Raw genomic sequence first — 459,050 nt, forward strand, 5'->3', positions numbered from 1 at the left:
GATGCGTGCCCATCATGGCTTTACGCTCAACACGCTGCTGGTGGATGGGGGCCCCACCAAAAACGACTGGTTAATGCAGTACCAGGCCGACCTGCTGGGTTGTCCGGTGATGCGCAGCGATGTGGCCGAGCTGTCAGCGACCGGAGCGGCACTGCTGGCGCGTAAAGCGTTGCACAAGCTGACGGTGGCAGAGCTTCAGCCCTTTTTGCCAGAACACATCACTTATGCGCCAGACCCGCTCCGGCATCATCGGCTTGTGCAGCGATGGCAGTCCTGGCAACACGCGGTGACGCTGGCAAGACGCTGAGCGCAACCCAGCCGGGCGATAACGTCTTCGTCCGGCTGCAATCCAACGCGCCATCCCCGCCGTTAACTCAGCGGATACTGTTGAAACGCCGGCAGCGCCTCTCCTTTCTCCGCCAGCGCGCGGATATGCGGAAACGCCGTTGCCGGCACCACCGTCGGGATCATCAACTGGATAAAGGACCAGACCACCGTGCTGGTGACCAACACCTGGTCCGGCTGCACGGCGGCAACGCGGTCTGCCAGCCGGGCGTCCCATTCCCGACAGGCGGCGAGCAGTTGACCGGTCACCCGGGCTATCCACGGCTGATGCTGCTTCTCCTCCGGCCGCAGACGGTGCTCATAAACATGCTGGACCGCTTTTTCACTGGCGGCGAGGATCACCCCCAGCAGGTGCAGGTCGCGGGCCAGCGCCTCGGGATGCGCGGGAAGCAACCGGCGTCCGGCGGGATGGGTCGTTTCGAAATAGTGGAGGATCAGCGTGGAGTCCATCAGCTGTGTCCCGTCATCGAGAACCACCGTCGGCGCCTTGACCACCGGATTAATACGGGAGAATTCATCAAAGCCGCTAAAGACCGACAGCGGCAGGCTCTCGAATTCCACGCCATAGAGCGCCAGAGAAACCGCCACGCGTCTTACATAAGGTGAATCCATCATACCAATGAGTTTCATCGTCACTCCTGCCTGCGATAAAGGGGTTGCTGGCTTACCTTACTGGAAAACCCGCCCCGCGAATATCAGGGGATGCTTACCGCAAAGGTTAGAAAAACTAACAAATTAGCGCCACGGGGTAGTCCGCCTGTCTCCCCTGTGTTATACCGACTGAGAGCGCCTGAAGCCCGTCCACTGTCTGCTCGCAGCGGCTTTAAAACCCGCTAACCCGGTAGTAACGTTAACGTATTGACGCCCTGACAAGAGAGATCACCATGGCAGATTTTCCCCCTGTCGCCAGCCTGCGCAGCTTTGAGGCGGTGGCGCGCCTCGGCAGCGTGACGCAGGCCGCCCACGAGATGAGCGTGACCCATTCGGCGGTCAGCCAGCACATCAAACAGCTGGAAGCCCTGGTCGGCGTCACACTGTTTGTCCGCCACGGCCGCGGGGTGCGCATCACGGAAGAGGGGCGGCTTTATGCCCTGCAAATCCGCGAGGCGTTACAGCACATCGCCGACGCCACGCGGATGGTGCAGATCAAACCCCGCACGATGGAACTGACCCTGGCGACGCTCCCCTCCTTTGGCTGCCACTGGCTGCTGCCGCGGCTGGCGCGCTTTCAGGCGCGGCATCCGCAGATCGCGGTGCGCCTGCTGACCAGCCTGGCGGTGGTTAACCTGCAGCAGGAGGGTATCGATCTGGCCATTCGCATGGGGCAAGGCGACTGGGAGGGGATGGAAAGCCGACATCTGTTTGCCGATGAACAGCTGGTGGTGGCCGCGCCGCACTATCGCGGCGGCGACCTGCCGACCACCCCGCAGGCGATCGCCGCCAGCGATATCGTTTTTTCCATGGAGTCCTGGAACGCCTGGTGCAGCCAGGCGGGGCTGGAAAAGACCATCATCCCTGCGGGCCTGCGCCTGAACGACTCCAACCTGGTGCTGGAGGCGGTTCGCCTGGGAGCGGGCGTGGCGCTGGAGCGGCGCTCGCTGGTGGCGGGGGCGATAGCCCGCGGCGAGCTGGTGCAGCTCACCGCCGTCACCGTCCCCTACCCCTGGCACTACTGGCTGACCGTCTCCCCGCAGGCGGAGAACCGCCCGGAAGTCGCCCGGTTCATCGCCTGGCTGGAGGAGGAGATCGCCCTCTGGCGCCAGCAGCTCAGCGCTTAGCCTTCCGCCGACGGCGGCAGGCCCGCCTGGGCGGCGTGCTCCTGGGAGAGACGCCAGAAATCGTGCCCGGCGGGATACTGATAGAGGCGCAGGGAAAATTGCCCGGCCACCGCGGTAATGTACTCAAATATCGCCGACTGGGTATTCTCGTAGTCTTTCCACAGCGTCGAAGAGGTAAAGCAGTAAATCTCTAACGGGATGCCCGACGGCGACGGTTTCAGCGTCCTCGCCACAATATACATCTCCTTAATAATATCCGGTCGCTCGGCGAGATAGTGCATCAGGTAGTGGCGAAACAGGGTCAGGTTGGTCAGGCCGTTATCGACAAACCAGCGGTCCGCCACGCCGCCGGGATCGCGACCGTCAAGCAGCGTGGTCAGAGGCTCGCTTACCCCGCGGATGGTCAGCATCGAGGAGAGCATCTCCTGGTTGAGAAAACGCACTGAGTGCTGATCGATGGCGATACTGCGCATGATCCGCCGCGCCCCGGAGGAGAACATCGCCTGCCAGTTGGTATAGGTCTCGGTGAGGAAATTCTTGGTGGGAATACGGGAAATGGTATTGTCCCAGTTACGGATGGTAATGGTGTGCAGCGCGATATCCGTCACCTCACCGCTGAGGTTTTTGTCAGGCATTTCAATCCAGTCCCCCAGCTGGAGCACGTCGTTGGACGACAGCTGAACGTTCGCCACCAGCGACAGCAGGGTATGCTGGAAGACGATCATCAGCACCGCCGCCACCGCCCCGAGACTGGAGATAATAATGATCGGCGATTTGTTCGACATCACGGCGAGGATCATAATCGCCGCCAGGATGTGGACTAAGATTTTGCCTATCTGGATATAGCCCTTAATGGAATGATTTTTACGTTTGGTTTTTCGCAGATAAGAGCTGTTGACAATATCCAGCATCTCGTTGAAAAACACCGACATAAAAATAAAAAACAAGATCCCGCAGATGGTATTAATCGCCGTCACCAGCGATGCCGGCATCGCTGGCATAAACTGCAGAACGTAATAGACGATAATAACCGGAATGAAATTGGACAACTTTTCGGCGATGCGTCGATCCTTCTCCAGCGGCACGTCCTGTTTATGGCTGCCAAAGAAGACCTTACGCACCACTTTAATCAGCAAGAACTTGCATAAAAGGTGGGCAAATATGCCAGAGAGCAGCAGCAGAATAAGGTTAAATCCCACCGCCAGCGCCGGATTACTCTCAATAAACGTCAGTAGATGATTCACATACGCCATGCTTTATCGCCTGAATAACTATGCCATTTCGCTAACTGCTTTATCACAAGGGCATATATTGGAAAATTTTAATCAATCCGCATCATGGCATATCGCTTAGCGTAACGTCCATGCGCGCACCGCTGCTAATCATTCGCGGGATTTATGTCATAGTTTGCATTAATCATTATCTACGCTCACTATAAAGAGGCTTGTTATGAGGACGGAATAAGTCCAGGAGGAAACATGTTTAAAACGCTTACCGCTATTATCGCCTTAGCCGCCTCCGCCAGCGTCATGGCGCAAGGCGACGTCACGCTGAACAGTCTGGCCCACGATACCGCCACCCGGGCGTCGTTTAACCAGATGGTCAAAGGCCATCAGCTGCCCGCCTGGGTGACCACCGGCGGCACCGGTTCGCCGGCGCAGACGGTGAAGCTGGGTAGCGAATCCTGGCAGGTGCTAAGCGCCTGCAAACCCCACGACTGCGGCCATGAGCGTATCGCGGTGATCTGGTCGGAAAAAACCAAACAGATGTCAGGCGTTTACTCGGTGGTCGATGAGAAAACCGACCAGGAGAAGCTGACCTGGCTTAACGTCAGCGACGCCCTGTCCATTGATGGCAAAACCGTGCTGTTTGCCGCCCTCAGCGGCAGCCTCGACAACCATCCGGACGCTTTTAACTACCAGTAACGGCCCGTCGCTCCCGTCAGTCTTTCCCCGACGGGGGCTCCCCTGACTAGCCATCCGGGAACATCACGCTGTTCCCCGGCGCTTCCCTGTGCAGATGGATAAAGTTCAGGTGCCGCTCGTACTGGTCGAGAATATCGGTGATCACCTGCTCTTTGCTGTAGTCCATCAGGTCGTTACCCTGGCTGCCCTCCAGCAGGAAGGTCTCCAGCCGGTAATAGGTGGATTTCCCGCTGCGCGCCCGATAGGTAAAGCCCGGCACCGAGTACTGCTGCGGCCAGATCTTGTAGATAAAGTTCTGCTCGTCGCCCATGTGCACCAGCAGATCGAGGTGACCAAGGTTCTCGCCCTCTTCCGGCGGCAGGCTCTTCAGTTCCACCGCGGCGCCGCGCAGCCGCAGCTCCTGGGCAACCTCCTCCATCGCCGGGAAGCACACCGTCTCCATCATCTGTTTGGTATAGCGCGTGCCCGGGTAATTCATCAGCCGCGACAGGCGCTTCTTCCAGCTCAGCCGATCCTGCAGGCCGAGCGGGCGCGGGGCAGTGTCGCGGCTGGCGCTGACCCGGCGGTAATCTTCCACCTTCAGGGACTTATACAGTCCGGCCATCACGAAGAAAATCACAAAGCTGAACGGCAGCCCCATGATCACCGTGGTGTTCTGCAGCGCCGAGATGCCGTTGGTCATCAGCATCCCGAGGGTCAACAGACCGATAGCCACCGACCAGAAGATGCGCAGCCAGTTCGGGGAGTCGCTGTTGATGTCCTTCAGCTTCGAGGTAAAGTTTCCCAGCACCAGCGCGCCGGAGTCGGCAGAGGTGACGTAGAACAGCAGACCGGTAATGGTCGCCACCGACGCGCTAAAGGTAAACGCCGGATACTGCGCCAGCAGGCTGTAGAAGCCGCGCTCCGGGTGGAGCATCGCCTCCCCGGCAAAGGCCGCGTCGCCGTGGATGATCTCATACAGCGCGCTGTTGCCGAACACCGACAGCCACAGCAGGGTAAAGGTGAACGGAATAATCAGGGTGCCCATCACAAACTGGCGGATGGTGCGCCCGCGCGAAATGCGCGCCAGGAACAGGCCAACGAACGGCGACCAGGCCACCCACCACGCCCAGAAAAAGAGCGTCCAGTTGTTCATCCACTCCACCGGGCGGTCGAAGGCGAAGCTGTTCAGCGTCATGCCCATAAAGCGGTTGACGTAGTCGCCGACGTTCAGCACTAACGCATTGAGCAGGAAGGAGGTATCGCCCATGAACAGCACGAACAGGATCAGCCCCAGCGCGAGGGCGACGTTCAGCTCGGAGAGCACGCGGATGCCCTTGTCCACCCCGGAGGTGACCGAGATGGTGGCGATGATCACCGACAGCGCTATCAGGGCCGCCTTCGCCGCCAGCGAGTCAGGAATATCGAACAGCACGCTCAGACCGTAGTTGAGCTGCACCACGCCAATGCCGAGGGTGGTGGCGATGCCGAAGATGGTGCCGATCACCGCCGCGATATCGACGCTGTGGCCGATGGGGCCATTAATCTTTTTCCCGAAGATAGGATAGAGCGCCGAGCGGATGGTGAGCGGTAAATTATAACGATAGCTAAAGTATCCCAGCGCCATGCCCATCAGGGCATACATCGACCAGCCGGTGAGTCCGTAGTGGAATAACGTCCACACCATCGCCTGGCGCGCCGCTTCGATGGTCTGCCCCGCCCCTTCCGGCGGCTGCATATATTGCGTCACCGGTTCGGCGACCGAGAAGAACATCAGGTCGATGCCGATCCCGGCGGCGAACAGCATCGCCGCCCAGCTCAGCAGGCTGAACTCGGGCTTAGACTGCTCCGGCCCGAGCTTCACCGAGCCGAAGCGCGAACAGGCAATGCAGACGACGAAGACGATATACAGCGTCGCCGCCAGCAGATAGTACCAGCCGAAGGTTTTCGACACCCAGTCCAGGGTGCGCCCAATCCACTCGGCAGAAAAATCGCGAAAAAAGATCGTCATCAGGGAAAACAACAAAATCAGTCCGGCCGAGGTATAAAAAACCACCGGATTGATTTTGTCCTTTTCTCTGTTTTGCGAAAGATCTGTCATCCAGTATCCCCACTGTTTTTGTAACTATTAAAATTCAATAACGTAACAATTAAGACACATTTTATATTGAACGTCCAATCAAAAACCGCTTTAATAGTTAACCAACGCTGATGAATGGAGTGGCAAAAATGCCCAAACTGGGGATGCAGCCAATCCGGCGCAGGCAACTGATCGACGCCACGCTGGACGCAATAAATGAAGTCGGAATGCACGACGCGACCATCGCGCAGATCGCCCGGCGAGCGGGCGTATCGACGGGGATCATCAGTCACTATTTCAAAGACAAAAATGGTCTGCTGGAAGCGACCATGCGCGACATCACCAGCCAGCTGCGCGACGCGGTGCTTAACCGTCTGCACGCCCTGCCGGACGGCAGCGCCGGAGAGCGTCTGCAGGCGATAGTCGGCGGCAACTTTGATGAGACGCAGATCAGCAGCGCGGCGATGAAGGCCTGGCTGGCCTTCTGGGCCAGCAGCATGCACCAGCCGATGCTCTACCGCCTGCAGCAGGTGAGCAGCCGCCGCCTGCTGTCAAACCTGGTGTACGAGTTCCGCCGCGAGCTGCCGCGCGAGCAGGCCCAGGAGGCCGGCTACGGGCTGGCGGCGCTGATAGACGGCCTGTGGCTGCGGGCGGCGCTCAGCGGCAAACCGCTGGATAAGACGCTGGCGCAGTCGCTGACCAGCCACTTTATTCGTCAGCATTTACCGAACCCATAACCGAGGAGGCGTTATGTCCCGAATGGCAGAACAGCAGCTTTATATTAATGGTGGTTATACATCGGCCACCAGCGGTCGCACCTTCGAGACCATCAACCCTGCCACTGGCGAGGTGCTGGCGACCGTTCAGGCTGCCGGACGCGAGGATGTCGACCGCGCCGTTGAGAGCGCGCGGCGCGGGCAAAAAATCTGGGCGGCGATGACCGCCATGGAACGCTCGCGCATCCTGCGTCGCGCCGTCGATATCCTGCGCGAGCGGAACGACGAGCTGGCAAAGCTGGAAACCCTCGACACCGGTAAAGCGTATTCCGAAACCTCAACCGTGGACATCGTCACCGGCGCCGACGTGCTGGAGTATTACGCGGGGCTGATCCCGGCGCTGGAAGGCAGTCAGATCCCCCTGCGCAAGACATCGTTCGTCTACACCCGCCGCGAACCGCTGGGTGTGGTGGCCGGGATCGGCGCGTGGAACTATCCGATCCAGATCGCCCTGTGGAAATCGGCGCCAGCGCTGGCCGCCGGCAATGCAATGATTTTCAAACCGAGCGAAGTCACCCCGCTCACCGCCCTCAGGCTGGCGGAAATTTACAGCGAAGCGGGCCTGCCGGACGGGGTGTTTAACGTCCTGCCGGGCGTGGGTGCGGAGACCGGCCAGTACCTGACTGAACATCCGGGCATCGCTAAAGTCTCCTTTACCGGCGGCGTCGCCAGCGGCAAAAAGGTGATGGCCAACTCCGCAGCCTCATCGCTGAAAGAGGTCACCATGGAGCTGGGCGGTAAATCGCCGCTGATTATTTTCGACGATGCGGATCTCGATCTCGCGGCCGACATCGCCATGATGGCCAACTTCTTCAGCTCCGGCCAGGTGTGCACCAACGGCACCCGCGTGTTCGTCCCCGCGAAGGTGAAGGCGGCGTTTGAGCAGAAAATCGTTGAGCGCGTGGGCCGCATCCGCGCGGGCGATCTGTTCGATGAAACCACCAACTTTGGCCCGCTGGTCAGCTTCCCGCACCGTGACAATGTGCTGCGCTACATCGCCAAAGGCAAAGCAGAAGGCGCGCGCGTGCTGTGCGGCGGCGACGTGCTGAAGGGCGAAGGCTTTGACAACGGCGCATGGGTGGCCCCGACGGTGTTTACCGACTGCACCGATGAGATGACCATCGTGCGCGAGGAGATCTTCGGCCCGGTGATGTCCATCCTCACCTACGCGTCCGAAGAAGAAGCGATCCGCCGCGCCAACGATACCGACTACGGTCTGGCGGCGGGTATCGTCACTGCCGACCTGAACCGCGCCCACGGCGCCATTCATCAGCTGGAAGCCGGCATCTGCTGGATCAACAGCTGGGGGGAATCCCCGGCGGAGATGCCGGTCGGCGGTTATAAGCACTCCGGTATTGGCCGCGAGAACGGCGTGATGACCCTGCAGAGTTACACCCAGGTGAAGTCCATCCAGGTTGAGATGGGTAAATTCCAGTCCATATTTTAACCGGGAGGTTTTTTTGCAATTTGACTACATCATTATTGGCGCCGGATCCGCCGGCAACGTTCTGGCGACACGACTGACTGAAGATCCAAACACCACCGTCCTGCTGCTGGAGGCCGGCGGCCCGGACTACCGGTTCGATTTTCGCACCCAGATGCCCGCCGCGCTGGCTTACCCGCTGCAGGGCAAACGCTACAACTGGGCCTACGAGACCGAACCGGAGCCCTATATGAACCACCGCCGCATGGAGTGCGGGCGCGGCAAAGGGCTCGGCGGCTCCTCGCTGATTAACGGCATGTGCTACATTCGCGGCAACGCTCTGGACCTCGATAACTGGGCCGCCGCCCCGGGACTGGAACACTGGAGCTATCTCGACTGCCTGCCCTACTACCGGAAAACGGAAACCCGCGATATCGGGCCCAACGACTATCACGGCGGCGATGGCCCGGTGAGCGTCACCACGCCGAAGCCGGGCAATAATCCGCTCTTCGAGGCGATGGTTGAAGCCGGGGTGCAGGCGGGGTATCCGCGCACCGACGATCTCAACGGCTACCAACAGGAAGGCTTTGGTCCGATGGACCGCACCGTGACGCCGCAGGGCCGTCGCGCCAGCACCGCCCGCGGCTATCTCGACCAGGCGCGCGGTCGCCCCAACCTGACCATCCGCACCCATGCGCTGACCGATCACATTATTTTTTCCGGCAAGCGCGCGGTGGGCGTCGAGTGGCTGGAGGGGGAAAGCACTATCCCGTCAAAAGCGACGGCCAACAAAGAGGTGCTGCTGTGCGCCGGGGCGATTGCCTCGCCGCAGATCCTGCAGCGCTCCGGCGTCGGCAACCCCGAGCTGCTCAGGCAGTTCGATATCCCGGTGGTGCACGATCTCCCCGGCGTGGGTGAGAATCTGCAGGACCATCTGGAGATGTACCTGCAGTACGAGTGCAAAGAGCCGGTGTCGCTCTACCCGGCGCTGCAGTGGTGGAACCAGCCGAAGATCGGCGCCGAGTGGCTGTTCGGCGGCACCGGGATCGGCGCCAGCAACCAGTTCGAAGCGGGCGGTTTTATCCGCAGCCGCGCAGAGTTCGCCTGGCCGAACATTCAGTACCATTTCCTGCCGGTGGCGATTAACTACAATGGCTCCAACGCGGTGAAAGAGCACGGCTTCCAGTGCCACGTCGGCTCGATGCGTTCCCCCAGCCGCGGCCACGTGCGTCTGAAGTCGCGCGACCCGCACGCCCACCCGGCGATCCTGTTTAACTATATGTCCCATGAGCAGGACTGGCAGGAGTTCCGCGACGCCATTCGCATCACCCGGGAGATCATGAACCAGCCGGCGCTGGATAAGTATCGCGGCCGCGAAATCAGCCCGGGTATTGACTGCCAGAGCGATGCCGAGCTGGATGAGTTTGTGCGCAACCACGCCGAGACCGCCTTCCACCCGTGCGGGACCTGTAAGATGGGTTACGACGAAATGGCGGTGGTCGACGGCGAAGGCCGGGTCCACGGTCTGGAAGGCGTGCGGGTGGTCGATGCGTCAATTATGCCGCAGATCATCACCGGCAACCTGAACGCCACCACCATTATGATCGGCGAGAAGATGGCTGACGCCATTCGCGGCCGTCAGCCGCTGCCGCGCAGTACCGCGGCGTATTATGTCGCTGGCGACGCGCCGGTTCGCCGCTAATCGTTTAGGCCGGACGGCGGCTATGCCTTGCCCGGCCTACGGTCCGGGCGGCCAGCGGTTAATGTAGCCACTTACGCCACCGGTATCGGCGGCGTCAAAATCGCAGAGGCGTTCCCGGAAGGTCGGGACAGCCTCTGATGTTAGCGAAACGCCTCCAGGCGTTTGATCTGCCGCCCGTCGGCAGTAAAGTTTTCCGCCGCCAGCCATGCCCGCAGCGCCGCATCGCGCGCAGGCCACTCGCCATCGATGATGGACAGCATATCGCTGTCGCGCGTCCGCCCTTTGCGCACCAGCCTCTGCCGCAGGCGCCCTTCCCAGCTAAAGCCCAGCCGCTCGGCGGCCCGGCGCGAGGCGACATTCATCGAATCGCATTTCCACTCCAGCCGACGGTAGCCATGATCAAAGCCGTTCTTCAGCAACAGCCAGACCGCTTCGGTACCCAGCGGGGTGTTTTTCATCCGTCGCGACCAGGTGACATGGCCGATCTCAACCGTGCCCATTTCCCGTTCGATCGCCATATAGCTGACGATACCCACCGCCTGCTCGCTACGCAGGTCAATCACCGCGTACGGCACCAGGGCATCATCATTCACCTTGCCCGCGATCCAGTGGGCGGTCGCCGCCACGCTCTCCGGCCGCGTAGACGCCAGCCACGTCCAGTCGCTGTTGTCGCCGAGCGCATAGGCGGCAAACAGATCCGCCGCATGACGGTCAACGTCCAGCGGCTCCAGTCGACAAAAACGGCCATTTAACGCCGTTCGCCGCAGGACTCGCGCCCCCTGCCAGCCAGGGACAAGGTCGTTCACCTGCTGGCCAAACTCATTGATTTCCGGCACACCCACCTCCTCGCAATAGACAATGCGTTATAGCAAGAAGCCAGCAGCGGAGAAAGGCGCTTCTGCACGCCTGGCAATAACCTGTCGTTCTTGATTATGCGTTTTTAGCATAAGGATATCCTTATTTTGACTTTACGCCTTTTGGCAAGCGGCCTAACGTAGCGAAGCATAAAAAATTAAAATAACCATTTTTCAGGGATTGCATATGACCAAGAAACTGTTGCCTTTACTGGTACTGACGGCGCTCTCCGCCGCCGCGCATGCCGCCACGCCGCCCAACACGCTGGTGGTCGCCCAGGGTCTCGACGATATCGTCAGCCTCGACCCGGCGGAAGCGAACGAACTCTCCAGCATTCAGACGGTGCCCAGCCTCTACCAGCGTCTGGTACAGCCAGACCGCAACAACCCTGAAAAAATCGTACCGATCCTCGCCGAAAGCTGGCAGGCCGACCCGGCGGCGAAAACCCTGACCATTAAACTGAAGCCGGATGCCAAATTCGCCTCCGGTAATCCACTGCGCCCGGAAGATGTGATTTTCTCTTACACCCGCGCGGTGACGCTGAATAAATCGCCGGCGTTTATTCTCAACGTGCTCGGCTGGCAGCCGGACAACATCGCCAGCCAGCTGAAAAAGGTTGACGACCATACCCTGACGCTGCACTGGACTGCCGACGTCAGCCCGGCGGTGGCGCTGAATATTCTCTCCACCCCCATCGCCTCCATCGTTGATGAAAAACAGGTGGCGCCGAACGCGAAAAATAACGACTTCGGCAACGACTGGCTGAAGATGCACTCGGCGGGCAGCGGCGCCTATAAAATGCGCGTCTACCAGCCGCATCAGGCCATCGTGCTGGAAGCCAACGCCAGCTCCCCCACCGGCGCGCCGAAGATCAAGAGCATCATTATTAAAAACGTCCCCGACCCGGCTTCCCGCCGCCTGCTGATCCAGCAGGGGGATGCCGACGTGGCGCGCGATCTCGGCGCTGACCAGATTGCCGCCCTGCAAGATAAACCCGGCGTGAAGGTGCTGAGCATCCCGTCCGCCGAGCAGAACTATCTGGTGTTTAATACCGCCAACAGCGCCAACCCGCTGCTCAATAATCCGGCCTTCTGGGAGGCGGCGCGCTGGCTGGTCGATTATGAGGGCATTACCAAAAATCTGCTGAAAGGCCAGTACTTTATTCACCAAAGCTTCCTGCCGGCCGGCCTGCCGGGGGCGCTGGAGACCAATCCATTCGCCTTCGACCCGCAAAAAGCTAAGGCTATCCTTGATAAAGCGGGCATTAAGGATGCGCACTTCACCCTCGACGTGGAGAACAAACCGCCGTTTATCACCATCGCCCAGTCGCTGCAGGCCAGCTTTGCCCAGGGCGGGGTGAAGGTAGATCTCCTGCCGGCCGCCGGCAGCCAGGTCTATGCCCGGGTGCGCGCGAAGCAGCATCAGGCGGCGATCCGCCTGTGGATCCCCGACTACTTTGATGCCCATTCCAACGCCAGCGCCTTCGCGTGGAACGATGGTAAATCCAGCACCGTGGCCGGGCTCAACGGCTGGCAGATCCCTGAGCTGAATAAAGCCACCCTCGCCGCGGTGGCGGAGCCGGACCCGGCGAAACGCCTCGACCTGTACAAAACGATGCAGGAAACCCTGCTGCAGCATTCGCCATACGTCTTTATTGACCAGGGGAAAACCCAGATCGTGGTGCGCGATAACGTGAAGGGCTATCAGCAGGGGCTGAACGCCGACATGGTCTGGTACGATAACGTGACCAAGTAAGCGGGTTATGTTACCGGGCACGGCGGTCTCGCCCTGCCCGGATGACCGTTTCTCCACCCGGACCCGGTGGGCGTCGCGCCGCCGGGAACCATGTTGATATACCAGGAATTTCCATTTTCCATGCCATCGTTTTCCACTCATCTTACCCGCCTGCTGCAGGGGCTGTTGACCCTGCTGCTGACGCTGTTCGGGCTGCTGCTGGTCACCTTTTCGCTCTCCGCGCTGTCGCCGGTCGACCGCGTACTGCAGATCGTCGGCGACCATGCCAGCCAGTCGACCTATGATCAGGTTCGCCATCAGTTGGGTCTCGACCAGCCGCTGCCGGTGCAGTTCTGGCACTATCTGGTCAACCTGGCCCATGGCGATCTCGGTATCGCCAGCGCCACCGGCCAGCCGGTGCTCCACGATCTGCTGGCGGTCTTCCCGGCGACCCTTGAGCTGGCGACCCTGGCGCTGATCGTCGGCGCGGTACTGGGCATCGTCGCCGGGGTGCTGTGCGCCCGTTACGCCGGTTCGCCGTGGGATCTGGCGGTGCGCACCTTTACCCTGTTGGGCAACTCGGTGCCGATATTCTGGCTCGGCCTGCTGATGCTGGCCCTGTTCTACGCCCGGCTGCAGTGGGCGCCGGGCCCGGGTCGTCTCGACGATATTTATCAGTACACCGTCGAGCCGCGCAGCGGTTTTGCGCTGATCGACACCTGGCTCTCCGGCGATACAGCGGCTTTCAAAAATGCTATCGGCCATCTGCTGCTGCCGGGGCTGGTGCTGGCCTATTACTCGCTGGCGAGCATCACCCGTCTGACCCGCTCCGCCTGTCTCAGTGAAATGAACAAAGAGTACATTCTGCTGGCGCGGGCCAAAGGGGCCGGTGAGATGACGATTCTGCTGCGTCACGTTCTGCCCAATATCCGCGGCACCCTGCTGACGGTAACCGCCCTCGCCTGGACCTCAATGCTCGAAGGGGCGGTGCTCACCGAAACCGTCTTCTCATGGCCGGGGATCGGTCGCTACCTCACCACCGCGCTGTTCGCCGGAGATACCACGGCGATCATGGGCGGCACGCTGCTGATCGGCGTGAGTTTTGTGCTGATCAATAACCTGACCGACCTGCTGGTGCGGTTAACCGACCCGAGGGTGCGCTGATGCCGACTTATCTGTTTTTACGCCGTCTGCGCCGCTCACCCGCCGCCTTCTGCGGTCTGACCCTGGTGATCCTGTTGGTGCTGACCGCGCTGTTCGCCCCGTGGCTGGCGCCGCACGATCCCAACTGGCAGGATGCCGCCGCCCGTCTGCAGGGGCCGGGCGCGGGGCACTGGCTCGGCACCGACAGCTACGGCCGCGATCTGCTGTCGCGCCTGCTCTACGGCGCCCGTCCGGCGCTGGGTCTGGTCGCGCTGGTGACCGCCATTACCCTGCCCGTCGGTCTGCTGGTGGGTATTCTCTCCGGCTACTATGGCGGGTGGCTGGAGCGGATACTGATGCGCTTTACCGACGTGGTGATGTCGATGCCGCGGCTGATCCTCGCCTTCGCGTTCGTGGCGATGCTCGGCCCGGGGCTGGTCAACGGCGCGCTGGCGTTAGCCCTGACTACCTGGCCGGCCTACGCCCGGCAGGCGCGCAGCGAAATTCAGCGCCTGCGCCATAGCGATTACCTCGCCGCGGCGGAGATGCTGGGCATCCGCGGCTGGCGGCTGCTGGTCGGCCATATTCTGCCGCTGTGTCTGCCGTCGGCGATTGTCCGGCTGGCGCTCGATCTGGCGGGCATTATCCTCGCCGCCGCCGGGCTCGGCTTTCTCGGCCTGGGCGCCCGCCCGCCGATGGCGGAGTGGGGAGCGATGATTGCCGACGGGATGCAGGTGATTTTCGATCAGTGGTGGATCGCCGCCATCCCCGGCGCGGCGATCCTGCTCGCCAGCCTGGCGTTTAACCTGCTGGGCGATGGCCTGCGCGATATTCTGGAGCCGCAACATGACTGACATCCGACTGACCGTCCAGGGACTCGCCGTCGACTACCCCACCGCCCGGGTGGTGGACAACGTCAGCTTCACCCTCGGCAACGAGCGGCTGGCGCTGGTGGGGGAATCCGGCTCCGGCAAATCGATGACCGCCCGGGCGCTGATGGGCCTGGTGCGCAAGCCCGGGGTGGTGAGTGCCGAACGGCTGGAGGTGCTGGGGCGCGATGTGCTGACCCTCAGCGCCCGCGGCTGGCGCGAACTGCGCGGCAACGATATCGCCATGGTGCTGCAGGATCCGCGCTATGCGCTGAATCCGGTGCAGTCCATTCAGACGCAGCTGGAGGAGGCGTTAACCCTGCATCAGCGTCTCCGCCGCCGCGCTCGCGCCGAGGCGGTCAAAGACGCCATCGCCGCCGTCGGTCTGGATCTCCCGGTCCTCAGCCGCTATCCCGGCGAGCTCTCCGGCGGGATGGGGCAGCGGGTAATGATCGCCCTCGCGCTGCTCAATAACCCGAGGGTGCTGATAGCCGACGAGCCGACCTCGGCCCTTGACGCCCGCCTGCGCAACCAGATCCTCGAGCTGCTGGTGGAGCAGTGCGCGCAGCGGCAGATGGCCATGTTACTGATCAGCCACGATCTACCGCTGGTGGCCGCGCATTGCGATCGCGTGCTGGTGATGTACCAGGGGAGACAGCTCGATGAGATGCCGGCGCGGGCGCTGCCGACCGCGACGCACCCTTATACCCGCACCCTGTGGACCTGCCGGCCAAATGCGCAAACCTACGGTCAGATGCTGCCGACCCTCGACAGAACCCAGGACTTTACGGAGACGACCCATGGCGATCGTTAATCTTAAGGATCTACAGGTAACATTCGGCGCGAAGACGGCGGTTTCCGCCGCCAGTTTCCGTGTCGACGCCGGGGAAACCTTCAGCCTGATCGGCGCCTCGGGCTGCGGCAAATCGACGATTTTGCGCGTGCTCGCCGGATTACAGCGCGAATGGCGCGGCAGCATGGCGCTGCTGGGCCAGGCCATCGCGCCGGGCGCCCGCTTTCAGGGCGAGCTGCGACGCAATGTGCAGATGGTGTTTCAGGATCCGTATGCTTCGCTGCATCCCAACCACACCCTGTGGCGCACCCTGGCGGAGCCGCTGCAGATCCATGGCATCCGCGACGTTGCCCCGCGGGTAACCACCGCCCTTGAGCAGGTGGGTCTGGCCGCCGACGCCGCACGCCGCTATCCGCACCAGCTCTCCGGCGGTCAACGGCAGCGCGTGGCCATTGCCCGTGCCCTGCTGCTGCGTCCGCAGATCCTGCTGCTGGATGAGCCGACCTCGGCGCTGGATATGTCGGTGCAGGCGGAAATCCTCAATTTGCTTAATCGCCTGAAACAGGAGCACGGCATGACCTATCTGCTGGTCAGCCACGATGCCGATGTCATCGCCCATATGTCCGATCGGGCGGCGTTTATGGCGGAGGGTGTGATCCAGCGCTTTTTCGATCGCGAAGCGCTGCTCAACGGGGAACACCGGATGAAGTGAGGTCAGCGGAGGAGCCGTTGTTTTGTCGGTGGCGCTTCGCTTACCCGACCTGGGTGCCGTGCGCTCGTCGTTAATTTATTCACCAGCCTTGCTGAAACTGCCGGTGCTGACGGCCTCAACATCGCTGAGACGTTCCCGGAAGGCCGGGGCAGCCCGCATGGATGCGGGCTGAGGGCCGTGTTTTGCACGGACGCTGCCTCGGCCCGACCCGAAGCCTGCAGGGATAAGTCGAAGGTACCACGCAGTGGCGATTTTGCTGGCCGGAGCCCGGGGGTACAGGGGGCGGCGGCGACTGGCCGCCCCCTGTGCGCTCCCTGCGCCATAAGGGACATAACGCAGAAGACTAACCGGGAGCGCAATCTGCCCGGAATTAACATAGAAGTTGTAGCCCTGCCAGGCGCAGTGCGAACAAGGACATTTCCGGTTGTGCCGTTATTTTGCCGGGTGGCGGCTGCGCCTGACCCGGCCTACAGGGTTCGTGCGACCTGTCGTTAATATATTCACCATGGTTGCTGAAACTGCCGGTGTTGGCGGCCTCAAAATCGCTGAGACGTTCCCGGAAGGCCGGGGCAGCCCGCATGGATGCGGGCTGAGGGCCGTGTTTTGCATGGACGCTGCCTCGGCCCGACCCGAAGCCTGCAGGGATAAGTCGAAGGGACCGCGCAGCGGCGATTTTGCTGGCCGGAGCCCGGGGGTACAGGGGGCGGCGGCGACTGGCCGCCCCCTGTGCGCTACCTGCGCCATAAGGGACATAACGCAGAAGACTAACCGGGAGCGCAATCTGCCCGGAATTAACATAGAAGTTGTAGCCCTGCCAGGCGCAGTGCGAACAAGGACATTTCCGGTTGTACCGTTATTTTGCCGGGTGGCGGCTGCGCCTTACCCGGCCTACAGGATCCACTCACAGGCTCACACCCCGTAGGCCCGTGCAAGCGCAGCGCCGCCGGGCAAGATATCAGGCACGGTATCCGTGGTGTTGCCGGGTGGCGGCTGCGCCTTACCCGGCCTACAGGGTTCGTGCGACCTGTCGTTAATATATTCACCATGGTTGCTGAAACTGCCGGTGCTGGCGGCCTCAAAATCGCTGAGACGTTCCCGGAAGGCCGGGGCAGCCCGCATGGATGCGGGCTGAGGGCCGTGTTTTGCATGGACGCTGCCTCGGCCCGACCCGAAGCCTGCAGGGATAAGTCGAAGGGACCGCGCAGCGGCGATTTTGCTGGCCGGAGCCCGGGGGTACAGGGGGCGGCGGCGACTGGCCGCCCCCTGTGCGCTCCCTGCGCCATAAGGGACATAACGCAGAAGACTAACCGGGAGCGCAATCTGCCCGGAATTAACATAGAAGTTGTAGCCCTGCCAGGCGCAGTGCGAACAAGGACATTTCCGGTTGTGCCGTTATTTTGCCGGGTGGCGGCTGCGCCTTACCCGGCCTACAGTTCCCTCTCACAGGCTCATACCTCGTAGGCCCGGTAAGCGCAGCGCCACCGGGCGATGACAGCAGGCACTGAGCCGCTTTTATGCCGGGTGGCGGCTGCGCCTTACCCGGCCTACAGGCTCACACCCCGTAGGCCCGTGCAAGCGCAGCGCCGCCGGGCAAGATATCAGGCACGGTATCCTTGATTTCGCCGGGTGGCGGCTGCGCCTTACCCGGCCTGGGGCCCCAAATCACCGCTGGCGCTGGGGTCGCTGAAACTGCCGGTGCTGGCGCCCTCAAAATCGCTGAGACGTTCCCGGCAGGCCGGGGGTACAGGGGGCGGCGGCGACTGGCCGCCCCCTGTGCGCTCCCTGCGCCGTAAGAGACATAACGCAGAAAATTAACCGGGAGCGCAATCTGCCCGGAATTGACATAACGCAGACGATTAGCCGGGAGCGCAAACTACGCTGAAGCCACAGATAACATAAAAAACCACACGGCAGCGCTTCCCCTCCCCCTGGCCCTCTCCCGGAGGGAAAGGGAACCGTCCGGCGGTCGCTTCCACTACCCTCCCCTACTTCGCCAGGCTGGCAAAGCGGGCGAAGACCGCATCAAAAATCCCCAAGCCCTGCGCCACCTGCTCAGCAGTAATGGTGCACGGCGGTACCACATGAATGCGGTTCTCCACCACAAAGGCCAGCAGCCCGGCTTCGGTCAGGGCCCCTTTGATCGCGGCCATGTCGGCGGCGGTCAACGGCGTTTTTTGTTCGCGGCTGCTCACCAGCTCCAGTGCCTGGAACAGGCCGCGACCGCGCACCTCGCCGATAATGGCGTGCTTCTCCGCCAGCGCCTCGAGACCGGGGCGCAGCACCTCGTTGCCGATATAGGCCGCGTTCTCAACCACCTTCTCCTCTTTCATCGCGTCGATGGTGGCGACAATCGCCGCCATCGCCAGCGGATGGCCGGAGTAGGTCAACCCCCCGGCAAAGAAGTGATCGTCAAAATAGCGGGCAATCGGCTCGCTAATCAGCACCCCGCCCGCCGGCACGTAGCCGGCGTTAACCCCCTTGGCAAAGGTCACCAGATCCGGCACCACGCCATCCTGTTCGAAGGCGAACCAGCTGCCGGTACGACCAAAGCCGGCCATCACCTCATCGAGGATCAGCATGATGCCAAACTCGTCGGCCAGCGCGCGCACGCCCTGCATATAGCCTGCCGGCGGCACGAGGATCCCGGCGGTGCCGGGGATGGACTCCAGCAGGATCGCCGCGATAGCCGTCGGCCCCTCGCATTCAATGATCCGCCGCAGATGGGCCAGCGCGCGCTGGCACTCCTCCTCCTCGGTCGCAGCGTTGAACTCGCTGCGGTAAAGGTAAGGATTGAAGAAGTGCACATGGCCGCGGGAAAACTCATTCGGCACCCGGCGCCAGTCGCCGGTGGCGGCGATCGCGCTGCCGGTGTTGCCATGGTAGGAGCGATAGGCCGACAGCACCTTGTCGCGTCCGGTATACAGCCGCGCCATGCGAATCGCGTTCTCATTGGCATCCGCCCCGGCGTTGGTGAAAAACACCTTGCTGAAGCCCGCCGGCGCCAGGTCGACGATGCGCTTCGCCGCTTCGCCGCGGGCAAGGTTGGCGGTAGCGGGCGCGATGGTGACCAGGGTCTCCAGCTGCGCCTTCATGGCCGCCAGCACCCGGGGATGTTGATAGCCAATGTTGACGTTCACCAGCTGGCTGCTGAAGTCGAGCCAGGTGTTCCCCTCATAATCCCATAGCTCGCAGCCTTGCGCCCCGGCGATGACCAGCGGGTTGAGATTGCCCTGCATCGACCATGAATGAAACACATAGGCGCGATCCAATTGCCGAACTTCGTCATTGCTTACCGCGACCTCGTTGTGAATTGCCAGCTTCATACCCTGCCCTCTCTCATGTCGTAGTGGTTGACTTCATCATTGGCCGCGGCCGCGCAAATCGGATAGAGCCAGTGTGCGCAAAACGATGTGACACGGTGTCACATCCCCGCCCGTCGTCTGGCCCTGTGCCTTGCCGTCCGGCGTTTTTATAGTGAAGGGACAACCGCACAGGAGAATGAGATGGCAACGAGCAACGTAGTGTTTATCACCGGGGCGACCTCGGGTTTTGGCGAAGCGGCAGCGCAGGTGTTTGCCGATGCGGGCTGGTCGCTGGTGTTGAGCGGGCGCCGCTATCCGCGACTGAAGGCCTTGCAGGACAGACTCGCCGCCCAGGTGCCGGTGCATATTATTGAGCTTGACGTTCGCGACAGCGAGGCGGTGGCTGCGGCGGTGGCGTCGCTGCCCGCCGATTTCGCCGATATCACCACCCTGATCAACAACGCCGGGCTGGCGCTGTCACCGCTGCCGGCGCAGGAGGTGGCCCTGGAGGACTGGAAAACGATGATCGACACCAACGTCACCGGTCTGGTGACGATGACCCACGCCCTGCTGCCGACGCTGATCCGCCATGGCGCCGGGGCGAGCATTATCAATATCGGCTCGATCGCCGGGCAGTGGCCCTATCCCGGCAGCCATGTCTATGGCGCCAGCAAGGCCTTTGTAAAACAGTTCAGCTATAATCTGCGTTGCGATCTGCTTGGCACCGGCGTGCGGGTCACCGATCTGGCGCCGGGGATTGCCGAGACCGAATTTACCCTGGTGCGCACTAAGGGCGACCAGGCGGCATCGGATAAGCTCTATCGCGGCACCACGCCGCTGAGCGCGCGCGATATCGCCGAGCAGATGTTTTATATCGCCACGCTGCCGGCGCATATGAACATTAACCGGGTGGAGGTGATGCCGGTGCGCCAGGCGTGGCAGCCATTCGCCATCGACCGGGATTAAGCGAAACCCGACGCTCCCCCTGCCGGCGCTGCCGGCAGGGGGCACAGGCCGGTCTAGCGGCTGCTTTGCAGAAACTGCCTGACGCGTTCGGAGTCAGGTTGCGTGAAAAACTTCTCCGGCGGCGCCTTCTCAATCAGCAGCCCCTTCTCCAGAAACACCACCTCATTGGACACCTGGCGGGCAAAATCCATCTCGTGGGTCACCACCACCATGGTGTAGCCCTCGGCGGCAAGGGCTTTCATCACCCCTAACACCTCGTTCACCAGTTCCGGATCCAGCGCCGAGGTCGGTTCGTCAAAGAGGATAACTTCCGGCGACATCGCCAGCGAACGGGCTATCGCCACCCGCTGCTTCTGCCCGCCGGAGAGGGTGATCGGGTAGACATCGGCTTTGTGCGCCATGCCGACTTTCTCCAGCTGCTGCATGGCCATGGCCTGCGCCTCGTCTCGTTTCATGCCCTTAACGCGCAGCAGCGCCTCGCTGACGTTCTGCTGCACGGTCAGGTGCGGCCACAGGTTAAAACTCTGAAACACCATCCCCACCCGTTCGCGGATTTTCGCCAGCTGGCGGTGCGACATTGCCCGGCCGCGCTGCTCATCAATCCCCAGCCGCTGACCGCCGATATGAATTTCGCCGCGGTCCGGCTGTTCCAGCCAGTTCATACAGCGCAGCAGGGTGGATTTTCCCGACCCGGACGAGCCGAGAATACTCACCACGGTCCCCTTCTCCACCGTCAGGTTAATATCCCGCAGGACTTCCACATTATCGAACTGCTTGGAGACGTTTTTGACGCTTACGGCAATAGACTCAGGCATGGCTCATTCCTCTTTTGGCTCCCCAGGCGGTCAGGCGCTTAATCAGCAGCTCCAGCAGAATGCTGATCGCCCAGTAAAGCCCAATGGCGACGATAAAGGCGTTAAACGGAATAAAATAGGTCGCCTGGACGCTGTTGGCGGCGGCGGTGATCTCCTGAACGGTAATAATGCTCAGGAAAGCGGTGTCCTTCAGGCAGATAATCAGCTGATTGCCGATCAGCGGTAAGGCGGAAGAGACGATATTGGGTAAAATAATCCGCCGAAAAATGGCATAGCGAGAAAAGCCCTGAGCAATCGCCGCTTCAATATACCCGCCGGAAAATACCCGCCGCTGACTGCGCAATATTTCAAAAAAATAGGCGCCATGATAAATAATCAGGGCCAGTAAACCGGCGGTCCACGGCTCCATGCTAATACCGAGCTGCGGCAGTCCGTAATACAGCAGATAGGCGAGGATCAAAAAAGGGATCGCGCGCATCAGGCTGACGAAACCAATGATAACCCGGTTAAGGACTTTCTTTTGATATTCGCTAAAATAACACAGCGCAATACCGATAATAATGGCCGCGAGGGCGGCGGTAATAAACAGTTCGAGGGTCGCGAATAGCCCGGCAATAAAGCTATCGCGAACCGACCAGATAACGCCCCACTGATTCATAATACCTCCCGTTGCTAGCGCGCCAGGCGCCTGGCTTTCCGTTCCGCGATCCCCTGCAGCTTCAATAAACAGCCGATGATCGCCACATACAGCAGGCCGGCGGCGAGGATCGGCGACAGCGGCTCGTAGGTGACCGAGGAGATACGGTTGGTCACCCGGGTGAGATCCACCACGCCGATCACGGCGATCGCCGGGCTACCTTTGATCAAAAACGACATCTCATTGACCAGCGCCGGCAGGCTCTCGATCCACATCTGCGGCAGCATGATGTAGCGGAAGTAGGTCCAGCGGCGCATTCCCACCGATTCCGCCGCCTCCCGCTGTTCGCGCGGAAAGGTGCGGAAGGCGTTGCGCCAGATCTCAGCGTTAAACGCCGAGGTGTTAAGCGTCAGCGCCACGATGGCGGCCACGTTCTTGTCGAGGTTAATGCCCATCGTGGGCAGGGAAAGGAACAGAAACAGCACCAGCGTCACCAGCGGCGTCGCACGGGCCAGGCTGATATAGACCACCAGCAGCTGGTCGATAACCGGCAGGCGCAGCATCCGCACCAGGGCGATCAGCAGCCCCGCCACCACCCCGAAGGCGATAGCGATGGCCGAAATCCAGAGGGTCGTCCATGCGCCTTCGATTAATAACTGCCAGGAAATTGCATCCATGAGGCCCTCCTTCTCAGCAACAGGCGGCGGTCGCCCGCCGCGGAACATTACAGACCGGCAAGCTTATGAAACTGTTCCGGGCTGGTGATCGCCTCGGTGGGCAGATTGTCATAGGTTTCGCCAAACCACTTTTTCTGCAGCTCGGCGAGCTTGCCGGTCTCCTTCATGTGGTTCATAAACTTGGTCATATAGGCCAGCAGCTGCGGCGAGTTTTTCGGGATCGGCCACGCCATATAGCCCGGTCCGGAGACGGCCAGCCCTTTGGCGAAGACCTTCGGTTTGGCTTTCGCCAGGTCGTTTACCGAGATCACCACGTTAATCACGTAATCCAGCCGCTTATTCGCCAGGTCGGCGTAGGCTTCCGGATAGGAGGGGTACTCCACCACCGGCCCCAGCTTGCCGCCGGTCTTCTCCAGCATCGCCTTCAGCTCCGGCAAACGCGCCAGCAGCGCGCTGCCCGCCTGCACGCCCACTTTTTTGCCGCTGAGATCGGCAATGGTGTTTAGCGAGGTATCGCCAGCGCGTTTGACGAAATAGTGCTGCGCGGAGGCCCACGGCGGGGTGAAATCAAAGACCTTCAGCCGCTCATCGGTAATAACCGCCCCGGTCAAGGCCATATCGTATTGTCCGGTGGAAACCGCCGCTAATAATCCGGTCCACGGTAATATGCTCTGGTCGACATGAAATTTGGCGTATTTACGTAACTCCTCAAGCATATCTTTGTTAAAGCCATCGGCCTGACCATTATTCATAAAGTTAAATGGCGCATAATCATCTTCCGTCGCCACTTTCAGGGTGCCGGATTTTTCTATTTCCGGCAGATCGGCCGCGACGGCGTGATAAGAAAAAGCAACCGTTAATACAGCGCTCAGACACATTGATGCCAATGATTTTTTCATTATTTCACCCCTGATGGATTAGCCAGACGGGTTCATTCCAGAACGCGAAAAGGTTTATGCAAAATAGAGGCCGGGAGGTTCCGGTCCGCGGCGGCTGAATGCGTTTTTAATGTGGGAGCGTTTTGCAATTCCGTATAGAGCCAGATGGGCCGCATCGCTGTGTCAGATGGCGGAAGGGTGGTATGGAATTTGCTGAGCTTATGGGGTGGTCGCGATGCGTTATTGCCAGAGGAGCCCCGTATGATCCGTCACCTGTTACACGTTGATTTTGAGCCTGACCGCGGTTTGCAGGAGCAGGTGCGAGAGACGCTGGTGAATGCCATTCTCAGCGGGATCTTCGCCGCCGACACCCCGCTGCCCTCCTGCCGCCAGCTGGCCAGCCAGCTGCACGTCTCGCGCAATACCACCGCCCTGGTGTTCGAAAGCCTGGTCAACGAGGGCTATCTGATAAGCCGTCCGCGAAGCGGTTACTACCTGCATCCCGACTATCACGACGCTTCGCCTCCCGCGGTCGAGAGTGCACCGCAGCGCGAAGCGGCTGCACCACGCTGGGGCGACCGGCTGCAAATGACCCCCAGCCAGCAGGAGTCGATCCTCAAACCGGCGGGCTGGATGCACTACCGCTACCCGTTTATCTACGGCCAGCCCGATACCCGACAGTTCCCGCTGGCCACCTGGCGCTCGGCGGCCAACTGGCTGCACGGCGGGGTGCGCGATCCGGCGTGGGTGGTCGACCATATTGACCAGGATGTGCCGATGCTCATCGAGCAGATCCGCACCCGGGTGCTGCCCAAGCGCGGCATTGTCGCCGCCCCGGACGAAATTCTCATCACCCTGGGCTCGCAAAACGCCCTCTACCTGCTGACACGGCTGCTGCTCTCTTCCACCACCCGCATTGGCGTCGAAAACCCCTGCTTTCGCGAAGCCATCAACACCTTTCTGCTCGCCGACGCCGAGGTAGCGCCGCACCCGGTGGATGAAGAGGGGATCGTGCTTAATGAGCGTCCCTGCGATTACTACTATGTCACCCCCGGCCACCAGGTGCCCACCGGAGTGGCGATGAGCAGCGCGCGCCGCCGCCAGCTGCTGGAGCATGCCGCTCGCCATGACGCGGTGATCATTGAAGATGATTATGACTCGGAGAGTAACTTTACCCAAAACCCGCTGCCGGCGCTGAAGGCCAGCGATCGCAGCGGCCGGGTGGTGTATGTCAGCAGCCTGTCAAAGGCGCTGTCGCCGGGGCTGCGGCTGGGGTTTATGGTCGCCGACCCGGACCTGATCGACGAGGCGCGCGCCCTGCGCCGGCTGGTCTATCGCCATCCGCCGACCAACATTCAGTACCAGATGGCCCACTTCCTCGCCCAGGGCCATTATGAAACCCATCTGCGGCGCTACCATTACGACTCCGCCCAGCGCTGGGAGCGCCTGCACGCCGCCCTGCAGCGCTACCTGCCGTCGTGCCGCGCGCTGGCGGGGAGCGAACACGCTAACGCCTTCTGGCTGCAGACCCCGGCGCAGATCAACACCCAACAGCTTACCTGGCGCGCCGCCCACGCCGGCGTGCTGATTGAGCCCGGGGCGCGCCATTTTCTCAACGCCGCGCCGCCGGATAACTACTTTCGCATGGGATTCCACGCCATTAACCCCGACGCCATCGCCCGGGGGGTGGAAGTCCTGCGCGGCCAGCTGGAGCAGATGGGTTAGCGGGATTGCTCATACTCGACGGCATCGCGCACGTTGAGCAGCGCCGGGCGCAGGCTGTCGAAAGGCACCGAACCGAGCGCGATGCGCAGCGCCTGTGGGATCGTGGCGGAGACGCAGAACGGCTCGGCGGTCGACACCGAAATACGGCGTTCCATCAGCGCATTCGCCAGCCGGTCGGCCCGGCTCTCTTCGCCTAGCGGCAGCCAGACAAAGTACGAATCGGGATGACTCACAACGGGAAGGCCGCAGAGCACCTCGCGGGCCACCTGCTGCCGCTGTCGCGCATCCTGTCGTTTCTGCGTTTCAAAGCGGGCCACCGTGCCATCTTCAATCCAGGCGCAGATCAGCGAGCTTATCAGCGTCGGCGTATTCCACGTCGTGGCCCGGATGGCGCGCTCAATCTCCGGCCGATAGCGCGGCGGAGAAATCACCACCCCCACGCGCAGTCCGGTGGCGATATTTTTCGAAAATCCGGTGACATACACCGTTCTTTCCGGCGCATAGCTGACCACCGGCGGCGGCGGACGGCTCACCAGCCGGGCATAGGCGGCATCTTCGATAATCAGCAGATCGTGCTGGCGCGCGAGGTCGGCCAGCGCCTGCCGCTGCCCGGCGTTGAGCACCCAGCCCAGCGGATTGTGCAGCGTCGGCATGGTATACACCGCCCGCACCCGCCGCTGTTGGCACAGCGTGTGAAGCGCCTGCAGGTCAGGCCCCTCGGCCCGACAGGGGATCGCCGCCAGCTCCAGATGATAGAGCGCCGCCAGCACCTTGAAGCCCGAATAGGTCAGCGCATCAACCGCCACCACATCCCCCGGACGTAACAGCCCCATAACGGTCACCGCCAGCCCGTGCTGAGCGCCGTTGACGATCAGGACATTTTCCGCGTCCGGCGCAAAGTGCCGGCAGGTCAAATGGCGGGCGATGATTTCCCGCTCAGCGAGCCGCCCGGCGTGAGGCTGATAGCGCAGATGCGAGTCAATATCGCCCGCCATCGCCAGCTGCCTGAGCGCCTCGCGCAGCGCATCGCCCTGCGCCGGCAGCGAAGGGTAGTTGAAGTTAAGATCCACGACGTCGGCGGCCACCACCTGCTGGTCGACCCCATGCCCCGGCGGCAGCGAGAGGTCCCGCACGAAGGTGCCGCGCCCGGTTTCGCCACTGACCAGCCCCATCTCCTCCAGTTCACGGTAGACACGCGTGGCGGTGGCCAGCGAGAGGCGTTCCTCGGCGGCCAGGGTACGGTGCGTCGGCAGACGGGTGCCGGCGGGCAGCTGCCCGCTGCGGATCGCCTGCGCGTATCGGTCGACAACGGCTTTGTATCGGGCTTTCATCGTGAAATGTATCTATGACAATAATTTGATTGTATCAGATTGGCCACATTACCATCGCCGCTGACGATGCTCAAGCGGGCGCAGCCCATTCAGATAACGCGAGGTTAACGTGGTAGATTCAACACTGGATAAATCGGTGCCCGGCCCCTGGTCCGGATGGCTTCATGGTTTACTGGGGGTGATCATTTTCAGCGGTTCGCTGCCCGCGACGCGGCTGGCGGTGCAGGATATGGATCCGTTGTTATTGACCTTTCTGCGCGCCTCCATCGCCGGGCTGCTTGCCGTCGCCCTGCTGGTCGGCTTTCGTCAGAAACGCCCGCGCCTGGCGCAGCTTGTGCCCCTGTTCATCGTCTCATCCGGGGTGGTGATCGGCTTTCCCCTGCTCACGGCGCTGGCCCTGCAGCGCATCACTTCGGCGCATTCGATTGTGTTTATTGGCCTGCTGCCGCTGATGACCGCCCTCTTCGGCGTACTGCGCGGCGGCGAACGTCCGCGGCGGGCTTTCTGGATCTTTTCGCTGCTGGGCAGCCTGCTGGTGATGGGATTCGCCCTGACGCAAAGTGCGGCGGCGTCGCTCAGCGGCGATCTGCTGATGCTGGCGGCGGTGATCGCCTGCGGCCTCGGCTATGCGGAAGGGGCAAAGCTGACCCGGGAGCTCGGCGGCTGGCAGGTGATCTGCTGGGCGCTGGTGATAGCCCTGCCGTTGATGCTCCCCGCCTCGCTGATGGTTCAGCCCGCCTCCTGGCGCGCCATATCGACCTCCTCCTGGGCCGCGCTGGGCTATGTGTCGCTCTTCAGCATGCTGATTGGTTTTATCTTCTGGTACAAAGGGCTGGCCGCGGGCGGGATCGCCGCCGTCGGCCAGCTCCAGCTATTGCAGCCGTTCTTTGGGCTTGGCCTGTCGGCGGCGCTGTTGCACGAAACCGTCAGCCCCTTGATGCTGGCGGTCACCCTCGGGGTAGTGCTGTGCGTGGTGGGCTCGCGCAAATTTGGCCGCCAGCGGGTTGGCGCAGGGAGCGGGAGCCGCGCCTGACCTGACGCGTCGCCCCGCCGGGGAGGATGAGCGCCTACACCGGCCGGGCGTACTGGAGCATCACCTGCAGCAGCACGTTGGCCCCGGCGGCGACGTGCTCCGGCGAGGCATACTCCATTTCGTTATGGCTGATCCCGTCCTTGCAGGGAATAAAAATCATCCCGGTCGGCGCCAGGTAGCTCATATACACGGCGTCATGCCCGGCGCCGGAGACAATCGGTCGCGCCGGGTAGCCCAGCCGCTGCGCGGCATCGGCAATGGCCTGCTGACATTCGCCATCGAACGGCGCCGCCGGATAGTGGCTCACCTGCTTCAGGGCCACCTGCAGACCGCTCTCCCGCTCAACCTCCGTGATAAACGCCCGCAGCTGGCGATCCATTTCATCCACCAGCGCATCGCTGAGATTGCGCATATCAATGGAGAAGGTGACCTCCCCGGGCACCACGTTGCGACTGTTGGGCCACACCTGCACGCTGCCGACGGTGCCGCGTCCCTCTTCGCTGCGCCCGGCAATGGCGACCACCTCCTGCATAATGCGGGTCGCCACCTGCAGGGCATCCTGACGCAGGCGCATCGGCGTGGGTCCGGCGTGCGACGCCTGGCCGGTCACCACGCAGTCGTACCAGCGGATCCCCAGCACGCCCTGCACGATACCGATGGTTTTCGCTTCATCTTCGAGAATCGGTCCCTGCTCAATGTGCGCCTCAAAATAGGCGCCGATGGGATGCTCTCCCGGGGTCTGCTCGCCGATATAGCCGATCTGCGCCAGCGCCTCGCCGACGCTGACGCCCTCTTTATCCGTGACGGCCCAGGTCTCCTCCAGCGGGAAGACCCCGGCAAAGACCCCGGAGCCCATCATCACCGGCACGAAGCGCGACCCCTCTTCGTTGGTCCAGAACACCACCTCAATCGGCGCCTCGGTGGCAATCTGCCGATCGTTGAGCGTGCGCACCACCTCCAGCGCCGCCAGCACGCCGTAGTTGCCGTCAAATTTGCCGCCGGAGGGCTGGGTGTCGATATGGCTGCCGGAGACGATGGGCGGCAGGCTGGGGTTGCGCCCTTCCCGGCGCATAAACACATTGCCGATTTTATCGATGGTGACGCTCATCCCGGCCTCGCGCGCCCAGCCAATCACCCGGTCCCGCCCCTGGCGGTCGAGGTCGGTGAGGGTCAGACGGCGGCAGCCGCCCTTCGGCGTGGCGCCGATCTGAGCAAGGTCCATTAACGACGCCCACAGGCGGTCGCCATTGATGCGCCAGCGGGTGGTGTCGGTGGCGGGGGTAAAAAGTACATCACTGCTCATGGTGGTCTCCTGACATCAAGGTCGCCGCCAGCGCAACCGGCGGTGGAAAATAAGTCATCAGCGCCTGGCCTTCATCTGTAGAGTGTGTTGCCGTCGGTCAGACGGCCAGGGCCTGCGCGTGGGCGTCAATCGCCAGCTCGCGCCAGCGGTGGCAACTCACTGTGTGGCGCTCCGCTGCGGCCTCCGTCGGCGGCAGGCTCTGCTCGCAGACCGGGCGACGGTGCGGACAGCGCTCGGCAAAGGCGCAGCCGGGGGGCAAGCGCGCCAGATCCGGCGGCGCGCCGGGAATGCAGTGCAGGGCATCGCCTTTCTTGAGCCCCTCTTTCGGCCGGCTGCCCAGCAGCACCCGGGTATAAGGATGGCGCGGGTGGCGCAGGATCTCGCTCATGGCGGCCTCCTCAACGATCCGCCCGGCGTACATCACCGCCACCCGGTCGGCAATCTCCACCGCGGCGCCGATATCGTGGGTCACAAACACGATCGACAGCCCGCGCTGCTTTTGCTGCTCGCGCAGCAGGATCAGGATCTGGATTTGCACCGTGGCGTCGAGGGCGGTGGTTGGCTCATCCGCCAGCAGCAGCTGCGGGTTACAGGAGAGCGCAAGGGCGATCATCGCCCGCTGGCGCATCCCGCCGGACATCTCGTGCGGGTAAGCCTCCAGCCGCCGTTCGGGGCTGGGAATGCGCACCTGGCGCAGGGCCTCCAGCGCCCTGTCCCGGGCCGCCTGGCGCGACAGCCCTTCGTGGCGACGCAGCCCTTCTATAATCTGCTGCCCGACGGTGTAGACCGGATCGAAGGCCAGCAGCGGCTCCTGAAAAATCATCGCGCAGCGCCCGCCGCGATAGCGCCGCAGCTGGCTGGCGTTCATCGTCAGCACCGCGTCGTCCCCCACCCGCAGGGTGCCGGAGAGCTCACTGCTCCCCGGCGGGTGCAGGCGCATCAGCGCCCGCAGGGTCACGCTCTTGCCGGAACCCGACTCGCCAATCAACGCCATCACCTCCCCCTTTTGTACATCAAAGGAGACCCCGTTGACCGCATTGATGGTCTGTCCGTCGCGGCGAAAGACGACCCGCAGGTCGCGCACATGGACAAAGGCGTTATGCGACATGGCTGACCTCCTTAAGGGGGATGCGCTGATGCCAGGGCGAGGCTGGCTGCGCCATCAGGCAGGCGCTCTGGTGCCCCTCCCCGACCGCCTCCAGCCGCGGTTTCACCTCGGCGCAGACCGCCTTCGCGTGCGGGCAGCGGGTGTGAAAGCGGCAGCCGCTCGGCGGCGCGATGGGGCTGGGGGGATCGCCGCTCAGCGGCGAGGTCAGGGTGCGGTTTTGCGGATCCATGGAGGGCATGGAGCTTAACAGCGCCCGGGTATAGGGATGGGCGGAGGTGGTAAACAGCTGCTCCGCCGGGCCGATCTCCACCACTTCGCCAAGGTACATGACGAGGATCCGATCCGACAGCCAGCGCACCACGTGCAGATCGTGGCTGATAAACACATAGGTCAGCTCGAGGGTCCGCTTCAGCTCCTGCAGCAGCTGCAGCACCTGAGCTTCCACCGATTTATCCAGCGCCGACACCGCTTCATCAAGAATGACCAGCCGCGGCTTCATCGCCAGCGCGCGGGCGATATTCACCCGCTGCCGCTGGCCGCCGGAGAGCGCATGGGGATAGCGGTCGGCAAAGCGCGCCGGCTCAAGGCCAACGTGCGCCAGCAGATAGCGGGCGTATTCGCTGGCCTCTCTGGCGCTGACGCCGTGGACGCGCTGGCCGAAGGCGATGCTCTCCTCCATGGTCAGGCGCGGATTGAGCGAGGCATAGCTGTCCTGGAAAACCATCTGCACCTGGCGACGGTAGGCTTTCAGCGGCAGGCGCGACGAGCCGACCCCCAGCCCGTCGAAGATCAGTTCGCCGCTGTCCTGGGTGAGCAGCTGCATCAGCAGCCGGGCGGTGGTCGATTTGCCGCAGCCCGACTCGCCGACCACCCCCAGGGTTTCGCCTTTCATCACCGTGAAGCTGATATCGTCCACCGCCTGGACCACCTCCCGGCCTTTGCCGCCGCGGAAGTACTTCAGCAGGTGATTGACCTTCAGCAGCGGCTGCGCCGGCCCGCCGAGGTCGATATTGGTAAAGGGTTGCATCGCTTACTCCTTAATCGCCATTGCCGCACGCAGGCGGTCCGCGAGGATATTGAACGAAATGGAGGTGATAAAAATCATCAGGCCCGGCAGGGCGGCCACCCACGGCTGGGTATAGATTGCCGTGCGCAGCGTATTGAGCATCAGCCCCCACTCGGGCTCCGGCGGCCGCACGCCGAGGCCGAGAAACGACAGGCCGGAGGCGAGGATCATGCACACCGAAATCAGTCCGGTGGAGAAGACGAAGATCGGCCCGAGCACGTTACCCAGCACCTGGACGCGGATAATGGTCAACGCGCTGGCGCCGGTGGCCCGGGCGGCATCGATATAGTCCATATGCCGTACCTGGGTGGTCACGCTCTCGGCAATCCGCGCCACCTGCGGGACAAACACCAGGGTCAGCGACAGCAGCGCATTGCCGATGCCCGCCCCCAGCGCCCCCGACAGCGCAATCGCCAGCAGGACCGAGGGAAAGGCATAGAACACATCCACGGTGCGCATGATCAGGGTATTGATTTTGCCGCCCATGTAGCCAGCGATGATCCCGATGGCGCCGCCGATAAAAAAGGCGAACACCACCGGGACAATCCCCATAAACAGCGACAGCCGGGTGCCGAGGATCAGTCGCGACAGCATGTCGCGCCCCAGCTCATCAGAGCCCAGCGGGAAGCCGTCGCTGCCGATGGGCTTCAGGCGCAGGAACATCGACGTTTGATAGGGGTCTTTGACGATAAGCCACGGCCCGAACAGCGCCAGGGCCAGCAGAACGAGAATGATCGCGCCGACGAATACCCCGCCCGGATCGCGCAGCAGGCGGCGCAGCACGCCGCGCCAGTAACCTTGCCGGGAAGCGTTGGCCGGCGCGGCCGGGACCGCTTTCGTCGTTGCCGTATCCACCATGGTCAGCTCCTCTTAATGCGCGGGTCGAGGGTGGTCTGCAGAATATCCACCAACAGGTTGAGCAATACGAAAAACAGCGCCAGCACCCAGATGGTGCCCTGCAGCAGGGGCAGGTCGCGCTGAAAAATGGCGGTGTTGAGCAGCAGTCCGGTTCCCGGCCAGGAGAAGACGGTCTCCACGAGGATCGAGCCGCCCATCAGATAGCCCACCTGCAGCCCCATCACCGCCAGCGCGGTTGGCGCGGCATTTTTCATGACGTGGACAAAGATGCGCGACTCGTTGAGCCCGCGAGCGCGCAGGCCAACGATGAACTCCTGGCTGAGGATATCGGCGACCTGCGAGCGCACGGTGCGGGCGATAATCCCGGTCGGGATCACCGACAGCGTGATGGCCGGCAGCAGCATGAACTGCAGGTGCGCCCAGTCCCATTGCCAGCCCACCTCGCCTATCGGCCCGCCGCCGGTGGCCGGCAGCAGCGCGAACTTGACGCTGCAGAGGATCACCAGCAGCATCCCCAGCCAGTAGTGCGGCACGCTGACGCCAAACACCGACAACACCGAGGCCAGACGGTCAATGACGCTGTTGCGAAAATAGCCGGCGACAAAGCCGAACAGACTGCCGAGGACGAAACCGATCGCCGTCGCCAGCAGCGCCAGGCGCAGGGAGTAGCTTACCGCGGTCATCACCTCGTCTATCACCGGGCGGCCGGTGGCGACCGACATACCGAGGTCGCCGTGCAGCGCCCGCCACAGCCAGTGGATAAACTGCAGGGGCAGCGGCTTATCAAAGCCGTAGGCCTGCATCAACGTCTGGCGCAGCGCCTCCGAGGCGTCCGGCGGCATTACCGACACCAGCGGGTCGCCAGGCGCTATCTGCACCAGCATGAAACAGATCACCGCCACCCCAAGCATGGTGGGGATAGCCAGCAGAATGCGGTATAGCAGCGTATTGATCATCGGTCGCCCCTTTCGCGATTACTCTTTTTTGCTCACCAGACTGAGGTCGATAAACCAGCTCTGCGGTTGCACCACCCCGGTCACTGCGGGCGAAATCGCGCGCGGCCCGACGTCGTGGGCGACAAACAGGAACGGCACCTGATCCACCAGCGCGGCGTGCAGCTCGCCGGCGGCTTTATTCATCGCTTCCGGGGTAAAGGCGTGCTTGACGGCGGCGGCCAGTTTTTCCGTCTCCGGGGTGGAGAAGTAGCCCCAGTTGGTCGCCACCGGCGGAAACGCTTTGGCGGTGGAGAAGCGGATCAGGCCAAAATAGGGATCGTTGACCGCGGCGCTGACGTTGATCGCGTCGATCCCTTTTGCCGAGGGATCCCGGGCGCCCAGACGCCAGTTGGTGAACAGGGTGTTCCATTCCACCACTTTGATATCCACATTGAAGAAGCAGCTCTTCAGGCTCTGCTGGATATACTCGTTCATCGGCAAGGGCTGCATCTGCCCGGAGCCGGAAGCCGAGGTCGCCACCGTGACGTGCAGCGGCTTGCCGGCGCTGTATCCGGCCTCGGTCATCAGCTGACGGGCGGCGTCCGGGTCATATTTGATCTGGAAGGTGGGTTTGCCATGCCACGGGCTGTCGGCCTCGTAGACCCCGGTGGCCTCGGTCATATAGCCGCCGAGGTAGCTCTTCAGCTCGGCGCGGTTCAGACACAGGTTGGCCGCTTTACGCACCCGAATGTCCTGCCACGGGGATCCTTTTTCAAAGGAGAACTGCCAGGGCCACAGGTGCGGCTGGGTGTTGGCGTAGAGGTGAAAACCCTGAGACTTGATCTGATCGATGGCGTCCGGCGCCGGGGCTTCAATCCAGTCCACCTGCTTCGACAGCAGCGCCGCGGTGCGGGCGTTAGCCTCCGGCAAGGGGATCAGCACCACCTTATCCACCCGGGGAATGCGATCTTTATTCCAGTAGTCGGGGTTTTTCGCGAGGATCAGCTGCTGACGCGGCACCAGCTTCTCCAGTTTGAACGGGCCGCTGCCCACCGCATGGGCGGCGAAGGCGGTCCACGCCTGTTTGCTGCGCGCGGCGCTATCGCCCGCGCTGGCCGGCACCGCGTCATACTGCTTCTGCCACGCCGTGGGCGAGACAATAAACAGGTTGGTAATGTTGTACGGCAGCAGCGCGTCCGGTTCCGAGGTGGTCAGCGCCACGGTGTGATCGTCAATTTTCTCCGCGCCGGCAAGGGTCGGCATCCGCGACAGGGTGTTGCCGATCTGACCCGGGGCGTACTGTGGCGCTGCTTTATTGAGCACCTTATCCACGTTCCAGACGATGGCGTCGGCGTTCACCTCGCTCCCATCATGAAATTTCACCCCCGGACGCAGGGTGAAAATCCAGCGGCGGGTGTTCTGCGGATCGATGTGCCACTCGGTCGCCAGCCCCGGCACCAGACCGCTGGGCTTTTCCCCTTGCGACAGATCCCACTCCACCAGCGCGTCGTACAGCGGGATGCCGGTAAAGCGGTTGCCCTCATAGCCCTGATCCGGCTGGCCGAGGGTCAACGGAATATCCGCGGCGGTCATGGCGATCCGCAGCGTGGAGGCGTTGGCAGGTAAGGCGGCGCCCGCCAGGGCCAGTGCGCCGCTCACCGCCACGGCGAGACGACCGGCACGCGAAAATAACGTCGTTTTGTGCATCACATGATCCCTGTTAAATAAAGTGTCACTGATTAACAGGCAAAATGCGTACCAGCTCTGGTGCGGGCGGAAATAGGCCGAAACCGACCGATAAAATAAGAAGGACTTATATTATCACCATGATAATTATGGGAAAATAATTCAACCTTATTCTGCCGCACCGCCAGCGGGAAATATGTTGCAGAATTGCACCAGTCGCTATATCGCAAAATTTAAATAATCACGTCGCGTCACTTTTTTATGCTTCCCCCTCCCCCGCCGCGGCGTATTCTCCGCCGGGAACAATCCCTTCTATACTTCAGAGAACACATCGACCGGGAGAGACTATGCCTTTAGCCGATTTTCACCGCTCCGATCCTTTTACCCTCGGTATCGAACTGGAGCTGCAGGTGGTGAACCCGCCGGGTTACGACCTCAGCCAGGATGCCTCGACCCTGATTGCCGACGTCCAGCATGAACTGACCGTGGGAGAAGCCAAGCACGATATCACCGAGAGCATGCTGGAGATCGCCACCGGGGTGTGTCGCGACATCAGCCATGCGCAAGCCCAGCTCACCGCTATCCAGCAGGCGGTCCAGCGCGCGGCGCTGCATCATCATCTGCAGATCTGCGGCGGCGGTTCGCACCCCTTTCATGCCTGGCAGCGCCAGCAGATCAGCGACAATCCGCGCTATGTCAAAACCGTCGAGCATTTTGGCTATCTGGCGCAGCAGGCGACGGTCTTTGGCCAGCATGTGCACGTCGGCTGCCAGAGCGGCGACGACGCCATCTATCTGCTGCACGGCCTGTCGCGCTTTGTGCCGCATTTCATCGCCCTTAACGCCGCCTCGCCGTGGTTCGACAGCACCGACAGCCGCTTCGCCTGTTCGCGCCTCAACCGCTTCTCCTCTTATCCCGACAACGGCCCGATGCCGTGGGTGGCCGACTGGCAGGGGTTTCGTCGCCTGTTCCGCCAGCTGAGCTACACCAGCATGATCGACAGCATGAAGGATCTGCACTGGGATATTCGCCCCAGCCCGCAGTTTGGTACCGTCGAGGTGCGGGTGATGGACACCCCCCTGACCCTCGCCCAGGCGATCCACATCGCCGGCTTTATTCAGACCCTGGCCTGCTGGCTGTTGACGGAGCGTCCTTTTAAGCACCAGCCTGACGATTATCTGCTGTACCCTTTTAACCGCTATCAGGCCTGCCGCTACGGGCTGGACGGGACTCTCACCGATGTGCGCGGCGGGGAGCAGCGCAGCATCCGCCAGGAGATCCTGCAGCTCGCCGACCGGCTGGCCCCTTTCGCCCATCAGCTGAAGGCGACGGCGGCGCTGGAGGCGGTGGTTCGCCAGGCGAAATCGTCGCACAGCGAGGCGCAGCAGATGCGCGAGTTTATCGCCAACGGCGGTTCGCTTTCCGGGCTGGTGCAAAAACACTGTGAGATTTGGGCGGCATAAGACAGCGAGGCGGGTATACTCGGCGCAGACCATAGAAAGGACCGCCCATGTTATTACGCTGCCTGCTCCCCCTGGCGCTGCTGCCCCTGGCCACCCTCGCCAGCGCCGCCTGTACCCTCACCGACCCGACGCTGACCCTGCAGAGCTATCGGGTGGATGCGCAGAAAGAGCGCATTGCGATGTACTGGCAGGATCGGCACGGCAAAGCCTGTGGTTCCCTGCGTTCGCTGCTGGCGGGTATCGATGGCGATGGCCGGGTGCAGATGGCGATGAACGGCGGTATTTACGATAAGGCCTACGCGCCGCTGGGGCTGTATATCGAAGACGGCAAGCGCCTGACGCCGGTAAACCGCTCCGCCGGCGGCGGGAACTTCTTTATCCGCCCCGGCGGCGTATTCCTGGTGGAGAACGGCCGGGCGAAAATCGTGCCGCTGCCGGCGTTTAAACGCTCTCCCGCCATCCGCTATGCGGTGCAGTCCGGCCCGATGCTGATTGAAAATGGCGCTATCAACTGGCGGCTGAAGCCCTCCGCCAGCTCGCGCAAACTGCGCAACGGCGTTGGCATCGATAAGCAGGGCCGGGTGGTGTTTATGCTCAGCGAGCGCGAGACCAACTTCTATGATTTTGCCTGCTATGCGCAGTCAAAGCTTGGGGTGCGGCAGATGCTTTATCTCGACGGCACCCTGTCGAAGATGTACCGCAAAGGCGGCAGCGTGCCGTGGCAGTATCATCCGTTCGTGACCATGATAACAGTGGAGAGGAAATAGCGGGCGCGTTTGGGGGCGGCCATTCCAGCCAGGAGAGTGAATAAATTAACGACGGGCCGGGCAAGGGATTGCCGCCGTGCCCGATGTCCTTGCCCGGTGGCGCTGCGCTTACCGGGCCTACAAAGTCTGCTCGCTATGGTATGGCCCCTGAAAACTACGGGCTTGCAGCGGGGCCGATTCCCCCTGACCCCGGCTCTCCCCCAAGGGAGAGGGGACCGCCCGGCAGTCGTTGCAGCCCCGGTATACACAGCGGGGCCACGGAGAAAGGCACATACAATTTTTAACGGATATATTCTGATCGCTATGGTATGGCCTCTGAAAACTACGGGCGTGCAGCGGAGCCGATTCCCGCTGAAATCGGCGAACCGGAGGTCGGCAGACAAGGGCTGGCCGCCACGGAGGGCGGCCAGAGGCGATTCGAGACACGACAAAATTGCCGGGAGCAATTTTGAACAGCGCTTGCGCTGGCCCCGCAGGGGCGAGTCCCAGGGATGGGACGAGTAGTATCGAGTTGAGCCGACCGCAGGCGGACGACCGGGAGGTGAGCGTAGTGCGCAGCACCGATTTCTCTGCGGGACCGGGGGATTGTAAAGGGGGAGACGGTTTTCTCCCCCTTTACCCGTTCACCAGCGAAGGACTACCCTTTTCTGCCAAACGCAACGTGAACGGAAAATTCCCCCTAACCCCGGCTCTCCCCAAAGGGAGAGGGGACCGCCCGGTAGTCGTTGTAGCCTGGGGTATCCCCGTTACCGACCGGTAGCGCCGCGCTTACCCCCGCCGATGCGCCCACTCGCGCATACGCTGAAACAGCACATACAGCGAAGGAATAAACAGGATGCCAACCATCGTCGCCACCAGCATCCCGCTGAACACCGTGGTGCCGATGATCCGCCGGCTCTGCGCCCCGGCGCCGGTGGCGAGCATCATCGGCATGATGCCGATAATAAACGACACCGCGGTCATCATCACCGCGCGGAAGCGGCGGGTGGCGCCCTCGCGCGCGGCGTCGACTATCGACAGCCCCTCCTCGCGCCGGCTGCGGGCGAACTCAACGATCAGAATCGCGTTCTTCGCCGCCAGGGCGATCAGCAGCACCAGCCCTATCTGGACATACACATCGTTGGCATAGCCCGCCGTCCACAGCCAGACCAGCGCTCCGCCGATGGCGAACAGCACCGAGAGCATGACGCTCGCCGGCAGCGTCCAGCTTTCATACTGCGCCACAAGGAACAGCCACGCCATCGCCACTGCCGCCAGCACGATCCACACCGCCTGATTGCCGGTCTGCTGCTCCTGCCAGGAGATCCCGCTCCAGGCGTAGTCATACCCCGGCGGCAGATGGGCCTGCAAAATCTGCTCCATGGCCGCCATCGCCGTGCGGCTGCTGACCCCCTCGGCCGCTGAACCGCTCACCGACACGGACGGGAACTGGTTGTACTGCTGAATAAACGGCGCCCCCACCGTCGGCGTAATGGTGACCAGATTGCTCAACCGCACCCGCTCGCCGTCGCGGCTGCGGACGTACAGCTCGCTAATCTGCTCAGCCCGCTCGCGCCACTGCATCTCATTTTGCATCACCACATGATAGACACGGTTGTTAAGACTGAAATCGCCGGCGCGCGTGCCGCCGAACGCCGTCTGCAGGCTGCTGAAGATCTGCGCCACCGGCACATCCAGCAGCGCCGCCCGATCGCGGTCGACCGTCAGGGTCAGCTGCGGCACGTTGCTGCTCCAGGTGGTAAATACCCGGCTCAGCTGCGGATGCTGGTTCGCCAGCTGAAGGATCTCCCGCGTCACCTGCTCCAGCTCCGCCGACGACTGACCGGCCTGCGCCAGAATGCGCAGATCAAACCCCGAGGCATTGCCCAGGCCCGGCAGGGTCGGCGGCGCGAAGGTCATGATAGTCGCCTCCGGCAGCGACAGCAGCTGGCGCTGAATATCCGCCATCACCGTATCCAGCGGCGGCCGCTGATGCCAGTCCTTGAGCATCACCGAGATAAACCCGCCGTTAGCGGCGCTGGTGCCGTTGAGAATGTTGAAGCCGGACACCTGAATCACATCCTCCACCGCCGGGTTAGCCGTCAGCAGCTTGCGCGCCTGGGCCATCACCGCTTCGGTGCGCTCCAGCGACGCCGCCTCCGGCAGCTGCACACTGGCAAACAGGTAGCCCTGATCTTCCTGCGGCAGGAAGCCTTTCGGCATCGCGGTGAAGCTGAACGCCACCAGCGCGCCCGCCGCCACCGTCGCCGCCAGCGCCAGCCACGGGCGGCGGTTCATCCACCCCACCAGCCGGCCATAGCCGTCGCGGGTGCCGTCGAGAAGACGGTTAAACGCCCGCCACACTGCCGCCGGCCGGGCGGGTCGCGGGCGCAGCATCAGCGCGCAGAGGGCCGGGGTCAGGGTTAACGCCACCAGGCTCGACAGGGCCACCGCGGTGGAGAGCGTCACGGCAAACTGCCGATACAGCTCGCCGACGATCCCCGGGAGCAGCGCCACCGGCACAAACACCGCCAACAGCACCAGGGTCGTGGCGATCACCGGCCCGGCGATCTGCCGCAGCGCCTGGGCGGTGGCCTGCAGGCGATCCAGTCCTTCCGCCATTTTGGTTTCGACATTCTCCACCACCACAATGGCGTCATCCACCACCATCGTCAGGGCAAGAATAATCGCGAACAGGCTGAGGGTGTTGGCGCTGTAGCCCAGCAGATAGAGCACCGCAAAGGTGCCGATCAGTGACACCGGGATCGCCAGGGCCACGATCAGCGTCGCCCGCCAGCTCTGCAGGAACAGCGACACCACCACCACCACCGCCAGCAGGGTCAGCGCCAGCGAGACGCCGATCTCTTTGATCGTCGCCGCCACAAAGCGGGTGGTATCGAACTTCACCTCCCAGGTGAGATCCGCCGGAAAGCGAGTGTGCAGGCGGTTAAGCTCCGCGCGCACCGCGCTGGCGACCTGCAGGGCGTTGGCGGTAGGCGTCGGATAGATCCCCAGATAGGCCGACGCTTTACCGTTCAGCTGCGCGCCGGAGCTGTAGCTGCGGGCGCCCAGCTCGATGGTCGCCACGTCGGCGAGGCGCACCAGCTGCCCCTGCGCGCCGCGGCGGAGGATAATCTCGCCAAAGCTGGCCGCCTCGTTCAGACGCCCCAGTCCGTTGATGGTCAGCGTCTGCTGCTGGCCGTTGAACACCGGTGGGGTGCCCACCTGCCCCGCCGCCCCCTGCACATTCTGCTCGCGCAGCGCCTGGGCAACGTCATCCGTAGTGATGTTAAGGGCGTTCATGCGGTCCGGGCGCAGCCAGATGCGCATGCTGTAATCCCGGGCGCCAAACATCTGCACCTCGCCGACGCCGGGCAGGCGGGCCAGCGCCTCGCGCACCTGGGTGCTGGCGTAATTGCTGACAAACAGCGGCGACAGCGTGCCCAGCGGCGAGTAAAGGCTTACCCCCATCAGCAGGTTGCTGGCGCGCTTGCGCACCTGGACGCCATTCTGCTGCACTTCCGCCGGAAGCTGCGCCAGCGCCTGCGCCACCCGGTTTTGCACGTCGATCGCCGCCAGATCGGCATCGGTGCCTGCCGCGAAGGTGATACTCAGGCGGTACGTCCCCTCGTCCGAGCTGGTGGACTCCATATACAGCATATGATCGACGCCGTTGAGCTGGGTCTCCAGCGGGACGGCGATGGCCTCCGCCACGTCTGACGCGCTGGCGCCCGGCCAGCTGGCGGTGACGTTCACCACCGGGGGCGTGATCGCCGGGTATTGCTCCACCGGGATCAGCTTCAGCGATACCGCGCCGACAAAGGTCAGCAGCAGCGCGATCACCATCGCAAATCGCGGACGACGGATAAAAAAGGTCAGCATCCCCTCTCCTTAGCTAGTTCAGCACCTGCACCGCGGCGCCTTCGCGCAGCCGCTGCGCGCCGTCAGTGATCACCTGCTCGCCCGCCTGCAGCCCTTTCTCGACCGCAAACTGCTGCCCCTGTTGCCCCTGTTGCCCCGCAAGGGTCAGACGACGCTGCCCGGCGGTGTGGTCCGGCTTCAGCACCCAGCTGAAAAAGCCCTGCGGATCCTGCTGCACGGCGGCAGCCGGGATCATCACCCGCGACGACAGCGCTTGCGGACGGAACAGGATCGTCACGCTGCCGCCCGGCAGCAGACGGTGCTGCGGATTGGCAAACTCCGCCCGCACCGCCACGCTGCCGGTGCGGGCGTCGATCCGGTTATCGATGGAGGTCAACACGCCGTCGCGCCGTTTGCCATCCACGTCAATTTGCGCCAGCCATGCCTGCTTCAGGGCGTGGATGTCGGCATGCTGGCCGGTTTTGCTGAAAAACGCGGCTTCGTCGAGGGCAAACGACACCCGTACCGGATCGAGCTGCACGATGTCCGCCAGCACCCCGCTGGACGGGTTGACCAGCGTCCCGACGTGAAAGGCGCTGTGGCCCACCCGCCCGGTCACCGGCGCCGCAATCCGGGTATAACCGAGCACAATCTGCTGAGCCTCGACGCGGGCTTTCGCCTGCTGCACGGCGGCGGCGGCGACGTCGCGCTGCATCCGGGCCGTGTCGAGGTCGTTGCGGCTGATGGAGTGGTTGTTGATGAGCCGCTCATAGCGAGTGAGCAGCTGCTGCGACTGGCGTAGCGAGGCTTCGGCGCTTTTCAGCTCGGCCTGCGCCAGGGCCAGCGCCGCGCGGGGCTGCGCGTCGTCGAGGGTAAACAGCAGGTCGCCCTCGGTCACATACTGCCCGTCCTGGAAGTGGCGCTGAACAATCACCCCTTCGGTGCGCGCGCGAATGTCGACGGCGCGGATCGCCTCGACCCGCCCGGGGATGGCGCGTTCTTCAGCGTGAGGAGCCCGTTCTACCGTGGCGATGCGGACCGGCACCGCCGGCGCGGCGGTCGCCGTCAGGACGCTGCCGCCCAGGACGCAGGCCAGCAGCGCAAAGCGAAAGGTGTTAATCATAGAGGATCCTTGCGAAAGTAACGCGCGCCTGCAGCCAGGCGCGCGAGATCGATCAGGCCGTTTTGCGGAACCGGCGCGTCAGACGCTTCTCGACTTCCACCACCAGGAACATGGCGATGCCGATGACCAGGGTGACAAACCAGTAGCGCAGCGGCAGCGCTTCCGTGCCAAACATGCTCTGCATCAGCGGGACATAGATAATCACCAGCTGCATCAGCAGCAGGACACCGGTCACCAGCCAGATGCCTTTATTGCGCAGCAGGCCCATGCTCAGGGAGAAGCTGTCGCTGCTGCGGCAGTTGATCATGTAGACCCACTGCGCCGTCACCAGCATCTGCAGCAGCACGGTGCGGATAAACTCCGGACTGTGGCCGCGCGGCGCCAGCCAGGCCTCAAGGATAAAGGCGGCGATCGCAATCATCGACCCGACGAAAGCCACCCGCCACACGGCGAAACCATCCATCACGTGCTGGCCGGTTTTACGCGGCGGGCGGTTCATCACGTTGCGCTCCGCGGCCTCAAAGGCCAGGCCGAAGGAGAGCGTCGCCGACGTCGCCATGTTCATCCACAGGATCAGCACCGGGGTCAGCGGAATCATGTTCCCCGCCAGCAGGGCGATGATGATCAGCAGCCCCTGCGCCAGGTTGGTCGGCATGATGAAGAGGATGGTCTTCTTCAGGTTGTCATAGACCCGACGGCCCTCTTTCACCGAGCTGGCGATGGTGGCGAAGTTATCATCGGTCAACACCATGTCAGCCGCCTCTTTGGTGACTTCAGTGCCTTTGATGCCCATGGCGATACCCACGTCGGCCTGGCGCAGCGCCGGCGCGTCGTTGACGCCGTCGCCGGTCATGCCGACCACTTCGCCGTTATCCTGCAGGGCTTTCACCAGGCGCAGCTTATGCTCCGGGCTGGTGCGGGCAAAGATGTCGTACTCCACCGCCGCCTTCGCCAGCGCCGCATCGTCCATGTGCTCCAGCTGGTAGCCGGTCATGGCCTGGCTGCTGTTGGTGATCCCCAGCATCTGGCCGATGCTCATCGCCGTCTGCGGGTGGTCGCCGGTGATCATCTTCACGCGGATGCCGGCGGTCTGGCAGGCGTGGATAGCGTCAATCGCTTCCGGACGCGGGGGATCCATCATCCCGGCGATGCCGAGGAAAATCAGTCCCTCCTGCAGGTCCTCATGGTTCAGCGTGGTGGCATCAACGCTGGCCGGCTTACAGGCCGCCGCCACCATGCGCAGCCCCTGACGGGCGAAGCGCGCCATCTCCTCTTCCCAGTACTGCGCCTCGAAGGGCACCGCGCCCTGGCGGGTCATCTGCTCGCGGCACATGGCGAAGATGACGTCCGGCGCACCGGTGATCAGCACCCGGGCGTCGCCATCGATGTGCTGCAGCGTCGACATATATTTGTACTGCGAGTCAAAGGGGATCTTGGCCACCAGACGGGCCTCCACCGCCGGGAGCTGCGCTTTCGCCGCCAGCACCTTCAGCGCCCCTTCGGTTGGCCCGCCGGTGATCCCCCACAGGCCGCGCTCATCCCGGGTAAGCTGGCTGTCGTTGCACAGGTCGATGGTGCGCAGCCAGGTCTCCAGCACGGTACCCGGCTGAACCTGCACGGGCTCATCGCTCCCCTCAAGGAAGATCCGCCCCTGCGGCTCATAGCTGTCGCCTTCCACCCGGTAGCAGCAGTCGGCGGTGATGATCGCCTTGACGGTCATTTCGTTCATCGTCAGGGTGCCGGTTTTATCCGAGCAGACCACGGTCATGGCGCCGAGGGTTTCCACGGTCGGCAGCTTACGGATAATCGCCCGCTTGCGCGCCATCGTCTGCACGCCGAGCGACAGAATAATCGAGATGATCGCCGGCAGTCCCTCCGGTACCGCAGCCACCGCCAGGCTAATCAGCGACAGCAGCAGTTCGCCCATCGGGATGTCCCGCAACGCGAGGCTGAAAATAAACAGCGCCACCATCATGGCGAGGATAATGACGAAAATCGCTTTGCCGAGCTTATCCATCTGCACCAGCAGCGGGGTGCGGTGCTTCTCAATGCCCGCCATCATCTGGTTGATATGGCCGAGTTCGGTCTGCGCGCCGGTGGCGGTCACCACGCCGACGCCGCCGCCGGCGCTGACGGTGGTCCCGGAGAAGACCATGTTCACCCGGTCGCCCAGCGGCAGGTCGCCCTCCAGCGCGTCGGTGATTTTATCCACCACCGTCGACTCGCCGGTGAGGATCGCCTCTTCCACCCGCAGGTTGTGCGTTTCAATCAGCCGCATGTCCGCCGGCACGCGGTCGCCGGCGCGCAGGATAACGATATCCCCCGGCACCAGGTCGCGCGTCGGGATAGTCTCATGTTTGCCGTTACGCTGGACGCGGGCATCGCTGGAGAGCATGTTGCGGATCCCCTGCAGGGATTTTTCGGCGTTGCTCTCCTGGATATGGCCGATCAGGGCGTTAATCACCGTCACGCCAAGGATCACCAGGGTATCGACCCAGTGACCCATGATGGCGGTGAGCGCCGCAGCGGCCAGCAGCACATAAATCAGTACGTCGTTAAAGTGGGCGAGAAAGCGCAGCCAGGCCGGTTTTCCCTTCTTTTCCGGCAGCGCGTTCGGCCCGCAGGTATTCAGGCGCTCGGCGGCGTCTGCGGAACTTAACCCAGCGGCCTGGCTTTTGGTCTGCGCCAGCACTGCGTCAACGGTCTGCTGCCAGACCTGCCGTGGCGCGGTGTCGCCCGAGGGCGTCGTAAACTTTGGGTTATTCATCTTGGTCAAATTACATTTTCCTTATAAATTCCGTGAGTCGGAAAGCCTGAAATCATTCCTGGCCAATGCAATAAAAGGTGGCGAAAAATCCGATAAAAATGTGAACCATTACAAGCCTAAATTTTTCGCAAAATAAAAAATATGTGGTAAGTTAATTCCACGAACCAACTATTACAGAATATTAATAAACCAAAACTAAACGAGGTCAAATATGTTTGGAATCTACCGCGGACGCCGTCTGGCGCTGTACATCCTGCTGGCCATCATCGCTGCTACGCTGGTGGGGTATAGCACTTATAGTTTTGTAAAAGCGCTGGCATAATAATGACGTTAATTTACAAGTAACGGGATTTAATTTAATTACAAATTATTTCAGATTAATTAACATGAGAAGACAACGCAGGCAATAATATTAAAAAGAGGCGCATTAAGGCGAGTAAAATACAAAGCATATTGCGTTAGGTGTTATTTTGCCGGACAATATGTTTTTTAACTGATGATTAACATGACATGAAACATCCGCTGGAAACGCTCCTCTCCGCCGCCGGGATCTTACTGCTGGCCCTGCTCTCCTGTCTGCTGTTGCCCGCGCCGTCGCTGGGCCTGACGCTGGCGCAAAAGCTGGTTGAGACATTCCATATGATGGATCTCAACCAGCTTTATACCGTGCTGTTTTGTCTGTGGTTCCTGGCGCTGGGCGCCATTGAGTATCTGGTGCTGCGCTGGGTGTGGCGTCGCTGGTTTTCCCTCGAACGCTAAATCAGGAAGGGCGCGCCTCAGTGGGCGCGGCTGTGGTTCTCTTTACGGTAGGCGCCCGGCGGCAGATTGAAGGTCCGGGTGAAGACGCGGGTAAAGGTCTGCTGCGAATCGAAGCCATACTTCAGGCAGATATCGTAGACCCGCTGATCGGTGTCGCGCAGATCGCGGGCGGCCAGCAGCAGCTTCCTTTCGCGTATATAGCGCCCCAGGCTCTCCCCTTTATACTGTAAAAACAGCCGTTGCAGATGCCATTTCGAATACCCGGCATGGCGAGCGATATCATCAATACGCAGCGGTTGATGCAGGTTGTCATCAATCCACTCGACGATAGTGTCAATCACCTGAGCGGAAATCGTCATATGCTCTCTCCTCTGATACTGCACTGGCGCTTAGCGCCACCAGGCGTTAAATGATTGCGTCTTATCGGCGACCCACACCGGCTCGCCCTGCACAGGCGTCAGCAGACGCCAGGCCCTTCCTTCGCTGGCAGCCGCCAGCCGTTGATACGGTTCATCCCAGCTGTGTTTCGCCAAAACGAATCGTCCTGCATGCCCAGGCAGCACCGCGCGAGCGCGCAGGTCGTCAGCAGCCTGAGCCGTTTCATCCGGCATCATGTGGATATATTTCCAGTCCTGGTCATACTGTCCGTTCTCCATGATCGCCAGATCGATCGGACCGAACTCATCGCCTATCGCTTTAAAGTGCGGCCCATACCCGCTGTCGCCGCTGTAATAAATCTTTTGCTGCGGGGTAACGAACAGAAAACTGGCCCACAGCGTCTGGTTGCGCTTCAGCCCACGGCCGGAAAAGTGCCGCGCCGGCAGGACGTGGACGCTGAGCTCATCGCTAACCGGAATCGCCTGCTGCCAGTCCGCTTCGGTAATCAGCGCCCCGTCCATTCCCCAGTAGCGCAGGTGCGACCCAACCCCCAGCGGCGTAATGACCCGCTTAATTTTCGGCAGCAGAGCGCGGATGGTGGCGTAATCCAGATGGTCGTAGTGATCGTGGGAGACGATCAGCAGATCGATCGCCGGCATCCCTTCCGCCCGCCACGGATAATCGCCGGGGAAGGCTTTATTGATAAAGGAGAACGGCGCCGCGTAATCGCTGAACACCGGGTCGATCAGGATGCGTTTTCCCGCCAGCTGCAGATACCAGGAAGAGTGGCCGAGCCAGACCATCACGTCCTGCCCGAGGGGCAGCGTCGCCAGATCGGTTTTCACCAGCGGCAGCGGCTGCGCGGGACGGGCGTTTTCCCGTTTGGTCATCAAAAAATCCCACCACGCCGCCAACATATTTTTCTGCCCGGTGAATCCCGGCGTGGGCAGTTGGTTATGGAACTGGCCGTCCCGGTAGTGGGGAGACGCTTCCACCTGGCTAAGCTGTGCCCCCTGCGGCGCCTTACCAAAACCGGCATTGAGGACAAACGGCAATGTCGTTGCTGCTGCGAGTAACATGATGGCGACCACGCTGAAAGTGACACGGTTCATATCCTGACCAGACAAAAGCCCCCATCCCGGAGGCTTTATGATATAACTTGATTATGAGTGAGTACGCACTCATTATTAGGAATGTGATGAAAGTCGTCAAGACGATTTTCAATTTTTGCGTTCCGCCGTTGCAGCGACCTGGTCAGACGTGCAAAGATCGGCGGTTTGTTTAAACCTGCGTGAGGAAAAATGTAGTGGCTCGTCCAAAGAGTGAAGATAAAAAGCAAGCGTTACTGGAAGCTGCCGCCGCGGCTTTCGCCCAGTCCGGCATCGCCGCCTCGACGTCGGCCATCGCCCGCAGCGCCGGGGTTGCCGAGGGGACGCTGTTTCGCTATTTCGCCACCAAGGATGAGTTGCTCAACGAACTGTACCTCGCCATTAAGCTGCGCCTGGTGCGGATGATGATCGCCGGGCTGGATCCGGACGAAAAGCGCCCGAAAGAGAACGCGCGCAATATCTGGAACAGCTATATCGACTGGGGCGTGCGCAACCCGATGGAGCACAAGGCGATCCGCCGGATGGCGCTCAGCGAGCGCATCACGGACGAAACCCGCCGCCAGGTGAAAGAGAGCTTTCCGGAGCTCAACGAAATGTGCCAGCTGTCGGTGAAAGAGATATTCCTCAGCGAAGCGTATCGCGCCTTTGGTGATGCCCTGTTTCTGTCGCTGGCGGAAACCACTATCGAATTCGCCAGCCACGATCCGCAGCGCGCCCGGGAGATTATCGCCCTTGGCTTTGAAGCCATGTGGAACGCCCTGCATGAGGCGGATGCCAAATGACGCCGGAAACGCTGCACCCCTGCGCCCACCGTATCGCCCTGACCTACCCGTTTACCGAGCACTGCTGGCCCTTTGGGCCGGAGTACGACGTGTTTAAGGTCGACGGCCGCATCTTTATGATCACCATGACCATTCGCGGCCGGGCGCTGGTCAACCTCAAGGCCGAGCCGCAGAAGTCGCTGCTCAATCAGGAAATTTATCGCAGCATCGAACCGGGCTACCATATGAACAAGAAACACTGGATCACGGTGGTGCCGGGGGACGACATCAGCGAGGATCTGCTGGCCGAGCTGATTGACGACTCATGGCATCAGGTGGTGAACAAGCTGAGCAAAAAGGCCCAGCAGCGCCTGCGTCCGCGCTGATTTTCAGCCAAACGCGATAAGTGTTATCGCATTTTTCACCCTTATCATTTGGCGATCTTCGCTGTACTCTTCCTCTCCTGAACGCACCGGTAAGGTGCTGTAAACTGTGAGGAAGAGTTATGGATATCGTATCGGTCGCTTTGAAGCGCTATTCCACCAAGGCCTTTGACGCCACGAAAAAGCTGACTGCCGGGGAAGCGGAACAGCTGAAAACGCTGCTGCAGTACAGCCCGTCTAGCACCAACTCCCAGCCGTGGCACTTTATCGTCGCCAGCACCGATGAAGGGAAAGCCCGCGTGGCGAAAGCCGCCAGCGGTACCTACGTGTTCAACGAACGTAAAATTCTCGACGCCTCGCACGTGGTGGTGTTCTGCGCGAAAACCGCGATGGACGACGCCTGGCTGCAGCGCGTCGTGGATCAGGAAGAGGCCGATGGCCGTTTCGCCACCCCGGACGCAAAAGCCGCTAACCACAAGGGTCGCACTTTCTTTGCCGATATGCACCGCAAAGAGCTGAAGGATGACGATCAGTGGATGGCGAAGCAGGTGTATCTCAACGTCGGCAATTTCCTGCTGGGCGTAGCGGCGATGGGTCTCGACGCCGTGCCGATTGAAGGGGTTGATTTTGCGATCCTCGATGAGGAATTTGACCTGAAAGCCCAGGGCTACACCAGCCTGGTGGTGGTCCCGGTCGGCCATCATAGCGTTGAAGACTTTAACGCCTCCCTGCCGAAGTCGCGTCTGCCGCAGTCGACGACGATTACCGAGATTTAATTCCCTTCTGCCGGGAACGCCCGGGCCATGGCGCAGCAGCGTCTCGCCCGGGACTTTCTTCCCCCACTCTTTCCCCCTCTTTTTCTGCCGTTTGTGCCAGGTTTCTGGCGCTAATAAGCCCGCTTGTGCCAGGAATAACGCCTTTAGTGTGAACCAGCCGCTTTAATTAATTGATAAATAATATTTTTTATTTCTGGCACGCACTTTGCTCTTAACAGATACCGCTATCTGGATGAAGGAGAAACCGGGTGAAACATATCTATGTGGCCAGCCACGGCCATTTTGCTCGCGGACTGGTGAACAGTTTGTCGCTGCTGATTGGCGACGAACACGGCGTTATCCCGGTCTGCGCCTATGACGAAGATATCGTGACCACCGAACAGCTGGAGCAAACCCTGGAGCATCTCATCGTCCAGGCGAATGGTGATGAAGTGGTGATCTTTACCGACCTGCTTGGCGGCAGTATCAACAATAGCGCCGTGAGCGTCTTGATGCGTCATCGTAACGTTTTCGTGGTCGCTGGCATCAATCTGACTCTGCTGCTGGAGTTTCTGCTGTGCGAAGAAGCCACTACCGAGGCCGCGATTGTCTACGCCACCAGCGCGGCGCGTGAATCCATTGTTTTCATCAACCCTCTACTAACACAACCATCCTCTGACCCACAGGGAGAATCTCATGATTAAACTCGTGCGCATTGATTATCGGCTGCTGCACGGCCAGGTGGTTTTTGCCTGGACCCGAGCGCTGGATATCGATCATATCATCGTCGCTAACGCCAAAGCCGCGGCGGATGCCTTCATTACGATGTCGCTTAACCTGGCCAAGCCGGCGGGCGTCACGCTGGACATCGCCACCGTTGAACAGGCGGCGGAAAAGCTTAACGGCGGCAAGTTGGATCATAAAAAAGTCATGGTGGTCCTTGGCAATACTGCTGAAACCCTCGCACTGGTAGAAAAAGTCCCGGGAATTAGCGCAATTAATTACGGCGGTCTGCCACAGAAGGAAGGGGCAAGACAATTCGGCAAGGCCATCTATCTGACCGAAGAGGAAATCGCCCATAGCAGAGCGCTAAAAGAAAAAGGCATTCGGCTGGAGATGCGTCAGGTACCCGCCCACTCGGCTGAACTCCTTAACGACCAACTTTAACTTCGGAGGTCACTATGTTGCTCACCGCAACGTTACTCGGACTGATTGCCGCCCTGGGGATCCTCGATGGCCGCCTGCTTGGGGTATCGATGATCGACCGGCCGCTGGTGATGTGCGCCCTCACCGGTCTGGTCTGCGGCAATCTGCATGAGGGGATTCTGATTGGCGCTACGCTGGAGCTTATTTTCCTCGGCAACGTCGCCATCGGCGCCGCGCACCCGCCAGATATCGTGACCGGCTCCGTACTGGCGACCGCGTTTTCGATCATGTCCGGCCGCGGTCCGGAGGCTGCGCTTACCATTGCCATCCCCGTCTCAATGCTGGCGCAAACGCTGGGCATCCTGGTGCGCGTGGTGAACGCCCGCTTCGGTCATCTGGCGGACCGCTATGCGGCGCAAGGTAATACCCGGATGGTCGGCCTGATGCACCTCGCCGGTCCGACGCTACTCTATTTTTTAAACGGATTTCTACCGGTTTTTTTCGCCATCCTGCTCGGCTCTTCGGCGGTTAGCTGGTTCCTTGAGGCGATTCCGCCGGTGATCACCAACGGATTGATCGTCGCCAGTAAGATCTTGCCAGCGCTCGGTTTCGCCCTGCTGATCAGCATGATGCTCAGCAGCAAACTGATGCCGTACCTCGGTCTGGGATTTTTGATAGCGGCATATACCAAACTGGATATCATCGCCATCGCGCTATTCGCCGTGGTGTTGGCTTTTATCATCAGCCAGTTTCTTAATCTTAAGCAGCAGGAGAGCTAATCATGAGTGAAATGACGCAGACCCTGTCAGGCGCCGCCCAGCCGCAAAGCGATGACGCAAGCCGGGTCACCGCTCGGGATTTACGCAGCGTGTTCTGGCGCTCCTTTACGCTGCAGGGCTCGTGGAACTACGAGCGCCAGCAGCATATGGGCTACGCCTTCGCAATGTCGCCGGCCCTGAAGCGCATCTATCAGGACCCGACGGAACTGGGGCGCGCCCTGCAGCGCCATCTGGTACTGTTTAACACTACGCCGCACCTCTCCACCTTTATCTTCGGCTTGTCGATCGCTATGGAAGAGGAGAATCAACGCAATCCCGAATTTAATGAAGAATCAATAAACGCGATTAAAACCAGCCTGATGGGGCCTCTGGCGGGTATCGGTGACTCCATATTCTGGGGGTCATTGAAGGTGATTGCCGCCGGGATGGGGATTTATTTCGCCCAGCAGGGCAGCCTCCTGGGACCGATAATGGCGTTGTTAGTTTATAACCTACCGCATCTGTTGTGCCGCTGGTATGGGCTGAAGCTCGGCTATCGGGCTGGCACCACCTGGCTGATGCGGATTTACCAAAGCGGACTCATGGATCGGGTCACCTATATCGCGTCAATCGTTGGCCTGATGGTCGTCGGCGCGATGACCGCCAGTATGATAGATATCACCACCCCGCTCAGCTTCACTGCCGGGCAGACGACCATGAAGGCGCAGGAGTTTATCGACAAAATACTTCCTTCTCTGCTGCCTCTGCTTTTCACCCTTGGGATGTACAAGCTGATCCGTAAGGGAGTCAACATCAACTGGATCCTGTTAGGCACCATCGCGTTTGGCATGGCGGCCAGCGCGTTAGGCCTGCTTTAAAAAGAGGAATATTACCCATGCACGTAGAAGACTATATGAATGAAACCCCCGCTCGCCTGCTCGCTATGCTAACGCAGACGCGGGAAGATCTCTGGCAAGCGGCGAAAGCGCTGGCGGATCGCGGGATCTCTCGAATCATCCTGACCGGTTCCGGTACGTCTTACCACGGCGCGCTGACCGCGCGGTCGTTTATGCAGCAGTGGTGCGGCATCCCGGTCGATGTGTACTGGCCCTTCCTGCTGGACGAGACGGCTCTATCCCTCAGCGACAAAGCGCTGGTCATCGGCATTTCTCAGGGAGGCGGTAGCCTCTCTACTCTCGCCGCAATGGAGCGCGCCCGGGCAGCCGGGCACCTTACCGCTTCCATGGCCGGGGAAGCGCCAGCTGCCATCGACCAGGCGGCAGATTTGATCCTGACGGTCCCCTGTGGAGAAGAGCGCGCCGGCGCCAAAACCAAAGGGTATCACTGCACCATACTCAACCTGATACTGCTTGCGCTTGCCGTCGCCAGTCGCCAGCAGCGCCTGAGCGATGAGGAGCGCAAGGCGCTACTCGTCCGCATGGAGAGGACGTTCAATCATTTGCCGACGCTCATTGAGGCCTCGCAGGCGTGGGTTCTCAATCACGCCCGGCCGCTTATCGACAGCGCGGACATTCGCCTGACCGGTCCGGCAGGGCTGTTTGGCACCGTTCAGGAAGGTGCGCTAAAGATGCTTGAAACGCTACGCTGTCCGGTTGCCGGTTACGAATTTGAGGAGTTCATCCACGGGATCTATAACGCCTTCGACGAACGCTCTACCCTGATCATGCTCGATCCGTTTCCCGATGAGCGTCAGGATCGCCTGGCGGAAATACTTGGCGGCTGGACTCAGCATATTTATCGCATTGGTCCACAAGTCGAAAATAACGGCAAAAATATGCCCTTCGCATTTATTAACGATCCCGACTTTGCGATCTTTGAATATATTATTCCGTTACAAATGGTTTGTGCCCGACTGCCGCCAGTGAAGGGCATCGATCCCGCAATACCGAAGGATCCGCAGTTCCACCAGAAAATGAAAAGTAAACAACCCAATTAATTGACGCATAGTAAAAGTTATCCGCTATTCAGCGGAGGACCCGTTACATCCCAAGGAGACCAATATGTCTATAGCTCATAAAAACGCACATACTATTATTCGCGATATTTTATCTAAGCAGCACATTGAGCGGGTATGGTTTGTCGGCTGCGGTGGTTCATTAACCGGTTTCTGGCCGGGGAAATATTTTCTCGATTGTGAAGCGAAAAAGCTGGCCGTCGGCTATGTGACCAGTAATGAATTTGTCCACGCGACGCCGAACGCGTTAGGTAAAAACAGCGTAGTGATCCTCGCCTCGCAGCAGGGCAACACCGCTGAAACGGTGGAAGCCGCCCGCATCGCGCGTCAGAAAGGCGCCGCCACTATTGGACTGGTATATACCCCCGGCACGCCGCTGTGCGAACACAGCGATTACACTATTGAATACTGCTGGGCGCGCTATCCCGAAACCGTCGATCCGACGCAGCAAAAAGCGGCATACAGCCTGTGGCTGGCGCTGGAAATGCTTGCGCAAACTGAGGGATACGCCCATTACGATGAGATGGTCAGCGCCTTTGCCAGTTTTGAATCCGTGGTGCGCGGCGCTCAGCAGCAGGTTCAGGCGGATGCGCGCCATTTTGCCGAAGCCTGGAAGAGCGAAAAGGTCATCTACATGATGGGCAGCGGCCCCTCATTCGGCGCCGCGCATCAGGAATCCATCTGTATTCTGCTCGAGATGCAGTGGATTAACTCCGCCAGCATCCACAGCGGCGAGTATTTCCACGGCCCCTTTGAGATTACCGAAGCGGGAACGCCGTTTATTTTATTAAAAAGCAGCGGCCGCACCCGCCCGCTGGATGACCGCGCGATCCGCTTTATCGAACGTTACCAGGGAAAACTGCAGATTATTGACGTGGAAAAGGTGGGAATCGACACACTGCACGCCAGCGTGCGCGAATATTTCTGCGGCCTGCTGCACAACTGCGTACTGGATGTTTACAACCTGGCGCTGGCCACCGCCCGCAACCACCCGCTGACCACCCGCCGCTATATGTGGAAAGTCGAATATTGATTCGCTAACCGCCTGCCAGCCCCGGCGTAATTCTCCGGGGCTGCGTTGAGGATTACCAGCTAAAACCTTCAATACGTAATTCAAAAATATCGTGAATATAGCCAATTTCCGCTACCGGCAGCGCCACGTTATAGAGTATTTTTAGGCGCTGGAACGAGTGATTGACCATGGCAATAAATTCGCCATGCTGGCGGGTAAATTGCTCAAGATCTTTATAATGGCTAATTTCATTACGCATTACCAGACGCTCAATCATACAGCTGAGATGCACATATAAACTGATAATTAAGTTATTATTAAAATGAAAACCAAGCGTATTTTGCCACTCAGCGATAATGGTTTCGATATGACCCATGGTTTTTCCGGCATTCAGTATCGTCAGAGAGTTGACAACGTTATGCAGCGAAAACTCACGTACCATATTTTTATTAATCAGCGCAATTTGCTTTTCATTAAGATAGCCGCTTAAGAGCTGACTCAGATGTCGATGCCCCTGCTCGCCAAGTAGTTCCTCAATGCCAACCCAGGGCACTCCGGCCAGCTGCGGGTCGTGGGTACCCACGACCGCAATAACTTCATACTGGTGGAGCAACGATACCGCCGTACGACTGTTTTTTAAGCGCGTATACTCGCAGGCGATGATGTTAATATCAAAATCGTTGAGCAGGCTCTTCTCCATCAGATTTTTAAATTTAAATGCGGTACCGATACCTGTAATACAGGTCACCAGCAGCGCACGCTCTTTTTTTTCTGCGGGCCAGAACACATCCCAACGCGACTGATTAAGCGGCACGATCTCTTCGGCGATTTGTTCGATGTTTTTTTCCAGCGCGATCTCGCTGGCAACATTCAGCGCCATGCGGGTCGTGACGTTATCCACCACCACCAGCGGGCCGTTAATCACCGACAAAAGCGCATCGGCAATCTCCTTTGTGTAGCCCATATCAATAAGCACCATCACACCCGCACGCGTGTCCGTATGCTGGAGATAATCAACCACGGCGCGACTGACGTCGCTGAACGCCACCTCCATCGGCATATCCATGGCCTGGTAGATCTTCTCGCCAATCAGGCGGTTGGCAACGCCGGCAATGCTGCTGGCGGTCGAATAACCGTGGGCGATTATCAGCGCTTTCACTTTTCCGCCGCTGGTCGCATCGATAGCATTACTGACAATGGCGGCAACCGCCAGACGGTCAAGCGTATCGATGAGCAGATCGTATTTGTTATTGACGACATCCAGTAGTTTCCCCGCGATACGCTGCGCCAGCCCCGCTGAGGACTCCAGCCAGCGCTGCATCACCAGACGCGCGGGCTCGGCAACGCTGCGCGGCGCCAGAGGAAGGCTGGTCAGGTAGCGGCCAGTAAGATAGGCGAATTCGGCATTCAGCTGGAGATCGTAATTGGCGGCGATCGCCTTGCCCACATCCTCAATAAAGCGCAGCCGCTTGTCCTGAAGAGAGACCGCGCTCTCCTGATTCATCAACGCATCGAGATAGAGCGTCACGTTTTGATAAATGAGCTTTTCAAAGGTCCGCACGCTAATATTATCCTGAGCCAACTCCTCGCACAGGCTACAAATATTTTCCGTTAGCCGTTGGTATTCATGGTGACGACCAGAAAAAAGAGGCAGCGCATCGCCATCGCGGTAAATCATCACCCGCTCGCTATTTTGCTGAAGGGAAAAAGGCGCATCCGCCAGTAATCGGTCGGGCAGCAAACCCGCTTTTATGTGTAAAAGACCGCTATCACGTTCGCCAAATGTCCAGGCGCTGGCGCAAATATTGCGAATCAAATTTTCCAGCCCACCGACATTTCCTTCAAGCGTTTCACGCATTAGCTGGCTGACGATTTCGCCATCCAGCGCAAGATCGTGGTTCAAACGCTGGGCTTCACGGCGGAAAAAGTGGTGGATAAACGCCAGCCGCTCGAATTGGCCGCGTTCAGCGATCGGCAGAATTTTTACAATCACCGGAATACGGCGAATAAAGGTCGCCAGGAAGTGTTTTTCCAGATCCTCGGTTGAAGCAAAAATTAGCCGCACCGTCGCGCTGCGCTCGTCGGTGCTCTCCCCCAGCCGGCGCCAGCTACCGTTATCCATAAAATGAAACAGCTTTTCCTGACCTTCGGGCGGCAGCCGATGAACCTCATCGATAAACAACACCCCGCCGTTGCTGGTCTCGATAAGACCAGGAACGGCTTTATCGGCGCCGGTAAAGGCCCCCTTCGCATGACCAAATAACTTCGAGGTCAGTAGTTCTGGATTATTCGCGTACTCGGCGCAGTTAAATACGGTAAAAGGCGCATCGGCAGGTAAAATACCTTCATCTATTGCGTAGTGCCAGAGCTGGCGAGCTAGAAAACTTTTCCCGGTGCCAGTAGGGCCCCGCAGCAGCAGCGGCAGACCTGCGCCAGGGTAGCTGATGGCAGCCTTGCACTGGCGCAATGCTTCCTGCAGGCTGCCCTGCGCGCCAATCAGCTGCGCCAGACTATCCTGACGCTCCGCGCACAGCGCCTGAATGGAGGCGTATTCGCCGTGCCGAACCGCCAGCCGGTGATGATCGCGCAGAACGGTAACGGGTAAAAACAGCACCGGGCGACCGTTCACTTTGACCACCCGCTGCTCGCGATGAAGATTATTCAGATGATGGCTGATGATGCTGCGTTTTTGCTTCAAGCTATCGGCGATGGCCATAGCGTTAAACTCGCCCAGCGCTTCCGCCGTCAGCGCTCGCCCGGCGATCCGTTGTTCTAGCTGGCGAAAAATCGACTCCTTGTTCATCTCGCTCCCCTGTCAAAAGCGTAAAATTCGCTTATACGACAATTCGTGCAGGACGTCGCTGCCGCCAGCCACACTTCTTTAAAAGCGCTTAATTTTTCATGGTTTAACGTTCCCCGCGTGCCAGATGCGCTCGGCATAGCGGCCAATCACCGCCAGCGAGACGGCAAGGATCAGGAAAAACAGCACTTTGTGCATCCCATTCCAGAAAAACTCAAAGAAGCGGGTATAGAGATTGATCGCCAGGAAGGTTAACCCGAAGCCGCGCAGCATTGCGTCATCGGTTTTCAGACTGATAAAAATGCAGACGCCGGCCGCCGCGGCAAACAGCAGCCCCCACGGCAGGAGTCGCGCCTGGCTTACGTTGTACCAGCTGTCAGCGTCGTAATTGCCGAAAATCGACAGGATCCACAGCGCAATAAACAGATACGTGAGGCCCATCGCCTTGCTGACGGTAAACAGCTGCCGCTGGCGAAGCAGGGACTGCGCGCCGTAGCAGAGCGCCAGCAGCGCGCCGCCGAACAGGACGAAGCGAATCGGGTAGTTCATGCCCAGCCAGTAGGCGCCCCACCCCGAGACATAGCCGGTTTCCGCGCCAAACCAGTTGCCCAGCGCCAGCAGAAAAAAGAGCCACACCAGCCCGGAGCGGGCAGCATAGCCGATAGCGCCGTAAATCACGCATCCGGCCAGAAACAGCGGCGCGATATGGCCGCTGCCGTTATCCAGCCGTTCGCCAAGCTGCCATAGCGCCACCGCGGTAAAGACAACGCCCAGAAACAAAATCGCCTCGGTGCTGTAGTGCCACTGCGTTTCCCGCCGCTGGCGGCGAAAACCCCAGGCGTAGCAGGCGACAGCCAGCAGCGCAGGCAGCAGGATCCGCGTCAGCGCCGAGCGGCTGAACAGGCTCAGCAGCCACGCCACCAGTTCATTGTCGGCGAACAGACTGCCCAGAGCAATCAGCACGCAGGCCAGCGCGGTCCAGAAGGCATAGCGGCTCAGACGCCGCCAGTCGAAGGGGGAGACGCGCAGCGTTTGCGCCAGCCGCTGGCTGTCCGCCGGGGTTAACTCCCCGCTGGCCTGCCAGGCGTTCAGCGCGCGCTGAATAATGCGCTGCTCTTTTCGGGTTACGTTCATAGGCATTCCTTGAGACTGATGACAAACCTGTTTTCGCTAATGTGCTCGCCTTTCTGCGGGTGGCAGTTGCGCCTGACCCGGCCTAACTAACCATTTATATATCAGATTGTTACCCCGCAACCTGGGCCCGCGTAAGCGCAGCGCCGCCGGGCATGATATCAGGCTCGATACCCGTCATATTGCCGGGTGGCGGCTGCGCCTGACCCGGCCTACGGTCCCAGCCTGGGGCTGCTGAAACTGCCGGTGTTGCGGCCTCAACATCGCTGAGACGTTCCCGGCAGGCCGGGGCAGCCCGCATGGATGCGGGCTGAGGGCCGTGTTTTGCACGGACGCTGCCTCGGCCCGACCCGAAGCCTGCAGGGATAAGTCGAAGGCACCACGCAGTGGCGATGTTGCTGGCCGGAGCCCGGGGGTGCAGGGGGCGGCGGCGACTGGCCGCCCCCTGTGCGCTCCCTGCGCCATGAGAGATATAACGCAGAAGACTAACCGGGAGCGCAATGTGCGCTGAAGTCGCAGATAACATACAGGACTTCCCGACAGTGCTTTCCCTCCCCTATTCCCGGAGGGAGAGGGAACCGTCCAGCAGCGCCGGCCGGGCAATACCCGAAGTTGGCACATTGCCAGCCATCTGATTCCTTGTGATTAATGTTGGTCCAGCCACGCCAGCGCCTGCTCGCCCACCTCGTCCATCGGCAGGTAGACCAGCAGGCGCGAACCGTTGCGCGGCGCCGAATACCAGTACATCTGCTGCAGGCTGAATCGCCCGAGCTGCGGGTGGTTAAAATGTTTAATCTGGTTTTCCACGCCGCGCACCTCGTAGCGCTGATGCCACAGCGCTTCAAACTCCGGCGAGGCGGCGAAAAAGCGCGCCAGTTTGTTTTCCCATGCCGGATCGCCGCGGTGCTCGGCCATCGCGGCGCGGAAATAGGAGACGAAGGTCGGCAGCACATCGCGATTTTCGATCCGGCTGCGCCAGGTCTCATGGGTCAGATACAGATAAATGCAGTTGCGATCTTCTTCCGGGAGGGTGGCGAAATCGATGCCCATCAGGCGGCAGAAGCTGTCGTTCCAGGCCACAATATCAAAGTTCGGTTTCTGAATACTGGCCGGCTGCGGCATCAGGCTGTCGAGCATTCGCCGGGTGCCGGGGCTGATGCCTTCACATACCGTCACCTGGGTCGCTTCCGGCGGGGTCAGCCCGGCGAGTACGAACAGGTGCCGGGTCTCCAGCGGGCTGCACTGCAGGGCATTCGCTACCCCCACCAGCACCGCTTCCGACGGATTCACCTCCCGCCCCTGCTCCAGCCAGGTGTACCAGGTGACGCCGACATCGGCGAGCATCGCCACCTCCTCCCGGCGCAGACCCGGCGTGCGCCGGCGGCCCACCCGGGGCAACCCCAGGCGCTGCGGATCGAGGCTCTCACGCCGGGCGCGCAGAAACGCCCCCAGCTGTTTGCGCCGATCGTCCGGCACGGCGAACGTCGACTCTCGTTGCGGCATCGTGGTCATCACCCCTCCAGCATGGTAGTTCCAGTACCAGTATAGACAGGAACTGGTACCCGTTTAATTTATCGGTAATGCTACGTCGGTCTGCTGAATGACGCAATGGAGAACCCCATGAAAACGTCTGCTGTTTCACCCGGCCGCGCCGGTCTGTGGCTGCTGCTGGGCGGCCAGATGCTGCCGCTTATTGATACCTCGATCACTAATGTGGCGCTGGACGCCATCACCCACACCCTGGCGGCCAGCGCCACGCAGCTGGAGCTTATCGTCGCGCTCTACGGCGTCGCCTTTGCCGTCTGCCTGGCGATGGGCAGTAAGCTTGGCGATAACTATGGCCGCCGTCGTCTGTTTATGTGGGGCGTCGCTCTCTTTGGCATCGCTTCCCTGTTGTGCGGCATGGCGAACAGCATCAGCGCCCTGCTGGCCGCCCGCACCCTGCAGGGCGCCGGGGCGGCGCTGATTGTGCCGCAGATCCTCGCCACCCTGCACGTCACCCTCAAAGGCCCGGCCCACGCCCGGGCCATCAGCCTGTATGGCGGGATCGGCGGGATCGCGTTTATCGTCGGTCAGATGGGCGGCGGCTGGCTGGTATCGGCGGACATCGCCGGGCTGGGCTGGCGCAACGCCTTTTTTATCAATGTGCCGATCTGCCTGCTGGTGCTGGCCCTGAGCCGCCGCTATGTGCCGGAAACCCGTCGTGAGACGCCGTCGCGGATTGACTGGCAGGGTACCCTGTACCTCGCCCTCATCCTCTGCTGCCTGCTGTTCCCGATGGCCCTCGGTCCCGAGCTGCACTGGCCGCTGTGGCTGCAGCTGATGCTGGTGGCGGTCCTGCCGCTGCTGATCGCCATGCGTCAGAGCGCCCTGCGCCAGCAGCAGCGCGGCGACCATCCCCTGCTGCCGCCGCGTCTGCTGCAGTTGACCAGCATCCGCTTCGGGATGGCCATCGCCCTGCTGTTCTTCAGCGCCTGGTCCGGCTTTATGTTCTGCATGGCGCTGACCATGCAGGAGGGGCTGGGGATGGCGCCATGGCAGTCCGGCAATAGCTTTATCGCCCTCGGCGTGGCCTATTTTATTTCGGCGCTGTATGCCCCGCGGCTTATCGCCCGCTACAGCATGGGGCGGATCCTGTTGACCGGTCTGACGGTGCAGATCGCCGGGCTACTGCTGCTGTGCGCCACCTTCTCCCGCTTCGGCATCGCCACCACCGCCCTGACGTTGGTCCCCGCCACGGCGCTGATCGGCTACGGTCAGGCGCTGATCGTCAACAGCTTTTACCGGATTGGCATGCGCGATATCAGCGCCAGCGACGCCGGGGCCGGGAGCGCCATCCTCAGCACCCTGCAGCAGGCGACCCTCGGTCTCGGGCCGGCTATCCTCGGATCGCTGTTCCTGGCGCTGGCCCGCCGCGGCGGCGGAAACTATCCGCAGGCGCTGATTGATTTTCTGCTGGTCGAGGTGGCCATGATGCTGTTGCTGGGGGCCATCGCGCTGTGGCTGCGCCATCATCTCAACCGACAGCCGGTGACGGCGGCGTAGTAATACCGGCGGCGGTAATTTGCATAATCGTTATCCAGCGGTCATCATACCCGCTGGATATTCAGGAGACGTTATGCAGGAATTAATATCGCAAATTGCCGCCTTAGGAATCGAAATAACCCCCACCCGCTCGCTGATGATTATCTTCGGCATTATCTTGTTCACCGCCGTCGTCGTGCATCTGATATTGCACAAAGTGGTCCTGCGCGCTTTTGAAAAACGGGCGTTGGCCAGCAGCCATCTGTGGTTGCAAATCATCACGCAGAATAAGCTCTTTCACCGACTGGCCTTTACCCTGCAGGGGATCATCGTTAACGTGCAGGCGGTGCTGTGGCTGCAAAAAGGCAGCGAGGCCGCGGAAATATTAACCACCGTGGCTCAGCTATGGGTGATGATATATGCCATGCTGTCCTTCTTCTCGCTGCTGGATGTGATCTTAAAGCTGGCGCAGAAATTTCCCGCCGCCTCTCAGCTACCGCTGAAGGGGATATTCCAGGGAATTAAGCTGGTGACGGCGATTATTATCGGCATCCTGATTATTTCCCTGCTGATAGGCCAGTCGCCAGCGATCCTGATTAGCGGGCTCGGCGCCATGGCCGCGGTACTGATGCTGGTATTTAAAGATCCGATCCTTGGTCTGGTGGCCGGTATTCAGCTCTCGGCCAACGATATGCTCAAGCTTGGCGACTGGCTGGAGATGCCGAAGTACGGCGCCGACGGCGCGGTGATCGATATCGGCCTCACCACGGTCAAGGTACGCAACTGGGACAACACCATCACCACCATTCCGACCTGGTCGCTGGTCTCCGACTCATTTAAAAACTGGAGCGGGATGTCGGCCTCCGGCGGCCGCCGCATTAAGCGCAGCCTCAACATCGACACCACCAGCATTCATTTCCTCGATGAACAGGAGCAGCAGCGCTTGATCCGGGCGAAGTTGCTTAAACCCTATATGGATTCGCGCCACGAGGAGATTAGCGCCTGGAACCAGCAGTATGCCGGGGAGCAATCGGTCCTCAACGAGCGCCGAATGACCAATGTCGGCACCTTCCGCGCCTATCTGCAGGAGTATTTACGTCATCATCCGCGCATCCGCCAGGATATGACCCTGATGGTGCGCCAGCTGGCGCCGGATGCCAACGGCTTGCCGATCGAGATCTACTGCTTCACCAACACCGTGGTGTGGGCGGAATATGAGGGGATCCAGGCGGATATTTTCGACCATGTCTTCGCGGTGGTGGAGGAGTTTGGCTTACGCATTCATCAAACGCCTACCGGCAACGACATTCGCGCGCTGGCGGGGGCCTTCCCCCGCTAACCTCAGGCGCTGGCGCGGGCGATCACGCGCCAGTCCATCATCACCCGCTCGACGGCGGCGTCGGGATCGTCGATGCGTTTCATTAACAGATCCACCGCCGTGCGGCCGATCGCCCGGGAGGGCTGTTCAACGGTGGTCAGCTGCGGGGAGACCACTTCCGCCAGCTCGGTGCCGTCGAAGCCAATCACCGCGATATCCTCCGGCACCCGCAGCCCGGCCTGGTCAATCGCCCGCAGCGCCCCGGCGGCAAGGGAGTCCGATACGGCAAATACCGCGTCGGGCTTCTCATCTTGCGACAGCAGTTGCTCCATCGCCCGTTTACCGGCCGCCGCGCTAAGATCCTGCGCGTAGGTTACCTGCTGATACGCCAGACCGTGCACGTGCAGCACGCTTTTATAGCCGCGCTCGCGCAGACGAGCGTAGCGATAGCTGAGGTCGTGATTAATGAGCGCGATGCGCCGGCGGCCGCCGTCGGCCAGCCGGGACACCGCCCCCTGGGCCGCCTCGACGTCGTTAATCCCGACGCAGGAGATGCTGCCGGTGTCGGCATACTCCGCACACTGTACCCAGGGCGCATCGCCAATCATGGTGGTCAGTTCCGGCAGGCTGGAGAGCGCGTTCATGGTGATAATGCCATCGACCATTTTGCCGGAGAGCAGCTGCAGGCCGGAGGTCGAGCGGGCCAGATCCGACCCGGAGTTACACAGCAGAATGCGGTAGCCGTTCTTTTCCGCCTCTTCTTCTATCCCTTTCACCACCTCGGCGCAAAAGGGGTTAGCGATATTGGAGACCATCACCAGGATCATATTGCTGCGGGCGGTTCGCAGCTGTCGCGCCAGCAGGTTCGGCTGATAGTTGCTCTCTTTGATCGCCTGCAGCACGCGCTCACGGTTTTTGGCTTTTACCGTATCGCTGTTGTTCAGCACCCGCGACACCGTGGCCACCGAAACGCCGGCCAGACGAGCAATTTTCTGAATAGACATAAACCCTGCACTTCCTGCGATAGAGGTGGATCCTGCAGGCTATCATAAATGACCTCTGGTTGGCCTGCCAGCCTGGCGCGCAAGCGCGGCTCAGTAAGACGGTGTCTCGGGAAACTATTAATAATCAGGGCTTCTCTCCCGCCCCGTTAACGCGCATCCTTTTGCCGTTTCATATGCTTATAAGCGCAGGAGGCGCAACAGACCGCCTGCGCCCCATTTGTGCTTTTATGATTAAGGATGATATCCCCATGAGGCTCTCCACCGCGATTCTCGCCCTCAGCTGTGCCCTGGTAACGATCACCGGCTGCACCTCGTCAAAATCGTCACCGGAACGCCACGCCTATGCGTTCGTCGCCCACCGCTCCGATTTTGTCGGCGGCAACTTCACCGTCAACCGTCAGGAAAATTACCGTTTAAACCTGCCGACCTTCACGGCGATGTACGCCCGCGGCCAGCAGGATAAAGCCGCTGGCATGAGCGAAAGCGACGCCCGCCGCACCGCCGAGGCCATCAAACAACAGGCGGCGCAGGGCACCCGCACCGAGCACGCCTTTACCGGCAACGCCAGCGACAAATGGGATAATGCGATGGAAAATAAAGATGCCGTCCTGTTCGGCAATGAGCTCTCCGGGGCCTATCTCGACGGCTATCTTGGGGTGAAATAACCCGGCGGCGCGCGTCCTGCGCCCCGCCAGAATTCAGCGTTCGACGCTCACCCAGCGCTGCTGCTGATGGCTTTTGACGATCGCCTCGATGATGTACATCACATCGGCGCCGTCGTCGAAAGCGGCGAAGCGCCGGGCCCCGGCCTCCGGCATCTTCCCGGCGCGCACCGCCTGATAAAAATGGCCCATCATATTCTTAAAGGCGTCCGGCCAGCCCTCAATATGGCCGCCGGGGTAATGGGCGCTGTCAGCGATCTCCGGCCGCAGCAGGCTGGGGTCGTCGCTGAGCCGCCGATCCGGCTGCTCGCGGTGGCCAATCCACAGCCGCTGGGGCACTTCCTGATCCCAGGCCAGAGAACAGCGGCTGCCGTTAATCTCCACCGCCAGACGGTTTTTCCGCCCGGCGCTCACCTGAGAGACCATAAAGCTGCCTTTGCTGCCATCGTCAAAACGCAACAGCACCGAGCCAAAGTCTTCGGTATCGACAGGCCGGGTTTCATATCCCTGCGCCTCGTGAACGGCGCTGAAGGTCGCTTTGCCATTCACTGGCGCTTTACGCGTCGGCCAGACGATAGACAGATCCGCCATCACCTCGACAATCCGCCGACCGGTCATAAACTGCACGGTATCGCACCAGTGGGAGCCGATGTCGGCCACCGTTCGCGACGCGCCGCCCTGCGCCGCATCAACCCGCCAGTTGTAGTCGGTCTCCAGCAGCATCCAGTCCTGTAAATAGCCGCCGTGCGCCGCGAAGATTCTGCCGACATCGCCATGGCGGATCATCGCCGCCGCCTGCTGGACCATGGCGAACTGGCGATAGACGAAGCTGACGCCGTGCACCACGCCGGCCCGGGCGGCAAGCGTCACCAGCTCCCGCGCCTCCTCCGCCGTCATACACAGCGGTTTTTCGGAGAAGACGTGCAGCCCGGCGGCGAGGATCTGCCGGTTAATCTGGGCATGCAGATGGTTCGGCGTACAGTTATGCACCACCTGCAGCCCCGGATGGGCCAGCAGCGCCTCCACGCTGTCGTAGGCATGGGCAATATTCAGCGCACGCGCCTTGCGCTGCGCCGCCTCAAGGCTGCTGTCGCACAGCGCCACCACCTCGATATCCCCCAGCCGCCGCAGCGCCTCCAGATGCGCCGGACCAATAAACCCTGCCCCAATAATCGCGACCTGAATCATATTATTCCCTCCCGCCAGCGGCAAAGTCATCGAAGGCCCGCCCGGCAACGGGAATGATATGGCGACGAATAAACTCGCTGCCCTCGCGCGCGCCGGTCTCAGCGTCCTTCAGGCAGCACTCCCACTCCAGCACCGCCCAGCCGTCAAAATCATATTCGGTCAGCTTACTGAACACCCCTTTAAAGTCGATCTGCCCGTCGCCGGGAGAGCGGAAACGGCCAGCCCGCTGCTGCCAGGGCTGATAGCCGCCGTAGACGCCATTGCGCCCGTTGCGGCGAAATTCGGCGTCCTTGACGTGAAACGCTTTAATACGCGAATGATAGATATCGATATAGGTCAGGTAGTCCATCTGCTGCAGATGCAGGTGGCTCGGGTCATAGAGCATATTGCAGCGCGGATGGTTATCCACCCGCGCGAGAAAACGCTCAAAGGTCACGCCATCATGCAGGTCTTCGCCGGGGTGGATCTCATAGCAGACATCAACGCCCTGCTCGTCGAAGAGGTCCAGCAGCGGCCGCCAGCGCCGGGCCAGCTCGGCAAAGGCCTCATCCAGAAGCGGCTGATTATGCGGCGGCCATGGATAAAAAAAGGGCCATGCCAGCGCCCCGGAAAAGGTCGCATGGGCCTTCAGCCCCAGGCGACCGGAGGCCACCGCCGCCTGCTTGACCTTCTCCACCGCCCAGCGCTGGCGCGCCTGCGGATCGCCATGCAGCGCCGCCGGAGCAAAGGCGTCAAACGCCGCGTCATACGCCGGATGCACCGCCACCAGCTGTCCTTCAAGGTGGGTGGACAGCTCGCTGATCGCCAGCCCATGCTCCGCCAGGACACCGCTGACCTCGTCGCAGTAGGTCTGGCTCGCCGCCGCCCGCTCGACATCGAAAATCGCCGGGTGGTTGCAGGGGATCTGCAATGCCTTGTACCCCTGGCCGGCGGCCCACTGCGCCACCCCCTCCAGCGTGTTGAACGGCGCCTGCGGGCCGATAAACTGCGCCAGAAAAATGCCCGGTCCCTTAATCGTTTTCATACCCCCTCCTGAAAAATTAGTGCGGCTCTTTCTCGTTGTACTGGAAAGAGAAAAGGAAAATCAGCGCGATAACCGCGGCGGCCACCGCCGGGATCCACCAGAAGGTCACCCAGGCCTGCGGCACGCTCTGCCCGGCCACCAGATGGTTATACAGCGCGCCGGAGATCTGCGAGCCCAGCAGCATGCCGATCCCGTAGGTGAACATCACAATCATGCTCTGCGCCTGGCCTTTGACCTTCTCGCCCGCCACGCGGTCGGTGTAGATAAAGCCGACGACAAAGAAAAAGTCATAGCACACGCCGTGCAGCAAAATGCCGAGATAGAGCAGGAAGCGCCCCTCTTCGCTGACGCCGAGGGCGAAAAAGGCATAGCGCACAAACCACGCCGCCATGCCGATAAGCAGCATGTATTTCACCCCGAGGCGACGGAACAGCAGCGGGATCACAAGCATAAAGACGATCTCTGACATCTGGCCGAAGGACATCGCGGTGCTGACATCCTTAACGCCGGCATCCGCCAGATACGACGCGGTATAGGCGTAATAGGTACCTAACGGCACGGAAATTAAGGTGGCGCAGAGGGAGAAAATCAGGAAATGGCGCGTTTTCAGCAGCGCGAAGGCGTCCGCGCACAGCAGATCGCGAAACTGAACCGGCATGCCTTTGGCCGGCGCCGGGGTGTGGGGCAGCGTCAGGCTGTAGATCGCCAGCGCCACCGAACAGAGCGCCGCCAGGGTGAAGATGCCGGTGGTGTCAGAGATGCCGGTCACCCCGATGCAGATCCCGGCGATAATCCAGCCGATGGTGCCGAACACGCGGACCACCGGGAAGGTTTTATCGACGTTAGCCAGGCTGTGGAAGGCGATATTGTTGGTCAGCGCCAGGGTCGGCATGTAGCACAGCGTATAGCCGAACAGCAGGCCAATCAGCAGCGCGCCGTTCTGCGCCACCAGCGCCTGGGGGACAAACCACAGGATCGCCGCCCCGGCCAGGTGCATCACCGCCATCACCTTCTGCGAGGCGAAAAAGCGATCCACCAGCATCCCCAGCACAAAGGGAGACAGGATGGAGGCGATCGGCCCGGCGGAGAACGCATCGCCGATCAGCAATGACATCTCATAGCGGGTCATGACCAGCCCCAGGGTCACCGACCAGCTGCCCCAGATAAAGAACTGCATAAACATCATTAACGACAGCCGCGGCACCAGAAAACGGTGGCTCACGCGGACACTTTCCCGACCTTCTGTTGTTGTGACCATGTTGCTCGCCCTCAGAAAAGTAATCGATTACAAAATCGCTCAACACAAAAGTAATCGATTACAAAAAGAAGATCGCCAGGCAAATGCGCCACCTGCGAAGAGGATCACAATAAAAAGGCAGGCAGCCCCGCCGGACGGCGGGGCATCTCGCTTACGCCGGGCGGCGCAGCAGTTTGAAGGCGATAAACAGGAACAGGATCCACACCGGCAGCAGGATCGCCGACAGGCGCATCCCGTCGATCGTGCACATCAGCGCCAGAATCAGCCCAAGGAAAGCAATGCAGAAGTAGTTGCTGGCGGGCGCCAGCAGCGCTTTAAACTTCGACTCACGCCCTTTGCGGCGCTGGGCGGCGCGGAACTTCAGGTGCGCCATGCAGATCATGATCCAGTTCAGCAGCAGCGTCGCCACCACCAGGGCCATCAGCAGTCCCAGCGCTTCATGCGGCAGCAGGTAGTTCAGCACCACCACCAGCGAGGTGATAATCCCCGAGAGCAACAGAGAGTTCACCGGCACGCCGCGCTTGCTGACGCGGGCGAGGAACGTCGGCGCATTGCCCTGCACCGACAGGCCGAACAGCATCCGGCTGTTGGAGTACACGCCGCTGTTATAGACCGACAGCGAAGCCACCAGAATGACGAAGTTCAGCGCGGACGCCACCAGGTTGCTGTCGAGATGATGGAAAATCATCACAAACGGGCTGCTGTCGGATTTGATCTCCACCCACGGGTAGAGCGCCAGCAGCACCACCAGCGAACCGATATAAAACAGCAGGATACGATAAACCACCTGGTTGACCGCTTTCGGAATGCTCTTTTCCGGATTTTGCGCTTCCGCGGCGGTGATGCCGATAAGCTCCAGCCCGCCGAAGGAGAACATGATCACCGCCAGCGACAGGATAAGACCGTGCCAACCGGTGGCGAAGAAACCGCCGTGCTTCCACAGGTTGTCGAAACCCGCCTTGCTGCCGCCGTGGCCGCCAAACAGCATCCACAGGCCAAAGGCAATCATGCCGATAATCGCCAGCACTTTTATCAGCGCGAACCAGAACTCCGCTTCGCCATACAGACGCACGTTGACCAGGTTGACGGCGTTAATAATGAGGAAGAAGGCCGCCGCCCAGATCCAGGTCGGAACGTCGGGCAGCCAGTACTGCATGTAGATCCCGGCGGCGGTCAGCTCCGCCATTCCCACCAGCACGAACATCACCCAGTAGTTCCAGCCGGACAGGAAGCCGGCGAACGGGCCCCAGTATTTGTAGGCAAAGTGGGCAAAGGAACCGGATACCGGCTCTTCCACCACCATCTCGCCCAGTTGGCGCATGATCAGAAAAGCGACAATCCCGGCCACCGCGTAGCCCAGCAAGACCGCCGGGCCAGCCATTTGAATCGCCGGACCAATGCCGAGAAACAGGCCGGTGCCAATCGCGCCGCCAAGGGCGATAAGTTGAATGTGTCGGTTCTGTAAACCGCGATGAAGCGTCGGGCCGCTCTCTTCTACGGCATCCGACGACGTTGACGCGTCTTTCACGTCGTTCCCCTGTGTGTTTTTGCGAAGGGGCACCTTTTATCACTTAGGGGAAGATGTCGCAAGTTGCGCGGGGCGAGCGTCAGCCGCCCGTCCCCGCGTTTTACCCTCAGAAGTCGTAGCTCATCGAGACGCGAACGGTACGCGGATCGCCTTCAAACAGGTAGGTACCGGTATCGTCGATGCCGGACCAGTATTTCTCGTTGGTCACGTTGGTCACCCCGACGCGCCAGGTCATTTCGTTCTGGTCGGCGTTCAGACGCATACGATAGCGCAGGCCTAAATCCAGGGTGGTGTAGCTATCCAGCTTTTTGGTGTTGGCCGCATCGGCATACTGCGAACCGCTATGATTGACACGCGCGGTCGCGGTCAGGCCTTCCACCGGCTTGATGTCATACTCGGCGCCGAGCACCGCGTAGAAGTTTGCCACCCCGACGGCATCTTTACCGTCGGTTGCGCCTTCAGCGGTTTTAGTCTGTTTTGCATCCAGCCAGACGGTGCTGGCGTTAAGACGCAGTCCCAGCATCGGCTCGCCAAAGACGTTCATCTCTACGCCGCGGTTACGCTGCTCGCCGTCGAGGCCGTAATTGCCAGCGGTATCGGAAATGGCGTTCGGTTTTTTGATTTCAAACAGCGCCAGCGATCCGCCGATCGTTCCGTAGTCGATCTTGACGCCCACTTCGTCCTGCTTCGAGTGCGCGATCCCGGTACTCTGCCCGGCATTGGCCGCCGTCGTCGGCGCCACAGAGCCCGGCTGCAGCGCTTCGGTATGGTTAGCATACAGCGACAGCTGCTCCCACGGCTTGTACACCAGGCCAAACGTCGGCATCCAGCGGCTTTGGGTATAACGCGAAGAAGTATCTTCCAGCCCGGTGGCGTTGCTGTAGTTGCGCACAACCACTTTCTGATGACGAGCGGCGGCGGTAAACAGCACTTTATCGTTAAAGAAGCCGAGGGTATCACTCAGCAGCCAGCCCTGCGTACGGCTGCGCGAGGTGACCAGCGGATCGTGGTAGTTGCCGCCAAAATAGGCGTTATCCGGCATCGCCACATCACGGTTGTCATAGATATTGGTGGTCGGATTCTTCGCCGACATCCGCCAGGCGGTAGCATCGGTATGCACCTGCGCCGCATAGCCGAGGTTCACCTTATGCGAAATCGCGCCGGTATTGAAATCGCCGCGTACCCCGCCCATGCCGCTGATCGCGTCAATAATGCGGTTAGTATCCAGGCGGCCCACCGTCGCATCGCCGTTTTTATTCAGAAGCTTCGGCGCGCTGTAGGTGCCAATTTCATGCGAATGCTGGCCGCCGAGGGCGCTGTATACCGTCCAGCTATCGGTCAGGTCATATTCTGCCTTCGCCATGCCGAATTCGCTTTCGATATCGCTATAACCCCACTTCTGGCTGTAGTTTTTGCTGTTGTCCGGCAGCGCCGGAACGAAATCCACGCCGCTGATATTGACGCCCATCGTACCGCCGTGGAACGTTTTCTTCTGGTAGCCGAAATCCAGCGAGGAGCGGAAACGGTCGCCGCGGTAATCAAGCCCCAGCGAAGCCAGCGTAGTACGACGTTTATCATTATCGATAGCGCCTTCACCCTCGCGGTGCACCAGGTTGACCCGGGCGCCGAACTGGTTGTTGTCGCCGAAACGGCGCCCCAGGTCGAGGGTGCCGCCCACCTGAGAATCAGAGGTATAGTCGACGCCAACGCGTGCGGTCGGCAGATCTTCCGCCCGCTTCGGCTCGAGGTTAATCATCCCGCCGACGCCGCTGCTGGCCGCGCCGTTAAGCAGGCTGTTAGCCCCTTTGAAAATTTCAACGCGCTCCAGCATCTGGGTGTCCATCACCTGACGCGGCACCACGCCCGCCAGGCCGCCCATCGTCATGTCATCGCCATCGAGCTTAAACCCGCGGATTCGATAGGTCTCGGCGAAGTTGCCGTAGCCCTGTACGGCCTGCACGCCAGCGTCGTTACTGACGACATCGGCGATAGTTTTCGCCTGCTGATCCTGAATCAGCTTCGAGGTATAGCCGATGACGTTAAACGGGACGTCCATCGCTTTTTGTTCGCCAAGCATCCCCAGACGGCCGCCGTGGGCGATCTGGCCATCGAGGAATGCCGGAACCACCAGGTCGCCGCCGGATTTAAAATCGCTGGTTTCGTTAGCCTCGACGATGAGGGTCTCTTCGCCAGGCTGCTTCGCGGCGGCAGCGTCCGCGGCCATCGCCGTTTGACTGGCGGCGCCGATGGCTAAGGCCAGCAGCGTTTTACGCAGCGGGAAGGATGAATAGTGCGTGGTGTGCATAATTTGCCCCATGGATGAGGATAAATGAATCAAAGGGCCCGTCGCCGGACCCGTTATTTTTATTGCGCGTTCAGGTCGATACGTACGACGCTGTCCGGGCCTTTAGTGGAGTGGTCTTTATTGAAGGGCTGTTTGACGGTGACAAACAGCGTCTGACCATCGGCGGAAAGCAGCAGGCTGTTGGGATTGGCCGGCAGCGCCCAGCTTTTCTTCAGCGTGTAGCGGCTGGCGTCAAGGCTGATGACCTTGCCGGATTCACGCTGTGAAATATAAATTTCGTGGCGTTTCTTATTGAACTGCACCGCCAGCGAATCGCCGACGTCGAGCTGTTTAAGCAGCTTGCCGCTGTGGATATCCAGCACCAGCGTGGTTTTCGCTTTCGAGTTGTCGGTCACGAACAGACGGCCGGTGTCGCTATCTTCGGCCATATTAAGCAGCAGCGCCGGCTTGTCGCCCAGCGGCTTCCAGCGCTGTTCAATGCGTTGGTTACGCGGGTTGATCACCAGAATTTCACCGCTGCCGTTAGCGGCGTACACGCGACCGGTTTGCGCGGAGTAGTGCAGGCCGGTCATCCATTTACCGGTATTTTTAATCCGCGTTTTCAGCTTCAGGGTAGTGGCGTCAACCACCCAGATTTGCGCCGGGTCGGCGACCGCGCCAACGTAGAGAGTATTATTCAGCAACAGCAGCTGACGGGCCCCATAAGGGCGACCTTTTTCATTGCGCTCGCTGAACAGCAGGCGGTTTTTGACCTTGCCGGTAGCGGTGTCGATAGCGCTGATGCCGCCGTCCAGCGAATTGCTGACATAAAGCGTTTTACCATCCGCAGAGAGCTGTAAAGCGAAGTTTTTCAGATCGGTATGCGTCAGGCCGATGGTGTTGAGGGTGTGCGGATCCAGTGTGTAGACCGCCCCACCCTGCACATGTTTAAAGCCTTCGGCGCTGGCGACGTACAGCGCATCACCCTGCGGGCTTAGCGCCATCTCGTACAGCCCTTCCGCTAGCTGGCGCTGCAGTGGTTGCGCCACGTTAGGGGCTGGAGAGTCGATAACCGGTTGGGAAACGGCAGAGGAAGGATGCGTCGCGCAGCCGCTTAACGCCGCGCTGATGGCCAGCGTCAACGCCGGAAGTGTGTATTTCATTGGATCAACCCTATAAAAAATCAATGACCCGATGGACGCGCAGCGGCCGATATTGTGTGTTTCCAGCCTGCTGTCTTTACGTCACCCTACGCCTTCGCGACTCTTTGTGAACGACTCACTGGCGCAGCTCGAACCTTGCCTGATATGCAAATAAAAAAGAGAATGAGAACTATACGCATTATCTAGTGTCAGGCAAGCCCTGGCGGGCAAAAAAGATAATCTGCTGATTTTTTTACGGCAATGGCGGATTAGGAGGGGAAGAAAGGATCCGTGACGGGAAAAGCGTCCCGGAAGCGATGCCGTGCACCGCCCGGGTTGCAGGCCAGAAGGCACACAATGTGTTGCCTATCTGGCGCAAAGCGACACATGACAGCGCTATGTCGCTGAACGGCGATTAATAGCGCACCATCACCGACTTCAGCTCCGTATAATCATCGATAAACGCGCTGCCGAATTCGCGCCCGATGCCCGAGCCCTTCATGCCGCCGAACGGCACCGCCGGGTCGAGGAAGGTATGCATATTGACCCACACGATGCCGGCGTCTATCGCCTCCGAGTAGCGCAGCGCCAGGCGAATATTATCCGACCAGACGCTGGCCGCCAGGCCATACGGCGAGGCATTCATCCGCGCCAGCGCCTCGTCTTCACTGTGATAGCCGATAAAGCTGCACACCGGGCCGAAGGTCTCCTCGCGCATCAGGGTGCTCTCTTCACTGCGGACTTTAACCGCGGTCGGCTGCAGGAAATAGCCCTCCCCCGGCAGGGCTTCGCCGCCGCAGACGATGGTATCGCCCTCGTCGCGTGCGGTCTGAATGAGCCGCAATACTTTTTCATGCTGCTGGCGGTTGGCCAGCGGCCCCATCAGCGTGCGCTCATCCAGCGGCGATCCCGGCGCGAAGGCGCTGAGTCTTTCTTTCAGCAGCGCCAGCACCGCATCCAGTTTGCCCTGCGGCAGATAAAAGCGCTCCGCGGCGGCGCAAATCTGCCCCTGGTTCAGGTAGCCGGCTTCAAGAATGCCGTTGACCATCGCCTCCGGCGTCAGGTCATCGAGGAACAGCGCGGCGTTTTTGCCCCCCAGCTCAAGGGTCACCCGTTTACCGAAAGCGCCAGCCGACTGCTGGACTTTTTCGCCGGTAGCCACCGAGCCGGTGAAGCTCACCTTGGCGCAGGCCGGATGGGTAATCAGCCGCTGAGCAATCTCGCCGCCGGCGCCGTTGACCACGTTAATCACTCCGTCCGGAATACCCACCGCTTTCGCCAGCTCCGCCACGCGCAGCAGCGTCAGCGGCGTATACTCGCTCGGCTTGAGGACGATGGTGCAGCCGCAGACCAGGGCCGCCGCCAGCTTCCAGATGGCAATCATGATGGAGAAGTTCCACGGCACGATGCCAACCACCACCCCCAGCGGCTGGCGGCGGGTAAAGGCGGTATATTTCTCCCCGGCCATCGATGGCAGCGAGACATCCAGCGTTTCACCGGTGACTTTCCCCGCCCAGCCGGCGAAGTAGCGCAGGAACGCCACCGACTGGTCCAGCTCGAGCATCCGCGCCAGCGTGATAGTTTTGCCAGAACAGAGACTTTCCAGCTGCGCCAGCGCTTCGCGATGCTCAGCCAGGGCATCCGCCAGCTTCAGCAGCAAGGTTCCGCGCGCCAGCGTCGGCATTTCGCGCCACTGACTAAACGCCTGGCGGGCGCTCTCTACCGCGCGGTCCGCCTGGTCGCTATCCGCCGCGGTGACCTCAGCGATCGCCCGCCCGGTGGCCGGGTTGATCACCGCAAACGGCGCGCCGCGGCCCGCCTCTCGCTCACCGGCGATAAACTGCCCGTGCGGCTGGCGTAAAAAGGCGGTCACTTCCGCCAGTAAGGTTATCTCGCTCATCGTCAGCACCCGTTTTTCAGCAAAGTTAACCCATCACAGCACGGCTTCCCGCCGCAGCCTATCGTTCTAAAGAACGTCATTCTTCCGGACGATATTCAACGCCCGCGCGGCGTGCTGTGATGAGGAACTTGAGCGAGGCAAGACCACAGGGTAACGCGATGAACATCAAAATCGATGCGCTGAACTACTACGGCGCGACGAAGAAATACCACCTCCATTTTCCGGCGCTGCGGGAAGATATTGAAGCCGACGTGGTGATTATCGGCGGCGGCTTCTCCGGCATTAACACCGCCCTTGAGCTGGCGGAACAGGGCATCACCAACGTGGTGGTGCTGGAAGCGCGCCATCTCGGCTACGGCGGCACCGGGCGCAACGGCGGCCAGGTGATGGCCGGTATCGGTCACGATATCGAAGCGGTAAAAAAGCACGTCGGCAAAGAGGGGCTGGAGACGCTGTTTAAAATCGCCAACCTCGGCGCAGGCATCATTCGCGAGCGCATCCGCAAATACAACATCGACGCCGATTTCGTCCCCGGCTACGGCTACCTCGCCTATAACCAGCGGCAGCTCAAAACGCTGCGCCAGTGGGAGAAAGAGTTTAAGGCCGCCACCCCGGATGAAGATATCGAACTGTATACCGGGAAAGAGGTGCAGCAGGTGGTCGGCTCCGAGGTCTACTGCGGCGCGCTGAAACATATGGGCGGCGGGCAGATCCATTCGCTCAATATGCTCCTCGGCTCGGCGCAGGCCGCCCATTCGCTGGGGGTGAAGATCTTCGAATCCTCGCCGGTGGTGGAGGTGAATTACGGCAAACAGGTGCGGGTACGGACCGCGATGGGCAGCGTCAAAGCCGCCAAGCTGCTGTGGGCCTGCGACAGCTTCCTCAACAATATGGAGCCGGAGATCTACAACAAAACGCTGGTCACCTACTCCTACCAGGTATCGACCGAGCCGCTCTCCGATGAACTGATCGAGCGCATCAGCCCGCTGCGCGGCGCCTTCAGCGATATTCGCCCGGTGATTAATTATTACCGCGTCACCCGGGAAAACCGCCTGCTGTTCGGCAGCGCCACCCGCTTTGTGGAGTATACGCCGAACGATTTCGCCGCCTGGAACCGCACCCTGCTGGCGGAGGTCTTCCCCTATTTGAAGGATGTGAAGATCGATTTCGCCTGGGGCGGGCCGATGGCCTGTAGCGCCAACCTGTTCCCGCAGATCGGCACCCTACGCGATCACAACAACGTCTTTTACGTCCAGGGGTACTCCGGCTTCGGCGTCACCCCGTCGCACATCGTGTGCAAAATCCTCGCCGAAGGGATCAACGGCGGTTCCGACCGCTATCGTCTGCTGAGCAGCATCCCCCACGCGACCATCCACGGCCGTGACAGCCTGCGCTTGCTATTAGTCACCGCCGGAAAACTGATGCATCAAACCGCCGGTTTCTGGAAAGGCCGGAGTTAACCAGGAGAACGCTATGCACGCTTTTAAACTTAAACACCCGGTGCCCGACCTGCAGCCAATCGGCAGCGTCAGCCTGCTCGGCGCGACGCCGACCGCCGGCGACCCGCAGGTGGCCGGGGCGATGATCTACGGCGAGCCGCAGGATGCCTTTACCTGCGGACTGTTTTCGTCCACTGAGGGGAGCTTTACCATGACCTATCCGTTTACCGAACACGCCACCGTGCTGGAAGGCGAAGTGGAGCTGACCGTCGCCGGCGGCGAGCCGCAGCGCTTTGCGCCGGGCGACAGCTGGTTTGTTAAACAGGGTACCGAAGTGGAGTGGAAAATCCTGACGCCGCGCTTTGTGAAGCACTACCTGGCGAACGTCGAGACGCGCTAACGCGCTGCGCTTGCCCGGGCCGGGGGGACGAATGCCGTCGCCAGGCCGGGTCAGGCGCCAGCCGCCACCCGGCAGAAACAGGCGCAATGTGGCAAGACGGATGGCCCCGGTTTTCGGGGTCATGTTGTTTATCCACCCTCACATTCATCGACGGCGTCACAGAATCATGCGCCGCCCTCCACCTTCCGGACGATATTCGTTGAGCAGGATGCCCGCCTAAATTATGACTATCCGGGAGTGGCGCTGGCTATTCCCTGCCCTCCCCCACTATTGTGCAGAGGTTGACTATGTTTAGTAACAGACTTGCCAGCCATCTTGAGCGCGGGGTCGTCGGCTTCCCGACCACTCTCGCCAGCTCCGTCGGGCTGATTATGGCCAGCCCGGTGATCCTGACGGTGACCAGCGGCTTCGGCATGGGCGGTGATACCTTCGCGCTGGCGGTGCTGCTGGCCTTTATTATGATGCAGGCGCAGGTCACCACCTTTGCCGAGGCGGCGACGCTCATTCCCACCACCGGTTCGGTGTACGACTATATCTCCTGCGGCATGGGACGCTTCTTCGCCATCACCGGCGCGCTGTGCGCCTATCTGATCGTGCATATTTTCGCCGGGACGGCGGAGACGATCCTGGCCGGCATTATGGCGCTGGTGAACTTCGAATCGATCAACGCCCAGATGGCCGCTCACCAGAACACCTGGATGGTGGGCGTCGGCATGGTGGTGGTTTTCGGCCTGTTGAACGCCATCGGCGTGGAAATCTTCGGCAAGGTCGAAGTGGTGCTGACCTTCGGCATGTGGACCACGCTGACCATTTTCGGCCTGTGCGGCATTTTTATGGCGCCGGTCACCCATCTTTCCGGCTGGTTCGGCACGCCGCTGAACGTCAGCGATATCCATGGCCTGTTCGGCTATATCGGCATGGCGATGTTTATGTTCGTCGGTTGCGAACTGGTGACGCCGATGGCGCCGGAGATCAAACAGGCTCACCGTACCATTCCGCGGGCGATGGCGCTGGGCCTGCTGGGGGTCGCCAGCTGCATGTTTATCTACGGGGCGGCGATCAACCGCCAGGTGGAGAACACCGTGCTCGACGCGGCCAACAACGTCCATCTGCTGGATACGCCGATGGCGATCCCGGCCTTTGCCGAGCGGGTGATGGGCCACGCCGGCCAGTACTGGCTGGGGGTCGGGCTGCTGCTGGCGGGCTGCGCCACCATCAATACGCTGATGGCCGCGGTACCGCGCATTATTTACGGTATGGCGCTGGACGGCGCGCTGCCCCGCTTCCTGACCTGGCTGCATCCGCGCTTTAAAACGCCGGTGATCGCCATCGCCATCGGGGTGGCGATCCCCTGCCTGCACGCCTGGTATCTGAACGGCGATCTGGACCGCATCGTGCCGCTGATCCTCGCCGCGGTCTGCGCCTGGGGCGTCGCCTATCTGCTGGTTACTCTGTCGGTGGTGATGCTGCGTATTCGCCGCCCGGACCTGCCGCGCGCCTACCGCTCGCCGTGGTTCCCGCTGCCGCAGATTATCTCCAGCGTCGGAATTATCATCGCTATCGTCAATATCACCCCGCCGGGGATGGACAGCCGCCAGGTGCTGGTGCCGTTCGGCATTATGCTCGGCCTGACCGCCGCCTACGCCCTGTTCTGGACGGTGTGCGTACAGCGCGTCAATCCGTTCAAGCCGCTGGTGGTGGAAGAGGTGGTCGACCGCGCCATCAGCAACTACGAAAAACAGACCCGCGGGGAGATGACGCCAGATGTCCTCCGTCCCCTGGTTTGAGACGCCGTTAATGAACGCGGTGCAGCGCGATCTGGCCGGCTGGCCCTGCGAAAAACTGAGCGAGCGCAGCGCGCTGCTGCGATTGAACGACGCCACCGCCGTCACCTTCAGCGTGCGTCAGAAGCGGCTGTTTATGGCCAGCATTCACAGTTGCGAATTTGTCGTCGCAGGACCGGTCACCCGGCCCGTGCGCGGTCACATTCGCGCCCATCAATCCGGCTGGTGGAAACGCCAGCCGATCCGCTTTATCGGCGGCAAAGGCAGCGAGGAACTCGCCGGCTATCTCAACGGGTTTCCTAATCTCCAGCAGACCCTAAGCGAGCTGGACTACCGCCGCTTTTCGTTGACCTTTGACGGTAACGGCTGGCGCTGCAGTATTGAACCCTGGGCCGCCAGCGAAGTGGTCTGTAAAATGCCGCCGCTGCGCCGCTATCTGCGGCTGGAAGCGCAGCAGCGGATGCTGCTGCTCAGCGTGCTGGCGATGATCGATCAGGCAGTCAGTCAGTGGATGCGCGGTGAAATCGTAGATGAGAAAGCATTTTCTTCCCCGCCATCACAGCGGGGAAGCTGAGCCGGTTTACTGCAGGCCAAACCGTTGCGCCAGCCGATCGATGGCCTGCCTCTGGAACTGCGCAAACTCCGCCCGCGGCTGCTGCTGAATAAAGTCCAGCAGCGGATCCTGGACCGCGGTGCGAATGCCGCTCAGGGCTTCCATCACCGCCAGGCCGCAGAACGGCACGTAGGATTCGGCGTAGCCGCCCTCGTGCACCATCACCAGTTTCCCGCCGCACAGACGATCCGCCGCCTGCTGCACCAGCCCGGTCATCGCCCGGAAGCTGTCGCTGTGCAGCTGCATCCGCGCCAGCGGGTCCATGGCGTTGGCATCATAGCCGCAGGCGATAATAATCAGCTCCGGCTCAAAGCGCGCCAGCGCCGGAATAACGATGGTTTCCAGCGCATAGCGCCAGCTGTCGTCCCCCGCCCCGGCCAGCAGCGGAATATTGATGTTGTAACCTTCGCCCGCGCCCGCGCCGCGATCGTCCTCACCGGCATATCCGGGTGGGAAGCAACCGTCCTGATGCAAGGAGATGGTCAGCACGTCGTCGCGCTGCAGGTAGATATGCTGGGTGCCGTTGCCGTGATGAACGTCCCAGTCAATGATCGCCACCTTGCCGAGCCCCAGCAGCGCTTTCGCCCGCTCGACGGCAATCGGAATATTGGCGAGGAAACAGAAGCCCATCGACTGGTCCGGCAGGCAGTGGTGTCCGGGCGGCCGCGACAGCGAATAGGCATTATCCAGCTCGCCCTTCAGCACCGCTTCCACCGCCGCGCAGGCCAGTCCGGCGGAGAGACAGGCGATTTCATAACTGCCCGGCCCCAACGGCGCCTCTTTGCCCAGCATGCCGCCGCCGTTATCGCTTATCGCCTTGAAGCGCTCAAGATAGCTGTCGGGATGGATCCGCCGCAGGTCCGCAAGGCTTGCCGGCGCCGCGCTGCGCAGCGCCAGCTGCGGCGTCAGCCCGGAGACGTCCATCAGGTTTTTCATCCGCCGTTTGGTCTCCGGCGATTCGGCATGACCGCCGCCGGCGGGCGGTTGCACCCACCCGCCCACCGGCAGCGTCACCGCGTGCAGACCAGTACTGTGCCAGAAACAACGTTCATCAAAGAAGAAACCGGTTTTTCTTTTCACTCTATCCTCCCGTTGGCTAAGCCTTTGCCGGCGGCCGACGCCGCCGCAATCAAAATCAGTGACAGCAGTGCGCAGCCCCCTGCCGCCAGCAGCAGCGGATCGGCGCTGGCAAAATGCTGCAGTAAAGCCCCGGCTAATGCCGGACCGGCCGCCATGCCGCCGCCGATCACCAGATTAATGCTGTTCATCAGCCGGCCGTTGTTATCGAGCCCGGCGACGCGGGCGAGAATAAAAGGCAGCACGAAGGTCCAGGTGAACTTAAACAGCAGCGCCGCGATGGCGTAGCGCGCCAGCAGCGGCTGGCCGATCAGCAGCCCGACGCTGAGGATCAGCAGGCCGTAGCCCAGCCACACCGGCAAACGATCGGCCCGCCGGGTGCCGCGCAGGGCCGCGCCCCCCGCGCCGATAATGCCGCAGACCGTCGCCGCCGCCAGCACCAGGCCGACCTGCGTCGGGCTCAGGCCCGCCGCCGCGCCGAGGGTGCCGATAAAAGTCCACACCGCGCTAAGGCTGATATAGAAGGTCAGCACCGCGAGGACCGCCAGCGCCTGACGCCACAGCGCCGTCGGCGGCTGCTGTCGCGAGACGGACAACGGTTGAAAGCGCGGTGGGAAAGCCGACACCAGCGGCAGGCAGCAGAGCATAATGGCGGCGAGGATCAGATAGACCACCTTGAGGCCAAAGCTGGCAAACAGCCCGGGCAGCACCAGCAGGCCAAGCATCCCCAGCAGCAGTTGCCCAAGCACCCAGAAGGCGTAGACTCGCGACGGGTTCGAGGTTCCCGCCGCGCAGCTGATGCACAGAATCATCAGCGTGCCGCCGGCCAGCGAGGCGAGAAAGCGCACCGCCAGCAGCGTCTCATACTGGGTCACCGCCGCCGAGGCGAGATTGGCTGTCAGAAACACAACCCCGGCCGTCAGGGCGACCCGCCGCCAGTCGAGGCGACTCATCCACCACCACGCCGGCAGCGTCGCCAGGCTCATCGCCCCCAGTTCCGCCGAGAACAACCAGCCGATCTGGCCGGGTTTTAGCTGCCATTCGCTGGCCAGCTGCGCCGCCACCGCCGGCGCGGTCATCAGAATACCCGGCGCAATTGCGGCGAAAATCACAATCGCCGCCAGCAAACGCAGGGACACGACCAGCCCGGCGGGCCGGGAAAGCGCATGTTCAGTGAGAGGGGTACTTGACATCGTAGGGCGTGCTCCGGTCAAAAAAGCCTCCCCCCGGAGGGGTCTCCAGGGAGTGATACCCACAGGCATCAGGAAAACGCCGTGCTGCCACGGCGCGCGCGGGATGCGATAGTCAGATCACAGATGCAGCGTACGCTGAGCGGCCGGCATCCAGGTTCGGGAAACGAGTTCAGTACGATTGACCACTTCGGTCTTGGCGAAAATATTGCGCAGGTGCGTTTTCACCGTCGAGAGCGAGATATCCAGCCGGCGGGCAATCAGCTTATTGCTGGCCCCTTCGCGCACCATGCCGACGATTTCCCGCTCTTTGGCCGTCAGGATGGCGGGCAGGTCATCTTCGTCCTGCAGGCAGTCGCGGATCGCCAGCTCCACCAGCGGCAGCACCGCCTGGGCCCGATGACGCTCTTCGCTGGAGAAAGGCACGTCGCGCATCAGCGAGATACCGGCGACGATCCGCCGCTCGCGGCGAATAAAGATCTCGGTCATGTCGCGCACATTATTCGGCAACATAAATTCATGATAATAATGCCGGTTGCGGTCGCAGAGGCGCGGCGTCATCGCCGCCATGGTGGTGTTCTGGTGGCTAAAGCGCGACGGCAGCAACGGATCCAGCGGCTGGAAGTTTTCCAGATATTGTTGGTGCGTATTATCAGAAATATTATGCAATATATAGTTTTCGGGTTTTAACCGATTATTTACTCGATAAAATACCGCCGAAGACAGTGGAATTAACTGGGAAATAGTCTGTAAACAACGGGCTATTATCGCATCATTACGGCTGGCTTTTAACAAAGCAGACATGATAGGGCCTCCCCGTCGAGGTGCTGGTACATGACACATGAATGACTACCGATTATTGAAGCATACATTTCACATTTAAGTAACACAATCATTAACATATTAACAGTGTGATAGCCGTTACAAAATTTTCAGCAATCCATTGTTATATAAAGCATTTAAAAAACACACCCGCCATGCTTTACGATAGCGGCGTTAAAACATAAACAAAAAAGATTAACACCCGGCGGACAGGCCCCTGGTGATAAAAAAACCCTATCCCGGACGCGTCTCTCTCATCCTTAAGAACGATGGATTTCTGTTTTTTTTCACTTATACCTCTAACAGGATGCAATTAATTTTCGCCGCGGCTTAATCATGTGATTACGCCTGACCCGCTGTTGCCAAAATAATATCAACAGCGCCGGTCATTAACCGAGGATAAGCCGATGCTGAATATCGCCGCCCTGCGCCAGCAGCAAATTCCGCTGGCCGCTGAGCCGCGCTCGCCGGTGCCGTTTCATATTCTGATGAAGCCGATTGGCCCCGCCTGCAATCTCGCCTGCCGCTACTGCTATTACCCACAGGATGAAACGCCGGTCAACAAGATGGACGAGGCGCGGCTGGAGCAGTTTATCCGCCGCTATATCGCCGCCCAGCCCGCCGGCGCGCGGGAAATCAACTTTGTCTGGCAGGGCGGCGAGCCGCTGCTGGCCGGCCTGAGCTTCTACAAAAAAGCGCTCGCCCTGCAGGCGCGTTATGCCCCCGACGGCGTCACCATCAGCAACAGCCTGCAGACCAACGGCACGCTGATCAACGACGCCTGGTGCCGGCTGTTTCGCGAGCATCGCTTTATTATCGGCTTGAGCCTCGAAGGCAGCGAAACGCTACAGGACCAGCATCGTCCGGATAAACGCGGCCGGGCCACCTGGCCGGCGGCGCTGCGCGGCATCGACCTTCTCCACCAGCATCAGGTGGAGTTTAACCTGCTGGTGGTGGTGCATAACGAGATGGCGGCGCACGCGGCGGCGATTTATGACCGGGTGGTCAGCCTCGGCGCGCGCTATCTGCAGTTTCAGCCGCTGATGAGCGAAGGCGCAGCGCTGCGCGAGGGCTATCAGCTGAGCGCCGATAACTGGGGGCGTTTTATGGTCGGCATCTGGCGGCAGTGGCAGAAGCGCTGCGACAAGGGGCGGGTGTTCGTCATCAATATCGAGCAGGCGTGGGCGCAGTACTTCACCCACACCAGCGGCAGCTGCGTGCACAGCGCCCGCTGCGGCAGCAATCTGGTGATGGAGCCCGACGGAGAGCTCTACGCCTGCGATCATCTGATCAACGCCGAACATCGGCTGGGCCGCCTCGATGAGCAGACGCTCGCCGCCGCGGTCGACGCCTCGGTGCAACTGCCTTTCGGTCAGCAGAAAAGCCTGCGCCGCGAATGCCAGACCTGCGCGGTCAAAATGGTCTGCCAGGGCGGCTGTCCGGCGCATCTCAACGCCGCGGGCAACAACCGCCTCTGCGGCGGCTACTACCGCTTCTTTAGCGAAATTCTTGCGCCCGTGCGCCCCTTTTCCCGCGACCTTCAAGGACTGCAAGCCTGGCGGGCCGCGTTTGTCGGGGCCGCGCATCCGGCGTAGCCCGTTGCTCTGAAGCTATCCCTTTGAAACAGGAGAATCCGTTGTGAATAAAACAGCCATGGCCGCGGCGGTCAGTGTCATCCTCGCCGGCGGCGCGCACGCCGCGCAGCAGGAGCGTCCGAACGTCATCGTCATTATCGCCGATGATATGGGCTACTCGGACATTAGCCCCTTCGGCGGCGAGATCCCCACCCCCAACCTGCAGGCGATGGCCGAGCAGGGGATGCGCATGAGCCAGTATTACACCTCGCCGATGTCGGCCCCGGCGCGCTCCATGCTGCTCACCGGCAACAGCAACCAGCAGGCCGGGATGGGCGGCATGTGGTGGTATGACAGCACTATTGGCAAGGAGGGCTACGAGCTGCGGCTGACCGACCGCGTCACCACCATGGCCGAGCGCTTTAAAGACGCGGGGTATAACACTCTGATGGCCGGCAAGTGGCACCTCGGTTTTGTTCCCGGCGCCACGCCGAAGGACCGCGGCTTTAACCACGCTTTCGCCTTTATGGGCGGCGGCACCAGCCATTTTAACGACGCTATTCCGCTGGGTACCGTTGAAGCGTTTCACACCTACTACACCCGCGACGGCGAGCGCGTCTCCCTGCCGGACGATTTCTACTCCAGCGAGGCCTACGCCCGGCAGATGAACAGCTGGATTAAAGACACACCGCAGGACCAACCGGTCTTCGCCTGGCTGGCCTTTACCGCCCCGCACGACCCGCTGCAGGCGCCTGACGAATGGATCAAGCGCTTCAAAGGCCAGTATGAGCAGGGCTACGCCGAGGTCTATCGCCAGCGTATCGCCCGCCTGAAAGCGCTGGGGATTATCCATGACAACACCCCGCTCCCGCACCTTGAGCTGGATAAAGAGTGGGACGCGCTGACCCCGGAGCAGCAGAAATATACCGCGAAAGTGATGCAGGTCTACGCGGCGATGATCGCCAATATGGACGCGCAGATCGGCACCCTGATGGAAACGCTGAAGCAAACCGGTCGAGATAAAAACACCCTGCTGGTGTTCTTAACCGACAACGGCGCCAACCCGGCGCAGGGCTTCTACTACGAATCCACCCCGGAATTCTGGAAGCAGTTTGACAACAGCTATGACAACATTGGCCGCAAAGGCTCGTTTGTCTCCTACGGCCCGCACTGGGCCAACGTCAGCAACGCCCCTTACGCCAACTATCACAAAACCACCAGCGCTCAGGGCGGCATTAACACCGACTTTATGATCGCCGGTCCCGGGATTACCCGCCACGGTAAAATCGACGCCTCGACGATGGCGGTGTATGACGTGGCGCCGACCCTGTATGAATTCGCCGGTATCGACCCGAACAAATCGCTGGCGAAGAAGCCGGTGCTGCCGATGATCGGCGTCAGCTTTAAGCGCTATCTCACCGGCGAAGTGCAGCAGCCACCGCGCGGGAACTACGGCGTCGAGCTGCATCATCAGGCGGCGTGGGTCGATGGCGAATGGAAGCTGCGGCGGCTGGTGCCGCGGGGCTTCACCGCCGGCGACGCGCCGTGGCAGCTGTTTAATCTGCACGACGATCCGCTGGAAACTCATGACGTCGCGGCCCAACACCCCGATCGGGTCAAAGCGATGAGCGAAGCCTACGAGGCGTTCGCCAGACGCACCATGGTCACCCGGGCGCAGGGCAAAATGATCGATTACGTCGGCATCGACAGCAAGACCGGACGCTATCTGGCGGTCGACCCCGCCACCATGAAGCCGGTTCCGGCGCCGCAGGCGATCCCGGTGAGCGAGCTCCATTAACCGACCCGGCTATCGTTCTTCCGGGCGATAGCCGGGAGCTGGCGCGCTTTTTAAGGTAACCGGAAACCCCATTACAGGAGAGAGCGAATGGCGAGAGTCGTGGTGATCACCGGCGGCGGAACCGGAATTGGCGCCGCCTGCGCGCGGCTGATGCGCGCCGCGGGCGACCGGGTGTTTATTACCGGACGGCGCGAGGCGCCATTGCGGGCGGTCGCCGATGAGACCGGCGCCACGGCGCTGATGGGCGATGCCGCCGACGGCGAGGCGTGGCGCCAACGGCTGCTGCCGGCCATTCTCGACCAGGCCGGCGGTATTGATGTCCTCATCTGCAGCGCCGGCGGGATGGGCAACAGCCCCGCCGCCGATACCAGCGACCGCCAGTGGCGCGAGGCGCTGGACGGCAATCTCACCAGCGCCTTCGCCAGCGTTCGCGCCTGCCTGCCCTCGCTGATTGCCCGCCGCGGCAACGTGCTGTTTATCGCCTCCATCGCCTCGCTGGCCGCCGGTCCGCAGGCCTGCGGCTACGTCACCGCCAAACACGCCTTAATCGGCCTGATGCGCTCCGTCGCCCGCGATTACGGCCCGCAGGGGGTGCGCGCCAACGCCGTCTGCCCCGGCTGGGTCACCACGCCGATGGCGGATGAAGAGATGCTCCCGCTGATGCAGGCGGAAGGGTTGTCGCTGACTGAGGCGTATCAGCGGGTCTGTCGCGACGTTCCGCTGCGCCGACCCGCCAGCCCCGAGGAGATAGCCGAGGCCTGTCAGTTTCTCTGTTCGCCGCAGGCCGCCATCATCAGCGGCGCTACGCTGGTCGCCGACGGCGGCGCCAGTATCGTCGATGTTCCCACTCTGGCGTTTGCCTAACGCCCTACTCTGTTCAGGAGCCACTATGACTTCAGAAGCCGTATTTATCCAGGTCGGCGCGCTGGCCGATGGTTTTGCGCCACACGGTAATGTACTCGCCACCGCCAGCCTGCCCGCAGGCGAGCGCTTTACCTTTTATGTCGCCGGGAGCGAGCCGCAGCAGCTGATCATCGAAGATGAGCAGACGCTAAGCTGGAACGGCACTCGCACCCCCTGGCGGGCGACCGCCCTGCGCCCGGATATTCTGTTTATCGACTTCCTTGACCCGGAGCGGGATAACGCCAGCATCAGCGCGGTATGTAACCTGACGCAGCGCAACGCTACCCTGGTCTATGGCCAGCTGCCGGACGAAGCCGCCGCGCGGCTGGACGCCTTCAGCCGGGTGGAGCGAGGCCTGCCGCTGACCGCGGTAGAAGCGCGCTTTGTCTTCGCCCGCCTGGATACGCAGCCGGGGCCGCTGCCGGGCTTTACTCCTGCGCTGGTCGGCATGCGCAATCAGTACACCTACAGCCCGACCGAGCGCTATGAGCACATCTATCTCAACGATAATTTTTACGCCTGGCAGTGTCTGGACGGCGTGGAAAAGGGGCTGGCGGATGTCGACCGCTGCCACTATGTGCTGGTGGCGGAGGATCTCTATCTGTTTGTCTGGCGCGAGAAAATCATTCCGACGCTGGGGGTGATCCTGATCGATCTTCAGCAAATGCGCACCGACGGCAAGATCATGGGCTATCAGGGCAGCGACTTCGGCGCCCTCAGCAATTTCCCGGTCGGCGCCAGCGCGAAGATCCTCAACATCACCCGCCATCAGGAATAAAGGGACGCAGCCGGGCACGCTTTCAGCCACCATGCCCGTCATATTGCCGGGTGGCGGCTACGCCTGACCCGGCCTACAGTTCCCTCTCACAGGCTGACACATCGTAGGCCCGGCAAGCACAGCGCCACCGGGCGATGACAGCGGGTACTGAGCCGCTTTTATGCCGGGTGGCGGCTACGCCTTACCCGGCCTACAGGGTCCTCTCACAGGCTGACACATCGTAGGCCCGGTAAGCGCAGCGCCACCGGGCGATGACAACGGGCACAGAGCCGTTTTATGCCGGGTGGCGGCTGCGCCTTACCCGGCCTACGGGGTCCTCTCACAGGCTCATACCTCGTAGGCCCGGTAAGCGCAGCGCCACCGGGCGATGATAGCGGGCACGGAGCCGCTTTTATGCCGGGTGGCGGCTGCGCCTGACCCGGCCTGCGGGGTCCTCTCCCAGGCTCATACCTCGTAGGCCCGGTAAGCGCAGCGCCACCGGGCGATGACAGCGGGCACGGAGCCGCTTTTATTCCGGGTGGCGGCTGCGCCTTACCCGGCCTACGGGGTCCTCTCACAGGCTGACACAGCGTAGGCCCGGTAAGCGCAGCGCCACCGGGCGATGACAGCGGGCACAAAGCCGTTTTTATGCCGGGTGGCGGCTGCGCCTTACCCGGCCTACAGTTCCCTCTCACAGGCTCATACCTCGTAGGCCCGGCAAGCACAGCGCCGCCGGGCGATGACAGCGGGTACGGAGCCGCTTTTATGCCGGGTGGCGGCTGCGCCTTACCCGGCCTACGGGGTCCACTCACAGGCTGACACCTCGTAGGCCCGGCAAGCGCAGCGCCGCCGGGCGATGACAGCGGGCACGGAGCCGTTTTATGCCGGGTGGCGGCTGCGCCTTACCCAGCCTACGTTCGTACGACCTGTCGTTAATTTATTCACCATTGTTGCTGAAACTGCCGGTGCTGACGGCCTCAAAATCGCTGAGACGTTCCCGGAAGGCCGGGGCAGCCCGCATGGATGCGGGCTGAGGGCCGTGTTTTGCATGGACGCTGCCTCGGCCCGACCCGAAGCCTGCAGGGATAAGTCGAAGGGACCGCGCAGCGGCGATTTTGCTGGCCGGAGCCCGGGGGTACAGGGGGCGGCGGCGACTGGCCGCCCCCTGTGCGCTCCCTGCGCCGTAAGAGACATAACGCAGAAAATTAACCGGGAGCGCAATCTGTACGGAAATAACATAGAAGTTGTAGCCCTGCCAGGCGCAGTATGCACAAGGAAATTGACGCTTGTACCGTTATTCCGCCGGGAAGAGGGAGTGACTCAGGCGCTGGCGCTGTCCAGCCGCGCCACCTGCTCCGCGCTCAGGCTCAGCGCCGACGCGCGGGCAAAACTTTCCACCTGGGCCACGCTGGTGGCGCTGGCGATCGGCGCGGTCACCCCTTCGCGGCCGATCAGCCACGCCAGGGCCACTTCCGCCGGCTTCGCCCCCAGCTCCTCCGCAACCGCCACCAGGGTATCGATAATCCGCATCCCGCGCGGATTCAGGTACTTACCAATCCCCCCTCCGCGCTGACTCTGCGCCAGATCCGACGGCTGACGGTACTTACCGGTTAAGAACCCCGAGGCCAGGCTGTAGTAGGTCACCACCCCGATATCACGGCTGACGCAGAGATCGCACAGCGCGCCTTCAAAGGCGGAGCGGTGGTAGAGGTTATATTCCGGCTGCAGCACCTGCCAGGCAGGCAAGCCGCCCTTGCGCGCCACCTCCAGCGCCCCCGCCAGCTGCATCGCATCGAGGTTAGAGGCCCCCATCGCGCGAATTTTCCCCGCCTGCTGCAGGCTGTGGAAAGCCTCCAGCGTTTCCGCTACCGGAGTTTGCGGATCCGGCCAGTGGGAAAAGTAGAGGTCGATGTAGTCGGTATTAAGGCGGCGCAGGGAGTCGTCTACCGCCTGCTGGATCCAGGCTTTGCTGAGTCCCTTATGGCCAGGAAGGCCGAGATCGGAGCCGACTTTAGTGAAGATTTTGACCTTATCGCGCATGCCGGGACGCGCCTGCAGCCAGCGGCCGATAATGGTTTCGGATTCGCCGCCCTGATTGCCCTCCGCCCAGCGGGAATAAACATCCGCCGTGTCGATAGCGTCAAAACCATGGTCAACAAAAGCATCAAGAAGGGCAAAACTGGTTTTTTCATCAATGGTCCAGCCAAAGACGTTACCGCCAAACACTAACGGGGCGATGGAAAATCCGGTTTTGCCCAAGGGACGTGTCATCATGCCGAGTACTCCTTAGCTTATATTCTGCTTCCCTCAGGTAACCACAGGGGTCAGGAGAGGAGGTCGATTGGATAATCAGAAAAGGAATCTTACGGCGGGCGATCCTTGCCCGCGGGTACACTCAGACATTATGTCCCGGAATAAACATCAAAGCTAAAATATTTGCTGGCTAATTTTTTGTAGGTGCCGTCGGCAAGGATCTTCGCAATCGCGCCGTTTATTTCCTGACGTAGCGCCTCATCGTCTTTACGCAAGCCGATCGCCGCCCCGGCGCCAAACAGCGTATCATCCTGCAGATGGCCGCCGACAAAGGTGAATGCCTTACCCTGCGGCTGCTGCAGGAAGCTGTAGTCGGCCATCATCCCGGAAAGCACCGCGCCGTCGATGCGCCCGGACTCCAGATCGCGCACCACGCTATCGGCCCCCTGGTAGGCCACAATGTTGATCCCCTGCGGACGCCAGTGCTGATTGACGTAAGTCTCCTGCGCCGAACCCTGCTCGACGCCGATGGTTTTGCCCTTCAGCTGCGCCGGCGTATTGCCTTGCAGGGTATTTTTACGCGCCACGAGGAACACCGGCCCGTTATACAGCTTGTCGCTAAAGGCAATTTGCGCTTTACGCTTCTCGGTCATGTACATCCCGGAAAGGATGGCGTCGAATTTCCGCGCCTTCAGCGCCGGGATAATGCCGTCGAAATTGCTTTCCACCCACACGCATTTCGCCTGCAGCTGCTGGCAAATGGCGTTGCCTAGATCGATATCAAACCCCGCCAGCTTGCCCTGCGGATCCTTCCATTCAAACGGCGCGAAGGTCGGGTCGACGCCGAAGCGGATCGCCTTTCCCCCTTCGGCCAGCGCCGACGTCGACGCCATTAACGCCAGCCATAGCAACAGTGATTTTTTCATTCCAGTTCTTCTCCAGAGGTTAACGGCAGTGCTTTTCCACCAGGCGGGCGAACAGCGTCGCGCCGGTGGTGATAATGTCATCGTTGAAGTCGTAGCCGGGGTTATGCACCATGCAGCCGCCCTTCTCCCCCTGCTCGCCGTTGCCCAGCAGGAAGTAGCAGCCCGGACGTTCGCGCAGCATAAAGGCGAAGTCCTCGCTGGCGTTCATCGGCGAGACCGACTCCAGCACCCCCTCGCGACCAAACACCTCCAGCGTCAGCGCCCGGGCGAAATCAGTCTCTTCGGGGCTGTTGGTTAATACCGGGTAGGAGTCGTAAACCTCTACTGCGCTGCTGGCGCCATAGCTTTTGGCGGTAAATTCGCTGAGCTCGTGAATACGTTTGATCAGCAGGTCGCGGATTTCCGGCTTCATCGCCCGCACGCTGAGCTCCATCACAACGCTCTCCGGAATAACGTTGGAGGCGATACCGGCCTGGAAGGTGCCGACGCTGACCACCGCCGTTTCGCCCGGCGGCACGTTGCGCGCCACGATGCTCTGCAGAGCCATCACCAGCGCCGCGCCGGCGACGATCGGGTCGACGGTGCGCTCCGGATGGGCGCCGTGGCCGCCGTAGCCGGTAAGGGTGATTTTGACGGTGTCCGCCGAGGCCATAAAGTTGCCAGCGTAGAAGCCCAGCTTGCCCACCGGCAGCCCCGGCATGTTGTGCAGACCGAAAATGCGTTCGCAGGGGAACTGCTCAAACAGGCCGTCTTTAATCATTAAATCGGCGCCGCCGATAGCCTCTTCCGCCGGCTGAAAAATCAGATGCACCGTGCCGTTGAACTGACAGGCCGGCGAGGCGATATATTTCGCCGCCGCCAGCAGAATGGTGGTATGACCGTCATGACCGCAGGCGTGCATTTTCCCCGACACCGTGCTGGCCCAGGGTAAACCAGTGGTTTCATGAATCGGCAGAGCGTCCATATCGGCGCGCAGGCCGATGGTGCGCGGCGAGTCGCCTTTGCTCAGGCTGCCGACCACCCCGGTCTTGCCGAGGCCGCGCGTCACCTGGTAGCCCCACTCGGTCAGCTTGCCGGCAACCAGTTCGCTGGTATTAAACTCTTCCAGACTTAATTCCGGATTGGCATGTAAATAATGACGCAGAGAAATCATTTCCGCTTCCGTCGCTTTAATTTCTGGAATTACATAATCACTCATGCCGCTCTCCGGGAAATATCGTAAGGACTTAACACGGTATCGTGGTGAAAACTTTATGCAAGCAGGATTTCTAATACCGGCGATGGCGGCATCTTATTTAATAATGCGCTCACAACAGTGTAATAAGCATTAAAAACGGCGAAGTTTAAAAATAAACGTTTATTTTATGGAGAATTAACCGTTATTTACCCTACCATCCCCGGCCATATTCAGATTTAAATAAAAAGATTTCGATGAAATTACAGACGCTTTTCCTCGTCGCCATGACCGCGCTGGCGGGCTGCAGCGCGCAGGGCGATACCGCCAGCCAGCAGCGGGCCAGCATTCAGAAGATGCGCAACGAAACCCTCAATAAACTTTACACCCTGCAGCCCGAGGCCCGCAGCGATATTCAGCATGCGAAGGGTTATGCGGTATTCGCCAATAACAGCAGCAAGATCCTGCTGTTCGGATTTGGCAGCGGCTACGGCGTGGTGCGGGATACGGCCTCCGGGAAGGACACCTATATGAAAATGGCCCAGGGCGGCGCCGGTCTGGGAATAGGGATCAAGCAGCAGCGCACGGTGCTGGTCTTCCATGATAAAGCGGCCCTGGATCACTTTATCCGCCAGGGATATATGGTCGGCGCCGATGCGAACGCCGCGGCGAAATATGATGACAAAGGCATCGCGCCGATCGCCGCCTCCGCGAACGGCGTAGCGAAGGACACCTCCTCGCTGCCGTCAAAAGTGAACGTCTATGAAATCACCGACAAGGGGCTGGCCGCCCAGGCGATGGTCAATGGCTATAAATACTGGCCGGATGACGAACTGAACCCGTAGCCCCGGCGGTGCTCCATCGCCGGGTCAGGTGTTCCCTGCCCGGCGTTGGGAAACGCGCATTTAGTGGCCGAGGGCGCCGCTCACCAGAATCGAGGTGATGATCCCGGTCGCCGCAGCGATCAGCACATAGTTACCGTCGATATAGGACCAGTGATGGCCCTCCGGCGGGGGCGGCAGGCCGCGGTCGCTCCAGTCACGGACGCGATACTCATCGCCACGGAACGGCGCCGGAGCCGGGTGGCCTTTGCGGAAATCGTTACCGCGCCAGGCGAAATGGTCCTGCTCATGACGTGCCTGATCGCGTTTGTCATGAGCGTCACGATCCGGGCCACGCTGGTCATGGTCACCCTGATGATGCGCGTCAGGTCCGCCCTGCGGCGCATGCCCATTATGATCCGGACCGTTCTGCCACACCGTTGGCTGCCCCGGGCGATGGCCGTCGTTCGGGCCATCGGCAAAGGCCGGGACGCTCAGCACAGTGGATAACATTACCGCCAGAGAAATCATCTTTTTCATCGTACACCTCCTGATTGAAGTTCTTTGTAACGGGAAAATGTGAAGAAAGAGTGAGTATCCGCTTAACCAGGACGATTCCTGGCATCGGCTGTCGGGAAGAGGTTGTGCTAATGGAGGGGCAATAAAAAAGGCCGCTCTCGCGACCTTTATTCAGACTGCTATAAGGACTTACTCAGTCACTTTATTTTTTAACTCTTCAGCGCCGGATTTGGTTTTATCCCAGCCCTTTTCTGCGCCGGATTTGGTGGCGTTCCAGCCTTTTTCGCTGACCTCTTTGGTCTTATCCCAACCTTTCTCAGTCCCTTCTTTGGTCTTGTTCCAGGTCTTCTGCGCGCCTTCGCTCACCTGGCTGCCGACGCTATCCTGTTTGCCTTCGGCCGCATGTTTCGCCTTCAGCTGCTGCTCTTCGCCCTCGTGCTGGGCCTGGTGCAGCTTCTCTTTGGCGGTGTTGGCGTTGGCATTGGCCGCCGCGACGGTATCCTCTGTTGCATGTGTTGTCGCAGCAAAAACCGGAGCCGCAACCAGAATAGCCGATAACGCAATCATTGCTTTTTTCATAATATCCTCTCTCACATGTCATGTTATGAGTCGCATTCAGGATGGCACAGCGAACCGGGGATGACATTAGGAATTAGCCTGAAAAACGTTTTCGACCTCCAATCATGGCAGAAAATGCTGCCGCCGCGCGCCCTGTCGGCGTTCACATAATTTCCAACACGTTTGTTACATTTCGTGAAATTTGCCCTTGATATACTTGCCGTTGAGGTTTACTCGAGAATAATTCTCAGAATCATTATATTTATAAATTGGCAAACGGAACTCCTTTTATGGCAAGAAAATCAGTAAGATCGCTGTTGCTTACTGCGCTGATCGCGACGCCCTTCCTCAGCTATGCGACCCAATATCCGCTGACGGTTACCGACCTTGACGGCCGGCAGGTCACCCTGGTCAAAGAGCCGCAGCGTATTATTTTGCAGGATGGTCGCGACATTATGACCCTCGCCCTGCTGGACCGGGACAATCCGTTTAAGCGGCTGGTGGCATGGAATAATCTGGCGAAAAAGCAGGATGTTGCCACCTGGCAGATGCTGAAAACGGCGTGGCCGCAGTCGGCTACGATTCTGGACATGGGCTTCAGCGACAAGGGGAACGTCGATCTTGAAAGCGTCATCGCCCGCCAGCCGGATCTGATGATCGCCCAGCTGCGCGCCAGGCCTGCGCTGATGGAGAGCGGGGTCATTGACAAGCTTAGCGCCCTGCACGTTCCGGTGCTGTTTGTCGACTATGAGATCGACCCGGCGAAAGATACCGCCCCCAGCATCGACCTGCTGGGCAAAGTGCTTAACCGCGAGAGCCAGGCCAAAGCCTTTACCGATTACTATCGCCATCAGCTGCAGACGATTCGTCAGAAAACCGCAGCCATCACGCCGAAGGCCAACGTCTTCGTGGAAGCGCTGGCCGGCAACAGCGATGCCTGCTGCTTTACTCATGGCCACAGCGGCTGGGGCGGGCTGGTGGAGGCGGTCGGGGCGAACAATATCGGTTCGCAGCTGCTGCCGGGCGCCTCCGGATTCGTCTCGCTGGAGAAAATCATCAGCATGAAGCCCGACGCCTGGATCATGACCGGCTCGAAGCGTGGCAACAGCCAGGTGCTGCCCCTGGGCTATGAAGTCAAGCCGGAGGCGGTGAAGGCCCAGGCGCAGACGCTGCTGGCGCGGCCAGGGGTCAGCCAGATCCCGGCGGTCCAGGAAAAGCGGGCCTATGGCGTCTATCACCACTTCTATAACCACCCGTGGAATATTGTCGGCATGGAGTATCTGGCGAAAGATATCTATCCGCAGGCCTTCCGCGATCTCAACCCGGATGAGACTTATCATTATATCGTGCGCCATTTCACCGACCTGCCGGACCAGCCGTTCGTCTTTTCCTGGCAGCAGAGCGAGTAATCCGGCATGCGTTTAACTTCCGACTCCGTTCTGGACGGGCTGCCCGCCGGGACGCCTGGCGTGATGGATCATTATCGCCATATCGTGCGTCGCCGCCTGCTGCTGATGCTGCTGCTGGCGCTGTTGATTGTCGCTTCGCTGCTGCTCGATTTTATGCTCGGCCCCTCCGGACTGCCGCTGCAGAGCCTGTGGCAGACGTTAACCGATCCGGCCAGCGCCGATCCGGGCACTCGCGCCATCGTCTGGGACATCCGGCTGCCCTATGCGGTGATGGCGATTATCGTCGGTCTGGCGCTGGGGCTGGCCGGTGCCGAAATGCAGACCATCCTCAATAACCCGCTGGCCAGTCCGTTTACCCTGGGTGTCTCCTCGGCTGCGGCGTTTGGCGCCGCGCTGGCGATTGTACTGGGTATTGGCCTGCCCGGTATTCCCGGCCAGTGGTTTATCTCGGCCAACGCCTTTATCTTCGCCCTGCTGGCGGCCCTGCTGCTGGACGGCATTACCCGCTGGACCCAGGTGGCCACCTCCGGCGTCATTCTGTTCGGCATCGCGCTGGTCTTTACCTTTAACGCCCTGGTCTCGATGCTGCAGTTTATCGCCAATGAAGACACGCTGCAGGGGCTGGTGTTCTGGACCATGGGCAGCATCGACCGCGCCTCCTGGAGCAAAGTCGCCATCCTGCTGGTCGCCCTGGCGCTGGTGATGCCCCTGTCGCTGCGCAGCGCGTGGAAGCTGACCGCCCTGCGGCTGGGCGAGGACCGGGCCATCAGCTTTGGCATTAACGTTCGCCGTCTGCGCCTGGCCACACTGCTGCGGATCAGCATTTTGTCGGCGCTTTCGGTGGCCTTTGTCGGGCCAATCGGCTTTATCGGCCTGGTGGCGCCGCATATTGCGCGGATGCTCTTCGGCGAAGACCATCGCTTTTACCTGCCCGCCAGCGCGCTGATCGGCGCCCTGGTGCTCTCTCTGGCCTCCATCGCCTCGAAGAACCTGATCCCGGGGGCCATTATTCCGGTGGGGATCGTCACTTCCCTGGTAGGGGTCCCGTTCTTTTTAAGCATTATTTTACGTCACCGGGGGCAGGTATGAGCGACCAGACGTTATCCGGCCTGTCGCTGTCTCACTTCAGCGCCGGCTACCCCAGACGCAAGGTGATCGAGAACCTGACGGTTCCCCATCTGCCGCGGGGGAAAATCACCGCGCTGCTGGGGCCAAACGGCAGCGGTAAATCGACGTTAATGCGGGCGATGGCGGGTCTGGGCCCCTGCCGCGGCGAGCTGCTGCTGGAGGGGGAAAACCTGCTGACGCAGCCCTTCGCACGTCGCGCGGAACAGGTGGTCTATCTTCCGCAGACGCTGCCCGCCGGCGTGCATCTGCATGTGCTGGAGTCGATTATCGTGGCCCAGCGTGCCGCCGGAGGACGCCACAGTCCGCAGCACCAGGAGGAGGTGATGGCGCTGCTGCGCCAGCTGGGAATTGCCCACCTGGCGATGAGCTACCTCGATCAACTCTCCGGCGGGCAAAAACAGCTGGTGGGTCTCGCCCAGTCGCTGATTCGCCAGCCGCGCCTGCTACTGCTCGACGAACCGCTCAGCGCGCTTGATCTCAACTATCAATTTCACGTGATGGATCTGGTGCGCCGGGAGACCCGGCGGCGCAACATCGTGACCCTGGTGGTGGTGCACGATATCAATATTGCCCTGCGTCACGCCGACCACGTGCTGATGCTCAAAGCGGGCCAGCTGCTCGGCGACGGTACCCCGGCCGCGGTCATCACCCCCGAGACCCTGGCGGCCGTCTACGGCGTGCGCGGTCGTATTGAGCCCTGTTCGCAGGGGGTGCGGCAGGTAATTATTGACGGCCTGGTAGACAGCGAGGCCTGACCGCGGCGCGGGGAGGGTACGGCCTCCCCGCGCCCGCCGGCTTAGTGATCGAGATAGATATAGTTTTCCCAGCTCTTCATGCGGATCAGGATCTTCCGGATCAGCGACAGCTCTTTCAGATGATCCGAGTAGACCGCCGCCTCGAGGGTGGCCCCCTGCGGCAGGGCGTATTCGGCAAAACGCGGATCGGTCACCTTCAGCACCACCAGCGCCCGGCCATGGGTATTGAGCGCGTCCGTGGTCAGCAGTTTGCCCTGGCCCTGAAACTGACTCTCGCCAATCGCCGGCAGCACGTCGGCCACTTCCCCGCGGAAGACGGTCCCCGGAATGGCCGGAAACATCAGCTCCGCAGGCTCGCCTTTGTGCAGACGCTGCAGGGCGTTCTGGCGAAATGCCGCGACATACTCCCGCGAGGCGTCGCCCTCCACCGGCACAAAGGTCATCACCGGCAGCATCCCCAGCGCGGTGGACATGGTGCCTGGCCGTAAGCCGACGGTGCTGACATAGCCGTCTTCCGGGGCGCGGACGACGGTGTTATCCAGCTGAAACTGCGCCTTCTGCAACTGCGCCAGCAGGGAGGCCACGGTGGTATTTTTGCCCTTCACCACCGAGTCCAGCGCGTTACGCGCCTGTACCACGTTCGCCTGAGCCGCGCTGACGCTGGCTTCATCGGCTTTCCACGTCTGCAGACGGGTATCGACCATTTGATCGGAGAAGGCGCCCTGGGCATGCCCCTCCCGAAAACGGGCATACTCCCGCCGCGACTGGTCGCGCTGGGCCACCGCTCTGCTCAGCTCGGCCTCCGCCTGGCTTAACGCGGCGTTGAGGGAGAGCGCATCCTGACTGGCCGCTTTAATTTGCGCCTGCAGATCGTCCACCTTTGCCTGGAACGGCGTCGGGTCGAGAGTAAACAGCACATCATCCTTATGCAGCCTCTGGTTAGGCTTCACCGGTACGGTCTGCACCCGACCGCGTACCTGCGACACAATCGGCACGGTGCGAAACACCTGATTACCGACGTCGGTATAGGGGAAGTTGTAGTTCATCCCGAAGATCACCGCGCCAAGCAGGGCGATACCGCCGAGCACCGCCGTCGGCACGGTCCACTTATTGAGCGGAATGCGGAATACTTTAAACACCACGATGCATAGCGCGGCGTAGGTCAGCAACATTAACGTTTCCATTATTCTGCCTCCTTCGCTTTAAGTTCCTCGACCTCGCGCTGCACCTGCTCCAGTCGCTGAGCGACCGTCTCCAGACGCTGATGCAGGGCCTGCTGATCGTCGGCGATGCGGCGCATTCCCCATCCGCGGTCTTCGCGCCATAGCGTCGCCCAGATCCACAACAAGGGCCACAGGGCGTGCAGGGTAAATAAGCTGACCCAGCCGGCATAATGAATCGCATCCTGATGAGGATGGCGCCGCTCTTTGGCGATTTCATAAGGAATATCGTGAATAACAATCACGCCATAAAAAAGTATTAAGGCCACGGCGATGAGAATGGCCAGCGCCACATAGTCCAGGGTCATAAAATAACTCCAGAGTGAAAGGTTAAATAAATAAAACGGCCAGGTTCAGGCGTAACGGGGCCGGGGGAAAACGCGCGCGTAGCGCTTTCCTCGGGCGGGTTTTAGCGACGTTATGTCGGGGAGCCGACGAACCTGAATCAGAATTTCTCAGGAATATGACGGTCGATGGAAATCAGTTTGCCTTTTTTCACCGTGATATATCCCCCCTCGCGCAGGGCGGCCAGCACCTGATAAACATAGCTGCGCGAAAGATTGGTTCGTTTAATAATAAATGCCGACAGGCTTTCATGCTGACCACCATCGATTCCTCCACGATATAAATAGCGCGACAGCATTGATTTAATGGTCTGAAAGCTGGTCTGGCTGCCGCGTTCATAATGGGCATCAAGGGCAAATATGCCCATATAGGCCAGGATCGTGGTCAGCTCTTGCATATAGCCCGGCGACGAATGAAAGAATATCCGTTCAAAATCGCTGGCGGATATTTTCGCCAGCTGGCATTCGCCCAGACACCGATAATAGAGCGCCACCGACGGACAATAATGTTCAAGTAGCCCTAACGGCATATGCGCGATAACAATCCCGAGCAGGTTCTGCTCATCACCAAAGGCCAACGTCATTTGCCCCTGCAGCAAAAAATAGAGATAGCCCGGCTGCGGCAGAAATGGCTGGTCTTTACTCAGGCTCAGGGTTTCACTGCAGGCGATGACCGCCGGCAGGTGCGTGGTCAGCGACAGCTTCTGGTACCGATCGTAAATATCGCCAAAACTGGGGTTCATCGCGCTACGCACTCCTTCACCTTTTATCACCGCGGCGGGGTTAACCGCGGCCTGTGGAACTATACCTAAGCGGGTCAGGAAGGAAAAGTCCAGATCTGGAGTGGCGAAATATTCCGCCTGGCTCACATTTTTTACCCTCGCCCCGCCCTTTCGTCCACCAATCGTTCCGCTTGCCGCCAGGCTGTGCTTTAATTAGCTAAACCGGTTTAACAAAGTTTAGCTAAGAGGAGCTGTCCTATGAATGGTAAAATCTGGGTACTCGGCGATGCGGTCGTCGATCTCCTGCCCGACGGAGAGGGCCGCCTGCTGCAATGCCCCGGCGGCGCGCCAGCCAACGTCGCGGTCGGCGTGGCGCGGCTCGGCGGCGACAGCGGGTTTATCGGCCGCGTCGGCGACGATCCGTTCGGTCGCTTTATGCGCCACACCCTGGCGCAGGAGCAGGTCGATGTGGATTTTATGCGCCTCGACGCGACGCAGCGCACCTCCACGGTGGTGGTCGATCTCGATCGGCACGGGGAGCGCACCTTTACCTTTATGGTTCGCCCGAGCGCCGACCTGTTTCTTGCGCCTGAGGATCTTCCGCCGTTCGCCGCCGGCCAGTGGCTGCACGTCTGCTCTATCGCCCTCAGCGCGGAACCGAGCCGCAGCACGGCATTCGCGGCGATGGAGGCGATAAAGCGCGCCGGGGGCTATGTCAGCTTCGACCCCAATATCCGCAGCGACCTGTGGCAGGATCCGCAGGAGCTGCGCGACTGTCTCGACCGGGCGCTGGCCCTCGCCGACGCCATAAAACTGTCGGAAGAGGAGCTGGCTTTTATCAGCGGCAGCGACGACATCGTCAGCGGCATCGCCCGGCTGAACGCCCGCTTCCAGCCGACGCTGCTGCTGGTCACCCAGGGCAAAGCGGGAGTCCAGGCCGCGCTGCGCGGGCAGGTTAGCCACTTCCCCGCCCGCCCGGTAGTGGCCGTCGATACCACCGGCGCCGGCGATGCCTTTGTCGCCGGGCTGCTCGCCGGGCTCGCCGCCCACGGCATCCCTGATAACCTCGCCGCCCTGGCGCCGGACCTCGCGCTGGCGCAAACCTGCGGCGCGCTGGCCACCACCGCCAAAGGCGCCATGACCGCCCTGCCCTACAGGGTCGATCTTCAGCGCTCGCTGTGATCCCGTTGGGCCGGCTAACGGCCCACTTTGCTGGTGACATCACAATTCTTAAACCGGTTTAGCAATTTTTATTTTCACTGCGTTACCGACATGTTTACCATATCAACTAAACCGGTTTAGCAAACGTTAGCACACTCACTGATTTACCTTTGGATGTCACCAACATGTATAAAAAACGGAAGTTAGCCATTCTTATTGCTTTGCTAACCGGCGCCGCCGCCGCCCATGGGCAGACAGACCTGAACAGCATTGAAGCGCGTCTCGCCGCCCTGGAAAAACGTCTGCAGGATGCCGAGACCCGCGCCAGTACCGCCGAAAGCCGCGCCGCCTCAGCGGAGCAGAAAGTTCAGCAGCTAACCCAGCAGCAGCAGCAAACCCAGGCCACCACCCAGCAGGTGGCCAAGCGCACCACCCAACTAGAAGAAAAAGCCGAACGGCCCGGCGGCTTTGAGTTCCACGGCTACGCCCGCTCCGGGGTGATCATGAACGACTCCGCCGCCAGCACGAAATCCGGGGCCTATATGACCCCCGCCGGGGAGACCGGCGGCGCCATTGGTCGTCTTGGCAACCAGGCCGACACCTATGTGGAAATGAACCTCGAACATAAGCAGACCCTGGACAACGGGGCGACCACCCGTTTCAAAGTGATGGTGGCCGACGGGCAAACTACCTATAACGACTGGACGGCGAGCAGCAGCGACCTGAACGTGCGCCAGGCGTTCGTCGAGCTGGGCAACCTGCCGACCTTCGAGGGTCCGTTCAAAGGCTCGACCCTGTGGGCCGGGAAACGCTTTGACCGCGACAACTTCGACATCCACTGGGTTGACTCGGATGTGGTGTTCCTCGCCGGGACCGGCGGCGGGATCTACGACGTGAAGTGGAACGACAGCCTGCGCAGCAACTTCTCGTTATATGGCCGCAACTTTGGCGATATCGCCGACAGCAGCAACAGCGTGCAGAACTATATCGTCAGCATGAATAACTTTGCCGGCCCGGTGCAGATGATGGTCAGCGGGATGCGGGCGAAAGATAATGACGACCGCCAGGACGCGAACGGCAATCTGGTGAAAGGCGATGCCGCTAACACCGGGGTTCATGCCCTGCTGGGTCTGCACAATGAGAGCTTCTATGGCCTGCGCGACGGGACCAGCAAAACGGCCCTGCTGTATGGCCACGGACTGGGCGCCGAGGTTAAAGGCATCGGCTCCGACGGCGCGCTGCGTCCTGGGGCCAATACCTGGCGTTTCGCCAGCTACGGCACCACGCCGCTGAGCGATCGCTGGTTTATTGCCCCGGCCGTGCTGGCGCAGAGCAGTAAAGACCGCTATGTCGATGGCGACAGCTATCAGTGGGCCACTCTCAACCTGCGTCTGATTCAGGAGGTCACGCAGAACTTCGCCCTCGCCTGGGAGGGCACCTATCAGTACATGGATCTGCAGCCTGAAGGCTACAACGATCGCCATGCGGTCAACGGCAGCTTCTACAAGCTGACCTTCGCCCCGACCTTCAAGGTCGGCAGCATCGGCGACTTCTTCTCGCGCCCGGAGATCCGCTTCTACACCTCGTGGATGGACTGGAGCAAAAAGCTGGATAACTACGCCAACGACGACGCGTTAGGCAGCAACGGATTCAAATCGGGCGGCGAATGGTCGTTCGGTATGCAAATGGAGACCTGGTTCTGACGTGAACCCGGACGACAGGGTAAGTCACACATAAATATAAGGTTCGCGGTGCCTGCCACGGCCGGCGCCGCCCACGCCATATCATCATGCATTCAGAGGGTACTATGGATTTTGAACAGATTTCCCGCTCACTGCTTCCCCTGCTGGGCGGCAAGGAAAATATCGCCAGCGCCGCGCACTGCGCCACCCGCCTGCGGCTGGTGCTGGTCGACGACGCGCTCGCCGACCAGCAGGCGATTGGCAAAATCGACGGCGTGAAAGGCTGCTTTCGCAATGCCGGCCAGATGCAGATCATCTTCGGCACCGGGGTGGTCAATAAAGTCTATGCCGCCTTTATCCAGGCGGCGGGCATCAGCGAATCGAGCAAATCCGAAGCCGCCGACCTGGCGGCGAAAAAGCTGAACCCGTTCCAGCGCATCGCCCGCCTGCTGTCCAACATCTTCGTGCCGATTATTCCGGCCATCGTCGCCTCCGGCCTGCTGATGGGCCTGCTGGGGATGGTGAAAACCTACGGCTGGGTCGACCCGGGCAACGCTATCTATATCATGCTGGATATGTGCAGCTCGGCGGCGTTTATCATTCTGCCGATCCTGATCGGCTTTACCGCCGCCCGCGAATTTGGCGGTAACCCTTATCTGGGCGCGACCCTCGGCGGGATCCTCACCCACCCGGCGTTGACCAACGCCTGGGGCGTCGCCGCCGGCTTCCACACCATGAATTTCTTCGGCATCGAAGTGGCGATGATCGGCTATCAGGGCACGGTCTTCCCGGTGCTGCTGGCGGTGTGGTTTATGAGCCTTGTCGAGAAACGGCTGCGCCGCATTATCCCTGACGCGCTGGATCTGATCCTCACGCCGTTCCTGACGGTAATTATCTCCGGCTTTATCGCCCTGCTGCTGATCGGCCCGGCCGGCCGCGCGCTCGGCGACGGCATTTCGTTTATCCTCAGCACGCTTATCAGCCACGCCGGCTGGCTGGCGGGCCTGCTGTTTGGCGGCCTCTATTCGGTGATCGTCATTACCGGTATCCATCACAGCTTCCATGCCATCGAGGCGGGTCTGCTCGGCAATCCGTCGATCGGCGTCAACTTCCTGCTGCCGATCTGGGCCATGGCCAACGTCGCCCAGGGCGGCGCCTGCTTTGCGGTGTGGTTTAAAACCAAAGATGCCAAAATCAAAGCTATCACCCTGCCGTCGGCGTTTTCGGCGATGCTGGGGATCACCGAGGCGGCAATCTTCGGGATTAACCTGCGCTTTGTGAAACCGTTCATCGCCGCGCTGGTGGGCGGTGCCGCCGGCGGCGCCTGGGTGGTGTCGATGCACGTCTACATGACCGCGGTGGGCCTGACGGCAATCCCGGGAATGGCCATCGTGCAGGCCAGCTCGCTGCTGAACTACATTATCGGGATGGCGATCGCCTTCGCCGTGGCCTTCACGCTCTCTCTGACGCTGAAATACAAAACGGACGCTGAATAATGTCATTACCGTCACGCCTGCCTGCGATCCTGCAGGCCGTTATGCAGGGCCAGCCGCAGGCGCTGGCCGACAGCCATTACCCGCAATGGCATCTGGCGCCGGTCAGCGGACTGCTGAACGATCCCAACGGCTTTTGCCAGGTCGCCGGGCGTTACCACCTGTTTTATCAGTGGAACCCGCTCGCCTGCGACCACACCTACAAGTGCTGGGGACACTGGAGCTCAGCCGATCTGCTGCACTGGCGGCATGAACCTATCGCCCTGATGCCGGATGAAGAGTATGACCGCAACGGCTGCTACTCCGGCAGCGCGGTCGAGTTCGAGGGCGCCCTGACCCTGTGCTATACCGGCAACGTGAAATTCCCCGACGGCGGGCGCACCGCCTGGCAATGTCTGGCGACGGAAAATGCCGATGGCACCTTCCGCAAGCTGGGGCCGGTGCTGCCGCTGCCGGAAGGCTATACCGGCCATGTGCGCGACCCTAAGGTGTGGCGACAGGACGGGCGCTGGTACATGGTCCTCGGGGCGCAGGATGTGCAACAGCGCGGCAAAGTGCTGCTGTTTACCGCCAGCGACCTGCGGGATTGGCGCCTGGTGGGCGAGATAGCCGGGCATGACGTTAACGGCCTGGCGAACGGCGGCTACATGTGGGAGTGCCCGGACCTGTTTCCGCTGGCGGACACCCACCTGCTGATCTGCTGCCCGCAGGGGCTGGCCCGCGAAGCGCAGCGCTTTCTCAATACCTATCCGGCGGTGTGGATGGCAGGCCGTTTCGACGCCGAACGCGGCGCCTTCGACCATGGTCCGCTGCACGAGCTGGACAGCGGATTTGAGTTCTACGCGCCGCAAACCATGCTGGCCGAGGATGGCCGCCGCCTGCTGGTCGGCTGGATGGGCGTCCCGGACGGGGAAGAGATGCATCAACCCACCCGCGCGCAGGGGTGGATCCACCAGATGACCTGCGTGCGCGAGCTGGAGTGGCAGGCGGGCACCCTGTATCAGCGCCCGCTGCGCGAGCTGGCCGCCCTGCGCGGCGAAGCCGAGGGCTGGCGCGGACAGACCCTGCCCCTCGCCCCGATGGAGCTGGCCTTTGACATCGCCCCCAACAGCACGCTGGGGCTGGATTTTGCCGGCGCCCTGCAGCTCACCGTCAACCGCGACGGCCTGCGTCTGTCGCGCCGCGGGCTGCAGACGGCGGAGATGCATCACCGCTACTGGCGCGGCGAGGCGCGGCGCCTGCAGATCTTTATCGACCGCTCCAGCGTGGAGATTTTCATCAACGATGGCGAAGGGGTGATGAGCAGCCGCTTCTTCCCGGGCTATCCGGGGCAGTTAATCTTCAGCGGTGCGACGCCGGTGGCATTCTGCCGCTGGCTGCTGCGGCCATGCATGGTAGAATAACCGTTTTGCTTTCAGGCTCCCGGGTGCTGATGAAAACCAAACGCGTAACTATCAAAGATATCGCCGAACTGGCGGGCGTCTCCAAAGCGACCGCCAGTCTGGTGCTTAACGGTCGTGGCAAAGAGCTGCGCGTGGCGCAGGAGACGCGCGAGCGCGTGCTGGCGATCGCCCGCGAGCAGCACTATCAACCCAGCATTCACGCGCGCTCGCTGCGCGATAACCGCAGCCATACCATTGGCCTGGTGGTGCCGGAGATCACCAACTACGGGTTTGCCGTTTTCTCCCATGAGCTTGAGACGCTCTGCCGGGAAGCCGGCGTGCAGCTGCTTATCTCCTGCACCGACGAAAACCCCGGCCAGGAGAGCGTGGTGGTCAATAACATGATTGCTCGCCAGGTCGACGGCCTGATCGTCGCCTCGTGCATGCACAGCGATGCCGACTACCTGAAGCTCAGCGAACAGCTGCCGGTGGTGCTGTTTGACCGCTCCCCCAGCGACAGCGCCCTGCCGCTGGTGATGACCGACTCGGTCACCCCAACGGCTGAGCTAATCTCCCGCATCGCCCCTCAGCATGCGGATGAGTTCTGGTTCCTCGGCGGCCAGCCGCGGCTATCGCCATCGCGCGACCGGCTGGCGGGATTCACCCAGGGCCTGGCTCAGGCGGGGGTCACGCTGCGTCCCGAGTGGGTGATCAACGGCAACTATCACCCCAGCTCCGGCTATGAGATGTTCGCCGCGCTCTGCGCGCGGCTGGGCCGGCCGCCGAAGGCGCTGTTCACCGCGGCCTGCGGCCTGCTCGAAGGGGTCCTGCGCTATATGAGCCAGCATCATCTGCTGGACTCCAATATTCATCTCGCCAGCTTCGACGATCACTATCTGTACGATTCACTTTCCCTGCGCATTGATACCGTGCAACAGGATAATCGCCAGCTGGCCTGGCACTGCTACGATCTGCTCAGCCAGCTGATCGACGGCCAGGCGCCGGAGCCGCTCCAGCGCTATCTGCCCGCCACCCTGCAGTTTCGCCATGCCTGACGGCGCCGTCGGCAATTAGCGTTTTCGCCGGGCGCGCGCCGCCCGCCTCACCGCCAGCAGCGTGCCGGCGAGCACCGCGCCGAGGCCCATCGTGACCGGCCAACGGTAAGCCATCAGCAGCGAGGGCAATCCGCCGTCCGGCGCCAGCATCACGAGATTCCAGCCCGCCAGGCCCGCATTGCCGTTCAGCGCCCGGCTTAACATCCGCTGATGCGGGGCGAAGGGCTGAATGGTCTGGTAATGGCTGCCGAACAGCGGCGGCTGCATCTCCCTGGGAAATTGCGCCTGAACCTGGGCCAGCACGCCGGCCGGCAGCGCATGCGATGCCGCCAGCAGATGCCCGTCGCTATTCACCAGCAGCAGCTGATAATGTCGCTGCCGGGCCAGGGCATAGAGATCCGCGCGCATCACCGCCAGCGGCCAGGTGGCTTCCCGCTGCCGCGCCGGCGTGTTCATCCGCCGTTCGAGGCGTGACGCCACCCACTGCGCATCCTTCTCCAGCTGACGGGTATACATTTCGCGGCAAACCTCTCTGGCCAGAAAATGCCCGCCCCGGCCGATGATCAGGATCGCCAGGCCAACGAGCAGCGTGACGATCACGCCCCTTCTTCCCGGTCGCCAGACCGGCGAGGATTTGCCTATGGATGGTGTATTCATACGACTCCAGAAACCAGGGGGCAAGGCGTGGCCCCCTGGCGAATGGACAACAAAAGTCGCGAAACTGTACAGGATGCGCAGCGCGGGAAAAATAGACAGCCGGCGCCAGGCGGGGAGTATTTTGTTTATTTCTGGACAGGGCTGGCGGCAACGACGCGCTTCGCCGTTGCCGCCAGTTGATAAGATTAGTGTTTTTTCCGGTTACGGCGCATGTCGATGGTCACCGCCGCGACGATAATGATCCCTTTAATAATATCCTGCACGTAGGCATCGACGCCGACAAAGGTAAATCCGCTCTTGATCAGGCCAAGGATCATCGCGCCAATCAGGGTGCCGGTAATGCGCCCCACCCCGCCCATTAAGCTGCTGCCGCCGATCACCGCTGCGGCAATCGCGTCCAGCTCGTAGGACATCCCCATGCTGGACTGGCCGCTGCTGACGCGCGCCGCCAGCACCACCCCCGCCAGCCCGGAGAGCGCCCCGGCGATGGTGTAGACAATCACCAGGTACTTATTCACGTTGATGCCGGACACTTTGGCCGAGGTCATGTTGCCGCCGATGGCATACACATATTTGCCATACCGGGTATGCTTCAGCGCAATGTGAAACACCGCGGCGATCACGAAGAAGATGATCACCGGCATCGCCCCCTGGCCTATCGCCGTAAAGCTGTCGGAGAGGAAGCTTATCGGGTTGCCCTGAGTGTAATACTGCGCCAGACCGCGCGCCGAGACCATCATCCCGAGGGTGGCGATAAACGGCGGGATACCGGTTCGCGTCACCAGGAAACCGTTGGTCAGCCCGCACAGCAGGCCGACGCCGATCCCCGCGCAAATCGGGATCACCGCCGGCAGGTTGACCAGCGCCGGGAACATCGGCGACAGGCTGTCGGAGGTTTGCGCCAGGCTCGCCGCCACCACCGCCGCGAGGGCGATAACCGAGCCGGAGGAGAGGTCAATCCCGGTGGTGATGATCACCTGGGTGACGCCGACGGCGATGATGCCGATGATCGCCACCTGCAGCACAATCAGCACCAGGCGGTTGGTATTGAGCAGGAACGACTGGTCGCGAACATACCAGCCGGCGATTTCAAATGTCAGGGCAATCACCAGCATCACCACAAAGATGCCGGTATCTTTCGGCATTTTATGCCGCAAATTAGCGAAGAAGGAGGAACCCTCGCTGGCCGGAGCCGCCGTTAATTTCATATTACTCATTCTCTGTGCCTCAATGGGATGCCAACGACAAAATGGTTTCCTGGTCGGCTTCGTCTTTTTCCAGGATGCCGGTGATACGACCTTCATGCATCACCATGACCCGGTCACTCATGCCAAGGATTTCCGGCAGCTCAGAGGAGACCATAATGACCGCCACCCCCCGGTTCGCCAGTTCACTGATAAGATGATAAATTTCCGCCTTCGCCCCGACGTCGATGCCGCGGGTCGGCTCATCGAGAATTAAGATTTTCGGTTGCGCTAACAGCCAGCGCGCAATCAGGACTTTTTGCTGATTCCCCCCGCTGAGGTTATTAATAATTTGATCCATCGTCGGCGTTTTAATATTGAGCCGGCGGATTTGCTCCATGCAGTCTTCGGCCATTTTCACGTGCTGGACAAAACCGCTCTTGCCGATATATTCCGGCATTTTGACGATACTCATATTTTCCAGCACCGACAGCACCAGAAACAGGCCCGACTTTTTGCGGTCTTCGGTTAATAACGCCATCCCCTTTTCAATCGCCACGGAGGGAGAATCAATGGTCACCGGCGCCCCGTCGATCAGCACTTCGCCGCTGTCGAAGCGTTCCATACCGAACAGGCTTTCCATCACCTCGCTGCGCCCGGCGCCCACCAGCCCGGCCACGCCGAGGATCTCGCCGCGACGCACGGTAAAGCTGACGTCATGGAACACGCCCTGGCGCGTCAGGTTGCGCACCGTCAGCACCTCTTCGCCGATGGTGTTATTAAATTTCGGGAACAGCTGGGTTAATTCGCGGCCGACCATCTGGGTGATTAGCGACTGGCGGGTAAATTCGGTGGTGTTTTTGCTCCCCACCCAGGTGCCGTCGCGAAAGACGCTGATCTCATCGGTGATGGCGAAGATCTCATCCATTTTATGGCTGATATAGATGATCGCTTTGCCCTGGGCCCGCAGGTCGCGGATGATGGTGAACAGGTGAGCCACCTCGCCTTCGGTCAGCGCCGAAGTGGGCTCATCCATGATCACAATATCCGCGTTCCATGAGACCGCTTTGGCAATCTCCACCATCTGCTGGGCGGCGATGCTCAGGTCGCCCACCAGCCGGTCGGCAGTTAAGCGAATATTCAGCTTATCCAGCAGCGCCTGGGTCTGGCGGGTCAGCTGGCCGTGGTCGACAAAGCCGTACTTCATCGGCTCGCGCCCCAGCCAGATATTCTCCGCCACCGTCATATGCGGCACCAGATTCAGCTCCTGGTGAATCATCGAGATCCCCGAGCGCAGCGCATCCATGGTGTCGGTAAATTCCACCGGCTCACCTTTCACGCGAATCGATCCTTTATCCGGGCGATAGATACCGATCAGGCACTTCATTAGCGTGGATTTACCGGCGCCGTTCTCGCCCATCAGGGCGTGCACCGTTCCCGGGCGCACGCGTAATGAGACATTGTCGAGCGCCTTCACGCCGGGGAAGAACTTACTGATACCTTCGGCTTCAAGGGCAAAAGCGTTCATACATCCACCTCCGTACCACAGGTTGGCCAGGATTATTTCTGATTACGATTGGTAAATTCAGCCATGTTCTCTTTGGTGATCAGCTGATACGGCACGTCGATGATCTTTTCCACTTTCTCGCCGTTCGCCAGCTTAATGGCCGCGTCTACGGCGCCCTCGCCCTGGCCTTTCGCATCCTGGAAGATGGTGGCGATCATCTTGCCGCTCTTCAGCATCTGCAGCGCATCCGGGGTGCCATCCACGCCGGCGATGAGAATATGGTTCGGGTTTTTACCCAGCGCCTGCAGGGCGCCGATCGCCATTTCATCGTTGTTGGAGGCGATGGCCTGGATATCCTCGCCGCTGGTCATCCAGTTGCTGACCACGTCCACGGCGTCATTGCGGGTAAATTTCGCGGTCTGCTTCTGCACGATTTTGATGTTCGGGTATTTCGCCACGACCTCTTCCACCCCTTTGGTGCGGTCGCGAGTGGATTCATTCGCCAGGTCGCCGAGCAGGATCGCCACATTGCCTTTGCCGTTCATCGCTTTCGCCAGCGCTTCCATCTGCAGACGGCCGGCGAGAATCGAGTCCGACCCCACATAGGCCATCTTGTCGGTCAGCTCCGCCTGCGGGCGACGGTTTACAAACACCAGTGGGATCCCGGCTTTGGTGGCCTGATCCATGATCGGTTTCACCGCGTTGGTATCCACCGGGTTGACGATAATGGCGTCCACGCCCTGGCCGATAAAGTTCTGCACCTGCTGCAGCTGCTGGGAGACATCCCCTTTCGCGTCCTCGATCTGCGATTTCACCCCATCTTTTTTCATCTCTTTTTGCATCGAGGTACGCAGGATCGTCAGGAAGTTATCGTCAAACAGCGCCATCGAGACGCCAATGGAGACATCTTTTGCCATAACCACCGCAGGCAGCATGCAGGCTAACAAAGAGGCAACAATCGTTTTCTTAATATTCATAGTTGATCCTTGATTTTGTAGGTACGCCGGTGAATGAAACAAAATGAAAAATTAATTTCAGTCAGATTGCGACAAATGTCTGTTGTGACGGCGACGGCGCTGCGGGGTTTTCCGCATTTCGTCGTGATCGGAATCACAAATAATGGCTGTTTTATCATCACTTTTTTGAAACATCAGTCCATTTATGCCACACCGTGAATTCCAGACCATTTATTTCATTAACAAGACATTTGAAACTTTTATAAGTAAATAACTGAAATGAAAATTTTAAAACCATGCAGTAACAGAATTTTGACAGACATCTAACATTGCTGCATAAATGAGCGAAAAATGAGAGGCAGACAACGCTTTACAGCGATCGCCCCCGGCGGGGTTGGCATTTACCCGGCGGGGAGATCCGCGTTGTCAGGAAGGGAGGCGCCGCACGCCTTAGTCGACGTTCTCGGCGCTGTAGAGGATAAAGTCGACTTTCCCGTCGGCATAGGTTTGCGGCTGATAGCCGGACTCCAGATGGCGCAGCATCAGGTCGATCGCCAGCTGGGCGTGCTGGCGGGTGTTCTGATCGAGCGTTAACGCCAGGCTGCCCCTGGCCAGCTGCTGGCGGGTGGTATTGTAGCGCTCATGGGTGATCCAGCAGACGTCGCCTTCGCGGCGGTGGCGAGCCAGCGCCTCGGCAATCTGAGTATTGCCAAGTCCGGTGTTATAGATCCCGACAATATGCCGGCTGCGGCACAGGGCCTGCTCCAGCAGGCGGGTGATCTGCTCCCGCCGCTCTTCGCCCGCCAGCACCTCGTTGAGCTGCAGATGGGGAAAGCGCTGGCTCAGCACCTCGCGGAACCCCTGGATGCGCAGGCGATGCGCGCTGTAATCCTCCCGGCCGCTCACCATCAGCACCTCCCCGGGCCGCGGCGTCATTCTCCCCATCATTAACCCCGCCGTGCGGCCAGCCTGCAACTGATTGATCCCGACGTGGCAGAGCCGGTCGGCGCCGGGCAGATCTGTCGCCAGGGTAATGACGGGGACGCCCGCTTCCCGACAGCGTCGCAGCGCGTCATGCACCACAGGATGGTCATTGCCGAAAACGATGATCCCCTGACGCTGCTGGCCGCTGCGCATAATGCGCCGGGCCAGGGTCGCCGGCTGCGACTCCGGGACAAAGGTGCGGTGCAGGGTCAGACGACGATAGCCGAGGCTATCCGCGACGGCGGCGAAATCCTGCGCCAGCTGCGGAAAAAAGAAAGAGTCATTGCTGCTGAGAAAGAGCTCAATCTGCCAGGGAAAGCGGTGCTCCTCCGGCAGGATCCGCTTCAGCCCCGCCTCCCGCGCCGCCTGCAGCACTTTGCGCGTGGTCTGCGGCGATACGCCGCCGCGTTCGTTCAGCACCCGGTCAACGGTGGCCACGCCGACGCCAATCTGTCTGGCCAGCATCGCCAGTGACATGTTTTTCATCGCCCCTCTCTTCAATGATGGAAATACATCAAAACGGCAGTGTCAGTGAGTTTAGCAAACCGATTATGGTGGCAGCGTCCCCTCGCCATTCTGGAGAATAAAATGAAGTGCAAACGTTTTGCCCTGGTAGGCAGTGGTTTTATCGGTCAGGTTCATGCCGCCAGCCTCGCCCGTCACGACGGGAGCGAGTTGACGATGGTGGCCGATGCCGCGCCGGAGCGCGCCCAGGCGCTGGCCGCCCGCTATGGCGCCCGGGCGGTGACGGTGAGCGAGGCTCTCCGTAGCGACGCCATCGACGCTGTGCTGATCGCCAGCTCGACCCCGTCGCATGCCGAACTGCTGGAAGCCGCCGCCCGGGCGGGCAAGGCGGTCTATTGCGAAAAACCGATCGACCTTTCCCTGGCGCGCGCCCGCGAGGTGGTGGAGCGGGTGCTTCCCCTTAAGGTGCCGGTCACCGTCGGCTTTAACCGGCGCTTTGACAGCAGCCATCAGCAGTTGCGCCGCCAGCTGGAGCAGGGAGCGATCGGCAGGGTCGAGCTGGTGCAGATGGTCTGTCGCGCCTCCAGCATGCCGCCGCTCGACTATCTGCGCAGCTCCGGCGGTCAGATGCGCGATCAGGCGATCCATTTCTTCGATCTTCTGCGCTTTCTCACCGGCGATGAAGTGCATACCGTAGCGGCGATGGGCGCGGCGCTGGCCCTGCCGGAAATCGCCGAATTTGGCGATGTCGACACCTCCATCCTGATGATGCAGATGCGCGGCGGCGCGCTGGCGCAGCTGGACAACACCCGCCGCACCGGCCACGGGTATGATGAAAGGATCACCCTGCTGGGGGCAGAGGGCGCGCTGGAGTCCGGCAGCCAGTCGCCGGCGGGCCCTACCCTGTGGCGCGGCAATCAGCGCATTGAGCCAGGCCTGTGGCCGGACTGGTTCAGCCGGGTGCAAGGATCTTATTACCAGCATCTCGACGCCTTTATCCGCTCTCTGAATGGTGAAACCGTGGCCGACCTGCCCGGCCTGGTGGACGGCCTGCAGGCGCAGGCCATTGCCGAAGCGGCGGTTCAGTCTCTGCAGCGCGGCCAGTTTGTCGCCGTCGACGACTGTCGGTGAGTGGTTGCGTGGCAACCGCTATCAGGCTCTGAACCTGCCTTTATGCCGGGCGGCGGCAACGCCTTGCCCGGCCTACGGGGCCATGATAACCATCCATATCACACAGTTGCAGTGACATCCCAGGCCCGCGCAAGCGCCGCGCCGCCGGGCAAGGACAGCCGAGGCGGAGCCGTTTTATGCCGGGCGGCGGCGACGCCTTGCCCGGCCTACGGGCATGATAACCATCCATATCACACAGTTGCAGTGATATCCCAGGCCCGCGCAAGCACAGCGCCGCCGGGCAAGGACAGCCGAGGCGGAGCCGTTTTATGCCGGGCGGCGGCAACGCCTTGCCCGGCCTACGGGCATGATAACCATCCATATCACACAGTTGCAGTGATATCCCAGGCCCGCGCAAGCACAGCGCCGCCGGGCAGCAGATATCCGGAACCGTGCGCGTCCCGGTGCCGGGCAATGGCGTGCACGCTCGCGCTGTCTGCAAACCAAAGCCCGGCCGGCCCCTTAACGTTCTTCGTTAAACACCGCGCCCACCTGGCGCCGCACCTCATCCATCACCTGCAGATTCTGCAGCACCTGACTGAGCGGCCGCAGCGGCGAGTCCCGCAGCCCCTGACCGATGCACCAGGCAAAATGCTCCGCCTGCCAGAACAGCTGGTCGTAGCGATTGCGCGGCTCTTCCCAGCGCAGCGCCTGCCCGCCCTGGCTGGCGGCGAGCGTGAACCCGCCGGGGGCGTAAAACTGACCGTCGATGGTCAGGGTCGCCTGGCGTCCGGCCACCACCGCCCCGCCCGGCGTGTTGCTGAACAACGTCGTGTTTAACAGCCCCTGCATCCCGTTCCGCCAGCTGAATAGCATTGACGTCTGGCCGTTAAGCCCCTCCGCCGTCGCGCGGCCGCGGGCGACAATCTCCTGCGGCATGCCACCCACCATCAGCGCAAACGAGGTCAAATAGCTGCCGAGATCCATCATCGGCCCGCCGGCAAGGTCGGCATTAAAGATGCGGTGGTCGGTAGTGAAATACTCGCCGTGATCGGCCAGCAGGGTATGCAGGTCGCCGAGTACCCCATCCTCCAGCAGCTGGCGGATCACATCATACTTCGGCGCGTAATCGCACCACATCGCCTCCAGCGCCAGCTTCCCCTGGCGGGCGGCTTCGGCCTGCAGTTCACCTCCTTCGCCGAGGTTGAGCGCGAAGGGCTTCTCTATCAGCACGTGTTTGCCCGCCTTCAGCGCCTGCATGCCGTCGGGAAAGTGATGGTTGTGCGGCGTCGCAATATAGACCGCATCAATATCCGGACGCGCCAGCATCTCCTCCACCCGGCCGTAAGCCTGAGGGATCCCCCATTCCGCGGCTACCCGGTCGGCCTTCGCCTGGCTGCGGGAGGCCACGGCCACCACCTGCTGCCGGCTCTGGGTTTTCAATGCGTGCACAAAGCGCTCGGCGATCCAGCCCGGACCGATGATGCCCCAGCGCAGGGAGGGAATGCTCTGCGCCGCCGGGCGGCGCGGGGTCGGTAATTGTGAGGGAAACATAGCGGCTCCTTAATCCTTAACCACGTTAACCCAGCGACGGCTGACCATCGAGGCTTCAATCGCCGACAGCACGCGCTGATTCTGTAAACCAAATTCAAAGCTGGGATAGCAGTCGTCGTCCCCACAAATCCCCTGCACCAGGTCATGCACTTCCATCACCTTGACGTCAAAATAGCCCAGCCCGCCGCCGCCAAAATCGAAGCCGAAGAAGCCGGCATAGGCCGGGATCTGGCTCCCGGCATACAGCGTTTTAAAGCCGCGGTCGTGTTTGTCATCGCGGAAGCGATACACCTGCAGTTCGTTAAAGCGCTCCCCGTCCATATACAGCGTGCCTTCGGTGCCGGAGACCTCCCAGAACACGCCGAAGATGCGCCCGGCGGCGATGCGCGAAGCCTCAATCACCCCCGCGGCGCCGCTGTCGAAATTGACCAGGCACTGAACCTGATCGTCATTTTCCACTTCCCGCCACTCGGCATCGGCCGCGACCCGGCTGGCATACCCGGCATCGGTCTGTGGCACCGGACGCTGGCGCAGGCAGGTTTGCGCGCTGGCGGTCACTTCACGGATCCCGCCCATCAAAAACTGGGCGACGGACAGGGTATGGGCGCCGAGGTCGCCAAGCGCCCCGCTGCCGCCGAGGGTTTTCGAGCAGCGCCAGGACCAGGGCAGGTTCGGGTCGTTATAAAACCCCTGATCAAAGGTGCCGCGGAAGCGCACCGGTTCGCCAATATCGCCCCGGGCGATAAGCTGCTTTGCCAGCAGCGCCGCCGGGGTTTTAATGTTGTTAAAGGCCACCATGGTCTTCACCCCCGCGCGCCGGGCCGCCTGCGCCATCTCCTGCGCCTGCTGCTCGTTAACCGCCAGCGGTTTCTCGCAATAGACATGTTTACCCGCCGCGATCGCCGCCATCGCCATCGTGTAGTGCAGATGGTTCGGCGAGGTAATATCCACCACGTCCACCAGCGGATCGTTCACCAGTTCGCGCCAGTCACCGTAAGCTTTCTCCGCCCCCAGCTTCACCGCATGACGTTCAGCCAAAGCCTGATCCTGATCCGCCAGCGCGTAAAGATAGGGGCGCTTCGGCAGATCGGGATAGAACATGGCCGCGCGACGGTAAGCGTCGGCGTGCGCCTGGCCCATAAAACCGGAGCCGATAAGACCAATATTTAACCGCGCGCTCATGATGCGTGCTCCTCTGATGATGACGGGGACGAAAAGTGGTGCGCCAGCCAGGCGAAGGCGCGGCGAGCGGTGGCAAACGGCGGCGCCATCGCCGGGTCCTGCTCGGCTTCGATAATCAGCCAGCCGCGGTAGTCGCTGTCCCGGGCAAAGTTGAGGATCGGCGCATAGTCGATGCAGCCGTCGCCAGGGACGGTAAACAGTCCGGCGCGCACCGCCTCGTTAAAGCTCAGGTTTTCGCGATACAGGCGCCCCAGCACCTGCGGACGGACGTCTTTCAGATGCAGGTGGCGGATACGGTGACCATATTTCTCCAGCACGCGCGGGATATCGACCCCGGCGACGAAGGCGTGTCCGGTATCAAACGCCAGCCCGACGTTGTCATGGGTCTGGGACAAAAACCGCTCCAGCTCGTCGTCGTGCTCCACCAGCATCATCAGATGGTGGTGATAGGCCAGCCGGAGGCCGTAGTCCCGCAGCAGCAGGTCGGCAAAGGTATTTAGCTTATGGCAATACGCCGTCAGGCTGACGCGGCTTAACGGCGGCGAGAGCGAGATCGGCTCATCAAGCGGCGTTTCACCGGGCAGTTGCCCGCACTCGCCATAGACCATTACCCTGGCGCCGAGCTGCTGCAGGAGCTGCGCGTGGCCCCGCACCGCCTCCAGCTCCGCTTCCACGCTGCGGTCGGCCAGCAAGCCGCTGTACCAGCCTGACGCCAGGCGCAGGTCAGCCGCCGCCAGCAGAGGCCCCAATGTCTCCGCCTGGCGGGGAAACTTCCGCCCTAACTCAATGCCCTGAAACCCCGCCTCCCGCGCCTCGCGCAGACACGTGTCGAGAGGGATATCGCCGCCTAAATCCTCCAGCACATCGTTGGTCCAGCACAGGGGGCTAATGCCCCACTGCAGGTGCTCTGTCGCCATGTTTATCTCCTTTTCAGCCAGTCGTCTGGTGTGCCGTCACTATAAGCAGGCGACGACCAGCGATGAAAACGGAGAAATGATGGAAATCCATCATTGCCGCGGGCGAAATATCCGCTGGCGCGAGTAGCCCTGAAAAATAAATGGAAATAATGCTTGCCGCAGGCTTATTTTGCGGATAAAAATTACTGGCTTAATAACCCGCTTCAGAGGTTATCCCTTTCATTCGAAATATGATGATAGCAATATGAAAAAATCTCAACACCGCAGCGGCGCGGGCTTTAGCCCTGCGCCCAGGCCTGGCCTGCTGTTATTTGCGTAAGTGACAAATAGTCCCTTTTAAAACATCAATTACTTAACATTCTCTCTGCAATAATATGACATGCAGCGGGAAGGTACGGTGATAAATAAGATCAGGGTAATGATGTTTTTACAAATAAATAACCCTTCTCCTTTCTGCTCGTTATTTATCAGGAATGGCTGCGGTTATATTTATTCGGACGCCCCTGGAGAATGCACCAATGTATATCAACCTTTATGACAATGCGCGCCGCTATCGCGATGAGAAACAATAAGATGAATAAGACCTGGCTTTTCACCACCCTCACCCTGGCGCTGGTCGCCGCCGCGCCGGCCCACGCCATTAGCGCGAAATACCGGGAACAGCTTGAACGCTCCGGTTGCACGCAGATGACCGACGGGACCACCTGCGATATTCATAAAACCAAAGCCGAGAATGCCGCCGCCGCGCAGCAGGCCAGCAGCGGCTTCGGCCCCTGGGTGGGCACCTGGTATGTTTATACTGACTATGGCAATAAAATTGATGAGATTACCGTCACCGCTAAAACGGTGAAAACCCATGGTCATCTGGTCGAGGAGGCGAAAGCCAGCCAGGGTAAATTGACGTTCCGGGTGAAAAGCTCAGCCTTTACGCTGAACGACGCCTTTAACGGCGTATGGGCAAACGGCAGCCAGCGCGGCACGTTGCAAAAAGTCCTGTAATAACATTGCCCTGCCGACAGGATGGGGATAATGCAGGAAGAACCTCCCGGCGCAGGCCGGGAGGGAGTGCAACGGTTTACTTCTGCGGACGCATCGCCGGGAAGAGGATCACGTCGCGGATGGTGTGGCTGTTGGTAAACAGCATCACCATCCGGTCGATACCGATGCCCAGACCGGCGGTCGGCGGCAGACCGTACTCCAGCGCGGTGACGTAGTCTTCGTCATAGAACATCGCTTCGTCATCGCCCGCCGCTTTGGCGTTAACCTGATCCTGGAAACGCTGCGCCTGGTCTTCGGCGTCGTTCAGCTCGCTGAAACCGTTACCGATTTCGCGGCCGCCGATGAAGAACTCGAAGCGGTCGGTGATTTCCGGGTTGACGTCGTTACGGCGCGCCAGCGGGGAGACTTCCGCCGGGTATTCGGTGATGAAGGTCGGCTGGATGAGGTGCGCTTCCGCCACTTCGTCGAAGATTTCGGTGACGATGCGCCCCAGACCCCAGCTTTTCTCTACCTGAATACCGAGAGATTCCGCCAGCGCTTTCGCCGCGTCGAAGTTATCCAGATCCGCCATGTTGGTTTCCGGACGATGTTTTTTGATCGCCTCGCGCATGGTCAGTTTTTCAAACGGCTTGCCGAAGTCAAACACCTGGTCGCCATACGGCACCTCGGTTTTGCCCAGCACCGTCTGCGCCAGGGTGCGGAACAGTGACTCGGTCAGCTCGATCAGGTCTTTGTAGTCCGCGTACGCCATGTACAGTTCCATCATGGTGAACTCTGGGTTATGGCGTACCGAGATCCCTTCGTTGCGGAAGTTACGGTTGATTTCAAACACGCGTTCGAAGCCGCCGACCACCAGACGTTTCAGATACAGTTCCGGCGCGATGCGCAGGTACATATCGAGATCCAGGGCGTTGTGATGCGTGATAAACGGACGGGCGGAAGCGCCGCCGGGGATCACCTGCATCATCGGGGTTTCCACTTCCATAAAGCCGCGGGCTACCATGAACTGACGCATGGTCGCGAGGATCTGCGAGCGGATGCGGAACGTATGGCGCGACTCTTCGTTAGCGATCAGATCCAGATAGCGCTGGCGATAGCGGACTTCCTGATCCTGCAGGCCGTGGAATTTATCCGGCAGCGGGCGCAGGGCTTTGGTCAGCAGGCGCAGCTCGGTGCAGTGGATGGAGAGTTCGCCGGTTTGCGTTTTGAACAGCTTGCCGCGGGCGGCGATGATGTCGCCAAGGTCCCATTTCTTAAACTGTTCGTTGTAGACGCCTTCCGGCAGGTCATCGCGGGCCACGTACAACTGGATACGGCCGCCGACGTCCTGCAGGGTGACGAAGGAGGCTTTACCCATCACGCGGCGAGTCATCATCCGGCCGGCCACCGCAACTTCAACGTTCAGGGAAGCGAGTTCATCGTTATCCTTCGCATCGAATTCAGCGTGCAATTGGTCAGAGGTATGATCGCGACGGAAATCGTTGGGGAAAGCTACGCCCTGCTCACGCAGCGCAGCCAGTTTTTCGCGACGAGTTTTCAGTTCATTATTAAGGTCAATGGCCTCATCGGCACCTTGTGCTTGTTGTTCAGACATATGGGTTCCTCATAACCTTGCTTTCAAACTAGCTTCGATAAATTGAACCAGGTCACCCTTCCGCGCGGCCTGTCTCCGGCTTCACACCGAAGAACAAGAGTAACGAATCTGGCTTCTCTTCAAGCTGATCTCACTCAGCTATGCCTTCACTAACGGTATTTTTTATCGTTGGCTTCCGCGCCTGCCAGAATATCCTCCTCCTGTTCAGTAAACGGTGCAAGGAGCGGCTTTGCGCTCCACTGTTGGGGTTACCGATCCCCGGCTCGCGGCGTAAACGCCTTAGCCGGGCTACCAGACAGCACGATTTTGTAGCCCGGTAAGCCGGACCTGTCGCCAGACGGGGCTAGGCGCCGCCGCCGGGAAGCTCGCCAGCCGCCGCGCGGCGTTTGCCGACGCTACAGGCTGCGGCAAAGGCGATAACCACCATCACCGCCACGCAGCCGAGGGTCCATTCCCCCATCTGCGAGAAGAAATGCTGATAGGCGGCAATCGCCGTATCGCTGATTTGCGATTCGGTGGTCTGCTGGGCGACCACGCCGGCCAGCCAGTTGGCCACCGCGCCGGTGGCCAGCATATAAATACCGGTCAATACCCCGGTGACGCCGGGCATGTTCAGGCGGGTGATTTGCGCCATCGCGACCGGGTCGATAAACAGTTCGGCAAAGCCCATCATCGCCAGTCCAGCGACCATCATGCCCATCGAGGCCTGACCCTCAGCGGCGCCGTGGCGGGCGTTGAGCGCCAGCAGCATAAAGCCGCCGCCCATCAGCAGCAGGCCAAAAGCGAATTTCAACCAGACGCGCAGCACCGAACGCGCGCTGCCTTCCGGGCGCATCAGCCACGCCAGCGCCACGCCGGCCGCCATCACCGCCACCGCGTTAACCGACTGGAACAGCGCCGTCGGCACGTCCCAGTTCAGCAGGCGGCGGTTAACAAAGTGATCGATAAACAGGCTAATCGAGCTTCCCCCCTGCTGCGCCAGCACCCAGAACAGCGTCCCGGCAAGCATCAGCAGGACGATCTGCCACAGCGCGCGACGATGCTCCGGGGCTTTGATCATGATCCGCGCCACCATCTGGGCGGCGAACAGGCAGACGACCGCCAGCAGATAGCCGGACCAGTTGTTTTGCAGCAGCAGCGTGAAGAACACCGGCGCCAGGCAGAGCATCACCAGCAGCCAGCCCCAGGTCGGCAGCACGAATTTCACCGCCCGCAGCGCCGGTTTATCGACGCCGCGGGTATGCCGAAAGTGGCGGCTGCCGCTTAAGAAAATCATCAGGCCGATGAACATCCCGATCCCCGCCAGGGCGAAGCCGATATGCCAGCCGTACCACTGGGCCGCCAGCCCGCAGGCGATGGGCGCGGCGATGGAGCCGACGTTACCGGCGGCGTACAGCAGCGAGAAGCCGCCGTCGCGACGCGGATCGTCGTGGGCGTAAAGTTCGCCAAGCAGGCAGCTGATATTGGATTTGAACAGGCCGTAGCCGCAGATAATGATCGCCAGCGCGACGTACAGGCTCCATGCGGAGGTCGACTCAACGCCCAGCACCACGTGGCCGAGGGTCATCAACAGCGCCCCGGCAATCACCGCCGTGCGGTTGCCGAGCAGGCGGTCGGCAAGCCAGCCGCCAAGAATAGGGGTAACGTAAACCAGAGAGGCGTAAGCGCTGAACAGGCTGATGGCGTGGCTGTCGTCGAAGCCAAGCTGGTGGGTGAGGTAGAGGATGAGTAAGGCGCGCATGCCGTAAAAGCTGAAGTACTCCCAGATCTGGATCGCAACGATGTAGTAAATCGCGCGCGGCTGTGAGGGTGTTTTCATGTGTTCTCCTTGCAGCGTGAAAAAGGGAAGTGGCAAGCCACTTCCCTGATGTGCGTCTATTACTTGTTATTCTCTTCTTTCAGCACTTTAACGGTGTAACGACCATCCGCCTGACGATAGGCGCCGTGGATATCGGTTTCGAAGCCCGGATAGTGGGCGCCGATTTCGCACAGCATCTGCAGGAACTCCAGCACCGGACGGCTCTCTTCGGTGATCATTTCACCCGGCATGACCAGCGGCACTCCCGGAGGATACGGCAGGATCATGTTGGCGTTGACGCGGCCGACCATCTCTTCGAGGTACACTTCTTCCGTCTGACCGTGCAGCTCTTTCTGGAACGCGGCATACGGGGTCATCACCATGGATGGCAGCACTTCAAACGCGCGGAACATCAGGTCCGGCAGGTTGTGATGCTCAACCAGTTTGTGAATGTTCTGCGCCAGGTCCTGAATACGCATGTTTTCATAGAATTCAGGATCTTCACGGTACAGCGACGGCAGCATGTTTTTCACCCGCAGGTTCAGGTCGAACGCGCGTTTGAAGTCGGTCAGCGCACGCAGCAGGCTCAGCGCTTTGGTTTTGTCGATACCGATGCTGAACAGGAACAGCAGGTTGTACGGACCGGTTTTCTCCACCACGATGCCGTGTTCGTCGAGATACTTCGCCACGATGCTGGCCGGAATACCGAACTCATCCATGGTGCCGTCTTTCTTCATCCCCGGGGTCAGCAGAGTGACTTTGATCGGGTCGAGATACATGTGCTCGTTGTCGATGTTTTTGAAACCGTGCCATGCGCTGTCGGAGCGCAGCGGCCAGCATTCAGGACCGTCGATATGTTCCGGCTGCCATACGTCGAAGAACCAGCCTTCAGACTCGCCTTTCAGACGTTTGATCTCTTTACGGAACTTGATGGAACGTTCGATAGAGCCGTCGATCAGGCGCTTACCGGCGTTGCCTTTCATCATCGCCGCCGCGGTTTCGGTGGACGCCACGATCCCGTAGTGCGGGGAGGTGGTGGTGTGCATCATGTAGGCTTCGTTAAAGGTCTCTTCGTTAACATCGCCTTTCACATGGATCATCGATGCCTGGGAGAACGCCGCCAACAGTTTGTGCGTGGACTGGGTTTCGTAAATCACTTTCCCTTCGACGCGGCCGCCGCTCATCCCGCATTTGCCTTCATAGATCGGCGAGAAGTTGGTGTAAGGCACCCATGCGGAGTCAAAGTGGATGGATTTCACATCCAGGGTTTTCTTGATGAAGTCAGTGTTGTACAGCAGACCATCGTAAGTCGAGTTGGTGATAACGGCGTGTACCGGCCAGGTCGCGTTCGGCGTCTCTTTCACACGCTTGGCGATAGTCGCGTGCTGGAATTCGCTCTGCGGGATACCGCCGAGGATGCCGTAGGCGTTACGGGTCGGACGGAAGTAGATCGGCGTAATGTCGCTCATCATCATCAGATGGGTCAGCGATTTGTGGCAGTTACGGTCAATCAGCACGGTGCTGCCGGCCGGCGCGGAGTACATACCGACGATTTTGTTGGCGGTCGAGGTGCCGTTGGTCACCATGTAGCTGCGTTCGGCGTTAAATACGCGAGCGATATACTCTTCCGCTTCTTTGTGCGGGCCGCTGTGGTCCAGCAGGGAACCGAGTTCAGAAACTGAAATCGAGATATCGGATTTCATGGTGTTGGAGCCAAAGAAATCGTAGAAGATGCTGCCTACCGGGCTTTTCTGGAAGGCGGTACCGCCCATGTGGCCCGGGGTACAGAAGGTGTATTTGCCTTCACGCACATATTTGAACAGCGCTTTGGTCAGCGGCGGCAGAATGGTGTCGATGTATTCGTCAGTGTTCTGTTTGATTTTGTTCGCGATATCTTCCGCAGCGCCCAGCGCATATTCGAAGAAGCGAACCTGCATGCGCAGATCGTTCAGGCTAACGTCCAGCGTGGAGTAGGTGTTAGCGAACGCATACAGCGGCATGTACTCGTTCATTTTGCTGATTTCTTCGCACAGCTCGAGATTGTATTTATCCCAGTCGAAGATCACGCCGCACAGACGAGAGTTGTTTTCGATCAGTTTTAATAAGTCGTCACGGTCGTTCGGGTAGACAATGCGGAAGTCCAGGCGTTCGAGAGCACGATGCAGTTCACGGATGGGTTCTTCTTTGAAGTAAACCCCCATGTGATTCATGATTGCAATAACGTTCATAGTCAAATCTCCAGATGTAGAAAGCCCCTCCCGTCGCGCTATGACAGGTGATGGAAGGAGCCTCAGGAAAAAGGGTTACTGATTAGTGCGCGTTAGCGGGGCTGTTGCTATCCGATGCGTTGCTCTGGCGCTGGTGCATTTTGCGACCGTAGAACATCAGGATAATCAGGCTAACGATAAAGGTGCCGGCCAGTTCGAAGGAGCTTGCGCCCATCAGCGCGATGAAGCAGAACACGCAACCCAGTACCGAACAAATCAGGCTGACGAAGTTACGGATGTTGATGCCTTCGAAACGAATCAGGTCAACACAGGAGTAGAAGTAAGGCAGCATGGTCAGCAGTACCGCGATACCGGTCAGTTCGCCGAACAGGTCAGAGGCTTTACCACCGGCGGAGTTCATCAGGGTAATCAGCACCATCAGCGCGGTCATTTTCACCGCGGCCAGCAGCAGGCCTTTTTTCGGGATACCGTTGCTATCGACTTCGCCATACACTTTCGGGAAGTTGCCATCGTTGGCGGCACGCACACCCGCCTGGCCAACCAGCATCATCCACGAGCCCAGAGAAGTCAGGCAGGCGAAGGCGGTGAAAGCGGATACCATCGGCGCAGCCCAGCCGCCGAGGATGGTGGAGGCGCTAATCGCGAACGGCGCACCGGACGCTGCCATCTGAGAAGCAGGATACATACCGGCGATAACCTGAGTCGCGGCGATGTAGACGATACCGGCCATCGCGGTACCCAGCATGGTGGCCAGCGGCACGGTACGTTTCGGGTTTTTCACCATCCCGGTACTCACGGCGGCGGATTCTACGCCAACGAAGGCCCACAGGCAGAGCAGGATACTTTTGATGACCGCGTGGCTATCGGTGGTGCTGGAGGTGTTCCAGTTCGCCTGATAGGTAGCGACATCAAACCAGTGCCAGCCGACGACCGCGGTCATGACTACCGGAATAAGCACCAGCACCAGACCAATGGTGGTCAGACGGCTGACCCAGGTCCCGCCGAGCATATTAACGAAAGTAAAGATCCACACGATGGCAATACAGGCAATCCCTGCTGGCACCGGGTTATTTAAAATGGGGAAGAACGTAGACAGATAAGAAACTGCGGTAATCCCGATAGCCAGGTTACCAATCCAGTTTGCGTGATAATAAAGTACACCGGTCTGGAAACCGAATGCCGGAGATATTTCCCCTGCGTAAGCAATGGGACCACCCTGCTGCGGGTTTTTAGTGGCCAGTCGGGCATAAACATAAGCCAGAGACATCGCACCAATAATTGAAATTACCCAGCCCCAAATGGCAATACCACCGATGCTGGCCAGGTTCGCAGGTAATAATGCAATACCGCTCCCCATCATATTACCGGCGACGACACCGGTACAGGCAAATAGCCCGATCTTCTTGGCAGAACTCATGGTTGTTTTTCTCCTAAGTTTATTTGGGAGGTACAGATCATGATACAGAACCATTAATTGACCCGACCAACTGCCAACAAGATTACTGATTTGTACGAGATAAGTCCTAAAGATAAAGTGAAATAACAACAAACATCAGACAAATGATATTTTGACCTTTTTCGCTTAACATATAAACATGACAACAGGGTGTCAGAAAAAGATAAACATTGTGGTTTTACATGAACTTAGATGATGGGCAGCGTGTTACCGAACTGTTATTCAAGGCCTCCTGAATGCTAAATATAAATAACAACATGAGGCTTCATGAGAAACATAAATTTAACCTCATCATGCCAAAAACCTTTCACATGATGAGGGTTTACTTATTCTGAAGAGAGGAAATTATCGAGATACGGAACAACCCGGTTGACCGACGTCTGGAAAACTCCGTTTTCAATCCAGTACAATGTGTCTCCACCGGGTCGTAAATTAAACGCCGTAATGTAAGAATCCGCTGCCAGCCGGTTCTCACCTTTCATCTCATAGACTTTGCCTAATAGCACATAATTCAGCCACGACATCTCTAAATCGATCGCATGGTTAATCGCTGTGTTCGCTTCGTCAACTTTTCCTTTCCCCAGCAAATCCACTGCGTTTATTTGATAATAAATCGCCATATCTTTTATACCCGGCATCTCCCCTACCCGCTCAACTTCGCTGTAAAGGGCTGCCAGCTGTTTATCATCCAGCGGCTGTTGCGAATGGCGTAATACATCCACCAGCGTTTTTTCGGCATACGCGTAAATAAAATCAGGCGCCCGCTTAATCACATCATCCAGCAGGCTGCTGGCCTTGCTTAATGAGTCAACATCGCCCTTCATTAACAGCTGATGCGACTGGTAGAAATAGGTTAACGCCACGCTTTGCGAGGGCTGATATTGCCTGAGCATCGCCTGCATTCGCGCCGGCCACGGCTGCGCCAGCGCGTCCGACAGGCTGTTCATCAGATCGTTCTGGATGGTGAGCTGGTTGTCATTGGTCACAAAGTAGCGCTTATCGAGCATCGTCGAGCTGTCGGCGTTATCCACCAGCTGGACCGACATAAAGCATTGCTGCGCCCGGTAGTGGCGCTGATTGACGAATTCAATGGTCAGCGTTTTACCGGAACTGCTTGGCTCATTGATGTTGTAGTCTGTTTTGTCATGCACCATAAAGGTCGAGAAGGTGTTCAGCGAGGTGGTGATCAGGCTGGCCAGGCCGACCGCGTAGGAGTGCTGCGAAGACCAGTTGGTGCAGGAGTTACCATTGACCAGGTGGATATCGATATCGCGCGGGTTGAGTAGCAGGCGTGCCTTGTTGACCGGCGGACGCGATTCCATGCTCGACAGCGCCACCAGCGCCACGCAGGTGCCCAGCGCCAGCAGAAACAGCCCCCACACCAGGGCGGTGGTGAGCCGTTTACGCACTGACGGCGCGCTGGCACCTGTCGGCGCGGGAGCTGGCGCGGCGGGATCGGCGGTGGAGATGGGCGCGTCCGGCGGCGCACCGGCAGCCGGCGGCGCGGGAGCGGCGACCGATGGCGAAGGCGTCAGCGCCTCCATCTGCGGGGCGAGTTCCTCCCCCTCTTCGGTGCACCAGATCACCGGCACCGTGAGCTTATACCCCCGTTTGGGTACCGTCGCGATGTACTCAAGGCTAACGTCGTCGCCGTCTTTGAGCGACTTGCGCAGTTCGGAAATACTCTGCGTGACGACGTGGCTGGTCACAACGTTCCGGGTCCAGACGTTTTCGATAAGCTCGTCCCGGCTAAGCACTTCCCCCGGATGGCGAGCAAAAAAGACCAGGAGGTCGATTAAACGCGGTTCAAGGGTAAGCTGGCGCCCCTTCCTGCTGATTTGGTTTACAGAGGGGGTTACCAGCCATTCACCGACGCGAACAACAGGTTGTAGCATACAAGAAAGCCCCAGACAAAAAGGGAAAGGCGCGATGATAACACATTTGTCCTACCTATTTTTGCCAGGGGTCACTCCCTCAGGCATTAGGCTGGAATTCGCCTTTTAGCGACAATAAAAAGCAATATTTCATTAACATCGTGATCATCAAAACTATATATAGCGATAAAAATGCGTTTTCGCTGTCGCTTAGCCGGTGGAACGCGGGCGGCGGAAAAAAAATAAGCCCGGAGGCGTAACGCGCTCCAGGCTCAGTCAGTGGCGTGCCGTTACGGCAGCGGCACAATCGATTATTTATACACTTCCGCTGTGGCTTCAAAGTTAGGGCCATGCTCACGCGCAGCAGTAATCACGTAGTACTTTCCGCCTTTCTCATCGGCCAGCTTAGAGAGCTGATCGTGCAGATCGGAGGGCGAAGAGAACTCACCGCCGGACGGCCCCACCGAGATCGGTCCGACCTTGGTCAGTTTGAAGTGTTTCACTTCTTCTTTGGTGATCAACTGCGCGGCGGAGGCGCCAAATGCAACGGCTGAAAGGGCTAACGCGACTATCACTTTTTTCATCCTAAAATCTCCTTGGAATAGGCCTTCAGTCAGGCCCTTTCAGTATAGACGGCGATTTACTAAGCGTGCTACCGATGCGCTGATTTTTTGGCCGCAGCGTTTAGTAACGCGGCGGCACTCCTTCCGGGCGGGTCTTAAAACGCCGGTGCAGCCACATATATTGCTCGGGCGCCATCAGGATGCACTGTTCGATAATCTGGTTCATCCACGCCGCCGTCACCTCGGCGCTTGCCAGCGGCGGCGTGCGCTCCGGCGTCAGGGAGATCAACTCATATCCCCTACCGTTGGGCTTGCGTCGGGGAACAAACGGCACAATCGTCGCCCCGGACATTTTCGCCAGCATCCAGGTGCCGGTGGTGGTCGCCGCCTGCTCGACGGCAAACAGCGGCGCAAAAACGCTGCTGGCCGGGCCGTAATCATGATCCGGCGCGTACCAGAGGATCTCCCCCTCTTTCAGCGCCCTGACCATCCCTTTCAGATTTTTTCGATCCAGCATGGTCTTGTTCGAGCGCAAGCGTCCCCAGGTCTGCAGCCAGTCAATCAGCGGGTTATCATTGGGCCGGTAGACGCCGATGCCCGGAGTAAACATGCCATACATCCGCGCCCCCATCTCGAGGGTGAGAAAATGAATGCCGATCAGTAAGATGCCCTGCTTTTGTTCGAGGAGGTCGACCACCTCGTTCACGCCGCTGGTCTCGGTCCAGCGCGCCACCCGGTGCGTCGGCCAGAACCAGGCCATGCCGGTCTCCATCAGCCCCATGCCCAACGATTCAAAGTTTTTCACCAGCAGCGCCTCACGCTCGGCGACGCTCATCGCGGGAAAACAGAGTTCCAGATTACGTCTGGCAATCCGCGCGCGACTTTTCATCACCCGCATTGCCAGCCGCCCGAGCGCCGTGCCCAGTCGGTAGATCACCGGATACGGTAATTGCACCAGCAGCCATAACAAGCCAATTCCCAGCCATAATAGCCAGTAACGCGGGTGCAATAGCGCGCGGGAAAATTTGGGTAAATTTGACATAGTAATCCTGTTAATTCACTCAATAATAGCTGAGCAAAAACCGCGAAATAAAGTAGCGGATCCTGCAGGTTATATTTTTCCAATTCGTGCGGTAATACTCAGTCACAAAGCGCGTTATTATAAGCCGATTCCATGATAATTTCACCCCTTGCGCTGGGGTTACTCTAGTATTAGACACTTATCGTAAAATTTCCTGATTTGTGCATAAATAAATAAACCTAACCTCTACGACGCGGCCGATTGCCGATAAAATCGCCAGTGCCTTATCCTCAGCCTCTCGCACAAAGCCTTTTTTACTCACGCTTTATTATGGCGATAGCCAACGCAAACAGGCCGTTTCGCCCGGTCTAACATGGTCAGCATGCGGTTATTTGTGACTCGGGCAAAGGTTAAGCATCACCAATGCGGATCCTTTTCCCAGATATGCTACGTTTACAGCGCTCATTCGACGCAAGTGCCTTTGCCGACGTCGTCGCTTTCAGAAGCCATAGTGAGAAGGAACTATGACAATGAATTATCAATTAGTGAAGCAAGTCAGAGAAAATAACACATTAAGAAAAAGCTTCATTGACCTTGCCGTTAAGACTTTCGACCTGTCTTTTGAAGAGTGGTATCAACAAGGTTACTGGACTGACGCCTATATCCCCTACGCCTTTGTCGAACGTAATAAAATTATCGCTAACGCCTCGGCCAACATCATCGATCTGCGCTGGCAGGGCGAACCCCGGCGTTATATTCAGATTGGCACCGTGATGACCGAACCGGACCACCGTAATAAGGGACTAGCCGGTCAGCTTATCCATCACATCCTGCAGGACTGGCAGCAGGAGGCAGACGCCTTCTTTTTATTTGCCAATCCCACCACGGTGGATTTTTACCCCAAATTTGGTTTCACCCGCAGCGAAGAGCATCAATATATTATGCCGGTCTCTCCGCGCGCCGGTGATTTTCGCAAGCTGGATATGGACCGCGCGGACGATGTCGCCCTGCTCCGCCATTACTATGAAAAATCCAACCCGTTCTCACCGCTGCGGGTGGAGCACAACTTTGGCCTGCTGATGTTTTACTGCTCAGCCTTTATGAAGCATTTCGTTTACTATTCGGCAAAAAATGAGGCGGTGGTTATCGCCATGCAAAACGGCCCGGTGTTGATCTGCTTTGACCTGTTCTGCGAAACGGGCAAAAGCCTGTCGACGCTGGTCAACGAGCTGGCCGATGACCATGTTTACCAGGCCATCCTCGGTTTTACCCCCAATGAAGACCGGCTCGGCGAGTACGAGAAGATTGAGGGAGAAGATATCCTCTTTGTCTATGACCACAAGGAAAACCTGTTTAAAGACAGGAAGTTGATGTTTCCTTTACTGGCGCATGCCTGACGGCGCCGCGCCGTCAGGCCGATCAGTTATAGGTCACCACGAAGGTCGCGCTGGCATTCGCCTCGCCCGCTGTCACCGAAGGTTGGGTCTGGATATAACGGGCCTGATAGGCAAAACGGTAATTCGTCTGGCTACCCTTGCTTCCGGACCAGATCTGGCTCACCTGGTTTAGCGGCACCAGCGCGCCGCCGGCGGTGAGGATCTGCACGCCGAGCCCGGATGCGCCTTCAGGTTGGTCATCGATTTTAATCACCTCGTTGGCGGCCATGGCGCTGTCCGCCGTCGCGTTAAACTGCATAAACACGCTGCCGACATTTTCACACTCCGTCAGGTTGATGTTAAAGGGGATCGGGGCGGTAGTGCTGTTGAGTCCGGTAAACGCCGTTTTATTATGCCGCCCGAGGAAGACGTTAATATTTTTACTGTCGTCTGTAATCTTGCAGGTGGGCGATTTGATATGGATACAGAGCCCGCTGACGCTAAAACGCATCGCCTGCACGCCGCCCAGAAAAATATCGCCGAGGTAATCGTTAAGACAATACTCGCCTGGCGGCGGCAGGCCGCCGTTGTCGGCAATACGCCAGAAATAGATGGTCGGTTTTTTATTTTCCGCCTGAAATGCGCGCTGGCCGGAAAATACCGGCGCGGAAGGCCAGGCCGTGAACAGGGGATCGAAATTAATGCCATCCTGTTCCCCCATCTGAAAGCTGTAGCCGATGCCCGGCAGGCGGTGGATGCTATAGATATCCCCCGGCTTGCCGTTTCCCGCCGGGCCGACCCGGGAGCCGCCTATGCTCTGAAACCCGCCGGACTCGCTGCCGCTGCAGGCGATCTCCCAGCGCTCATTATTGGTGATTATCATCCCGCCGTAACTGTACAGCAGGGAGCCGACGGGGCGATTGCTGACGTCAAGGTTGATACTGGCCTGGCTGACGTTGACCGAATACTCGATAGTTTTACCACTCACCATCTGGCACGCCGCCGACGGCGAGGCGCAATAGCCCCAGGCCAGTAAGAGGGCTCCCCCTGATGCGATGATTTTTTTCATATTATTTCTCCTTTAATCCGGGACGGCAGACCTGGTGCGGCGTACCTCTGCTATCCTGCTGCGCCGCCTCGCCGTGGATGGCATAGTCCAACCGGCAGCGCTGCGCGCTGCGTTCCCCCCAGACTACCGAGACGCTACCGCGGACCTGCGGCACCCGGGCATACAGCAGCCCGCCCTGACCGACAGCGCCAATCGCCTGGTCGCTGTCGTCTAATACTTCCGCGCCCAGTGGCGGCGCCGCGCCATCGGACAGCGTGACGTGGGCAAACCACGGGTAGCCGGTGCGCGTGACAAATTTTACCTTCACCGCAGCGCCCGAATCGGGCACCACCGTCGTGCTGCTGGAAACGATCTCCACATGGTCGTTCATGCCCTGCGGATCGAGATCGAGCCAGTTATCGGTAAAGGGATCGAGGTAAGGGATAATCGTGAAACCCTGGCGATTAATCGGCTGTCCGAGGCGGTTCGCCACCCTGGCCCCCGCCGCGCCGGGCGCTTCCACAATCGCAAAGGTCTCACCCAGCTCGGGGGTGGCGGTCATTCCGCCCTGATGCGCCACCAGGGCACCCGATGCCCCCAGCGAATACTGCTGCTGATGTCGACCCGCGCTGGCGCTGGCATTCAGGTACGCATAATCCGTCCGCAGATTACCGTTGGCCCCCACGCTGGCTTCATGCGGGTTCTGCCGCGGCATGTCGTAGCTGGCTGTCAGGCCGTAGCTGAAGGCATTTTTAGCGCCAGCGCTGCCGGTATAGCTGGACTGCAGCTGGCTGCCGTAGTTCTTATCGTGGTTAAAGCGGGTGGTCAGGCTGCCCGCCGGGCCGAACGTCAGCGAGAAAGAGGCCCCCACCACCTGATTATTGCGGTGATGTATATCCTGACTCTGCTGGGCGTACAGATAGTAATTGAGCCGACCATAACGATTGGCGTACCCCAGCTGATAGGAGCGCCAGCGGTGGTGGCGGACGTCCTCACTCCATATTCCGTTAAACGACAGACTGCCGCTACCTGCCTGCTGGGACAATGTCGCGCTGTAGCGCGTCATCTCCCGCCAGTCATTGGGATGACTGTCATGCTCCCAGGCGGCATCGCGAATGGATCGATAGTTGCCGTCGTTGCTGTGGCTCATCGACACCAGCATTCGCGTGTCAGAGGAGAAGGATTTTGATGTGGACACCCGCCAGCGATAGCCCTCCTGCCAGCCGCGTTCCCTGCCCCTGGCCGCAGAACGAGAAAGATCGACCGCCAGCGCCCCCCAGTAAGTGTTGAAGGCGCTGCCGACCAGCGTCGAGTAATAATCCGTCGTCGCGTTGGCCCCGGTGTAGCCGCTGACATAATCATTGAAGCCGTACTGCACCGTTGCTTCGCCAAATCCCGGCCGCCCGGCGATCCCGTTCTCATCCAGATAGCCCAGCGACAGGTCATAATAGACGGCGCCGGCCCGCACCAGACCAGGTAGCACAGCGTAAGGCACGGTAAAGGTGTCCTGACTGCCGTCCGCCTCATGGATCGTCACCTGTAAATCGCCGCCGGCGTTGGTGGGATAGAGATCGTCGAAGGTGAACTTACCCGGCGGAACCGTTGCCTCGTACAACAGGGCACCGTTCTGGGTGACCGTCACGCGAGCATTAGTGCGCGCCACCCCGCTGATCGACGGCGCAAAGCCGCGACGGGAGCCCGGCAGCATGCGGACATCGGTGGCCAGCCTGCCGCCGATAAAACTGACGCTGTCAAAGAAGGTCCCGTCGGTCCACCCCTGACCCAGCCGTAAGGTGGAAGCCCAGTTCACCAGACTTCTCTCTGCCCAGGTGGCGATGCTATCCCAATGCTTATCCCCGGCCTGAGCCTGGTAGCTGGACTGGTGATGTAACCGCCAGCCAAAGGCGCGCAGGCTGGCATCCAGGCCGAGGTAATGATGGCTGCTGCTATCCCCGTCGACGATGCTCTGATAGCTGTTGGCCTGATAGCGCAGCACCGCGGCGGGCACGCCGCTGTCTACCTTCTTCAGATTCACCGCCCCGCGATAAGGGGATTGCAGCAGCGCCTGGGGCATATTCACCCGCAGGACATTTTCTCCGCTGTCATACTCCCAGGCAATCGCCTTATCGATTTGCGCAAAGCGCAGGCAGGTGGCCGCCGCTGGCCATTGAGCGTCCTTCAGCTGCAGGGCGTCGAACAGCGAGGGCGAGATGCAGGCCTCGGGCTGGCCATCGTATTCCTGGATAACAAACGTCTCTTCCGCCATGTCCCGGCCATTCACCGAGAGGAGGCTGCGATACTGTCCGGGGTGCAGCGGATTACCGTATTGATATTTCTGGAGATCAATCGGCGCGGCGCCGTGCAAATGGGCACGGTTAAAACTAAACGCTTCTGCCGCCCATGCCTCTTGGCAGGGGAGGAGGAGCATTAACCCAAACTTGATCTCCCTGAGTTTCATAATAATGTCCTTACTGAGGATAATTATGATTCACTACCGCGCCGTAATCATTGATGGTGGTGAAGCTGAATCTCGCTGGCAGCATGTGCAGCGCGCCCCCTTTAGGCGTGATAACCAGCGAGGAAAAAGGGGCGACCATGCCAGCGGACTGTTTTTGTCCGTTAAGGGTGATGCTGTCGATGGTGATATAGCGCGATGAGGCATTACTCACCCGCAGACCACCGCCTGCGGGAGCCAGCGCCCAGCTCAGCGCTTTGTCCGGCGCTATTTTGTCCGCCGCCACGCCTGCCGGACGGTAAAACAGCTTGATGCGCGACCGTATCGCGAGTTGCAGATAATTGATTGCCGTGCCGTTTTTCGGCTCAGGCGGGATGTCCAGCAGATTGAACCAGAATAGCGATTCCCGATCCTGGGGCAGACGGCTGCCGTTGAACACCAGGCGCCAGCTTTGGCCTTTTCCCGGCTCAATGCGCACAATCGGCGGCAGCACAATAAACGGCGCCGAATCTTTTTCCGGTCGATTTTGCACGCGGCCATCGTCGACCCAGACCTGGGTCAGCGACGGCGTCTCCCCCACATTGGTGGCCCTGACCGCGATCTCTTTTTTGTCGCCGGGAAAAACGATCCGTGTGCCGTCAATAACCATGCTGGCGTCCGCCGAGGGTAAAATGCTGGAAAGCAGCCATGCCAGAACCATACGCCGCATATTCACCTCCTCCTTGCCGGGTGGATAAACGGCCCCTGATCGGGGCCGTGGACTGGGTTTACGGATAGACCACCGTAAAGTTGACGTAGGTCGCGACTTTTCCAGCCGTAGCGGCGTCGGTCGCATAGTAGCGGGCGTAGAAAGACAGCGAAGCGGAACCATCCTGCTCAGCGACCGCCACCGGGATCACCGAAGGGCGGGCAACGGTGCCGTCCGCAGCAATCGTCGGGCTCTCCGCGAGGTTAATCGCCGTAAACCGGGTGTTCAGCAGCTCCACATCGACATTTTCTGCTTCCGTGCCGTCAGACAGAGTGTTTTTTAGTCGCCCCTCCGTGGAAACGAATTGATCCTTCTCGAAGTACACCGAGACATCGGATCCCGGGGTACAGCTCATCAGATCGATGGTGAAGGGAACGACGCCCGCCGTCTCGCCCGCGCTGCTGAGCGCCGAACGCTGGACCGTCGGCAGAGTCACCGTCTTGTCTTTATTCACTACCGTACAGGTATTTTCGATGACTTCACCATTAAAGGTGACTTTGCCATCAGCAGCCTGCGCCGCTACCGGAGAAAGCATCATCATCGCGACGAAAGATGCCGTTCCTTTGCTATATTTTTTCATAATCACTCCTCATCACCACGCTTATGGCAGGATCGTTCAGGAAATACCCCTGGCGTACTTTCTACGTACAATTTATTAATACTCAGCTATTGGATTAGCCGGTTATCTTTTAACCCCTTCCTTGCACTGACATCCTACTCATTTCGTCATTTATTATTCAAACTCACCACCAGGACAGTTTCTTATTTTTATAGAATAGTCTTAAAGTCATGCGAATAAATAAAAACAAAAAACACAAATAAAAACACAACAACCTGAAAATTAAGAGAAATTTTTATTTTTTATTTCATTGAAAACATCTAAAAAATGCGATCTACCTATCTCACCCTGATTATCGCCATTATCCTCCTGCACCCTCCCCCCTGGATTCACACCGCAGGGAGTATGTTATTTTTGATCTTTAATACCTACAGTAAATTGTCGAATCAAGCAGGACAGCATGCACAGCTGTATTTATGCCAGGAGGTCATTATGTTGATCTGCATTACGGATTCAGAATATTTTAATATTGCGCTGAAGGCGTATATTAATGAGCCCCACAGCAAGCCTCTGGATATTAAAGAATTGATCTGTTACCCATTTAGCGGGCAGAGTGAGATGTTTTATACTTTTTTTGCGACCGATGCCGGTGCCCGGTTAAGCACCATCCTGATCGATTACAGCCGCGCCAGCATCGAAGTGCTGCAGGTCGCACTGAGCCTTAAAGCATTTAATCCCCTGCTCCGTATCTTTCTTTTTACCAGGCCTGGCTACACGCTGAGCGAACTGGAAAGCAGCCTGGCCATCGTGGTCGGCGCGGAGTTTATTACCTGCTTTGCCGGGCTCAGCGCGGCGCTGGCCCGCTGGCCGCTACGGTCATCCCCGCCGGCAAACAAACTTTATATCGCGATCCCGGACAGCTATAACCTGACCCGTAAGGAGACCTTTTTAATCAGCCTGCTGATGGGGGGGATGCCGTTGTGCCACGTGGCCAGCACCATGAAGCTCACGATCAAACGGGTCTACTATTATCGTTCACGCGTGCTCAGCAAGCTGGCGGTAAAAAATAACGTGGAATTGGTCACTAAAGTTCAGGGAATGGTATTGCGCCACTATCGACAGGAGACTGGCCATGAAATCGTATCTCTACGCTAAAGATCGCCTCATGCTGATGATCCTGAGCTGGCTTAACGCCGACGAGACGCTCCCGTCTCGCCACGATTATCATCAGGCCGAGGCCCTGCTCTGCACGCTGCATATTCCCTATGTGCTGAAGCCCGACCTGGAACAGCTAAGGGCTACGCTGCAGCCGTTACTCACCACCGCCGGGCCGCAGGTCGGCGAGGTAAACGCATTTATAAGCGCCTTGCTAACGCTGTATACCCGACTCACCGAATATACCGCCGTTGAGCACTACCTGCTCTCCCGGCACCTCTGAGTGACATGCCGCCAGGGCAGGAAGACGCCGCGCGCCTCCTGCCCGTAAGGCATTACCTTGGGTTAGCAGACGGCTCGCCGCGCCGTGAGACGTAATTCCGATAGTCCTCGCCAACATAAATCTGCCGTGGCCGGTAGATGGTCAGCGGCGCCTGGTGCATCTCGTTCCAGTGCGCCACCCAGCCGACCGTCCGTCCGACGGCGGTGACCACCGCAAACATCGACGAAGGCAGATTCATCGCCTTGAGGATCACCGCGGTATAAAAATCCACGCTCGGCGACAGGCCATTTTCCACAAAGTAGGGGTCGGTCAGCGCCACGTCCTCAAGGGCCATCGCCACCTGCAGCAGACGGTCGGACATTCCTACCTCCGCCAGTACCCGATGGCTGGTTTCACGCAGGATATCGGCGCGCGGGTCGCGGTGACGGTAGCGTGAGTTGCCAAAACCGAGGCGGCGAAATGCCTGCGGGTCGCGTTTTGCCTGACGCAGAAACGCCGGAACCTGATCGACACTTTCAATCTCTTCCAGCATCCGCATGCTCGACTCATTGGCGCCGCCGTGCATCGGTCCCCACAGCGACGCTAGCCCGGCGGCGACGCAGGCGAATAAGTTCGCCCCGGAGGAGCCCGCCGCGCGTACCGTGGTGGTGGAGGCGCACTGCCCGTGATCGGCATGCAGGACCAGGATCTGGTTCATCGCCTGTTCGATGACCGGATTGAGGACGTACTTCTCGGCCGGGATAGCAAACAGCATCTGTAGGAAATTGCCGGCATAGGAGAGATCGTTGCGCGGATACGCGGCGGGTTGTTCAATGGTGTACTTGTAGCTCATGGCGGCGATAGTGGGCATTTTCGACAGCAGCCGCGTGGCGGCCAGCGCCCGGTGCTCCGGATTTTCCACATCCAGGACATCATGATAGAACGCCGCCAGCGCCCCCACCAGGGCGCACATCAGCGCCATCGGGTGCGAATCGCGACGAAAGCCACTGCACATGCGGGCTATCTGCTCATGCACCAGGGTATGGCGGGTGATGGTTTCGCGAAACGTTTGATAGCTGGCCTCATCCGGCGCGTCGCCCCGCAGCATGATGTACGCCACCTCGAGAAAATCACACTGGCGGGCCAGCTGGTCCACCGGATAGCCGCGGTGCAGAAGCACGCTGTTTTCCGTATCGATCCACGAGATCGCCGACTGGCATCCGGCGGTGTTGGCGAAGCCGGGGTCGTAGCTGCAGAATCCGGACTGACTCAGCTCGCGTATGTCGACCCCCACATGGCCCCGGCTTCCCGGCACCTGCGGCAGGGTGATGGGCGTCGGTTGCCCGGCAATAGAAAGCGTTAACGGTGTGGTGCTCATCCTGTCAGTTCCCCCAGCAGCTTATCAGCGACCTGAAGTCATTCTTCAGGCGGAAAGACCAACATAACCAATGTGATGCAGCTTATTCATTGATGTCATCACTATAACGCTGACAAAAAGGATATTTTGCTGGCCTGCCCGGGGAAACAGGCCGTCTTTCCCCACCCCACCGCTGGATAGCGGCACAAATCGCCAAGGATAAAGGCGATCAGCGCTGTCAAAATTTACGCTGAGTAAAGAAAGGATGAAGAGGAGCTACCATGAATTTTGTGCTGTCGATGACCCTCATCTGCATCGCTATCGCCTGGCTGATGATGAGCCTGCTGCCGGTGTAAACGCAGCGCTAACCGCCACGCCAGTGGCCTGGATAACGCCTCATTCAATGGATTTCCGCCGTGGTCTTCGCCTCTGAAGTTTCAACAGAGTCATACAAGAGGTGCTGGTCGCATATCAGGCTGTTGCGGTTTCCCGGCGAGGGGTAAACTAAAGGCCCACTGTTAAGGAGGTGATATGTCTGGACTGATCAACCCACATGCGGCCCCGGAAGAAGCAGCCTATGCGCTGATAATTGAGCTCGTTCGCGCCCAGCGCGTGCCGCAATATGAAGGCGATATTTCCGGCCTGCTGGCGATGTACGACGAAGCCGTTAACCATTTTAAAGAGAAAGAGACCAAGCGTTAGGCGTGGGCGTCGTTGTGCGGGGAAAGGGTGACGCCTGCGGGAGACGCGCAGGCGTTGGCTGGATAACGGCTTGAGTTATCAGCTGCCGCGGTAGGTAGAGTATCCGTACTGACTGAGCAGCAGCGGGATATGCAGTTTTTGATTTTGCTTTGTGACATTGAAAATAACCGGAACCACCGGGAAGAACGTATTCATGTTTTGGCTTTTAAAATAGTCACCAGTTTTAAACGTCACTTTATACACCCCCGGCTCCATATTTTCCGCCTGCGGATAGAGCGATTTAATCCGCCCATCGGCATCCGTTTTGCCGGTGGCGATATGCTGCCAGCTCTCCCCTTGCTGCTTATCCAGCTCAATCTGCACCCCCGGCGAAGGGAGCCCGGTTTGCTGATTAAGAATGTGTACGCTGAGCGTGCCCTCTGGCGCCGCCAGCGCGCTGAAGCTGAGCAGGGAAATTACGGAGGCGATAACTAATTTCATAATCGTGACCTTTTGGGCAAGTGAAAGTGCCCTAACTATAGTCAGCGCGGCGGGGAAAAAAATTAAACTTTTTGTTATCAGATTGCGGTCATTAGGCAGGGAAAGGCGCAACTTGATATGCCCTGAAACAGGCTATAAACGGCCTTCTGCACAGGGAAAGTCGGCTAATGGGTGTGGTTTGTGAAGCCACTTTTTATCATGACGAGTAGGCATTTTCCGGACTGCGGGTTACGAACTTCTGGGACCTGCCGCTGATATTGATGCTGTTAGACGCTCGTTGTCAGAAGAGGAGTTGATTGTATATAGACTTTGGATAAATGTTTGACGAAGATGTACTCATAGCTTGTCACTGATGCGCTCAGTTTTACAAGGAATAACCCGATGCCATTACCCGATCGTCTGCAACCAGCCAAAGTAAACCGTCAGAAACTGAAACAGCTAGCGGACATGGCAGAAGAGATACTGGCGCAAATTGATAACGGGGTCAGGGAAGAAGATGCCGGGTTGAAAATGTTGATAAGTGACTGGAATAGCGAGGTTATTACCCCATATTCATTCTCAGATTTCCGGGACTTCTCTTCATGGACCAGTGCAAAAGACTTCACCCGGATGGCGTTTAATCAAGAAAAATACGTTGCAGATTTATCGTGGGATGAACTGATTCAGATCATCCAGTTCGTTTATCAGGCTGAAGGTAAGGAATCTGAACAAAGCTACGCGCTGGGACTGCTGGAAAAAAACTTTGATGCCAATCCATCCGACCTTATCTACTGGCCAGATGAATGGTTTCAGGATATAGACATGCTTCATGTCGATTTGACGCCTGAAGAAATCGCCGGATACCTGATGGCAAAATCTGGCCGGCGGCTAAGCGATGCGCCGCAAATCGACCTGAAGTACCCGATTCCTTCCACCGCTTAAGGAATATCAACGCACAGTTTGTAGACTTTGAGAGAAGGAAGTAACGGCAACGTTTGCATAATTAAGGAGATTGAGTGGACTTTGGCAGACGTTAAAAGAAGTGATGAGTATGGCCCCTATAGGATTCGATATAAAAATGCAATTTGTTGATTTTATATAACTAAATTTGTTTGTAAAATCCCCCCCCAAATGTACCCCAATAATTTTTTTCTATAGATGAGCATTGGGTGTTTTTTTGTTCAATTTTGTCCCCATAGCACAACCTCACTTGTCGGAAATATCCACCGACACAAAACGCCGCAAAATTTATGTGCGGAAAAATTTCTCTATATACATGCAAAATGTGTTGGTTCGGTTGGTTCAGTTGCCTCAAAACGTAAAGTCCATTGTTTTGTTTATACATTTTTTAAAAAAATGAACCAACACCCTCATGTTTTGAACCAACATTTAGCTGGTTGAACCAACACTCACTGGTCATAAGCAGTAAAATCACGCCGTCCAGTACCCAACCTTCAGTTCATGATTCTGGTAGTTCAGTCGATATAGGTTGTATAGCCAGCCAGATACATTCCGCTTATTTCTTAGATGCAGATCACGGTACCGCCTCAAAAGTGAGTGTTTTATGAGCAGTTAGAATATCAATTTGCCTTACCTATTACGGTCAAAAATAAAACAATCATGGAGTGCAAAGAATGGACAGTACGCAGAAAAGAAATATCAAAAAGGTTATGCAAGCTCTTCATATAACATCCAACGAGGATTTCGAGCTTGTAATGGACTATCTGGCATCAGAACTGCAACCAGAGCCAACAGAAAGCAGAGCTGAGAAGGAGGAAACGTTAAGATACACTGATTCTCGTAAGCCGCCTTCTGAGCGTGAAAAACATTTGTACAACATCAATGCGCTAGCTATTCACTATGAATTTATTTACAGCGTCTGGCGCCGGCAGCTCTATCCGTCCCTTAAAGCCATAGATTCGCCGCTAGCAAGCAAACTGTATGATCGGTTCACCGACGGTAGCGTCTTCCTTATGAATATAAAAAAAATGGCAGAGAAACAACTCCTTCCAGGTGAAGAAGCACGAATAGACTGACCTGATGGTAAGACTCGCTCTGCAAGTTTCGTCCACTCTACGTACACACTTCAATGCGGCCAGTGATGTGAGCGCTGTTGATAGAGGCACCTTGATACCGTTAATTTATCCGATGACCGGTATCAATCGGTGTATATACGGCCACTATATCTGTATAAACTGATATCAATGAATCAGCGGCCCTTTATGAGCAAATCCAATCTGGTAACATTTTGCGTTCCGACTGAATTACAGGACGCTTTTAATCAGGCTGTAGCGGAATCGGGCATCAAAAACGGTTGACATCCAGGAATAATCCGCTGCATTCCTGATTAACCATTTGCTAAAAATCCCCCCCTCCTAACAGATACGGTCGAATTAATTAATGATAAAGCTTTTGGCAGGAAAGAGTTGTTGCTGGTGGTTCCGTTATCGATGAGTACTATCGACCGCCTTGAGCACAAAAATCAGTTCCCAAAACGTTTCTATATTACCGACGGACGCTGCGCCTGGGATGGAGATGAAGTTGAAAAGTGGCTTGACGAAAGAAAGGCCGCAAGTACCGATAAACTTGGTGGAAAAAGCCTCTTGTTGAACAGCGAAATTATCGCCCGGTAAGTACGGCAACGTGATGTAACTGGCGCAGGAAAGCGCCTATCAACTCGAAAAGCGATAAATTGCTCGTCAACAATCCCTTAGTATGTTATGGGGATACTGTTGACAGTTAATTTCAAATTATTCTGGCGATTATAAACTCCCATATATTTTTGAACGGTTAACTGGTATATCTAAGTCATATTTTTTACATACTGATTTTACCAATTCAAAAAACCAGTTAGGTGCATAAGGCGATACTTTTATCTCCTGTATTAAATTTGTGATATCTAGTTTTATCTTTGTACCAAAATCAGCTCTCATTTCTTTAAACTTACAAAAAGAGTTATAACCAATAATTCTGACTTCTTGTTCATATGTATAAAAGTTCGATTTGTGCATGAAAGGAGCTAACTTGTGCTCAATTTTAAACGAATCAGTATCGTGCGATATGTATTCGACTTTAGCGATAATCATCTTATATCCGTCAGGCGGGATAAAACTTGATTTTATTTTTTCAAGATTGGTAACTATGCATACCGAACTTTCCGATTCACCATAAATTTTCCACATCGCCATGCTCTCATGCATGTTTGCATGCCAGCAGCTCACATCAATCCATTCTTTATATTGCTTGTTAATATCATCATAGCTAAATTCGTTATTAGGAAAGTCTCCAAAGACAGTACTATTAATTCTTTTTTCTATTACTTCAAATAATTGCTCTGTTTTCTTTTCATGTTCAACCCTTTCTTCTGGAGATAATTTTCTAACACTCGGAAATATATGATTCATTGCAACATCTAACATCATTGCACTACCATCATTCAAAAACCTGAATTCTAAACTTAAACCACCTTCATTCTTATCTTCAAAACCAGATGCTTTCGAAAGGAATATTTTATTTGTTTCAATCAGGTCCATGAATTTTGCAAAACTCATATATTTTTGAAGTGCGGTAACATCACTAAAATCGCCTACTATTTCCATAGTTCCCCCATTGAGATATAATAATAAACTAGCTCTGAATATCTTGTATAAAACTCCTCGCAATGGGCCTTTTGTTGGTACCCTTCGCCTTGCGGTTATATTCTTCGACAACTCTATTTGCTTTGTCTATCGCTTCCTGTTGGGACTCTTAGATCCTTTCATATCAGAGTTGAAGTCCTTGAGATACTTTTTTGCCTTCTCAGTATAATCAGTAACTTGGTGGCGACAGTTTCCCCAAGCATACTGATCATTTGAATAAGGTAGAATCGGCTCAATCTCATTGAACCAAGGATATGATATCTACCGGGGCGGTGTCAGTCCACTCATCATGCAAACGTGCCGGCATTGAAGACTTTCGATTTCACGACCTCCGACACACCTGGGCGAGCTGGCTGATTCAGTCCAATGTCCCGCTTTCTGTGCTTCAGGAAATGGGTGGTTGGGAAAGCATCGAAATGGTCCGTCGATATGCTCACCTGGCACCTAACCATTTAACTGAGCACGCACGTCAAATTGACTCGATTTTTGCCGAAGATGTCCCAAATATGTCCCACAAGGAAAATTCAGTGGCTGGAGGAATTTGATAAGTGCTTGATTATTAATGGCACCCCTACAGGATTCAATATAAACAATCAACAATATGATTTAATTGAATTAATTGTGTTTATCACATTACACATACCCCCAAATGTACCCCCATAAAATTTTCTATAGATGAAAATTGGACATTTTTCGGGCTTTGTTGAATAAATCGAACTTTTGCTGAGTTGAAGGATCAGATCACGCATCTTCCCGACAACGCAGACCGTTCCGTGGCAAAGCAAAAGTTCAAAATCACCAACTGGCCCACCTACAATAAAGCCCTCATCAACCGTGGCTCCATAACTTTCTGGCTGGATGATGAAGCTATTCAGGCCTGGTATGAGTCGGCAACGCCTTCATCACGGGGAAGACCTCAGCGCTATTCTGATCTCGCCATCACCACCGTTCTGGTCATTAAACGCGTGTTCAGGTTGACCCTGCGGGCTGCACAGGGTTTTATTGATTCCATTTTTACACTGATGAATGTTCCGTTGCGCTTCCCGGATTACACCAGTGTCAGCAAGCGCGCAAAGTCGGTTAATGTCAGTTTCAAAACGTTCACCCGGGGTGAAATCGCGCATCTGGTGATTGATTCCACCGGGCTGAAGGTCTTTGGTGAAGGCGAATGGAAAGTCAAAAAACACGGCAAAGAACGCCGTCGTATATGGCGAAAGTTGCATCTGGCAGTTGACAGCAAAACACATGAAATCATCTGTGCAGACCTGTCGCTGAACAATGTGACGGACTCAGAAGCCTTCCCGGGTCTTATCCGGCAGACTCACAGAAAAATCAGGGCAGCATCGGCAGACGGCGCTTACGACACCCGGCTCTGTCACGATGAACTGCGGCGTAAGAAAATCAGCGCGCTTATCCCGCCCCGAAAAGGCGCGGGTTACTGGCCCGGTGAATATGCAGACCGTAACCGTGCTGTTGCGAATCAGCGGCTGACCGGGAGTAATGCGCGGTGGAAATGGACAACAGATTATAACCGTCGCTCGATAGCGGAAACGGCGATGTACCGGGTAAAACAGCTGTTCGGAGGTTCACTGACACTGCGTGACTACGATGGTCAGGTTGCAGAGGCTATGGCCCTGGTACGAGCGCTGAACAAAATGACGAAAGCAGGTATGCCTGAAAGCGTGCGTATTGCCTGAAAACATAACCCGCTACGGGGGAGACTTACCCGAAATCTGATTTATTCAACAAAGCCCCAGAACACGTCAAACCTGCCTATCTATAGGCAGAACACACCATTTCTGCCATACATAGCCAGAACACACCGTTTCTGCCTATAAATAAAATATGGGCATTTTCATGGGGCAGTATGATTCTACATGTAATGTTCAAACTGCTACGCAGCAACGGTGACCAGCATGAACAGAACGACGAGGACAACGCCCATCACCCTGCACCTTGTAAAGAATGCCACTCCTGCAGAGAGACCAATTAACGCCAGGGTGACTGGCCAGATAGCAATTGCCGTCAAGTAGGCCGCTATCAGGTAATCCTTTGTCAAACCTTATATCTCTTTTTCTTTCAGGGCTTTTGTAACTACCGAACACATAACAGGCTAATTAGCAAAACATAATCAGAGCCCTGTGATAACAGGGCTCGCATTTTTCTGGTTATTCAAAGAGAGCTTTTTTTCGCTGCTTCAACCTCAGTTTCACAAACATCATAGTTATTGAAATTATACTGAAGGAAGATATATCCTTTATCAGAACTGTTTGCTCTAGCTTCGATCGATACGGAAGTTAATTTACTTTTTAGTGGAGCCTCTGCAGTTCCTTTCCACTCAGCTGACAAATATCTTTCATGCTTATACAATCCCATCATCCAGTCTCTGGGGTCTTTCCATATTGAACCAGCCAGAAGGAAGTCATTTTCCTTGGCCTTTCCATAGATAGAAGATAGTGACTCCATGAGATCTTTAAATCTTGACTTGATAGTAAAGCCATAACTATCTGTATCAATATCTTTCCCAAGAGCTCTTATTTGGCATAGCCCTACTGTTGGAGATATCAACAGCCCATACGCCTCAAAGCCAGCATTCATTTTGGGTAAAGAGTTAGCCGTATAAAGATTGACATTATTCGCCATTGGCTCAAGCTCTTCACCAATCATGTCTTCAATATTTTTCTTAGACAAACCGGCCTCTAAACCGAATGGTCCTTCACCTGGTGGAAGTAACGGCGTTCTGGTGGAATGGGGTTCTGCTTTGTCTGCTTGTTTTTCTGTGATTGCTTCGTTTGCTTGCTCATTAGGTACTTTCACTTCAGCTAACCCATACGTTGCCGAAAGGTATCTCTGTTGAAGCATCGCCCTTGTTTGCTCCTGCGTCGCAATAGCAGATAGTTTCAGTGCCTGTAGCAGACCACCACTGTACTGACTTGCATCTTTCTTAGCATCGGCAATCTGTGTATCAAGAGTTTCAATTTCAGTTTTTAATGCCGCCGCTGCTTCAGGATTTGGTTTAACACCGCTAACAGATATCTCAATCTTAGCCCCCGACTCAATCGCGTTAATACGCTGCTCCAAAAGGGCTTTATTAGTCCCTAAGACTTCAAGTCTGGCTGTTATAAGATTTCTAATTAATCCCCCAGTATACTGCCCCTGCTGTGATTTAGCCTCGACAATTTCTTGTTCAGCCTTAGCCAGTTCGCTACGGAGACTTGCAACTTCCTGCTTCTGCTCCGGGGTTAAATCCTTTGGCCCACACCCAGCCAAGAGGCTAGTGGCAATAACGCATGCTAAAAGTGTCTTTTTCATATCCCTAATCTCATTATGTCAGCTCGGATTTATCCTAACATCAATCGAAGCAGCAAAAAATCACCACCAATTCCTGTAGTAGGTAGAAGCGAATGGATCACCGTGTCGATGTAGCACGGAGTTAACACGTATCCCTGATAAATACACAGGTATCGCCCCTCCTGATTTCCATCTAATATTGAGCTATATCATCTGCATACCCTGTACGCATAGCTCTGACAGTTCTTCTGCGCCAGTCTGTGAAGAGGTGTCATACCCCGACACTGCAGGTCGCATGAAGGATGCTGGATCTGTTTATTGAGTATCGGCTTCAAATGCCCGTGATTGCTGGGTTTCTTGTAATGCGTTTTCTCAGTGGGTACACCCTTGTGTACACGGTATTTTGAGGTGCTGCCTTTGGCTGCTCATTTTATGCTCTCATGCTTGCTGTTCTGGCCTCTTATCTTTTGCGCCTTATTGTATGATACCTCTATCCCACAATAAGGAATCAGCCAGCCATGAGAATGACCAGCCGCAAAAAAGAGATACTCAGCTACTTTGAGCCGGATAACCTCGAATGGGTGACGGGTGAGATTGGTGCGCCGCCGTTCGATGTGTCGGGCGTGGCCTACCTTCTTCATGGCATGGCGTCGTTCGATAAGCGCCACCAGCTAGAATCAACCCGGCGAACTCTTGAAAGTATGGTTGCTGGTGGGTTGCTTGAGCGGGTGACAGTGTACGAATCCCGGCAGATAAAAAGCGGCGGTGAGACTAGCGCAACGGTCGTGCGCTACGGTTTACCCGGACAGTGTGCCGTTGTGCGCGATAATGGCGGCGCTGATAAAGCGATTGATGGGGAATGCTGGCGGGTCAGTTAAGAGCCTGCAATCTGTCGTTAATGCTGTTCAGGTCGTAAACCCGGCGTTCAATATCCAGCATAAGGAAATTGCGTATCTCGGCCTGTTCAGGATTATCAGATTCTCTGGCCTGTAAGAGCAATTCATTGTAACCATGCAATCCCCCCGAATTTTCCGCCGGGGTAGTCCCCCTCCCACGCAAACAGCTAACAGGCTGGATGCTGGTATCATGTGTTTGCTTCTCCAGCACAATAAGGCAATCCCACCAGTCGCCAAAGTCATACGTGTAAACCAGCTTGTCACCCTCATTCTGGATCGCCGCCCATAGTGGCGTGATTGCCGCATTATCCATGCTTTCACCCTCACCCCATACGCGATACTCGCTACCTAGATCACCTTTACGGCCTTTCTCGAACATATACAGATGTTCGTCATTCCAGCCAAAAGCCAACTGGATCACCGCGTGAAGTTCACTAAAGGGGATTTGCTCTGGAACCAGCACACGCCGCCATATTGGTGGTTTGCTGTCTCGGATGGTTATCTTTAGCTGGTACATGCAAATCCTGAATAAATGCGAATCGGAAGGATAACGATACTGACGCACTCACAATTCTGTAAAGGTGAATAAAGGTAATTTGCTTAATAAGCATAAGTTACATGCGGAATAATCCCGTATCTACCTGCGCGGCGCTGGCTTCTTCCACTGGTAGGCTTGTGCGCTCAACCTGCGGCGGTGGCGCTCTTTATCGTGCCGTGATCATGGGGTAAGCGTTAGGGCAATCTTAGCGTGCTCATGGGGTAGCCTTTTTCGATGCCCGTTCAAATGACCGAATTGACGCCTCCACTTTGCGTATCACCCGAGCAAACCCTTTAGCGTCCCTCGGTTCTTTCAGCCGCCAGTAAGCTGATTCAGTCTTTAGCAGTCGAGAGCGCTTTTTCTCGAAGGTATCCCATCTCATGCCGGCAGGCTTCGGAAACTTGAGCGGGCTATTTAGCAGGCTGCCCGCGGGTGGGTAATCATCCCCCCATATATCATGCCTCTGCTTCCACACACTGCGCCGTAAGCGAGCGATCTCATCTTCACTCTGGCTGGCATAGTGAAGGCTCCAGCATTTACGACACCCTACATCCTTCCGGCCAATAAATAATTTCGCAACCCGGCCACCACAATGCGGGCAAATGTACCATCGCCGATAGCCAAAACCTACCCGGGTGATCGTGATGCCAATAACCCGCGTTACCCCGTTGATTGTCGCGCTGTATCCACCAGAGGCCAGAGAGAAGCACACCATTCCGCTCTCGGTATCACAAAAAATGTGTGTTTTCGGGCTCGAATCCACCAGCCTGCTTTGCAGATTTGCCAGAAACTGGAGGTTAATTCGTGGTAGCGCAGAGGTGTAAACCCGCGTCTGCTCTCTCATTGGCTCAGATCTCCGCTAAAAAAATCCCCAAATGAATACGAAATTATATGAATTCTGCACAATTGGTTACTGCGAATACGGCCTAATAATCGTCGCTAGAACCTTAACAATTGTTAACTACTCATGGGGTAAGTAACTGATGCGCAAGTATCAGTTCCGTTTTTCCGATATCAGCGTTTTGACAGCTCGCGAACGATAGCGGCAACCATCTGCGGCTTCGCATCCTCGATACCTTTCTGCAGAAACTCTTTCTTTGCCGTCGAACGCCTGAACGTCTGCGGTATAGCCGGATCCTGAACATAAATTGCATAATTTGCGGAGTAACCGATACGGCCGGTTATTCTCGTTCCTCTGGCTACAACTTCCCGATACTGTGAATTTATCAGGGTACTGGTATCAATCGGAGTATAGAGGGCGGCGACCAACGAACCTTCTTGCAATGCTGCCTGAACAGCGCGGTATGCCCGGCGCCCGGCTATATCTTTCACCAGCGCATTGATGTTGCGGCGAATGTTGTTCATTCCCCTGCCTTTGATACCCATTTATCACCCCTTATCTCTGTCTGGTACGCACTGAAAAAACCTTCATTTTGCTGCGTACCGTGCTGCGTACTGCGAACCTAAAAACTTTGACGGCTCAAGTCTCATTGTTGTTCTTAGCCCGCTACTGGCGCGGGTTTAAGAATGCCCGCGTTTTAAATCCGTCCAGTACAGTCCAATATTTTAAAGCCGTTTTCGGTGCGAACCTCAATGCGAACCAGCGCCTTGGCTGGTGGCCTGCCGCTTTCTCTCCAGCCAGCGGCGGAATCCCTCTAACTGCCGGGCCTTACCCTCTGGTGTCTTTGCGCCGGTGCTCATGCCTCCGTGTAACTTACAGCGGCCAGAAGCATACAGGGCTGTCATTTTGCAGGGTGTCCCTTTCCTCGTCGTCGCTCCGCACGTCATATCCCTACAGGCTTCCGGGAGAGGTGTTCCGCCGCCGATATCGTCAGCCCACGCACGGTATAGTTTTCGCTTTTCGTCGTTAGTCACGGGATCGCCTTTCGATGTCAACTTTTGTCACCCTCTCATGGAGTAGGTTGTTTACTGGCTGCGTTCACGCGAAAAAAAGTTCTTATTTCCGACGGGTGAAAATGCTCTTAAACTGGCAGTCCTGTAAAGCATGGGGGGAGAGGGTTTACCTCCCCCCTTAGACCACATTAAAAGGCTCCCCTTGCCTGCCGTCTAAGCCCGTGCGCATCTGCGATCGCTGTGGACATTGGGCCGCCTGTATCCACGTCATTGAGAAATCCAGTAACTGTTACCACGTCACCTTGCTGGAAAGCGTCAGCGCCAGTGATGTTGTGCTGGCTGCCAGTGGTCTGATCTATCAGTTGGATATTTACCTGTATCGACCGTTTAGAGCTATCTCCCGATTGACTGAATGATGCTGATGAAGCAGGTAGATATTCCTTACCTGTAGACGCCTTCTGGATCGTCGGAGAACTGCCGGTAACATCCTTATTGCTGAACACTCGGCCTCGGTCACCAGGAATCATAATTAACCCGTTCTTGGTCTGCAGGAGTTCAGGCATATTCCCTTCGCCAACCTGGTACGCGCCACCAGCACCTACCGTTCCGCCATTTTTTCGTTTGCCGGCCAGAGCGGCACCGATGGCGAACGCTGCTACCATGCCGGCTATACCGGCGATAGCTGCGCCACCGAATGTAGCGATAGAGGCTGCGGCTGCGGCAGGAGCCCACGCGGCAGCGGTTTGCGCACCGGCCTGTTGTGATGAGTTAGATGTCATCTTATCGGCTATCATCGCCATCGCAGCATTTTTCAGGTATTGAATGCCAACTTCAACCAGAGCCTGAATGACGCTATTAAGAATGGCGTTACCCAGATTCTTGAAAGCCTCTGTGGCGCTTTGCGTACCGTTGATTAATCCCGTCATCGAACTGGCGGCCTGGCTGGCAAAACCATCAACTGCCGCCGCCATAAGTTCGTTAGTTGTGCTTTGGTTGCGGAATATCTCCCATTGAGCCTCAATTCGCTGTTTTTCATAGGTATTGTTTGCAGCGTTCCTGAGAGCTAAGGCTTCCTGTTCAGTGATTGTCTTTTGCTGTTCAAACTGCTGAATAAGCGCAAGTTCCTGAGCATGCTGGTTAGCGAGGCGCTGTACTGGATCTACCTCGCCGGCTGCCTGTTGCTGTGGCGTAACGACCTGCTGCGCACGAATTTTGGCTAGGTTGACCTGGTGCTGCTGTTCCATCAACTCCGATTGCTGGTTATAGGTCTTCTGATCAATCATCTGGCCATCGAGCTGGCGTTTAAGTTGATCTCTGCCGTCAGAATAGGCTTTATTTTCCTTCCTGAGCGGGTCATTGCTGATCGCATCATTAAGGTCTTTCTGTCGCTGCTGAGCGTCAAATAACTGCCCGGCCAACTCACGCACTCTTTCCTTCTGTGCATCGGTAGCCTTAGCTCCGAGAGCGGCCACGGCATTAAACTGTGCGGCCTCTCTGGTGTTCTCGTCATAGCGCATTGTCAAAACGGCAATCTGCCGCTGCAGGTTGTCTATTGAGTCATCGCCGCGGGCAAAGGCATTCTTCGGCGTTTTATCCTGTTTTTTTCTGGCGTCGGCAATTTGCTTATCCAGAACAGCAGCAGCTTCAGCATATTTCTTATCATCGATTAGCCCTTTGGCCTTGTCTTTGCTTAGCTGTTCACGCTGCTGGGTGAGCTTATCAACTACTGTTTGACCAGATTTAATGATCGAATTGGCGTTGTTCTCTGCAGTTTTCTTTTCGAGATTGGTGATATAGGCTGGCTTAGATCCGTCTACAGAACCCGATGCCGCCTTGCCAACATCGGAATAAAGGGATTTTGCTCGTTCTAGCGCCGCTATTTGACCTTTGATAGCATCTATTTGTGTTTTAGTGCCTGCGTCAGTGTAGATAGAAGCTTTGGAAACGGTATTGTAAGCCGCTTCAGTTACAGCTAATTTTTTATTCAGCGAATCCAACTGCGCATCTATCGCAACAATAGGATCTACATTTCCGGTGGCTACGGAGATTGAAAGAGCAGTTTGGTCGAGAAGTTTTGCCAAATAGCGCGACGTCCCAATAGCATCATCAATTTTGGAGATAGCTACCCCGAACTGAGTAATCAAAGCATTTGTTGCCTGCGATACAGTGCGCGGCATAGTCTCAAACTGCTGGTTGATTTCATCGGACCGCTTTTCGATTGCCGCAAGCACTTCACCAATATCTAACTTGCCGGCCAGCATCAATTGTCGAAGCTCGTTAAACGGAATTCCCATGCCGTCGGCAATCTGTCGAGCCAACTCAGGCATTTGTTCCAGTACCGAGTTAAACTCTTCCGCCTGAATTCTTCCTGACGCTACCGATTGCATAAATTGCCTGAGAGCGTTAGCCATTTCCTGAGCCGATGAGCCACCGATAGTGCCAATCTTTTGCAGCGTCATCACGAGCCGGTTAACATCGCTGTTAGTAGCACCTACGGTTTTCAGTGTGGCGGTGAGTTGCTGCCAGAGGTTGACGGTATCCCCAAGGCTGGCCCCGGTTGTCGAAGCAATACTCACAAGCTGCTGAAAGCTCCGCGCCCCTTCCTCTGAACTAGAGGATAAACGCGTTACTCGCGCCTGAAGTAGCGTGAATTCCTCAGAAAGCTGCTGGAGCTTTATCAGCGCCTGAATTGATATGTATCCTTTCACGGCCACAGCAAGGCGCGAAAACCCTCCACCCAAGTTATCCAGGCTTTTATCTAGCTTGTCAGCAGAGTTAGCTGTCTTTTTGACTGAGTTTTCAATTTGCTTTAAAGCTGTATCTGCACTCGCCTGACCAGCCAGCAGTTTGGCCGCATCGGCTTCAATCTCAATGGTGTATTTGCCAAAATCAGTTGTCATGAGCGCCTCAGTGTAGGGTTCTTACTTTGTTTTTTTTCAGAGCGTTGGTGTTCAGAAGATTTATGACTAATCGACCATGTTCGGTAAGGCGATATTCAGGGCCATCAAATGATATAAAATTCATTAACATGCGATAGGCTTCTCGTTCAAATGTCGCGCCATATTGATCTTTAGCGGCATATATTGTGTTATCGACAAGCCCCGCGGCGAGCAGGTGTTTTTCAACGTTGCCACTTACACCGCCAATGCTAATAATGTTGGAGCCAGTTTCCCGGCGCAGATCGCGAATATAGGTTTCGGCAATAACTTCAGCCAATCTCTGTAGTTGCTCCATCACCCACCCCGCTTAACGGATTCAAGGCCCTTAGCGACCAATGCGCGGGCAATAGCGTTTACCGTTGGTGCTACACCAATCGGAGAACGCTTGCGCTCCTCTTCCTGAATTTCACGAATGGACTGAAGATGCTCCCGGCAAAGTGCTACCGTGATTTGTGATCGGTTCATCTGCTTACCCCTGATATTTATACAGTCAATTTATATTGTAGTTTATGCAACATAAATGGCAAGCATTGCGTTTTATGAAACATAAAGGTACAAAAAAACCCGCCGGAGCGGGCTTGCCTTGAGATTACTTGCAGGGGTTAGTCGTATTTGCACTATTCGTGCTTGTTGGAAGATCATCTACTGTCTTCCCTTCAACTACGTACACAACACCGGAAGAGAAAAAACCCTTTGATTTCATCGTTAGCGCGATGACAAAAGGCGAGTACCCTGAATATGCCCCAAAGCTGTTCTTTGAGTTCACCTCACCACAGACAAGCATTGCGATAGATCCATCGTCCTTTTCACCAACTTTTTTTGACACAACATCTCTAAATTGGGTAGATGATGGATCTTTCATGTCGTGCGATATCTCGCTTTTAGCCAACTCTATGGCTTTCTCTTCTGTAGGCTTACATGCCGTGAGAAATAAAAGTGATGAAATTAATACCATAATAATTTTCATTGATGCCACCCTTGCTTGACGATGTCGATTTATAAATCTTTGCCACAAAATCGGCACAATATTGCTTCTTTTTTTATTGTTTCGGCGCAATACGGACATTTTTTAGTATCGTCTACTGAACCGCCACCAGCAGAATCCGCGCCAAACACCTGTGGTTCAAGCTTAACCACTCCGGGGTTTGTGAAAGACCAGACAAGCGCGGCTATCCAACCCAAGAAGCTCCAGCCCAGGACAATATTTAGCACCCATATTGCCGTAGCGTTTTTATGCTCCCTTGAACTGGCTATAACGCCGGGAAGAACATAAATGATAATAGCGAATATCAAAACAATGATGTTCCATACTGACATCAACTTATCCCCAAAAGTAAATAAAGTATTATCGTAACATCGAAGAAGATTAATCCAATACATTCACCTTCATCGGCTTGTTTTTAACCTGAACGCTTGCCCATTGGGCTGAGCTATTCCCATGCGGTGCCGGGTCTCCTTCGCGGCTTTGTGAAGGCCGCCGAAATCTTCCGCGCGGGCTGGAGGGCGGCGCACCTTCTGGAGACATTCATCCATGCGCCGCCGCACCCAATCCCGGGCCTCATCTTCGGCACAATGATTCATCACCTCCATCCAGCGGGTAGCGGCCCGGCGATACAGCCCTTTAGCTTCAAGTGCTTCTGCCTTGCTGTCGTTTACCATGTTGCGATCCCCCTCAGAGCGGTATGCTGTCATCAAATGGTGGTGTCTGGTCGTAGTCCTCATAGCCCGGCGGGGCCGGTTGCTGCTGCGCACGCCGTAGCGCGTCTGTTGCTTGCCCCTGCTGCCCCTGTCTGCCTCCGGGGCGGGCTGTTCTGGCGCTGATCACACTGTCGGCCAGTACCTGGTAACCCTGCTGGGTACCGCCATCCTGGCCCGTCCACTGATTGATCTGCATATTGCCCGCCACGCTGACGAGATCGCCTTTCTGGTGCTTGGCCAGCGCATCGGCCTGCTTCCCAAAGGCAATGACGCCCAGCCAGAAGGTAGCCTGCCCGTCCGCTGCGGCATTGCACGGCAGCGATACCGCCAGCCGGGCCATAGCCATGCTCGTACCTTTTCCCGTTGTCCGGGTCTCAGGGTCGGCCACCAGCCGCCCGTATGCTGAAATTTGTGCTGCCATGCTCACCTCTCTCTCGGCCAGTCTCTGTTTTTTTCTGATAATAAACAGAAATAGTGTTGGTTCAGTTGGTTCAGTTGGTTCACTGCCCGCCAGCCCGCGCCGTTACTGGGTTTTCCTGAACCAACTTCAGCAATTTTGCGTTGGTTCAGCGGGGCATTCTGTTGGTTCACCGCCTGCCAGGGAAAAAACTCTACGCGCCGGCGTTGGTTCAAAACAGGCATTTGTTGGTTCAGTGTTGGTTCAGATTCATAATTAAAATGCTTATAAAACAGTAACCTTTAATTACTGAACCAACTGAACCAACTGAACCAACACTTTTTACTCGTATGTGAGAAATACTATTCCTCTGGCTGGTTGTAGTCCTCCGGCAGGTAGTTGAGGACGTAAACGTTGATCTGCCTCCCCTGGATACGTGGAGACTTGCGCTGATATCCGCGTCCGCTGCTCGGCGGCGTCAGCATTCCCGCTCTTTTCAGTACTTCGGCAAACTGCTTGTGATTAAAGCCCGCGGCGATTTCCTTCTCGAACGTTGCCGGGAACGTATAGAACGATATCGGGCTCTCGTCGTGTTCCCCCTGGCGCCGCCGGTAGCCGGCTAGTTCTTTTATTGGCAGGTCGGCCGGGCTGTAAGGAAACGGTGCAAACCGGCTCAGGCCGTAGGCGTTAAGAAACGCCTCCGTTTGCTCGATGATCTGCTGATGCTCTTTGTTGCCGGTGCCGAACTCCCGCAGCCAGGCGTTATAGCTGTGCTGTACCGCATCCCGGCAGGTCTGTGCATCCCAGCCGGTGATGCCGGCGCTCAGCAGCAACGCCGCCTCCAGAATAGCGAACCTGGCGGCTACGCGATGTACCTGCTCGCCGTAGTCTGCAGGTATCAGGCTGCGCCAGCGGGCCTCACACTCCCGGACAGCTTCTGTAGCCTGCTGCTGGTGGTCGGCCAGCCACTTAATCCACAGCCGCCCAGCGGCGCCGTGGTGGTGCTGGTATGCCTCCTTCAGCGCATCCGCATGCTGCTTCCCGTTCCGGTGCTCGTGGAAGTGAACCGCCTTACTCAGCGGGATATTCAGCAGCCGCACCAGCTGCCCGGCTTTGGTCCTGCGGCCGGCGCCCGCGATGAAGGTTTCCAAATCCATCTCGCCGGTGCTGATTGCCACGGTCCGCCAGCGCTTTAAGTCCCGGTTGCCGCCCTCCTTCGCACCCTGCAGCTTCCCCACCCCGTTAAAAAGCGCATAGGCAGACTGCGACACGCTTACCGGGTCGGATCCCTGTCCGACCTCATCCAGCGGCATCAGGCCGTCATTGTGTGCGGCGGCTTCGTTCGCCAGCCCCAGCGCCGTGCCGTACCACGTCAGACGCAGTAAATCCGGGTTGCCATACAGGCTGCTGGCCACGTTCGCCGTGGTGGTCTTGCCCGCGCTCGACTGCTCATAGAAGTGGATCCCGAAGCCATCGGCGCCCGCCAGGCCAATCAGCGGCGCCGCCAGCGCTGCGGCGGTCGCAGTCATCATGGAGTAGTTACCGGCTACCAGGTGCGCCACGCTGCCGCGCCAGTCCTCAGCGGTGCCTTTGACGGTGTAGCCGGCCGCCGCCGAGCTGCGGCCGTTGAACAGCACCGGATGTTCCGGCGTTCCGATAACCTCGCCGTCCGGCATGATGTATGCCCCGCACTGCCAGCCCGTCGCGTGGGCAACGCGCCACAGCTCCCGCGCGCCGCTGCGCTGTAGCCAGTCGGCAAGGATCGCGCGCAGGCTGCTTTTGGTGGTGACGTTAATCCCGCCCGCCTTCAGGGTGCGCCAGCCTTCACGCTCGCCAATATCAGCCAGGGGGATTGCGGCCGTCGTGAGAGCGCTGACCCCGAATGCCTGCCAGCGGATAATCAGGTACTGGTCTTTATCATCCCGCCCGGTACCTACCACCTCCAGCGGAGAACATAACCACGCCTCCTGGTTGATAACCTCGCCGCTGTCCTTATCCACTTTCGGCGTAACCCAGAAAACGCCGTCTGCGCGGCTCTCAACGTGCGGCTTCAGCGGATCTTTCTCTGGCTGGCCGGATTTACCGCCCTCAATGGCCTGTAACTGCGGTTTCACGCTTTCCCCCTGCGGTTGATACATCGAATCGTTAAAGGCTGCTGTAGCGGCTTCCAGCCCGTTCTGTTGGTGGTAATCGTTCCAGTCGGTTTTGTTGTCGGTCGGGGGCAGCGATACCCAGCCAGCCACGGATAAGGCGGCTTTTTCTGCGGCGTCTTTGCCCGTATTGGTGCCCCCACTTTCGGGGCCTCCTTGCTGGTGGTCGTTATCAGCGGCGATGATGATTTGTGCCTGTGGGTACTTCCGGCGCATGACTTCGGCGACGGGCAGCAGGTTGCCCGCGTCGATTGCTGCTACTGTCAGCGCGTCTGTGCGAATTAAGTGACACGTTAGAGCGGTAGCCAGCCCCTCGGCAATCACGACGCTTTGAGGCCGTTCCAGCGCGTTTACGGCGTAATATGCCCCGCGCTTTGCCGATCCCTTAATGAGTCGCTTTTCTCCCTGCGGGGTGATGGTCTGCGCGGCTGTGACTGCGCCGGATTCATCCACCAGCTCCAGCAATAACGAACCATCGGGCATAAGCGGGTATTTAAACCCGGTCAGCCCTTTTGATTGCAGGTACTCAGATTCTCCCTGTATGGATCTCAGGCGCATTCCGGTATACAGACGGGCAAACGTAGCCCTTCGCTGATCTGCGTCCTCTGCTGCCTGTTTCTGGCGCTCCTGCTCACGCTGCTGGCGGTCTGCGGCTAACTGCCTCTGTCTCTGGCTGGCAGCGTCTGGTGCTGATTCTGCGGCCCGGTAATCAATACCCAGCACATCAGCGGCAAGCTGTGCCGCCTCCGTGGTGTCGCAGTTGTTCACCTTCTTAATCAGGTCTAAGCCATCGCCCGCGCCGCACTGGTTGCAGATAAAGCTGCCGCGCCCGTTGTCGTCGAATCTGAAACGGTCTTTCCCACCACATGCAGGGCAGGGGGCATGGCGGCGCGATGAATCAGGAACGTCGATAGACAATCCGGCCAGCACATAAGGCCATCGCCCTGCTGCGGCGCTGGTCACTTCGCGGATAAGGTCGATATTACGCATTCGTGTTACCTCCCTCAGTGCGCCGCTGGCATTTCAGGCAAGCCGTTTTCATTCAGATCGGCAATGAATCCATCGTGTAGCTCTGCCAGCGTTTCACGCCCGAACGGGGTCAATTCCCCGCGCTCCGTGTCGATCATGGCCTGATAAAAAACAATGGCGTTCGCTGTTCCCTGCTCAATGCCGTAGCGCTCAATCATTGCGCCCTCCATGTTGTTAGCCATCGCCAGACGTTCCGCGAACGGGTAAACCACAATCCCCGCCGTGCCATTTGAATAAAACGTCACCAGCGACGATTTGCCGTCATCCTCCGTGATGGTGGTTGTGCCGTTTTCGCGCTTCATCTCAGAAATGAACGTCGCAGCAATCAGCCAGCGCCACATAGTGACGTTATGCTGCGCGGTAAAGTCGAACCAGCCACGCGCCCCGCCATCAGCAACGGCAAAATGTATGGCGTATCCGATATCTGGCTTGTCGTCGTACTCTCCGGCGTCAAGGCCGTTCACGGCGCTCTCGTAGCTGATAAGAGCAACCAGCTCAAATCCCCCGGCATCATTGCGGGTCATGATATTGACGCCGTGCGGTGTGGCTTCGGCGCGTAATACGTCGTCATTTCCCGGTGTGAATTTCTCTACGTTGCTCATGCTTTGCCGTCCAGACTCAAATCCATATCAACTAACTCGCCTTCTACTGAATCCATCAGCTCGGGGATACCATCCAGAAGGGTAATGACTGCGCCAATAAGATGATCCGTGCCGCTATCTTTTTTAATCGGTGCTTCAAGCCAAAGAGAAAGAACTTGCTGCGCTTGCTTGATACGGCAGGCTGAATCAATCAGGGATAACTTGCTCATGCGCTGCCCTCCCGATACTCGCGCATCTTCGTTAGTTCATCAGCCAGGCGATTAACTTTGCGCTCGGTTCTAATGGTTGCGCATCTCAATTCGGTGATTAATGTCGCAAGTCTGGCACCATAAAGCGGATTGGCGGCACGTAATGGCCCGTCCAGATAAAGATTCCATAACTCAAGCAATTCACTGGCATAGCGCACCGCTGCCGTTGCGTCACCTGTCGGGATTGTTTCTGGTTCAATTACGGCGACTGTATTCATGCGCTGCCCTCCGCATCAATTCTGGCCATATCGACAATCGTCAGGACTTTACTCAGCCAGCAATACACGATTTCGGCCTGTTCATCGTTTAGTTGAGTGGCTAAATCAGTCATAACGTGAGCCAGCCCATTGCGGGCGCGGGTCATGCGTTCCGCGGTACGCTCTGCCAGCGTAAAATCTTCCGGATAAGGTTGCACACGGGATAGCATTGCCTCGGCCTCTTGCTCGGCAGGATGGCGGTATATAGCGTTTATATTCATTTGGCTGACCTCACCTTTGATTCCTTCCCGCAGTCAGAACGACATACACCCGCGTTCGCTGCGGTATCGTTCAGCGCCAGCACCACCTCACCAACCGTACCCAGCATTGCGCCTATTTTGCGCATGTCTCCCTTTGCGGTTTCCTCGGTGTAGTTGCCATTGTCCGTAGCCCAGAACATCAGGCTGCCAATGGCACTAATGCCGAGCATCAAATCACTCACGGCCTCGTCTTTGCGGTTCTGAATGCTTTCCAGCTCATCAGCGGTGACGCCTTTGCCGAACTCGTGGCGAACTAAATCGTTATACAGGCTCATGCAGCCACCTCCCGAACGCGGGTAATGCGCACATGGCTGAGACCTTCACGCTGCGCCTGAAGCACTGCGTGGGCCGTTGCTGTTTTGGTGTCGCTGGATGTGAGTTGATAGCCGATACCAACCGTTAAACCGCGCTTATTAACGGCGTAGCCGGTGATGCGGAAATAGTTACGCATGAGCCACCTCCAGACGGATGCGACCAGCGAAAAAGCAGACGTGATCCCGAACCAGAGAACGGCGGGCTTCACGCTCAGAAGGTGCGGCGATATGGTGAATTTTTGCGGTAATTGTCGGCATATCGCGGCGAACAGCGGCGATAATCCAGATAAATTGCGGAATTTGGGTGAGGGTAGTAGCCATGCGGCAGCCTCCATTCGATAGCGGGTAACGCTACCACCGGAAACGCCAATTTCACTGGTGGTAGCCCAAGCAGGGTTGGCGTAACCGGCTCGAATGGATACCGGCGCTTCCGAAGAAGCCCCTGCCTGAGCCACCATTGCTCTTGCGAGGCGCTGGATTATATCCCAACGCTCAAAAAAAGGGTGAGTCAGACTAACGGCACAAAAAAAGACGCTAGGCGCGTCATGTGTCGCCATTCGAATTACCAGGACGCCAATCCCGGCACCAGATTTTGCTGGTGCGCTATAACCATAGACCGGGATACCGTCAGTCCGCAAGCCCTTTTTGTCACGGTGCGGCAATTTATAGCTGGCGGTGTGATGGGCCCCGCATCCACCGCCGGCGCCGGACACGCTATCTTCCAGATAGTCAGTTTCCGAACGCTTACCCGCGCGTGTACTTGTCTCGAAACTCTGCCAGGCGTTTTGTACGCTACTATCAGTGGCCCGCAAAGTGACAGGTTTTGACAGGTTTCCACGGTGGCGCACCGCCTGCAGAGCGTTAACTTTTGCATACATCAGGCCAGCCAGAGAGAGGCTTTTACCCTGGGCGGCGGCAATCATTGCTTCACCTCCGTGTACTCCTTCATGAAGCGCTCAATGGGCTGTACGCATGGGAACTGGTAACCTTCGCGGTAGAATGTCACCCGGTTATGCGCTACAGTGGCCACGCTCACCATCTGGCCGTGAGCGTCGCGGTAGGAGTGATTTGGCAGCGGTGCGCTGGTGGGCTTATTCATTCGTTAGCCCCCAGACGTTTAGCCAGCCAACGCTGAGAGAGGCGGGTTAATTCCGCTTTACGCTGGGCGTACTCCATACCCATATCGATCAACGTGATGTTGGTGCTCTCCAGGTAGCTGAGGTGCTCCAGTTGGCCGACGCTCATGCTGTCGCGCGGTTCGCCGTCGATACCGTTCACCTGCGCCCACTGCTTGGCGGTCATGCCACCCAGCACAATGCGGGCGATCATGTTGCTTTCATTGCTGTAGTGGCGCTGCTGTGTCTGTTTGCCCTGTTCTGCGCGGGCGGCGTCTAGCGCTTCACACATTGGCTTGAAGTTGTTAGCCGCGCTGATACGGGCTTTTAGCTGGCGGCGATACTGAGCGGCGATTTCCGGCGCACTCAGCTGTAACGCCTCCTCGCACTGGATGAAGTACCTGCGCACAGCTCGCCCCTGCTCGTTACGCTCAACCATTGCCACTTCTTTAGCCATATCCAGCGAGAGAAGGTAATCATGCTCGATTTGCTGACGAAATTTTGCGCTCGCCCGTTTTGGTGAGCTCAATTTTTCAATACGAATGTAGTCAGTCCCGGCTGCAAATCCGTATTGGTCAATGCGGCCTTTAATCCAGTTGGTAAAGTCGCGGCCAACCCCCAGCGCCTTATGCAGAGCTCTGGCGCTCGCAATATTGGTTTCACGCCCGCCAATCTGACCGGAAATAACAGGGACAATAGCGGCAAAGTCGTTACCGTTAATTACGCTCTGGCTAACATTCGGTTGAGGGGTAGCCTCAGAATTGAATCTGCTTTTTTCGATTTTCATTTTGTCGGCTCCGTTATGCGGCGGTGAAATTGTCCGGGTAGAGATTCAGAATGTCGGAGATATCCTGCTTAGAAAGGCCGTAATAACCACCAGCGGCGGCGTTGTGGTTCACAAGATGAATAACCTTGAGAACATCACTGCGGCAGGTAAAGCGGTAGCGTAAATGTGCGCCGATACCATCCGGGTTCTTTTCGTCGATACGCTCTAGCTGAATATCAAGGCGGCGCTCAATTTCGCTAGCGTAGTTCCGTCCAGACGAGAGGCGGCAGTAGCGCAGAATATCGTTTTCTGTCCATCCCTCAACGCCGGTACGCAGCATATAAACGCGGGCGCGGTGCTTCTTTGGTGTACGCTTTGGTGCTTGTTCATGGTTGGTGATCGGCGTAATATCAGACATGCGTGTATCTGAGTTAGCCGCCTGTTGTATAGGGCGGTTTTTCTTTTTCATTACACTACCTCACCGCGAGATTCAGCGATACGCTGGTTCACCCAATCATCGATTTCACTTTCGACGAATGCGATTGCACGAGAACCAATTTTAACTGCCGCAGGAAATCGCTTCTCTTTAAGCAATTTATAGATCCACGCTTTGCTATAGCCAGTGCGGCGCTGTACTTCAGGGAGTCGAATTAGATTGTGAGACATGTTGACCTCGTAAAGTCTATAGTGGTTTACGAGATATATCGTGGCATATAAATGCCTATTTTTTTCACACCCTTATCCCTAATGGCAAGTAGTCATATTTTCACACTAAGGGTTAGGGTGTTTTGTCCAAGAGATGATGAAGAATCACCATGAGGGTTAAGAGTAAAAAGGTAATATTCGCCCTCAGGGTAAGCACAAAAAAGCCCTGATTGGGGTCAGGGCTGAGGGGTCAGGGCTGAGGGGTCAGTGTGATGGGGTCACCTCTGAATCGGGCAGGCCACTTTTTCAATAGCCTTAGCCAGAGCATCGGACATCGCATATTCACTTTTTAATTTTGCGACGAGGTACTCTGCTGATGGGATAGTAGAACGCACATTTTCATTGAAGGCTCCCCATTCAGCATTACGTAGTTTAATAGCGATATCTAATGGATCATCTGGCCTGAACTTCCCTAAAAAAATTGGCGAGCTTAACCTTAGATCTATCAATTCATCTTCCAACTCATCATTTTCAGCCATTAACCTTTTAATGGTCTGGGCACTATCCTCCGCTAAATCACGTTCGCCTGTTTTGGTTGATAGTTCAAAAGGCCAATTTATACCGTGCTTCTTTGCCCATTCAGTAACTTCATCTTTTAACAAAGTAACATCGACACGGTTAGATTCATTGTAACCGTAATCAATAACCTCATTTGTTGCCGATAAAACATTATGATCAACAGCATCCCACAACGATGCCGTAAAGCTACCAATGATTTCAGCTTCAGGAAGTTTATTTATAATATCTCTTGGTTTACAACCAGCCATAATATTTGCAACTTCAGTTAGTTGAATACCTATTCTTGTTTTATAAGGTTTTAGATATTCAGGTAACTCTTGGGAAAGCGCGTCCAATTTGAAGGATATCGCCTGCTCCAACTCCTTCACAATAAATGAATAATCCCAGTATTGTTTAGAAAACGCCATTTCATTGAAAGGGCTATCTTCAAAGGCAGTATCTGCTCCAACAATAACACCCTCTAACAATCCAGAAAGAAGAGGATCATTAGGGGACTGCCTAAAAGTAGCCATACCTATTTTTTGTCCGAAATAAGGAGGGTTTATACCTTGCTCCATAGGTATGCGGCCAAGAAGTATTTCAGCAGCGACAGACGCGTCGCAATTAAGTTTAAGGCTAAGAAATAATAATACATCAGCTAAGCACATGTACTTTTTAGACTGTGCTTCCAAATCTCTAATTAAATCTATGCCATTTATCTGACTCATGCGTCACCTCACGCCCCCTAGTATAAGCGGCTATGCCAGCCCGCAGAGGTGTGCGGGTTTTCGGGGATCAGCCTAGACATAGCCTATTCTTTGTTCGTCTACCTAAGTCTACTATCGTCTTTATGCACTGTCTATGCATACAGTCAGGCGCGTTTCCCGAACGAGCCATGGACCACATTTTCACCATTCTCCAGCGCCTGCATATAGTCGGCATACCACTGGAGCATTTCCCGCCGGCCATCCAGATACTGAGCGTGGTTATATGTCCCGCGGATGGAGTTCTTATCGACGTGCGCCAACTGCGTTTCAATCCAGGCGGTGTTATATCCCTGTTCATGGAGGATGGTACTCATAGTGTGCCGGAAGCCATGCCCGGTCGCTTTACCGTCATAACCAATACGCTTAATCACTTGGTTAATGCTGGCCTCACTCATTGGCTTGCCGGCATCATTCCGTCCGGGGAAAACATACTTTCCTCGCCAGGTAAGCTGGTTGATTTCTTCAAGCAGTTCGCGAACCTGAGTTGAGATAGGAACGAGATGTGGCCGCCGCATCTTCATTCGCTCTGCAGGGATATTCCAGACCCCCTTATCGAAGTCGATATCAACCCATTCAGAAGCACGGAGCTCAATTGTCCTGAGTCCAGTAAGCATAAGCAGGCGGGTAGCATTTCGAGTCACCACGCTGCCGCTATAGTCGTTCAAAGCTCGCAGAAAGTCAGGTATTTGTTCAACCGATAAATGAGGGAAGTGTTTTTGCTTTGGTGCTTTTAGAGTACTGGCGAGATCGACCACAGGATTATGCTCTGCTCTGCCGGTGATGACCGCATAGGTGAAGATCTGCCGGCAGGCTTGACGTGTCTTTTTGAGCTTATCAAGTACTCCACGTTGTTCCATCTTGCGAAGAACAGCCAACATATCAACGGGCTTAATATCAGTGATCGACCGGGAGCCAATATAAGGAAAAATATCTTTTCTCAGATACTCCAGTATGTCGCTGGCATAGCCTGCTGACCAGTTCATCGATTTATGTTCATGCCATTCCAGCGCCAGTCTCTCAAAGCTGTTTGATACGGCCATCGCCCTGGCATGTTTTTTTTCCTGCTTTTCCTGCCCCGGGTCACCACCAGCAGCCAATACTTTTTTAGCCTCTGCTCGTTTTTGACGTGCATCGGCCAGCGAGACTTCAGGGTATACACCTAAAGCCAACGACTTTTCTTTACCGGCGACCCGGTACTTCAGCCGCCAGTATCGAGCGCCGTTGGGGTTCACCAAGAGGTAAAGGCCACCGCCATCAGACAGTTTATAGGGTTTGTCCTTAGCTTTAGATGTATCGACCTGGCGGGCTGTAAGCTTCACTTGGGGGTATCTCATTACATTGAACAGGAATCTACCCCCAAATGTACCCCCACATGAATGTGGATTTCAATAGACCATAGTAGACGTTGAGATAATGAAATATTGGAGAATACCGCGTGTATGCTGGGTTGAGTAGACTTCAGGAGACGTTAAGAGAAGTGAGTATGGCACGCCCTACAGGATTCGAACCTGTGACCTACGGCTTAGAAGGCCGTTGCTCTATCCAGCTGAGCTAAGGGCGCCCTGAGAAGCGAGTGCTTCGCGGAGTGAAACGCCTGGAATTATACGGTCCACGTCGGTTGAGTCAATCCATTTTGCCAGGAAACTGCGGGGCTTATACGACGCTGGCGAAATATCCTCCGCCAACTGTACAAGAAGCATACCACCGGGGCTCTTACGCCAGTAAATCGACTGAGTGGCCAGGCGCAATACACCAATAACCATGCAATGAAAAGGGTCAAAAACCGGCTAAATTTGCCCCAGACAGGATAAAACAGCAAACGAGGACTGACAGCGAGGCCGGCTTCTGACAAAATATCCTCATCCCCCTTTCGTAAAGATACAGATGGAATCCTCTCTCTGATGGCAGCAAAAATTATTGACGGTAAAACGATTGCGCAGCAGGTACGCTCTGAGGTTGCGGAAAAAGTGAAGGCTCGCGTTGCGGCCGGAAAACGCGCCCCTGGGCTGGCCGTCGTGCTGGTCGGCAGCAACCCGGCCTCGCAGATTTATGTCGGCAGCAAGCGCAAAGCATGTGAAGAAGTGGGCTTCGTCTCCCGCTCTTACGATCTCCCGGAAACCACCAGCGAAGCCGAGCTGCTGGAGCTTATCGACACCCTGAATGCCGATAAGACCATCGACGGTATTCTGGTTCAGCTGCCCCTGCCGGCAGGGATCGATAACGTCAAAGTTCTCGAGCGCATCGCGCCGGATAAAGACGTCGATGGCTTCCATCCTTACAACGTTGGCCGCCTGTGCCAGCGGGCGCCGCGCCTGCGTCCGTGCACCCCGCGCGGTATCGTGACGCTGCTGGAACGCTACAATATCGACACCTACGGCCTGAATGCGGTGGTCATTGGCGCGTCCAATATCGTCGGCCGCCCGATGAGCATGGAGCTGCTGCTGGCCGGCTGCACCACCACCGTCACCCACCGCTTTACCAAAAACCTGCGCCATCATGTCGAAAACGCCGACCTGCTGATCGTCGCGGTGGGTAAACCGGGCTTTATTCCTGGCGAATGGATCAAAGAAGGGGCGATTGTGGTCGATGTCGGCATTAACCGTCTGGAAAGCGGCAAAGTGGTCGGCGACGTGGTGTATGAAGATGCCGCTGAACGCGCATCCTACATCACCCCGGTGCCCGGCGGCGTTGGCCCGATGACCGTCGCCACCCTGATTCAGAACACGCTGCAGGCGTGCGAAGAGTACCACGACGTTGAGGAGGCCTGAGATGGCGACATTTTCCTTAGGAAAACACCCGCACGTTGAGCTGTGCGATCTGCTGAAGCTGGAAGGCTGGAGCGAAAGCGGCGCCCAGGCGAAGATCGCCATCGCCGACGGGCTGGTAAAAGTCGACGGCGCGGTGGAAACCCGCAAACGCTGCAAAATCGTCGCCGGTCAGACGGTGAGCTTTGAAGGCCAGAGCGTAACCGTCACGGCCTGACCGCGAAAAGGAAAACGCCCGCTTAAGCGGGCGTTTTTTTATGACTTACTTCCGGCGCCAGGTGGTGCCCTGCGGGCCATCTTCCAGCACGATCCCCATCTCGTTAAGACGATCGCGCGCCGCATCCGCCGCCGCCCAGTCTTTCGCTTTACGCGCGTCCAGACGCTGCTGGATAAGCGATTCAATTTCCGCCACTTCCGCGTCGTCAGCCTGCGCGCCGCTCTGCAGGAAGGCGTCCGGCTCCTGCTCCAGCAGCCCCAGCACCGACGCAAGCTTACGCAGGTGGGCCGCCATGGCGTTCGCCGCGGCCGCGTCCTCGGTTTTCAGGCGGTTTACTTCGCGCGCCATATCGAACAGCACCGAGTAGGCTTCCGGGGTGTTGAAGTCATCGTCCATCGCCTCGATAAAGCGTGCTTCGAAGGCTTCGCCGCCCGCCGCGTCGACGGATTTGTCGGTCCCGCGCAGCGCGGTGTACAGACGCTCCAGCGCCGAGCGCGCCTGCTTGAGGTTCTCTTCGCTGTAGTTCAGCTGGCTGCGATAGTGGCCGGACATCAGGAAGTAGCGAATCGTCTCCGCATCGTAATACTTCAGCACGTCGCGGACGGTAAAGAAGTTGCCCAGCGATTTCGACATCTTCTCGCGGTCAACCATCACCATGCCGGAGTGCATCCAGTAGTTAACGTACTCGCCGTCATGGGCGCAGGTGGACTGAGCGATTTCGTTTTCGTGATGCGGGAACATCAGATCGGAACCGCCGCCGTGGATGTCAAAATGGTTGCCCAGCTGTTTGCAGTTCATCGCCGAGCACTCGATATGCCAGCCCGGACGGCCCGCGCCCCACGGCGACGGCCAGCTTGGCTCGCCCTCTTTCGACATCTTCCACAGAACGAAGTCCATCGGGTTACGCTTGACGTCAACCACGTCGACGCGCGCCCCCGCCTGCAGCTGATCGAGATCCTGACGCGACAGCAAACCGTAGTTCGGATCCGTCGGCACATCGAACATCACGTCGCCGTTATCCGCCACATAGGCATGGCCTTTGGCGATCAGCTGCTCGGTAATCTCGATGATTTCCGCAATATGATGCGTCGCGCGCGGCTCGCTGTCGGGACGCAAAATATTCAGGGCGTCAAAATCCTTGTGCATTTCGGCGATCATCCGATCGACCAGCGCGACAAAGCTTTCGCCGTTTTCATTAGCGCGTTTAATGATTTTGTCATCGATATCGGTGATATTGCGCACGTACTTCAGCTTATAGCCGAGAAAACGCAGATAACGCGCCACAACGTCAAAGGAGACGAAGGTACGCCCATGGCCGATGTGACAGAGATCGTAAACGGTAATACCACACACGTACATGCCGACTTCCCCGGCATGGATAGGTTTAAATTCCTCTTTCTGGCGCGTCAGTGTATTAAAAATTTTTAACATCGAAGATTCCGTGTAGACGTGTGTGGGTAATGAAGCCTCTATAATACCCATAATTCACACAGGACGCAGCACACATTGCAAGGTGCATCGACCCCCGCGGTTATGCTATAACACCCCCCTATATCTCACCCGACACCGGGTGCTGGCACCACACTCATCGGAACAGGATGCAAAAATGGTTACTTTCCACACCAATCATGGCGATATCGTAATCAAAACGTTTGACGACAAAGCGCCGGAAACAGTTAAAAACTTCCTGGACTACTGCCGCGAAGGTTTCTACGACAACACCATTTTCCACCGTGTTATCAACGGCTTCATGATTCAGGGCGGCGGTTTTGAACCTGGCATGAAACAAAAAGCGACCAAATCTCCGATTCAGAACGAAGCGAACAACGGTCTGAAAAACACCCGCGGCACGCTGGCGATGGCCCGTACTCAGGCGCCGCACTCTGCAACCGCGCAGTTCTTCATCAACGTGGTTGACAACGACTTCCTGAACTTCTCCGGCGAAAGCCTGCAGGGCTGGGGCTACTGCGTCTTCGCGGAAGTGGTTGAAGGCATGGACGTGGTTGATAAAATCAAAGCGGTTGCCACCGGCCGCAGCGGCATGCACCAGGATGTGCCGAAAGACGATGTGATCATCAAAAGCGTCACCGTCAGCGAGTAATTCGTGGCGACACTTTTTATTGCAGATTTGCACCTGCAAACAGAAGAACCGGCGATCACCGCCGGTTTTCTGCGTTTTTTACAGGGGGAAGCCCGTCAGGCGGACGCCCTGTATATCCTTGGCGATCTGTTCGAGGCATGGATCGGCGATGACGATCCGAACCCGTTGCATCAGCAAATCGCTACGGCAATCAAAGCCGTCGTCGACGCCGGCGTGCCCTGCTACTTCATTCACGGCAACCGCGATTTTCTCGTTGGCCAGCGCTTCGCCCGCCAGAGCGGGATGATCCTGCTCGCCGAAGAAGAGCGACTGAACCTCTATGACCGTGAAGTCTTGATTATGCATGGCGACACGCTGTGCACCGATGACCCGGGCTATCTGGCGTTTCGCGCGAAAGTCCACACCCCGTGGATCCAGCGCCTGTTCCTGGCCCTGCCGCTGTTTATCCGCCGCCGTATCGCCGCCCGCATGCGCGCCGACAGCAAAGCCGCCAACAGCAGCAAATCAATGGAAATTATGGATGTGAATCCGCAGGCGGTGGTTGACGCGATGGAGCGGCATCACGTGCAGTGGCTGATCCACGGCCATACCCATCGCCCGGCGGTCCATGACCTGCAGGCCAACGGCCAGCCCGCATGGCGCGTGGTGCTCGGCGCCTGGCACAGCGAAGGATCGATGGTCAAGGTGATGCCGGACGACGTCGAACTGATCCACTTTCCGTTCTAATTCCTGCGCGAGCATAATTCCGAAACCGCCTTTTGCCTGGGCGGAGGTATGCGCCTCCCGGCATTCCGCATGCTAGTCTTCCTCGACATCACTCTCAAGGAACGAGCATGAACAGGAAAAAGTGGAGCCAGCCGCTGATCTGGGGAATGATCATCGCGATCCTCAATCCGTTAGGGATAAGCTATATCGCCTTAATCGGCGTCACTCTCGGCAACACGCTGACGTTTGTCTGGTGCGCCCTTCTGGCGTGGGCCATCTATTTCTATGCCATTTATTTGCTCTGCACCCGCCCTCACGAGAGCCGGTCAGTACAGATCTTTTTACTGATCATGGGCACCCTGATGCTCCCCTGGGGGCTCGTGCTGCTTATCACCTGTATCATGAATGAGAGAAGTGTCGATAAGCCGCGATCGCCGTCCTCGATAAGCGAGACAAAAGACGGCTAACCATGCGCACGCAACCGTTTTCCTTGCCGGCAGTTCATGCTATTCTCTGTGGCCTCTAAAGCAGTGTGAAACACACCCACAGGAGTTTTAAGACGCATGTCTTCCCGCAATAATTCGGCGCGTATCGCCATCGTGATGGGGTCCAAAAGCGACTGGGCTACCATGCAGTTTACCGCAGAAATCCTTGATGCCCTGAACGTTCCGTACCATGTCGAAGTGGTCTCCGCCCATCGCACGCCCGATAAGCTGTTCAGCTTCGCTGAAAGCGCCGAAAGCCACGGTTATCAGGTGATTATTGCAGGGGCAGGCGGCGCGGCGCATCTGCCGGGCATGATTGCGGCGAAAACCCTGGTGCCGGTGCTCGGCGTACCGGTTCAGAGCGCGGCCTTAAGCGGTGTCGACAGCCTCTACTCCATTGTGCAGATGCCGCGCGGTATTCCGGTCGGTACCCTGGCCATCGGCAAAGCCGGGGCTGCAAACGCCGGTCTGCTCGCCGCGCAGATCCTCGCCCAGCATGATGCTGAACTCCACCAGCGCCTGAGCGCCTGGCGTCAGGCGCAAACCGATGAAGTGCTGGATAACCCGGACCCGCGGGGTGCGGCATGAAACAGGTATGCGTGCTCGGTAACGGCCAGTTAGGCCGTATGCTGCGCCAGGCCGGCGAGCCGCTGGGTATCGCCGTCTGGCCGGTGGGGCTGGAAGCCGATCCGGAAGCGGTGCCGTTCCAGCAGAGCGTCATCACCGCAGAAATTGAACGCTGGCCGGAAACCGCCCTCACCCGCGAGCTGGCCCGCCACCCGGCGTTCGTCAACCGCGACGTCTTCCCGATTATCGCCGATCGCCTGACGCAAAAGCAGCTGTTCGATAAGCTGGGCCTCGCCACTGCCCCGTGGCAGCTGCTGGCGGATAAAAGCGAGTGGCCGGCGGTGTTTGCCCGCCTTGGCGAACTGGCGATCGTTAAGCGTCGCGTCGGCGGCTACGACGGCCGCGGCCAGTGGCGTCTGCGGGAAAACGAGATCGATCAGCTACCGGACGATAACTACGGCGAGTGCATCGTCGAGCAGGGGATTAACTTCTCCGGCGAAGTGTCGCTGGTAGGCGCCCGCGCCCATGACGGCAGCACCGTCTTCTACCCGCTGACCCGCAACCTGCATCAGGACGGTATTCTGCGCGCCAGCGTCGCCTTCCCGCAGGCCAATGCCCGCCAGCAGGAGCAAGCGGAAAGCATGCTGACGGCGATCATGAACGAGCTGAACTACGTCGGCGTGATGGCGATGGAGTGCTTCGTCACCGCCGAGGGGCTGCTGATCAACGAGCTGGCGCCGCGCGTACACAACAGCGGCCACTGGACGCAAAATGGCGCCTCCATCAGCCAGTTTGAGCTGCATCTGCGAGCAATGACCGACCTTCCTCTGCCGCCGCCGGTGGTTAACAGCCCGTCGGTGATGATCAACCTGATCGGCACCGATCTCAATTACGACTGGCTGAAGCTGCCGCTGGTCCACCTGCACTGGTACGATAAAGAGGTGCGCCAGGGTCGTAAAGTCGGCCACCTGAACCTGACCGACAGCGATACAGACCGTCTGAGCGCGACGCTGGAAGCGTTGAAGCCGCTGCTGCCAGCGGAATACGCCAGCGGTATCGTCTGGGCGCAGGCGCAGCTCAGCTAAGCCCTTCGTGCCGGGGATTTGATCTATCCCCTTCCCCGGCACACCTTGAGGCGCGTACAATCCCCCCCTTGCTGTAAAGCCCATTTCTGTTTTGACTTCAGAGGATACCCCATGACCAATGGGACGGATTATCGCGCCATTCTCGCCAGCGATACGCCACTGATTGACGTGCGCGCCCCGGTGGAGTTTAGCCTAAGCGCGATGCCGGCAGCGATCAACCTGCCGCTGATGAATGATGAAGAACGCGCCGCGGTCGGCACCTGCTACAAGCGCCAGGGGCCGGAAGCGGCGCTGGCGCTCGGCCATAAGCTGGTCCAGGGCGACCTGCGCGCCAGCCGGATCCAGGCCTGGCTGGAAGCGTGCGCCCGTTACCCGCACGGTTTCCTGTGCTGCGCTCGCGGCGGCCAGCGCTCGCATATCGTCCAGCAGTGGCTGAAAGAAGCTGGTGTGGATTACCCCCTGATCGTCGGCGGCTATAAAGCGCTGCGCCAGGCGGCTATCCAGGCCACCGACGCGCTGGTACAGCGACCGATCGTGCTGATTGGCGGCTGCACCGGCAACGGCAAAACCCAGCTGGTCTGCTCGCGCCCGGACGGTATCGATCTGGAAGGCCATGCCCACCACCGCGGCTCTTCGTTTGGCCGCACGCTACAGCCGCAGCATCCGCAGGCCACCTTTGAAAACCATTTGGCGGTTAGCCTGCTCAAAAAAGCCGAACAGCAGACGCGCTGGGTGCTGGAAGATGAAGGCCACATGATCGGCGCCAACCATCTGCCGGAGTGCCTGCGCATCCGCATGGCGCAATCGCCGCTGGCGGTGGTGGAAGATCCGTTTGACGTTCGCCTCGAACGGCTGCGCGAGGAGTATTTCGATCGCATGTATCGCGACTTTATCGCCGCCTATGGCGAAGAGAAAGGCTGGCAGGCATATGGCGAGTATCTGCATCACGGCCTGTTCGCCATCCGCCGTCGCCTGGGACTGCAGCGTTTTGCTCAGCTCACTGAACGCCTCGATGAGGCGCTGGCGCAGCAGCAGCGCACCACCAGCACCGAGGCGCACTTCGCCTGGCTGGTGCCGCTGCTGGAAGAATACTACGACCCGATGTATCGCTATCAGTTGGGGAAAAAAGCCGGGAAGATTATTTTTCGCGGCAACTGGCAGGAGGTCGCCGCCTGGCTGGCGGAGTAATCACACCCTCTCTTGTCCCGGCTTGCGGCGTAAACGCCTTAGCCGGGCTACGGGTCCGCAGACGGCGGTGAACCTGTAGCCCCGGTAAGCGCAGCGTCACCGGGGAATGGTTACCGCTTAGAAGTCGTAGCGCAGACGCACCAGGTTCATATCGCCCAGGTTGTCGGTGCTGGAGGTAAACACGTGCTCGTAGTCAACGCGGAAACCATAATCCAGCTGGAAGCTGATCCCCAGACCGTTATCAATACGCTGGTAGTTACGGCCGTTCACATATTCCAGGCGGTCGCCCATAAAGTACGGCTGAATAGATTTAACGGCATATTGATTGATCGGGAATTTATAGCCCGCAAAATATTCAATCCCCCAGGCGTCGCCGGCGAAGTAATTATGGACATCGGTTTTTTTGGTAGTGAGGAAGTTCTGATACCAGCCGCCGCCGAAGGAGAAAGTCCAGTTATCCGGGGTCCAGCTCAGCGCGGTACCGACGATGTTCTGGTCATAGGTTTTGCTGTCGGAACTTGACGGGTCGCGCATTTCGGCGCGGGTGTAGTTCCACGCGGTCCCCCAGGTCAGATCCTTCATGATGTGGTAGTCCGCGCCAACAGAACCGCCGCCTTTACGTTTATAGCGCAGACCATTACCCGGCAGGTATTCGCTGTCTTCGAACAGATAGGAGCCGTAAAGATCGACATCGCCAACGGTTTTCTTATATTTCAGCATATTACGGGAACGATAAGAGCCATCGTAATCGCCGTTAATACCGTTGCCCGGCGCCTGGGCAATCATATCGTAGTCCCAGATATCGGTTTTCACCCCGACCACATCATAGTAAACACTGTTTTGCTGACCGTAGGTTAACGTCCCCCAGGTATCGCTTTTCAGGCCGGTATACAGCATGCGGCGGGTGGTATTGTTCGCCCCTTCCGCGTAGTGATTATCCCAGTCGAACAGCGCCGGAATATTCACCCCCAGCTCGTAGTAGCTGATCCAGCTAATATCATCGAACAGATAGTAGTCCGCGGCGAAACGGAAGCGGGTGCCGCCGTCGAAACCGTTGCGCTTATAGGAGCCTTTATCCCCGTCGCCGGTCATCATATTGAACTGCGGGCGGATACTTCCGCCGACGGTAAAGTTAAGCCGGCTTAACGGATCCCCCGCCTGCGGATCCTGTTTTAGCAGGGTGATCTCCGCGTGGGCAGCCAATGACGTTAACGCTAATGCTGCGCCGATCGAGATCGCCAGCGTTTTTATTGTGTGTGCCATAGTTTTTCCTTGATTAATAAGCAACCTTATATTTTCCAGTTGAATATTAACCGCGAATCAGCACAGCGTGTTGCTGGGTTTTTAATGTTTCGTGCGCTTAAAAATCAATGGTTTATCAATTTGTGCGCTTAAAATAAAAGCGCCGCCAAAAACGGCGGCGCATCATCAACATGCAATATTCTTACTGGCTAAACTGACGGAATAGCGCTTTCCCTTTTAATAAACGCAGCCCCAGCCCGCCGCCGCACAGGGATAACAACACCGCTCCCGTCAGCGGCAGCATCACCCACAGCCGCCAGTCCGGCGCCCAGGGAAAATCAAAGACTTTGGTCTGCAGCATCGCCAGCGCCACTTCGGCGCCTATCGCCGCCACCAGGCCGGAGACCAGCCCCAACAGGGCAAACTCCGCCCACAGCGTGGCGCGCAGCAGCGATTTCCCGGCCCCCAGCGTGCGCCAGACCACCAGCTCCTGATGACGCTGACGCATACCGACCTGCACCTGCGCCAGCAACAGCAGCACGCCGCAGGCCGTCACCAGGCCCACCATCACCTCCAGCGCCCGGCTGACCTGGGAGAGCACCTGGCCGACCTGGCGCAGGATAGCGCCAATATCCAGCAGACTGACGGTGGGAAACTCACGGTTCAGCTGGGTCAACATCGCAGGACCGTTATCCCAGCGGAAGCTGGTGAGCCAGCTCTGCGGCTGCCCGTCCAGCGCCCCGGTGGGGAAAATAAAGAAGAAGTTTGGCCGCAGGCTCTCCCAGTCGACTTTGCGCACGCTGCTCACCTTCGCGCTGAACTCCTGCGTATCGCCGGTAAAGGTCACCGTATCGCCGATTGTCACTCCCAATCGCTGCGCCAGCCCCTCCTCAATCGATACCTCGCCCTGCTTCGGCGGCCAGCTGCCGGCCACCAGCGGATTATGATCCGGACGCTGTTCGCTCCAGGTGAGATTAAGCTCGCGATTCAGCGCTTCGTCTTTATTCCCGTCCGTGGACTGGCCGTTGATCTGCGTCAGACGAGCCCGGACGATCGGATAGAATTCCGCCGCCCGCGTCTGATGTTCGGCGAGGAAGGTCTTCACCGGCATTATCTGCTCAGGGGCGATATTGATCAGGAAGTAGTTCGGGCTCTCCGGGGGCAGCTGCTGCTGCCAGCGGTCGAGCAGATCGCCGCGCAGCACCAGCAGGAGCGCCAGCAGCATAAATGACAGGGAAAACGCCGCCAGCTGGCTGAGGGTCGACCACGGCTGGCGCAGCAGGCGATTCACCGCCAGACGCAGCGGCAAGGCTCTGAGCGTCAGGCGTTTGAGCAGCCACAGCAATCCCCAGCCCACCAGACCGCACAGCAGCGCCAGCACCACCGCCCCGGCCAGCACTGACCACAGCAGCGGACTGCCGCCCATCAGCCACGCCAGCAGGCCCACCACCACGGCGCTGACCGTCGGGATCCAGATTTTTAACGGCCAGACGCTGGCCACCACGTCCTGGCGCAGCACTCGCAGCGGCAGGGTCGCCAGCAGCAGCCGATACGGCCGCAGGCCCACCAGCAGGGAAATCACGCCGGTCGCGCCCACCGCCCACAGCCACGGCCAGCCGCTGGCCGGCGGGAGCGCGGCGGGCAGAACCGGTTTGAGCACCAGCAGCAACAGGCGCTCCAGCGCCAGCCCCGCCACCCCGCCGGTTATCACCGACAGCGCCAGCAGCAGCAGCCACTGACCAACAATCAGCTTGCGCAGCTGCGCCCGTCCGGCACCCAGCGTCTTGAGTATGGCGACCAGATCGTAGCGGCTGCGGCAGTAGTGGCCCATCGCCACGGCCACCGCCGCGACGGCCAGCAGCAGCGTCAACAGCGCGGATAACAACAGGAATTGCTGCGAGCGTTCGAGGGATTTGCCCAGTGCGCTGTCGTCCTGTTCAAGACCAATCCAGCGATGCTCCGGGCCGAGTTTCGGCAGCAGCCACTGCTCATAACGGGCCAGCTGTTCAGCGTCGCCGGCGAACTTATATCGCCATGCGACGCGACTGCCGGGCTGTACGGCGCCGGTCTTTGCCACGTCGGCCATATTCATCATCAGCCGCGGCGCCATCTGGAAAGGGTTAAACCCCGCATCCGGTTCCTGAATCACTTCCCCGGCAATGCGCAGCGTGGCGTCGCCAACGTCAATCGTATCGCCGGTTTTCAGGTTCAGCAGCGCCATCAGCCTTGGCGCCAGCAGGACGCTGCCCGCCCGGGGCTTCAGCCCCGGCGGCTGCGTCTCGAGAGTGCCATACAGCGGATAGCGGTCATCCACTGCCTTGACGTCCGCCAGCTGCGGCGTATCGCCCGCAAAGGTCATGGTGGCGAAGCTCAGCTGTTCACCGACGCTCAGCCCTGACTTCCGCGCTTGCGCGATCCACTCAGCGGGCACCTCGCGCGAACTGCGCAGCGTCCGGTCGCCCGCCATAAACTCACGGCTTTGCTGGCTGAGGCCTTTCTCCATTCGATCGCTTATCGACCCCAGAGCCAGCACGCAGGCCACGGCGAGGCTTAACGCCAGCCAGACGATCAGCAGCGACGGCGAGCGCCATTCGCGCCAGAACCAGCGGGCGATCATGCTTCCTCCCGCAGCTGGCCATCCACCAGGCGCAGACGGCGGTCGCAGCGCGCCGCCAGCAGCGGATCGTGAGTGACGAGGATCAGGGTGGTGCCGTGTTCGCGATTAAGCGAGAACAGCAGATCGGCAATTTTGTCCCCGGTCTGGCGATCGAGGTTGCCGGTGGGCTCATCGGCGAACAGAATGGCCGGACGCCCATTGAAGGCCCGGGCCAGCGCCACCCGCTGCTGTTCGCCGCCGGAGAGCTGCGCCGGCAGGTGGTGCAGGCGTTTGCCAAGCCCCAGCTGCTCAAGCAGCGCCCGGGCATCGCCCCGGCTCTGGCTATCGCTGGCGCCGCGCAGCAGCGCCGGCAGCTCGACGTTCTCCAGGGCGTTGAGCGTTGGGATCAGCATAAACGACTGAAATACAAAACCGACGTGCTGCGCCCGCAGCGCCGCCCGCGCCTCCTCATCCATCCGATGCAGCGGTTTGCCCAGCATCGATACTTCCCCGCTGCTGCCATCGTCCAGGCCGGCGAGGATCGCCAACAGGGTCGATTTACCGGAGCCCGACTCGCCAATCAGGGCGATGGTCTGCCGCGGTTTGACAACCAGCTCAACTCCGGTAAGGATGGTGAGCTGATGCTCCCCCTGACCGACGGACTTCTTAAGATGATGAACTTCAAGTATGTTTTCCGCTGGCATGTGCCTTTCCTGTTTTTGTTCCTGTTTACCTGCCGCGCGATGGCGGCGGACACGCTGCTGATCCTCGGCGACAGCCTGAGCGCTGGCTATCGGATGGCGGCCAACGCCGCGTGGCCTGCGCTGCTCAATGAGAAGTGGCAGGCGAAAACGCCGGTGGTGAACGCCAGCATCAGCGGCGATACCTCCCAGCAGGGACTGTCCCGTCTGCCAGCGCTGCTTAAGCAGCATCAGCCGCGCTGGGTGCTGGTTGAGCTCGGCGGCAACGACGGGCTGCGCGGCTTTCCGCCGCAGCAGACCGAGCAGACGCTGCGCACCATCATTCAGACGATCAAAGCGGCCAACGCCGAACCGCTGCTGATGCAAATTCACCTGCCGGCGAACTATGGCCGCCGCTATAATGAAGCCTTCGGCGCGATTTACCCGGCCCTGGCCAAAGAGTTCGCTATTCCTCTCCTGCCCTTTTTTATGGAGGAGGTGTATCTGAAACCCCAGTGGATGCAGGACGACGGCATTCACCCGAATCGCGACGCGCAGCCGTTTATCGCCGACTGGATGGCGAACCGGCTGGCTCCCTTAGTTAATCATGACTCCTGAACGCCAGGGGTCGCTGACAGGTAAAGTTATGCAAAAAACGGTTTTAGTGACAGGCTGTTCCAGCGGAATTGGTCTGGAAAGCGCGCTGGATTTAACCCGCGAGGGCTTTCGCGTGCTGGCGGCCTGCCGCAAAGCGGAGGATGTGGCGCGGATGCAGGAGCTGGGGCTAACCGGTATTTTGCTCGATCTGGACGACCCGCAGAGCGTGGAGCGCGCGGCGGCGGAGGTGATTGCGCTGACCGATAATCGTCTCTACGGCTTGTTCAATAACGCCGGATACGGCGTCTATGGCCCGCTGAACACCATCAGCCGCCAGCAGATGGAACAGCAGTTTTCCGCCAACTTTTTTGGCGCCCATCAGCTCACCATGCTGCTGCTGCCGGCGATGACCCCGCACGGCGAAGGACGCATCGTGATGACCTCCTCGGTGATGGGGCTTATCGCCAGCCCCGGCCGCGGCGCCTACGCCGCCAGCAAATATGCCCTTGAGGCATGGTCCGATGCGCTGCGCATGGAGCTGCGCCACAGCGGTATTCAGGTCAGCCTGATTGAACCGGGCCCGATCCGCACCCGCTTTACCGATAACGTCAACCAGACGCAAAGCGACAAGCCCGTTGAAAACCCGGGCATCGCCGCCCGTTTTACCCTCGGGCCGGAAGCGGTGGTGGAAAAAGTGCGCCACGCTTTTACCAGCGATAAGCCAAAGCTGCGCTACCCGGTCACCCTGGTCACCCACGCGGTGGCGCTGCTCAAACGCCTGCTGCCAGCCCGCGCGATGGACAAAATTATCCACGGCTGAGTTGAAGCGCGGAATGCCGCCCCCATGTAAAACAGAAATCGACTAACGAGAAATGCCCATGTCCGAACAGAATATTGTCAACATTAGCGAAGCGAACCTGCAGCAGACGCTACAGCAGTCTATGAACGTCCCGGTGCTGTTTTACTTCTGGTCTGCCCGCAGCCAGCACTGCGAACAGCTGTCCCCGGTTCTTGAGCGTCTGGCCGCGCAATACAATGGCCAGTTTACGCTGGCGAAGGTCGATTGCGACGCTGAGCAGATGCTCGCTTCACAGTTTGGTCTGCGCGCCATCCCTACGGTTTATCTGTTCCAGAACGGCCAGCCGGTGGACGGTTTTGAAGGCCCGCAGCCGGAAGAAGCGATCCGCGCCCTGCTGGATAAAGTCCTGCCCCGCGAAGAGGAGCTGAAAGCTCAGCAGGCGCTGGCCCTGATGCAGGAAGAAAAATACGCCGATGCCCTGCCGCTGCTGAAGGAAGCCTGGCAGCTGTCGAATCAGGAGAGCCAGATTGGCCTGCTGCTGGCGGAAACGCTGATTGCCCTGCACCGTTCCGATGAAGCGGAAAGCGTGCTGAAAACCATCCCGCTGCAGGATCAGGATACCCACTATCAGGGTCTGGTGGCGCAGATTGAGCTGCTCAAACAGGCCGCCGACACGCCGGAAATCCAGCAGCTGCAGCAGCAGGTGGAACAGAATCCGGAGGATGCGCTGCTGGCCTCCCAGCTGGCGCTACAGCTGCATCAGGTCGGGCGTAACGAAGAAGCGCTGGCGCTGCTGTTCAGCCATCTGCAGAAGGATTTAGGCGCCGGCGACGGCCAGGCGCGCAAGATGCTGCAGGAGATCCTCGCCGCCCTCGGTACGGGCGATGCGCTGGCCGCCAAATACCGCCGTCAGCTCTATTCGCTGCTGTACTAATTCGTTGCCTGCCCCGGATAGCGCTGCGCTTATCCGGGCTATGCGAACGAGGCGCAACGTAGCCTTAGCAACCCGGGTGAGGCGTGAACGCCGCAACCCGGGATCGTTCACGGGCGTTTTTTCAGCTGCGTCACCACCAGCTGATGGCGGGCGTTGAAGAACTTCCGGTAGGTCAGATAGCCGGCGATAATCGTCGACAGGCTGGCGGTCGACAGCAGCATAAAAGTTACCATGATCTGGTACTTAATCGCCTTCACCGGGTCAATACCGGCAAAAATTAGTCCCGACATCATCCCTGGCAAACTCACCAGGCCGACCGTTTTCGCTGAATCGACGGTGGGAATCAATGACGCGCGGATGCTGTCGCGGATCAGCCGCGCCGAGGCCATCTTCGGCGTCGCGCCGAGGCTGAGCTTCTCCTGAATCTGCTGCTGCTCGCTGCTGAAGCGCTGGCCCATATTGTTGTAGCACAGCCCCACCGCCACCATGGCGTTCCCGGCCACCATCCCGGCAATCGGGATCACCTGCATCGGCACGAAGGCTATCGAGCCGGAGAACACCAGCACCGCCAGCGTCAGCCCGGCGCCGGTGGTGATGGCGATAAATGACGAGACAAACGCCTTATCGATATATTTACTGCGCTTTTTGGCATTCCACGCCGCGTTAAAGCAGATAAACAGCACCATCAACAGCGTCAGAACCGCATGGTTGACGTTAAAGATATATTTCAGCACATAGCCGACGATAATCAGCTGCACGATCGCCCGGCAGATGCTCCAGAGAATATCTTTTTCCAGCGCCAGCTTTTCCCGATAGCTCACCAGAATAGCGATCAGCACCAGCACCATCGACAGCGCCAGCGATTCGTTCGTAATGTTATGCCCGTTCATGCTGTGCCTCCTGCATGTTTCCGCCGGCAGGTTGCAGCGTAATTACTTCATCGGCATGCGAAATTTCATTGCGATCGTGGGTGACCCATAGAACAGCGACCTGTTTTTCCGTCGCGTAGCCATGAATAATGTCATTCACATTCTGTTTATTACTGTCATCCAGCGCGCTGGTAATTTCGTCCAGCAGCAGCACGCGCGGCAGAAATTGTAAATTGCGAATCAGCGATACGCGCTGCTTTTCACCGCCCGACAGTTCGTTAATCGATTTTTCCAGCATATTTTCGCCAAGACCAAAGCGCTGCAGATCGGCCACCAGCGCCTGCGGATCCGGTTGTTTATTACGGATCTGCCACGGAAAAATCAGGTTATCGTAAACCGAATCCCCGAACAGCGCCGGCGTCTGCGCACAATAAGAGACCTGCTGGCGATACCTTTCCGGCGACAGCGTCGCGACATCGGCATCGTCGAAAAACAGACGTCCGGAGGTCGGGCTGAGCAGCGAGGCGATAATTTTCAGCAAGGTGCTTTTCCCGCAGCCGGAAGGCCCGGTAATCAACTTGAATTCCCCGGGTCTGAGCTGAAGGTTGATATTATGTAAAATAACTGCGTCGTCGGCCTTAAATCCCACATCCTCGAGACGCAAAAGCGCGTTATTTTCCTTCATGAGTCTTCCTGATTATTTTCTGAAACACCGCTAGTTTACCCCACTTTCCTTTCTCCAGGATGAGGAGAAAGATATACTCAATTTAAACATGCGCTATTTCCTTGTAGCGCCCCACCAGGCAACAAGACAGGAGGTTTTTGATGCTGATTTTTATTCCTATCCTTATTTTCGTCGCGCTGGTCATTGTGGCCGCGGCGGTGAAAATCGTCCCGCAGGGCTACCAGTGGACGGTGGAGCGCTTCGGGCGTTTTACCCAGACGCTGCAGCCGGGATTAAGCTTAGTCGTGCCGTTTATGGACCGCATCGGCCGCAAAGTGAACATGATGGAGCAGGTGCTCGACATCCCGTCACAGGAGGTGATCTCCCGGGATAACGCCAACGTCACTATCGACGCCGTTTGCTTTATTCAGGTGGTTGACGCGCCGAAGGCCGCCTACGAGGTCAGCAATCTTGAGCAGGCGATCGTCAACCTGACGATGACCAACATCCGTACCGTGCTCGGCTCGATGGAGCTGGACGAAATGCTCTCCCAGCGCGACAGCATTAACACCCGCCTGCTGCATATCGTTGACGACGCCACCAACCCGTGGGGGGTGAAAATCACCCGCGTCGAAATTCGCGACGTTCGCCCACCGGCGGAACTTATCGCCTCGATGAACGCCCAGATGAAAGCCGAACGAACCAAGCGCGCTTATATTCTCGAGGCCGAAGGGGTGCGTCAGGCGGAAATACTGAAAGCGGAAGGGGAAAAGCAGTCGCAGATCCTCAAGGCGGAGGGCGAGCGGCAGTCCGCGTTCCTGCAGGCGGAGGCCCGCGAGCGTTCCGCTGAAGCGGAAGCCCGCGCCACCCAGATGGTCTCCTCGGCGATCGCCTCAGGCGATATTCAGGCGATCAACTACTTCGTGGCGCAGAAATACACCGATGCGCTGCAGCAGATTGGCGCCGCCAACAACAGTAAAGTGGTGCTGATGCCGCTGGACGCCAGCAGCCTGATGGGATCGATCGCCGGGATCAGCGAGCTGATCAAAGAAGGCGCTGGCGATCGGAAAAAATCATGATCGACCTGATCCTCGCCCACCCCCATCTGTTCTGGCTTAGCCTCGGCGGGCTGCTGCTGGCGGCCGAGATGCTGGGCGGCAGCGGATACCTGCTATGGAGCGGCGTCGCCGGCGTGGTGACCGGCGCCCTGACCTGGCTCCTGCCGCTGAGCTGGGAATGGCAAGGCACGCTGTTTGCCGTCCTCACTCTGCTGGCGGCGTGGCTGTGGTCGAAGTGGCTGCGCAAGCGCGTCAAACTGCAGCGTCCTGCCGATGCTCAACTCAACCAGCGCGGGCTACAGCTGATTGGCCGCCGTCTGACGCTGGATACCCCGCTGGTAAACGGCCGCGGCCACGTGCGCGTGGGCGACAGCTCCTGGCCGGTGATGGCTGACGAGGACCTCGCCGCGGGCAGTCAGGTCGAAGTGGTCGCCGTGGAAGGGATTACGCTGCGGATCAAACCCGTTGTTCGTTAAGCCTGCGCCTTGCGATGACAGCAGCCGGAAAGATTATCGATAATCGGGCACTCCGCGCTGTCGTCGCCGGGGCAGGATTCAGCCAGCGCCAGCAGGTGCGCGCGCATATTTTGCAGCTCGCGGATATGGTTCTCGATATCCGCCACTTTCTCCAGCGTGCGTTTTTTCACATCGGCGCTGTGCCGTGACGGGTCGTTGAATAGCGCCACCAGCTCGCGGCACTCTTCCAGATTAAACCCCACCTGTCGCGCCTGACGCAGCAGCGTGAGCTCATCGAGATGCTGCTGACCGTAGGTGCGGTAGCCGTTTTCGCTCCGCAACGGCGGCGTCACCAGCCCCTTCTCTTCGTAAAAACGAATCGCTTTGCTGGTTAAGCCGGTTTTTTTCGCCACATCGCTGATATTCATTTTTTCTCCTTGACCTTCCCCTTGCTGGAAGGTTTAACCTTCTTAATACTCGATGAAAGAGTGGTTCTGGTCAATCGTTGACCGGAAAATTATTCAGGAGTTATTTATGTCTAACACTATCGACCTGACGCTGGATGGCCTCTCCTGCGGCCACTGCGTTAAACGCGTGAAAGAGAGTCTGGAGCAGCGTCCTGACGTTGAGCAAGCGGAAGTCACCCTCACTGAAGCCCATGTGACGGGCAGCGCCAGCGCACAAGCGCTGATTGAAACCGTTAAACAAGCCGGATACGGCGCGGAGCTCAGCCACCCAAAGGCTAAACCGCTGGCAGAATCATCAATCCCGTCGGAAGCACTGACAGCGGCCACTCCTGAGCTTCCGGCAGCCCATGACGAAGATGACAGTCAACAGCTGCTGATCAACGGCATGAGCTGCGCCAGCTGCGTCTCCCGGGTACAGAACGCGCTTGCCGCGGTGCCGGGCGTCTCACAGGCGCGGGTTAATCTGGCGGAACGCACGGCGCTGGTGATGGGCAGTGCGTCCGCCGCAGAATTAGTGCAGGCGGTGGAGAAAGCGGGCTACGGCGCGGAGGCGATCGAGGACGATCTGGAACGCCGCGAACGGCAGCAGGAAACCGCCATCGCCACCATGAAACGTTTTCGCTGGCAGGCGATTGTCGCCCTGCTGGTCGGCGTGCCGGTGATGGTCTGGGGCATGATCGGCGATAACATGATGGTCAGCGACGACAACCGTTCGCTGTGGCTGGTCATCGGCCTCGTCACCCTGGCGGTAATGGTTTTCGCCGGCGGCCACTTCTACCGCAGCGCGTGGAAAAGCCTGAAAAACGGCACTGCCACCATGGATACGCTGGTGGCGCTCGGTACCGGCGTCGCCTGGCTGTACTCGATGAGCGTCAACCTGTGGCCACAGTGGTTCCCGATGGAAGCCCGCCATCTCTATTACGAAGCCAGCGCAATGATTATCGGCCTGATTAACCTCGGCCATATGCTGGAGGCCCGCGCCCGCCAGCGCTCCTCAAAAGCGCTGGAGAAACTGCTCGACCTGACGCCGCCTTCGGCGCGGGTCGTCACGCCCGAGGGCGAGAAAGATCTGCCGCTCGCTGAAGTTCAGGCCGGCATGACGCTGCGCCTGACGACCGGCGACCGCGTCCCGGTCGACGGCGTGATAAGCCAGGGGGAAGCCTGGTTTGATGAAGCGATGCTCACCGGCGAACCGGTACCGCAGCAAAAAGGCGACGGCGACGCCATTCACGCCGGCACCGTAGTGCAGGACGGCAGCGTGCTGTTCACCGCCAGCGCCGTCGGCAGCCAGACCACGCTGGCGCGTATTATCCGCATGGTGCGCCAGGCGCAGAGCAGCAAGCCGGAGATCGGCCAGCTGGCGGATAAAATCTCCGCGGTGTTTGTCCCGGCGGTGGTCGCCATTGCGCTGATTAGCGCTGCGATCTGGTACTTCTTCGGCCCGGCGCCGCAGATCGTCTATACCCTGGTGATCGCCACCACGGTACTGATTATCGCCTGTCCGTGCGCCTTAGGCCTGGCGACGCCGATGTCGATTATCTCCGGCGTTGGCCGGGCGGCGGAGTACGGCGTACTGGTGCGCGACGCCGATGCTCTGCAGCGCGCCAGTGAACTCGACACCCTGGTGTTCGATAAAACCGGCACCCTGACCGAAGGCAAGCCGCAGGTGGTGGCGGTGAAAACTTTCGCAGACGTTGATGAGATGACCGCGCTGCGTCTTGCCGCCGCGCTTGAGCAGGGTTCAAGCCATCCGCTGGCGCGAGCGATCCTTGATAAAGCCGGAGACAGCCCGTTGCCGGAAGTGAGCGGCTTCCGCACCCTGCGCGGCCTGGGCGTCAGCGGCGAAGCGGAAGGCCATCGCCTGCTGCTCGGTAACCAGGCGCTGCTCAACGAGCAACATATCGCCACCGGCGATATAGAAAGCGAGATGATGGCGCAGGCCTCGCGCGGGGCTACGCCGGTGCTGCTGGCGGTAGATGGTCAGGCGGCCGCGCTGTTCGCCATCCGTGACCCGCTACGCGAAGACAGCGTCGACGCTCTGGCGCGCCTGCATCGTCAGGGCTACCGCCTGGTGATGCTCACCGGGGATAACCCCACTACCGCGAATGCTATCGCCAAAGAAGCCGGCATTGATGAGGTGATTGCCGGCGTGCTGCCGGACGGTAAAGCCGACGCCATTAAGCGTCTGCAGAGCCAGGGGCACAAAGTGGCGATGGTGGGCGATGGGATTAACGACGCCCCGGCGCTGGCGCAGGCGGATGTCGGGATCGCCATGGGCGGCGGCAGCGATGTCGCCATTGAAACGGCGGCGATCACCCTGATGCGCCATAGTCTTCACGGCGTGGCCGATGCGCTGGCGATTTCGAAGGCGACCTTACGCAATATGAAGCAGAACCTGCTGGGGGCCTTTGTCTACAACTCGCTGGGCATCCCGATTGCCGCCGGGATCCTCTGGCCGCTGACCGGCACGTTGCTCAATCCGGTGGTCGCCGGCGCGGCGATGGCGCTGTCGTCGATTACCGTGGTGAGTAACGCTAACCGCCTGCTGCGCTTTAAACCAAAAGCGTAAGCGCTGTCCAGGAAAGCGGGCGCTGACAGGGTCGGCGCCCGCTTTTTTACCGGGACAAGAAAAGCCCGCCGGAAGGGTGACGTGTATCACCATATGCGCTAGCATGAATGCCTCACACTTCGGAGCGCGTATGGGCCTGTTAAACCGGATAAAAATGCTGTGGCGAGCCGCCGTCGGCTCGTCTTATTCCTGGCCTGCGATGGATATCGTCCTGCCCGGCGAACGCTATCTGCACCTCGTCGGCAGCATCCATATGGGCACCCGCGATATGGCGCCGCCGCCAGCGAAGCTGCTGAAAAAAATACGCCAGGCCGATGCGTTAATCGTCGAGGCCGATATCAGCGGCAATGAAACCCCGTTTAGCCATCTCCCCGCTTATCCGCCGCTGGCGGAGCGCCTGAGCGACGCGCAGCTGAGCGAGCTACAGACGCGAGCCGGTGAACTCGGCCTGTCGGTCGCGCTATTCGACAGCCAGCCGCTGTGGCAGGTGGCGATGGTCCTGCAGGCCACCCAGGCGCAGAAGCTGGGGCTGCGGCCGGATTACGGTATTGATTATCAGTTGCTGATGGCCGCCCGCGAGAGCAACATAGCGGTGATAGAGCTGGAAGGCGCCGACAGCCAGATCGCGCTGCTGCGCGACCTGCCCGATGGCGGAATGGCGCTGCTGGAGGATACGCTGACCCACTGGCGCACCAACGCCCGTTTACTGCAGGTCATGATCGGCTGGTGGCTGGAGCAACCGCCGTCGCGCGGCGCGGTATCGCTGCCGACGACCTTCAGCCAGTCGTTATATGATGTGCTGATGCACCAGCGCAATCTCGCCTGGCGCGAGACGCTGCTGGCCCTGCCGCCGGGGCACTACGTGGTCGCCGTCGGCGCGCTGCATCTGTATGGCGAAGGGAATCTGCCGGATATGCTGACATAAAAAAATGGCCAATATTGCTATTGGCCCGTCAAAGAGGAATTTCATCATTATTATTATCCCGGGATTTGCATCCCGGATCGTCTGATTGTCGCTCAAAGTGACCATCACTGCCAACACTATTGCGCAAGATGGTACTATTTTTTAGACAACCTGCGGGCGTATTCTGACGTCACGCAAAACCGGTTGGTAAGAAGGATAGCTATGACTCCCGCCGTTAAATTACTCGAAAAAAACAAAATCCCCTTTCAGATCCACAGTTACGATCACGATCCCAATGAGACCAACTTCGGTGATGAAGTGGTGCGCAAGCTCGGCCTCAATGCCGACCAGGTATACAAGACCCTGCTGGTCGCCGTAAATGGCGATATGAAGCATCTGGCGGTCGCCGTCACCCCGGTCGCCGGTCAGCTGGATTTGAAGAAAGTGGCGAAAGCGCTGGGCGCCAAGAAAGTCGACATGGCCGACCCGATGGTGGCGCAGCGTATCACCGGCTATCTGGTGGGCGGTATCAGTCCGCTGGGGCAGAAGAAGCGCCTGCCGACGGTGATTGACGCCCCGGCGCAGGAATTTGCCACCATTTACATTTCCGGCGGCAAACGCGGGCTGGATATTGAGCTGGCGGCCAGCGATCTGGCGCAGCTGCTGGATGCGAAGTTCGCCGATATCGCCCGCCGCGATTGATGACGCGCCCCGTGCCCGGTAAGCGCAGCGCCACCGGGAAAGCGCCCGGATAGCGACGCAGCGCGCTTTATCCGGGCTTCCCCTCAGGGTTACTGCCAGCTCACCTCGCCTTTCGGCTCATAGGCGGCGGCATCCAGCGGCGAGTTCTTCTCGATATACTCTTTCAGCACTTCGGCATCGATAAAGCCGGTATTCACATACCCGGGTTTATCGGCAATGTTCGGATAGCCATCGCCGCCGGTGGCGTTAAAGCTCAGCGTCGCCATCCGGTAGGTCTTCGCCGGATCCACCGTTTCGCCTTTGATTTTCAGATCGTTCAACTTGCCGTCTTTGGCCACAAAGCTGACGTTCGCAAACTGCGGATAGGCGCCGGAATCCGGCTTCATCTGCGCGACGGCGGTCAGGTAATCCACCACCTCTTTGCCGCTCATATCGACATAGGTCAGCACATTGCCGAACGGCTGGACCTTCATCACATCCTTGTAGGTGATATCGCCCGCCTCGATGGAGTCGCGGATCCCGCCGCCGCTCATCACCGCGAAATCCGCGTTACTGCGCGCCATCTGCGCCGCCAGCAGCAGGTGGCCCATATTGGTCTGTACGAAGCGCACTTTACTGCGATCGCCCTCCAGATGGCCATTCACGCTGCCGATCTTGACCTGCAGTTGCGCCTTACCTTTGTTCTGGAACGGCGTCAGCAGCGACATCATCTGCGGGTTCTCCGCGATCTGCGGCGTATACAGCACCCGCTCGCTTTGGCCGTTATCGTATGTCACTTTTTTCTTCAGGTTGACCGGGATCAGCTGATAGTGCACCAGCTTCATCTCACCGTTGCGGAACTCAAAATCGGCGCGGCCGACGTATTTGCCCCACTCATGCGCCTGGACGATCCAGATACCGTTCTGACGATCCGGGGCGCACGGCGTCCCAGGCACATAGTCGACCTGTTTTTTATTTTCCGACGCCATGCACACCGGATCCTGCGAGTGACCGCCGACGATCATCGCCAGCGAGCCCGCGGGTAAACTGCGTGCCATCTCGACATCCCCCGGCGCGTTAGACCCGTGGTTGCCGTTGTCATAGTGGCCCATATGGGTGGTGGCCAGGATCACGTCCGGCTTTTCATTCTGCTGCAGCTCCTGGATCACCAGCTTCGCCTCTTCCGCCGGTTTGCGGAATTCGATATCGGTGAAATATTCCGGATTGCCAATCTTGGCCGTATCGTCAGTGGTTAAGCCAATTACCGCGATTTTTAACCCGCCGCGTTTAAACAGCGCCCAAGGTTTGAACAGCCGTTCGCCGGTGCTTTTCTGATAAATATTGGCCGACAGGAACGGGAACTTCGCCCACTTTTCCTGCTGGCGCAGCACGCTCAGCGGATTATCAAACTCATGGTTCCCCACCGCCATCGCGTCGTAGCCGATCAAGTTCATGCCGCGAAAATCGGGCTCTGCATCCTGTAAATCAGACTCCGGCACCCCGGTATTGATATCCCCGCCGGACAGCAGCAGAACGCTACCGCCTTCGGCCGCCACCTCTTTACGAATACCGTCCACCAGCGTTTTCTGCGCCGCCAGGCCATATTCGCCGTAGTCATTGCGCCAGAAATGGCCGTGGTGATCGTTGGTGTGCAGGATGGTAATTTTATAGGTTTTATCCTGCTCATAGGCCTGCGCGGACAGGCTGCCCAGCGATAAAGCGGCGAATAACGCCAGCGCCACGCTGTGTTTGAAATAATGCATGCTTCACTCCCTGACTTAATCCCAAGTGCCGAAAGTATAGCGAGTTAGCCGCGTTGACAAATATGTTTTCAGAATTGCGACTTCCTTCAAACCTTATCTGCAGGTATGTTAGTCGGATAATAATTCTACCCGTCATACTTCAAGTTGCATGTGCGTTGGCAATAACTCGGCCCCTCCCTGGGCCTCGCCCTTACGGGCGCAGTGAACTGCGTTCAAATTCGTTCCTGACGAATTTGTCCTCGCTCACCCCAGTCACTTACGAGAGTAAGCTCCTGGGGATTCGCTGCGTCGCCGCCTGCCTGCAACTCGAATTATTTAGGGTAACAACCTGCATTCTCTACAACAAATCGAACTCGCTGAAGTGAACCTATGACAACCAACCAATCCGCTCAGACCTTACCCAGTACCGACGCGCCGCCGCAAAAAGCGCGCACCTCGTTTGGCATCTTAGGCGCGATCAGCCTGTCCCATTTGCTTAACGATATGATCCAGTCGCTCATACTCGCTATCTACCCGCTGCTGCAGGCCGAGTTCTCCCTTACCTTCGTGCAGATTGGGATGATCACCCTCACCTTCCAGCTCACCTCATCGCTGTTCCAGCCGGTGATTGGCTACATCACCGATAAACGATCGATGCCGTGGTCGCTGCCGGTGGGCATGTGCTTTACCCTCTGCGGTTTGATCCTGCTGGCGCTGGCCGGTAGCTTCGGTATGGTGCTGCTGGCCGCCGCGCTGGTGGGTACCGGCTCCTCGGTTTTCCATCCGGAATCATCCCGCGTGGCGCGGATGGCCTCCGGCGGCCGTCACGGCCTGGCCCAGTCGCTGTTCCAGGTCGGCGGCAACTTCGGCAGTTCGCTTGGCCCGCTGCTGGCGGCGGTGATCATCGCCCCGTATGGTAAAGGCAACGTCGCCTGGTTCGTGCTGGCCGCCCTGCTGGCTATCGTCGTGCTGTCGCAAATCAGCCGCTGGTACGCCGCGCAGCATCGGATGAATAAGGGCAAACCGAAGCCGGCGATCGTCAATCCGCTGCCGCGCAATAAGGTGATTCTGGCGGTAGGTATTCTGCTGATGCTGATTTTCTCGAAATACTTCTATATGGCGAGCATCAGCAGCTATTACACCTTTTATCTGATGCATAAGTTCGGCTTATCGGTGCAAAACGCCCAGCTGCATCTGTTTGCCTTCCTGTTCGCGGTGGCCGCCGGGACGGTGATTGGCGGGCCCGTTGGCGATAAGATTGGACGAAAATACGTTATTTGGGGCTCTATCCTCGGCGTGGCGCCTTTCACCCTTGTTTTACCCTATGCCAGCCTTGAATGGACCGGGATTTTAACGGTGATCATTGGTTTTATCCTCGCCTCGGCCTTCTCCGCTATTCTGGTCTATGCCCAGGAGCTGCTGCCGGGACGTATCGGCATGGTTTCAGGCCTGTTTTTCGGCTTTGCCTTTGGTATGGGCGGCCTTGGCGCCGCGGTGCTGGGCCTGCTGGCGGACCATACCAGCATCGACCTGGTATATAAAATCTGCGCCTTCCTGCCGCTGCTGGGATTCCTGACGATATTTCTTCCTGATAACCGGCAAAAAGCCTGATTATCCGGCGGCCAAAGTGTAACGCTGGCCGCCGTTACCCCTTGCGCCATCGGCCTGATGCGCGCATTCCTCTCTCGATTTTTCCTTCTGTGCCTTTTCAGCGGCCAATTGCATTTTTTTGCACAATTCAAGAATTATTCATAAACAAAGTGAACGTTTTTGTCATAAACTATTACGCGGACAGGGTAGCAAAATGGACCGATTCACCACTGGAAAGGAGACGGAATGCACCACGCAACACCGCTAATCACCACCATTGTCGGCGGCCTCGTGCTCGCCTTTATTCTCGGCATGATTGCCAATAAGCTACGTATTTCTCCTCTGGTGGGATATCTCTTAGCGGGCGTGCTGTCCGGACCTTTCACCCCTGGCTTTGTTGCTGACACCAAACTGGCTCCGGAACTGGCAGAGCTCGGCGTGATCCTGCTGATGTTCGGCGTCGGCCTGCATTTCTCCCTCAAGGATCTGATGGCGGTAAAGTCGATCGCCATTCCCGGGGCCATCGCCCAGATAGCCGTGGCGACGCTGTTGGGTATGGCGCTCTCCGCCGCCCTTGGCTGGTCGCTGATGACCGGCATCGTCTTTGGTCTGTGCCTCTCCACCGCCAGTACCGTGGTGCTGCTGCGCGCCCTGGAGGAACGACAGCTGATTGACAGTCAGCGCGGGCAGATCGCCATCGGCTGGCTGATTGTGGAAGACCTGGTGATGGTCCTGACGCTGGTCCTGCTGCCGGCGGTTGCCGGTATGGCGGAGAAAGGCAACCTCGGCTTCGCTTCCCTGGCCCTCGACCTCGGGATCACCATTGGCAAAGTGGTGGCCTTTATCGCCATTATGATGCTGGTCGGCCGTCGGCTGGTGCCGTGGATCATGTCGCGCAGCGCGGCCACCGGCTCGCGCGAGCTGTTCACCCTGTCGGTGCTGGCCCTGGCGCTGGGCATCGCCTTCGGCGCCGTGGAGCTGTTTGATGTCTCCTTCGCCCTCGGCGCCTTCTTTGCCGGCATGGTGCTTAACGAATCCGAGCTGAGCCACCGTGCCGCTCATGACACCCTGCCGCTGCGCGACGCCTTCGCGGTGCTGTTCTTTGTCTCCGTCGGCATGCTGTTTGACCCGATGGTGCTGGTCCAGCAGCCGCTGGCGGTGCTGGCGACGCTGGCGATCATTATCTTTGGTAAATCCGCAGCCGCCTTTTTCCTCGTGCGTATGTTTGGCCACTCGCCGCGTACCGCATTGACCATTGCCGCCAGCCTGGCGCAGATTGGTGAATTTGCCTTTATTCTCGCCGGCCTGGGGATGGCGCTTAACCTGCTGCCGCAGGCCGGGCAAAACCTGGTGCTGGCCGGAGCGATCATCTCGATTATGCTCAACCCGGTACTGTTCACTCTGCTGGAGAAATATCTCGATAAAACCGAAACCCTCGACGAGCAGACCCTGGAAGAGGTGCTGGAAGACGAGAAGCAGGTGCCGGTCGATATCTGCAACCACGCGCTGCTGGTCGGTTTTGGCCGCGTCGGCAGCCTGCTGGGCGAGAAGCTGATGGCCCAGGGGATCCCGCTGGTGGTGGTTGAAACCTCGCGCACCCGCGTGGATGAGCTACGCGAGCGCGGGATCAGCGCGGTGCTGGGCAATGCCGCCAATGAAGAGATCATGGAGCTGGCGCATCTCGACTGCGCCCGCTGGCTGCTGCTGACCATTCCCAACGGCTATGAGGCCGGCGAGATTGTCGCTTCCGCACGGGAAAAATGTCCGCATATCGAGATTATCGCCCGCGCCCATTATGATGACGAAGTGGATTACATTATCGACCGTGGGGCCAATCAGGTGGTGATGGGCGAGCGGGAAATTGCCCGCGCCATGCTGCAGCTTCTGGAAACGCCACCCGCCGGTGAAGTGGTCACCGGCTGATGTTCTGCCCTCTCCCGTCGGGAGAGGGACTCGCTTACCGATCCCAGTACGCCTCTTCCAGGCTGTCCTCACGTTCCGGCAGGCCGCGGGTTAAGCGCGGCGAGTGCTGGTTCAGCACCTGATAGCTCACGCGGTTGGCATATTTACACACCTGCGCCAGCGAGGAGTAGGTCAGCCATTTGCATTTGTGTTTGCTGGAGTTGGGGACGTTATTGCGATGGTAGTTATTGGCGGTGATGTCATGCAGCAGCGCCGCCAGCGCGCCGTCCCCTGCGCCGTTGGTGTTCATGATCTTCTCCGGGCCGCCCATATACGGCGCAATGTGCGAATAAATCCGCAGCGGATTGACGCAGTCCTGGTGACGCATCGCGCGACTGAATTCGAACTGGTTAAATTCCGGGATCGCCCCCGGCAGCAGCGGATGCTGGGTCTTACGCTTCGCCTCTTCTTCAGTGAAGCCCGCCATATACAGCCCCGCCGGTCCGGCGGTGCACAGCACCAGGTCGACCCAGTCCAGCGCTTTATCCGCCGCCGACAGCGGATCGGCAAAGCCGGTCAGCGCTTCCCCTTCCTCTTCATTCATCGCCAGAATCGAGACATGCTCCTGCAGGAACTGCTGCCACCACGCCGGGTTATCGGCAATCACGTATTTGGTTCCAAGAGTTAACACCACCGGCACATCATGCTTTTTGGCATACTCGATGGCTTTCATCGTCGCGTCCGGCATCGGCTCGCCCGGCTTGCAGCGTACCAGGTAGGAGGTCAGCACCAGCGCCGAGGCGCCGGCGATCACCGCTTCCGGAATGCTTTCCGGGCGCAGCTTGTTCATATGACCCGGGCTGATGGCGAAGGTGCGCTCGCCGCTGTCGCTGATCAGGGTGAAGCAACGGCCAATGGCGCCGTCGACGCCCTGCAGATAGTTCAGATCGGTACGGCTGGAGGTATTGCACAGGTAGCGATAGGCATAGCCGCCGATTTCGATATTGCTGCACATGACGCCAAGCAGCACCGAGCGATCGTCCGCCAGCACCGAGTAGTTGTGCATGGTATTGCCGATCGTGCCGCCGGCAAACTGATGGGTAATAAGATTATTGCGCACCAGCTCCTGATACAGCGCCTCGGCGACGTCATCTTCAATCACCAGCGAGTGGCCCGCGCTCAGGCCGTAGCGCACGATAAACGCCTCATCCACTTTCGCTTCGATATCCACCAGCGTCTGGTCGATACCCACCACCCAGGAGACGCTGGATTCATTCTCCGGCTGAATTTGCTGCAGCAGCGGGTCGCGGGCATTAACGGGAAAATAGTGTTTGGATTTGCGTTTACCGGGAAATTTCATAGTGGCGCTTAAATAACAGGGAACAAGCGGGAAATAGTAGCATATTCCCCGCCCTGCGCGCGATCAGCGATAAGGCGCCGTCAGGTTGACCATCATCTCAATATGCGCGGCGTCCGCGTTAAGCGCCGGAATGTATTCATATTGCTTTCCGCCCGCTTCGAGGAATATTTCCCGGTTCTGGACGGCGATCTCTTCCAGCGTTTCGAGACAGTCGGCGGCAAACCCCGGGCACAGCACCTGAATATGCTTCGTCCCTTTCTCGCCGAGCATCTTCAGCGTCTCATCGGTGTACGGCGTCAGCCAGGGTTCCCGACCAAAGCGCGACTGGAAGGTCATCATCACCCGCTCCGGCGGCAGCCCCAGCGCGGAGACCAGTTCCCGAGTGGTATCGCGACAGCGCTGAGGATAATCATCCCCCTGATTGGCATAGCGCTGCGGGATCCCATGATAGGAGAGCAGCAGCAGATCCGGTTCCCCATGAACGGCAAACGAGGCGCGCACGCTGGCCGCCAGGGCATGGATATAGTCCGGGTGCCCGGCGTAATCGCGAATAAACGAGATACCGGGAATGGCGCGTTTCTTCGCGAGGATCCGCGCCAGCTCATCCCAGACGGCAGCCACCGTCGAGCAGGAATATTGCGGATACAGCGGCAGCACTACGATGTGCCCCACCCCCTGCGCCAGTAAATCATCCACCGCGCTGGCCAGCGACGGCGATCCATAGCTCATGCCCAGCGCCACCGGGATATCCGGCAGTCTGGCGGCCAGCGCCTGCTGCTGGCGACGGCTGTATACCATCAGCGGCGACCCCTCTTCCATCCAGACGGACTGATAGAGTTTAGCCACGCGGGGAGAGCGAATCGGCAGTATGACGCCGCGCAGCAGCGGCCACCATAGCAGACGAGACGTATCCACCACCCGTTTGTCGCTGAGGAATTGTCGCAGATAGCGCTTCACCGCACCGGGGGTGGGCGCATCGGGAGTGCCTAAATTGGCCAGCAAGATACCTGTTTTCGTCTGATGCATTACCGCCTCTTAACCATTTGAATCGCAGCCAATTGTAGCTGAAATGGCGCTAAACGGAACCAATCATAGCAAAAGGTAGGAATGAGAGGAGTTCTCATCCTGCCGCAGCAGGATGAGAAAAGGCTTTATCAGCCGAGGATTTTTTCCAGTTCGGCGCGCACGTCAGCCACCGCTTTGGTGCCGTCGACTTTGGCGTATTTGGTGTTGCCCGCCTGCGCTTCTTTGGTGTAGTAGCCGATCAGCGGCGCCGTCATCTGATGATATTCCACCAGACGCTTACGCACGGTCTCTTCCTGGTCGTCTTTACGGGTGGTCAGCTCTTCGCCGGTCACGTCGTCTTTGCCTTCCACCTTCGGCGGATTAAATTTGATGTGGTATACGCGACCGGATGCCGCGTGAACGCGACGGCCAACGATGCGGTCGACGATCAGTTCGTCCGGCACATCGAATTCCAGCACGTAATCAACGGTAATGCCCGCTTCTTTCATGGCGTCAGCCTGCGGAATAGTGCGCGGGAAGCCGTCCAGCAGGAAGCCGTTACGGCAATCTTCCTGGGCGATACGCTCTTTGACCAGCGCGATAACCAGCTCATCGGTCACCAGCTTGCCGGCGTCCATGATGTCTTTCGCCTGCTTACCGAGCTCGGAGCCGGATTTTACCGCAGCGCGCAGCATATCGCCGGTGGAGATTTGCGGAATACCGTATTTCTCCATGATGAACTGAGCCTGAGTTCCTTTACCCGCGCCCGGAGCGCCAAGCAGAATAATACGCATTACGAAAATCCCCTCAAAAGTCGATTCAATTTTTCAAAAACGCTAAACCATACCACCAGAACGGCGATGGCTCAAGGAAGGCGGTGCGGCTGAAACGGTTAATGGTGAGATATTTTATGCCATCCAATGTGAAATGCCCCGCCGGAGCAAATCGCTCAGACGGGGCATTTATCCCGTTCCCGGCGTCGCGTCGCTCGACCGGGCTACTCGTTCAGGTTCGCGTCAGGAAGCCAGCAGCTGGTTCATACGGCGGATAAACTGGTTCGGATCTTCCAGCGTGCCGCGCTCGGCCAGCAGCGCCTGATCCAGCAGCAATTCCACCCATTCGCCGAACTGCGCGTCATCCTGGGTATCGGCTGCGCGTTTCACCAGCAGATGCGCCGGGTTCAGTTCGAAGATGTATTTCACTTCCGGCGCCGCCTGGCCCGCAGCCGCGAACAGCTTCGCCATCTGGGTGCTCATCTCGTCGGCATCGGTGGTGACAATCGCCGGGGTGTCGGTCAGACGATGGGTCAGACGCACCTCTTTGACCCGGTCGCCAAGCAGGTTTTTCACACGCTCAACGAACGGCTCCAGCGCTTTTTCGGCTTCTTTGGTGGACTCGTCCACTTCGTCCGCCAGTTTGTCCAGCGACTCGTCGGCTTTAGCGACAGACTGGAACGCTTTGCCGTCGAATTCGGTCAGGTAGCTCATCATCCACTCGTCGATGCGATCGGAGAGCAGCAGCACTTCGATCCCTTTCTTACGCAGCAGTTCGAGGTGTGGGCTGCTTTTCGCCGCCGCATAGCTGTCGGCAGTGATGTAGTAGATCTTCTCCTGACCGTCTTTCATACGCGAGACGTACTCTTCCAGCGACACGGTCTGCGCGGAGGAGTCGGTATGGGTGGTCGCGAAGCGCAGCAGTTTGGCGATCGCCTCCTGGTTGCTCGGATCTTCCGCCGGGCCCTCTTTCAGCACCAGGCCGAACTGTTTCCAGAAGGTCTGATATTTTTCGGCGTCGTCTTTCGCCAGCTTATCCAGCATCTGCAGCGCGCGTTTGGTCAGCGCGGTGCGCAGGTTACGGGTCACGCTGCTGTCCTGCAGGATTTCACGGGAGACGTTCAGCGGCAGATCGTTGGAGTCTATCAGGCCGCGTACGAAGCGCAGGTAGTTCGGCATAAACTGCTCGGCGTCGTCCATAATGAACACGCGCTGGACGTACAGCTTCAGGCCGTGTTTATGATCGCGGTTCCACATATCCCACGGCGCCTGCGACGGGATATACAGCAGGCTGGTGTACTCCTGCTTACCTTCCACGCGATTGTGGCTCCAGGTCAGCGGGTCGCTGTAGTCATGGGCAATGTGCTTATAGAACTCTTTGTACTCGTCGTCGTTAACTTCAGACTTGCTGCGGGTCCACAGGGCCTGCGCCTTGTTGATTTTTTCCCAGCTGATAACGGTTTCGCCGTCTTTCTCTTCCTGTTTTTCAATCTCAACCGGCAGCGCGATGTGGTCGGAATACTTGCTGATGATGGAGCGCACGCGCCAGTCGTTGAGGAAATCGTCCTCACCTTCGCGCAGATGCAGGGTGATTTCGGTCCCGCGATCGGCTTTGGTGATGTCGGCCACGGTATATTCCCCTTCGCCGGCGGATTCCCAGAACACGCCGTTTTCAGGTTTATCGCCTGCCGCACGGGTGCGCACGGTCACTTTGTCCGCCACGATGAAGGCCGAATAGAAGCCGACGCCGAACTGGCCAATCAGCTGGCTATCTTTTGCCTGGTCGGAACCCATGGATTCCAGGAACGCTTTGGTGCCGGATTTGGCGATGGTGCCGAGATGGTCGATAACCTCTTCCCGGTTCATGCCGATACCGTTATCGGCGATGGTCAGGGTACGGTTGTCTTTATCAAACGAAACCCGCACGCGCAGCTCGCCGTCTCCCTCATACAAATCCGGCTGCGACAGCGCGCGGAAACGCAGCTTATCGGCCGCATCAGAGGCGTTGGAAATCAGCTCACGCAGAAAGATTTCTTTGTTGGAATAGAGGGAATGGATCATCAGGTGCAGAAGCTGTTTTACTTCTGACTGAAAACCACGAGTTTCTTGTCCTTTCATCTGATTCAACCTCAACAATGCCATTTTAAATGGGTAAAAAACCGTTGAGTGGGAGATGGGGACAGCGGGGAAATTTTTCAAGCGGAGGCGGCGATGGCCGCCTCCATTTGTTCAGAAAGTAATCTTGTGGCGACCGGCCAGCGAGTGGGACAGCGTGGTGCCGTCGACCATCTCCAGCTCGCCGCCCACCGGCACGCCGTGGGCGATTCGGCTGGCGTCGACGCCATACTGCGCGCACAGCTCTGCGATGTAGTTGGCCGTCGCCTCGCCCTCAACGGTCGGGTTGGTGGCAAGGATCACCTCGGTGATCGACTCCGCTTCCAGCCGTTGTTCCAGGCGATCGAGCCCGATGTCGTCAGGCCCGATGCCGTCGAGCGGCGACAGGTGCCCCATCAGCACGAAGTAGCGGCCGGAATACTGCCCGGTCTGCTCAATGGCGTAGATGTCCGCCGGACTCTCCACCACGCAGATTTGGCCGTTTTCCTGGCGACGCGGGTTGCTGCAGATATTGCACACCTCCTGCTCGGTGAAGGTGCGGCAATCGGCGCAGTGGCCGATCTCCGACATCGCGCGCGTCAGCGCCTGCGCCAGACGCATCCCGCCGCTGCGATCGCGCTGCAGCAGGGTAAACGCCATGCGCTGCGCGGACTTCGGGCCGACGCCCGGCAGACAGCGCAGCGCTTCCATAAGCTGAGTTAACAGCGGGCTGGTTTGCATCAGAACGGCATCTTGAAGCCTGGCGGCAGCTGCATACCGGCAGAGACGGAAGCCATCTTCTCTTTCTGGGTCTCTTCGATACGGCGCGCGGCGTCGTTGAACGCGGCAGCCACCAGATCTTCCAGCATCTCTTTGTCATCTTCCAGCAGGCTTGGGTCGATCTCCACGCGGCGGCAGTTGTGCGCGCCGTTGATGGTCACTTTCACCAGACCCGCGCCGGACTCGCCGGTCACTTCCAGCTGAGCGATCTCTTCCTGCATCTTCTGCATTTTGTCTTGCATCTGCTGGGCCTGCTTCATCAGGTTACCCAGGCCGCCTTTTCCACCAAACATAGGCTTCTCTCTCAGTCAGTCATCATTAAAGGTACTGACTGCAAGTCAAACTTGCAGTCAAATGGGGCGGATACTCTCTTCATCCAGATCGGCGTCGAAGAAACGACGCAGGGTCTGAATGTTATTATCCGCAATAATCGCGTCGCGCGCCTGCGCGAGCTTCTCTTCATAAATAGCCTGCCGCCACTCCAGCGGCGTGCGCATCGCGGGATTATCGTCTTCCACGATGGTCAATTCAACCGGCGTACCGTACAACACCCCCAGCGCTTCAGCCAGCTTTTGCTGCGCGCCGGCGGAATTGAGGTGGCGCTGACTGGGGCGCAGATGCAGACAGACGCGATTGCCCTCCTGCTCTTTCCACGCGTTGAGCGCCACCTGCTCGACCAGCTTCGGTACCGCCAGCTGGCTCACTTCCGCCGCCCAGCTGTCGCGCTCGACCGCTTCAACGGCAAGCTTAGCCGCCAGCTCCGGCGTTTTTTCATGCTCCAGCGCTTTTTTCAGCGCTTTAGGCGTGGCGACTTCGACTTTGGTCTCTTCAACCACCGTCGTCGCCTTCCAGCGATAGGCCTCTTTCTTCGCCGGGGCCTGCTCCAGCGCCGCCGCGGCCGGACGAGCCTGGACGCGCTCGGTAATCGAACTCAGTCGCTCCAGCGCAGCGTTATTCACCGGCCGCGCGCGGGAAGCGGCTGCCGGTTCACTCTTTTTTGGGGTGGTTGCTCCCTGGCTGCGCTGCAGGTGGCTGCGGGCCGCCAGCACCTGGCTGGTGGTCGGCGGCAAACTCTGCGACGGCTGCGGCGGCGGCGCTGCGGGGGAAACCTGCTGGCGCGGCGCGGGCGCGGCGGCCAGTGCCGGCTGCACCTCCGGCTCGGGCAGCGGCTTACGCGGATGAAACGCCAGGGCGCGCAGCAGCGTCATTTCGACGCCCATCCGCCGGTCCGGGGCATAGGGCAGCTCTTTGCGGCCAATCAGCAGCGTTTGGTAGTAGAGCTGAACGTCGCCCGGCGGTACGGTGCGCGCCAGTTCGCGCATTCGCACTTCGACCGCGGCCATGTCGGCGCCCAGCGCCGAAGGGGACAGCTGAACCATGGCGATGCGGTGCAGCAGGCTCTGCATCTCCACCAGCAGCGCCTCCCATTCAACGCCGCGCGCGGCGGCGTCATTGACGCCCGCCATGACCCGCTCGCCATCGGCGGCGACCAGGGCTTCAATCAGCGACAGCGCCTGATCGTCATCGAGGGTGCCGAGCATGGCGCTCACCGACGCCGCCGTCAGTTGCCCTTCTCCACTGGCAATAGCCTGATCGGTCAGACTTAAGGCATCACGCAGGCTGCCGTCGGCGGCGCGCGACAGAAGCTGCAGCGCGCGGGGCTCGAAGGCAATCTGCTCTTCGCCAAGAATATGCTCCAGCTGATGGCGGATCTGTTCAACGTCCAGCGCCTTCAGGTGGAACTGCAGGCAGCGGGATAAGATCGTCACCGGCAGCTTCTGCGGATCCGTCGTCGCCAGCAGGAATTTGACGTGCGCCGGCGGCTCCTCCAGTGTCTTTAATAACGCGTTGAAGCTGTGGCGCGACAGCATATGGACTTCGTCGATGAGATAGACCTTAAAGCGGCCGCGGGCCGGCGCGTACTGGACGTTATCCAGCAGGTCGCGAGTATCTTCGACTTTGGTTCGCGAGGCGGCGTCAATCTCAATCAGATCGACAAAGCGCCCCTGTTCTATTTCCCGGCAGTTATCACACACGCCGCAGGGGGTGGCGGTGATGCCGGTTTCACAGTTTAACCCTTTCGCCAGCAGGCGGGCGATGGATGTCTTACCGACCCCGCGGGTACCGGAAAAGAGATAAGCGTGATGAATGCGCCCTAACGACAAGCCGTTCGCCAGTGCGGTCAGCACATGTTCCTGGCCGACGACGTCAGCAAAGGTTTGTGGGCGCCATTTACGGGCTAAGACCTGATAACTCATGGGCTGGCTCTGAAACGCTGGAAGGTGAAATCACGAAGGGGTCATGCTATCACAGCCCCGCCCGATCGGCGAGGCTATGTGGAGGGATTTGCTTAGTGGCCCGGGAACGGCACCAGACTGTAGCAGTGGACCCCCAGCTTCTCCAGGCGCTGTTCGCCGCCCAGATCGAAGAGATTGATAATGAAAGCGGCATCCTGTACTTCGCCGCCGAGACGGCGGATCAGTTTGACCGTCGCGTCGATGGTTCCGCCGGTCGCCAGCAGATCGTCCACCACCAGCACTTTGTCGCCCGGTTTGATGGCGTCAACGTGGATCTCCAGCTGATCGGTGCCGTACTCCAGCTCATAGCTCTCAGCGATGGTTTCACGCGGCAACTTACGCGGCTTGCGTACCGGAACAAAGCCCACGCCCAGCGCCAGCGCAACCGGTGCGCCGAAAAGGAAGCCACGCGCCTCAGTCCCTACCACTTTGGTAATTCCCGCGTCTTTGTAGCGCTCGGTCAGCAATTCAATGCTGAGCGCGTAAGCTTTCGGGTCTTCCAGTAAACTGGTGACATCGCGGAAAAGAATGCCAGGTTTTGGATAATCCTCGATACTCTGGATGCTGTTCTTCAGATATTCAAGCTGCTGTGCAGTTGCGGTCATAAGTGTATGCCTGATTGAAACGGTGTTACCCACGGGCGTGCAAAAGGGGCCAAAGAAACATTTGTTTAACCTTTGACCAGGCTTACCCGCGCTCGAAAACGCCAGAATTTACTGGCTGTCAGCAACAATTGCAACAGGCATTATTGCGCATCAGTGCTTTTGTTGCTTTGCGTCAACCACCGGAATGCGCCACATAAAGATCAGCAGACAGGCCAGAATGACCAACAGCATGATGCGCACCCACGTAAGCTTAACCAGCCACAGTGAAATAGCAAAAGTCGCCACGATCATGGCAATGGCGCGCGGTTTGGCGCCGCGGGGCATGGCGCGGTACTGCTGCCAGTGGCGAAGATAGCCGCCGAACCATGAGCGATACAGCAGCCACTGGTGAAAGCGCGGCGATGAGCGGGCAAAGCACCAAGCGGCGAGCAGAATAAACGGCGTCGTCGGCAGCAACGGTAAGAAAACGCCCAGCGTACCCAGCGCTACCGCCAGCCAGCCGATAATGGTTAAAATAACAGGTGGCATAATGCGAATCGTTATCAAACAGATACGGCTACTGTAGCACAGTTGGCTGATGGAAAATGGAGGGGGTGGGTGAAAACAGCTCAACTTTTACAAACGCTGGACAATCAGCTCAGCGAGCTGGCCGCGCTGGTGGCGCCGCTGGCGGAGCACGCGACCCTCAGCCCGCGCTTTGACCGCCAGCTCTTTCACACCCGCAGCACGCTGATGCAGGCCTATCTGGCGGAAGCCCAACACAACTTCAGCCAGCTCCGCCAGGCCGTCGAGCGCCAGCAGTTGCCGCAGGTAGCCTGGATCGCCGAGCGGCTGGCGGCGCAAATCGCCGCGCTGCGTCGCGAAACCGCCACCTGGTCGCTGCGCAGTTGGGACCATGCCTCGCCAACGCTGAGCCGCTGGCAGCGCCGTCGCCTGCAGCATCAGGAGTATGAGCGCCGCCTGCTGGCGATGCGCGACCAACGCCAGCGCCAGCTGACGCAGGCTACCAGCCTTGACGAGCAGCAGCGGCTGGCCAGCGAAGTCGAGGTCTACAGCGGACGGCTGGCGCGCTGTCGACAGGCGCTGGACAAGATTGAAAACGTACTGACGCGGCTGACGCGCTAACAGGAGAGTCCGATGTCGCTGGAAAAAGCCCCCGATGAGGTCAAACTGGCCGTCGATTTAATCATGTTGCTGGAGTCGCATCAGATCCCGGCGCAAACGGTGCTGGACGCGCTGGAAATTGTCAGGCGGGATTATGCAAACAAGTTAAAAAACGCGGAAAGCGCCTCGCAAACGCCGCAGAAGTAAGATGTTGCCCACGACGACGTGCTGGCAGAGTGGTCCTCTGCGCATGACGCCGATGGAGGCAATATTGATGGAAAAGGTCAGTCAAACCCCGCACGATGCGGTTTTTCGCCAGATGCTGATGCATCAGGCGGTGGCGAAGGATTTCCTGCAGCTGTATCTGCCCGCGCCGTTTCTGGCAATTTGCGAGCTGGATTCACTGCAGCTGGTCTCCGGTAGCTTTGTTGAAGAGGACCTGCGCGCCAGCTATTCCGATATCCTTTACTCACTGCGCACCCGCCACGGACCGGGCTATGTTTACGCGCTGATTGAGCACCAGAGTACCCCGGACAAGCTGATGGCGTTTCGCCTGCTGCGCTACGCGCTGGCCGCCATGCAGCGTCATCTGGACGCTGGCCACGACACGCTGCCGCTGGTGGTGCCAATTCTGTTTTATCACGGCAAGGTCAGCCCCTGGCCCTGGCCCCGCAACTGGCAACAGCTATTCGCCGAACCGGCGCTGGCGAAGGCGCTCTATAGCGGTGATTTTCCGCTGGTGGACCTCACCGTTATGCCAGATAATCAGATCGTCCGTCATCGGCGTATGGCCATGCTGGAGCTGTTGCAAAAGCATATCCGCCATCGCGATCTGGCCGAGCTGCAGGTGCCGCTGATTGCGCTGATGACGCAAGGCTATCTGACAGAGGCGCAGTTAAATACGCTGCTGCGCTATATGTTGCAGGCGGGTACCACGGAACATCCGGGGGCGCTGATCCGCGCGCTGGCGGCGCAGTCGCCCAGACATAAGGAGCTGATGATGACCATTGCCGAATGGCTGGAAGAGAAAGGCCGTAAACAGGGGCAGCAGGAGGGCGAGCAGGAAGGTCGAGAAGCCGCCACTCGCAGCATCGCCGCCAGAATGCTGGCGCGCGGCCTCGAACGTCAAATCGTGCGGGAACTCACCGGGCTTAGCGACGAAGAGCTCGCCGCGCTGACGCCCTGATGCAGCAGGGGCGGCTTTGCGCCGCCCCTTTTCAGTTAAGACGCGACGGAGGGAGCTAAATCGTCACCCTTTCCGTCCCGCTTCACTTCCGTGACCTCGTCGCCCTTTTCATTTCGCAGATGGACTTCCAGCTGGTTAAAGGCAATGTTGATGTCATTCTCCCGGCACAGACGGTCGATGGCGCGGTTGAGCTCATCCACCGTGTAGCTGCGATCGCGCAGTTCACGGACATACAGACGCAGTTCATGATCCAGGGTACTGGCCCCGAAGGTGGTGAAGAAGACCGCTGGCGCTGGCTCCTGCATCACTTTCGGATGATCGTGCGCGACCTTCAGGAGCACCTCCTTCACCTTATCCAGATCGGAACCGTAGGCGACGCCGAGGCGGATCACCACGCGGGTCACGGTGTCGGAGAGCGACCAGTTGATCAAGCGCTCGGTAACGAACGCCTTGTTCGGGATGATCACCTCTTTGCGATCGAAGTCGGTGATGGTGGTGGCGCGAATACGGATTTTGCTTACCGTACCGGAGAAGGTGCCGATAGTCACCGTATCCCCAATGCGCACCGGACGTTCGAACAGAATAATCAGGCCGGAGACGAAGTTACCGAAGATCTCCTGCAGACCAAAACCTAAACCAACCGACAGCGCGGCCGCCAGCCATTGCAGTTTATCCCATGAGACGCCCAGCGACCCGAATACCGTCATCGCCCCGATGGCGATAATCGCATAGTTAAGAATGGTGGTAATGGCGTAGGAAGTCCCCTGGCGCATGTTGAGCCGCGACAGGACCAGCACCTCCAGCAGCCCCGGCAGGTTGCGGATCAGCGCCCAGGCAACCATCGACGCCACAATGGCAAACAGCAGGCTGCCCATCGTGACGCTGCGCACCACGCTGGCCCCTGCCTCGGTGCCGTTGTAATGCCAGAGGGTAATGCTGTCGAGATAGGCGAAAACGGTGATCAAATCCGACCAAATCGCCCAGAACATGACCGCGAACAGCGCGATCATCACCAGCATGGTGATGCGTAACGTCTGCTGGTTGACCTGCTCGAGGGCGATAGTCGGCTCCTCCTGCGGCTCGGCGCCTTCCGCGCCCTCCTTCACCAGATGCTGACGGCGCGCCAGCGCCCGGCGCCAGGCGATGCGCCGCGCCGCCACGCTCAGGCCGCGCAGCACAGTCTGGTACAGCAGGTTCCAGATCATGACCAGATAGACGGTCTCGATCCAGCGTCCCGCCAGGCGCAGCGTGGTGTAGAAGTAGCCGGTCGCCGTTAGCACCATCAGGGCCACCGGAACGATAGACAGCACTGTGATCGTCAGCAGGCGCAGGCTGTGCGACTCTTTATCGCGCCAGCTTTCCCGGCACATCGGCCAGACCAGCACCGCTATCAGCAGTAAGTTGAAGAAAATCACCAGCTGCCCCAGCACGTCGTCCATCAGGTTCAGCGGCGACAGCTCGGAAATCACCGACCAGAAATTCAGCGGCAGCAGCGCCAGGCTGACGCGAACAATCTGCCGCCGCCAGTGGCTGGTCAATTGCGCCGGCATATTAAAGTGGCTGACCGCTACGCCGTTCTTTTCCAGCACTTTCCAGCACAGGCCAAACACCAGCCAGAACATCGCCAGCTTTTTACTGTATGCCCACAGTAGAGCACTGATATTGAGCTGCATGGTGAGTAAGATCAGGCCAATCGCCAGAATCACCAGCACCACTGGTAAGGCGCGGATCAGGTCGATAAGGATCGCCTTCGGCGTATGCAGTTGGGTATCATTGCGCAGCTGGCCTACCTGGGAAGCAAGCTTTGCCTGATAATCCTTGAGCCACTGCAAACGCCAGCGGATCAGGCCGGCAATCAGCAGCAGCGGCAATCCGGCAAGAAAAGCGACAAACACCGCCGGCCACGCTTTTTCCCAGTTCACGGTGATTTTCATCGCCTTAAACTGACCTTTCAGCGCTTCCGGGAAGGCCTTAATCCACTCCCAGTCCATCGGTTTATTGCTGTTCACCCAGAAAATTTGCTGGGTCAGAATTTCTTTCAGGCTGCTCGAGACGCTCATCAGCTGCTGCTGGTTGATCTGCAGGTTGATGGCCATCATCAGCTGATTCCCCAGCTGTTTATTGAACTGGTCGAGCAGCTCCCGGCGCATGTCGATCACTTCCAGCAGCGCGGCGTGCACTTCATCGTTTACTTCAGCGCTGTGCCCCTCTTCCAGCTTAGCGACATAGGCATCGCTCTGGAACAGCGCGTCGCGTTTCTGATTCACCTCGAACTGTTCGAGCCGCAGATCGGCAATGCGATTGGTCATATCCTGCAGCTCATCCGCCGACGGCAGAGTCTGCTGCTGCTGGTAGAGAATGCGCGACAGCAGCAGGCTGCCCTTGAGCACAGAAATTTGCTCTTTAATATCCCGTTCAGACTGCAGGGCGCGGTCGAGCCAGTTCTTCACCTGAATATTGCGCTGCACCAGCTGGTTGCCGTTCTCCGTCGCCTGAATCAGCTTCTCGCTCAGCTGGTGGTTGATATCCAGCTCCTGCTTGACCAGCGGGTTGGCCTGAATACGCGCCGTTTCGTCGGGCGTGACCGCCTCCTGGGCGGTTTTCTCAGTCAGGGTCAGCCGCTTGCTGTTCACCGCCTCCTGCAGCAGCTGCAGCTGATGCTCCAGCCGGTTGCTCCAGGCGGTGACGTAGTCACGCTGCTTCTGCAGGGTATCCTGCAGCACCGTATTGCCTTCGAGGCTCTTGCGCTGCTGCTCGATCTGCGCGTTAAGCAACGCCTGCTGGGCCTGCAGCAGCACCTGCTGGGTCGGACGCAGAGTCTCATCCCCCACCGAGGTGCCATTCAGACGATTGCGGATCTGCTGCAGCTGCTGGGAGGCTTTGTACATCGCATTTTGCACGCGTTCCGGCTGCGTTTGCAGGGAAACCAACTGGCTGTTGTAGGTCGCCAGATCGTTTTGCGCATTCTGCAGATCGTCCAGCGTTTGGGTGACGCGTGATTCCAGCTGACGCAGGGAGAGCGTGCTCAGCGTTTTGCGCGTCGCATCGTCGTTCGGGACATCGCTCAGATTGTTAAGGCTGTCCACCGCCTGGCGCAGCTTCGCCGGGGCTTGCTCGACCTGCTGGCGGAGCTGCGTCGTCTCGCTCTTGATGCGATCGATTTTATCCAGCGTTTCCAGGGTCTGGGTCAAATCCTGCTGGACCAGTTTATCCTGCGGAGTCAGTTCTTTTTGCTTGTTTAATGTATTGAGCTGACTCTGCACCTCCGCCCGGTCAGGGAGGTCCGCGGCGCGGCCCTGAACTGGACTGAAAAGGCCAATAAAACAGAGCAGTATAATGATAAAGATGAACGTGGCGCGTTGCCTGGAGATCGTGTGCAGCATAGTTAATATGAATGAATGCAAATGCCGGAGAATACCGGGGGTCGTCGCAAGCGCGAAGAATAGCACTTCTCATCGCTGGCGAATAGCGGCGGACGGCGCTATAAATTCACGTCCCCCCGCGCGCGACGTTTACGCTGACAGGTTCTCCGGGCCGCGCAGCGTGGGGCAGAACTGATACATCTCCAGCAGGATGGCAACATAGTCGCGCGCTTCCGCATGCAGGTCGAACGAGTCGGGGGCAAACAGCCAGTTCTCCATCAGGCCGGAAAGATAGCTGCGCATTAAAATCGCCGCTCGCCGGGTGAGTAAATTGGCGGGCAACAGCTTCGCGGCGATGCACTCTTTCAAGGTCTGCTCGATGCGCTCGTAGCTCGCCAGGGATAACTGCCGCTGGGCCTGCTGCACCACGGTCATTTCACCGACGAATTCGCACTTATGGAAGATAATCTCCATCATCAACCGACGGCGCTCCTCTGTCACCGTCGCTTCAAGAACATAGACTAATATCTCCCTGATAACTGAGAGTGGATCGTTAGGGAATTTTGCCCGATACTCAATTTCGAGATCGCTAATACTGGCGTCTGACAGCTCCCAAATTTCGTTGAATAAATCTGATTTATTCTTGAAATGCCAGTAGATAGCCCCCCTCGTTACACCCGCAGCTTTTGCAATTGTTGCCAACGAGGTAGATGATACGCCTTGCTGCGAAAACAGACGCAGAGCAACATCCAGAATCAGTTGCCGGGTTTCACGTGCCTGTTGTTTGGTTTTTCGTGCCATAGGTTAATGACTTTACAGAGGTTACGTTTACATACATTTGTGAATGTATGTACCATAGCACGACCATAATAGAAAGACTGTAGTGGGTTTGTGGTTGTTTGAGCCACTGAACATTTTGAAATTGGACACTCGAGGTTTACATATGAACAAAAACAGAGGGTTAACGCCTCTGGCGGTCGTTCTGATGCTCTCAGGCAGCTTAGCGCTAACAGGATGTGACGATAAACCGGCTCAACAGGGAGCCCAGCACATGCCGGAAGTCGGTATTGTGACGCTCAAATCCGCACCTCTACAAATGACCACCGAACTGCCAGGCCGCACCAGCGCCTATCGCATTGCGGAAGTCCGCCCTCAGGTCAGTGGCATTATTTTGAAACGTAACTTCGTCGAAGGTAGCGATATCCAGGCCGGCGTCTCCCTGTATCAGATCGATCCAGCCACCTATCAGGCCAGCTATGACAGCGCCAAAGGCGACCTGGCAAAAGCCCAGGCGGCGGCAAACATGGATCAACTGACGGTCAAGCGTTATCAGAAACTGTTAGGCACTAAGTATATCAGTCAACAAGACTACGATACCGCCGTCGCAACGGCGCAGCAGAGCAATGCGGCCGTGGTCGCGGCGAAAGCGGCCGTGGAAACCGCGCGCATCAATCTGGCCTACACCAAAGTCACCTCGCCGATCAGCGGCCGCATTGGTAAATCCGCGGTGACCGAAGGGGCGCTGGTGCAGAATGGTCAGTCAACCGCTCTGGCAACCGTTCAGCAGCTGGATCCGATCTATGTTGACGTCACCCAGTCGAGCAATGATTTCCTGCGCCTGAAACAGGAGCTGGCCGATGGCCGTCTGAAACAGGAAAACGGTAAAGCGAAAGTGGAGCTGGTGACTAACGACGGTCTTAAGTATCCGCAGTCCGGCACCCTGGAGTTCTCGGATGTGACTGTCGACCAGACCACCGGCTCTATCACGCTGCGCGCCATTTTCCCCAACCCGGATCACACCCTGTTACCGGGGATGTTTGTCCGCGCGCGTCTGGAAGAAGGGGTTAACCCTGACGCCCTGCTGGTGCCGCAACAGGGCGTGACCCGTACGCCGCGCGGTGACGCCAGCGTCATGGTAGTGGGTGAAGGCGATAAGGTCGAAGTCCGCCAGGTCACTGCTTCTCAAGCGATTGGCGATAAATGGCTGGTCACTGACGGTCTGAAATCCGGCGATCGCGTTATCGTCACCGGCCTGCAAAAAATCAAACCAGGCGTGCAGGTAAAAGCGCAGGAAGTAGCTTCTGATGATAAACAGCAAGCCGCAGGCAACGCGCCATCAGAACAAACCAAGTCTTAACTTAAACAGGAGCCGTTAAGACATGCCTAATTTCTTTATCGATCGCCCCATATTTGCATGGGTGATCGCCATCATCATCATGCTGGCTGGGGGATTATCGATCCTCAAATTGCCGGTGGCGCAATATCCGACGATTGCGCCGCCAGCAATTTCCATTACCGCCATGTACCCTGGTGCTGACGCCGAAACCGTGCAGAACACCGTGACTCAGGTTATCGAACAGAATATGAACGGTATCGATCACCTGATGTACATGTCCTCGAATGGCGACTCCACCGGTACGGCGACCATCACCCTGACCTTCGAATCCGGTACCGATCCGGACATCGCCCAGGTTCAGGTTCAGAACAAGCTGGCCCTGGCCACCCCTCTGCTGCCGCAAGAAGTACAGCAGCAAGGGATCAGCGTTGAGAAAGCGTCCAGCAGCTTCCTGATGGTTGTCGGCGTCATTAACACCAACGGCACCATGAACCAGGACGACATTTCGGACTACGTGGCGGCCAACATGAAGGACCCGATCAGCCGTACCAGCGGCGTCGGCGACGTTCAGCTGTTCGGTTCCCAGTACGCGATGCGTATCTGGATGGATCCGAATAAACTGAATAACTTCCAGCTCACGCCGGTGGACGTGATCAGCGCGCTGAAAGCGCAGAACGCCCAGGTAGCCGCTGGTCAGTTAGGCGGTACGCCGCCGGTGAAAGGCCAGCAGCTCAACGCCTCCATCGTCGCGCAGACGCGTCTGACCAATACGGAAGAGTTTGGCAACATCCTGCTGAAGGTGAACCAGGATGGTTCCCAGGTTCGTCTGCGTGATGTCGCCAAAATTGAACTGGGTGGCGAAAGCTATGACGTGGTGGCGAAGTATAACGGCCAGCCTGCGTCCGGTCTGGGTATTAAACTGGCTACCGGCGCGAACGCGCTGGATACCGCCAACGCGATCCGCGCTGAACTGGCGAAGATGGAGCCGTTTTTCCCGTCGGGGATGAAAATCGTTTACCCGTATGACACCACCCCGTTCGTGAAAATCTCTATTCACGAAGTGGTTAAAACGCTGGTGGAAGCGATCATCCTGGTCTTCCTGGTGATGTATCTGTTCCTGCAGAACTTCCGCGCCACCCTGATCCCGACCATCGCGGTGCCGGTGGTCCTGTTAGGGACCTTCGCGGTGCTGGCGGCGTTTGGCTTCTCGATAAACACCCTGACGATGTTCGGGATGGTGCTCGCCATCGGCCTGCTGGTGGATGACGCCATCGTGGTGGTCGAGAACGTCGAGCGCGTCATGGCCGAAGAAGGCCTGCCGCCGAAAGAAGCGACGCGTAAATCGATGGGGCAGATTCAGGGCGCGCTGGTAGGTATCGCCATGGTGCTGTCGGCGGTATTTATCCCGATGGCGTTCTTCGGCGGCTCAACCGGGGCCATCTATCGCCAGTTCTCCATCACCATCGTTTCCGCGATGGCGCTATCGGTACTGGTCGCGCTGATCCTGACGCCGGCGCTGTGCGCCACGATGCTGAAGCCTATTCAGAAAGGCAGCCATGGCGCGACCACGGGTTTCTTCGGCTGGTTTAACCACATGTTCGATAAGAGCACGCACCATTACACCGACAGCGTGGGCAACATTCTGCGCAGCACCGGTCGTTATCTGGTGCTGTATCTGATCATCGTGGTGGGTATGGCGTGGCTGTTCGTTCGTCTGCCGAGCTCGTTCCTGCCGGACGAAGACCAGGGGGTGTTCCTGAGTATGGCCCAGCTGCCTGCCGGCGCCACCCAAGAGCGCACGCAGAAAGTGCTGGATGAGATGACGAATTACTATCTCACCAAAGAGAAGGACAACGTGGAATCCGTGTTTGCGGTTAACGGCTTCGGCTTCGCCGGCCGCGGCCAGAACACCGGTATCGCGTTCGTCTCGCTGAAAGACTGGAGTCAGCGTCCAGGCGACGAAAACAAAGTTGAAGCGATCACCGGTCGGGCGATGGGCTACTTCTCGCAGATTAAAGACGCGATGGTCTTCGCCTTTAACCTGCCGGCTATCGTTGAACTGGGTACCGCGACCGGCTTTGACTTCCAGCTGATTGACCAGGGCGGCCTGGGACACGAAAAACTGACCCAGGCACGTAACCAGCTGTTTGGCATGGTGGCGCAGCATCCTGACGTGCTGACCGGCGTGCGTCCTAACGGTCTGGAAGATACACCGCAGTTCAAAGTCGATATCGATCAGGAAAAAGCCCAGGCGCTGGGCGTCTCCATCAGCGACATTAACACCACGCTGGGCGCCGCCTGGGGCGGAAGCTATGTCAACGACTTTATCGACCGCGGCCGCGTGAAGAAAGTGTACATCATGTCCGAAGCGAAATACCGTATGCTGCCGGAAGACATCGGCAAGTGGTATGTTCGCGGCAGTGATGGTCAGATGGTGCCGTTCTCCGCCTTCTCCACCTCGCGTTGGGAATACGGTTCGCCGCGTCTGGAACGCTACAACGGTCTGCCATCAATGGAAATTCTTGGCCAGGCAGCGCCAGGCAAGAGTACCGGTGAGGCGATGAGCCTGATGGAAGAGCTGGCGGGTAAACTGCCGTCGGGTATTGGCTACGACTGGACCGGGATGTCTTATCAGGAGCGGCTGTCCGGTAACCAGGCCCCTGCTCTGTATGCCATCTCGCTGATTGTCGTCTTCCTGTGTCTGGCAGCGCTGTATGAGAGCTGGTCGATTCCGTTCTCGGTCATGCTGGTCGTACCGTTGGGTGTGGTCGGCGCGCTGTTAGCCGCCACCTTCCGCGGTTTAACCAATGACGTTTACTTCCAGGTCGGCCTGTTGACCACCATCGGCCTGTCGGCGAAGAACGCGATACTGATCGTTGAATTCGCCAAAGACCTGATGGAGAAAGAGGGCAAAGGGCTGATTGAGGCGACGCTTGAAGCGGTACGTATGCGTCTGCGTCCGATCCTGATGACCTCCCTGGCGTTTATCCTTGGGGTTATGCCGCTGGTTATCAGCTCCGGAGCGGGCTCCGGTGCGCAGAACGCCGTAGGTACAGGCGTAATGGGCGGGATGGTGACCGCGACGATCCTGGCAATCTTCTTCGTGCCGGTGTTCTTTGTGGTGGTGCGACGCCGCTTTAGTAAGAAATCGGAAGATATTGAGCACAGCCATCAGGTTGAGCATCATTAATCTGCACTGATGAACAAAGGGCCGCTACTGCGGCCCTTTTTTTGATCATTACCCACAGGGCACATATTGCCATTGTTTATTTTTCGCGCTGCATTTAATATATATTGATGTGTTCCCGGCTATATCTATCACGCTGTTTAGCCCTTAGGATCTTCTTACGCTCATTTACCAGGAATAATCCTAATATCATCATCACGGCCGGCGGTTTCTGAACGCGACGACTGCCTGCCTTAAGCCAATGATTGATAAGACATCTCTATTTTTCAGGCTGCGCGCCCGGGTCGGAGAATTTAATTCGTCTATTTTTAAGATAATTTCTCTCTGATAATTGTAATTTTTCGTAATAGCACGATGAAATCTGTTGGAGAGTGGATTATAGTTAAATCAGCAGGATTACTCAGTTAGTGTCAGGTCAGTTAGTCGTGTTCATCCCACAACGGTGTTTGTTAGTCGTCGTTTAAACCACTCAAAAGGGGATGCGTTATGGACGAATACTCGCCAAAAAGACATGATATCGCACAACTACGCTTTCTCTGCGAAACGCTGTATCATGACTGCCTTGCAAACCTGGAAGAGAGCAACCATGGCTGGGTCAACGACCCGACATCGGCTGTCAATCTCCAGTTAAATGAACTGATCGAGCACATTGCCACATTCGCCCTTAATTATAAAATTAAGTACGCTGAGGATAATAAGCTGATCGCTCAGGTTGACGAATATCTGGACGATACATTTACGTTGTTCAGTAACTACGGCATTAACTCTACGGATTTGCAAAAGTGGAAAAAATCCGGTAATCGGTTATTTCGTTGTTTTGTCAACGCCAGCCGGGAAAATCCGGCCAGTCTTTCGTGTTAGGATTATTACAATCAAAAGGTGGAATTATGTCTGATAAGCCATTAACTAAAACAGACTATTTGATGCGCTTACGCCGTTGCCAGACAATTGACACGCTGGAGCGCGTCATTGAAAAAAACAAATATGAACTTTCTGATAATGAGCTGGCGGTATTTTACTCAGCCGCCGATCATCGTCTGGCTGAACTGACCATGAATAAGCTGTACGATAAGATCCCGACGTCCGTCTGGAAATTTATCCGCTAATTACCGCGCCCGACGCGATCTGCTGACCGGGCGGTAATCGCCAGCCTCAGCAGGGTATCTTTGTGATAGTCATCACATCATTTAGCCAACAGCAAACCTGTAATCGGTTTCTTTTTTATACTGCTGCGGCCATCTAACGTCAGGTATAAGGAAGACCAATGAGTGAAGAAAAACGCAAAATGATCGCCGGTGAGCTCTATTTATCTGGCGACCCAACGCTACGCGCCGATCGTCTGCGCGCCAGACAGCTGCTGCACCGTTACAATCATTCCGCCCCGGATGCGCAGGAAGAACGTCAGCGTATTCTCGCCGAGCTGCTCGGTCGCGCTGGCGATGCGTATATCGAGCCAAGCTTTCGCTGCGACTACGGCTACAATATCTTTCTCGGCGCCGGTTTTTACGCCAATTTTGACTGCGTGATGCTGGACGTCTGTCCTATCCATATTGGCGATAACTGCATGCTGGCCCCGGGCGTCCATATCTATACCGCCACCCATCCGCTGGATGCTGAGGCCCGAAACAGCGGCCAGGAATATGGCAAACCGGTGACCATTGGCCACAATGTGTGGATTGGCGGTCGGGCGGTGATCAATCCCGGGGTGACCATTGGCGATAATGCGGTCATCGCGTCCGGAGCGGTGGTCACTAAAGACGTCCCCGCCAGTACCGTTGTCGGCGGCAACCCGGCGCAGATCATCAAGCGCCTTCCGCCGCCAAATGCGTAACTGTTATGCTTTTCTGTAACTGATCTGTTACTTTCTCCGCAGAATACTGCAACATAAAATAGCCTTCAGGCTGAGCCTGCCACGCCCGAGCCATCGGGCGCACGGGGCAGGCTTATTGCAGAATTCGGGGACCAAGATGACAGAAATACAACGCCTGCTTACTCACACCATTGACGAACTGAACGTGCAGGAAAAACGCGATAATCGCCCGCGTTTTAGCATCAGTTTTATCCGTAACCATCCGGGCCTGTTTGTTGCCATGTATGCCGCGTTTCTGGCGACGCTGGTGGTGATGCTGCGCTCTGAAACACTGGTGGATTCGGTCTGGTTGTTGGTGGTGCTGTTCATCCTGTTCAACGCTTTTTTCTTCTTTGACGTCTATCCACGCTATCGTTACGAAGATATCGATGTCCTCGACTTTCGTGTGTGTTACAACGGCGAATGGTACAACACCCGCTTTGTCCCCCGACAGCTGATCGACCGTATTCTGCAGTCGCCGGACGTCGATAGCGAGCAGAAGGCGCAGCTTAAAAAAATGGTCGACACCAAAGGCGATCTCTCCTTTTACGATGTCTTTACGCTGACCCGAGCCGGTACTGCGCAATAAGACGATTCAGCGTCCGCAGCGCCAGCGGATAGCGGGAAGCAGAAGTATTGCCATACCCCAGCACCAGCCCGCTCCGCCCCCGCCGCGGGTCGAGATAGAAATGACTTAGCGCAGCGGGCGCCAGCTGAAACTGACGCGCCTGCTGCGCTATCGCGCGATCGTCGATCCCCTCGATGGCCAGCGTCAGATGGAGCCCCCCTTCCCCACCAAGGACTTCGCACGGCACGGTGATCTCTTGCGCCAGCGCCTCGCGCAGCAGCTGCTGACGTTTGCGGTACAGACGACGCATCGCCGCCAGATGACGCGCATAGTGCCCCTTCTCGATAAAGCTGGCCAGCGCCCGCTGTTCAGCGCGGTGCCCTCCGCGCAGCAGCGCGCCAATGGCCTCCTGAGCGGCATCCGCCAGCGCGGGCGGCATTACCATAAAACCGATACGCAGCGCCGGAAAAAGGGTTTTGCTGAAGGTGCCGAGATAGACCACCGGGGCATCCGGGACCATTCCCAGCATCGCCGGGATCGGCTCTCCGCTGTGGCGAAACTCGCTGTCGTAGTCATCCTCCACAATCCACGCGCCGTGCCGATGGGCATACTCCACCAGCGCCAGACGCCGCGCGGCGCTCATAACGCTCCCAAGGGGATACTGATGAGAGGGAGAGGTGAAAATCAGCCGGGGTGGTTCTGCCGCGCCGTTGGCCATACACATCCCTTCATGATCGACGGCCATCCCACAGACCTGCAGCCCCGCCCGCTGGAAACCACTCCTGGCGCCCAGGTATCCCGGCTCTTCCTGCCACACGCTGTCGCCCGGGTTGGTCAACAGCGAGGCGCATAAGTTGACCCCTTCCAGCGCCCCCTCGGTGATGACGATCTGCCGGATATCGCACTGAATACCCCGGGAGAGCGCCAGATGGCGAGCGATCGCCTCCCGCAGTTGGGGATCGCCCGCGGCCTCACCGTAGCCCAGCAGCGTGCTGCCCTCGCCGCGCAATGCTTTATCCATTAACCGCCGCCACAGCGGCAGCGGGAAATAGTTCACCGCCGGCATGCCAGGCGTAAACGGCAGCGCCGGCGAGTCACGGCGCATAGCGGCTGGCAGCCCCTGCAGCCGCTCAGACAGCACAACGGGTGGCGCGTTTACCTCCTGCCGGCGGCTGGCGGCGAGCGGCACAACCTGCGTCCCCTGACGGCTTCGCGTCAGGTATCCTTCCAGCGTCAGCTGCTCGAGTGCGGCATTCACCGTATTGCGCGACAGATGCAGTCGACCGGCAATCACGCGCGATCCTGGCAAACGGCAGCTGGCCGCCAGAGTTCCCTGCAGGATGGCATGGCGCAAAGTGTGGTAAAGGGCGCGCTGCAGGGTTTCGTCCGTTCGCTGCCGCATCCCCTGCGTCACCAATCCATAAAACGCATCGTCCGGTATGTTCATGTCACCTCCTCGTGGATCCATAAAAACATACTCTGGTGGCACTTTTTATGGAACCACCCAGCGCGTACGCTGCCTGTACATCCCCAGTAAGGAAACCGCAATGTGTGAATACAATCAGTTTGGACAGGCGCTCGGCGCCGCGCTGCCCGACTGGCAACCCCGCCCCTGGCCAACGCGGCAGGTACTGCAGGGCAGCCGCTGTCGGCTCGAACCGCTCACCCTCGCCCACGCCAGCGATCTGTTTGCTGCCCACCAGCTGGCGCCCGACGCCCGCAGCTGGACGTGGCTGCTGCGCGAACCGGAAACCAGTCTGGCTGAATTTAGCGCCTGGGTGGCACAGGTTGCGACGCTGACCGATCCTATCCATTTCGCCGTCGTTGACCAGCAGCGCGGGACGGCGGTCGGGTCGCTGGCGTTAATGCGCATCGATGCCAACCACGGCGTGGTCGAGGTGGGGCATGTCCATTTCTCTCCGTTGCTGAGCCGAACGGCTATGGCCACCGAAGCGCACTGGCTGTTGATGCAGTATGTTTTCGGGACGCTCGGCTACCGTCGCTATGAATGGAAATGCAATAGCCTCAATACGCCGTCAGGCCGGGCGGCAAGGCGACTGGGATTTCAGTACGAAGGACGTTTTCGTCAGGCGCTGGTGAGCAAAGGACACAACCGGGACACGGACTGGTTTTCAGTGATTGATGGCGAATGGCCGCAGCTGGATAGCGCCATGCGCCAATGGCTGGCCGCCGACAATTTTACCGCCGACGGCCAGCAGCGCCGTCCCCTGGAAAGCTTCCGTTAACGACGTTTTTTGCGCCCCTGCACCGCTTTAAAGCGGGGGTTGCTCTTACAGATCACGTACAGCCGCCCTTTGCGTTTGACCAGCTGGCAATCCGGGTGGCGCTGTTTGGCGCTGCGTAATGAGTTAACGACCTGCATCATGCCTTCCTTTTTGCATCAATAAAGCCGCCGAAGCGCTGGCGGAAACGGGCCGCGCTACCCTCGCTGGCGAACGTTTTTTGTTTACCGGTGTAGTAAGGATGCGATTTCGATGAGACATCGATCGTCACATACGGATACGTCTCACCGTCGAGCTCAATCACGCGTTCGGTGCGGATGGTTGAGCCAACTTTAAAATATTCATTGGCGCTGGTGTCGTGAAACACCACCGTGCGATAGGGAGGATGGATATGGGCTTTCATGATGACCTCGTCATTATGTTATAACATAACAATTAAGTTACGCCGTTCCACGACAAAGATCAACCATGGTTATATCAGGGGTAATAACAAAGAGGCGAGTTTCCTCGCCTTTGGCTTCAGGGCGCCAGACGGTGAGCGATTGCGCGAAGTTGCTCCGCGATGGCCTGCAGATCTTTCCCCTGCTCGACTCTGGCGCCGCTGGAATGGCGAATCACCAGGCGCGCCGGCAGGATGGATGAGGTATGCGCCGCGCCGCTGGTACTGGCGAGGATCCGCCGCACCGCCTCTTTACCCTGCAGGTCGAGGTCCAGCGATACCGTACTCAATGCCGGATAGAAAAAGGAGCTTTCGTAGGTATCGTCATAGCCAATCACCGATTTCTCTCCCGGCACCGCCACCTGATGCTGATGGAAGGCGCTGAGCACCCCCAGCGCCATTTGGTCATTGCCCACCAGCACAGCGCTGAAGTTCGGCGTTTCACGCAGCATCTGCAGCGCGCCGGCGTAGCCGCTTTGCGCATCCCAGTTGCCGTGCAGGACGGTCACCGGCTTCAGGCCGTAGCCATCCAGGGTCTCCAGCCAGCTTTTCAGCCGCAGTTTGGCCGATACGGAGCTGTCCGGCCCCGCCAGCAGCGCGATCTCCCGATGCCCCATCTCGTAGAGATATTTGACGCTGGCCCGGGTGCCGTCCGCCGGGTTAAACGAAACGTTAAACACGGAACTGTAGGGATCAACATCGAGAAACAGGCAGACGATATCATCGTTGTCAGCGGCGATTTTCTGCGCCTGTTCGGTCTCCAGCGGCACGTTGATAATGACCTTATCCACCCGCTGAGACTTCAGCTCATTGATGGAATCCTGGATGCTTTGGTTGACGCTCTCATCGATCATCGAAATCAGGACCTGGTAACCTTCCAGATTGGCATAGCGTTTTACCGCCGCCGCTACCTGGGAGGGGGCATGCCAGGCCAGCGAAATCGTCACCAGCCCCACCGTCTGGCTCTCCTTCCCCACCAGCTGCTGCGCCAGCCGGTTGGGCACATAGCGTAGAGCCTCTATCGATTTCTCCACCTTGCGGCGCGTCGCTTCGGATACATTGGCAGATTTGTTGAGTACCCTGGACACGGTCTGGTAAGAGACACCCGCATGACGTGCGACGTCTTCCAGAGTAGCGCTTTTAGACTTCATGGTCCGGTTCCTTATGTTGTTATCCCATGATTGTAACAGGGGCCATTTGAAAAAACGCTCACCGCCACTTCTCATCGCAAAATTAGACCACAAAAAGTATTACGTTCACAACCAGGTTAATTGTGAATCACCTCACTCATCACAACAAAAACCAGCGTTATTATTTGCACTTAGTCACACAATAATCATATCTCGTTTGCCTGAAGTTACATTTAGGCATTTTATGACATCAGTTATGTGAACGTAATACAAAACAATAAGAGGATAGAGATGAATACGACACTGCGCGCCCTTTCCACAGCATTAGCCGCTGCGCTAATCACCCCTTCCGCCTTTGCGGCTACCGCTGCGATCCCGACCGTTGATTTTCATGGCTATTTGCGCGCCGGGGTTGGGGTCTCCGGCGACGGTAGCGAAGCGGAATGGCAAAAGAACAAGCTAGGCCGGTTGGGGAACGAATCGGATACCTATGGCGAACTGGAATTGGGCTCCGAGGTCTACAAAAAAGATGATGTCAGTTTCTATCTCGACAGCATGGTCAGCATGGTCTCCGATGGCTCTAACGATAATGAAACCACGCTGAACGATGACGCGCAGTTCGGCTTACGTCAGCTGAATCTGCAGATCAAAGGGCTGATCCCGGGCGATCCGAATGCGGTGATCTGGGGCGGCAAACGTTACTATCAGCGTCACGATCTGCACATCATCGATACCAAATACTGGAACATTTCCGGCTCCGGGGCCGGGGTGGAAAACTACACCCTTGGCCCGGGCGCCGTCTCGCTGGCGTGGATCCGCGGCGATGCCAACGACGTTGACTATCGCGTCGATGGCGACAGCAACGTCAATATCAACTATATCGATTTACGCTATGCGGGATGGAAGCCGTGGTCCGGGTCGTGGACCGAATTCGGCATCGACTACGCCATGCCGAACACCACCAAAAAACAGGACAGCTACGGCGGGCTGTACGATGCCGAAAATGGCGTGATGCTAACCGGTGAAATCAGTCAGGATATGCTGGGCGGCTATAACAAAACCGTGCTGCAGTATGCCAACAAAGGGCTGGCGCAGAATATGGTCTCCCAGGGCGGCGGCTGGTACGATATGTGGAACTACGTGAATGACGCCACCGGTTATCGCGTGATTAACACCGGTCTGATCCCCATTACCGAGAAGTTCTCCATCAACCACGTTCTGACCTGGGGCTCGGCGGATGATATTACCGACTACACCGACAAAACGCGAATGCTGTCGCTGGTCGCCCGCGGGCAGTATCAGTTCACCGACTACGTGCGCCTGATTGGCGAAGTCGGCGGTTTCTATCAGAAAGACAGCTACAACAATGGCACCAGTTACAAACAGGCCGGTGAGAAATATACCATTGCGCTGGGTCTGGCGGACGGGCCGGACTTTATGTCACGTCCGGAATTACGTATTTTCGCGTCGTATCTGAATGATTCCGAAGATGGTAAACCATTTGAAGACCAGACGGCGAATAATACCTGGAATTTCGGCGTGCAGGTTGAGGCCTGGTGGTAATATCGCTCTGGTAAGAAAAATACGTTATTGATATCTCCAACGCTAAGGTCATTAATTACCCTCCGGTAATCATTATTGCCACTGCTGTCTTTGTCTTATTTTCGGGATAACCTGTTTTCAGGTTATCCCATTTTATTTATTTCCGCGCGGCAAAATGGTCATCCAGCAATTGACGTAGCGCATCGGACTGCTTACCGAAAATAGCATGAACCTGCTGACCAAGAATAATGACGCCCAGCGCGCCCTGCTGCTGTAATGCGTCAGAGTCCACGGCCGCCAGATGACGAACCGTTACCCGCAGACGGGTAATACAGGCGTCCACTTGGGTAATATTCGCTTCACCGCCGAAGGCCTGAATCAGCGCCTCGATTTGCTGTTTTTCCGCTTCGCTTAACGGCTGTGCCGGACGCGCAGGCGAGAAATAGTGCAGGAAAGATTTTAAACTCACCATCATAAACTCCAGGGTAATAGATAAAAAAAAGCCTGCTCGGCAGAGCAGGCGTGGAGAAAAAGGATTACGCGTGGCGACGGAGAATACGGCAATCCCATGCTGACAGGGTCAGCGGGTCCGACACCGCCGCGTCGGTCAGGCAATCCCGATACCCTGGCGGCAGGCTCAGGGTATGGCTTTGCGCGCTGTAGTTCTGCAGGAAGACAAACGTACTCTCACCGTCGGTGCGCGCGGTGGCCACCACTCCGGGCGGTAAATCCGCCGCGATCGCCCGCGGCAGCGCCAGCTCCTTGCTCAGGGCGGCAAAAAAGTCGCGCTGGAAGGCCAAATCGTTGCGGGAGGCCACATGCCAGGCTTTACCTTTCCCGAAGCCGTTCACCGTCACCGCTGGCCTTCCGGCATAAAAATCATCCCGGTAGGTGGCCAGCGTCTGCGCGCTTTCGGTATGGATCAGTTCACAGAGATGGCGCACCTGATAGGGGCCCTGAAGACCGCACTGATTCCCGGCCAGGCCCTGCACCAGATTAAACTCGCCGTCATTCAGACAGTCGATCTCCTCCGCCCAGATGCCCAGAAGATTGCGCAGCGGGCCCGGGAAGCCGCCGAGATAGCAGAGATCGGACTCGTTGACGATGCCGGTCCAGTAGGTAGTCACCAGATGGCCGCCGCTGGCGACGAACGCCTCCGCCCGCCCGGCAAAGCCTTCGCGCACCATGTATAACATCGGGGCGATCACCAGCCGGTACGGCGTTAAATCAGCGTCGGCGTCAATCACATCGACGGCGATGCCCTGCTCCCAGAACGGACGGTAGTGCTCATTGACCGTCTTCTCATACTCCATACCCAGATTGCGCGGCCCCTGGGCGTCATCAAGCGCCCAGCGGTTCTGCTGGTCGAAGATAATCGCCACTTTCGCCTCGGTGCGACCCCCCCTCACCGCCGGCAGCTTGCTGAGGATCTCGCCGAGCTGGCTGACTTCACGGCCAATGCGGGTATCAATATGCCCAACGTGGTCGACCACCGCGCCGTGGAATTTCTCAACCGAACCACGGCTCTTGCGCCACTGGAAATACTGCACCGAGTCGGCGCCATGCGCCACCGCCTGCAGCGAAGAGAGAATATGCATCCCCGGTTTCTTCAGTTTGCTGGTCGGCTGCCAGTTGGTGGCGCCCGGCGTGGACTCCATCAGCACAAACGGCTGGCCGCCCTTCAGGCTGCGCATCATGTCGTGATACATCGCGGTATAGCAGGCCAGCGCGGTTTCGTCTTTGTCGCGGTGCCACATCGGATAGCTGTCCCAGGAGATAAAGTCCAGCACCTCCGCCAGCTGCCAGTAGTCGTAATCGTAAAAATACTCCATAAAGTTGGTGGTCACCGGCAGGGCGGCATTCGCCGCCTTCAGCGGGGTGATTTCATGGCGGCAGAAATCGGTCACCTGGGCGGTATTAAAGCGATGCCAGTCCAGATTCAGGCCGTGGATCGACACCTCGCCCTGCGGCGCAGGCGATTCAATCTGCGACCAGTCGCTGTAGGTATGGCTCCAGAAAGTGCTCCACCAGGCCTGGTTGAGATTCTCCAGGGTCTGGTACCGCGCCTTCAGCCAGTCGCGAAAGCGAGTCTGGCAACGCTCGCAATGACATTCGCCGCCATATTCATTGGAAATATGCCAGCCCAGCACCGCCGGGTGCGCAGAATAGCGCTCCGCCAACAGGGTATTGATTTTAAGGGTCTTCTCACGATACACCGGCGATGACATACAGTGGTTGTGACGGCCGCCGTGCAGGGCTGGCACCCGATCGCGCCCCACCCGCAGAACCTGTGGATAGCGCTGTGACATCCACGCCGGACGCGCGCCGCTCGGCGTGGCCAGAAAAACATGAATGCCGGCGGCATACAGTTTATCGAGGATAGTATCCAGCCAGGCGAAATCAAATACCCCTTCGCGCGGCTCAAGTTTCGCCCAGCTAAATATTCCCACCGACATCACATTACATTTTGCCTGCTGCATCATGGCAATGTCTTTATCAATAATATCGGGGTCATTCTCCCATTGTTCCGGGTTATAATCTGCGCCATGCAGCAGCGTATTAACCTTTGGATGTAAAGGTGCAAATTTATTCATAATAAACTTCCTGAAAAGAACGACAAAAAATTAATTAAATACTTTTACCGACGGCAATACTTTTCCCTGGCAATCAAATAGCGCCTGATTTTCACGCGCATTGCCCTCTTTCCATTCGTCATGGATATATTTCATCCCCGCCGGGGTGGCCCAGGTATTTCCCGGAACGGCAATCCACGTGGGCTCCCAGTAAAAAATCCCTTTGCCGCGCTGGTCGGGAACATCGATGACAGCCTGCATCAGATCGTGGATATAGCGATATTGTCCCTGCACGCTGGCGGGATATCCCCCGTCCTTTTCCTCTTTGGCCTGGAAACTATTTTCCGCGTTATCGCAATTGGCCAGGGTATAGGCATAGGCCGCCTCGACGACAATAACGTCTTTGTTATAGCGTTTGCTGATGTCATCCATATTGGCCTTCATGGCGCTGATCGGCCCGTTCCAGTAGGTGTACATCGACAAACCGATCACGTCATACGGCACATGGCGTTTCTCTATTTCGTCAAACCACCAGCGGAAGGTATCGTTTTTGGTCCCTTCAGCCAGATGCAGCATGATTTTCACCTGCTCGCCGTTGTGCAGGTTCGCCTTCAGGCCATCAATGGCCGCGTTCAGCAGACCAGCCAGCCGGTCGAACTCTCCGCCCCCCTGCCCCCAGCTTTTCCCTTCCGGCCACAGCATACCGCCATTGATCTCATTGCCGATCTGCACCATATCCGGCAGGACGCCCGCCTGCTTAAAGCGGGCGATGGTATCCCGGGTATAGTCATGAATCGCCGTTTTCAGCTGCGGGTAATCCATCTTTTCCCAGGCCTTCGGTTTGAACTGCTTGCCGGGATCGGTCCAGAAATCGCTGTAATGAAAGTCGAGCAGCAGCTTCATTCCCTGGGCTTTCGCGCGTTTCGCCAGCGCCAGGGTCGTGACCAGATCGTTATTCCCACCGCCATAGCCCTCGCCGCTTGCCGATTGCGGATCCACCCACAGGCGGAGGCGAACATAGTTGACGCCGTTCTCTTTCAGAATGGCGATCGGATCCTTACGCTGGTTATTCTGGTCGTAGAAGGTCGCCCCGTGCTTTTCAGCATCCAGCAGCGTGGAGATATCCGCGCCTTTAATAAAGTCCGCCGGCATGCCCTGAAAGGCGCGGGTTTCAAGCGCGTCCGCCGCCAGCGAAGGGGGGGAAAAACTGCATGCCAGACAAACCGCAAGCCATGCGGGTGTAAATCTTTTCATGTGCTTATCCTTTAGTACTGCCCGAGGTCAGGCCGGAGACGAAGTATTTTTGTAACGCCAGATAGAGGATCGCGACCGGCACGGCAATCAGCACCGCCCCCGCCGCGTAGGTGGTGTAGCTGGCCCCCATTTTTTGCGCCACCAGGTTATACAGACCGATAGGCAGGGTGTATTTATCCGGGGTACGCAGGATGGTGCTGGAGAGGATGAAATCCCCCAGCGGGCCGGTGAAGGAGAACAGCGCCACCACCGCGAGGATCGGCCTCGACAACGGCATGATGATCTCGATAAAGATGCGAAAGCTGCTGGCGCCGTCCATGCGGGCGGACTCATCCAGATCTTTGGGGATCGCGTCGAGATACCCCTTCATCAGCCAGGTGTTCATCGGGATCATTCCCCCGACGTAGATCAGCACCAGCGCCAGATGGCTGTTAATCAGGCCAAGCAGTTGCGACAGCACAAAGATGGCAATCAGCGCGGAAAACTGCGGGATCATCTGCAGCAGCAGGAACAGCATCAGCCCGTTCTGCCGCCCTTTAAAGCGGAAGCGGGAGAAGGCGTAGGCGGTAAAGCTGACGCTAATCAGGGTCAGCACCATGGTCAGGAAGCTGATTTTCATCGAGTTCCAGTACCAGGTAAGGTAATTCACATTGCCATTGAACAGATCGGCATAGTGCTGGAACGACAGATTTTCCGGAATGATCGAGGTACTCAGCAGGCTATTGCCGGCGTTCAGCGACGCCCCGACGGTCCAGACCAGCGGATAGATAATCACCACCGAGACCAGGATAACCACCAGCCAGGTGAGAGAGAGTCGGATCCACTTTTCGCGTTTAATACTGGGTGATTGAGCCATGTTGCTTCCCTTACGCCATGTCGTCATTTTTGAAGGATTTGGTGGCGCGGAACTGCCACAGCGCCAGGCCGACGACGAAGATCGACAGCAGGATAGTGATGGTCGCCGCGATGGCGTACTGCGACGAGGACATCGTCAGCTTATAGATCCACGACACCAGAATATCCGTCCCGCCGGCGTTAGATCCCGCCACCGCAGGGCCGCCGTTGTTAAACAGATAAATGATGTTGAAATTATTAAAGTTGAAGGTGTACTGGGTGATGATGATCGGCGCGATCGCGTACAGCACCAGCGGCAGGGTGATGGTGCGTAGGCGGGTAAAGGCGCTGGCGCCGTCCATCGTCGCCGCTTCATACAGATCGTCCGGGATCGCCTGCAGCACGCCGGTGGTCATGGCAAAGACAAACGGGAAGCCAAGCCAGGTCTGCATCATGATCAGCGCGGTTTTGGTCCAGAACGGGTCGGTCAGCCATGCCTTTGGACTGATGCCGAAGAATGACAGGATCGCGTTGTTAATCACCCCGAAGGAGTCATTGAACATCCCGGCAAAGACGAGGATGGTGACAAACCCCGGCACCGCCCACGGCAAAATAAAGATAGTGCGGATCAGCGGCTTAAAGCGCAGATCTTTTTGGTTCACCAGAATCGCCAACAGCACGCCCACCGTACACTGCAGGGTGGTCGCCAGCAGCGTCCACACCACGGTCCACTGCAGCACATCCAGGAAGGTGGAGCGCCAGATGGAGAGGGTGAAAATATTGACGAAGTTTTTCAGGCCCACCCAGTCCACCAGCTTCGCCGGCGGCGTGTGGTACAAGTTATAGTTGGTGAAGGCGATGGCGAAACCAAACAGAATGGGAAAGATCACCACAAAGACCAGCAGAATAAAGCCTGGCGTGATCATCAGGTACGGGAAGCCATCGCTCAGCAGCATCTGGTACTGCTTACGAACGCTGTTCAGCGCGACCCCCTCATCGCGTTTTTTGCCGTTCAGCCACGCGTCCCGCAGCGAGAGAAAATAGATCAGCACGCCAAAAGCGACGATCAGCACGCTGATAATCCCCTCCGCTAACAGGAAGATAGAGTTATCCCGGGGCACCTCTTCACCCAGGGTATAGAGCCCCCACAGCCCCTCGCGCAGGAAATCATAAAAAATACCCAGAAAGCTGCTCAACAACACCAGGAAGACCAGCCCCTTCAGCCACTGGCGATGATAAAACTGGCCGAAACCCGGCACGATTGCCAGCAGCAGGCCGCACCACGCATGGCGCCCGGGCCCGCGCGCGTCGCTAAAATTTTCGCTGGAATGGATGCTCACACTCGACTCCTTCTACAAACGGGAGGTCCCCCTCCCGCTCGGTGACTTCACGTGACGGTAAATTACTGATTGCTGGCCTGCATCGCTTCGATCTGCATCTTGATCTGTTTCACCGCGTTATCGAGCGCGGCCTGCGGCGCCTGCTTGCCGGTGAGGCTCAGTTCAAGCGCGGCATTAGCCGGCCCCCACACTTCCCCCATCTCCGGAATGCCCGGCATGGCCATCGCCCGCGCCGACTGTACGGCGACGGCGCTGGCCTTTTCGTCATTTTTAATCACCGGGTCGTCAATCATCGCCTTCAGCGGCGGGATTTCGCCGGTGGCGACATAGCGGGCTTTTACATACTGCGGCTGGTTGATGAACTCGATAAACTGTTGCGCCAGCGCCTTGTCTTTACTCCAGGTCGATACCACGTAGCCCTTAACGCCGAGGAAGGAGCTCATCGGCTTGCCGTCCGGCAGGGTCGGCAGCGGCACCACGCCATAGTTGATACCGGCGGCTTCATACGGCTGGAAGGCCCAGGGGCCGTTGATCACCGCTGCCGCTTTTTTCTCGGTAAACAGCGAATCAATGGCGTTCAGCCCGTTATCGCCGAGGATCCCTGCAGGGAAAGCCTTCTCGGCATAGAATTTTTTCAGGAAGGTCACGGCTTCCACAGCGCCGGGAGTATTGAGCCCCACCTGCTGCGGGTTGAAACCGCCGCCGTCGTTCTTCGCGAAGATATAGCCGCCCATCGGGCCAATGGCTCCCCAGCTGTAGTAGATCTGATCAAACTTCGCCAGCAGGCCGTATTTGTTCTGCTCGCGCTGGGTCTTCGAGTAGTCCAGCCAGGCCTGCAGGCTGTCCAGCGGCTTGTCGATCAGGTCCTTGTTGTAGATAAGCACCAGGGTTTCTACCGCTTTCGGGATGCCGTACAGCGCGTTGTCCATGCGGAAGGCATTGATAGAGGCTGGCGTAAAGGCATCCTGTTTCGCCTGCTCGACGTTGAGCGGCGAGAGAAGCCCCTGAACGACGGCGCCGCCGAGCTGGTCATTCGGGATCACCAGCACGTCCGGCCCAATGCCCGCCGGGCCGTCGAGGCGCAGCTTTTCCAGCTGCTGGGCATAAGGCATCTCCTGCAGATTGACCTTCACGTTGTACTGCTTCTCAAAATCGCTGACCGCGGTTTTGATGCCAGTGGATTTTTTAATGTCTTCCCAAACGTTGAGCTGCCCGGCGGCCTGCGCCTGCAGGCTGGTAAGTTGCCCCGCCGCGAGGGTGGTAAGGATCAGTGCAGCAAGCGTGTTCTTTTTCATTATCAACCTCATGTGAAGGTATAACAATTTAATGGTTTTTATTTGAATTACGTCTGTCAGCTAGAAAAAAAATCATTTCAAACTGCGTTGTTACATAGAAAACAGACGCTGATTCGCTTTTGTTATACGCTACGCTTTGATTAGGGATAAAACTACCATAAGCTGCCAGTTGTGTGATCATCCTTGCAGAAATGAAACGCCGCTGTATGGCGCAAAATCCGCGGAAGTTATAGTCAGGACATGATTTTAGCGCTGTTGAATATCGTCACGCTGCTTTGTTACACGTAATACAATTTCACTCAACTCAGCGACACGCCAACGGCAAACAACGGCTACTCACTTCGGGGAATGTGGATGTCCAATATACGACTGAGGAATGTCACCAAAAGGTTCGGCAGCACGGTGACGCTGCACCAGGTCAATCTCGATATTGAAGATGGCGAGTTTGCAGTCTTCGTCGGCCCTTCCGGCTGTGGAAAATCGACGCTGTTACGTATGATTGCCGGGCTGGAAGAGGTTAGCGACGGGGAAGTGCTGATCGGCGATGAGGTGATGAACGATGTGGTCCCCGCCCGCCGCGGCGTGGCGATGGTTTTTCAGTCCTACGCGCTCTACCCGCACATGACGGTGGCGGAGAATATGGGCTACGGGCTGAAGGTGAATAAAGTGCCGAAAGCGGAGATCCGTCGCCAGGTGGAAATGGTGGCCAAAACGCTGCAGCTCTCTCACCTGCTGGACCGTAAACCGAAGCAGCTCTCCGGCGGCCAGCGGCAGCGCGTGGCCATTGGCCGCGCTATCGTGCGTAATCCCCGGGTGTTTATGTTCGATGAGCCGCTTTCTAACCTCGACGCGGAACTGCGCGTCGATATGCGCCTGCATATTGCCCGCCTGCACCAGGAGCTGAAGACCACCATGGTGTATGTCACGCACGATCAGGTGGAGGCGATGACTCTCGCTGATAAAATCGTGGTCATGAACTACGGAAAGGTTGAACAAATGGGTTCGCCGATGGCGCTTTACTACAATCCGGTCAACAAATTCGTCGCCGGTTTTATCGGCTCGCCAAAGATGAACTTTTTACCCGCCACCGTCAGCGACTGGCAGCCAGAGCGTTTAACGGTCACCCTCGCCCAGGACCATCAGCTCACCCTGAACGTTGCCACCCAACCGCTTAACCCCGGCGCCGCGGTAACGCTGGGGATCCGGCCAGAGCACCTCACGCCTGAAGTCTCCACCGGTACCCTGGTGGAGTTTCAATGTGAAGTGGTGGAACGTCTGGGCAACAATACCTACCTGTTCGGCCAGTGCTATTGTCACGATAACGTCAAGGTTCTGCTGCCCGGCGACGTCCATTTCCGCCCGTGGCAGAAGATTAATCTGGCCTTCGATGACCGCTTCTGCATGGTGTTTGATGAGAACGATCTGCGCATCAGCGCCGATATCACGGCACCAGACGCGCACTAAGCCAACATATTGCTGTCATCTGCGCAGCGTATGCTGCGACTGAATGCCGGAATACATCCTGCCCGGCATTCACACCCTCATTTTTATTCTGCTGCATCGGAATCATCCTTCTCTCCCGGCATCGCAGGCTATTGTGATGCCGGTTTTTTTCCCCACACAGCGCGATTTCTCCCACTGCGCCCGGTTTATCTTTCGCATATACTGATGACACCCGGCGAACGATAAGGACACAGGCATGAGGACCCGGCATCTGATGGCGCTGTTTACAGGGGTGCTGATACTGGCCATCATCCTGCCCATCTCGCTCAGCATCTGGCAGGCGGCGCGGCAGGCCAAAATGCAGTTCTATCGTGAACTGGATGATTATTCCAACCGCATCGTCGTCCGCACGCTGCAGGTCGCCGATCAGGCCCGGGAAGCGCTGCGGGAGGCCGATGCACATACAGCCTCGTCCTGTAGCCCTGAACATCTGCTCATGCTCCGCCGGATCGCCTATACCCACCGCTACGTTCAGGAAGTGCTCTGGCTGCAGGATTCCGTGCCGCAATGCTCCTCCCTGGAAGACCATAGCGTCGCGGTGACCTTCCCGCCACCGGACCACATTGCCTCCGACGGCTATCGCACCTGGCTGACCTCGATTAACGATCTTGGCCTCAATCACCAGATGACGGCCATGGCCAGCCAGCAGCATATGGTAATGATCGATCCCATCTCCTTCATTGATGTGGCGCCCGTCAGCGAGGAGAAGATCCATAGCATGCTGTTTGGTTTGGACCATCTGAAAATGGTGATCAGCAGCCAGCCGCTGCCGGCGAAGGCCTGGCAACGGATTAAAGACCCGCACCTGAATATGCTTACCCTGGATAATACGGTCTACCGGATCCAGCGCATTCCCGAGCTGGGATCCGGCATTGTGACCTGGTCATCCACCCTGCCCCTGCAGCAGCACATACGACAGCAGTTGATCTTCTGGCTCCCGGCCGGCATCTTCACCAGCCTGCTTGCCACCTGGCTGCTGCTGCGCCTGCTGAGACACCTGCGTTCACCGCGTAACAGTATGCTGGACGCCCTCCATTCCCAGGCGATTCAGGTTCACTATCAGCCGATTATTTCATTGCAGGACGGGAAAATCGCCGGAGCCGAAGCGCTGGCGCGCTGGCAGCAACCCGACGGTACCTATTTATCGCCGGATATCTTTATTCCCCTGGCCGAGCAGACCGGGCTGATCACCCAGCTGACGGAAGATATCGTCAGGAAAATTTTCGCCGATCTGGGCCCCTAGCTGAGGCAGCGGCCGGAAGTGCATATCTCCATCAACCTGTCGGTGGATGACTTACGCTCTCCCACCCTGCCCACGCTGTTACACGATCAGCTGCAGCACTGGGGGATCGCCGCCGAACAGATCATCCTTGAGATCACCGAGCGCGGGTTTGTCGACCCGGAGACCACCATGCCGGTGATCGCTCACTACCGTCAGGCTGGCCATCGGATCTCGATTGACGATTTCGGTACCGGCTACTCCAGCCTGAGCTATCTGCAGAAGCTGGACGTCGACACGCTGAAAATCGATAAATCCTTTGTCGATACCCTCGAGTACCGGCCGCTGACGCCGCACATTATTGAAATGGCCAAGGCGCTCAATCTGACCACCGTCGCCGAAGGGGTGGAAACCGAAAGCCAGCGCGACTGGCTGCGACAGCATGGCGTTCAGTACGCCCAGGGGTGGCTGTACAGCAAAGCGCTGCCAAAAGAGTCATTTATTCAGTGGGCGGAAGATAATCTCCATGCGCATTAAGCGGCAGGCAGCCTGCGCAGAAGGTCAGCGGGCGCAGCCTCTTCGCCGCCCTCTGCCGGAGGCTACTTCAGATAGGATTTAATCACCTGCATCACCGTCTCCAGATCCGCTTCACGCTGCGTCTCATCTGGCTCTTTCACCACATGGTCGGTCAGATGCCCCTGGATAACCTGCAGCATCATGCCATTGACCGCGCCGCGGATCGCCGCCAGCTGCTGTAGCACCTCAGCGCACTCATGCTCGCGATTAAGCATTTTCTCTAATGCGGTACTCTGCCCCTGAATTTTCTTCAGCCGGGTCAGTAACTTCTTTTTGTCTCTCACTGTGTGTGACATTGCGCGATCCACCGTTTTATTCTGCCGTCATTGCCCGACCTTCGACGCCGGCAACGCCTGCCAGCATAGCATGATCCCTTTTATCAGCCTCTTTTTCTACTGGGGGGTAGTATTTTACTACTGGGGGGGGAGTAGCATAGAGCCACTTTTGGCAAGGATCCCGATATGAACGATTTCACTTCCCTTCTGCAGCAGGGCAATGCCTGGCTGTTTATTCCCAGCGCGATACTGCTCGGCGCGCTGCACGGCCTTGAACCCGGCCACTCAAAAACGATGATGGCCGCCTTTATCGTGGCAGTACGGGGAACCTTAAAGCAGGCGGTTCTGTTGGGGCTGGCGGCGACGGTCTCGCATACCGCGGTGGTCTGGCTGATCGCCATGGCCGGCCTGTGGTTTGGCCGCGGCTGGAACGCCCAGACTTCTGAGCCCTGGTTTCAGCTGATCTCGGGGATTGTCATTGTGTTGATTGCCTGCTGGATGCTCTGGCGCACCTGGCGCGAATCGCGGCCCCACGCCCACCACCATCATCCTCAGCACGGGCACGACCATGACCATGACCATCATCATCATGAACATCATGACCACCATCATTCTCACTCCCCTGGCGCGCCGCTGGTGGCGGAGGAGTGGCAGGACGCGCATCAGCGGGCCCATGCTCAGGAGATTAACCGGCGCTTCGATGGCCGCCAGGTGACGACCGGGCAGATTGTGATGTTTGGCCTGACCGGCGGGCTGATCCCCTGCCCGGCGTCCATTACCGTGCTGCTTATCTGTTTACAGCTGAAGAAATTCTCGCTGGGCGCCACGCTGGTACTGGGCTTTAGCGTCGGTCTGGCGCTGACGCTGGTGGCTTCCGGGGCTATCGCCGCCCTGAGCATGAAACATGCCACCCGCCGCTGGCCGTGGCTTAACGACATCTCGCGCAAAGCGCCCTGGATCTCAGGCTTACTGATTATTGTGGTGGGGATCTACATGATGCTTCATGGCCTGAGCGGCCTGTAAACCACAATGCGCCCTCTTCTTGACGACGAGGGCGCGGGTTCCCTTCAGGAGACGCTCTCCCGGGGAGTGCTGACCGCCCGGCGGCGGACGGGCTGGCTGAACCACGGCAGGCACAGCTGGATCAGCGGCCCAATCGACAGCGCGTAAATGACGGTTCCGACGCCAAACTTGCCCCCCAGCAGACAGCCAATCAGCAACACGGAGAGCTCGATCGCCGTACGGATACCGCGCAATGACCAGCCGGTGCGAGCGTGCAGGCCGGTCATCAGGCCATCGCGCGGACCCGGGCCAAAGCCCGCGCCAATGTACATCCCGGTGGCGATAGCGTTCATCACAATCGCCACCACCAGCAGCGCACTGCGCGCCACCAGCGACTCCAGCGGAGGCAGGACGGCCAGCGTGGCGTCCGCCGCCAGCCCCAGCACGATAACATTACTCACCGTGCCGAGCCCCGGCATCTGCCGAATCGGGATCCATAGCAGCAGCACCGCGGCGCCGGTCAGGATAATCACGGTCCCGAAACTGATCCCCAGCTGTTTAGCCACCCCAAGATGAAAAACGTCCCACGGATCGGCGCCGAGATTAGCATGCACGAAGAGCGCCGTGGACACGCCGTAGAGCACCAGACCGATATATAACTGCAGCAGGCGACGAAGCATATTTTTTCCTCAACATCATTGCGAATGCCCTCATCATCAGCAAAAATGGACTGATAATTAATGGCCAGTTTTGGAAAAGTGGATCGCTATGTCAGCCCGACGCTTTGGAACACAGTCCCTGGTACGCCTGCTTGGCAACTGGCAGGAGTCCAGTTCCCGCACACCGCTATGGCGCCAGCTGGCGGAAGCGCTCCGCCTGCTGATCCTCGATGGCCGTCTGACGCTACAGACGCGCCTGCCCGGCGAGCGCGAGCTGGCGGCAGCCCTCAACGTCAGCCGGACGACCATCGCCAGCGCCCTCGGCCAGCTGCGGGAGGAGGGGTTTCTCCATAGCCGCCAGGGGAGCGGGTCGCGCATTGTCCTGCCGGAACGCCCTGCCGATCTGCCGCCGCACTCTGCGACCCCCTCGACGATCAATCTCTCTACCGCTGCCCTCAGCGCCGGTCCGGAGGTCCATCAGGCCTTCCAGCACGCCATGACCCTGCTGCCGCCCTATCTCACCCAGACCGGCTACGATCAGCAGGGGCTCCCGGTGCTGCGGGAAGCGATTGCCCGGCGCTACAGCGAACGTGGCCTGCCGACGCGGCCCGATGAAGTGATGGTGGTCAACGGCGCGCTCAGCGCCTTCGCGCTGATCCTGCGTCTGTTCACCGGCCCCGGTGACCGGGTGGTCATTGACGCCCCGACCTATCCAATGGCCATCAGCGCCATTCAGGGCGCCTCCTGCCGGCCCGTCGGGGTCGCACTCCCCCAGCAGGGATGGGACTGCGATGGATTAGCGGCGACCATTGCGCAGACCGCGCCGCGTCTGGCATGGCTGATGCCGGATTTTCACAACCCTACCGGGCGCTGTATGGATGCCCCTACCCGCCAGCGGGTCGCGGACATCGCGGCCAGGACGCGAACAACGCTGGTGATCGATGAGACCATGGTCGACCTCTGGTATAACGCCCCGCCCCCGCCGCCGCTGGCCTGCTTTAATCCCGATGCCGCGGTGATCACTATCGGTTCGGCCGGGAAAAGTTTCTGGGGGGGACTGCGCATCGGCTGGATCCGCGCCAGCGCGCGAACGATCGCCTCGCTGATTCAGGCCCGCGACTCTCTGGACCTGGGTACGCCGCTGCTGGAGCAGTTGGCCTGCAGCTGGCTGCTGGCAAACGCCGCCACGCTGCTGCCGCCGCGACGGGAGATGCTGCAGGCGCGCCGGGACATGTGCGAAGTGCTGATGAAAGAGTATTTTCCCCGCTGGCGCTTTACGCCACCGGAAGGCGGACTCTCTTTTTGGGTGGAACTCCCTGACATGCTGGCCACCCTGTTCTCTGCGCGGGCGGAAAGCCAGGGGATCCATATCGGCACCGGGACGCGGTTTGGTCTGGAGGGCGCGTTCGATCGCTATTTACGTCTGCCGTTTACCTTGCCGGACGAAGCATTGCGCCAGGCCTTCTCCACGCTACAACCATTGTGGCATAGCCTTGCAGAACAGCGGGAAAATACGCGTTTGCGGAAAATAATATAAGAAAATATCGACGGGCTGGCTTCAGCCCGTCAAAAGTCCGTCATCCATGAGGTATATGAGATGTTTTTATAAAATTGCCTGGGTATCCTGCCATCTGGTTATGGCAACCCGGTGACGGAAATAAGGCAATTTCATTAATGCTGGCGCGGAATAGGAAACCCTTTCAGGGAAATAATAAAGCCATCTTCATCTTTTTTAATTTTAGCGCCGGTGTCACACCAGTCGGAGGCAATGCGAAAGAACTCATCACTACCGATATTCCAGTTCAGGCGGACGTGTTTTACGTATCCTGAGCGCAACATATCGCAGGCTTCGCTATAGTTGCTGGCTGTAGAGAATTGTTGTTTCATTTTTTCTTCTTCAGAAGTTTTCTTAATGCTTTGATTTCTTTAGGGGTTAATGGCGTCGCTTCCTCTTCGGTATGCTGGCTGTCAATGTCCTCTTCCGTCACCCCCGCCTCACCTGCTGATGCCTCCAGCTGAAAAGCCAGCTGCAGCAGCTTTTCCGTTGCCGTACCCAGGTTCTCGTTATTCACTTCCGCATAATGACGCAACTTCTCTTTTAACTCAGCGTCAATTTTTACATTCAAAACCACTGTGGTCATAGCTACGCTTCCCGTGCAATAAAATCATCATAATTAATACACGAAGTTAACATGCTGATCCAGAGATATATTTATAGCATGGATCTGGCAACAAATTCCCAGCAATAAGATGCGCTTTGTTTATGACACGAAAATGACATTAATATTGCAGTAGCATTTCAGATTTATGACAAGTCAATATTATGGAATAAAAACGGGTTGTTTTAGCAACAAAAAATAATATGTGATCTGTATCAGGTATTAAATATAGCAGGAATAAAGACCGGGAAAATATAAGGGATATATCATGAGGGCGAAATGGGTGGGGGCCCTGCCAGCTACATCCCGGCACACACGTCGTCTGCTCTGGCTGCTTCCTTCCGGACCTGACCTGGTAAACAGAGTAGCGTTGCGGGAGAACCAACAGAGCCCCCATTGAGAGCGTTGTTACCCAACGCGCTGGCGCATTATCCCTGCTGACCTGGTGAATTGCAAGCGCGCCCCGACTGCCTGCTGGTTTATTGCGCAATAACGCGAATAAAACCAGTCACTCACGCTCAATCTGTGAGAGTGAGAGCGTGCGCTCAGCACACTGCCGGGATATCCACCATACTTATCCACCTTATGTTCTCTTTTATCATCAGCGCATTGTCTCTACGGTAATCGAATGACTGACTCATCACCACAGACCATCACTCTGCCTTTGCCCGCCATTGAAGGGATGACCATCGCCTTTCAGGGGGTGAATTATCTGCGCCCTGAAAAAATGCTCGACTTCGTGACTATCAGTCAGGCGCCGGTGCGGGCGGTCACGCCGCTGGCGCTGCTCTATTCCACCGTTGGCGTGCTGCGTCAGGTGGAACTGCGCAAGCTACCGGTCTACATCAGCGGTCGGGTGGTCTACCCCATCTCGTCGCTGACCATGCCGGGCCTGCGCGCGAAGCTGATCATCAACGCCACCTCGCAGCGGTTAAAATTCCTGGAGAGCCTCATCGCCAGTTCACCTTCCGACAATGTCCATGGCATGCAGATCCTCGGCCTGGCCCTGACGTTCACCGTCGAACAGCCCGCCTGATCTGCAGGCTGTACAGCCTGCAGATCAGCGCTTATGCTGGCATTTTTCGGGTAACAGGACTGAATATGGATCCGCTCGATACATTTCCCCAACGTGTCTGGCACATTGTGGCGTCAATACCGGAAGGGTATGTCACGACCTATGGCGATGTCGCCAGGCTGGCCGGTTCTCCGCGCGCGGCGCGCCAGGTGGGCGGTGTGCTGAAGCGTCTGCCGGAAGGGTCCACTCTGCCCTGGCATCGGGTGGTCAATCGCCATGGCGATATCTCCCTCACCGGCCCCGATCTGCAGCGGCAGCGTCAGGCATTGCTGGCCGAAGGGGTACAGGTCTCCGGCAGCGGCCATATCGATCTCCAGCACTATCGCTGGGTTTACTGAAGACAAAAAAAAGCCCCCATCCGGGGGCTCATCGAGCTTACTGTGCGACAGGCACGGCGGTCTGCTGAACCGGAACCAGCGTCAGGTCGGCATGGGTGCCCCCCTGGTTGATCACCGTCTGCACGGTATCGGTAATGAACATCAGCTGGCCATTAACCGTAATCGCTGCGCTCAACAGAATGCGGGCGTTCGGTTGAATATCTGCCGGGTTGTAAGGCAGGGCAAAGTTAAATGGCGCCTGCTTGCCTTCGGTACGCACCGCTTTTTGCGACAATACGCGGGCTGGCGCATCTGCCAGAGAAGCATCCGACAGGGTCACCGTCAGCACCGCATCCGGCGGTAATGCGATTCTCTGGCGGATATTAATCGTCCCCGTGACGCTCGGCTGCTGCTGCGCCACGCTCAGCGTCGCAATACCGTAAGGGTCGGGTGCGGCTGCCTGAGCGGAAGAACTGGTGGAGTGGTGATTAGCACAGGCGGTCAGCGTCGCGGCGACGGCTAAGGCACTAAACATATAGGCAAATTTCATGATGTTCTCCTTATCATCCCTTTATACCCAGGAGGATGTTCCGCCGCTTCGCCGGCAGGAACTTTCGTGTCGTCAATAAGTGTGGCACAGATCTCAGATTTCTTCCTGTTGACCGGTTGTTATTCAGATTATTACACCGATCGGACCACTTGCGATTCCAGGTTATACTTTGCCACATTACGCGCACGGCGCCGCCATTGTTAATTGAGGATAAGTATGAGTCAGGCACTCTCTAACCTGCTGGCATTATTAGATCTGGAAAAAATTGAGGAAGGGTTGTTCCGTGGACAGAGCGAAGACCTGGGATTGCGCCAGGTTTTTGGCGGCCAGGTGGTGGGCCAGGCGCTGTATGCCGCAAAAGAGACCGTGCCCGTTGAACGTCTGGTGCATTCGTTTCACAGCTACTTTCTGCGCCCCGGCGACAGTCAAAAACCGATCGTCTACGATGTGGAGGTCCTGCGCGACGGCAACAGCTTTAGCGCCCGCCGGGTCGCCGCTATCCAGAACGGGAAGCCGATCTTCTATATGACCGCCTCCTTCCAGGCGCCAGAGCACGGCTATGAGCATCAGAAAGCGATGCCGGACGCCCCCTCCCCTGACGGACTTCCTTCGGAAACCGACATCGCCCGCAAGCTGGCGCATCTCCTGCCGCCGCAGGTGAAAGACAAATTCCTCTGCGATAAGCCGCTGGAGATCCGCCCGGTGGAATTTCATAACCCGATGAAAGGCCATATCGCCGAGCCGGCGCGCCAGGTCTGGCTGCGCGCCAACGGCGCCGTCCCCGACGATCTGCGCATTCATCAGTATCTGCTGGGCTATGCCTCGGACTTTAACTTCCTGCCGGTGGCGCTGCAGCCGCACGGCGTTGGTTTCCTTGAGCCCGGCATGCAGGTCGCCACCATCGACCACTCAATGTGGTTCCATCGGCCGTTTAATATCAATGAGTGGCTGCTGTACAGCGTTGAAAGCACCTCGGCCTCCAGCGCCCGCGGCTTCGTTCGCGGCGAGTTTTACACGCAGGATGGCACGCTGGTTGCCTCAACGGTCCAGGAAGGGGTGATGCGCAACCGCAACGCATAAAAAAGCCTCCCTGACGGGAGGCTTTTTGCTACATGGAGAAGGGTTTTCTGTCAGGCGTTGTAGGCGTTTTCGCCATGGCTGTTGACGTCCAGCCCTTCGCGCTCCTGCTCTTCCGGTACGCGTAGCCCTACGGTCATATCCGCCACTTTGTAGCCGATGAAAGCGACGACGCCGGACCAGACCACGGTAATGCCGATACTTTCCAGCTGCACCAGCAGCTGATGGCCCATGGTGACGCCTTCCGCATAACCGACGCCGCCCAGAGAAGCCGCCGCGAAGATACCGGTCAGGATACAGCCGACGATGCCGCAGACGCCGTGGACGCCGAAGACGTCGCAAGGGTCATCCACACGCAGCCAGCGTTTCAGCGCAGTCACGCCCCAGATGCCCGCCAGGCCAGAGGCGATACCGACGATCAGCGCGCCGCCGACACCGATATAACCACACGCCGGCGTAACGCCAACCAGACCGGCAATTGCCCCGGAGCAGGCGCCCAGCAGTGAAGGTTTGCCGCGCAGAGCCCATTCGCCAAAGGTCCACGCCAGGATAGCCGCGGCGGTCGCCACGACGGTGTTAACGAACGCCAGGGCCGCGATTTCATTCGCTGCGCTGGCAGAGCCGGCGTTGAAGCCGAACCAGCCCACATAGAGGATAGCGGTGCCGGTGAACACCATCGGCAGGTTATGCGGTTTGAACGCTTCTTTGCCGAAGCCCACGCGTTTGCCCATCATATAGGCGCCCACCAGCCCGGCGACCGCGGCGTTGATGTGCACAACGGTGCCGCCGGCGAAATCCAGCGCGCCATGGGTCGCCAGCAGACCGCCGCCCCAGACCATATGCGCAATCGGCACGTAGGAGAGCGTCATCCACACTACCACGAAAATCAGCACCGCGGAGAAACGGATACGTTCAGCCAGCGCGCCGACGATCAGCCCGACGGTGATGCAGGCGAACGAGCCCTGGAAGGCGACGTGGATATACTGATAGAAGGTGCCCATCAGCGCTTTCAGTTCAATATTTTTCAGCATTACCCAGTCAAAGCTGCCGAAGAAGCTGCCGCCGGTGCCGAAGGCCAGGGTATAGCCATAAATGACCCACAGTACGCAGACGAGGCCAAAGGTGACAATCACCTGCGTCAGCATGGAAAGAACGTTCTTACCGCGGATCAGCCCGCCGTAAAACAGCGCAATCCCCGGGATAGTCATAAACAGAACCAGCGCGGTGCAAATCATCATAAACGCATTATCGGCTTTGTCCGCCACCGCAGGCGCGGCCATCGCCAGCCCCGGAAGAAGGGCTAACGCCCCCAGACCCGATTTCATTGTTGCCATTTTCATTGTTTCGTTCCCCATCACTGTGTGGTCTGGAAATTACAGTGCCGCTTCGTCAGCTTCGCCGGTACGGATGCGAATGACGCGCTGCAATTCAGCGACAAAAATTTTGCCGTCGCCAATTTTTCCGGTGTAAGCCGCTTTGCTGATGACATCGATAACTTCATCCAGCTGATCGTCGGCGATCGCCACATCAATCTTCACTTTTGGCAGAAAGTTGACGCTATACTCGGCGCCGCGGTAGAGCTCCGCATGACCTTTCTGACGGCCAAATCCTTTGACTTCAGTGACCGTCAGGCCCTGAATGCCGATGGAAGACAAGGCTTCACGCACGTCTTCCAGTTTGAATGGTTTGATTACCACGGTAACCAGCTTCATAAGTCCCCTCCAGTCAGTATTCGGTAATGGCCGCAGCTAACACGATGGATATAAAGCAAGGGCTATGCCAGAAATGAAAAAAGGCCGCTGAGCGGCCCTTTGATGGCAAAAAACAGGCGAGAGGTCAGGCATTAGCCTGCGTAAAGGCGTTTAACGGGCAAAAATGCACCATGGCGGTGCATTTGATGTAACGTTTTTGCACCACGACAGGCCGACCCGCCTTCGCTGCCTGCTGGTGGTGCATCAGGCGCTGAGCGACTCTTCTCTGGCGCTGGCCGCCAGCTCTTCACCAGCCAGCTGTAGCTGATACATCTGCCAGTAGCGGCCTTTCGCCGCCAGCAGTTGCTGATGGTTGCCCCGCTCGACGGCCTGACCGCGATGCAGGACCAGAATGGTATCCGCCTCAACGATGGTCGACAGACGATGGGCGATAACCACCAGGGTGGTATGCTGGCGAACCTTCGCCAGCGCCTGCTGGATCGCCTGCTCGGTGCCGGAGTCGATGTTCGCCGTCGCCTCATCCAGAATCAGAACCTGCGGGGTCTCCACCAGCACGCGCGCCAGCGCCAGCAGCTGCTTCTGTCCGACGGAAAGATTATTGCCCTGCTCGCCTAGCTGGGTGTACAGGCCGTCGCTCATGCTGCGCGCCACCGCCGCCAGCTGCACCGCCTCCAGCGCTTCCCAGACCTGTGTTTCGCTGATGTCCCGGCCCAGCGCGACGTTGGCGTAGAAGGTATCCGCCAGCACCACCGGATCCTGTTGCACCATCGCGATGCCCCGACGCAACGCGCTGTGGCTGAGAGAAGAGAGCGGCCGGCCATCGATGCGGATCTCCCCGTGGGTTAACGGGTAATAGCCCATCATCAGACTGGCGAGGGTACTCTTCCCACTGCCGGTATGCCCGACCAGCGCCACAAAACTGCGGGAAGGTATATCCAGCGTGATATCCTGGAGGACCAGACGATCCCCGCGGTAGGCAAAGGAGAGATGGTCGATTTCCACCCGACCGCTGCTCAGCGGCGCGTCATCGGCGCCCCACGCCTGGCGCGGACGGTCCATCAGTTCGAAAACGCGTTCGCCGGCGACCACCGCCTGCTGCAGCATCGACTGCTGGGTGGTCAGCTCAATGAGCGGCTCGTTGAGGCGTCCGAGATAGCTGATAAACGCGTACAGCACCCCGACCTCAATCGTGCCCGCCGCGCTAAAGCCGAACAGCATCAGCAGCCCGCACAGCACCAGCGAGGAAAAGAGGCTCAGCAGCGGACGCAGCAGAAAACCGTCCAGGCGCAGCGTCTGCATCCGCGCCAGGTAGTGGGCGTAGCTGGCCTCGCGCATCCGTTCGCCAAAGCGCGCCTGCTGGCGGAACTGCTGGATGACCCCCATGCCGTTGATCACTTCATTAAAACCATCGTTGATGTCGGCAAGCCAGGCGCGCACCCGGCGCACGATCGGCGTGCTATAGCGCTGATAAATGATCATCACGATCAGCACCGCCGGGAAAATCGCGATCGCCACCAGCGCCATCCGCCAGTCGAGGCTAAACATCGCCACCAGCATCGCGCCGATCAGCGCCGCGCTGCGGAGCACCGTCGCCACTACCGTCACATACAGGTCACGAATGACTTCGGTATCGTTGGTCACGCGTGAGATCAGCTGCCCGACCGGCTGAGTATCAAACTCGCTGAGCGGCTGATGCAGGGCGGCATCCATCACATCGCTGCGTAACTGCTGGACCACGCCGACCGCGGCGCGGTTAAACAGCAGCGACTGGTTATAATGCAGTAGCGCCGCCAGCAGCTGCAGACCGATATAGGCTGCCGCCAGGCCTGCCACCAGCTTCAGCGGCAGAGTCTGTTTCGCCACCATATTGTCGATGAAATAGCTGATAAGCAGCGGGCCGCTCACCTCCGCCGCCGCCGCGATCCACATCATCGCCACCGCGATGGCCAGCGGCTTACGCCACGGTGAACCATAGGCCAGCAGGCGTTTAAGCGTCGGCCAGAGTTCGGTAAAGCTACGCATCCAGGGCCTCCTCTTGCTCCTGGGGAACCTCGTCGAGCGCGGCTTCCAGCTGCTGATACCGATACATGTCGCGGTACCAGCCGGGCTGCACCGCCAGCGCCTCATGGCGGCCGCGCTGGGCGACATGCCCATGCTGCAGCACCAGGATTTCGCTGGCCTCAGTCAGCGCCGACAGGCGGTGGGCGCTGATGATCACCGTCCGCCCCTCTCCCCACTGGCGCAGGTTATGCAGGATCTGGTGTTCGGTGCGGCCATCCACCGCGGATAAAGCATCATCAAGGATCAGAATTTCGGCCTCCAGCAGCAGGGCGCGGGCAATCGAGATGCGCTGTTTCTGGCCGCCGGAGAGCATCACGCCGCGCTCGCCTACTTCGGTATCGTACCCCTGGGGCAGACGCAGAATGTCGTCATGCACGCTGGCCAGCCGCGCCACCCGCTCAATCTGTTCCGGCGTCGCGTCCGGTTTTCCCAGCGCGATATTATTGGCGACGGTATCGGAGAATAAAAACGGCGTCTGATTGACCACCGCCAGCCGTTCGCGCCAGCTGTCGAGCTGCAGACGCGGTAGCGGCAGATCGTGAAAGCGGATCTCGCCGCTGGTGACGTCAAAATGGCGCTGCAGCAGGGCCAGAATGGTGCTTTTGCCAGCGCCCGTCGGCCCGCAGATGCCCAGCATTTGCCCCGGCTGCAGGGTAAAATTAACCTGTTCCAGCGAAGGCTTGCTCGCCTGCGGATAGATGAAATCGCGGATAGCGACCTGCAGGACGCCGCGGCCAGCCGGTACCGTCTCGGTCCCGTCGTCCACCGCCGGCGCCTCTTCGAGCATGGTGCGAATACGACCATAGGCCGCGCTACCGCGCTCCACGATGTTAAACATCCACGCCAGCGCCAGCATCGGCCAGATCATCAGACCAAGGTACATCACAAAGCTGGTGAGCTGACCCAGCGTCAGGCTACCGTGGATCACCATCCAGCTGCCGCCGCCGATGGCCAGCAGATTCGCCGCCCCGATGGCGATATAGATAGTAGGGTCGAAGCGAGCGTCAATGCGCGCCACGCGCATATTTTTCGCTCCGGTATCGGCCGCATCGGCGGCAAACTGCGCCGACTGGCGATCCTCCAGCCCGAACGCCTTAATCATGCGGATGCTGGTCAGGCTCTCCTGCGTGCGATCGTTGAGGCTGGAAAAGGCCGCCTGGGCAACGCGAAAACGTTCGTGAAGGGCATCACCGTTGCGTTTGATCGCCAGGGCCATCAGCGGCATCGGCAGCAGCGCCAGCAGGGTGAGCTGCCAGCTAATCTGCGTCGACATCACAATCAACACCGCACAGCCCATCACCAGGGAATCCACCAGGGTTAACACCCCTTCACCGGCGGCAAACACCACCCGGTCCACGTCGTTGGTGGCGCGGGCGATCAGATCCCCGGTGCGATGGCGCAAATAGAACGCCGGATGCTGGCGGCTCAGCTGCCGGTAAAAGTCTTCCCGCAGTTCAACCGCCAGCTGGTAAGAGGCGCCGAACAGCAGCACGCGCCAGACATAGCGCAGCAGGTAAACCATCACCGCGATCAGCACCAGCGCGCCGATCCACATCCACACCTTCTCCGCGGTGTAATGTTGTTGCGTCACGCCGTCGACCACAATGCCCACCACCTTCGGCGGAACAAGCTGCAGGACGGCAATAATGGCCAGCAGGGCAATGGCGCCAAGATAGCGGCGCCACTCCCGGCGGAAATACCAGCTGAGTTGTGCAAATAATCGCAAGCAGTAAGATCCTGATTTTGTTATGGGTTACGGCGCAATACCGTTATTCGACAGGCAAGGCGGTGGTGTATTTTATCTGTTCCATGGCAAAACTCGAAGTGACATCCGACAGCCCCGGCACGCTGTTCACCAAACGTTTATAAAAGTCGTCATAGCGCTTCATATCGGCCACCTGCACCCGCAGCAGATAATCATACTCCCCCGCCATCCGCCAGAAGCCGAGCACTTCAGCCATCTGCGTCACTTCGCTCACAAAATGGCAATACCAGTCGCTGCTGTGATGTTGGGTCTTGATCAGGACAAACGCCGTCAGCCCCAGCCCCACCTTTTCCGCATCGAGTAAGGCGACGCGCCCGCGGAGAATACCCTCATCCTCGAGTCGTTTCAGGCGTTTCCAGCAAGGGGTCGTGGTCAGATTAACGGCATCAGCCAGCGCCTGCAAAGAGAGGGTGCAATCTTCCTGCAGCAGCGCCAGCAGCTTACGGTCAATTTTATCTAACATAAGGCCACCAGAGAGAATAATTTACTCCCGCAATTGTAATTGAAAGGCTAAATAGCAACAATTTTTCCCGCACAATCCGCTAAGCTGGGCACAAAATGACAAACAGGAATCCGAGATGAATAGCGCCTGGGTAAAACACGCCATTAGTGAAATTAACGCCGACTATCAGCGTTCCGCCGATACACACCTGATCCGCCTGGCGCTGCCTGGTTTTCCCGGGATCCCGATTTATCTGAAGGATGAAAGTACGCATCCGACCGGTAGCCTCAAACACCGTCTGGCGCGGTCGCTGTTTCTCTATGGCCTGTGCAACGGCTGGATCAAAGAAGGCACCACGATTATCGAATCGTCTTCGGGTTCGACCGCGGTTTCTGAAGCCTATTTCGCCCGCCTGCTGGGGCTGCCGTTTATCGCCGTGATGCCCTCCTGCACCGCCAGACGCAAAATCGAACAGATCGAGTTCTACGGTGGACGCTGCCATTTTGTGCAGAACGCCTGCGAAATCTACGCGGCTTCCGAAACGCTGGCGCGCGAGCTGAACGGTCACTATATGGATCAGTTTACCTTCGCCGAGCGGGCCACCGACTGGCGCGGCAATAACAATATCGCCGACAGTATTTTCCGCCAGATGAGCCATGAGCCGCACCCGCAGCCATCGTGGATCGTGATGAGCGCCGGCACCGGCGGCACCTCAGCGACCATTGGCCGCTATATTCGCAGCCAGGGCTACGAGACGCAGCTGATGGTTGTCGACCCGCAAAATTCGGTGTTCCTCGATTACTGGCAGACTCGCGACGCCAGCCTGCGCAGCCCGGTCGGCAGCAAAATTGAAGGCATCGGCCGCCCGCGGGTCGAGCCATCATTTATTCCCGACGTTGTCGATGAGATGCTGCGCGTGCCGGATGCGGCGAGCGTGGCCACTGCTTTGTGGCTGGAAACGCAGCTTGGACGAAAAGTTGGCGCCTCGACCGGGACCAATATGTGGGGGGTGCTGCAGCTGGCCGCGCGGATGCGCGAGGAAGGACGCACGGGTTCTCTCGTGACCCTGCTGTGCGACAGCGGCGAGCGTTATCTGGAAAGCTATTACAACCCACAGTGGGTGGCGGCCAACATCGGCGATATCGCCCCCTGGCAGGCGGAGCTCGCCCGGCTGGTCGGCAGAACATAAAAAAAGCCAGATAAAATGCTATCTGGCTTGCTGGAAGGGTCTCTCTATTCGGGGGAATAAGGAAGATCAGGATTATCCAGCCAATGCGTTAAAAAATGGGAGACCGCCTGATGCCGGCAGTCGCCGATAACCGGGAGATGCGGCAGCTCGGCTTTCAGCTGCGGCATCGCGTTGCCCATGATGAACCCCCGCCCGACGCTGCGAAGCATCTCGCGATCGTTCATCGCATCGCCGAAGGCCATGCACTCCTGTAGGGTGAGGCCCAGGTGCTGGCTCAGCCTCGCCAGCGCCGCGCCTTTATTGCAGCCAACCGGCAGCACTTCCAGACAGTCCATCGCCGAGAAGCAGAGAAACGCGCGCTGGCCCAGCGCCTCATTCAGTTGGATCCGCAGTCGGCGCAGATCGTCATGATCGCCGCAGAAGCAGATCTTGGTGACATGATGCGCCGACATACGTTTCGGATCGCACAGTTGATAGCGAAACCCGCTAAAGACATGCGCCTTCAGCAGCTCTGGCCTTGCCTGGCCGGTGAACCAACCGCCGTCATTAAACACGTGCATGCTGGCCCGGGTATCCCATCGACTATGCAGCACTTCTTCCGCTACCTCGGGATTGAGATCCTGACGGTACAGCTCCTCCCCTTCCAGCGAGTGGATGCGCGTCCCGTTGCCCGTGATCAGAAAGGCGTCCAGGGAAAACTCACCCATCACATGGTGCATCTCCAGCGCATGGCGGCCGGTGGCGAACGTCAGGGTGATATCGCGTTCCCGCAGCCGTTTCAGCGCGGTGAGCGTCTTTTCTCCGAGACGATGGTCCGGCATCAGCAAGGTGCCGTCCATATCAAATGCTGCCAGTTTTGCCATGGTGTTTTCCCCAATGTGTGATGGGCTTCGCTTGTGTTGCAGTATCACCTGGGATATACGGAAGTAATAGTGAATAGATAATATAAATTGTTCCGGGTTTATTACGGCCCGGTGGACGACAGTGCTTATGCGACTCTTACACCGTTTAAATCAGTACCAGCGGCTGTGGCAACCCTCAGCCGGGGCGCCGCAGCAGGTCACCGTCGGCGAACTGGCGGAACGCTGTTTTTGCAGCGAACGCCACGTCCGTACCCTGCTGCGTCAGGCGCAAGATGCCGGATGGTTAAGCTGGCAGGCCCGCTCCGGGCGCGGCAAGCGCGGACTGCTCTCTTTTTATAAAACGCCGGAACGTCTGCGCAATGAGATGATGGAGCTGGCGCTGCATAAAGGTCAGCAGCAAAACGCGCTGGAGCTGGCGCAGCTGGCCCCGGTGGAGCTGAAAGCCCTGCTCCACCCCTTTCTGGGCGGTCAGTGGCAAAACAATACCCCGACGCTGCGTATTCCATACTATCGCCCGCTGGAGCCGCTACGCCCCGGCTTTTTGCCCGGACGCGCCGAGCAGCATCTGGCCGGGCAGATCTATGCCGGGCTGACGCGCTTCGACGAAGGCGACACTATGCCGATCGGCGATCTGGCGCACCACTGGCAGGTCTCCCCTGACGGCCTGCGCTGGCAGTTTTATATCCGCTCCACGCTGTGCTGGCACAACGGCGATGCGGTGGAAACCGCACAGCTGCGGCAGCGCTTACTGCTGCTGCTGGATCTGCCCGCCTTGCGGACCCTCTTCGCCAGCATCAGCCACATCGATGTCACTCACGCCCAGTGCCTCACCATCACGCTGCATCGTCCTGACTACTGGCTGCCGTTCCGCCTCGCCAGCTATTGCAGCGTGCTGGCCCATCCTGACGATCCGGCCATCGGCTGCGGACCGTTCCGCCTGAAGCGGTTTAGTCCGGAACTCGTCCGCCTGGAGAACCATCCCCGCTACCATCTGCGGCATCCGCTGATCCAGGCGGTGGAGTACTGGATCACCCCCCAGCTCTTCGATCGCGATCTCGGGACCAGCTGCCGCCACCCGGTGCAGATCACGATTGGCGATCGCGAAGAGCTCCATAACCTGCGCCAGGTCAGCAACAGCATCAGTCTTGGCTTCTGCTATCTGACCCTGCGTCACAGCCCTCGGCTTAGCAAAGCGCAGGCCCAGCGGCTGGTATCGATAATTCACCGCTCATCGTTGCTGGAAACGCTGCCGCTCGACGAGGATCTGATTACGCCAAGCCATGAGGTGTTGCCGGGATGGTCCATCCCGCAGGGGCCGGAAAACAGCGCGGTGCCGCTGCCGGCCAGGCTCACGCTGCTCTACCATCTGCCGGTCGAACTCCACGCCATGGCCGAACAGCTGAGACAGCGGCTGGCTGTGCTGGGCTGCGAGCTGACGCTTCTGTTTCATGACGCCAAAAACTGGGAGGGCTGCCAGCATCTGGGGCAGGCCGACCTGATGATGGGCGACCGCCTGATCGGCGAAGCGCCAGAGTATGCCCTGGAGCAGTGGCTGCGCTGCGATATGCTGTGGCCCAATTTGCTGACCGGGGCGCAATATGCCCATCTGCAGGCGACATTAGACGCGGTACAGGCGCAGCCGGAAGCCCGCAGCCGCAACGATGCGCTGCGCAACGTATTCAACAACCTGATGGAAGACGCCATCATGACGCCGCTGTTTAAATACAACTATCGGATCAGCGCCCCGCCGGGTGTCAATGGCTTGCGCCTCAACGCCCGCGGCTGGTTCGACTTCGCCAGCGCCTGGCTGCCGGCGTCGACGTGAGAGAGCTGGTGGTGGCGGGCGTCTGGCGCTACCATATCGCCTTTACTCATTAAGTCAGGAATTGCCATGAAACGCGCCGTAGTTGTCTTCAGCGGAGGACAAGATTCAACCACCTGTCTGGTGCAGGCTCTGCAACAGTATGATGAAGTGCATTGCGTCACTTTTGATTATGGCCAACGCCACCGCGCGGAAATCGACGTTGCGCGCGAACTCGCCCTGAAACTTGGCGCCGTCGCGCATAAAGTGCTGGACGTTACCCTGCTCAATGAACTGGCGGTCAGCAGCCTGACCCGCGATAACATTCCGGTACCGGACTATCAGCCTGATGCCGAGGGCATTCCCAATACTTTTGTCCCGGGGCGCAATATTCTTTTTTTAACCCTGACGGCAATCTACGCCTATCAGGTAAAAGCCGACGCTATCATCACCGGCGTGTGCGAGACCGATTTCTCCGGCTACCCGGACTGCCGCGATGAGTTTGTCAAAGCGCTGCACCACGCCGTCAGCCTTGGGATGGCGAAAGACATTCGCTTTGAAACCCCGCTGATGTGGCTGAACAAAGCCGAGACCTGGGCGCTGGCCGACTACTGGGGTCAGCTGGATCTGGTGCGCCGGGAAACCCTCACCTGCTACAACGGCATTAAGGGCGATGGCTGCGGCCAGTGCGCCGCCTGCAACCTGCGCGCTAACGGGCTCAACCAGTATCTGGCCGATAAGGTCGGGGTAATGGCGGTGATGAAGCAAAAAACCGGCTTGACACAGGCATAGCCTCCGAAGAGGTATCTGCCCGAAGCTTCAGTTCAAATTCCCCGGTGGCGCTACGCATACCGGGGCAAGGGGTTCATCACCTTCCGGGGGGCGAGGCGCGCCACCGCCCGGCACGCACGCGACGGTTGTCAGCGCAAGTTCATCTGGTCGAGTTTCTCACGCAGTTCCCCTTCCAGCGGCAGCGCCTTCTGGGTTTTCAAATCAATACAGACGAAGGTGATCAGCGCATCGGCCACCACCTCGCCATTGGGGTTGAGGGTGACCACCTGGCTGAGCGTGCCGCTTTTGCCGTTGAGTTGCTCCAGTTTGCTGCTCACCGTCAGCACATCGCCCAGGACCGCCGGACGGCGGTAGTTAATATTAATATTCACCACCACGAAGGCGATGTTTTTCTCGGTCATCCACTGAAACGCCGGACTATTTTCCAGACCATCCCAGCGGGCCTCCTCAAGGAACTCCAGGTAGCGTGCGTTATTCACATGCTGGTAGACGTCCAGATGATAGCCGCGAACTTTAATTTGTGTTTGCATAGCATCAATGCCTTTCTGTTATTGTTGTTTGCGAGGTAAGAGGTCACACCACTTAATGCAACCTCTTTATCCTGGCAAAAAATCACCGCTGTGCAAGCGCTGGCATAAAATTTACAGCGTCAGATGGGCTAAATTCCGCTCCACCAGCGCACTGCCCATCCCCGGGACCTGCTTCAGGTCATCAAGGGTTTTAAACGGCCCGTACTCCTCACGGTAGCTGACAATCGCCTGGGCTTTTTTCAACCCCACGCCATTCAGAGCCTGCGCCAGCTGCTCGGCGCTGGCGTGGTTAATGCTGACTTTGCTCGCCCCGTTGTCGGCCTCGCCGGGTTCCGCTTTCGCTTTCGCCGAAGAGGACGCCGGGACATGCTCTTTGGTTACCACCGCTTTGCCGCTGGCGGGGGCGGCCAGCGCGCCCTGTGCGCCTACCGCGAAAACCAGAACGCCCGCGGCCATCAGTGCTTTTATTCCATATTTCATGCTGATATCTCCTTGTGTGTAGACAGCAAGGCTACGATAGCGTCAGTGCGGATGGCCGACAAAAGGCAAATCACAGAAATGGAAAGGGCCGCGAAAGCGGCCCCTGAGGATTACATGGTGTTGCGTATTTTTGCGAAACGACGCGAAATTACTGCTGCTGGTCGATGCTGTCGCCCAGCTTAATTTTCGCCGCCTTGCGCAGGTTGCTCATCAGCGCTTCGAAAGCGATTTGGGCATTGTTCTGGGTAATCCCCTGAACCATAGCCTTCTTCTGCTCTTCCGGCATGCTGCCTGCTTTCACTTCATCCAGCGCCACCAGCACCACATCGCCTTGCATGTTGCTGCCAACGCCATAGACCGGTTTGCCCTGCTGCGGCAGCGGCAGAGTGAATGCCAGCTGGCTCAGCGGATCCTGGCCGGTACGGGAAAGCGTCTGTGGCGCGCCAAAGCTCAGGCCAGCCGCCTTCATCGCCTCATCGCCTTTGCCGTCTTTCAGCGCCGCCAGCAGCTTATCGGCATCCAGCTTCGCCTGCTGTTCCGCTTTATTGTGCTTAACGATATCGCTGACCTGCGCCTTCACTTCGGCCAGCGGTTTCACCGCCTCGGCTTTGTGCTCGCTGATACGCAGAACAAAGGCGCGATCGCCATCAACGGTAATGATGTCAGAGTTGCTGCCCGGCGCGCCGTTCACACCGACCAGACCGCCGTTGAAGATAGCGTCAGCGACCGGTTTAAAGTTCAGCTCTTCCGGCAGGTTATCGCGGCCAAACCAGCCGGTTTCCACCACCTGCACTCCGGCGACCTGCGCCGCGCCCGCCAGCGATTCATTATCGTTGCTGGCCGCATCGCTCACCTTCTGCTGCAGCGCATAGTAAGCATCCAGCGCTTTCTCCTGCTTCACTTTCGCCGCAATGTCATTGCGCACGTCAGCCAGCGGTTTGACCTGCGCCGGCTGGACGTCGTCCAGACGGGCCACCAGGAAGCCAACCGAGGATTTGATCACCCCGGAGAGCTGGCCTTTCTCTTTCAGGCCGGCCTCTTTCAGCTCAGGCACGGTAGAGGCATCTTCCATCCACCCCATATCGCCGCCGTTGCGGGCAGAAATAATATCGGTCGATTTTTCTTTTGCCAGCGTGGCGAAATCAGCGCCTTTTTGCAGCTCGGCCAGCACCGCTTTCGCGTCGGCTTCAGTTTTAGTCTGAATCACGCTGTAGCGATTACGCTGCGGCTGAGTGAACTGATCTTTATGCTGGTCATACCATGACTGGATTTCTTCGTCAGAGGCGTTTTCCTGCATGCTGGCGGCATCCATCTTGATGTAGCTCACGCGGAACTGCTCCGGCGCCATAAAACGGGCCTGATTCTGCTGCCAGAAAGCGTTGATTTCCTCATCGCTGGCGGTCTGTTTTGCCGCCAGGGCGTTGACGTTGATGGTCGCTTCGCGGACGACACGCTGCTGAGACACCAGCGCCGCCAGCTGATCGGACTCACCCGGCAGCATGAAGTCGGTACCCGCAATGGCGTTAATCAGCTGCTGCGTGGTCAGCTGGTTACGCAGCGCCTGGGCGTACTGATCGGTGGTCATTCCCATCTGGGCGACAATACCGCTGAAACGCTGGTTGTCGAATTTACCGTTCGTCTGGAACGCCTGGGTCTGGAAGATCGCCTGCTTCACCTGCTCATCGCTGATGCTGAGGCCCAGCTCGCGGGCATACTGATCCAGAAGCGACTCATCGATCAGGCGGTTCAGCACCTGCTGGCGCATGGTTTTCATGTAGTTTTCGTTCGCCGCCAGCTCGGAGAACTGGTCGCCAAGCTGCTGCTGCATACGGTTACGTTCGCTGGCGACGGCGTTTTCAAACTGCCCACGGCCAATCTCCTGGCCATTCACTTTTGCGGCATAGTTTTTGCCACCGCCAATCAGGTAACCACTCACCCCGGTCAAAATGAACGAGACGATAATGATACCGAAAATAATCTTGAGCACGACGCTGTTGGCGGCCGTGCGTAGGTTGTCCATCATGGTGTAACAACGCTCCGCTGTAGATGACTTTAGCTCGCGCAGCATAGCACGTGATGGCCGCCGCGCGTGAGGACGTATTTTGACAAGAAAACAGGGTGATTGTCAGCCCACAAGTGGCGATAAACACACATAAAGTGGTCTGAAAAGGCAATAAAAAAGGCACATCTCACGATGCGCCCTTGTACTTCGTCACATTCCCTGACGGGAAAGCCGATCAGTTCACCGCGTCTTTCAGCGCTTTACCAGCACGGAAGCCCGGCACTTTTGCGGCAGCGATAGTAATTTCTTTACCTGTTTGTGGGTTGCGACCAGTACGGGCGGCACGTTCTTTAACAGCAAAGGTACCGAAACCTACCAGCGCAACGTCATCCCCAGCCTGCAGAGATTCAGTAACAGAAGCGATTAAAGCATCTAACGCACGTCCAGCTGCAGCTTTAGAAATGTCCGCACCCGCAGCAATTTTGTCAATCAGTTGAGATTTATTCACTGTTCTCTTCCTCTCTTTATAATTTATATCGCACCAGAGTCCTTCATAGTGCGACCGCGCAGCAGTTATATCAGGACTGTCATGCCCTTACAACAGCAGTTGTCGATGACCCCCCTGCCAGCGATCTAAGTTAGCTACACAAAAAAAGGCTGGCAAGTCCGAAATGACTTACCAGCCCTATTTTTATTAGCGCAATTTGCGCAGAATCACTATTTCGCGGTCACAACCTGCATGCCGAACGGTTCGTTCTGCAGCGCAAGTGTCAGAACTTCCTCGATTCGTTTCACCGGATGGATATCCAAATCGGCGATAACGTTATCCGGAATTTCTTCAAGGTCGCGTTTGTTCTCATCAGGAATCAGAACAGTCTTAATACCGCCGCGATGCGCCGCCAGCAGTTTTTCCTTCAGACCGCCGATTGGCAGCACCTGACCACGCAGCGTAATCTCCCCGGTCATCGCCACATCGGCGCGTACCGGGTTGCCGGTCAGGCAGGAGACCAGCGCCGTACACATGGCGATACCCGCGCTCGGACCATCCTTCGGCGTCGCCCCTTCCGGTACGTGGACGTGAATATCACGCTTCTCGTAGAAGTCGGCGTTAATGCCCAGCTTGTCCGCCCGCGAACGTACCACGGTCAGCGCAGCCTGAATCGACTCCTGCATCACCTCGCCCAGCGAGCCGGTGTAGGTCAGTTTGCCTTTACCCGGTACGCAGGCGGTTTCGATGGTCAGCAGATCGCCGCCCACTTCCGTCCACGCCAGACCGGTCACCTGACCGACGCGGTTCTCACTATCGGCGCGGCCATAGTCGAAGCGCTGCACGCCGAGATAATCATGCAGATTCTCACCGTTAATTTCGATGTGTTTCAGCGTTTTATCCAGCAACAGCTGCTTAACGGCCTTACGGCACAGCTTGGAGATTTCACGCTCCAGGCTACGAACGCCCGCTTCACGGGTGTAGTAACGAATAATGCCGATAATGGCGCTATCGTCGACGGTCAGTTCGCCTTTCTTCAGCGCGTTGCGTTCGATCTGCTTCGGCAGCAGGTGACGCTTGGCGATGTTCAGTTTTTCATCTTCGGTGTAACCCGAGAGGCGAATTACTTCCATACGGTCCAGCAGCGGCGCCGGAATGTTCATGGAGTTGGACGTCGCCACGAACATCACGTCGCTGAGATCGTAATCCACTTCCAGATAGTGGTCGTTAAAGGCCACGTTCTGTTCCGGATCCAGCACCTCAAGCAACGCGGAAGCCGGGTCGCCGCGCATGTCGGAAGACATTTTGTCGATCTCATCCAGCAGGAACAGCGGGTTTTTCACCCCCACTTTCGCCATTTTCTGGATCAGTTTGCCCGGCATCGAGCCAATATAGGTCCGACGATGACCGCGAATTTCCGCTTCATCGCGCACGCCGCCCAGCGCCATGCGGACGTATTTCCGGCCGGTCGCTTTGGCGATAGATTGACCCAATGAGGTTTTACCTACCCCCGGCGGTCCCACCAGGCAGAGGATCGGCCCCTTAATTTTGTTGACCCGGCTCTGCACCGCGAGATACTCAAGGATGCGGTCCTTCACGCGCTCCAGACCATAGTGATCGGTATCGAGGATCTCCTGGGCCTGACGCAGGTCTTTTTTGACCTTACTGCGCGCATTCCACGGCACCTGCACCATCCAGTCGATGTAGCCACGCACGACGGTCGCTTCCGCAGACATCGGCGACATCATCTTCAGCTTCTGCAGTTCCGCTTCGGTTTTCTCTTTCGCCTCTTTCGGCATTTTCGCCGCGTCGATCTTGCGCTTCAGCGCTTCGTTTTCGTCCGGGGCGTCGTCCATCTCGCCGAGTTCTTTCTGAATCGCTTTCATTTGCTCGTTCAGATAGTACTCGCGCTGGGATTTCTCCATCTGCTTTTTGACGCGGTTGCGAATGCGCTTCTCAACCTGCAGCAGATCGATTTCCGATTCCATCATCGCCATCAGATATTCCAGACGTTCGTTGACGTCGGACATCTCCAGCACGGACTGCTTGTCCGCCAGCTTCAGCGGCATATGCGCCGCGATGGTATCCGCCAGGCGCGCCGGATCGTCGATGCTGTTCAGCGACGTCAGCACTTCCGGTGGGATCTTTTTATTCAGCTTGATATAGCCTTCAAACTGGCTGATAGCGGTACGAACCAGCACTTCCTGCTCACGTTCGTCAATCGCCGGCGAGTCGAGATACTCCGCTTTCGCCGAGAAATGTTCGCCATTATCAGACAGCGCAGAAATACGTGCACGCTGTAGCCCTTCGACCAGCACCTTCACGGTGCCGTCCGGCAGCTTCAGCATCTGCAAAATAGACGCCACGGTTCCAACGGTGAAAAGATCGTTTACACCCGGCTCATCCGTCGACGCTTCTTTCTGCGCAACCAGCATGATTTTTTTATCATGGTCCATGGCCGCTTCGAGGCAACGGATAGATTTTTCCCGCCCTACGAACAGGGGTATGACCATGTGCGGATAAACCACCACATCGCGCAACGGCAATACGGGGATTTCAATGCGTTCAGAACGCTCAGGATTCATAGAGCTCTCTCTTAGTTTAAAGTCCGCCAGGTAGCCGACGACGCCACACTCCACTGCATCGTCGTTAATATGTAATCCAGTATATGGGGATGTATTCCACACATTCAACGGCGGGAATGCAGGAAAAATAAAAGGGGAGATAAAATCCCCCCTTTTTGTTAACTGCTTGAGTGAAATGGCTAATTATTCGCCAGATGCCTGCTGAGCCTCCGGTTTGCCGTAGATCAGCAACGGTTTGCTCTGCCCGGCGATAACCGACTCATCAATGACCACTTTTTCGACATCTTCCATCGAAGGCAGGTCATACATGGTGTCCAGCAGCGCCGCTTCCACAATGGAACGCAGGCCACGGGCGCCGGTTTTACGCGCCATCGCTTTCTTGGCGATGGCATCCAGCGCTTCGTCGCGGAATTCAAGCTCTGCGCCTTCCAGGCTAAACAGCGCCTGATACTGCTTGGTCAGGGCGTTTTTCGGCTCTTTCAGGATCTGGATCAGCGCTTCTTCGCTCAGCTCGTTCAGGGTTGCCACTACCGGCAGACGGCCAATGAATTCCGGAATCAAACCAAACTTGATCAGATCTTCCGGCTCGACCTGGGCCAGCAGTTCGCCTTCGCTCGCTTTGTCGGACTTCGCTTTAACCGTCGCGCCAAAACCAATGCCGGAGCCGGTTTCCACACGGTGGGAAATCACTTTATCCAGACCGGCAAACGCGCCGCCGCAGATAAACAGGATCTTGGAGGTATCAACCTGCAGGAACTCCTGCTGCGGGTGTTTACGCCCGCCCTGCGGCGGAACGGCGGCGACGGTGCCTTCGATAAGCTTCAGCAGCGCCTGCTGCACGCCTTCGCCGGAGACGTCGCGGGTAATCGACGGGTTGTCGGATTTACGCGAAATTTTGTCGATTTCGTCGATATAGACGATACCGCGCTGCGCTTTCTGCACGTCGTAGTCGCACTTCTGCAGCAGTTTCTGAATGATATTTTCGACGTCCTCACCCACATAACCGGCTTCGGTCAGGGTGGTGGCGTCCGCCATGGTAAACGGCACATCCAGCAGGCGCGCCAGCGTTTCCGCCAGCAGCGTTTTACCGGAGCCGGTCGGCCCGATCAGCAGAATGTTGCTTTTACCCAGCTCTACGCCATTGCTGGTATCGCCATTGCGCAGACGTTTGTAGTGGTTGTATACCGCGACCGCCAACACTTTTTTCGCCTGTTCCTGACCGATGACGTAGTCATCAAGGTGGTGGCGAATCTCGTGCGGCGTCGGCAGCGCGCTGCGCTCGCGGTGCGGCGCAACTTCTTTAATCTCTTCGCGAATGATGTCGTTACATAAATCAACGCATTCGTCGCAGATATACACGGATGGCCCGGCGATCAGCTTACGCACTTCATGCTGGCTTTTGCCGCAAAAAGAGCAATACAACAATTTGCCCGATCCATCTTTGCGTTTATCTGTCATGAGTCCAAACCTCTTTTTAAGTTCTTTGTGCCGCACACGACGACGCAAATGCCATTCTCAGGCGCAAGCCGCCATATAGCGTTGTGCCGCCCTTCATTAGTATATACACAAAATCCTTCGCGCTACATCGAGGCGGTAGCGAAGCTACCGGCCGCCTGCCTGCCCGGCAAGCCTCCGGAAAAATGCCAACCGCTTAGCAGACGTGGCGAGAAGGATGCAGCGTAAAGCGGCACCCTTGCGCCTTGGGCATCAATTACGATGGGTCAAAATAGAGTCGACCAGTCCGTACTCCACGGCTTCCGCAGCAGAGAGGAAGCGGTCACGCTCGGTGTCACGCTCAATCTGCTCAAGAGACTGGCCGGTATGATGCGCCATCAGCTCATTCATGCGTCCTTTCACCTTCAGGATTTCACGGGCGTGGATCTCAATATCCGTCGCCTGCCCCTGATAGCCGCCCAGCGGCTGGTGGATCATCACGCGGGAGTTCGGCAGGCAGAAACGCTTGCCCTTCGCCCCGGCGGTCAACAGGAACGCGCCCATGGACGCGGCCTGTCCCATACAGATGGTGCTGACGTCCGGCTTGATGAACTGCATGGTGTCATAGATCGACATCCCGGCGGTGATCACCCCGCCCGGAGAGTTAATGTACAGGTAAATGTCTTTTTCCGGGTTTTCCGCTTCCAGAAACAGCATCTGCGCCACGATCAGGTTTGCCATGTGGTCTTCGACCTGGCCGGTCAGAAAAATGACGCGTTCCTTAAGCAGACGGGAGTAGATATCAAAAGAACGTTCACCGCGTGAGGTCTGTTCAATGACCATCGGCACCAGGGCCATATGGGGTGCAAAGTTGTCTCGTTCGCCACTGTATGACATTTCCGTCTCCTGGAGTAATTTTAAAATACCTGCTGCACTGATTGTAACCTTATGGACGGATTATCAGCCACAGTTTCTATCCGCTGAACGCGTCACCGCCTCTTCAACACGCGTGCAATTGCGGATGCAGTTGCCTACCCGGTAATGGGGATGGCGTTGCCATATTTCAAGCATAACAAGCTTTTGCTGTAACGCTATCATGGTAAATGCGTTTTAGCACCGTGCCTGAGGCTGGCATTATCCTAAAAAAAAACCCGCCGCCTTTCGGCAACGGGTTTTTGCCCGAACCTTAAACCATCGCGGCGAAATTACGCCTGCTGGTTCATCAGTTCGTTGAAGGAAGTGGCTTTTTCAGACACTTTGGCTTTCGCCAGCACGGCTTCAACAGCCTGCTCTTCCAGCGCCACGTTGCGCATGTTGTCCATCAGCTCTTTGTTCTTGCTGTAGAACTCAACCACTTCTGACGGATCTTCGTAAGCAGAAGCCATCTCTTCGATCAGGCCTTTCACGCGCTCTTCGTCAGCTTTCAGCTCGTTGGTGCGAATCACTTCGCCCAGCAGCAGGCCAACCACTACGCGGCGTTTAGCCTGTTCTTCGAACAGCTCACGCGGCAGTTCCAGAGCCTGTTTCTCGTTGCCACCGAAACGCTGAGCAGCCTGGCGACGCAGCACGTCGATTTCGCTGTCGATCAGGGCCGCCGGAACGTCGATTTCGTTAGCTTTAACCAGACCTTCGATAGCCTGAGACTTCACGCGGTTACGCACAGCGCCTTTCAGCTCGCGTTCCATGTTTTTACGCACTTCAGCGCGCAGGCCAGCGACGGAACCATCTTCCACGCCGAAACGTTTGATGAATTCTTCGGTCAGCTCCGGCAGTTCACGTTCTTCAACTTTCTTCAGGTTGATAACGAACTTAGCCGCTTTACCTTTCAGGTTTTCAGCGTGGTACTCTTCCGGGAAGGTCACGTCGATGGTGAACTCGTCACCCGCTTTGTGGCCTTTGATACCGTCTTCGAAGCCCGGGATCATACGACCCTGACCCATCGCCAGTACGAAGTCAGACGCTTTGCCGCCTTCGAACTCTTCGCCGTCTACGGAACCGGTGAAGTCGATGGTTACGCGATCTTCAGCGTCAACTGCGCCTTCTTTGTCTTTCCAGGTGGCCTGCTGCTTGCGCAGGGTTTCCAGCATGGTGTCAACGTCAGCGTCGGTCACTTCAACAACCGGTTTTTCTACTTCGATCGCTTCCAGACCCTGCAGTTCAACTTCCGGGTACACTTCGAACTCTACCGCGTAGGTGAAGTCTTCGCCCAGTTTGTATTCGCCCGGAACGTAGTTCGGCGCGCCGGCCGGATTGATTTTTTCTTTGATGATCGCGTCAACGAAATGACGGCTCATCAGGTCGCCCAGCACGTCCTGGCGAACGGATGCGCCATAACGCTGAGCAACAACATTCATCGGCACTTTGCCTTTACGGAAGCCGTCAATGCGAACTTTTTTCGCTACGTTGACCAGCTCGCTTTTGACAGCATTCTCGATGCTGTCAGCGGCGATAGTAATCGTTACACGGCGCCCAAGGCCCTGAGTGGTTTCAACTGAAACTTGCATCTTGTTACCTCAAAAAAATCACAGTGCTCGGTCAACTCTGGAAGCGCGTGTAGGTGGCTTCGCAGAACCGGGATGCCCTCTTCAAATCAGAAACACATTCCCTGTCGTCAGAATCATCCCGAAGACATTCATATATAAGACGCGGCATTATAGCGGCATCACTTTTGTGAGTCGAGAACGGTTGTCGCCTGGTGCTGCGGCATTTTTCACATTTCCCGCTCAATTTTGTCCGCAAAAGCGCTGACTTTGCGCATTTTCCAGGCAAAACAAAACGGCCCGTAGGCCGTTTTTGCTAAATCTGCAAGCAACATACTGGAAAAGCGCCAGCGGTTGCAAATGGGATTTCTAGGCGAGGCTCCCCGCGCCGCGGCACGGCGGCGAGGCGAAAACCGTATCCTGTAGCGCTTCCCATTCTTTAATCGTGTAGGTGTGCAACGCCAGGGCGTGCACCGTATTCGACAGCTCCTCGGTTAGCGTGCCGTAGATCATACGGTGGCGATTAAGGAAACGCTCGCCAGTGAAGCGATCGCTCACTAACACCACTTTAAAATGACTTTCAGAGCCCGCAGGGACGTTGTGACGATAACTTTCATCCACGACTTCGAGATACATCGGGTCGAACGCTGCTCTAAGTTTTGCTTCGATCTGTTCACGTATCATCATGAATTTTCTCCTCCGACAACGCTGAGATGCCGCCACTCCTTTTAAATGTTAGCCGCTTTTACCGCTTCCATTAGGAGAAAACAACAAAAAATTAGCATTGTTCTGATATTTTCATTCAAAAGTATCACGTTTACTGGCTCTGGTCGCCAGATCCGCCGGTGAAAGAGCGATTAACCGTAGCGGGGCGCTCAGAAAACCGCCAGGGCGATGGATTTACACGCGTTGCCACTTCCCCTTGCCGTTGGCAATGCTATGATGGCGGTAATTTTCCTTATAACAACACCATGCGTTGAGACCTGAACATGCTTAAGAAGATCCTTTTCCCGTTGGTCGCCATGTTTATGCTGGCAGGATGCGCCACGCCGCCGACCACCATTGAAGTATCGCCGAAAATCACGCTGCCGCAGCAGGATCCGAGCCTGATGGGCGTGACCGTCAGCATCAACGGCGCCGACCAGCGTCCGGACCAGGCGCTGGCGAAAGTGACGCGCGACAACCAACAGGTCACCCTCACCGCCTCCCGCGACCTGCGCTTCCTGCTGCAGGAAGTGCTGGAGAAACAAATGACCGCGCGCGGCTATATGATTGGCCCGAACGGCGCAGTCGATCTGCAGATCATCGTCAACAAACTTTACGCTGACGTCTCCCAGGGCAACGTGCGCTACAACATCGCCACCAAAGCCGATATCGCCATCATCGCCACCGCGGCAAACGGCACGAAGATGACCAAAAACTACCGCGCCAGCTACTCGGTTGAAGGCGCCTTCCAGGCCTCGAACAAAAACATCGCTGATGCCGTTAACAGCGTCCTGACCGATACCATCGCCGATATGGCGCAGGACACCAGCATTCACGATTTCATCAAGCAAAACGCGCGTTAATGCCACCACGAACCCGGCCTCCGCCGGGTTCGTGCTTTATGCTATGTCCAGTCATTACTTACGCATTTTTCAGCAGCCTAAATCAGCGATTTTGCTGATCCTCGGCTTCGCCTCCGGTCTGCCGCTGGCCCTCACCTCCGGTACCCTGCAGGCCTGGATGACGGTGGAAAATATCGATCTGAAAACGATCGGTTTTTTCTCGCTGGTCGGCCAGGCCTATGTCTTTAAATTTCTCTGGTCCCCGCTGATGGACCGCTACACGCCGCCGTTTCTCGGCCGACGTCGAGGCTGGCTGGTCACCACCCAGATCCTGCTCCTGCTGGCCATCGCGGCGATGGGCTTTCTTGAACCCGTCTCCCAGCTGCGCTGGATGGCGGCGCTGGCGGTGGTGATCGCCTTCTGTTCAGCGTCGCAGGATATTGTCTTTGACGCCTGGAAAACCGACGTTCTGCCGGCGGAAGAGCGCGGCGCCGGCGCCGCGATCAGCGTGCTGGGCTATCGCCTCGGGATGCTGGTCTCCGGCGGTCTGGCCCTGTGGCTCGCCGACCGCTATCTCGGCTGGCAGGGGATGTACTGGCTGATGGCGGCGCTGCTGGTGCCCTGCATCATCGCCACGCTGCTGGCGCCCGAGCCGAGCGACGTCATCCCGGTTCCCCGATCGCTGGAGCAGGCGGTGGTTGCACCGCTGCGCGATTTTTTCGGCCGCAACAACGCCTGGCTTATTCTGTTGCTCATCGTTCTTTATAAGCTTGGCGATGCGTTTGCCATGAGCCTGACCACCACCTTTCTCATCCGCGGCGTCGGTTTTGACGCCGGTGAAGTGGGGATGGTGAACAAAACCTTAGGCCTGTTCGCCACCATTCTCGGCGCCCTGTACGGCGGCGTCCTGATGCAGCGGCTGACGCTGTTCCGGGCGCTGCTGATCTTCGGTCTGCTGCAGGGGGTCTCCAACGCCGGCTACTGGCTGCTGTCGATTACCGATAAGCACCTCTATTCCATGGCGACCGCGGTATTCTTTGAGAACCTGTGCGGGGGAATGGGCACGGCGGCGTTTGTGGCGCTGCTGATGACGCTGTGCAACAAGTCGTTCTCCGCCACCCAGTTCGCGCTGCTCTCGGCGCTGTCCGCGGTTGGCCGCGTGTACGTCGGGCCGATTGCCGGCTGGTTCGTCGAGGCCCACGGCTGGTCCACCTTCTATCTCTTCTCTGTGGTCGCGGCGGTGCCGGGGATCGCGCTGCTGCTGCTGTGCCGGCAAACGCTCGAGCATACCCAACGCACGGCAAGCTTTATACCGCGTAGCGAATATCCGCAGGCCTATGCGCTGGCGCTGGGGATCCTGACGCTGGGCTGCCTGCTGCTGGCGGTATGGCTGGGTCTGCTGATCCTCAACGCGCTGGATTATACGTCGTTCAGCTTCCTGTCCGGCCTGCTGGAGGTTGCCGCGCTGACGGCCGTTGGCGGTATTTTGCTCGGCGGCCTGCTCGACTACCTGGCGCTGCGTAAAACCCACCTGATTTAAGGACGCTGCATCATTATTAGCCGTTGTAATTACGAAACGTAATTATAACGGCTTATTAACGCTTTTATATTGCCCGCCGCGCTATTTGTTGTTTTGTGCGTTTTTGTTTTCTGGAAATTATTGACAGTTTTTATTCGATTCTTTAAATAATTTAACCGATTCAGCTAAGCCGATTTTATTTTACGTTTCCACAATGTCTTTTATTTGATAATTAAATGTTAAACAATTGTTCTAATTTTTGGGTGGTTATGCCCATTCGCCGCTAAGCACTCCTTTTCTTATCCCTTTCGTTATCGATCCCACGAAAATCAGGCTTTGCAAGCGATTACGTAACACTACGTAACATATGTGACAAAGCAAGCAGAAGCCGCTAACACAGAACTGACAGAGATCCAATCATGTTTACAGTAATGCAACCTTACCGTAAAATGCCCGTACACTTTAAACGCCACCAGATCCCGTGGAATTGAGGTCGTTCAATGAGACTCAGGAAATACAATAAAAGTTTGGGATGGATGTCATTAATCGCAGGTACTGTATTACTCAGTGGTTGTGATTCTGCACTCCTTGACCCAAAAGGACAGATTGGACTGGAGCAACGCTCTTTGATTCTGACGGCCTTCGGCCTGATGATGATTGTCGTTATTCCCGCCGTCTTGATGGCAGTAGGATTTGCCTGGAAGTATCGCGCGAGCAATAAAGATGCGAAGTATAGCCCGAACTGGTCACACTCCAATAAAGTGGAAGCTGTGGTCTGGACGGTACCTATTCTGATCATCCTGTTCCTGGCCGTTCTGACCTGGAAAACCACTCACGCACTGGAGCCAAGCAAACCGCTTGTCCATGACGAGAAACCAATCACCATCGAAGTCGTATCGATGGACTGGAAATGGTTCTTTATCTATCCGGAACAGGGTATTGCTACCGTTAACGAAATCGCCTTCCCGGCGAACGTACCGGTACACTTCAAAGTGACCTCTAACTCGGTGATGAACTCGTTCTTTATTCCGCGCTTAGGCAGCCAGATCTACGCAATGGCCGGGATGCAGACTCAGCTGCACCTCATTGCTGACGAAGCTGGTACTTATGACGGTATCTCCGCTAGCTACAGTGGCCCGGGCTTCTCTGGTATGAAGTTCAAAGCGATTGCTACCCCGGATCGTGCAACTTTCGATCAGTGGGTTGAAAAAGCGAAACAGTCTCCGAACGCTATGGACTCTATGGCCGCGTTCGAGAAAGTGGCTGTGCCTAGCGAATATAACAAAGTGGAATACTTCTCTAACGTGAAGCCGGATCTGTTCAAAGATGTTGTGAACAAATTCATGTCTCACGAGAGCATGAACATGTCCAAACCTGAAGGCGAGCATGCCGCTCACGACGGGATGGAAGGCATGGACATGAGCCACGCGGAAACCGCTCACTAAGGGGCCGAGGAAGAAAACGATGTTCGGAAAACTTACACTGGATGCAGTGCCCTACCACGAACCTATTATCGTGGTAACGGTGGCTGCGATTATCATTGGGGGACTGGCGCTTCTGGCGGCCATCACTTACTTCGGTAAGTGGTCCTACCTATGGAACGAGTGGCTGACCTCTGTCGACCACAAACGTCTCGGTATCATGTACGTTATCGTGGCAATCGTCATGCTGCTGCGTGGCTTTGCTGACGCCATCATGATGCGTAGCCAGCAGGTGCTGGCCTCGGCCGGGGAAGCAGGATTCCTGCCGCCTCATCACTACGATCAGATCTTTACCGCCCACGGCGTTATCATGATCTTCTTCGTAGCGATGCCGTTCGTTATCGGTCTGATGAACCTGGTGGTTCCGCTTCAGCTCGGCGCACGCGACGTAGCCTTCCCGTTCCTCAACAACCTGAGCTTCTGGTTCACCGTTGTGGGCGTGATTCTGGTTAACCTGTCTCTGGGCGTCGGGGAGTTCGCGCAGACCGGTTGGCTGGCCTATCCGCCGCTGTCGGGAATTGAGTACAGTCCTGGCGTAGGGGTCGACTACTGGATTTGGGCGCTGCAGCTCTCCGGTATCGGTACTACCCTGACCGGTATTAACTTCTTCGTGACCATTATCAAGATGCGCGCCCCGGGCATGACCATGTTCAAGATGCCGGTATTCTCCTGGGCATCTCTGTGCGCTAACATCCTGATTATCGCCTCTTTCCCAATTCTGACCGTCACCATCGCGCTGCTGACCCTGGATCGTTACCTGGGCACCCATTTCTTTACCAACGATATGGGTGGCAACATGATGATGTACATCAACCTGATTTGGGCCTGGGGTCACCCGGAAGTGTACATCCTGGTTCTGCCGGTGTTCGGGGTCTTCTCCGAAATCGCCGCGACCTTCTCGCGTAAGCGTCTGTTCGGTTACACCTCTCTGGTGTGGGCAACCGTCTGTATTACCGTTCTATCGTTCATCGTTTGGCTGCACCACTTCTTCACCATGGGTGCCGGCGCAAACGTAAACGCCTTCTTCGGTATTACCACCATGATTATCGCGATCCCGACCGGGGTTAAGATCTTCAACTGGCTGTTCACCATGTATCAGGGTCGCATCGTCTTCAACTCGGCGATGATGTGGACTATCGGCTTTATCGTGACCTTCTCCGTAGGTGGGATGACCGGCGTGCTGCTGGCGGTACCGGGCGCGGACTTCGTTCTGCACAACAGCCTGTTCCTGATCGCGCACTTCCATAACGTTATCATCGGCGGCGTGGTATTCGGTTGCTTCGCAGGTCTGACCTACTGGTGGCCGAAAGCCTTTGGCTTCACCCTGAACGAAACCTGGGGCAAACGCGCTTTCTGGTTCTGGATCATCGGCTTCTTCGTAGCATTTATGCCGCTGTACGTGCTGGGCTTCATGGGGATGACCCGTCGTCTGAGCCAGCAGATCGATCCGCAGTTCCACCCGATGCTGGTTGTTGCAGCTTGCGGTGCGGCGCTGATCGCCTGCGGTATCCTGTGCCAGCTGATTCAGTTCTACGTCTCTATTCGCGACCGCGATCAGAACCGTGACCTGACCGGTGACCCGTGGGGTGGCCGTACGCTGGAGTGGGCAACCTCTTCTCCACCGCCGTTCTACAACTTCGCTATCGTTCCTCAGGTTCACGAGCGTGACGCCTTCTGGGAAATGAAAGAGAAAGGTGAAGCGTACAAACAGCCTGCTCACTATGAAGAAATTCATATGCCGAAAAACAGCGGCGCCGGCATCGTCATTGCCGCCTTCGCGACGGTATTTGGTTTCGCCATGATCTGGCATATCTGGTGGATGGCGATCGCCAGCTTCATCGGCATCGTAGCGACCTGGATTATTAAGAGCTTTGACGAGGACGTGGATTACTACGTACCGGTTGCAGAAGTCGAAAAACTGGAAAAACAGCATTTCGATGAGATTAACAAAGCAGGGCTGAAAAATGGCAACTGATACTCTTGCGCATACTGCCCACGCGCATGAACACGGGCACCATGATACAGGACCGATGAAGGTATTCGGTTTCTGGATCTACCTGATGAGCGACTGCATTATCTTCGCTACGCTGTTTGCTACCTATGCCGTTCTGGTGAACGGCACGGCCGGCGGACCGACTGGCAAAGATATTTTCGAACTGCCGTTCGTTCTGGTTGAAACCGCACTGCTGCTGTTCAGCTCCATCACCTACGGCATGGCGGCTATCGCCATGTACAAAAACAACAAGAGCCAGGTGGTTTCCTGGCTGGCGTTGACCTGGCTGTTTGGCGCCGGATTTATCGGGATGGAAATCTATGAATTCCATCACCTGATCATGGAAGGCTTTGGTCCGGATCGTAGTGGCTTCCTGTCCGCGTTCTTCGCGCTGGTCGGCACCCACGGTCTGCACGTGACCTCTGGCCTTATCTGGATGGCGGTGCTGATGTTCCAGGTTTCACGTCGTGGCCTGACCAGCACTAACCGCACGCGTATCCTGTGCCTGAGCCTGTTCTGGCACTTCCTGGACGTCGTGTGGATCTGCGTGTTCTCGGTTGTCTATCTGATGGGGGCGATGTAATGAGTCATTCTACCGATCATAGCGGCGCTTCTCACGGCAGCGTGAAGAGCTACATGACAGGATTTATCCTGTCCATCATCCTGACGGTCATTCCGTTCGCCATGGTGATGAGTGGCTCCGCCTCGCATGCGGTTATCCTTGGCACCATTCTGGTGACCGCTGTGGTGCAGATCGTGGTACACCTCGTGTACTTCCTGCATATGAACAGCAAGTCCGATGAAGGCTGGAACCTGACCGCATTTATCTTCACCGTAATCATCATTGCGATCGTGGTTGTCGGCTCCATCTGGATTATGTGGAACCTGAACTACAACATGATGATGCACTAAGAGCGGCGAGTATGTTTAAGCAATACCTGCAAGTTACGAAACCAGGCATTATTTTTGGCAACCTGATCTCCGTGATCGGCGGTTTCCTGCTGGCCTCCAAAGGCCACATCGACTATCCGCTGTTCGTCTGGACGCTCCTTGGAGTATCCCTGGTGGTCGCCTCGGGTTGTGTATTCAACAACTACATCGACCGGGACATCGATCGTAAGATGGAACGGACGAAAAACCGGGTGCTGGTCAAAGGGCTGATCTCGCCAGAAGCTTCGCTGGTGTACGCCACCTTGCTGGGTATTGCTGGCTTTATGCTGCTGTGGTTCGGCGCAAATCCGCTGGCCTGCTGGCTGGGGGTGATGGGGTTCGTGGTTTATGTCGGCGTCTACAGCCTGTACATGAAACGCCACTCTGTCTACGGCACGCTGATTGGCTCACTCTCCGGCGCCGCGCCGCCGGTGATTGGCTACTGCGCGGTCACCGGTGATTTCGACAGCGGTGCGGCGATCCTGCTGGCTATCTTTAGCCTATGGCAGATGCCTCACTCCTACGCCATCGCGATTTTCCGCTTTAAGGATTATCAGGCGGCGAATATTCCGGTGCTGCCGGTGGTGAAAGGCATTTCGGTCGCCAAAAACCATATTACGCTGTACATCGTCGCCTTTGCCGTTGCGACCCTGATGCTCTCGCTGGGCGGCTACGCCGGGTATAAATACCTGGTCGTGGCGGCTGCGGTCAGCGTCTGGTGGCTGGGCATGGCGCTGCGTGGCTACAAAGTGGCAGATGACAAAGTCTGGGCGCGCAAGCTGTTCGTCTTTTCCATCGTCGCCATCACTGCGCTGTCCGTGATGATGTCCGTTGACTTTATGGTGCCGGATTCACATAGCCTGCTGGCTTACGTGAGATAATCTCGCTCTCCAGTACGATATAAAGCCCCGTTTTGACGGGGCTTTTTCTTTTCTGTTTCAAATTGGTTCCTTTCTCATTTCATACTTCCCCTCCCCTCCCCCGCACCGGTTTCGCTATCTCACGCCCAAAAAATGAGGAAAAAATGAGCTTGTGCTAACCGGGTATCGCTCGCGCCGCACGCGCCCGCGATGCTACTTTTCGCCTCGGGTTTACACCCGTTTGGGAAATATTCACTACAAGGAATCGCAATGAAAGAATTAACACTGAACGAAATGGAGTACATCTCCGGCGGCTTTAACCTGTTCGGCGCGGCCAACGGCTTCGCCAGCTTTGTCGCCAACTCTGCCGTCGGCTTCACCTCGTTTGTCCTCACCTCCGGTACCGCCTTCGCCTCATTCGTTGGCGACAGCGCGATGGCGTTTGGTTCCTTCCTGACCGGTCAGACAAACTGGGAAACCTTTGTGACCACCGGTAAGGAAAACTGGGGTAGCTTCGTCAATACCGCCGGCACCAGCTGGAACACCTTTGTCGATAACGCCGCCAGCGACTGGAGCAGCTTCCTCAACAAAGCGTCAGCCTAAACGACGTCTCGCCGAGGGCAGCGCATCGGCTGCCCTGTTTAACCCACCAGCATCGCCTGCGCGCTATAGAGCAGATCAAGGTGGTCGCGGCATAACGCGTCCAGCGAAGTCCGTGATTGATGACTGGTCAGACTTAACGCTCCCCACCAGGTCCCTTCCCTGTCGGTTAACGGTACCGCCAGCACCAGCATACCAATCTCAAACTCCTGCTCGATAGTGGCATACCCCTGACGCCGCACCTGGGCAATCTTCTCCATCAACGACGCGACGTCGGTCACCGTATAGGGCGTGCGTTGTTCCCGGGTAATGCGCTGTAGAACCGCTTCACACTCTGCTTCCGGCAGCGAAGCCAGCCATAACCGCCCCCCGGCGGTACAAAAGATGGGCACCCGCTCCCCAAGCCGAACCGACGTGGAGTTAAATGGCGTATGACGGCTGCGGGCGATATAGACCAGTTCATCTTCATCCACCACCCCCACCGAGGCGTGCTCCTCGGTCCGGCTGGCGATGTATTCGACAATCGGCCGCACCATGCGGGGAAACTGCGCCGAATCGACGTAGGCCTGACCAAGCCGCAGCGTCTTCGGGGTAAGCCAGTAATAGCGACCATCGGTTTGCAAATAGCGCTCATGCAGCAGCGTCAACAGAAAACGTCGTGCCGCGCTTTGCGTCAGGCCGCTCATTTTCGCCGCCTGAGCGACGGTGAGCTTTGGGCAGGTTTTAGAAAAAAGCTGGATGAGCGCCAACCCTTTTTGTAAACCGACGATCAGATCGCGAGGATGAATGGTGTTTTGCATATTCGCTCACATTTTTGCAACATCATTATCGATTTCCTGCGATTATCGCAGCGATCGTGCGATTAACAACCGACATGTCCGAATTCTGCGTTGTCGGTCCCAGCTTCCACTGAAATACTTTCACAACATTCATTTAACAAATGAGGTTTGCAATGGTCAGTGGAACTACCCAGGTTGTCGCCGTGATTGGTCATCCGATTGCCCAGGTGAAATCACCGGATAACTTCAACCGCTACTTTGCCGAACAGCACATGGACAGCGTCATGATCCCGGTGGATATCGCCCCGGACGCGGTGGCCGCCTACCTCAACGCCCTGCGCGGCTGGCAGAACATGAGCGGCGTGCTGGTGACGGTGCCGCATAAACAACGCGCCGCCGCGCTGGTCGACGAGCTTACGCCGCGCGCCCGCCGACTCAACGCCATCAATGTGATCCGCAAGCTGGCGGATGGCCGGTTACAGGGCGATATGCTGGACGGCGTCGGCTTTCTGCTCGCCGCCGAGGCACAGGGTTTTCAGCCGGCGGGTAAGCAGGCGTTGCTCTCCGGTTGCGGCGGCGTCGGCAGCGCCATCGCCTGGGGATTGTGCGAGGCGGGGCTCCGTCAGCTGGCTCTGCACGATCAAAACCCCGCCACCCGGCAACGCCTGCACGATCTTCTGGCTGAAGCCTTTCCGGCGGTGCGACTGAGCGCGCTGCCGGACACCCTGCACGGCGTCGATCTGCTGGTCAACGGCTCGCCGGCCGGCATGGCCGGATTTGATGCGCTGCCCCTGCCGCAGGCGCTGCTGGAGACCCTCGACAGCGCCACCCACGTGGCTGACGTTGTCACCGCCCCGGTGATGACGCCGTTGCTCACCTTCGCCGCCGCCCGCGGCTGCCGGGTACAGACCGGGCCGGAAATGGCGCTGGCGCAGATGACGCTGATGGGCCAGTTTATCGGCGCCATCCCGCCGGCGCAGGGAGCAGCGGCATGAAGAGCTGGGACGTGATCGTCATCGGCAGCGGCGCCGCTGGCTTTGCCGCCGCGGTCACCGCCAGCTGCAAAGGGCTGTCGGTGCTGATGCTGGAGAAAGCCGGTCAGTTCGGCGGCACCTCGGCCATCTCTGGCGGCGCCGTGTGGCTGCACGATACCGACCAGGCGCGCGCCGCGGGCAAAAGCGGTAGCGCCGAAGCGATCAAAACCTATCTGCGAACCATTATCGGCGAGGCCCACTACCGCGAAGATATCGCCGAGGCGTTTGTCAGCGCCGGGCGAGAGGCCCTCGCCTTTCTGGAGCGCGAGGGGGCGGTGAAATATAGCCTGCGCCCACTCTCACCTGATTACTATCCGGATGAGCCCGGCGGTGTCGACGTCGGGCGGGCGCTGGAGGTGGTGGAGTATGACGGCCGTGAACTGGGTGACGCGTTTCGCGACCTGCGCTCGCCGCCGCCGGGGATGCTGCTGTTTGGCGGAATGATGGTCAACCGCGTCGACATTCAACATTTTCTCGATATGCGTCGCTCGCTGCGCTCCCTGGCCCATTGCACCCGACTGCTGCTGCGCTACGCCCGCGACCGGGTGACATACCCTCGCGGCACCCGCCTGGCGATGGGCAATGCGCTGATTGCCCGCATGGCGACCACGGCGCTGCGTAAAGGCATGAGCCTGCGGCTGAATGTCAATGTTCTGGCGCTGTGCGAAGCGCAAGGCGCGGTCACCGGGGTAGAGATTGAGAGTCAGGGGCAAAGAGAGACGCTGCACGCCCGGCGCGGGGTGGTGCTGGCCGCAGGCGGTTTTGCCGCTGGCGCGCTGGCGGCGCGCTATCGGCCTGACACCCGAGAGCACTTCACCATGTCGCCGCCGGCCAATGATGGCGCCGCGCTGCGTCTCGCGGCGGCGCTTAACGCTCGCGAGGGAGCCGATCGGGCATCCAACTTTTTCTGGGCGCCGGTATCGGTGCTGACCCGGGCCGACGGCAGCGAGGAGCGCTTCCCCCACCTGGTGACCGACCGGGCCAAGCCGGGCGTGATTGCCGTCAATCAGCGGGCGGTACGCTTCGTTAATGAGTCCAGCTCCTATCACCATTTTGCCAGCGCGATGCAGCATGCTGCGGAGAATGCCCCCTGCTTTTTACTGTGCGACGCCCAGGCGATGAAGCGTTACGGCCTCGGGCTGGCGCGCCCGGCGCCGGTGAACAATGACGCCCTGATCGCCGCCGGCTATCTGCACAAAGCCGACACCCTGGCCGCGCTGGCGCAGCAGCTTGGGCTGGATGCCCACACCCTGAGCGAGACGGTCGCCCGCTACAATCGTGACGCCGCGCAGGGCGTGGACCGTGAGTTTGCCAAAGGCGGCAACAGCTATAACCGGGCGATGGGCGATCCGGGCCATCACCCTGACGCCTGCAACGCTCCCCTGCTCAGCGCGCCGTTCTATGCCATCAAACTCTATACCGGCGATCTGGGGACTTCCCGGGGTCTGGTCACCACCGCCGATGCCCAGGTCGTCAACGCCGAAGGAAAGCCTATCGCGGGGCTGTACGCGGTGGGAAACGACATGGATTCGCTGATGGCCGGCACCTACCCGGGTCCCGGCATCACCCTTGGCCCGGGGCTGACGTTTGGCTACCTCGCCGCCTGCCATCTGGCGCAACCCGCCACCCACTAATCAGGAAAACATCATGATCTACGAAAAACGCACCTACACCATCAATCCGCTGAAAATGGCCGACTGGCTGGCGCTGTACCAAAGCGATGCCCTGGCGGTGCAAACTGACCATCTCGGCAAACTGATCGGCTTCTTTTTTACCGAGATCGGCGTGGTCAATCAGGTAGTGCACATCTGGGCTTACGAAAGCCTGGACGATCGCCTGGTACGCCGCGCGCGGATGGCCCAGGACGAGCGCTGGCAGACCTTCTCGCGGAAAAATCGCGAACTGGCCGCCGTGGAGCGCCTCGAGTCGGTGCTGATGCGCCCCACCGCTTTTTCACCATTGCAGTAAGGAGTCCATCATGAGCGGGCCTGTGAAGGTGGATATGCTGGTGGTCGGCTCCGGCGCGGCGGGACTCTCTGCCGCGGTCACCGCGGCAATGCACGGCGCCAGCGTCATGGTGGCGGAGAAGGCGTCAGTGCTCGGCGGAACCAGCGCCTGGTCCGGCGGCTGGCTGTGGATCCCCCGCAACCCGCTGGCGCGGGCGGAGGGCATCGACGAAGCGGCCGATGCTCCGCTGACCTATCTGCAGCATGAGATGGGGGGCGAAGCCGCCGACGTTCGCCTGCAGACCTTCCTGCGTCACGGGCCGGAAATGGTGGAGTTTTTTCATCAGCGGACGGCGGTGAAGTTTCTGTCGGGCAGCGCCATGCCGGACTTTCACGCGTCGCCGGGCGCGGCGAACGGTGGGCGGTCGGTGACCGCTCAGCCCTACGATGGCCGCCTGCTCGGCGACTGGCTCCACCGACTGCGCCCGCCGCTGGAGACCATCAGCCTGGCCGGGATGGGCATCGCCGGCGGCGCGGACATGGCGCATTTTTTTAACGCCACCCGCTCGCCGCGCTCCGCGCTGTATGCCGCCCGCCGCCTGCTGCGCCACGGCTGGCAGCGGCTGCGCGCCGGACGGGGGCAGCATCTGGTCAATGGCAATGCGCTGGTCGCCCGTCTGCTGCGATCCGCCCTCGACGCCGGAGTGCGCTTTCAACTCAATGCGCCTGCGGTTCGGCTGCTGCAGGGGCCGCAGGGCGTGTCCGGCGCGGTGCTGCGCAGCGATGACGGGGAGATGCACGTCGAAGCGGGCGCCGTGGTGCTGGCATGCGGCGGTTTTCCCCACGATCGGCAGCGCCTGGCGCAGGTGGTGCCTCACGCCGCGGAGGGCTACGGCCATTTCTCCGCCGCGCCGCCTGACAATCAGGGCGAGGGGATCCGCCTTGGCGAATCCGTCGGCGGCCAGTTCGATACCCGCCTGCGCCACCCGCTGGCCTGGGCGCCGGTGTCCCGCGTCACCCTCGCCAGCGGCCAGCAGCTGATGTTTCCCCATCTGGTGGAGCGAGCCAAGCCCGGGGTGATTGCCGTCCTGCCTAACGGCAAACGCTTTGTTAACGAGGCCGATTCCTATCACGACTTTATCGCCGCCCTGCTGGCGGCGACGCCCGTGGGCGACACGCCGCAGGCCTGGCTGCTGGCCGATCGGCGCGCGCTGCGCCGCTATGGCCTGGGCCACGCCAGGCCCTTCCCGTTCCCCCCTACCGCCTGGCTGCGTACCGGCTATCTGCTGCGAGGAAACACCCTGGCCGAGCTGGCGAAACTTTGCGCCATCGATACCGATGCGCTGGCGGAAACCGTTGAACGCTTTAATCACTTCGCCAGCACCGGTGAAGACGTCGATTTTCACCGCGGCGCATCGGCCTATAACCGCGCGCAGGGTGACCATCAGGTGACGCTCGGACCGCTGCGCGAAGGGCCGTTCTACGCGGTGCGCATTCTGCCCGGCTCGCTGGGCACCTTCAGCGGATTGCAAACCGACGAACACGCTCGGGTGCTGGACGGGCAGCAGCAGCCGATACCGGGCCTGTTCGCCATCGGCAACGACATGTCGAGCGTGATGCGCGGCTATTACCCCAGCGGAGGGATCACCCTCGGGCCGGCGATGACCTTCGGCTACCTGGTGGGCAAAAAACTGGCTGAAAACACAATAAAAACAGAGCAATAACAACCAGGGACGGCAATAACCCTGGCTAACTTCACCTGCAACTGAACCGGAGCCATTTATGAACATGCGTACCCTATCGCTCGCCGCGCTGAGCCTGCTCGATGTCTCTCCCCCCGAACAGGTGCGGATAGCGGCCAGAACCGGTTTTACCCACGTGGGTCTGCGGCTGCTGCCCGCCACCCCCGCCGACCCGGACTACGATATGCTGGGCGATACCCCCGCCGTCCGCGCGACCCTGGCCGCGCTGATGGAAACCGGCATCCGCGTCTCGGACGTGGAGATCGTCCGCCTGAGCCCGGGGTTTACCCTCGACGATCGGCTGCAGCGCTTTATGGAGACCGCCGCGCGGCTTGGCGCCGGGCAGGTGTTAGTCGCCGGGAATGACGACAACCTGCAGCGCAGCGCCGACAACCTGGCCACTCTCGCCGCGGCCGGCCGCCCGTTTGGCCTGACCATGAACCTTGAGCCAATGCCCTGGACCCAGCTGCGCACGATCGCCGATGCGCAGGCGCTGATCGCCGCCAGCGGGCGGGAGGATATCGGCATCCTGGTGGACGCCCTTCATTTCTGGCGCGCGGGAGAATCGCTCGCCGCCCTCTCCAGCCTGCCCGCGCATCATCTGAACTATATGCAGCTCTGCGATGGCGCGGCGCAGCGGCCGGAAAGCGAGCAGGAGCTCATCCGCCAGGCCCGCTCAGCGCGCAACGTGCCGGGGGAAGGCGGTTTGGATCTGCACGGTCTGATGTCGGCTCTGCCGGCGACGCTGCCGGTCTCCCTCGAGGTGCCGCTCGACGGCGAGCAGGGCGCCCTGCCGCCCCTCCAGCGGGCGCAATTACTGTTCACTGCCGCGCAGCCCTACCTGCGCTCCTGCGCATAAGGAATCCGCTATGACACAGACTCAACGCCTGGATGTCAGAGAGTTAATTAACCGTAACCCGCTGAGCCGCTTTCAAAAACAGATTATTTTTCTCGGCTTTTGCGTTATCGCTCTCGATGGGTTTGATATCGCGATCATGGGCTTTATCGCCCCGACGCTGAAGCTGGAGTGGGGGGTAAGCAACCACCAGCTGGGCCTGGTGATCAGCGCCGCGCTGATCGGCCTCGCGCTGGGCGCTATTTTCTCTGGCCCGCTCGCCGACTGGCTGGGACGCAAAAAGATCATCATCAACAGCGTCTTCTTCTTCGGCTTCTGGACCATCGCCACCGCCTTCTCGCACAACATTGAGCAGATGATGTTCTTCCGCTTTATGACCGGCCTTGGACTGGGCGCCGCGATGCCGAACATCGGGACGCTGGTGTCGGAATACGCCCCGGAACGCCAGCGCTCATTTATTATTACCGTCATCTTCTGCGGCTTCACCTTCGGCGCGGCGGCCGGAGGATTCACCGCATCATGGCTGATCCCGCAGTTTGGCTGGCACTCGCTGATGGCGCTCGGCGGCATTCTGCCGCTGCTGTTCGCCCCCCTGCTTATCTGGCGGCTGCCGGAATCGGTTCGTTTTCTGGTGATCAAACAAGCGCCAGCGGCGCGCATTCGCGCCATCCTTAATCGTCTTTATCCCGGACAAATCAGCGACAACGTGACGTTTATCCTGCCGGCGCAGCCGGCGGCCGGCAACGCGATGCGCATTGTGCTCTCCCGCCAGTACGGCTTTGGCTCGTTGATGCTATGGCTGGTCTACTTTATGGGGCTGTTCCTGGTCTATATTCTCGGCAGCTGGCTGCCAACGCTGGTTAAGGAGGTCGGGCTTACCGTCAGCCAGGCGGCCGTGATGACGGCGATCTACCAGGCGGGAGGCACCCTCGGCTCGCTGTTTGCCGGCTGGCTGATGGACCGCATCAATCCCCATCGCGCGCTGGGAATGATCTACGCCGTCGGCGGCCTGTTTACCATGGCGATGGGCTACGCCGCGGGCAGCTTTGCCTTGCTCTGCATGCTGGCGTTTATCAGCGGCGCCTGCCTGAACGGCGCCAATACGGGCATGAACGCCCTCTCCGCCCGTTACTACCCCACGCAGGCGCGGGCGACCGGCTCCAGTTGGATGCACGGCGTCGGGCGGATCGGCGCGATCCTCAGCGCCTTTGCCGGCGCTGAGATGATGGCGCTCAACCTGCCCTTCGAAAGCGTCTTTTTGATCCTCGGCATCCCGGCTGCCCTCACCGTCGCAGGCCTGGCGGCGAAGGGCATCTTCGCCGCAGGTAATCCTCCCGCCGCTTCGCCAGCCCCCGCGTCTGTGCGCGGAGCGTAATGCGGTATCCTTCCTCCGGTGCAATCTGCGGATTGCACCGCGCGCTGCGGCTAGAAGGAACATTTATTTCATCTTGCTGTGTAACGAAAAGCGCTCCGCAACCGTTCGGCCTGCTCCCATTGCCGTTGTTTCCCCTCTCCTCTTTTCAAGCCAGCAGAAAATAAACTTCTGCTTATTCGATCCCCTTCGCATATATGAAAAATAAATTCCACATAACAATTGAAACAGAACAAACATTTCCTTAAGTTTAGGTCAGTTTATCCGGATGCGCGTTGCCGCAGGCGTCGGCATTGAGCGCCTCAGAGTGCGAATGATTTCAAAAAGGAGAGCACCATGTTAAACGGTCTGAAACCCTTATCCCGTTCCCTGCGTTGGGGCATGGTCGGCGGCGGGGGAACCAGCCAGATCGGCTACAGCCACCGCTGTGCGGCGCTGCGTGACAATGTTTACACCCTGCTGGCCGGCGCGCTTGACGTTGATGCCGAGCGCGGGCGCGCGTTTGGTGAGCAGCTGGGCATCGCGCCGGAGCGCTGCTACGCCGACTACCAGACCCTGTTTCGTGAAGAAGCCCGCCGCCCTGACGGGATCGAGGTCGTCTCGGTCACCACCCCGAACAATACCCATTTCGCCATCACCAAAGCGGCGCTGGAAGCGGGCCTCCACGTCATCTGTGAAAAGCCCCTCTGCTTTACCGCCGAAGAGGCGCGCGAGCTGGTGGACCTGAGCAAAAAACAGAACAAAATCGTCGGCGTCACCTACGGCTACGCCGGCTATCAGATGATCCAGCAGGCGCGGCAGATGATTGCCGATGGGCTGCTCGGCGAGATCCGCGTCGTCAATATGCAGTTCGCTCACGGCTTTCATAACCAGGCCGTCGAGCTGCAGGCAGAATCCACCCGCTGGCGCGTAACGCCGAAGTTCGCCGGGCCCAGCTATGTGCTGGGGGATCTGGCCACCCATCCCCTGTTTGTCGCCGAAACCATGGCGCCGCAGCTCAATATCAAACGGCTGATGTGCTCCCGCCAGAGCTTTGTCCCCTCCCGCACGCCGCTGGAAGATAACGCCTTTGTCCTGATGGAGTATGACAACGGCGCGGTTGGTTCGATGTGGACCAGCGCGGTGAACAGCGGCGCCATGCACTCGCAAAAAGTGCGCATCGTCGGCGAAAAGGCGAGTATCGAATGGTGGGATGAGCATCCTAACCAGCTCAGCTATGAGGTGCAGGGCGAGCCGGCGCGCATTCTGGAACGCGGGATGCCCTACCTGAGCGCAAACGCGCTGGCGGACGATCGCATCGGCGGCGGCCACCCGGAAGGGCTGTTTGAAGCCTGGGCCAATCTCTATCGCCGCTATGCGCAGGCGATTGACGCCACGGACCGTGACGATCGCACCTTCCTGCAAGACTTCTGGTATCCGGACGTCGAAGCCGGGCTGCACGGCGTCTACTGGGTCGAGCAGTGCGTCAAATCGGCTGATGCCGGCAGCCAGTGGGTTGACTTTACTTTACCTTAATTTTCCCCCTCGCCAGTGGAGTCCCCCTCCACTGGTTTATTGATTTTTACCAACTTGTCGCATCGCGCAACAGCCCCGTAATATCTGTTAAACAAACATTTATTTACGCTTCTTACCCCCCGCCGCTACACTAGGCGCAGTTTTTATATTGAGGTGGTAATGAACGATAACAAAATGACGCCAGGGGAACTGCGCGCGACCTGGGGTTTGGGGACGGTATTCTCCCTGCGCATGCTTGGCATGTTTATGGTCCTGCCGGTTCTGACCACGTATGGCATGGCATTGCAGGGCGCCAGTGAAGCGCTGATTGGCCTGGCGATCGGCATCTACGGTCTGGCGCAGGCGGTGTTCCAGATCCCCTTCGGACTGTTATCTGACCGTATTGGCCGTAAGCCGTTGATCGTCGGCGGCCTGCTTATCTTCGTGCTCGGCAGCGTCATCGCCGCGCTCACCGACTCCATTTGGGGCATCATTCTTGGCCGCGCCCTGCAGGGCTCCGGCGCCATCGCCGCCGCGGTCATGGCCCTGCTCTCCGATCTCACCCGTGAACAGAACCGCACCAAAGCGATGGCGTTTATTGGCGTCAGCTTCGGCGTCACTTTCGCTATCGCCATGGTGCTGGGGCCGATTATTACCCATCAGCTGGGCCTGCACGCCCTGTTCTGGATGATCGCCATCCTGGCGACCGTCGGCATCCTGCTCACCCTGTGGGTGGTTCCCAACAGCCAGAATCATGTGCTTAACCGCGAATCCGGGATGGTGAAGGGCTGCTTTAGCAAGGTGCTGGCGGAGCCGCGCCTGCTGAAGCTCAACTTTGGCATCATGTGCCTGCACATCATGCTGATGTCCACGTTTGTCGCGCTGCCCGGACAGCTGGAGGCTGCCGGCTTCCCGGCCGCCGAGCACTGGAAGATTTACCTGGTCACCATGGTTATCTCCTTCATCTCGGTGGTGCCGTTTATTATCTACGCCGAAGTGAAGCGCAAGATGAAGCGCGTCTTTTTGCTCTGCGTGGCCATCCTGCTGATTGCGGAAATTGTCCTCTGGGGCGCCGGAGGCTACTTCTGGGAGCTGGTAGCGGGCGTTCAGCTCTTCTTCCTGGCGTTTAACCTGCTGGAAGCGCTACTGCCGTCATTGATTAGCAAAGAGTCGCCGGCGGGCTATAAAGGCACCGCGATGGGCGTCTACTCCACCAGCCAGTTCCTCGGGGTGGCGATTGGCGGCGCCCTTGGCGGCTGGGTCGATGGTTTCTTTGATTCACAGACCGTGTTTCTGCTGGGCGCGCTGCTGGCGATGCTGTGGCTGCTGGTGGCCAGCACCATGAGCGAGCCGCCCTACGTCAGCAGTCTGCGGGTGGAGGTACCGGACGGCGTGGTGGTCGACAGCGCGCTGCAGGCGCGTCTGCTCAGCGCCAGCGGGGTTCATCAGGCGCTGGTGGTGCCCGAGGAGCGCTCGGTGTATATCAAAATCGACAGCAAGGTCACCAACCGCTTCGAGATAGAGCAGCTTATCAAAGGGGTATAAAAAAAGCGGGGAATTCCCCGCTTTTTGCTGTCAGTCTGCCGCCTTAGTCGCGGAAGTTTTTGAACTGGAACGGTTGTCCCAGATCGCCACCGCGCACCAGCGCCATCACCGACTGCAGATCGTCGCGGGACTTACCGGTCACGCGGATCTCTTCGCCCTGAATCTGGGCCTGCACTTTCAGCTTGCTGTCTTTGATCAGTTTAACGATCTTCTTCTGCACCGCGCTTTCAATGCCCTGTTTCAGCTTCGCTTCAACAAACCAGGTTTTACCGCTGTGTACGATATCTTCCGGCACGTCGAGGGAGGTGCCTTCAATGCCGCGCTTGAGCAGCTTGGCGCGCAGGATATCCAGCAGCTGATTCACCTGGAAGTCAGACTCGCTCAGCACTTTAATGGTCTTGTTGGCGTCGTTTAATTCAAACGTGGCTTCAACGCCACGAAAATCAAAACGCGACTCGACTTCGCGGCTCGCGTTGTCCACCGCGTTACGGGCTTCCTGAAGATCAACTTCAGAGACAATATCGAAAGATGGCATCTTTTCCTCTCCTTCCGTTTCTTTTGCGTTGCATAATACCTGCAACGCGGCATAACTCAACTTGTTATCCCGGAAGCTTAGCTGATTACGCAACGCTCGCGCTATTTTCCCCATGCTGCCCGACGACGCCAAAACCCCCTTTCCGTCCGACGATGCGAAAAGCGACGAGATATACTTTAGCCATCAGCGCCTGGGGTAGCGGCAGATGAGGAGGAACAATGAAAGTAACCGTACTGGGATGCGGTGCACTGGGACAACTATGGCTGACCGCGTTGTGCAAACAGGGACATGAAGTCCAGGGCTGGCTACGCGTACCGCAGCCATTCTGTAGCGTCAACGTCATTGAAACGGACGGCTCGGTGTTCAACGAGTCGCTGACGGCCAACGACCCCGATTTTCTTGCCAGCAGCGAGCTGCTGATTGTCACCTTAAAAGCCTGGCAGGTTTCAAACGCGGTGAAGCACCTGGCCGCGATCCTGCCGGTCTCCACGCCGATTGTGCTGGTGCATAACGGCATGGGAACCGTCGAGGAGCTGCGCAGCGTGAAACAGCCGTTGCTGCTGGCCTCCACCACCCAGGCGGCGCGCCGCGACGGGAATGTCATCATCCACGTCGCCCAGGGCACCACGCATATCGGGCCGGCGAAAAGCTACGAAGAGGACTACAGCTACCTCGCTGAAGTGCTGCAGAGCGTGCTGCCGGATGTCGCCTGGCACAACAATATCTTCTCGGCCACCTGGCGCAAGCTGGCGGTTAACTGCGTGATTAACCCCCTGACCGCGCTAAAAGGGTGTAAAAACGGCGATCTGCGCGACTATCCGCAGGAAGTTGCGGCCATTTGTCGCGAGGTGGCGGCAGTGATGGAGCGCGAAGGTATTCATACCTCGGCGGAAAACCTGCTATTTTATGTCGAACAGGTGATTGAAAGTACGGCAGAAAATATCTCATCCATGCTGCAGGACGTTCGCGCCCAGCGGCACACGGAGATCGACTATATCACCGGTTTTCTGCTCAACCGCGCCCGCGCCCACGGCGTTGCCGTACCGGAAAACGCCCGCTTATTTGAACTGGTCAAGCGTAAGGAGAATGAATATGAGCGCGTCGGCACTGATTTGCCTCGCCCCTGGTAGCGAAGAGACCGAAGCGGTCACCACCATCGACCTGCTGGTTCGCGGCGGAGTCAAAGTGACCACCGCCAGCGTCGCCAGCGACGGCAACCTGACCATCGTCTGCTCGCGCGGCGTCAAACTGCTGGCGGATGCCCCGCTGGTCGAGGTGGCCGATGGCGATTTCGATATCATCGTCCTCCCGGGCGGTATCAAGGGCGCAGAGTGCTTCCGCGACAGCCCGTTGCTGGTGGAAACCGTCCGACAGTTCCATCTCTCCGGGCGCATTGTGGCCGCCATCTGTGCCGCCCCGGCGACCGTGCTGGTGCCCCATCAGCTGTTCCCGATCGGCAACATGACCGGTTTTCCGGCGCTGAAGGATCATATCCCCGCCGATCAGTGGCAGGATAAACGGGTGGTCTGGGATCCACGGGTGAATCTGTTAACCAGCCAGGCGCCGGGAACATCGATTGATTTCGCCCTGAAAATGATCGATCTGCTGGTGGGGCGCGAGAAAGCGTATGAGGTCGCCTCGCAGCTGGTGATGGCCGCCGGCATCTATAATTACTACGAAGCCTGATAGCCGGTCCGCGCCGCGGACTGGCTCCCCCTTTTCCTGAGGAGTCGTAGCATGTCCCGAAGCGCAACCGATTCTCGCGATCTTGTTATCAGCCGCCTGCTCAGCGCGCCCGTCCCTGCCCTGTGGCGCGCGTGGACCGACCCGGCATTACTCAAAACCTGGTGGTGCCCGAAGCCCTGGCAAACCGAGGTGCTGGCCTTTGATTTTCGCGCCGGCGGGGCCTTTCACACCGTGATGCACGGCCCTGACGGTGAACGCAGCGATAACCCCGGCTGTTTTCTTGAGGTTATCCCGCAACAAAAAATCGTCATGACCTCGATGCTGACGGCGGATTATCGTCCCGCCGTTTCCCCCTTCGCGATGACGGCCATCATCACCTTTGCCGATGAACAGGGCGGGTGTCGCTATACGGCCACAGTGCTGCATGCCGACGATGAAACCCGCGAGCAGCATGAGCAGATGGGATTTTTCGAGGGCTGGAATATTGTCATCGATCAGCTGAATGACCTGGCGCTGACCCTGCGCTAATACACGCCCCTGCCAATAGTAAAAAGGCCTTCCATCAGGGAAGGCCTTTTGCATCATAACAACCTGTTACGGGCGATAAACTTTTACGTTGCTGAAGCCCTGCTCGCGCAGATAAAGCGCCTGCAGACGGCTCATCACCCCGCGTTCGCACCATAGCAGCCAGGTTTTGCTCTGATCGAGATCGCCAAATTTGGTGCTCAGCTTGTAGAACGGCAGGGAAACGACCTCAACCCCCTCGACCTTCAGCGGCTTGTCTTCCTGCTCGTCGATGGAGCGAATATCGAGGATCGCATCGTTGGCGCCAAAGCCGGTCACGGTTTCCACTTCCACCACCGTCTCTTCCGTCTGCTGGGCGATTTCGCGAATATCGATATTGCTCGCCTCTTCCACCACTTTATCGAGGATGCTGAAATCGAAGTGTTCTTCTTCCGCTTCAATCTTCGCCTTCACCGCCTTCACGGTCGGGCTTTTGGAGATCACGCCGCAGTACTCCGGCATGGTGCGGGCGAAATCTTCCGTGCCGATCTCGCGGGCCAGGTCGATGATATGCTCTTTATCGTGCGAAATCAGCGGACGCAGGATCAGGGTATCGGAGACGTTGTCGATCAGGCGCAGGTTGGTGAGAGTCTGACTGGAGACCTGGCCCAGCGCTTCGCCGGTGACCAGCGCCTGCACGCCGTAGCGTTCGGCGACCTTTGACGCGGCGCGGACCATCATGCGCTTGAGCACCACGCCCATCTGACCGTCATCCACTTTTTCGAGGATTTCGCCGACCACCGGCTCAAAGTTAATCGCCACAAAGCGAACGCGGTGCGAGCTGCCGAAGCGGTTCCACAGATAATGCGCGACCTGGCGGACGCCAATCTCATGGGCGGCGCCGCCAAGGTTAAAGAAGCAGTAGTGCACACGGCAGCCGCGGCGCATCAGCATGTAGCTGGAGACGCCGGAGTCAAAGCCGCCGGAAATCAGCGACAGCACATCTTCCTGCGTGCCGATCGGGAAGCCGCCGATACCTTCATAGCGGCCTTTCACCAGCAGCAGGCGATCGTTTTCAATCTCAAGATTGACGGTGACGTCCGGGTCGGTCAGCTTCACGCGCGCCGTTTCAATATGCTGATTCAGGCCGCCGCCGACGTAGCGCTCCACCTCAATTGAGGTGAATTCATGTTTGCCGCGTCGCTTCACCCGCACGCAGAAGGTTTTGCCTTCCAGCGCCTCGCGCCACAGCGGCAGCGTCTGCTCAAAAATATCGTGCAGCGAGGTGAACGGTACGTCTTCGACTTCCAGAATATGGTGGATGCCGGGAATACGGGTCAGCGCATCGCGAATAGCCGGGCGCTGATTTTCATCTTTCGCGCGAACTTCGATATGATCCCAATGACGAACGACGGCCAGCGTCTCGTCATAGTTTTTGAGAACGTTACGAATGTTCCCGGTTAAGATTTTAATGAAGCGCAACCGCACAGATTGGCTTTTGATGGTGATTTCCGGGAACAATTTAATGATAAACTTCATGGCGACAATAGTTCGTTGGCAAGCCCGACGGGGCTTTAAGCAAAAGTTGTAAAGCAGCGCACACCGGTGCCTGCATCCTGGGCGCGGAGTATATCACCATTGCGCGTTATTTGCTTACACGCGTGACTTCGTTACCATACCCGGTATTGCCGTCGCGACATAACAAGAGTCTACATTCACTATGCCAAAGAAAAATGAGGCCCCGGCCAGCTTTGAAACTGCGCTGGGCGAACTGGAGCAGATCGTTAACCGTCTGGAAAGCGGCGATTTGCCGTTAGAAGAAGCGCTCAGCGAATTTGAGCGCGGGGTCCAGCTGGCCCGCCAGGGGCAAAGCCAGCTACAGCAGGCCGAACAGCGCGTGCAGATCCTGCTGGCGGATAGTGAAGATTCCCCGACCACGCCTTTTACGCCGGACGCTGAATAAATGGATTTCCCGCAACAATTGCAGGCCTGTGTGGAACAGGCTAACGAGGCGCTGCGCCGTTTTATCGCGCCGCAGCCCTTTCAGAACACTCCGCTGGTGGAAGCGATGCATTATGGCGCACTCTTAGGCGGTAAACGCCTGCGTCCCTTCCTTGTCTACGCTACCGGCGAGATGTTCGGCGTGAGCCGCACCACGCTGGACGCCCCTGCCGCCGCGGTCGAATGCATTCATGCTTATTCCCTGATGCATGATGATTTGCCGGCGATGGATGATGACGATCTGCGTCGCGGACTGCCGACCTGCCATATTAAATTTGGCGAAGCCAACGCAATTCTTGCGGGAGATGCCCTGCAAACGCTGGCGTTTTCTATACTCAGTGATGCGCCGATGACGGACGTCCCTGACCGGGATCGTCTGGCGATGGTTTCCGAACTGGCGCAGGCCAGCGGCGTGGCGGGCATGTGCGGCGGCCAGGCGCTGGATCTGCAGGCGGAAGGACAGCAGGTGAATCTGCAGGCGCTGGAGCGTATCCACCGCCACAAAACGGGCGCGCTGATCCGCGCCGCCGTCCGCATGGGGGCGCTGAGCGCCGGCGAACGTGGGCGCGCCGCCCTTCCCGCGCTGGATCGCTATGCGGAAAATATCGGCCTGGCCTTCCAGGTCCAGGATGACATTCTCGACGTGGTAGGGGATACTGCGACCCTTGGCAAACGTCAGGGTGCCGACCAGCAATTGGGTAAAAGCACCTATCCCGCCCTCCTGGGCCTTGAGCAAGCCCGGAAGAAAGCGCACGACCTGATCGCTGATGCCCGCCGGTCGTTAGATGAACTGGCCGCACAATCTCTGGATACTTCGGCACTGGAAGCGCTCGCGAATTACATTATTCAGCGCGATAAATAAACAATAAATGAGTCTCTGATGAGTTTTGATATTGCCAAATACCCGACCCTGGCGCTGGTAGATTCCACCCAGGAGTTGCGCCTGTTGCCAAAAGAGAGCCTGCCGAAGCTGTGTGATGAGCTGCGGCGCTACCTGCTGGACAGCGTCAGCCGCTCCAGCGGTCACTTTGCCTCTGGCCTCGGCACCGTGGAACTGACCGTGGCGCTGCACTACGTCTATAACACGCCCTTCGATCGCCTGATCTGGGACGTCGGCCACCAGGCCTACCCGCATAAAATTCTGACCGGCCGCCGCGACAAAATCGGCACCATTCGCCAGAAAGGCGGCCTGCACCCCTTCCCGTGGCGCGGTGAGAGCGAGTACGACGTACTGAGCGTCGGTCACTCCTCCACCTCCATTTCCGCTGGCATCGGGGTGGCTATCGCCGCCGCGAAAGAGGATAAGCAGCGGCGCGCGGTGTGCGTGATTGGCGACGGGGCGATCACCGCCGGCATGGCGTTTGAGGCGATGAACCACGCCGGGGATATCAAACCCGATCTGCTGGTGGTGCTGAATGACAATGAAATGTCGATCTCCGAGAACGTCGGCGCGCTGAACAATCATCTGGCGCAGCTGCTCTCCGGTAAGCTCTACTCCACCCTGCGCGAAGGCGGCAAAAAGGTCTTCTCCGGCGTACCGCCGATTAAAGAGCTGCTTAAGCGGACCGAAGAGCATATCAAAGGCATGGTGGTGCCTGGGACGCTGTTTGAAGAGCTGGGCTTTAACTATATCGGCCCGGTGGATGGCCACGATGTGCTCGGTCTGGTCAGCACTCTGAAGAACATGCGCGACCTGAAGGGCCCGCAGTTCCTGCATATTATGACCAAAAAAGGCCGCGGCTATGAGCCCGCCGAGAAAGACCCGATCACGTTCCACGCGGTGCCGAAGTTCGACCATACCAGCGGCGTGCTGCCCAAAAGCAGCGGCGGTCTCCCCTCCTACTCGAAAATCTTCGGCGACTGGCTGTGCGAAACGGCGGCCAAAGACAGCAAGCTGATGGCCATCACCCCGGCGATGCGCGAAGGTTCAGGGATGGTGGAATTTTCGAAGAAATTCCCCGATCAGTACTTTGACGTCGCCATCGCCGAGCAGCATGCGGTCACCTTCGCCGCCGGACTGGCGATTGGCGACTACAAGCCCGTCGTCGCCATCTACTCCACGTTCCTGCAACGAGCCTACGATCAGGTGATCCACGATGTGGCTATTCAGAAGCTGCCGGTGCTGTTTGCCATCGACCGCGCCGGGATTGTCGGCGCAGACGGCCAGACGCATCAGGGGGCGTTCGATCTCTCCTTCCTGCGCTGTATTCCGGATATGGTGGTGATGACGCCGAGCGATGAAAATGAATGCCGCCAGATGCTGCACACCGGCTACCACTACAGCGACGGACCCTGCGCGGTGCGCTATCCGCGCGGCAGCGGCACCGGCGCGACGCTGGAGCCGCTGGCATCGCTGCCGATCGGCAAAGGTGTCGTGAAGCGCCAGGGCGAGAAGGTCGCGATCCTTAACTTCGGCACCCTGCTGCCGGAAGCCGCGGCGGTGGCGGACAAACTCAACGCCACCCTGGTGGATATGCGCTTTGTGAAGCCGCTGGATACCGCGCTGATCCTGCAGCTGGCAGGCGAGCACGACGTTCTGGTGACGCTGGAAGAGAACGCCATTATGGGCGGCGCCGGCAGCGGCGTGAATGAAGTGCTGATGGCCCATCGCCGGGCGGTACCGGTGCTCAATATTGGCCTGCCGGATGTCTTTATTCCGCAGGGCACTCAGGAAGAGATCCGCGCCGACCTCGGCCTTGATGCCGCCGGCATTGAAGCCAAAATCCTCGACTGGCTGGCATAATCGCCCCTCCCGCTCCTGCTATGCTTAAGGGATACCCTTGATGAATAGCAGGAGCGCACTATGCACTATATCCCCCTCGGCGATACTGCCTTACGTGTTTCCCGGCTCTGCCTCGGCTGCATGACCTTCGGCGAGCCGGACCGCGGCAGGCACGCCTGGACGCTTCCGGAAGAGAGCAGTCGCCCGCTCATTCAGCACGCCATTGAAGGCGGCATCAACTTCTTCGATACCGCCAACAGCTACTCCGACGGCAGCAGCGAAGAGATCGTCGGCCGCGCCCTGCGCGACTTTGCCCGCCGCGATGAGGTGATTGTCGCCACCAAGGTCTATCATCAGGTCGGCGATCTGGCGGAAGGGCTTTCCCGGGCGCAGATCCTGCGCTCCATCGACGACAGCCTGCGCCGTCTCGGGATGGACTATGTCGACCTGCTGCAGATCCACCGCTGGGACTACAGCACCCCGATTGAAGAGACGCTCGAAGCGCTGGACGAGGTGGTGAAAGCCGGCAAAGCGCGCTATATCGGCGCCTCGTCCATGCATGCCCGGCAGTTTGCCCAGGCGCTGGCGCTTCAGCAGCAGAACGGCTGGGCGCGCTTCGTCACCATGCAGGATCACTACAACCTGATTTACCGGGAAGAAGAGAATGAGATGCTGCCCCTGTGCCAGCGTAACGGCGTGGCGGTGATCCCGTGGAGCCCGCTGGCGCGCGGCAGGCTGACCCGCCCATGGGGTGAGACCACCGCCCGGCTGGTCTCGGATGAGTTCGGCAAATCGCTTTACAGCACCAGCGAAGAGAACGACGCGCAGATCGCCGGGAATCTCGCGGACGTGGCGGAAGAGCTCGACGCCAGTCGCGCACAGGTCGCCCTCGCCTGGCTGTTAAGCAAGCCCGGCGTCGCCGCGCCGATTATCGGTCCGTCGCGTCAGGAGCAGCTCGATGACCTGCTGCAGGCGGTGGATTTGACGCTATCTTCGGAACAGATCGACAAACTGGAGGCGCCCTATCAGCCGCATCCGGTGGTGGGATTTAAGTGACGGGCGTGATTTCCCCGACAGCATGGCGCTGCCGGGGAGCAGCGGTCAAAGCAGACCGATCGGCCAGTGATGGCCAATAACATACAGCACGCCGGCGGAGATCACGCCGGCGACGATATCGTCCACCATGATCCCCATTCCGCCGTGAATATTGCGGTCAAACCAGCGAATCGGCCACGGTTTCCACATATCGAAGATACGGAAAATGACGAAGCCGGCAGCCACCCACTGCCAGTCCAGGGTCGGCAGCGCCATCAGGGTGATCCACATCCCGACGAACTCGTCCCAGACGATGCTGCCGTGGTCATGGGTGCCCATATCTTTGGCCGTACGATGGCACAGATAGACTCCGATACAGATGCTCATCATCACCACCAGCGAGTAGAGCTGCCAGGGGAGAAAAGTCATCAGATACCAGAACGGGATCGCCGCCAGCGACCCCATCGTCCCCGGCACCACCGGGCTTAAGCCGCTGCCAAAGCCGGTCGCCAGCAGATGCCACGGATTACGCATACTCAGGCGGCTAAGCGCCTCGTCTCGACTACGCAAAGTGATCGTATCCCTTTAAATCAAGCGTGACCGGCTTACCGTCACGGATAAACTGCAAACCTTCGCTCTCCGGCGCAATCTGTCCGATACAGGTAAAACGCGCGCCTAGATGGCCAAGGGCCACGTCCAACGCCCCGCGGTTCAGTTCCGGTACGGTAAAGCACAGTTCGTAATCTTCTCCACCGGCGAGCGCCCAGCGCAGCGCCTGCTCGGGCTCAACCTGGCGCAGCATGGCGTCGGAGTACGGCATGGCATCAAGATCGATGCGCGCGCCGCAGTCGCTGGCTTTGAGAATATGACCCAGATCGGAGATCAGGCCGTCGGAGAGATCGATGGCCGACGTCGCCAGGTCGCGCAGCGCCTGGCCCTGCAGCACGCGGGGCATCGGACGCAGGTGACGGGCCAGCAGGTAATCGGCATCCGTCGGCGCATCCACCGTCAGACGGTTCTGCAACAGCGCCAGGCCGGCGGCGCTGTCCCCCGGAGTGCCGGTGACATAGATCCAATCTCCCGGCTTCGCGCCTGAACGTTTCATGGCGCGCCCTGGCGGCACAAAGCCGTGGATACCCAGGGTCATGGCGAGCGGGCCGCGGGTGGTGTCGCCGCCAATCAGCTGCATATCGTAGTAGTCAAGCTGGACAAACAGGCTGTCGCTGAAGGCTTCCAGCCAGGCTTCATCCACCTCCGGCAAGGTCAGCGCCAGGGTGAGCCACGCCGGCTCCGCGCCCATCGCCGCGAGGTCGCTCAGGTTTACCGCCAGCGCTTTATAGGCGAGGTCGGCCGGGTCGATATCGGGGAAGAAGTGATTGCCCGCCACCAGAGTGTCGGTGCTGATTGCCAGCGTTTTTTTCTCGGGAATATTCAGGAGAGCGCAGTCGTCGCCGATACCGGTTTCGACATCAAGACGAGCGCTTTTAACGCGATCAAAATAACGGGCAATCAGGGAGAATTCGCCACATGCCATACGTTATGCCTCAGCAAAATAATAAATAAGGCCGGGTTGCGAGGCGACCCTCGCAAAACCCGGCCTGCAGTTTACTTCTTGTGGGGACGAATTACCGGAGCCGCTTTGTCCAGCACGCCGTTGACGAACTTGTGGCTATCTTCAGCGCCGAAGGTTTTCGCCAGTTCGATAGCTTCATTGATGGCCACTTTATACGGTACGTCATCACGTTTGGATAGCTCAAACAGCGCGATACGCAGCACCGCTTTTTCCACCTGACCCAGCTCTTCCAGCTGACGGGACAGGTAGGGCTTCATCAGGCCGTCGAGGTACGCGCTGTTAGTCGCCACTCCGGACAGCAGTTCGCGGAAATACAGAACATCAACATCTTTTACGTCCTGTTCCGCCAGGAACTGGTATTCGACATCAGCGATGTCGTTGTGGGACAACTGCCAGGAGTAGAGCGCCTGAACGGCACACTCACGGGCGCGGCGACGAGCAGCAGGTTTCACGGAATTCCCCTTACAAAAATCAGGCCTTGATGGCTTTCAATACGTTAATCATTTCCAGCGCGGTCAGCGCAGCTTCTGCGCCTTTGTTACCGGCTTTGGTGCCAGCGCGCTCGATGGCTTGTTCAATACTTTCAGTGGTCAGAACACCAAAGGCTACCGGGATTTCGCTGTCCTGAGCGACGTGCGCCAGGCCATTGCTGGCACCGCCAGCCACATATTCAAAGTGGGCGGTACCGCCGCGAATCACCGTACCCAGCGCAATCACCGCGTCATATTTACCGGTTTTCGCCAGTGCGCCAGCCGCCAGCGGCAGCTCGTACGCGCCTGGAACCCAAACAACGGTGATGTTTTCATCTTTTACCTGACCAATGCGTTTCAGGGCGTCAATCGCACCTTCCAGCAGGCTGTCATTGATAAAGTTGTTGAAACGCGCAATGGTGATGGCGACGCGAGCGTCCGGGGTAGCAACGTTAGCTTCAATAATGTTCATACTCTTCCTTCGGGTTCATGTGCCCCGCAAGGGGGGCGGATTTTATCATATTATTCTGAGCGCTGCTTCCTAATAATCAGGAAAGCCTCACGCAGTGGTTAAATGCAGGCAGACATCCGGGCCAACCTGACGTATCTCATTGAATTTGAAATGGGGCGCCTGGCTCAGTTCTTCAAGCCCCGGCAGCGCGCATAATCCACGCGCCGCATTGCCTAACAGTTTAGGCGCAATATAGACGATAAGCTCGTCGACCAGGCCCGCCTGCAGCAGCGCCCCGGCAAGCGTGGCCCCCGCCTCCACCCAGACGCTGTTGATCTGCTGTTTGCCGAGCAGCATCATCAGCAGCACCAGATCGAGATGGCCGTTATGTTCCGGAACCAGCAGCGTGCGCACGCTGTCCGGCCACTGGCGCTCATCGGCGCTCAGGCGGGCAAACAGCGTTTCCCCCGCCTGCTGCACAATACGATGCTCAGGCGTGACGCGGTTCTGGCTGTCGATAACGACGCGCAGCGGCTGGCGCAAATTCTCTTCGGGATACAGCGCCTGGGTATCGGCGCTCAGCTCCTGCCAGCGCACGGTCAGCGCCGGATCGTCCGCCAGCACGGTGGCGCTGCTGGTCAGGATAGCATGGCTCTGGGCGCGCAGACGCTGCACGTCGCGTCGCGCCTGCGGGGAGGTGATCCACTGGCTTTCGCCGCTGGCCATCGCCGTGCGGCCGTCCAGCGAGGCGCCCAGCTTGAGCTGGACCCAGGGAAAACCGGTGCGCATCCGCTTCAGGAAGCCCTTATTCAGCGCTTCCGCCTCGTTCATCATCAGCCCGTGGCTGACGTCAATACCGGCCTGCTGCAGACGGTACAGGCCGCGCCCCGCCACCTGCGGGTTCGGATCCTGCATCGCGGCGACCACGCGGCTGACGCCGGCGGCAATCAGGGCGTCGCAGCACGGCGGCGTACGACCGTGGTGGCTGCAGGGCTCGAGGGTGACGTAGGCGGTGGCGCCGCGCGCCTTTTCCCCGGCCATCCGCAAGGCGTGCACTTCGGCATGCGGCTCGCCGGCGCGATAGTGGAACCCTTCGCCGACGATCTCGCCGTCTTTGACAATGACGCAGCCAACGTTAGGGTTAGGATGGGTGGTAAAGCGACCGCGGGCGGCGAGCTTGAGCGCACGCGCCATGTACATTTCGTCCTGCATGGCTTAGTCCTGTAAGCGGGCGATCTCTTCGCCGAATTCTTTGATATCTTCGAAGCTGCGATAGACCGACGCGAAGCGAATATAGGCGACTTTATCCAGTTTTTTCAGCTGCTCCATCACCAGGTTGCCGATCATTTTGCTGGCCACTTCGCGCTCGCCGGTGCCGCGCAGATGGGTTTTGATATGGTTGACCGCCATTTCGACGTCATCGGCGCTGACCGGACGTTTCTCCAGCGCTTTCAGCATCCCACTGCGCAGCTTGTCTTCGTTGAAGGGTTCACGCACATCGTTACTCTTCACCACCCGCGGCATGACCAGCTCCGCCACTTCAAAGGTGGTAAAGCGCTCATTACAGACCAGACACTGCCGACGGCGACGCACGGAAGAGCCTTCCCCTACCAGACGAGAGTCGATCACTTTGGTATCCACGGCGAAACAGAAAGGGCAATGCATAGCGCGTCCTGACAGGTAGTTAAACTGAAGGGTAGTTTACCGCGAAGTGACCTGACTACAAAGAAAGAGCTTTTGAGACAAAGGATCTATGGGAGAGTCAGGCGGTTTGGCTACCATTAAGCATCCTCTGCAAACGGAATCCTGACCATGACAAGACGTTACCTGAAACTCGCCATCGCGGGCAGCCTGTTTACCCTGACCGCCTGCGCCCAGCAAAGCGAAATCCGCCAGATGCACCAGAGCGTGAGTACGCTGAGCCAGGAGATGACCCAGCTCAATCAGCAAACGATCAAAATTACCCAGCAAAACGCGCTGAACGCGAAATCCACCCGCGGCGTCTATCTGCTGCCGGAGGCGAAAACCCCGGCGCGGCTGGAGAGCCAGATCGGCACCCTGCGCATGTCGGTGGCGAGCATTACGCCGGATGGCGACGGGTCACGCCTGACCTTACGTATTCAGGGCGAATCCAACGATCCGCTGCCGGCCTTTACCGCCACCGTCGCCTCCGGACAGATCACCGGCACTACCCACAGCCACCAGGAAGTGAATGTTCAGGATCAATTGATCAGCGCCCCGGCCAGCATTCTCGCCCCCAGCGATGTCGATATCCCGCTGCGCCTGAACGTGACGCCGGACAAAGTCGGTTTTATTCGCGTCCACGATATCCAGCCCGCCGCCGCGCAGTAAGCCTTGCCGCCGGGCTTCCCCCTGCCCGGCGACGTCCTGTCCCGTTATTCTTATCCACTTACAACTTTTCGCAAGAGTTCATTAGAAATCGTTCTGCATCGCGATTTTCAGTAGCATTTTGTCAAGAAATGCATAGAATCGTGAACGCAATCGATTACGCATGTTCTGGTTATGTGAAACAACACGTATTTTTGTGAGCAATGATTCCTATAATAGACCCCCACAGAAACACGAAATATTTAGAAACGCTTCGGCACTTCTTTTAACGCCTTCAGGCTCAATTTAAACAGTGGCATTACTATGAAAAAAACATTACTGGCAGCGGGTGCGGTTGTGGCGCTCTCCACTTCTTTTACCGCGGGCGCGGCAGAAAACGACAAACCGCAGTATCTGTCTGACTGGTGGCACCAGAGTGTTAACGTGGTGGGCAGCTACCACACCCGTTTTGGACCGCAGATCCGTAACGATACCTACCTGGAATACGAAGCGTTCGCCAAAAAAGACTGGTTTGATTTCTACGGCTATATCGATGCCCCGGTATTCTTCGGCGGCAACAGCACGGCAAAAGGTATCTGGAACAACGGCTCCCCGCTGTTTATGGAGATCGAACCGCGCTTCTCTATCGATAAGCTGACCAACACCGACCTGAGCTTCGGGCCGTTCAAAGAGTGGTATTTCGCGAACAACTATATCTACGATATGGGCCGCAATGACTCCCAGGAGCAGAGCACCTGGTATATGGGTCTGGGTACCGATATCGACACCGGCCTGCCGATGAGCCTGTCGCTGAACGTCTACGCCAAATACCAGTGGCAGAACTACGGCGCGTCCAACGAAAACGAGTGGGACGGCTACCGCTTCAAAGTGAAATACTTTGTGCCGCTGACCGACCTGTGGGGCGGTTCGCTGAGCTACATCGGCTTCACCAACTTCGACTGGGGCTCTGACCTCGGCGATGACAACTTCTACGATCTGAACGGGAAGCACGCGCGCACCAGCAACTCCATCGCCTCCAGCCATATCCTGGCGCTGAACTACGCGCACTGGCACTACTCGGTGGTGGCCCGTTACTTCCATAACGGCGGCCAGTGGGCTGACGATGCCAAGCTGAACTTCGGCGATGGCGATTTCAGCGTCCGCTCAACCGGTTGGGGTGGTTACTTTGTGGTTGGTTACAACTTCTGATTGCTGAAACGGCAGGACAGCGCCCGGGCCTCCCGGGCGTTTTTATTTCTCCCACACGTCGCAGCGGACCTTGCGCAGAAAATCGCTTAACGAGCGGTCGGCGCACTCGCTGAATCGACGCTCGGTCGCCCTGACCGCCAGACAGCGGTCGAGGCGAAAGTTGCGATAATCATTGCGCAGCTCGCACCAGGCCACCAGCAGCCAGCGCTCCCCCCAGAAAAACAGCCCCAGCGGCAGCACGTCGCGCTCGGTCACCCGACCGGACTCATCCTGATAGCGCAGCGCCAGCACCTGCTGGCCGGAGACCGCCTGATGAATGACGTCAAAGAAGGTTTTGGCATAGCGATGGGCGCCGAGATCGGGGGCAAACAGGCGGGTCTGCTCCGCCTGGCGCCGGCGCGCCTCCGGCAGGATCGCCAGCATCTTCTCCTGGGCAGACTCCAGCGATTGCGACAGCGCCTCGCCGCCCCAGGTTTTCAGCAGCCGGATCGCGGCGATCAGCGCTTCGGATTCTTTGGTGGTCAGCATTAGCGGCGGCAGATCGTAGCCCGCCAGCAGGCGATAACCACTCCCCGCCTCGCCCTCCACCGGCACGCCGGAGAGGGAGAGATCGCGAATATCGCGATACACGGTGCGCTCCGACACGCCCAGCCGCTCCGCCAGCAGCGCGGCGGTGGTGAGCCGCCTGCCGCGCAGGATCTGCACAATCTGAAATAAACGGTCGGCGCGTCGGGTCATGTCTCACTTCACAAAAAGTTCAGGTTAAGCCGGTTGGTGCAGGCCAACGCGGTTGCCCTCGCTGTCAGTAAACAGCGCGATGGTGCCAATATCATTCGGCAGCGTCAACGGCCCGAAAACACATGCCCCACCCGCCGAGGCAACGCGGTCGAGGGTGGCGGCAAGATGGTCTGTATGCAGGTAAATAATAGCGCCCTGCGCAGAGGGCGCGATACCCTCAAATTTGGCCAGCGCGCCGCCGGGGGCCGGATCCTGATGCGGGAACACCGCCAGCTCGGCGCAGTCCATGGTTTCGCGACGCAGCGTCACCTGCATTACCGGCTCATAAAACGCGACGGCGCGATCCATATCGGCGACCGGAATTTCAAACCAGTTAATCACGTTATTCATACTTCCTCCTGCTCGTTAGTGAGTTCAGAAGGAGTGTATGGGAGGGCTCCTGACAGCATACTGTCAGCAGGTTTTGTAGCGGGCAAAAAAAATCCCGGCCGCCTGGCCGGGATTGCGTTATTTCAACTGAACCGTATTACGGCAGAATAGACGGCTGGTCCGCCCCTTCTTTTTCGACCTTCTGCTGCAGCAGATGCTCGCGCTTCATGCCCAGCTTCAACGCCAGCGCGGAGGCGACGTAGATAGAAGAAGCCGTACCGATGGAGACACCGATCAGCATGGTCAGCGAGAAGCCTTCCAGAATAGGGCCGCCGAACAGGAACAGCATCAGGATCACCATCAGGGTGGTCCCGGAGGTGATCAAGGTACGGTGCAGCGTCTGGGTCAACGACACGTTGAAGATCTCGTACGGCGTACCGCGGCGGATCTTACGGAAGTTTTCACGGATACGGTCCGATACCACGATACTGTCGTTCAGCGAGTAGCCGATAACCGACATCAACGAGGCCACAATGGTCAGGTCGATCTCGATATGGAACAGCGACAGCACCCCCATGGTGATCACCACGTCGTGCGCCAGGGCGATAACCACCCCCGCCGCCAGACGCCATTCGAAGCGGAAGCCGACGTAGATCAGGATACAGACCAGCGCGGCAATCAGCGCCAGGGCGCCGGTTTGCGCAAGGTCCGCGCCGACGCTCGGGCCGACAAACTCAATACGCTTCACCGCCGCGTTCTGGCTGGTCGATTCGTTAATCACCGTCACGACCTTGCTGCCCAACTCCTGGCTGACGTTGGCGTCATGCACCGGCGGCATACGTACCATGATGTCGCGGCTGCTGCCAAAGTTCTGCACCTGCGGCTCTTCAAAGCCCGCTTTCTGCAGGGAATCGCGCATCTGGTCCAGATCGACCGGCTTCTCAAGGGTAATTTCGATCACCGTACCGCCGGTGAAATCGAGACCCCAGTTAAAGCCGCGGACGCCGATGATGGCGATCGACACAATCAGCAGAAAGCCTGAAATGCCGAAGGCCCAGTAATCCCAGCGCATAAAGTCCCAGACTTTACGGCCGTGGTTCAATTGTTCAACAGTATATTCCTGTGCCACAACGCACTCCTCAGATAGACAGCTTTTTAACGCGCTTGCCGCCGTACAGCAGGTTCACGATGGCACGGGTGCCGACGATAGCGGTAAACATTGAGGTCGCGATACCGATACCGGTGGTAATCGCAAACCCTTTAATGGCACCGGTACCGACCGCGTACAGGATGATCACTTTGATAAGCGTCGTCACGTTGGCGTCGAAGATCGAGCTGAACGCGCCGCGATAACCTTCGTCAATCGCCTGCTGAACGGTACGCCCGTTGCTCAGCTCTTCTTTGATACGCTCGTTGATCAGAACGTTAGCATCGACCGCCACCGCAAGGGTTAACACGATACCCGCGATGCCCGGCATGGTCAGCGTCGCCCCCGGGATCAGGGACATAATGCCGACAATCAGCACCAGGTTGGCAATCAGCGCCGAGGTCGCAATCAGACCGAACTTCTTATAGAAGAGGATCATGAACAGGATAGAGACCACCAGGCCGGCCAGACAGGCTTCCAGACCCTGCTTGATGTTCTGCATGCCAAGGGTTGGGCCGATAGTCCGCTCTTCGACGATCTGAATCGGCGCAATCAACGCGCCGGCACGCAGCAGCAGCGACAGCTGGCGAGCTTCGTTCGGGTTGCTGATACCGGTAATACGGAAGCTGTTGCCCAAGCGCGACTGGATGTTGGCGATGTTAATCACCTCTTCCTCTTTCGCCAGGATAGCGCGACCGTTGGCGTCTTTCTTACCGCTGTCTTTATACTCCACGAACAGGGTCGCCATCGGCTTGCCGATGTTGTCCTTGGTGAAGTTGGACATGATGTTGCCGCCCGCGCTGTCCAGCGAGATGTTGACCTGCGGCTGGTTGTACTCATCCATGCTGGAGGTCGAGTCGGTGATATGGTCACCGGTCAGGATCACCCGCTTGTACAGCACCACCGGCTGGCCTTCACGCGTCTCTTTCACTTCCGAGTCGCCCGGCACGCGGCCTGAGGCGGCGGCGGACTGGTCCACGTTGGTATTGACCAGACGGAACTCGAGGGTCGCGGTCGCGCCAAGGATCTCCTTCGCCCGCGCGGTATCCTGGATACCCGGCAGCTCAACCACGATGCGATCAGCGCCCTGACGCTGAACCAGCGGTTCGGCGACGCCCAGCTGGTTCACACGGTTACGCAGAATGTTAATGTTCTGCTGGACCGCATACTCACGCGCTTCTTTCAGGCGCTCATCGGTCATCACCGCTTTCAGGCTGTTGTCACCCTGAGAGGAGATTACCAGATCGCGATGGCGAGGGCTGAGATAAGAGATAGCCTGGTCGCGCGCCGCGCTGTCGCGGAAGACGATGCTCAGACCATAGTTGTCTTCCTTGCGCACGGTCGCGTAAGGAATGCCTTTGTCGCGCAGCTCGCTGCGCAGGCTATCGATGTTCTGTTCCTGCAGTTTGCCTAACGCGGTGTCCATGTCGACTTCCATCAGGAAGTGCACGCCGCCGCGCAGATCAAGACCCAGCTTCATCGGCTCGGCATAGAGTGCCGCCAGCCAGCGTGGGGTTGCCGGAGCAAGGTTTAGCGCCACGACGTATTTGTCACCCAACACGGTAAGCAGCGCTTCACGCGCGCGCAGCTGGGTATCAGTGGTGTCGAAGCGCGCAAGAATAGCGCCCTCTTCCAGTGCCACAGACTTCGCGGTAATTTTTTCTTCTTGTAAAGTTTTCTGGACCTGGATCAGCGTTTGCTCACTGGCGGCGACGCCGCGCGCGCCAGTGATTTGAACAGCCGGATCCTCACCATACAGGTTGGGAAGCGCATAGATCAGGCCGACGACAATGACGACGACCAGCATGACATACTTCCACAAAGGATAACGGTTTAACACGGCAGTTCCCTTTGGGAAAAGTTAGATTACAGCGCCTTCATGGTGCCTTTCGGCAGAACGGCAGCAACGAAGTCACGTTTGATAACCACTTCAGTGGTATCGTTCAGCGCGATAGCAATGTAGCCAGTTTCCGCTACTTTGGTCACGCGACCGACCAGACCGCCGTTGGTCAGCACTTCATCACCTTTGGCGATGGAGTTCATCAGGTTCTTATGTTCCTTGGTGCGCTTCTGCTGTGGACGCAGGATCATGAAGTAAAAAATCAGACCGAACACCACCAGCATCAGAATCAGAGACATCGGGCTGCCCTGCGCCGGTGCACCCGTTGCCGCTACCGCATCAGAAATAAAAAAGCTCATTGAAATTCCCTCATTATTAAAATTAATCAACGTTCAAAGGAGGCACGGTGCGCCCCTGACGTTGGTAAAAATCGGTCACGAAGCTCTCTAATTTACCCTCTTCGATAGCCTTGCGTAAACCAGCCATTAAACGCTGATAGTAGCGCAGGTTATGAATGGTATTGAGACGCGCGCCCAATATTTCGTTGCAACGGTCAAGGTGATGCAAGTAAGCGCGTGAATAATTGCGACATGTATAGCAATCACACTCGGCGTCCAGCGGCGCGGTATCGCTTTTGTGCTTCGCGTTGCGGATTTTCACCACGCCGTCGGTGACGAACAGGTGGCCGTTACGCGCGTTGCGCGTCGGCATGACGCAGTCGAACATATCGATACCGCGACGTACCCCTTCCACCAGATCTTCCGGCTTCCCGACGCCCATCAGGTATCGTGGTTTATCGGCCGGGATCTGCGGGCAGACGTGCTCCAGAATACGGTGCATGTCTTCCTTCGGCTCGCCGACCGCCAAACCGCCGACAGCGTAGCCATCAAAGCCAATCTCTACCAGACCTTTCACCGAGATATCACGTAAATCTTCGTAAACGCTGCCCTGAATGATGCCGAACAGCGCATTTTTATTGCCAAGACTATCGAAACGGTCGCGGCTGCGCTTCGCCCAGCGCAGAGACATCTCCATTGAGCGCTTGGCGTAATCCCAGTCCGCCGGGTACGGCGTACATTCGTCGAAGATCATCACGATGTCGGAACCGAGATCGTACTGAATCTCCATGGATTTTTCCGGATCGAGGAAAATCGGATCGCCGTTGATCGGGTTACGGAAGTGGACGCCCTGCTCGGTGATCTTACGGATATCGCCAAGGCTGAACACCTGGAAGCCGCCGGAGTCGGTCAGGATCGGTCCTTTCCACTGCATAAAATCGTGCAGATCGCCGTGCAGCTTCATGATCTCCTGACCCGGGCGCAGCCACAGGTGGAAGGTGTTGCCGAGAATAATCTGCGCGCCGGTGGCTTCCACCTCTTCCGGCGTCATCCCTTTGACGGTGCCGTAGGTGCCAACGGGCATAAAGGCCGGTGTTTCCACCACGCCGCGCTCAAACACCAGGCGACCGCGGCGGGCGCGACCGTCGGTGGTATCCAGTTCAAATTTCATGCTTGCTCCTGCGTCAGAAAAACAGTCCGACGTTTTGATACTCGCCACGGAATGATTCCGTGGCTAAAAATGCGTCATGGCGTGCCAAAAGCCGGCGGGCCGGCCTTTTCAGGGACGCTCAGAAATAGCCTGCGGATTGTACGTGATAAACATCGCATCCCCGTAGCTAAAAAAGCGATATTTCTGCTCCACCGCTACCTTATAGGCGTTCATGGTGTGCTGATAACCCGCAAACGCCGACACCAGCATAATCAGTGTGGATTCAGGGAGATGGAAGTTGGTCACCAGCGCATCGATCACCTGGTACTGATAACCCGGATAGATGAAAATCTGCGTATCGTCGAAGAACGGCGCGATCAGGGCGTCTTTCGCCGCCTGCGCCGCGCTCTCCAGCGAGCGTACCGAGGTGGTGCCCACCGCGATCACGCGATTGCCGCGCGCTTTCGCCGCCAGCACCGCATCGACCACCTCCTGCGGCACTTCCGCATATTCTGAGTGCATAGTGTGCTCTTCAATGCTGTCGACGCGCACCGGCTGGAAGGTACCCGCGCCCACGTGCAGGGTGACAAACGCCATCTCAACGCCTTTAGCGCGCAGTTTGTCCAGCAGCGGTTCGTCGAAGTGCAGACCCGCGGTCGGGGCGGCTACCGCGCCCGGCCGGGTGCCGTAGACGGTTTGATAGAGCTCGCGGTCAGCGTCTTCGTCCGGGCGATCAATGTAGGGCGGCAGCGGCATATGGCCGATCCCGTTAAGGATCTCCAGCACCGGGCGCTCGTCGTTAAATTCCACTTCAAACAGCGCGCCGTGACGCGCCAGCATGGTGGCCTGAATGCTCTCGTCGTCGCCCAGCAGCAGCTCGGCGCCCGGCTTCGGCGCTTTCGAGGCGCGAATATGGGCGAGGATGCGCTTATCATCCAGCATCCGCTCCACCAGCACTTCAATCTTGCCGCCGCTGGCCTTGCGGCCGAACAGACGCGCCGGGATCACCCGGGTGTTGTTAAACACCAGCAGATCGCCGGGATTGAGCTTATCGAGGATGTCGGTGAAGGTGCCATGCGTCAGCGCGCCCGTCGGCCCGTCCAGGGAGAGTAAGCGGCAGCTACTGCGCTCAGGCATCGGATAGTGGGCGATCAGGGATTCGGGTAGTTCAAAAGCAAAATCGGTAACGCGCATGACGATAACTCAGACTGAATAAAGAGGCGGGTAGTCTAGTGCCGGGGCGGTCTGCCTGCAACCTTTACCCCTCCGGATGAATGACATAATCTATATTCCAAATCATTCCGAATGCCGCCATGCGGCAGCCGAATGCATCACCGGTGGCAGAGGGCCGCGCGCGGCCAGACAGCACGCCATCCGGGCACCGGGGCTGCCGTTCAGGGCGACGCGCAGCGCTACACCGCTCACTCTGCCCGCCAGAAAGTATTTGAAGGATGTCGTCACTATGAATTTTCTCGCCCACCTGCACCTGGCCCATCTCGCCGACAGTTCGCTGCCCGGCAATCTGATGGCCGACTTTGTGCGCGGCAACCCGCAGGGCGACTATCCGGCGGAGATTGTTGACGGCATCTATATGCATCGGCGGATTGACGTGCTGACTGACAACCTGGCGGAAGTCAAAGAGGCGCGGGAGTGGTTTCGCCCGCAGACCCGCCGCGTCGCCCCGATCACCCTCGACGTCATGTGGGATCATTTCCTGTCGCAGCACTGGGCGCAGCTCTCCCCTGACCTGCCGCTGGAGGAGTTCGTGCGCTACGCCGAGCGGCAGATCGTGCCGATCCTGCCCGACTCGCCGCCCCGCTTCGTCAATCTCAACCAATATCTGTGGTCGGAGCGCTGGCTGGAGCGCTATCAGGAGATGGATTTTATTCAGCGCGTGCTTAACGGCATGGCCAGCCGCCGCCCGCGTCTCGAGGCGCTGCGCGACTCCTGGCAGGATCTGGATACCCACTACGACCGGCTGGAGGGGCAGTTCTGGCGCTTTTATCCGCAGATGATGCGTCAGGCGAAAAACAAACAGCTGTAATCGCTGCGACATTGATAGGTAAAAGCTGGCTGAACGATTGTCGGTGCCTCTTTGTGTTATTGGCGGACAGGCTCTATACTTGCCGGCGTTGCGTTTTAAATAACCTTAGTAATTACAGGAGAATCAAATGGTTCTGGTCACTCGTCAAGCGCCGGATTTTACTGCAGCCGCTGTGCTGGGTAATGGTGAGATCGTTGAGAAATTCAATTTCAAACAGCACACCAACGGTAAACCTACCGTTCTGTTCTTCTGGCCGATGGACTTCACCTTCGTTTGCCCGTCTGAGCTGATCGCGTTCGACAAACGTTACGAAGAATTCCAGAAACGCGGCGTGGAAGTGGTTGGCGTTTCCTTCGACTCGGAGTTCGTGCACAACGCATGGCGTAACACCCCGGTAGACCAGGGCGGTATCGGCCCGGTTAAATACGCGATGGTTGCTGACATCAAACGTGAAATCCAGAAAGCTTACGGTATCGAGCATCCGGACGAAGGCGTTGCTCTGCGTGGTTCCTTCCTGATCGACGCTAACGGCGTGGTTCGTCACCAGGTGGTTAACGACCTGCCGCTGGGCCGTAACATCGACGAAATGCTGCGCATGGTTGACGCGCTGCAGTTCCACGAAGAGCACGGCGAAGTTTGCCCGGCGCAGTGGGAAAAAGGAAAAGAAGGTATGGCTGCCTCTCCGGAAGGCGTTGCAAAATACCTGACCGAAAACGTCTCCAGCCTGTAATCGGCACACGTTTTTATAAAAGGCTCGCTCAGGCGGGCCTTTTTTGTTAGCGACGTCAAAATTTAGGAAAATGACCCGGCGATATTTGTGACCAGGAATACACTTCTGCCGAAAAATTTCGCTCTGCCTCTCATTTTTTCTCTGGCAAATTTCAGCGCCAAATCTCAAGCACTCCGTAACCCACTGAAAATAATATAAATTATTTATATGGTTTTCTGCCAGCACTTTGCCGTCGATGTGATCGCCATCAATATTTAAAACCGCGGATGTGATCTCATCCATCATTTTTATCAATGTATTTGGTCATGATTTTACTCAGGAACAGGAATACGTTCAGGAGAAGAGAATGGATATTATTTTTGACCCGACGTTAATCGCCCTGAAGCAGAATATTTCCCATGCGGAAGAGGCCATCGAACTGGCGGGTTCATTACTCGCCAGGCGTCAGATTTGCAGCGCCGAATATGTCAGCGAGATGCTGACGGTATACGAAGATTTTGGCGCCGCCATCGTGATAGATGACGGGATTGCCATGCCGCACGCCCGCCCGGAAAAAGGGGCATTGCAGACCGGATTTTCGCTTGTCACCACCGCCACGCCAGTGACCTTCGGCCACGATGAGTTCGATCCGGTTACCGTCGTCATCGCCATCGCGGGCGCCGATGCTGACAGTCATATCAAAATGATCCAACTGATAGCCTCGCTGATCGAGTCAGATATCGTGACCTTTCTTCAGCAGGAAACTGACGTGAATTCAGTCTTACATTTCATCCAAAAACAAATGGAGTAGTCATTATGTTAGTTATCAGAACGGTTTGTGGTAACGGTATTGGCAGTTCATTGATGGCTGCGAATAATGTGAAGAAGATCTGTGAAGAATTAGGTATCAAAGCGGACGTCGCCTCGGTCGATTTTGCTAACGCCGTCGGGGAAAAAGCCGACCTTTATGTCACGATCAAAGAACTGGCAAATAAATTTCCGGCCCACTGTCATGTCGCCATTATTCGCAGCTATGTCCATAAAGCAAAAATCGCCGAGGATATTACCGACGCGCTGATGAAAATTGCTGCGACTCACTCTTAATCAGCATAGAGGGAACGACCATGCAGGCTATTCTTAGTTTCTTAACGGAAATATTCAGTCAACCCGCTTTTTTAATGGGGCTTATCGCCTTCGTTGGCTTAGTGGCGCTGCGCTCCCCCGGCAACAAACTCCTTACCGGCACATTAAAGCCGATTTTAGGCTATTTGATGTTGAGCGCTGGCGCAGGCGTTATCGTTGCCAATCTCAACCCGTTGGGCGGCATTATCGAAGCGGGATTTAATATCCGCGGCGTTATTCCGAACAATGAAGCCATTGTCTCCGTCGCCCAGAAGATGCTGGGCGTGGAAACCATGAGTATTTTGCTGTTGGGCTTTATTTTCAATCTGATCATTGCCCGCTGCACAAAATATAAATATATCTTTCTCACCGGTCATCACTCATTCTTTCTCGCCTGCCTGTTCTCCGCCGTCCTGCAGGCGGCGGAGTTCCAGGGCTGGATGTTGATCCTGATCGGCGGATTCCTGCTGGGCTCATGGTCGGCCATCTCCCCCGCCATTGGCCAGCGTTACACCAGGCAGGTGACCGAGGACGGCGGGATCGCCATGGGCCATTTCGGCTCTCTGGGCTACTACCTCTCGGCGTGGATCGCCAGTCGGACCGGTAATCCGGCAAACTCCTTCGCCGATACCGAAATCTCAGAGAAATGGGGTTTTCTGCGCGATACCACCGTCACCACCGGTATCGTGATGTTTGTTATCTACTTTATCTGCAGCGCTGTCGCCGGGTCGGCGTACCTGAGCACCATCACCGACCAGAACATGCTGATCTTCTCCGTGCTGACCGGTCTGCAGTTCGCCGTTGGCGTAGCCATTGTCTACAACGGCGTGCGCTTGATCCTGGGCGATCTGGTGCCGGCATTCCAGGGCATCAGCCAGAAACTGATCCCGGACTCCATCCCGGCCGTTGACTGCGCGGTGTTCTTTACCTTTAGCCCCACCGCGGTGGTGGTGGGATTCATCAGCTCCTTTGTGGGCGGGCTGGTCGGGATGCTCATGCTCGGCGGACTGGGCATGGCGCTGATTATTCCCGGCATGGTGCCGCACTTCTTCTGCGGCGGTACCTCCGGGGTCTTTGCCGACAAGCTGGGCGGTAAGCGCGGTTGTATCATCGCCGCCTTTATCGGCGGGATCTTCCTGGCCTTCCTGCCGGCGATGCTGCTGCCGGCGCTCGGCAACCTCGGGTTTGAAAACAGTACCTTCGCCGATTTCGACTTCGCGGTGTGGGGCATCATTATCGGTAACGCGTTTACCCAGTTTGGCCAGGTCACTATCTACCTGATTTGTCTGGCGCTGCTCGTCGCGCTGCTGGCGCCTTTCTGCTTCCGTCAGGTACGGGTGGTGGGCAACACGCTCAGCTATGAGGAGCTTATCGCCAAGCAGAAAAATGAATAAGCGAGGTCATTTTTCCCGGCGGGACGGTCAAGCTTCCCGCCGCTGACAAATAATCAGGAGTGGTTATGGCTATTTTGTCCATTGGATTTGCTTGTTTCGATCAGTTTTTCTTTCTCAATGAATGGCCCCAGGAGAATACTAAAAACTTTTGTCATGATTTTATCGAAAGCGGCGGCGGCCCGGCGGCCAATGCGGCCTGGCTGCTGGGATTATGGGGGGAGGAGGTCTATTACATCGGCCATCTGCATCAGGATCTTTACGGTCAGCGCATTATCGATGAGTTTGCCGAAGCGGGCGTGGATACCAGCCAGGTGGTTTTCTCCGATGACATGATCACCCCGCTGGCCTCGGTGCTCGTCAATCGCTTAACGGGTTCGCGGACGATTATTACCCGCAAGATGCAAACACCGCCTTCCCTGACCTACGATCAAAAGCTCAAACTGGACGACCTCGCCGAGCGGCTGATTGCCGCCGAGGAGCCAGTCACTATTTTAATTGACGGCCATGAGGCGGAAATCAGTGAATATTTAATTAAGAAACTGCCCAACGCCAGAGTCGTGATGGACGGTGGGTCACTGCGTGCCAGCAATATTAAACTGGCGGCCTGGACCGACTATTTTGTGGTGAGCGAACATTTTGCCCGCGACTATATGAGCTATCGCTCGCTGAGCACCGAAGCAGAAATTAAAGCGGCGCTGATTGAGCTGAATAAAATTTGCCGCGGCGAGGCATTTATTACCCTTGGCGAAAAAGGCTGCGCTTTTTTAAAAAGCGGTATGCTGCAGATCGTTCCTTCCTGGCTGTGCAATGCCGTGGATACCACCGGAGCCGGGGATGTATTTCACGGCGCCTTCACCTATGGCGTCCACTACTCATGGCACATAGATAATATTATTTTATTTGCCAGCCTCACCGCCGCCATTTCTATTGAGAAAAAAGGGGTACGGGAATCTATGCCGGACCTGGCGGTCGTCCACCACTCGTTAAATAGCTACGAGAGAAACTTAAAGCAATATTTTGAAGAATAACTGTATTTAATAAATATCAAGAGGTGAATATGTTAGTGTCGATGAAGGACATGCTTCAGCATGCCCTGAGGGACGGCTACGCCGTCGGTCAGTTCAACATTAATAATCTGGAGTGGGTTGGCGCCGTATTAAGCACCGCCCAGCAGTGCCGCTCACCGGTTATTTTGGGCGTGTCCGGCGGCACGGTTAAGCATATGCTCGGGTTAAAATGTATTCATGACATCGTGGTTAACGCCATGGAGTATTTACATATTGATGTTCCGGTGGCGCTGCATCTGGATCATGGCACCACCCGGGAGGCCTGCGAAGCGGCGATCGCCGCCGGCTTCAGTTCCATTATGTTTGATGGCTCGCATCTGCCGTTCAGGGAAAACCTGGCCATTACCCGCCATCTGGTGACGCTGGCGCACAGCAAAGGTATCTCCGTGGAGGCCGAACTGGGGACTATCGCCGGTAGCGAAGACGGCATTGTCAATTCCGAAGTCATCTATGCCGATCCGCAGGAGTGCTACACCCTGGTGACAGAAACCCAGGTGGACTGCCTCGCCGCCGCGCTGGGCTCCACCCATGGCCTGTATAAAGGCAAAGCCAGGCTGGGATTTAGCGAGATGAAAGCCATTGCCGAGCGGGTGAAGGTTCCGCTGGTGCTGCATGGCGGCACCGGTATTGCCGATGAGGATATGCGCCGGGCGATTGCCTGCGGCACCGCCAAGATTAACGTTAATACCGAAAATATGTACGCCTGGTGCCAGCAGGTGAAGGCGATCTTCGCTGCCGATACCGGGCACGATGTGAACGATCCGCGGAAAGTGATCGCCCAGGGGCTGCAGCCGGTACGCGAGATGATTGCCCGCCGCATGGCGCTATTTGGCTCACAGCAGCGCTATTGATGCGTGAAAGGTGGCTGAGACCTCCGCCCCTGAGCTACCGGGGCGGAGGCGTCAGGCATCAGAAGGCAAAGCAGGAGCAGCCCAGCACGCCCCAGAAGGCCTGCTCGTCGGAGACCGGGATCGACGATTTCCGCGCGATATCATGCTGATGGCCATGAACGCCGCAGCTCCCGCAGCACTGGTGCATCTGCACGATCGCGCCGATTTTAGCCGCCGCCGGCGGAGCGGAACGGTAATGGCCCGGGACCTTCACCACCGGCGACCACTCCGGCAGCACCGGAATGGGCGGCGGCGCCAGCGGCGAGAAGTGACCGGCGGCATACACCACTTTGCCGTCAACCACCGTCAGCACCGACTCAATGCCTTTGATCTCCTCTTCCGCGACGCTGAAATAGTCCTTCGACAGCACCACCAGATCGGCAAGCTGACCGGCGGCCAGACGGCCCTTTTTCCCCTGCTCGCTGGAGAACCAGGCGCTGCCCGCCGTCCACAGCTCCAGCGCGACATCGCGCGGCAGCCGGTTGTTATCGTCATACATCGCCATCCCGCCGACGGTGCGCCCGGAGACCAGCCAGTACAGCGCGGTCCACGGGTTATAGCTGGCGACGCGGGTGGCATCGGTCCCCAACCCTACCGGTACGTCCAGCTCCAGCATTTTCGCCACCGGCGGCGTATGTTTCACCGCCTCTTTGCCGTAGCGATCGACAAAATATTCGCCCTGGAAGGCCATCCGGTGCTGCACCGCAATGCCGCCCCCCAGCGCCTTCACCCGCTCAATGTTGCGCTCGGTAATGGTCTCGGCATGGTCGAAGAACCAGTGCAGGCCATTAAACGGAATGTCGCGGTTCACCTTCTCAAACACGTCCAGCATCCGGCTGATGGACTCGTCGTAGGTGGCATGCAGGCGGAACGGCCAGCGATGTTCCACCAGGTGGCGCACCACCCGCTCCAGCTCATCCTCCATGCCTTGCGGCAGATCCGGCCGCGGCTGCAGGAAATCTTCAAAATCCGCCGCCGAAAACACCAGCATCTCGCCGGCGCCGTTGGCGCGATAGAAGTCGGTCCCCTGCCCCGGCTTCAGCATGTCGGTCCAGCGTTCGAAGTCCTCCAGCTCCTGCTTCGGCCGCTGGGTAAACAGGTTGTAGGCGATGCGCACGGTCATTTGCTCTTTCGCGTGCAGCTGTTCGATAATTTCGTAATCTTCCGGGTAGTTCTGGAAACCGCCCCCGGCGTCGATGGCGCTGGTCAGCCCCAGCCGGTTCAGCTCGCGCATAAACTGGCGGGTGGAGTTCACCTGCAGATCCAGCGGCAGCTTCGGCCCTTTGGCCAGGGTGGCGTAGAGGATCATGGCGTTTGGTTTGGCGATCAGCATCCCGGTCGGGTTGCCGTGGCTATCGCGGACGATCTCGCCGCCCGCCGGATCCGGCGTCTCTTTGGTATATCCCACAGCTTTCAGCGCCGCGCGGTTCAGCAGCGCGCGATCGTAGAGATGCAGCACAAACACCGGCGTATCGGGCGCCGCGTCGTTTAGCTCTTCCAGGGTCGGCATCCGTCGTTCGGCGAACTGGAATTCGCTCCAGCCGCCGACCACCCGCACCCACTGCGGGGAGGGTGTGCGATCCGCTTGCTCCTTGAGCATTCGCAGCGCATCGGCCAGCGAGGGCACCCCCTCCCAGCGGAGCTCAAGGTTGTAGTTCAACCCACCACGGATCAGGTGCAGGTGAGAATCGTTGAGGCCCGGGATCACCGTATGCCCTTTGAGATCGACGATCTGCGTCCCCTCGGCGGCAAAGCTCATGATCCGATCGTGGCTTCCGGTGGCAACAATTTTTCCGTCGGCGATGGCCACGGCTTCCGCCAGCGGATTCGCGCGATCGAGGGTATGAATCTGGCCGTGGGTCAGAATCAGTGTGGCAGTTTGCGACATAACGCACTCCTTGGGGAGGCTGACTCAGTTTTTCTTCAACCAGCCAGCAAACAGGCGGGTCACGATGGGCATCCAGAACCAGACCACCAGCGCAACCACGCAGGCATCATTGATCAGGTGCAGCAGCAGGCTCCCCTTAAGCGACGGCAACAGCATGCCGGTCACCGCCGGCACCAGGTTGGTGCTGGGGAAAATCACCAGCAGGGTGATCAGAAACTGTTTCCAGCGCCGCGGCTGGCGCACATTCGCCACCGGCGGGGTAAACCAGAAGGCCGGTTCGGTCCGCACCTCCGTCCGATCGCCCTCCGTCAGCAGCGGGGCAATCTCCGCCACCAGCTGACGACGGGTTTCCGACTGCGTCCAGGCGTAGAGATGCTCCAGGGTGTCGAAGCGGATAATCACGCTCCACAGATTCTGCCCTGCGGCGGGCCGGATCACATTCGCCCCGAGATGGCCGGGAAATTCAGCCGCGATGGGCATGATTTTGCCGAGCCACTCTTCGTAGCGCTGGCCGTGTTGCGGATCGAGCAGATGGCTGATGACCAGGGTCACCGATTTTTGCTGCGCCATAAAGAGTTCCTTGCTTCAGGGGAATGGCAGGATTGCTCCTGCCATTAGCGATAAATGGCTCTGCACAACATCATTCATGCTGCGTCGGGGCGGACAAACGCAGCCAACAAAGAGGCAGCTTGAAGGATGAAGTGAGTTACGCTTTACGCTCTGGCGCGCCGTGCACCATGGTATAAGCGTAATCCACGCCCATCCCGTAGGCGCCGCTGTGTTCGCGCACCAGGTCCATGACCGCATCGTAAGTCGCTTTGCGCGACCAGTCGCGCTGGTACTCCAGCAACACCTGCTGCCAGGTCACCGGCACCGCACCCGCCTGCACCATCCGGTCAATAGAACGCTCATGGGCGTCGACAGAGGTACCGCCGGAGGTATCGGTGACCACATACACTTCGTAGCCCGCCTCCAGGGCCATCAGCGCCGGAAACGTCAGGCAAACTTCGGTCCACAGAGCGGAGATCACCAGCTTTTTACGGCCGGTCGCTTTCACCGCCGCGACGAAGGCATCGTCTTCCCAGGAGTTCATTGAAGTACGCTCAATCGGCTTGACGTCAGGATGCACGGCCAATAATTCCGGCCAGATATAACCGCTGAAGCTTTTGGTCTCTACGGAAGTGTAAATCACCGGTACATTAAAAATTTTGCCAGCTTTGGCCAGCGCCACGGTGTTATTTTTGAGGGTCTGGCGATCGATATTCGCCACGCCAAATGACATCTGTGGTTGATGATCAATAAAGATAAGGGCGGAATTAGTGGGATCGAGCAGTTCACGAATAGACATTAAATACCTTCTTAATCAATGAGTTAAAAAGATGACATGATGGTTAATGCGTCGTGTAGATCCTGACTGATAAAGCATGGTGAGTATAGCCAGTTATTTCTAACAAGTTATTAAAGTTTTTTTGTGACTTATATTTTGTCGGCGGTGAGTATTGACTCACGCCATCTTTCATCAAATTTTTACGTCAAACTGTTCTGATTTATTCACTGGCATTGATTATTGCGCTTAGGTACAACAAAGGAAAATAAATTAATGGAAACCCCTGATGCGCGTAAACTTTGATGTTCTGATGATCCTTGATGCGCTGGACCGACACGGATCCTTCGCCACCGCCGCGGAGTCGCTGTATAAAACCCCCGCCGCGCTGAGCTATATGATCCAGAAGCTGGAGAACGATCTGGACATTGTCTTATTGGATCGCTCCGGTCACCGGGCGAAGTTTACCGATACCGGGCGATTGATGCTCGAGAAAGGACGCCAGCTGTTGAGCGCCGCCAGAGATCTGGAAAAGCAGGCCCAGCAGCTAAGCGCCGGCTGGGAGCGAGAGCTGGCGATCGCCCTCGACGCCTCGTTTCCCTTTTCAGCCCTGCTGCCGCTGATCGCCGAGTTCTACGCGCAAAACCCGCAGACGCGGCTGAACTTCAGTCATCACACCCTCGCCGGTTCGTGGGAAGAGCTGACCCACCATGGCGCGGATATTATCCTCGGCGCCATCAATGAGCCGCCTACCTCCGCCGAGTGGTCATGGCAAACCCTCGGCGCGCTGGATAACATTTTCGTGGTCGCCCCAGCCCACCCGCTGGCCGGCGCGGAAGCGCCGCTCAGCAATAAGCAGCTCAGCCAGCACCGGGCGGTAGTGATCCGCGACAGCGCCCGCTATTGCCATCCGCTGAACAGCAACCTGCTTGATGAACAACCGCAAATCGGCGTCGATGATTTCGCCAGCAAAGTCGAACTGCTGTGCGCCGGGCTGGGCTGCGGCTTTCTGCCGCGTCATATCGCCCGCCCGTGGCTGGAAAAAGGCTGTCTGGTGGAGAAAAGCGTCGCCTGCTGGCGGGAAAAAGATATCACCTACATGGCCTGGCGCAGCGGGAATGACGGGCTGGCTCAGCGCTGGTGGCGGGAGGCGCTCCTCCGCGACGACCTGCTGAGCCAGCTCTATCGTTAACGGCCGGACCAGACGCAGGCGGAGATAGCCGGGAGGGTCAGCACCCCGTCATGGAAGACGCCAGCGCCTTCCTGCAGCGTCCAGGCCCCCACGTCCAGCAGCGGCGAATCCTCGATAACCACCTCGCAGGCTTCGCCGCGGTTAATCGCCACCAGCACCCGCTGCTGTTTATAAACGCGGACAAACACCACCACGTTATCCTCGGCGTAAATCACCTGGCAGCCGCCGTAGCGCAGCGCCTGCTGGGCTTTACGCAGTTTCGCCATCCGCTGATACAGCGCCAGCAGCTGGGTATCCTGCAGCGCCGGATCCCACGGGAACGGTTTACGGCAGAACGGATCGTTATTGCCATCCACGCCCACCTCGTCGCCGTAGTAGATGCACGGTACCCCCGGCCAGCTGAACAGCCACACCACCGCCAGCGGCAGGCGCGCTACGTCTTTGCCAAGGAGAGATTTAAAACGCGCCGTATCATGGCTGTCGAGCTGATTGAACATCCGTAGCTGCTGCTGATGCGACAGCCCGGCGCGATAATTATCCATCCACGCCATACAGGTCTGGGCGTCTATCTTCTGCGGATCGTAAGAGATATCGGTATTGGCAAGGAATCCCCAGATCGGGAAGGTGAAGCCGCGGTAGTTCATTGCCGAATCTTCGGCATCCGCCTGTAGCCACTGGCGCGCGTCGCCAAAATGTTCTCCAAAGACAAAGGCTTCCGGCTGCGTTTGCTTCGCCGCCTGGGTGATGCCGGCGATATGCCGCAGGTTATTTCGCGCCCCGCCGCCTTCGCCGAGCATATGCACCACGTCCAGACGCCAGCCGTCCATGCTCCACGGCGCCTTCAGCCAGTGGCGTACGATGCTGTCCTCGCCGGCATAGATCTCGTTGACCAGGCTGGTCGACCGATAGTCGAGCTTCGGCAGACTGGCATAACCCAGCCAGTTGTGCGCCTGCCCCTCCCCGGAGAAGGTAAACCAGTCGCGCCACGGGGAGTCCGGATGATGGCCGGCGCCGCCGCTGCCCTGCTGGTGACGGTCGAACCAGGGATGGGAATCGCCGGTATGGTTGAACACGCCGTCGAGGATCATGCGCATTCCCGCCCGCTGGGTGTTATGGCGCAAGCGGAGCAGCGCCGCGTCGCCGCCAAACTGCGGATCGACGCGCCGATAATCCTCCGTGTCATATTTATGCACGCTGGGGGCGGCGAAGACCGGGTTCAGATACAGGGCGGTCACGCCGAGCTGCTTCAGGTACGGCAGTTTTTCGCTGATGCCGTCGAGATCGCCGCCGTAGAACGTCGAACCGCCCGCCTCGCCGGTAAGCGGTTCGTCCCACGCCTTGCGCACAATCTCCCGTCCCGCCGCGTGATGGTAATAGACCGCGTCCTGTTCGCCGTCACGCGCAGCGCTGCGGGCAAAGCGATCGGGGAAAATCTGATAGAAAACCTGATCGGCCACCCACTGCGGGCCAGCGTCCGGCAGGTCGACGGCGAACTGCTCCAGCCTGGCCGGCGGGAAACGGCTGAAGCCCTGCGGCGTAAACCAGCGCTGATGGTCGGCCCACAGCAGCTTAAAGCTGTAGCGGCGGCGCGGCTGACCGCTGGCGAGATGGATTTCACCGCGCCATGCCACCACCCCCGGCCTCGGCGCCTGGCGGAGGCGCTGCATCGGCAGCGACAGCTCTTCGTTATCTTCTTCCGCGCGCAGCGTGATCCGCTGCGGCAGCGACTCACCGCTTAGCCACAGGGTAATAAACAGTCGGTCCTGTTGCACCTTGATAAAGGGTGCAACCGGAAGGTGCCATGCCTTCAACATCGTGAATCCTCATTGTGCAGAATGGGCACACCTTGCCATAGCCGTCAGGCGCAGAACTCATCGTCACAGGATTTTTTGGGGGAGGATAACGGGGGAGGACGCGGGTCGGCAAGCCGCCCCGGTCGCGCGATGCTGACCGGGGCGATGTCGATTACTGAGCCTGCGCCAGGCGGCGATCGCGACGGGTCTTAAAGACCCAGCCCAGCAGCAGCAGCGCAATCCACGCCATACCGACATACAACGAAATGCGGGTGTCCGGATGATAGCCGATCAGGGCGATAATAAACGCCAGGAACACCAGGCCGACAACCGTGGTCGCCACCCCGCCGGGGACTTTGAATTTCAGGGCCTTGACCTCCTCCGGCGACAGACGGCGGCGGAAGGCAATCTGCGACAGCAGGATCATAATCCACACCCACACGGTGGCGAAAGTGGCCAGCGAGGCGATCACCAGGAAGACGTTTTCCGGCATGATGTAATTGAGGTATACCGCAAACAGCAGCGCAATGGTCATCACCATCACCGTCACCCACGGAATACCGCGACGCGAGGTTTTGGCGAACACCTTCGGCGCGCTCCCCTGCTCGGCCATGCCGTGCAGCATACGGCCCACGCCGAACACGTCGGAGTTAATCGCCGACAGCGAGGCCGTCAGGACCACGAAGTTAAGAATGCTGGCCGCGAAGGTAATGCCCAGATGCTGGAAGGTCAGGACAAAGGGGCTGCCGTCGGTACCCACCTGGTTCCACGGATAGATAGACATAATGACGAACAGCGTGCCGACATAGAACACCAGAATGCGCATCGGCACCGAGTTGATGGCGCGTGGAATGGATTTCTCCGGATCTTTCGCCTCACCGGCGGTAATGCCGATGATTTCGATACCGCCGTAGGCGAACATCACCATCTGCAGCGACATCACCATTCCCAGCCAACCGTTGCTGAAGAAGCCGCCGTTGCTCCACAGATTATGAATCCCCGTCGGCTGGCCGCCGTTGCCGATCCCCCAGATAATGATGCCGAACCCGGCGAGGATCATGATGATGATGGTGGCCACTTTGAAGAACGAGAACCAGAACTCCAGCTCGCCAAATACCTTGACGCTCATCAGGTTGACGGCGCAGATGATCAGCACCACGCTGAGCACCCAGATCCAGTGCGGCACCGTCGGGAACCAGACGCCCATGTAGATCCCGAAGGCGGTGACGTCGGCGATGGCGACAATCAGGATTTCAAAGCAGTAGGTCCAGCCGGTGATATACCCCGCCAGTCCGCCGAGGTTTTCCTGGGCATAGCGGGAGAATGAGCTGGCGGAAGGGTTATGCACCGACATCTCACCGAGCGCGCGCATAATGATATATGCTGCGACGCCGCCGATAATGTAGGCCAACAGAACGCTGGGTCCGGCCATTTTAATCGCGTCGGCTGAACCGTAAAAAAGCCCGGTGCCGATGGCGGAACCCAGGGCCATAAAGCGAATGTGCCGGGTGCTTAGCCCGCGCTTAAGCTTGTTACTACTTTCCATCGTGGTTTTTCAATGCCGTTTAACACAAAAAATAAAAAACCACGGAACCCGAAGTCCCGTGGTTAAACGCTTGTCCTCAACGCCGGTTAGTGCGCGCTGGAGGTCACCTGACGTCCGGCGGCACGGTCCCAGATCACCGCGAGAATTGCCATCACGGCGGTCGGCATCAGCCAGGCCAGGCCCTGCTCCGCCAGCGGCAGACGCGCGGTCCAGGCCGGCAGGATAGCGGCAAACGCCGATGACTTAATCCCGTCAATGATACCAAACATCAGACTGATAAACATGGCCGGCGCGATAACACGGGACGAATTATGCCACCAACTGCGGGTAAAGCTTAATACAACCAGTGCGATACACGGCGGGTAGATAGCGGTCAGCACCGGAATCGACACCTGAATCAGGTGGCTCAGACCGAGGTTGGAGACCGCCATCGAGAACAGGCCGAGGATAAAGACCAGCGTGCGATAGGAGAACGGCAGATACTGGGCAAAGAATTCGGCGCAGGCGCAGGTCAGGCCCACCGCCGTCACCAGGCAGGCGATGAAGATCAGCGCCGCCAGCAGGAAGCTGCCCGCCCCGCCGAAGGTATGCTGCACGTAGGCGTGGAGGATCGCCGCGCCGTTAGCGGACTGGTCCACGAGGGTGGCGCTATCCGAGCCCAGACGGAACAGCGCCAGATACAGCAGGGTCAGACCGACGCCTGCCATCAGGCCCGCCCAGACGGTGTAGCGGGTCAACAGACGCGCTTCGCTGACGCCGCGGGAGCGTGCGGCATTAACAATCACGATCCCGAACACCATCGCGCCGAGGGTGTCCATGGTCAGGTAGCCGTTGACGAAGCCATTGGAGAATGGCGCGGTACGATACGCTTCCAGCGCGTCGCTGATCGGGCCTGCCGGCCAGACAATAGCGGCGACCGCCAGCACAATCAGGGCGATAATTTTCAGCGGCGCCAGGAAGTTGCCCACCGTATCCAGCAGTTTGCCCGGATAGAGCGAGACCAGGATCACCAGCGCGAAGTAGATAACGCTGTAGATCAGCAGCGGCAGCGGGCCATCGCCGGTCAGCGGCGCAATCCCGACTTCAAAAGAGACGGTCGCGGTGCGCGGGGTCGCGAACAGCGGTCCCACCGCGAGATAACACACCACCGCCAGCAGGATACCAGCCACTTTACCAATCGGGGTGCTCAGGCTTTCAACGCCGCCGCCGACTTTCGCCAGCGCCACCACCGTCAGCACCGGCAGACCCACCGCGGTGATCAGGAAGCCGATCGCCGCCGTCCAGACGTGCTCGCCCGCCTGTAAGCCAACCATCGGCGGGAAAATAATGTTGCCTGCGCCAACGAACAACGCGAAGGTCATAAAGCCCAACGCTATGATGTCGCGAGATTTTAACTGATGGGTCATAAATTCATTACTGCCTGTGGATGTGGTGTTGTAAAAAAATGGAAAAATACCGCGCTACCCTCTCAGGGACGATACAGCGGCGATTGCCGGTAAACTCAGCGAGATATGCTCCCGAAGCGGCGTGGGAAAGAATTGTTTTTGGTATTACCACGCAAAAGCAGTCTGTCATCGACTGCGCAGGCGCAATTTAAACGCTTATAACGTTTTAAAGCAAGGCACGATCGCAAAAGCAGATGATTATGCTGGTTATCAGTTTCACACCAGAATCATTTACCATATTGATGGAAAACCCGTGGCTTATCATGCGAACAAAAAAGCAGCGCACGTTCATTAAATAGGCAAGAGAAAAACGACTGCCAGGGAAAATGACCAGCCGAAGCTGGTCATTGGCAAGATAAGCTGACAGCGCGCCGCTCAGGCGTCGTTTCTGGCAATTAATCGTTCCGGGAGCAGGAAGCTAAAACGGGTTCCCTTGCCCACCGTGCTGTCGATCTCCAGCCGGCTGTCATGATGGTTGACCGCGTGTTTGACGATCGCCAGCCCCAGGCCGCTGCCCCCGGTTTGCCGGGAGCGAGCCTTATCCACCCGATAGAAGCGCTCGGTCAGACGGGGAATATGCTCCGGCGCAATGCCCGGCCCATTATCCTCGACGCTGAACAGCGCCCCCTGGGGCGTTCGCTGCCAGCTGACGCGAATTTCGGTGCCCGGCGGGGTGTGGTTCACCGCGTTATAGACCAGGTTAGAAATGGCGCTGCGCAGTTGTTCCTCGTTGCCCAGCACCTTGAGCTGCTCATCGACGGTAAAAATCAGCGTCTGCTTATCCTGGCTGAGGGTCTGCGCCTCGCGCTCCACGACCCGCAGCATCATCGGCACGTCGATGCGGTCATTCATCGCCAGCGCCGGCGCGGCTTCAATACGCGACAGCGTGAGCAACTGCTTCACCAGCCCCTCCATACGCTGGGTTTGCTCACGCATGGTGTGCAGGGCCTTTTCACGGGTCGCCCCTTCCAGCACCTGCTCCTGCATCATCTCCAGATAGCCCTGCAGCACCGTCAGCGGGGTGCGCAGCTCATGGCTGACGTTGGCGAAAAAGTTACGCCGCGCCCCTTCCAGCTGATGCATCTGCGTCACGTCGCGCGCCACCATCAGCCACTGTTTGTCGCTGTAGGGCATCACGCGAATTTCCAGATGACGGGCATTATTCAGCACCAGATTGAGCGGCTTTGAAAAATCACGCTGTTTCAGGTAGTTGGCGAATTCAGGATAGCGCAGAAGGTTAAGAATGTTTTGCCCACTGTCGTCCGGCCAGCGCAGGTTTAAAATCTGCTGCGCCAGGCCGTTACACCAGAAAATGGCCCCCTCTTCCGTGGTCAGGACCACCGCGTCCGGCAGGGATTCCGCCCCGCTACGAAAGCGTTTGATCAGGCTTCCCAGCTCACGTCGACGCTTTTTATTACGCATCTGCATCTGGTGCAGACCATACAGCAGCGGCTCCCAGCTGCCGCGGCCGGGCGGAGGGGTCATGCTCCGGTCCACCCACAGCCACCACGACAGGCGCATCAAATTCCAGAAATGCCAAATCAACAAACCGGTCACTGCCGCCAGTAAAAACCACGGCAAATGACCCACAAACGCCCCCAGAATCAGGGCCGGAATACACGCTAAAAAGAGCTCCAGCGCCAGCCTTTTCCATGACAGCCGTTCCAGCACGGGTCACACTCCTGTCAAAATTCAGAAACGGGCGGAGAAACGATACCCCGTGCCGCGAACCGTTTGCACCATGCGATCATGGCCACTGTGTTCCAGCGCTTTACGCAGGCGGCGAATATGGACGTCTACCGTGCGGTCTTCCACATAGACGTTGGTTCCCCAAACGTGGTTCAGCAGCTGCTCGCGGCTGTACACCCGCTCCGGATGGGTCATAAAGAAGTGCAATAATTTAAATTCCGTTGGCCCCATGTCCAGCGGACTTTCGCCGGTCATCACCCGGTGCGATGAGGGATCGAGGCTCAGCCCCTGCATTTCAATCACCTCTTCCACCGCCATCGGCGAAATACGGCGCATCACCGCTTTGATTCGCGCCACCAGCTCCTTCGGTGAGAAAGGCTTGGTAATGTAGTCGTCCGCCCCGGTCTCCAGGCCGCGAACGCGATCCTCTTCTTCTCCGCGCGCGGTCAGCATCACCACCGGAATATCCCGGGTCATCGCCTCGCGCTTGAGCAGCTTAATGAACTGCAGCCCCGAACCGCCCGGCAGCATCCAGTCAAGGAGAATCAAATCAGGCCAGGGTTCATTGAGTTGATTCACCGCGCTGTCATAATCTTCCGCTTCGACAGGCTGAAAGCCATTTTGCTCCAGAACAAAGCAGACCATTTCGCGGATTGGAGCTTCATCTTCAACGACCAGAATTCTTCTCGCCATTATTTACCCTGTGTTTTTTAGCCATCAGTATAGAAGTGCGGCGTCATTATGCGTCACTTTTGTGACAGATTTATGAAAAAAATGACCGTCTGACGATCGGGTATTTTGAAGCATGACGCGGACTTACCCCTCTCCGACAAATGGTATACTGCCGCTCATGCTTTTTTCGCTAGGGAAGATTTATGCGCATCCTTCACACCTCCGACTGGCACCTGGGCCAGAATTTTTACAGCAAAAGCCGTGCGGCCGAACATGACGCCTTCCTGACCTGGCTGCTGGCCCGCGCGCAGGAGCATGAAGTCGACGCCATCATCGTGGCCGGCGATATTTTTGATACCGGATCGCCGCCGAGCTACGCTCGCGAACTGTATAACCGCTTTGTCGTCCAGCTGCAGCAGACCGGCTGTCGCCTGGTGGTGCTGGCGGGCAACCATGATTCGGTGGCGATGCTCAATGAATCCCGCGATATCCTCGCCTTTTTACACACCACCGTCGTGGCGAACGCCGGCTGCCCGCCCATTGAGCTGCCGCGGCGCGACGGCACCCCAGGCGCTATCTTCTGCCCGGTGCCGTTTTTACGCCCGCGCGAGCTGGTCACCAGCCAGGCCGGCCACTCCGGTCGGGAAAAACAGCAGCAGCTGCTGCACGCCATCAGCGACTATTATCAGGAGCAGTATCAGCATGCCTGCGCCCTGCGCGGCGATCGGCCGCTACCCGTGATTGCCAGCGGCCATCTGACTACCGTCGGCGCCAGCAAAAGCGATGCCGTTCGCGACATTTATATCGGCACGCTGGATGCCTTCCCGGCGCAGCACTTCCCCCCTGCCGACTACATTGCGCTGGGCCATATTCACCGGGCGCAGGTGGTTGGCGGCTGCGAGCACATCCGCTACAGCGGCTCGCCGCTGCCGCTGAGCTTTGATGAAACCGGTAAAGCGAAATCGGTGCATCTGGTGAGCTTTAGCGATGGGCGACTCAGCGCCGTGGAGACCCTTGAGGTGCCCGTCACCCAGCCGCTGGCGGTCATCAAAGGCGATCTGGCCGCCATCACCGCCCAGCTGGCGCAGTGGCGCGGCGTTGAACAGGACCCGCCGGTGTGGCTGGATATCGAAATCACCACCGAGGAGTACCTGCACGATATTCAGCGTCATATTCAGGCGCTGACGGAGGATCTGCCGGTGGAAGTATTGCTGGTGCGCCGCAGCCGCGAGCAGCGCGAGAAAATACTGCTCAACGCCCAGCGGGAGACCCTCAGCGAACTGAAGGTGGAAGAGGTGTTCGAGCGCCGGCTGGCGCTGACCGAGATTGATGATGAGAAGCGCGCCCGGCTGCACGAGCTGTTCGCCCATACGCTGCATACGCTCACCGCGGAGGACGAAAACGCATGAAAATCCTCAGTCTGCGTCTGAAAAACCTCAACTCCCTGAAAGGGGAATGGAAGATAGACTTTACCGCCGAGCCGTTCGCCAGCAACGGCCTGTTCGCCATTACCGGCGCCACCGGCGCCGGGAAAACCACTCTGCTCGACGCCATTTGCCTCGCGCTCTATCACGAGACGCCGCGCCTGAATAAAGTCTCCCAGTCGCAAAATGACCTGATGACCCGCGATACCGCCGAGTGTCTGGCGGAGGTGGAGTTTGAAGTGAAAGGCATCGCCTACCGCGCCTTCTGGAGCCAGAACCGGGCGCGTAACCAGCCAGATGGCAACCTGCAGGCGCCCCGCGTCGAGCTGGCGCGCTGCGCCGACGGCAAAATCCTCGCCGATAAGGTCTCGGATAAGCTGGAGCAAACCGCGATGCTCACCGGCCTCGACTATGGCCGCTTCACCCGCTCGATGCTGCTCTCCCAGGGGCAATTTGCCGCCTTTCTGAACGCGAAGCCGAGCGATCGCGCGGAGCTGCTGGAGGAGCTGACCGGCACGGAAATCTACGGTCAGATTTCGGCGATGGTCTATGAGCAGCACAAAGCCGCTCGCCATACGCTGGAGAAGTTCGAAGCCCAGGCGGCGGGCATCGTCCTGCTGACGGAGGCCCAGCAGCAGGCGCTGCAGGAAAGTTTGCAGGTACTTACTGACGAAGAGAAAGCCCTGCTGGCGCAGCAGCAAAACCAGCAGCAGCAGCTTCAGTGGCTAACGCGTCGCGATGAGCTGGCGCAGCAGCAGCAGCAGGCGGTCAGCGGCCAGCAGCAGGCCCGTCAGGCGCTGGCCGACGCCGCGCCGGCGCTGGCCAGGCTTGAGCTGGCCCAGCCCGCCGCCCAGTTGCGCCCCTTATGGGAGCGGCAACAGGAGCACGCGGCAGGCCTGGCGCAAACCCGCCAGCGAATCAATGAAGTGAATGCTCGCTTACTTACCAGCACGGCGCTGCGCGCGCGCATTCGCCGTAGCGCCCTGCATGCCCAGCGGCAGCGTCAGGCTGAACTGGCCGACCTGGCGCAGTGGCTGGCGGCCCATGAGCGATTTCGCTTATGGGGCCAGGAGATCGCCGGCTGGCGGGCGCAATTTTCGCAGCTGACTCGGGATAAACAGCAGCTGACGGCCCAGACCACCCGCCTGGCCGCGCTGCGCCAGAAGCTGGCCGATCTGCCGGCCAGCCCTCTGTCGCTGACCGCCGATGACGTTGCGGCGGCGATGGCGCAGCAAACCCAGTCGCGACCGCTGCGCCAGCGGCTGCTCTCCCTTCATGAACAGCATCAGCTGCTGCGCAAGCGTCTGCGCCAGAACGCCGAAAGCGTACAGCAGGCGCAGGCGGAGCAGGCAAAACTCAACGTCACCCTGGCGCAGCGCCGGGAGCAGTACAAAGACAAAAACCAGCACTATCTCGACCTGAAGGCGCTCTGCCAGCGGGAAGAAACGATTAAAGATCTGGAAGGTTACCGCGCCCGGCTTGAGGCCGGTAAGCCCTGCCCGCTGTGCGGCTCCTGTGAACACCCGGCGATTGAACAATACGCCTCGCTGACGGTCACGGATAACCAGCGCCGCCGCGATGCGCTGGAAAAAGAGGTCGCCGCGCTGAAAGAAGAAGGTCTGCTGATCCTCGGGCAGGTCAACGCCCTGACGCAGCAGCTCCAGCGTGAAACCGAAGCGGCCGGGCGGCTCGCTGAGGAAGAGCAAGCGCTCACTAAAGCGTGGCAGGAAACCTGCGCCTCTCTTCAGGTCACGCGGGATATTGCGCAAGAGATAAACGACTGGATACAGGAGCAGGAGCGCTACGAGCAACAGCTCTACCAGCTCAGCCAGCGCCTGATGCTGCAAGGCCAGCTTAACGATCAGGAGGCGCTGGCGCGCCAGGCTCAGCAGCAGCTGACGGCCACGCGCCAGGGACTGGAAAGCGCCCTGCAGGCCCTGACGCTCAACCTGCCGGAAGAAGGGACAGAAGCCGCCTGGCTGAACGCTCGCGAAAGCGAATTTGCCCAGTGGCAGGCGCAACAGACCCGGCATGGCGCCATTCAGGAGCAGATTGCCGCCCTGCAGCCGCTGCTGGAGACGCTGCCAGCCAGCGACGAGGCAAAGGCTGAAGCTGAGCCGGTGGTTCCCGACAACTGGCGCGCTATCCATGAGGAGTGCCTGGCGTTGCACAGCCAGCTTGTCGCCCAGCAGCAGCTGGAGACCGAAGAGAAGGCGCGCCTGGACCAGTCGCAGGCGCAATTTACCGCCGCCCTGGCCGCCAGCCGCTTTAGCGATCGGCAGGCGTTTCTCGCCGCGCTGCTGGATGACGAAACCGTCCAGCGGCTGACGCAGTTAAAACAGACGCTGGAGCAGCAGCTCCAGCAGGCGACGGCGCTCTGCGAGCAGGCGACCCGTCAGCAGCAGGCGCACCTGGCGCTGCGTCCGCAAGGGACGGACGCGGACATCCCCGCCCTGCAAACCCAGCTGCAGGCCCTGGCGCAGCGGCTGCGGGACAACACCACCCGCCAGGGCGAGATCCGCCAGCAGCTCAGGCAGGACACAGAGAGCCGTCAACATCAGCAGGCGCTGGGGCGACAGATTGCAGAGGCGGCGCAGCGGGCGGATGACTGGGGCTATCTCAATTCGCTGATCGGCTCCAGCACCGGCGACCGGTTCCGCAAATTCGCCCAGGGGCTGACGCTGGATAATCTGGTCTGGCTGGCAAACCAGCAGCTTAACCGCCTGCACGGGCGCTATCTGCTGCAGCGCAAAGCCAGCGAAGCGCTGGAGCTGGAGGTTGTCGATACCTGGCAGGCCGACGCCGTGCGCGACACCCGCACCCTCTCCGGTGGCGAAAGTTTCCTCGTCAGCCTGGCGCTGGCCCTGGCGCTGTCAGATCTGGTGAGCCATAAGACGCGGATTGATTCCCTGTTTCTTGATGAAGGCTTCGGCACCCTCGACAGCGAAACGCTGGACACGGCGCTGGACGCGCTGGACGCGCTGAACGCCAGCGGCAAGATTATCGGGGTGATCAGCCACGTGGAGGCGATGAAAGATCGCATTCCGGTGCAGATCAAAGTGAAGAAGATCAATGGTCTGGGCTACAGTCGGCTGGACAGAGCGTTTGCGGTGGAGTGAGGTTTGAATCATTGCGATGTCCCCTCACCCTAACCCTCTTCCGGAGCGAGAGAGTCGGGGTGAGGGGGAGCGGTTCAGGTCCCCTGGAGCGGCCACAGCCATGCCGCGCCGCGTACTCCGCTGGAGTCGCCGTGCATCGCTTTGCAGATCGGCGTTGCACACTCGCCGCCGAAGACCCACTGTTTCACCAGGTCCGGCACCGTCTGATACAGCCGCTCGACGTTGCTCATCCCGCCGCCCAGCACGATAACGTCCGGGTCGAGGATATTCACCACGTGGGCCAGCGATTTCGCCAGCCGCTGCTCGTAGCGGCTCAGCGCCAGTTCGGCTTTTTCGTCACCTTCCCCCACCAGGCGCATAATCTCGCTGCCGGTTAACCCCTTGCCGCTCAGCCGCTGGTAGTCAGTGGCAAAGCCGGTGCCGGAGATAAAGGTTTCGATACATCCCTGTTTACCGCAGTAGCAAGGCACTTCCGCACGGTAGCGCAACTCATCGTCGTTCATCCACGGCAATGGGTTATGTCCCCACTCGCCGGCGTTACCATTGCCGCCGATATGCGCCCGCCCGTTGAGCGCCACGCCCGCGCCGCAGCCGGTGCCGATAATCACCGCGAACACCGTGTGCGCCCCCGCCGCCGCGCCGTCCACCGCTTCCGACACCGCCAGACAGTTGGCGTCGTTAGCCAGCCGCACTTCACGGTCGAGGCGCAGGCTGAGGTCCTTATCAAAGGGCTGGCCGTTGAGCCAGGTCGAGTTGGCGTTTTTCACCACCCCGGTATAGGGCGAAATCGCGCCCGGGATCCCCATCCCCACGGTGCCACGCTGTCCGGTCGCCTGCTCGGCCATCGCCACCAGGGTGGCGATAGTCTCGATGGTTTGCCGGTAATCCTCCCGCGGCGTGGGTAACCGATGGCGAAACAGCTGCTCTCCCTGGTCGCTCAGGGCTATCACTTCGGTTTTTGTGCCACCTAAATCAATACCAATACGCACGCTCAGCTCCTCACCCCGATTAACAATGCAAGCATAGCGACAATTCGCTATCATGCCCGCCTGATTTAACGACAAAGCCGTGGAAATTATCATGCTGTGGTTCAAAAATTTAATGGTTTACCGTCTCAGCCGCGATATCGAATTGCGCGCCGAGGAGATGGAAAAACAGCTGGCCGAGCTGACATTTACCCCTTGTGGCAGCCAGGATATGGCGAAAACCGGTTGGGTATCGCCGATGGGATCGCACAGCGACGCGCTGACGCATACGGCGAACGGCCAGATCATTATCTGCGCGCGTAAAGAAGAAAAGATCCTGCCGTCGCCGGTGATCAAGCAGGCGCTGGAGGCGAAGATCCAGAAGCTGGAAGCCGATCAGGGGCGCAAGCTGAAGAAAACTGAGAAAGATTCCCTGAAAGATGAAGTGCTGCACTCGCTGCTCCCGCGCGCCTTCAGCCGCTTCAGCCAGACGATGATGTGGATCGACACCGTCAACGGCCTGATCATGGTGGACTGCGCCAGCGCGAAGAAAGCGGAAGATACCCTGGCCCTGCTGCGTAAAACCCTCGGCTCGCTGCCGGTGGTGCCGCTGACCCTGGAGAATCCGATTGAGCTGACGCTGACCGAGTGGGTCCGCTCCGGCACCGTGGCGCAGGGCTTCCAGCTGCTGGACGAAGCCGAGCTGAAAGCGATGCTGGAAGATGGCGGCGTGATCCGCGCCAAGAAGCAGGATCTGGTGAGCGACGAAATCGCTGTGCATATTGAGGCCGGGAAGGTCGTCACCAAGCTGGCGCTGGACTGGCAGCAGCGTATTCAGTTTGTGATCTGCGACGACGCGTCAATTAAGCGCCTCAAGTTCTGCGATGAATTACGCGACCAAAACGAAGATATCGATCGGGAAGATTTCGCCCAGCGCTTTGACGCCGACTTTATCTTAATGACCGGCGAACTGGCTGCCCTGATCCAAAGCCTGGTGGAAGGGCTCGGCGGCGAAGCGCAGCGCTAAGCGCCGCTTTCCTTCCTGCCTGGCAGGAAGGAAAAATACAACCCGGCGGCAAGCGCCGGGCGATACGCTGGCTTACAGATAGCGGCACAGATAAGAGGTTGGCTCAGCCACCTGCAGATGGAATTCGCTGTTGCCTGGCACATTGAAGACTTCGCCGGCGGCGTAAACTTTCCACTCAGTCTCACCCGGCAGCAGGACATTCAGCGCTCCGCTGACCACCGTCATCTCTTCCGGCTGCGCCGTACCAAAGGTGTATTCCCCTTCCGCCATCACGCCAACGCTGGCGCGACCGGTACTGCTGCTGGTGAAGCCAATGGATTTCACTTTTCCGTCAAAGTATTCATTGCTTTGAAGCATAAACAAGCCCTTCTGATCGTCGTTGAAAGGCTCAATATAGGGGGCGCTCCTTGCCCCTGTCACGTGAAATTAACACATTAGACTAATAGTTCTGCCGCCAGTCGGGAAACCAGCACATTCGACAGCAAAACCGGGACATCAAGGGCTTTTTGTAACACATCGCGATGATGCTGATAGTAACCAAGACAGTCGAGGACCAGCACGTCGGCGCCCTGCTCCAGCAGCGCTTTACCGGCGGTTAACAGCTCGCTGTCGCTACCGGTAAACGGGTTGGCCAGCGCGTAGTACGGCGACTTCTCCAGTGAATGCCACTTTTGTCGCTGCATGGGCATGATCTCTTCCACCGGCACGATCACCCCGACCTGGTGCCCATCGACGATCGACGCCACCAGCGGCGGAATGATCCGCTGCGGCTCGAGGAGGATCGCGTGGTGGGTGGTAAAACCGGTCAGCTGTTCGGAGCTGAGCAGCAGGATCACATCAAAATGCTGTCGATCCAGCATGGCGATCACGCTGCGAACATCACGTTCAATTTTTTGTCGCGACACCATCACCAGCTGGTTATCGCTGAGCAGGGTCAAGAGACCCTGTTCGCCGTCACCCACGGCGTACTCTGCCATCACGTCGTCACGCGTCATCTCGCCCAGCAGGCTGATGTGAGCGATCTGTTCTTCCCTGATATGTTCGGTCAGGAGCGGTAATACTCCCGCCAGCGGCACAACGCCGATGGTCAAAATTGCCATCGTTGCACTACTCATATCATGTACCTTTTCACTACCACTGCTTCAACACAGGCTTACCACACACAGTATTCGCCCCCCTGGTGAGTAAAAATCAACCGTCGAGAAGCGTAGCAGCTCCACGCCGCAGTAGAATGTAAAGATTGCCCGGCGGCGGCGGCGCGCCTGAAAAATCCGTGTGTTAGATATTGATTAGTACGACTGATAAATAAAAAGTGTGAGGTATGCCCGATATTGCCCGCAGAGCAGGCAATCCGGGCTCAGGGGTTACGACTTGTCAGGATCTTCGTAGCGCCGCTTGGCATCCACGGCTTCCTGCTCGGTAGGATGTTCGCTGATCAGCGAATTGGGTTCAGGATAGTCCGCGCGAAGTTGATACCAGGTGACCGTCTGACCCTGCGGGCCTTTCTCTACCGCAACCACGCGCGCTTCTCTCGGATATGGGGGCCTGTTTGGCATAGTTCTTCCTTCTTCTGGTATCAGAACTATCAAGTATAGGCGCCCCTCGCCGCCTTAATGTAAGTAAATTCTTAACTTACCGGGGTGGCCGCCGCGCCGCACAGCATGGTCATAATCTGTTCCACCACCCGATCCGGGGCGGCCGTAGCATCGACAATATGATGGGCAGCGTCACGGTATAACGCTTCACGCTGCGCCAGCACCTCGCCCACTTCCTCACGCACCGGTTTCCCGGTGAGCGTCGGCCGCTGTTCGGCTTTCGGGTAGGCTTCCAGACGGTCAATCAGCGCCGATACCGACGCCTGCAGATAGATCACCACGCCGTTCTCCCGCATAAACTGGCGGTTACATTCCGCAAGGATGATGCCGCCGCCGGTGGCGATCACCGTATTCGGCAGGGTCACGGCCTTCAGCGACAGGGTCTCCAGCTCGCGAAAGCGCGCCCATCCTTCCGCCTGCACGATCTCCGCCACCGTCCGCTGCTCATGGGCCTGCAGCCGATGATCGGTATCGGAGAACTGAAAATGCCGCGCTCGCGCCAGCGCATGGCCGACGGTGGTTTTACCGCAGCCGCGTGGCCCGATGAGAAAGATTGGCTGTGTCATAACCGAAGACCCCCTGGTTCCGTCTGTCGCAAAAAAAGGAAAACGAAAGAACGTATTATGCTGTCTGTTCCGCAACGCATACGTAAAGAAAACGTTACACAACTTCTTTACACCCCATCACCACAGTGAGACAAGGGGTTCTTAATGTAAACTTATCATTGCATGTACTGTTTAACCAGCTTTACTTTCCGCCGGGCGTTATTTTTTATCCGCTGCTGGCGTAAACGGTAACACATTTATGCATAGCTTTACGAAGCAACATATTTACAACATCGTGTTTCAGACGCACCCTGATGCCTATTCGACAGTGTGACAGAGGAATGTAACATGCAATCTGAAGAACAACGCCTTATTGATGGACTGTTTTCCCGGCTGAAAGAGGCTGAGGCGCACAGTGCATCGCGCGATGCCAGCGCCGAGGAGCGGATTGCCCAACACGTGAGCGCGCAGCCGGCGGCCCCCTACTATATGGCGCAAACCATTCTTATCCAGGAAGCCGCGATTAAACAGCTCAACGATCGCATCCAGGCGCTGGAGAGCCAGGTCAGCCAGCTGCAGGCGGCGAAGCCCAGCAGCGGCGGATTCCTCTCCGGCCTGTTTGGCGGCGGCGGCTCGTCACGCGGTTCTGACCCGATCCCGGGCGCGGAGCAATACGGTCGCCCGCAGGCCAGCGCGCAGCCGCAGTATGCCCCACAGCAGCAGCAGAGCTATGCCCCGCAGGCTGCCGCACGCGGCGGCGGCTTTATGGCGGGCGCGCTGCAAACGGCCGCAGGCGTAGCGGGCGGCGTGGTGCTGGGCAATATGCTGACCAATATGTTCAGCGGCTCGCACCCGCAGGAGATTGTTAATATCATCGAAGAGAAGCCGCAGCCTGATGCCGCCGCGCAGGACGCCGCCGCAGGTGACGATCCGTTCCGTCAGGGAGACGATCAGTTCCTTGCCGACAACACCTGGAACGACGACTTCGACGCCGGCTTTGGCGATGATGATATCGGCAGCGATGACGACAGCTGGGTTTAACCCTGCTGACGTTTAACCGCCAGCAACCACTTCTCCAGCTCGGCGGCAAACTGTTGCCGATCGCGCTGCGATAAACTATCCGGGCCGCCGGTCTGAACGCCGCTGGCCCGTAATGTCTCCATAAAATCCCGCATCGTCAGCCGCTCGCGGATCGTCGCCTCGCTGTAGCGCTCTCCGCGCGGATTGAGCGCCGCCCCGCCCTTCGCCAGCACCTCCGCCGCCAGCGGAATATCGGCGGTGATCACTAAATCCCCCGCCGCGCACTGACGGACGATTTCGTTATCCGCCACGTCAAAACCCTGCTCAACCCGCAGGGTGCGGATGAAACGCGACGGCGGTACGCGCAGCGGCTGGTTCGCCACCAGCGTCAGCGGCGTCTGGGTCCGCTCTGCCGCGCGGAACAATATCTCTTTAATCACGTTCGGACACGCGTCTGCATCCACCCAAATGGCCATGCCAGCTCCTGTTACCTGCAATAAGTGCCGCCAATGTTACCTGCTTTTCTCCCCCATGAAAGCGCCAGGATGATAAGCTAATCAGATCGTAACGAAAAAAGCAGAGGGGAATGGTGATGGATAAGAAAATTGGCTTTATCGGCTGCGGCAATATGGGTAAGGCCATTCTGGGTGGACTGATCGCCAGCGGCCAGGTACAGCCGGGACAAATCTGGGTCTACACCCCGTCGCCGGACAAGGTTGCGGCTCTGCGCGACCAGTACGGCATCAACGCCGCCGATAGCGCCCAGGAAGTGGCGCAGATTGCCGATATCGTCTTCGGCGCGGTGAAGCCGGGGATCATGACCAAAGTGCTGGGCGATATCGCCTCCAGCCTGAATAAAGAGTCTCTGGTGGTCTCTATCGCCGCCGGCGTCACGCTTGACCAGCTGGCGCGCGCGCTCGGCCACGATCGCAAAATTATTCGCGCGATGCCCAATACGCCGTCGCTGGTTAACGCCGGCATGACCTCCGTTACGCCAAATGCGCTGGTGAGCAGCGAAGATGTGGCCGAAGTTCTGACCATTTTCCGCTGCTTTGGCCAGGCGGAGGAAATTGCCGAACCGATGATCCATCCGGTGGTCGGCGTTAGCGGCTCGGCGCCGGCCTATGTCTTTATGTTTATCGAAGCGATGGCCGATGCCGCCGTGCTCGGCGGAATGCCGCGCGCTCAGGCTTACAAATTCGCCGCTCAGGCGGTGATGGGCTCCGCCAAAATGGTGCTGGAGAGCGGTGAGCATCCGGGAGCGCTGAAAGATATGGTCTGCTCTCCTGGCGGGACCACCATCGAAGCCGTGCGCGTGCTGGAAGAGAAAGGCTTCCGCTCCGCGGTGATCGAAGCCATCACCCAGTGCATGGAAAAATCAGAGAAACTGAGCCGCTCCTGAAGCTGAGCAGGCGGGCTGCAAGCCCTGAGAGGTCAAAGAACAAGGGAGCGCGAGCGCTCCCTTTTTTTCAGGCTTTCTTCAGGCAGCTACTCATGAAGGTGTTGCGTTCATCGCCCTTCAGTGATTTTGCCGAAGCCGCTTTGCTGCAGTCGCTCATCTTCTGCTGCTGAGGCGTGAGGGTCTTTCCTTGCGGCGTGGTGGTCTCTTTTTTCAGGCACTGGCTCATAAAGGTTTTGCGCTCATCCCCCTTCAGCGCCTTGGCTGACGCTTGCTGATTGCAGTCCGTCATCTTTTGCTGCTGGGGAGTAGGCGTTTTTTCTGCCGCGCCAACCGCGCTGATAAAGATCAAGCCAAACAGTAGGGTCATCAGTAAGGTTATTTTCATCGCACCATCCTTCTGTGAGTGGAACGTTGTAAGTCTGGACGCAGATAGAAAAAAAACCAGCCGGTGACGCGAATTCGCCACCGGCAGCGACTTATTTGAGACTCAGGGCCGCTTTCATGGTCGAGAAGAGGTCGGTCTGGTCGGTCAGGCCGACGACGTTAGCCGCATGCGGACCGTAGGCCGCAATGCGCAGCTGGGTACCGGTGTGCTCCATCGACTCTTCCTCGGAGTTACCGTAACTCATCACCATCACCGCGCCATCGTGCGTATTCAGGGCCTGGGTCAGCCCCGGGGCTTTGCTATCCGCCGGGATAATCTGGCTGGCGTGCGCATGGTCGGCGGTGACGATCACCAGGGTATTGCCGTCTTTTTTGGCAAATTCCAGCGCCTTCTGCACCGCCTCGTCGAGGTCCACGGTTTCGCCGATCTGGCCGCACGGATTCGCCGCATGATCCTGCTTATCGATGGAGGCGCCTTCCACCTGCAGGAAGAAGCCTTTCTCGTTGCGGCTCAGCAGGTCAATCGCTTTCTCCGTCATCTGCGCCAGCGTCGGCACCGAGGCGTCGCGCTTCGGATTTGGCGTACAGGTCACCGGCGGCTTATCGATATTACCGTGATAAGACGCCTTCGGCCCTTCCCAGCGTACCGGCATATTGCCGTCGGCGAAGAGTCCCAGCAGCGGTTTATCCTGGCTGGCTGCCGTCGCGGCGGCAAGAGAGGCCGCGTCGGTCACAATCTGGTAGCCGCGCGCTTCCGCCTGCTCGCGCAGGGTTTTGCCCTGCCACTCGCCCGCCGTCGCCGTTTCGGCAAAGGTCTTCGCGCCGCCGCCCAGGGTGACATCCGGCCGGGCGTTCAGCAGCTGTTCGGTAATGGAGCCTTTGCCCCCTTTCTCCAGCGCATTGCTGGGGCATTTTTCGCTGGTGACCGTGGGGCCGTAGCATTTACGCGATGTCACATGCGCCACCAGCGCCGCGGGGGTGGCGTCCTGCAGCTCGGCGGTAGAAACGTTGCCGGTGGCCAGGCCCGCCGCTTTCGCCAGCTCGAGGATGGTCTGATGCGCGTTCTCATGAATATCGACGCCCAGCGCGCCGTTATAGGTCTTCACGCCGGTGGTCCAGGCGGTGGCGGAGGCCGCCGAGTCGGTGACGTAGTCCGGTTTACCGGTTTTTTTATCCAGCGAATAGTGCGTGTACTGCCCGGTTAACGGCAGGGCGTCAATGCCTTTAAAGAAACCGCCCGCCCCTTCCGCATAATTTCGCGCAGCGGTAATTTCAGAATCACCCATGCCATCGCCAATCAGCAAAATAACGTTTTTGGCCGGCTTATTGATTATCGAGGCGCGCAGCGCTTCGGTTTGATCGCCCGTTAAACGACGCGCGCCGCCGGGAGTGGTGATATCTCCCTGGGCAGCGCGATTTTCCAGAACCGGCGCGGCAGTAGTTTCCGCATGAATAACCGGCGAGCCCAGCAGAGGCAGCAGGGCAATAAACAGGGCGCTTAATTTCACTTTTGTCATCTCCATGTAAAAAATACTTAAAAAAACAAAACGTGGGAGACTTTATAAAAGGGAGATGACAGAAAAATGACGGCATCCTTGTCGCGTCGCAAAGATTAGCTACGAGGATGCCGCAACAGCTTCTTTAGATATTGCTGCAGCAGGATGGCATCCTGGTCGTTGACCGGCGGACAGGGCGTCACCTGGTCTATCGCCTGCTCAATATCCTGAATCAATGCCTGCTGGGCATCATGCTCCATATGGCGCAATAATGCGGTGACCACGATCTCCAGCGCTTCAACCTGCACCGTCAGTTCCTTTGCTTCTTCTTCCTTTTGCGCCAGTTTAACCAGTAACTCAGCAATGAGATTCTTCATAGCACCAGTTCCTTATGCGAGGTCTGTTTTTCGATTGAGATGTCATACCCGATGACGGACCTCAGAATTACTTAAAATAAGAATCGTCGCAACACCCAATATACAGCGAAACGTTTTACCACAACAAAATACCACTATAAATAGTATTGTTTAATCATGAGCGACGCTGTTTATAACCAAAGTGCGTCGGAAATAATAAAACGGAATAGCGCTCACGCCATGGCGATAACAAAAAGTAATGATAAATCTACTGTCGGTGAAAAACGCTGACGGTATGGCGTTAAATACCGTCAGCCGAGGTTCAGGCCTTCGCCCGGCGGGTGCGGCGCAGCATCCATGCCAGCTGCCAGAGGTTGATGAAGACGATAATGGCAGTGGCAATAAATACCCAGCGGAAGCCGGCCATCGCCGATACGGAGGCGCCAATCAGCGGCCCGGCGACGTTGCCCAGATACATAAACGACTGGTTATAGCCAAAGATGCGCCCGGTGACGCTGTCGCTACTGTATTTCAGCAGCAGGGTCTGCACCGCCGGAAGCATCGCGCCATCGGCAAAGCCGAGCAGAAAACGTAGCGTCCCCAGCTGCAGCGGGGTGGTGACAAAGGACATGGCGAAGAACATCACCACCGCGCAACAGAGCGTCGCCAGCAGGATCCGCGAAGTGCCGATGCGGTCGCCAAGCTTACCCAGCCGTGGGGCAGAGATCAGCGCCGACACCCCGGGCACCGCGGCGATCATCCCGGCCAGAAAAGCGATATTGTTGCTGTCCGGCGCCATCGACTTGATAAACAGCGCCAGGATCGGGCCAATTGAGCCGTTACACAACTGGATCACCAGGGTGGTGAAAAAGAGGCTGATCACCAGCCCCGGATAGGGCAAGGAGGCAAAGACCTGTTTCCCGGTGAGACGATCGGTTTTGCTGACCGGCGGGCGGCCCCCCTCTTTGATCAGAAACAGGGTGACCAGAAAACTGATGGTCAGCAGGATCGCCGTAATAAAAAAGACCATCCGCAGCCCGACGTGGTCCGCCAGGAAACCGCCCAGCAGCGGGCCGCCGATCACCCCGCTGATTTGCGCCGTCGACAGGGTGCTCAGCGCCCAGCCGCTACGCTCGCGCGGCACCTGGGAGGCCACCAGCGCCATGGCGTTGGGGATATAACCGGAGGTTAAGCCCATGATCGCCCGCAGGATAAACAGCTGCCAGACGTTGGTGGCGAAGGCCTGAAGTAAAATGGCGATCGCCATTCCCAGCGAGGCGCGCAGCAGCATCAGCTTGCGGCCTTTGCGGTCCGCGAGGCTCCCCCACATCGGCGAGACGATCGCCGAGACCAGAAAGGTGACGCTGAAGGTCAGCCCCGACCACATCGACAGCGCTTCATGCGAGGTGACGCCCAGCTGGGAGACGTAGAGGGGTAAAAAGGGGAGAATTTGACTGATCGCCAGGCCGGTAAAAAAGCACCCAAACCAGACGGAGATGAGATTAACCTTCCAGGATTCCATAACTACGCGTATTCATTAATGATTTGCCAATTATTACCTAGCTTAGCAATTTCATTCCACTGGTGTACTACCATAGATGCGCTGGCGGTGAGTTTGGTGTTTTATGAATGCGCATGAGAGGCTGACGAAGCATTTTCTGGTTATTCAGGCTGCTCACAGGGCTTTATGCTCAAAAGCAGAAGCCCTGCCCGCGCATGCCAAAGTGAAAATGGTTGGCGTGCGCCGCGTTGTACTCCGGACCCAGCGCGTTGCCGAAGTAAGGGCAGCTGTTGCTCAACAGCGCCGCCAACCAAGGGTGAGAGCGCTCGCTGCGCCAGCCCTGCAGGACGCTGATGCGTCTGCCGTCCGTCAAGCGGAAGCCGCTAACATCAAGGGCATCCGCCGTCGCGTGTTCACTGCGCCGCGCCTGTTCCCGATGGTAGATATTACGGCAGGCGAAGCTGCCGAGATGATCGATCTGGCGCAGATCGCTGGCCATCAGCTGACGGGTCAGCGGCTTCGCCTGTTGTTCGACGTACAGCGCGCTGCTGAGCGCCAGCGGGCAGCTGGCGAGGAAACTGCTGCTCAGCTGCACCGAGCCAAAATTAGCCACCCGCACCACGTTACGCAGCGGGCAGGCGCCCTCGCTGTCGGCCACCGGCTGGCTGGCGATGAGCCGCCGGCGGTTGGCCTCCGCCAGCAGAGAGGCGCACTGGTCGGCCGTCAGGCTGCGCAACTTGAACGACGTCAGCCAGCCCGGGGGATCGTCAAGGGCCAGCGGCGCCAGCGGATTCAGGTGTGGCGGCAGATAGCGATATCCCACCAGGCCCGCGCCGAGCAGCCCGGCCAGCACCAGCAGCGTCTTTCCTCTCACGCCCGCTCCCGTCAATTGATCAGGTAAATATTATGGCAGGCAGGCGGCGGTTTCACATGGTATGTTATGCCCTTTGATGTAATCTGGATGGAAGTTGAAATGGCAAAGATGAGGGTTGGGATCGTTTTTGGCGGTAAGTCGGCAGAGCATGAAGTGTCGCTGCAGTCAGCGAAGAATATCGTGGAAGCGATTGATAAATCACGCTTCGATGTGGTTCTGTTGGGGATTGATAAACAGGGACTATGGCACATCAACGACGCCGGCAACTACCTGCTCAATGCTCAGGATCCTGCCCGCATCGCCCTGCGCCCTTCAACGGTGACCCTGGCGCAGATCCCGGGCCGTGAAGCGCAGCAGCTGATTAACGCCGAAAGCGGCCAGCCGCTGGCGGCCATCGATGTGATTTTCCCCATCGTCCACGGCACGCTGGGCGAAGATGGCTCCCTGCAGGGGATGCTGCGCATGGCCAATCTGCCTTTCGTCGGATCCGATGTGCTGGGCTCTGCGGCCTGTATGGACAAAGATGTGACCAAACGCCTGCTGCGCGACGCCGGGCTCGCCGTCGCGCCGTTTATCACCCTGACCCGCGCCAACCGCGCGCAGTTCAGCTTTGCCGATGTCGAAGCGAAGCTGGGCCTGCCGCTGTTCGTTAAGCCGGCCAACCAGGGATCGTCGGTTGGCGTCAGCAAAGTTAAAAACGAAGAGCAGTACCATCAGGCGGTGGCCCTGGCCTTTGAATTTGACCATAAAGTGGTGGTAGAGCAAGGCATTCAAGGCCGGGAAATTGAGTGTGCGGTGCTGGGTAACGACCACCCGCAGGCCAGTACCTGCGGCGAAATTGTCCTCAACAGCGAGTTTTACGCTTACGACACCAAGTATATCGACGACCAGGGCGCGCAGGTGGTGGTCCCGGCCGCTATCGCCCCGGAGATCAACGACAAGATCCGCGCTATCGCCGTGCAGGCTTACCAGGCCCTGGGATGCAGCGGCATGGCCCGCGTCGACGTCTTCCTCACCGCCGACAACGAGGTGGTGATCAACGAGATCAACACTCTGCCGGGCTTCACCAACATCAGCATGTATCCGAAGCTGTGGCAGGCCAGCGGACTCGATTACACCAGTCTGATCACTCGCCTGATTGAGCTGGCGCTGGAGCGCCATGCCGCGGACCGGGCGCTGAAAACCTCCATGAACTAAAACGCGTTTACCCCGCCTGGCAGCGGCGGCCTCAGGCCTCTTCTGCCGGGCGGCGGCGGATCACAAAGCCCGCGATCCAGAAGCTTATCACCCAGGTGACCAGACCGACGGCGTAAGATTGCCAGCCCTGCGTCTCAAACCCCAGCAGCCCCACCACGCCATTTAGAATAAAAATTAACCCCAGCGCCACCGCGTAGTAGTGCCAGTCGCGGCGAATTTTATCAGTGAGCTTCATGCGGCCTCCAACAGCAAAAAATGCATCTTCGCATAGCCGCCCGCGGCGGTCTGTAGCGATATGGAGAATGTTGCTGGATTGCGACGCCGGTCTCCCTTTTCCCTTCCTGTGGCGCGGTTAACACAACGGCGAAAACAGGATTATTCCTGGAGGGCAATTACCAGCAATCTGATACTGGCGACGGCGTCGCACTGCCAGAATACCTGCCATAGAGCTGGAGAAAAAACCAGCAGTACAGAGGTGGGAGGGCCTATGGCTGAATTCAGTTTTTCAAAATCGCTTTTGGGAAATAAAAAAAGAGGGGCGCTGACCGGCAGCCATGTCGCTTACGGACTGTTCGTCCTGATCTGCTGCTGGGCCGGCGCGCAGATGCTCAGCATGCTGATCCACGCCCCGGGAGTCTTTGAGCGCCTGATGCAGGCCCAGGACGCCAGCCGTCCACAGGTCGACATCAGCCTCGCCGTTGGCACCCTCTTTGGCCTGATCCCTTTTCTGATCGGCTGCTCGTTCATCGGGCTGCTGGCGCTCATTGTGCGCTGGCGTCGGCGTCGTTAACGCCGCGCCATACAGCTTGCCCGCCGCTCATCGACCCGTTTCGCAAACCACGCCGTCGTCAGATTACGGGTGATTTTCGGACTCTCAAGCTGGATCCCCGGCAACATCTCCCGCGGCAGGGTTTTGCCCGCTTTTTTATCCGCGAGGCGGAAAACCTGTTGATAGAGGTCGGTCTTCTCAAACGCCAGGCTGTCGCCCTTTTTCAGCTGGCTATGGATCTCGCTGTCGCTCATCCCCAGCTGGCCCGCCAGTCGGCGCACCGCCAGCTCGGTGCTGCCCGGCTCATCGCTGTCATAGCGGATAAGGTCGCCATCGAGCGCCAGTTTCACCCCGCTGGCTTTCACCACCGCGTTCTGGAAGGCGGCGTTACGGCTGGCATACCAGCCGGCGTTAAAGTCGGCAAAACGGTACAGCGGCACGCTGTAGCTGGCCGGGTAGTTCAGCAGATGATAGGTGCCAAACCACAGGCCGCCGCGCAGGCTGAAGACCTCCTGGCGCACCGTACCGTTCATTTTCCACGGGTAGCCGGAGGTGTGCTGCTCGGCAAAGGCGATGCTGACCTGCATTGGGCCGCCGGTGTGCACCGGGTTCAGGGAGCCGAACAGCTTCTGCCCCATCGGCACCATCCCGATAAAGTCATCAAAAATAGCGCTCAGCTGCTTTTCCGTCTTCACGTTGTCCAGACGGTCGCTGTAGCTTTTGCCGTTTGGCGAGGTGATCTTCAGCGCGGTATGGACCAGAAACAGCGGAATGTGCATTTTTTCCGCCCGGCGGTCGATCTCCTGCCAGGCGATTTTATTCAGCCCCGGCACCACCGGGTCGGACTGATAATTGGACTCCTGCTGCGCGACCGCCAGCACCGAGCAGACGTTCTCTTCCGTCGGCGCCAGCTTCTGGCTGTCAAAGGCGGTGGCGATGGCTTGCGCCCAGGCCTCCCGATCCTTGACGCTGGCGGGCATTTTCTGCCGCACCACCGACGCCACGTCAACGGGCTTCTCGCCCTCTTTCAACACCGGCGCCTGTTGGCTGGTACAGGCGCTTAGCACCACGGCCGCCAGCAGCGTCAATGAACCGGGTATTATGCGCGATAAACGTGCGGCCATCCTGCTTCCTTGTCTTGATTAACGTAATGTCGGGATCGCTTCCTGCAGCGGCTTGCCGTCCAGTTCGCGCTCAAAGCTGCGCAGACGTTTGTAGATGGACATCAGTTCCACCAGCGTCGTCCACGAGCTGATCAGGTACTGGAACGAACCGCGCACCTGGCCGAAAACGTTGGTAATTTGCGTCATCAGCCCGAGGGTAATCGTACCGGCAACGATCGACGGAAACAGCAGGAAAAGGCCGAAAACGTTATCCACCTGCAGATAGAGAATGCGGGCGATATTGAAATACATATAGTGGAAATAGAGACGGAAATAGTTGCGACGCACCGCGCTGAACAGCTCGCGCACCGTCGGCGGCGTGGCGCGGGTTTCATCGTCCTCGCCGTAGACCAGCTCTTTACGATAGGCCGCTTCCACGCGCTGGTTTTTAAACTCCAGACCCGGCAGCTTAATCCCCACCACCGCCAGCAGGCCGGTCCCCATCAGCGACCAGACGATCGCGGCAATCACCAGGCCATACGGCAAGTGACCGACGATGGGCAGGTCGGGAACGTGTTGCGAGAGCGTCACCAGCACCGGCAGGAAGGCGATCAGGGTCATCACCGCGTTGATAAAGCTCACGCCCATATCCTCCAGGGTGGAGGCAAAGCGCATGGTGTCTTCCTGCACACGCTGCGCGGCGCCTTCGATATGGCGCAGATGCTGCCAGTGGGCCATGTAGTGTTCGTTCATCGCCGTGCGCCAGCGGAAGACGTAGTGGCTGACGAAAAAGTTGTTCATCACGCCGATGATCACCGCGATGAGCGCGATGCCGAGAAAGATGCCGATCTCATGATAAAACTGGTTGATGCTGACCTTATGCGGGGTGGCCAGCGCGCTCTGGATCAGGTCATAGAACGGCGCATACCAGGCGTTGATCGCCACCCCCACTTCCACCAGAAACCAGGTGACGAAGATGATGAGCGACGTGCCGAGAATCGACCAGTACTGCCAGCGATGCGGGCAGTAGACAAACCAGAACAGCGCAAACACGCCGACGCAAAACAGATAGTAAGCGTAGAACACCAGATAGTTGAGCGACCAGAAGCGCGCCGCGCTGATCGCCACATCCTGCGATGCCCCGGTGACCCGCAGCAGCCAGTCGCCGCCGCCCGCCTGCCAAAAGATCACCGCCAGCAGCGACCAGATAAAGGCAGAAATAAAAAACGGCCCCGGTTTGGGGAAAAAAGATTTAAACATCATTGTCTCCTGCTAACTTCTTATCGTTCTGCTATTGCTGTATACGACGCATACGTCGGCCGCCGCGTGAAAGCGTTCTCGCGGGGCAGACGGATGATAAGACCGGATATCAACAGCTTAGTTCTGCTGCCAGGCGTGCAGAATTGTTTCTGTGGGTTTCACCTGTAAAGGATTGCCAGGAACGGTCAGCGTACGCCACACCTCATTGTAGTGGGCGATGAGCGTCGCGGCCTGCGCGGCGGGGCGGTTGGCGGTGGTGTGGGCATCCTCCGCGATAACAATGCCGTATCCGCGGCTCGCGCCGTTTTTAATGGTGGTGTCGAGGCAGTAGTCGGTGGCGCAACCGCAGATGACAAACTGCTGAATGTCGTGTTCCCGCAGCACCTGCTCCAGCGAGGTGTGGTAGAAGGCGTCGCAGGCGGTTTTAGTGACATAGAGCGCGCCGGCCGGCTGTTCCAGCTCAGGGAGCAGGGCGAAGCCTTCGCTGCCGGCTTCGAGGCCGCCGGCCTCATCATGTTGAATAAAAATGACCTTATCCGCCGCGCGCACCAGACGATTAATTTGCGCGACGCAGCGCTCGCGCGCCAGACGCGGCGTGGCGAACACGCCGTTTTGCATATCCACGACCATCACTACCCGTTGAGCCGCCATTGTTTTCTCCCGCGAACCTTCAGCCAAACGGTCATCATACGCGCCGGCGAAAAAAGCCGATATCCGAAAGCGTAAAAAAGTCTTTTTTACGCACCGTTACCTTTTTCCTGCAGGAATGTCGTGAATCCCGCTTTGTTCTGCGCCACTTCGTAGTATAAATACCCTCTTCTCTTTTATTTATTTAATGGATGATTTCCGTTGAAACGTAGTTTGCTCATTTTTGCTGCGCTGTGCGCGGCGTCGTGGACCTCGGCGCAGGCCGCACAGCCCACCGTTGACCCGGTTTTCGCCTCGGATGTGGTCGATCGTTACGCCAATCATATCTACTACGGCAGCGGCGCCACCGGCATGGCGCTGGTGGTGATCGATGGCAATCAGCGCGTGTTTCGCAGCTTTGGCGAAACTCGCCCCGGGAATAATCAGCACCCTCAGCTCGACTCGGTGATCCGTATCGCCTCCCTCAGCAAACTGATGACCAGCGAGATGCTGGTGAAGCTGCTCGACCAGGGGGTGGTGAAACTCGACGATCCGCTGAGCAAATACGCCCCGCCGGGCGCTCGGGTGCCTGACTGGCAGGGAAAACCGATCACCCTGGTGAATCTCGCGACCCATACCAGCGCCCTGCCGCGCGAACAGCCTGGCGGCGCCGCCCATCGCCCGGTGTTTGTCTGGCCGACCCGCCAGCAGCGCTGGAGCTGGCTCTCTACCGCGACCCTGAAGACCGCGCCGGGCTCGCAGGCGGCCTACTCCAACCTGGCCTTCGATTTGCTGGCGGACGCGCTCTCCACCGCCGCCGGCAAACCTTATCCGCAGCTATTTGAAGAGCAGATCACCCGACCGCTGGGGATGAAGGACACCACCTTTACCCCGTCGCCGGACCAGTGCCAGCGGCTGATGATCCCGGAAAAAGGCGCCAGCCCGTGCAACAACACCCTGGCGGCGATCGGCAGCGGCGGAGTCTACTCGACGCCGGGGGATATGATGCGCTGGATGCAGCAGTTCCTGTCATCCGATTTCTATACCCGCGGCCAGCAGGCCGACCGGATGCAGACGCTGATTTATCAGCGTAACCAGCTGACCCGGGTGATCGGTATGGACGTGCCGGGCCGCGCCGACGCGCTGGGGCTTGGCTGGGTGTATATGAAGCCGAAGAATGGCCATCCGGGGATTATTCAGAAAACCGGCGGCGGCGGCGGGTTTATCACCTATATGGCGATGAATCCGCAGGCTAACGTCGGCGCTTTTGTGGTGGTGACCCGCTCGCCGTTAACCCGCTTCAACAATATGAGCGATGGCATCAACGACCTGGTCAGCGAGCTGAGCGGCGCGCAGCCCAACATGCAGACGGCCAGCCAGTAAGCCCGGGGGAGGTTTCGCAGATGCGACATAACGATCGTTTTGGCGAAACATCCCCATGCCATTTCAGTTACACTAACGTCTTTCATTTCACAAAATCAGGCAAACCATGACAGATTTAATCACTCGCCCCCGCCGCCTGCGTCAATCCGCTGCGCTGCGCGCCCTGTTTGAAGAGACAACACTGAGTTTGAACGACCTGGTGTTGCCGATCTTTGTTGAAGAAGAAATTGATGATTACAAAGCGATCGAGGCTATGCCCGGCGTGATGCGCATTCCGGAAAAATATCTGGCGCGCGAGATCGAACGCATCGCCAATGCCGGCATTCGCTCGGTGATGACCTTTGGCATTTCTCATCACACTGACGCCACCGGCAGCGATACCTGGAATGAAAATGGTCTGGTGGCGCGTATGTCGCGGATCTGTAAGTCTACGGTGCCGGAGATGATCGTCATGTCCGATACCTGCTTCTGCGAATACACCTCCCACGGCCACTGTGGCGTGCTGTGCGACCACGGGGTGGACAACGACGCGACCCTGGAAAACCTCGGCAAACAGGCCGTTGTCGCCGCCGCCGCCGGCGCGGACTTCATCGCCCCTTCCGCCGCGATGGATGGTCAGGTGCAGGCGATTCGCCGCTCGCTTGACGCTGCCGGCTTCACCAATACGGCGATCATGTCCTACTCGACCAAGTTCGCGTCTTCCTTCTACGGCCCGTTCCGCGAAGCGGCCGGTACCGCGCTGAAGGGCGATCGTAAAACCTATCAGATGAGCCCGATGAACCGCCGGGAAGCCATTCGCGAGTCGCTGCTCGATGAAGCCCAGGGCGCCGACTGCCTGATGGTGAAACCGGCTGGCGCCTACCTGGATATTCTGCGCGATATCCGCGAGCGCAGCGATCTGCCGCTCGGCGCGTATCAGGTCAGCGGGGAGTACGCGATGATCAAATTCGCCGCCCAGGCGGGCGCTATCGATGAAGAGAAAGTGGTTCTGGAAAGCCTTGGCGCGATCAAACGCGCGGGCGCCGACCTGATCTTCAGCTATTTCGCCCTCGACCTGGCCGAGAAAAAAATCCTCCGTTAAGCCTCCCTCTCCCCGGTGGCGCTGCGCTTACCGGGGCTACCAAACCTCATCCCCGGTGCGCTGTATTTATCGCGACCACCACACCGTAGCCCGGATAAGGCGCTTGCGCCGCTATCCGGGGACAGGCGCTAACCAATATCTGTAGCTAAAACTTTGCGCGCTGCTTTCCACCTTCTGCGCCTTCTCCTTGGCGTACCGGATTTCGCTTTCTAACGTGTTAAACCACATCATAAATACCGAATTCCAGGAGATCCTGTGGTGGCTTATCGACGTTATTACATTAAGGGGGGAACCTGGTTCTTCACTGTTAACCTTAAAGACCGTAGAAGCATGCACCTAACTGAAAACATAGAATTATTGCGCTACTCTGTCGCTGTTGTTAAACAACATCGCCCTTTTATTATTGATGCCTGGGTGGTGTTGCCTGAACATCTGCATTGCATCTGGACACTACCTCATAATGATGACGATTTTTCTTCACGCTGGAGAGATATCAAAGGCTGTTTTACCAGAACGTTAAAACGACAACCCCTCTGGCAACCGCGCTTCTGGGAGCATGCCATACGCGATGAAGATGATTACCGCCGACACGTTGATTACATCCATATCAATCCACTTAAGCATGGCTGGGTCACCCGGGTGATCGATTGGCCATTTTCAACCTTTCATCGCGATGTCCAGCGCGGGCTATATCCACCAAATTGGGCTGGCGATAGCTTTGATCTTAGCTGCGGTGAACGCCGATAGCCTCTCCCCGGTGGCGCTGACGCTTACCGGGGCTACAAATCGGCGCCAACTGTAGCCCGGATGAGGCGTTAGCCGCTATCCGGGAAACCTCCCCCGCTGCGAGCGAAACTTCACCCAACTGTAATCTGAACGACATCTCTACCTTCTACTGTCTGGGCAGGACGGAGGAGGAGCCACTATGTTTAGTCTCGACAACGTACTCGATGACCTGTGGCCTCAGGCGAGGCCCGCCCCCTGGCAAAAGAAACTGTTAAAAAAGCTATTTTATGAGGAAGAGTTTCAACAATTTGCCGACCGTCACCGCCACCTGAAGGGGCTTGATACGGTCGAACAGGTGCTGGAATACCTCAATATCCGCTGCGCTATCCCGGCGCACGATCTCGAACAAATCCCCGAATATGGCCCGCTGGTCATTATCGCCAACCACCCCACCGGCACCCTCGATGGCCTGGCGCTCCTGTATGCGGTATCCCGCGTGCGCCGCGATGTCAAAGTGGTCACCAACCGCATGCTCACCCACCTTGAGCCCCTGAGCTCGCTGTTTATCCCGGTGGATAATATTCATGGCCGCACCGCTAAAACGGCGCTGCAGCAGATGGACCAGCAGCTGCAGGCCGGCGGGGTGCTGATCTTCTTCCCGGCGGGGGAAGTCTCCCGCCTCACCCGTCGCGGCATCCGCGATAAAAAATGGCACTCGGGCTTTATTAAGCTGGCGGCAAAATATCGCGCCCCGCTGCTGCCGGCGTGGATTAACGCCCACAACAGCGCCCTGTTTTACGCCAGCACCCTGGTCTCCGACAACCTGCCGCTGCTCCTGCTGATGCAACAGATGTTTCGCCGGCGCAACAGCAGCCTGCCGGTGCGCATCGGCCAGCAGATCCCCTGGTCGAGCTGGTTCGATGCCCAGTCCAGCGCTCGCGAGCTTACCGGCCGCTGCTATCAGCACCTTGACCAGCTGCGCAAAGGGCTGCCGGGGCGGTTTAAAACCGAAAGCGCCATCGCCCGTCCGGAAGACCGGGCGCGGCTTAAACGCGAACTGCACAAGGCTGAATGCCTGGGCCGCACCGCCGACGGCAAAGTAATTTACCTCTGGCAGCGCAACGGCCAGGAGGAGGCGCCGCTGCTGCGCGAGCTGGGACGCCTGCGGGAAATCGCCTTCCGCGCGGTCGGGGAAGGCAGCGGCAAACGGCGGGATATCGACCGGTATGACGACGATTATCTGCATCTGATCCTGTGGGATGAAGAAGATCTGGAAATCGTCGGCGCTTACCGCTTTATGCCGACGGCCATACAGCTGGCAAAGCGCGGCCTGGAGGGGATCTACAGCTCCAGTCTCTTCCACTACGACGGGCGGATGGACGACATCCTGCAGCACGGCATTGAGCTGGGGCGCAGCTTTATCCAGCCGCGCTACTGGGGTCGACGCGGGCTGGACTATCTGTGGTCCGGCATCGGCGCTTATCTGGCGCGCTATCCGCACTATCGCTATCTGTTTGGCCCGGTGTCGATTTCTGGCGGGCTGCCGCCCGCCGCTCGCGATCTGCTGGTGGCGTTCTACCGGCTGTGGTTCCCGGCGACGCATCCGCTGGCGGAGTCGCGTCGCCCTTATCCGGCGTCGCTGCCCGACGTGCTGGCGCAGTTTGGCGGGGAGGATTACAACGACGACCTGGCCCGGCTGAAGTCCCTGCTGGGCAATCTCGGCTGCGCGATCCCGCCGCTGTATAAGCAGTACTCGGAAGTGTGCGAGCCGGGCGGAGTGCAGTTTATCGATTTCGGCAGCGATCCGGATTTCAATAACTGCGTGGATGGTCTGGTGCTGGTGGATCTCACCTACCTGAAGGCGAATCGCTATCTGCGCTATATTGGCGCGCATCTGGGTGCGCAAAAATCGGCATAAACGCTTTTTCCCGGCTTGCGGCGCGTTGCGCCTTAGCCGGGCTACGGTTCACCGTTTCCGACGGTTCGGTAGCCCGGAAAAGCCGCGTCAGGCGCCGCCTCCGGGAAGCAGCGGGCAATGCAGCATCCGCTTTTCTCCGCGGCTCGCGGCTGATACAAGCCTTACCCCGCCCGGTAATACGGCTTATCGCCAAGGATCGTCGCCCGGTGCATGATCCGCCGCTGCGGCAGATAGTCGGCGTTGGCGTAATGCTGGGTTACCCGGTTATCCCAGATAGCGACATCGTTCGGCTGCCAGCGCCAGCGCACCTGAAACTCCGGTTTGGTGATATGGGCAAAGAGGAAGCTCAGCAGCGCCGCGCTCTCTTTCTCGGTCACATCTACAATCCGCGTGGTAAAGCCTTCGTTAACGAACAGCGCCTGCTTGCCGGTCACCGGGTGGGTACGCACCACCGGGTGCAGCAGCGGCGGATGCTTCGCCACCGCCTCCTGCCAGCGCCGATGCTCGGCTTCCGTGTGGTTGTACTTATACTCCTGGAACGATTTACGGAAATCGTGTTCCGCATGCAGGCCGCTCAGCAGCTGCCGGAAGGGCTCTGACAGCGCTTCCCAGGCGGCGATACCGCTGGTCCACAGAGTGTCCCCGCCGGTCGTCGGCAACTCTTTCGCCGCCAGAATAGCGCCGGCGGGCGGCGTGTCGATAAAGGTGACATCGGTATGCCAGTTGTCATTATCCGGCGGATTATCGTTGTGGGTATCGAGGACGATAATCTCCTCCACGCCAGGGGCGTGAGGGTAGACCGGATGGATATGCAGGTCGCCAAACCGCAGCGCCAGGTCGCGCTGTTGCGCCGGGGTGATATTTTGCTCGCGCAGGAATACCACCTGATGACGCAGCACCGCGTGATACAGCTGTTCAAACTGGTTGTCGCTCAACGGACGGGTTAAATCCGCCCCGGTCACCTGCGCGCCAATATACGGCCCCAGCGGGGTAATGCTCAGACGTTCACTCATTGTACTTCTCCATGCCAGGGCGTCAGGCGCCGCTGCAGCGCGCGCAGACCCAGTTCCAGTAAAAAGGCGATAATGGCAATCACCGCGATCCCCGCCAGCACCACATCGGTGGCGAGAAACTCGCCGGCGGACTGCACCATAAACCCTAACCCGCGGGTGGCGGCGATCAGCTCAGCGGCCACCAGCGTTGACCAACCGACGCCAAGACCAATGCGCAGCCCGGTGAGGATCTCCGGCAGCGCGCCGGGCAGGATCACCAGCCACAGCACCTGCGCCCGGCTGGCGCCCAGCGAACGGGCGGCGCGAATCCGCACCTGCTGCGCGCTTTTTACCCCCGCCAGCGCCGACATCGCTACCGGGGCGAAAATCGCCAGGTAGATCAGCAGGATCTTCGACGTTTCACCGATGCCAAACCAGATCACCATCAGCGGTAAGTAGGCCAGCGGCGGCACCGGCCGATAAAGCTCGATCAGCGGATCGAGGATCCCGCGCACCGTTGAGTTGAGCCCCATGGCGATCCCCACCGGCACGCCGATCAGCACAGCCGCCAGCAGAGCGATAACGATCCGCGTCAGGCTCGCCGCCAGGTGCTGCCAGAGCGTCGCATCCATAAAGCCCTGCGGCCCGGCGATAGTGATAAGCTTCTGCAGCACCTGGCCCGGCGGCGGCAGAAACAGCGGGCTAATCAGCTGCAGCGCCGCGACCGCCCACCAGACGGCCAGCAACACCGCCAGGGTCGCCACGCTGAGGGTGAGCTGACGGGAGAGCGGCCAGCGCCACTTCAGCGTCAGTTGACGCGGTTTGTCGTTCAGTACCACGCTCATGAGAAAGCCTCCCGTTGGTCAAACACCCGGCTCAGAATGTATTCCCGCTGTTCAATAAACCGCGGGTCGGATTTGATGCTGCGGCAGGGTTCGCCCGCGACAAAGCGGCGGCTGAAATCCAGCGGCAGCCGCTCCACCACCCGCCCCGGCCCCGGCGACAACAGCACCAGCTCGGTCGCCATAAAGATGGCCTCTTCAATGTCATGGGTGATGAGCAGCACCTGTTTGCCGGTCTCATGCCAGAGGGTCAGCAGCAGCGTTTGCATCTGCTCGCGGGTAAAGGCGTCAAGCGCGCCGAAGGGCTCATCCAGCAGCAACAGCTGCGGATTCGCCGCCAGCGCCCGGGCGATGCCCACCCGCTGGCGTTGACCGCCGGACAGCTGCCAGATAAAGCGCTTTTCCGCCCCTTCGAGGCCGACCTTTTTCAGCATCTGCGCCGCCGCTTGCCGCCGCTGCGCTTTATCCACGCCCGCCAGCTGCAGCCCCAGCGCCACGTTATCCTGCACATTGCGCCAGGGCAGCAGGCCTTCGTTCTGGAAGACCACGCCGCGCTCTGCGCCCGGCCCGGTCACCCGCTGACCTTCGAGGGTGATGCTGCCGTGCTGATAGGGCACGAATCCGGCAATCAGGTTCAGCAGGGTAGTTTTACCGCAGCCCGAAGGCCCCAGCACCACCAGCAGCTCCCCACTCTCCAGCGTCAGGTTGATATCCGCCAGCGCCGGTTTACCGCCATAGTCGGCGGAAAGATGCGAGATTTGCAGCATCGCCGCCTCCTTTACTTCACGAAACGATCAGTAACGTACTGACGATAATCGGTTCCCGCCGCGGGCACTTTGCCCTGCTCTTTCAGAAAGCGCGCAGTATCGACGATGGCCTGATTGACCGGCCCGTTCAGCGCCTGCGCCTGCTCAGCGGCGGTCAGGTAGGTGTTCCCCTTCACCAGCCCCGGGACATCGGCTTCCGGCACGCCGCTCAGGCGCGCCAGCTTGCTGATGTTGTCCGGCTGCTTCAGCCACTCATCCGGGTTGGCGATGTAGGGCTGCTGGGCGTCGATGGCGCTTTTAGCAAACGCTTTGACGATCTCCGGATGCTGCTCGGCGAAGTCCTTACGGACCACCCAGACGTCGAGGGTCGGTGCGCCCCACTCCCCGACCTGCGCGGAATCGGTCAGCACCTTGCCCTCTTTTTCCAGTTCGTTAACCGCTGGCGCCCAGACGTAAGCCCCGTCGATATCCCCGCGCTGCCAGGCGGCGATAATCGCCGGCGGCTGCAGGTTAATAATCTGCACCTGGCCCGGCTTGATGCCCCAGTGTTTGAGCGCCGACAGCAGGCTGTAGTGGGTGGTGGAGATAAACGGCACGGCGATGCGCTTGCCGATCAGATCTTCCGGTTTGGTGATGCTTTTCTTCACCACCAGCGCTTCGGAGTTGCCGAGCTTTGAAGCGAGCAGGAACACTTCAATCGGCACCTGCTGGCTGGCAGCCACCGCCAGCGGGCTGGAGCCGATATTGCCGATCTGCACATCGCCGGAGGCCAGGGCGCGCACCACGCTGGCGCCGCTGTCAAATTTCCGCCAGTCGACGGTCGCCCCGCTGGTTTTGGCGAAGGTGTTGTCCGCCTGGGCGACTTTCGCCGGCTCAGCGGAGGTTTGATACGCCACGGTCACATTGACCGCCTGCGCCTGGAAGGCGGCGACGGCCAGCGCCGCCAGAAGAGTAATTCGCGATGTGAATGCCATAATGTCTGCTTCCCCTGAGTTGTTATAGGTGCAGTATTTCCGGCATCAGGATGGAGATGAAGTAATTAAAAATTCTGGCTAATAGCGAATCGTTTTTAGAACAAAAGCGGGAAAGGATAGTTGATTTTGCGCGGTGGGTTGGCGGCAGAGGGTTGGCGCCGGGTGGCAGCTACGCCTTGCCCGGCCTACAGATCGCGCCATATGTAGGCCGGGTAAGCGCAACGCCACCCGGCACAAAACTCAGCGCTTCGCGTTAAGCTCAGCGATATCCTTCGGCGTGGTGCGGCAGCAGCCGCCGATCAGCCTCGCCCCGGCCGCCAGCCACTGCGGCAGATAATCCGTCAGGCTGGCGCAGGCTTCGCCATGATGGTGCCAGGTCTTGCTCACCGCATCATAATGTTCGCCGGAGTTAGGATAGACCACCAGCGGCAGCGCCGTCAGGCTGTGCAGATGCGCCAGCGCCGCGGGCGTATTTTCCAGCGCGATACAGTTGATGCCCACCGCCACCACCTGCGGGTTATCCGCCAGGGCGGCCATCACCTCGCGCAGCGGCGTGCCATCGCTGAGATGTTCGGCGTCGCGCAGCGTGAAGGAGTACCAGGCGCGGGCGCGGGGATACTCCTGCAGCAGGGCTGTCAGGGCCTGGATCTCGGCGAATGACGGCAGGGTTTCACAGGCCAGCAGGTCGGCGCCCGCATCCAGCAGCGCTTCGACGCGCGGGCGGTGGAAGGCCTGGAACTCTGCCGCACTGCGCTGATAATCGCCGCGATACTCCGAGCCGTCGGCGAGAAAGGCGCCATACGGCCCCACCGAACCGGCGACCAGCAGCGTGCCGGCGTGTGGATTCTCAGCGAGGTACGCCTCGCGCGCTTTGCGCGCCAGCTCGACGCTTTTGCCGATCAGCGCCCGGGACTGCGCATCATCCAGGCCGCGCGCGGCAAAGCCGGCGGGAGTGGCCTGATAGCTGGCGGTGATCGCCACCTGCGCTCCGGCGCGAAAGTAGTCGAGATGCACATCGCGGATCAGCTGCGGATTTTCCAGCAGCACTTTCGCCGACCACAGGCTGTCAGCCAGATCGCAGCCGCGGGCCTCCAGCTCGGTGGCCATGGCGCCGTCCAGCAGCACAAAAGGCTGGGCGGCAAGCAGGGCGGTAAACGGATTAGTCTGCGACATGTTGAGGCTCCTGAGTCATTTTCCGTGAACGAGTAAGATACCAGGCACCATAGCACAGGGCCACGAAGGGGATCCCGCACCACAGCGCAATTCTCTGGCTCGGGTCAAAAGCGAGGCCCACGCAGGCCACCAGGCACAGCACAAAGCCCAGAATCGGCACCACCGGATACCAGGGGGCGCGATACTGCAGATCGCTCAGCGCCTTACCCTGCTGCAGATGGCGGCGGCGGAACATAAAGTGCGAGGCGCAGATGCTCAACCACACCGCCACCACCGCAAAGCCGGAGATCGCCGACAGCGCCACAAACACCGTATCGGGCGCCACCACGCTGGAGAACAGCGCCAGCACGCCGCCCAGCATACTCACCGACAGCGCGGTCACCGGCACGCCCCGTTTATTGACTTTGGCAAAGCAGGCCGGCAGCGTCTTCTCGTTCGACAGCGACCACAGCATCCGCCCGGAAGCGTACAGGCCGGAGTTGGCCGCCGAGAGGATCGCCGTCAGGATCACGAAGTTGAAAATATCCGCCGCGTAAGGGATGCCCACCTTTTCAAACACCAGCACGAAGGGGCTTTTCTCCACCCCCGCCTGCTGCATTGGGATCAGCGCCGCCAGCACAAACACGGTGCCGATAAAGAAAATAATCAGCCGGGCGATGGTGGTGCGAATGGCGACCGGAATGACCTTATGCGGGTTTTCCGTCTCTCCGGCGGCAATGCCGATAAGCTCCGTCCCGGAGAAGGCGAAGTTCACCGCCACCATGGTCATCAGGATCGGCAGGCCGCCGTGCGGGAACCAGCCTTCGGCGGTGATATTGCGCAGGCCCGGCGCCGGGGAGCCATCCTGCATCGGAATGATGCCGAAAATGGCCGCGCCGCCGAGAATAATAAACGCGATGATGGTGATCACTTTCACCAGCGAGAACCAGAACTCGCCTTCGGCGAAGAAGCGGGTCGAAATGATGTTAAGGCCGAAAATCACCCCGCAGAACACCACGCACCAGATCCAGACCGGCACCTGCGGGAACCAGTACTGCATACAGAAGCCGGCGGCGGTGAAGCTCGAACCCAGCGCCACCGTCCACGTCAGCCAGTAGAGCCACGCCACGGTATAGCCCGTCGCCGGGCCAAGGTAGCGCGCCGCGTAAACGTGAAAGGCGCCGGTCTCCGGCATCGCCACCGACAGTTCGCCGAGGCACTGCATCACCAGCCAGACCACCAGGGCGCCAATCAGATACGCCAGCAGCGTTCCGGCCGCGCCGGTGGTGGAGATGATATAGCCGGTATTAAAGAACAGGCCGGTGCCAATCACGCCGCCGAGCGACAACATGATCAGATGGCGCGTTTTCATGGTGCGCTTCAGTTGCCCACCTTGTTGTTGTGTTGTGCTTTGCATTTTATTTTCTCACGCCAGCCCGCTTGCCCGGGCCATGATGCGTATAAACGTATAGACATCTAAACATCCAAAAGAAGAAGTGTTATACCGTGCCACCGCGGAAAAAGCAAAGCCGCTGCACCAGGTCGCGCGCCGACAGCGTGCAGCCTGCCCCATTTTTGCGCAGCGCCGGTGAGCGCGCCACGGGCTGGCGCCTCATCGCGGCGGACAACGTTCTGGCACTCTCTTTGCAGCCTGTCGTTCAGAACCTTTCTATCTGGCGAGGCAACACGTATGACAGAGCACACCACCACCTTAAAAAGAACGCTCGGCAGTTTTCGTTTATGGGGGATCGCCGTCGGACTGGTGATATCCGGGGAGTACTTCGGCTGGAGCTACGGCTGGTCGCAGGCGGGCACGATGGGGTTTATGGTCGTCGCCCTGGCGGTCGCCGCCATGTACTGCGCCTTTATTTTCAGCTTTACCGAGCTGACCACCGCCATCCCGCACGCTGGCGGCCCTTTCGCCTACGCCTACCGCGCCTTCGGGCCCACCGGCGGCTTTATCGCCGGTTTTGCCACCCTGATTGAATTCGTCTTCGCCCCGCCGGCCATCGCCATGGCCATCGGCGCCTACCTCAACGTGCAGTTTCCGGCGCTGGATCCGAAGTGGGTCGCCTGCGGCGCTTACGTGATCTTTATGACGCTCAATATCCTCGGCGTCGGCATCGCCGCCACCTTCGAGCTGATCGTCACCCTGCTGGCCATCTTCGAGCTGCTGGTGTTTATGGGCGTGGTCGCCCCCGGCTTCTCCTGGAGCCACTTCACCGCCAACGGCTGGGCGGGCGCGGAAAGCTTTAGCGGCCTGGCGCTGCCGGGGATGTTCGCCGCCATTCCGTTCGCCATCTGGTTCTTCCTCGCCATTGAGGGGGCTTCCATGGCCGCCGAAGAGGCCAAAGATCCGCAGCGCACCATTCCGCGCGCCCTGGGCGGCGGCATTCTGACGCTGACGGTGCTGGCGATCGGCGTGATGGTCTTCGCCGGCGGCGTCGGCGACTGGCGCGCGCTGTCCAATATCAACGACCCGCTGCCTCAGGCGATGAAGACGGTGGTGGGCAACGGCAGCGGCTGGCTGCATATGCTGGTGTGGCTGGGGCTGTTTGGCCTCGTCGCCTCCTTCCACGGCATCATTATGGGCTACTCGCGGCAGATCTACTCCCTCGCCCGCGCCGGCTATCTGCCCGCCGGGCTGGCCTCCCTCAACCGCCGCACCCGCACCCCGCATCTGGCGATCCTCGCCGGCGGCGTGGTGGGTATCGCCGCGATCTTCTCCGACTCGCTGATCACCATCAGCGGCATGCCGTTGACCGCCTGCATCGTCACCATGTCGGTATTTGGGGCTATTGTTATGTATATCACTTCCATGGCGGCGTTGTTCAAACTGCGCCGTAGCGAGCCGAAGCTGATCCGTCCGTTCCGCGCGCCGCTCTACCCGCTGGCGCCGGCCTTTGCCCTCGGCATGGCGGTGATCTGCCTGGTGGCGATGGTCTGGTATAACCTGCTGCTGGCGCTGATTTTCGCGGCGATGATGCTCGGCGGCTACCTGTGGTTCCGCAAAACCGCAGCGGCCCGTGAACGGGCGCCAGTGGATCCTCAACTGCGCACGGTCTCCTGAGGAGGCGGCATGTATAAAACCACGCTATCGGGCCAGGTATGGCGCTTTGATAGTCTGAAAACGCTGATGGCGAAAGCGTCGCCGGCCCGCTCCGGCGACGCCCTGGCGGGCGTTATCGCCCACTCGGCCGAAGAGCGGATGGCGGCGAAAATGACCCTCGCCGAGGTGCCGCTGACCGACATTCTCGACAACCCGCTTATCCCCTACGAGCAGGACGAAGTGACCCGCCTGATCCTCGACACCCATGATGCGCAGGGCTTTGCCGCCCTGCGTCACCTGACGGTCGGCGATTTCCGCGACTGGCTGCTGGACGATGCCACCGATACCGCCACGCTGCAGCGGGTCGCCCGCGCTATCACCCCGGAGATGGCGGCGGCGGTAAGCAAGCTGATGCGCAATCAGGATCTGATCCTCGCCGCCAGCAAGTGTCAGGTGGTGACGCGCTTTCGCAACACCATCGGCCTGCCCGGCCACCTCAGCGTGCGCCTGCAGCCCAATCATCCCACCGATGACCTGAAAGGCATCGCCGCCAGTATGCTCGACGGACTGCTGTACGGCGCCGGGGATGCGGTGATCGGCATCAACCCGGCCAGCGACAGCTTACCGGTGCTGGCGCAGCTGAACGTGATGCTGGACGATATTATCCAGCGCTTCGCCATTCCCACCCAGTCCTGCATTCTGACCCACGTCACCAATACGCTGCAGCTGATTGAGCGCGGCGCGCCGGTGGATCTGGTGTTTCAGTCGGTGGCGGGAACCGAAGCGGCCAACAGCGGCTTCGGCATCAACCTTGCCATGCTGCAGGAGGCCCGCGAGGCGGCCCTCAGCCTCGGTCGCGGCACCCTCGGCAACAATGTAATGTATTTTGAGACCGGCCAGGGGAGCTGCCTGTCGGCCAACGCCCACCACGGCGTCGACCAGCAGACCTGCGAGGCGCGGGCCTACGCCGTCGCCCGCCACTTTGAACCGCTGCTGGTCAATACGGTGGTCGGCTTTATCGGTCCGGAGTATCTCTACGACGGTAAGCAGATTATTCGCGCCGGGCTGGAGGATCACTTCTGCGGCAAGCTGATGGGTCTGCCGATCGGCTGCGACGTCTGCTATACCAACCACGCGGAAGCGGATCAGGATGATATGGACACCCTGCTGACCCTGCTGTGCGCCGCCGGGCTCACCTTCCTGATCGGCGTGCCAGGGGCGGACGATATCATGCTTAATTACCAGAGCACCTCGTTCCATGACGCGCTCTACGCCCGTCGTCTGCTGGGCTTAAAGCATGCCCCGGAGTTCGCCGACTGGCTGGCGAAGATGCAAATTATCGATCCGCACGGCGCGCTGCGGCTCACCGACGCCCGCCATCCGCTGCTGTCCGTTCTGCCGCAAGGAGCCCCCGTATGAACCGTCCCGACGCCTGGAACCCGCTGCGTGAATTTACCGATGCGCGGATCGCCCTGGGCCGCAGCGGCGCCAGCCTGCCGACCCGCGAAGTCCTTAACTTTGGTCTGGCCCACGCCAGAGCGCGGGACGCCATTCATCAGCCGTTCGCCAGCCAGCAGCTGGTGGCGCCGCTGGCGGCGCTCGGCCTCGACACCCTGACGGTGCACAGCGCCGCGCCGGACCGTCATACCTATCTGCGGCGCCCGGATCTCGGGCGGCAGCTCGCCGACGAGAGTCGCGCCGACCTCGCCGCCAGCGGCGTCCGCCCCGCCGACCTGCTGCTGGTGATCGGCGACGGCCTCTCTTCCTGGGCGGTCGAGCGTCAGGCGGTGCCGTTGATCCGCGCCCTGCTGCCCTGGCTGCAGACGCTGGGGATCGGCCTCGCGCCGGTGGTGTTGGCCCATCAGTCGCGGGTGGCGCTGGGGGATGATATTGGCGAAACCCTGAAAGCCCGCGCGGTGGCGATCCTGATTGGCGAACGACCGGGCCTCTCCTCGCCGGACAGCCTCGGCGTCTACCTCACCTGGCAGCCCCATCGGCAGCGGCTGGAGTCAGAGCGCAACTGTATCTCCAATATTCGCCCGGAAGGGCTGAGCCATGACGCCGCCGCCTTTAAACTGGCCTGGCTGCTGGAGCAGGCTTTTTTACGACGGCTTACCGGCGTGCGCCTGAAAGATGAAAGCGATAATCCGGCGCTGCATGGAAAAATAAAACCATTGACCCCTTTAAAATAATAAGTCACGCGAGCCGAAGAATAGATTTTTAATATTACCTGGCGCACCTGAATATTATATTCGGGTGCGCTGAAATCGCCCGGCGGCGCTTCGCTGGCGCGAGCCTGTGGAAACCGTTCAACCGGTTTATATTGCTTTTTTTCCAGGCCGGATAAGGCGCCAGTCGCCACCTGGGAAAATACGTTCAGCGTATCAAAAGCCGTGTTGTCACCAGCCTTATACCCTTGCCTGCAGGTAATAAGAATATTGCATGAGTAAAAACGAAACGGACGTTGTAAGGTAATTCAGCGCCTTAAAAATACCCGTCATACTTTAAGTTGCATGTGCGTTGGCTGCGTTCTCTCCCCCCAGTCACTGACTTCTGCAAGCGTCTGGGGACTCGCTCACATGCCGCCTTCATGCGACTCGAATTATTTAGGGTATATATCTCGTTATCTATTCAACATAACAGCCAATAATTCGCCAGATACGCTGGCGAATTATTCCTCAATGTTATGCAGTCATTGATGGTTAAAGATAAATAATCGACCGACGGAGAAATACCAATGAAATCGTTTTCCGGGAAAGCGTCTTTAATGGCCACGCTGGTAGCCGCGCTGGCCGGCGCGAGCAGCGCGCAGGCAGCGGAAATTAAAATCGGGGTGGTATTACCCCTGAGCGGCGCCCTCAGCGGCTATGGTCAGCCGTCGCAGAAAGGGCTGGACATTATTCAGACCATCACCCCGACGTTAAAAAATGGCGATACCATCAAGCTTATCGTTATCGATGATAAAAGCGACAAAGTCGAAGCGGCCAACGCCATGCAGCGGCTGGTCTCCAGCGATAAAGTGGATGCCGTGATCGGGGAAGTCACCTCCTCCAACACCCTGGCGATGACCAAGATCGCCGACGACAGCAAAACGCCGCTGGTCTCCTCCACCGCCACCAACGACCGCGTCACCCGCAACCATCCGTACGTCAGCCGGGTCTGCTTCTCGGACAGCTTCCAGGGGGTGGTCGGGGCCAATCTGGCCTCCCGCGATCTGAAAGCCAAAACCGCCGCCATCGTGTTTGACAGTAGCAACGATTACTCCGTCGGCCTGGCGAAAGCGTTCCGCACCCAGTTCCTGAAAAACGGCGGCACCATTCCCATCGAGGTACAGGCCCCGGGCGGCAGCAAGGACTTTAAAGCCCAGCTGGCGAGCGTCAAGGCGAAGAATGTCGACATGATTTATATGCCGATCTACTACACCGAAGGGGCGCTGATTGCCGTGCAGTCAAAACAGCTGGGGCTCAACAAACCGGTGGTGGGCGGCGACGGTCTGGCCGCAGATCAGGTCTTCTTCGATGTGGGTAAAGACGCGGTCAACGGCTATATGACCACCGATTACTACTCGCCGAACGCCAAAGAGCAGACCCCGGCCGGGGAAACCTTCATCAAAGCCTGGGAAGCCAAATACCAGCAGCCGACCCATACCTGGGGCGCTATGGCGGCGGACGCCTATAACGTTATCGTCAACGCCATGAACCAGTGCAGCGATCCCCACGATCGGGTCTGCGTGAATGAAAAAATCCGCGCCACCAAAGATTTCCAGGGCGTGACCGGCACGCTGACGTTACAGAACGGCGACGCCATTCGCAGCGCGGTCATCAACGAAGTGAAAGATGGCAAGCTGGCGTTTCGTACCGTGGTTAACCCTTAAGTTGTGACGAGGCTACAAAATGGACGGCGCCATTTTTCTCCAGCAAGTGGTCAATGGAATGAGTCTTGGGGGCATGTACGCCCTGATTGCCATCGGTTATACGATGGTTTATGGCGTGCTAAGGCTGATCAACTTCGCCCATGCGGACGTGATGATGGTCGGCGCGTTTAGTACGCTGTTTTTATTTTCTTCGGTTGGGCTACCCTTCGGGGTAGCCGTTTTCCTGACTCTCGGGCTGTGCGGCCTGTTTGGCATGCTGATTGACCGGGTCGCCTATCGTCCGCTGCGCCAGGCCTCGAAAATCTCCATGCTGATCACCGCCATCGGCGTCAGCTTCTTCCTCGAAAACCTGTTTAACGTGCTGTTTGGCGGCAGCTCGCGCTTCTTCTCCGCCCCTGACTTTTTCAACCAGACCCGGGCCTTCGGCAGCGTCATCATTACCAACGTGGCGTGGATTGTGCCGCTGATCACCGTCCTGCTGCTGATGGCGATCCTCTGGCTGCTGTACCGCACCCGCTATGGAATGGCGATCCGCGCGGTAGCCTTTGACGTCAACACCGTGCGTCTGATGGGCATTGACGCCAACCGGATCATCTCCCTGGTCTTCGCCCTCGGCAGCAGCCTCGCGGCGCTCGGCGGCGTGTTCTACTCCATCAGCTACCCGACGATCGATCCCCTGATGGGCGTGCTTATCGGCCTGAAGGCCTTCGCCGCCGCCGTGCTGGGCGGGATCGGCAGCGTCACCGGCGCGGTGCTGGGCGGCTTTATCCTCGGTTTTACCGAGGTGGTCGCGGTGGCGATCTTCCCCGAACTGGGCGGCTATAAAGACGCTTTCGCCTTCCTGTTCTTGATTCTGGTCCTCTTGTTCCGCCCGGTCGGCATTATGGGCGACGAACGTCTGGAAAGGAGCCGTTTCTGATGCTCAACGCGACGACCACCGCCGGGGCGCAGCTGCGCAACCTGGCCATTATTGTCATCTGTATCGCGCTGCTGGCCGGAATCAACGTGGTTTTCAATGACTACATTGTTCGCGTCATCAGCACCATTTTTATCTTTATGATCCTCGCGGTCAGCTACAACCTGATCAACGGCGTGACCGGCCAGCTGTCGCTGGAGCCGAACGGCTTCGTGGCGGTGGGCGCCTACGTCACCGCCCTGCTGATCCTCTCCAGCGACAGCAAGGTAGACATGTTTGAAATGGCCGCCCCCAGCCCGTGGATCCTCAGCCTGCACGCGGGCTTCCTCCCCGCCCTGCTGATAAGCGGCCTGTGCGCGGCGGCGCTGGCGGTGTGCCTCGCCGTGCCGGTCTTCCGGGTGCGCGGCGACTACCTGGCCATCGTCACCCTCGGCTTCGGGTTTATCATTAAGATCCTCGCCATTAACAACCCGCAAATCACCAACGGCGCCATCGGGCTGAACGATATTCCGCAGCAGCCGCATCTCCTGTTCTGGTGCGGCCTGTTCGCCCTGCTGGCTACCGGCATGATCCTCCAGCTGGTGTGGTCGAAGTATGGCCGGATGATGAAAGCCATTCGCGACGATGAAGATGCGGCGATCGCCATGGGGGTCAACACCTTCCGCATTAAAACCTGCGCCTTCGCCACCAGCGCCTTCTTCGAAGGGATCGGCGGCGGTCTGCTGGCTTCCCTGCTGACCACCATTTCCCCGGGGCTGTTCGACTTTATGCTCACCTTCCAGCTGCTGATTATTATCGTCCTCGGCGGGCTCGGCAGCACCACCGGCGCCCTGCTCGGCACCGTGCTGGTGGTCGGCAGCGGCGAGTGGCTGCGCTTTCTCGACCAGCCGCTGCAGTTCTTCGGTCACGATCTCGGCGCCTATCCGGGCCTGAGAATGGTGGTCTTCTCCCTGCTGCTGCTGATCATCATGCTTTTCGCCCGCGAAGGGCTGCTGGGGAAAAAAGAGATTTGGCAGATGGGAAGAAGGAACACCAGCTATGGCGGAAAATAAAATCATCCTGCAGGTGCAGGACGTCACCATGCAGTTTGGCGGCCTGCGGGCCATCGACAACGTCAGCTTCCATGTTGATGAAGCGGAGATCTTTGGCCTTATCGGCCCTAACGGCGCGGGCAAGACCACCCTGTTTAACGTCATCACCGCCAACTATAAGCCCACCAGCGGCAGCGTCACCCTCGCGGGCGCCTCGCTGAAGGGGCTAAAGCCCAACCAGGTGGTCAACGCCGGGATCGCCCGCACCTTCCAGAATATCCGGCTGTTTAACTCGATGACGGTGCTGGAGAACGTGATGGTTGGACTCGACCGCGCCAGCCGCTACTCGCTGCTGGAGGCGGCCCTGCACATTGGCCGCTACTTTCCGGCCGAGCGGGCGGCGAAGGCCAAAGCGATGGCCATTCTGGAAGACATCGGCATCGCCCACTTCGCCCATATGCAGGCCACGAACCTGAGCTATGGCAACCAGCGCAAAGTGGAGATCGCCCGCGCGCTGGCCACCTCGCCGAAGCTGCTGCTGCTCGATGAGCCGGCCGCCGGGATGAACCCGAAGGAGACCGAGGATCTGGCGGAGCTGATCTTCCGCATGCGCCATGACTATCAGCTCAGCGTCCTGTTAATCGAGCACGATATGCCCTTCGTCAACCGCCTGTGCGAACGGGTGATGGTCCTGGAGTACGGTAAGCCATTGTTCAGCGGCCTGATGGCCGAGGCGATCCAGCATCCGGACGTCATTTCCGCTTATCTGGGAGAAGCCAATTATGCTTAACGCCAGAGAACTGAAGGTCTTTTACGGCGTGATCCAGGGGCTGAAAGGCGTCGATATCGATGTTTATGACCGGGAGATCGTCACCCTGATCGGCAGCAATGGCGCCGGTAAAACCTCCACCCTCAATGGGATCGTCAACCTGGTGCGCTCCAGCGGGCGCGTCAGCTTCCTCAACGACGATATCTCGCGCAGCCAGACCCACCAGATCGTACGTCGCGGGCTGGCGCTGGTGCCGGAGGGACGCCGGGTCTTTACCAACCTGACCATCGAAGAGAACCTGCGCATGGGCGCTTACAATAATCTCGCCGGCTACACCCGCCTGCGCGATCGTATGTACGCCCTCTTTCCACGGCTCAAGGAGCGGCGCCATCAGATGGCGGGCACCATGAGCGGCGGCGAGCAGCAGATGCTGGCCATCGCCCGGGCGCTGATGAGCGAGCCGGTGTTATTGATGCTGGATGAACCGAGCCTCGGGCTGGCGCCGAAAATTGTCGGCGAGCTGTTCGGCATCATTAAGCAACTGCGCGAAGAGAATATGACGGTGCTGCTGGTGGAGCAGAATGCGACGGCCGCGCTGGCGATCGCCGATCGGGCGTATGTCCTGGAGAATGGCCGGATCACCTTGTCAGGCGCGGCGCGGGAGATGCTGACTAACCCGGAAATTAAGCGGATGTATCTGGGGGGATAAGGGTGGTTAAAACTGCCTGGGCTGCGGCGGCGCCTCCTGCGATGCCGCAACCTCAGGCAGTCTCTTGCTACACAAAGCACACCTCGTTCCAGTAGGCTTCTCGCGTCCTGCGTCGCTCAGTATGTCTTATCATGACGGAACCACCGGGTTTCCACGTTGCCAATGTCCACGCCGTAGAGGCTGGCCACCGGCAGGATCGCCTCCATGACGCGTTGAGTATCTTGCTGTCCGGCTTCACCGTTGGACAAAAAAGCCAGCCAGCCCGTTAACCGTTGCCACAATGCCACTTTCGTTTTCTCCTCTGTCGGGAAGCGAATCGCCTGGGTCTATTTCAACCACAGCTGGCCGGGCGCGGGAAATATTAATTCCGAATTTGCAATCCTGGCTGGCGCATATTACGCCCGGTCCTGTCACCCTCACCCTGGCCCTCTCCCTGAGGAAGAAGGGACCGCCCGGCAGTCGTGACTGCGCCGGTAAAACGCTACCAGCGCATAAAGAATACCCACAGGTTTGTTAAGTTCTTTTTCGTTATAGATAAGAATTTTTTCTTCTTTGCCGCCGACGGGCAATGTGTGGGAGCGTGATGTCCACAAAACAAAACAGGGATTCAGGGGAAAAAATATGCGCAACAAAACCACAAAAATCGCACTGGCGCTGGGTATGCTGCTGCTCGCCTCGCAGGCGCAGGCCGACCAGCTGGCTGACATCAAAGCCGCCGGCGTCGTGAAAGTCGCCACCTTTGACGCCAATCCGCCGTTCGGCTCCGTGGACGCCAAAACCCACCATATCGTCGGCTACGACGTCGACTTTGCCCAGGCGCTGGCGAAAGCGCTCGGCGTCAAACTCGAACTGGTGGCCACTAACCCGGCCAACCGTATTCCGCTGCTGCAGTCCGGCAAAGCCGACCTGATCGTCGCCGACATTACCATCACCCCGGAGCGGGCCCAGGTTATTGATTTCTCAACGCCGTATTTCGTCACTGGCCAGCAGTTCCTCGTGCCGGCCGGGTCTCCGGATAAGCTTGATGAGTACAGCAAAGCGCGCATCGGCGCGGTGAAAGGCACCACCGGCGAACAGGCGCTGCACCAGCGTTTCCCGCAGGCTCGCGTCCTCTCCTATGACGATATTCCGCTGGCCCTGACCGCCCTGCGCAACGGCAACGTCCAGGCCATCACCCAGGACAGCACCATCCTTGCCGGTCTGCTGGCGGAAGCGCCGGATAAAGCCAAGTTTAAAATTCTGCCCGACCTGCTCAGCAAAGAAGAGATTGGCGTGGGGGTGAAGAAAGGCGAACCGGCCCTGCTGAAGGCCGTCAACGATGAGCTGGTGAAGCTGGAGAAAACCGGCGAAGCCGCGAAAATTTACGATGTCTGGTTTGGCCCTGCCACTAAAACGCCGCAGCCGCGCGCCTTTACCATAGAAGCGAAATAATATGTTCTCGGGTTTATTCTCCCACTCCGCGGCCCCGGCCGCGGATTTTTCACGTCTGCAGCGCGCCAGCATTACCTTTCGTGAGGTGGCCAAGCGCTACGGCGATCATCAGGTGCTCAACGCCATCAACCTGCAGGTCGATCCCGGCGAAGTGGTGGCGATCCTCGGCCCTTCCGGATCGGGAAAATCGACGTTGATCCGCCTGATCAACCAGCTCGAATCCTTAAGCGGCGGCGAGATCCTGATCGACGGCAAACCCACCAGCCGGCTTAGCGGCAGCGCCTTGCGCCAGCTGCGCAGCCGCGTCGGCTTTGTCTTCCAGCAGTTCAACCTTTACGCCCACCTGACGGCGCAGGAGAACATCACGCTGGCGCTGGAGCGCGTCCACGGCTGGGGAAAAAGCGCGGCACAGGAGCGGGCGCTGGCGCTGCTGCGTCAGGTCGGGCTGGAGGAGAAAGCGCAGCAGATGCCGGCGCAGCTCTCCGGCGGCCAGCAGCAGCGGGTGGCGATCGCCCGCGCCCTGGCCTCCTCGCCGCAGATTATCCTGTTCGATGAGCCCACTTCGGCGCTCGACCCGGAGATGATCGGCGAAGTGCTGCAGGTGATGAAAAACCTCGCCCACAGCGGGATCACCATGCTGGTGGTGACCCACGAGATGCAGTTTGCCCGCGAAATTGCCGACCGGGTGGTGTTTATCGACGGCGGCGACATTCTCGAGGTCGCCCCGCCGGCTGAGTTTTTCGCCCATCCGCAGCATGCCCGTGCGCGGCGTTTTCTGCAGAAGGTGCTGGATCCGCTGCACCAGGAGAGCCTCGAGTGACGCCGATGCTTGACTGGCACGGCGTCCTGAGCGGACAGCCGTTGCAATGGATTATCTCTGGTTTTCTCACCACCGTCTGGGTCAGCGTCGCCGGGATCCTCCTCGCCACTGCGCTGGCGGTTCTGCTGCTGGCCCTGCGTCTCGGCGGCGGCCGCGCGGGGCGCGGGCTGGTGGCCGCGTGGGTCTCGCTGTTTCGCAATACCCCGCTGCTGGTCCAGCTGCTGTTCTGGTACTTTGCCGCCTGGAACCTGCTGCCGCTGGCGGTGAAGAACGTGGTGAACGACGAGCACGCCTGGTCCATTCTGCCGGGCAACGTCTGGTGGCTGACGCCGGAGTTCCTCTGCTCAATGTGGGGGCTGGGGGTCTTTACCTCCGCCTTTCTGGTGGAAGAGATCGCCTCCGGACTGCGCGCCGTCAGCCACGGGCAGCGGGAAGCCGCGCTGTCGCAGGGCTTTACGCCGTGGCAGGAGCTGCGCTTTATCCTTCTGCCGCAGGGGCTGGCCAACGCCTGGCAGCCGATTGTCGGCCAGTATCTCAACCTGATGAAACTCTCATCGCTGGCCAGCGGCATCGGCTTTGCGGAACTGACTTATCAGGTGCGGCAGATTGAGAGCTATAACGCGCACGCCCTGGAGGCTTTTGCCGTCGGCACCGCGCTGTACCTGGCGCTGGGGGTGGCGATGGGCGTGGCGCTAACGCGTCTCGGCCCGGGAAGAAAACTGCAACGGAGCGCCCAACATGAACGCTAATCTGGCGGTGATCGCCGATAACCTTGATTACCTGCTGTGGGGCCGGCTGGCGGAGGGCCAGCCCGGCGGCGTGGCCCTGACCCTGCTGATGGCTATCGGCGCCACGCTGCTGGCGCTGCCGGGAGGCATTGCGCTGGCGGGGCTGGCCTGGCGCTACGGCGGGCTGACGCGGCGTCTGCTGTTTCTGTGGGCGGAAATTATCCGCGGCATCCCGCTGATATTTGTCATCTTCTGGCTGTGGTATCTGCTGCCGATGCTGACCGGCGGCGATCTGCCCGGCGCGGTGACCGTGACCCTGGCGCTGGCGTGGTTTACCGCCGCCTCGGTGATGCACTCGGTGCTGGCCGGGCTGCAGTCGCTGCCGAAAGGACAGTATGAGGCGGCGCTGACCCAGGGGTTCGCCCCCGGGCAAACGCTGCGCCTGGTGCTGCTCCCACAGGCGCTGCGTAACGTTCAGCCCTCGCTGGTGGGGATCTTTATCGGCCTGCTGAAAGACACGTCGCTGGCGTTTATCGTCAACGTCCCGGAGCTGACCACCGTGGCCGGCCAGGTCAACAACCGGGTGCAGATCTATCCCCTGGCGATCTTCGTCTTCACCGGCGCGGTGTACTACCTGCTGTGCTGCGGTCTGAGCCTGCTGGCCAGCCGGCGCTTTACCCGCCGCGCGGCCGCCGGGTAAGGTTCACTCCGCGGGGCGGGGCTTCAGCGGGCAGGTATCGCTGATCTTAATAAATTTGTCGTTATAGACCAGATAGTGGTTCCCCGGCTGGCGCAGCGCCGGCTGGCGAACCACGTCCCCGGGACGCAGATACCACGCGTCCCCCTCCTCTTCGGTCGAATCGCATCCTGGCTTAATCAGCAGCTTAAACCAGGTATTGCCGGTGTTGCTCACCGTCCCGGCCACTTTATCGAAAGACCATTTAAACTGCACCTCGCGCGGGCGCACCACCAGAATGGTATCCATCACCACCACCGGCTCCATGCTGACCTCGCCGCCGGTCGGGCCGCGCCTCGTCAGGTTGCGGGTGGGGATTTCGCGAAACGAGACCCGATAATAGCGCTCGCGATTGTCCCGCGGGCCATGATAGTAAAATTTGAAGTATTCGCTCTCCCCGGCCTGCAGCGCCAGCTGACGGGGGGCGAACAGCAGCTCGCCATCCACCGGCCGGGAGCGCACTTCGCTGCCGCCCGGGCGATCGATGGCGCTGACGGCGATGCGGTACAGCCGCGCGCTTTTATTGTTGTTGACCACCCGTTTGCTGGCGAAATCCGCTTCAGCCGGCAGGGAAAAGGTCAGGTTGCCGACCGAGATAGCCTGCGCCAGCGGAGCCACCAGCAGGCAGCCCACCGTCAGCAGGGCCTTAGTTAATGTTGCGCCACGTCGCCTGGACATGAATCTCTCCTGAAGCGCTGACTTCGCCAAACCAGCCGTTATCGTCTACCGTCCGCAGCGAAATGGCGTTATCCATCGGAATCGAGAATTTCACCGTGGTCTTATCCATCTGCCCCACTTCGCCGGAGATATCGGTCCACGGCGTGGTCAGCCACAGCGCATCGGTCATATCCCGCCAGCTGTCATCGCACCCGGCGTCGTAGGTCTGCGTCGCGCCGCTGCGGGTGATAAAAGAGAGCGTCGCCGGGAACGGCACTTTCGCCGTACCGTCATCGGAGCTAAAGAGACAGTAGGAGCGCCCGCCAATCACCTGCGCCGGTCCGGTCACTTTGATCAGCACTTCGTCGGCGGCCGTTTTACCGCTGGTGGTGACGATGTAGCCGAAATCGAGCGCCGGTTCGCCGCTGCCGACATACCCCTCCCGCGACGGCGCCGAGGTATATTCGTCGGAGATAATGCTGATGCTGAAATCACGGGGCTTGATAATCAGCGTGTTGGAGGTGGAAAACTCATACCAGCCTGACTCCGGCGAGGTGGTGTTCTGGAAGCGAAAGTTGAACAGATCCTTGGTATTGATATCGCTGATCCCGAGATTCACCATCTGCTTAAAGAAGTTGCTGGAGAAGAACACATAGATTGCGTCTGAGCTCTTCATCTCGTTGAAGGTGTAGTAATAGGCGGTATTGCTCACCGGCTTCCATGAGCTGCCGTTGAGGCTGAACTGCATATCGTACGCCCCGACGGCCGAGGCCAGCGACGAGTTGGCGATCGCCGGGAAAATATGGATCGAGGTGTTGCTTAACCCATTGGTCTGCAAGGTATAGTTGACCATCTTACAGCTTAATCCTGAGCGGCTGCCGATGGTCTGCGTCCGGCAGTCGGCGTTCCCTTCCCCGAGGGTCGGCACGCCATCGCTGTTGATAAACACCTCCGCCAGCGAGTGGGTGTTTATCAACCGCAGGCTCGCGGCTTTGGTGTGGGTGACGTTGCGCACATACCAGTTGCCGGAGGCCTGATCCTTACAGCGCGCGCCGCTGCTGGCGTCGTAGTTCACCGAGGTCTGGCAGGCATTGATGGTCATCGTGAAGCTGCCGCCGACCGGCATCTGCTGCAGATACTGATAGAAGGCGTCCGACATCATACCGTGCATCCACTTCGCGCCGCCGCTGGTCACCGTCGCGCCATAGAACCCGCTGGCGTCGGTGGTTTGCGGCAGGATCAGACTGGTGGCCATATCGCACCCGGCGTACCAGTTGATGCAGCGCAGGCCGGTTAAGGGGTGCGAAACCGGCGAGTTTTCCAGCCACATATCAAACTTCCAGTTGGCATTGAGCCCGGTGTTGTAGCCGTTATCGATATAGCCGAGACTCTGCTGATAGATGGTCCCGGAGCCGGTGTATTTTAAGCCGGTCCAGCGGTTGGCGCCGGTCATGCGCGGATCCAGCGCCCCGCCGGGGGTGACGAAAAAGTTGTCGTCGGAGTTGTTTTCCACAAACACAAACTCGCGCGCCGGCGCATCCGACCAGGTGGTCTTCGACACCGCCGCCCTGAGCGCGGCCGCCGGCCAGAGCAGCGCGAGGATCGCCAGGGCGATTAAGGGGTTAACTTTCATTCTCTTCTCCTGTCTGCTGCGCCGCCGCCCACGACGAGAGGCCGCTGCAAACCACATCCCCCACCCAGACGGCGCCGCGCGCCTGGCTGAGCTCCAGCGCCACTTCGCAGGTTTTATTGCCGCCGTAGCTGAAATCGATCGTGGGGTATTTCTTATCCACATCCATGACAAACTCGCCGTTTTCATCGGTGCGGGTACGGCCGATATGGTTGTTAATCCGCGCATTCGCCAGCAGCGTGCCGTCTTCCGCCCGAATACGACCGGAGACGGTGACCATCTGCTTCACCTCAGGCTCAATCACCGCCACGTTGCCGGGATAGAGGGTCAGATGACTCTTGCGCCCGCTGACGATGTCGTAACTGTCGAGCGAGTTTTTGCTGTTTTGCAGCTCCACCTCATAGCGGCCATAGGGTGAGAGCGGCAGATAGTTACGCTTGCCGCTGAGCGGGAAGATCCGCCCGTTGACCCTGGCGCTGATCTGACCGTCATCCTCCAGCCCGGTGTTGAAGATCACCCCGGCGTTGCCGTCGGTTCGTCCGCTGGCGGCGATGTTTTTGCCCTGCCAGCCGACGCTGCCGCTGGCGGTGAGGTTGGTGTTGACGTAGCCGTCCGCCGCGCTGTTAACGTTCAGCGTGCCGCTGGCGTAGCGGGCGTCGAACTGGGCATACGCCCCGCCGCTGAGGGTTTTGTCATCCCCGGTATCGCCGGAGATGGCCCGCGACAGATTGGCGCCGATGGTGCGAATGGTGCCTTCATCAAACTGCTTGCGCGCTGAGAGGTTAGCCATGGTGTAGCCGTTCTGATGGGTCATCCCGGCGCTGAACCAGTTGCCCAGCGGCAGCGACAGATCGAGGGCGATATATTTCCCGGTGTTGGCGCTGCTGTCGCCATTGTTATAGCGCTGGATCCCCGCCCGCAGGCCGAGCGATCCAAAGGCGCCGCTGTAGACCGTCTGATAGTAATCCGCGGTGTAGTAATGGCTGTTGTAGCGGCGGTCATCGTTGTAGCTGACGCTGAACGTCCCCAGCTTCGACCACAGCGCGTTGAGGTTGAGGGTGCCGCCGATCGCCCGGTTGTCGGCATCGCTGCGCCGCAACTGATCGCCAATGCGGGTTCTCTCCTGGTTGATCCACACTGAACTAAAGCCCCCCGGCAGCGTGGCGCTGATGCTGCCGACGCTGCTCCACGAGCTGTCGCTGGCCAGCATATTCTGCAGGTTAACGTTGATCGACTCGCCCAGCGGCAGCGTCAGGCGGGTTTCTCCCACCGCCTGGTTGTCATAGCCATAGCCCGTTGCCGCCCAGTTCAGGGTGCTGAGCGACCCGGAGGCCGAGAGGCCCGCCAGCCAGCTCTCTTTCGCCGGCCGGGTCTTTTTCCCGCTCTCCGACCAGCGATCCATATGAAAACTGCCGCCCCACACCTGCCACGCCAGCGGCGCGCCGGCGCCGCGTCCCCGGCTGAACAGCTTATTGACCCGCTGGGTGCGTTTGCTGACCACCCGCCCGTTGACGATCACCTCTACCTCCACGTCGTAAATACCGTACGGCAGGCCGCGGGTATCCACTTCATGGTTCCCCATGGCGAAGTTCTGGACGCTCAGCAACCGGCCGTCACGAGTGAGATGCACCTCGCCCGCCGCCGGCAGAAAGGCGATCACCGGCGTGGCGGACTGGCTGTTGTCGAAGACGGTGGAGCTGGCCTGGTTCCCCCAGGAAAGGCCGTAAATCTTGCCCGCCGAAATAGCGGTCATCGGCCCCAGGGACTGCAGGTTCCAGGTGTCAAGCATCCCGCCGGCAAAGCGGTGGCCGGCGAAATCGCGTTCATACATGGCCTTATATAATTCACTGTCCTGCTGACCGCTGCCGATCCCGTACAGTGAGCCGTCGAGCACCACATGATGCTCACGCAGCGCCGTGACGTTGTTCAGCGACAGGTAGCTGGAGGTGTTGCTCCCGCCGTTGCGCATCTGGTTGTTATAAACGCCGAGGTTATAGCTCAGGTTGCTGCTGAGGGCGTTGACGCTCGACTGGCCGATGTCTTCGCTGCGCGAGCGCAGCACGGTGCCCAGCGCCTCGCGCTTGACCACCAGCTGCAGCAGCAGCTGGCGCAGGCTGAGATCCAGCTGCGCGCTGTCGGTCAGCGTGATGGTGAGCGCCTCGCTGAACGGGGCGTTGGCGAGGCCAGTCAGCTGCTGGCGGGTCTGTTCGCTGACGCTGGCGTTACCCTCATTGTCCTCCAGCCGGATCTGCCGAACGCGCAGCTGGCCGCCGTCCAGCCAGATAAAGGCGCTGCCGATCCGCTGATCGTCCCGGGTGTCCTGGCTGCCGGCAAGATGAATATAGAGAGGAACGCTCATGCCGTCCTGCAGCGCCTGGCTGAAGGCCTGCGGAATAATCACCCCGCCAATCTGCTGCGCCCCTGGGGCAGCCGCGCTGGCGTCGGGCTGAACGAACAAAAAAAACATGCCGAAGGCAAGCCGTGTTTTCAGTCCTGGGGAAATCCGTTGTAGAGGCATCGTCGTTATCCATCTGCACAGCTGTCTATTTCACGGGAACAAACTGCTCACCCTGCCAAAGCGCAACCCGTCCTTTTTTATCCGCCGTGTCCACGCGCGTAAAACGGCGTGATTTACCCGGCATCAGGTAGTAGTTCTCTTTACACTCCTTACCCTCGGCGGCCTTCAGGCAAGGGCCGTAGGCGAGGATCCGCAGCGTCGCGTTCCCGGTGTTGGTCAGGGAGCCGTTGGCGTACTGAAAGCGGTAGTTCACCTGCCGGGGCGCCACCACCAGGATGGTGCCGATGCGGGCGGAAGCGGTGGCCACCGCGCTGCGGGTGGCGTTATCGCGCTGGGCATCGCTGAGCGCCTGGTCGAACCAGACAATGCGGTAGTAGCGCTCTTTGTCATCCGCCGGGCCTTTGTAGAAGAAGCGGATCACATCGCTGGCCTGGGCGGGTAGCAGCAGGCTGGCGGGAGTGAGCAGCACCTCATCCGGTTTATCCATCGGGATAACCTGTCCGTCATCCAGCGGGGAAGAGAGCCGTTCGAGATGGATATTGATCAGCCGGCCGCTGTCGGTGCTGTTCTTGATCGTTTTGCTCAGCGTGCTGCTGCCGCTGTTCATAAAAGATGAGATATCGCCGACATCCAGCGCCTGCGCCGGCGATACTCCGGCAAGCAGCAGCCCGAGGGCCAGAAGGTGCTTTTTCATAACAATTCCGTCCGTGAAAAAAGCAGGGGGAGCCCCCCCTGCTGGTGCATCAGAAGGATCAGCTGGTCCAGGTAGCGTCGAACTGGACGCTAACGTCGCCGCTCCAGATCCCTTCCGGCAGGGTGCTGTAATCGGTCACGGCGGTGGTGCCGTCAGTGGTGCCGCTGATGATAGAGAAGGTGAAACCATCCTGCGCGGTGGTGCGGCCGCTGGCGTTGTAGCCATTAGCCAGCGCGCTGAGGTTGCCGCCCAGAATGTTGTTGGCGGTATCGATCATCACGGTATCACCGGTTTTTTCCACCGCTGCGCCGTTATAATCCACGCCCACGCTCAGCGTGGAGCCGGAGGTATCCAGCTGGGTTAAGGTGTTGGTGATAAGACGCGAGGTCAGCTTAAAGGCGGTCGCCGTTGCGTCACCCTCAATTGCCACGTCAAACAGACCTTTCTGTGAGTTAAAACCTTTCACGCCTTCGGCATACTGGAACGCCAGGCTGCCGAGCGGGGTGACGACCAGTTTGCTGGTGGTGTCTTTTTTGGCGGTCGCAGACCAGGTCGCTACAGCCTGAGCCGTTACGTCAGCAGCCTGCGCCACACCCATACCGGTAAACGCCGTTACCAGAGCTATTGCCAGAACCTTTTTTTTCATCGCTTTTTCTTCCTGAGTTGAATTAAGGACATGATGTCCCGGTGAACCATTCAAAAATTAACTTGCCTGGGTGTTACTGAACTAACTTATATATTTTGGAATACAGCTTGGCCTCAGCATTGCGCCGATGGGTATACACTGTCTTCACGCTACAATTTTCAATTCTGGCGATCGATTTCGGCTGCATGCCCTGGGCGGTCATGCGGATAATTTTCATTTCCCGGTCTGTAATTTTATCTTTCTTAATATCTTTACGGAGAAACCTGCCATTAATCACATAGGCCAGCTCTTTTCGAATATCGCGACTCAGACCAACATATACCACGCCGCGAATATCGCTATTGTAATACCAGTAATTCGCTAAGGCCTCTGACTTTCTGGCCGCAATTAATACGACCTGTTTCCCCTTTACCGCGGATAGCCATTCGCTGTCGCGCCTGATAAATTCGTTTAACGAAGCCGTATTGAGATTGATAAACACGAAATCTCTTCTGATTTTCTCTAGCGACAGATAAATTAATTCGTCGATATCTACAATCAGTTCGGATAATCCTTTATAGAAGTAGGAGTCATGGGCAGACCAAATATACTTATCGGAACAGCTTTTATATTCCATATAGTTTTTAACCTCATAGTCCTTGAAGTAATCATTTTTACAACTTCACTGCTTGCCAGGCCTATAAAGTTAACTGGCGTATTCCATTCCTTTAATAAATCGCCATTAAATAAGACACGCATTACCTATCAATATTGGATAAGCGGGGTTAAACTATAATTATTTTCTGCTTGGCGTTGAATTTAAGTTTTTTCCTATAGAGTGTCAACATGCGGAAAGGCAATGAATTTCGCGCCCAGGTCAATATTTACAAAAACTGAAAATATCGTTTTTTTGAGGAAAGAAAAAAGACATTTATTTTCATGAGGTTATTGACAATATTACCGTCGATTCTTAGCTGAATTTTATATTACCCAGGATCTTCACCCTATTATGTTAGGAATATTCTTAATGGAGGGCAGAATGAAGTTGTCGAATAAACCAAATTTATTAAAAAATAAAGAATATAAATCCAAAAAGAAGCAACAACCAGGATGATTCACCAACACATAAGACTCATGAATAGATTAACCTGCCGCACAAAATAGTTATGTATATGTTAATACCTGGGGAATGTTGAATGCTAAACAAAGGCAGACGCATTATCTATTCGATATAACAGTTCTCATCAGCAAGATTAAGCGAAGATTGACGAGCGTTCCGGCCGTCAAGGGGCGCCTGGCTCCGCGCCCCCGAAAGCATAGCCGCTTTTCGGCGCTTCGCCAGCGCGCCACGCGCGCTCGGGTGGACCGGGGGCCGAGGGTGCCGTGATCGGCAACATTGCCAGCGCGCCACGCGCGCGCGGGTGGACCGCTCACCGCCGCCCTTTCCCGCCTGTTCACGGTTTGTTCGCAATACCGTCATCGAAATTTCACATAAAGACCTATTAATAGTGGCCAGTTAATGACGAACCTGGACACTCTTATGAACAGCTCTCTTGCCGCGGTGGCCGAAACTGATTTCCAGCCGTTCACCGATCTCAATGCCGGCCGGCAGCGGAAGGTCTTAAGCGTGCGTAACCTGAGTAAAGCCTACGAGGCTCAGCACAAGGTGCTGGACAGCATCAGCTTTGATCTGCACGCCGGTGAAATGGTCGGGGTTATTGGCCGCTCCGGCGCCGGTAAATCGACGCTCCTGCATGTTCTCAATGGCACCCACAGCGCCAGCGGCGGCGAAATTCTTAGCTACCCGGAAGTCGGTACCCCGCACGATGTCTCCCGGCTGAAAGGCCGCGCGCTCAACGCCTGGCGCAGCCACTGCGGGATGATCTTCCAGGACTTCTGCCTGGTGCCGCGCCTCGACGTACTCACCAACGTTCTGCTGGGCCGCCTCAGCCAGACTTCAACCCTGAAATCGCTGTTTAAAATCTTTCCCGCAGCCGACCGGGCGCGCGCCATTGCGCTGCTTGAATGGATGAACATGCTGCCGCACGCGCTGCAGCGGGCGGAGAACCTCTCCGGCGGGCAGATGCAGCGGGTGGCGATCTGCCGGGCGCTGATGCAAAACCCCGGGATCTTGCTGGCCGACGAGCCTGTCGCCTCGCTGGATCCGAAAAACACCCAGCGCATCATGGATGTGCTGCGCGAGATTAGCGAGCAGGGCATCAGCGTGATGGTCAACCTGCATTCGGTGGAGCTGGTCAGGTCCTACTGCACCCGGGTTATCGGCGTCGCCAGCGGACAGCTTATTTTTGACGATCACCCCTCCCGGCTGACGCAGGATGTACTGCAGCAGCTGTACGGCGATGACGTTAGCCAATTGCATTAATTTCACTCACACGGGCAACATAATGAAAAAATATATGACTGGCGCAGTTCGTTTATCCGCAATGGTCGCGGGCATGATGATGGCATGGCAGGCAGCGGCGGCGCAGCCGAAAGAGCTGAATCTGGGCATTCTCGGCGGCCAGAACGCCACTCAGCAAATCGGCGATAACCAGTGCGTGAAGACCTTCCTCGATAAAGAGCTGAACGTGGATACCAAACTGCGTAACTCTTCCGACTATTCCGGGGTGATTCAGGGTCTGCTGGGAGGTAAAGTCGACGTGGTGCTGAGCATGTCCCCCTCCTCTTACGCCTCGGTTTATCTCAATAACCCGAAAGCTGTGGATATCGTCGGCATCGCCGTGGACGACAAAGATCAGTCTCGCGGCTATCACTCGGTGGTGATTGTCAAAGCCGACTCCCCATATAAAACGCTGGACGATTTAAAAGGCAAAGCCTTTGGCTTCGCCGACCCGGATTCCACTTCCGGGTATCTGATCCCTAACCATGCGTTTAAAGAAAAATTTGGCGGCAACGCCGACAACAAATACAACAACACCTTCTCCAGCGTCACCTTCTCCGGTGGCCACGAGCAGGACATCCTCGGCGTGCTGAATGGCCAGTTCGCCGGGGCGGTGACCTGGGCCTCGATGGTTGGCGATTACAACACCGGCTACACCACCGGCGCGTTCAACCGCCTGATTCGCATGGATCATCCGGATCTGATGAAGCAGATCCGCATTATCTGGCAATCGCCGCTGATCCCGAACGGCCCGATCCTGGTGAGCAATGCGCTGCCGGCGGACTTTAAGGCGAAGGTCGTGGCGGCGGTGAAAAAACTGGATACTGAGGATCACGCCTGCTTTATCAAAGCGATGGGCGGTACGCAGCACATCGGCCCGGGCAGCGTGGCTGATTTCCAGCAGATTATCGATATGAAACGCGAGCTGGTGAGCGCGCGTTAATCCTGCCTCAACGCCGCCGGCTTGCCCTGAGGTGAGCGGCGGCGCTACGTTGAAGATCCCCGACGCATGAAGACGACCCACATCGAATTTGAACGCTATTACCAGCAGATACGCTCGCGGCAAAAACGCGATGCCGTCTGCTGGTCCCTGCTGTTGCTGGCGCTCTATTTTGCCGCCGGCAGCGCCGCGGAATTTAATCTGCTGACTATCTGGCACTCGCTGCCCCACTTCCTGGACTATATGGCAGAGACTATTCCGCCCCTGAGCGCCGGCAACCTGTTCGCCGACGTGCAGACCAAAGGGTCGCTGGCCTGGTGGGGCTATCGCCTGCCGATCCAGCTGCCGCTGATCTGGGAAACCCTGCAGCTGGCGCTGGCCTCAACACTGGTGGCGGTCGCCATTGCCACGGTTTTCGCGTTTCTCGCCGCCAATAACGCCTGGTCCCCGGCGCCGGTGCGCTTTGCCATTCGCGTGCTGGTGGCGTTTTTGCGCACCATGCCCGAGTTGGCGTGGGCGGTGATCTTTGTGATGGCGTTCGGCATCGGCGCGATCCCGGGCTTTCTGGCGCTCATGCTGCATACCGTCGGCAGTCTGACCAAACTGTTCTACGAGGCGGTGGAAAGCGCGCAAAACAAACCGGTACGCGGCCTGGCGGCCTGCGGCGCATCGCCGCTGCAAAAAATTCGCTTCGCCCTGTGGCCGCAGGTGAAACCGCTGTTTCTCTCCTACGGCTTTATGCGGCTTGAAATCAACTTCCGCTCGTCGACCATTCTCGGGCTGGTGGGCGCGGGCGGCATCGGCCAGGAGCTGATGACCAACATCAAGCTCGACCGTTACGATCAGGTGAGCATCACCCTGCTGCTGATCATTCTGGTGGTGTCGGCGCTGGACATGCTGTCCGGTCGTTTGCGCCTGTGGGTACTGGAGGGTAAGAAATGAGCGTCTGGCACATGCAACCGGATATCGCCGCCAGCCGTCGGCAGCATAAACAGCTCTATCAGGTCCAGGGGCGCTACCTGCGCTACGTCGGGCTGGTGGCGCTGGCCTGCGTGCTCTATTACGTCTGGTTTTTTCTGCAGTTCGGCATCAGCGGCGAACAGCTGACCACCGGCCTGCAGCAGATTGGTCGCTATCTGGCGCGGATGTTCGTCTGGCACGACTTCTGGAACTGGCCGTTTGGCTATTACTTCACGCAAATCGGCATTACCCTGGCTATCGTCTTCGCCGGGACGCTCACCGCCACGGTGCTGGCGCTGCTGCTCTCCTTCTTCGCCGCCCGCAACATCATGCGCGGCGTGGTGCTGGGGACCCTCGCCCTGCTGATGCGCCGCCTGTTTGATGTGCTGCGCGGGATCGACATGGCTATCTGGGGGCTGATTTTCGTGCGCGCGGTAGGCCTCGGGCCGCTGGCCGGGGTGCTGGCGATCATCATGCAGGACACCGGTCTGCTGGGACGGCTGTACGCGGAAGGACACGAAGCCGTGGACCGCTCCCCCGGGCGCGGGCTGACCGCCGTGGGCGCGAACGGCCTGCAAAAGCATCGTTTTGGCATTTTTACCCAGTCGTTCCCGACCTTCCTCGCGCTGAGCCTGTACCAGATTGAATCCAACACCCGCTCCGCGGCGGTGCTGGGCTTCGTCGGCGCCGGCGGTATCGGGCTTATCTATGCCGAGAATATGCGCCTGTGGAACTGGGATGTGGTGATGTTTATCACGCTGCTGCTGGTGGCGGTGGTGATGCTCATGGACACCCTCTCCGCCTGGCTGCGCCGTCGCTATATCGGCGGCGCCGTAGTGCCGCTGTATCAGGAGGAACGCTAGCGCGCCTTTGTGCCGGGTGGCGGCTGCGCCTTACCCGGCCTACAAGTTCCTCTCACAGGCTCACACCCCGTAGGCCCGCGCAAGCGCAGCGCCGCCGGGCGAGACGCCAGGCGCGGTACCCTTGATTTCGCCGGGTGGCGGCTGCGCCTTACCCGGCCTACAGGGTTCGTGCGACCTGTCGTTGATTTACCCACTTGTGCGACTGAAACTGCCGGTGCTGACGGCCTCAAAATCGCTGAGACGTTCCCGGAAGGCCGGGGCAGCCCGCATGGATGCGGGCTGAGGGCCGTGTTTTGCATGGACGCTGCCTCGGCCCGACCCGAAGCCTGCAGGGATAAGTCGAAGGTACCGCGTAGCGGCGATTTTGCTGGCCGGAGCCCGGGGGTACAGGGGGCGGCGGCGACTGGCCGCCCCCTGTGCGCTCCCTGCGCCATAAGGGACATAACGCAGAAGACGAACCGGGAGCGCAAACTACGCTGAAGCCACAGATAACATAAACAACCACACGGCAGTGCTTCCCCTCTCCAGGAAGCAGTCCGGCTGGCGTTCAGGCCCGCGCAAGCGCAGCGCCGCCGGGCGAGACGTCAGGCGCGGTACCCGTGATGTTGCCGGGTGGCGGCTGCGCCTTACCCGGCCTGGAGGATCCTCTCACAGGCTCACACCCCGTAGGCCCACGCAAGCGCAGCGCCGCCGGGCGAGACGCCAGGCGCAGTACCCGTGATGTTGCCGGGTGGCGGCTGCGCCTTACCCGGCCTACAAGTTCCTCTCACAGGCCCACACCCCGTAGGCCCGCGCAAGCGCAGCGCCGCCGGGCAACGACCGCCGGCACGAAGCCGCCTTTATGCCGGATGGCGGCTCACGCCTTATCCGGCCTACAACGACTGAACCCGCAGAAACATTTATCCGCTCCGCTATTCCAGCCGCCAGCTCAGTCTGTAGGCCCGCGCAAGCGCAGCGCCGCCGGGCAACGACCGCCAGTACGAAGCCCCCTTTATGCCGGATAGCGGCTCACGCCTTGCCCGGCCGACAACGACTGAACCCGCAGAAGCATTTATCCGCTCCGCTATTCCAGCCGCCAGCTCAGTCTGTAGGCCCGCGCAAGCGCAGCGCCGCCGGGCAATGACCGCCGGCACGAAGCCGCCTTTATGCCGGATGGCGGCTCACGCCTTGCCCGGCCGACAACGACTGAACCCGCAGAAGCATTTATCCGTTCCGCTATTCCAGCCGCCAGCTCAGCACCGGCCAGCCATATCCGGCACCGGCCGCCTGCAGCTGCGGACAGGGATTGACCAGCCGCACGCGATCCGCATGCAGGCACAGCGGCAGATCGTTAATGGAATCGGTGTAAAAAGTCACCTCGCCGTCATACTGCGGATGCGCCTCGCGCCACTGCGCCAGACGCGCCACCTTTCCCTGCTGATAGCTGGGGATCCCGGCAATCTCCCCGCTGTAGCCGCCGTCGACCATCGCCACGTCAATGCCCAGCGCCTGCTCAATCTCCAGCGCGGCGGCCACCGCCTGCACCAGCAGGCTAACCGAGGCGGAGATAATCAGCATCTGCTCCCCCTCGGCCCGCAGACGACGAATCAGTTCCCACGCCTGGGGATAGACCCGGGGCAGGATCGCCTCGCGCACGCAGCGGGCCACCAGCGCGTCTACGTCCGATTTCGGTATTCCGGCCAGCGGCGCCTGGATCAGGGCCACATAATCGGCGATATTCATCTCTCCCCGGTCATAATCCGCCATCAGCCGCGCCTCGCGGGCAAGATACCCCTTCTGCGTCGCCAGCCCTTCGCGAACCATAAACTGGCTCCAGATCGTACTGCTATCGCCCTGTATCAGGGTGTTATCGAGATCGAAAATCGTCAGCGTGTTGCCCATGGTACCTTCCCTTACTGGTCAAAATAAGCTGCCGGGAGCATGCGTAAAAAAGATGACAGGAAAATGAACCGGACGCCACCGCGCCCGGCTCGCCGTCAGCCGGCGCGGACCTTGCCGGTGCGGAACACCAGCACGATCCCGCCGACGATCGCCACCATACCGACCATCGCCGCCGCCGGCAGCCGATTGCCCAGCAGCAGATAATCCAGCAGCGCCGTGATCGCTGGCACCAGATAAAAGAGGCTGGTGACATTGACGATATTCCCCGCGCTCAGCAGACGGTACAGCAGCAGCTGGGCGACCACCGAAATCAGCAGCCCGAGAAACAGCACCGGAATAATCAACCCGACGTTAACGGTAAACCGGAAGCCGCTGACCGGGGCGATCAACAGGCACAGCCCCAGACTAACGGCATACTGAAGCGGCAGGACATCCGCCGGCGACTGGCGGCTGCGCTTTTGCCACAGCGCGCCAAAGGTCATCAGCAGCAGAGCCGCCAGCGCAAATAGGATCCCTGTCATCGCCATCGGCGACGCCGCCAGGCTGCGCCACACCAGCAACACCAGCCCCGCCAGGGCAATCAGCAGCCCCAGCAGCCGCCGCCCCTGCAGGCGGCGCTCCACCACGCAAAGCGTGAGGATGGGCTGGATCCCCATGATGGTGGCGATAAGCCCCGGCGTCACGCCGTTGGCCATCGCCTCGAAGTAACAGACCGAATAGCCGCCAATCAGCATCAGGCCGGTGGCCGCTGTCTGCAGGCGAGTGCCCGGCGCGGGCAGCCAGCGCCGACGGACGATGGCCAGCGGCGCCAGCGCGACCAGGGCAATCAGAAAACGAAAGACCAGCAGCGCCATCGGCGAGGCGTTGTCCAGTCCCCAGCGGGTAAAAATGGCCGCGCTGCCCCACAGCAGCACAAAGGTGGCCGTTGTCGCCTGCGAGGCGAGCAGAGAATAGCGAACGTGCATAGCATGCTCCCGAACGTCAAACACAAGGTATCAAGCGTCATACCGGCAGGTAAGCGCCTGGAAAGACGGCGTTAAGCGCCGAAAACAACCCGGTCTGGAGGGGGAGGCGGTGGGCAGAGCGTGGCGAAGCAATAATGAGGCGCAGACGTCATCCACCCCGCGTCGAAAGCGGCGCCGGGTAAAGTCTCGGTGGCGATGGCGTTATGCGTCATGGAATGTCTCGTGAGATGTTGATGACAGAATCCTGGCACAGGCTGTTGCGAAGTGACAACTGCCCTTTATGGCTGATCCATCCCATCGTTGTTTATTTTTAATCGTAAATAAACGTAAAGGCGGCATCAGCTTATTTAGCCGTTCTTTTTAATCGGCTATAAAACAAAGCAGTCTGCTTGCTACTTCGAAAATAACGATATGAAGCCAAAACTGAAGCATGCTCTCTTGTTAATTCCTTTTTTGTTGTTGGCAGGATGCTCCTCCTCACCGAAACAGGCAAAACACACAAAATCTCATGCGGATATGACCATTGACGGCGGATCGGACGATCTGATCCCGGTGGTGGCGGCCCTGCATGACCAGATGCACACCTGGCAGGGAACCCCCTATGAATGGGGCGGGACTGAACAAAGCGGCGTCGACTGCTCGGGTTTCGTCTGGCGCACGCTGAAGGATCGCTTTAACCTGCCGATGGAGCGGATCACCACCCGCGAGCTGCTGCACATGGGCGTGCGGGTCAATAAGCGCGATTTACGTCCCGGCGATCTGGTTTTCTTCCGCACCCGGGCCGGCATGCACGTTGGCTTTTACGATACCGATCATAATTTCCTTCACGCTTCGAGCAGCCAGGGCGTGATGCGCTCTTCGCTGGACAACCCTTACTGGGAGTCGGCGTTCTATCAGGCGCGTCGTCTGCCGAAGGAGTATAACGCGCAGATCACCATGAACAGCGACACCCTGCATCTGGCGAAGAACCGCCGCTAAAAAAAAGCCGCAGCCAGGGCTGCGGCGGATAGTTCTGAAGTAGATCAGAACTGGTAGGTCATGCCCAGCGCGACGATGTCGTCATCGTTGATGCCGAGTTTGTTATCGCTTTTCAGCTGGTTGATTTTGTAATCCACGAAGGCGTTCATGTTTTTGTTGAAGTAGTAGGTCAGGCCCACGTCAATGTAGTTAACCAGATCTTCACTCCCCACCCCTTCGATATCCTTCCCTTTCGACAGCACATAGCCGAGGGACGGACGCAGACCGAAGTCGAACTGGTACTGCGCCACCGCTTCAAAGTTCTGCGCCTTGTTGGCAAAGCCGCCGCTGATCGGGGTCATCTTACGGGTTTCAGAGTACATGGTCGCCAGGTAGATATTGTTGGCGTCATATTTCAGGCCGGTCGCCCAGGCTTCCGCTTTCGAACCCTGGCCGCGGGCCAGCAGGTTCTGATCGTTGGTACGGTCGGAGCTGGTGTAGGCCGCGCTGACGGCGAAGTCGCTGCCGCCGAAGTCATAGCTTAACGAGGTGCCGACGCCGTCGCCGTTCTGTTTCTTCGCTTCACGGCCTTCGTTTTTACCCTGGTACTGCAGGGTCATATCCAGACCATCCACCAGACCGAAGAAGTCGGTGTTGCGGTAGGTCGCCAGGCCGCTGGCGCGCTTGGTCATAAAGTTATCGGTCTGAGCAGAGGAATCGCCGCCGAATTCCGGGAACATATCGGTCCAGGCTTCCACGTCGTACAGGGCGCCAAGGTTACGGCCGTAGTCGAAGGAGCCGTAGTTCTTCAGCTTCAGCCCGGCGAACGCCAGACGAGTCTTCTGGCTGGAGTCGCTCTCGGTTTTGTTACCGGAGAATTCAGATTCCCAACGGCCATAGCCGGTCAGGTCTTCGTTAATCTGCGTTTCGCCTTTAATACCGAAACGCACGTAGGTCTGATCGCCATCCTTGCTGTCATAGTCGCTGAAGTAATGCATGGCTTTAATCTTGCCGTACACATCCAGCTTGTTCGCGTTCTTATTATAAACTTCCGCTGCCTGCGTCGCCGTTGAAGCCACAAAGCCCATCATCATTAATGCCAGAGTACTCTTTTTCATTATTCAGTCCTGGTGATTTATTTATACGCGCTATTCAATTGCGGGCGCTCGCCCATCAAAAACAGGAGGTTTTTTAACGCCGGGAGATTAAATATTTATGACAAGGTGGAACTTTTTATAAAAAAGCGTATTTAAATGTATCTGACATATTTTTGTCATACTCCCTCTCCAGAATGCCCGATCCCGCGCAATAAAATGGCGCGCCCGCCGCCCCGGGTGTTGGCAAGCGGGCCGACTCCTGCTACAACATCAGCTCGATATCGATATTCCTTTTGAACGGCAGAGAATCATGAGTGAAAGCCAGACGCTGGTGGTAAAACTGGGCACCAGTGTTTTAACAGGCGGGTCCCGTCGCCTGAACCGCGCCCATATCGTCGAGCTCGTGCGCCAGTGCGCACAGCTGCACGCCATGGGACACCGTATTGTCATCGTGACCTCCGGGGCCATTGCCGCCGGGCGCGAGCACCTTGGTTACCCGGAACTGCCCGCCACCATCGCCTCCAAGCAGCTGCTGGCGGCGGTGGGACAAAGCCGTCTGATCCAGCTGTGGGAACAGCTGTTTTCTATCTATGGCATTCACGTTGGCCAGATGCTGCTGACCCGCGCCGACATGGAAGACAGAGAACGGTTCCTCAACGCCCGCGACACCCTGCGCGCCCTGCTGGATAACAGCATCGTCCCGGTCATTAACGAAAATGACGCCGTCGCCACCGCGGAAATCAAAGTGGGCGATAACGACAATCTCTCCGCGCTGGCCGCGATCCTCGCCGGGGCGGATAAGCTGCTGCTGTTAACCGACCAGCCTGGCCTGTTCACCGCCGACCCGCGCAGCAACCCGCAGGCGGAGCTGATTAAAGACGTCTACGGCATCGACGACGCGCTGCGCGCCATCGCCGGCGACAGCGTCTCCGGTCTCGGCACCGGCGGCATGGGCACCAAGCTGCAGGCCGCGGACGTCGCCTGCCGCGCGGGGATTGATACTATTATCGCCGCCGGCAACCGCCCGGACGTCATCGGCCACGCGATGGAAGGCCTGCCGGTAGGCACCTGCTTCCACGCTCAGGAGTCTCCGCTGGAGAACCGTAAGCGCTGGATCTTCGGCGCCCCGCCGGCCGGTGAGCTGACCGTCGATGCGGGCGCGACCCAGGCGATCCTCGAACGAGGCAGCTCGCTGCTGCCAAAAGGCATCAAAATCGTCAGCGGCAACTTCTCCCGCGGCGAAGTGATCCGCATCCGCAATAGCGAAGGACGCGATATCGCGCACGGCGTCAGCCGCTACAACAGCGACGCGCTGCGCCTTATCGCCGGCCAGCACTCGCAGCAAATCGATGCCATTCTGGGCTATGAATACGGCCCGGTGGCCGTCCACCGCGATGATATGATCATCCGTTAAGGAGCTGAAAATGCTGGAACAAATGGGCATTGCCGCCAAAGCGGCCTCCTGGCAGCTGGCGTTACTCTCCAGCCGGGAAAAGAACCAGGTACTGGAAAAGATCGCCGATTATCTGGAAGCGCAGACCGACGATATTCTGCGCGCCAACGCGGAAGATTTAGCGGAAGCTCGCGCCAATGGTCTGAGTGAAGCGATGCTCGATCGCCTTGCGCTGACCCCGGCGCGTCTGAGCGGCATCGCCTGCGATGTGCGCCAGGTGTGCAATCTGGCCGACCCGGTCGGCCAGGTGATCGACGGCGGGCTGCTGGACAGCGGTCTGCGTATTGAACGTCGCCGCGTCCCGCTGGGGGTGATTGGCGTGATTTATGAAGCGCGTCCCAACGTGACGGTCGACGTCGCCTCCCTGTGCCTGAAAACCGGCAACGCAGCGATCCTGCGCGGCGGGAAAGAGACCTGGCGCACCAACGCCGCCACGGTGAAGGTGATCCAGCAGGCGCTGCAGGAGTGCAGTCTGCCGGCCGCCGCGGTACAGGCTATCGAGAGCCCGGATCGCGCGCTGGTGGGGGAAATGCTGAAGATGGATAAATACATCGATATGCTGATCCCCCGCGGCGGCGCGGGCCTGCACAAGCTGTGCCGCGAGCAGTCAACGATCCCGGTGATCACCGGCGGGATTGGCGTGTGCCATATCTTCGTTGATGAAACCGCCGAGATCGCCCCTGCGCTGAAGGTCATCGTCAACGCCAAGACCCAGCGGCCGAGCACCTGCAATACCGTGGAAACGCTGCTGGTACACCGCAACATCGCCGACACCTTCCTGCCGGCGTTAAGCAAGCAGATGGCCGAGAGCGGCGTCACCCTGCACGCCGCCCCCTCCGCCCTGCCCGCGCTGCAAAACGGCCCAGCGAAGGTCGAGCCGGTGAAAGCGGAGCAGTATGACGACGAGTATCTGTCGCTGGATCTGAACGTCAAAGTCGTGGCCGATATGGATGAGGCTATCGCCCATATCCGCGAGCATGGCACCCAGCACTCCGACGCCATCCTGACCCGCACCCTGCGTAACGCCAACCGCTTTATCAATGAAGTGGACTCTTCCGCGGTCTACGTGAACGCCTCCACGCGCTTCACCGACGGCGGCCAGTTCGGCCTCGGCGCGGAAGTGGCGGTCAGCACCCAGAAACTGCACGCCCGCGGCCCGATGGGGCTGGAAGCGTTAACCACCTATAAGTGGATTGGTTTCGGCGACGATACCATTCGTGCGTAAATGATAACGGGCGATGCAAAAATAGGCAGTTGATTCCACTGGCTATTGACGCATCGCCCGCTAAGTTCTAACCTTTTGCCTCGTGATTCACGCTCGTGAACACCTCTTGCAGGGCCGATATAGCTCAGTTGGTAGAGCAGCGCATTCGTAATGCGAAGGTCGTAGGTTCGACTCCTATTATCGGCACCATTTCAACTTCCCCAAATGTCCGTATTTATCCATAACTACCCTGATTTGTAACGATTTTACTGCTTTTTAGTCCATCATTGCCCATAATTTTTAGTAAATCATATACTTAATGTACTTAGGATTGCGTATATGTCCTTGTTCGGTCCTGGATTCCTATACACACGCCTTTCAATGATATGCAGATTCGCTGCACTAAGCCCGAAGATAAACCCTATACGTTTGGGGATCGGCAAGGCTTGTCATTGTTTATAGAACCTAATGGAAGCAAAAGCTGGCTGTTCCTCTATCGCTATGTCGGTAAGCCCAAAATGATCTCGCCTGGTGTGTATCCGACGATCAACCTTGCCGATGCTCGCCCTCATCACGACGATACCCGAAAGCTGGTCGCGGAAGGAAAGAACCCGAATGAGGTTCGAAAAGAGCAGAAGGTCGCTTTGCAAACGGAATCCGGAAGTGCGTTCGAAAAGATAGCTAGAGAGTGGCATCACATGAAGACCGCCAAATGGTCGGCAGGATATGTGTCAGATGTCATAGAAGCGTTTAAAAACAACATTTTCCCTTATGTTGGAACAAGGAAAGTGGGAAAGATAAAACCGCTGGAGCTGCTTAACGTACTGCGTAAAATTGAAAACGCGGGGCGTTGGAGAAAATGCGGAAAGTGCATCAGCGTTGCTCCGAAGTGTTTCTCTACGCAATTGTAAAGGGTAGAGCGGAGTACAATCCTGCGGCAGATCTTTCCAGCGCTCTCGAAGTACACCAATCCAATCATTTTCCGTTCCCAAAAGCAGATGAGCTACCAGATTTTCTAAGTGGCTTAGACAGTTACACTGCGAGTCACTTGTCCAGATTGCTACGAATTACTCATGATTACGGGTGTGAGAACCATCTAATTGCGTGCGGCATTATGGCAAGAATTTGATCTGGATTACGCAATTTGGGAAATTCCTACTGAAAGGATGAAAATGCGCAGGTCACATCTTGTGCCATTGTCGACTCAGGCGTTAGATTTACTCAATGAACTGAAGATCATGACTGGGAACTATCGTCATGTTTTTCCGGGGCGGAACGATCCGAACAAGCCGATGAGTGAGGCTAGAATCAACCAGTTGATCAAGCGTAATGGATATGGAGGAAAAGTGACTGGGCGTGGATTTAGACAAACGATGTCAACGATTTTTGATGAATATGGATTTGAGTCGACATGGATTGAAATGCAATTTGCTTACAGCGATAACAATAAAATTCGAGGTGATTATAATCATGCTAATTACTATTCAAATCGCAAAGAAATGTTAAATTGGCACTCAGAAAAGATATTAGGATGAATAATGCTGGATCAAACATTCTCGCCAAGAAATCTTTTGAGACTTTTGTATAAAGAAGATCCTAAAAAATTCCTAAGAAATATTAGCAGGGAAGATTATGAAAGTGAAATGATAAAATTATCACAAATCATAAATGACGATAAATTTAATTTTGGCAGATTTTCCTTTGCAAAAATAAATAATAAAAAGGTTATAATTCCTAATGAATTCAAAGATATACTAGCCCTAAGGAAAGCAAATGATAATCTCAAGAGAATCTATGGCGTCAGACAATCAGATAGAAATGATATTGTAAGACATGTCATTTGCATGCTTGAAGAACCTGTCCCCTTTTTTGTATATAAGTTAGATATTAAAGATTTTTACGAAAGTATTAATAAAAATAAAATTTTGGACAAAATAGTAAAATCCTCAATTGTTTCCTATAAAACGAAAAGGTTGATAAAGCGTTTTTTTGAATTATCTCACCTGTCTACTGAATCAGGTGTTCCAAGAGGAATCGGTTTAAGTGCCACCATGGCTGAGCTTTACCTTGAAGATTTTGATGATAAGGTTAAACGTACTAAAAGTGTTTTCTACTATGCACGCTATGTAGATGATATTATTATTTTTACGTGTGAAAAAATAAATGACTTTCAAAATTTCTTTAAGGGATTCTTGCCGGATAATCTAGACTTTAACATTTCAAAATGCAGAGAAATAGATATCCATAATAATGAAAAAGGGATGGTGACTAATGAGTTCAATTATTTAGGTTATTGTTTTTGCGTTAGAAGCGGGAAGATAAAAGCTTCTGATAAGCGAGATGTTAAAGTTACAATTTCAAAAAAGAAAATACTTAAATTAAAAAGAAAAATTGTTCTTTCTTTAAAAGATTATTGTAATACGAATAATTTCTCTCTTTTGGAGAAAAGAATAAAGTTTCTTACTTCTAATGTTATACTTGAAAAAGCTAAAAAAGTTTCTGATGAAGAAAGTTCGCCACTATATAGCGGTGTGTATTATAACTACTTGCATATCAGATCGTATGATCAACTTAAAACGCTAGATTCATTTAAAAATAAAATGTTATTTTCACGCCGTGGTAGCTTAGGGAGTCAATTAATAAACAAGGGAGATAGAGACTTGTTAAGATCATTAAAAAAATATTCTTTTTTGAGTGGTTTTAATAATAGAAGAAAAGTAAGCTTTACTTTTAAAGAGATAAATGACATAAGGAGATGCTGGTAAATGAAAATAAAAATAAAAAAAGGTGATTATAATAGGGTCCTATTAACCGACGTATTACCTTATGAAGTACCTATCCTTTTTTCTAATGAAGATTTTTATCATATTATAAGCAGGGATGATTTACCATGCGAATTCAAGGATTTATTCTCATTTGAAAATTTTAAAACTACTGTTCCGTACACATACAAAATAAAAAAAGGCCAAGCAAGCTTCCGTAGCCTGGCAATTATACATCCGGCACATCAACTTAAAATATGTAATTTTTATAAGCAATATGAACACCTTATAATTCATTTATGTTCCAGGAGTGATATTTCTCTAAGATATCCCAATAAGATCGGAACCTACTATTATGAAAAAGACTTCTTAAAGGACAGGGTTAGATTAAAAGATGGAGGGATTGATTTAGTGGCTGACGGCTTCGATTTGCAAAGTCAGACTGCTTCATCATATTTCTCTTATAAGAAATATCCTTTTCTTTATAAATTCTATGAATCTTTTGAATTTCACCGTCTTGAAAGGAAGTACGAGTACATGGTGAAGCTTGATATATCTAAATGTTTTTCACACATTTACACTCATAGTTTAGCTTGGGCGGTTAAAAATAAAAAATATGCAAAAGAGAATACGGACAGTACTCATTTTGAGGGGGCTCTTGATAAACTTTTCAGAGATTTTAATCATGGGGAGACAAATGGAATATTGATCGGCCCTGAAGTCTCAAGAATCTATGCGGAAATCATTCTGCAAAGAATAGATTTAAACATCATTGAGAAGTTGAGAAAGTTGTTTAATCTTAATTTCAATGACGATTATGTAATTAAAAGATATGTTGATGACTATTTTATCTTTGTTTCTGATGAGATGCATTTCTCAAAGATTGAAATGGTTCTATCTTCTGAACTAGAACATTATAAGCTTTATTTGAATGAATCAAAAAAAGAAACAACTGTAAGACCATTTATTACAGGGTTAACGATAGCAAAATATGAATTAAAGCAAGTCATTGACGACGTATATAGTGATATTGTAGATATCGAATCAATGTATGAAATTAATAGATTAATCTCTATAAAAAACATGGCAGATGACTTAGAAAAAATAGATAGCGTTTTTTTGTTAGATAAAAGAAAGAAAAAATTCAGCCGTGCTGGCGAAATTATAAAATCTTTAAAAGTTGTTATTAAAAGAAATGAAATAACTTTTGACCAAGTTTCGAGTTATCTATTAATGGCATTGAAGAAAAAATTATTTTCATTATTAAAAATACTATCCCTCTATACTTATGATGAAAAAAGGTATTTAAAACTAATGAGGTTCATATCTGTACAATTAGAAGTTATTTTTTTTGTTTACTCCATGGATAATAGAGTTAGGCCAACATATGTAGCTTGTCAAATAATATTAGAAGTGAATGCATTTGCTGAGCGATTCGATGATGATATCAAAGAGGTATTAAAGAAAAATCTTTTGGATGAAGTTGCATTGTCTTTGAAGAATGTTCTTAGTTATTCAGGTGGTGGATATGTTGAGTTTTCTAATATTCTTATCGCTTTAAAGGAATTGGGCGGTGAATATTATTTCGATCAAAGTTATTTCATTGACTTCATTGACTCTAAAATGAATGATTCTGAGGGATTAAGTTATTTTGTGATTTGCAGTATTTTGTACTATATTCATGGACGGAATGATTGCGCAGAGATTATTGAAAGAATCGAGAATATAATACTTGATAAGTTTATAGATAATTCAAGCAATAAAAACGATTGCGAAATGGCATTGTTAATATCCGATGTGTTATCTTGTCCTGCTCTTGATGATAAATATAAAATTAAAGCCTATAGAGCTTTTTATCCTTCAGGGAAAAAAGCGAAGCCAACAACTGAAATACAGCAGACTATCAATTTCTTCAGAGGTAAGGTGGTGTTTTTTAACTGGCTAGGAAATAAAAACCTCGAGCAAATTCTTTACAGAAAAGAGTTGCGAACCCCCTATGAATAGTTGTAGTATTTTGAAGCTTTAACTGCGAAGTTGATTTTTGAAACTCTCAAAAATTAATGAATCACAATGCTTTCAGCATTGGCTTTTGAAACAAACGAGGACAAACGTTCGCGATAAGTTTGGTCTCTGCTGCTAATCAGACACACTATACGTTGAAGCTAAGGTGGGCCGCTAAGCGGCCCTTTCCTTATTGTCCCTTAATGATGCCACAGTTCGTGAATTAAACATTGTTTTTATGCTGCAATTTCTATTAGCACATTCTCTTATCGCCTAGACCTCATGATGAAACACATCATCTCACCAAAGCCGAGGTAAACATGGACCTCCAACGTAAGCAAAAAACCACAGACATCTAACGAAGATGTGAAACTCATTTTAACCCATTAACGCGCGCTCGTAGCCACGCCTGCCCGCTTTATGGATTAGTTTTCATGCAGTTGCATGATAGGCTCTTAACCGCGCCTTATCTGGCCTGTTGGACTGACCCCGCCCCGGTAGACGATCCTGCCCTATAGTTTGAGCATAGGAGGAGCGTATGGGCACACCACGATTTACACCTGAATTTAAGGAAGAAGCCGTCCGTCAGATAACGGAACGCGGTTATTCCGTCGCCGAAGTATCTGACCGTCTGGGCGTCTCTGCACACAGCCTCTACAAGTGGCTACGGGCTATCAAACCTGATAACAGCGAGCAGCATGCACGGAATTTACTGTAAGCTAAAAGCGAGATCCTGAAACTACGGGCGCAGCTAAAACGCACCGAAGAAGAACGGGATATCCTGAAAAAGGCCGTGCGGTACTTTGCAAGGGAGCCCGACTGAAGTACCGCTTTATCAATGAGCACCGCACTGTATAGGGTGTCATGACGATATGTCGGGTGTTGTGCGTTGCCCGGGCCGGGTTTTATGCGTGGCTACATAACCCGGTCTCCGCGCGGGATAAAGATAACCAGCGTCTGCTGTAGCTTATCCGTGACTCCTGTTCACTGAGCGGAGGCGTATACGGTTACCGGCGGGTTCATGGCGATCTGAACGAAATCGGGGAAACCTACGGTAAAAACCGAGTGGGTCGGATCATGCAACTGAACCGGATTAAAGCCGTGCGCGGCTATAAAGCGCCACGTCGTATCGCTGGCAGGCCTTTAGTGGTTGCTCCTAATCGCGTGCAGCGGCAGTTCACCGTTGTCCGGGCCAACCAGGTCTGGGTCACCGATATTACTTATATACGCACCTGGCAGGGCTGGCTGTATCTGGCGGTGGTTTTCGATCTCTTCGCCCGTAACGTGGTCAGCTGGTCGATGAAACCCACTCTCTCACGCGAACTGGCGCTCGACGCGCTGATGATGGCGGTCTGGCGTCGAAAACCGGACGGCGAGGTTAACGTACATAGCGATCAGGGCATGTGGCGATGAGCAATGACGTCTGTATAATATTTTGCGCCCAGCCCCCCTGTTCAAACCGCTAATCCAGTAATTTCATCTCCAGCGCCCGGCTCATCGCTTGAGTGCGGCTATTCACTTTAAGCTTCGCGTAGATGTTTTTGATGTGCCATTTGACCGTCTCGGCAGAAATAGCGAGGGAGCGGGCGATTTCTTTGTTCATCTGACCTTCAGCGATCAGCTGTAATATCTGAAATTCTCGCTCGCTGAGTTCCCCATGAATATCGGGGCTTCCACTATTAAACGGTGTTCTGTCTGCAGGCGCGCGCTTGTCTGCCCAGGGACCTTGCACTCCCCCTTCCTCTGTACAAGCCGAAGAGAAATCATTCATACCGATAAGCAAAGGTTGCAAGGTATCGCCAGCGTCAAGAAAGAGGCCCTTGAGATGCTGTTGTTCAGCCAGCAGCAGCACTGGTTGAAATGTCGTGCGCGCAGCGGCAGTTTTGCCGCTGTTCCACAAGGCTAATGACCAGAGCGTACGCAGACGCGCTGCGGTTAACCTGTCCCCCCGGCTTTCCTGATCGCAGACCATCTCAGCCAGTAAAATGCAGGCTTGCGGCGCCTGGCCTCTGGCGAGAAGAAGCCGGCTGCGGCTAAGGGATGCAGACATAACGATGGCGCGTTGGCAGGGATGTTCGGCATCCATTCTGAAGCTGGCGGCCATTTGTTCAAGCTGCCGTTGCAGTTGCTCTGCGCCGGTGAAATTGCCGCGCTGCAGTCGCACCCTCACCTGCTCGGCTAACAACATGGCCTGGAGCCGTTGCCAGCCGCGAGACACCGCAAGGCGCTGCGCATGCTCCAGCAATCGCTCGGCCTCATAGGGCATATCGCTATTTAAGGCCTGACGCGCGAGATAGGTATAGCAACGACTCAGCGCGTCGGGTGGACTGAATCGGTCGATGAATTCGAGCCGGTCGGCTAACAGATGCTCGGGCGAGTCACCCCTCTGACATTCATAGGCTATCTCCGCCAGCAGCGGCGCCAGCGTCGCGCCACTGGTCGACTGGGTGCCGGTATAACATTCAGCCTGGCGCAACGTTTTCTCTGCGTACCACCCGGCTTTTCCCAGATCCCCCTGACAAAGATGGCACTGGGCAATGATAAACGCGCGATAAACCGAGACAAACAGATTATCTAAAGGGCTTTCCGGAGAGGGCATATGCTGTTGAACCTCCAGCGCGTCGTGATAGCGCTGGTTAACAACATGGCAATAGCTGAGAATATTGCATATCAGACCATCAACCCAGGTGTCGCCGCAGGGCACTTCGGCCAGCAACGGCTGAACAATAGCCAGACTCTCCGGGATGTTTTCAGCAAAGGCTTCGCAAATTGCCCGCACAACGCGCAATTTACACCAGGTGCTGCGGGTTAAATCCTCACGGTGATGAAGCACCATCTGATCGAGGTTATCAAGCAGCTGCCTCGACTCATCAAAGTGGAAATAATGCGCCAGTGCCCAGGCCAGATTAATTTGCAGGTCAATGCGCGCAGGATCGGTGCTGGGCGGTAAATGATGCATCCATGAGATCAGGGTATCGATATCCCCTTCTTCCGCCAGTGACTGAGCGCTTGCGCCGTCCTGCCCGGGGCTATGCACCGGCTTGCCTGCGCTGAGCGCATGGCGTACCGCCTCAGACCACAGCTTCTGTTCGACGAACCAATGACTGGCTAATTCATGTAGCTGTTTGCGATCAATAGCGTTGTTCTGCTGCAGCATGGTCCGAAGATTTTCCTGCAACAGAGGATGGTAGCGGAACCAGTAGCCTTGTTCGTCAAGGGCTGACAAAAAAAGGTTGTGTCGCTCAATCCATGCCAGCATCGCTTGACTGTCATCTCGTCCAGTCACTGCATTGCATAGTTCGGCATTTAACCGACTGAGGAAGGACGTTTTCACCAGGAAATCAAGCACCTCTTCCGGCAGCGGGTCCAGGACCACCTCTTTAAGATAGCGGGCAATGGACCGTGTTCCTCCATGCATATTGCGCAACAGATGCTCGGGATCATGCTGTAATTCTGCGGACAATGAAGCGATCTTCATCCCTGCGATCCAGCCCTCAGTCACGGACTGCAGCCGCTGTGCATGGTGGTTGCTGAGGGGTAGCGCAACCGTGCGGCTAAAATAGTGTTTCGTTTCTTCGAGCGTGAATTGCAGGTCTCGATCATAGATCTCCACCAGTTGGTCCTGGGCCTGCAGCTGGCTCAGCGCAAGATTCGGGTGGAAACGGCTGCCAATGATCAGATGCAAGGCGGCAGGCGCATGCTTGAGTAAATACCCCAGCGCTTCATAGACCCCACGATCGTTAATCACGTGGAAGTCGTCGATAATCAGGTATATGTCATGCGGGCAGTAGTGTAGCTGGTTAATGAGCCCGGCCAGCAGCTGCTCGGAGCTGGAGAGCTTCTGTTCTTCCATATCACGCCAGAAATCGGCGTCCCAGTCAGCATAGAGTGGACGCAATGCTTGCAGCAGGTAAGGAATAAACTGCCATACGTCATCATCATCCTCATCGAGGCTCAGCCAGGCGATACGTTCCCCCTGGGCGACCATCTGCTGATGCCATTGCGCCAACAGCGTGGTTTTGCCAAATCCAGCGCCAGCGCAAACGACGCCCAGCCGGCACTGCTGAACGGGATTGAGAAGCTGAAGAAGCCGGGGGCGCTCCAGCAATTGTATCGAGGAGCGAGGCGGGACGAATTTGGTCAGGATTAGCGGCAAGCCTCGCGTCAGCCGCAATGGCCCGGAGACCAGTGATGGTGATTGGCGACTTTCAAAATCCGATGGCTTCATCCGTGGTTATCTACTCGCTTTGTTTTTTTTCAATTGTACGCCAGCCCCCGGGATGACATGGGGCCGCCAAACTTTATAGCTACACAAAATTTAGAAAGTTTGACCTCAAGCATGAAAACCCCCACCTACCCCCCCATGAAGGTGGCTTCGCACTCCCTTTAACCGCTCGTAGATTCATTGCATGGGTGTGGCCAGGGTTATCCGCCCTGTCTGTTGGCCCCGCCTGGGTGACCTTTATTGAGGAGAATTAAATCATGCTCAGCAAACAGGCGTTATTGCAGGCTTACCGCAAGATGCGGGAGATCAGGACCTTTGAAGAGCGGTTGCATCAGGAAAATACCAGCGGTGATATTCCCGGCTTCATTCACCTTTACACCGGTGAGGAGGCCATCGCGGTGGGGGTCTGCGAAAATTTAACGAGCGCAGATTTTATTGGTTCAACACACCGTGGACATGGCCACTGTATTGCTAAAGGGTGCGACATTCACGGCATGATGGCCGAAATATTCGGCAAGGACAGCGGGTTATGTCGCGGTAAGGGTGGGTCGATGCACATTGCCGATCTGTCGAAAGGAATGCTGGGAGCGAACGCTATCGTTGGGGGAGCCCCTCCCCTGGCCATCGGCGCTGCGCTAACGGCAAAGACGCTAAAAACCGGCAACGTCGGTGTCTCTTTTACGGGCGATGGGGGTTCTAATCAGGGCCTGGTCTTTGAAGCCATCAATATGGCCGTCGTGCTCCAGCTTCCGGCCGTCTTTATTTTCGAAAACAACGGTTACGGCGAAGGGACCGGTCATGACTATGCCGTGGGTGGGCGTGATATCGCCCGACGCGCCGCTGGCTTCGGCCTGCCGGCAGTGACCGTTGATGGCACCGATTTCTTTGCCGTTTATGAGGCCACTTCAGAGGCAGTCAAACGTGCGCGAGAAGGCGGTGGCCCAAGCGTCATTGAGGCCAAAGCCTTCCGCTGGCACGGTCATTTTGAGGGGGATCCCGCGCTATACCGCGCGGAAGGTGAAGTGCAACGCCTGCGTGAACAACATGATCCGCTGAAGATTTTCACCGCTAAGGTCAAACAGCATATCACCCCGGAAGAACTGGCGGCGATTGACGAGGAAGTAGAAGCCCTTGTCAACGATGCGGTATTGAAGGCCCGCGCCGCTGCCTATCCGGCTCCGGAAGACCTGCTGACAGACGTTTATGTCTCATACTGAGGGTGATAACTATGGCGATTAAAACCTATCGTGAAGCGGTCAAGGAAGCCCTGGCTCAGGAAATGGAACGCGATGAACGCGTGGTGCTCATCGGTGAAGATTTGCGTGGCGGTCATGGCGGAAATGCGCCCGAAGAGGCGAAGATAGAAGCCTTTGGCGGTGTGCTCGGCGTCACTAAAGGGCTGTGGACGCAGTTCGGCTCCGATCGGGTGATCGACACGCCCATTACCGAGTCGGCCATCATCGGAATGGCGGCGGGCGCCGCAGCGACGGGTCTGCGGCCGGTCGCGGAATTGATGTTCATGGATTTTTTTGGCGTGAGTCACGATGCGCTGTACAACCAGGCGGCTAAGTTCCGCTACATGTTTGGTGGCAAAGCCAGAGCCCCGCTGGTGATGCGAGGTATGATCGGCGCGGGGTTTTCCGCCGCGGCCCAGCATTCACAGTCACCCTATAATATCTTTGCCACCACGCCAGGGCTGAAGGTGGTGGTGCCCTCGACGCCTTATGACGTCAAAGGTCTGTTAATCCAGTCAATTCGCGACGACGACCCGGTGGTTTTCTGCGAGCATAAAATGCTGTACGACCTCAAGGGCGAGGTACCGGACGAGAGCTATACCATCCCGCTAGGTGTAGCCAACTATACCCGCGAAGGAGAAGACGTCACCATCATTGCGTTGTCGGCAATGGTGCATAAAGCCAATCAGGTGGCGGACAAACTGGCCAGAGAGGGGATCTCGGTCGAGGTGGTCGACCCGCGGACCATTTCGCCGCTGGATGAGGAAGGGATTCTGGAATCGGTGGCGTCCACGGGGCGGGTAGTGATTGTCGACGAATCCGCGGCACGCTTCGGTTTTGCGCATGATGTCGCGGCGCTGATCGCGTCCCAGGCATTCCATTTCCTCAAAGCGCCCGTTCTGCTGGTGACGCCGCCACACACGCCGGTCCCGTTCTCCCCTGCTCTCGAAAAACTCTGGATCCCTGGCGTAGAACGTATCGAAGCCGCCGTCCGTCAAGTGCTGGAGGATTAACCTATGAGCGAAATCAAGACGCTTGAAATGCCAAAGTGGGGGCTTTCCATGGAAGAAGGCTTGCTCGCTCGGTGGGCAATCCAGGAGGGTGACAGCTTCACCCCAGGGCAGGAAATCTGTGAGATTGAAACCAGTAAAATCGTCAATGTGCTGGAGGCCCCCTTTGCCGGTACGTTACGTCGGATACTCGCCCGAGAGGGTGAGACGCTTCAGGTAGGCGCCGTGCTGGCCCTGGCGGCTGACGCTTCGGTCAGCGATGCTGACCTGGACGAATTCGCTGCCACTCTGGCTACGGCGAAATCCGCAGCCCCTGGCACGGAGGCTGCCGCGCCGGACGTAGCGGCACAGGCAGGCGCTAAGCCACCTTCCGTTGTTTCGCCGCCATCCAACAGCCCCGAGCCCCCCGTTGGGCAGACCGACATCCCCGTCAGTCTGCAAGGCGTGACCGATGTGACTCAGGTTAATGCCACGCCCCATGCGTTACGACTCTCTGCCCGCTGGGGTGTCGACCTGAAAAAAGTCCGCGGCAGCGGGCGCGGGGATCGTATCTCTGTTTCTGATCTGGAAAGCGCGATCCTTGCCGCCGGCGGTCGCCTGGCCTCTCCGACGCCCCCTGTTCGTCGCAGAAAAGCGCCCCGCTCGCATGCCGATGACAGCCAGGTATCGGCCACCCCGCTGGCGCGCCGTCTGGCCGGCAAGCTGGGTATCAACTTGCATGACTGCCGAAGCAGCGGTTCACGCGGCCGGGTGAGTCGCGATGATGTGCTGGCCGCGGCGTTGTTACTCGACGAGCACCCGCAGACCAGCCCGGTACAGGAGAGTACCCCGGTACCCTTTGAGAGCATCCCCATGTCCGGTATGCGGCGGGCTATCGCCTCTCGCCTGCAAACGTCCAAGCAACAGTCTCCCCATTTCCGTTTGAGCATCGATCTCGATCTGGAAAGACTGTTAGCGCTACGTCAGGAAATTAACCGCGAAGTACCCGGCGTCAAGATTTCGGTTAATGACCTGCTGGTGAAGGCCTGCGCCCTGGCGCTGGTGGCCGTGCCTGACGTCAACATTCAGTTTGATGAAGCGACACAAAGTATCCGCCGCTTTGCGGATGCCGACATTTCGGTGGCCGTTGCGCTGCCTGCCGGGCTAATTACCCCTATTGTTCGCTCGGCGAACCGGAAATCAATTAGCGACATATCGAACGAAATTCACTCGCTGGTGACCAGGGCCAAAGCGGGCACGCTGAAGCCGGAAGAGTTCCAGGGGGGGACCTTTAGCGTGTCAAATCTGGGGATGCTCGGCGTCCGGCAGTTTGACGCCATCATCAATCCACCGCAAAGCGCAATCCTCGCCATTGGCGCCGGCGAAATGCGGGCGGTAGTTCGCGACGGGCAAATCGTCGCGCGCCAGCAAATGACGGTATCGCTATCCTGCGATCACCGGGTTATCGATGGCGCGGCAGGTGCGGCTTTTCTCCGGGAACTCAGGCGACTGGCTGAAACCCCAACCTTGATGTTTATCCAGGAGACGAGCTATGCACGATAAATACGATGTGCTGATCATCGGCGGTGGTCCTGGAGGATATGTGGCCGCCATCCGTGCCGGCCAGCTAGGGCTTCGTACCGCATTAGTGGAGAAACAACATCTGGGCGGCATTTGCCTGAACTGGGGATGCATTCCAACCAAGGCGCTGTTGCATGGCGCTGAGGTCGCGCACAGTATCACCCATGCCAGTCAGCTGGGCATCAGCGTGGGTGAGGTGAACATCGATCTGCAGAAACTGGTGCAGTTTAGCCGTACCGTATCGCAACAGCTCACCGGCGGGGTGGCGTACCTGTTGAAGAAAAATGGCGTGCAGGTCATTGATGGCACCGCGCGGCTGCGCGGCAAGGGGCAAATAACGGTCGAGGATGCCCGAGGGGAGACGCGCGATTACCGGGCCGATCACGTGATCCTGGCCACGGGCGCCCGACCACGCGCATTACCAGGCATCGCGCCAGATGGCGAATATATCTGGACCTATTTCGAGGCGCTGCGGCCTAAGCTATTGCCCAGGTCGCTATTAATCATCGGTTCAGGGGCGATTGGCGTCGAGTTCGCCAGCCTTTATAACGATCTGGGCTGTAAAGTGACGCTGGTCGAGCTGGCGTCGCAGATTTTGCCAGTGGAAGATGCCGAGGTGTCTGCAGCAGTGCGTAAGTCATTCGAAAAACGCGGTATTCAGATCCATACCCAGACCCTGGTGACGCAAGTACAGCTCACCGGGACCGGGGTGCGCTGCACCATGAAAAACACCGGCGCCGAATATTCTCAGGACGTCGAACGCGTGCTGCTGGCGGTTGGCGTACAGCCGAATATTGAAGATCTGGGGCTGGAAACGCTGGGCGTCGAGTTAGACCGCGGTTTTATCAAGACGGACACCGCTTGTCGCACTAACGTATTCGGGCTTTATGCCATCGGCGATGTAGCCGGCCCGCCGTGCCTGGCGCACAAGGCCAGCCACGAAGGCGTGATCTGCGTTGAGACACTGGCTGGTGTCGAAGGCGCCCGCCCGCTTGATCGCGACTATGTGCCCGGTTGCACGTATGCCCGGCCCCAGGTTGCCAGTCTGGGCCTGACGGAATCGACGGCCCTGGCCAGGGGACGGCCCGTCAGGATCGGTAAGTTCTCCTGGCAGAATAATGGTAAGGCGCTGGCCAGCGGCGAGACAGAGGGTTTTGTGAAGACGATTTTCGATGCTGAAACCGGCGAGTTGCTGGGCGCGCATATGGTTGGCGCACAGGTCACGGAACTGATCCAGGGGTTTGGCATCGCCCGTCACCTGGAGGCCACAGATGAAAGTCTCCTGTCGATGATCTTCGCGCATCCAACACTTTCCGAAGCGATGCATGAATCCATCCTCGCGGCCTGCGATCAACCATTGCATCAATAAGAAATAAGGGAGGCGATAGCTGCGCGATACGGAGTAAGTTGTCCGTTATCCCTCCCGCACGCCCCGGCAGAAGATCCACCAGAACGGTTACGGCAGGATCTATTGATCTGAAACGCTAAACGCCAGGCGTAAATTCTGTATGTTTAGTAGACAACTCAACGACAGGAGGAGCGCTCTATGACACAGCACGAACGGTTTTGCCAGGCCTGCGGAATGCCGATGTCCGCACCCGATGCACAAGGGGCCAGCGATAAATATTGCGCGTATTGCAGCGACAGCGACGGTAATCTGAAATCCTGGGAAGAGGCCGTATCCGGTCTGGCGGCTTTTCTCGACTCCTGGCAAAAGGTGGGCGTAGCGGAATCACGGAAACGGGCAAAACGTTACCTGACGGCGATGCCTGCCTGGGCGCACAAAGCGGACGAGTAATTTGCCCGGGCGGCGGGAAGAAATCATTCCGGGGGACAGACCGCCATGCCGACAACGATGCTATAACGTTTTTGAACGCCATCCGGACGGGAATAAATGCGCGTTTGTGGATGGCGACCTGCAGGCAGGAGCATGCATGGATGGGTTCTTCATGCGGATGAAATAAACGCCTGGCGTTCTCCCTCTTGTCAGGATGCGTTATTGCATGGTTTTTTAAGGGTTCGGTTTCTGTATTTAACCCGGCACTTTTCACGTCATACAACATATTGATGTGATGAATCTCTCATTTCAACGACACCAACTGGACAGTAAGTTATCGCGTGTGTTAGTTATTTAATCACGCAAGAGAACAGATTTAATTTAAACAAAAGTTAAACCTTTCTCACTTTGCTAAAAAATTGCATTGATAATGCTTTGGATTCCCGAACCATTATCAAAAGGGTATGTGAACAGAAAGCCCTCAGAGACGCGAGTCTCTGAGGGCTTTTTTTTTGTTTTTTATCTCAGGAGTAAATAAATGTCTAAAGAACGTCGTCTCTCAAGAATATTCGCAAAAGATGGTAAATCCGTGACCTTAGCGCTGGATGGCTACTATTTTTCCACGAAAACAAATGGTATTGATAATACGATAAATCAGCTCCCTGCTCTGGTGGAACACGGCCTGGATTGCGCGCTCGTCACGTACGGCATGTTGAAGAATTATCGTGAAGCGCTGAACAGCGTTCCCGTTGTGTTACGCGTCGACAGCACGGTCAGTATCTTTGACAATACCGTTCCCGATACTACCCCCGTTTTTTCCGTCGAAGATGCGCTTAAAGTCGCTGCCGAGGGAGTGGTCTGCATGACCTTCCCCGGCGCCTTCAATGAAGAAAAAACCCACATTATGGCGATGCAACTCGCGCAGGCAGCGGATCGCTGGAACGTACCGCTGATTGTCGAATCGCTCCCGTATGGTTATCCCGTCACCAGCGATGACTCTAACAACCCGGCGATCATCGCTGCATCGGCCCGCGCAGCGGTGGAACTGGGCGCGGACGTCATCAAAACGCGTTTTACCGGTTCACCAGAGGACCGACTGATCGTTGAAGCTGCTGGCGTGCCGGTGCTTGCCTTAGGGGGGCCAAAAACCGGCATCGATGGTTACTTCAAATTTGTTCAGCACTGTATGCAGATGGGTGCGAAAGGCGTGGCTGTGGGACGAAACATTACCCAGGATCCGCAGCCGGCGAAAGTGGTAGCAGGTCTGAATGCCATCATCCATGAAAACGCAACAGCGGAAGATGCATACAGCCTCTACATGGCTAAATAACATCGGAAATTAATATGATTTCAAATAACACCATCATCCCTTCCATCAGGAAGTATAAATACTTTGAGAAAGCATTATCCTGCCAGTCAGAATATGTGCTGCTATCCGAAGCGAATATCGGCAATCTGCAGTCGCTGATTGGCAAATGCCATCAAAGCGGTAAGAGAGTCCTCGTTCACCTTGAATTACTGGGTGGTTTCAAACCGGATCAGGCGGGGATCAATCTACTGAAAAATTATTACAAGGTTGATGGTGTTATTTCTTCCAATCTCTCCGCGCTACGCTACGCCAAAAAAGAGGGATTGCTGACCGTATATCGGGTTTTACTTATCGATTCGCGATCGCTTGATCAGTCGCTCGATATTGTTAAACACAGTCCACCGGACGCAATTGAAATCTTACCTGCTGAATATGCCTGCCAGTGTCTGGAGTTGATTAGCCGAAATTTGAAAGGCTTTGATGTGGTATTCATCGCCGGAGGCTTTGTTAAGCGCAAATACCTTGTAGATAAAATATTCCATGCCGGATTTAAAGGGATAACCACCAGCGAGCCCGGCTTATGGTAACCAATAAGGAGTCCACGCGAATGAAAGATGAATACGTCATGGGCATCGACAATGGTGGAACCGTCACCAAGGCAGCCATCTATGACCGTAAAGGACAGGTGCTCGCGATCGCCTCAAAATCCACGCAGATGCTGACACCCCGGGAATTCCACACAGAGCGCAGTATCGATGAGCTGTGGGCCGCTAATGTCGAAGTGATTAAAAAAGCGATTGAGCAATCAGGTATCGATGCCAGCCAGATAAAAGGAGTGGCCGTCACCGGTCATGGTAACGGTCTGTATCTGGTTGACGATGAAGGTCACCCGGTGCGTAACGGCATTATATCCACCGACAGCCGGGCAAAAGAGTACGTTGAGAGATGGCAACGCTCGCCAGAATTCCTTACCGACATTTTGCCAAAAACAATGCAGTCCATCTGGGCCGGACAACCTGTCGCCTTGCTGGCATGGCTGAAGGACTTCGAGCCCGAGACGCTGCAAAAAGCGCGTTATATTTTTATGGTCAAGGACCTGATCCGTTTTTACCTGACCGGAGAGGCTTTTCTTGAGCTGACCGATATCTCAGGCACCAACCTGATCAACGTACGTGACTGCAAGTATGACGATGAACTGCTGGCATGGTGGGGACTTGATGAACTGCGGGACAAATTGCCCCCCATCAAACGCTCAACGGAATGCTGCGGAAAAATCACTGACGACGTGGCCCGTCTGACCGGTTTATGCGCAGGTACGCCGGTTTCTGGCGGGGTGTTTGATATCTCGGCCTCTTCCATTGCCTCGGGGATCAACAGTCTCGATAAGATGGCGATCGTCACCGGCACCTGGAGCATAAACGAATACGTTACCGACCACCCGGTTATTGATAAAGATCTGTTTATGACCTCCATTTATCCCATTGAGGGTAAATGGCTCATCACCGAGGCCAGCCCCACCTCCGCGAGCAACCTGGAGTGGTTTATTAACAACTTTATGGAGAGCGATCGGAAAACCTCCGCCGAGCAAGGATCGTCGGTCTATGACCTGTGCAATAAGCTGGTTTCGTCAACGACGCCGGATGAAAGCCACCTGCTGTTCTTTCCGTTCGTGTTTGGCTCTAACACCATTCCCGACGCCTCGGCCGGCTTTATCGGTGTAAACAGCTTTCATAAAAAAGCCCATTTTCTGCGGGCGATTTATGAGGGCGTGGCCTTTAGCCATCTCTACCACACCGAGCGCTTGCGCAATATTAACCCGAAGTTAAGCCGCACAATTCGTATTGCCGGCGGTGTCACGAACTCCCCGGTCTGGCTACAGATATTCGCCGATATCTTCCAGGCCACGCTGGAAATCGTTGACGTCAAAGAGCACGGGACCCTGGGTACCGCGATGACCGCAGCCGTCATGGTGGGCTGGTTTGCAGAGGTATTTGCTGCCTCAAACGAAATGGTCCATGTCTCACGCACCGTCTCCCCTAATCCGGAAAATCACCGGGTCTACCAGACCAAATACCAGCTTTATAAAAACCTGTTATCAGAAATGCAGTCGCCGTGGAAAAGCTGCAGCAACTACATCGCGCACTAAGTGAGGAAAAAATGGATCTGAATTTAACGAATCGTACGGCCATCGTGACAGGCGGCGCAACCGGCCTGGGGAAAGAGTTTGTCCTTTCTCTCGCCAAAGAAGGCGTCAATATCTGCTTTACCTATATGCGGGAAGAAGAGCATCCCGAACGGCTGCTCGAAACGGTGAAGGCCAGCGCGAACGTTGAGATCATCGCGGTTAAAACCGATCTCTCTGACGAACAGAGCCGGGAAAATCTGTTTGCCACCTGTATCGACAGACTGGGCAAAGCCGACATTCTGGTGAATAACGCCGGGATCTGGCTGAGCGGCTACGTCACCGAGATCAGCCCGCAGGACTGGGATCTGGTGATGAATGTCAATCTGAAAGCCATCTTCCATCTCAGCCAGCTATTTGTAAATCACTGCCTGCAGCATGACCGGATGGGCAGCATTCTGAATATTACCTCGCAGGCCGCGTTCCACGGCTCCACGACGGGACATGCGCACTACGCGGCAAGTAAGGCCGGTCTGGTCGCCTTTGCTATCTCTCTGGCGCGGGAAGTCGCCAAACAAAAAATCAATGTGAACAATATCGCCGTCGGGATCATGGATACTGCGATGATCCGTACGAACATTGAGCAAAACCCTGACTATTACGTCAGTCGTATTCCGGTGGGCCGCGTGGCTCAGCCTCAGGAAATTGCCGACATCGGTGTCTTCATGGTTTCTCCTAAGACCAGCTATATGACGGGAGCAACTCTGGACGTTACCGGCGGTATGTTGATGCGTTAATCGAGGGAGAATCATTATGAAATGTCTGGCAATTGCCGATCTGTTTATCAATGCAGCAATGATGGAATCAGGACTGAAAGCGCTCAGGGATAACGGGATTGAAGTCGAAGTACGCGAGTGGTCACATGACTCCATTGAGAAACTTCAGGAAGATAATCTGCGGGTTGAACAGGAAGGCGCGGAAGCCGTGGCCTTACCGGAAGATCTGCTTCAGGGAGCGGGTGATATTGACATCCTGATCACTCAGTTTGCCCCCGTCAATACTGCGGTGTTCGATAAACTACCCACGCTGAAATATGTAGGCGTACTCCGCGGTGGCGTGGAAAACGTGAATCTTGAGGTGGCGAACGCCCGGGGCGTTGAGGTGATGAACACCCCGGGGCGTAACGCTCGCAGCGTCGCTGAATTCACGGTCGGCATGATCCTGGCGGAAATGCGCAATATCGCCCGGTCACACGATGCCCTGCGTGATAAATACTGGCGTAAAGACAGCCCGAACCATCAGGCGATCCCGGAGCTTGGCGGAAAAGTCGTGGGGCTGGTTGGCCTCGGCCATATTGCCCAACTGGTCGCGGGATTTCTCAGCGGCTTTGGCACGGAGATTATCTTTTACGATAAGTACGTTGCAGGCCATGAACGTTATGAGAAAGTCGATTCACTGGACGAACTGGTACAACGCGCCGACGTTATCTCGTTACATGCTCGCCTGACGCCGGAAACCGAAAATCTGATTAACGCACACCATTTCGCGCTGATGAAGCGCAGTGCCATCATTGTTAACACGGCACGCTCCGGGTTAATCAATGAAAAAGAGATGATTGATGCGCTCAGATCCGGGCAAATTATGGGCGCCGCGCTTGATACCTTTGATGACGAACCGCTTCCTGACGACAGTGCATTCTATACCCTGAATAACGTGACCATTACGCCGCATATTGCCGGGAGTACCATTGACGCATTCAGTAATTCGCCCAAACGCTTCGCTGAGATCCTTTTAAAGAAACTCAGTTAAATACTAAAAGAACCATTAAAGGTATTAACAGGGCCCAATGGGCACGGGTTAACTCGTGCCCAATTCGCCCGCCTTTTAAGGAATCATTATGGATATTATCAACAGCATTATTAGTCTGGGGGCATCAGTAATGATGCCAGTAATATTCTTTATTATCGCGCTTTGCTTTGGCGTTAAAATCGGTACGGCATTTAAAGCAGGGATGCTGGTCGGCATTGGTTTTGAAGGGGTGGGGCTGGTGATTGGCCTGCTGCTGACAAACCTGGGCCCGGCATCGCAGGCGATGGTTGAGCGTATCGGCCTGCAGTTAACGGTCGTTGATACCGGTTGGCCTACCGCATCGACTATTGGCTGGGGTTCGCCGCTGATGCTGCCCGTCGTGGTGGGCTTTATCGTCATCAACCTGGCCATGCTTCTGTTGAAATTAACCAAAACGGTGAATATCGATATTTTTAATTACTGGATTTTCCTGATCATGGGGTCTGTGGTCTATGCCGGAACGGGAAATTACTGGCTTTCTGTCGGTATTACTTTCGCTATTTTTGTGTTGACGCTATTGGCCGCAGATTTAACGGCGCCGTATTTACAAAAAAACTATAATCTTAAAGGGATATCATTCCCACATCTTACCTGTATAGCTTACGTGCCGTTTGGCATTGCCTGTAATTACATCATTGATAAGATCCCGCTCATCAATAAAATCAATTTCGATCCGGAAAGTATTAATAAAAAATTCGGCGTTTTTGGCGAGCCTCTTACCCTGGGATTTGTGCTGGGACTGCTGTTGGCCTTCCTGGCTGGATATGACATTTCCGCTGCCGTTTCACTGGCCATTAAGGTTTCAGCCGCCATGCTGCTGCTGCCGAAAATGATTGAAATTCTGGTGCAGGGATTGTTGATTGTTCGTGATGCCGCTGAAGCAAAACTGAAGGCTAAATTTCCGGGGCGCGATTTTTACATCGGGATGGATACGGCGTTATTGATCGGTGAACCTTCGGTACTGGCGACCGGTCTGCTGTTAATCCCTATGGCTGTGGTGCTGTCTATCATTCTGCCCGGCAACCGCGTACTGCCCTTTGTCGATCTGGCTTCGTTAATGTTCCTGCTGGCAATGGTCACGCCGTTCTGTAAACGAAATATGTTCCGCATGTTCATAACCGGAACCCTGATCGTGACCTGCATTCTGTATGTCGGGACGGACATTTCGCAAGAATATACTCAGGCGGCGGTGAACTCACATATTCCGGTACCGGAAGGGATGGCCGAGATCACCAATATCGTCGGCGGCGCCACGACGCCTGTCGGCTGGCTGGCCGTCAAATTTGGCGAGTTTTTTAGCGCCACACCTTAGTACAAGACCACTTAAGTAAACAGAGGGCAAACTGTTGCCCTCTGTTTCTTCCTCTCATTCTGTGCGCTGAATAGCTGGCTGAGCTACGCCTCTGGTTTGAACATCTGACCAGCGCGGCCGCCCCCTGCGCGGCGAGGTGACTCATTTCTTTTGTGACCCCTCCCGTTTTCAACCCTACCTGCTATGCTCCTTCTTTCCCCTGTTCACAGGAGATCCCGATGCTGACTATCTGGGGCCGAAAAACTTCCTCTAACGTGCAGGCGCTGATGTGGTGTGTTGGCGAGCTTGGTCTGGACTATCTCCGCTTCGACGTGGGCCATCGCTATGGCGGTACCGACAGCGAGGCGTTTTATCAGCTCAATCCCAATCGTACGGTGCCAGTGCTGCAGGATGGCGATAATCCGCCGCTGTGGGAAACCGGCGCGATCCTTCGCTATTTAGCCAGTCGCTACGCCGACGACGCCTTCTGGCCGGGCGACCTGCTGGCTCGTACTGAGATTGATCGCTGGGCCGAGTGGTCAAAGCAGAATATTGCCCTCGGCTTTACGGCGCCGGTGTTCTGGCGCGTGGTGCGCACGCCCGCCGCCGAGCGGGATCCGCAGGCCATCGCCGCGGCGGTGACGGCCCTGGAGCAAAAGCTGGCGATTGCCGAGGAACGTCTCGCCGGCAGTCGCTATCTGGTGGGCGATACGCTCACCCTGGCCGACATCCAGTTTGGTCATGTGCTGTACCGCTACTTTGCAATCGATATCATTCGTCGCCCCCTACCCCATCTTGCGGCCTATTATGCACGGCTAACCGCACGGCCCGCCTTTTGCCAACACGTCATGGTCAGCTACGACGAGCTGAAGGTCTGAAGATGGTCGGTAGCGCCTCCCGACGCTACCGACACGCTGGTTAACGCGCCATCAGGACAAACACGCCCCAGCCGAGATATTCCCGGGTCCAGGTGACATGGTGCAGCGGCGCGGTGGTCAACTGCTGGCGAACCTCCGGCGCGAAGTCATCGTGCGGATTGGCCTCCAGCCAGCGGCGCATCGTCAGCCATTTCGCCGCTTCATAACGATCCCAGCCCTCCGGGTCCGCCAGCACCATCTCCACTACGTCATAGCCCAGTTCGCCGAAGTGGGCGACCAGCGCCGGCAGCGTCAGGAAGTCGTCGGGAGAGTGCGCGCCGCAGGCAACCGCCTCTTCCGCCGTGGCGGGGCGTTTGCGCCACCATGGCTCGCCGATCAGCAGCATACCGCCTGGGTTAAGGCTCTGCTTCAGCAGCGCAATCGTGCCTGCCACGCCGCCGCCGATCCACGTTGCCCCCACGCAGGCGGCAATATCGCACGGCTGACTGGCGACATACCCGCTGGCATCCTGGTGCACAAAGGTCACCCGGTCGCTCACCCCGAGCGCCTCTGCCCGGGCGGCCGCCTGCTGGCTGAACAGCAGGCTCATGTCCACCCCGGTGCCGACGATCTGATGATCGCGCGCCCAGCTACAGAGCATCTCTCCGGAGCCGCTGCCGAGGTCAAGAATGGAGGCGCCCGGCGCCATTCGCAGCGCCCGCCCCAGCGTGGCGTACTTTTCCGGGGTAAAAGGGTTATGAATACGGTGTTCGCTTTCACTGATAGTAAAAATGCGAGGGATATCGATCATGGTTTTTTCTCCTTGAGAGCCATACGCCCGGGCAGCGACCCTGCCCGGGTCGCTGTATCAGCGGTTGTCCGCCTGCGCGCGAACGTTGGTCAAACCGGTGATGTTGATCCGGTACGGCTGGCCATTCACCGACTTAATCAGCTTTTTGGTTTTGAGCTTTTTGAAGACCGCGAGGGTGCAGTCGCTCAGCAACAGCCCTTCCCGGGTGTAGCATTCGACGGCGGTAATGCGGCCGGAGGTATCACGGACGTGCGCAATACGGCCACCTTTGGCGAGTACGTGTAAGGTCCGTTGTTCCTGACGGGATAAATTCATACTGAAACCTGTTCATTATCATGTGCGAAAACATGCCTACACCCGCAGGTGTGTGCGTAAGGTTTAAGCGCAGCGATAATCAGTCCGGCCTGGGCAGGTCGGGAAGCTGATTATCTGATAATGACATTCTCCAGCATCGAAGCCTCGGTGAGCATTGAAAGGTATTTACCGGCTGAATGTTAACACCTTCATCTGGTAAGGGTATTGCACAGATTAAAAACTGTGATCGGCGTTATGATTTACCCTCAGCCTTTCGGCATTTTGCCTTTTCCGCCCCCCGCTTTGTTCCTCAACGTTAACCACCGCCTTATCTCTCTCGCATTGTTAAATAATTATTGGCAGATCACAAAATAGAAACAAAAAGGCCATTTCGTACGCATTTTATAAAAATGTAGATATTTTTAATTTATGGCTACGAAATGAACATCACCCTGACCTTCCATTCCATTGCGAGGAACGATCCTGATGAACGCCCTGACCGCAGTAAAACCGACATCCGCGCCGTTAGCTCAACACTTCCCTGGCTTTACCGTCGCCCCTTCCGCCCAGTCGCCGCGCCTGCTGGAGCTCACCTTTTCCGCCGACACCACCGCCCAGTTTCTGCAGCAGGTCGCGCAGTGGCCGGTGCAGGCGCTGGAGTACAAATCTTTCTTACGCTTCCAGGTGGGCAAGATCCTCGACGATCTGTGCGGCAACCAGCTGCAGCCGCTGCTGATCAAAACGCTGCTCGACCGCGCGGAAGGCGCGCTGCTGATCAACGGCGAAGGGATCGATAACGTCAGCCAGGCCGAGGAGATGGTCAAGCTGGCCACCGCCGTGGCGCACCTGATTGGCCGTTCCAATTTCGACGCCATGAGCGGCCAGTATTACGCCCGTTTCGTGGTGAAAAACGTCGATAACTCCGACAGCTATCTGCGCCAGCCGCACCGGGTGATGGAGCTGCACAACGACGGCACCTACGTCGAAGAGCAAACCGACTATGTGCTGATGATGAAGATCGACGAGCAGAACATGCAGGGCGGCAATTCCCTGCTGCTGCATCTCGACGACTGGGAGCACCTCGACGAATTCTTCCGCGACCCGCTCGCCCGCCGCCCGATGCGCTGGGCCGCGCCGCCGAGCAAAAACGTCAGCAAAGATGTCTTCCACCCGGTATTCGACGTCGACCAGTTGGGTCGCCCGGTGATGCGCTATATCGACCAGTTCGTCCAGCCGAAAGATTTCGAAGAAGGCACCTGGCTGAGCCGCCTCTCCGACGCGCTGGAGACCAGCAAAAACATTCTTTCTGTACCGGTTCCGGTAGGCAAATTTCTGTTGATAAACAACCTGTTCTGGCTGCACGGCCGCGACCGCTTTACGCCGCACCCGGACCTGCGCCGCGAGCTGATGCGCCAGCGCGGCTACTTTGCGTATTCCACGAATCATTACCAGACTCATCAATAAGGGTTTTCAGGCGAAGGAATTGAGCGGATGTATGATTTCGTGATTATCGGCGGCGGCATCATCGGCATGTCGACCGCCATGCAGTTAATTGAGATTTACCCGGACGCCCGCATTGCGCTGCTGGAAAAAGAGGCCGGCCCGGCCTGCCATCAGACCGGCCATAACAGCGGCGTGATCCACGCCGGGGTGTACTACACGCCCGGCAGCCTCAAGGCGCAGTTTTGCCTCGCCGGCAACCGCGCCACCAAAGCCTTTTGCGAGCAGAATGGCATCCGCTACGACGTCTGCGGCAAGATGCTGGTCGCCACCTCGCCGCTGGAGATGGAGCGGATGCGCGCCCTGTGGGATCGCACCGCCGCCAACGGCCTGCAGCGGGAATGGCTGAGCGCCGGGGAGCTGCGCGAGCGCGAACCGAACATCAGCGGACTCGGCGGGATCTTCGTCCCTTCCAGCGGCATCGTCAGCTATCGCGACGTGGCGGCGGCGATGGCGAAGAACTTCGAATCGAAAGGCGGCGCCATCGTCTACAACGCCGAAGTCAGCGCCCTGAAAGAACACGCCAGCGGCGTGGTCGTCCACACCCGCCAGGGCGGCGAGTATGAGGCCTCGACGCTGATTACCTGTTCCGGGCTGATGGCCGATCGACTGGTGAAAATGCTCGGCGTCGATCCCGGGTTTATCATCTGCCCGTTCCGCGGGGAGTATTTCCAGCTCGCTCCGCAGCACAATCAGATCGTCAACCATCTGATCTATCCGATCCCCGATCCGGCGATGCCGTTCCTCGGCGTCCACCTGACCCGCATGATCGACGGCAGCGTCACCGTCGGCCCCAACGCCGTGCTGGCCCTGAAGCGCGAAGGCTATCGCAAGCGCGATATTTCGCTGGCCGATACCCTGGAGATCCTCACCTCGCCCGGCATTCGCCGGGTACTGCAAAACAACCTGCGCTCCGGGCTGGGCGAAATGAAAAATTCGCTGTGCCGAAGCGGCTATCTGCGGCTGGTGCAGAAATACTGCCCGAGCCTGACATTGCGCGATTTGCGCCCGTGGCCGGCCGGTGTGCGGGCGCAGGCGGTGTCGCCGCAGGGCAAACTGATCGACGATTTTCTCTTCGTCACCACCGCGCGTTCCATTCACACCTGTAACGCGCCGTCACCCGCGGCGACGTCGGCTATCCCGATCGGCGCGCATATCGTCAGCAAGGTGCAGACCCTGCTGGCCAGCCAGAGCAATCCCGGACGCACGCTGCGTGCGGCACGTAGCGTGGAGACACTACACGCCGCTTTTACCCGTTAACCCCCTGAAGACAGGAAGCGATTATGCAACTCAACGATATGACTCTGTTTCGCCAGCAGGCGCTGATTGATGGTCAGTGGCGCGATGCGCCCAACGGCGACGTGATTGCGGTGACCAACCCCGCCAACGGCGAGCAGCTCGGCAGCGTGCCGAAAATGGGCGCTGACGAAACCCGACAAGCGATCGAAGCCGCTAACCGCGCCCTTCCCACCTGGCGCGCCCTCACCGCCAAAGAGCGGGCGAATATTCTGCGCCGCTGGTTCGATCTCATGCTGGAGAACCAGGACGATCTCGCCCGTCTGATGACCCTCGAGCAGGGGAAACCGCTGGCGGAAGCCAAAGGCGAAATCAGCTACGCCGCCTCCTTTATTGAATGGTTCGCCGAAGAAGGTAAACGCATTTACGGCGACACCATTCCGGGCCACCAGGCCGACAAGCGCCTGCTGGTGATTAAGCAGCCCATCGGCGTCACCGCCGCCATCACCCCGTGGAACTTCCCGGCGGCGATGATCACCCGCAAAGCGGGCCCGGCGCTGGCCGCGGGCTGCACCATGGTCCTGAAACCGGCCAGCCAGACGCCGTTTTCCGCGCTGGCGCTGGCCGAACTGGCGAATCGCGCCGGGATCCCCGCCGGGGTGTTCAACGTCGTCACCGGCTCAGCCGGCGCGGTCGGCGGCGAACTGACCAGCAACCCGCTGGTACGCAAGCTCTCCTTTACCGGCTCGACCGAGATTGGCCGCCAGCTGATGGAGCAGTGCGCGAAAGATATCAAAAAAGTCTCCCTGGAGCTGGGCGGCAACGCGCCGTTTATCGTCTTCGACGATGCCGATCTCGATAAAGCCGTCGAGGGGGCGCTGGCGTCGAAGTTCCGCAACGCCGGGCAAACCTGCGTCTGCGCCAACCGCCTGTACGTCCAGGACGGGGTGTATGACCGTTTCGCCGAGAAGCTGCAGCAGGCGGTGGAAAAACTGCGCATCGGCGACGGCCTGCAGGAGGGCGTCACGACCGGCCCGCTGATCGACGAGAAAGCCGTCGCCAAAGTTGAAGAACACATTGCCGACGCCATCGCCAAAGGCGCAAAGGTGGTCACCGGCGGCAAACCGCACGCCCTGGGCGGCAACTTCTTCCAGCCCACCATCCTGGTCAACGTGCCCGACAGCGCCAAAGTGGCGAAAGAGGAAACCTTCGGCCCGCTGGCCCCGCTGTTCCGCTTTAAAGATGAAGCCGACGTCATTGCCCAGGCCAACGATACCGAGTTCGGTCTCGCCGCCTATTTCTACGCCCGCGATCTGAGCCGTGTGTTCCGCGTCGGCGAAGCGCTGGAGTACGGCATCATCGGCATCAATACCGGAATTATCTCCACCGAAGTCGCTCCGTTCGGCGGCGTTAAGGCCTCCGGCCTCGGCCGCGAAGGGTCGAAGTACGGCATCGAAGACTACTTAGAAATCAAATACATGTGTATTGGCCTTTAACAGGAGTGACGGATGAACAGCAATAAAGCAATGATGGCGCGTCGCAACGACGCGGTCCCGCGCGGCGTCGGCCAGATCCATCCTGTCTTCGCCGAGCGCGCGGAGAACTGCCGGGTGTGGGACGTCGAAGGGCGGGAATATCTCGATTTTGCCGGCGGTATCGCGGTGCTCAATACCGGCCACCTGCATCCGCAGATTGTCGCCGCCGTGGAGGACCAGCTGAAAAAGCTGTCCCATACCTGCTTCCAGGTGCTGGCCTACGAGCCCTACCTGGCGCTGTGCGAAAAGATGAACCAGAAGGTGCCTGGTGATTTCGCCAAGAAAACCCTGCTGGTGACCACCGGGTCGGAAGCGGTGGAGAACGCAGTGAAGATCGCCCGCGCGGCAACCGGGCGCAGCGGCGCGATCGCCTTCACCGGCGCCTATCACGGCCGCACCCACTACACCCTGTCGCTGACCGGTAAAGTGAATCCATACTCCGCCGGTATGGGCTTAATGCCGGGTCACGTCTATCGCGCCCTCTATCCGTGCGCGCTGCACGGCGTCAGCGATGACGAGGCGATCGCCAGCATCCATCGTATCTTCAAAAACGATGCCGCGCCGGAAGATATCGCCGCCATCATTATTGAGCCGGTGCAGGGTGAAGGCGGATTCTATGCCGCCTCCCCGGCCTTTATGCAGCGCCTGCGCGCCCTGTGCGACGAGCACGGCATTATGCTCATCGCCGATGAAGTACAGAGCGGCGCGGGCCGCACCGGTACCCTGTTCGCCATGGAGCAGATGGGCGTCGCGGCGGATATCACCACCTTCGCCAAATCCATCGCCGGCGGTTTCCCGCTGGCGGGCGTCACCGGCCGCGCGGAGGTGATGGACGCCATCGCCCCGGGCGGACTGGGCGGCACCTACGCCGGCAACCCCATCGCCTGCGCCGCCGCCCTGGCGGTATTGCAGATTTTCGAGCAGGAGAATCTGCTGGAAAAAGCCAACCAGCTCGGCGATACCCTGCGCCAGGGCCTGCTGGCGATCGCAGAAGATCATCCGGAGATCGGCGACGTGCGCGGTCTGGGAGCGATGATCGCCATTGAGCTGTTCGAAGAGGGCGACCACAGCAGGCCGAACGCCAGGCTGACGGCGGATATTGTCGCCCGGGCGCGCGACAAAGGTCTGATCCTGCTCTCCTGCGGGCCGTACTACAACGTGCTGCGCATCCTGGTGCCGCTGACCATCGAAGAGGCGCAGATCGAGCAGGGGCTGAAGATCATCGCCGACTGCTTTACCGAGGCGAAACAGGCATAGCACACCAGACATGCGGACACGAAGTACGTTAGTAAGGGAATAAAGACGAGACCTGCAAAACAACAATAATACGCGTGCCCCGGCGCGGGAATGTCGGGGCGCTCTCCCAGGTGACACACTTCGAGAGGGTAAATGATGGGGCAACTGTCGCAATCACAGGATTTAGGGGCGGGGCTGAAGTCGCGCCACGTCACGATGTTATCTATCGCCGGGGTGATCGGCGCGAGTTTATTTGTCGGATCCAGCGTCGCCATTGCCGAGGCGGGCCCGGCGGTGCTGCTGGCCTATCTGTTTGCCGGACTACTGGTGGTGATGATTATGCGTATGCTGGCCGAAATGGCGGTCGCCACGCCGGATACCGGCTCCTTTTCCACCTACGCCGATAAAGCCATCGGCCGCTGGGCGGGGTATACCATCGGCTGGCTGTACTGGTGGTTTTGGGTATTGGTTATTCCGCTGGAAGCCAATATCGCGGCGATTATTTTGCATTCATGGGTGCCGGGCGTCCCGGTGTGGCTGTTCTCTCTGGTCATCACCCTCGCCCTCACCGGCAGTAACCTGCTGAGCGTCAAAAACTACGGCGAATTCGAGTTCTGGCTGGCGCTGTGCAAAGTGGTCGCTATTCTGGCGTTTATCATACTGGGCGCGGTCGCCATTACCGGCTTTTATCCGTATGCCGAAGTGAGCGGCATTTCGCGTCTGTGGGATCACGGCGGCTTTATGCCCAACGGCTTCGGCGCGGTGCTGAGCGCGATGCTGATCACCATGTTCTCGTTTATGGGCGCGGAGATTGTCACTATTGCCGCCGCCGAATCGGATACCCCGGATAAACATATCGTGCGCGCCACCAACTCGGTGATCTGGCGTATCTCTATTTTTTATCTGTGCTCGATCTTTATCGTCGTCGCCCTCATCCCATGGAATATGCCGGGGCTGAAGAGCATCGGCTCCTACCGCTCGGTGCTCGAGCTGCTGCATATTCCCTATGCCAAGCTGATTATGGACGGCGTGATCCTCCTGTCGGTCACCAGCTGTCTGAACTCGGCGCTGTATACCGCCTCGCGGATGCTCTACTCCCTGAGCCGCCGCGGCGATGCGCCGGCCTTCATGGGGCGGACCAACCGCAGCAAAACGCCGTACGTGGCGGTGCTCCTCTCCACCGGCGCGGCGTTCCTCACCGTGGTGGTGAACTACTACGCGCCTGCCAAGGTGTTTAAATTCCTCATCGACAGCTCCGGCGCCATCGCCCTGCTGGTCTATCTGGTGATCGCCGTTTCGCAACTGCGGATGCGTAAAATCCTTCAGGCGCAAGGCGGCGAGATCCGTCTCAGAATGTGGCTCTATCCGTACCTGACCTGGCTGGTGATCGCCTTTATCACCTTCGTGCTGGTGGTGATGCTGTTCCGTCCGGCGCAGCAGCTGGAGGTGATCTCTACCGGCCTGTTAGCATTGGGAATTATTTGTACGGTACCGATTATGTCGCGCTGGAAAAAGCTGGTATTGTGGCAAAAACTGCCGCTGCAAAATACGCGTTAACCCTGTTCCCGGCCCCCGCCGGGAAGAGTATTCAGGAGTAAGATCATGACCGCCATTTCCCAGGCGACGGCCATTGACGGGTACCGTTGGTTAAAAAACGACATCATCCGCGGGGTCTACCAACCCGATGAGAAGCTGCGGATGAGCCTGTTGACCTCGCGCTATGCCCTGGGGGTCGGTCCGCTGCGCGAGGCGCTTTCGCAGCTGGTGGCCGAGCGGCTGGTGACGGTGGTCAATCAGAAAGGCTATCGGGTGGCGCCCATGTCGGAACAGGAGCTTCTCGATATCTTCGACGCGCGCGCCAACATGGAAGCCATGCTGGTGCGCCTCGCCATCGAGCGCGGCGGCGATGAGTGGGAGGCGGAGCTGCTGGCCCGCGCCCATCTGCTCAACAAGCTGGAGTCGTGCGAGGCAAGTGAGCGCTTACTCGATGAGTGGGACCAGCGCCACCAGGCGTTTCACACCGCCATCGTCGCCGGCTGCGGTTCGCAGTATCTGCTGCAAATGCGCGAGCGGCTCTTCGATCTGGCAGCCCGCTACCGTTTTATCTGGCTGCGCACCACCGTCCTGTCGGTAGAGATGCTGGAAGATAAGCATGTCCAGCATCAGACCCTGGTGGACGCTATTCTGGCGCGCGACGCCGAGCAGGCCAGCGCGCTGATGCGCGAGCACTTACTGACGCCGATCCCGATTATTCAGCAGGCGATGGCCGGCAAGCTGCAGCCGCAGGCAGTGTGAATCAGGTGGCGGGGTGGAGAGTGCGGGTGGGGCGGCAAAGTCTTCGTCACGCTCCTCCACGCCGCACGGGCGTGGAGAAATCGTATCTGTAGATCAATCAGGCGCGCAGGCGAACCGGCTCGCTGAAATCGTCGGCCGGTTCCAGCTTCAGATTAAAGGTGGTCAGCAGCGCTGCGGCGCGCTCGTGAAACTCGCGCAGCGTTTTTTCCAGTCTGTCGCTCACTTCCGGGTCGTCAATGTCGACCGCCTGCCATGACCCTTCTTTATTGAACAGGCCAAACTGGTAGCTATAGGTGAAACGTGACTCTTGTGCTTCCATTTCCATCCACCAGCCCCAGAATTCACGCTTCTCCGGTGCGGGCTTAACGTTGACGCAAACTGCCAGGCAATCGAAAAAGAAACGGTTGTCATGGCACTGCTCTTCGCGAATGTAAGGCCCTAGCGCCGTGAATTTCTTGATCAACTTACTTTTCAGGTGTCCACTCGGTAACGTCATTGCGATCTCCTTTAGTGATGCAACTGTTTTACCAAACCAATAGAATTTAGCAATAAATTAACCAAATCTATGGTTGATCCAGCGGGCGATCTGTCGCAATGCGTGATCAAAATTGCGATACACCGGGTTAAACGGGATCTCCAGCAGTTTGCCATCGGCGGATGACGAGGTGATTAACCTCGACTCCTCTTCGGGGCTGAACGGATCGTCCTTCCAGAAGCCGGAGAGCATCGGCGTCGGGCAACGGCGTCCCAGCAGTCCCTGGGTTTTTAACGAGTAGCGGTTGAGCTCCACGCGCAGCGCTTCATCAGACGCGTCATGCATGCCCAGCCGCGAGGCCAGCACGTCGAGGTACATCTCCGGCACACGCCCCTGATGCAGAGGATCCACTAGCAGCCCGTGGACCACCGGCCCCAGACAGGCTACGGCCTTCAGCCGCTGCGGCTCCAGGTAACCGAGACGCACCGCGATATTGGCGCCAAAACGGAAGCCGAAGGCGGCGACCCGGGTATGGTCGATCCATGGCACATTTTCCAGATGGCGCAGCGCGTGCTGATGCAGCAGGCTGGTGTCCTGATTCAGCGTCCATTTTGACGAGAAGCCAATGGAGGGCATATCAATGGTCAGCATGGCAATGCCGAGCGGTGAGAAGTAGTTCTCATACAGGTTGTAATAATCCGTCTGCAGCGAGTCCAGCCCCCCACACATCAGCACCGTCGGAAACGGCCCCTCGCCTTTCGGCATATGCAAAAAGCCGGTGATCGGCGAACCGCCAGGGATGGTGAACTCCAGCTCGCGCAGGGCGCCAGGCAGCCGCTGGGCGGCCTCTTCATACGCCCGGTTGGCTAAAGCCTGCGCCTGTTCCGCCAGCTCATCGCCTTTAATATGCGGATAAGCGGCAATGCTGTACAGGTTCGAAGCATGCAGCCAGTGGCGGCCGCTCAGCAAAGGATCGGCTTCCTGCCCGGCCTTTTGCTGCCACTGCATCGCCTCTTTCGCCCACTCAAAGATCCAGTTGCCGCCGCGATAGCCGATGACGGTATCGAACAGCTCGGGATCCGTTCGTTCGGCCTCGCTCATCACAATGCGCGCTTGCACATCAAGGATCTCCTGCGGGGTTACGCCGCGCCAGATCCACATTAAGCGATTGATCAGACGGTACCAGTGTTCGACGTGATTGCCGCTCAGCGCTGACTGCATCGCCTGGGGTTTTCCGGCAGAAAACCGGCGTACCAGCGTAGAGGTTTCGGGATGTTTGAAGCGAGGTTTAAACAGCGTTTCGCTGAGGTTAGCCTGTGACATGTGCAGTCTCCGTCGTAGTGCCACTCCGGATATTGTAACCTGCTATAGGATAAAAAAAACCACGCCCGGCAAGCCGGGCGTGGTAAATAGCACTGTCCTGAAGAATTAACGACCTGCGATAGGCGGTACAAACACCACGCCCATATCCCACGGCTGTTCAATCCAGGTATCCTGCGGAATATCAACCACGTAATCATCGACCAGCGGACGGCCTGCCGGTTTGGCGAAAATGGTGACGAAGTGCGCTTTGGGATACATTTCGCGGATCGCCACGGCGGTCCCGCCGGTATCCACCAGATCGTCGATAACGATAAAGCCTTCGCCATCGCCTTCCGCACGTTTCAGTACTTTCAGCTCGCGCTGGTTATCATGGTCGTAGCTGGAGATGCATACGGTATCAACATGACGAATGCCCAGTTCACGCGCCAGTAAGGCCCCCGGTACCAGTCCACCGCGGCTAACGGCAATAATGCCTTTCCATTGCTCAACCGGCAGCAGACGGCTGGCCAGTTTGCGGGCGTGAATCTGCAACATGTCCCAGGTGACGACGTATTTTTCGCTCATGTGAAGTGTCCCAGCCTGTGTAATACGGCTTAAATAATGTTCGAGGGGGAAAATGGTTGCGCGAGATTATAGAGATCTGACGCACTAAAAACCAGTGTTAAGCGGTTTGCGCAACGCTTTTTGCGTTGTTTACACTACCTGCGGCGGTGGAAAGTGGTATTCTCACCCCCATCGCGCAAGCCCGGGCTTGTTGTGTATTTTAACGCTAACCCTCGTCCTGCAACCGCTGTATGCAGGAGTCTGTAAGGAGACTTACCGTGTCTGAACTGTCTCAACTATCCCCGCAGCCGCTTTGGGATATTTTCGCCAAGATTTGCTCCATCCCGCACCCGTCCTATCACGAAGAACAGCTCGCCGAGCACATTATGGGTTGGGCAAAAGAAAAAGGCTTACACGCGGAACGCGACCAGGTTGGCAACATTCTGATTCGTAAAGGCGCGACTGCCGGTATGGAAAACCGTAAGCCGGTAGCGCTGCAGGCGCACCTCGATATGGTGCCGCAGAAAAATAACGACACCGTCCACGACTTCGCCAAAGATCCGATCCAGCCGTACATTGACGGCGAATGGGTGAAAGCGCGCGGCACCACGCTGGGCGCAGACAACGGTATCGGGATGGCGTCCGCACTGGCGGTACTGGCCGACGACAGCGTCGCTCACGGCCCGCTGGAAGTGCTGCTGACCATGACCGAAGAAGCCGGTATGGACGGCGCCTTCGGTCTGCAGGCCAACTGGCTGCAGGCCGATATCCTGATCAACACCGACTCCGAAGAAGAAGGCGAAATCTATATGGGTTGCGCCGGCGGGATCGATTTCACCTCTAACCTGGCGCTGACCCGCGAAGCGATTCCGGCCGGTTTCCAGAGCTTTAAAGTGACTTTAAAAGGGCTGAAGGGCGGCCACTCCGGCGGTGACATCCATCTCGGTCTGGGTAACGCCAACAAGCTGCTGTCGCGCTTCCTTGCCGGTCATGCCGATGAGCTGGATCTGCGTCTGGTCGATTTCAACGGCGGTACGTTGCGCAACGCCATCCCGCGTGAAGCGTACGCTACTGTCGCCGTCGCCGCGGATAAAGCCGATGCGCTGAAAGCGCTGGTGAATACTTACCAGGCGCTGCTGCAAAACGAGCTGGCGGCCAAAGAGAAGAACCTGGTGGTGCTCCTGGAAGCGGTAGAGAACGACAAAGCGGCGCTGACTCAGGCCTCCCGCGACGGTTTCATCCGCCTGCTGAACGCCACGCCGAACGGGGTTATCCGCAACTCTGACGTGGCGAAAGGCGTAGTAGAAACCTCGCTGAACGTCGGCGTCGTCACCATGACCGATGACAATGTGCAGATCCACTGCCTGATCCGCTCGCTGATCGACAGCGGCAAAGACTATGTGGTCAGCATGCTGGAATCTCTGGGTAAACTGGCGGGGGCGAAAACCGAAGCCAAAGGCGCTTACCCTGGCTGGCAGCCGGACGCCAACTCGCCGGTGATGCACCTGGTGCGCGAGACTTACCAGCGTCTGTTCAACAAGACGCCGAACATCCAGATCATCCACGCCGGTCTGGAATGCGGTCTGTTCAAAAAACCGTATCCGGAAATGGACATGGTCTCCATCGGGCCAACCATTACCGGTCCGCACTCCCCGGATGAGCAGGTCCATATCGAGAGCGTCGGCCAGTACTGGACGCTGCTGACCGAGCTGCTGAAAGCCATTCCGGCTAAATAAGCCCCACCACCGGCGGCAGCCCGCCGCCGGTTTCTCCCTCGCCTCACCTTAGCGTCCCGCGCTTTCCATCCGGTAGTTAATAAACCACTCCCCGCGCGCCGCCACCCGCTGCTCAGCCACCACCTTAAAGCCATGGGCCGTAAAACAGGGTCTCGCGGTAATGCTGGCGTCCACCGTCAGGATTTGCGCAGGATACTGAGCGCAGAGCGCCTCGATAAGCGCGCCGCCGATACCCTGCCGGCCGTGATCCGGCGAGACAAAGAGCAAATCGATATGCGTCCCGATGGCGGTGATAAAGCCAACCGGTTGACTCTCTATCTCCGCCACCAGCCCGTTTGCATCAGCCAGCTTTTGCCGCCAGCGTGTCTCATCCACCTGCGCCCAGGCCGCAATCTGCGCCGGAGTATAGTCCCGGCAGGCCGTTTCCCGCACCGCGCGCAGGAATATCCGACAGAGCAGTGGTAAATCGTTGTCGCGGTAAGGACGAATGTGCATGGTTAAATCCCTAATAAAAGCTGCCTTTCCAGCTGCGGATCGAGCAGCGTCACGTGGAGCCCAACCAGGCGCACGCCACGTCCGCCGCGGCGCTCATCCCAGGCCTTGCGCGCGGTGGCAATCAGATCCGCTTTGTTCAGCTGCGGCCAGACGTGCTCCTGGGTGGTCAGCTGGAAGTCATTGAATTTCAGTTTAATACCCTGACGGGCGATCAGCAGGTCCGGTTTGACCTTCGCCAGCCGGCGCTCCAGTTCGGGATAGAGATTTTCGATAATCGCTTCGCACTCTGACCATTCATGGATATCTTCCGCTAACGTCCGCTCCACTCCCACCGACTTGCGCTGCCGGTCGTTATGGATTTCCCGCTCATCAATCCCGTGGCTGCGCTCCCACAAAATACGGCCGAATTTACCGAAGCGCTTAAGCAGCATGGCCAGATCGCTGTTCTGCACATCGCCGCAGGTACGCAGGCCCATATTTTCCAGCTTCGCCGCCGATACCTTCCCGACGCCGGGTATTTTCGCCAGCGGCAGCGCCCGTACAAACTCAGCCACCTGATGGGGAGCGATAACGAACTGGCCGTTGGGTTTATTCATGTCGGAGGCGATTTTGGCAAGAAACTTTACCGGCGCTACCCCCGCCGAGGCGGTGAGGCGCAGCTCCCGTTCGATGGTTTCGCGGATCTCCTGGGCGATCAGGGTGGCCGACCCGTGACAATGCACGCTGTCGCTGACATCAAGATAGGCTTCATCCAGCGACAGCGGCTCAATGCGCGAGGTATAGCGGGAGAAAATTTCGCGGATATGGTTCGAGGCTTCTTTGTAGGCATCAAAGCGGCCGGGAAGCAGCGTGAGATGCGGGCACAGCTTGAGCGCCGTCGCCGTCGGCATGGCGCTGCGCACGCCAAACTTACGCGCAGGATAGTTCGCGGTACTAATCACGCCACGCTGTACCCGACTGCCGCCTATCGCGAGAGGTATGTCGCGCAACGCCGGGTTGTCGCGCATCTCCACCGCCGCAAAGAAACAGTCCATATCGACATGGATAATTTTACGCATCGTCAGACTCAACACTGTATACCCATACAGCATAGCAAAACTCGCTGCGAATTTTATGCTTTTTTTATTTCATCGCCCAGAAAAGCGGTTAAAACATAAAACTTCAATAAATTATGTTTATTTTCATAAAGTTAACCGATAAATCTGGAAGATATAATCATGAAGAAAATACTTACCGCACTTTGCCTGCTGGCCTCCGCCGGCGCCTGGGCCGCCCCGCAGCTGATTGCCCATCGCGGCGGCACCGGCGATGCGCCAGAAAATACCCTGCCGGCCATTAAGCTGGCGCTGGAGAATAACGCCGAGGCCATCTGGGTCACGGTGCAGTTAAGCCACGACGGCGTGCCGGTGCTCTACCGGTCAAGCGATCTTTCCGCATTGACCAATAGCGAGGGCAACGTTTCCAGTTTAACCGCCGCCGAGCTGGCGAAAGTCGATGCCGGCTGGAAATGGGGTGATGACAGCCACCCCTGGCGCGGCAGGCAGGCCACCATTCCCACGCTGCAAGCCGTTTTGCAGCAATGGCCGCACACGTTCTTCTACATCGACATTAAATCTCCGGATGCCGACCCGACCGTGATGGGCGAGCGCCTGCTTGCGGTGTTAAAAGCTACGCACAGCCTCGATCGCGTGCGGGTCTATTCCACCGAAGACCGCTATATCGCCGCGCTGCCGCCGGCTATTCCCCGCTTCGTCACCCGCAGCGAAACCCGCACCAGACTTGCCAGCATTTCGCTCAGCCATCAGTGCCAGCCTGCCAGCCAGCGCGAAGGCGAGCAGTGGTATGGGCTGGAGCTGAAGCGCAAGGTAGAGGTGGTGGAGAAATTCACCCTTGGGGAAGGGGTCTCCCCGGCGACGCTCACCTGGGATAAAGAGGCGATGGATTGCTTCCGCTCGCAGGGTAAAGCGCACATTATCTTCTTCGGCATCAACAGTGCGGAAGATTACCGCACGGCGAAAGAGCTGGGCGCTGACGGCGTGATGGTCGATTCCCCGGCGCAGGCGAAAAGCTGGCAGTAAGGGAGTCAATGGCTAAAAAAGGCCGCGAAAGCGGCCTCACGTTGCTGGCATGTTGTTGCCGGGTGGCGGCTACGCCTTACCCGGCCTACAAAACCGAAGCAGCAGACCCGGCAAGCGCAGCGCCACCGGGCACGGAGCCGCTTTATGCCGGGTGGCGGCTGCGCCTTACCCGGCCTACAAAACTGAAGCAGCAGGTCCGGCAAGCGCAGCGCCATCAGGCCTAAATGGCCAAAGATTACAAAATGCGCCGCTGCTGGCGCTGCGCCTCGCGGGCGAGACGTTTCTTACGCGCGTCGCAAGGCTCAGGACAGTCGCAGACTTTCTCCAGTCCCAGCGAGGAGATCCCGCCGCAGCTGCCCTGAATGCTCTTGCGCTTCACCAGGTAGCCCAGCGACATCCCGAGGATCACCAGCGCAAAAATCACAAAGGTTGCGACAAACACCGTCAGCATCGTCAGCCTCCAAAGTCGTCGAGCAGAATATTCTCGTCCTCGACGCCCAGATCCTTCAGCATCTTAATCACTGCGGCATTCATTACCGGCGGCCCGCACATGTAGAACTCGCAGTCTTCCGGCGCCGGATGATCGCGCAGATAGTTCTCGTACAGAACGTTATGGATAAAGCCGGTATGCCCCGTCCAGTTATCTTCCGGCAGCGGATCGGAGAGCGCAACGTGGAAGGTAAAGTTCGGGTTATCCCGCGCCAGCTGTTCAAACTCATCATCGTAGAACATCTCGCGCAGCGAGCGCGCTCCGTACCAGAAGCTGATTTTACGTGTGCTGTGCAGGCGCTTGAGCTGGTCGAAAATATGCGAACGCATCGGCGCCATCCCGGCGCCGCCGCCGATAAACACCATCTCGGCGTCGGTCTCTTTGGCAAAGAACTCGCCGAACGGCCCCGAAATCGTCACCTTATCGCCCGGCTTCAGCGACCAGATATAGGACGACATGATCCCCGGCGGGGCATCCGGCACCTTCGGCGGCGGCGTCGCAATGCGCACGTTGAGCATAATGATGCCCTTCTCTTCCGGATAGTTAGCCATCGAGTAGGCACGCAGGGTCGGCTCTTTCACCTCAGAGACGTAGCGGAACAGGTTGAACTTGTCCCAGTCCGAGCGGTATTCATCCGGGACATCGAAGTCAGCATAGGCCACTTTATGCGGTGGGCATTCGATCTGAATATAGCCCCCGGCGCGGAACGGCACCACCTCCCCCTCGGGGATCCGCAGCTTGAGCTCTTTAATGAAAGTAGCTTTGTTATCATTGGAGATAACTTCGCATTCCCATTTTTTGACGCCGAAGATTTCTTCCGGTAGCTCAATCTTCATGTTTTGCTTCACCGCGACCTGGCAGGCCAGACGGCAGCCGGCTTTGGCTTCGCGTTTGGTAATATGCGAAAGCTCGGTCGGCAGGATATCGCCGCCACCCTCTTTGATAGTCACCCGACACTGGCCGCAGGAGCCGCCGCCGCCGCAGGCGGAGGAGACAAAAATCCCGTTGCTGGACAGCGTGTTCAGCAGCTTATCCCCCGCCGGGGTACGGATCTGCTTATCCGCTTCGTTATTGATCTCAATAACCACGTCGCCCGCGTTCACCAGCTTTGAGCGCGCTGCCAGGATAAGCCCCGACAGCACCAGCACAATCAGCGTGAACATCACGACGCCAAGAATAATTTCCATACTTATTCGCCCTTATAGCTGCACGCCGGAGAAGGACATAAAGCCCAGCGCCATCAACCCGGTAGTGATAAAGGTGATCCCTAACCCGCGCAAACCGGCAGGCACGTTGGCGTACTTCATCTTTTCGCGGATCCCCGCCATCGCCACGATCGCCAGCATCCAGCCGATGCCGGAGCCAAAGCCGTAAACGATGGATTCCGGGAAGTTGTAATCACGCTGCACCATGAACGACACACCGCCGAAAATCGCGCAGTTAACCGCAATCAGCGGCAGGAAGATCCCCAGCGCGTTGTATAGCGCCGGGAAGTACTTATCGAGGATCATCTCGAGGATCTGCACCAGCGCGGAGATCACCCCGATAAAGGTGATGAAGTTCAGGAAGCTGAGGTCTACCCCCTCCACCAGCGCGCCGTCGCGCAGCACCAGGTTATACACCAGGTTGTTGATCGGTACGGCAAGACCCAGCACCACCGTCACCGCAACGCCGAGGCCTAAGGCGGTGGAGACCTTTTTCGACACCGCGAGGAAGGTACACATCCCGAGGAAAAAGGCCAGCGCCATGTTCTCAACAAACACCGCGCGGACAAACAGGCTAATGTAATGAGCCATCATCGATTACTCCTTTTCCTGCTGTTCAGGCTTCCAGCTACGCAGGGCCCAAATCAGTAAACCGATAATGAAGAACGCGCTCGGCGCCAGCAGGAACAGGCCGTTCGGCTGATACCAGCCGCCGTTCTGCACCGTCTCCAGCACCGTGATACCGAACAGCTTGCCGCTGCCGATAAGCTCGCGCAGGAAGCCGACGATAATCAGGATCGCGCCGTAGCCGAGACCGTTGCCGATACCGTCCATAAAGCTGGCCAGCGGCGGCGACTTCATGGCGTAAGCTTCGGCGCGGCCCATCACGATGCAGTTGGTGATGATAAGCCCGACGAATACCGACAGCTGCTTGGAAGTCTCATAGGCGAAAGCCCGCAGTAGCTGATCCACCACGATAACCAGCGAGGCGATGATCGCCATCTGCACGATGATGCGCACGCTGTTGGGAATGTGGTGGCGGATCATCGAGATAAACATGCTGGAGAACGCCGTCACCAGGGTCACCGCAATGGTCATCACGAAGGCGGTTTCCAGTTTAGTGGTGACCGCCAGCGCGGAGCAGACGCCCAGCACCTGCAGGGCGATGGGGTTATTGGCGATGAGCGGCCCCACCAGCACGCGCTTCACCTCTTTCATCTCGCTCTGTTCAGCCATTGTTCAGCCCTCCTTCACGCACCTTTTTCAGGAACGGACCAAAGCCCAGTTCACCCATCCAGAAATCAAAGCTGTGCTGTACGCCATTTGACGTCAGCGTGGCGCCCGATAAGCCATCAACCGCATGCAGGTCACCAGCGCGCGCGCCGCCTTTGACCACTCTCAGCGCCGGCATGCCGTTGTCATCCAGCACCTGCTTGCCAACAAACTGCTGGCGCCAGTTCGGGTTCTCCACTTCGCCGCCCAGCCCCGGGGTCTCCCCCTGGTCATAGTAGGTAATGCCTTTCACCGTGCGGCCATCGACGTCCAGCGCCACGAAGGCGTACATCATCGACCACAGGCCATTGCCATAAATGGGCAACACCACCTGCTCAATCTTCTGCTGCGCGTCGCGCACCAGGTAGATTTCCGCCAGATTGCTGCGGCGTTTAATCCCCGCCGGATCCTGGCTGGCATCCAGCGCCATACTCTGCTGCGGATCCTTCAGCGCCTGGGCCTGATTGAATTTTGCCGGGTCCTTCTCCAGCAGCTCGCCGGTCGCCAGATTCACCAGTCGCGGCGAAATGCGCGCCGCGAAGGTGTCGGCGACCGCATCAGCATCCATGCCGGGCTGCATCAGGCCGGACACCGCCAGGATATTACGCTGCTTATCCAGCGCCCGCTGCGCCTGCTGGCGGGATTTCAGCCCCACGGCCGAGCCCGCTACCACGATGGAGCAGACCAGACAAAGCACCAGCACCACCAGCAGCGTTTTGCCGATGCTATCGTTACTTTTCTTCTCAGCCACGCGACTTCCTCCGCTTAATATTGGCCTGCACCACCAGGTAATCGAACAGCGGTGCGAAGAGGTTGGCGAAGAGGATCGCCAGCATCATCCCTTCCGGATAAGCCGGGTTCACCACGCGGATCAGCACGCACATCACGCCGATCAGCACGCCGTAACTCCATTTTCCTTTATCGGTAAACGAGGCGGATACCGGGTCCGTCGCCATAAACATCATGCCGAAGGCGAAGCCGCCGAGTACCAGATGCCAGTACCATGGCATAGCGAACATCGGGTTGGTGTCGGAGCCGATAACGTTAAACAGGGTAGCGGTGGCGACCATGCCGATCATCACCCCGGCGACGATGCGCCAGGACGCTACGCGGCCAAAGAGGATGATCGCGCCGCCGATCAGGATCATTAGTGTGGAGACTTCGCCAATCGAGCCCGGAATATTGCCGAGGAAGGCGTCCATCCAGCTCACCGGGATGCCGGTAGCGACGTTAACCAGCGCTTCACCGCCGCCGCTGGCCCACTGGGAGAGCGGCGTAGCGCCGGAAAAACCGTCCGCCGCCGTCCACACCAGGTCGCCGGAGATTTGCGCCGGATAGGCAAAGAACAGGAACGCGCGCCCCGCCAGCGCCGGGTTGAGGAAGTTGCGCCCGGTACCGCCGAAAATCTCTTTAGCGATCACCACCCCGAAGGAGATCCCCAGCGCCGCCTGCCACAGCGGCAGCGTGGGCGGGACGATCAGCGCGAACAGAATCGAGGTGACAAAGAAGCCTTCGTTGATTTCATGCTTGCGCACGATAGCGAACAGCACTTCCCAGAAGCCGCCGACGATAAAGACGGTGATATAGATCGGCAGGAAGAAGACCGCCCCCAGGGTCATCATGCTCAGCCAGCCGGCGTCGGCGCTGAAGCTCACCCCTAACCACTGGGCGACGCTGTAGTGCCAGTTGTTGGCGATCGCCTGCTGCAGTTGTTCGGCGCCGTAAAGCTTATGCAGCGCCGGTATGGTCTGCAGCCCGACGTTATACATCCCCCAGAACATCGCCGGAAAGACGGCAAACCACACGAGGATCATCAACCGCTTGAGGTCGATGGCGTCGCGCACATGCGCCGCGCCGCGGGTGACCTGGCCTGGGGTGTAGAAGATGGTCGCCGCCGCTTCATACAGCGGATAATATTTTTCCAGCTTGCCGCCGTGCGTGAAATGCGGCTCAATTTTTTCAATCAGATGCTTTAAGCCCATCTCTTATCCTTCCTGCTCAATCCGGGTTAATACGCTGCGCAGCGCAGGGCCATATTCATACTTACCGGGGCAGACGTAGGTGCACAGCGCCAGATCTTCTTCATCCAGCTCCAGACAGCCCAGCGCCTGAGCGCTGTCGGTATCCCCGGCCAGCAGATCGCGCAGCAGTATGGTCGGCAGGATATCAAGCGGCATCACCCGCTCGTAATTGCCGATCGGCACCATCGCCCGCTCGCCGCCGTGGGTATCGGTAGAGAAATGAAAGCGCTTGCGCCTGAAGAAATGGCCCAGCGTGGTGCGGGTAATCGAGAACTTCTCTTTGCCCGGCATCACCCAGCCGAAGAGCTCTTTTTCCCGCCCTTCTTTAACCACGCTCACCTGCAGATGGAAGCGCCCGAGAAAGGCGTGAGGGCCATGGGCGCGGGTGCCGCTGAGCACCGAGCCGGAAATGACCCGGTTTTCCCCCTCCTGCAACTCGCCTGCCAGCAGATCGTCCAGGCTGGCGCCCAGCGTCGTCTTGACCAGTCGCGGCGATATCACCTGCGGGCCACCGAGCGCGATCACCCGTTCGCAGTAGAGCTCCCCGTCGAGGAAAAGCTTACCAATGGCGATCGCGTCCTGATAATTGAGGTGCCAGACCTGCTTATTCAGGCTCACCGGCTCGAGGAAATGAATATGCGTTCCCGGCAGCCCCGCCGGGTGCGGCCCGCTGAACTGGTTAAAACTGACCTGGCCGACAGGATGACCGCCGAGCTTGCCGCCGCTGGGCTGGCAGACGTGGACTTTCCCGTCGGTCAGACGCGTAAGCACGGTAAGGCCAGCGTCGAAAGCGGCCCGTTCGGCCAGAATAATCGGCTGCGGCTCCGCCGCCAGCGGATTGGTATCCATAGCGTTGACAAAGATGGCGGCCGGCACGCTGCCCGGGAGCGGCGTTTTACTGAATGGCCGTGTGCGCAGCGCGGTCCACTGGCCCGACGCCAGCAGCTGCTGCTGCACGGTGTCGCGCGGCAGTTCAGCCAGCGCGTCCGCGGCGTAACGCGTAAACGCCACCGCGTCATTGCCCTCGATATCAATCATCACCGACTGCAACACGCGCCGTTCACCGCGGTGGATCGCGCTGACGACCCCGCTCGCCGGGGCGGTAAAGCAGACGCCGGGGTTCTTTTTATCTTCGAACAGGATCTGACCTTTTTTGACCCGATCGCCTTCTTTGACCGCCATGGCGGGACGCATGCCGACGTACTCTTCGCCGAGTAGCGCGACGCGCTTCACCGCTGGCGCGGGAGAAATCTGCTGTAATGGCATGCCAGCTATGGGCAAATCCAGCCCTTTTGTGATTTTAATCATATCGTTAGCAGGTATCCGTAACCTCAACCCCGACGCAGGCCGGGGCCAGCTTATTGACAGAATGGCAGAGAAGAAAGGGCGAAACGGCGCCAGATGCGCTCAGGACGGAAGAGAAGCATCCTTTCTTACTCTGGTGATGAACCGGCGCAAGTGTAACATTTCGTGAGCGTCGGCTGTAGCGCGAGAGGCAATAAGTGCTTCTAAAATGCGAGCTATTGCGCAAAGTTCTCACTGTGTTTTCGTCGCTGGCAGGGTATAAAGTGAGGCGGAATTGTAAACGCCGCCACGTCGCCCTTGCGAAAAAATGCCGTGATGCTAATGTGAGCGCTCTAAATCCAGAAAACTCTGATTTCGGGTCTCTCTTGCCGTCCTGGCAATGTGGCTATTTTGTTTTATCAAGGAACAAGCAGTATGCGCAAAATCGCATTATTTATTGCGATGCTTCTGCTGCCGTGCATGTCATTTGCCGGGCTGCTCAGCAGCAACAGCCCGACGACGCCGGTTAGCAAAGAATATAAGCAGCAATTAATGGGTTCACCGGTTTACATTGAGATCTTTAAAGAAGAGCGCATGCTCGACCTTTACGTCAAAATGGGTGAGACCTACCAGCTCCTCGACAGCTATCGGATCTGCAACTACTCCGGAGGCCTGGGCCCGAAACAGCGCCAGGGCGATTTCAAGAGTCCGGAAGGGTTCTATAACGTCACCCGCAGCCAGCTCAAACCCGACAGCCGCTTCTATAAAGCGATCAATATCGGCTTCCCGAACGCCTACGATCGCGCCCATGGTTATGAAGGGAAATACCTGATGATCCACGGCGACTGCGTCTCTGTCGGCTGCTACGCTATGACCGACAGCGGGATCGATGAGATCTTCCAGTTCGTGACCGGCGCCTTAGTCTTCGGTCAGCCAAGCGTGCAGGTGAGTATCTATCCGTTCCGCATGACCAACGCCAATATGGAACGCCACAAATACTCCTACTATGCGGATTTCTGGAAACAGCTGAAGCCTGGCTATGATTATTTCCAGCAAACCCACAAACCGCCGGTCGTATCAGTGACCGACGGCCGCTATGTGGTGAGCAAGCCGCTCAGCCACGAGGTTGTCCAGCCGCAGCTGGCCTCAAACTATACGCTCCCCGAGACAAAATAACGCCCACTCGCCTGGCATGATCTTATGCCAGGTCTCATTGGCCGTCAGCGGCTGCGTGGCGATAACCGTGACCACATCGTTGGGTGTGGTCTCGCGTTGAAAGTCGATCTCCACATCCTGGTCCAGCAGTTTTGCCACGCCGAACGGCGCCCGCCGGGTGATCCAGTGCAGGTTGGTCGAGCAGAACGCCATCACATAGCGTCCGTCCGACAGCAGCATGTTGAACACCCCTTTCTCACGCAGTTCCCCCGCCAGGGTGGCGATATACTTAAATACTCCCAGCATATTGCCCGGCGTACGCGGGTAGCGCTCGGTTAAGCGGTGCAGCAGCCAGCAGAAGGCCTTTTCACTGTCGGTTTCACCGACCGGGTGGAAATTGCCGGTTTTCAGCGATTTATAGCCTTTGAGCTGCCCGTTGTGCGCGTAGGTCCAGTTACGCCCCCACAGCTCGCGGGTGAACGGATGCGTATTCTCCAGGGCCACCATCCCGCGATTGGCCTGGCGGATATGCGCGACGACGGAACAGGACTTAATGGGGTAATCCTGGACCAGTTTCGCGATCGGCGACTGAAAGCTCGGCTGCGGATCTTTGAATGTGCGACAACCTTTGCCTTCATAGAAGGTGATGCCCCAGCCGTCTTTATGCGGCCCCGTCCCGCCTCCGCGCTGTACCAGCCCGGTAAAGCTAAAACAGATATCTGTTGGCACATTGGCGCTCATCCCGAGCAGTTCGCACATAGATCACCTCACCATCACAAATCACGACGGCGCCGAAGCGAGGCCGCCGTCAACAGTACACACTCACCTGCCTGTTAGCCTTTCGCCATCTCTTTTTCGATCAGCATAATCAGGATATGGATCACTTTGATGTGGATCTCCTGAATGCGGTCGGCGTAGCCAAAGTGCGGCACGCGAATTTCCACATCGGCGCTACCGGCCATTTTACCGCCGTCCTTACCGGTCAGGGTGATCACTTTCATCCCCTGCGCCCGCGCGGCCTCAATGGCCTTGATTACGTTGCCGGAGTTGCCGGAGGTGGAGATGCCGAGCAGCACATCGCCCGCGCGGCCGACGGATTCAACGTAGCGGGAGAAGACATACTCATAGCCAAAATCATTGCTCACGCAGGAGAGATGGCTGACGTCGGAGATCGCAATGGCCGGATATCCCGGGCGGTTTTCGCGATAACGTCCGGTCAGTTCTTCCGCAAAATGCATCGCATCGCAATGGGAACCGCCGTTGCCGCAGGACAGCACTTTACCACCCGCCTTAAAGCTATCCGCCAGCAGGACAGCGGCACGCTGGATAGCATGGATATTGGCTTCGTCCTGCAGAAAGTTAGCCAGCGTTTCCGCGGCTTCGTTCAGTTCGTTACGAATAAGATCCTGGTACATGAGGATAATCCTTCAGTATGAGTGGAATACCCCTGGCAGTGTACCGGATAGCCGCCGAAGCGAGAAGCAGCAGGCTGCGTTATCCCCCGCCCTTTTGATTTTATGTGCCGCTTTTGCATACAACAATGTGAGCAAGGTTGTAATTATTTTGTAAACACATTGCTAAATAAAAAGGCATGCACTACAACCAATACATCACAAGTGGTCAGACCTCCTACAAGCACAGGGAGCATTTCTCTATGATGATTTTGAGTATTGTTGCAACCGTTGTTTTACTCGGTGCGCTCTTCTATCACCGGGTCAGCCTGCTGCTCAGCAGCGTGATCTTGCTCGCCTGGACCGCAGCGCTTGGCGCGGCCGGTCTGTGGAATATCTGGCTGCTGCTGCCGCTGGCGATCATTCTGTTGCCGTTTAACTTTGCGCCTATGCGTAAATCCATGATTTCCGCACCGGCGTTTCGCGCCTTCCGCAAGGTCATGCCGCCGATGTCGCGTACCGAAAAAGAGGCCATCGACGCCGGGACCACCTGGTGGGAGGGGGATCTGTTTCGCGGTAATCCTGACTGGCATAAGCTGCATAACTATCCGCAGCCGCGTCTGACCGCCGAAGAGCAAGCCTTCCTCGACGGCCCGGTGGAAGAAGCCTGCCGGATGGCTAACGACTTCGCCATCACCCACGAAATGGCCGATCTGCCGCCGGAGCTGTGGGCGTATCTGAAAGAACACCGCTTCTTCGCGATGATCATCAAGAAAGAGTATGGCGGGCTTGAATTCTCCGCTTATGCCCAGTCGCGGGTGCTGCAGAAGCTCTCTGGCGTCTCCGGCATTCTGGCGATCACCGTCGGCGTCCCGAACTCACTGGGCCCGGGCGAGCTGCTGCAGCATTACGGTACTGAAGAGCAGAAAAACCATTACCTGCCGCGTCTGGCGCGCGGGCTGGAGATCCCCTGCTTCGCACTCACCAGCCCGGAAGCGGGCTCCGACGCCGGCGCCATCCCGGATACCGGCGTGGTCTGCATGGGCGACTGGCAGGGCCAGCAGGTGCTGGGTATGCGCCTGACATGGAACAAACGCTACATTACGCTGGCGCCTATCGCCACCGTGCTGGGACTGGCCTTTAAACTTTCTGACCCGGATCGTCTGCTGGGCGGGGAAGAAGAGCTGGGCATCACCTGCGCGCTGATCCCGACCTCCACCCCGGGCGTGGAAATTGGCCGTCGCCACTTCCCGCTTAACGTCCCGTTCCAGAACGGCCCAACCCGCGGCAAAGATATCTTCGTGCCGATCGATTACATCATCGGTGGGCCGGGGATGGCCGGTCAGGGCTGGCGCATGCTGGTTGAATGTCTGTCGGTGGGCCGCGGTATTACACTGCCGTCCAACTCCACCGGCGGCCTGAAATCGGTGGCTATGGCGACCGGGGCTTACGCCCATATTCGCCGCCAGTTCAAAATCTCGATCGGTAAAATGGAAGGCATTGAAGAGGCGCTGGCGCGCATTGCCGGTAATGCTTATGTGATGGATGCTGCGGCCTCGCTGATTACCTACGGCATTATGCTCGGCGAGAAACCGGCGGTGCTCTCCGCGATCGTGAAATATCACTGCACCCACCGCGGCCAGCGCTCCATTATCGACGCAATGGATATTACCGGCGGGAAAGGCATTATGCTGGGCGAAGGCAACTTCCTCGCCCGGGCATATCAGGGCGCGCCTATCGCCATCACCGTGGAAGGTGCGAACATTCTGACCCGTAGCATGATGATCTTCGGTCAGGGTGCGATTCGCTGCCATCCGTACGTGCTGGAGGAGATGGCTGCCGCGCAGAACAACGACCTGAACGCCTATGACAAGCTGCTGTTCAAACATATCGGCCATGTCGGTAGTAACAAAGTACGGAGTTTCTGGTTGGGCCTGACCGGCGGACGCACCAGCAGCGCGCCGACCCGCGACGTCACCCGCCGCTACTATCAGCAAATGAACCGTCTGAGCGCTAACCTGGCGCTGCTGTCAGACGTCTCGATGGCGGTGCTGGGGGGCAGTCTCAAGCGTCGCGAACGTATCTCCGCGCGTCTGGGGGATGTGTTAAGCCAGCTGTACCTGGCCTCGGCGGTGCTGAAACGCTATGACGATGAAGGACGCAATGAAGCCGATCTGCCGCTGGTTCACTGGGGGGTGCAGGATGCGCTGCATCAGGCCGAGCAGGCCATCGACGATCTGCTGAAAAACTTCCCCAACCGTCTGGTGGCTGGCGCAATGCGCCTGGTCATCTTCCCGACCGGTCGTCATCATCATGCGCCGTCGGATAAGCTGGACCATAAAGTCGCTAAAATTCTGCAGGTGCCCAGCGCCACCCGCTCCCGCATCGGTCGCGGTCAGTACCTGACGCCGAGCGAGCATAACCCGGTCGGCCTGCTGGAAGAGGCGCTGCTGGAAGTGATGGCGGCCGATCCTATCCACCAGCGTATCTGCAAAGAGTTGGGTAAAAATCTGCCGTTCACCCGTCTCGACGAACTGGCCGCCCATGCCCTGGCGAAAGGCTTAATCAGTCAGGATGAAGCCGCCATTTTGACCCGAGCAGAGCACAGTCGCTTGCGCAGCATTAACGTTGACGACTTTGCGCCAGAGGAGCTGGCAACCCAGCCGGTAAAGCTGCCGGAAAAAGTTCGCAACGTTGAAGCCGCATAATAAAACAACAACCACATCACACGCCGGGCGGGGAATTTTCCCCGCCTTTTTTTCGTCTCTCCTTCCCCCGCCGTTCCTGTTAGTAGCATTTTTTTAACAAAATATTCCGCGGACCGCCGCGAGGCTGATAAGGTGTTACAGTTAACCTAACCCCCTCATGAGAATGGAGTTGACCATTGTGCCTGGCCTGAAAATTACGCTGTTGCAACAACCGCTGGTCTGGATGGACGGCCCTGCTAACCTGCGCCATTTTGATCGCCAACTGGAAGGGATTGTCGGGCGCGATATCATTGTTTTACCTGAGATGTTTACCACCGGCTTTGCGATGGAAGCGGCAAAACAATCTTTACCCGAGGCCGAGGTGGTAGCGTGGATGCATGCCAGGGCGGCGCAAACCCAGGCGCTGATCGCCGGCAGCGCGGCGCTGCAAACTGAGCGCGGGGCCGTTAACCGCTTCCTGCTGGTCGAGCCTGACGGCACGGTCCATCATTATGATAAACGTCACCTGTTCCGTATGGCCGATGAACACCATCACTATGAGGCCGGAGACAAGCGCGTGGTCTTTGAATGGCGCGGATGGCGGATCCTGCCGCTGGTCTGTTACGACCTGCGCTTTCCGGTATGGTCGCGTAACCTTAACGACTATGATTTGGCGCTGTATGTGGCCAACTGGCCGGCGCCGCGCTCCCTGCACTGGCAGTCGCTGCTGGTCGCCCGCGCTATCGAGAACCAGGCCTATGTCGCCGGCTGTAACCGGGTCGGTACCGACGGCAACGGCCATCATTACCGCGGTGATAGCCGGATTATCAGTCCCCAGGGGGAGATTGTCGCCACCGCCGATCCGCATCAGGCCACTCGTCTTGACGCCGAACTGTCGCTGAGCGCCCTCCAGGAATATCGTGAAAAATTCCCCGCCTGGCGCGATGCCGATCCTTTTACTCTGGATTAATCCCCCTCCGCTTTCTTCCCCCTTCTGCAGGAAAAGAAAGCGGAATTTCCTCTTGCCGCGCCCAACAGAATATTTACAGGGCGCCCTTCATTTCTGTTCTACACTCATTAAAAGGCCCACAACCAAACGGGCGGAGATCATTTTCAATTAACTTCTGCGTTGTAAACGCATGACTTTTCTGTTGCCAGCTTGTTTTGGTGAACCCGGCTGAGCGTTGGCGTATGCATATTTTATGAGCGTAATAGAAAATGGATAATAATAATCTTCAGTTAATAGAAAAACGGCTGGTCACCCGCTTTCTCGATATGTTTATTCGGTTTGGGCTTATTCTGGCGCTGGCCTCATTCTGTTTTACCGTCTTTTCTCCCTTTATCAATATGATGCTCTGGGCGCTGATCCTCGCCGTGGCGCTCTATCCCTTACATCAATATTTTGCCGGATTGTTAGCGGGCAAACAGGGACTGGCGTCAGTGGTGCTGGTGCTGTTAGGTATTTTACTGATTATTATCCCCACGGTGCTGATGATCACCTCGCTGGCGGAAAGCGCCAGCGCGATGATCGACCGGATGGGCAGCCAGAGCTTTACCATTCCCCCGCCCTCCTCGCGCATTGCCGCGTTACCGATCATTGGCGAACGGCTTAGCGCCCTGTGGATGAGAGCTTCCGTCGATCTGCCAGGATTGCTCAGTAATTACCGCTCGCAAATCGGCGACATTGCCAAACAGTTTCTCAGTATTTTGGCCAGCATGGGCGGCGGGCTGATTGGCTTTATTATTTCGTTTATCGTCTCGGGAATTATGATGGCCTGGGGCGCAGCGGGCGCCATCAGCGCCCAGCGTATTGCCATCCGTATTACCGATGAGAATAAAGGCGTGACCCTCACCCGCCTGTGCACCAGCACCATCCGCGCGGTCGCCCAGGGCGTCATCGGGGTGGCACTGATCCAGGCGCTGCTGGTCGGCGTGATCATGCTGATGGCCAGCATTCCCGCCGTCGGGATCTTCTTTATTCTGGCCCTGATCCTCGGCATTGCCCAGGTGCCGGTGATCCTGGTGACGGCCCCGGCCATCGCGCTGATGTGGAGTCTCGGCACCCACAGTACCGGAATGGATATCTTCTATACTGTCCTGCTGATCGTCGCCGGTATGGCCGATAACGTCCTCAAACCACTGCTGCTGGGGCGCGGAGTCGATGCGCCAATGCCCGTGGTGCTGCTGGGCGCCCTTGGCGGAATGGCCTCTAACGGCATTCTCGGTATGTTCCTCGGCGCCACCCTGCTGGCCATCGGTTACCGGATCTTTATGACCTGGGTAAATGAAGGGCAACCCGCCCTGGCGCAGGATAAATAACCTCAAGGGAGCGTTACGCTCCCTTAATTCATTCCATAAACATTCGTACCGCGCACCAGACCAACAGCAGCGCCAGCAGCAGATTTAACCCTCTTCCATGGCGTTCGAACACCGGCTGAAACAGCTGACCGGCCAGCGCCCAGCAAAGATTGCCGGCAACGCCTATTACTGATAGCAACAGGCTTATCATCACCAGCCAGAATGGCTCGCGAGTCACCGGCAGAACAAAGGTCGACAGGGCCGTGATGCCGTACAGGATAATTTTTACATTCACAAACTGCAGCCCCAGGCTGGCCCAGAAGCTGACAGGCCGCTCCTCCTGCCCACCGCTGGCCGGGTCGCTGCGGGCAATATGCCAGGCCAGCCACAGGATATACCCCGCGCCGACCCAGCGTAGCAGGGAGGTTATCCCCTCATCCAGGGTAACGAGAGTGAACGTCAGCCCGGCACAAATCAGCATGATGATCACAAACCCCAGGCTCATGCCGGCCAGAACCCGCATGCTCCGTCGAAGGCCGTGCGCGGTGACGCTGCTCAGCGCCAGAATATTATTCGGCCCGGGCGTCAGGGCGGTGATCAGGGTGTAAGTTAAAAAGGCGCTAATCAGGGTAGGTGTCACGTGTTTTCTCCTCTTGACTGGCAGACAGTACCCGAAGCTGATAATTTAAAAAAATGAATGTTTTTTCATTCTGAATTCGAGAATGTCGATATAAAGAGGAAATATGGATCTGCGACGCTTTATCACCTTCAAAACGGTTGTCGAAGAAGGATCCTTTCTGCGCGCCTCGCAGAAACTGTGCTGCACCCAGTCCACCGTAACCTTTCATATCCAGCAGCTTGAGCAGGAGCTTGCCATCCCGCTGTTTGAGAAAATTGGCCGACGAATGTGTCTCACCGCCGCGGGTAAAAATGTCCTGCCGCACGTCTACGATCTGACCAAAGTGATGGCGTCGATTCGCCAGGCGGCGCGCCAGGACGATGAACCCGGCGGCGAACTTCGCGTCGCCACTGGTGAAACCCTGCTGGCGTACAAAATGCCGCCGGTGCTGCAGCGTTTTAAGCAACGCGCCCCGAAGGTCCGCCTGTCACTGCAGTCGCTCAATTGCTACAGCATCCGTGATGCGCTGCTCGCTGACGAAGTCGACCTGGGGGTGTTTTACCGGGTTGGCAACGATGATGCGCTCACCATGATGGAACTTGGCCCGCAGCCGCTGGCGCTGGTCGCGTCAGTCGATCAGGCGCCGGTCGACTTCCTGCGCCCACGGCAGCATATCCCATTGAGCTTTATCATCAACGAACCCCAGTGCGTGTTCCGGCAGATTTTTGAAAGTACCCTGCGCCAGCGCGGCATTACCATGGAGAACACCATCGAACTGTGGAGTATTGAAAGCATCAAGCAGTGCGTGGCGGGCAATCTGGGGGTGAGTTTTCTGCCGCGCTTTGCGGTAGAGGAGGAACTCAAACGCGGGACGCTGGTCGAGCTGCCGTTCAGCGAGACGCCGCTGACGATCCATGCGCTCTGCGCCCATCACGCCGGGAAAACAATCAGTCCGGCGATGCGGGTATTCATGCAGTGTATGCAGGAGGAACAAGAGGCGCGCTGAAATTCGGCGACGAAAACGACGAAAGCCTGAATCATTGCTGATTCAGGCTTTCTGAATAGTGGCGGAACGGACGGGACTCGAACCCGCGACCCCCTGCGTGACAGGCAGGTATTCTAACCGACTGAACTACCGCTCCGCGTTGTTGTTCCGTTGGGAACGAGGCGAATATTACGGATTCCCCTCTACCCCGTCAACGCTTTTTCTACCGTTTTGAATCGTTTGCTGCAAAAATCGCCCAACCGCCTACTTTTAATCCATTTTAGTGGTTATCAGGCACGCCACAGGCAGCTTCCGCCTTTCTTTTGTACCAGATCGAGGCGGGATTCATGGTTCACCAGCTCTTCATCAGAGGCATAAACCACCCGTAACTGGCTGGCGGCGCGAACGACGCGCTGAATCCCCATCTCGCCTGCCTGCTGCTGGCTTTCGCCTTCCATAGAGAACGCCATCGACGTCTGGCCGCCGGTCATCATCAGATAGACATCGGCAAGGATCTGGGCATCGAGCAGTGCCCCGTGCAGCGTACGCTTGCTGTTGTCTATTTCGTAGCGCGAACATAGCGCATCCAGACTGTTGCGCTTGCCGGGAAACATTTTCCGCGCCAGCGCCAGACTGTCGGTGATTTTACAGAAGGTCTCGGTTTTCCCGATCCCGCGGTTCAGCTTACCGAACTCATAATCCATAAAACCGATATCGAACGAGGCGTTATGGATCACCAGCTCCGCGCCGCGGATGTAATCCATAAATTCATCGGCCACGTCGGCAAAGGTGGGTTTATCCAGCAGGAATTCGTCGGCGATCCCGTGCACGCCGAACGCCTCCGGATCCACCAGCCGATCGGGCTTGAGATAGACGTGGAAATTGTTACCGGTCAGGCGGCGGTTAATCACCTCCACGGCGCCGATCTCAATGATCTTGTGTCCTTCGTAGTGCGCCCCGATCTGGTTCATACCGGTGGTTTCGGTATCGAGAACAATCTGGCGCGTAATTGCAGTGCTCATCGCGGTCATTTATGTCAGACTTATCGTTTACAAATCGATTTCAATTACAGGAAGTCTACCAGAGATGCTCAAACAGGTAGAAATTTTCACCGACGGCTCTTGCCTGGGAAATCCAGGACCCGGCGGTTACGGCGCCATTATGCGCTACCGCCAGCACGAAAAAACCTTTAGCGCCGGCTACCGTCTGACCACCAATAACCGCATGGAACTGATGGCGGCGATCGTCGCCCTCGAAGCGTTAAAAGAGCATTGCGAGGTGGTGCTCAGCACCGACAGCCAGTATGTCCGCCAGGGGATCACCCAGTGGATCCACAACTGGAAAAAGCGCGGCTGGAAAACGGCAGAGAAAAAACCGGTAAAGAATGTCGACCTCTGGCAGAGGCTGGACGCCGCGCTTGGCCAGCATAAGATCAAATGGGAGTGGGTGAAGGGCCACGCCGGCCATCCAGAAAACGAACGCTGCGACGAGCTGGCCCGCGCTGCGGCCTCCCATCCCACTCAGGACGACATCGGCTACCAGCCGGAGAGCTAATTCTGCCCCTTGCGCCACTGCCGGGTGGCGCCTACTGCCGGCCGCAGCTGGGTTTTCGCTTTCCCTGACTTCATCGGATTAAGGGTGAGCGGAATAGTCCGTTTGCGGGCGACAATCAATTGCAAACAGCCCAGCGCTGGCAGATGGGTGCTCAGCAGTTTGCCGCCATGCCGCGACCAGGGTAAAACCTGATAACGCCCATAATGCAGCACTTCAAAGTTGAGCAGCGACAGCCAGTCCAGCTGGCGCATCAACGTAAACATACGGCTGTTGTACGGCGTGCCTTTGCGCAGCACCGGCACCAGTTTACGCAATCCCATCAGGCTCACCGGATTAAACCCGGTCAGGATCATCCAGCCATCATCGATCAGGACGCGATCGGCCTCCCGCAGCAGGCGATGCGGATCGCTGCACCACGGCAGGGTATGCGCCAGCAGGCAGGCGTCGACGGACTTTTCGGCAAAGGGCAAATGCAGCGGGTCGGCCCGGACCTGCATTGGGTTTCCCGCCAGCGAGACATTCACCTGGTGCGAGATGGCGCAAGCTTCGGTATTGATTTCCGCGCTCAGATTGCCAATCTTAAGCAGATGAAAGCCATATAATTTAGCCAGCCACGGCTTCATCTGCTGCTCCAGCGTTTCGCGATAGTATTCGCCCCACGGCATACTGGACCAATGCTCAGGCGCTGTCACTGTATGAGGTATCCTTGCCGGCTTCATTGCCACCTTCCGCTACGCTTTAGAGGTAATTTATGAATCTTATCAGTATTCCCGCGTTTCAGGACAACTACATCTGGGTTCTCACTGAGAATCACGGCCGCTGCATCATCGTTGACCCGGGCGAGGCCGCGCCGGTTCTGGCGGCAATCGAGGAAAACCAGTGGCAGCCCGAGGCCATTTTACTGACCCATCACCATCAGGATCACGTCGGCGGCGTAAAACAATTACGTGAAAAATTCCCCTCTCTGGTGGTTTACGGGCCGGCAGAAACCCAGGATAAGGGGGTTACTCAGGTAGTAGACGATGGCGATCGGCTGTCAATTCTCGGGGTCGATTTTTCCATTTTCTCCACGCCAGGTCACACATTAGGACATATCTGTTACTACAGCGAACCTTATCTGTTTTGCGGCGACACGATGTTCTCCGGCGGCTGCGGAAGGCTGTTCGAAGGCACTGCAGAGCAGATGTATCAATCATTTATGAAGATTAACGCCCTTCCTGAAGAAACCCTTATATGTTGCGCACATGAATATACGTTAGCGAATATGAAGTTTGCGTTGAGTATCCTGCCTGATGATAGGGACATAAACGATTACTATCATAAAGTTAATGAGTTACGTGCAAAAAAACAAAAGACACTACCCGTAATTCTGAAAAACGAGCGGCTTATAAATTTATTTTTACGGGTAAATGATATTGATTTAATTGACAAAATTAACAAAGAAACAAAATTGCAACACTCTGTGGCGCGATTTGCGTGGTTAAGGTCAAAGAAAGACGAATTCTGATATTTAATTCTTGTCATCGGCTAACTTCGCCGTTATCCTTGGTCGTCTTTTAAGCAACTATTGACACACACATGAAGGCACGAGCGATATTATTCGCCTCTGTCCTGCTGGTGGGGTGCCAGGCGTCTAAGCACGATGGCACCGTCGAACAGCGAGCACAGAGCCTTTCTGCGGCTGGTCAAGGGGAAGCAGGCAAGTTCACAAGTCAAGCGCGCTGGTTAGATGATGGAACCTTCTACGCGCAAGACCAGGATCTGTGGACTTCCATAGGCGACGAGCTAAAGATGGGAATACCGGATAACCCCCGGATTCGCGAGCAAAAACAGAAGTACTTAAGAAATAAGAGCTATCTCCACGATGTAACTTTACGGGCAGAGCCGTATATGTACTGGATAGCCGGGCAGGTTAAGAAACGTAACATGCCAATGGAACTGGTATTACTACCCATAGTGGAGAGCGCTTTTGACCCACACGCGACGTCTGGCGCCAATGCCGCAGGCATCTGGCAGATCATTCCGAGCACAGGGCGCAATTATGGTTTAAAACAGACCCGCAGTTACGATGCGCGTCGTGACGTTGTCGCATCGACTACCGCGGCGCTGGACATGATGCAACGTCTGAACAAAATGTTCGACGGCGACTGGTTGTTAACGGTTGCGGCATATAACAGCGGCGAAGGTCGGGTCATGAAGGCAGTGAAAGCGAACCGTTCGCGTGGCAAACCCACCGATTTCTGGTCGCTGTCTCTGCCGCATGAAACGAAAGTCTACGTACCGAAAATGCTGGCATTGAGCGACATCCTCAAAAACAGCAAACGTTACGGCGTAAAGTTGCCTACGGCTGATGAAAGCCGTGCGCTGGCGCGCGTTCGCCTCGACAGTCCGGTTGATATTTCTCAGCTCGCGGATATGGCCGGTATGCCGGTCAGCAAGCTGAAGACCTTCAACGCCGGCGTAAAGGGGTCAACGCTGGGCGCTAGCGGGCCAAAGTACGTCATGGTGCCGCAGAAACACGCAGCCCAGCTGCGTGAATCGCTGGCCTCTGGCGACATTGCCGCCGTACAGCCGACGCAGCTCGCGGATAATACGCCGCTGACCAGCCGAAGCTATAAGGTGCGTTCCGGCGATACCATTTCCGGGATTGCTTCCCGTCTCGGCGTCACGACCCGCGATCTGCAGCAGTGGAATAACCTGCGCGGCTCTGGATTGAAGGTTGGACAGAACCTGGTTATCGGCGCCGGCAGCAGCGCGCAGCGTCTGGCGAATAACAGCGATAGCATCACCTATCGCGTTCGCAAAGGTGATTCGCTGTCGAGCATCGCCAAACGTCATGGCGTTAATATTCGCGACGTCATGCGCTGGAACAGCGATACCGACAATCTGCGGCCTGGCGATCAGCTAACGCTATTTGTGAAAAACAGCGATCGACCAGAGTCCTGATACGTCAGGGTTCGATAAAAAGGCACCGACTTCCCCCGGTGCCTTTTTTGTTGTCCGTATTAAACCGCTTTATGCGCTTCAAACATGATGGTATCGCTGGTAAAGGAACCATCCTGCTGTAACTCAAAGTAGGCTTTCACCTCCGCCGAGGCGCTCTGCTGGTATAAACGAATCGCCTCCACCAGCGGCTCAGGGGTACGCATCCGCGCCACCCACGAACTGAACTCCAGCGGCAGGCGATCGGTCAACAGTTGATTAATCACCAGCCCCGCCTCCGTCGCCAGCGTCAGCCACTCGCCGCTGGAATAATTACGCACGTGCGAGGTATCGCGCAAGGCTTCCACCGTCTGCAGCCAGACATCACGCACCACATGGCCCGGCGACATCACGTCCATCACGATCATCACCCCACCCGGCTTGAGGACACGTTTCACCTCGCGCAGCGCCTGGCCAACGTCATGCCAGTGATGAGCAGAATAGCGGCTGATAACGATATCAAAGCTGGCATCAGCGAACGGCAGCGTTTCGGCATACCCCTGCTGGGTCACGATATTGCTAAAACCTTTCTCCTTTGCCGCGGCGGCAACGACCTCCAGCATCTGGCTCGATAAATCATAGGCGGTCACCTCGGCAACCTGTCCCGCCGCGGTAAAGCTGGCGTGCCCTGCCCCGCAGCCCATATCCAGCACTTTCGCCTGAGGAAAATCAGCCAGTCGTTCCGCCAGCCGCTGCAGATCGCGACCAGAGGCGTGCACGGCGCTGGTCAGATAGGCGCTGGCCTGGGAGCCGAACTGCTTTTCGACGTTGTCATGGTGAGAGCGTGTTGTCATGTTGTCTTGTCCTTACGGTTTTTTGAGTAATAAAAGGCAGCACCATGCATGCGCAGGCCTGCCCCATGGCAGGCCTGACCAACCTTAAATTAATCAGGCTTGCCGGGACTGAATTCGACTAGTAGCGGGTTGTGGTCGGAGGCGCGGGTTACCAGCACGGAAGCATCGTGCACGCTTAACCCACGGTAGAACACAAAATCGAGCGGGCGACCAAACGCGCGGCGGCGCTGATCGTCCGGGAAACGAACTTCACGCAGCGACATCTCGCGTGCAAAGCGGTACAGGGCGTTCATCCGCGGGCGGCTCCAGGCATTGAAGTCGCCGGCCATGATCACCGGCCCGCTGTGATGGGCGATCTGATCGCCAATCGGCAGCAGCTGTTTGCTGTAGACGTCGACGCCAAGGCTGAAGTTAACGGCATGGATATTGACCACCATTAACAGCCGCGCATCGGGCAGCGGATAGACAGTCACTAATGCTGATTTAGGCAGACGCAAAATAGGTTCACGTTCGCGCAATGGGCAGCAATAGATAGGATGGGCGGAAGCCAGCGTCATCACGCCGGAAGGATGCTGCGGCAGCACCAGCGCAGGCACCTGATCGGCGGCCAGATAGTTGGTGGTCGCGAACCTGACCAGCTCCGGCGTCGTCTGCGCCTCCTGCAACAGGACTAAGTGCGCGTCTTTGCCAAAATTCTTAAGGACCGACTGCCACTCTGCGCGCTGCTGTTTGAAGATATTCCACACCAGCACGCGGATTTTCTCATCGCTGCTTAACGGCGTGCCGGCGGGATAAACCGGACTCACGCCCGCAAACGCCCCCGGAGGCAATATTCTCTCCGCAGGTTGTCCGGCGACATAGCGCATGGCGTAGGTGTTCTTTCGCAATTTGGGCATTAATCCTCGATAACAGAAACCAGCCCGACGACGACTGGTTATTCTGTTATAGGGATTTTCCCATACACTTTCAATGCAAATTGCGAGAAACCCTTAGCCTTCGGGAGAAAGCGCTGCCGAACGGCGTGGCAATTTATCTAAACGTCCGCTCAGGGCCACCAACAGCAAAGCGACCAGCACAATCACCGCGCCAATCCACGGCGTCTGCGCCAGACCGTACCGCTCGACCGTCTGTCCGCCGACGATCGACCCCAGCGCGATGCCGACGTTGAAGGCGGCAATATTCAGGCCGGATGCGATGTCGACAGCCCCGGGGGTGTACTGCTCTGCTTTTTGCACCACGTACACCTGCAGGCCCGGCACGTTGCCGAAGGCGAAAACGCCCATCACCAGCACCGTTGCCAGCGCGGCATAGTGAATGCTGGCGGTCAGCTGGAACACCAGCAGCAGCACAACCAGCGCGGCGAAGATAAACTTCAGCGCGGAGACGGCGCCATGCCTATCGGCCAGTTTGCCGCCCCATACGTTGCCAATAGCCACCGAGACGCCATAGCCCAGCAGGATCCAGCTCACGGCTGACGGGCTGAAGCCGGCCAGCTCCTGCATCATCGGCGCAAGGAAGGTAAAGGCGGTAAACACGCCGCCATAGCCCAGCGCGGTAATGGCATAGATCATCAGCAGGCGCGGATGGGTTAAGACTTTCAGCTGATCGCGCAGGCTGGCGCTGGCGCGGCCCGGGATATTATTCGGCACCAGAATCAGACTGCTGATAAGCGCAATCACCCCCAGAATCGATACCGCGAGGAACGTTTCCCGCCAGCCAAAATGCTGACCGATGAAAGTCCCGAATGGCACCCCGGTTACCAGCGCGACCGTCAGGCCGCCGAACATAATGGCGATAGCCGAGGCTGCTTTCTCTTTTGCCACCAGGCTGGTGGCGATTGTCGAGCCAATAGAAAAGAACACGCCGTGTGCCAGACCGGTCAGCAGGCGCGCCAGGATCAGCGTTTCATAGCCAGGGGCCTGCCAGGCCAGCACATTACCCGCCGTAAACAGGACCATCAACGCCAGCAGCAGCTGTTTACGCGGCATACGCCCCGTTAACGCCGTCAGCACTGGGGCGCCGATCGCCACGCCCAACGCATAGATAGAAACCAGCAGGCCTGCCGACGGCAGCGAAATAGAGAGTTGTTGGGCAATCGTCGGGACCAGGCCGACAATCACGAATTCAGTGGTGCCAATTGCGAAGGCACCGATGGTTAAGGCAAATAGCGCCAGTGGCATAATTTACTCCGTAGCATCAGGATTAAGATGACACGTAGTATGAAGGGTTGTATAAATAACAAAAACTATCAAAGTATCAATAGAATTTTGCTACAGGTGCAATAATGAGAGCCACATCCGAGGAGATCGCCATCTTTGTGGCGGTAGTGGAAAGCGGGAGTTTCAGCCGGGCGGCCGAACAGCTTGGTCAGGCCAACTCTGCCGTCAGCCGGGCAGTCAAAAAGCTCGAGTCCAAGCTTGGTGTTAGCCTGCTCAATCGGACCACCCGTCAGCTCAGTCTGACAGAGGAAGGCGAGCGCTATTTTCGCCGGATGCAGGTGGTATTGCAGGAGATGGCGGCGGCAGAAAACGACCTGCTGGAAACGCGCACGACGCCGCGGGGCCTGCTGCGGGTGGATGCCGCGACGCCGGTGATGCTGCATTTTCTCATGCCGCTGGTGAAGCCATTTCGCGAGCGTTACCCGGAAATGACGCTGTCGCTCGTGTCGTCAGAAACATTTATTAATCTGATTGAACGAAAAGTGGATGTGGCTATTCGGGCCGGAACCTTAACTGATTCCAGCCTGCGCGCCCGACCGCTGTTCACCAGCTATCGGAAGATCGTCGCCTCGCCAGAGTATGTTTCGCGCTACGGCGTGCCGCAGCATCCGTCAGATCTGAAACAACATCAATGTCTGGGCTTCACTGAACCCGTCTCTCTGAACACCTGGCCGGTATCCTGTTGCGATGGTCAGTTGTTAGAGATTGAGGCGGCGGTATCATCGAACAGTGGGGAAACGCTCAAGCAACTGTGTCTGACCGGGAACGGTATTGCCTGCCTGTCGGATTATATGGTGGATAAAGAGATAGCCAGTGGGGAGTTTGTTGAACTACTGGCCGACAAACGTTTGCCGGTGGAGATGCCCTTCAGCGCGGTGTACTACAGCGATAGAGCCGTCAGCACACGTATCAGGGCGTTTATTGATTTTCTGAGCGAATACGTAAAACAGCTCCCGAAGGAGCTGTCGTAGTACCCTCTGATGGGCATACCGGAAGCAGGAGATTAATCCCACTGCGGCGCCAGACCTTCCGGGCTCACCAGCCGATCGTTGCAATCCAGCGCGGCGATCGCCTGGCGATCATCATCATCCAGCTTCAGATCCAGCGCTTTCAGGTTGCTGGCCAGGTTCTCACGCTTCGTCGAGGATGGGATCACCGCGTACCCCTCGCCCATCGCCCATGCCAGGATAACCTGCGCCGGAGTCGCATTATGTTTCGCCGCGATACGGGCAATCACCTTATCTTTCAGCGCCTTACCGTAGGCCAGGGTCATGTAGGAGGTGATATGGATACCGTGCTCATGCGCCCAATCGACGACTTTACGGTTTTGCAGATACGGCGAAAGCTCAATCTGATTGGTAGCAATGTTTTCAGCGCCAACGGCGGCAATCGCGCGCTCCATCAGTGGAATAGTGAAGTTGGAGATACCGATCTGACGGGTCAGGCCGAGCGCCTTCGCTTCCATCAGAGCAGCCATAAACTCTTCAACAGCTACCGCATCATTCGGTGACGGCCAGTGGATCAGCGTCAGATCAACATAGTCAGTGCGTAGCTTCTGCAGGCTCTCTTGCAGGCTGGCGATCAGCTTGTCTTTGCTCAGGTTTTCGATCCAGATTTTGGTTGTGATGAACAGCTCATCACGCGGCACGCCGCTCTCAGCGAGAGCCTGACCCACCGTGGCTTCGTTGTCGTAGATTTGCGCGGTGTCGATAGTACGATAGCCCAGCTCCAGCGCGGTTTTTACGGATGCGATAACAACATCATCTTTCAGACGGAAGGTGCCAAGACCAAATGCAGGGATTGCCATGTTTTTCCTCGTTATTTGTTCATTTCGGTTAACGGATGAAATTATGGCTGATGGTGTGGAGGGGAAAAAGAGCGATTAATGCAGAGGATTTTTGCTGATTTAGCAATAATCGGAAACAGATCAAACAAAAAAGCCCTGAGCAGATGCTCAGGGCTCTTATTAAGTGGCGGAACGGACGGGACTCGAACCCGCGACCCCCTGCGTGACAGGCAGGTATTCTAACCGACTGAACTACCGCTCCACCGAATTTTTTCGCTTTATTACCACCGGTTGTCACCCCGGCTTACTGCAATTTGATGCCTGGCAGTTCCCTACTCTCACATGGGGAGACCCCACACTACCATCGGCGCTACGGCGTTTCACTTCTGAGTTCGGCATGGGGTCAGGTGGGACCACCGCGCTAGTGCCGCCAGGCAAATTCTTTGTGCTCAGTACGCAATGCTTTATCGCATCAGCTGCGTTGCCTGCGCTCGCAAAGTCAGTCACATACTTCAGTATGCTCCTTCCTTTCCTTCGCTTGTCGCCTTGCTGCTGCGCAAATTATTGCGTACTCAACTCTGAATCTAAGCTGAAAATCTTCTCTCAATCCGCCAAAACATCTTCGGCGTTGTAAGGTTAAGCCTCACGGTTCATTAGTACCGGTTAGCTCAACGCATCGCTGCGCTTACACACCCGGCCTATCAACGTCGTCGTCTTCAACGTTCCTTCAGGAGACTTATAGTCTCAGGGAGAACTCATCTCGGGGCAAGTTTCGTGCTTAGATGCTTTCAGCACTTATCTCTTCCGCATTTAGCTACCGGGCAGTGCCATTGGCATGACAACCCGAACACCAGTGATGCGTCCACTCCGGTCCTCTCGTACTAGGAGCAGCCCCCCTCAATTCTCCAGCGCCCACGGCAGATAGGGACCGAACTGTCTCACGACGTTCTAAACCCAGCTCGCGTACCACTTTAAATGGCGAACAGCCATACCCTTGGGACCTACTTCAGCCCCAGGATGTGATGAGCCGACATCGAGGTGCCAAACACCGCCGTCGATATGAACTCTTGGGCGGTATCAGCCTGTTATCCCCGGAGTACCTTTTATCCGTTGAGCGATGGCCCTTCCATTCAGAACCACCGGATCACTATGACCTGCTTTCGCACCTGCTCGCGCCGTCACGCTCGCAGTCAAGCTAGCTTATGCCATTGCACTAACCTCCTGATGTCCGACCAGGATTAGCTAACCTTCGTGCTCCTCCGTTACGCTTTGGGAGGAGACCGCCCCAGTCAAACTACCCACCAGACACTGTCCGCAACCCCGATTAGGGGCCCACGTTAGAACATCAAACATTAAAGGGTGGTATTTCAAGGTTGGCTCCACGCAGACTGGCGTCCACGCTTCAAAGCCTCCCACCTATCCTACACATCAAGGCTCAATGTTCAGTGTCAAGCTATAGTAAAGGTTCACGGGGTCTTTCCGTCTTGCCGCGGGTACACTGCATCTTCACAGCGAGTTCAATTTCACTGAGTCTCGGGTGGAGACAGCCTGGCCATCATTACGCCATTCGTGCAGGTCGGAACTTACCCGACAAGGAATTTCGCTACCTTAGGACCGTTATAGTTACGGCCGCCGTTTACCGGGGCTTCGATCAAGAGCTTCTCCTTACGGATAACCCCATCAATTAACCTTCCGGCACCGGGCAGGCGTCACACCGTATACGTCCACTTTCGTGTTTGCACAGTGCTGTGTTTTTAATAAACAGTTGCAGCCAGCTGGTATCTTCGACTGGTCTCAGCTCCATCCGCAGGGACTTCACCTACACACCAGCGTGCCTTCTCCCGAAGTTACGGCACCATTTTGCCTAGTTCCTTCACCCGAGTTCTCTCAAGCGCCTTGGTATTCTCTACCTGACCACCTGTGTCGGTTTGGGGTACGATTTGATGTTACCTGATGCTTAGAGGCTTTTCCTGGAAGCAGGGCATTTGTTACTTCAGCACCGTAGTGCCTCGTCATCACACCTCAGCCTTGATTATCCGGATTTGCCTGGATAACCAGCCTACATGCTTAAACCGGGACAACCGTCGCCCGGCTAACATAGCCTTCTCCGTCCCCCCTTCGCAGTAACACCAAGTACAGGAATATTAACCTGTTTCCCATCGACTACGCCTTTCGGCCTCGCCTTAGGGGTCGACTCACCCTGCCCCGATTAACGTTGGACAGGAACCCTTGGTCTTCCGGCGAGCGGGCTTTTCACCCGCTTTATCGTTACTTATGTCAGCATTCGCACTTCTGATACCTCCAGCAGCCCTCACAGGCCACCTTCGCAGGCTTACAGAACGCTCCCCTACCCAACAACGCATAAGCGTCGCTGCCGCAGCTTCGGTGCATGGTTTAGCCCCGTTACATCTTCCGCGCAGGCCGACTCGACCAGTGAGCTATTACGCTTTCTTTAAATGATGGCTGCTTCTAAGCCAACATCCTGGCTGTCTGTGCCTTCCCACATCGTTTCCCACTTAACCATGACTTTGGGACCTTAGCTGGCGGTCTGGGTTGTTTCCCTCTTCACGACGGACGTTAGCACCCGCCGTGTGTCTCCCGTGATAACATTCTTCGGTATTCGTAGTTTGCATCGGGTTGGTAAGTCGGGATGACCCCCTAGCCGAAACAGTGCTCTACCCCCGAAGATGAGTTCACGAGGCGCTACCTAAATAGCTTTCGGGGAGAACCAGCTATCTCCCGGTTTGATTGGCCTTTCACCCCCAGCCACAAGTCATCCGCTAATTTTTCAACATTAGTCGGTTCGGTCCTCCAGTTAGTGTTACCCAACCTTCAACCTGCCCATGGCTAGATCACCGGGTTTCGGGTCTATACCCTGCAACTTAACGCCCAGTTAAGACTCGGTTTCCCTGCGGCTCCCCTATACGGTTAACCTTGCTACAGAATATAAGTCGCTGACCCATTATACAAAAGGTACGCAGTCACACCCGAAGGTGCTCCCACTGCTTGTACGTACACGGTTTCAGGTTCTTTTTCACTCCCCTCGCCGGGGTTCTTTTCGCCTTTCCCTCACGGTACTGGTTCACTATCGGTCAGTCAGGAGTATTTAGCCTTGGAGGATGGTCCCCCCATATTCAGACAGGATACCACGTGTCCCGCCCTACTCTTCGAGTTCACAACCTGTGCATTTTGGTGTACGGGACTATCACCCTGTACCGTCGGACTTTCCAGACCGTTCCACTAACACACAAGCTGATTCAGACTCTGGGCTGCTCCCCGTTCGCTCGCCGCTACTGGGGGAATCTCGGTTGATTTCTTTTCCTCGGGGTACTTAGATGTTTCAGTTCCCCCGGTTCGCCTCGTTAACCTATGTATTCAGTTAACGATAGTGCAACGAATTGCACTGGGTTTCCCCATTCGGACATCGCCGGCTGTAACGGTTCATATCACCTTACCGACGCTTTTCGCAGATTAGCACGTCCTTCATCGCCTCTGACTGCCAGGGCATCCACCGTGTACGCTTAGTCGCTTAACCTCACAACCCGAAGATGTCTTCAGATTGCGAAAATTTGAGAGACTCGAACACACTTAAACAGTGTGTCGTTTCAATTTTCAGCTTGATCCAGATTTTTAAAGAGCAAAACTTCGCAGTGCACCTTTTCAGGTTCACTCTGAAGTTTTCTTGTGTTCGCAGTAAAGATGGTGGAGCTATGCGGGATCGAACCGCAGACCTCCTGCGTGCAAAGCAGGCGCTCTCCCAGCTGAGCTATAGCCCCATCGGTGTTATCTCTGTACCGGTAATTTTTCCTGAGACAAGGCGTGGTCAAGCGAAGCATACTGAAGTATGCGAGCTTTGCCACAACGCAGTATTCAGGGAAAATTTGGTAGGCCTGAGTGGACTTGAACCACCGACCTCACCCTTATCAGGGGTGCGCTCTAACCACCTGAGCTACAAGCCTGCAGAGATTATTTACTGCTCTATTTCATCAGACAATCTGTGTGAACACTACAAAGGCAGGTTCTTTAAGGTAAGGAGGTGATCCAACCGCAGGTTCCCCTACGGTTACCTTGTTACGACTTCACCCCAGTCATGAATCACAAAGTGGTAAGCGCCCTCCCGAAGGTTAAGCTACCTACTTCTTTTGCAACCCACTCCCATGGTGTGACGGGCGGTGTGTACAAGGCCCGGGAACGTATTCACCGTAGCATTCTGATCTACGATTACTAGCGATTCCGACTTCATGGAGTCGAGTTGCAGACTCCAATCCGGACTACGACATACTTTATGAGGTCCGCTTGCTCTCGCGAGGTCGCTTCTCTTTGTATATGCCATTGTAGCACGTGTGTAGCCCTGGTCGTAAGGGCCATGATGACTTGACGTCATCCCCACCTTCCTCCAGTTTATCACTGGCAGTCTCCTTTGAGTTCCCGGCCTAACCGCTGGCAACAAAGGATAAGGGTTGCGCTCGTTGCGGGACTTAACCCAACATTTCACAACACGAGCTGACGACAGCCATGCAGCACCTGTCTCACAGTTCCCGAAGGCACCAAGCCATCTCTGGCAAGTTCTGTGGATGTCAAGACCAGGTAAGGTTCTTCGCGTTGCATCGAATTAAACCACATGCTCCACCGCTTGTGCGGGCCCCCGTCAATTCATTTGAGTTTTAACCTTGCGGCCGTACTCCCCAGGCGGTCGATTTAACGCGTTAGCTCCGGAAGCCACGCCTCAAGGGCACAACCTCCAAATCGACATCGTTTACGGCGTGGACTACCAGGGTATCTAATCCTGTTTGCTCCCCACGCTTTCGCACCTGAGCGTCAGTCTTTGTCCAGGGGGCCGCCTTCGCCACCGGTATTCCTCCAGATCTCTACGCATTTCACCGCTACACCTGGAATTCTACCCCCCTCTACAAGACTCTAGCCTGCCAGTTTCGAATGCAGTTCCCAGGTTGAGCCCGGGGATTTCACATCCGACTTGACAGACCGCCTGCGTGCGCTTTACGCCCAGTAATTCCGATTAACGCTTGCACCCTCCGTATTACCGCGGCTGCTGGCACGGAGTTAGCCGGTGCTTCTTCTGCGGGTAACGTCAATCGACAAGGTTATTAACCTTATCGCCTTCCTCCCCGCTGAAAGTGCTTTACAACCCGAAGGCCTTCTTCACACACGCGGCATGGCTGCATCAGGCTTGCGCCCATTGTGCAATATTCCCCACTGCTGCCTCCCGTAGGAGTCTGGACCGTGTCTCAGTTCCAGTGTGGCTGGTCATCCTCTCAGACCAGCTAGGGATCGTCGCCTAGGTGAGCCATTACCCCACCTACTAGCTAATCCCATCTGGGCACATCTGATGGCATGAGGCCCGAAGGTCCCCCACTTTGGTCTTGCGACGTTATGCGGTATTAGCTACCGTTTCCAGTAGTTATCCCCCTCCATCAGGCAGTTTCCCAGACATTACTCACCCGTCCGCCGCTCGTCACCCGAGAGCAAGCTCTCTGTGCTACCGCTCGACTTGCATGTGTTAGGCCTGCCGCCAGCGTTCAATCTGAGCCATGATCAAACTCTTCAATTTAAGTTTGATGCTCAAAGAATTAAACTTCGTAATGAATTACGTGTTCACTCTTGAGACTTGGTATTCATTTTTCGTCCGAGGACGTTAAGAATCCATGTCACTTTGAGTGCCCACACAGATTGTCTGATAAATTGTTAAAGAGCAGTTGCGACGCGCTTTAGCGCTCTGTCGCGAGGTGGCGTATATTACGCTTTCCTCTTTCAGAGTCAACCCGTTTTTCAGGATTTTTCTCTTCAACCGAACCGGCTGTTTGTGTGAAGTGATTCACATCCGCCGTGTCGATGGAGGCGCATTATAGGGAGCCCGCCGGGAATGACAAGCGGAAAAATACAATTTTATTTCAACCGCTCATCTTTTATACGCAACGCTTATTTTTGCTGCTTTTTAATCGCCGCCGGCAGCTCGGCCAGGCTATTTAGCACCCAATCCGCGGCTTTTTCCGCTTCTTCAGTAACAGGCTTACCGGTACGCACCAGCACTTTAGTACCGACATCAGCGGCCGCTGCAGCCTGCATATCTTCCAGTTTGTCCCCTACCATATAGGAAGCGGCCATATCGATATGCAGATAATCGCGGGCGGAGATCAGCATCCCCGGATGCGGTTTACGGCAATCACAGGTCTGACGGTACTCCTCAACCGCACCCTGCGGGTGATGCGGGCAATAATAGATACCGTCCAGATCGACGCCACGGTCTGCCAGAGACCAGTCCATCCATTCGGTCAGCGTTTCAAACTGGGCTTCGGTAAATTTACCGCGAGCAATACCGGACTGGTTAGTGACCAGCACCAGCGCGTAGCCCATCTCTTTGAGCTCGCGCATTGCGTCAATGACGCCATCGATAAATTCAAAATTGTCGATTTCGTGGACGTAGCCATGATCGACATTAATGGTGCCGTCACGGTCGAGAAAAATTGCGGGTACTGACTTTGCCACCGGTTTGCTCCTGAAAAAGGCTAGTGCCGTTAGTATCGCATGTTTCCGCATGCAAGAAAGTGCTCATTATAAAGAGTCAGATTGATTTAGACGTCTGGATGCCTTAACATCCATTTCATTGCCAGGCATCGCCTGGATACGGCAGAAGAAAATGCCACGGCAAACGGCTAAACGATAATAAATAACTGATGATTAAACTTTCCAATATCACCAAAGTGTTCCAGCAGGGGAATCGCAGCATTCAGGCGCTGAACAATGTCAGCCTGCATGTCCCTGCCGGACAAATTTACGGCGTCATCGGTGCCTCAGGCGCCGGTAAAAGTACGCTGATTCGCTGCGTTAACCTGCTGGAGCGCCCGACCGAGGGCAGCGTACAGGTTGACGGTCAGGAACTGACTGCGCTGTCGGAAAAAGAGCTAACCCGCGCTCGCCGTCAGATTGGCATGATTTTCCAGCATTTTAACCTGCTGGCATCCCGCACCGTTTTCGGCAACGTGGCGTTACCCCTGGAGCTGGATAACACGCCACAGGCAGAAATCAAACGCCGTGTGACGGAGCTGCTGGATCTTGTCGGCCTGGGTGATAAGCACGACAGCTATCCGGCTAATCTCTCCGGCGGCCAGAAACAGCGTGTCGCCATTGCCCGCGCGCTGGCCAGTAACCCCAAGGTGCTGCTGTGCGATGAAGCCACCAGCGCCCTGGATCCGGCCACCACCCGTTCCATTCTCGAACTGCTGAAAGACATTAACCGTCGTCTGGGGCTGACCATCCTGCTGATCACCCACGAAATGGATGTAGTGAAACGCATCTGCGACTGCGTGGCGGTGATTAGCAACGGCCAGTTGATTGAACAGGACACGGTGAGCGAAGTCTTCTCCCATCCGAAGACGCCGCTGGCCCAGCAGTTTATTCAGTCGACGCTGCACCTGGATATTCCTGATGACTACCAGGCGCGCCTGAAACCTACCGCCACAGCGGATAGCGTACCGATGCTGCGCATGGAATTTACCGGCCACTCCGTCGATGCGCCGCTGCTTTCTGAAACCGCGCGTCGCTTCAACGTGAATAACAACATTATTAGCGCGCAGATGGATTATGCCGGCGGGGTGAAGTTCGGCATCATGCTGACCGAAATGCACGGTACACAGGAAGACACTCAGGCGGCTATCGCCTGGCTGCAGGAACATCATGTAAAAGTAGAGGTATTGGGTTATGTCTGAGGCAATGATGTGGCTGCTGTTGCGCGGCGTATGGGAAACGCTGGCAATGACCTTTGTCTCCGGCTTCTTCGGTTTTGTCCTTGGTCTGCCGGTGGGCGTGCTGCTGTACGTGACCCGTCCGGGGCAAATCGTCGCCAATGCTAAACTGTACCGGACGCTGTCGGCGCTGGTGAACATTTTCCGCTCCATCCCGTTCATTATCCTGCTGGTCTGGATGATCCCGTTTACCCGCGTGATCGTCGGCACCTCAATCGGCCTGCAGGCGGCGATCGTGCCGTTGACGGTGGGCGCCGCGCCGTTTATCGCTCGCATGGTGGAGAACGCCCTGCTGGAGATCCCGACCGGCCTTATCGAAGCCTCCCGGGCGATGGGCGCCACGCCGCTGCAGATCGTGCGTAAGGTTCTGCTGCCTGAAGCGCTGCCGGGTCTGGTCAACGCCGCCACCATCACCCTGATCACCCTGGTGGGCTATTCCGCCATGGGCGGCGCGGTGGGCGCCGGTGGTCTGGGGCAGATTGGTTACCAGTATGGCTATATCGGTTACAACGCCACCGTGATGAATACCGTACTGGTATTGCTGGTTATTCTGGTTTATTTAATTCAATTCTCTGGCGATCGCATCGTCCGGGCTGTGACTCATAAATAACGTTATTGGCAGACAACACTCATTCTTACAGGAAGGAAATAACATGGCCTTTAATTTCAAAACCTTTGCGGCAGTTGGTGCGTTAATCGGTTCTCTGGCGCTGGTGGGTTGCGGTCAGGATGAAAAAGATCCGAATCATATTAAAGTCGGCGTTATCGTCGGGGCGGAGCAGCAGGTCGCTGAAGTCGCGCAGAAAGTGGCAAAAGAGAAGTATGGCCTTGACGTTGAGCTGGTGACCTTCAACGATTACGTTCTGCCGAACGAAGCGCTGAGCAAAGGCGATATCGACGTCAACGCCTTCCAGCATAAACCGTATCTCGACCAGCAGATTAAAGACCGCGGCTACAAGCTGGTGGCTGTCGGCAACACCTTCGTCTACCCGATCGCGGGTTACTCGAAGAAAATTAAATCGCTGGACGAACTGCAGCCGGGCTCGCAGATCGCCGTCCCTAACGATCCGACCAACCTCGGTCGTTCTCTGCTGCTGCTGCAGCAGGTGGGCCTGATCAAACTGAAGGACGGCGTAGGCCTGCTGCCGACCTCGCTGGATATCGTCGAGAACCCGAAAAACCTGAAGATTGTTGAACTGGAAGCGCCGCAGCTGCCGCGTTCTCTTGACGACGCGCAGATTGCGCTGGCCGTTATCAACACCACTTACGCCAGCCAGATTGGCCTGACCCCGGCGAAAGACGGCATCTTTGTCGAAGGGAAAGAGTCGCCGTACGTGAACCTGATCGTGGCGCGTGAAGACAATAAAGATGCTGAGAATGTGAAAAAATTCGTTCAGGCTTACCAGAGCGATGAAGTTTACGAAGCAGCAAACAAGATCTTTAACGGCGGCGCAGTGAAAGGCTGGTAATCTTTTCTCACCGTAATATCATTCAGGACGGGCTTCACGCCCGTCTTGTCATTTATGCAAGCACCTGATTCAATAACGCCCTGTTTTTTATTCATTGAGGAAATACTATGCGTGCTTTACCGGTCTGTTTGTTAGCACTCATGTTAAGCGGTTGTTCCATGCTAAGCAGATCTCCCGTTGAACCTGTTCAAAGCACTGCAACTCCCCCGGTTAAATCGGAGCCGAGCAAACCACGCGCAACCCGTCCGGCGCCGGTACGTATTTATACCGATGCGTCAGAGCTGGTAGGTAAACCATTCCGCGATCTGGGGGAAGTGTCTGGCGAGTCCTGCCAGGCCTCGAATCAGGATTCTCCGCCGAATATCCCTACCGCCCGCAAGCGCCTGCAGATTAATGCTGCACGTATGAAAGCCAATGCTGTCCTGCTGCACCGCTGCGAAGTGACCAGCGGCACCCCAGGCTGCTACCGTCAGGCGGTTTGTCTGGGCTCGGCGCTTAACGTCTCGGCGCAATGAGTGCATTTCAGTTCGCGCAGATAGGCGTGATCCGCTCGCCGTATAAAGAGAAGTTTGCCGTACCTCGCCAGCCGGGTCTGGTCAAGCACGGCGGCGGAGAACTCCATCTGATCGCGCCCTACAACCAGGCCGACGCCGTGCGTGGTCTGGAAAGCTTCAGCCATCTGTGGATCCTGTTTGTGTTTCATCAGACCATGGAAGGCGGCTGGCGTCCGACGGTGCGCCCTCCCCGTCTCGGGGGCAACGCGCGTATGGGCGTCTTCGCCACCCGCTCCACCTTTCGCCCCAATCCCATTGGCATGTCTCTGGTTGAGCTGAAGGGCGTTCGCTGTCAGAAAGAGCAGGTGATACTGGAACTCGGCAGCCTCGATCTCGTCGACGGTACGCCGGTGGTCGACATCAAACCCTATCTGCCGTTTGCCGAAGCGCTGCCCAACGCGCACGCCAGCTACGCGCAACAGGCGCCGCAGGCGGATCAGGTCGTCAGTTTTACCGCCGACGTCGAAACGCAGCTTTTGCATCTGGAGAAGCGTTATCCGCACCTGAAGGCGTTTATCCGAGAGGTGCTGGCGCAGGATCCGCGTCCGGCCTACCGTAAGGAGGAAGAGGCAGGCAAAAATTACGCCGTCTGGCTGCTGGATTTCAACGTCCGCTGGCGGGTGACTGCCTCCGGTTTTGAAGTCTTTGCCCTCGAAGCGCGCTAATTTTATTTTCCTCTCTTTTGGCATCTTTGCCACACTGGTAAACTAAACCACTTTTTTTGTTTCAGGCTGGGCAACCAGCCTGTTCCGCTCGTTTAACTGGAACCGTTACAACATGCGTACTAGCCAATATCTGCTCTCCACTCTGAAGGAGACACCTGCCGACGCCGAGGTAATCAGCCACCAGCTGATGCTGCGCGCCGGGATGATCCGCAAGCTGGCCTCCGGGTTATACACCTGGCTGCCGACCGGCGTGCGCGTCCTGAAAAAAGTCGAAAACATCGTGCGTGAAGAGATGAACAACGCCGGTGCGATCGAGGTGTTAATGCCGGTCGTTCAGCCATCTGAACTGTGGCAGGAGAGCGGTCGCTGGGAGCAGTACGGCCCGGAACTGCTGCGCATTGCCGATCGTGGCGATCGTCCGTTCGTCCTCGGTCCAACCCACGAAGAGGTCATCACCGATCTGATCCGCAACGAGCTGAACTCCTATAAGCAGCTGCCGCTGAACTTCTATCAGATCCAGACCAAATTCCGCGACGAAGTGCGCCCGCGTTTCGGCGTGATGCGCTCCCGCGAATTCCTGATGAAAGATGCGTACTCTTTCCATACTTCGCAGGAATCGCTGCAGGAAACCTACGATGCGATGTACGCCGCTTACAGCAAAATCTTCAGCCGTATGGGGCTGGATTTCCGCGCGGTACAGGCTGATACCGGCTCCATCGGCGGCAGCGCCTCTCATGAATTCCAGGTGCTGGCGCAGAGCGGCGAAGACGATGTGATCTTCTCCGACAGCTCCGACTACGCGGCAAACATCGAGTTTGCGGAAGCCGTTGCGCCGAAAACGCCGCGCGCAGACGCCACCCAGGAGTTGACCCTGGTCGACACGCCGAACGCCAAAACCATCGCCGAGCTGGTTGAGCAGTTCAACCTGCCGATCGAAAAAACCGTGAAAACCCTGCTGGTGAAAGCGGTTGAAGATAGCGCTTCCCCACTGGTTGCCCTGCTGGTGCGCGGCGATCACGAGCTGAACGAAGTGAAAGCGGAAAAACTGCCGCAGGTCGCCAGCCCCCTGACCTTCGCCACCGAAGAAGAGATCCGCGCCCTGGTGAAAGCCGGTCCGGGCTCCCTGGGTCCGGTGAACCTGCCGGTGCCGGTGATTATCGACCGTACTGTGGCGGTGATGAGCGATTTCGCCGCCGGCGCCAACATCGACGGCAAACACTACTTCGGCATCAACTGGGACCGCGATGTCGCCACGCCGGAAGTCGCTGACATCCGTAACGTCGTTGCCGGCGATCCGAGCCCGGACGGCAAAGGTACCCTGCTTATTAAGCGCGGTATCGAAGTGGGTCATATCTTCCAGCTGGGGACGAAGTACTCCGAGGCGATGAAAGCCGCGGTTCAGGGCGAAGATGGCCGCAACCAGATCCTGACCATGGGTTGCTATGGTATCGGGGTCACTCGCGTGGTGGCGGCGGCGATTGAGCAGAACTTTGACGATCGCGGTATTGTCTGGCCAGATGCGATTGCGCCGTTCCAGGTGGCGATCCTGCCGATGAACATGCATAAATCTTACCGTGTGCAGGAGCTGGCGGAGAAACTGTACGCCGAGCTGAGCGCCCAGGGTATTGAAGTGCTGATGGACGATCGTAAAGAGCGTCCGGGCGTGATGTTCGCCGATATGGAGCTGATCGGTATCCCGCACACCATCGTGCTGGGCGATCGTAACCTCGACAACGACGATATCGAATATAAGTATCGTCGCAACGGTGAGAAGCAGCTGATCAAGACCGGGAATATTGTGGAATATCTGGTTAAAGCGATAAAAGGCTAATCACCCGACTCAGGGCCCTGAACGGATGTCAGGGCCTTTTTTTTACAAGGACTGTACCCATGACTGCACCTCTCCTCAGCAGCGGGCTGCTTACCTCCGCCCTGCTCCTGCTTACCGCCTGCACTGTAGACGTCGGCCGCAGCGCCCCTTCCGCATCCGCTACCGATGGCCGCTCACCGCCATGGGCTGTCACCCTCCAGCGTCAAAGCTCGATTGCCGGCAGCGGACTGCGCGAAATCGCCGAAAGCGACCTTCGTTCCGGCGACCTGCTCTTCTCCTCCAGCCTTGGCGTCACTTCGCTTGGGATCCGCGCCTTCAGCGCCTCTTCCGTGAGCCACGTCGCGCTGTATCTCGGCGAGGGTCAAATTGCGGAGGCTACCGGCGCCGGCGTGCAGGTGATATCGCTACAGCAAGCGATGACGCACAGCGATAAACTCTTTGCCCTCAGGGTGCCCGATCTGACGCCGGACCAGGCGATGGCGATGAGAAGTTTTGCCTGGCAGGTCAAAGACAGCGGGTATAACTATCGCGGCATTATTCAGTTTATCCCTTATATGGTCACCAAACCGCTCTGCTCGCTCAACCCTTTCTCGCGTAACTTTCGCCAGCAGTGCGTAAGCGGCCTGGCCAAAGCGCAACTGGGCGATGGGGCCAGCCCCGACAAGAAAGCGTGGTTTTGCTCGGAGTTTGTCAGCGAGGCCTTTGTCAGAGCCGGGCATCCGCTGACCCTGGCGCAGGCGGCGTGGATCAGCCCATCCGATCTGCTGCACATGCGGGAAGGAGATGTCGCCACCTTTAAACCCGAGACGCAGCTGCAGTATGTCGGGCATCTGAAACCAGGGGTTTATCTTCAGGCCGGTAAACTGGTGGGGTTGAGCAAACCGAAGGCCGGTGCGGAGTAAAAGAACGATTTGCCCTTTACCCCCCCGTCATGAGGCTCATGCTTCGTGCGCTATGGTTGGTGGAAAAGGGGGGACGGTAAAACCGCAATGACCCAATTCCGCTGGCCGGCTACCGCTGAGGCGTATCCCCTGCCCGTTTCCCGGGCAGGAGCCGGACAATCAGTGTCCGCAGTCCTTCCCAGGAATAAATTTGCCAGCCTGATCCGTCATCAGCGTTTTCATCATTTCGCCGGTATCCGGGTTCGCCTCGAGGGTAAAGTGTCCCTCCACCACCAGCAGCACCGGACGTGAATCATTGCCGCGGGCAGCGGCATAATCCCGCTCAAGCTGGGCATTATTCGCCACCGCGATGCGTTTACCGGTCGCGCAATCAGTAAAGGTTGCCGCATCGGCCATATAGAAGTACATACCACGCATCGCCATCGGGGTGGTCGGCAGGCTGGCCTTCACCGGCTCCAGGGTATAGTTGAGGGGAGACTGAATGGGACTCCCGTTGCGGTCGAGCATCTCCAGCTTGTCGCCCTTCGCGCGAAAGTACGATTTTTCGCCCTTGCTGTTGGTCAGTACCAGCTTATCCGCCGTACGCGCCCAGGTGCCGTAAGAGGCAAAGGAGGATGGTTCACGACGCGCGCCCTGGTAGTGCTCATTCATCACCCAGGTGCCGTCTTTTTCCAGGAACAGCGAGGTGTCGATGCCTTCGCAATCCGCGCAAGGCAGCACCCCGCGCCAGCTTTGCTGCATCGGCTTGAGCTCTTCCATCGCCGCCGGCTGGACCGTGTCAGTTTCGGCGCGATGGTTACAACCAAACAGCGCGAACAGCGAACAGGCCGCTATCACGGAGAATATGATTTTCTTCACTCTACTTTCCTTATGATCCATTCCACCCGTTCGCCGACGCCTTCACTGGCGAACTTTCCCACGCAGCGCCTTGACTGAGGACTTTTGCGCCTTGGAAGCAAGGCGTCGCTCTTTGGATGCCCGAGTCGGTCGCGTCTCCCGGCGACTTTTTTGCACTGCGGTCAATTCTTTGATAAGGGCCACCAGCCGGGCGATCGCCGCTTCGCGGTTCATCTCCTGACTGCGATATTCCTGAGCCTTAATGATAACCACACCGTCAGCAGAAATTAAGTGGTGGCTGGCGGCGAGCAGGCGCTCTTTGTAAAACGCCGGCAGGCTCGAGGCTTTAATATCGAAGCGCAGATGGATCGCGGTCGACGCTTTGTTCACGTGCTGGCCCCCGGCCCCCTGGGCGCGAATACCTTCCAGCGTGATCTCGTTATCGGCAATGGCCACGCTGCGGCTGATAGTAATCATGCCGGCCCTTGCCAGGCGGTAAGCTGAATTTCCAGATTATTCTGAGCGTCGGACAACCAGATGCTCCCCTCCTGCAAAGTGGCCTGCAGCGTCATCGTGCGGTCGGCAAAAGCGCTAAGCTGCGCCAGCTGGGCATCATCAAGATACCAGATAGTCAGCTTCGGGTATGCCGCAAGCTTGTTCTGATTCTGCTGCCACCAGATTTCAGCCGCCCGGCTGTTATAGGCAAACAACGCCACCGCCTGCGCCCGCGAGCAGGCTTTCTTGAGACGTTTCTCGTCCGGCAGCCCCAGCTCGATCCACAGATCAACCCCGAGATGATCGTTAAGCAGCCACAGCTCCGGCTCGTCGTCTGACGAGAGGCCGCGCGTAAACTGCAGCCGCTCATCGGCATATTTGATCCACGCCAGCAGGCGCAGCATCATGCGCTCCTGGGTTTCCGACGGGTGCTGCGCCAGCGTCAGGTTAGCATCCAGAAACTGGTTGCGATCCAGATCGGCTACATTCACCGCGGCTTTATATATCGTCGCTTTCAGCGCCATGAACAAACTCCTGAAAAAAATGGCGTACATTGTAGCGAAACTGGCGACAAAAGGCTGTCAGCAATCGCAGCAACCTGTTTCATCCTGCTGAAATTGCTTAAATGACTATGATATAGTTCCCTTGCTAAACAGAGTTTATCTTCGTAGGCTTAAACTTGCATCCCACGGTTGAGTCAGAACGCTGACAGGAGGGCATGTGGACCACTATTGTGAGTTAATACGCAAGCGGTATGCGGAAATAGCCAGCGGAGACTTAGGGTATATCCCGGATGCGCTGGGTTGCGTGTTGAAAGTATTGAATGAGATTGCGGCGGATGAGGCCCTTTCGGAGTCAGTCAGGGAAAAGGCCGCTTATGCGGCAGCAAACTTACTGGTGAGCGATTATGTCAATGAATGATACTTATCAACCCATTAACTGCGATGATTACGACAACCTGGAGCTGGCCTGCCAGCATCACCTGGTGCTGACGCTGGCGCTGAAGGATGGCGAACAGCTGCAGGCGAAGGCCAGCGATCTAATCTCGCGTAAAAATATCGAGTATCTTGTGGTCGAACTCGCCGGCAACGTCCGCGAGCTGCGCCTGGATAAAATCGCCAGCTTCAGTCACCCGGAAATCGGCACCGTGGTGGTGAGCGAATCCTGAATCAAAACGGGCTTAACCGCCCGTTTTCCTCCACGCCAGACTGACCCCTTCCCCGTCTTTGACTTCACCTTCGTTGGTCACAAACAGATCGTCCGCTGCGGCAATCGGCGTTTCGCCGTAAAACAGCAGCGGCGTGGTGTCTCGTCGCCACGGAGCAACGCCCAGCTCCTGCCAGATCTTCTTCAGCTTACGGCCGCCATGACGCCCGACGATATGCAGATGGCCGCTGGCGCGAAAGCGGACGGTGACTGGCTCATCCGCCGGGGGCGGGCGCAGCCTGCCGCCCGGCTGCAGCACCAGCTCACCAAGACCGTCCGCCAGCCGCAGCGGTTGGCGCCAGTCTGTCCAGCGCTGGACGCTGTCCGTCTGCCCGGGTACATATCTCACCCAGTACAAGCGCTGCTGAAAACGGCGGACGGTAAATTCCCCCAACCGCAGGCAGGGGCTGGCATCTTCCCGCGCCAGCGCCACCTCGTGCCAGAGGCGCTCAGGCACCTCGCGGGCCGGCATCGGCGCCTGCTGCCCGGCGAGCCAGCGACGCAGCAACGCCGCTCGGCGGGGAGAACTCATCGACGTCAGCGGCGCGATAGCCAGCGACCCGTCTTCGGCCACCAGCGACGCCAGCTCCGCCGCCAGCATCTCGTCCAGCAGCTGCTCCTGCTCGGCGCACAGGCTGGCGCTGCGGGCGACGGCCTCGCTAAAGTGCGGCCAGCGCTCACGCAGCACCGGGATCACCCGCAGGCGCAGGAAGTTGCGGTCATAGGTATCGTCCTGATTACTCTCATCTTCAATCCACGACAGCTGGTGGGCGAGCGCCCACTGGCGCAGCGATTCCCGGGTTTCATTGAGGAGAGGACGCAGCAGTCGACTGCCGGCAAAGGGAGACGATGGCGCCATCGCCGACAGGCCGGTCGGACCGCTGCCGCGTTTTAACGCCAGCAGCAGCGTTTCACACTGATCGTCCTGGTGCTGAGCGGTCACTAACACTTCGCCGGCGCGGAGCGTCTCCTGAAAGGCCTGATAGCGCGCCGCGCGGGCATGGGCCTCGACGCCCAGGCCGCCCCGGGCTAACGTCACGCGATGCACCGCCAACGGCACCTGCCACTGCTGGCAAATTTGCCGACAATGCGCCACCCAGTCGTCTGCGTGGGCGCTAAGGCCGTGATGAATATGCACCGCCCGCAGCGTCAGAGAGGGATCCTGTTCCCGCAGCAGCACCAGCTGATGCATAAGAACCGTCGAGTCCAGACCGCCGCTGAAGGCCACCAGCAGCTGGCGATGGGGATGAAGCGTATGCGCAATGTTAGCCGTCATAACCACAAACATACCGAGAAGTGATGGCCCGGCACGTTACCGGGCCAGGGTCGCGCTGGCAAGGTTTACTGCTGATATATTTCCAGCGGCAGGTCGTCCGGATCGCTAAAGAAGGTAAAGCGTTTACCGGTAAAGGGATCGACGCGAATCGCTTCGCACTCCACGCCATGCGCCGTCAGGTGCGCCACCGCAGCGTCGATATCATCCACGCTAAAGGCCAGATGACGCAGCCCGCAGGCTTCCGGACGACTGGGTCGGGCCGGCGGAAACGGGAACGAGAACAGCTCAATCACATACTCGCCGTTGAGCGCCAGATCGCCCTTCCAGGAGTCACGTTCGGCGCGATAAAACTCGCTTTGCAGCGTAAAGCCCAGAATATCGCAATAGAACGCTTTACTGCGGGCGTAGTCAGTCGCAATGATGGCAATATGGTGAACCCGTTTCAAACCCAGCATGGTCAAACTCCTTCTGTTAAGCCAGCCACGTTACTCGTGCGCGCCGTTAACGCGCAAGCCTTTCGTCATTTTTTAAGACTCGTACCCGATACACGCCGTCCTCATCGCGCTTCGCGCCGTGAATATCGGTCTCAAACCCCGGGTAATGACGTCCTATTGAGCAGAGCATCAGCAGGAAGTCGAGCACCGCCCGGCTCTCCTCCGTGATCATCTCTCCCGGCATCAGCAGCGGTACGCCCGGCGGATAAGGGAGGATCATGTTGGCCGAAATCCGGCCCACCAGGTTCTCCAGTTCAATGGTTTCCACCTCACCCTTGATCTGGCGCTGCCAGGCATGATGCGGCGTCATTTTCATTTCCGGCAGGACGTCAAAGGCGCTGAGCATCAGCTGCGGCAGCTGGTGCTGACGGATCAAGCGGTGGATCCCCTGTGCCAGATCCTGGATCCGCATGTTGCGGTAGAAGTCGGGATCTTCCGCGTACAGATCCGGCAACATATTTTTCACCCGCAGATTGAGATCGTAGGCGCGCTTAAATTCGGTCAGGCCGCGCAGCAGACCCATCGCCCGGGTTTTATCGATACCGATGCTAAAGAGGAACAGCAGGTTGTAGGGGCCCGTTTTCTCCACCACCACGCCCCGCTCGTCGAGGAACTTCGCCACCAGCGCCGCCGGGATCCCCTCTTCATCCATATTCCCCTGCTCGTCCATACCCGGCGTCAGAATGGTGACTTTCACCGGATCGAGGTACATATGATCCGCATCGGCATCTTTGAAACCGTGCCAGTCATCGCCCGGCGCCACCGGCCAGCACTCGGCTTTATCCACCGCTTCCGGCTGCCAGATATCAAAGAACCAGCCGTCCGACTCCTCGCGCAGTCGCTGCACCTCTTTGCGGAAATCCAGCGCCCGCTCAATGGAGCGCTGGATCAGGCGCTTACCGGAGTTACCGCGCAGCATCGCCGCCGCGGTCTCAATCGACGCGACGATGGGATAGCTCGGCGACGTAGAGGTATGCATCATAAAGGCTTCATTAAAGGTCTCTTCATCATAGTTGCCCTTAATGTGGATCAGCGAGGCCTGCGACAGCGCGGCCAGCATCTTATGCGTCGACTGCGTCTCGAAGATGACTTTTCCGGGGATCCGCTCACCGCTCATGCCGCTTTTCCCCTGATATATCGGATGGAAATGGGTATACGGCACCCAGGCGGAATCGAAATGGATCGACGGAACGTCGAGCGTCTCTTTAAGCCAGGTGGTGTTGTAGAGCAGCCCATCGTAGGTGGAGTTGGTGATCACCGCATGCACGGGCCACTGCGCCCCGCCCGTGTCGCGCACTTTCTGCTGAATACTGTCGCGGGTAAACTCGCGCCGGGGGATACCGCCGAGGATCCCTAACGCATTGCGGGTCGGCTTCAGCCACAGGGGAACCACATCGCTCATCATCAGCAGGTGGGCCAGCGATTTGTGACAGTTACGGTCAATCAGCAGGGTACTGCCGGCGGGCGCCGAGTACATACCGACAATTTTATTGGACGTCGAGGTACCGTTGGTCACCATATAGCTTTGCTCGGCGCCAAAGGCGCGAGCGATATACTCCTCCGCCTCCAGATGAGGGCCGGTATGATCCAGCAGGGAGCCCAGCTCGGTGACCGAAATCGAGACATCCGCCTTCAGCGTATTCCCGCCAAAGAAATCATAGAACAGGCAGCC

General features: G+C 58.1%; 425 protein-coding genes, 6 tRNA genes, 3 rRNA genes, 1 other RNA gene, 8 pseudogenes and 1 other annotated feature (2 of these 444 only partly in view). Of the genes and pseudogenes, 205 read left to right on the plus strand and 238 right to left on the minus strand.

What is annotated here, in order from left to right:
- Positions 1-307 carry the 3' end of an FGGY family carbohydrate kinase gene (locus LGM20_RS18615; protein ID WP_004885691.1) on the plus strand. 1,193 nt of this gene lie to the left of the window's left edge, so only the last 307 of its 1,500 coding nucleotides appear in the window; its start codon lies beyond the left edge, outside the window; it ends in the stop codon at positions 305-307.
- A gap of 62 nt (positions 308-369) precedes the next feature.
- Here LGM20_RS18615 and LGM20_RS18620 read toward each other — a convergent pair whose 3' ends face one another.
- Positions 370-975 carry a glutathione S-transferase family protein gene (locus tag LGM20_RS18620; RefSeq protein ID WP_044521529.1) on the minus strand — a complete coding sequence of 202 codons (606 nt, stop codon included), beginning with the start codon at positions 973-975 and terminating at the stop codon, positions 370-372.
- 254 nt (positions 976-1,229) lie between these two features.
- On the opposite strand from LGM20_RS18620, the gene LGM20_RS18625 reads away from it, so the two are divergent.
- The gene (locus LGM20_RS18625) at positions 1,230-2,123 is read left to right on the plus strand and encodes a LysR substrate-binding domain-containing protein (RefSeq protein ID WP_023288763.1); all 894 of its coding nucleotides are present in this window, start codon (positions 1,230-1,232) and stop codon (positions 2,121-2,123) included.
- Here the strand turns inward: LGM20_RS18625 and LGM20_RS18630 are convergent.
- Positions 2,120-3,376, minus strand: coding sequence for a mechanosensitive ion channel family protein (locus LGM20_RS18630; protein WP_044521528.1), 1,257 nt, complete (start codon positions 3,374-3,376; stop codon positions 2,120-2,122). The two genes, LGM20_RS18625 and LGM20_RS18630, sit on opposite strands and share 4 nt — an antisense overlap.
- Positions 3,377-3,601: 225 nt before the next feature.
- Between LGM20_RS18630 and ivy the strand changes: the two genes are divergently transcribed.
- A complete protein-coding gene (ivy, locus tag LGM20_RS18640; protein ID WP_023288761.1) occupies positions 3,602-4,048 on the plus strand; it encodes an Ivy family C-type lysozyme inhibitor in 447 nt (148 codons plus the stop codon).
- A 46-nt stretch (positions 4,049-4,094) separates the two neighbouring features.
- Here the strand turns inward: ivy and betT are convergent, their stop codons facing one another.
- A complete protein-coding gene (gene betT / locus LGM20_RS18645) occupies positions 4,095-6,128 on the minus strand; it encodes a choline BCCT transporter BetT (RefSeq protein WP_023288760.1) in 2,034 nt (677 codons plus the stop codon).
- Positions 6,129-6,256: 128 nt separating this feature from the next.
- On the opposite strand from betT, the gene betI reads away from it, so the two are divergent.
- The 3 genes from betI to betA are packed head-to-tail and all read left to right on the plus strand — an operon-like array spanning position 6,257 to position 10,008.
- Positions 6,257-6,844, plus strand: coding sequence for a transcriptional regulator BetI (betI, locus tag LGM20_RS18650; RefSeq protein ID WP_023288759.1), 588 nt, complete (start codon positions 6,257-6,259; stop codon positions 6,842-6,844).
- A gap of 13 nt (positions 6,845-6,857) precedes the next feature.
- Positions 6,858-8,330, plus strand: a complete 1,473-nt coding sequence (gene betB / locus LGM20_RS18655) for a betaine-aldehyde dehydrogenase (protein WP_044521525.1) — start codon at positions 6,858-6,860, stop codon at positions 8,328-8,330.
- Positions 8,331-8,343: 13 nt separating this feature from the next.
- Positions 8,344-10,008, plus strand: coding sequence for a choline dehydrogenase (gene betA / locus LGM20_RS18660; protein WP_044521524.1), 1,665 nt, complete (start codon positions 8,344-8,346; stop codon positions 10,006-10,008).
- 140 nt (positions 10,009-10,148) lie between these two features.
- Here the strand turns inward: betA and LGM20_RS18665 are convergent, their stop codons facing one another.
- Positions 10,149-10,844 (minus strand): GNAT family N-acetyltransferase, encoded by a 696-nt coding sequence (locus LGM20_RS18665; RefSeq protein WP_044521523.1) that lies wholly within the window; start codon positions 10,842-10,844, stop codon positions 10,149-10,151.
- Between the two features lie 205 nt (positions 10,845-11,049).
- On the opposite strand from LGM20_RS18665, the gene LGM20_RS18670 reads away from it, so the two are divergent.
- From LGM20_RS18670 to LGM20_RS18690, 5 genes are all read left to right on the plus strand, one after another.
- A complete protein-coding gene (locus LGM20_RS18670) occupies positions 11,050-12,618 on the plus strand; it encodes an ABC transporter substrate-binding protein (RefSeq protein WP_032455044.1) in 1,569 nt (522 codons plus the stop codon).
- Between the two features lie 120 nt (positions 12,619-12,738).
- Positions 12,739-13,761, plus strand: a complete 1,023-nt coding sequence (locus LGM20_RS18675) for an ABC transporter permease (RefSeq protein WP_044521521.1) — start codon at positions 12,739-12,741, stop codon at positions 13,759-13,761.
- Positions 13,761-14,594, plus strand: a complete 834-nt coding sequence (locus tag LGM20_RS18680) for an ABC transporter permease (protein WP_032455042.1) — start codon at positions 13,761-13,763, stop codon at positions 14,592-14,594. Before LGM20_RS18675 ends, LGM20_RS18680 begins: the two co-directional genes overlap by 1 nt.
- Positions 14,587-15,423 carry an ABC transporter ATP-binding protein gene (locus tag LGM20_RS18685; RefSeq protein ID WP_044521518.1) on the plus strand — a complete coding sequence of 279 codons (837 nt, stop codon included), beginning with the start codon at positions 14,587-14,589 and terminating at the stop codon, positions 15,421-15,423. Before LGM20_RS18680 ends, LGM20_RS18685 begins: the two co-directional genes overlap by 8 nt.
- On the plus strand, positions 15,410-16,114 hold the full coding sequence (locus LGM20_RS18690; protein WP_023288751.1) for an ABC transporter ATP-binding protein: 705 nt from the start codon (positions 15,410-15,412) through the stop codon (positions 16,112-16,114). The genes LGM20_RS18685 and LGM20_RS18690 overlap by 14 nt, the downstream gene beginning before the upstream one ends.
- 1,985 nt (positions 16,115-18,099) lie before the next feature.
- Here the strand turns inward: LGM20_RS18690 and LGM20_RS18695 are convergent.
- Positions 18,100-19,437 carry an aspartate aminotransferase family protein gene (locus LGM20_RS18695; protein WP_044521509.1) on the minus strand — a complete coding sequence of 446 codons (1,338 nt, stop codon included), beginning with the start codon at positions 19,435-19,437 and terminating at the stop codon, positions 18,100-18,102.
- Positions 19,438-19,617: 180 nt separating this feature from the next.
- Here LGM20_RS18695 and LGM20_RS18700 point away from each other — a divergent pair, with 180 nt between their 5' ends.
- Positions 19,618-20,382: an SDR family NAD(P)-dependent oxidoreductase gene (locus tag LGM20_RS18700; RefSeq protein WP_023288749.1), complete on the plus strand. Its 765-nt coding sequence runs from the start codon at positions 19,618-19,620 to the stop codon at positions 20,380-20,382.
- A 53-nt stretch (positions 20,383-20,435) separates the two neighbouring features.
- On the opposite strand, the gene LGM20_RS18705 is transcribed toward LGM20_RS18700, so the two are convergent.
- Genes LGM20_RS18705 through LGM20_RS18720 form a run of 4 tightly spaced genes read right to left on the minus strand, consistent with a single transcriptional unit; the run spans position 20,436 to position 23,410 of the window.
- On the minus strand, positions 20,436-21,197 hold the full coding sequence (locus tag LGM20_RS18705) for an amino acid ABC transporter ATP-binding protein (protein ID WP_032455037.1): 762 nt from the start codon (positions 21,195-21,197) through the stop codon (positions 20,436-20,438).
- Entirely contained in the window at positions 21,190-21,855 is a 666-nt protein-coding gene (locus tag LGM20_RS18710; RefSeq protein WP_044521507.1) for an amino acid ABC transporter permease, read from the minus strand. The genes LGM20_RS18705 and LGM20_RS18710 overlap by 8 nt, the downstream gene beginning before the upstream one ends.
- Before the next feature lie 14 nt (positions 21,856-21,869).
- Positions 21,870-22,511: an amino acid ABC transporter permease gene (locus LGM20_RS18715; protein ID WP_002893187.1), complete on the minus strand. Its 642-nt coding sequence runs from the start codon at positions 22,509-22,511 to the stop codon at positions 21,870-21,872.
- A gap of 47 nt (positions 22,512-22,558) precedes the next feature.
- Positions 22,559-23,410 carry a transporter substrate-binding domain-containing protein gene (locus tag LGM20_RS18720; RefSeq protein WP_022631237.1) on the minus strand — a complete coding sequence of 284 codons (852 nt, stop codon included), beginning with the start codon at positions 23,408-23,410 and terminating at the stop codon, positions 22,559-22,561.
- A 240-nt stretch (positions 23,411-23,650) separates the two neighbouring features.
- Between LGM20_RS18720 and pdxR (LGM20_RS18725) the strand changes: the two genes are divergently transcribed.
- Positions 23,651-25,114 carry a MocR-like pyridoxine biosynthesis transcription factor PdxR gene (gene pdxR, locus LGM20_RS18725; protein ID WP_044521505.1) on the plus strand — a complete coding sequence of 488 codons (1,464 nt, stop codon included), beginning with the start codon at positions 23,651-23,653 and terminating at the stop codon, positions 25,112-25,114.
- Here pdxR (LGM20_RS18725) and LGM20_RS18730 read toward each other — a convergent pair.
- A complete protein-coding gene (locus LGM20_RS18730) occupies positions 25,111-26,445 on the minus strand; it encodes an aminotransferase-like domain-containing protein (protein WP_044521504.1) in 1,335 nt (444 codons plus the stop codon). The two genes, pdxR (LGM20_RS18725) and LGM20_RS18730, sit on opposite strands and share 4 nt — an antisense overlap.
- A 124-nt stretch (positions 26,446-26,569) precedes the next feature.
- Between LGM20_RS18730 and LGM20_RS18735 the strand changes: the two genes are divergently transcribed.
- Complete coding sequence (locus tag LGM20_RS18735; RefSeq protein WP_044521513.1) at positions 26,570-27,478, plus strand: DMT family transporter; 909 nt, start codon at positions 26,570-26,572, stop codon at positions 27,476-27,478.
- Positions 27,479-27,512: 34 nt separating this feature from the next.
- On the opposite strand, the gene LGM20_RS18740 is transcribed toward LGM20_RS18735, so the two are convergent.
- The 6 genes from LGM20_RS18740 to LGM20_RS18765 form a co-directional block, all read right to left on the minus strand.
- A complete protein-coding gene (locus LGM20_RS18740) occupies positions 27,513-28,781 on the minus strand; it encodes a Zn-dependent hydrolase (protein WP_044521501.1) in 1,269 nt (422 codons plus the stop codon).
- 97 nt (positions 28,782-28,878) lie between these two features.
- Positions 28,879-29,889 carry an ABC transporter ATP-binding protein gene (locus LGM20_RS18745; protein ID WP_044521499.1) on the minus strand — a complete coding sequence of 337 codons (1,011 nt, stop codon included), beginning with the start codon at positions 29,887-29,889 and terminating at the stop codon, positions 28,879-28,881.
- Positions 29,879-30,916: an ABC transporter ATP-binding protein gene (locus tag LGM20_RS18750; protein ID WP_044521497.1), complete on the minus strand. Its 1,038-nt coding sequence runs from the start codon at positions 30,914-30,916 to the stop codon at positions 29,879-29,881. The genes LGM20_RS18745 and LGM20_RS18750 overlap by 11 nt, the downstream gene beginning before the upstream one ends.
- Positions 30,917-30,919: 3 nt before the next feature.
- Complete coding sequence (locus LGM20_RS18755; protein ID WP_044521495.1) at positions 30,920-31,813, minus strand: ABC transporter permease; 894 nt, start codon at positions 31,811-31,813, stop codon at positions 30,920-30,922.
- 2 nt (positions 31,814-31,815) lie between these two features.
- A complete protein-coding gene (locus LGM20_RS18760; protein WP_023288740.1) occupies positions 31,816-32,769 on the minus strand; it encodes an ABC transporter permease in 954 nt (317 codons plus the stop codon).
- An 18-nt stretch (positions 32,770-32,787) separates the two neighbouring features.
- Positions 32,788-34,455: an ABC transporter substrate-binding protein gene (locus LGM20_RS18765; protein WP_023288739.1), complete on the minus strand. Its 1,668-nt coding sequence runs from the start codon at positions 34,453-34,455 to the stop codon at positions 32,788-32,790.
- Positions 34,456-34,781: 326 nt separating this feature from the next.
- Between LGM20_RS18765 and LGM20_RS18770 the strand changes: the two genes are divergently transcribed.
- Both LGM20_RS18770 and LGM20_RS18775 read left to right on the plus strand, forming a co-directional pair.
- The gene (locus LGM20_RS18770; RefSeq protein WP_044521493.1) at positions 34,782-35,897 is read left to right on the plus strand and encodes a YbdK family carboxylate-amine ligase; all 1,116 of its coding nucleotides are present in this window, start codon (positions 34,782-34,784) and stop codon (positions 35,895-35,897) included.
- A gap of 47 nt (positions 35,898-35,944) precedes the next feature.
- Positions 35,945-36,664 (plus strand): phosphodiester glycosidase family protein, encoded by a 720-nt coding sequence (locus LGM20_RS18775; protein WP_044521492.1) that lies wholly within the window; start codon positions 35,945-35,947, stop codon positions 36,662-36,664.
- 768 nt (positions 36,665-37,432) lie between these two features.
- Here LGM20_RS18775 and LGM20_RS18780 read toward each other — a convergent pair.
- The 3 genes from LGM20_RS18780 to LGM20_RS18790 are packed head-to-tail and all read right to left on the minus strand — an operon-like array spanning position 37,433 to position 44,403.
- Complete coding sequence (locus LGM20_RS18780) at positions 37,433-40,525, minus strand: efflux RND transporter permease subunit (protein ID WP_044521489.1); 3,093 nt, start codon at positions 40,523-40,525, stop codon at positions 37,433-37,435.
- 13 nt (positions 40,526-40,538) lie between these two features.
- Positions 40,539-41,627: an efflux RND transporter periplasmic adaptor subunit gene (locus LGM20_RS18785; RefSeq protein ID WP_044521488.1), complete on the minus strand. Its 1,089-nt coding sequence runs from the start codon at positions 41,625-41,627 to the stop codon at positions 40,539-40,541.
- Positions 41,628-41,679: 52 nt separating this feature from the next.
- Positions 41,680-44,403, minus strand: a complete 2,724-nt coding sequence (locus tag LGM20_RS18790; protein WP_044521487.1) for a cation-transporting P-type ATPase — start codon at positions 44,401-44,403, stop codon at positions 41,680-41,682.
- Positions 44,404-44,904: 501 nt separating this feature from the next.
- Between LGM20_RS18790 and LGM20_RS18795 the strand changes: the two genes are divergently transcribed.
- Positions 44,905-45,153, plus strand: a complete 249-nt coding sequence (locus LGM20_RS18795) for a DUF1158 domain-containing protein (protein WP_002893037.1) — start codon at positions 44,905-44,907, stop codon at positions 45,151-45,153.
- A 17-nt stretch (positions 45,154-45,170) separates the two neighbouring features.
- On the opposite strand, the gene LGM20_RS18800 is transcribed toward LGM20_RS18795, so the two are convergent.
- Together LGM20_RS18800 and LGM20_RS18805 are read right to left on the minus strand one after the other, a co-directional pair.
- On the minus strand, positions 45,171-45,512 hold the full coding sequence (locus LGM20_RS18800; RefSeq protein ID WP_004202492.1) for a RamA family antibiotic efflux transcriptional regulator: 342 nt from the start codon (positions 45,510-45,512) through the stop codon (positions 45,171-45,173).
- Positions 45,513-45,542: 30 nt separating this feature from the next.
- Complete coding sequence (locus LGM20_RS18805) at positions 45,543-46,658, minus strand: MBL fold metallo-hydrolase (protein WP_165453652.1); 1,116 nt, start codon at positions 46,656-46,658, stop codon at positions 45,543-45,545.
- 179 nt (positions 46,659-46,837) lie between these two features.
- Here LGM20_RS18805 and LGM20_RS18810 point away from each other — a divergent pair, with 179 nt between their 5' ends.
- From LGM20_RS18810 to LGM20_RS18850, 9 genes are all read left to right on the plus strand, one after another.
- Entirely contained in the window at positions 46,838-47,422 is a 585-nt protein-coding gene (locus LGM20_RS18810; RefSeq protein ID WP_023288732.1) for a TetR/AcrR family transcriptional regulator, read from the plus strand.
- The gene (locus LGM20_RS18815) at positions 47,419-47,787 is read left to right on the plus strand and encodes an MmcQ/YjbR family DNA-binding protein (RefSeq protein WP_004202487.1); all 369 of its coding nucleotides are present in this window, start codon (positions 47,419-47,421) and stop codon (positions 47,785-47,787) included. Before LGM20_RS18810 ends, LGM20_RS18815 begins: the two co-directional genes overlap by 4 nt.
- Positions 47,788-47,906: 119 nt before the next feature.
- Positions 47,907-48,560, plus strand: a complete 654-nt coding sequence (nfsB, locus tag LGM20_RS18820) for an oxygen-insensitive NAD(P)H nitroreductase (protein ID WP_023288731.1) — start codon at positions 47,907-47,909, stop codon at positions 48,558-48,560.
- A gap of 248 nt (positions 48,561-48,808) precedes the next feature.
- Entirely contained in the window at positions 48,809-49,243 is a 435-nt protein-coding gene (locus tag LGM20_RS18825) for a PTS sugar transporter subunit IIA (RefSeq protein ID WP_004099989.1), read from the plus strand.
- Complete coding sequence (locus tag LGM20_RS18830) at positions 49,236-49,706, plus strand: PTS sugar transporter subunit IIB (protein ID WP_023288730.1); 471 nt, start codon at positions 49,236-49,238, stop codon at positions 49,704-49,706. The genes LGM20_RS18825 and LGM20_RS18830 overlap by 8 nt, the downstream gene beginning before the upstream one ends.
- 14 nt (positions 49,707-49,720) lie before the next feature.
- The gene (locus LGM20_RS18835) at positions 49,721-50,464 is read left to right on the plus strand and encodes a PTS mannose/fructose/sorbose/N-acetylgalactosamine transporter subunit IIC (protein ID WP_004183295.1); all 744 of its coding nucleotides are present in this window, start codon (positions 49,721-49,723) and stop codon (positions 50,462-50,464) included.
- Positions 50,465-50,466: 2 nt separating this feature from the next.
- On the plus strand, positions 50,467-51,321 hold the full coding sequence (locus LGM20_RS18840; RefSeq protein WP_004099982.1) for a PTS system mannose/fructose/sorbose family transporter subunit IID: 855 nt from the start codon (positions 50,467-50,469) through the stop codon (positions 51,319-51,321).
- A gap of 17 nt (positions 51,322-51,338) precedes the next feature.
- Positions 51,339-52,400 (plus strand): SIS domain-containing protein, encoded by a 1,062-nt coding sequence (locus LGM20_RS18845; RefSeq protein ID WP_044521474.1) that lies wholly within the window; start codon positions 51,339-51,341, stop codon positions 52,398-52,400.
- Positions 52,401-52,464: 64 nt separating this feature from the next.
- Positions 52,465-53,451, plus strand: a complete 987-nt coding sequence (locus tag LGM20_RS18850; protein WP_044521472.1) for an SIS domain-containing protein — start codon at positions 52,465-52,467, stop codon at positions 53,449-53,451.
- 52 nt (positions 53,452-53,503) lie between these two features.
- On the opposite strand, the gene LGM20_RS18855 is transcribed toward LGM20_RS18850, so the two are convergent.
- The 3 genes from LGM20_RS18855 to LGM20_RS18865 form a co-directional block, all read right to left on the minus strand.
- Complete coding sequence (locus LGM20_RS18855) at positions 53,504-56,233, minus strand: sigma 54-interacting transcriptional regulator (RefSeq protein ID WP_044521470.1); 2,730 nt, start codon at positions 56,231-56,233, stop codon at positions 53,504-53,506.
- A 96-nt stretch (positions 56,234-56,329) separates the two neighbouring features.
- On the minus strand, positions 56,330-57,364 hold the full coding sequence (locus LGM20_RS18860; protein ID WP_044521467.1) for a DUF2157 domain-containing protein: 1,035 nt from the start codon (positions 57,362-57,364) through the stop codon (positions 56,330-56,332).
- Positions 57,365-58,006: 642 nt separating this feature from the next.
- Positions 58,007-58,873 (minus strand): helix-turn-helix transcriptional regulator, encoded by an 867-nt coding sequence (locus LGM20_RS18865; protein ID WP_044521465.1) that lies wholly within the window; start codon positions 58,871-58,873, stop codon positions 58,007-58,009.
- Between the two features lie 108 nt (positions 58,874-58,981).
- On the opposite strand from LGM20_RS18865, the gene LGM20_RS18870 reads away from it, so the two are divergent.
- On the plus strand, positions 58,982-60,406 hold the full coding sequence (locus LGM20_RS18870) for an MFS transporter (RefSeq protein WP_044521463.1): 1,425 nt from the start codon (positions 58,982-58,984) through the stop codon (positions 60,404-60,406).
- Positions 60,407-60,479: 73 nt separating this feature from the next.
- Complete coding sequence (locus LGM20_RS18875; RefSeq protein ID WP_023288723.1) at positions 60,480-61,724, plus strand: mechanosensitive ion channel family protein; 1,245 nt, start codon at positions 60,480-60,482, stop codon at positions 61,722-61,724.
- Positions 61,725-61,726: 2 nt separating this feature from the next.
- Here the strand turns inward: LGM20_RS18875 and LGM20_RS18880 are convergent, their stop codons facing one another.
- Positions 61,727-62,707: a LacI family DNA-binding transcriptional regulator gene (locus LGM20_RS18880; protein WP_017900840.1), complete on the minus strand. Its 981-nt coding sequence runs from the start codon at positions 62,705-62,707 to the stop codon at positions 61,727-61,729.
- Between the two features lie 248 nt (positions 62,708-62,955).
- On the opposite strand from LGM20_RS18880, the gene LGM20_RS18885 reads away from it, so the two are divergent.
- Positions 62,956-63,372 carry an Exc2 family lipoprotein gene (locus tag LGM20_RS18885; protein WP_023288721.1) on the plus strand — a complete coding sequence of 139 codons (417 nt, stop codon included), beginning with the start codon at positions 62,956-62,958 and terminating at the stop codon, positions 63,370-63,372.
- Between the two features lie 33 nt (positions 63,373-63,405).
- Here the strand turns inward: LGM20_RS18885 and LGM20_RS18890 are convergent, their stop codons facing one another.
- The 7 genes from LGM20_RS18890 to LGM20_RS18920 form a co-directional block, all read right to left on the minus strand.
- Complete coding sequence (locus tag LGM20_RS18890; RefSeq protein ID WP_044521461.1) at positions 63,406-64,557, minus strand: Gfo/Idh/MocA family protein; 1,152 nt, start codon at positions 64,555-64,557, stop codon at positions 63,406-63,408.
- Between the two features lies 1 nt (position 64,558).
- Positions 64,559-65,581: a sugar phosphate isomerase/epimerase family protein gene (locus LGM20_RS18895; RefSeq protein ID WP_044521459.1), complete on the minus strand. Its 1,023-nt coding sequence runs from the start codon at positions 65,579-65,581 to the stop codon at positions 64,559-64,561.
- A 16-nt stretch (positions 65,582-65,597) separates the two neighbouring features.
- On the minus strand, positions 65,598-66,803 hold the full coding sequence (locus LGM20_RS18900; protein WP_072096478.1) for an MFS transporter: 1,206 nt from the start codon (positions 66,801-66,803) through the stop codon (positions 65,598-65,600).
- A gap of 187 nt (positions 66,804-66,990) precedes the next feature.
- The gene (pheP, locus tag LGM20_RS18905) at positions 66,991-68,367 is read right to left on the minus strand and encodes a phenylalanine transporter (protein WP_023288717.1); all 1,377 of its coding nucleotides are present in this window, start codon (positions 68,365-68,367) and stop codon (positions 66,991-66,993) included.
- A gap of 106 nt (positions 68,368-68,473) precedes the next feature.
- A complete protein-coding gene (locus LGM20_RS18910) occupies positions 68,474-70,672 on the minus strand; it encodes a TonB-dependent receptor (protein WP_044521454.1) in 2,199 nt (732 codons plus the stop codon).
- 59 nt (positions 70,673-70,731) lie between these two features.
- Positions 70,732-71,814 carry a YncE family protein gene (locus LGM20_RS18915; RefSeq protein WP_044521452.1) on the minus strand — a complete coding sequence of 361 codons (1,083 nt, stop codon included), beginning with the start codon at positions 71,812-71,814 and terminating at the stop codon, positions 70,732-70,734.
- 394 nt (positions 71,815-72,208) lie between these two features.
- Entirely contained in the window at positions 72,209-73,693 is a 1,485-nt protein-coding gene (locus LGM20_RS18920) for an aldehyde dehydrogenase family protein (protein ID WP_044521511.1), read from the minus strand.
- Positions 73,694-73,851: 158 nt separating this feature from the next.
- Between LGM20_RS18920 and LGM20_RS18925 the strand changes: the two genes are divergently transcribed.
- The 4 genes from LGM20_RS18925 to LGM20_RS18940 all read left to right on the plus strand — a co-directional run bounded on the left by LGM20_RS18925 (position 73,852) and on the right by LGM20_RS18940 (position 77,890).
- A complete protein-coding gene (locus tag LGM20_RS18925; protein WP_023288715.1) occupies positions 73,852-75,153 on the plus strand; it encodes an NAD(P)/FAD-dependent oxidoreductase in 1,302 nt (433 codons plus the stop codon).
- 13 nt (positions 75,154-75,166) lie between these two features.
- The gene (locus LGM20_RS18930; RefSeq protein ID WP_002892824.1) at positions 75,167-75,532 is read left to right on the plus strand and encodes a cupin domain-containing protein; all 366 of its coding nucleotides are present in this window, start codon (positions 75,167-75,169) and stop codon (positions 75,530-75,532) included.
- Between the two features lie 287 nt (positions 75,533-75,819).
- Positions 75,820-77,319, plus strand: a complete 1,500-nt coding sequence (locus LGM20_RS18935; protein WP_032454960.1) for an APC family permease — start codon at positions 75,820-75,822, stop codon at positions 77,317-77,319.
- On the plus strand, positions 77,297-77,890 hold the full coding sequence (locus LGM20_RS18940; RefSeq protein WP_023288713.1) for a DUF3156 family protein: 594 nt from the start codon (positions 77,297-77,299) through the stop codon (positions 77,888-77,890). The genes LGM20_RS18935 and LGM20_RS18940 overlap by 23 nt, the downstream gene beginning before the upstream one ends.
- A 6-nt stretch (positions 77,891-77,896) precedes the next feature.
- Here the strand turns inward: LGM20_RS18940 and LGM20_RS18945 are convergent, their stop codons facing one another.
- The 3 genes from LGM20_RS18945 to LGM20_RS18955 form a co-directional block, all read right to left on the minus strand.
- The gene (locus LGM20_RS18945) at positions 77,897-79,009 is read right to left on the minus strand and encodes a class II histone deacetylase (RefSeq protein ID WP_044521449.1); all 1,113 of its coding nucleotides are present in this window, start codon (positions 79,007-79,009) and stop codon (positions 77,897-77,899) included.
- Positions 79,006-80,199 carry an MFS transporter gene (locus LGM20_RS18950; RefSeq protein ID WP_023288711.1) on the minus strand — a complete coding sequence of 398 codons (1,194 nt, stop codon included), beginning with the start codon at positions 80,197-80,199 and terminating at the stop codon, positions 79,006-79,008. The genes LGM20_RS18945 and LGM20_RS18950 overlap by 4 nt, the downstream gene beginning before the upstream one ends.
- A 117-nt stretch (positions 80,200-80,316) precedes the next feature.
- A complete protein-coding gene (locus tag LGM20_RS18955; RefSeq protein WP_032454931.1) occupies positions 80,317-81,000 on the minus strand; it encodes a helix-turn-helix transcriptional regulator in 684 nt (227 codons plus the stop codon).
- Positions 81,001-81,425: 425 nt separating this feature from the next.
- Between LGM20_RS18955 and LGM20_RS18960 the strand changes: the two genes are divergently transcribed.
- The 4 genes from LGM20_RS18960 to LGM20_RS18975 all read left to right on the plus strand — a co-directional run bounded on the left by LGM20_RS18960 (position 81,426) and on the right by LGM20_RS18975 (position 86,071).
- Positions 81,426-82,613, plus strand: a complete 1,188-nt coding sequence (locus tag LGM20_RS18960; protein ID WP_044521446.1) for an anaerobic sulfatase maturase — start codon at positions 81,426-81,428, stop codon at positions 82,611-82,613.
- Between the two features lie 43 nt (positions 82,614-82,656).
- Entirely contained in the window at positions 82,657-84,390 is a 1,734-nt protein-coding gene (locus LGM20_RS18965; RefSeq protein ID WP_044521443.1) for an arylsulfatase, read from the plus strand.
- A gap of 87 nt (positions 84,391-84,477) precedes the next feature.
- Entirely contained in the window at positions 84,478-85,254 is a 777-nt protein-coding gene (locus LGM20_RS18970; RefSeq protein WP_044521441.1) for an SDR family NAD(P)-dependent oxidoreductase, read from the plus strand.
- Between the two features lie 25 nt (positions 85,255-85,279).
- Positions 85,280-86,071 (plus strand): MoaF C-terminal domain-containing protein, encoded by a 792-nt coding sequence (locus tag LGM20_RS18975; RefSeq protein ID WP_044521439.1) that lies wholly within the window; start codon positions 85,280-85,282, stop codon positions 86,069-86,071.
- A gap of 1,299 nt (positions 86,072-87,370) precedes the next feature.
- Here LGM20_RS18975 and LGM20_RS18980 read toward each other — a convergent pair.
- From LGM20_RS18980 to LGM20_RS18990, 3 genes are all read right to left on the minus strand, one after another.
- Entirely contained in the window at positions 87,371-88,324 is a 954-nt protein-coding gene (locus LGM20_RS18980; RefSeq protein WP_044521402.1) for an aldo/keto reductase, read from the minus strand.
- Between the two features lie 128 nt (positions 88,325-88,452).
- Positions 88,453-89,229, minus strand: coding sequence for a lysine/arginine/ornithine ABC transporter substrate-binding protein (locus LGM20_RS18985; RefSeq protein ID WP_023288704.1), 777 nt, complete (start codon positions 89,227-89,229; stop codon positions 88,453-88,455).
- A gap of 19 nt (positions 89,230-89,248) precedes the next feature.
- On the minus strand, positions 89,249-90,427 hold the full coding sequence (locus LGM20_RS18990) for a M20 aminoacylase family protein (protein ID WP_044521401.1): 1,179 nt from the start codon (positions 90,425-90,427) through the stop codon (positions 89,249-89,251).
- Between the two features lie 233 nt (positions 90,428-90,660).
- Here LGM20_RS18990 and LGM20_RS18995 point away from each other — a divergent pair, with 233 nt between their 5' ends.
- On the plus strand, positions 90,661-91,248 hold the full coding sequence (locus LGM20_RS18995; protein WP_032454772.1) for a lipid-binding SYLF domain-containing protein: 588 nt from the start codon (positions 90,661-90,663) through the stop codon (positions 91,246-91,248).
- Between the two features lie 60 nt (positions 91,249-91,308).
- Here the strand turns inward: LGM20_RS18995 and LGM20_RS19000 are convergent, their stop codons facing one another.
- Together LGM20_RS19000 and LGM20_RS19005 are read right to left on the minus strand one after the other, a co-directional pair.
- Positions 91,309-91,764, minus strand: a complete 456-nt coding sequence (locus LGM20_RS19000) for an RcnB family protein (RefSeq protein ID WP_044521399.1) — start codon at positions 91,762-91,764, stop codon at positions 91,309-91,311.
- Positions 91,765-91,932: 168 nt separating this feature from the next.
- Entirely contained in the window at positions 91,933-92,322 is a 390-nt protein-coding gene (locus LGM20_RS19005; RefSeq protein ID WP_044521397.1) for a hypothetical protein, read from the minus strand.
- 269 nt (positions 92,323-92,591) lie between these two features.
- Between LGM20_RS19005 and LGM20_RS19010 the strand changes: the two genes are divergently transcribed.
- From LGM20_RS19010 to LGM20_RS19020, 3 genes are read left to right on the plus strand one after another with little or no spacing between them, the layout of a single operon-like run.
- On the plus strand, positions 92,592-93,710 hold the full coding sequence (locus LGM20_RS19010; RefSeq protein WP_032454771.1) for an ABC transporter substrate-binding protein: 1,119 nt from the start codon (positions 92,592-92,594) through the stop codon (positions 93,708-93,710).
- Positions 93,711-93,770: 60 nt separating this feature from the next.
- The gene (locus LGM20_RS19015; protein WP_072096506.1) at positions 93,771-94,799 is read left to right on the plus strand and encodes a FecCD family ABC transporter permease; all 1,029 of its coding nucleotides are present in this window, start codon (positions 93,771-93,773) and stop codon (positions 94,797-94,799) included.
- Positions 94,796-95,593: an ABC transporter ATP-binding protein gene (locus tag LGM20_RS19020; protein ID WP_023288697.1), complete on the plus strand. Its 798-nt coding sequence runs from the start codon at positions 94,796-94,798 to the stop codon at positions 95,591-95,593. The genes LGM20_RS19015 and LGM20_RS19020 overlap by 4 nt, the downstream gene beginning before the upstream one ends.
- A 41-nt stretch (positions 95,594-95,634) precedes the next feature.
- Here LGM20_RS19020 and LGM20_RS19025 read toward each other — a convergent pair whose 3' ends face one another.
- The 3 genes from LGM20_RS19025 to LGM20_RS19035 all read right to left on the minus strand — a co-directional run bounded on the left by LGM20_RS19025 (position 95,635) and on the right by LGM20_RS19035 (position 97,900).
- Positions 95,635-96,777, minus strand: a complete 1,143-nt coding sequence (locus tag LGM20_RS19025; protein ID WP_044521394.1) for an HlyD family secretion protein — start codon at positions 96,775-96,777, stop codon at positions 95,635-95,637.
- Complete coding sequence (locus LGM20_RS19030; RefSeq protein WP_044521392.1) at positions 96,777-97,121, minus strand: DUF3302 domain-containing protein; 345 nt, start codon at positions 97,119-97,121, stop codon at positions 96,777-96,779. Before LGM20_RS19030 ends, LGM20_RS19025 begins: the two co-directional genes overlap by 1 nt.
- A gap of 137 nt (positions 97,122-97,258) precedes the next feature.
- Positions 97,259-97,900 (minus strand): Crp/Fnr family transcriptional regulator, encoded by a 642-nt coding sequence (locus tag LGM20_RS19035; RefSeq protein ID WP_072420810.1) that lies wholly within the window; start codon positions 97,898-97,900, stop codon positions 97,259-97,261.
- A gap of 237 nt (positions 97,901-98,137) precedes the next feature.
- Here LGM20_RS19035 and LGM20_RS19040 point away from each other — a divergent pair, with 237 nt between their 5' ends.
- The 5 genes from LGM20_RS19040 to LGM20_RS19060 all read left to right on the plus strand — a co-directional run bounded on the left by LGM20_RS19040 (position 98,138) and on the right by LGM20_RS19060 (position 104,652).
- A complete protein-coding gene (locus LGM20_RS19040; protein ID WP_044521389.1) occupies positions 98,138-99,061 on the plus strand; it encodes an aminoimidazole riboside kinase in 924 nt (307 codons plus the stop codon).
- Positions 99,062-99,225: 164 nt separating this feature from the next.
- Complete coding sequence (locus LGM20_RS19045; RefSeq protein WP_023288692.1) at positions 99,226-100,743, plus strand: carbohydrate porin; 1,518 nt, start codon at positions 99,226-99,228, stop codon at positions 100,741-100,743.
- Between the two features lie 104 nt (positions 100,744-100,847).
- Positions 100,848-102,218: a sucrose-specific PTS transporter subunit IIBC gene (locus tag LGM20_RS19050; protein WP_023288691.1), complete on the plus strand. Its 1,371-nt coding sequence runs from the start codon at positions 100,848-100,850 to the stop codon at positions 102,216-102,218.
- Positions 102,218-103,618 (plus strand): sucrose-6-phosphate hydrolase, encoded by a 1,401-nt coding sequence (locus LGM20_RS19055; RefSeq protein WP_044521387.1) that lies wholly within the window; start codon positions 102,218-102,220, stop codon positions 103,616-103,618. Before LGM20_RS19050 ends, LGM20_RS19055 begins: the two co-directional genes overlap by 1 nt.
- A gap of 23 nt (positions 103,619-103,641) precedes the next feature.
- On the plus strand, positions 103,642-104,652 hold the full coding sequence (locus LGM20_RS19060) for a LacI family DNA-binding transcriptional regulator (protein WP_017898803.1): 1,011 nt from the start codon (positions 103,642-103,644) through the stop codon (positions 104,650-104,652).
- A gap of 47 nt (positions 104,653-104,699) precedes the next feature.
- On the opposite strand, the pseudogene LGM20_RS19065 reads toward LGM20_RS19060, so the two are convergent.
- The 5 genes and pseudogenes from LGM20_RS19065 to LGM20_RS19085 all read right to left on the minus strand — a co-directional run bounded on the left by LGM20_RS19065 (position 104,700) and on the right by LGM20_RS19085 (position 110,426).
- Positions 104,700-105,309 (minus strand): annotated as a pseudogene (locus LGM20_RS19065) (hypothetical protein).
- Positions 105,310-105,494: 185 nt separating this feature from the next.
- On the minus strand, positions 105,495-106,517 hold the full coding sequence (locus tag LGM20_RS19070) for an ABC transporter permease (protein ID WP_004152946.1): 1,023 nt from the start codon (positions 106,515-106,517) through the stop codon (positions 105,495-105,497).
- Between the two features lie 19 nt (positions 106,518-106,536).
- Positions 106,537-108,021, minus strand: coding sequence for a sugar ABC transporter ATP-binding protein (locus LGM20_RS19075; protein ID WP_004202401.1), 1,485 nt, complete (start codon positions 108,019-108,021; stop codon positions 106,537-106,539).
- Between the two features lie 32 nt (positions 108,022-108,053).
- Positions 108,054-108,977, minus strand: a complete 924-nt coding sequence (locus LGM20_RS19080) for a sugar ABC transporter substrate-binding protein (RefSeq protein ID WP_002892597.1) — start codon at positions 108,975-108,977, stop codon at positions 108,054-108,056.
- Positions 108,978-109,406: 429 nt separating this feature from the next.
- Positions 109,407-110,426, minus strand: a complete 1,020-nt coding sequence (locus LGM20_RS19085; protein ID WP_023288687.1) for a LacI family DNA-binding transcriptional regulator — start codon at positions 110,424-110,426, stop codon at positions 109,407-109,409.
- 102 nt (positions 110,427-110,528) lie between these two features.
- Here LGM20_RS19085 and LGM20_RS19090 point away from each other — a divergent pair, with 102 nt between their 5' ends.
- A complete protein-coding gene (locus LGM20_RS19090) occupies positions 110,529-111,536 on the plus strand; it encodes a Gfo/Idh/MocA family oxidoreductase (protein WP_023288686.1) in 1,008 nt (335 codons plus the stop codon).
- Between the two features lie 501 nt (positions 111,537-112,037).
- Here the strand turns inward: LGM20_RS19090 and LGM20_RS19095 are convergent.
- Genes LGM20_RS19095 through iolE form a run of 3 tightly spaced genes read right to left on the minus strand, consistent with a single transcriptional unit; the run spans position 112,038 to position 115,168 of the window.
- Positions 112,038-113,069 carry a Gfo/Idh/MocA family protein gene (locus LGM20_RS19095; protein ID WP_032454325.1) on the minus strand — a complete coding sequence of 344 codons (1,032 nt, stop codon included), beginning with the start codon at positions 113,067-113,069 and terminating at the stop codon, positions 112,038-112,040.
- A gap of 9 nt (positions 113,070-113,078) precedes the next feature.
- Positions 113,079-114,251 (minus strand): Gfo/Idh/MocA family protein, encoded by a 1,173-nt coding sequence (locus LGM20_RS19100; protein ID WP_023288684.1) that lies wholly within the window; start codon positions 114,249-114,251, stop codon positions 113,079-113,081.
- The gene (gene iolE / locus LGM20_RS19105; RefSeq protein WP_044521384.1) at positions 114,248-115,168 is read right to left on the minus strand and encodes a myo-inosose-2 dehydratase; all 921 of its coding nucleotides are present in this window, start codon (positions 115,166-115,168) and stop codon (positions 114,248-114,250) included. The genes LGM20_RS19100 and iolE overlap by 4 nt, the downstream gene beginning before the upstream one ends.
- Before the next feature lie 573 nt (positions 115,169-115,741).
- Between iolE and LGM20_RS19110 the strand changes: the two genes are divergently transcribed.
- A complete protein-coding gene (locus LGM20_RS19110; RefSeq protein ID WP_032429107.1) occupies positions 115,742-116,167 on the plus strand; it encodes a hypothetical protein in 426 nt (141 codons plus the stop codon).
- A gap of 76 nt (positions 116,168-116,243) precedes the next feature.
- On the opposite strand, the gene lysS is transcribed toward LGM20_RS19110, so the two are convergent.
- The 7 genes from lysS to LGM20_RS19145 form a co-directional block, all read right to left on the minus strand.
- Positions 116,244-117,761, minus strand: coding sequence for a lysine--tRNA ligase (gene lysS, locus LGM20_RS19115; protein ID WP_004202393.1), 1,518 nt, complete (start codon positions 117,759-117,761; stop codon positions 116,244-116,246).
- A gap of 343 nt (positions 117,762-118,104) precedes the next feature.
- Entirely contained in the window at positions 118,105-119,580 is a 1,476-nt protein-coding gene (gene dtpD, locus LGM20_RS19120; RefSeq protein ID WP_044521382.1) for a dipeptide permease DtpD, read from the minus strand.
- Positions 119,581-119,639: 59 nt separating this feature from the next.
- Positions 119,640-121,787, minus strand: a complete 2,148-nt coding sequence (cadA, locus tag LGM20_RS19125) for a lysine decarboxylase CadA (protein ID WP_032454321.1) — start codon at positions 121,785-121,787, stop codon at positions 119,640-119,642.
- An 82-nt stretch (positions 121,788-121,869) separates the two neighbouring features.
- On the minus strand, positions 121,870-123,204 hold the full coding sequence (gene cadB / locus LGM20_RS19130) for a cadaverine/lysine antiporter (RefSeq protein WP_023288679.1): 1,335 nt from the start codon (positions 123,202-123,204) through the stop codon (positions 121,870-121,872).
- A 365-nt stretch (positions 123,205-123,569) separates the two neighbouring features.
- Positions 123,570-125,138, minus strand: a complete 1,569-nt coding sequence (cadC, locus tag LGM20_RS19135) for a lysine decarboxylation/transport transcriptional activator CadC (protein WP_044521381.1) — start codon at positions 125,136-125,138, stop codon at positions 123,570-123,572.
- Positions 125,139-125,428: 290 nt separating this feature from the next.
- Complete coding sequence (locus tag LGM20_RS19140) at positions 125,429-125,701, minus strand: YdgH/BhsA/McbA family protein (protein WP_002892402.1); 273 nt, start codon at positions 125,699-125,701, stop codon at positions 125,429-125,431.
- A 100-nt stretch (positions 125,702-125,801) separates the two neighbouring features.
- A complete protein-coding gene (locus tag LGM20_RS19145; RefSeq protein WP_023288677.1) occupies positions 125,802-126,722 on the minus strand; it encodes a Kdo(2)-lipid IV(A) acyltransferase in 921 nt (306 codons plus the stop codon).
- Between the two features lie 509 nt (positions 126,723-127,231).
- Between LGM20_RS19145 and LGM20_RS19150 the strand changes: the two genes are divergently transcribed.
- The gene (locus tag LGM20_RS19150) at positions 127,232-128,098 is read left to right on the plus strand and encodes a GNAT family N-acetyltransferase (RefSeq protein ID WP_044521380.1); all 867 of its coding nucleotides are present in this window, start codon (positions 127,232-127,234) and stop codon (positions 128,096-128,098) included.
- A gap of 22 nt (positions 128,099-128,120) precedes the next feature.
- On the opposite strand, the gene LGM20_RS19155 is transcribed toward LGM20_RS19150, so the two are convergent.
- From LGM20_RS19155 to LGM20_RS19170, 4 genes are read right to left on the minus strand one after another with little or no spacing between them, the layout of a single operon-like run.
- Positions 128,121-129,146: a fimbrial protein gene (locus tag LGM20_RS19155; RefSeq protein ID WP_044521378.1), complete on the minus strand. Its 1,026-nt coding sequence runs from the start codon at positions 129,144-129,146 to the stop codon at positions 128,121-128,123.
- A 1-nt stretch (position 129,147) separates the two neighbouring features.
- Positions 129,148-131,583, minus strand: coding sequence for a fimbria/pilus outer membrane usher protein (locus LGM20_RS19160; RefSeq protein ID WP_044521377.1), 2,436 nt, complete (start codon positions 131,581-131,583; stop codon positions 129,148-129,150).
- Between the two features lie 10 nt (positions 131,584-131,593).
- Positions 131,594-132,289 carry a fimbrial biogenesis chaperone gene (locus LGM20_RS19165; RefSeq protein WP_044521376.1) on the minus strand — a complete coding sequence of 232 codons (696 nt, stop codon included), beginning with the start codon at positions 132,287-132,289 and terminating at the stop codon, positions 131,594-131,596.
- Between the two features lie 58 nt (positions 132,290-132,347).
- Complete coding sequence (locus LGM20_RS19170; protein ID WP_044521375.1) at positions 132,348-132,908, minus strand: fimbrial protein; 561 nt, start codon at positions 132,906-132,908, stop codon at positions 132,348-132,350.
- Positions 132,909-133,379: 471 nt separating this feature from the next.
- On the opposite strand from LGM20_RS19170, the gene LGM20_RS19175 reads away from it, so the two are divergent.
- Together LGM20_RS19175 and LGM20_RS19180 are read left to right on the plus strand one after the other, a co-directional pair.
- Positions 133,380-134,042: a LuxR C-terminal-related transcriptional regulator gene (locus LGM20_RS19175; RefSeq protein WP_044521374.1), complete on the plus strand. Its 663-nt coding sequence runs from the start codon at positions 133,380-133,382 to the stop codon at positions 134,040-134,042.
- Entirely contained in the window at positions 134,020-134,325 is a 306-nt protein-coding gene (locus LGM20_RS19180; RefSeq protein WP_044521373.1) for a hypothetical protein, read from the plus strand. The genes LGM20_RS19175 and LGM20_RS19180 overlap by 23 nt, the downstream gene beginning before the upstream one ends.
- A gap of 52 nt (positions 134,326-134,377) precedes the next feature.
- Here LGM20_RS19180 and LGM20_RS19185 read toward each other — a convergent pair whose 3' ends face one another.
- Positions 134,378-135,682: a citrate synthase gene (locus tag LGM20_RS19185; RefSeq protein ID WP_044521371.1), complete on the minus strand. Its 1,305-nt coding sequence runs from the start codon at positions 135,680-135,682 to the stop codon at positions 134,378-134,380.
- 45 nt (positions 135,683-135,727) lie between these two features.
- Entirely contained in the window at positions 135,728-135,868 is a 141-nt protein-coding gene (locus tag LGM20_RS19190; RefSeq protein ID WP_044521369.1) for a hypothetical protein, read from the minus strand.
- A gap of 324 nt (positions 135,869-136,192) precedes the next feature.
- On the opposite strand from LGM20_RS19190, the gene LGM20_RS19195 reads away from it, so the two are divergent.
- The gene (locus LGM20_RS19195; RefSeq protein WP_023288674.1) at positions 136,193-136,363 is read left to right on the plus strand and encodes a hypothetical protein; all 171 of its coding nucleotides are present in this window, start codon (positions 136,193-136,195) and stop codon (positions 136,361-136,363) included.
- Between the two features lie 78 nt (positions 136,364-136,441).
- On the opposite strand, the gene uraH is transcribed toward LGM20_RS19195, so the two are convergent.
- Complete coding sequence (gene uraH / locus LGM20_RS19200; protein ID WP_008805473.1) at positions 136,442-136,843, minus strand: hydroxyisourate hydrolase; 402 nt, start codon at positions 136,841-136,843, stop codon at positions 136,442-136,444.
- Positions 136,844-137,224: 381 nt separating this feature from the next.
- Between uraH and LGM20_RS19205 the strand changes: the two genes are divergently transcribed.
- From LGM20_RS19205 to LGM20_RS19215, 3 genes and pseudogenes are all read left to right on the plus strand, one after another.
- Positions 137,225-137,764 carry a hypothetical protein gene (locus LGM20_RS19205; RefSeq protein WP_044521366.1) on the plus strand — a complete coding sequence of 180 codons (540 nt, stop codon included), beginning with the start codon at positions 137,225-137,227 and terminating at the stop codon, positions 137,762-137,764.
- A 692-nt stretch (positions 137,765-138,456) separates the two neighbouring features.
- Positions 138,457-138,858 carry a hypothetical protein gene (locus LGM20_RS19210; protein WP_052542026.1) on the plus strand — a complete coding sequence of 134 codons (402 nt, stop codon included), beginning with the start codon at positions 138,457-138,459 and terminating at the stop codon, positions 138,856-138,858.
- Positions 138,859-139,272: 414 nt separating this feature from the next.
- Positions 139,273-139,469 (plus strand): annotated as a pseudogene (locus LGM20_RS19215) (helix-turn-helix transcriptional regulator).
- 115 nt (positions 139,470-139,584) lie between these two features.
- On the opposite strand, the gene LGM20_RS19220 reads toward LGM20_RS19215, so the two are convergent.
- On the minus strand, positions 139,585-140,421 hold the full coding sequence (locus LGM20_RS19220) for a DUF2971 domain-containing protein (RefSeq protein WP_044521363.1): 837 nt from the start codon (positions 140,419-140,421) through the stop codon (positions 139,585-139,587).
- Between the two features lie 323 nt (positions 140,422-140,744).
- Between LGM20_RS19220 and LGM20_RS19225 the strand changes: the two are divergent.
- Positions 140,745-141,005: pseudogene (locus tag LGM20_RS19225) on the plus strand (tyrosine-type recombinase/integrase); the annotation flags it as partial.
- A gap of 183 nt (positions 141,006-141,188) precedes the next feature.
- Positions 141,189-142,157 carry an IS5 family transposase gene (locus LGM20_RS19230; protein WP_077255361.1) on the plus strand — a complete coding sequence of 323 codons (969 nt, stop codon included), beginning with the start codon at positions 141,189-141,191 and terminating at the stop codon, positions 142,155-142,157.
- Between the two features lie 475 nt (positions 142,158-142,632).
- Here the strand turns inward: LGM20_RS19230 and LGM20_RS19235 are convergent, their stop codons facing one another.
- Complete coding sequence (locus tag LGM20_RS19235) at positions 142,633-143,772, minus strand: hypothetical protein (protein WP_004202370.1); 1,140 nt, start codon at positions 143,770-143,772, stop codon at positions 142,633-142,635.
- A gap of 497 nt (positions 143,773-144,269) precedes the next feature.
- Between LGM20_RS19235 and LGM20_RS19240 the strand changes: the two genes are divergently transcribed.
- A complete protein-coding gene (locus tag LGM20_RS19240) occupies positions 144,270-144,629 on the plus strand; it encodes a hypothetical protein (RefSeq protein ID WP_004202368.1) in 360 nt (119 codons plus the stop codon).
- Here the strand turns inward: LGM20_RS19240 and LGM20_RS19245 are convergent.
- The 23 genes from LGM20_RS19245 to LGM20_RS19355 form a co-directional block, all read right to left on the minus strand.
- The gene (locus LGM20_RS19245; protein WP_004202366.1) at positions 144,622-145,164 is read right to left on the minus strand and encodes a plasmid pRiA4b ORF-3 family protein; all 543 of its coding nucleotides are present in this window, start codon (positions 145,162-145,164) and stop codon (positions 144,622-144,624) included. The two genes, LGM20_RS19240 and LGM20_RS19245, sit on opposite strands and share 8 nt — an antisense overlap.
- A 1,035-nt stretch (positions 145,165-146,199) precedes the next feature.
- Complete coding sequence (locus LGM20_RS19250) at positions 146,200-146,571, minus strand: hypothetical protein (protein WP_044521356.1); 372 nt, start codon at positions 146,569-146,571, stop codon at positions 146,200-146,202.
- Positions 146,572-146,775: 204 nt separating this feature from the next.
- Positions 146,776-146,973, minus strand: coding sequence for an HGGxSTG domain-containing protein (locus LGM20_RS26575; protein ID WP_055314401.1), 198 nt, complete (start codon positions 146,971-146,973; stop codon positions 146,776-146,778).
- Positions 146,974-147,227: 254 nt separating this feature from the next.
- Positions 147,228-149,939: a tape measure protein gene (locus tag LGM20_RS19255; RefSeq protein ID WP_044521354.1), complete on the minus strand. Its 2,712-nt coding sequence runs from the start codon at positions 149,937-149,939 to the stop codon at positions 147,228-147,230.
- A 7-nt stretch (positions 149,940-149,946) separates the two neighbouring features.
- Positions 149,947-150,273 (minus strand): hypothetical protein, encoded by a 327-nt coding sequence (locus LGM20_RS19260; protein WP_004866264.1) that lies wholly within the window; start codon positions 150,271-150,273, stop codon positions 149,947-149,949.
- 294 nt (positions 150,274-150,567) lie between these two features.
- A complete protein-coding gene (locus LGM20_RS19265; RefSeq protein WP_032724276.1) occupies positions 150,568-150,945 on the minus strand; it encodes a hypothetical protein in 378 nt (125 codons plus the stop codon).
- 29 nt (positions 150,946-150,974) lie between these two features.
- On the minus strand, positions 150,975-151,358 hold the full coding sequence (locus LGM20_RS19270; protein WP_032724277.1) for a superinfection immunity protein: 384 nt from the start codon (positions 151,356-151,358) through the stop codon (positions 150,975-150,977).
- A 6-nt stretch (positions 151,359-151,364) separates the two neighbouring features.
- Positions 151,365-151,637 (minus strand): PerC family transcriptional regulator, encoded by a 273-nt coding sequence (locus LGM20_RS19275; RefSeq protein WP_044521350.1) that lies wholly within the window; start codon positions 151,635-151,637, stop codon positions 151,365-151,367.
- A gap of 13 nt (positions 151,638-151,650) precedes the next feature.
- Positions 151,651-152,097: a single-stranded DNA-binding protein gene (locus LGM20_RS19280; RefSeq protein WP_029602627.1), complete on the minus strand. Its 447-nt coding sequence runs from the start codon at positions 152,095-152,097 to the stop codon at positions 151,651-151,653.
- Positions 152,098-152,435: 338 nt separating this feature from the next.
- Complete coding sequence (locus LGM20_RS19285; RefSeq protein WP_044521344.1) at positions 152,436-155,213, minus strand: TOPRIM and DUF927 domain-containing protein; 2,778 nt, start codon at positions 155,211-155,213, stop codon at positions 152,436-152,438.
- Positions 155,214-155,227: 14 nt separating this feature from the next.
- Entirely contained in the window at positions 155,228-155,854 is a 627-nt protein-coding gene (locus tag LGM20_RS19290; protein ID WP_040216511.1) for a hypothetical protein, read from the minus strand.
- Entirely contained in the window at positions 155,851-156,063 is a 213-nt protein-coding gene (locus LGM20_RS19295) for a hypothetical protein (RefSeq protein ID WP_004866294.1), read from the minus strand. Before LGM20_RS19295 ends, LGM20_RS19290 begins: the two co-directional genes overlap by 4 nt.
- Positions 156,060-156,320 carry a hypothetical protein gene (locus LGM20_RS19300; protein ID WP_029497050.1) on the minus strand — a complete coding sequence of 87 codons (261 nt, stop codon included), beginning with the start codon at positions 156,318-156,320 and terminating at the stop codon, positions 156,060-156,062. Before LGM20_RS19300 ends, LGM20_RS19295 begins: the two co-directional genes overlap by 4 nt.
- The gene (locus tag LGM20_RS19305) at positions 156,317-156,580 is read right to left on the minus strand and encodes a hypothetical protein (protein WP_044521337.1); all 264 of its coding nucleotides are present in this window, start codon (positions 156,578-156,580) and stop codon (positions 156,317-156,319) included. The genes LGM20_RS19300 and LGM20_RS19305 overlap by 4 nt, the downstream gene beginning before the upstream one ends.
- Entirely contained in the window at positions 156,577-156,894 is a 318-nt protein-coding gene (locus LGM20_RS19310) for a hypothetical protein (RefSeq protein ID WP_044521335.1), read from the minus strand. The genes LGM20_RS19305 and LGM20_RS19310 overlap by 4 nt, the downstream gene beginning before the upstream one ends.
- Positions 156,891-157,856, minus strand: a complete 966-nt coding sequence (locus LGM20_RS26715; protein WP_044521334.1) for an ash family protein — start codon at positions 157,854-157,856, stop codon at positions 156,891-156,893. Before LGM20_RS26715 ends, LGM20_RS19310 begins: the two co-directional genes overlap by 4 nt.
- Complete coding sequence (locus tag LGM20_RS19325; RefSeq protein WP_044521333.1) at positions 157,853-158,032, minus strand: DUF4222 domain-containing protein; 180 nt, start codon at positions 158,030-158,032, stop codon at positions 157,853-157,855. The genes LGM20_RS26715 and LGM20_RS19325 overlap by 4 nt, the downstream gene beginning before the upstream one ends.
- Positions 158,029-158,835: an antA/AntB antirepressor family protein gene (locus tag LGM20_RS19330; protein ID WP_044521332.1), complete on the minus strand. Its 807-nt coding sequence runs from the start codon at positions 158,833-158,835 to the stop codon at positions 158,029-158,031. Before LGM20_RS19330 ends, LGM20_RS19325 begins: the two co-directional genes overlap by 4 nt.
- Positions 158,836-158,848: 13 nt before the next feature.
- Positions 158,849-159,283, minus strand: coding sequence for a hypothetical protein (locus LGM20_RS19335; RefSeq protein ID WP_044521330.1), 435 nt, complete (start codon positions 159,281-159,283; stop codon positions 158,849-158,851).
- A complete protein-coding gene (locus LGM20_RS19340) occupies positions 159,283-159,480 on the minus strand; it encodes a helix-turn-helix transcriptional regulator (protein ID WP_072013402.1) in 198 nt (65 codons plus the stop codon). Before LGM20_RS19340 ends, LGM20_RS19335 begins: the two co-directional genes overlap by 1 nt.
- Positions 159,481-159,737: 257 nt before the next feature.
- A complete protein-coding gene (locus LGM20_RS19345) occupies positions 159,738-160,745 on the minus strand; it encodes a hypothetical protein (RefSeq protein ID WP_052454837.1) in 1,008 nt (335 codons plus the stop codon).
- A gap of 143 nt (positions 160,746-160,888) precedes the next feature.
- Entirely contained in the window at positions 160,889-162,103 is a 1,215-nt protein-coding gene (locus tag LGM20_RS19350) for a tyrosine-type recombinase/integrase (protein WP_044521329.1), read from the minus strand.
- Positions 162,104-162,268: 165 nt separating this feature from the next.
- A tRNA-Arg gene (locus LGM20_RS19355) sits at positions 162,269-162,345 on the minus strand.
- Positions 162,346-162,685: 340 nt separating this feature from the next.
- On the opposite strand from LGM20_RS19355, the gene folD reads away from it, so the two are divergent.
- Together folD and ybcJ are read left to right on the plus strand one after the other, a co-directional pair.
- Positions 162,686-163,552 (plus strand): bifunctional methylenetetrahydrofolate dehydrogenase/methenyltetrahydrofolate cyclohydrolase FolD, encoded by an 867-nt coding sequence (folD, locus tag LGM20_RS19360; RefSeq protein ID WP_004143017.1) that lies wholly within the window; start codon positions 162,686-162,688, stop codon positions 163,550-163,552.
- A gap of 1 nt (position 163,553) precedes the next feature.
- Positions 163,554-163,766, plus strand: a complete 213-nt coding sequence (ybcJ, locus tag LGM20_RS19365; RefSeq protein ID WP_004143016.1) for a ribosome-associated protein YbcJ — start codon at positions 163,554-163,556, stop codon at positions 163,764-163,766.
- Positions 163,767-163,811: 45 nt separating this feature from the next.
- Here the strand turns inward: ybcJ and cysS are convergent, their stop codons facing one another.
- A complete protein-coding gene (gene cysS / locus LGM20_RS19370) occupies positions 163,812-165,197 on the minus strand; it encodes a cysteine--tRNA ligase (RefSeq protein ID WP_004204706.1) in 1,386 nt (461 codons plus the stop codon).
- A 175-nt stretch (positions 165,198-165,372) separates the two neighbouring features.
- Here cysS and ppiB point away from each other — a divergent pair, with 175 nt between their 5' ends.
- The 6 genes from ppiB to mnmH all read left to right on the plus strand — a co-directional run bounded on the left by ppiB (position 165,373) and on the right by mnmH (position 169,897).
- Positions 165,373-165,867, plus strand: a complete 495-nt coding sequence (gene ppiB / locus LGM20_RS19375) for a peptidylprolyl isomerase B (RefSeq protein ID WP_004151319.1) — start codon at positions 165,373-165,375, stop codon at positions 165,865-165,867.
- A gap of 3 nt (positions 165,868-165,870) precedes the next feature.
- Positions 165,871-166,593: a UDP-2,3-diacylglucosamine diphosphatase gene (gene lpxH / locus LGM20_RS19380; protein ID WP_044521327.1), complete on the plus strand. Its 723-nt coding sequence runs from the start codon at positions 165,871-165,873 to the stop codon at positions 166,591-166,593.
- Positions 166,594-166,700: 107 nt separating this feature from the next.
- Entirely contained in the window at positions 166,701-167,039 is a 339-nt protein-coding gene (locus LGM20_RS19385; protein WP_044521325.1) for a hypothetical protein, read from the plus strand.
- Between the two features lie 96 nt (positions 167,040-167,135).
- Complete coding sequence (purE, locus tag LGM20_RS19390) at positions 167,136-167,645, plus strand: 5-(carboxyamino)imidazole ribonucleotide mutase (protein ID WP_004151322.1); 510 nt, start codon at positions 167,136-167,138, stop codon at positions 167,643-167,645.
- The gene (gene purK, locus LGM20_RS19395; RefSeq protein ID WP_044521324.1) at positions 167,642-168,709 is read left to right on the plus strand and encodes a 5-(carboxyamino)imidazole ribonucleotide synthase; all 1,068 of its coding nucleotides are present in this window, start codon (positions 167,642-167,644) and stop codon (positions 168,707-168,709) included. The genes purE and purK overlap by 4 nt, the downstream gene beginning before the upstream one ends.
- Positions 168,710-168,820: 111 nt before the next feature.
- A complete protein-coding gene (mnmH, locus tag LGM20_RS19400; RefSeq protein WP_044521323.1) occupies positions 168,821-169,897 on the plus strand; it encodes a tRNA 2-selenouridine(34) synthase MnmH in 1,077 nt (358 codons plus the stop codon).
- Between the two features lie 117 nt (positions 169,898-170,014).
- Here mnmH and LGM20_RS19405 read toward each other — a convergent pair whose 3' ends face one another.
- Positions 170,015-171,160, minus strand: coding sequence for a porin (locus tag LGM20_RS19405; RefSeq protein WP_023288667.1), 1,146 nt, complete (start codon positions 171,158-171,160; stop codon positions 170,015-170,017).
- Positions 171,161-171,251: 91 nt separating this feature from the next.
- On the opposite strand from LGM20_RS19405, the gene LGM20_RS19410 reads away from it, so the two are divergent.
- Positions 171,252-171,365 (plus strand): hypothetical protein, encoded by a 114-nt coding sequence (locus tag LGM20_RS19410; protein WP_044521321.1) that lies wholly within the window; start codon positions 171,252-171,254, stop codon positions 171,363-171,365.
- On the opposite strand, the gene ybbP is transcribed toward LGM20_RS19410, so the two are convergent.
- On the minus strand, positions 171,342-173,756 hold the full coding sequence (gene ybbP / locus LGM20_RS19415; protein WP_044521320.1) for a putative ABC transporter permease subunit YbbP: 2,415 nt from the start codon (positions 173,754-173,756) through the stop codon (positions 171,342-171,344). The two genes, LGM20_RS19410 and ybbP, sit on opposite strands and share 24 nt — an antisense overlap.
- A complete protein-coding gene (ybbA, locus tag LGM20_RS19420; protein ID WP_032454210.1) occupies positions 173,753-174,439 on the minus strand; it encodes a putative ABC transporter ATP-binding protein YbbA in 687 nt (228 codons plus the stop codon). The genes ybbP and ybbA overlap by 4 nt, the downstream gene beginning before the upstream one ends.
- Here ybbA and tesA point away from each other — a divergent pair.
- From tesA to LGM20_RS19435, 3 genes are read left to right on the plus strand one after another with little or no spacing between them, the layout of a single operon-like run.
- Positions 174,410-175,033: a multifunctional acyl-CoA thioesterase I/protease I/lysophospholipase L1 gene (tesA, locus tag LGM20_RS19425; RefSeq protein ID WP_044521318.1), complete on the plus strand. Its 624-nt coding sequence runs from the start codon at positions 174,410-174,412 to the stop codon at positions 175,031-175,033. The genes ybbA and tesA overlap by 30 nt on opposite strands.
- Positions 175,023-175,832: an SDR family oxidoreductase gene (locus LGM20_RS19430; protein ID WP_072096484.1), complete on the plus strand. Its 810-nt coding sequence runs from the start codon at positions 175,023-175,025 to the stop codon at positions 175,830-175,832. The genes tesA and LGM20_RS19430 overlap by 11 nt, the downstream gene beginning before the upstream one ends.
- Before the next feature lie 58 nt (positions 175,833-175,890).
- Positions 175,891-176,745 carry a co-chaperone YbbN gene (locus LGM20_RS19435; RefSeq protein WP_044521317.1) on the plus strand — a complete coding sequence of 285 codons (855 nt, stop codon included), beginning with the start codon at positions 175,891-175,893 and terminating at the stop codon, positions 176,743-176,745.
- Between the two features lie 107 nt (positions 176,746-176,852).
- On the opposite strand, the gene fetB is transcribed toward LGM20_RS19435, so the two are convergent.
- Positions 176,853-177,635 (minus strand): iron efflux ABC transporter permease subunit FetB, encoded by a 783-nt coding sequence (fetB, locus tag LGM20_RS19440; protein ID WP_004204721.1) that lies wholly within the window; start codon positions 177,633-177,635, stop codon positions 176,853-176,855.
- Positions 177,622-178,299 carry an iron efflux ABC transporter ATP-binding subunit FetA gene (fetA, locus tag LGM20_RS19445; protein ID WP_044521316.1) on the minus strand — a complete coding sequence of 226 codons (678 nt, stop codon included), beginning with the start codon at positions 178,297-178,299 and terminating at the stop codon, positions 177,622-177,624. The genes fetB and fetA overlap by 14 nt, the downstream gene beginning before the upstream one ends.
- A 140-nt stretch (positions 178,300-178,439) precedes the next feature.
- On the opposite strand from fetA, the gene LGM20_RS19450 reads away from it, so the two are divergent.
- Positions 178,440-179,357: an SPFH domain-containing protein gene (locus LGM20_RS19450; protein WP_004204723.1), complete on the plus strand. Its 918-nt coding sequence runs from the start codon at positions 178,440-178,442 to the stop codon at positions 179,355-179,357.
- Complete coding sequence (locus LGM20_RS19455; RefSeq protein ID WP_044521315.1) at positions 179,354-179,812, plus strand: NfeD family protein; 459 nt, start codon at positions 179,354-179,356, stop codon at positions 179,810-179,812. The genes LGM20_RS19450 and LGM20_RS19455 overlap by 4 nt, the downstream gene beginning before the upstream one ends.
- Here LGM20_RS19455 and cueR read toward each other — a convergent pair.
- Complete coding sequence (gene cueR / locus LGM20_RS19460) at positions 179,809-180,219, minus strand: Cu(I)-responsive transcriptional regulator (RefSeq protein ID WP_004204725.1); 411 nt, start codon at positions 180,217-180,219, stop codon at positions 179,809-179,811. The genes LGM20_RS19455 and cueR overlap by 4 nt on opposite strands.
- 106 nt (positions 180,220-180,325) lie before the next feature.
- On the opposite strand from cueR, the gene copA reads away from it, so the two are divergent.
- The 3 genes from copA to ybaK all read left to right on the plus strand — a co-directional run bounded on the left by copA (position 180,326) and on the right by ybaK (position 184,433).
- Positions 180,326-182,827, plus strand: coding sequence for a copper-exporting P-type ATPase CopA (gene copA / locus LGM20_RS19465; protein WP_044521405.1), 2,502 nt, complete (start codon positions 180,326-180,328; stop codon positions 182,825-182,827).
- Between the two features lie 130 nt (positions 182,828-182,957).
- A complete protein-coding gene (locus tag LGM20_RS19470; RefSeq protein ID WP_044521314.1) occupies positions 182,958-183,752 on the plus strand; it encodes a TraB/GumN family protein in 795 nt (264 codons plus the stop codon).
- Between the two features lie 201 nt (positions 183,753-183,953).
- Positions 183,954-184,433 (plus strand): Cys-tRNA(Pro)/Cys-tRNA(Cys) deacylase YbaK, encoded by a 480-nt coding sequence (gene ybaK, locus LGM20_RS19475; RefSeq protein WP_004204728.1) that lies wholly within the window; start codon positions 183,954-183,956, stop codon positions 184,431-184,433.
- Between the two features lie 89 nt (positions 184,434-184,522).
- On the opposite strand, the gene ushA is transcribed toward ybaK, so the two are convergent.
- The gene (gene ushA / locus LGM20_RS19480; protein ID WP_044521311.1) at positions 184,523-186,175 is read right to left on the minus strand and encodes a bifunctional UDP-sugar hydrolase/5'-nucleotidase UshA; all 1,653 of its coding nucleotides are present in this window, start codon (positions 186,173-186,175) and stop codon (positions 184,523-184,525) included.
- A gap of 369 nt (positions 186,176-186,544) precedes the next feature.
- Here ushA and LGM20_RS19485 point away from each other — a divergent pair, with 369 nt between their 5' ends.
- Both LGM20_RS19485 and ybaL read left to right on the plus strand, forming a co-directional pair.
- Entirely contained in the window at positions 186,545-187,765 is a 1,221-nt protein-coding gene (locus tag LGM20_RS19485) for an MFS transporter (RefSeq protein ID WP_023288656.1), read from the plus strand.
- A 225-nt stretch (positions 187,766-187,990) separates the two neighbouring features.
- Positions 187,991-189,667, plus strand: a complete 1,677-nt coding sequence (gene ybaL, locus LGM20_RS19490) for a YbaL family putative K(+) efflux transporter (RefSeq protein WP_023288655.1) — start codon at positions 187,991-187,993, stop codon at positions 189,665-189,667.
- A 34-nt stretch (positions 189,668-189,701) separates the two neighbouring features.
- On the opposite strand, the gene LGM20_RS19495 is transcribed toward ybaL, so the two are convergent.
- From LGM20_RS19495 to LGM20_RS19535, 9 genes are all read right to left on the minus strand, one after another.
- Entirely contained in the window at positions 189,702-191,006 is a 1,305-nt protein-coding gene (locus LGM20_RS19495; protein WP_032454205.1) for an inosine/guanosine kinase, read from the minus strand.
- Between the two features lie 63 nt (positions 191,007-191,069).
- Positions 191,070-192,032, minus strand: a complete 963-nt coding sequence (hemH, locus tag LGM20_RS19500) for a ferrochelatase (RefSeq protein ID WP_044521309.1) — start codon at positions 192,030-192,032, stop codon at positions 191,070-191,072.
- A gap of 128 nt (positions 192,033-192,160) precedes the next feature.
- Entirely contained in the window at positions 192,161-192,805 is a 645-nt protein-coding gene (adk, locus tag LGM20_RS19505; RefSeq protein WP_002892184.1) for an adenylate kinase, read from the minus strand.
- 222 nt (positions 192,806-193,027) lie between these two features.
- The gene (gene htpG, locus LGM20_RS19510; protein ID WP_044521307.1) at positions 193,028-194,902 is read right to left on the minus strand and encodes a molecular chaperone HtpG; all 1,875 of its coding nucleotides are present in this window, start codon (positions 194,900-194,902) and stop codon (positions 193,028-193,030) included.
- 111 nt (positions 194,903-195,013) lie between these two features.
- Positions 195,014-195,619, minus strand: a complete 606-nt coding sequence (gene recR / locus LGM20_RS19515; RefSeq protein ID WP_002892177.1) for a recombination mediator RecR — start codon at positions 195,617-195,619, stop codon at positions 195,014-195,016.
- Positions 195,619-195,951, minus strand: a complete 333-nt coding sequence (locus LGM20_RS19520) for a YbaB/EbfC family nucleoid-associated protein (RefSeq protein ID WP_008805448.1) — start codon at positions 195,949-195,951, stop codon at positions 195,619-195,621. The genes recR and LGM20_RS19520 overlap by 1 nt, the downstream gene beginning before the upstream one ends.
- Before the next feature lie 57 nt (positions 195,952-196,008).
- Complete coding sequence (gene dnaX / locus LGM20_RS19525) at positions 196,009-197,916, minus strand: DNA polymerase III subunit gamma/tau (RefSeq protein WP_044521306.1); 1,908 nt, start codon at positions 197,914-197,916, stop codon at positions 196,009-196,011.
- Positions 196,612-196,676: a sequence feature (DnaX frameshifting element), on the minus strand. It overlaps the preceding gene by 65 nt.
- A gap of 92 nt (positions 197,917-198,008) precedes the next feature.
- A complete protein-coding gene (apt, locus tag LGM20_RS19530; RefSeq protein ID WP_023288650.1) occupies positions 198,009-198,560 on the minus strand; it encodes an adenine phosphoribosyltransferase in 552 nt (183 codons plus the stop codon).
- Between the two features lie 150 nt (positions 198,561-198,710).
- Entirely contained in the window at positions 198,711-199,088 is a 378-nt protein-coding gene (locus LGM20_RS19535; RefSeq protein WP_004204740.1) for a DUF454 family protein, read from the minus strand.
- Positions 199,089-199,157: 69 nt separating this feature from the next.
- Here LGM20_RS19535 and priC point away from each other — a divergent pair, with 69 nt between their 5' ends.
- The 3 genes from priC (at position 199,158) to LGM20_RS19550 (ending at position 200,850) form a co-directional block, all read left to right on the plus strand.
- Entirely contained in the window at positions 199,158-199,685 is a 528-nt protein-coding gene (priC, locus tag LGM20_RS19540; protein ID WP_044521305.1) for a primosomal replication protein N'', read from the plus strand.
- A gap of 12 nt (positions 199,686-199,697) precedes the next feature.
- A complete protein-coding gene (rsmS, locus tag LGM20_RS19545; RefSeq protein ID WP_044521303.1) occupies positions 199,698-199,871 on the plus strand; it encodes a pleiotropic regulatory protein RsmS in 174 nt (57 codons plus the stop codon).
- A 67-nt stretch (positions 199,872-199,938) separates the two neighbouring features.
- A complete protein-coding gene (locus LGM20_RS19550) occupies positions 199,939-200,850 on the plus strand; it encodes an Rpn family recombination-promoting nuclease/putative transposase (RefSeq protein WP_044521300.1) in 912 nt (303 codons plus the stop codon).
- Positions 200,851-200,885: 35 nt separating this feature from the next.
- Here LGM20_RS19550 and mscK read toward each other — a convergent pair whose 3' ends face one another.
- Positions 200,886-204,233 (minus strand): mechanosensitive channel MscK, encoded by a 3,348-nt coding sequence (gene mscK, locus LGM20_RS19555; RefSeq protein WP_044521298.1) that lies wholly within the window; start codon positions 204,231-204,233, stop codon positions 200,886-200,888.
- 129 nt (positions 204,234-204,362) lie between these two features.
- On the minus strand, positions 204,363-205,013 hold the full coding sequence (acrR, locus tag LGM20_RS19560; protein WP_023288646.1) for a multidrug efflux transporter transcriptional repressor AcrR: 651 nt from the start codon (positions 205,011-205,013) through the stop codon (positions 204,363-204,365).
- Positions 205,014-205,155: 142 nt separating this feature from the next.
- Between acrR and acrA the strand changes: the two genes are divergently transcribed.
- From acrA to maa, 5 genes are all read left to right on the plus strand, one after another.
- A complete protein-coding gene (gene acrA, locus LGM20_RS19565; protein ID WP_023288645.1) occupies positions 205,156-206,349 on the plus strand; it encodes a multidrug efflux RND transporter periplasmic adaptor subunit AcrA in 1,194 nt (397 codons plus the stop codon).
- A 22-nt stretch (positions 206,350-206,371) separates the two neighbouring features.
- Positions 206,372-209,518: a multidrug efflux RND transporter permease subunit AcrB gene (acrB, locus tag LGM20_RS19570; RefSeq protein WP_044521296.1), complete on the plus strand. Its 3,147-nt coding sequence runs from the start codon at positions 206,372-206,374 to the stop codon at positions 209,516-209,518.
- 483 nt (positions 209,519-210,001) lie between these two features.
- The gene (gene tomB / locus LGM20_RS19575) at positions 210,002-210,376 is read left to right on the plus strand and encodes an Hha toxicity modulator TomB (protein WP_002892066.1); all 375 of its coding nucleotides are present in this window, start codon (positions 210,002-210,004) and stop codon (positions 210,374-210,376) included.
- Between the two features lie 26 nt (positions 210,377-210,402).
- Complete coding sequence (locus tag LGM20_RS19580) at positions 210,403-210,621, plus strand: HHA domain-containing protein (protein WP_002892050.1); 219 nt, start codon at positions 210,403-210,405, stop codon at positions 210,619-210,621.
- A 158-nt stretch (positions 210,622-210,779) separates the two neighbouring features.
- Positions 210,780-211,346 (plus strand): maltose O-acetyltransferase, encoded by a 567-nt coding sequence (gene maa / locus LGM20_RS19585; protein ID WP_023288643.1) that lies wholly within the window; start codon positions 210,780-210,782, stop codon positions 211,344-211,346.
- Here maa and LGM20_RS19590 read toward each other — a convergent pair.
- Positions 211,318-211,440 carry a hypothetical protein gene (locus tag LGM20_RS19590; RefSeq protein ID WP_044521294.1) on the minus strand — a complete coding sequence of 41 codons (123 nt, stop codon included), beginning with the start codon at positions 211,438-211,440 and terminating at the stop codon, positions 211,318-211,320. The two genes, maa and LGM20_RS19590, sit on opposite strands and share 29 nt — an antisense overlap.
- A gap of 42 nt (positions 211,441-211,482) precedes the next feature.
- Here LGM20_RS19590 and LGM20_RS19595 point away from each other — a divergent pair, with 42 nt between their 5' ends.
- Positions 211,483-211,953, plus strand: coding sequence for a YlaC family protein (locus LGM20_RS19595; RefSeq protein ID WP_023288642.1), 471 nt, complete (start codon positions 211,483-211,485; stop codon positions 211,951-211,953).
- Here the strand turns inward: LGM20_RS19595 and pdxR (LGM20_RS19600) are convergent.
- Complete coding sequence (gene pdxR / locus LGM20_RS19600) at positions 211,922-213,379, minus strand: MocR-like pyridoxine biosynthesis transcription factor PdxR (protein WP_044521291.1); 1,458 nt, start codon at positions 213,377-213,379, stop codon at positions 211,922-211,924. The genes LGM20_RS19595 and pdxR (LGM20_RS19600) overlap by 32 nt on opposite strands.
- Before the next feature lie 100 nt (positions 213,380-213,479).
- Between pdxR (LGM20_RS19600) and LGM20_RS19605 the strand changes: the two genes are divergently transcribed.
- On the plus strand, positions 213,480-214,178 hold the full coding sequence (locus LGM20_RS19605; protein ID WP_044521289.1) for a GNAT family N-acetyltransferase: 699 nt from the start codon (positions 213,480-213,482) through the stop codon (positions 214,176-214,178).
- On the opposite strand, the gene ykgO is transcribed toward LGM20_RS19605, so the two are convergent.
- The 3 genes from ykgO to LGM20_RS19620 form a co-directional block, all read right to left on the minus strand.
- A complete protein-coding gene (gene ykgO / locus LGM20_RS19610; RefSeq protein ID WP_002892018.1) occupies positions 214,175-214,315 on the minus strand; it encodes a type B 50S ribosomal protein L36 in 141 nt (46 codons plus the stop codon). The genes LGM20_RS19605 and ykgO overlap by 4 nt on opposite strands.
- Positions 214,315-214,578 (minus strand): type B 50S ribosomal protein L31, encoded by a 264-nt coding sequence (locus LGM20_RS19615; RefSeq protein WP_004204754.1) that lies wholly within the window; start codon positions 214,576-214,578, stop codon positions 214,315-214,317. The genes ykgO and LGM20_RS19615 overlap by 1 nt, the downstream gene beginning before the upstream one ends.
- 116 nt (positions 214,579-214,694) lie before the next feature.
- Positions 214,695-215,765 carry a LacI family DNA-binding transcriptional regulator gene (locus LGM20_RS19620; RefSeq protein ID WP_023288639.1) on the minus strand — a complete coding sequence of 357 codons (1,071 nt, stop codon included), beginning with the start codon at positions 215,763-215,765 and terminating at the stop codon, positions 214,695-214,697.
- A 270-nt stretch (positions 215,766-216,035) separates the two neighbouring features.
- Here LGM20_RS19620 and LGM20_RS19625 point away from each other — a divergent pair, with 270 nt between their 5' ends.
- Positions 216,036-217,307 (plus strand): maltoporin, encoded by a 1,272-nt coding sequence (locus LGM20_RS19625; RefSeq protein ID WP_023288638.1) that lies wholly within the window; start codon positions 216,036-216,038, stop codon positions 217,305-217,307.
- A gap of 136 nt (positions 217,308-217,443) precedes the next feature.
- Here LGM20_RS19625 and LGM20_RS19630 read toward each other — a convergent pair whose 3' ends face one another.
- The 6 genes from LGM20_RS19630 to LGM20_RS19655 form a co-directional block, all read right to left on the minus strand.
- Positions 217,444-217,758 (minus strand): glucose PTS transporter subunit EIIB, encoded by a 315-nt coding sequence (locus LGM20_RS19630; RefSeq protein WP_023288637.1) that lies wholly within the window; start codon positions 217,756-217,758, stop codon positions 217,444-217,446.
- A 64-nt stretch (positions 217,759-217,822) separates the two neighbouring features.
- Positions 217,823-219,880 carry a beta-galactosidase gene (locus LGM20_RS19635; protein ID WP_044521286.1) on the minus strand — a complete coding sequence of 686 codons (2,058 nt, stop codon included), beginning with the start codon at positions 219,878-219,880 and terminating at the stop codon, positions 217,823-217,825.
- A 30-nt stretch (positions 219,881-219,910) separates the two neighbouring features.
- Positions 219,911-221,113, minus strand: coding sequence for a glycoside hydrolase family 53 protein (locus LGM20_RS19640; RefSeq protein WP_044521284.1), 1,203 nt, complete (start codon positions 221,111-221,113; stop codon positions 219,911-219,913).
- 4 nt (positions 221,114-221,117) lie between these two features.
- Complete coding sequence (locus tag LGM20_RS19645) at positions 221,118-221,969, minus strand: sugar ABC transporter permease (RefSeq protein ID WP_004204761.1); 852 nt, start codon at positions 221,967-221,969, stop codon at positions 221,118-221,120.
- A gap of 10 nt (positions 221,970-221,979) precedes the next feature.
- On the minus strand, positions 221,980-223,287 hold the full coding sequence (locus LGM20_RS19650; protein ID WP_017898898.1) for a carbohydrate ABC transporter permease: 1,308 nt from the start codon (positions 223,285-223,287) through the stop codon (positions 221,980-221,982).
- A 62-nt stretch (positions 223,288-223,349) separates the two neighbouring features.
- Positions 223,350-224,582: a maltodextrin ABC transporter substrate-binding protein gene (locus tag LGM20_RS19655; RefSeq protein ID WP_044521281.1), complete on the minus strand. Its 1,233-nt coding sequence runs from the start codon at positions 224,580-224,582 to the stop codon at positions 223,350-223,352.
- Positions 224,583-224,936: 354 nt separating this feature from the next.
- On the opposite strand from LGM20_RS19655, the gene LGM20_RS19660 reads away from it, so the two are divergent.
- Positions 224,937-226,046, plus strand: a complete 1,110-nt coding sequence (locus tag LGM20_RS19660) for an ABC transporter ATP-binding protein (protein WP_044521277.1) — start codon at positions 224,937-224,939, stop codon at positions 226,044-226,046.
- Positions 226,047-226,281: 235 nt separating this feature from the next.
- Positions 226,282-227,841, plus strand: a pseudogene (locus tag LGM20_RS19665) (EAL domain-containing protein).
- 62 nt (positions 227,842-227,903) lie between these two features.
- Here the strand turns inward: LGM20_RS19665 and LGM20_RS19670 are convergent.
- Positions 227,904-228,176: a metal-sensing transcriptional repressor gene (locus LGM20_RS19670; RefSeq protein WP_004204767.1), complete on the minus strand. Its 273-nt coding sequence runs from the start codon at positions 228,174-228,176 to the stop codon at positions 227,904-227,906.
- A 165-nt stretch (positions 228,177-228,341) separates the two neighbouring features.
- On the opposite strand from LGM20_RS19670, the gene LGM20_RS19675 reads away from it, so the two are divergent.
- Positions 228,342-229,178 (plus strand): nickel/cobalt efflux protein RcnA, encoded by an 837-nt coding sequence (locus LGM20_RS19675; protein ID WP_044521274.1) that lies wholly within the window; start codon positions 228,342-228,344, stop codon positions 229,176-229,178.
- Positions 229,179-229,222: 44 nt separating this feature from the next.
- On the opposite strand, the gene yczE is transcribed toward LGM20_RS19675, so the two are convergent.
- Complete coding sequence (gene yczE / locus LGM20_RS19680) at positions 229,223-229,837, minus strand: membrane protein YczE (protein WP_032453862.1); 615 nt, start codon at positions 229,835-229,837, stop codon at positions 229,223-229,225.
- 88 nt (positions 229,838-229,925) lie between these two features.
- Here yczE and yczR point away from each other — a divergent pair, with 88 nt between their 5' ends.
- Positions 229,926-231,353, plus strand: coding sequence for a MocR-like transcription factor YczR (gene yczR / locus LGM20_RS19685; RefSeq protein WP_044521273.1), 1,428 nt, complete (start codon positions 229,926-229,928; stop codon positions 231,351-231,353).
- Positions 231,354-231,487: 134 nt separating this feature from the next.
- Here yczR and LGM20_RS19690 read toward each other — a convergent pair whose 3' ends face one another.
- From LGM20_RS19690 to ffs, 3 genes are all read right to left on the minus strand, one after another.
- Complete coding sequence (locus tag LGM20_RS19690; RefSeq protein WP_004142688.1) at positions 231,488-231,703, minus strand: hypothetical protein; 216 nt, start codon at positions 231,701-231,703, stop codon at positions 231,488-231,490.
- Positions 231,700-231,957, minus strand: coding sequence for a hypothetical protein (locus LGM20_RS19695; RefSeq protein ID WP_023288627.1), 258 nt, complete (start codon positions 231,955-231,957; stop codon positions 231,700-231,702). The genes LGM20_RS19690 and LGM20_RS19695 overlap by 4 nt, the downstream gene beginning before the upstream one ends.
- 308 nt (positions 231,958-232,265) lie before the next feature.
- An RNA gene (gene ffs, locus LGM20_RS19700) (signal recognition particle sRNA small type) lies at positions 232,266-232,362 on the minus strand.
- A 241-nt stretch (positions 232,363-232,603) separates the two neighbouring features.
- Between ffs and LGM20_RS19705 the strand changes: the two genes are divergently transcribed.
- Both LGM20_RS19705 and LGM20_RS19710 read left to right on the plus strand, forming a co-directional pair.
- Complete coding sequence (locus LGM20_RS19705; RefSeq protein WP_017898905.1) at positions 232,604-233,011, plus strand: hypothetical protein; 408 nt, start codon at positions 232,604-232,606, stop codon at positions 233,009-233,011.
- A gap of 65 nt (positions 233,012-233,076) precedes the next feature.
- On the plus strand, positions 233,077-233,388 hold the full coding sequence (locus LGM20_RS19710) for an MGMT family protein (RefSeq protein WP_023288626.1): 312 nt from the start codon (positions 233,077-233,079) through the stop codon (positions 233,386-233,388).
- A gap of 37 nt (positions 233,389-233,425) precedes the next feature.
- Here the strand turns inward: LGM20_RS19710 and LGM20_RS19715 are convergent, their stop codons facing one another.
- A complete protein-coding gene (locus LGM20_RS19715) occupies positions 233,426-233,917 on the minus strand; it encodes a YbaY family lipoprotein (protein ID WP_023288625.1) in 492 nt (163 codons plus the stop codon).
- A gap of 216 nt (positions 233,918-234,133) precedes the next feature.
- Here LGM20_RS19715 and tesB point away from each other — a divergent pair, with 216 nt between their 5' ends.
- On the plus strand, positions 234,134-234,997 hold the full coding sequence (gene tesB, locus LGM20_RS19720; protein ID WP_032453859.1) for an acyl-CoA thioesterase II: 864 nt from the start codon (positions 234,134-234,136) through the stop codon (positions 234,995-234,997).
- A 50-nt stretch (positions 234,998-235,047) separates the two neighbouring features.
- On the opposite strand, the gene amtB is transcribed toward tesB, so the two are convergent.
- From amtB to LGM20_RS19745, 5 genes are all read right to left on the minus strand, one after another.
- On the minus strand, positions 235,048-236,334 hold the full coding sequence (amtB, locus tag LGM20_RS19725) for an ammonium transporter AmtB (RefSeq protein ID WP_044521270.1): 1,287 nt from the start codon (positions 236,332-236,334) through the stop codon (positions 235,048-235,050).
- A gap of 33 nt (positions 236,335-236,367) precedes the next feature.
- Positions 236,368-236,706, minus strand: a complete 339-nt coding sequence (gene glnK / locus LGM20_RS19730; RefSeq protein ID WP_002891893.1) for a P-II family nitrogen regulator — start codon at positions 236,704-236,706, stop codon at positions 236,368-236,370.
- Between the two features lie 243 nt (positions 236,707-236,949).
- Complete coding sequence (locus LGM20_RS19735; protein ID WP_023288623.1) at positions 236,950-238,728, minus strand: SmdB family multidrug efflux ABC transporter permease/ATP-binding protein; 1,779 nt, start codon at positions 238,726-238,728, stop codon at positions 236,950-236,952.
- A complete protein-coding gene (locus LGM20_RS19740) occupies positions 238,721-240,493 on the minus strand; it encodes a SmdA family multidrug ABC transporter permease/ATP-binding protein (RefSeq protein WP_023288622.1) in 1,773 nt (590 codons plus the stop codon). Before LGM20_RS19740 ends, LGM20_RS19735 begins: the two co-directional genes overlap by 8 nt.
- 43 nt (positions 240,494-240,536) lie before the next feature.
- On the minus strand, positions 240,537-240,995 hold the full coding sequence (locus LGM20_RS19745; RefSeq protein WP_004204786.1) for an Lrp/AsnC family transcriptional regulator: 459 nt from the start codon (positions 240,993-240,995) through the stop codon (positions 240,537-240,539).
- Between the two features lie 115 nt (positions 240,996-241,110).
- Here LGM20_RS19745 and LGM20_RS19750 point away from each other — a divergent pair, with 115 nt between their 5' ends.
- Positions 241,111-242,163, plus strand: coding sequence for a PLP-dependent cysteine synthase family protein (locus LGM20_RS19750; RefSeq protein WP_023288621.1), 1,053 nt, complete (start codon positions 241,111-241,113; stop codon positions 242,161-242,163).
- A gap of 44 nt (positions 242,164-242,207) precedes the next feature.
- On the opposite strand, the gene cof is transcribed toward LGM20_RS19750, so the two are convergent.
- Entirely contained in the window at positions 242,208-243,026 is an 819-nt protein-coding gene (cof, locus tag LGM20_RS19755; RefSeq protein ID WP_044521268.1) for an HMP-PP phosphatase, read from the minus strand.
- A gap of 127 nt (positions 243,027-243,153) precedes the next feature.
- Between cof and LGM20_RS19760 the strand changes: the two genes are divergently transcribed.
- Together LGM20_RS19760 and queC are read left to right on the plus strand one after the other, a co-directional pair.
- The gene (locus LGM20_RS19760) at positions 243,154-244,851 is read left to right on the plus strand and encodes an SgrR family transcriptional regulator (RefSeq protein ID WP_044521267.1); all 1,698 of its coding nucleotides are present in this window, start codon (positions 243,154-243,156) and stop codon (positions 244,849-244,851) included.
- A gap of 66 nt (positions 244,852-244,917) precedes the next feature.
- On the plus strand, positions 244,918-245,619 hold the full coding sequence (gene queC / locus LGM20_RS19765; RefSeq protein WP_023288618.1) for a 7-cyano-7-deazaguanine synthase QueC: 702 nt from the start codon (positions 244,918-244,920) through the stop codon (positions 245,617-245,619).
- A gap of 128 nt (positions 245,620-245,747) precedes the next feature.
- On the opposite strand, the gene LGM20_RS19770 is transcribed toward queC, so the two are convergent.
- The 9 genes from LGM20_RS19770 to bolA form a co-directional block, all read right to left on the minus strand.
- Entirely contained in the window at positions 245,748-246,149 is a 402-nt protein-coding gene (locus LGM20_RS19770) for a YbgC/FadM family acyl-CoA thioesterase (protein ID WP_023288617.1), read from the minus strand.
- Positions 246,150-246,260: 111 nt separating this feature from the next.
- Positions 246,261-246,629, minus strand: coding sequence for a helix-hairpin-helix domain-containing protein (locus tag LGM20_RS19775; RefSeq protein ID WP_044521265.1), 369 nt, complete (start codon positions 246,627-246,629; stop codon positions 246,261-246,263).
- A 148-nt stretch (positions 246,630-246,777) separates the two neighbouring features.
- Positions 246,778-248,652 carry a peptidylprolyl isomerase gene (ppiD, locus tag LGM20_RS19780; RefSeq protein ID WP_032453854.1) on the minus strand — a complete coding sequence of 625 codons (1,875 nt, stop codon included), beginning with the start codon at positions 248,650-248,652 and terminating at the stop codon, positions 246,778-246,780.
- A 214-nt stretch (positions 248,653-248,866) separates the two neighbouring features.
- On the minus strand, positions 248,867-249,139 hold the full coding sequence (gene hupB, locus LGM20_RS19785) for a nucleoid-associated protein HU-beta (protein WP_002444653.1): 273 nt from the start codon (positions 249,137-249,139) through the stop codon (positions 248,867-248,869).
- Between the two features lie 209 nt (positions 249,140-249,348).
- Positions 249,349-251,703: an endopeptidase La gene (lon, locus tag LGM20_RS19790; RefSeq protein WP_023288614.1), complete on the minus strand. Its 2,355-nt coding sequence runs from the start codon at positions 251,701-251,703 to the stop codon at positions 249,349-249,351.
- A gap of 183 nt (positions 251,704-251,886) precedes the next feature.
- Positions 251,887-253,161, minus strand: coding sequence for an ATP-dependent protease ATP-binding subunit ClpX (gene clpX / locus LGM20_RS19795; RefSeq protein ID WP_002891807.1), 1,275 nt, complete (start codon positions 253,159-253,161; stop codon positions 251,887-251,889).
- 249 nt (positions 253,162-253,410) lie between these two features.
- On the minus strand, positions 253,411-254,034 hold the full coding sequence (gene clpP / locus LGM20_RS19800) for an ATP-dependent Clp endopeptidase proteolytic subunit ClpP (protein WP_002891804.1): 624 nt from the start codon (positions 254,032-254,034) through the stop codon (positions 253,411-253,413).
- A 308-nt stretch (positions 254,035-254,342) separates the two neighbouring features.
- Positions 254,343-255,641, minus strand: coding sequence for a trigger factor (tig, locus tag LGM20_RS19805; protein WP_023288613.1), 1,299 nt, complete (start codon positions 255,639-255,641; stop codon positions 254,343-254,345).
- 345 nt (positions 255,642-255,986) lie between these two features.
- Positions 255,987-256,304 carry a transcriptional regulator BolA gene (gene bolA, locus LGM20_RS19810; protein ID WP_044521262.1) on the minus strand — a complete coding sequence of 106 codons (318 nt, stop codon included), beginning with the start codon at positions 256,302-256,304 and terminating at the stop codon, positions 255,987-255,989.
- Positions 256,305-256,606: 302 nt separating this feature from the next.
- On the opposite strand from bolA, the gene LGM20_RS19815 reads away from it, so the two are divergent.
- From LGM20_RS19815 to LGM20_RS19850, 8 genes are all read left to right on the plus strand, one after another.
- The gene (locus LGM20_RS19815) at positions 256,607-257,185 is read left to right on the plus strand and encodes a lipoprotein (RefSeq protein WP_004204800.1); all 579 of its coding nucleotides are present in this window, start codon (positions 256,607-256,609) and stop codon (positions 257,183-257,185) included.
- A gap of 43 nt (positions 257,186-257,228) precedes the next feature.
- Positions 257,229-258,704 (plus strand): muropeptide MFS transporter AmpG, encoded by a 1,476-nt coding sequence (ampG, locus tag LGM20_RS19820; RefSeq protein WP_032453853.1) that lies wholly within the window; start codon positions 257,229-257,231, stop codon positions 258,702-258,704.
- Between the two features lie 479 nt (positions 258,705-259,183).
- Positions 259,184-260,128 (plus strand): cytochrome o ubiquinol oxidase subunit II, encoded by a 945-nt coding sequence (cyoA, locus tag LGM20_RS19825; protein ID WP_004204802.1) that lies wholly within the window; start codon positions 259,184-259,186, stop codon positions 260,126-260,128.
- 19 nt (positions 260,129-260,147) lie between these two features.
- On the plus strand, positions 260,148-262,139 hold the full coding sequence (gene cyoB / locus LGM20_RS19830) for a cytochrome o ubiquinol oxidase subunit I (protein ID WP_004204804.1): 1,992 nt from the start codon (positions 260,148-260,150) through the stop codon (positions 262,137-262,139).
- Complete coding sequence (locus LGM20_RS19835; RefSeq protein ID WP_002891635.1) at positions 262,129-262,740, plus strand: cytochrome o ubiquinol oxidase subunit III; 612 nt, start codon at positions 262,129-262,131, stop codon at positions 262,738-262,740. Before cyoB ends, LGM20_RS19835 begins: the two co-directional genes overlap by 11 nt.
- On the plus strand, positions 262,740-263,069 hold the full coding sequence (locus LGM20_RS19840; RefSeq protein ID WP_002891634.1) for a cytochrome o ubiquinol oxidase subunit IV: 330 nt from the start codon (positions 262,740-262,742) through the stop codon (positions 263,067-263,069). Before LGM20_RS19835 ends, LGM20_RS19840 begins: the two co-directional genes overlap by 1 nt.
- An 11-nt stretch (positions 263,070-263,080) precedes the next feature.
- On the plus strand, positions 263,081-263,968 hold the full coding sequence (gene cyoE, locus LGM20_RS19845) for a heme o synthase (RefSeq protein ID WP_002891629.1): 888 nt from the start codon (positions 263,081-263,083) through the stop codon (positions 263,966-263,968).
- A gap of 249 nt (positions 263,969-264,217) precedes the next feature.
- Positions 264,218-264,550 carry a hypothetical protein gene (locus tag LGM20_RS19850; RefSeq protein ID WP_023288611.1) on the plus strand — a complete coding sequence of 111 codons (333 nt, stop codon included), beginning with the start codon at positions 264,218-264,220 and terminating at the stop codon, positions 264,548-264,550.
- 38 nt (positions 264,551-264,588) lie between these two features.
- On the opposite strand, the gene LGM20_RS19855 is transcribed toward LGM20_RS19850, so the two are convergent.
- Complete coding sequence (locus LGM20_RS19855; RefSeq protein ID WP_023288610.1) at positions 264,589-265,347, minus strand: IclR family transcriptional regulator domain-containing protein; 759 nt, start codon at positions 265,345-265,347, stop codon at positions 264,589-264,591.
- Between the two features lie 152 nt (positions 265,348-265,499).
- Here LGM20_RS19855 and LGM20_RS19860 point away from each other — a divergent pair, with 152 nt between their 5' ends.
- The 8 genes from LGM20_RS19860 (at position 265,500) to LGM20_RS19895 (ending at position 275,315) form a co-directional block, all read left to right on the plus strand.
- Entirely contained in the window at positions 265,500-266,321 is an 822-nt protein-coding gene (locus tag LGM20_RS19860) for a shikimate dehydrogenase family protein (protein ID WP_044521259.1), read from the plus strand.
- Positions 266,318-267,994, plus strand: a complete 1,677-nt coding sequence (locus tag LGM20_RS19865) for an FAD-dependent oxidoreductase (protein WP_044521258.1) — start codon at positions 266,318-266,320, stop codon at positions 267,992-267,994. Before LGM20_RS19860 ends, LGM20_RS19865 begins: the two co-directional genes overlap by 4 nt.
- A gap of 13 nt (positions 267,995-268,007) precedes the next feature.
- Complete coding sequence (locus tag LGM20_RS19870) at positions 268,008-268,328, plus strand: NIPSNAP family protein (protein WP_004204812.1); 321 nt, start codon at positions 268,008-268,010, stop codon at positions 268,326-268,328.
- A 10-nt stretch (positions 268,329-268,338) separates the two neighbouring features.
- Positions 268,339-270,030: an FAD-dependent oxidoreductase gene (locus tag LGM20_RS19875; protein ID WP_044521255.1), complete on the plus strand. Its 1,692-nt coding sequence runs from the start codon at positions 268,339-268,341 to the stop codon at positions 270,028-270,030.
- A gap of 58 nt (positions 270,031-270,088) precedes the next feature.
- Positions 270,089-270,907, plus strand: a complete 819-nt coding sequence (locus LGM20_RS19880; protein ID WP_032453585.1) for a sugar phosphate isomerase/epimerase family protein — start codon at positions 270,089-270,091, stop codon at positions 270,905-270,907.
- 10 nt (positions 270,908-270,917) lie between these two features.
- The gene (locus tag LGM20_RS19885; RefSeq protein WP_017898923.1) at positions 270,918-272,279 is read left to right on the plus strand and encodes an MFS transporter; all 1,362 of its coding nucleotides are present in this window, start codon (positions 270,918-270,920) and stop codon (positions 272,277-272,279) included.
- Positions 272,280-272,612: 333 nt separating this feature from the next.
- A complete protein-coding gene (locus tag LGM20_RS19890) occupies positions 272,613-273,791 on the plus strand; it encodes a Gfo/Idh/MocA family protein (RefSeq protein ID WP_044521253.1) in 1,179 nt (392 codons plus the stop codon).
- A 159-nt stretch (positions 273,792-273,950) separates the two neighbouring features.
- Positions 273,951-275,315: an MFS transporter gene (locus LGM20_RS19895; protein WP_023288603.1), complete on the plus strand. Its 1,365-nt coding sequence runs from the start codon at positions 273,951-273,953 to the stop codon at positions 275,313-275,315.
- Between the two features lie 43 nt (positions 275,316-275,358).
- Here LGM20_RS19895 and LGM20_RS19900 read toward each other — a convergent pair whose 3' ends face one another.
- Positions 275,359-275,850, minus strand: a complete 492-nt coding sequence (locus LGM20_RS19900) for a YajQ family cyclic di-GMP-binding protein (protein ID WP_002891465.1) — start codon at positions 275,848-275,850, stop codon at positions 275,359-275,361.
- A gap of 218 nt (positions 275,851-276,068) precedes the next feature.
- Here LGM20_RS19900 and panE point away from each other — a divergent pair, with 218 nt between their 5' ends.
- Genes panE through LGM20_RS19915 form a run of 3 tightly spaced genes read left to right on the plus strand, consistent with a single transcriptional unit; the run spans position 276,069 to position 278,064 of the window.
- A complete protein-coding gene (panE, locus tag LGM20_RS19905) occupies positions 276,069-276,980 on the plus strand; it encodes a 2-dehydropantoate 2-reductase (protein ID WP_044521251.1) in 912 nt (303 codons plus the stop codon).
- Positions 276,943-277,536, plus strand: coding sequence for a protein deglycase YajL (gene yajL / locus LGM20_RS19910; RefSeq protein WP_023288601.1), 594 nt, complete (start codon positions 276,943-276,945; stop codon positions 277,534-277,536). Before panE ends, yajL begins: the two co-directional genes overlap by 38 nt.
- Before the next feature lie 51 nt (positions 277,537-277,587).
- The gene (locus LGM20_RS19915; RefSeq protein ID WP_044521248.1) at positions 277,588-278,064 is read left to right on the plus strand and encodes an SRPBCC family protein; all 477 of its coding nucleotides are present in this window, start codon (positions 277,588-277,590) and stop codon (positions 278,062-278,064) included.
- A gap of 66 nt (positions 278,065-278,130) precedes the next feature.
- Here LGM20_RS19915 and thiI read toward each other — a convergent pair whose 3' ends face one another.
- On the minus strand, positions 278,131-279,579 hold the full coding sequence (gene thiI / locus LGM20_RS19920; protein ID WP_004151340.1) for a tRNA uracil 4-sulfurtransferase ThiI: 1,449 nt from the start codon (positions 279,577-279,579) through the stop codon (positions 278,131-278,133).
- A gap of 181 nt (positions 279,580-279,760) precedes the next feature.
- Here thiI and xseB point away from each other — a divergent pair, with 181 nt between their 5' ends.
- The 4 genes from xseB to LGM20_RS19940 are packed head-to-tail and all read left to right on the plus strand — an operon-like array spanning position 279,761 to position 283,819.
- Positions 279,761-280,003, plus strand: coding sequence for an exodeoxyribonuclease VII small subunit (gene xseB / locus LGM20_RS19925; protein ID WP_004204824.1), 243 nt, complete (start codon positions 279,761-279,763; stop codon positions 280,001-280,003).
- Positions 280,004-280,903, plus strand: coding sequence for a (2E,6E)-farnesyl diphosphate synthase (gene ispA / locus LGM20_RS19930; RefSeq protein WP_004204826.1), 900 nt, complete (start codon positions 280,004-280,006; stop codon positions 280,901-280,903). It begins immediately after the preceding gene.
- An 18-nt stretch (positions 280,904-280,921) separates the two neighbouring features.
- A complete protein-coding gene (gene dxs, locus LGM20_RS19935) occupies positions 280,922-282,784 on the plus strand; it encodes a 1-deoxy-D-xylulose-5-phosphate synthase (protein WP_023288599.1) in 1,863 nt (620 codons plus the stop codon).
- A gap of 60 nt (positions 282,785-282,844) precedes the next feature.
- Complete coding sequence (locus tag LGM20_RS19940; RefSeq protein WP_023288598.1) at positions 282,845-283,819, plus strand: aldo/keto reductase; 975 nt, start codon at positions 282,845-282,847, stop codon at positions 283,817-283,819.
- Positions 283,820-283,864: 45 nt separating this feature from the next.
- Here the strand turns inward: LGM20_RS19940 and pgpA are convergent, their stop codons facing one another.
- The 6 genes from pgpA to nrdR all read right to left on the minus strand — a co-directional run bounded on the left by pgpA (position 283,865) and on the right by nrdR (position 287,957).
- A complete protein-coding gene (gene pgpA, locus LGM20_RS19945) occupies positions 283,865-284,332 on the minus strand; it encodes a phosphatidylglycerophosphatase A (protein ID WP_004204830.1) in 468 nt (155 codons plus the stop codon).
- Between the two features lie 28 nt (positions 284,333-284,360).
- Positions 284,361-285,332 carry a thiamine-phosphate kinase gene (gene thiL / locus LGM20_RS19950; protein ID WP_044521247.1) on the minus strand — a complete coding sequence of 324 codons (972 nt, stop codon included), beginning with the start codon at positions 285,330-285,332 and terminating at the stop codon, positions 284,361-284,363.
- Positions 285,333-285,403: 71 nt separating this feature from the next.
- The gene (gene nusB, locus LGM20_RS19955) at positions 285,404-285,823 is read right to left on the minus strand and encodes a transcription antitermination factor NusB (protein ID WP_002891356.1); all 420 of its coding nucleotides are present in this window, start codon (positions 285,821-285,823) and stop codon (positions 285,404-285,406) included.
- Positions 285,824-285,842: 19 nt separating this feature from the next.
- Complete coding sequence (gene ribH / locus LGM20_RS19960; protein ID WP_001021161.1) at positions 285,843-286,313, minus strand: 6,7-dimethyl-8-ribityllumazine synthase; 471 nt, start codon at positions 286,311-286,313, stop codon at positions 285,843-285,845.
- A gap of 87 nt (positions 286,314-286,400) precedes the next feature.
- The gene (ribD, locus tag LGM20_RS19965; protein ID WP_023288596.1) at positions 286,401-287,504 is read right to left on the minus strand and encodes a bifunctional diaminohydroxyphosphoribosylaminopyrimidine deaminase/5-amino-6-(5-phosphoribosylamino)uracil reductase RibD; all 1,104 of its coding nucleotides are present in this window, start codon (positions 287,502-287,504) and stop codon (positions 286,401-286,403) included.
- A 3-nt stretch (positions 287,505-287,507) separates the two neighbouring features.
- The gene (gene nrdR, locus LGM20_RS19970; protein ID WP_002890417.1) at positions 287,508-287,957 is read right to left on the minus strand and encodes a transcriptional regulator NrdR; all 450 of its coding nucleotides are present in this window, start codon (positions 287,955-287,957) and stop codon (positions 287,508-287,510) included.
- A gap of 147 nt (positions 287,958-288,104) precedes the next feature.
- Between nrdR and LGM20_RS19975 the strand changes: the two genes are divergently transcribed.
- A complete protein-coding gene (locus tag LGM20_RS19975) occupies positions 288,105-288,644 on the plus strand; it encodes a SadB/YajI family lipoprotein (protein ID WP_044521246.1) in 540 nt (179 codons plus the stop codon).
- Positions 288,645-288,944: 300 nt separating this feature from the next.
- Complete coding sequence (locus tag LGM20_RS19980) at positions 288,945-289,829, plus strand: nucleoside-specific channel-forming protein Tsx (protein ID WP_004204836.1); 885 nt, start codon at positions 288,945-288,947, stop codon at positions 289,827-289,829.
- Between the two features lie 42 nt (positions 289,830-289,871).
- Here LGM20_RS19980 and LGM20_RS19985 read toward each other — a convergent pair whose 3' ends face one another.
- The 8 genes and pseudogenes from LGM20_RS19985 to LGM20_RS20020 all read right to left on the minus strand — a co-directional run bounded on the left by LGM20_RS19985 (position 289,872) and on the right by LGM20_RS20020 (position 296,785).
- A complete protein-coding gene (locus LGM20_RS19985) occupies positions 289,872-290,567 on the minus strand; it encodes a helix-turn-helix transcriptional regulator (protein ID WP_023288594.1) in 696 nt (231 codons plus the stop codon).
- Between the two features lie 24 nt (positions 290,568-290,591).
- Positions 290,592-290,957: a VOC family protein gene (locus LGM20_RS19990; protein ID WP_016160371.1), complete on the minus strand. Its 366-nt coding sequence runs from the start codon at positions 290,955-290,957 to the stop codon at positions 290,592-290,594.
- 136 nt (positions 290,958-291,093) lie between these two features.
- The gene (secF, locus tag LGM20_RS19995) at positions 291,094-292,065 is read right to left on the minus strand and encodes a protein translocase subunit SecF (protein ID WP_008805371.1); all 972 of its coding nucleotides are present in this window, start codon (positions 292,063-292,065) and stop codon (positions 291,094-291,096) included.
- 10 nt (positions 292,066-292,075) lie between these two features.
- The gene (gene secD / locus LGM20_RS20000; RefSeq protein ID WP_008805370.1) at positions 292,076-293,923 is read right to left on the minus strand and encodes a protein translocase subunit SecD; all 1,848 of its coding nucleotides are present in this window, start codon (positions 293,921-293,923) and stop codon (positions 292,076-292,078) included.
- A gap of 26 nt (positions 293,924-293,949) precedes the next feature.
- Positions 293,950-294,282, minus strand: coding sequence for a preprotein translocase subunit YajC (yajC, locus tag LGM20_RS20005; protein ID WP_002890398.1), 333 nt, complete (start codon positions 294,280-294,282; stop codon positions 293,950-293,952).
- Between the two features lie 22 nt (positions 294,283-294,304).
- Positions 294,305-295,432, minus strand: a complete 1,128-nt coding sequence (gene tgt / locus LGM20_RS20010; protein ID WP_002890395.1) for a tRNA guanosine(34) transglycosylase Tgt — start codon at positions 295,430-295,432, stop codon at positions 294,305-294,307.
- Between the two features lie 108 nt (positions 295,433-295,540).
- Complete coding sequence (queA, locus tag LGM20_RS20015; protein WP_004204841.1) at positions 295,541-296,605, minus strand: tRNA preQ1(34) S-adenosylmethionine ribosyltransferase-isomerase QueA; 1,065 nt, start codon at positions 296,603-296,605, stop codon at positions 295,541-295,543.
- 64 nt (positions 296,606-296,669) lie between these two features.
- Positions 296,670-296,785: pseudogene (locus LGM20_RS20020) on the minus strand (hypothetical protein).
- Positions 296,786-296,873: 88 nt separating this feature from the next.
- Between LGM20_RS20020 and acpH the strand changes: the two are divergent.
- Complete coding sequence (gene acpH / locus LGM20_RS20025; RefSeq protein WP_023288592.1) at positions 296,874-297,455, plus strand: ACP phosphodiesterase; 582 nt, start codon at positions 296,874-296,876, stop codon at positions 297,453-297,455.
- Between the two features lie 127 nt (positions 297,456-297,582).
- A complete protein-coding gene (locus LGM20_RS20030; RefSeq protein WP_004178733.1) occupies positions 297,583-298,185 on the plus strand; it encodes a peroxiredoxin in 603 nt (200 codons plus the stop codon).
- Between the two features lie 126 nt (positions 298,186-298,311).
- On the opposite strand, the pseudogene LGM20_RS20035 reads toward LGM20_RS20030, so the two are convergent.
- Positions 298,312-298,476 (minus strand): annotated as a pseudogene (locus tag LGM20_RS20035) (hypothetical protein); the annotation flags it as partial.
- Between the two features lie 55 nt (positions 298,477-298,531).
- Between LGM20_RS20035 and LGM20_RS20040 the strand changes: the two are divergent.
- From LGM20_RS20040 to fba, 5 genes are all read left to right on the plus strand, one after another.
- Positions 298,532-298,975, plus strand: coding sequence for a PTS sugar transporter subunit IIA (locus LGM20_RS20040; RefSeq protein WP_044521234.1), 444 nt, complete (start codon positions 298,532-298,534; stop codon positions 298,973-298,975).
- Positions 298,976-298,980: 5 nt separating this feature from the next.
- Positions 298,981-299,268 carry a PTS sugar transporter subunit IIB gene (locus LGM20_RS20045; protein WP_044521233.1) on the plus strand — a complete coding sequence of 96 codons (288 nt, stop codon included), beginning with the start codon at positions 298,981-298,983 and terminating at the stop codon, positions 299,266-299,268.
- Positions 299,269-299,288: 20 nt separating this feature from the next.
- Entirely contained in the window at positions 299,289-300,680 is a 1,392-nt protein-coding gene (locus tag LGM20_RS20050; RefSeq protein ID WP_044521232.1) for a PTS ascorbate transporter subunit IIC, read from the plus strand.
- Between the two features lie 65 nt (positions 300,681-300,745).
- Positions 300,746-301,708, plus strand: coding sequence for a carbohydrate kinase family protein (locus tag LGM20_RS20055; RefSeq protein ID WP_032453579.1), 963 nt, complete (start codon positions 300,746-300,748; stop codon positions 301,706-301,708).
- A 35-nt stretch (positions 301,709-301,743) separates the two neighbouring features.
- Positions 301,744-302,598 (plus strand): class II fructose-1,6-bisphosphate aldolase, encoded by an 855-nt coding sequence (gene fba / locus LGM20_RS20060; protein WP_072199152.1) that lies wholly within the window; start codon positions 301,744-301,746, stop codon positions 302,596-302,598.
- Between the two features lie 58 nt (positions 302,599-302,656).
- Here fba and LGM20_RS20065 read toward each other — a convergent pair whose 3' ends face one another.
- The 3 genes from LGM20_RS20065 to LGM20_RS20075 form a co-directional block, all read right to left on the minus strand.
- Positions 302,657-304,525 carry an amidohydrolase gene (locus tag LGM20_RS20065; RefSeq protein WP_044521231.1) on the minus strand — a complete coding sequence of 623 codons (1,869 nt, stop codon included), beginning with the start codon at positions 304,523-304,525 and terminating at the stop codon, positions 302,657-302,659.
- Between the two features lie 24 nt (positions 304,526-304,549).
- Positions 304,550-305,095: an antibiotic biosynthesis monooxygenase gene (locus LGM20_RS20070; protein ID WP_023288586.1), complete on the minus strand. Its 546-nt coding sequence runs from the start codon at positions 305,093-305,095 to the stop codon at positions 304,550-304,552.
- A gap of 136 nt (positions 305,096-305,231) precedes the next feature.
- Positions 305,232-305,873: a hydrolase gene (locus tag LGM20_RS20075; RefSeq protein ID WP_002890357.1), complete on the minus strand. Its 642-nt coding sequence runs from the start codon at positions 305,871-305,873 to the stop codon at positions 305,232-305,234.
- A 265-nt stretch (positions 305,874-306,138) separates the two neighbouring features.
- Here LGM20_RS20075 and LGM20_RS20080 point away from each other — a divergent pair, with 265 nt between their 5' ends.
- Positions 306,139-307,041: a LysR substrate-binding domain-containing protein gene (locus tag LGM20_RS20080; protein ID WP_044521230.1), complete on the plus strand. Its 903-nt coding sequence runs from the start codon at positions 306,139-306,141 to the stop codon at positions 307,039-307,041.
- Here the strand turns inward: LGM20_RS20080 and malZ are convergent.
- The 5 genes from malZ to phoB all read right to left on the minus strand — a co-directional run bounded on the left by malZ (position 307,038) and on the right by phoB (position 314,207).
- Positions 307,038-308,855, minus strand: coding sequence for a maltodextrin glucosidase (gene malZ, locus LGM20_RS20085; RefSeq protein ID WP_044521227.1), 1,818 nt, complete (start codon positions 308,853-308,855; stop codon positions 307,038-307,040). The genes LGM20_RS20080 and malZ overlap by 4 nt on opposite strands.
- 151 nt (positions 308,856-309,006) lie before the next feature.
- Positions 309,007-310,380 carry a proline-specific permease ProY gene (gene proY / locus LGM20_RS20090; RefSeq protein ID WP_044521225.1) on the minus strand — a complete coding sequence of 458 codons (1,374 nt, stop codon included), beginning with the start codon at positions 310,378-310,380 and terminating at the stop codon, positions 309,007-309,009.
- Positions 310,381-310,466: 86 nt separating this feature from the next.
- Positions 310,467-311,786 (minus strand): branched-chain amino acid transporter carrier protein BrnQ, encoded by a 1,320-nt coding sequence (gene brnQ, locus LGM20_RS20095; RefSeq protein ID WP_023288582.1) that lies wholly within the window; start codon positions 311,784-311,786, stop codon positions 310,467-310,469.
- Between the two features lie 414 nt (positions 311,787-312,200).
- A complete protein-coding gene (phoR, locus tag LGM20_RS20100; RefSeq protein WP_023288581.1) occupies positions 312,201-313,496 on the minus strand; it encodes a phosphate regulon sensor histidine kinase PhoR in 1,296 nt (431 codons plus the stop codon).
- Between the two features lie 21 nt (positions 313,497-313,517).
- Positions 313,518-314,207, minus strand: coding sequence for a phosphate response regulator transcription factor PhoB (phoB, locus tag LGM20_RS20105; protein ID WP_004204861.1), 690 nt, complete (start codon positions 314,205-314,207; stop codon positions 313,518-313,520).
- 182 nt (positions 314,208-314,389) lie between these two features.
- On the opposite strand from phoB, the gene sbcD reads away from it, so the two are divergent.
- Positions 314,390-315,595, plus strand: coding sequence for an exonuclease subunit SbcD (gene sbcD / locus LGM20_RS20110; RefSeq protein WP_044521224.1), 1,206 nt, complete (start codon positions 314,390-314,392; stop codon positions 315,593-315,595).
- Positions 315,592-318,729, plus strand: coding sequence for an exonuclease subunit SbcC (gene sbcC, locus LGM20_RS20115; RefSeq protein ID WP_044521223.1), 3,138 nt, complete (start codon positions 315,592-315,594; stop codon positions 318,727-318,729). The genes sbcD and sbcC overlap by 4 nt, the downstream gene beginning before the upstream one ends.
- A 74-nt stretch (positions 318,730-318,803) precedes the next feature.
- Here sbcC and mak read toward each other — a convergent pair whose 3' ends face one another.
- Complete coding sequence (gene mak / locus LGM20_RS20120; RefSeq protein WP_044521222.1) at positions 318,804-319,718, minus strand: fructokinase; 915 nt, start codon at positions 319,716-319,718, stop codon at positions 318,804-318,806.
- Positions 319,719-319,809: 91 nt separating this feature from the next.
- On the opposite strand from mak, the gene rdgC reads away from it, so the two are divergent.
- The gene (gene rdgC / locus LGM20_RS20125; RefSeq protein ID WP_002890285.1) at positions 319,810-320,721 is read left to right on the plus strand and encodes a recombination-associated protein RdgC; all 912 of its coding nucleotides are present in this window, start codon (positions 319,810-319,812) and stop codon (positions 320,719-320,721) included.
- Positions 320,722-320,793: 72 nt separating this feature from the next.
- Here the strand turns inward: rdgC and ppnP are convergent, their stop codons facing one another.
- From ppnP to aroL, 4 genes are all read right to left on the minus strand, one after another.
- Positions 320,794-321,078, minus strand: coding sequence for a pyrimidine/purine nucleoside phosphorylase (ppnP, locus tag LGM20_RS20130; protein ID WP_002890284.1), 285 nt, complete (start codon positions 321,076-321,078; stop codon positions 320,794-320,796).
- A 77-nt stretch (positions 321,079-321,155) separates the two neighbouring features.
- Positions 321,156-321,836, minus strand: a complete 681-nt coding sequence (locus LGM20_RS20135) for an AroM family protein (RefSeq protein ID WP_072096489.1) — start codon at positions 321,834-321,836, stop codon at positions 321,156-321,158.
- 249 nt (positions 321,837-322,085) lie between these two features.
- Positions 322,086-322,277 (minus strand): YaiA family protein, encoded by a 192-nt coding sequence (locus LGM20_RS20140; RefSeq protein ID WP_008805350.1) that lies wholly within the window; start codon positions 322,275-322,277, stop codon positions 322,086-322,088.
- Positions 322,278-322,348: 71 nt separating this feature from the next.
- Complete coding sequence (gene aroL, locus LGM20_RS20145; RefSeq protein ID WP_023288577.1) at positions 322,349-322,882, minus strand: shikimate kinase AroL; 534 nt, start codon at positions 322,880-322,882, stop codon at positions 322,349-322,351.
- A 327-nt stretch (positions 322,883-323,209) separates the two neighbouring features.
- On the opposite strand from aroL, the gene LGM20_RS20150 reads away from it, so the two are divergent.
- Complete coding sequence (locus LGM20_RS20150; protein ID WP_023288576.1) at positions 323,210-323,902, plus strand: DUF2076 domain-containing protein; 693 nt, start codon at positions 323,210-323,212, stop codon at positions 323,900-323,902.
- Here LGM20_RS20150 and LGM20_RS20155 read toward each other — a convergent pair.
- Positions 323,899-324,357, minus strand: a complete 459-nt coding sequence (locus LGM20_RS20155) for a YaiI/YqxD family protein (protein ID WP_004204870.1) — start codon at positions 324,355-324,357, stop codon at positions 323,899-323,901. The two genes, LGM20_RS20150 and LGM20_RS20155, sit on opposite strands and share 4 nt — an antisense overlap.
- 116 nt (positions 324,358-324,473) lie before the next feature.
- Here LGM20_RS20155 and proC point away from each other — a divergent pair, with 116 nt between their 5' ends.
- Positions 324,474-325,283, plus strand: coding sequence for a pyrroline-5-carboxylate reductase (proC, locus tag LGM20_RS20160; RefSeq protein ID WP_044521403.1), 810 nt, complete (start codon positions 324,474-324,476; stop codon positions 325,281-325,283).
- Between the two features lie 67 nt (positions 325,284-325,350).
- Here proC and LGM20_RS20165 read toward each other — a convergent pair whose 3' ends face one another.
- From LGM20_RS20165 to LGM20_RS20185, 5 genes are all read right to left on the minus strand, one after another.
- The gene (locus tag LGM20_RS20165; RefSeq protein WP_044521221.1) at positions 325,351-325,668 is read right to left on the minus strand and encodes a PsiF family protein; all 318 of its coding nucleotides are present in this window, start codon (positions 325,666-325,668) and stop codon (positions 325,351-325,353) included.
- Between the two features lie 91 nt (positions 325,669-325,759).
- Positions 325,760-327,190 (minus strand): alkaline phosphatase, encoded by a 1,431-nt coding sequence (gene phoA / locus LGM20_RS20170; protein WP_032428614.1) that lies wholly within the window; start codon positions 327,188-327,190, stop codon positions 325,760-325,762.
- 89 nt (positions 327,191-327,279) lie between these two features.
- Complete coding sequence (iraP, locus tag LGM20_RS20175) at positions 327,280-327,540, minus strand: anti-adapter protein IraP (RefSeq protein WP_004204875.1); 261 nt, start codon at positions 327,538-327,540, stop codon at positions 327,280-327,282.
- A gap of 301 nt (positions 327,541-327,841) precedes the next feature.
- Positions 327,842-329,041, minus strand: a complete 1,200-nt coding sequence (locus LGM20_RS20180; protein WP_023288571.1) for a multidrug efflux MFS transporter — start codon at positions 329,039-329,041, stop codon at positions 327,842-327,844.
- 169 nt (positions 329,042-329,210) lie between these two features.
- Positions 329,211-329,894, minus strand: coding sequence for an extensin-like domain-containing protein (locus LGM20_RS20185; protein WP_023288570.1), 684 nt, complete (start codon positions 329,892-329,894; stop codon positions 329,211-329,213).
- Between the two features lie 99 nt (positions 329,895-329,993).
- On the opposite strand from LGM20_RS20185, the gene ddlA reads away from it, so the two are divergent.
- Entirely contained in the window at positions 329,994-331,091 is a 1,098-nt protein-coding gene (gene ddlA / locus LGM20_RS20190) for a D-alanine--D-alanine ligase (protein ID WP_023288569.1), read from the plus strand.
- Positions 331,092-331,122: 31 nt separating this feature from the next.
- On the opposite strand, the gene LGM20_RS20195 is transcribed toward ddlA, so the two are convergent.
- Positions 331,123-331,326 (minus strand): DUF2754 family protein, encoded by a 204-nt coding sequence (locus tag LGM20_RS20195; protein ID WP_004204881.1) that lies wholly within the window; start codon positions 331,324-331,326, stop codon positions 331,123-331,125.
- Positions 331,327-331,578: 252 nt separating this feature from the next.
- On the opposite strand from LGM20_RS20195, the gene LGM20_RS20200 reads away from it, so the two are divergent.
- Positions 331,579-331,881: a YaiY family protein gene (locus LGM20_RS20200; RefSeq protein WP_023288568.1), complete on the plus strand. Its 303-nt coding sequence runs from the start codon at positions 331,579-331,581 to the stop codon at positions 331,879-331,881.
- On the opposite strand, the gene LGM20_RS20205 is transcribed toward LGM20_RS20200, so the two are convergent.
- The 3 genes from LGM20_RS20205 to LGM20_RS20215 form a co-directional block, all read right to left on the minus strand.
- Positions 331,878-332,984 (minus strand): DUF1615 domain-containing protein, encoded by a 1,107-nt coding sequence (locus LGM20_RS20205; RefSeq protein ID WP_017898945.1) that lies wholly within the window; start codon positions 332,982-332,984, stop codon positions 331,878-331,880. The two genes, LGM20_RS20200 and LGM20_RS20205, sit on opposite strands and share 4 nt — an antisense overlap.
- A gap of 18 nt (positions 332,985-333,002) precedes the next feature.
- Entirely contained in the window at positions 333,003-334,223 is a 1,221-nt protein-coding gene (gene sbmA / locus LGM20_RS20210) for a peptide antibiotic transporter SbmA (RefSeq protein WP_032453450.1), read from the minus strand.
- 117 nt (positions 334,224-334,340) lie between these two features.
- Positions 334,341-334,853 (minus strand): isochorismatase family protein, encoded by a 513-nt coding sequence (locus LGM20_RS20215; RefSeq protein ID WP_072096510.1) that lies wholly within the window; start codon positions 334,851-334,853, stop codon positions 334,341-334,343.
- Positions 334,854-335,072: 219 nt separating this feature from the next.
- Here LGM20_RS20215 and ampH point away from each other — a divergent pair, with 219 nt between their 5' ends.
- From ampH to LGM20_RS20235, 4 genes are all read left to right on the plus strand, one after another.
- The gene (gene ampH, locus LGM20_RS20220) at positions 335,073-336,233 is read left to right on the plus strand and encodes a D-alanyl-D-alanine-carboxypeptidase/endopeptidase AmpH (protein ID WP_044521218.1); all 1,161 of its coding nucleotides are present in this window, start codon (positions 335,073-335,075) and stop codon (positions 336,231-336,233) included.
- Positions 336,234-336,339: 106 nt separating this feature from the next.
- Positions 336,340-337,314, plus strand: coding sequence for a porphobilinogen synthase (hemB, locus tag LGM20_RS20225; RefSeq protein WP_002890201.1), 975 nt, complete (start codon positions 336,340-336,342; stop codon positions 337,312-337,314).
- A 255-nt stretch (positions 337,315-337,569) separates the two neighbouring features.
- Positions 337,570-338,061: an REP-associated tyrosine transposase gene (locus LGM20_RS20230; RefSeq protein ID WP_072013399.1), complete on the plus strand. Its 492-nt coding sequence runs from the start codon at positions 337,570-337,572 to the stop codon at positions 338,059-338,061.
- Positions 338,062-338,239: 178 nt separating this feature from the next.
- Entirely contained in the window at positions 338,240-339,958 is a 1,719-nt protein-coding gene (locus LGM20_RS20235; protein WP_044521216.1) for a bifunctional ornithine lipid synthase OlsF, read from the plus strand.
- A 161-nt stretch (positions 339,959-340,119) separates the two neighbouring features.
- On the opposite strand, the gene tauD is transcribed toward LGM20_RS20235, so the two are convergent.
- From tauD to LGM20_RS20270, 7 genes are all read right to left on the minus strand, one after another.
- A complete protein-coding gene (tauD, locus tag LGM20_RS20240; RefSeq protein WP_023288563.1) occupies positions 340,120-340,971 on the minus strand; it encodes a taurine dioxygenase in 852 nt (283 codons plus the stop codon).
- Entirely contained in the window at positions 340,968-341,795 is an 828-nt protein-coding gene (gene tauC, locus LGM20_RS20245; protein WP_032453385.1) for a taurine ABC transporter permease TauC, read from the minus strand. Before tauC ends, tauD begins: the two co-directional genes overlap by 4 nt.
- Positions 341,792-342,559 carry a taurine ABC transporter ATP-binding subunit gene (tauB, locus tag LGM20_RS20250; RefSeq protein WP_023288561.1) on the minus strand — a complete coding sequence of 256 codons (768 nt, stop codon included), beginning with the start codon at positions 342,557-342,559 and terminating at the stop codon, positions 341,792-341,794. The genes tauC and tauB overlap by 4 nt, the downstream gene beginning before the upstream one ends.
- A gap of 11 nt (positions 342,560-342,570) precedes the next feature.
- Entirely contained in the window at positions 342,571-343,533 is a 963-nt protein-coding gene (gene tauA, locus LGM20_RS20255; protein WP_023288560.1) for a taurine ABC transporter substrate-binding protein, read from the minus strand.
- Positions 343,534-343,773: 240 nt separating this feature from the next.
- On the minus strand, positions 343,774-344,706 hold the full coding sequence (mmuM, locus tag LGM20_RS20260; protein ID WP_032453384.1) for a homocysteine S-methyltransferase: 933 nt from the start codon (positions 344,704-344,706) through the stop codon (positions 343,774-343,776).
- The gene (mmuP, locus tag LGM20_RS20265) at positions 344,693-346,102 is read right to left on the minus strand and encodes an S-methylmethionine permease (RefSeq protein ID WP_044521213.1); all 1,410 of its coding nucleotides are present in this window, start codon (positions 346,100-346,102) and stop codon (positions 344,693-344,695) included. The genes mmuM and mmuP overlap by 14 nt, the downstream gene beginning before the upstream one ends.
- A gap of 82 nt (positions 346,103-346,184) precedes the next feature.
- Positions 346,185-346,313 (minus strand): hypothetical protein, encoded by a 129-nt coding sequence (locus LGM20_RS20270; RefSeq protein WP_072199122.1) that lies wholly within the window; start codon positions 346,311-346,313, stop codon positions 346,185-346,187.
- 62 nt (positions 346,314-346,375) lie between these two features.
- Between LGM20_RS20270 and eat the strand changes: the two genes are divergently transcribed.
- The 3 genes from eat to eutC are packed head-to-tail and all read left to right on the plus strand — an operon-like array spanning position 346,376 to position 349,926.
- Positions 346,376-347,755, plus strand: coding sequence for an ethanolamine permease (eat, locus tag LGM20_RS20275; RefSeq protein WP_032453381.1), 1,380 nt, complete (start codon positions 346,376-346,378; stop codon positions 347,753-347,755).
- 9 nt (positions 347,756-347,764) lie between these two features.
- Complete coding sequence (locus LGM20_RS20280) at positions 347,765-349,153, plus strand: ethanolamine ammonia-lyase subunit EutB (protein WP_023288556.1); 1,389 nt, start codon at positions 347,765-347,767, stop codon at positions 349,151-349,153.
- A complete protein-coding gene (gene eutC / locus LGM20_RS20285; protein ID WP_023288555.1) occupies positions 349,150-349,926 on the plus strand; it encodes an ethanolamine ammonia-lyase subunit EutC in 777 nt (258 codons plus the stop codon). The genes LGM20_RS20280 and eutC overlap by 4 nt, the downstream gene beginning before the upstream one ends.
- A 439-nt stretch (positions 349,927-350,365) precedes the next feature.
- Here eutC and LGM20_RS20290 read toward each other — a convergent pair whose 3' ends face one another.
- Complete coding sequence (locus LGM20_RS20290) at positions 350,366-350,509, minus strand: hypothetical protein (RefSeq protein WP_032428606.1); 144 nt, start codon at positions 350,507-350,509, stop codon at positions 350,366-350,368.
- Here LGM20_RS20290 and LGM20_RS20295 point away from each other — a divergent pair.
- From LGM20_RS20295 to LGM20_RS20315, 5 genes are read left to right on the plus strand one after another with little or no spacing between them, the layout of a single operon-like run.
- Positions 350,502-351,608 carry an ABC transporter substrate-binding protein gene (locus LGM20_RS20295; protein ID WP_072096492.1) on the plus strand — a complete coding sequence of 369 codons (1,107 nt, stop codon included), beginning with the start codon at positions 350,502-350,504 and terminating at the stop codon, positions 351,606-351,608. The genes LGM20_RS20290 and LGM20_RS20295 overlap by 8 nt on opposite strands.
- Positions 351,609-351,627: 19 nt before the next feature.
- Positions 351,628-352,527 carry a branched-chain amino acid ABC transporter permease gene (locus tag LGM20_RS20300; RefSeq protein WP_044521209.1) on the plus strand — a complete coding sequence of 300 codons (900 nt, stop codon included), beginning with the start codon at positions 351,628-351,630 and terminating at the stop codon, positions 352,525-352,527.
- Entirely contained in the window at positions 352,527-353,576 is a 1,050-nt protein-coding gene (locus LGM20_RS20305; protein ID WP_044521208.1) for a branched-chain amino acid ABC transporter permease, read from the plus strand. Before LGM20_RS20300 ends, LGM20_RS20305 begins: the two co-directional genes overlap by 1 nt.
- Positions 353,563-354,345 (plus strand): ABC transporter ATP-binding protein, encoded by a 783-nt coding sequence (locus tag LGM20_RS20310; RefSeq protein ID WP_023288553.1) that lies wholly within the window; start codon positions 353,563-353,565, stop codon positions 354,343-354,345. Before LGM20_RS20305 ends, LGM20_RS20310 begins: the two co-directional genes overlap by 14 nt.
- A complete protein-coding gene (locus tag LGM20_RS20315; protein WP_004204908.1) occupies positions 354,338-355,033 on the plus strand; it encodes an ABC transporter ATP-binding protein in 696 nt (231 codons plus the stop codon). Before LGM20_RS20310 ends, LGM20_RS20315 begins: the two co-directional genes overlap by 8 nt.
- 116 nt (positions 355,034-355,149) lie before the next feature.
- Here the strand turns inward: LGM20_RS20315 and LGM20_RS20320 are convergent, their stop codons facing one another.
- Positions 355,150-355,320, minus strand: a complete 171-nt coding sequence (locus LGM20_RS20320; RefSeq protein ID WP_002890108.1) for a hypothetical protein — start codon at positions 355,318-355,320, stop codon at positions 355,150-355,152.
- 334 nt (positions 355,321-355,654) lie between these two features.
- Between LGM20_RS20320 and LGM20_RS20325 the strand changes: the two genes are divergently transcribed.
- The 4 genes from LGM20_RS20325 to LGM20_RS20340 are packed head-to-tail and all read left to right on the plus strand — an operon-like array spanning position 355,655 to position 358,712.
- Complete coding sequence (locus LGM20_RS20325) at positions 355,655-356,464, plus strand: ABC transporter substrate-binding protein (RefSeq protein ID WP_002890106.1); 810 nt, start codon at positions 355,655-355,657, stop codon at positions 356,462-356,464.
- A 1-nt stretch (position 356,465) separates the two neighbouring features.
- Complete coding sequence (locus LGM20_RS20330; protein WP_023288551.1) at positions 356,466-357,284, plus strand: amino acid ABC transporter ATP-binding protein; 819 nt, start codon at positions 356,466-356,468, stop codon at positions 357,282-357,284.
- Positions 357,281-358,033 carry an amino acid ABC transporter permease gene (locus LGM20_RS20335; protein ID WP_044521207.1) on the plus strand — a complete coding sequence of 251 codons (753 nt, stop codon included), beginning with the start codon at positions 357,281-357,283 and terminating at the stop codon, positions 358,031-358,033. The genes LGM20_RS20330 and LGM20_RS20335 overlap by 4 nt, the downstream gene beginning before the upstream one ends.
- Complete coding sequence (locus LGM20_RS20340; protein ID WP_044521205.1) at positions 358,023-358,712, plus strand: amino acid ABC transporter permease; 690 nt, start codon at positions 358,023-358,025, stop codon at positions 358,710-358,712. The genes LGM20_RS20335 and LGM20_RS20340 overlap by 11 nt, the downstream gene beginning before the upstream one ends.
- Positions 358,713-358,715: 3 nt before the next feature.
- Here LGM20_RS20340 and LGM20_RS20345 read toward each other — a convergent pair whose 3' ends face one another.
- The 6 genes from LGM20_RS20345 to ecpR all read right to left on the minus strand — a co-directional run bounded on the left by LGM20_RS20345 (position 358,716) and on the right by ecpR (position 365,509).
- Positions 358,716-359,426: a fimbrial biogenesis chaperone gene (locus tag LGM20_RS20345; protein ID WP_044521203.1), complete on the minus strand. Its 711-nt coding sequence runs from the start codon at positions 359,424-359,426 to the stop codon at positions 358,716-358,718.
- Entirely contained in the window at positions 359,395-361,038 is a 1,644-nt protein-coding gene (gene ecpD, locus LGM20_RS20350) for a fimbrial adhesin EcpD (protein ID WP_044521199.1), read from the minus strand. The genes LGM20_RS20345 and ecpD overlap by 32 nt, the downstream gene beginning before the upstream one ends.
- Positions 361,028-363,553: a fimbrial biogenesis outer membrane usher protein gene (locus LGM20_RS20355; RefSeq protein ID WP_044521197.1), complete on the minus strand. Its 2,526-nt coding sequence runs from the start codon at positions 363,551-363,553 to the stop codon at positions 361,028-361,030. The genes ecpD and LGM20_RS20355 overlap by 11 nt, the downstream gene beginning before the upstream one ends.
- A 25-nt stretch (positions 363,554-363,578) precedes the next feature.
- Positions 363,579-364,247 carry an EcpB family pilus assembly chaperone gene (locus LGM20_RS20360; RefSeq protein WP_023288546.1) on the minus strand — a complete coding sequence of 223 codons (669 nt, stop codon included), beginning with the start codon at positions 364,245-364,247 and terminating at the stop codon, positions 363,579-363,581.
- Between the two features lie 58 nt (positions 364,248-364,305).
- Positions 364,306-364,893 (minus strand): common pilus major fimbrillin subunit EcpA, encoded by a 588-nt coding sequence (gene ecpA / locus LGM20_RS20365; RefSeq protein WP_023288545.1) that lies wholly within the window; start codon positions 364,891-364,893, stop codon positions 364,306-364,308.
- Positions 364,894-364,966: 73 nt separating this feature from the next.
- Positions 364,967-365,509: an ECP biosynthesis operon DNA-binding transcriptional regulator EcpR gene (gene ecpR, locus LGM20_RS20370; protein ID WP_023288544.1), complete on the minus strand. Its 543-nt coding sequence runs from the start codon at positions 365,507-365,509 to the stop codon at positions 364,967-364,969.
- Positions 365,510-366,412: 903 nt separating this feature from the next.
- Here ecpR and phnC point away from each other — a divergent pair.
- From phnC to phnE (LGM20_RS20390), 4 genes are all read left to right on the plus strand, one after another.
- Positions 366,413-367,255, plus strand: coding sequence for a phosphonate ABC transporter ATP-binding protein (gene phnC, locus LGM20_RS20375; RefSeq protein WP_044521194.1), 843 nt, complete (start codon positions 366,413-366,415; stop codon positions 367,253-367,255).
- 22 nt (positions 367,256-367,277) lie between these two features.
- Entirely contained in the window at positions 367,278-368,216 is a 939-nt protein-coding gene (gene phnD / locus LGM20_RS20380; protein WP_032428601.1) for a phosphonate ABC transporter substrate-binding protein, read from the plus strand.
- Positions 368,217-368,282: 66 nt separating this feature from the next.
- The gene (gene phnE, locus LGM20_RS20385) at positions 368,283-369,155 is read left to right on the plus strand and encodes a phosphonate ABC transporter, permease protein PhnE (protein ID WP_032453208.1); all 873 of its coding nucleotides are present in this window, start codon (positions 368,283-368,285) and stop codon (positions 369,153-369,155) included.
- Entirely contained in the window at positions 369,152-370,036 is an 885-nt protein-coding gene (gene phnE, locus LGM20_RS20390) for a phosphonate ABC transporter, permease protein PhnE (protein ID WP_044521188.1), read from the plus strand. Before phnE (LGM20_RS20385) ends, phnE (LGM20_RS20390) begins: the two co-directional genes overlap by 4 nt.
- A 1,215-nt stretch (positions 370,037-371,251) precedes the next feature.
- Here the strand turns inward: phnE (LGM20_RS20390) and LGM20_RS20395 are convergent.
- Together LGM20_RS20395 and LGM20_RS20400 are read right to left on the minus strand one after the other, a co-directional pair.
- On the minus strand, positions 371,252-371,917 hold the full coding sequence (locus tag LGM20_RS20395) for an HAD family hydrolase (protein ID WP_023288539.1): 666 nt from the start codon (positions 371,915-371,917) through the stop codon (positions 371,252-371,254).
- Between the two features lie 95 nt (positions 371,918-372,012).
- Positions 372,013-372,882 (minus strand): DMT family transporter, encoded by an 870-nt coding sequence (locus tag LGM20_RS20400; RefSeq protein WP_044521175.1) that lies wholly within the window; start codon positions 372,880-372,882, stop codon positions 372,013-372,015.
- Positions 372,883-373,293: 411 nt separating this feature from the next.
- Between LGM20_RS20400 and LGM20_RS20405 the strand changes: the two genes are divergently transcribed.
- Positions 373,294-373,860 (plus strand): C40 family peptidase, encoded by a 567-nt coding sequence (locus LGM20_RS20405; RefSeq protein WP_044521172.1) that lies wholly within the window; start codon positions 373,294-373,296, stop codon positions 373,858-373,860.
- Positions 373,861-373,904: 44 nt separating this feature from the next.
- On the opposite strand, the gene phoE is transcribed toward LGM20_RS20405, so the two are convergent.
- The gene (gene phoE, locus LGM20_RS20410) at positions 373,905-374,957 is read right to left on the minus strand and encodes a phosphoporin PhoE (RefSeq protein ID WP_023288537.1); all 1,053 of its coding nucleotides are present in this window, start codon (positions 374,955-374,957) and stop codon (positions 373,905-373,907) included.
- Between the two features lie 289 nt (positions 374,958-375,246).
- Between phoE and proB the strand changes: the two genes are divergently transcribed.
- The 7 genes and pseudogenes from proB to LGM20_RS20445 form a co-directional block, all read left to right on the plus strand.
- On the plus strand, positions 375,247-376,350 hold the full coding sequence (gene proB / locus LGM20_RS20415) for a glutamate 5-kinase (RefSeq protein WP_008805306.1): 1,104 nt from the start codon (positions 375,247-375,249) through the stop codon (positions 376,348-376,350).
- Between the two features lie 10 nt (positions 376,351-376,360).
- On the plus strand, positions 376,361-377,614 hold the full coding sequence (proA, locus tag LGM20_RS20420; protein ID WP_044521169.1) for a glutamate-5-semialdehyde dehydrogenase: 1,254 nt from the start codon (positions 376,361-376,363) through the stop codon (positions 377,612-377,614).
- 113 nt (positions 377,615-377,727) lie between these two features.
- Positions 377,728-377,803 (plus strand) — tRNA-Thr (locus LGM20_RS20425).
- A 176-nt stretch (positions 377,804-377,979) separates the two neighbouring features.
- Positions 377,980-379,128 (plus strand): annotated as a pseudogene (locus LGM20_RS20430) (tyrosine-type recombinase/integrase).
- Positions 379,129-379,131: 3 nt separating this feature from the next.
- On the plus strand, positions 379,132-380,358 hold the full coding sequence (drt3a, locus tag LGM20_RS20435) for an antiviral reverse transcriptase Drt3a (RefSeq protein WP_044521167.1): 1,227 nt from the start codon (positions 379,132-379,134) through the stop codon (positions 380,356-380,358).
- On the plus strand, positions 380,359-382,359 hold the full coding sequence (gene drt3b, locus LGM20_RS20440) for an antiviral reverse transcriptase Drt3b (protein WP_044521165.1): 2,001 nt from the start codon (positions 380,359-380,361) through the stop codon (positions 382,357-382,359).
- A 535-nt stretch (positions 382,360-382,894) separates the two neighbouring features.
- A pseudogene (locus LGM20_RS20445) lies at positions 382,895-383,757 on the plus strand (IS3 family transposase); the annotation flags it as partial.
- Positions 383,758-383,818: 61 nt separating this feature from the next.
- Here LGM20_RS20445 and LGM20_RS20450 read toward each other — a convergent pair.
- Complete coding sequence (locus LGM20_RS20450) at positions 383,819-386,584, minus strand: LuxR C-terminal-related transcriptional regulator (RefSeq protein ID WP_044521162.1); 2,766 nt, start codon at positions 386,582-386,584, stop codon at positions 383,819-383,821.
- Between the two features lie 254 nt (positions 386,585-386,838).
- On the opposite strand from LGM20_RS20450, the gene LGM20_RS20455 reads away from it, so the two are divergent.
- From LGM20_RS20455 to LGM20_RS20510, 12 genes are all read left to right on the plus strand, one after another.
- On the plus strand, positions 386,839-387,798 hold the full coding sequence (locus LGM20_RS20455; RefSeq protein ID WP_072422525.1) for a thiamine pyrophosphate-dependent dehydrogenase E1 component subunit alpha: 960 nt from the start codon (positions 386,839-386,841) through the stop codon (positions 387,796-387,798).
- An 11-nt stretch (positions 387,799-387,809) separates the two neighbouring features.
- Positions 387,810-388,829 (plus strand): alpha-ketoacid dehydrogenase subunit beta, encoded by a 1,020-nt coding sequence (locus tag LGM20_RS20460; RefSeq protein ID WP_044521157.1) that lies wholly within the window; start codon positions 387,810-387,812, stop codon positions 388,827-388,829.
- A gap of 3 nt (positions 388,830-388,832) precedes the next feature.
- Positions 388,833-390,368 (plus strand): 2-oxo acid dehydrogenase subunit E2, encoded by a 1,536-nt coding sequence (locus LGM20_RS20465; RefSeq protein ID WP_044521155.1) that lies wholly within the window; start codon positions 388,833-388,835, stop codon positions 390,366-390,368.
- The gene (gene lpdA, locus LGM20_RS20470; protein WP_044521153.1) at positions 390,358-391,755 is read left to right on the plus strand and encodes a dihydrolipoyl dehydrogenase; all 1,398 of its coding nucleotides are present in this window, start codon (positions 390,358-390,360) and stop codon (positions 391,753-391,755) included. Before LGM20_RS20465 ends, lpdA begins: the two co-directional genes overlap by 11 nt.
- Before the next feature lie 219 nt (positions 391,756-391,974).
- Positions 391,975-392,184, plus strand: a complete 210-nt coding sequence (locus LGM20_RS20475; RefSeq protein ID WP_064794563.1) for a hypothetical protein — start codon at positions 391,975-391,977, stop codon at positions 392,182-392,184.
- 517 nt (positions 392,185-392,701) lie between these two features.
- Positions 392,702-393,493, plus strand: coding sequence for a class I fructose-bisphosphate aldolase (locus LGM20_RS20480; protein WP_002889868.1), 792 nt, complete (start codon positions 392,702-392,704; stop codon positions 393,491-393,493).
- A gap of 14 nt (positions 393,494-393,507) precedes the next feature.
- Positions 393,508-394,059 carry a glycerol-3-phosphate responsive antiterminator gene (locus LGM20_RS20485; protein ID WP_044521152.1) on the plus strand — a complete coding sequence of 184 codons (552 nt, stop codon included), beginning with the start codon at positions 393,508-393,510 and terminating at the stop codon, positions 394,057-394,059.
- A 20-nt stretch (positions 394,060-394,079) separates the two neighbouring features.
- Positions 394,080-395,618, plus strand: coding sequence for an FGGY-family carbohydrate kinase (locus tag LGM20_RS20490; protein ID WP_044521151.1), 1,539 nt, complete (start codon positions 394,080-394,082; stop codon positions 395,616-395,618).
- Positions 395,619-395,629: 11 nt separating this feature from the next.
- The gene (locus tag LGM20_RS20495; RefSeq protein ID WP_044521150.1) at positions 395,630-396,391 is read left to right on the plus strand and encodes an SDR family NAD(P)-dependent oxidoreductase; all 762 of its coding nucleotides are present in this window, start codon (positions 395,630-395,632) and stop codon (positions 396,389-396,391) included.
- Positions 396,392-396,407: 16 nt separating this feature from the next.
- Positions 396,408-397,403, plus strand: coding sequence for a 2-hydroxyacid dehydrogenase (locus tag LGM20_RS20500; RefSeq protein ID WP_044521147.1), 996 nt, complete (start codon positions 396,408-396,410; stop codon positions 397,401-397,403).
- Positions 397,404-397,491: 88 nt separating this feature from the next.
- A complete protein-coding gene (locus LGM20_RS20505) occupies positions 397,492-398,754 on the plus strand; it encodes a PTS galactitol transporter subunit IIC (RefSeq protein WP_023288522.1) in 1,263 nt (420 codons plus the stop codon).
- Positions 398,755-398,972: 218 nt separating this feature from the next.
- Positions 398,973-399,611 (plus strand): glutathione S-transferase family protein, encoded by a 639-nt coding sequence (locus LGM20_RS20510; RefSeq protein WP_044521144.1) that lies wholly within the window; start codon positions 398,973-398,975, stop codon positions 399,609-399,611.
- 40 nt (positions 399,612-399,651) lie between these two features.
- Here the strand turns inward: LGM20_RS20510 and LGM20_RS20515 are convergent, their stop codons facing one another.
- Positions 399,652-400,401 carry an SAM-dependent methyltransferase gene (locus tag LGM20_RS20515; protein WP_044521140.1) on the minus strand — a complete coding sequence of 250 codons (750 nt, stop codon included), beginning with the start codon at positions 400,399-400,401 and terminating at the stop codon, positions 399,652-399,654.
- 57 nt (positions 400,402-400,458) lie between these two features.
- On the minus strand, positions 400,459-400,716 hold the full coding sequence (locus tag LGM20_RS20520; protein WP_044521137.1) for a YjhX family toxin: 258 nt from the start codon (positions 400,714-400,716) through the stop codon (positions 400,459-400,461).
- A 465-nt stretch (positions 400,717-401,181) separates the two neighbouring features.
- On the opposite strand from LGM20_RS20520, the gene glaH reads away from it, so the two are divergent.
- The 6 genes from glaH to csiR all read left to right on the plus strand — a co-directional run bounded on the left by glaH (position 401,182) and on the right by csiR (position 408,497).
- Positions 401,182-402,159: a glutarate dioxygenase GlaH gene (gene glaH / locus LGM20_RS20525; protein ID WP_044521136.1), complete on the plus strand. Its 978-nt coding sequence runs from the start codon at positions 401,182-401,184 to the stop codon at positions 402,157-402,159.
- 27 nt (positions 402,160-402,186) lie between these two features.
- On the plus strand, positions 402,187-403,455 hold the full coding sequence (gene lhgO / locus LGM20_RS20530; protein WP_032453044.1) for an L-2-hydroxyglutarate oxidase: 1,269 nt from the start codon (positions 402,187-402,189) through the stop codon (positions 403,453-403,455).
- Between the two features lie 23 nt (positions 403,456-403,478).
- The gene (gene gabD, locus LGM20_RS20535) at positions 403,479-404,927 is read left to right on the plus strand and encodes an NADP-dependent succinate-semialdehyde dehydrogenase (protein WP_044521135.1); all 1,449 of its coding nucleotides are present in this window, start codon (positions 403,479-403,481) and stop codon (positions 404,925-404,927) included.
- Positions 404,928-404,939: 12 nt separating this feature from the next.
- Positions 404,940-406,223: a 4-aminobutyrate--2-oxoglutarate transaminase gene (gene gabT, locus LGM20_RS20540; RefSeq protein ID WP_032453043.1), complete on the plus strand. Its 1,284-nt coding sequence runs from the start codon at positions 404,940-404,942 to the stop codon at positions 406,221-406,223.
- Between the two features lie 135 nt (positions 406,224-406,358).
- A complete protein-coding gene (gene gabP / locus LGM20_RS20545) occupies positions 406,359-407,759 on the plus strand; it encodes a GABA permease (RefSeq protein WP_032453065.1) in 1,401 nt (466 codons plus the stop codon).
- A gap of 45 nt (positions 407,760-407,804) precedes the next feature.
- A complete protein-coding gene (gene csiR / locus LGM20_RS20550; protein ID WP_023288513.1) occupies positions 407,805-408,497 on the plus strand; it encodes a DNA-binding transcriptional regulator CsiR in 693 nt (230 codons plus the stop codon).
- Positions 408,498-408,594: 97 nt separating this feature from the next.
- Here csiR and crl read toward each other — a convergent pair whose 3' ends face one another.
- From crl to gpt, 3 genes are all read right to left on the minus strand, one after another.
- A complete protein-coding gene (gene crl, locus LGM20_RS20555; RefSeq protein WP_002889793.1) occupies positions 408,595-408,993 on the minus strand; it encodes a sigma factor-binding protein Crl in 399 nt (132 codons plus the stop codon).
- 57 nt (positions 408,994-409,050) lie between these two features.
- On the minus strand, positions 409,051-410,295 hold the full coding sequence (frsA, locus tag LGM20_RS20560) for an esterase FrsA (protein ID WP_023288512.1): 1,245 nt from the start codon (positions 410,293-410,295) through the stop codon (positions 409,051-409,053).
- 105 nt (positions 410,296-410,400) lie between these two features.
- Positions 410,401-410,859, minus strand: a complete 459-nt coding sequence (gene gpt / locus LGM20_RS20565; RefSeq protein ID WP_002889733.1) for a xanthine phosphoribosyltransferase — start codon at positions 410,857-410,859, stop codon at positions 410,401-410,403.
- A gap of 257 nt (positions 410,860-411,116) precedes the next feature.
- Between gpt and pepD the strand changes: the two genes are divergently transcribed.
- Positions 411,117-412,574, plus strand: coding sequence for a cytosol nonspecific dipeptidase (gene pepD, locus LGM20_RS20570; RefSeq protein WP_044521131.1), 1,458 nt, complete (start codon positions 411,117-411,119; stop codon positions 412,572-412,574).
- A gap of 48 nt (positions 412,575-412,622) precedes the next feature.
- Here pepD and LGM20_RS20575 read toward each other — a convergent pair whose 3' ends face one another.
- The gene (locus LGM20_RS20575) at positions 412,623-413,069 is read right to left on the minus strand and encodes a GNAT family N-acetyltransferase (protein ID WP_044521129.1); all 447 of its coding nucleotides are present in this window, start codon (positions 413,067-413,069) and stop codon (positions 412,623-412,625) included.
- Positions 413,070-413,071: 2 nt separating this feature from the next.
- Positions 413,072-414,127 carry a DNA polymerase IV gene (gene dinB / locus LGM20_RS20580; RefSeq protein ID WP_044521126.1) on the minus strand — a complete coding sequence of 352 codons (1,056 nt, stop codon included), beginning with the start codon at positions 414,125-414,127 and terminating at the stop codon, positions 413,072-413,074.
- A gap of 159 nt (positions 414,128-414,286) precedes the next feature.
- On the opposite strand from dinB, the gene LGM20_RS20585 reads away from it, so the two are divergent.
- Together LGM20_RS20585 and LGM20_RS20590 are read left to right on the plus strand one after the other, a co-directional pair.
- Positions 414,287-415,147, plus strand: coding sequence for a glycerophosphodiester phosphodiesterase family protein (locus tag LGM20_RS20585; RefSeq protein WP_032453039.1), 861 nt, complete (start codon positions 414,287-414,289; stop codon positions 415,145-415,147).
- A gap of 8 nt (positions 415,148-415,155) precedes the next feature.
- On the plus strand, positions 415,156-415,371 hold the full coding sequence (locus LGM20_RS20590; protein ID WP_131096065.1) for a hypothetical protein: 216 nt from the start codon (positions 415,156-415,158) through the stop codon (positions 415,369-415,371).
- 11 nt (positions 415,372-415,382) lie between these two features.
- Here LGM20_RS20590 and nqrM read toward each other — a convergent pair whose 3' ends face one another.
- From nqrM to LGM20_RS20625, 7 genes are read right to left on the minus strand one after another with little or no spacing between them, the layout of a single operon-like run.
- Positions 415,383-415,598 (minus strand): (Na+)-NQR maturation NqrM, encoded by a 216-nt coding sequence (gene nqrM, locus LGM20_RS20595; protein WP_004204638.1) that lies wholly within the window; start codon positions 415,596-415,598, stop codon positions 415,383-415,385.
- Between the two features lie 2 nt (positions 415,599-415,600).
- Positions 415,601-416,824 carry an NADH:ubiquinone reductase (Na(+)-transporting) subunit F gene (nqrF, locus tag LGM20_RS20600; protein ID WP_004204637.1) on the minus strand — a complete coding sequence of 408 codons (1,224 nt, stop codon included), beginning with the start codon at positions 416,822-416,824 and terminating at the stop codon, positions 415,601-415,603.
- Between the two features lie 12 nt (positions 416,825-416,836).
- Positions 416,837-417,433, minus strand: a complete 597-nt coding sequence (nqrE, locus tag LGM20_RS20605; protein WP_044521122.1) for an NADH:ubiquinone reductase (Na(+)-transporting) subunit E — start codon at positions 417,431-417,433, stop codon at positions 416,837-416,839.
- A gap of 6 nt (positions 417,434-417,439) precedes the next feature.
- On the minus strand, positions 417,440-418,078 hold the full coding sequence (locus LGM20_RS20610) for an NADH:ubiquinone reductase (Na(+)-transporting) subunit D (RefSeq protein ID WP_023288507.1): 639 nt from the start codon (positions 418,076-418,078) through the stop codon (positions 417,440-417,442).
- Entirely contained in the window at positions 418,071-418,865 is a 795-nt protein-coding gene (locus tag LGM20_RS20615; RefSeq protein WP_032453038.1) for a Na(+)-translocating NADH-quinone reductase subunit C, read from the minus strand. The genes LGM20_RS20610 and LGM20_RS20615 overlap by 8 nt, the downstream gene beginning before the upstream one ends.
- Entirely contained in the window at positions 418,858-420,096 is a 1,239-nt protein-coding gene (locus LGM20_RS20620) for an NADH:ubiquinone reductase (Na(+)-transporting) subunit B (RefSeq protein WP_023288505.1), read from the minus strand. Before LGM20_RS20620 ends, LGM20_RS20615 begins: the two co-directional genes overlap by 8 nt.
- 3 nt (positions 420,097-420,099) lie before the next feature.
- Entirely contained in the window at positions 420,100-421,443 is a 1,344-nt protein-coding gene (locus LGM20_RS20625) for a Na(+)-translocating NADH-quinone reductase subunit A (protein ID WP_044521119.1), read from the minus strand.
- A 411-nt stretch (positions 421,444-421,854) separates the two neighbouring features.
- Between LGM20_RS20625 and dpaA the strand changes: the two genes are divergently transcribed.
- The gene (gene dpaA / locus LGM20_RS20630) at positions 421,855-422,595 is read left to right on the plus strand and encodes a peptidoglycan meso-diaminopimelic acid protein amidase (protein WP_023288503.1); all 741 of its coding nucleotides are present in this window, start codon (positions 421,855-421,857) and stop codon (positions 422,593-422,595) included.
- Here the strand turns inward: dpaA and LGM20_RS20635 are convergent.
- Both LGM20_RS20635 and lpcA read right to left on the minus strand, forming a co-directional pair.
- Positions 422,566-423,333 carry a class II glutamine amidotransferase gene (locus tag LGM20_RS20635; protein ID WP_004204630.1) on the minus strand — a complete coding sequence of 256 codons (768 nt, stop codon included), beginning with the start codon at positions 423,331-423,333 and terminating at the stop codon, positions 422,566-422,568. The two genes, dpaA and LGM20_RS20635, sit on opposite strands and share 30 nt — an antisense overlap.
- A 74-nt stretch (positions 423,334-423,407) precedes the next feature.
- The gene (lpcA, locus tag LGM20_RS20640) at positions 423,408-423,989 is read right to left on the minus strand and encodes a D-sedoheptulose 7-phosphate isomerase (protein ID WP_004145825.1); all 582 of its coding nucleotides are present in this window, start codon (positions 423,987-423,989) and stop codon (positions 423,408-423,410) included.
- A gap of 239 nt (positions 423,990-424,228) precedes the next feature.
- Between lpcA and fadE the strand changes: the two genes are divergently transcribed.
- From fadE to LGM20_RS20655, 3 genes are all read left to right on the plus strand, one after another.
- On the plus strand, positions 424,229-426,673 hold the full coding sequence (gene fadE / locus LGM20_RS20645; protein WP_032453035.1) for an acyl-CoA dehydrogenase FadE: 2,445 nt from the start codon (positions 424,229-424,231) through the stop codon (positions 426,671-426,673).
- Positions 426,674-426,851: 178 nt separating this feature from the next.
- Positions 426,852-427,622, plus strand: a complete 771-nt coding sequence (locus LGM20_RS20650) for an amidohydrolase (protein ID WP_023288501.1) — start codon at positions 426,852-426,854, stop codon at positions 427,620-427,622.
- A gap of 248 nt (positions 427,623-427,870) precedes the next feature.
- Complete coding sequence (locus LGM20_RS20655) at positions 427,871-428,971, plus strand: AI-2E family transporter (RefSeq protein ID WP_044521117.1); 1,101 nt, start codon at positions 427,871-427,873, stop codon at positions 428,969-428,971.
- Between the two features lie 28 nt (positions 428,972-428,999).
- On the opposite strand, the gene eamB is transcribed toward LGM20_RS20655, so the two are convergent.
- Complete coding sequence (gene eamB / locus LGM20_RS20660) at positions 429,000-429,590, minus strand: cysteine/O-acetylserine transporter (RefSeq protein ID WP_044521116.1); 591 nt, start codon at positions 429,588-429,590, stop codon at positions 429,000-429,002.
- Between the two features lie 103 nt (positions 429,591-429,693).
- On the opposite strand from eamB, the gene LGM20_RS20665 reads away from it, so the two are divergent.
- A complete protein-coding gene (locus tag LGM20_RS20665) occupies positions 429,694-430,575 on the plus strand; it encodes a LysR family transcriptional regulator (protein WP_032734848.1) in 882 nt (293 codons plus the stop codon).
- A 59-nt stretch (positions 430,576-430,634) separates the two neighbouring features.
- Here LGM20_RS20665 and LGM20_RS20670 read toward each other — a convergent pair.
- Both LGM20_RS20670 and dnaQ read right to left on the minus strand, forming a co-directional pair.
- A tRNA-Asp gene (locus tag LGM20_RS20670) sits at positions 430,635-430,711 on the minus strand.
- Between the two features lie 133 nt (positions 430,712-430,844).
- Positions 430,845-431,576, minus strand: coding sequence for a DNA polymerase III subunit epsilon (gene dnaQ, locus LGM20_RS20675; RefSeq protein WP_004204621.1), 732 nt, complete (start codon positions 431,574-431,576; stop codon positions 430,845-430,847).
- A 64-nt stretch (positions 431,577-431,640) separates the two neighbouring features.
- On the opposite strand from dnaQ, the gene rnhA reads away from it, so the two are divergent.
- Positions 431,641-432,108 carry a ribonuclease HI gene (gene rnhA / locus LGM20_RS20680; RefSeq protein WP_004204620.1) on the plus strand — a complete coding sequence of 156 codons (468 nt, stop codon included), beginning with the start codon at positions 431,641-431,643 and terminating at the stop codon, positions 432,106-432,108.
- Here rnhA and LGM20_RS20685 read toward each other — a convergent pair.
- Positions 432,105-432,827: a class I SAM-dependent methyltransferase gene (locus LGM20_RS20685; protein ID WP_004204619.1), complete on the minus strand. Its 723-nt coding sequence runs from the start codon at positions 432,825-432,827 to the stop codon at positions 432,105-432,107. The two genes, rnhA and LGM20_RS20685, sit on opposite strands and share 4 nt — an antisense overlap.
- A gap of 32 nt (positions 432,828-432,859) precedes the next feature.
- Between LGM20_RS20685 and gloB the strand changes: the two genes are divergently transcribed.
- Positions 432,860-433,615: a hydroxyacylglutathione hydrolase gene (gloB, locus tag LGM20_RS20690; protein WP_044521113.1), complete on the plus strand. Its 756-nt coding sequence runs from the start codon at positions 432,860-432,862 to the stop codon at positions 433,613-433,615.
- A gap of 71 nt (positions 433,616-433,686) precedes the next feature.
- Entirely contained in the window at positions 433,687-435,054 is a 1,368-nt protein-coding gene (gene mltD, locus LGM20_RS20695; protein WP_032453033.1) for a murein transglycosylase D, read from the plus strand.
- A gap of 59 nt (positions 435,055-435,113) precedes the next feature.
- Here the strand turns inward: mltD and LGM20_RS20700 are convergent, their stop codons facing one another.
- From LGM20_RS20700 to LGM20_RS20710, 3 genes are all read right to left on the minus strand, one after another.
- Positions 435,114-435,884 (minus strand): class I SAM-dependent methyltransferase, encoded by a 771-nt coding sequence (locus LGM20_RS20700; protein ID WP_023288497.1) that lies wholly within the window; start codon positions 435,882-435,884, stop codon positions 435,114-435,116.
- Between the two features lie 89 nt (positions 435,885-435,973).
- Positions 435,974-436,771 carry an endonuclease/exonuclease/phosphatase family protein gene (locus LGM20_RS20705; protein ID WP_072096514.1) on the minus strand — a complete coding sequence of 266 codons (798 nt, stop codon included), beginning with the start codon at positions 436,769-436,771 and terminating at the stop codon, positions 435,974-435,976.
- Between the two features lie 102 nt (positions 436,772-436,873).
- Entirely contained in the window at positions 436,874-438,064 is a 1,191-nt protein-coding gene (locus tag LGM20_RS20710; RefSeq protein ID WP_023288495.1) for an MFS transporter, read from the minus strand.
- Between the two features lie 104 nt (positions 438,065-438,168).
- Between LGM20_RS20710 and yafC the strand changes: the two genes are divergently transcribed.
- Positions 438,169-439,074, plus strand: coding sequence for a DNA-binding transcriptional regulator YafC (gene yafC, locus LGM20_RS20715; RefSeq protein ID WP_032453031.1), 906 nt, complete (start codon positions 438,169-438,171; stop codon positions 439,072-439,074).
- 32 nt (positions 439,075-439,106) lie between these two features.
- Here the strand turns inward: yafC and dkgB are convergent, their stop codons facing one another.
- The 8 genes from dkgB to gmhB all read right to left on the minus strand — a co-directional run bounded on the left by dkgB (position 439,107) and on the right by gmhB (position 446,393).
- Positions 439,107-439,910: a 2,5-didehydrogluconate reductase DkgB gene (gene dkgB, locus LGM20_RS20720; RefSeq protein WP_044521108.1), complete on the minus strand. Its 804-nt coding sequence runs from the start codon at positions 439,908-439,910 to the stop codon at positions 439,107-439,109.
- 164 nt (positions 439,911-440,074) lie between these two features.
- Positions 440,075-440,151 (minus strand) — tRNA-Asp (locus tag LGM20_RS20725).
- Between the two features lie 57 nt (positions 440,152-440,208).
- A 5S ribosomal RNA gene (rrf, locus tag LGM20_RS20730) occupies positions 440,209-440,324 on the minus strand.
- 197 nt (positions 440,325-440,521) lie between these two features.
- A 23S ribosomal RNA gene (locus LGM20_RS20735) occupies positions 440,522-443,424 on the minus strand.
- Between the two features lie 165 nt (positions 443,425-443,589).
- Positions 443,590-443,665, minus strand: a tRNA-Ala gene (locus tag LGM20_RS20740).
- A 106-nt stretch (positions 443,666-443,771) separates the two neighbouring features.
- Positions 443,772-443,848, minus strand: a tRNA-Ile gene (locus LGM20_RS20745).
- A 70-nt stretch (positions 443,849-443,918) separates the two neighbouring features.
- Positions 443,919-445,458, minus strand: a 16S ribosomal RNA gene (locus LGM20_RS20750).
- Together the 16S, 23S and 5S rRNA genes with 3 tRNA genes alongside form the textbook arrangement of a ribosomal RNA operon.
- Before the next feature lie 368 nt (positions 445,459-445,826).
- On the minus strand, positions 445,827-446,393 hold the full coding sequence (gmhB, locus tag LGM20_RS20755; RefSeq protein WP_023292060.1) for a D-glycero-beta-D-manno-heptose 1,7-bisphosphate 7-phosphatase: 567 nt from the start codon (positions 446,391-446,393) through the stop codon (positions 445,827-445,829).
- Between the two features lie 188 nt (positions 446,394-446,581).
- On the opposite strand from gmhB, the gene metN reads away from it, so the two are divergent.
- The 7 genes from metN to LGM20_RS20790 all read left to right on the plus strand — a co-directional run bounded on the left by metN (position 446,582) and on the right by LGM20_RS20790 (position 453,070).
- Positions 446,582-447,613 (plus strand): methionine ABC transporter ATP-binding protein MetN, encoded by a 1,032-nt coding sequence (gene metN, locus LGM20_RS20760; protein ID WP_002889450.1) that lies wholly within the window; start codon positions 446,582-446,584, stop codon positions 447,611-447,613.
- Positions 447,606-448,259: a methionine ABC transporter permease MetI gene (locus LGM20_RS20765; RefSeq protein WP_004204478.1), complete on the plus strand. Its 654-nt coding sequence runs from the start codon at positions 447,606-447,608 to the stop codon at positions 448,257-448,259. Before metN ends, LGM20_RS20765 begins: the two co-directional genes overlap by 8 nt.
- A 43-nt stretch (positions 448,260-448,302) precedes the next feature.
- On the plus strand, positions 448,303-449,118 hold the full coding sequence (gene metQ, locus LGM20_RS20770; RefSeq protein WP_002889445.1) for a methionine ABC transporter substrate-binding lipoprotein MetQ: 816 nt from the start codon (positions 448,303-448,305) through the stop codon (positions 449,116-449,118).
- Between the two features lie 107 nt (positions 449,119-449,225).
- Positions 449,226-449,633 carry an Rcs stress response system protein RcsF gene (gene rcsF / locus LGM20_RS20775; protein WP_023292059.1) on the plus strand — a complete coding sequence of 136 codons (408 nt, stop codon included), beginning with the start codon at positions 449,226-449,228 and terminating at the stop codon, positions 449,631-449,633.
- Positions 449,630-450,337: a tRNA (N6-threonylcarbamoyladenosine(37)-N6)-methyltransferase TrmO gene (tsaA, locus tag LGM20_RS20780; RefSeq protein WP_032452991.1), complete on the plus strand. Its 708-nt coding sequence runs from the start codon at positions 449,630-449,632 to the stop codon at positions 450,335-450,337. Before rcsF ends, tsaA begins: the two co-directional genes overlap by 4 nt.
- 112 nt (positions 450,338-450,449) lie before the next feature.
- Positions 450,450-452,168 carry a proline--tRNA ligase gene (gene proS, locus LGM20_RS20785; protein WP_044521092.1) on the plus strand — a complete coding sequence of 573 codons (1,719 nt, stop codon included), beginning with the start codon at positions 450,450-450,452 and terminating at the stop codon, positions 452,166-452,168.
- Between the two features lie 59 nt (positions 452,169-452,227).
- Positions 452,228-453,070, plus strand: coding sequence for a YaeF family permuted papain-like enzyme (locus LGM20_RS20790; protein ID WP_044521090.1), 843 nt, complete (start codon positions 452,228-452,230; stop codon positions 453,068-453,070).
- Positions 453,071-453,229: 159 nt separating this feature from the next.
- On the opposite strand, the gene nlpE is transcribed toward LGM20_RS20790, so the two are convergent.
- From nlpE to LGM20_RS20805, 3 genes are read right to left on the minus strand one after another with little or no spacing between them, the layout of a single operon-like run.
- Entirely contained in the window at positions 453,230-453,928 is a 699-nt protein-coding gene (gene nlpE, locus LGM20_RS20795; protein ID WP_086075002.1) for an envelope stress response activation lipoprotein NlpE, read from the minus strand.
- A 42-nt stretch (positions 453,929-453,970) separates the two neighbouring features.
- Entirely contained in the window at positions 453,971-454,384 is a 414-nt protein-coding gene (gene arfB / locus LGM20_RS20800; RefSeq protein ID WP_004204468.1) for an alternative ribosome rescue aminoacyl-tRNA hydrolase ArfB, read from the minus strand.
- Positions 454,381-454,926 (minus strand): YaeQ family protein, encoded by a 546-nt coding sequence (locus LGM20_RS20805; protein ID WP_023292054.1) that lies wholly within the window; start codon positions 454,924-454,926, stop codon positions 454,381-454,383. Before LGM20_RS20805 ends, arfB begins: the two co-directional genes overlap by 4 nt.
- 196 nt (positions 454,927-455,122) lie before the next feature.
- On the opposite strand from LGM20_RS20805, the gene LGM20_RS20810 reads away from it, so the two are divergent.
- The gene (locus LGM20_RS20810) at positions 455,123-455,323 is read left to right on the plus strand and encodes a YaeP family protein (RefSeq protein ID WP_002889429.1); all 201 of its coding nucleotides are present in this window, start codon (positions 455,123-455,125) and stop codon (positions 455,321-455,323) included.
- Positions 455,310-455,570, plus strand: a complete 261-nt coding sequence (rof, locus tag LGM20_RS20815) for a Rho-binding antiterminator (RefSeq protein WP_002889424.1) — start codon at positions 455,310-455,312, stop codon at positions 455,568-455,570. The genes LGM20_RS20810 and rof overlap by 14 nt, the downstream gene beginning before the upstream one ends.
- Before the next feature lie 12 nt (positions 455,571-455,582).
- On the opposite strand, the gene tilS is transcribed toward rof, so the two are convergent.
- The 3 genes in view from tilS to LGM20_RS20830 are tightly spaced (at most 53 nt apart) and all read right to left on the minus strand, a layout consistent with a single transcriptional unit that may run on beyond the window.
- On the minus strand, positions 455,583-456,896 hold the full coding sequence (gene tilS, locus LGM20_RS20820) for a tRNA lysidine(34) synthetase TilS (RefSeq protein ID WP_044521086.1): 1,314 nt from the start codon (positions 456,894-456,896) through the stop codon (positions 455,583-455,585).
- Between the two features lie 53 nt (positions 456,897-456,949).
- Positions 456,950-457,339, minus strand: coding sequence for a VOC family protein (locus tag LGM20_RS20825; protein ID WP_002889387.1), 390 nt, complete (start codon positions 457,337-457,339; stop codon positions 456,950-456,952).
- 46 nt (positions 457,340-457,385) lie between these two features.
- Positions 457,386-459,050 carry the 3' portion of a lysine decarboxylase LdcC gene (locus LGM20_RS20830; protein WP_032429283.1) on the minus strand. 489 nt of this gene lie beyond the right edge of the window, so 1,665 of the gene's 2,154 nt are visible here — the last part of the coding sequence; its start codon lies off the right edge, out of view — the gene reads right to left on this strand; it ends in the stop codon at positions 457,386-457,388.

The organism is Klebsiella quasipneumoniae subsp. quasipneumoniae, assembly GCF_020525925.1.
Classification (GTDB): Bacteria; Pseudomonadota; Gammaproteobacteria; order Enterobacterales; family Enterobacteriaceae; genus Klebsiella; species Klebsiella quasipneumoniae.

Excerpts from the sequence above, each read along its gene's own strand:
- LGM20_RS18620 (WP_044521529.1), bottom strand. The coding sequence starts at position 975 with ATGAAACTCATTGGTATGATGGATTCACCTTATGTAAGACGCGTGGCG.
- LGM20_RS18625 (WP_023288763.1), top strand. The coding sequence starts at position 1,230 with ATGGCAGATTTTCCCCCTGTCGCCAGCCTGCGCAGCTTTGAGGCGGTG.
- LGM20_RS18630 (WP_044521528.1), bottom strand. The coding sequence starts at position 3,376 with ATGGCGTATGTGAATCATCTACTGACGTTTATTGAGAGTAATCCGGCG.
- ivy (WP_023288761.1), top strand. The coding sequence starts at position 3,602 with ATGTTTAAAACGCTTACCGCTATTATCGCCTTAGCCGCCTCCGCCAGC.
- betT (WP_023288760.1), bottom strand. The coding sequence starts at position 6,128 with ATGACAGATCTTTCGCAAAACAGAGAAAAGGACAAAATCAATCCGGTG.
- betI (WP_023288759.1), top strand. The coding sequence starts at position 6,257 with ATGCCCAAACTGGGGATGCAGCCAATCCGGCGCAGGCAACTGATCGAC.
- betB (WP_044521525.1), top strand. The coding sequence starts at position 6,858 with ATGTCCCGAATGGCAGAACAGCAGCTTTATATTAATGGTGGTTATACA.
- LGM20_RS18670 (WP_032455044.1), top strand. The coding sequence starts at position 11,050 with ATGACCAAGAAACTGTTGCCTTTACTGGTACTGACGGCGCTCTCCGCC.
- LGM20_RS18675 (WP_044521521.1), top strand. The coding sequence starts at position 12,739 with ATGCCATCGTTTTCCACTCATCTTACCCGCCTGCTGCAGGGGCTGTTG.
- LGM20_RS18680 (WP_032455042.1), top strand. The coding sequence starts at position 13,761 with ATGCCGACTTATCTGTTTTTACGCCGTCTGCGCCGCTCACCCGCCGCC.
- LGM20_RS18685 (WP_044521518.1), top strand. The coding sequence starts at position 14,587 with ATGACTGACATCCGACTGACCGTCCAGGGACTCGCCGTCGACTACCCC.
- LGM20_RS18690 (WP_023288751.1), top strand. The coding sequence starts at position 15,410 with ATGGCGATCGTTAATCTTAAGGATCTACAGGTAACATTCGGCGCGAAG.
- LGM20_RS18695 (WP_044521509.1), bottom strand. The coding sequence starts at position 19,437 with ATGAAGCTGGCAATTCACAACGAGGTCGCGGTAAGCAATGACGAAGTT.
- LGM20_RS18700 (WP_023288749.1), top strand. The coding sequence starts at position 19,618 with ATGGCAACGAGCAACGTAGTGTTTATCACCGGGGCGACCTCGGGTTTT.
- LGM20_RS18705 (WP_032455037.1), bottom strand. The coding sequence starts at position 21,197 with ATGCCTGAGTCTATTGCCGTAAGCGTCAAAAACGTCTCCAAGCAGTTC.
- LGM20_RS18710 (WP_044521507.1), bottom strand. The coding sequence starts at position 21,855 with ATGAATCAGTGGGGCGTTATCTGGTCGGTTCGCGATAGCTTTATTGCC.
- LGM20_RS18715 (WP_002893187.1), bottom strand. The coding sequence starts at position 22,511 with ATGGATGCAATTTCCTGGCAGTTATTAATCGAAGGCGCATGGACGACC.
- LGM20_RS18720 (WP_022631237.1), bottom strand. The coding sequence starts at position 23,410 with ATGAAAAAATCATTGGCATCAATGTGTCTGAGCGCTGTATTAACGGTT.
- pdxR (WP_044521505.1), top strand. The coding sequence starts at position 23,651 with ATGATCCGTCACCTGTTACACGTTGATTTTGAGCCTGACCGCGGTTTG.
- LGM20_RS18730 (WP_044521504.1), bottom strand. The coding sequence starts at position 26,445 with ATGAAAGCCCGATACAAAGCCGTTGTCGACCGATACGCGCAGGCGATC.
- LGM20_RS18740 (WP_044521501.1), bottom strand. The coding sequence starts at position 28,781 with ATGAGCAGTGATGTACTTTTTACCCCCGCCACCGACACCACCCGCTGG.
- LGM20_RS18745 (WP_044521499.1), bottom strand. The coding sequence starts at position 29,889 with ATGTCGCATAACGCCTTTGTCCATGTGCGCGACCTGCGGGTCGTCTTT.
- LGM20_RS18750 (WP_044521497.1), bottom strand. The coding sequence starts at position 30,916 with ATGCAACCCTTTACCAATATCGACCTCGGCGGGCCGGCGCAGCCGCTG.
- LGM20_RS18755 (WP_044521495.1), bottom strand. The coding sequence starts at position 31,813 with ATGGTGGATACGGCAACGACGAAAGCGGTCCCGGCCGCGCCGGCCAAC.
- LGM20_RS18760 (WP_023288740.1), bottom strand. The coding sequence starts at position 32,769 with ATGATCAATACGCTGCTATACCGCATTCTGCTGGCTATCCCCACCATG.
- LGM20_RS18765 (WP_023288739.1), bottom strand. The coding sequence starts at position 34,455 with ATGCACAAAACGACGTTATTTTCGCGTGCCGGTCGTCTCGCCGTGGCG.
- LGM20_RS18770 (WP_044521493.1), top strand. The coding sequence starts at position 34,782 with ATGCCTTTAGCCGATTTTCACCGCTCCGATCCTTTTACCCTCGGTATC.
- LGM20_RS18775 (WP_044521492.1), top strand. The coding sequence starts at position 35,945 with ATGTTATTACGCTGCCTGCTCCCCCTGGCGCTGCTGCCCCTGGCCACC.
- LGM20_RS18780 (WP_044521489.1), bottom strand. The coding sequence starts at position 40,525 with ATGCTGACCTTTTTTATCCGTCGTCCGCGATTTGCGATGGTGATCGCG.
- LGM20_RS18785 (WP_044521488.1), bottom strand. The coding sequence starts at position 41,627 with ATGATTAACACCTTTCGCTTTGCGCTGCTGGCCTGCGTCCTGGGCGGC.
- LGM20_RS18795 (WP_002893037.1), top strand. The coding sequence starts at position 44,905 with ATGAAACATCCGCTGGAAACGCTCCTCTCCGCCGCCGGGATCTTACTG.
- LGM20_RS18800 (WP_004202492.1), bottom strand. The coding sequence starts at position 45,512 with ATGACGATTTCCGCTCAGGTGATTGACACTATCGTCGAGTGGATTGAT.
- LGM20_RS18815 (WP_004202487.1), top strand. The coding sequence starts at position 47,419 with ATGACGCCGGAAACGCTGCACCCCTGCGCCCACCGTATCGCCCTGACC.
- nfsB (WP_023288731.1), top strand. The coding sequence starts at position 47,907 with ATGGATATCGTATCGGTCGCTTTGAAGCGCTATTCCACCAAGGCCTTT.
- LGM20_RS18830 (WP_023288730.1), top strand. The coding sequence starts at position 49,236 with ATGATTAAACTCGTGCGCATTGATTATCGGCTGCTGCACGGCCAGGTG.
- LGM20_RS18835 (WP_004183295.1), top strand. The coding sequence starts at position 49,721 with ATGTTGCTCACCGCAACGTTACTCGGACTGATTGCCGCCCTGGGGATC.
- LGM20_RS18840 (WP_004099982.1), top strand. The coding sequence starts at position 50,467 with ATGAGTGAAATGACGCAGACCCTGTCAGGCGCCGCCCAGCCGCAAAGC.
- LGM20_RS18845 (WP_044521474.1), top strand. The coding sequence starts at position 51,339 with ATGCACGTAGAAGACTATATGAATGAAACCCCCGCTCGCCTGCTCGCT.
- LGM20_RS18850 (WP_044521472.1), top strand. The coding sequence starts at position 52,465 with ATGTCTATAGCTCATAAAAACGCACATACTATTATTCGCGATATTTTA.
- LGM20_RS18855 (WP_044521470.1), bottom strand. The coding sequence starts at position 56,233 with ATGAACAAGGAGTCGATTTTTCGCCAGCTAGAACAACGGATCGCCGGG.
- LGM20_RS18860 (WP_044521467.1), bottom strand. The coding sequence starts at position 57,364 with ATGAACGTAACCCGAAAAGAGCAGCGCATTATTCAGCGCGCGCTGAAC.
- LGM20_RS18865 (WP_044521465.1), bottom strand. The coding sequence starts at position 58,873 with ATGACCACGATGCCGCAACGAGAGTCGACGTTCGCCGTGCCGGACGAT.
- LGM20_RS18870 (WP_044521463.1), top strand. The coding sequence starts at position 58,982 with ATGAAAACGTCTGCTGTTTCACCCGGCCGCGCCGGTCTGTGGCTGCTG.
- LGM20_RS18875 (WP_023288723.1), top strand. The coding sequence starts at position 60,480 with ATGCAGGAATTAATATCGCAAATTGCCGCCTTAGGAATCGAAATAACC.
- LGM20_RS18880 (WP_017900840.1), bottom strand. The coding sequence starts at position 62,707 with ATGTCTATTCAGAAAATTGCTCGTCTGGCCGGCGTTTCGGTGGCCACG.
- LGM20_RS18885 (WP_023288721.1), top strand. The coding sequence starts at position 62,956 with ATGAGGCTCTCCACCGCGATTCTCGCCCTCAGCTGTGCCCTGGTAACG.
- LGM20_RS18890 (WP_044521461.1), bottom strand. The coding sequence starts at position 64,557 with ATGATTCAGGTCGCGATTATTGGGGCAGGGTTTATTGGTCCGGCGCAT.
- LGM20_RS18895 (WP_044521459.1), bottom strand. The coding sequence starts at position 65,581 with ATGAAAACGATTAAGGGACCGGGCATTTTTCTGGCGCAGTTTATCGGC.
- LGM20_RS18910 (WP_044521454.1), bottom strand. The coding sequence starts at position 70,672 with ATGCACACCACGCACTATTCATCCTTCCCGCTGCGTAAAACGCTGCTG.
- LGM20_RS18915 (WP_044521452.1), bottom strand. The coding sequence starts at position 71,814 with ATGAAATACACACTTCCGGCGTTGACGCTGGCCATCAGCGCGGCGTTA.
- LGM20_RS18920 (WP_044521511.1), bottom strand. The coding sequence starts at position 73,693 with ATGAGCGAGATAACCTTACTGGCGGAAGTGACCGCCTTTTTACGCCAG.
- LGM20_RS18925 (WP_023288715.1), top strand. The coding sequence starts at position 73,852 with ATGAACATCAAAATCGATGCGCTGAACTACTACGGCGCGACGAAGAAA.
- LGM20_RS18930 (WP_002892824.1), top strand. The coding sequence starts at position 75,167 with ATGCACGCTTTTAAACTTAAACACCCGGTGCCCGACCTGCAGCCAATC.
- LGM20_RS18935 (WP_032454960.1), top strand. The coding sequence starts at position 75,820 with ATGTTTAGTAACAGACTTGCCAGCCATCTTGAGCGCGGGGTCGTCGGC.
- LGM20_RS18940 (WP_023288713.1), top strand. The coding sequence starts at position 77,297 with ATGTCCTCCGTCCCCTGGTTTGAGACGCCGTTAATGAACGCGGTGCAG.
- LGM20_RS18950 (WP_023288711.1), bottom strand. The coding sequence starts at position 80,199 with ATGTCAAGTACCCCTCTCACTGAACATGCGCTTTCCCGGCCCGCCGGG.
- LGM20_RS18955 (WP_032454931.1), bottom strand. The coding sequence starts at position 81,000 with ATGTCTGCTTTGTTAAAAGCCAGCCGTAATGATGCGATAATAGCCCGT.
- LGM20_RS18960 (WP_044521446.1), top strand. The coding sequence starts at position 81,426 with ATGCTGAATATCGCCGCCCTGCGCCAGCAGCAAATTCCGCTGGCCGCT.
- LGM20_RS18970 (WP_044521441.1), top strand. The coding sequence starts at position 84,478 with ATGGCGAGAGTCGTGGTGATCACCGGCGGCGGAACCGGAATTGGCGCC.
- LGM20_RS18975 (WP_044521439.1), top strand. The coding sequence starts at position 85,280 with ATGACTTCAGAAGCCGTATTTATCCAGGTCGGCGCGCTGGCCGATGGT.
- LGM20_RS18980 (WP_044521402.1), bottom strand. The coding sequence starts at position 88,324 with ATGATGACACGTCCCTTGGGCAAAACCGGATTTTCCATCGCCCCGTTA.
- LGM20_RS18985 (WP_023288704.1), bottom strand. The coding sequence starts at position 89,229 with ATGAAAAAATCACTGTTGCTATGGCTGGCGTTAATGGCGTCGACGTCG.
- LGM20_RS18990 (WP_044521401.1), bottom strand. The coding sequence starts at position 90,427 with ATGAGTGATTATGTAATTCCAGAAATTAAAGCGACGGAAGCGGAAATG.
- LGM20_RS18995 (WP_032454772.1), top strand. The coding sequence starts at position 90,661 with ATGAAATTACAGACGCTTTTCCTCGTCGCCATGACCGCGCTGGCGGGC.
- LGM20_RS19000 (WP_044521399.1), bottom strand. The coding sequence starts at position 91,764 with ATGAAAAAGATGATTTCTCTGGCGGTAATGTTATCCACTGTGCTGAGC.
- LGM20_RS19005 (WP_044521397.1), bottom strand. The coding sequence starts at position 92,322 with ATGAAAAAAGCAATGATTGCGTTATCGGCTATTCTGGTTGCGGCTCCG.
- LGM20_RS19010 (WP_032454771.1), top strand. The coding sequence starts at position 92,592 with ATGGCAAGAAAATCAGTAAGATCGCTGTTGCTTACTGCGCTGATCGCG.
- LGM20_RS19020 (WP_023288697.1), top strand. The coding sequence starts at position 94,796 with ATGAGCGACCAGACGTTATCCGGCCTGTCGCTGTCTCACTTCAGCGCC.
- LGM20_RS19025 (WP_044521394.1), bottom strand. The coding sequence starts at position 96,777 with ATGGAAACGTTAATGTTGCTGACCTACGCCGCGCTATGCATCGTGGTG.
- LGM20_RS19030 (WP_044521392.1), bottom strand. The coding sequence starts at position 97,121 with ATGACCCTGGACTATGTGGCGCTGGCCATTCTCATCGCCGTGGCCTTA.
- LGM20_RS19035 (WP_072420810.1), bottom strand. The coding sequence starts at position 97,900 with ATGAACCCCAGTTTTGGCGATATTTACGATCGGTACCAGAAGCTGTCG.
- LGM20_RS19040 (WP_044521389.1), top strand. The coding sequence starts at position 98,138 with ATGAATGGTAAAATCTGGGTACTCGGCGATGCGGTCGTCGATCTCCTG.
- LGM20_RS19045 (WP_023288692.1), top strand. The coding sequence starts at position 99,226 with ATGTATAAAAAACGGAAGTTAGCCATTCTTATTGCTTTGCTAACCGGC.
- LGM20_RS19050 (WP_023288691.1), top strand. The coding sequence starts at position 100,848 with ATGGATTTTGAACAGATTTCCCGCTCACTGCTTCCCCTGCTGGGCGGC.
- LGM20_RS19055 (WP_044521387.1), top strand. The coding sequence starts at position 102,218 with ATGTCATTACCGTCACGCCTGCCTGCGATCCTGCAGGCCGTTATGCAG.
- LGM20_RS19070 (WP_004152946.1), bottom strand. The coding sequence starts at position 106,517 with ATGAAATTAACGGCGGCTCCGGCCAGCGAGGGTTCCTCCTTCTTCGCT.
- LGM20_RS19075 (WP_004202401.1), bottom strand. The coding sequence starts at position 108,021 with ATGAACGCTTTTGCCCTTGAAGCCGAAGGTATCAGTAAGTTCTTCCCC.
- LGM20_RS19080 (WP_002892597.1), bottom strand. The coding sequence starts at position 108,977 with ATGAATATTAAGAAAACGATTGTTGCCTCTTTGTTAGCCTGCATGCTG.
- LGM20_RS19085 (WP_023288687.1), bottom strand. The coding sequence starts at position 110,426 with ATGAAAAACATGTCACTGGCGATGCTGGCCAGACAGATTGGCGTCGGC.
- LGM20_RS19090 (WP_023288686.1), top strand. The coding sequence starts at position 110,529 with ATGAAGTGCAAACGTTTTGCCCTGGTAGGCAGTGGTTTTATCGGTCAG.
- LGM20_RS19095 (WP_032454325.1), bottom strand. The coding sequence starts at position 113,069 with ATGTTTCCCTCACAATTACCGACCCCGCGCCGCCCGGCGGCGCAGAGC.
- LGM20_RS19100 (WP_023288684.1), bottom strand. The coding sequence starts at position 114,251 with ATGAGCGCGCGGTTAAATATTGGTCTTATCGGCTCCGGTTTTATGGGC.
- iolE (WP_044521384.1), bottom strand. The coding sequence starts at position 115,168 with ATGGCGACAGAGCACCTGCAGTGGGGCATTAGCCCCCTGTGCTGGACC.
- LGM20_RS19110 (WP_032429107.1), top strand. The coding sequence starts at position 115,742 with ATGAATAAGACCTGGCTTTTCACCACCCTCACCCTGGCGCTGGTCGCC.
- lysS (WP_004202393.1), bottom strand. The coding sequence starts at position 117,761 with ATGTCTGAACAACAAGCACAAGGTGCCGATGAGGCCATTGACCTTAAT.
- dtpD (WP_044521382.1), bottom strand. The coding sequence starts at position 119,580 with ATGAAAACACCCTCACAGCCGCGCGCGATTTACTACATCGTTGCGATC.
- cadA (WP_032454321.1), bottom strand. The coding sequence starts at position 121,787 with ATGAACGTTATTGCAATCATGAATCACATGGGGGTTTACTTCAAAGAA.
- cadB (WP_023288679.1), bottom strand. The coding sequence starts at position 123,204 with ATGAGTTCTGCCAAGAAGATCGGGCTATTTGCCTGTACCGGTGTCGTC.
- cadC (WP_044521381.1), bottom strand. The coding sequence starts at position 125,138 with ATGCTACAACCTGTTGTTCGCGTCGGTGAATGGCTGGTAACCCCCTCT.
- LGM20_RS19140 (WP_002892402.1), bottom strand. The coding sequence starts at position 125,701 with ATGAAAAAAGTGATAGTCGCGTTAGCCCTTTCAGCCGTTGCATTTGGC.
- LGM20_RS19145 (WP_023288677.1), bottom strand. The coding sequence starts at position 126,722 with ATGTCAAATTTACCCAAATTTTCCCGCGCGCTATTGCACCCGCGTTAC.
- LGM20_RS19150 (WP_044521380.1), top strand. The coding sequence starts at position 127,232 with ATGAATTATCAATTAGTGAAGCAAGTCAGAGAAAATAACACATTAAGA.
- LGM20_RS19155 (WP_044521378.1), bottom strand. The coding sequence starts at position 129,146 with ATGAAAAAAATCATCGCATCAGGGGGAGCCCTCTTACTGGCCTGGGGC.
- LGM20_RS19160 (WP_044521377.1), bottom strand. The coding sequence starts at position 131,583 with ATGAAACTCAGGGAGATCAAGTTTGGGTTAATGCTCCTCCTCCCCTGC.
- LGM20_RS19165 (WP_044521376.1), bottom strand. The coding sequence starts at position 132,289 with ATGCGGCGTATGGTTCTGGCATGGCTGCTTTCCAGCATTTTACCCTCG.
- LGM20_RS19170 (WP_044521375.1), bottom strand. The coding sequence starts at position 132,908 with ATGAAAAAATATAGCAAAGGAACGGCATCTTTCGTCGCGATGATGATG.
- LGM20_RS19175 (WP_044521374.1), top strand. The coding sequence starts at position 133,380 with ATGTTGATCTGCATTACGGATTCAGAATATTTTAATATTGCGCTGAAG.
- LGM20_RS19180 (WP_044521373.1), top strand. The coding sequence starts at position 134,020 with ATGAAATCGTATCTCTACGCTAAAGATCGCCTCATGCTGATGATCCTG.
- LGM20_RS19185 (WP_044521371.1), bottom strand. The coding sequence starts at position 135,682 with ATGAGCACCACACCGTTAACGCTTTCTATTGCCGGGCAACCGACGCCC.
- LGM20_RS19195 (WP_023288674.1), top strand. The coding sequence starts at position 136,193 with ATGTCTGGACTGATCAACCCACATGCGGCCCCGGAAGAAGCAGCCTAT.
- uraH (WP_008805473.1), bottom strand. The coding sequence starts at position 136,843 with ATGAAATTAGTTATCGCCTCCGTAATTTCCCTGCTCAGCTTCAGCGCG.
- LGM20_RS19205 (WP_044521366.1), top strand. The coding sequence starts at position 137,225 with ATGCCATTACCCGATCGTCTGCAACCAGCCAAAGTAAACCGTCAGAAA.
- LGM20_RS19210 (WP_052542026.1), top strand. The coding sequence starts at position 138,457 with ATGGACAGTACGCAGAAAAGAAATATCAAAAAGGTTATGCAAGCTCTT.
- LGM20_RS19220 (WP_044521363.1), bottom strand. The coding sequence starts at position 140,421 with ATGGAAATAGTAGGCGATTTTAGTGATGTTACCGCACTTCAAAAATAT.
- LGM20_RS19235 (WP_004202370.1), bottom strand. The coding sequence starts at position 143,772 with ATGAAAAAGACACTTTTAGCATGCGTTATTGCCACTAGCCTCTTGGCT.
- LGM20_RS19240 (WP_004202368.1), top strand. The coding sequence starts at position 144,270 with ATGAGAATGACCAGCCGCAAAAAAGAGATACTCAGCTACTTTGAGCCG.
- LGM20_RS19245 (WP_004202366.1), bottom strand. The coding sequence starts at position 145,164 with ATGTACCAGCTAAAGATAACCATCCGAGACAGCAAACCACCAATATGG.
- LGM20_RS19250 (WP_044521356.1), bottom strand. The coding sequence starts at position 146,571 with ATGGGTATCAAAGGCAGGGGAATGAACAACATTCGCCGCAACATCAAT.
- LGM20_RS26575 (WP_055314401.1), bottom strand. The coding sequence starts at position 146,973 with ATGACGTGCGGAGCGACGACGAGGAAAGGGACACCCTGCAAAATGACA.
- LGM20_RS19255 (WP_044521354.1), bottom strand. The coding sequence starts at position 149,939 with ATGACAACTGATTTTGGCAAATACACCATTGAGATTGAAGCCGATGCG.
- LGM20_RS19260 (WP_004866264.1), bottom strand. The coding sequence starts at position 150,273 with ATGGAGCAACTACAGAGATTGGCTGAAGTTATTGCCGAAACCTATATT.
- LGM20_RS19265 (WP_032724276.1), bottom strand. The coding sequence starts at position 150,945 with ATGAAAATTATTATGGTATTAATTTCATCACTTTTATTTCTCACGGCA.
- LGM20_RS19270 (WP_032724277.1), bottom strand. The coding sequence starts at position 151,358 with ATGTATTGGATTAATCTTCTTCGATGTTACGATAATACTTTATTTACT.
- LGM20_RS19275 (WP_044521350.1), bottom strand. The coding sequence starts at position 151,637 with ATGGTAAACGACAGCAAGGCAGAAGCACTTGAAGCTAAAGGGCTGTAT.
- LGM20_RS19280 (WP_029602627.1), bottom strand. The coding sequence starts at position 152,097 with ATGGCAGCACAAATTTCAGCATACGGGCGGCTGGTGGCCGACCCTGAG.
- LGM20_RS19285 (WP_044521344.1), bottom strand. The coding sequence starts at position 155,213 with ATGCGTAATATCGACCTTATCCGCGAAGTGACCAGCGCCGCAGCAGGG.
- LGM20_RS19290 (WP_040216511.1), bottom strand. The coding sequence starts at position 155,854 with ATGAGCAACGTAGAGAAATTCACACCGGGAAATGACGACGTATTACGC.
- LGM20_RS19295 (WP_004866294.1), bottom strand. The coding sequence starts at position 156,063 with ATGAGCAAGTTATCCCTGATTGATTCAGCCTGCCGTATCAAGCAAGCG.
- LGM20_RS19300 (WP_029497050.1), bottom strand. The coding sequence starts at position 156,320 with ATGAATACAGTCGCCGTAATTGAACCAGAAACAATCCCGACAGGTGAC.
- LGM20_RS19305 (WP_044521337.1), bottom strand. The coding sequence starts at position 156,580 with ATGAATATAAACGCTATATACCGCCATCCTGCCGAGCAAGAGGCCGAG.
- LGM20_RS19310 (WP_044521335.1), bottom strand. The coding sequence starts at position 156,894 with ATGAGCCTGTATAACGATTTAGTTCGCCACGAGTTCGGCAAAGGCGTC.
- LGM20_RS26715 (WP_044521334.1), bottom strand. The coding sequence starts at position 157,856 with ATGATTGCCGCCGCCCAGGGTAAAAGCCTCTCTCTGGCTGGCCTGATG.
- LGM20_RS19325 (WP_044521333.1), bottom strand. The coding sequence starts at position 158,032 with ATGAATAAGCCCACCAGCGCACCGCTGCCAAATCACTCCTACCGCGAC.
- LGM20_RS19330 (WP_044521332.1), bottom strand. The coding sequence starts at position 158,835 with ATGAAAATCGAAAAAAGCAGATTCAATTCTGAGGCTACCCCTCAACCG.
- LGM20_RS19335 (WP_044521330.1), bottom strand. The coding sequence starts at position 159,283 with ATGAAAAAGAAAAACCGCCCTATACAACAGGCGGCTAACTCAGATACA.
- LGM20_RS19340 (WP_072013402.1), bottom strand. The coding sequence starts at position 159,480 with ATGTCTCACAATCTAATTCGACTCCCTGAAGTACAGCGCCGCACTGGC.
- LGM20_RS19345 (WP_052454837.1), bottom strand. The coding sequence starts at position 160,745 with ATGAGTCAGATAAATGGCATAGATTTAATTAGAGATTTGGAAGCACAG.
- folD (WP_004143017.1), top strand. The coding sequence starts at position 162,686 with ATGGCAGCAAAAATTATTGACGGTAAAACGATTGCGCAGCAGGTACGC.
- ybcJ (WP_004143016.1), top strand. The coding sequence starts at position 163,554 with ATGGCGACATTTTCCTTAGGAAAACACCCGCACGTTGAGCTGTGCGAT.
- cysS (WP_004204706.1), bottom strand. The coding sequence starts at position 165,197 with ATGTTAAAAATTTTTAATACACTGACGCGCCAGAAAGAGGAATTTAAA.
- ppiB (WP_004151319.1), top strand. The coding sequence starts at position 165,373 with ATGGTTACTTTCCACACCAATCATGGCGATATCGTAATCAAAACGTTT.
- LGM20_RS19385 (WP_044521325.1), top strand. The coding sequence starts at position 166,701 with ATGAACAGGAAAAAGTGGAGCCAGCCGCTGATCTGGGGAATGATCATC.
- purE (WP_004151322.1), top strand. The coding sequence starts at position 167,136 with ATGTCTTCCCGCAATAATTCGGCGCGTATCGCCATCGTGATGGGGTCC.
- purK (WP_044521324.1), top strand. The coding sequence starts at position 167,642 with ATGAAACAGGTATGCGTGCTCGGTAACGGCCAGTTAGGCCGTATGCTG.
- mnmH (WP_044521323.1), top strand. The coding sequence starts at position 168,821 with ATGACCAATGGGACGGATTATCGCGCCATTCTCGCCAGCGATACGCCA.
- LGM20_RS19405 (WP_023288667.1), bottom strand. The coding sequence starts at position 171,160 with ATGGCACACACAATAAAAACGCTGGCGATCTCGATCGGCGCAGCATTA.
- ybbP (WP_044521320.1), bottom strand. The coding sequence starts at position 173,756 with ATGATCGCCCGCTGGTTCTGGCGCGAATGGCGCTCGCCGTCGCTGCTG.
- tesA (WP_044521318.1), top strand. The coding sequence starts at position 174,410 with ATGAACTTCAAGTATGTTTTCCGCTGGCATGTGCCTTTCCTGTTTTTG.
- ybbA (WP_032454210.1), bottom strand. The coding sequence starts at position 174,439 with ATGCCAGCGGAAAACATACTTGAAGTTCATCATCTTAAGAAGTCCGTC.
- LGM20_RS19430 (WP_072096484.1), top strand. The coding sequence starts at position 175,023 with ATGACTCCTGAACGCCAGGGGTCGCTGACAGGTAAAGTTATGCAAAAA.
- LGM20_RS19435 (WP_044521317.1), top strand. The coding sequence starts at position 175,891 with ATGTCCGAACAGAATATTGTCAACATTAGCGAAGCGAACCTGCAGCAG.
- fetB (WP_004204721.1), bottom strand. The coding sequence starts at position 177,635 with ATGAACGGGCATAACATTACGAACGAATCGCTGGCGCTGTCGATGGTG.
- fetA (WP_044521316.1), bottom strand. The coding sequence starts at position 178,299 with ATGAAGGAAAATAACGCGCTTTTGCGTCTCGAGGATGTGGGATTTAAG.
- LGM20_RS19450 (WP_004204723.1), top strand. The coding sequence starts at position 178,440 with ATGCTGATTTTTATTCCTATCCTTATTTTCGTCGCGCTGGTCATTGTG.
- LGM20_RS19455 (WP_044521315.1), top strand. The coding sequence starts at position 179,354 with ATGATCGACCTGATCCTCGCCCACCCCCATCTGTTCTGGCTTAGCCTC.
- cueR (WP_004204725.1), bottom strand. The coding sequence starts at position 180,219 with ATGAATATCAGCGATGTGGCGAAAAAAACCGGCTTAACCAGCAAAGCG.
- copA (WP_044521405.1), top strand. The coding sequence starts at position 180,326 with ATGTCTAACACTATCGACCTGACGCTGGATGGCCTCTCCTGCGGCCAC.
- LGM20_RS19470 (WP_044521314.1), top strand. The coding sequence starts at position 182,958 with ATGGGCCTGTTAAACCGGATAAAAATGCTGTGGCGAGCCGCCGTCGGC.
- ybaK (WP_004204728.1), top strand. The coding sequence starts at position 183,954 with ATGACTCCCGCCGTTAAATTACTCGAAAAAAACAAAATCCCCTTTCAG.
- ushA (WP_044521311.1), bottom strand. The coding sequence starts at position 186,175 with ATGCATTATTTCAAACACAGCGTGGCGCTGGCGTTATTCGCCGCTTTA.
- LGM20_RS19485 (WP_023288656.1), top strand. The coding sequence starts at position 186,545 with ATGACAACCAACCAATCCGCTCAGACCTTACCCAGTACCGACGCGCCG.
- ybaL (WP_023288655.1), top strand. The coding sequence starts at position 187,991 with ATGCACCACGCAACACCGCTAATCACCACCATTGTCGGCGGCCTCGTG.
- LGM20_RS19495 (WP_032454205.1), bottom strand. The coding sequence starts at position 191,006 with ATGAAATTTCCCGGTAAACGCAAATCCAAACACTATTTTCCCGTTAAT.
- hemH (WP_044521309.1), bottom strand. The coding sequence starts at position 192,032 with ATGCATCAGACGAAAACAGGTATCTTGCTGGCCAATTTAGGCACTCCC.
- adk (WP_002892184.1), bottom strand. The coding sequence starts at position 192,805 with ATGCGTATTATTCTGCTTGGCGCTCCGGGCGCGGGTAAAGGAACTCAG.
- htpG (WP_044521307.1), bottom strand. The coding sequence starts at position 194,902 with ATGAAAGGACAAGAAACTCGTGGTTTTCAGTCAGAAGTAAAACAGCTT.
- recR (WP_002892177.1), bottom strand. The coding sequence starts at position 195,619 with ATGCAAACCAGCCCGCTGTTAACTCAGCTTATGGAAGCGCTGCGCTGT.
- LGM20_RS19520 (WP_008805448.1), bottom strand. The coding sequence starts at position 195,951 with ATGTTTGGTGGAAAAGGCGGCCTGGGTAACCTGATGAAGCAGGCCCAG.
- dnaX (WP_044521306.1), bottom strand. The coding sequence starts at position 197,916 with ATGAGTTATCAGGTCTTAGCCCGTAAATGGCGCCCACAAACCTTTGCT.
- apt (WP_023288650.1), bottom strand. The coding sequence starts at position 198,560 with ATGACCGCAACTGCACAGCAGCTTGAATATCTGAAGAACAGCATCCAG.
- LGM20_RS19535 (WP_004204740.1), bottom strand. The coding sequence starts at position 199,088 with ATGCCACCTGTTATTTTAACCATTATCGGCTGGCTGGCGGTAGCGCTG.
- rsmS (WP_044521303.1), top strand. The coding sequence starts at position 199,698 with ATGTCGCTGGAAAAAGCCCCCGATGAGGTCAAACTGGCCGTCGATTTA.
- LGM20_RS19550 (WP_044521300.1), top strand. The coding sequence starts at position 199,939 with ATGGAAAAGGTCAGTCAAACCCCGCACGATGCGGTTTTTCGCCAGATG.
- mscK (WP_044521298.1), bottom strand. The coding sequence starts at position 204,233 with ATGCTGCACACGATCTCCAGGCAACGCGCCACGTTCATCTTTATCATT.
- acrR (WP_023288646.1), bottom strand. The coding sequence starts at position 205,013 with ATGGCACGAAAAACCAAACAACAGGCACGTGAAACCCGGCAACTGATT.
- acrA (WP_023288645.1), top strand. The coding sequence starts at position 205,156 with ATGAACAAAAACAGAGGGTTAACGCCTCTGGCGGTCGTTCTGATGCTC.
- acrB (WP_044521296.1), top strand. The coding sequence starts at position 206,372 with ATGCCTAATTTCTTTATCGATCGCCCCATATTTGCATGGGTGATCGCC.
- tomB (WP_002892066.1), top strand. The coding sequence starts at position 210,002 with ATGGACGAATACTCGCCAAAAAGACATGATATCGCACAACTACGCTTT.
- LGM20_RS19580 (WP_002892050.1), top strand. The coding sequence starts at position 210,403 with ATGTCTGATAAGCCATTAACTAAAACAGACTATTTGATGCGCTTACGC.
- maa (WP_023288643.1), top strand. The coding sequence starts at position 210,780 with ATGAGTGAAGAAAAACGCAAAATGATCGCCGGTGAGCTCTATTTATCT.
- LGM20_RS19590 (WP_044521294.1), bottom strand. The coding sequence starts at position 211,440 with ATGGCTCGGGCGTGGCAGGCTCAGCCTGAAGGCTATTTTATGTTGCAG.
- LGM20_RS19595 (WP_023288642.1), top strand. The coding sequence starts at position 211,483 with ATGACAGAAATACAACGCCTGCTTACTCACACCATTGACGAACTGAAC.
- pdxR (WP_044521291.1), bottom strand. The coding sequence starts at position 213,379 with ATGAACATACCGGACGATGCGTTTTATGGATTGGTGACGCAGGGGATG.
- LGM20_RS19605 (WP_044521289.1), top strand. The coding sequence starts at position 213,480 with ATGTGTGAATACAATCAGTTTGGACAGGCGCTCGGCGCCGCGCTGCCC.
- ykgO (WP_002892018.1), bottom strand. The coding sequence starts at position 214,315 with ATGCAGGTCGTTAACTCATTACGCAGCGCCAAACAGCGCCACCCGGAT.
- LGM20_RS19615 (WP_004204754.1), bottom strand. The coding sequence starts at position 214,578 with ATGAAAGCCCATATCCATCCTCCCTATCGCACGGTGGTGTTTCACGAC.
- LGM20_RS19620 (WP_023288639.1), bottom strand. The coding sequence starts at position 215,765 with ATGAAGTCTAAAAGCGCTACTCTGGAAGACGTCGCACGTCATGCGGGT.
- LGM20_RS19625 (WP_023288638.1), top strand. The coding sequence starts at position 216,036 with ATGAATACGACACTGCGCGCCCTTTCCACAGCATTAGCCGCTGCGCTA.
- LGM20_RS19630 (WP_023288637.1), bottom strand. The coding sequence starts at position 217,758 with ATGGTGAGTTTAAAATCTTTCCTGCACTATTTCTCGCCTGCGCGTCCG.
- LGM20_RS19635 (WP_044521286.1), bottom strand. The coding sequence starts at position 219,880 with ATGAATAAATTTGCACCTTTACATCCAAAGGTTAATACGCTGCTGCAT.
- LGM20_RS19640 (WP_044521284.1), bottom strand. The coding sequence starts at position 221,113 with ATGAAAAGATTTACACCCGCATGGCTTGCGGTTTGTCTGGCATGCAGT.
- LGM20_RS19645 (WP_004204761.1), bottom strand. The coding sequence starts at position 221,969 with ATGGCTCAATCACCCAGTATTAAACGCGAAAAGTGGATCCGACTCTCT.
- LGM20_RS19655 (WP_044521281.1), bottom strand. The coding sequence starts at position 224,582 with ATGAAAAAGAACACGCTTGCTGCACTGATCCTTACCACCCTCGCGGCG.
- LGM20_RS19660 (WP_044521277.1), top strand. The coding sequence starts at position 224,937 with ATGTCCAATATACGACTGAGGAATGTCACCAAAAGGTTCGGCAGCACG.
- LGM20_RS19670 (WP_004204767.1), bottom strand. The coding sequence starts at position 228,176 with ATGTCACACACAGTGAGAGACAAAAAGAAGTTACTGACCCGGCTGAAG.
- LGM20_RS19675 (WP_044521274.1), top strand. The coding sequence starts at position 228,342 with ATGAACGATTTCACTTCCCTTCTGCAGCAGGGCAATGCCTGGCTGTTT.
- yczE (WP_032453862.1), bottom strand. The coding sequence starts at position 229,837 with ATGCTTCGTCGCCTGCTGCAGTTATATATCGGTCTGGTGCTCTACGGC.
- yczR (WP_044521273.1), top strand. The coding sequence starts at position 229,926 with ATGTCAGCCCGACGCTTTGGAACACAGTCCCTGGTACGCCTGCTTGGC.
- LGM20_RS19690 (WP_004142688.1), bottom strand. The coding sequence starts at position 231,703 with ATGAAACAACAATTCTCTACAGCCAGCAACTATAGCGAAGCCTGCGAT.
- LGM20_RS19695 (WP_023288627.1), bottom strand. The coding sequence starts at position 231,957 with ATGACCACAGTGGTTTTGAATGTAAAAATTGACGCTGAGTTAAAAGAG.
- LGM20_RS19705 (WP_017898905.1), top strand. The coding sequence starts at position 232,604 with ATGACTGACTCATCACCACAGACCATCACTCTGCCTTTGCCCGCCATT.
- LGM20_RS19710 (WP_023288626.1), top strand. The coding sequence starts at position 233,077 with ATGGATCCGCTCGATACATTTCCCCAACGTGTCTGGCACATTGTGGCG.
- LGM20_RS19715 (WP_023288625.1), bottom strand. The coding sequence starts at position 233,917 with ATGAAATTTGCCTATATGTTTAGTGCCTTAGCCGTCGCCGCGACGCTG.
- tesB (WP_032453859.1), top strand. The coding sequence starts at position 234,134 with ATGAGTCAGGCACTCTCTAACCTGCTGGCATTATTAGATCTGGAAAAA.
- amtB (WP_044521270.1), bottom strand. The coding sequence starts at position 236,334 with ATGAAAATGGCAACAATGAAATCGGGTCTGGGGGCGTTAGCCCTTCTT.
- glnK (WP_002891893.1), bottom strand. The coding sequence starts at position 236,706 with ATGAAGCTGGTTACCGTGGTAATCAAACCATTCAAACTGGAAGACGTG.
- LGM20_RS19735 (WP_023288623.1), bottom strand. The coding sequence starts at position 238,728 with ATGCGTAGCTTTACCGAACTCTGGCCGACGCTTAAACGCCTGCTGGCC.
- LGM20_RS19745 (WP_004204786.1), bottom strand. The coding sequence starts at position 240,995 with ATGTTAGATAAAATTGACCGTAAGCTGCTGGCGCTGCTGCAGGAAGAT.
- LGM20_RS19750 (WP_023288621.1), top strand. The coding sequence starts at position 241,111 with ATGAATAGCGCCTGGGTAAAACACGCCATTAGTGAAATTAACGCCGAC.
- cof (WP_044521268.1), bottom strand. The coding sequence starts at position 243,026 with ATGGCAAAACTGGCAGCATTTGATATGGACGGCACCTTGCTGATGCCG.
- LGM20_RS19760 (WP_044521267.1), top strand. The coding sequence starts at position 243,154 with ATGCGACTCTTACACCGTTTAAATCAGTACCAGCGGCTGTGGCAACCC.
- queC (WP_023288618.1), top strand. The coding sequence starts at position 244,918 with ATGAAACGCGCCGTAGTTGTCTTCAGCGGAGGACAAGATTCAACCACC.
- LGM20_RS19770 (WP_023288617.1), bottom strand. The coding sequence starts at position 246,149 with ATGCAAACACAAATTAAAGTTCGCGGCTATCATCTGGACGTCTACCAG.
- LGM20_RS19775 (WP_044521265.1), bottom strand. The coding sequence starts at position 246,629 with ATGAAATATGGAATAAAAGCACTGATGGCCGCGGGCGTTCTGGTTTTC.
- ppiD (WP_032453854.1), bottom strand. The coding sequence starts at position 248,652 with ATGATGGACAACCTACGCACGGCCGCCAACAGCGTCGTGCTCAAGATT.
- lon (WP_023288614.1), bottom strand. The coding sequence starts at position 251,703 with ATGAATCCTGAGCGTTCTGAACGCATTGAAATCCCCGTATTGCCGTTG.
- clpX (WP_002891807.1), bottom strand. The coding sequence starts at position 253,161 with ATGACAGATAAACGCAAAGATGGATCGGGCAAATTGTTGTATTGCTCT.
- clpP (WP_002891804.1), bottom strand. The coding sequence starts at position 254,034 with ATGTCATACAGTGGCGAACGAGACAACTTTGCACCCCATATGGCCCTG.
- tig (WP_023288613.1), bottom strand. The coding sequence starts at position 255,641 with ATGCAAGTTTCAGTTGAAACCACTCAGGGCCTTGGGCGCCGTGTAACG.
- bolA (WP_044521262.1), bottom strand. The coding sequence starts at position 256,304 with ATGATGATACGTGAACAGATCGAAGCAAAACTTAGAGCAGCGTTCGAC.
- LGM20_RS19815 (WP_004204800.1), top strand. The coding sequence starts at position 256,607 with ATGCTTAAGAAGATCCTTTTCCCGTTGGTCGCCATGTTTATGCTGGCA.
- ampG (WP_032453853.1), top strand. The coding sequence starts at position 257,229 with ATGTCCAGTCATTACTTACGCATTTTTCAGCAGCCTAAATCAGCGATT.
- cyoA (WP_004204802.1), top strand. The coding sequence starts at position 259,184 with ATGAGACTCAGGAAATACAATAAAAGTTTGGGATGGATGTCATTAATC.
- cyoB (WP_004204804.1), top strand. The coding sequence starts at position 260,148 with ATGTTCGGAAAACTTACACTGGATGCAGTGCCCTACCACGAACCTATT.
- LGM20_RS19835 (WP_002891635.1), top strand. The coding sequence starts at position 262,129 with ATGGCAACTGATACTCTTGCGCATACTGCCCACGCGCATGAACACGGG.
- LGM20_RS19840 (WP_002891634.1), top strand. The coding sequence starts at position 262,740 with ATGAGTCATTCTACCGATCATAGCGGCGCTTCTCACGGCAGCGTGAAG.
- cyoE (WP_002891629.1), top strand. The coding sequence starts at position 263,081 with ATGTTTAAGCAATACCTGCAAGTTACGAAACCAGGCATTATTTTTGGC.
- LGM20_RS19850 (WP_023288611.1), top strand. The coding sequence starts at position 264,218 with ATGAAAGAATTAACACTGAACGAAATGGAGTACATCTCCGGCGGCTTT.
- LGM20_RS19855 (WP_023288610.1), bottom strand. The coding sequence starts at position 265,347 with ATGCAAAACACCATTCATCCTCGCGATCTGATCGTCGGTTTACAAAAA.
- LGM20_RS19860 (WP_044521259.1), top strand. The coding sequence starts at position 265,500 with ATGGTCAGTGGAACTACCCAGGTTGTCGCCGTGATTGGTCATCCGATT.
- LGM20_RS19865 (WP_044521258.1), top strand. The coding sequence starts at position 266,318 with ATGAAGAGCTGGGACGTGATCGTCATCGGCAGCGGCGCCGCTGGCTTT.
- LGM20_RS19870 (WP_004204812.1), top strand. The coding sequence starts at position 268,008 with ATGATCTACGAAAAACGCACCTACACCATCAATCCGCTGAAAATGGCC.
- LGM20_RS19875 (WP_044521255.1), top strand. The coding sequence starts at position 268,339 with ATGAGCGGGCCTGTGAAGGTGGATATGCTGGTGGTCGGCTCCGGCGCG.
- LGM20_RS19880 (WP_032453585.1), top strand. The coding sequence starts at position 270,089 with ATGAACATGCGTACCCTATCGCTCGCCGCGCTGAGCCTGCTCGATGTC.
- LGM20_RS19885 (WP_017898923.1), top strand. The coding sequence starts at position 270,918 with ATGACACAGACTCAACGCCTGGATGTCAGAGAGTTAATTAACCGTAAC.
- LGM20_RS19890 (WP_044521253.1), top strand. The coding sequence starts at position 272,613 with ATGTTAAACGGTCTGAAACCCTTATCCCGTTCCCTGCGTTGGGGCATG.
- LGM20_RS19895 (WP_023288603.1), top strand. The coding sequence starts at position 273,951 with ATGAACGATAACAAAATGACGCCAGGGGAACTGCGCGCGACCTGGGGT.
- LGM20_RS19900 (WP_002891465.1), bottom strand. The coding sequence starts at position 275,850 with ATGCCATCTTTCGATATTGTCTCTGAAGTTGATCTTCAGGAAGCCCGT.
- panE (WP_044521251.1), top strand. The coding sequence starts at position 276,069 with ATGAAAGTAACCGTACTGGGATGCGGTGCACTGGGACAACTATGGCTG.
- yajL (WP_023288601.1), top strand. The coding sequence starts at position 276,943 with ATGAGCGCGTCGGCACTGATTTGCCTCGCCCCTGGTAGCGAAGAGACC.
- LGM20_RS19915 (WP_044521248.1), top strand. The coding sequence starts at position 277,588 with ATGTCCCGAAGCGCAACCGATTCTCGCGATCTTGTTATCAGCCGCCTG.
- thiI (WP_004151340.1), bottom strand. The coding sequence starts at position 279,579 with ATGAAGTTTATCATTAAATTGTTCCCGGAAATCACCATCAAAAGCCAA.
- xseB (WP_004204824.1), top strand. The coding sequence starts at position 279,761 with ATGCCAAAGAAAAATGAGGCCCCGGCCAGCTTTGAAACTGCGCTGGGC.
- ispA (WP_004204826.1), top strand. The coding sequence starts at position 280,004 with ATGGATTTCCCGCAACAATTGCAGGCCTGTGTGGAACAGGCTAACGAG.
- dxs (WP_023288599.1), top strand. The coding sequence starts at position 280,922 with ATGAGTTTTGATATTGCCAAATACCCGACCCTGGCGCTGGTAGATTCC.
- LGM20_RS19940 (WP_023288598.1), top strand. The coding sequence starts at position 282,845 with ATGCACTATATCCCCCTCGGCGATACTGCCTTACGTGTTTCCCGGCTC.
- pgpA (WP_004204830.1), bottom strand. The coding sequence starts at position 284,332 with ATGCGTAATCCGTGGCATCTGCTGGCGACCGGCTTTGGCAGCGGCTTA.
- thiL (WP_044521247.1), bottom strand. The coding sequence starts at position 285,332 with ATGGCATGTGGCGAATTCTCCCTGATTGCCCGTTATTTTGATCGCGTT.
- ribH (WP_001021161.1), bottom strand. The coding sequence starts at position 286,313 with ATGAACATTATTGAAGCTAACGTTGCTACCCCGGACGCTCGCGTCGCC.
- ribD (WP_023288596.1), bottom strand. The coding sequence starts at position 287,504 with ATGCAGGACGAAATGTACATGGCGCGTGCGCTCAAGCTCGCCGCCCGC.
- nrdR (WP_002890417.1), bottom strand. The coding sequence starts at position 287,957 with ATGCATTGCCCTTTCTGTTTCGCCGTGGATACCAAAGTGATCGACTCT.
- LGM20_RS19975 (WP_044521246.1), top strand. The coding sequence starts at position 288,105 with ATGACAAGACGTTACCTGAAACTCGCCATCGCGGGCAGCCTGTTTACC.
- LGM20_RS19980 (WP_004204836.1), top strand. The coding sequence starts at position 288,945 with ATGAAAAAAACATTACTGGCAGCGGGTGCGGTTGTGGCGCTCTCCACT.
- LGM20_RS19985 (WP_023288594.1), bottom strand. The coding sequence starts at position 290,567 with ATGACCCGACGCGCCGACCGTTTATTTCAGATTGTGCAGATCCTGCGC.
- LGM20_RS19990 (WP_016160371.1), bottom strand. The coding sequence starts at position 290,957 with ATGAATAACGTGATTAACTGGTTTGAAATTCCGGTCGCCGATATGGAT.
- yajC (WP_002890398.1), bottom strand. The coding sequence starts at position 294,282 with ATGAGCTTTTTTATTTCTGATGCGGTAGCGGCAACGGGTGCACCGGCG.
- tgt (WP_002890395.1), bottom strand. The coding sequence starts at position 295,432 with ATGAAATTTGAACTGGATACCACCGACGGTCGCGCCCGCCGCGGTCGC.
- queA (WP_004204841.1), bottom strand. The coding sequence starts at position 296,605 with ATGCGCGTTACCGATTTTGCTTTTGAACTACCCGAATCCCTGATCGCC.
- acpH (WP_023288592.1), top strand. The coding sequence starts at position 296,874 with ATGAATTTTCTCGCCCACCTGCACCTGGCCCATCTCGCCGACAGTTCG.
- LGM20_RS20030 (WP_004178733.1), top strand. The coding sequence starts at position 297,583 with ATGGTTCTGGTCACTCGTCAAGCGCCGGATTTTACTGCAGCCGCTGTG.
- LGM20_RS20040 (WP_044521234.1), top strand. The coding sequence starts at position 298,532 with ATGGATATTATTTTTGACCCGACGTTAATCGCCCTGAAGCAGAATATT.
- LGM20_RS20045 (WP_044521233.1), top strand. The coding sequence starts at position 298,981 with ATGTTAGTTATCAGAACGGTTTGTGGTAACGGTATTGGCAGTTCATTG.
- LGM20_RS20050 (WP_044521232.1), top strand. The coding sequence starts at position 299,289 with ATGCAGGCTATTCTTAGTTTCTTAACGGAAATATTCAGTCAACCCGCT.
- LGM20_RS20055 (WP_032453579.1), top strand. The coding sequence starts at position 300,746 with ATGGCTATTTTGTCCATTGGATTTGCTTGTTTCGATCAGTTTTTCTTT.
- LGM20_RS20065 (WP_044521231.1), bottom strand. The coding sequence starts at position 304,525 with ATGTCGCAAACTGCCACACTGATTCTGACCCACGGCCAGATTCATACC.
- LGM20_RS20070 (WP_023288586.1), bottom strand. The coding sequence starts at position 305,095 with ATGGCGCAGCAAAAATCGGTGACCCTGGTCATCAGCCATCTGCTCGAT.
- LGM20_RS20075 (WP_002890357.1), bottom strand. The coding sequence starts at position 305,873 with ATGTCTATTCGTGAACTGCTCGATCCCACTAATTCCGCCCTTATCTTT.
- LGM20_RS20080 (WP_044521230.1), top strand. The coding sequence starts at position 306,139 with ATGCGCGTAAACTTTGATGTTCTGATGATCCTTGATGCGCTGGACCGA.
- malZ (WP_044521227.1), bottom strand. The coding sequence starts at position 308,855 with ATGTTGAAGGCATGGCACCTTCCGGTTGCACCCTTTATCAAGGTGCAA.
- proY (WP_044521225.1), bottom strand. The coding sequence starts at position 310,380 with ATGGAAAGTAGTAACAAGCTTAAGCGCGGGCTAAGCACCCGGCACATT.
- brnQ (WP_023288582.1), bottom strand. The coding sequence starts at position 311,786 with ATGACCCATCAGTTAAAATCTCGCGACATCATAGCGTTGGGCTTTATG.
- phoB (WP_004204861.1), bottom strand. The coding sequence starts at position 314,207 with ATGGCGAGAAGAATTCTGGTCGTTGAAGATGAAGCTCCAATCCGCGAA.
- sbcD (WP_044521224.1), top strand. The coding sequence starts at position 314,390 with ATGCGCATCCTTCACACCTCCGACTGGCACCTGGGCCAGAATTTTTAC.
- sbcC (WP_044521223.1), top strand. The coding sequence starts at position 315,592 with ATGAAAATCCTCAGTCTGCGTCTGAAAAACCTCAACTCCCTGAAAGGG.
- rdgC (WP_002890285.1), top strand. The coding sequence starts at position 319,810 with ATGCTGTGGTTCAAAAATTTAATGGTTTACCGTCTCAGCCGCGATATC.
- ppnP (WP_002890284.1), bottom strand. The coding sequence starts at position 321,078 with ATGCTTCAAAGCAATGAATACTTTGACGGAAAAGTGAAATCCATTGGC.
- LGM20_RS20135 (WP_072096489.1), bottom strand. The coding sequence starts at position 321,836 with ATGAGTAGTGCAACGATGGCAATTTTGACCATCGGCGTTGTGCCGCTG.
- LGM20_RS20140 (WP_008805350.1), bottom strand. The coding sequence starts at position 322,277 with ATGCCAAACAGGCCCCCATATCCGAGAGAAGCGCGCGTGGTTGCGGTA.
- aroL (WP_023288577.1), bottom strand. The coding sequence starts at position 322,882 with ATGACACAGCCAATCTTTCTCATCGGGCCACGCGGCTGCGGTAAAACC.
- LGM20_RS20150 (WP_023288576.1), top strand. The coding sequence starts at position 323,210 with ATGCAATCTGAAGAACAACGCCTTATTGATGGACTGTTTTCCCGGCTG.
- LGM20_RS20155 (WP_004204870.1), bottom strand. The coding sequence starts at position 324,357 with ATGGCCATTTGGGTGGATGCAGACGCGTGTCCGAACGTGATTAAAGAG.
- proC (WP_044521403.1), top strand. The coding sequence starts at position 324,474 with ATGGATAAGAAAATTGGCTTTATCGGCTGCGGCAATATGGGTAAGGCC.
- LGM20_RS20165 (WP_044521221.1), bottom strand. The coding sequence starts at position 325,668 with ATGAAAATAACCTTACTGATGACCCTACTGTTTGGCTTGATCTTTATC.
- phoA (WP_032428614.1), bottom strand. The coding sequence starts at position 327,190 with ATGGAGATGACAAAAGTGAAATTAAGCGCCCTGTTTATTGCCCTGCTG.
- iraP (WP_004204875.1), bottom strand. The coding sequence starts at position 327,540 with ATGAAGAATCTCATTGCTGAGTTACTGGTTAAACTGGCGCAAAAGGAA.
- LGM20_RS20180 (WP_023288571.1), bottom strand. The coding sequence starts at position 329,041 with ATGGAATCCTGGAAGGTTAATCTCATCTCCGTCTGGTTTGGGTGCTTT.
- ddlA (WP_023288569.1), top strand. The coding sequence starts at position 329,994 with ATGGCAAAGATGAGGGTTGGGATCGTTTTTGGCGGTAAGTCGGCAGAG.
- LGM20_RS20195 (WP_004204881.1), bottom strand. The coding sequence starts at position 331,326 with ATGAAGCTCACTGATAAAATTCGCCGCGACTGGCACTACTACGCGGTG.
- LGM20_RS20200 (WP_023288568.1), top strand. The coding sequence starts at position 331,579 with ATGGCTGAATTCAGTTTTTCAAAATCGCTTTTGGGAAATAAAAAAAGA.
- LGM20_RS20205 (WP_017898945.1), bottom strand. The coding sequence starts at position 332,984 with ATGGCCGCACGTTTATCGCGCATAATACCCGGTTCATTGACGCTGCTG.
- sbmA (WP_032453450.1), bottom strand. The coding sequence starts at position 334,223 with ATGTTTAAATCTTTTTTCCCCAAACCGGGGCCGTTTTTTATTTCTGCC.
- LGM20_RS20215 (WP_072096510.1), bottom strand. The coding sequence starts at position 334,853 with ATGGTCGTGGATATGCAAAACGGCGTGTTCGCCACGCCGCGTCTGGCG.
- hemB (WP_002890201.1), top strand. The coding sequence starts at position 336,340 with ATGACAGATTTAATCACTCGCCCCCGCCGCCTGCGTCAATCCGCTGCG.
- LGM20_RS20235 (WP_044521216.1), top strand. The coding sequence starts at position 338,240 with ATGTTTAGTCTCGACAACGTACTCGATGACCTGTGGCCTCAGGCGAGG.
- tauD (WP_023288563.1), bottom strand. The coding sequence starts at position 340,971 with ATGAGTGAACGTCTGAGCATTACCCCGCTGGGGCCGTATATTGGCGCG.
- tauC (WP_032453385.1), bottom strand. The coding sequence starts at position 341,795 with ATGAGCGTGGTACTGAACGACAAACCGCGTCAACTGACGCTGAAGTGG.
- tauB (WP_023288561.1), bottom strand. The coding sequence starts at position 342,559 with ATGCTGCAAATCTCGCATCTTTCCGCCGACTATGGCGGTAAACCGGCG.
- tauA (WP_023288560.1), bottom strand. The coding sequence starts at position 343,533 with ATGGCATTCACATCGCGAATTACTCTTCTGGCGGCGCTGGCCGTCGCC.
- mmuM (WP_032453384.1), bottom strand. The coding sequence starts at position 344,706 with ATGTCGCAGACTAATCCGTTTACCGCCCTGCTTGCCGCCCAGCCTTTT.
- mmuP (WP_044521213.1), bottom strand. The coding sequence starts at position 346,102 with ATGCAAAGCACAACACAACAACAAGGTGGGCAACTGAAGCGCACCATG.
- eat (WP_032453381.1), top strand. The coding sequence starts at position 346,376 with ATGACAGAGCACACCACCACCTTAAAAAGAACGCTCGGCAGTTTTCGT.
- LGM20_RS20280 (WP_023288556.1), top strand. The coding sequence starts at position 347,765 with ATGTATAAAACCACGCTATCGGGCCAGGTATGGCGCTTTGATAGTCTG.
- eutC (WP_023288555.1), top strand. The coding sequence starts at position 349,150 with ATGAACCGTCCCGACGCCTGGAACCCGCTGCGTGAATTTACCGATGCG.
- LGM20_RS20295 (WP_072096492.1), top strand. The coding sequence starts at position 350,502 with ATGGCCACGCTGGTAGCCGCGCTGGCCGGCGCGAGCAGCGCGCAGGCA.
- LGM20_RS20300 (WP_044521209.1), top strand. The coding sequence starts at position 351,628 with ATGGACGGCGCCATTTTTCTCCAGCAAGTGGTCAATGGAATGAGTCTT.
- LGM20_RS20305 (WP_044521208.1), top strand. The coding sequence starts at position 352,527 with ATGCTCAACGCGACGACCACCGCCGGGGCGCAGCTGCGCAACCTGGCC.
- LGM20_RS20310 (WP_023288553.1), top strand. The coding sequence starts at position 353,563 with ATGGCGGAAAATAAAATCATCCTGCAGGTGCAGGACGTCACCATGCAG.
- LGM20_RS20315 (WP_004204908.1), top strand. The coding sequence starts at position 354,338 with ATGCTTAACGCCAGAGAACTGAAGGTCTTTTACGGCGTGATCCAGGGG.
- LGM20_RS20325 (WP_002890106.1), top strand. The coding sequence starts at position 355,655 with ATGCGCAACAAAACCACAAAAATCGCACTGGCGCTGGGTATGCTGCTG.
- LGM20_RS20330 (WP_023288551.1), top strand. The coding sequence starts at position 356,466 with ATGTTCTCGGGTTTATTCTCCCACTCCGCGGCCCCGGCCGCGGATTTT.
- LGM20_RS20340 (WP_044521205.1), top strand. The coding sequence starts at position 358,023 with ATGAACGCTAATCTGGCGGTGATCGCCGATAACCTTGATTACCTGCTG.
- LGM20_RS20345 (WP_044521203.1), bottom strand. The coding sequence starts at position 359,426 with ATGTCCAGGCGACGTGGCGCAACATTAACTAAGGCCCTGCTGACGGTG.
- ecpD (WP_044521199.1), bottom strand. The coding sequence starts at position 361,038 with ATGAAAGTTAACCCCTTAATCGCCCTGGCGATCCTCGCGCTGCTCTGG.
- LGM20_RS20355 (WP_044521197.1), bottom strand. The coding sequence starts at position 363,553 with ATGCCTCTACAACGGATTTCCCCAGGACTGAAAACACGGCTTGCCTTC.
- LGM20_RS20360 (WP_023288546.1), bottom strand. The coding sequence starts at position 364,247 with ATGAAAAAGCACCTTCTGGCCCTCGGGCTGCTGCTTGCCGGAGTATCG.
- ecpA (WP_023288545.1), bottom strand. The coding sequence starts at position 364,893 with ATGAAAAAAAAGGTTCTGGCAATAGCTCTGGTAACGGCGTTTACCGGT.
- ecpR (WP_023288544.1), bottom strand. The coding sequence starts at position 365,509 with ATGGAATATAAAAGCTGTTCCGATAAGTATATTTGGTCTGCCCATGAC.
- phnC (WP_044521194.1), top strand. The coding sequence starts at position 366,413 with ATGAACAGCTCTCTTGCCGCGGTGGCCGAAACTGATTTCCAGCCGTTC.
- phnD (WP_032428601.1), top strand. The coding sequence starts at position 367,278 with ATGAAAAAATATATGACTGGCGCAGTTCGTTTATCCGCAATGGTCGCG.
- phnE (WP_032453208.1), top strand. The coding sequence starts at position 368,283 with ATGAAGACGACCCACATCGAATTTGAACGCTATTACCAGCAGATACGC.
- phnE (WP_044521188.1), top strand. The coding sequence starts at position 369,152 with ATGAGCGTCTGGCACATGCAACCGGATATCGCCGCCAGCCGTCGGCAG.
- LGM20_RS20395 (WP_023288539.1), bottom strand. The coding sequence starts at position 371,917 with ATGGGCAACACGCTGACGATTTTCGATCTCGATAACACCCTGATACAG.
- LGM20_RS20400 (WP_044521175.1), bottom strand. The coding sequence starts at position 372,882 with ATGCACGTTCGCTATTCTCTGCTCGCCTCGCAGGCGACAACGGCCACC.
- LGM20_RS20405 (WP_044521172.1), top strand. The coding sequence starts at position 373,294 with ATGAAGCCAAAACTGAAGCATGCTCTCTTGTTAATTCCTTTTTTGTTG.
- phoE (WP_023288537.1), bottom strand. The coding sequence starts at position 374,957 with ATGAAAAAGAGTACTCTGGCATTAATGATGATGGGCTTTGTGGCTTCA.
- proB (WP_008805306.1), top strand. The coding sequence starts at position 375,247 with ATGAGTGAAAGCCAGACGCTGGTGGTAAAACTGGGCACCAGTGTTTTA.
- proA (WP_044521169.1), top strand. The coding sequence starts at position 376,361 with ATGCTGGAACAAATGGGCATTGCCGCCAAAGCGGCCTCCTGGCAGCTG.
- drt3a (WP_044521167.1), top strand. The coding sequence starts at position 379,132 with ATGCTGGATCAAACATTCTCGCCAAGAAATCTTTTGAGACTTTTGTAT.
- drt3b (WP_044521165.1), top strand. The coding sequence starts at position 380,359 with ATGAAAATAAAAATAAAAAAAGGTGATTATAATAGGGTCCTATTAACC.
- LGM20_RS20450 (WP_044521162.1), bottom strand. The coding sequence starts at position 386,584 with ATGAAGCCATCGGATTTTGAAAGTCGCCAATCACCATCACTGGTCTCC.
- LGM20_RS20455 (WP_072422525.1), top strand. The coding sequence starts at position 386,839 with ATGCTCAGCAAACAGGCGTTATTGCAGGCTTACCGCAAGATGCGGGAG.
- LGM20_RS20460 (WP_044521157.1), top strand. The coding sequence starts at position 387,810 with ATGGCGATTAAAACCTATCGTGAAGCGGTCAAGGAAGCCCTGGCTCAG.
- LGM20_RS20465 (WP_044521155.1), top strand. The coding sequence starts at position 388,833 with ATGAGCGAAATCAAGACGCTTGAAATGCCAAAGTGGGGGCTTTCCATG.
- lpdA (WP_044521153.1), top strand. The coding sequence starts at position 390,358 with ATGCACGATAAATACGATGTGCTGATCATCGGCGGTGGTCCTGGAGGA.
- LGM20_RS20475 (WP_064794563.1), top strand. The coding sequence starts at position 391,975 with ATGTCCGCACCCGATGCACAAGGGGCCAGCGATAAATATTGCGCGTAT.
- LGM20_RS20480 (WP_002889868.1), top strand. The coding sequence starts at position 392,702 with ATGTCTAAAGAACGTCGTCTCTCAAGAATATTCGCAAAAGATGGTAAA.
- LGM20_RS20485 (WP_044521152.1), top strand. The coding sequence starts at position 393,508 with ATGATTTCAAATAACACCATCATCCCTTCCATCAGGAAGTATAAATAC.
- LGM20_RS20490 (WP_044521151.1), top strand. The coding sequence starts at position 394,080 with ATGAAAGATGAATACGTCATGGGCATCGACAATGGTGGAACCGTCACC.
- LGM20_RS20495 (WP_044521150.1), top strand. The coding sequence starts at position 395,630 with ATGGATCTGAATTTAACGAATCGTACGGCCATCGTGACAGGCGGCGCA.
- LGM20_RS20500 (WP_044521147.1), top strand. The coding sequence starts at position 396,408 with ATGAAATGTCTGGCAATTGCCGATCTGTTTATCAATGCAGCAATGATG.
- LGM20_RS20505 (WP_023288522.1), top strand. The coding sequence starts at position 397,492 with ATGGATATTATCAACAGCATTATTAGTCTGGGGGCATCAGTAATGATG.
- LGM20_RS20510 (WP_044521144.1), top strand. The coding sequence starts at position 398,973 with ATGCTGACTATCTGGGGCCGAAAAACTTCCTCTAACGTGCAGGCGCTG.
- LGM20_RS20515 (WP_044521140.1), bottom strand. The coding sequence starts at position 400,401 with ATGATCGATATCCCTCGCATTTTTACTATCAGTGAAAGCGAACACCGT.
- LGM20_RS20520 (WP_044521137.1), bottom strand. The coding sequence starts at position 400,716 with ATGAATTTATCCCGTCAGGAACAACGGACCTTACACGTACTCGCCAAA.
- glaH (WP_044521136.1), top strand. The coding sequence starts at position 401,182 with ATGAACGCCCTGACCGCAGTAAAACCGACATCCGCGCCGTTAGCTCAA.
- lhgO (WP_032453044.1), top strand. The coding sequence starts at position 402,187 with ATGTATGATTTCGTGATTATCGGCGGCGGCATCATCGGCATGTCGACC.
- gabD (WP_044521135.1), top strand. The coding sequence starts at position 403,479 with ATGCAACTCAACGATATGACTCTGTTTCGCCAGCAGGCGCTGATTGAT.
- gabT (WP_032453043.1), top strand. The coding sequence starts at position 404,940 with ATGAACAGCAATAAAGCAATGATGGCGCGTCGCAACGACGCGGTCCCG.
- gabP (WP_032453065.1), top strand. The coding sequence starts at position 406,359 with ATGGGGCAACTGTCGCAATCACAGGATTTAGGGGCGGGGCTGAAGTCG.
- csiR (WP_023288513.1), top strand. The coding sequence starts at position 407,805 with ATGACCGCCATTTCCCAGGCGACGGCCATTGACGGGTACCGTTGGTTA.
- crl (WP_002889793.1), bottom strand. The coding sequence starts at position 408,993 with ATGACGTTACCGAGTGGACACCTGAAAAGTAAGTTGATCAAGAAATTC.
- frsA (WP_023288512.1), bottom strand. The coding sequence starts at position 410,295 with ATGTCACAGGCTAACCTCAGCGAAACGCTGTTTAAACCTCGCTTCAAA.
- gpt (WP_002889733.1), bottom strand. The coding sequence starts at position 410,859 with ATGAGCGAAAAATACGTCGTCACCTGGGACATGTTGCAGATTCACGCC.
- LGM20_RS20575 (WP_044521129.1), bottom strand. The coding sequence starts at position 413,069 with ATGCACATTCGTCCTTACCGCGACAACGATTTACCACTGCTCTGTCGG.
- dinB (WP_044521126.1), bottom strand. The coding sequence starts at position 414,127 with ATGCGTAAAATTATCCATGTCGATATGGACTGTTTCTTTGCGGCGGTG.
- LGM20_RS20585 (WP_032453039.1), top strand. The coding sequence starts at position 414,287 with ATGAAGAAAATACTTACCGCACTTTGCCTGCTGGCCTCCGCCGGCGCC.
- LGM20_RS20590 (WP_131096065.1), top strand. The coding sequence starts at position 415,156 with ATGGCTAAAAAAGGCCGCGAAAGCGGCCTCACGTTGCTGGCATGTTGT.
- nqrM (WP_004204638.1), bottom strand. The coding sequence starts at position 415,598 with ATGCTGACGGTGTTTGTCGCAACCTTTGTGATTTTTGCGCTGGTGATC.
- nqrF (WP_004204637.1), bottom strand. The coding sequence starts at position 416,824 with ATGGAAATTATTCTTGGCGTCGTGATGTTCACGCTGATTGTGCTGGTG.
- nqrE (WP_044521122.1), bottom strand. The coding sequence starts at position 417,433 with ATGGCTCATTACATTAGCCTGTTTGTCCGCGCGGTGTTTGTTGAGAAC.
- LGM20_RS20610 (WP_023288507.1), bottom strand. The coding sequence starts at position 418,078 with ATGGCTGAACAGAGCGAGATGAAAGAGGTGAAGCGCGTGCTGGTGGGG.
- LGM20_RS20620 (WP_023288505.1), bottom strand. The coding sequence starts at position 420,096 with ATGGGCTTAAAGCATCTGATTGAAAAAATTGAGCCGCATTTCACGCAC.
- LGM20_RS20625 (WP_044521119.1), bottom strand. The coding sequence starts at position 421,443 with ATGATTAAAATCACAAAAGGGCTGGATTTGCCCATAGCTGGCATGCCA.
- dpaA (WP_023288503.1), top strand. The coding sequence starts at position 421,855 with ATGCGCAAAATCGCATTATTTATTGCGATGCTTCTGCTGCCGTGCATG.
- LGM20_RS20635 (WP_004204630.1), bottom strand. The coding sequence starts at position 423,333 with ATGTGCGAACTGCTCGGGATGAGCGCCAATGTGCCAACAGATATCTGT.
- lpcA (WP_004145825.1), bottom strand. The coding sequence starts at position 423,989 with ATGTACCAGGATCTTATTCGTAACGAACTGAACGAAGCCGCGGAAACG.
- fadE (WP_032453035.1), top strand. The coding sequence starts at position 424,229 with ATGATGATTTTGAGTATTGTTGCAACCGTTGTTTTACTCGGTGCGCTC.
- LGM20_RS20655 (WP_044521117.1), top strand. The coding sequence starts at position 427,871 with ATGGATAATAATAATCTTCAGTTAATAGAAAAACGGCTGGTCACCCGC.
- LGM20_RS20665 (WP_032734848.1), top strand. The coding sequence starts at position 429,694 with ATGGATCTGCGACGCTTTATCACCTTCAAAACGGTTGTCGAAGAAGGA.
- dnaQ (WP_004204621.1), bottom strand. The coding sequence starts at position 431,576 with ATGAGCACTGCAATTACGCGCCAGATTGTTCTCGATACCGAAACCACC.
- rnhA (WP_004204620.1), top strand. The coding sequence starts at position 431,641 with ATGCTCAAACAGGTAGAAATTTTCACCGACGGCTCTTGCCTGGGAAAT.
- LGM20_RS20685 (WP_004204619.1), bottom strand. The coding sequence starts at position 432,827 with ATGAAGCCGGCAAGGATACCTCATACAGTGACAGCGCCTGAGCATTGG.
- gloB (WP_044521113.1), top strand. The coding sequence starts at position 432,860 with ATGAATCTTATCAGTATTCCCGCGTTTCAGGACAACTACATCTGGGTT.
- mltD (WP_032453033.1), top strand. The coding sequence starts at position 433,687 with ATGAAGGCACGAGCGATATTATTCGCCTCTGTCCTGCTGGTGGGGTGC.
- LGM20_RS20700 (WP_023288497.1), bottom strand. The coding sequence starts at position 435,884 with ATGACAACACGCTCTCACCATGACAACGTCGAAAAGCAGTTCGGCTCC.
- LGM20_RS20710 (WP_023288495.1), bottom strand. The coding sequence starts at position 438,064 with ATGCCACTGGCGCTATTTGCCTTAACCATCGGTGCCTTCGCAATTGGC.
- yafC (WP_032453031.1), top strand. The coding sequence starts at position 438,169 with ATGAGAGCCACATCCGAGGAGATCGCCATCTTTGTGGCGGTAGTGGAA.
- dkgB (WP_044521108.1), bottom strand. The coding sequence starts at position 439,910 with ATGGCAATCCCTGCATTTGGTCTTGGCACCTTCCGTCTGAAAGATGAT.
- metN (WP_002889450.1), top strand. The coding sequence starts at position 446,582 with ATGATTAAACTTTCCAATATCACCAAAGTGTTCCAGCAGGGGAATCGC.
- LGM20_RS20765 (WP_004204478.1), top strand. The coding sequence starts at position 447,606 with ATGTCTGAGGCAATGATGTGGCTGCTGTTGCGCGGCGTATGGGAAACG.
- metQ (WP_002889445.1), top strand. The coding sequence starts at position 448,303 with ATGGCCTTTAATTTCAAAACCTTTGCGGCAGTTGGTGCGTTAATCGGT.
- rcsF (WP_023292059.1), top strand. The coding sequence starts at position 449,226 with ATGCGTGCTTTACCGGTCTGTTTGTTAGCACTCATGTTAAGCGGTTGT.
- tsaA (WP_032452991.1), top strand. The coding sequence starts at position 449,630 with ATGAGTGCATTTCAGTTCGCGCAGATAGGCGTGATCCGCTCGCCGTAT.
- proS (WP_044521092.1), top strand. The coding sequence starts at position 450,450 with ATGCGTACTAGCCAATATCTGCTCTCCACTCTGAAGGAGACACCTGCC.
- LGM20_RS20790 (WP_044521090.1), top strand. The coding sequence starts at position 452,228 with ATGACTGCACCTCTCCTCAGCAGCGGGCTGCTTACCTCCGCCCTGCTC.
- arfB (WP_004204468.1), bottom strand. The coding sequence starts at position 454,384 with ATGATTACTATCAGCCGCAGCGTGGCCATTGCCGATAACGAGATCACG.
- LGM20_RS20805 (WP_023292054.1), bottom strand. The coding sequence starts at position 454,926 with ATGGCGCTGAAAGCGACGATATATAAAGCCGCGGTGAATGTAGCCGAT.
- rof (WP_002889424.1), top strand. The coding sequence starts at position 455,310 with ATGTCAATGAATGATACTTATCAACCCATTAACTGCGATGATTACGAC.
- tilS (WP_044521086.1), bottom strand. The coding sequence starts at position 456,896 with ATGTTTGTGGTTATGACGGCTAACATTGCGCATACGCTTCATCCCCAT.
- LGM20_RS20825 (WP_002889387.1), bottom strand. The coding sequence starts at position 457,339 with ATGCTGGGTTTGAAACGGGTTCACCATATTGCCATCATTGCGACTGAC.